The sequence below is a fragment of the Methanofollis formosanus genome (assembly GCF_019633745.1).
GTDB lineage: Archaea > Halobacteriota > Methanomicrobia > Methanomicrobiales > Methanofollaceae > Methanofollis > Methanofollis formosanus.
The window spans coordinates 1,619,400-2,080,772 of sequence record NZ_CP037968.1 but is presented as its reverse complement, the minus strand read 5'-3'; the positions used below and the strand labels follow the sequence as shown (position 1 = coordinate 2,080,772).

The window sequence follows — 461,373 nt, the reverse complement described above, 5'->3', positions numbered from 1 at the left end:
GCTCCGAACGGTCCGGTTCTGCGGATGAAGAGAAAGACCACCAGCCCGACGACGACGGTCGGGACCGCATACATCGTCTGGACCAGGTTGATCACCGACTTTCTTCCGGGAAATTCTTTGAAGGCGATGGCCGCCCCGATCGGCAGGGAGATGAGCGAACCGAGGAGGACGGCCGAGAAGGTGATGATCAGGCTGCGGGCGGTGATCTCCATCACCGCCGGGTCGAGGGTGACGATCAGTTCGATCGCCTGGAAGAGACCTTCTCCGATCGGATCGAGTCCTTCAAACAGTCCTGCCATATCGCACGTCCTCGGTCTTTAGAAAGAGGTCACGACCGGAATGGACCGGTCGCGAGAATGGGAAAAAGGGCGTGAGAGGTCAGAACTGCCACACGCCCCTGAACCCGTCACCTCAGGTGACTGGCTCTTCGGTCTCCTCACGCTCCACCCCGAGTACCTCCCAGGCACCCCGTGCAGGGTTGAAGAGCGGCTGGCCGTACTCCTCGACACCAAAGTTCCCGATCTCCTCCTGGATCTCTGGCGAGATGAGGAAGTTGATCCACTCTTTGGCAAGGGTGCTGTTGACCTCAGGGAACTTCTCGGGGTTGATCTCCATCACGCTGTAGATGTTCAGGAGGATGTCCCCCTGCTCGACCAGCGGGACCAGACCGGTCTCGGTCTTGTAAGCGAGATAGGTGCCGATATCGCTGAGGGTATAGGCTTCCTTCTCGCCGGTCATCACCAGGGTGGAGCCCATCCCGGTACCGGCCTCGACATACCACTCGCCCGAGCCCTGGATGTCGGTGGTGTAGTTGAAACCGGCGGCCTCCCAGATGGCCTTCTCTTTCCCATGCGTCCCGGAATCGTCACCCCGAGAGACGAAGACGACGCTTCCCGGTTCGGCGAGGCCTTTCTCCCGGATCGTGGTGAACGCTTCCTCGGGAGTCATGTTCGCAATCCCGGCCGGGTCAGACTCCGGGCCGACGATGGTGAAGTAGTTGTAGGCGAAGACGCGCCGATTGGCCCCATAACCCTCCTCAATAAATTCGTCCTCGCGGGCACGGTCATGGACCATCATCACGTCCACGTCCCCTGCCCTCCCGAGTTCGAGGGACTGGCCGGTCCCTTTTGCGGTGATCTTCACATCCGCGTTATACTGTTCCTCGAAGATCGGTCTGAGATAGTCCAGGAGTCCGGTGTCCTGGAGACTGGTCGTCGTCGCGATCAGGAGAGTCTGCGTCCCTTCCTGGGCGGGGGTCGTCTCCCCCGGCACTGCGGTTGTCTCCCCCGGTGTCGGGGTCGGCGTTGCCTCCCCGCCTCCCGGCGTTGTACAGCCGCAGATGAAGGCAGCAGCCACCACGATGACGGCGAGCATAATAAAGGCGATCTTTTTCATGGCAGGGACATAATATAGCTTTGACATTATATTTCTTGCCACATAGTCTCCCGAACCCGTCCCCGCCTCCGCCGACATACAAAGATTTTATTCTCAGAGACCGGGATGAGGACGTACTGGAGACCACAGAGAAAGGAGGAAAGGAATGAAAAAACCGGGAAAATCTGCAGAGAAAGTGTTGTATGCCCTGGTCGGCAGTGCGATGCGCCAGTATGGCGGCAAAGACCTGGAGAAGATGACCGGGCTCTCCTCACATGAGATCAACGTTGCAGTCAGAGAACTCGAAGAGATGGGGGCCGTGGAGGTCCATCATCGCACCTCCGGAGAACCCTATCTCTTCACCACGGCCAAAATCACGGCAAAGGGCCGGGCAATCTTTCAGGTGATGGCAGTGCCGGGCTGCGACACCTGACCACCTTTTTTCGACCGGGTTGAAACACTCATACTCCCTCAGAACTCGCTAACGGAAGGGGCATGCCAGAAACCGCTGCCCTTCTCTCCTCGTTGTGGGGGGAGGGGGGAAGACCAGATCAAAGAACCCCGAATGAGTATCGCCGTTCTTTTTCAGTCGCGGATCCAGACGACCGCCCCGTAGACATAATCCTTCGAGATGTCGAGCCCTTTGATCTCCGAGTCCCGCGGGAGGTCGGCGGTAAACTCGACCGGGGCGTCATAGACGGTGAAGAAGATGCTCCTGTACGGGATCCCGGCCGACCTGACCTCATCGGCCGATGCAGGCGCATACCCTGCGGGTTTGTCTGCGGTGTTGTAGGCGAAGAAGGTCGTGAGGATGTCGGCACCATCCCTCGAGATCGCAGCCCCGTGCGGGTCGACCTTGAGTTTGAGGATCACGCCCTGCCCGTCCTCGCGTTCGACGGCTTCGAGGCTGATCTTCATCTCGTCGAGCCTGGGGTCGATGATCATGACCGGGCTCTCGACCGCCGGCACCGGCGTCGTGGCGACCGGGGTCGCCGTCGGGGTCGGCGTGGGTTGCGGCCCCACTGGCGAAGTGCACCCGGCGAAAAGCACCGTTATGCCGAGACAGAGGACCATGAGAAGGGAAACACGGGGATTCATATAATTCACGATATGTCCGGGCCGATATAAGCGTTTCCCCATCCCGGGTCCGGAAACCGAACTGTAATATAGAGACGGAGAGATATGTGATTTGTTTGACATGGCCGACGAAGGATACAGGAACGCAAATGTCGAGGGGCAGGAGGTGCCCTACGACCCGGAACAGCTCCGGAAGGTCCAGGAACACCCCTGTTACAGTGAAAAGGCCCACCACACCTGCGGGCGCTGTCACCTGCCGGTCGCACCGAAGTGCAACATCCAGTGCAACTACTGCATCCGGGACTTCGACTGTGTGAACGAGAGCAGGCCCGGGGTGACCTCCAGGGTGGTGAAACCGGACGAGGCCCTTGACCTGGTGAAGAAGGTGATGGACCAGTTCCCGTACGTGAAGGTGATCGGGATCGCGGGTCCGGGCGAACCCCTCGCAAACCCCGAGACCTTCGAGACCCTCCGGTTGGTCCATGAAGCTTTCCCCCACCTGATCATGTGCCTCTCGACAAACGGCCTCCTCCTTCCCGACTCGATCGACGAACTCCAGAAGTACGATGTCGGCAATGTCACGGTCACCCTCAATGCCATCGACCCGGCGATCGGCGAGCAGATCTATTCATATGTGAACTATCGCGGCACCCACTATACCGGGCGGGAAGCCGCGGAGGTCCTCCTCGAACAGCAGCTTGAGGGGATCAGGATGGCGGTCGAGCGCAAGATGTTCGTGAAGGTCAACTGCGTCTACATCCCCGGCATCAACGACGAGCACATCCCGGCGATCGCAAAGAAAGTCGGGGAACTCGGTGCCTTCTCCTTCAACCTCATCCCGCTCATCCCGCAGTATAAACTGGCCCACATCACCCCCCCGACACCGACGGAGAAGCGGGCGATGCAGGACCGGTGCGCTCCCTTCATCAAACAGATGCGCCACTGCGCACGCTGCCGCTCCGACGCCATCGGGAGGCTCGGGCACGACGTGCAGTCGCGGATCTATTGCGGCGAGAGCGGCTGCGGCGAGAGCAAAGAATAACTCCTTTTTTTCTGATGAACGATTCCATCGTCCTCGATGCCGACACGCCCTTCGACCTCGACGCCACGCTCGGGTGCGGGCAGGCGTTCCGGTGGGAGAAGGGTGCGGACGGCACCTGGTCGGGCACGGCGCGGGGCCGGGCGGTCAGGATCCGGCAGGACGGAGAGACACTCTCTTTCTCTGGGGCGGACGAGGCGTTCGTCACCGACTACTTCGCCCTCGACCTCGACCTGAACGAGATCCTTGCCTCCATCGACACCGACCCGACAATCCACCGGGCGGTCGCCTCCTGCACCGGCCTGCGCCTGCTCAGGCAGGAGCCCTTCGAGACTCTCATCTCCTATATCTGCGCCACCAACACCAACATCCCGACGGTCAAAAAACGGGTCCGTCTTCTCTCGGAGCGGTACGGCACGCCTCTTCCCGGCGGGGCCCACGCCTTCCCGGACGCGGCGGCCCTCGCGCCCTGCAGCGAGGACGCCCTCAGGGCATGCGTCCTCGGGTACCGGGCGCCCTATATCTGCACGACCGCACGGATGTGTGCGGACGATCCGGACTGGGCGGCGCGGCTCGCCGGCCTCCCGTACCCGGAGGCAAAGACCGAACTCCTCCGCTTCCCGGGCGTCGGCCCGAAGGCCGCGGACTGTATCCTCCTCTTCGCCTTCCAGCAGTACGAGGCCTTTCCGGTGGACGTCTGGATCAGACGGATCATGCGCCGCGCCTACCTCCCCCACCTCAATGAGAGCGGTGGGATGAGCCCTAAGGAATACGAGGAGATCGCCTCCTTTGCCCGCCGGCACTTCGGGCGGTACGCCGGGTGGGCGCAGGAGTATCTCTACTGTGTCCGGGAAGACGACCGGTAGGATGTCGGGAACAGAAGGTCGCCACGGGAACGAAGCCGGACGATTCCCGACCCCCTCGTCATCCCGGGAGTCAGGGGCAGCGGTCAGGATCGCCGACGACGTTTACAACATTGCAGCAGGTTTTCAGCAGAATTTCAGCAGGTGCCGCGAAGATCAAAGGGCGAGGAGAGGTGTTCGATCGTACAGTACTAGTACAGATAGAGAGACGCGTCTCTCTCTTAGTACTATATTACAGCAAAACCCACACCCACCCGGTAGCGGGTACGCATGGGTCTGCGGGTGGGTGGGTGTGTGCGAAACCCGAAATGTTGTAACTGATCCACGATCTCGACTTCTGACAGAGAAAAAGCGGATCAATCCCCGCCACGCCGCCCGTTGAGTGGCGGCACCTTCCGCAAACTGCCGCAAACGGCTGTAAAACAGAAGAGTTTGCTGCAAGAGACATCTCGGGGCGTCCCGGACCGCCAGTCCCGGCATCTACTTCACTCTCTCTTCTCTCATGAGAGATAAAATCGACTGAACCGGGATCGCAACCGCTCGATCCCTCATGCCCGGTGCCGATCTCAGGCCCCCACGATGAAGATAGCCGAGGGGCGGCCATGGAACACGATCCCCACCGATTCTCCTGTCTTGAAAAGAGAGAGAGCAAGCGACGAGAAATATTCAACCGCGTATGCTTGAGCCCGGGGTTCATGGGCAATTCTACAAAACCGGCTCTGTAGAAATCCTCCTGATAGTTCTCTTCGACGGGGGGCTTGCCGCCCCCAGCAACCCCCCGCGCGATCGATGGGCGGTGGACGGCACCCCCCTCTTCATCGCCACTTCTCAGCCTTCCCGCTCCTATCCCGGGGGTCTCGGGGACGCTCCCCCCGAGCGTGAGCATGAGGGAAGGCGATGGATTCAGTTCACCGGGGGGGTGAGGTGATGAAAAGAAAATGGTTTCTACAGAGCCACAAAGCCAAACATCCAACATTTCGGTGATGACGTACCGCTATGCCTCAATGACCGTGATCTCAGGCGGGCAGTTGTACCTTAAACTCATCCCGAGGAACGGCGTGGTCCCGAGCCCGCGGCCGATATAGAGCGTCCGGTCCCCTTCGTCCAGCCGCCCGGCAAAGGGCCAGTGGCCGAGCCATGCCGCGGGTTTGCCGAGGATGGGAAGGTCGATCTGCCCGCCGTGCGTATGGCCGCAGAGGAGGAGGTCGCCGTCCCATGCCGCACGGTATTCTGGTTCATGGAGGAGGAGGACGGTATAGTCGGCGGCGGGCAGTTCGTCGGGGCACGCCGTCCTCCCGGCAAGGGCGTCGTCGAGGCCGACGATGAGGAGGCGCCGGCCGTCGATCTCTTCCACCGCATACTCGTTTCGCAGCACCTTCACCCCGGCCGCCTCGAGTCGTCCGGCGACGGCGTCGGCAAGGGTGGTGTCGGCCTCGCCGTCGTCGAGGGGGGAGAGGTCGTAGCCTCCGACGGTGGGGTTCACCTCTGCGAGGGCAGTCTCGTCAAGGTCACGGGTGGAGCGCCCGTAGTCGTGGTTGCCGAGGACTGCATAGGCCGGTGCCTCGATCCCGGCCAGAAGGTCGAGGTACGGGAAGTCCTGCCGCCCCGAAGAGATGCAGTCCCCTCCGATGAGTACCAGGGAGGCGTCGAGAGCGTTCACCTCCTCGACCACCCGCTCGATCAGCGGGGCCGTCTCTTCTCTGAGGTGGAGATCGGCGACGAAGACGATCGTGCCCGGCACCCCCTCGACCTGAAGACGCGTGACCGTGAGGCTCTCCGCCTCGGCCGAGGCCGTGAGGACGAAGGCCACAGGGAAGGCAATGAGGGCGATGAGCGTTGCCATGAGGGCGATGCGGGTGCGTCTGACCATGGTGTGTTCCTGATCGGTGGGCGGCAGGGAGGATAAGGATTGCCGGGGATGTGCTCCTGCAGTGCGATAAACCCGGTAAAAATGAGAGAAAGAAGAGTTTTCTCCCTCACCTGCGGCGCCTAAGGGAGACGGCGGCGCCGGCGGCAACGGCCGCCAGCCACCAGGGCAGGGGGCTCTGCTGTTGCGGGGTGGTGGCCGGGGTGGCAGCGGTCGTCACCGGTTCAGCGATGTCAGGGGTCGGTCGGGTGACGTTCGTGCCTGCAGAGGGATGCACACCTGTGCCGTCTGCCCCAATCGCAAAGAGCGCGAAGCCCTGACTCTCGGCAGAGAAGGAGTACCCGTGCTCGTCCTCGCCGACGATGCTGGTCGGGAGGGCGTGCCACGCGCCGTCGTGGTAGCGGTACAGCACCACGCTCTCCGGGCCGGCGCCCTGCTCATCGAGCCATGTCTTCGGAACGGTGAAGTCGAGGTCGGCGCCGGCAAGAGCCTCGTCGGTGGTGTGGTACAGCGTCACCTGGTCGTACTCGTACACCGCCGCGGCCGGGGCCTCGACACGGTTCGGCTTTGCGGTCGGTTCGACGGTGACCAAGACGTGCGAGACCGCTTCAGCGGCGGTCACCGTCACCTCATGGATCGCCGATTCACGCACCCCGAAGGAGGCGTGGCCGCCGGCCGGGATATTGCTTGCCGCACCGGCCGACGCGGGCGAGCGGCCGCCATGGGAGGAGGGAGCGGTGAGGGTGACGGCGGCGGTGGTGGCGTTTGCGTCGTAGGCGTTCCGCACGCTCAGGGTGACATTGTAGGTGCCGAACTCCGCATAGGTGTGGACCGGGTTCTCTTCGGTCGAGGTGGTGCCGTCGCCGAACGCCCACTCCCACGCGGTGATGTTCCCGGTCGAACGGTCGGTGAAGGCGACCTGCAGGGAGTGGCCCTCAAAACCGGTCCTGCTGCCGAACCGGGCGACGGGCGGTTGGAGGACGGTCACGGTGGACTCTGTGAGACTGAACCCGTACGCATTGCTTGCGTTCAGGTGAACGGTGTAGGTGCTGGGTGTCACGTACTCGTGCGAGGGGTTCTCTTCGGTCGAGACGTTGCCGTCGCCGAAGTCCCACTGCCATGCGGTCACGTTGCCAGTCGATCCATCAGTGAACTCGACTACCAGCGGAGCATCCCCCTCGTCCGCGCTCTGTGTGAAGTTCGCCTTCGGCGGGGTGAGGATCGTCACGCCGGACTCAGAGAGGCTGAACCCGTACGCGTTGCTTGCGTTCAACAGGACGGGGTACGTCCCCGGCGTCACGTACTCGTGCGAGGGGTTCTGCTTGGTCGAAATATTCCCATCGCCGAAGTCCCACTGCCATGCGGTCACGTTGCCCGTCGATCCATCAGTGAACTCGACCCCCAGCGGTGCGTTGCCTTCGCCCGCGCTCTGCGTGAAGTTCGCCTGCGGCGGTGGGAGGATCGTCACACTGGACTCAGAGAGGCTGAAGCCGTACAGGTTGCTTGCGTTCAGGCGGACGGTGTAGGTGCTGGGCGTCACGTACTCATGAGAAGGATTCTCTTCAGTTGAGACATTGCCGTCGCCGAAGTCCCATTTCCATGCGGTGACGTTGCCGGTGGACGCGTCGGTGAAGGTAACCGCAAGAGGCGCGTTCCCTTCTTCAGCACTCTGCGTAAAGTTCGCTGCTGGTGGGGCGAGGATGCGAACTGTTGAATCAGATAGACTGAACCCGTACGCGTTGCTTGCGTTCAGCACGACGGGGTACGTCCCCGGCGTCACGTACTCGTGCGATGGATTCTCTTCGGTCGAGACGTTCCCGTCACCGAAGTCCCATTTCCATGCGGTGACGTTACCGGTGGACGCGTCGGTGAAGGTAACCGCAAGAGGCGCGTTCCCTTCCCCGGCGCTCTGTGTGAAGTTTGCCTTCGGCGGGGGCAGGATCTTCACGCTGAACTCAGAGAGGCTGAAGCCGTACGAGTTGCTTGCGTTTAACTGGACGGTGTAGGTGCCGGGTGTCACGTACTCATGAGAAGGATTCTCTTCGGTCGAGCCGTTCCCGTCACCAAAGTTCCATTTCCATGAGGTGACGTTGCCTGTCGAGGCGTCGGTGAACGCAACCGCAAGAGGTGCGTTGCCCTCGTCCGCACTCTGCGTGAAGTTCGCCTTCGGTGGTGGGAGGATCTTGACGCTGGACTCTGAGAGGCTGAATCCGTACACGTTGCTCGCGTTCAGCACGACGGGGTACGTCCCCGGCGTCACGTACTCGTGCGAGGGGTTCTCTTCAGTCGAGACGTTGCCGTCACCGAAGTCCCATGCCCATGCGGTCACGTTGCCTGTTGATCCGTCGGTGAAGGTGACCTCAAGAGGTGCGTTGCCTTCCGCAACGCTCTGAGTGAAATTTGCCTGCGGCGGGGGCAGGATCTTCACGGTCGAGTCAGAAAGGCTGAAGCCGTACGCGTTGCTCGCGTTCAACTGGACGGTGTACGTCCCTGGCGTCACGTACTCGTGCGACGGGATCTGCTCGGTCGAGACGTTTCCATCCCCGAAGTCCCACTCCCATGAGGTGACGTTGCCGATGGAGGCGTCGGTGAAGGTGACCTCAAGAGGTGCATTCCCCTCGTCAGCGCTCTGCGTGAAGTTCGCCTTTGGCGGCGGGAGGATGTGAACGGTTGAATCAGATAGACTGAACCCATACGCGTTGCTCGCGTTCAGGTGAATGGTGTAGGTGCCGGGTGTCACATATTCATGAGAAGGACTCTGTTCGGTCGAGACATTCCCGTCGCCGAAGTCCCATTTCCATGCGGTGACGTTTCCAGTCGAGGCGTCGGTGAAGGTGACCTCAAGAGGTGCGTTGCCTTCCGCAACGCTCTGAGTGAAATTTGCCTGCGGCGGGGCGAGGATCTTCACGCTGGATTCAGAGATACTGAAGCCGTACGCGTTGCTCGCGTTCAAACGGACGGTGTACGTCCCTGGCGTCACGTACTCGTGCGACGGGATCTGCTCGGTCGAGACGTTTCCATCCCCGAAGTCCCACTGCCAGGCCGTGACGTTGCCCATTGACGCGTCGGTGAACGCAACCGCAAGAGGTGCGTTGCCTTCCCCGGCGCTCTTTGTGAAGTTTGCTTTCGGTGGTGAAAGGATCTTCACGCCGGACTCAGAGAGGCTGAAACCGTACGCGTTGCTCGCGTTCAGGAGGACGGTGTATGTCCCGGCGGTCACGTACTCGTGCGAGGGGTTCTGCTCGGTCGAGATGTTGCCGTCGCCGAAGTCCCACCGCCACGAGGTCACGTTGCCCGCCGACGTGTCGGTGAAGGCAACCTCAAGAGGAGCGTTGCCTTCCGCAACGCTCTGAGTGAAATTTGCCTTCGGCGGTGGGAGGATCCTGACGCTGGACTCTGAGAGGCTGAACCCATACGCGTTGCTCGCGTTCAGGTGGACAGTGTACGTTCCCGGCGTCACATACTTGTGTGACGGACTTTGTTCGGTCGAAACATTCCCGTCACCGAAGTCCCACTGCCACGCCGTCACGTTGCCGGTCGATCCATCGGTGAACACCACGGTCAGCGGGGCGTTGCCTTCCTCAGCGCTCTGTGTGAAGTTCGCCGTCGGTGGGGCGAGGACGTTCACTGTCGAATCAGAGAGGCTGAACCCGTACGCGTTGCTGGCGTTCAAGTGGACGGTGTACGTCCCGGGTGTCACATACTCATGAGAGGGACTCTGTACAGTAGAGACGTTGCCGTCGCCGAAGTCCCACGCCCATGAGGTCACGTTGCCAGTCGATCCATCAGTGAAGGCAACCTCAAGAGGTGCATTCCCATCCCCAGTGCTCTGTGTGAAGTTTGCCTCCGGTGCTTCGTGCACCGTCACCGTGGAGGTGGTGATATTGAACCCGTACGCGTTGCTCGCGTTGAGGGTAACCGTGTAGGTGTCGGGTCCAGCGAAGGTGTGGGTGGCCGTCTCTCCGGTCATCTCAACCTCCCCGGAACCGTCGCCGAAGTCCAGGACACACTTCGTGAAGTCGCCGGTCGAGGTGTTGGTGACGAGCACGGTCAGCGGGTCGTTGCCCTCGGAGATGTTCAGATCGAAACCGGCCGCCGGTGCTTCGTGCACCGTCACCGTCCTGGTCGTGGCGTTCGATCCGAAGGCATTGCTCGCGGTCAGGATCACCGGGAACGTGCCTTTCGTATCGAAGGTATGGGTGACGTTCCGGCCAGATCCGGCCGGGGTGCCGTCGCCGAAGTCCCACGCCCAGGTGTCGATGTCGCCAGTCGAGGTCTCGTTGAAGGTCACCGTCAGCGGAGTGTTCCCTGCCGCGGGGGTGAAGGTGAAGTTCGCCTCCGGCGCTTCGTGCACCACGACCGTCACCGCCGTCTCATTGGAGGCGTAGGGGTTGCTCGCGTTGAGGATGACGTTGTAGGTGCCGGCCATCTCGAAGGTGTGCGAGACCACAGCAGCAGTGGCGTTCGTCCTGTCGTCGAAGTCCCAGAGGCGGGTGAAGACGCACCCCGTCGAGGCGTCGGTGAACTGCACGGTCAGCGGGGCGTTGCCTTCCGTCAGGTTTGCGGAGACGACCGCCACCGGCAGGTCGAGGGCGGTGACCGTCTTTGTCGTCGTGTCGCTCCCGAAGTCGTTCGTGACCGTCAGGCTGACCTGGTGGGTGCCGTTGGTTGTGAAGGTGTGGGAGGGGTGGACGAAATCAACCGCGGGAGTGTTGTCCCCGAAGTCCCAGCGATAGGTGCGGGGTTTGACGCCCGAGGAAGTGTCGGCGAACTGCACCTCGAGCGGGGTGCTGCCGCCGGCGGGTGCGAAGGTGAAGTTCGCGGTCGGGAGGCAGGTGTGGAGCGGGAGGGAATCGATGCAGCCCGCACCGAGGTCGTAGCCCTCGTCGCAGATTCCGTCGCCATTGCGGTCGAAGTGGGTCTCCGAAAACCCGACGCCCGCAGGCGTCAGCCAGAGGTTGCCGCCAAGGTACGGGCCGCCGCCGATGTTTTTCCCGAAGGTCTTCGTCGTGTTCCAGCGGACGTTGGCCATTTTGGCGCCGGACTTGATATCGACGTTCGCTGTGACGTTGAAGCGGTTGTTTGCGATGAGCGCGTGATCCAGACAGGAACCACCCCAGAATAGCAGTCCCGTGCGGGCCCCGGCGATGGTGCTGTTGGTGAGCGTGAGGTCTCCGTCTCCATAGTGGGTGACGCCCCAGGAACCTCCGTCCGTCGTGAGATTCTCGATGATGACGGAACCGGGATTATACAACTCGATCCCGTTTGTATCGAGGGCGATGTTATCCCGCAGGGCGTTTGACGCTCCCGTGCAAAACTGAACACTGAAACCGTAATCCCCACCTGAACAGGTGTTGGCAACGATCTCGTTTCCTGAACCGCAGCTGGAGAAGGCAATTTCACTCAGACTACAATCCTCAACGCGATTGTCCGAGACCAGACAGTCCGAACACTGAGAACCAAGAAAGATCCCGTAGGACCCGCCGGTCACGGTGTTGTACCTGACCGTGCACCCGCTGACCTTGGAGAGGCCGATGGTCGAGAGGTCCTTAACCCCGTTCACGGTGAGGTTTTCGACGGTCGCACCGTCGGCACCGGTGGTGATCGTGATCCTGCCGTTGAGGACCGCATTCTCGCTCCCCCGCAGGGTGATGTTTTTGTCTACCGTCACGGTCTCGGTATAGGTGCCGGCCGGGACGAGGACAACGTCGCCTTCGGAGGCGGCGTTCACCGCACCCTGGATGGTGTAGGGGGCGACGTCGAACGTGCGGGTCGTGGTGTTCGTGCCAAACTCGTTTTTGACCGTCAGGGTCACCTGGTGGGTGCCCTCGGCAGGGTAGGTGCGGGTGACGTTCCGGGTGGTCTCCGTCTTCCCGTCGAACGTCCACAACCACGAAGTCGGCGTGCTCAACGAGGTGTCGTTGAAGGCGACCGGTACGCCGGTCATCGCGCTCGACGGCGTGATGGTGAAGTTCGCCGACGGACCCCCGTTCTGGAGCGGGAGATAGTCGGTGCCGACGATAACTGCTACGGCGTTTTTGATCGCACAGGCATCGTCGCAGATCCCGTCGAGGTCGAGGTCGGCGCGGGTCTGGGAGAACCCTGTTCCTTTCGGTGTCAGCCAGAGGTTGCCGCCGAGGTACGGGCCGCCGCGGATGTTTGTGCCTTCGGTCTTCGTCGTGTTCCAGCTGACGTTGGTCAGACTGGAGGTGCGGTGGATCAAGATGTTCATTGTGTTGTTGAAGTGGTTGTTTGCGATGAGGGAGTCCTTCACGTAGTAGTCATAGTAAAAATACAGCCCTGAACTGGTGAAACCGGCGAATGTGCTGTTGGTGAGGGTGAGATCCTCGACATTGGCGAGGGCAACACCGTACTGCCCGCCCCGTGCCGTGACGTTCTCGACGATGACGGAGTTCACATACCGCAGGTGGACCGCCATGTCCCCGTCTTCGAGGACGGTATTGTCCCTCAGGACGGTGGTCTTCCCTTCGCACCCGCTGACGCTGAACCCCCCGCGATTGCCGGAGCAGGTGTTGGATTCGACAACAGAGCCATGGCACCCATCATAGAGCCGAATCCCGTTGTTATTACAGTTCTGAACGAAGTTCCCGGAGATGGTACAGTCCGGGCACTTCTCCAGGGTGACCCCGTAATGTCCACACCCGGTCACCTGGTTGTCCAGGATCCGGGACTGACCTGCAGATTTGAGAGAGATCCCGTCGTACCCGCCGGAGACCATGCACCCCCGCACCACGGCGTCGGCGGCCCCGGTGACAGAGATAGACGTGGAGCCCCCGGCCCCGTTCACGGTGAGGTGCTCGACCGTCGTACCGTCGGCGGTGACGGTGATGCTGCCGTTCACCGTCGCGCCCGCACTCCCCCGGAGGGTGAGGCGTTTGTCCACCGTCACGATCTCGTCATAGGTGCCGGCCGGGACGAGGACGACGTCGCCTTCGGAGGCGATGTCCACCGCACCCTGGATGGAGAAGGGCTCGATGGTGACGGTGCGGGTCGTGGTGTTCGTGCCGAGGGCGTTGGCGACGGTGAGGTTCGCCAGGTAGGTGCCCGCGGTATCGTAGGTGCGGGTGACGTTCCTGGTGGTCAGCGTCTCGTCGCCGAACGTCCACGACCACGAGGTAGGAGCGCCCACGGAAGTGTCGTTAAAGGTGACCGGCACGCCGGGCATGAAAACCGGGGAGGTGACGGTGAAGGCCGCCGACGGCCCGCCGTTCTGGAGCGGGAGACAATCGGTGCCGACGAGCTTTCCATCATTATCCGCGATCGCATAGCCCTCGTCGCAGATCCCGTCGAGGTCGAGGTCGGCATGGGTCTGGGAGAAACCGGTGCCCGCAGGCGTCAGCCAGAGGTTGCCGCCGATGAAAGAACCGCCGCGGATGTTTTCACCGGCGGTCTTCGTCGTGTTCCAGCGGGTGCCGGTCATGGTGATTTTGGCCTCGACCTTGATGTTTTTCGTGTTGTTGAAGAGGTTGTTTGCGATGAGGGAGTCTGTTGTAGTACTCTCGACATAAAGTCCGGTACTCACCCCGGTGATGGTGCTGTTGGCGAGCGTGATAGTATCGACAGAGGAGAGGCGGACCCCATAGCCCCCGCCTCTCACCGTGATATTCTCGACGATGAGAGAGTCCGTATCCGCCAGGAAGACTCCCTCGTCTCTGGCTCCAACGATGGTGTTGTCCCTCAGGACGGTGGTCTGGCCGGTGCAATCCATGACCTCGATTCCACTGGGGGTGTTGGAGAGGGTGTTGGCGACGATCACAGAGCCCTGGCACCCGCTCTGGAGTTTAATGCCTGCAAAATCACTGTCCTGGACGGTGTTCCCGGAGATGATGCAGTCGGGGCAATCCCCGAGTGTGATCCCGATAGGTCCGCTCCCGCTCAACTGGTTGTCCAGGATCCGGCACTGGCCTGACCCGAAGAGGTTGATGCCAATGTATGTAATAGTGTCGTCCAGTGTGCACCCCTCCACGGTGCAGTTCGGCGCCGATTCGATATAGATCCCGTATTTGCCGCCGGAGACCGTGCACCCCCGCACCACGGCGTCGATGACCCAGTTGACATCGATGGCCCTGGAACCCGCAGCCCCGTTCACGGCGAGGCCCTCGATTGTTGCACCGTCGGCGATGATCGTGATCCCGCCGTTCACCGTCGCGCCCGCCTCGCCCCTGAGGGTGAGGCGTTTGTTCACCGTCACGCTCTCGACATAGGTGCCGGGGCGTATGAGGATGACGTCGCCGGCGGCGGCGTTCTTGACCGCTGTCTGGATGCTATCGCCGGGGTTGACTGTCACCTCGGCGGCCGCCGCAGGGGGGGAGGCGAGCGCGAGGGCGAGCAGGACGATGCCGATGAGAAATATGCGTCTGGTTCTGTGGTCTGTGGATTGCTTGAAGATGAACTGTTTGATCGTGATAAGAACCTCCTGAAAAAGGGATGGATCCCAATGAGTAATTATAATTAAGAATAAATATATCATATTTTCGATCTGTTCGAGGTCCCAATATATAATATATTGATTTTCACGACCATAGAAGAGTTATAAATTCCTCTGGGAAAACGTTGGTTCCTCCGTTTTGATGACGCCCTGTGCGGGGCAGATGCCGGGATGGGCAGCAGGAAATGTCGCTTTTAGCCTGACCGGGAGTTTATTATAGTGCTGGAGATTCAGGCATGAACCCGGGGCGCACATACCCCTGATGAAAATCTCGTCTTGTAGCATTGCAGAATTCGGCATGAACGTCGGGCTCAAGCATACGGGATGAACATTTCTCGTCGCTTGATCGCTCTTTTCAAGACTGAAGAACCGATGGGGATCGTGTTCCATCGCCGCACCCGCACCCGCCCCATCTCCTCGCGAGACGGCAGGAACGATCGTGCAATCGGGGGTTGCACGCCTGATCGATCATCACGCCTTCCCGGACATCGGTGCCGGGGGCGATGCCCCCGGATTCCCGGCATGAAGATAGGGCCGGGAAATCTGCTCAGAGAGATGATCGTGAAGACGAGATGCGATCCACCGCCAATTTTCATCAGTTGATGAATCCTTCAGGTGAAACGGCACGCCCGGAAAAGAGGGCCCCCCTCACTCCCACCGGTGCATATACCCTTCCGCCGGCAGAGGCGCCCCGTCGGCCCACACACCGCGCTCCGCGACGACCCGCCCGATCGCCGTCGCCTCCACCCCGGCCACCGGGAACTTTTCAGGCGGGATGGTGAAGAGGAGTTCGAAGTCGCCGCCGCCGGAGATGGCGAACGCCCGGCCTTCGGCCTCGGGCACTCCCGCGGGTCGGGGAAGACGGTCGCTCTCCACCGCAAACCCGCACTCGTTCACGCCCAGGAGGTCGTGGAGCGACATCGCGAGGCCGTCTGAGATGTCCATCATCGCCGTCGCCCCCGCGGCATTGAGGGCGATGCCCTCGGCCACCCGCGGCTGCGGGGCGATGAGCCGCTGCCAGCAATCGTCGTACCCGGAGAGCGCCGCCTGCGCCCCGCCCAGGTAGCCGGTGACGCAGACGAGGTCGCCGACGCGGGCGCCCCGTCGTCGCACCACCTGCTCAGCCGCACCGAGGCCGGTGGAGACGAGGGTCAGTTCGGTGTGGGCGTCGGTGTCCCCGCCGACAAGAGAGGCGTCGTAGGTGCGGCAGCACCGCGCCGCCCCCTCCGTGATCCCGGCAAGCCGTTCGGGCCGGTCGAGTCCGGCCGCGAGGAGGAGGGCGAGCGGCCGCGCCCCCATCCCCGCGATGTCTGAGATGGTCACCGCCGCCGCCATCCACCCGATCTCCGCGTCGGTCATCCCGACCGGGAAGTCGGTCGTCTCGTGGAGCATGTCGGTCGAGAGAAGAAGAAGTTCGCCGCCGTGCGGGAGCACCGCACAGTCGTCTGCCGTCGCCCCGCCGGGGAGGATGGTCGAGATGGCCCTGATCAGTCCGCGCTCATCCACGGCGGCGCACCTCCTTCTCCCGCTCGGTCCGGTACTCCTTGAAGACCTGGTTGAGCATCGCCGCCTTCTTCTCCCGCTCACGCGCCTCGACCCGTCCGGCCCAGGCCTCCAGGGCCGCGGCCAGACGCTCCTCCTCGACCGTCCCGATCCGGCCCATCAGCCGCAGCCCCACCGTACCGGCCGGGACCAGCGGGAGCCCGGCGACCAGCGCCTCGGCGATGAGGTGGGGGTCCTGCTCGTCGAGGGAGTCGCCGGGCACCGCCACCGCCCGCACCTGCCTCGCGGCCAGGTCCTTCACCACGCTCCGGCCCCACCCGCCGGTCGTCCGCACCGAGACCACGTCCTCCTCGCCGACCCCCAGTTCGGCCTCCAGCGCCCGCAGCGCATCGTGGGTGAGCGAGTCGAGCGCCTTCACCGCCGCCTGTCCCTCGCCGATCTGGAGCTCCTCGACCCGGCGCATCTGCTCGATCCGTTTTTTCAGGCTCTTGTTCCTCTTCTCTTCTTTCCTGAGCCGCTTTTTGAGTGCCGCGATCTGCGCGTCCCTCTTCCCTATCTCCGCATCCCGCAGGAGCACCTTCGATCGGTCCGACCGCTCGCGCCTGATCTGGCGCTTCAAGCGCGTGATCTCGGCATCTTTCTCGCCGATCCCCTCTTCGAGTTCCTGCACGAACTCGCGCAGCCGCCTCGCCGTCCGCTCCAGGTGCGTGATCCGCTCGCTGCGTTCGTCCCGCTCGGTCGGTTCCTCAGGCGGGGGTGCGGCCTCCTCCTCGGGCCCGGCCGCCTGCTGCCGTCCCGAGAGGTCGGTGAGCACGATATCGATGGACCGCCCCCGCAGCACCCCGGCCCGCACCTCGTCCAGGTCGAAGCCGGGCGGCACCCGCCTGGCGATGTTCTGGAACTTGTTCTTGTATGAACGGTAGGCGTCCAGTGCCGCGGAGAGGGCGTCGCGTTCGTGAGGGTTGGCGTACCCGGTCCCGGCCGTCAGGTCGAGCTTTAACTCCACCGAGCGGTCCTGCGGCGGGACATACGCCACCGCATTGAAGGCCCGCCGCACCTTCTCGACGGTGTCGGGCATCGGCGAGACATCGGAGGCGATGATCAAGGGCTTTCCCACCGACGTGATATGCTCGATCATCTCGGCCGGCCCCATCTGCCTGGACGAGAAGATCTCCACCACCTCGCCCTCCAGCGTCACCGCCCCGATCCCGGTCGTCGTGCCCGGATCGATCCCCACGATGAGATAGCGCGGCCGGCGCGAGAGCGGTTCGTACCGGATCCGGTCCAGCCTTCTCCCCTGCACCCGCACCTGCACGTCGGCCCCCGCGTACGTCCGCACCGGGATCTCGTCCCTCGGTGCATAGACCAGGAACTGCACCCGCGAGAACCCCCCGAAGGCAAGCCGTTCACTCTTCTCGTACCGCAACCCCGCGGCCACGAGATGCCCCTCCACCTCGCGGGCCCGCTCCCGCACCGCCCCGTGCACCTTGCGCACGTACCGGTTCTGGCTCCATCCCCCCTTGCCGGGCGAACGGTGGCGGGAGACCGTGACCTCGGTCGTCTTCTCGAAGGCGACCACCACCGCGCCGCCGCCCAGGTACGCGATCCTCGCCGCCGCCCCGGCCTCGGCAAAGGGATCGGTCTTCTCGACCAGAATATTGTAGCGCCCGGCCACCTTCTGGAGCGTCTCTTTGCGCTCGCCGCCGGTCACCTGCACCAGCGCTGTCTTCGTCGGCAGCGTCTGCATGAAGCCGACCAGGGCACGCTGGTCGACGGCGAGTTCCTGGACCGAGTCGGTGGCCAGGATATCGGGCTCGTCGCGGGCGATCAGCCTGGAGAGACGGAAGGCGTTCACCTGCATGGTGGCGACCACCTCGCCGTCCTCAAGCACGACCAGGGCATAGACCGGCCGTTCGGTCCTGGAACGGACCGAACCCCTGATGATATCGATCCCGAAGACCTTCACCCGACCACCACACCCACCGCCTCCTCGGTGGGATAGTCTATCCGGTACTTTTTCTTGAAAAACTTGAGCACATTCTCGATGTCGCGGCGGAGGATCGCCCCCGCGTTCGGGTGCTCGGTCTCGATCCACTGCGGCCAGTCGATGAGCCAGACCCGCTCCCCGTCGTGCATGATATTGTACTCAGAGAGATCGCCATGGATCACGCCCTTCGCATAGGCGAGCCTGACATTCTCCAGGATCTCGTCGAGGACCGGCCGCGGTTCTTCCAGGATGCAGCGGTTCAGGTTCACTCCCTGCACCTCAGACATCACCACCACATGGCGGGACCGGTCGATCGGCACCGGCACCGAGACCTCGGGCGAAAGAAGCGTGAGAGCCTCGTACTCCCGCTCGGCCGACCTGGCCGAGGCGAAGATCCAGGGACAGTGGCCGCCGTCGGGCATGTACCCCCGCTCTTTCCTGGCCGACTGGAAAGAACGCTGCCCCACATGATGGAACTTCAGGACCACCGGCCCGAGTCCGAGGGCCCCGTAAACCTCAGACTCTTTCCCGACCCCGATAAGCGGGCCGAGGGCCGAGACCGACCCCTTCTTGATGAGCGTCTGGAGAGCGATGGTGTCGTACCCGCCGAAGATGAGAGCATAGCCCGGGTACGGCACCGAGTCAAACCTGGCCAGGTCCCACTCGATGAGCCGGCCGAGCCGGTACGTCAGTTCGGACTCAGAGAGTCTGGTCGCGCCCTTCAGGATATCGAAGGGCACCCAGGCGTACCGCTGCATCAGGCGCTCGAGTGCATACAGGACGGTAAGGTCGTATTTGTGCAGAGCCTTCATCTGCTCAGGCGAAACTGGCATGCGTACTACAGATTATATCAGGGTTGATGATAAAGTTTGATCAGGTCGGGGCAATGCGATGTTCAAAGTGCAGGAAGGAGGCGGTGATCTGGCAGCGCTACTCAGGTCTCCATCTCTGCCGGGACCACTTCATCGCCGATCTGGAGGCGAAGGCGAAGCGCGAGATCAGAAAACACCGTTGGGTACAATCGGGCGACACCATCGCCGTCGCCCTCTCCGGCGGAAAAGACTCCGGCGCTCTTCTCCATTTTCTTGCCAGGACCTTTGGTGAACGCCGGGACGTCACCCTCCTCGCCCTCACCGTCGACGAGGGGATCGCCGGGTACCGCGACCCGAACGTGGCCCGCGAGATCGCGGAGAGCCACGGCGTCCCCTGGCACTGCGTCTCTTTCGCGGAGATGCTCGGGACCACCACCGACCGGATCGTGGAGCGGAAGGGGGACACCCGCTCCTGCACCTACTGCGGGGTGCTCCGCCGCCACTGCCTCAACGCCGCCGCCCGCGACCTCGGGGCGACCAGGCTCGCCGTCGGGATGAACCTGGACGACGAGGCCCAGTCGGTGCTGATGAACGTCCTGAGAGGGGACGCCACGCGGCTCCTGAGCAGCCAGAGCCCGATGACCGGGGTCGTCCCCAGGATCAAGCCCTTCGCCATGGTGCCTGAGCGCGAGGTCGCCCTGTACGCCCACCTCACCCTGGCGCACTTCGAGGAGGGGGCATGTCCGTACTCCAGCACCGCCCTCAGGGGCGACGTCAGGACGCTCCTCAACGACTACGCCCTCCGCCACCCGGCTGCGAGGTTCGCGCTCAAAAACCTGGGCGAAGAACTCGCCGGGGTCTGCGGCACGGCCGGGGAGCTCCTGAAGATCTGCGACGTCTGCGGCGAACCCTATGCCGGCGAGGAGTGCCGCTCCTGCCAGGTGCTCAGGGAGGCGCTGGAAGGATGAACCGGTCTCGCCCCTGCCGACAGGAGTATCAATACCTTCGCCCCCTAAAGAGCGCTCAGAAAATATCAGAATATGTTCAGGTCGGATACCGATGATCGAGCAGATAGGATGTGTTATGGAATCGGTGGACCAGATGGTCCGCCATGCGGTCTGGAACGCAGGCGCAGACGGGATCGTGGTCGGGATCAGTGGCGGCGTCGACTCCGCCGTGGCGGCGGGTTTCGCGGCCAGGGCCGTCGGCCCCGAGCGGGTGGTCGGGATCGCCCTGCCCAGTGCGGTCACCCCCACCGCCGACCTCGAAGACGCCGAGGCCGTCTGCCGGCACCTCGGGATCGAGTTCAGGGTGATGTCCATCGAACCAGTGATCGATGCCTACCGTCAGTATCCCGGACTCACCGAGAGCCGGTATGTCCTCGGAAACCTGATGGCCAGGACACGGATGACCCTCCTGTACGCCGTCGCGAACAGAGAGAACCGTCTGGTCTGTGGGACATCCAACCGCACCGAGTACCTGGTCGGCTACTCCACCAAACACGGCGACGCCGCCGCCGACATCCAGCCCATCCTCCACCTGTACAAAACCGAGGTCTTCGAGGTGGCGCGGGAGATGGGACTTCCGGCACGGGTCGTCGAGAAACCGCCGTCCGCCGGACTCTGGACCGGGCAGACCGACGAGAAAGAACTCGGGGCGACCTACGACGAGATCGACGCGGCGCTCAGGGCGCTGGCAGAGAAGGACTGGGTCGCGGAGAATAAAGTGGAAGAACTGGTCCTCAAACGGGTCAGGGCCTCGGCGCATAAGCGGGTTGCTCCGCCGAATCTTTTAAGCACCCGCTAAAATCCTCATTATATTTTTCAGGCCGGTTGAGATAGTCCAGGCACTTTTCTTTCCCGACAAGGGAGTACAGCGGCGATTTGCGCCCGGTGCAGAAGGCCGGCACCGACGCCGGCACCGCCTGGCGGACCGGCGCCGGGTCATCGTAGGCCGGGTTCGGGACCAGCGTGCCGTCGGCCAGTTCGTAGTACGCCGCACCATGCCGTTCGACGTACGGACCGTAATCGCTGGAAAACGCCGTCGAGACGATGTTAGCAAGCACCAGTTCCTCCTCACCCGGGTTGATGGTGACATGGCCGTAGCCCGGCGGGATCACCACCACGTCGCCGGTCGACCCTTCGACCAGGACGACGTCGCCGGCCGTCCAGGTCTGGAGGAGAAAATGGGCCTTCCCGGCGACGACCTCATAGACCTCGGGGAACCGCACGCCCGCCCGGTTCGCCGGGTGGAAATGTCCCTTGGTCTTGACGTACTCCTCACCGACGCGCCCGGGCGGGATGACCGTGGCGTCGTACCTGAGGGCATGACCTTCGAGCCAGCTCCGGTCGTGGTCGTTTCTGGCCAGGTCCCGGTACATAAAATAGAGGGGCCGGCCGGGGTCCCGGTCCGCGCCCCCGGGTTCGGCCAGCACATCGGCCATATCAGCAAGGGTCCTGATATGGGGTGCCGGCAGCGGTCCGTCCCAGGGAAACATCACTTGGACTTGCGCGCTCTCACTATATAATACCCGGCACCGATCAGGACCGCCAGGACGGCCGCGATGACGATCGGGTTGGACATGACAGCACCCAGACCCTCGGCCTTCACCACGTCGACGGTCAGTTTCATAGTGTCGGAGATCTGGCTGTTGTCCAGGGCGTCACGGTACCGGACCTCGGAGTCAAGGCCGTAGTTCTTGAGCGTCGCTTCCTTGTCGACGCTCACCGTGTACCGGGCGACGGCGCTCTCGCCGGGAGCGAGGTCGCCGAGGTAGGCGGTGTCGTCGTTGGAGGTGAACGGGTCGACGGCACTGATCCTGGCCTGGGCATTGTAGGCCATGGCGGACCCGGAGTTCTTGTACGTCACCTCGATCGTCGCCTTCTGGCCGGGGTGGACGGTGGACGCCGTTGAAACGATCGTAAAGTCGATCTTGCCGCCGACCGGGACGCCGACGACTTCGGTGTCGGAGGTTCCCTTCTCGCCGTTGGCCTTCTCATACTCCACGACCACCTTCAGCGGGTACGTCTGAGGTTCGGCGTCCTTGGAGGTCGAGACCTTGAAGACACAGGTCGTCACGTCGCCGGGGTTGAAGGCGCCGATATAGACGCTCCCGTCGGTCGGGACCAGCGGGCCGTTGGCGTCGGGCACCAGTTTGGCGACCGCCTTCCCGGCATGCTCGTCACCGACATTCTTCAGGACGAGCTTGAGGTAGCCTTCGGTCCCGACATTGAGGTGCTCGGTCTCCACCTGTTCCACCTCGAGGTTGACGTCCGACTTCACGGTGACCGGGAGGGAGATCGTCTCGGTCTTCGTGCGGTAGTCGGTCTGGAGGATGGTGCTGCCTTTTTCCTGCTCGTTCCAGTCGACATACTGGTAGGTGAGGGTCAGCGGCAGGTCGTAGGTGCTGGCCTTCGCGTTCTTGTCGAATTTCACGACAAAGGTGACCGGTTTGCTCACGCCCCCGGGGATGTCGCCGAGCATCTGGGGGTCGGACTTGATTTCGACGGGTGCGTCACCAGATTCAAGCCCGACCTTTACCAGTTTGGCCAGGTTGGGCGGGTCCTGTGGGGTGATCTTGGTCGGGTCGACTTCCATGATGGGGTTGGTACCGCTGTTCGAGACGACGATGGCGAGCGGGGTCTCGACGCCTGGAGAAAACTCGTTTGTCCCTGAAATCACCGCAGACATCTCGGGCTTGCCGTACAGAAACTGAACGCCCGCAAGGGCGGGGACGACAAGCGCAATCACGAGGAGACTCAGGAGGATGCACTTTCTGATATCCATATGTTCACCTTGTTGTTATTGTTGTAACAACATTTATCCGCTGGCTGCTATAAATACATATTGTCATGTCACCGCCGCCACAGATTCCACAGGGGGTCACGACCGCCCTCAAAACCCTTGGCCTGACCAAGTACGAGGCGCTCGTCTACGTCGCCCTCCTCAGGGTCACCAGCGCCACCGCGACCGAGATCCACGAGATCTCGGGAGTGCCGCGCGCATCAGTTTATCCGGTCCTCGACCGTCTTCTGCAGAAGAACCTGGTCACCGTCTCGCACACCACGCCCAAACGCTTCAACGCCATCCCGCCTGAAGAGGCGATCAACAGCCTCATGCGCGAGATCGAGGAGAAAGGAGCGTACGCAAAGGTGGTGCTCGGCGAGATCTACGCCGAGCGGGCGAGCATCGAAGGAGGCGGCCAGGAACTGATCTGGAATATCCTGGGCGAGGCCAATATCAAGAGCAGGATGCGCGACCTCATCGCCCGCGCCCAGGAGCGAGTCGAGGTCATCGGGAGCTGGGTGCTCCTCGAAGACCTCCAGGACGCCCTCGCCGCGGCGGTGCACCGGGGGGTCAGGGTCGAGGTGATCGCCTCCGCCTGGGAGGACGAGATCCCGGAGGGGATGGAGGTCATCGTCTCGGTCCCGCCGATCTGGCACAAAGAGTCACACGGGACCGACATGGCCGGCGTGCTCTTTGTGGACCGGGAAAAAGTGCTGGTGGCGATGGGCGGACGCGGCGAGGTGCCGACCGCCCTGTACTCCGAGTCAGAGGGCTTTGCACGATTTTTTTCACGCTATGCCGAACTGACCAGGAGTTATCTCGGGAAAATCCGTCAGAGGTGATCGATCGGTTCGAGGTCGCCGATATCGATGAGACCCCGAAGCGAGTTGATCTCGACCTGGTACCCCGCCTCTTTTACCGCGGCCATCACATTGGTGCCGCCGAGGATCGTGATCCCGAAGTACTGCGGCGAACACCCGAACCCGAGGACTGGGGCGTTCGGCGCACCGACCTCGAGCACCCCGCCGATCCGGCTGCGTTCCAGGTCTTCCAGGATCCCGGCTACCGTTGGTTCGGCCTCCATATGACATTCCCTGAGGTTGGCCAGGACGCTGCCCCGGCCTTCCCGGATCACCCCCCAGACGTCGGTGATCTCCTGGGAGACCAGGACCTGAAGGGGGTCGATGGTCGTGGCGTCGTAGAGGAGCATGTCGGTGAACCGCCTGGGCACTCCGTCCTCGACTTCCACCACGCCGCCGCCGACCGGGTGAAGGGGCGCACCTCGCCGGATCATCACTCCGTCGAAGGTGATGGAACAGACCGTACAGAGCCCGACCATTCCCTCAGGGACCACGGCCGCATCGTTCCCTTCGCCGGCCTGCAGGACTCTGGCCAGGTCGCTCGGTGCAAGGCCGGCCCTGGAGGCTCGTTTCAGAATGGCAAGGACTGGTTCGAAGTCGTCCTCCCGGATCAGGGAGAGGTTGTAGATGACGAGCCCTTCGTCCTCGGCAGGGTCGAAGGTCACCTGCATGGCCTCTTCTTCGATCAGGTGATGGATGAACTTCAGGGGAGTATTCACACCATGATTTCGGTTACGGGAATAGAAAAAAGGTTGCGTCCGTCGGTGTGGGGGGCTATGGGAGCCGTATTGTCCGGGCTCGTGGAGATTTTTCTCGTCTTCTGGCGGTGTTGAACCGCTCATGGATCAAAAGCACGCTTCAGACATGCGCATGAAAAATGTTCAGAGGAGGGCTCGGTAGAATTGGGCATGAGGCGAGAGGATGCCTCGAGCATACCGAATGAAAATCTTTCACAGCGGATCTTTAGGGTGATTTTCATAGTAATTCGCCATGAACCTGCGTTTCAAGCATACGCGGTTGAATATTCTCGTTGGTCTCCACTGTGTGTGTGGATCCTTGCTCCCTCTTCAGAGCAGGACACCGATGGGACCACCACTTCATTGCCGCCCCACCTCTATCTTCGTCGTGGGGGTCCGGGGGGTTTCCCCCGGCGCAAGATTACAGAAAAGATTTTACGATGAGGGCGGCACGCCCGATCACCATGCAATCCTAGAGTGATGATCTTCTGGATCATTTTCATAGAGTATATCCCAGAACTCACCCGGGATGGCCCTCTCCTCGAACCGAAGCGCTTCCTTCCAGAAATTTTGAACTCTCTCCTCCACCGGGGGGCTGGCCGCCCCACGGACCCCCGCCGATGAAGATTGGCGGGGGATCGCATCCGGTCTTTACGATCATCGCTCTGCCTTCCCGCTCCAATCGCAATCCCGGGGGTCCGGGGTGCTAGCCCCCGGCGCGGTGGTGTGGGAAGGCATGAATGCAGGGGTGCTCAACGAAAAGGGGAGGATATTTTCTCCACATCCACCGCTATCTTCTGAGAGGAGGAGGACTGAAGAGTTTTGGGATGACCTCATAGTAATTTGCTATGAAGCGAGAGCATGCCTCAAGCTCACGGGATGAACAGTTCTCGTCGCTTGATCCCTCTTTTTCAAGACTGAAGAATCGGTGGAGACCTCAATCCATCACCGCCCCCCACATCTCCCTGCGAGACGGCAGAACAGACACTGTGACGGGGGGCGGCACGTTCTGATCACCATACCTTTTCCGTCCCCTTGACCCCGAAGATAGAACCAGGACATGAGATGGCTGATCTTTTTTCGGAGGGATCACGCGCCCCATGCCATCCCCCCTATCCTCACGCGAGATGGCGAAACAGACTCGATGATGGAGGGGCGGCATGTTCTGATCACCACGCCTTCCCAAACATCGGTGCCGGGGGCTCTCTTGAAGACCTATCGATCTTCTCAAGCTCCCTGCGGTCGCAGCCACCGGACCCCCGGGATGAAGATAGGGCCGGGAAGGCACAATCAATGACCATGAAGAGCGTATTGCCGTCCACTGCCTATCTTTATGCGGGGGGTTCGGAGGGTGGCAGGCTCACCGCAGAGATGGCCAACAAATGATCTCTCGTTCGATCACCTGGTCCACCGCGAGTGGACGGCGAAGGCGGACCGTCCGGATCGACGACGACCCTTCCACCTTCGCGCCCGGTTCGCGCCAGGGTGGTGGCAACGTGACGGCCGAAGAAAAGGGCCAATCCTGACCCTGATCTGTGTACAGAGTACAGAGAGAGAATTGTGTACAGCTACCCCGGATAATTTGCACACGATCCGGAGAACACCCGGCACTGTTGAGCGCGGGGTTGGTCTCTCCGGCCGTGATCCCGGTGCGGGTGTAAACGACCAGGGGTACGCTGCATGCATGCTCCAATCATCGATCGGCGGCCGCCAGCGAGATATCGCCGGGTGCAAACCGGGCGCGAAGAAAAAAATGACTCTCTGGCTTTTTAGAATCAAGGATGAACCCCCGGCTCAAGCATACGGGATGAAAATTTCTCTTCGCTTGATCACCCCCTTTTCAAGACTGGAAACTCGATGGAAACCGTATTCAATCGCCGCCCCCACCTATCCTCGTCGTGGAGGGTTCCGGGAGGTGCAAACCCCCCGGCGCGTGCTTTCGCCTCATATCCGCCCCCACAGAGCCACAGACCCGACCGTTCTCCTTCGACCCCCTCTCTATCCGACCGGAACGGATGGAAAAATTGTTCAATAGCCGAAGTCACATTAAAACAGATGGAAGGCGATCTTCGGGAGAGGACGCAGGATATTGTAGCGATGATCCTGAATGCCGCGGGGTACGAGGTCGAGAGCGCCGACGAGCTCTTCGATCTCTCGGCCGTGGGCAACGACGACAGTTACGTGGTCTTGATCTCGGACAACCCGGCGGAGTGCGAGCGGTTCTGCCACCGGACCTTCAAGATGAGGATCGGGGAGGAGACTGAGGAGTGCAGGAAGATCCTGGTCACCTTCGACGGTGCGCCCGTCGCAGAGCACTGCACCTGCTGGGGAGAGGAGGAGATCGTCAGGTACGCCGGGGAGGCGGCACTTGCCCGGATCTTCGGGAGAAGGGTCGTTCTCGACGAAGCCGCTCCGGTCAGGAGCAGAGGGCAGACGAGGAGTGCCATCCGCCACCTCCCGATCAAGGTCAGCGAGCGGGACGCCTCGATCCTCTCCGGGACGCGGGGGAAGGCCCGCTGCCGGTTCGTGCCGTACTGGTGCTGCCACTGCACGAGCACGGGATCGCAGTCGGTGATGAACCGGGTGGTCTCCTTTGAAGGCGAGCGGAACGACGGGATCAACGCGATCAACGGAACCAGAATGGAGATGATGCTCGGCGACGCCGTGGACACGATGATGCCCGACGACTGCGAGGTGCTCACCCCGAAGATCCCCCGCGACGAGGTCGAGGAGACGACGGTCGCCGCCATGATCAAGGACCTCACGCAGCGGGTCAGGATCAAAAAAGAGGAGGGCGACGCGGTCTTCTACCAGGAAGAGACGCTCAAGCCGAAGAAAGAGAACATCACCGCCGAAGTGGCCCTGGTCTATGTCCCGGTCTGGCAGGTCGAGGGACGGGACCGGGTCGTCGAGGTGAACGCCTTCACCGGCGAGGTGATGAGCGTGCCCTCGGACGAGGGTGTGGAGATCTTCTGAGTGAGGGCATGATCGTCGTCATCGGAGGCGGTCCGGCCGGGCGGTTTGCGGCCGGCAGACTCGGGCAGGCCGGACGCGAGGTGACCCTCGTCGAGCGGGAGGCCATCGGCGGGCAGTGCCTCAACTCGGGGTGCATGCAGGTCTGCGCCCTCAACGACGCCGCCCGGGTGATGGAGCGGGCCGGAGATTTTGCGGCGGCCGGGGTGCTGGACGGCGCTCCGCACCTGGACTTCTCTGCGCTCCTCTGCGAGATGGGAGAGGTCCAGCGCACGATCAGGCGTGTCCTCGAGAGAGAGACGCGGGCCGCGGGCGTCGAGGTCAGGTACGGAGCGACGGCCAGGGTCGACGGGCGCCGTGTCTTCATCGACGACGAAGAGGTCGAGGCCGAGGCGGTCGTCATCGCGACCGGTTCAGCGCCCGCGGTCCCGGACCTGCCGGGCACCGGTCTTGCCAGCGTCTACACCGCCCGCACGCTCCACACGATGCCGGCCCTCCCCGAACACCTCGTTATTGCAGGCGGCGGAGTTTCGGCGGCGGAGTTCGCCTATATCTTCAGCCGACTCGGGAGCCGGGTCACGGTCCTGGCACGACGGGAGTTCCTCGGCGGCCTCGACCCCCGCCTGAGACGTCTGGCCCTCAAGGAACTCTCCGGCGTCGAGGTGCGGGAGCACACCCCGCTCACCGGGATCACCGGCACCTCAGAGGCGGACGGCGCGGCGTTCGGAGGCGCAGCACCCGGAGCATGCCAGGCCGACGCCGTCCTCCTGGCCGTCGGCCTCGTCCCGCAGACCGCGATGGTCGCCGGCGTGGAGAAGGGCTCCCATGGGGAGATTCTCGTCGACGGCCGGATGCAGACCTCGGTCACCGGCGTCTACGCCGCGGGCGACGCCGCCGGCCCCCCGTACCTCACCCCCATCGCCCGCCTCCAGGGAGTGGTCGCCGCGGAGAACATCCTCGGCCACGAGATGCGGTACGCCCCTCAGGCCGTGCCGCAGGCCCTCGCCCTCGCAAACGATCTCGCCTTCTGTCTCGGCGACGACGGCGACGACGGGATCGCCCTCTCTCTCCCGGCCCCCGCAGGCCCGGGCTCCTTCTGGTCGGTCCCGAAAGGCGACACCGGCCTCGGGAAGATCCTCGTCGACCCTGAGACCGGGGCGCTCCGCAGCGTCTGGGCGGCCTCGCCGGGCGCCGGGATCACCGCCACCTACCTCGCCGAGGCGATGCGGCGGAAAAAGACCGTTTTCGACCTCGAAGATCTCATCGACGTTCATCCGCTCGCCGAAGGCGTCCACGGCCTCTTCGCGCAGGCGGCGAGGGTGATCCGGGAGCGGGACGCGGAAAAAGAGGATCCGAAATCCGGCCCCGGCGAGCGATAGCCGGCCGGGGCCCACCCGCTCACCTCCCTCCTTGCACTCTCCTCCTCACCACAACTGCGTGGGACCGGGACTGAGATCTACCCATTTTGGCCCTCTTTTAGGGAAGAAGTGACCCAATCCAGGCTCATTCTGAAAAGATTTTGTGATATCGGGAGAATAAGGATATTTGACGCAATACTCAGAGGATCATGGGCCTCTCCCCGGCCTCTAATGGCCCGCATGATTAGGAGTGATATCATCCTGCCCCGTGCCCGGAATGAGAGGCGGTATGGCACTGATAAATCTCATGGATTTTGCTCCGATGTGCAGCCTATAAGGCGGATGATAACGGTCTTTTCGGCCCCTGGTCCTTCCCCGGGCTCAAGCATACGCGGTTGAATATTGTTCAGAGCAGCATTTTGAGAGGTGGAGGAATCCCTGATCCCATTCCTTACATTCGGGCCCTAGGAGGGACTCCTCGCCTCGCCGCCCCTACCCTATCCTCGTTGTGGGGGGTTCGGGGGGCGAAAGCCCCCCGACACAAGACAGCAGTGAAGATTCTGCTATAGAGGCGGCATGTCGGATCGTCACGCCTTTCCCCCGCGCCGGCGGGGCAGGCCCACAGGCGCGAGGGTGTGAGAAGGCACGCCGATCAGAACCGCCCCCCCCCCTCACCGGCACGTTTATTGCCGCGCACCCCTGGCAGGATATCGATGGGAGGGAGCATGATCTTTTTCCAGTTCGCCACACGCAATATCAGGCTCCACTGGCTCCGCTCCTTCCTCGCCGTGACCGGAGTGGTCATAGGGGTGGCGGCCATCGCCTCGATGGGCATCCTGGGAAACAGCCTGGTCCTCTCCATCTCTGAGTCCCTCACCGACGTCGGCGACACCATCGTGATCACCGCCCACAGCGGCGGAGGCGCGGACGGGGACGGCCCGCCGATCGCCGTGAGCGGCCGCGGCGTCACCGACCTGCAGGTGAACGAGATCAGGCGGGCCGCCGGGTCCAACCAGGTCATCCCGATCATGAGCGGGAGCGACCGGTTCGTCATCGGCGGGGAGACGACCGCGGCGCCGGTCTACGGGATCAGCCCCACCGACCTCCCCGACCTCCTTGAGGTGACCGACGGCACCTCCCTGCGGGGCGAGAGCGGCGCGATGGTCGGCGCCGTCCTCGCCGAGGACTACGACCTCCTCCCGGGGAGCAGACTCAGGATCGGCGAAGACGAAGAGAAACTCCGGGTCACCGGCGTCCTCGAAGAGCGTGGCGTCGGCTTCGATATCAACCCTGACCGTGCGGTCATCGTCTCCGACGAATTTTACAAAGATTTCTACGATGCCGAAGAATGGAACCTCGTCATCGTGAAAGTCTCAGACCTCGAGGAGATCGACATCGTCAAAGAATCCATCGACGACCAGCTCAACCGGCGCGAGGACGAGGTGGACGTCCTCGACACCAGGGCGATCCTCGAGACCCTCATCGACACCTTCAACCGGATCTCGACCTTCACCACCGCGATTGGAGGCATATCACTTATCGTCGCCGGCGTCTCCATCTTCAACGTGATGATGATGTCGGTGACCGAACGGACCCGCGAGATCGGGGTGATCCGGTCCATCGGGGCGCGGCAGGGGGAAGTGCTGCGGATCTTCCTGTACGAGTCCCTCATCCTCGGACTTGTCGGCAGCGCCATCGGCGCCGTGCTCAGCCTTTTCGGCGGCTACCTCGCCCTCGCCGTCATGCTCGAAGAGACCAAATACCTCTTCGAGCCCACCAGCCTCATCGCCATCCCGTACGGAGCGGCCTTCGGCATCGCTACCAGTCTCCTCTCAGGGGCCTACCCCGCATGGAAAGCCTCCCACCTCAGCCCCATCGAGGCGTTGCGCCATGAATGAGCATGAGCCTGAAACGATCATCAGATTTGTGGACGTCAGCAAGGTCTACCCCCTCCCGGCAGGGGACGTCGTCGCCCTCGACCACGTCGACCTCGAGATCAGGGCCGGCGACTTCGTCGCCGTCATGGGCCCCTCGGGCTCGGGCAAGTCCACCCTCCTCAACCTCATCGGCTGCCTGGACACTCCGACTTCCGGCACCCTCTACATCAAGGGCAAGGACATCGGCACCCTCTCCGATGACGACCTCACCCGCCTGCGCCGCGACCACATCGGCTTCATCTTCCAGCAGTTCAACCTCATCCCTCTCCTCAACATCATCGAGAACGTCGAGTTCCCCAGAGTACTCAAGGAACGGCGGAGCGGCTGCGACGAGGCGTGCCTCGAACTCCTCGACGCCGTCGGCCTTGAGCCCGAACTCCACACCCACCGCCCTACCGAACTCTCCGGCGGGCAGCAGCAGCGGGTGGCCATCGCGCGGGCCCTCATCAACGAACCCGAGATCCTCCTCGCCGACGAACCGACCGGCAACCTGGACACTCACACCGGCGAGGGGATCATGGACCTCCTCACCCAGATGAACCGGCGGGGCAAGACGATCATCATGGTCACCCATGACACGAACATCGCCGCCTACGCACACCGGCGGGTCCATATCGTCGACGGCAGGATCGCATGATCTTCTTCTCCTTCGCCACCAGGAACCTCAGGCGCCACACGGTCAGGTCGTTCCTCGCCACCCTCGGGATCGTCATCGGCGTCTTTGCCATCGCCTCCCTCGGGGTGATGGGCAACTCCATCAACCTCCTGGCCGCCGGCCTCATCGCCGACGTCGGCGACACCGTGGTGATCACCCCGCACACCGCCCTCGGCGGCGAGGGGTTCATCGGCGACCCCAGGACCGTGGTGGCCGCCACCATCTCCGGGGCCGACGTCGACCGGATCGAGCGGGCGGCCGGCGGAAACCCGGTGGTCGCGGTCGTCGAGGAGGCCGCCGACCTCCGGGTCGGCGACGAAGGCGGGTATGCCCAGGTGATCGGGCTTGCGAACGACGACATCCCCGATCTCCTCGACCTCTCCGAAGGTAACTATCTCAGGCCGGGTTCGCCGGCCGCCCTGGTGGGGTCGATCCTGGCAGACGAGTACGGGATCAGGGCCGGCAGCCGGATCGCCCTGGGCGCCGAGGAGATGCGGGTCGCCGGCGTGCTGGAGGAGCGGGGGTTCGCCTTCGACATCAACCCAGACTATGCCGTCGTCATCGAACGCGACCGCTTCAGGGAGCGGTTCCCGGAAAAAGAGGGTTACGACTATGTGGTGATCACCGTCGCCGACCCGGACGAGATGGAGGGGGTGAAGGCCGCGGTGGAGAACCTCATGAACCGGCGAGAAGAGACGGTGGACATCACCGACTCGCGGGAGAGCCTCAACCAGGTGAACGAGATCTATGACGCGATGGGGTGGTTCCTCCTCGGGATCGGGGCAGTCTCCCTGTTCATCGCGGCGGTGAGCATCCTCAACGTCATGATCATCTCGGTCACCGAACGGCGACATGAGATCGGGGTGATGCGCTCCATCGGCGCCCTGCGGGGTGAGGTGATGCGCATGTTCCTGTACGAAGCCCTCGTCCTCGGCCTGGTCGGGAGCCTCATCGGCGGCGCCCTCAGTTTTGTCGGCGGCTACATCATCAGCCTCGCCGCCATCGAAGTCTTCACCGCGGGGACGACCTTTGCCGAGGGAGCGACGGTCTTCGACCCCCTCTCGGTCGCCTACATCCTGGGTGCGATGCTCTTCGGGGTGGTGACCAGCGTCGCCGCCGGGGTGTATCCCGCATGGCAGGCCGCACAGATGACGCCGATCGAGGCGTTGCGGGGGTGAAGGGCGTGGCCGGGATCTTTCTCACCTTTGCGCTCAGGAACCTCAGGCGCCACTGGGTCAGGTCTGGGCTGGCGGCCCTCGGGATCGTCATCGGGGTCGCCGCCGTCGCCACCCTCGGGATTCTGGGCAACAACCTCATCATCCTCTTCTCCGGCCTCGTCGCCGACGTCTCCGACACCGTGGTCGTCACCCCCCACCTTGCGGCCGCAAGCGGCGACCCCTTCGACCCGCGCTCGGCCCTGGCTGGCGGGCTCACCGAACGAGACCTTGACAAGATCGAGCGGGCCGTCGGACCATACCACGCCGTGCCCCTTTTCCAGACTGCCGAACTCCTGGAGAAAGGCCGGAAAAAAGGGTATGTCCCGGTGATCGTCCTCCACCACGACGACATGCCGGTCCTCCTCGAGGTCGAGGACGGCGCCCTCCCGCCACCTTCAGGGAACAGTGTCCTCGTCGGATCGCTCCTTGCCGATGAAGCGGAGGTGCGGGCCGGCGGGCGGATCACCCTCGGCGGCGAGGACGTCCGGGTCGCCGGGGTGCTGGAGGAGCGGGGCCTGGGCATCGACATCAACCCCGACTACGCCGTTGTCGTCACCCATAGTTGGTACACCGAACGGCACCCCGAACCCGCCTACGACCGGGTGGTGGTGAAGGTCACCGACCTCGGCGACATCCCGGCGGTGAAAAAGGCCATCGAGGACCAGTTCAACCGGCGCACCGAGGTGGTGGACGTCCTGGACTCGCGGGAGATCCTCGAACTCTTCTACCAGACCTACGACGCCATCTCCATCTTCCTCCTCGGCATCGGTGGCGTCGCCCTCTTCGTCGCCGGGGTCTCGATCCTGAACGTGATGATCATCTCGGTCACCGAACGCTTCCATGAGATCGGGGTGATGCGTTCCATCGGGGCGCGGCGCAGCGAGGTGATGCGCATGTTCCTGTACGAGGCGCTCATCCTGGGTGTCGCCGGGAGCTTCATCGGCGGCGCCGTCTCTACCGTCACCGGCATGGCCGTCACCGCCTCCGTGGCGGAGACGGTCTTCGCGGGCTACGGGACCGTGCCGACCGGTCTGGGGCCCGAAGGGATCGGGTCGGTTCTCCTCGGGATGGGCTTCGGCCTTGGGACCGCACTCCTCTCCGGGATGTACCCGGCCTGGAAGGCCTCGCGCCTCGACCCGATCGAGGCGCTCCGGTACGAGTGAGCGGAGGCGCAACTCATATATAGAGACAGCCCTACCCACCCCTACCAGACTCGCACGGGGGGGCCGATGCAAAGGCGCAGAATCGAAGGGCTTAACCTTAGAGCGCCGAGATTTCACCGGAGAACCGACGGTCACTCTATGGAGGTGATCGCCACGCTCCTTGAAGTCCGCGACAACAGGGCAGAGTCCGGGAAGGTGCTGCTCAGGGAGAAAAGGAATACCTGAGCGGAGCAGAGGCGGAAGGGGTGTGTGCCCGGCCATCCTCATGCCGCGGGCGCTCTTGAAGATCAGAATTCCTCTCGAACTCGTTGACACGTGTTTCCACCGCAACGTCCTGGATGACGATCAGGACCGGAAGAAACGACAGAGGTCTCGGTCAGATCTCTCAGAAAAACACAGAAGACATGGGACGCCGCCCCCTGTCGCCCCCTCCCTATCCTCACGCAAAGCGGCAGGAGAGATTCTGTGATAGGGAACGGCATTTCCTGATGATCATCACGCTTTTCCGCCGTCATGACCCCAAAGATAGAATCGGGAGAGGTGAGGGCCGATCATTATTCAACAGGATCACACACCCTTGCCGCCCCCTCCCTATCCTCACGCGAGACGGCGGGAAAGATCCGGTAATGAGGGGCGGCACGCCCGATCACCGGTTTTCTCTCTCAAGACCTCTGCTCTCAGACTTTCCCGCGCGTCCCGCCATGTCGAACGGCGAGATCGAAACATGCCCCGATCTACCGGGCGCTCCCGCTCGCCAGGAAATAAAAAACTCAGAACCGATATCCCCGGCCCTCAGGACTGGACAGAGAAAAGGCGCGAAGAGGGGCGGACCCTCCTCACCCAAAGATCTCCCGCGACCGCTCCAATGCCGCGACCGCCGGGAGTTTCTTGCCGGTCAGGAACTCGATACACGCGCCCCCCCCGGTGGATATATGGGTGAAGGCCGCTTCGAGCCCCATCTGCTCGATGACCGCCGCGGTATGACCGCCGCCGACCACCGAGAACGGCACCTTTGAAGAGGCCCGCAGGATCTCGAAGGTGCCGGCAGAGAAGGTCGGATCCTCGAAGACCCCCGCGGGGCCGTTGACGACGATCGTCCCTGAGGACGCGATCGCCTCGTTCACCGTCCGAAGCGCGTCGGCACCGATATCCATCACCGGCGCATCCTTCGGGATCGCCTCGATCGAATACTCGGCCCGCTCGCCGCCCTCGCGGACGGCCACCTGGTCGGGGAAGATGATCCGGTCACCGAACCGGTCAAGGAGGGCCTTCGCCCTGGCGACCTCGCCCGTGTACTTCAACTGGGCGATCAGGTCGGTCGACGGTGTCCCGATATCGTAGCCTGCCGCCGTGAGGAAGACATTGGCCACGACACCGATGACGATCACCTGGTCGGCGACGCCGTTCTCCAGGACATTCGCCGCCACCGCGACCGAGTCATCCACCTTCGTCCCGCCCAGGACAAACGTCACCGGCCGCGGCGCCCCCGTGAAGACGCGGGAGAGGTTCTTCACCTCGCGCTCCATCAGGAGCCCGCCGGCCGAACGCATCAGCATGGGCAGACCGACTACCGTCGGTTGTGAACGGTGGGCCGTCCCGAAAGCATCGTTGACGAAGACGTCGCCCATCGCCGCAAGACGGCGGACGATATGCGTCCCCTTCGCCGCCTCAGGCGCGAGCGTCAGGTTCTCCTCCGCGTTGAACCTGACATTCTCGAGCATCAGCACCTCGCCGGTCCGCAGGGACGCGACCGCCTCCCGCGCCGACCGGCCGAAGATATCGTCGACATACCCTACCGGCCGGCCCAGGAGATGGGCGAGCTTCTCGGCATGCCCCTCCAGAGTGGAGAAATCCTTCTTGCCCGGCCGACTCTGGTGAGTCAGAATAACGACGCGACTCTCCTCAAGCTCCTTGATCGTCGGGAGATGCTCGCGGAACCGCTTGTCATCCAGGATCTGGTTCGAAGCCGGGTCAATAGGGGAGTTGAGGTCCAGACGGAGAAGGACCGTCTTCCCCTCAGGCGCCAGCTCGCTGATCGTCCCAATCGACGACATAACTCCTCTTCAGTTATGCAGCGGCCTCGGCCGCAGCCTCGGCCTCGGCCTTGGCTGCCGCCTTTGCCTTGATCTTCTTGAGACGGAAGAGTTCTTCACGCTCCATCTCATCGAGCCGCATCTTGATGAACGCAGCGGCTTCCTTCAGCTCAGGGATCACCTTGAATTCAAGGGCGTTGACACGCCGCTTGGTGTGGTCGATCTCGTCCAGCAGGCGCTTCATCGTCGTCTCGATCTCGGCACTCTCGATGATCGCCTCGACAAGTTCCTCGTAGGCCTCGGCCGTCTCGTCGATGACCGACTGGCTGCCGAGCACACCGTAGCCGCGCTCGAGCAGGTTCTTCCTGACCTTCGTTGCCTCGATCTCAGGGACGACGACGCCCATGATGTTCTTGGACTTGAGGGTGATCTCGGGGTTCTCCTTGACGGAGAAAGCCGCAGCCTTTACCCCGATCGTCCCTTCGACCGTGTTTGCAAGGGCGATCATCTCCTGGGCGTGCTGGTACTTGCGCAGCATCTCGCCCCGGGTGTCCTTCGCCTCTTTCAGCACCTTGAAGAACTCAAGGATCAGCCCGTCGCGCTTCATCTTGAGGATGTTGTAGCCGCGCTCGGAGAGCTTGATCTTGCGTTTGATATCGATCAGCTCTGACCTCGTCGGCTTGACATCTCTGAGCGCCATCGGACTTACACCTCAGCCTTTGCGCCCTTCCGATAGAGCGGATGGTATTTCTTGATCAGGTCGCGGTCGATCCTGACCAGCTGCTCGACCGGCAGCGTGGCCAGCAGTTCCCAGCCCACGTCGAGCGTCCTCTCGATCGAACGGTCTTCGTCGATCCCCTGACGGACGAACTGGTCCTCGAAGAGATCGGCGAACTCCAGGAACCCACGGTCACGCTCGGAGAGTGCGTCCTTCCCGACGATGGCCACCAGGCCGCGGAGATCCTTGCCTTCCGCATACCCGGCGTACAACTGGTCGGAGACCTTCTTGTGGTCGTCCCTCGTGTGTCCCTCACCGATACCCAGGTTCATCAACCTGGACAGCGACGGCAGGACATTGATCGGCGGGTAGATACCCTTCCGGTGCAGTTCACGGGAAACCACGATCTGACCCTCGGTGATGTACCCGGTCAGGTCGGGGATCGGGTGGGTGATATCGTCGCCAGGCATGGTCAGGATCGGGATCTGCGTGACCGAACCCTTCTTGCCCTTGACGATACCCGCACGCTCGTAGATGCAGGCCAGATCGGTGTACATGTACCCCGGATACCCACGTCGGCCGGGCACCTCTTCACGGGCCGCACCGATCTGACGGAGCGCTTCACAGTAGTTGGTCATATCGGTGAGAATGACCAGCACGTGGTAGCCCAGTTCGTAGCCGAGATATTCGGCCGTCGTCAGGGCCAGACGCGGGGTGATGATACGCTCGACCGCCGGATCGTCGGCGAGGTTCAGGAAGACGACCGCCCGCTCCAGCGCACCGGTGCGCTCGAAGTCGGCCATGAAGTAGTTCGCCTCTTCCTTCGTGATACCCATCGCCGCAAAGACCACCGCAAACTCCTCGGTGGAGCCCGGCACCTTCGCCTGACGGGCGATCTGGAGAGCGATATCGTTGTGCGGCAGACCTGCACCCGAGAAGATCGGGAGCTTCTGACCACGGACCAGGGTGTTGGTCCCGTCGATGGTCGAGATACCGGTCTGGATGAAATCGGCCGGGGACGCACGGGCGTATGGGTTGATCGCAGCGCCCTGGATGTCGAGCCTGTCCTCAGGCACGATCTCGGGGCCGCCGTCGATCGGCTTCCCGCCACCGGAGAGGATCCGGCCGAGCATCTCCTTTGCAACCGGCATCTTGATCGTCTCGCCCAGGAACCTGATCCCGGCGTCGCGACCGATACCCGCGGTCGTCTCGAAACACTGGACGACCACGAGGTCGTCGGAGGTGTCGAGCACCTGACCGCGCTTGATGGTGCCGTCCGCGAGGACGATGTTCACGAGCTCGTTGTAGCCGACCGGCTCGGTCTTCTCGACAAAGACGAGCGGACCGGCGATCTGCTTGACTGTCTTGTACTCTTTCATGCCATCCCCGCCTTCAGTCCGGCAAATTCGTCCTTCATCGCCTTCAGGATCCGCTCAAGTTCAGGCTTGTAGTCGGCCGTGAACTTGATCTGCGGCAGGTCGTTCTTGGCCTTGATCGCCAGGATCTGGGCCGGCATGACGCCCGCAGCATGGGCTGCAGACGAGAGGTCGGCGTAGGCACGGATCGCCCTGAGGATGTCGAGCTGCTTCTCGAGCGAACAGTAGGTGTCCACATCGTCGAAAGCGTTCTGCTGCAGGAAGATCTCACGGAGCATACGGGCGACCTCGATGGTGATCTGCTCTTCCTCGGGAAGGGCGTCTGAACCGACGAGCTGCACGATCTCCTGGAGTTCCGACTCCTTCTGGAGCACACCCATCGCCCAGCCACGGAGCTGGTTCCACTCGGGCGAGACGTTCTTGTCGTACCACTCATTGAGGGTGTCAAGATACAGGGAGTACGAGTTGAGCCAGTTGATGGCCGGGAAGTGCCTGCGCTGCGAGAGCTTGGCATCGAGTGCCCAGAAAACCTTGACGATACGGAGGGTGTTCTGCGTAACCGGCTCGGAGAAGTCACCGCCAGGCGGCGAAACCGCACCGATAACCGAGACCGACCCTTCCTTCTCGTTGAGGGTGGTCACACGACCGGCACGCTCATAGAACTCGGAGAGCCTGGCTGCCAGGTACGCGGGGTACCCCTCTTCACCGGGCATCTCTTCGAGACGGGAGGAGATCTCACGCATGGCCTCTGCCCACCGGGAGGTGGAGTCGGCCATCAGGGAGACATCGTAGCCCTGGTCACGGAAATACTCGGCGATGGTGATACCGGTGTACACGGACGCTTCACGGGCGGCCACCGGCATGTTCGAGGTGTTCGCAATCAGGATGGTCCGCTCCATCAGCGGCCTGCCCGACTTCGGGTCCTCGAGTTCTGGGAACTCGGTCAGCACCTCGGTCATCTCGTTGCCGCGCTCGCCGCAACCGATGTAAACGACGATCTCGGCGTCGGACCACTTGGCGAGCTGCTGCTGGGTGACCGTCTTGCCTGAGCCGAACGGCCCCGGAATGGCAGCGGTACCGCCCTTGGCGATCGGGAAGAGCCCGTCGAGAATCCTCTGCCCGGTGATGAGCGGGATGTCGGGGTTCATCTTCTCGGTCACCGGCCGCGGCACACGGACCGGCCACTTCTGCATCAACTGGATCTCGGTCCCGTCTTCGAGGACACAGACGGTCTCCTCGACGGTGAACGAGCCGCCCTTGATCTCCTTGACCACGCTGCCCTTCTGGTTGGGCGGGACCATGATCTTGTGGAGGATCGACTCGGTCTCCTGGACCGTTCCGATGATCGTCCCGGGTTCGACGCGGTCGCCGGCCTTCACGACAGGGACAAACTCCCACTTCGTCGCGCGGTCGAGACCGGGCGCAGTCACACCACGCTCGATGAAACTGCCCATCTTGTTCATGAGCACCTCGAGCGGTCTCTGGATACCGTCGTAGATGCTCCTCAGCAGACCCGGGCCAAGTTCGACCGCGAGCGGCATACCGGTGTTTACCACCGGTTCGCCGGGCCGAATACCGTCGGTGGCCTCATAGACCTGGATGATGATGTTCTCACCCGCGATCTTGATGACCTCGCCCATCAGTTCCTCGTGGCCGACCTTGACCACGTCGAACATGTGAGCGTTGAAGCCGACGGCCGTAACGACCGGACCTGCAATCCTCTTCAGCACTCCTGTCGAAGTGCCTGTGTTCGATTCAGCTTTTACTTCCACAGATCAACACCGACCGATCTCTTTATTCTCTCCCGCATGGAGAGGCCTCCCTCTTCCTCGCCGATCGCGATGACTGTCGGCTTCACGGACTCTTCAAGTTGAGTCCGGAGCCGCAGGGGGAGCCTGTTCATATCGCTGCTGTCCAGCACCAGGATGCCGACCGACGGGTCGTCAATCACATGCTGGACCGTGGTCTTCAGGGCCTCGTCACCCTCGGCGACGAGCGTCTTCTGAATGCCCGCAAGACGGAACCCGATGACAAACTCGCTGTTTCCAACGACTGCGATCTCAACCATCTTACATCACCAGGTACCCTTCGATACGTTCATTCGGCAGACCGTACTCCTTTCCGCGTGCAATGGCGCGGAGATTGACCACCTCGTACCGCTTCTTCTCAAGGTAGGCAAGGATCGGAAGGACCGAGAAGGGATACCGCTTGGAGAGCCGCTCCATCCGTTTGAGTTGGTAGTTCGTCAACAGCACCTCGACCTCGTGGATCGAGCGCTGCTGGCGCAGTTCCTCGAAGACCGCGGCCAGTTCAGGGTCTCTGGTCTTCTTCTTCGCCGCCTCGATCAACTCGTCCATGCTCTCGATGGTGCTCATCCTGAGCAGTTCGTCGACCGTGAAGGCCTTACCGCCGGGGATGAGCAGAGCCTTGACCGCTTCCCCGCCGGCGTGCTGCCCGCGGAAACGGAAGAGGTTCATGATGTTCCTGGTGTCGATCTCGGTCTGGATGTAGCCCAGGAACTCATGCCCGCCTGCAACCCCGGCCTTGGCGTCGGAGATCATCTGCAGGTACAGGTTCTTGTACAGCTCGTTCTCGAGCGTGGCAAACGAACCGGTCTCCAGCGCATCGTGGATGCCTGCAGCAAGCACCGGGCCGAGCCGTCGGCCCTTGACCGCCTCGACGATCCGCTCGGGAGAGTCCTCCGCAAGCAGCCGGTCGAGGATGTTTCGGTCGAGTTCGCCTGCCGGGACAAGCACCTCTTTGATCTTGCCGGGTTTGACCCCCTGGGCCTTGCCGCGCAGGATGGTCAGGACATTCTGGATATCCCAGTGGCGCAGGTATCCCTGCACGAACTTCATCACCCCGGAGGGCGTGATCTTCAGGACTTCCTGATACTCCTTCGCAAGGTTCCAGGAGAGCGCCACCTCGATGAGGTTGACCCCGGAGAACGAGGGCGACAGTTCGTCGATCTCTTTTTTGTACTCCGTTTCCCCGATGGAGCGGGTGATCTCGGGCAGGCTCATGTTGAGCATCCGCAGGTACTCTTCCCGCGGGATCAACTTTGCTTTGCGCACACGCATGCGCGTGGAGACGTAAATGTATGGGGCCGGACCCCCTACGTCAACCATGCAGAGTCCTCCTCAGGGGAAAAGGATATCAGACGCATCCTTGAGCCCTGACTCCCATACCGTCTCCATGAATGTACGGTAGCTGTAGTCGACCTTCATCCTGCCATCGGCACTCTCAACTACGACCCCGCCTTCGATCTCGACGGGGTTTCCAAGCGAGAACCCGGAGAGGTCCGCGTTCTCGGCAAGGATCTCCTTGACAATGGAGACATCACGGGCGTTGCAGTAGACCGTACCGCCCCCGATATCGGCAGCAGCCAGCGGGAGGAGGTAACGGAGAGCCTGCGCATGGAAATCGGCAGGCTGGTCGGTGATCCGCGCGAGGGTGGAGGCGTGGACACGCGCCAGCGTGTCCTTCTCCGCATTGAGGGTCTCGCGCTTGACGGCCAGGTTCGCGGCCGAGACTTCCTGGTTGACGATGCGGGTGACTTCCCGCTGAACGTCATCTTCAGCCGCTTGCTTGATCGCCGCCACTTTCTCCTGCGCCTCTTCGAGGATGCTCGTGACCTCGGCCGCAGTCTGGGCCTGGATCTCGGCTGCCTCTTTCCGCCCTTTTTCCTTGATATCTCCAACGACAGCTTCCAATCCCATCGTTCACTCCGTGTTCACTTCGTGTTTAGAAGAGCAGCAGCAGAGCAACGACAAGACCGAAGATGACGATTGTCTCAGGAATAACGGTGAAGAGCAGTGCAAGACCGAACATGTCCTTGTTCTCGGCGGTCGCGCCGACGGCGGCGGCACCGATACCAAGTTCACCAAGACCGGTACCCACACCGGCCAGACCGACGGCGAGACCTGCGCCGACTGCCTTCAGTCCCATCTGCGATGCTTCAACCATTTCAAGAGTCATAACTGGATCTGCCATAGTTCTTATTCCTCCGTAAATTTCCTTCTCATGCCGAAAGGCATGTACTTCTTCCCTCCACCATTGTAGAACTTGGTGAAGAACTCAACATAGTGCAACCTGATCGAGTTCAGGCCGCCGCCCAGAAGACCGAGTGCCGTGTTGAGCACGTGGCCGAGGAGCAGGACGACAAGACCAATCAGGACGATAACAACACCCACGACGGTGAGTGATTCGAGCTGCGGGTTGATGATCAGGTCGAGCGCGATGTAGTTGGTGACCATCGCGATCGCGACCGAGGAGAGACCAACCGCAACCAGACGGGTGTACGACAGGACATGACTGACGATCGTCGGAACCTCCATCAGTTCGAGCGGAGATTCCTGACCGATCAGGGCCATGCCGAGCAGAACAAGGACGGCACCGAAGATGCCTGCCGTGTTCAGGCCCATCGCTACCGGCGGGAAACCGGTGAGGTCCACCATCAGGGGGATGGGGAAAATGGACCAGATTGCAACGATGATACCCCACATCGTAAAGAGCCAGCCGAACTGCCCAAGGATCTCCTTGGTGGCGTGGGGGCTCTGGTGCATGGCACTCCTGATGTTTCTCACATGGAGCAGACGCCCCAGCGTGATGTGCAGGATACCAATCCAGACCGAGATAATCAGCAGTTCAGCCACCATCGGGTGATGGATGGCGTTCGCGCCGATGTTCAGGTGCCTGGAATAGATGATCGAATGCCAGGGGAGCGAAAATCCAAAGAATTCGCTGAAGAGTACACCAAAGATACAACTCATGATCGAGGAGTTTCTCAGGGTGTCCAGGAGCTGCTTGCCCCCCTCTCCTTTGAAGAACTTCCGCAGTCCAAAGGACATGGCAAGAAGAACAAGACCGTAGCCGAGATCGCCCAGGATAAAACCGAAGAAAATCGGGAAGACGATCGAGACGAGCAGCGTCGGGTCGAACTCGTCGTAGCGCGGACGAGCGTAAACGTCAATTAAGAGTTCGGTCGGGTGCGAGAACTTCGGGTTGTTGTACTCAACCGGGACGTCCCTGGAATCGTCCCCGACCTCGAGCTCAGTGACATAGACTTTCCCGCCGGTTACATGGGTGAGGGACGCGATGATACCCTCGACCTTCTCGGACGGAACCCAGCCTTCTGCCACAAAGGCGTCCTCCGTTGTTGCAAACCGCAGCGGGGCCTCCGCCTGCTCCACGACGGCCGTGAAGTATTCGTCGTATGCAACAAGGACTTCGCCGTATTCATTCTTCTTTTCCTCAAGGGTCCTCTCGATCTTCTCAATCTGTTCGTTGAGTTGAGTGATCTTCCCTTTGGCATCGTAGATGAGATCCTTGACCGGACCTGAGCCTTCGGGGATGGGGACCGACTGGAAGTGTGCTTCGAGCAGGGCGCGGTCAGCAGCCTCTGCCTCTGATGCAGGGACAAAGATGACAATGAAGTTCTGTCGGCCTTTGCCGCCGGGAACAAAGTGTTTCTCGTGTGAGGCCGGGATCTCGACGTCGGATTCGACGTAGCCTGCAAAAACGGTGACGTTCTCGTAGCCGTGATACAGGTCCATATCGAGGGGGACAGGTGCAAAGGGTTCGAGTGCGGTGACCCGCGCCTCAAGGGCCTTCGCCTGTGCCTCGAGATTTGACCGTTGTGCAGTGAGATCCTCGACGTCCTCGACGAGGGCGGCAAGGATGCGGTCGACGCCTGCCTTCAGTTCAGAAGATGCCTGTCTTCTTGTGGCGTCTTCTGAATCCGGAGAGATACCGAAGGTGTTCTCGAGCGACCGGATCTTGATCAGCTCGGAGGATGCGCTGCTTGCTTGACCGAGCGGCACCCCAATTTTGAACCCTTCGTAGGCCTCGTCTTCCTTCTCGACAAAATCTTCGATGTGAAAAGCATGCTGATGATACAACTCACGGACGATCGTATCCATCTGGTCCTTGGACCCTGCGATCAGGATACGGCTCATCCGCTTAGGCTGAAACATGCAGCTGCTCCTTAAAACGCGAGACGAGGAACTCGACCGCCTTGTCGAGATTGTCAAGGCTGTTCGCTTTGATCTTCGCCGCTTTCTGTTCGCCGTCCTTCAGGATTTCGGCACGTTTTTTTGCGGCAACAGTCTCGGCTTCAGCGAGCCTCGTCTTCTTGTAGGCCTCTGCATCGGCGGTGGCGTTCTCGATGAGACGTTCTGCCTCCACCCTGGCATCCGCAACTTTCTGTTTGTTTTCAGCGTGTGCGGTGCTGACCATAGACTTATACTCTTCTTCTGCCTGCTTGATGCTCTTTAAAACCTCACTCTTCATCCAACCCTCCTCTCACGGCCTACACATATTTGATGAAAATTACCTTTATATTTGTTGTTATTCTTCGACCAGGGCACGATCAACACATATATACGAGATCGTGCACGTCGGAGGGAGAGCATCGAGCGTGACAGTACCGACCCCTCCTCGCAGGGTGAGGCCGGCGAGTTCGGCCGAACCGCAAATGAGGTGCTGGTCGGGATGCGTGCCGCGCGCGATCTCGCAGGAGAGGGTGACCGTGGGGGCGGCCGAGACGACCATTGGTATCCGCCGGGAACCGGGATGGCCGCGGGGCAGGGCGACGACCGGGAAGTGGTGGTCGCGGACCAGGAGGAGGATCATCGCAGCGGCACGCAGCGACCCGCCTTCAGGGGCCGAGACGCAGACGAGGTCGCCGGGGTGCAGGCCTTCGCAGTACTCGTCGTCTTTCGTCTCGATACAGAGCGCGAAACGCTCGTGGACCTCCCCGACAAGGAGAAAAGAAGATGGGCCCCTGACGAGGAGGAGGTCGTCCGCCCCCACGGGGCAGATCATGCTTCCTCGACGTCCTCCGATTGACAGGAGGGGCAGACCGGATGTTTCCCGACGGCCTTGAAGCGTTCCCCGCATTCCTTGCACCGGTAGGCCCGGCCTTTCACCCGCTCATCGATCTCGAGATCGGTGCCTCCACCAACTGAACACATAATTGGACTCTAGGGAAATGCAGGATATAAGGATTGTGGGGAGAGGAGAAAAGAAGGCTTCTGAAAACTCTGCTGAAAAGGTTCTCATTTCGACTGTGTAGAATTCGGCATGAGGCGAGAGGATATCTCAAACATAGGGGATAAAAGTGTCTCGTCGTTTTATCTCCCATATTAAGACAGGAGAATCGGTGGAGCCCTCAATCCTTCGCCGCACCCGCCCCATCTTCTCGCGAGACGGCAGGAACGATCGTGCGATTGGGGGGCGGCATGGTCTGATCACCACATCTTCACCCCCGGCATGACCCCGAGGATATGAGTGGGACGGGAGAGGGCCAATCGTTTTTCAGCGGGATCATACCAATCTTCGTCGCCGCCCCCGCCCTATCCTCGTCGTGGGCGGTCCGGGGGGTCTCCCCCCGGAGCAAGATGACGGAGAATATTCTGCGAGGAGAACGGCACAACGATGGAACAGGGCGAGAGGAGAAGCACCCTCAGACCAGAAACGCGAAGACCGCCAGCGCTACAGCAAGCATCACCGCTGCGTGTTTCACCCCGGCCTTCACCGAACCCTCCCCCATCTTCCCGGCGACAAGGCCGGAGAAAAAGGCCTGAACGAGAGAGATGTGGAAGAGAAGATACTCGAAGGTGGAAACAAGGGCGGCAGAGCCCACGCCGGAGAGGATATCCCCCTGCATCGCAGACGGGGCCGAGATATCTCCCAGGACCGGGAGGAACCTCGTCGAGATGATGACGACGACGAAGAGGAAGACGGCGTAGGCAAGGTAGATGACGATGATGTACAGGAACATCCCGGCCTTGCGCTCCTCCGCGAGGGTATGGGACATCCGTGCGTCCTTCGCGGCGATGGCGAGCACCTCCGAGATCTCCCCGCTCATCCGGGACGCAGCGGTGATGAGGCTGACCGACCTGGAGATCGCCGGCGTCCGCACCCGCCGTTCGAACCTGACCAGCGCGTCCTCGACGTTCGCCCCCCAGGAGATGTCGCGGCTGATCCGCCTGATCTCGTACGAGAGAAGACCGAGGTTTGTCCTGACCATGATCTCAATCGCCTGGGCGATGGTCAGGCCGACCTGGTTGATCCCGGCCATCCTGGCAAGAAAGTCCGGGACCGCCGCCTCGATCCCCCGCACCTTCCGCACCCACGCCTCATAGCAGAGGGCATACGGGACAAGGAGAAGGAGCGCGGCGAGGGCGAGGTGGTCGTCGACAAGGACGATCACCGTCTCAGCAGGGAGGCTGGCCGGCAGGGTGACGAAGACGACAAGGAGGTAGGCGGCCGCCGCCGGTCCGGTGATCAGGAAGATGAGGCGGGGTTCGAGAACGAAGGTCCTGAGCGGGTTTTTGAGGAAGGCCTTCAGGCGGCGGTACCGGTCGTACCTGGCCAGACGGGCGACCTTCTCCTTCTCGTCACCCCTGTCAACCTTCGGCACCGCGCTGAACGTCTCGAGCACCCTCACGGAGGTATAGCGTTCGGGCACCTCCTCTTTCATCGAGACCAGGTCGAGGAAGAGAAGAATGATCGTCGACCCGATCGGGAGGAGCAGATAAGCGAGGATCGAGAGTTCGGTGACTGCCGCACCCCCGATCAGTCCGGTCACCACCATTACGATGACCAGAAAGAGCGGGCCGGCGACAAAGAGCGTCACATATGCCTCGCCGATGAGTTCGAGCCTTGAAAGAAATTTCTTCTGCTCAAAGCCCGCCTCATCCTGGAAGATCCGTACCCGGCCCGAGAGAAAGCCCGAGAGGTTCCCACCGCTCTCGATCACCGAGATGAAGTCCTCGAGAAACTCCCTGAGTTTCCCGGACGGCGTGGTGACGGCAAGGTTGCGGAGGGCGGTGACGACGTCCGCACCGAAGTAGTCGGCGTCCCTGACCACCCGTCTGAACTCCAGGGCACTCTCACCATAGACTCCTGCATTCATCGAGAGCGACCTGAAGGTCTCCATCAACTCGGCCCCGCCCCGGCGCATCGCATAGAGATACGAGACGGCATTGTGAAGGGAGAAATCGATCTTCGTCGCCCGGTTCTTCATCTCAATCTCCGGGTAGCGGAGGACAAAGGCGTACGAACCGTAACCTGCGGCCAGACCGAGGAGGAGAGAGAAGAGCGGGCGGAGGAAGGGGAGAAGCGGGCCGACTTCAGGTACGGGAAGGGGGAGAGGGAGAGCGTCACCCGCCCCCCGCGGGAGCGTGAAAGCCCCTGCAAAGACGTATCCGGCGATTGCGGCGAAGAGCGCGGCACCGAGGGCGATCAGAACGGCGCAGCTCACATACCGCTCGACAGTCATCCCGAACCTGGCCGAGACGAGCGCCCGCCCGAGGTTCCCGTACTTTACCTCGTCGCGAGCGATCACCCGCCGGACAAACGCCCGGTATCTCCCGGTCCCCGTCCCGCCGTTCATGGGAGCAGTCCTGAAAGGTCGTCGAGGTGTCCGGTCACCTGCTCGCGGTCGATCGCGAAGGCGTGAAGGATTTGCGAGACCGCCCGGGATTCGGCGATCCCGGCGGCCGCCAGCGCCTCAAGCACGCTGACCCGCACCCTGATCTCCTCTTCCAGCCGATCGCGGGTCCAGCCGCGGGCTTCCATGATCCTGGCATACACCAGCGACCGCCCGGTATAGCGCATCCTGTCCTGGACAGGGTCGTACTCGAAGACGGTGTTCACCTGGAGATTCCCGGTGCCGGGGTCGACCGCGGCGATCTCCACGATCTCCTGGCAGCGCCGCACCCGTTCGGTCCCCCGGTGAATGAGCGCCTGGAGACTGGCGATGTCGAGGGCCTGGATGGTGCTGCGCGGGACTTCGAGAGGTTCGTTCTCGAGCCGGTGAATCGCGGCGTCGATCGAACCGGCGTGGAGGGTCGAGAAGGTGGTGTGCCCGGTGTTCATCGCCTGGAAGAGGGTCTGGGCCTCCCGCCCGCGCACCTCGCCGACCAGAATGTACTCGGGCCGCTGACGCATCGCCGCCTTCAGGAGATCGAACATCGAGATCCCTGACCCTTCCTCTCCTGCGACCGTGTCCCTCGTCACTGAGGCGACCCAGTTCTCGTGGTACAGCGTGATCTCCCTGGTGTCCTCGATGGAGACGACCTTGGCAAGCGGGGGGATGAAGTGGGAGACGGCGTTGAGCGAGGTGGTCTTGCCCGACGCCGTGCCCCCGATGAAGAGGAGGCTCTTGTTGTTCTCGATCGCCAGCCAGAAGTAGGAAAGTTCTTCGGCCGAGAAGGTGCCGAGCGCGAGGAGTTCGACCGGGGTGAAGGGCTCGGGCCTGAACTTCCTGATCGTAAACGAAGTGCCCCGCGCCGAGACCTCGCGCCCGAAGGTGAGCTGCAGCCTGGAGCCCTCGGGGAGGGTGGCGTCCACCACCGGAGAACCGATCGAGACGTGTTTGCCAGAACGTTGCGCAAGCGCAATGGCAAGGGAGTCGAGTTCGTTCTCGGAGAAGACGAGGTTGGTCCTGATGTTTCGGTACCGCCGATGGTACAGGAAGAGCGGCACGCCGGTGCCGTCACAGGAGATGTCCTCGATCTCCTCGTCCTTCATCAGTCCGTCGATCCTGGACCACCCCAGGAACGTGCGGAGGAGGTAGTACTCGATCCGCCATCTCGTCTCCGGACCGGGGTCCAGACCATACTCCTGCAGGAGGTCGTCGGTCCGGCGCAGAAGCACCTGACGACGGTCCGCCTCTCTGAGATCCTCGTCTGAGAGAACCAGGACGTCTCTCAGGTCCTCATGGAGGCGTTCGAGGAGTTCGTGCTCGAAGGAAGTGAGCGGAGGTTCGAGGAGATGATACTCCGGCTGGCCGGTCCGGGTGTCTCTCAGGATGCAGACGAGCGACCGCCCTTCCTCCACCCAGTATCGGTCAAGGAGAGTATAATCGTTCGGTACGACCTCTTCGACCAGAGGGGGGTCGGTCTTCGGGTCATAGGGAGGAGGGACATCGGCTCCGTCTGACCTCTTGCCGAAAGGGAAGATACGCATGACTTTTTTCCTGTCAGGAGGATAGATCAGAACGGGTATTTATCTCTATTTATCCAGTCCACGGCTCCTCCTAAGGATTTATATTCCGTCGACCATAACGTTAGGATTACTGATGTGGAGACGGACAGACCTCAAGATACCGACCGGCATCCCGTCCCTCGACCCGGTACTGGAAGGCGGCGTCCCGCCCGGCTCTGTGGTCCTTCTTCTCGGCGATATCGGATCGGGAATGACCGACTTTATCAGGACATCGGCACTCTCTCTCGCGAAGGAGAAGATCAACAACGGGAACGGGAGCGGAACGGGTCTCGCCGGCGAGGTGGTGTATATCACAGTTACCAGGGTGAGGGAGGACATCCTCGGGGAGGTCGCCCTCTCGGTGAGCCCGGAGATGTATCCGGTCATCGAGGAGGGGGTCAGGTTCGAGGATCTCTCTGAGGTCTATTTCGACTCCAGCATCGTCCCGGTCGAGTGGTACTCGGAGGGCGCCGACCTCCTCGCCAGGATGCATCAGCGATCTCATCGCGACGATATTCTCTCCAGTCTCTCGGGACTCCTCTCAGGGGCCGCCCCTCAGAGCGTGATCATCGTCGACTCTCTCACCGAACTTGCCACCCAGGCCGACACTCCGGAACGCTGGCGAGCCTTCACCGGATTTCTCCGCGGCCTCCAGCGGGTCGCCAAGCGGTGGGGATCGGTGATCTATCTGCCCCTGGCACAGGGCGTCCTCTCCAGGCCGCACGAACTCGAGGTGATGGACTGCGCCGACGCGGTCATCCTCTTCAGATGGGAAGATTTGCAGGGGATGCGGCGGCAGCGGACGATGTATGTCCAGAAGTTCAGGGGCGTGATGCCTCATCTGGAGGAGCGGGATCTGGTCAAGTTCGCAGTGCGGATCACCCCGGGGAGTGGGTTCGAGGTCTCCAATATCAGGGTGGTCATATGACCGACGACGCCCCGCGGGTGCAGTTCGGGATCGACGGCCTCGACCGGATGCTCGGCGGCGGACTGATCCGGCAGAGTATCTGCTCAATCATCGGGACGTACGGCACCGGGAAGACGACGTTTGCCCTTCACTTCGCTCACGAGGGTCTGAAAAACGGGGAGACAGTCATCTATCTCTCCCTCGACGAGCGCGAGGAGATGCTTTACCGGCACATGGAGCAGAAAGGATGGGACGTCGAGGAGTTCAAGAACACCTCGCTCTTTGTGATCAAACTCGACCCCACCGACTTCACCCTCTCGATCAATCACCTCAAAAACGAACTCCCCCAGTTGATCCGGGAGGTCGGTGCCGACCGGGTGATCATCGATCCCATCTCGCTCTTCGAAGGACTCTTCCCGGACGAGGCGACACGGCGAAAGGAACTCTTCAGGTTTGTCGAGATCATGCGGGACGAGGCGTGCACTCTCCTTCTCACCTCGGAGACCAGAGAAAACGGATCATACTCGAGTAAATACGCTCTCGCCGAGTACATGGCCGACACCGTCATCCTTCTCAGGTACGTCAGGTCAGGCGAACTCGACGAGGTCCACCCGGCCGTCGAGGTCGCAAAGATGCGGCGTTCCGACCATTCGAGGGGCATCAAGCCGTACGAAATTCTCAGGGACCGGGTGCAGGTCTATTTTGAGGCGAATGTTTTCTGAATGTGTGGAGAGAGAAGGCAGGCCGCGAGAATTTTTGATGTTTTGGCTCTGTAGAATCACACATGAGTTGAGAGCACACCTCAAGCATACGGGATGAAAATTCCTGTGGGTCTCCGGGGGGCATGGATCCTTTCTTTCCCCTGGAGCCTGACAACAGGCGTGAACACCACTTCATTGCCGCCCCCACCTATCTTCGTCGTGGGGGGTCCGGGGGGTGAAACCCCCCGGTGCGAGAGAGCAAGGAAACACGCTTTCTTCTCTCGGTGGCGGCACGGCTGATCAGTCCAGATACTTTTGGGATATGCTCCGGGTCTGATCGAGGTGTTGCGTTCGCTCGTTCCATGTCCGATTCAACAAATCCAAATAAAAAGAGAACCCGTTCAGACGGAAAGTCCCACCAGGTCGAGGACGACCAGGAGGACCACCCCCACCACGCCGCCAAGGGCGCAGATGATCACCGAGGCCCAAGTGATCGGGAGGTCGCCGCCGCCGATATAACTCATCAGATCGAAGAGGTTGATGAGATAGAGGACCACAAGCCCGACGATGGCGTTGATGATCAGCTTCACCCCCTCCCTGAAGAGGTAGTAGAGGAGAGCAGCGACGCCGACCATCAGGACGATCAATATGATAGACTCAATCATCTCATCTACCAATCAGACGCTGCCCACTTAACCTTACCGCCGGTAGAACGGCCCCGCCGATCGACCGCTCCTCTCTGCCGAGGGCGACGACCTCGCCGAGGAGGGTGAAGACGTTCCCGGCGTACATCGCTCCTTTCACCGGCGTGGTGAACTCACCACCCTCCACCCAGGAGGGGTTGGAGAGTTCGACCGAGAAGTCGCCGGTGAGGGGGTTGGCGGTGTGCGCCCCCACGACGTCGTGGACATAGACCGCCCGTTCGTCATCGACGGTGTCTCTGGGCCCGTCGATGACCAGGGTGTGAACCCCGATGGCCGGGGCGCCACCCGCTCCGCCGCGGACCGCCGACCCGGTGCTCTCCGCCCCGTACCGGTAGGCGGTCCTGAGGTCGTAGGCATAACTCCGCAGTTCGCCGTGGTCGAAGAAGGTGAGTTTGCGTGCCGGCATCCCCTCGGCATCAAAGCGCGTGCTCGATGTGCCGCGGTCAAGAGGATCGTCGTAGACCGAGATCTCCTCGCCGATACAGACCTCGCCGAGCTTCCCGGCAAGCCACGACCGCCCGGCATGGACGTTCCGACCCGAGAGGGCTGGTTCCAGCACATAGCCCAGGAGCTGCGCAAGGGCGACCGGGGAGAGGATCAGGTCGTAGTCGCCGGTCTCGATCTCCTCGCCGTCCGCACTGTGCTCGGCAAAGAAGGCCGCTTCCCGCCCGACCCTGACCGGGTCGATCTCGCCGGCAAAGCAGGAGGTGTCGAACTCGTATCCTGTCGACTGCTCGTGGATGCACTCCAGCGAGCACCCGGCACTCGTCCGCTCCTGCTCGTAGAGCACGCCTGCAGTGTTCGCGACCGTCACCTTCCCGCGGCTGACCGAGGCCCCGCCCCCGGTCACGGCGGCGTCGTGTTCTTTCGCCCCGTCGAGCATCCCTTCGAGCGTTTTCCGGCACCACTCCGGGTCGAGAGCAAGCGAGGCGTCGAAGATCGCCGGGGTGTCAGGGAGCGTTGCCGGTCCGGGCAAACCCTTCCATTCCTGCGGGTGGGCGAGGCGTGCACTCGCCAGGGCGGCGTCGAGACAGGCCCGCCACGCTTCCCTGCTGCTCGTCGCCGAGACCCCGATCCGGCCGTGATCGATGACCCGGATCCCGATCCCGAACGCCTCCGACCCGCCGGCATGCTCGACCCGGTTCTTCTTCAGGTCGGCGGAGACCGACTCGCTCTCCGCGACATAGACCTCCACCTCGTCCGCCCGCGTCCTGCCGTACGTCAGGATCTCTTCAATCAGTTCCATTGCCACCCACCATCGCATTTTCAAGGAGGACATGGGGCGACCCGTCGCTGACCGGGACGCTCTGCCCGCCCTTGCCGCAGTAGCCCTGGTGCATCTCGCGGTCGTTGCCGATGAGGGCGATCGCATGGAGCGTCCCCAGGATCTCGCCCGAGAGCGAGACGTCGCGCACCATCGCCCCGAGTTCGCCGTCCTCGATCAGGTAGCCGTACTCGGCATTGAACTGGAAGACCCCGCGGCCGGGATCGACCTGGCCGCCCCGGGACCCCTTGAGCAGGATCCCGTTCCGGCACTCGGCGACGACCTCGTCGTACGAGGCGTCCCCTTCCTGGATGAAGGTGTTGCTCATCCGCACCAGGGGCAGATCGCCAGCGCTGGCCCGTGCATGCCCTGCAACACCGTTGCCGACCGCCGCCAGGGTCTGGCGGGAGTGCATGAAGGCGTTCACCCGCCCGTCCTTGATCAGTTCGGTCCGCCCGACGGCGACCCCTTCGGCATCCACCGGTTCGAACCCGAACTCGGGGAGCGTGGGGTCGTCGACGATGGTGAGGCCGGCAGCGCCGATCTGTTCGCCGGTCCGCCCGGCCAGCACCGAGGAGCCCTCCTGCACCAGGTCGCCCTCGCTCGCATGCCCGATCGCCTCGTGGGCAAAGACGCCCGCGAGTTCGGGGTCGAGGACCGCCCGCATCCGTCCTCCTTTCGCCGCCTTTGCGTCGAGGAGGGCGGCGGCCGTACCGGCCGCCTTCGTCCCCATCTCCTGGCGATGCCTGAGGTTGAAGCCGAGGATGGTATACTCGCTCTCGCGGCCCATCTGCATCTCGCCCTCTCTGGCGGCGACCGCCGTCACCGAGAACCCGCAGCGAGGAATCTCGTACGAACACTCGGTCCCTGAGGAGTCGAAGAACCGCACCGCCTCGATCACCTCCGAATACCGGGCGCGGGTGTTCACGATCCCGGGCAGACGGGCGGCCGCCTCGATCCCGGCAAGCACCTCGGTCTTCTCTTCGAGGGAGACCTCCCGGGGATCTTCGGTAACGCCGGGCACCCCGAGCATTCGGCGGGGCACCGGAGCAAGGTCGACCTCCTCGCCGGTGAGAACAGCGAGGCGCAACCCCTTCTCAATGAGGGGTTCAAGGGAGGCCTCCGGGTCGAAGGCGTCCAGGGTCAGGACGCCCCAGCCCTTCGGGCCGAGCACCCTGACCACCGCGTGATCAAAATAGCTGGTGCCCGCCGACTCCACGATCCCGTTGTCGATATCGACATGCGTCGAGGAACCGTGGACGTGGCGGACGTCATAGTAGCGGACGTTCTCCATCGTCTCACGCCGCCGTCTGTCTGCTCCCGAGACCGGAAGAAGACTCGAACGCCTTCTTCACCGGCCTGGTCGCGAGTTTTTTCAGTTTGTCCAGGAAGAGCTCGCGGTTCTGCGGGACCAGTGCCTCCTCAAGCACCTCTTCGATATGGTCGACCGGGACGATCTCGACCATCTCGCGGTAACGGTCCTCGATGAGGACGTCGTCCGCATTCGACCGCGGGATGATCACCTTCTTGATCCCGGCCTTGGCTGCGGCCTCGATCTTGTAGGTGACCCCGCCAATGGGCAGGACGTCGCCGCGGACCGAGAGTGATCCGGTCATCGCCACGTCCTGCCTGACCGGGATCCCCTCAATGGCACTGATCACGGCGGTCGCCACCGAGATGGAGGCCGAGTCGCCCTCGACCCCGCCGTAGGTCCCGATGAACTGGACGTGGATGTCCATGTTCTTGATGTCCTTGCCGGTGAACTTCTTGAGGACCGCAGAGACGTTCTTGATGGATTCTTGAGCGATTTCTTTCAGTTGACCCGTCGCGATGACCGCACCGGTCGCCCCCTGTGTCGGGGTGACCTCGGCCATGATCGGGAGGACCGAACCCGAGTCCGAACCCATCACCGCAAGTCCGTTCACCCGACCGACCTCGGTGCCGGTGACGACGGTCAGGTCGTAGTCGCGGCTCCGCTGGATATACTCGTCGGAGATCTGCTGCTCGATGGAGCGTGCCGAACCCTTGGCCCTGAGCACATGCTCGGCCGTCGTCTTCTCGGCCCCGTCCTGCCTGGCGATGTCGCCTGCCACCCGGATCAGGCCGCCCATGTCACGGAGCTTCAGGGTGAGGTGGCCCTTCCGGTTGGACCTGCGCTGGGCCTCCCTGAGCACCTCTTCGATGGCAGACCGGTCGAAGTGCGGGATCTTCCCGTCGTTCTTGACCTCCTGGGCGATGAACCTGACAAACTTCTCCCGGTTCTCCGGGGTGTCGGGCATCGTGTCCTGCATATAGACTTCGTAGCCGTAGCCGCGGATCCTGGACCTGAGTGCCGGGTGCATCCCCTGCATCGCGTCCAGGTTGCCGGCCGCGATCATAATGAACCGGCAGGGCACGTCCTCGGTCCTGACCATCGCCCCGCTCGAGCGTTCGGACTGGCCGGTGATCGGGAACTGCCCCTCCTGCAGGGCGGTCAGGAGGTTCTGCTGCGAGTGCGGCGTGAGGGTGTTGATCTCATCAATGAAGAGGACACCGCCGTTCGCCTTGTGGATCGCCCCGGCCTCGACCCGGTCGTGGGAGGGGGTCTCCAGCCCGCCCGACTGGAAGGGGTCGTGGCGGACGTCGCCGAGAAGAGCGCCCGCATGCGAACCCGTGCCGTCGATGAAGGGGGCGGTGGCGTTCTCTTCGTTGGAGACCAGGAGCTTCGGGACCATCATCTCTTCACGCGGCCGCATGTACTGGAGGGCCATGAAGACGAAGGCCGATGCGATGATACCCATCAGCCACTGTCCGGTGATGAGGGAGTAACCCATGATGCCGAAGACCAGGAGCATCATCAAGGTGTTGCGCATCTGTTTGCGCTTTGCCGCCTCGGCCTTGTGGGCCGCCACGATCTGCTTGCCCCGGCCGGCGGCGACCGTCCTGATCACCGGGTTGTTGGAGTCCTCGAGGTTCGGATAGACGAGAACGTCCTTGAGCTCCTCTTTGGGGAGGAGTTCGGCCATCGCCTTGGCAAGCATCGACTTGCCGGTGCCCGGGTTGCCGAGCATCATCACGTGCCGGCGCTGGGTGGCCGCCTTCTTGATCACCTCCACCGCGTTCTCCTGGCCGATGACCTGGTCGATCAGCCTAGAAGGAACCTCGATCTCCGAGGAGTCGGAGATCCCTGAACCAAGGAGGAGATCCTCGTCCGCATTCTTCTCAAGGATGTCAGAAACAGTCTTTTCCATTATTGGTGCAACCTCATTGGGCAATGATACTTAAATACTATTTTCATGATAGTTTAAGTAGTTTCAGCTGGAGGAAATACCTGAAATGAAGGTCGTATGCACAGAACAATCCCAGATTCTCGCTGTCCGGATCGCCGACGAACTCGGGGTCCAGGTGGCCGACACTCGCTTCGCCCGCTTCCCTGACGGGGAGCTCTACCTGCAGGTCCTCGACCCTCTCGATGACGAGACCGTGATCGTCGGGAGCGTCACCGACAACGATGCGTTCATCCAGCTGATGCTCCTCGTCGACGCCTGTGAGACGACCACCAACACGCTGGTCATCCCGTACCTCGGGTACGCACGGCAGGACAAGAAGTTCAAGGACGGGGAGCCGGTGAGCGCCAGGGTGGCGGCACGGGCACTTTCCAGGGGAGTCACCGACGTGGTCACCGTCAACATCCATGAGCGGGACATCGCCCGGTACTTCGACTGTCCGGCCCATGACCTCTCTCTGGCCCAGGAGGTCGGGGAGTACCTCAAGACGAAAGGTTTTGAGAACCCGCTGATCCTCGCACCCGACGCGGGGGCGGCAGAGTTCGCGGCGGACGTGGCGGCGGCCGGCGGGTGGCAGACCGACTACCTCAAGAAGACCCGGCTCTCGGGCGAGGAGGTCAGGATGGAGCCCAAGACCTTTGATGTCGCGGGCAGGGTCGTCGTCATCGTCGACGACATCATCGCCACCGGCGGGACGCTGGCGACGGCGACGAAGATGCTCTATGAGCAGGGTGCGGCGGAGGTCCACGCGGCCTGCGTCCACGGCGTCTTCACCGGCGGGGCCTATGTCCATCTCCGCAGCGCCGGGGTGAAGAGCCTGGTCTGCTCCGACACCATCGAGCGGGGATGCTCGGAGGTCACGGCGGCCAGGTGTATTGCAGCAGCGCTCAGGAAATGTTAGAGATCGACGGCTCGATGGGGGAGGGCGGCGGCCAGGTGGTACGGACCGCCGTCGCCCTGGCGGCGCTGACCGGCACTCCGCTCAGGCTCACGCAGATCAGGGCCGGGCGGCCGAAGCCCGGGCTGGCGGCCCAGCACTGCACGGCGGTGCGGGCGGTTGCCCTCGCCTGCGGGGCGAAGATGCAGGGGTGCTCGATCGGGAGCACCGAAATGACATTTTTTCCTGGAGAGTTGCGGCGGGCCGAGGGCGAGATCGCGATCGGGACGGCCGGAAGCATCCCGCTCGTCCTGCAGGCCTGGCTTCCGGTGGCCCTGGCCGTGGGCGGGTCGATCACCCTCTCCGGCGGGACCGAGGTCCAGAAGAGCCCGACCATCGACTATTGTGCCAGGGTGCTCCTCCCGGTCCTGCAGGCCCACGGGGCCGGGGTCAGGATGGAGGTCCTCAACAGGGGCTACTTCCCGCGTGGCGGGGGCCGGGTCAGGGTCAGGGTGGAACCGTCCTCCCTGCGCCCGCTCGACCTCGGCAGGGTGCCTGATCATCGGGGGATTATCTCCTGCTCGCAGGGCCTCCCCGAGCATGTGGCCGAGCGGCAGGCGGCGGCCGCGGCCGCCCTGCTCCCCGACTACCCGGTCGAGATCGTGCGGACCGCCGGGCCCGGTACCGGCACCTCGGTGACGGCCTGGTGCGGCCCGAAGGGCGGGGTGGCCCTGGGCCGGCGGGGGTTGCCTGCCGAGAAGGTGGGAAGGGCGGCGGCACGAGATCTTCTCAATGCCCTCGAAGCGCCGGGGCAGGCGGATGTCCACCTGGCCGACCAGCTCCTCGTCTATCTGGCCCTGGCCGGCGGGCGGTACACCGCCCCGGCCCTCTCCAGCCATGCATCGACGGCCTGCGCACTCCTCGCCCGTTTCGGCCGGGAGGTCACGGTCTCGGGCACTTCGCCGGTGGTGTTCTCGACATGAAGGTCGTCCTGGACGCCACCGCCTTCTTCGTGGACCGCCCCTACGAGGGCGAGGTCTACACCTCCCCGCGGGTCGTGGCCGAACTCGTCGACCTCAGGGCCAAGTGCCGGTACGAGGCACTCCTGGCGGCGGGGCTGACCGTGACCGAACCCTCCCCCGAGGCATGGAAGGCCGCGGAGGCGGCGGCCGGGCTGAGCCGGGACATCGGCGTCCTCTCGCCGACCGACCTCGAGGTGCTGGCCCTGGCCCGCGACCTTGAAGGGGTGCTGTACACCGACGACTTCGCCGTCCAGAACGCAGCGATCACGTTGGGGGTCAAGACCAGACCGATCCAGCAGCGGCGGGCAAAGAAGGTGAAGTGGAAGTACCGGTGCGCCGGGTGCGGGCGGTATTACGACGAGCCCGGTGAGTGTCCGGTCTGCGGTGCCGAAGTGCGGCGGAAACGCCGGTGAGGCGCCGCGGCGCAGGTGGACCGGGTGACGGCCGACCTCCCGGCACCGGCATGCCGGAGTAGGGGTTCAACAGAGCCAGAAAATCCCCACTATTCTTAAAACTCCGGGACAGCGCTCTGATTTCGCAAACTGTTATATACCCGTCCGCAGACCAATCTGGTATGTCTTCCCTCGACGAACTGATCAGCAAGGCCCGGCTCCTCCTCTCCGAAGGGCATAGCCAGGAACAGATCGCAGACGAACTCTCCCTCTCGATGGAGACGGTGACCTGGCTGCTGACCCAGCAGCCCGGTGCCGAGGCACCAAAGGACGTGCATATCGACTGGACCGCGGTCTCGAGCGACGCCGAGATGATCGATCTGACGGCCAGGATGCTCATCCATCGGTATTTCGCCGCGGTCGAGAGTGGGGACGTCCTCATGGGGTCCGAGGAGGCCGAGTTCGACACTGTGGTAGGGATCTCGCTCTCCGGCGTCCCGCTGGCCACCCTCATCGCCGAAGAAACGAGCTCGCGCCTGGCCATCTACCACCCGGCCAAGCACAGTCCGGCCGAGAAGAAGATGGGTTCGGTCTCAGGGAGTTTCGCCGCAGTCGCTGGTCGTTCGTGCGTCATCGTCGACGACGTGATCACCACCGGGAGAACCCTCCACGAGGTCGTCGACTATCTGCGGTCCCACGGGGCGCGGCCGGTGGCGATCTGGGTGCTCTTCGACAAGCGGGACGTCAGGGCCGTCGAGGGAGTCCCGGTCTTCCCGCTCTGCAAGATCTCAAGGATCGACTGAATCTCTTTTTTTTTTCGGCCGGGTTGATTCGGGCATGAACTCCTATTTCAAGCATACTGGATGAGGTCATCCCAAAACTTTCTGGCTCTTGTGGATGACCGGGAGAAGTTCCTGAAGCACGGCATCGTTCAAGAGCGTGCTGCCGTCCCCCCCTATCTCCGCCGTGGGGGGTCCGGGGGGCACAGTCCCCCCCGCAGAGAGAGTTATCCAGAGCATTTCTACGAAGCCGAGAACAGATCATTCAGAGGGGGTTTCACCACCCCTAAACCTCTCTTCTCCTCAGCGCCGTCACCAAGCCGTGACACCGGCAGGCCGTCCCGACGACGATGCGCTCCTCTTCCCGGGCACGGGCGAGGAGGACCGCGGCGTCATCTCCCCGCAGACCGCCGACGCCGGGACCGAGTTGCACGCTCTCCAGGACCAAGGCCGTCGGGAGGGCGTCGCTGAGAAGAGCATGGAGGGGGCGGGGGCGGCGTTCCCCGGTTGCCGGGCAGAGCAGCGGCGCCGGGCAGGCAGGGAGGCATGTGCCCTCGCGGTTATACGAGAGGACGAGCGTCCCCTCCGAGGAGGAGAGGAGGAGGTCGGAGGGAAGCGCCGCGGCGGCCTCACCGGCGCCTCGTTCCCAGGGGACAAAGCCGGAGGCACGCGAGAGGAGGGCGGCGAGAAGATGGAAGGGAACAGTGGGGACGAGATAGTCGGGGGTGTGGGCGGTGAAGAGGTCGAGGGCCGCGGCCACCCCGCCCCGCACAAAGGAGACCTTCCCGTCGGTTCCATCGGTGAGGAGAGAGCGTGCAGCCAGGCAGAGTGAGTCCTGGTCGACGACCACGCACCGCCATCCTTCCCTGAGGAGATACCGGGTGCAGGCGGCCCCATAGGTCCCGCCGCCGATGACGAGGGCGGTCTTATGCAAGTTCCATCACCCCGCTCACCTTCGGCGGCACCGTCCTGGTGGCCGTGGCGGGGGCCCCTCCCGGCGGGGCGAACGAGAGAGTGAAAGTCTCGCCGGGGGCGAGGGAGCGGCCCGGTGTGGCCAGGAGTACGAACGCTTCGCCTGGTTCGAGGAGGTCGTCGTCGTCGACGTTGTTGAAAGGCGGGACGTTGGTACGCTCGGCAATCTTCCAGGCGGGTGGAACGGGGGCTTCACGCGTGAGCGACCATTTCTCGGCCTTCGTGGCAAACCCGACGACCGCCTGCTTCATGTCCACGGCGCCCATGTCGCCGGGGAAAAGGCGGACCGAGAAGGAGACCGAACCCATCCTGCCGGGATCGGCAGGGTCGACACGACCGTAGAGATCGTCGATGATGACGGCATGACCGGTAAGGTCCATTGCGGACATTACCATCCCGGCGGGGGCGTCGTTCGCGCCTGTGCCGGTCTCGGCATGGATGATGACCGCGATGCTCAGGAGAAGGATGGCAGCGAGAACCCCTACCTCCAGTCTGGTGAGGGCGGCGGCGGGGTCGTGGTCTATCTGCATACCTGAGGATTGCCTTTCGAGAGGTTTGACCTTTGCTTTTTGGTCTGAAGACCGTGGGCAGGGCCGCCAGACCCCGGTTTTTTGGCGGAGAGGAGAGAAGACAGACCCGTCACCGAACCGCATATATAGAAGTTCTAATCCATACTATTGAGTTATCGGAGGTTTCTATCATGCTTGCTGGACAGCCAGTCATAGTCTTACGGGATAATGTAGAACGCACAAAGGGGTCAGAGGCACAGCAGTCAAATATCATGGCGGCAAAGGCGATCGCCGCCGCCGTGCGGACCACGCTCGGCCCTCGTGGCATGGACAAGATGCTCGTCTCCCCGACCGGCGACGTGACGATCACCAATGACGGCGCCACCATCCTGCACGAGCTCTCGGTCCAGCACCCGGGCGCCAAGATGATGGTCGAGGTCGCCGAGACCCAGGACGACGAGGTCGGCGACGGCACCACCACCGCCTGCATCCTCGGCGGTGCCCTGATGGAGCGGGCCGGCACCATGCTCGGCCAGGAAATCCACCCGACGATCGTCGCCCAGGGCTACCGGATGGGCCTGGACAAGGCCCTCGAGATCCTCAATGACCTGGTCATCACCGTCACCCCCGAGGACCGCGACATCCTGGTCCAGATCGCCTCCACCTCGATGACCGGCAAGTCGATCGAATCGGTGAAGGAGAAGGTCGCCGGTATCATCGTCGATGCCGTCAAGGCGGTCGCCGAGGAGAAGGACAGGAAACTCGTCATCGACGAGGACGACGTCAAGGTCGTCAAGGACGTCGGCGAGACGATGGACGACGCCGAACTGATCCGGGGCGTCGTCATCAACAAGAAGCGCGTCGCCGACGCAATGCCCAGGAAGGTCGAGGACGCAAAGGTCGCCCTCCTCGCCCAGCCCCTGGAGATCACCAAGACCCAGGTGAAGTCGAAGATCAGGATCTCCGAGAGCGAGCAGCTCAACGCCTTCGGCGAGCAGGAACGCGAGAATCTCAGGAAACTCGCCGACGAGGTCAGGGCGGCGGGTGTCAACGTGATCTTCTGCCAGAAGGGGATTGCCGACGCCGTCCAGTATTACCTGGCGAGGTACGGGATCTTCGCCGTCGAAGACGTTCCCGAGAAGGACATGAAGTTCGCGGCCAAGGCCCTCCACGCCGTCATCGTCAACAAGGTCCACGAACTCTCTCCTGAGATGATCGGCACGGCCGGGTACGTTGAGCAGGTCGAGGACGCCGACCTCGTCAAGATCGCCGATTGCCCGAACCCGAAGGCGACGACGATCCTGCTGCGTGGCTCGACTCAGTACCTCATCGACGAACTCGAACGGGCGGTCGAAGACGCACGCCGGGTCGTTCAGGACGCCCTGGAAGACGGGACGTTCGTGGTCGGCGGCGGGTCGGTCGAGACCGAGATGATGCTCAAGATCAGGGATTATGCGGCAAGCGTCGGCGGAAGGACCCAGATCGCCCTTGAAGGCTTTGCCGACGCCTTCGAGGACATCCCCAAGACCCTCGCGGAGAACTCGGGCTTCGATCCCATCGACAAGATCGTCGCTCTCAAGGCGGCGCACGCCAAGGGCGAGAAGTACGCCGGCCTCAACGTCTACACCGGCGAGATCGTGGACATGAAGGCCGAGCGGGTCTTCGAACCGGCACGGGTGAAGAAGCAGGCGATCCTCTCGGCAGCCGAGATGGCGAGCATGCTGGTGCGGGTCGACGACATGTTCGTCACCGTCAGGAAAGAAGGTCCGGTCGCCTGATCAGTCAGCCACGCGAACAGGTCGAGACTATCTCGGCCTCATCTGTTTTTATCCCGTCGTCCTGCGCCACGGGACGGCCGTCCACGAAGACGATCACGATGTCCGGGTTCACGCCGAGACAGAGCAGCGCCTTCTCCCAGGTGTCGCCTTCCTCACCATGGTAGGTGAGCACGACCCCCTCGCGGGGGAACCGAAGGGTGCATTCCATCGCAAAGGTTATCAGAGCGGCGGACAGATAGTGTTACCGCACGGGCCGAGGTAGTCTAGTCCGGGAAGGCGGTGGCCTCGAAAGCCACTGGTGTTCGGCACCTCGGGAGTTCAAATCTCCCCCTCGGCGCCTTTTGAATTCACTCTTCTTCAGGTATGTTCCGATGATACGCCTGCGTCTCAACGGCATGTCACCGACCTGCTGCCGCTCGTGGTGACGACCGGGCATGGGATCGGAGCAGCATGGGCGTGAACCCCGGGTATCACTCTGTTCAGGAAGAGACCGACCGGAAACCTCTCATCTCCGACCCTCATCTCCACAGGAAAAACCCGGAAACAAAAGAGAAGATAAACTTTCTGTTCCGTTCCAAACCCATAATCCTCTTCCCTCCGCGGACCACACCTGATCTCACACGCTCTCTGACCAGACCGGAGCAGACCTATCATGACCGACACCATTCACATCGCCTTCACCGAGTCAGCCGGTGGCTGTCTCAGAGCAGCATTCAGAGACATACCCGATCAGCGCGTCGCCGCCCTCGCCGACGACCTCTCTCTCGGCCCCATCAATCCCTATCAGTACCCCGATAGGCAGGTCTTCTTCGAGACCCTCTATGCCGACACCGAGTACGAGTTCTGGTACCAGGACGCTCTGCCCCACATCCGCGCCTTCTGGGACGAAACCAGGCCCGGCGACGCACGCCGGATCGTCTGGTTCACCAGACGCTCGGCCATCGAGTACTCCGGGTTCCTGGAGTTCCTTTCCAGAGAACCCGACCCCTGCGCCATCGAGGTCGTCGACCTCACCGAAGGTGTCGACGTCGTCTGGGAGGACGAACCCGACGAGGCCCCCGACCGCGTCATCCCGATCAGCCTCGGCGAACTCGCCCCTGAGTGGCTCAGGGACCAGACCGACCGCGCCCGTCCCCTCACCCAGGACGAGGCCGCCTTCTATCTGCGGACCTGGGATAGACTCAAGGACGACGAGGACGGTGTCAGGACGCTCTGGCGGGGGCAGCTCTACCCCACCATCCCCTCCACCCTGGGCGAGGACGTGCTCTACGCCGTCCCTGAGGACTGGACCAGCGCGGCGATGGTCATCGGCGAGGCCCTCGGCGCCTCGTCGGACGAATATCATCAGTGCGGCGACGCTTTCCTGTACACTCGCCTCCTCTTTCTCATCAGGTGCGGCGAGGTCGAGGCCGAGGGCGACCCCACATCCATGCGGACTCTGCAGGTGCGGCGGGCCGACGTCGTCGACGAGGACGACCTCTTCCCGATCATTCCCTGACGGCCAGAGACGCCGGTGGACAGAGATCGTACCTGACCTCCCGACCCTCTCTTTTCACCGCCACCACGCCGCGGCGTGCGAGCCTGCCGATATGCCAGGAGACCGTCGAAGTCGCCACCCCGAGCCTGAGCGCCACCTCGCTTCTCGTCGATCCGGGCGAGACGGTGAGGATCGTGCAGATCGCCCGTTCGGTCTCGCTCAGACCTGCGAGTGCCCGACGTTCGGATTCTGAATATTTTCCTGAGTTTTCGAAGTACCCCACCGCCCGACCGTTCTTCCAGACCGTGATCGCCCCGAACTGTTCGAGGACGGCGAGGTGATACCTGAGCGTCCCGCGGTTCATCCCCAGGTCACGACACAGGACGGCGAACCTGACCCCCGGGTGTGCCCTGACATGGTCGTAGACCTGGCGCCGCGTCCGGTTGGCCAGCAGGGCGTCTCGGTGCACCTGCCTGAAACCAAGGGACACACAGACCTTCAGCACCCAGAATAACCCCAAACAGGATACCGGGAGAAACGGGAGGATGAAAAAGAGGAGAAGGAGCGGGAGCGGCACCTCCCACCAGGCGAGTGGCACCGGCGCGACGCCGGCACCGGCAGGGGCGGCCCCGCCCCAGGGGGCGACCTCATAGACGGAAAATCCTGATGCCGGCAGGACGGCCATGAGCACGAGAAGGACGAAGAAGACCCCATGCTGTCGCATAGGTGCCCATACCTCTTTGCCGACCATAAAGGTTCCCGATCGGCCCTGACCCGGAGAGACGAGACACAGAGATCGTTTATAACACCATCGCCGAGATCAGGAGTGGGATGCCGGCGCCGGTCCCCGGAACACGAAGAAACGAGGGAGTGATGGGATGAACAGAATCGAAAAACTTGGACTTCTCTGGATTGCCGCAGTCTTCTGGATGGTTGCACCGGCAGGAGCATACCTCGAGGCCGGGGCGGACACCGTCGCCCTTGCCGCAGGCGACACGCTCACCGTCACCGGGCAGACCGACCGCGAAGGGGGTGTGTGGGTCTGGGCAGTGACAGGGGGAACGATCACATGCGATCATCTGGAGACCGGCCAAGATGGGAGGTTCTCCTGGACCGTCGAGTCAACCCGTGACGCAGAAGGGAGCTACACCCTCTTCGTCCAGGACGCCGGCGAAGACAGAAATCCCGCGGTGACCTTCAGAAATGACGGAGAGAGAGGCGAGGTCATCGCCCCCGAAGGCGCCGGTTTTCTCGTCTGGGCCATGCCCGGCCTGGCCGGGAGACTGACCGGAACCTTCGAGAACGGGAAGGGCGACGACGACGTCGTCAGACTCGTCGTGCCAGTGTATCCACCCTGGGCCGATGTCGACGCTCCTGTGGTCTGGGAGCATGGGGAGACGATCACCGTCTCCGGCACCACCAACCTCGCGCCCGGCACCGTCCTCACCTATGAACTGACCGAGGGTGGGCTCGAGGCCGGAACTGACCCGGCCAGACTCGTTGCAGAGGGGGAGACGACGGTCGAGGCCGGATACGGTGGCAGAACCTGGTCATTCGTCCTCGACACCGGGCGCCTCGACACCGGCGACCATCTCCTCACCCTCATCGATCAGGAGCAGAGCCGGATCCTCGCCACCGTCGAGAGGACCGTGCAGGGGCAGGAATACAACCCCGCATTCCTCGCCTTCGCCGGCGACCGGCTGGTCTGGACCAACCTGGCCACCGACCCCGACCACCTCTACCTCGTCGCGGTGGAGGACGGATCGACCACCCAGGTCGATGCCGGCACCGCTCTCGATCCCCATTCGCCGCCGGCGCTCTCAGCCGGACATCTCGTCTGGGTCGGAAAAGCGGAGAACTATAGTTCGTCCGGCCGTACGAACCTCTTCGCGTACACCATCGCCACCGGCGAGACGACCGATCTGACAGAATCGAAGCGGGGGCCGCGAATGCCCGCCGTCGATGGCGACCTCGTCGTCTGGAAGGAGCGAGACGATCAGGCCCTCACCTACAGCCTGAGGATCGTCGGGTACGACCTCGGCACCGGGACCGGTGAGGCATACCCCTCTGAAGAGGGGTGGACGCCGTACAACCCCCGGACCTCGGGCGGCCTCGTCGTCTGGGAAGAGCAGGATGGAAAAGGCAACGGGCGGGTGGTCGCCTACGACACCATGACCGGGAAGATGGAACATCTCTCCGCCGAAACCGGATGGCACGGGTGGCCTGCGGTCTCGGAGGGATATGGGGTCTGGGCCGAGAGGGCAGGGGACGAATATGCGGTGATGATGCGAGTTCCAGGGAATGACCAGCCCAGAGAAGTCGCACGGACACCTGATCATCTGGGCTTCCAGGCCGACGGCGGGCGGTTCATCTGGCAGGAGAAGGAGGACGGAAAGATGTATCACCTCCGCATGCTGGATGCCAGAGACGGCGAGGTCAGGACGCTGCTCTCGAAAGAGTGCCCTTTCACCTCTCCAACCATTTCGGGCGACCGGGTCGCATGGATCGAGAGAGGAAAGGACAGGAACGAGATCAAGATGTACAACCTCACCACGGGAGAGGAGACGATCCTTTCGGCACCGGAGTTCCTGAACCGGAGCGCCGCGGCTGAGACAGAGATCGGGAGGCCGGATACCCCTGCTTCCGGCGATACAGAGGCTGTACCCGGGAGTCCGGGCTTCGGTGCCGCCGCCGCTCTCGTCGCACTGCTTTCTCTGGCCTGGACGGTACGGCGATGACCCGCCGAGGCCAGGCCGCGGCAGTGCTCGCCCTCCTCCTCGTCCTCGCCGCTCCGGCTCAGGCGGCCGGTACGGACGGCTGGGCGGTCACCCTCTGCGTCCTCCCTGACAGCCATCCTGTTCTCCTCGCCCCCGGGGCACCTACCGGAGTCGACCCGGTCCTCTGTGATGGCTTGGTCGTGTGGTATGCCCCCGGCCACCAGGACTGGGACATCCTCGCCTATGACCCCGTGGCCGGGACGCTGACCGCCCGCAGGAACAGCGGCGTCCCGGTGCGAGGCGACCGCATCGCCTGGATCGAGACGGACAACTCCGGCCTGGCCTGGCTTACCGGGCCGGAAAGAACGCGCCTTCCCCTCCCGACAAACGACTGGGAAGAGGGGCACGCCGTCGTCGGAGGGGATCATCTGGTATACGAACGGACACAGAACGGTGAGAGCGACATCTTCCTGTACAATCTCACCGACGGCACCGAGACCGCGGTCTGCACCGCACCCGGGAACCAACGCCGGCCCTGGTTATCAGGGCATGCCGTCGTCTGGGAAGACCGGCGGGACGGTACCGCCGACATCCACCTCGCCGACCTGGTCACCGGGGAGGAACGGGCGCTCGCCACCGGACCGGCGGAACAGAGTCGACCGGTCGTCTCGGGGGACCGGGTCGTCTGGCAGGAAAGTCGTGACGGCACCTGGCGGGTCCGCCTCGCCGCCCTCAACGGCACATCTTTGTCCCCATCCCTGGAAATCAGGGCCATGAACGAACCCTCCCCATCCCTCTCCGGCGACCTTCTCCTCTGGACCGAACGACAACCGGGCGGGACAGACCTCTGTCTTCTCCCGCTGGACAGGAGCGAGGCAAGAGATAGAAGCAGCAGATACGTCGTGGAGAGCGGAGAGAATGAGGGGGGCGGCGTGGACGAGGAGTACAGCGGAGTGATCGCCACGGGAGAGTATGTCTTCTTTGCGACCGGGGTGCCGACAGGAATGGCCGGGGCCTCGGTCGACCTGAACTGGGACGACGATACGAGTTCTCTTCTCCTCCTCATCACCGGACCCGACGGGTCGGTCTTCAGGTTCAGAGACAAAGACGACGGAGAAGCAAATGGAGCGGTGCGGGTGCGTTTCAGCCGCGACGGCGGGGTTGCCCCGGGCACCTGGACAAGTGCGGTGTACGGCTGGGAAGCCGGAGAAAGTACGGCCTTCACCTACCGCTGGTACCTCGAACCGATCTGAACGGCGGCGTCGAAAACCTTCCTGAGCCGCAGCCCCGAGTACCCGAAGACCGCAGCCAGACGCACCCGCTCGGCCTGGGCCCCGGCAAGATCCCAAGAGGAAGCAAGCACCATGGTGCCGAGGCGGGGGTCGTGGTGCTCTACCAGATAGAGGGGCATGATCTCTGAGAGTTCATGGGCGCCGGAGCGAGATGAAGGGATCGGGGCGGGGCGTGAAAGTGAGAGAGGGCCGGAGAGGAGATCCCGACGCCACTCAGGGGCCGGGTACATTCAAAACCTGATCCATCATCGCGATCCACTCTTCAAGAGATTTATCAAATTCTTGAATAAAGATCTTCACCCCGACAAAATCCCCTTTTATGTCCGATGGGAGGGCATCTACATCAATCGCATCAATCTTCGTCCGCATCAAAGATATTTTATCTTTCATCCTTACGAGGGCCGTTTTAGCCTCACGAAGATGATCAATCGCCGCCCCCCCATCCGTCGCAAGCGATGCCTTCTGACAATGATCGACGAAGTCGCAGAAATCACCTCTCACCATCTCACAGAGATCGATGTCGACCTGACATATGACCTTCAGGGCATCCATTCCTTCTCTCTCCTCTAGAGAGAGATATTCATAGGATATCGACTCCAGGATCGTGAGGGCCTCGGTGAGGTCTACCTCTGCAGCGGCCATCTCGGCCCTGATAGACCCGACATAAACCGAATCAAAATCCTGGGTGGTGTTCAATATCTCGAGATGGGCACATGCAGATTCGAGAAGGGCCGTCGCCTCAGTCATTTTTTCTTCCTCTTCAGAGACACACCCTGCAGTGCATCCAAGGATAATGATCAGAAGGATGCAGCAGAAACCAGAGATAGAGAGATGAAATCGCATACTATCACACCAGAATATCTCAATGATAATATACTTCTTTCTTTTTGCATCAGTGCCAATATATACTCTATACAATATATTCGCGAGAGCACCAGGCCGACATCCGTCCCCCTCTCACGACCGCGGCCCCACGACATACATCGAAAGAGAGCAACCTATTTCCCCTCCATCCCCCATTCATCCGCATGCAGGAGGACCGCCCGCCGTCGAGCGCCGCCCGACGGCAGAACGCCTTCAGGCTTATTCTCATCCTCGGGGTCGTCAGCCTCCTCGGCGACATCGTCTCGAACGGTGCCCGGAGCGTTACCGGCCCCTACCTCCTCACCCTCGGCGGTTCGGCCGCCATCGTCGGGCTTGTCGCCGGGATCGGGGAGTTCACCGGTTACGGCCTGCGGGTGCTCACCGGGCTGTACGCCGACCAGACCAGACACTACTGGCGGACCGTCTATATCGGGTACGGGCTCCTGATCGCTATCCCATTCCTTGCCGTCGCCGCCACCTGGGAGGCCGCCGCCCTCCTCATCGTCACCGAACGGGTCGGCAAGGCGATCCGGGCACCGGCACGCGACACCATCATCTCCCTCGCCTCGTTCCGGGTCGGTCGGGGATGGGGCGTCGGGGTCCACAAGGCCCTCGACCAGGTCGGCGCGATCATCGGTCCCCTCGTTCTCTCGGCCGCCGTCCTCTGGGGTGCGGGCTACGAGGCCGGGTTCGCCATGCTCGCCCTCCCGATCGCCTTCCTCTTCGTCTTCCTTTTCATCGGGAAAGAGACCGCCCCCACCCCCGCGGTCTTCGAGAAGAGCGAAATGGACCGAAGCATCGAACCCCGCCGGTTCGTCCCCTTCGCCACCTTTCTCTTTCTCTCAATGGCCGGGTTCGCCAGTTTCCCCCTCATCTCCTACCACATGAAAGTCCAGGGCCTCCTCACCGACCCCCAGATCCCCCTCGTCTATGCCCTCGCCATGACCGCCTCCACCGCCGTCGCCCTCGTCGTCGGGTGGACCTACGACCGTGTCGGGACACAGGCCCTTCTCTTCATCCCGTGTGTCAACCTCGCCATCCCTGTCCTCGCCTTCGGTGGCTCGGCCACTCTCGTCATCCTCGGGACCGCCATCTGGGGCGCCGGAGTCGGACTGCATGAGACCGTGATGCGGGCAGCCCTCGCCGACCGGACGGCCACCGACGTGCGCGGGCAGGCCTTCGGGTTCATCTATGCGGTCTACGGTGCCGGGTGGTTCCTCGGGAGCACGGTGATGGGCGTCCTCTATGAGGTTTCGGTCGGCCACATCATCGGGTTCGTGGTGATCGTCGAGATACTCGCAGGCATGGCCTACCTCTGGATGCGGCGAGGGGTGGGGGGCCGGGCCGGGGATCCTCCATGATGAGGATAGGCGGAGGCGGCGATGGAACACGGTCTTCACCAATTCCTCTGTCTTGAAAAAAAGCGATCCAGCGACGAGAAATGATCATCGCGTATGCTTGAGCCCGGGGTTCATGGTGAATTCAACAAAGCCCAAAAACCAATAAAATAGGCTCTGTAGAAAACATCCTCTTTTCATCACCTCAACCCCTCTGTGACCTTCATCCATCGCTTTCCCTCATGCTCACGCCGGGGGGAGAGTCCCCGGACTCCCAGGATGAAGATTGGGGCGGAAGGCGGAGAAATGACCATGAAAGAGGGGTTGCAGTCTCCCGCCTATCTTCGTGCGGGGGGTTCGGGGGGCGGCAAGCCCCCCGTCGAAGAGAACCATCAAGATGATTTCTACAAAGCCATAAAATAAGAAAAGTATGCCTGAAACCGCTCAGGGCACCTGGAGCGGGAGATTTTGCAAGCCGGTCAGGTTCAGGCGGGTGGTATAGGTCCCTTTCGAGTGACCTGCACCCTCCGTCCGTCCTGCTGCCAGATCTTGCAGGAGGATCTCCCTGATCACCATGCTCGCATAGACCTGAATGTAACTGCGCTGCTCGTATGTCCACCAATGCGTCACTGGGGCGGAATACCCACAGTACGGGCACGTGGACTCATGGTCCTCGTCCTCTTCCAGCGTATAGAGCCGGTTGGAGTTGAGGAGATGAAATGAGTTCAATCGTGCCCGAGAGATCTGTTCGACCTCGGTCTCGTCCAGCCGCAGTTTGAAAGTACGCTCGCATGTCGGACATTTCCTCTCGATGTAGCCGTCATCGTCAAAGGGGAAGGGGATATGGATATTGATGTCACTCATAGAGTTCACCCTGGGTCCAGAGGTCCCTATGGAGACTGCACTTCCTCTGGATATATATGCTTCGTACTTGTCGCGTGGCCCTCCTGCATGGCAGTGCCGCCACCCGTTACCTCCTCGCAAATCTTGATAACCGAGAGGCGTGTGAGAGGGGCCGCCGCATACTGCGGACAGCGAGGAGAAGCATGAGAACCATCGAGAGACTGCAATCGACCGGTGACCTCGAGGGACTGGCCAGACTTGTCAGAGAAGGCACTGCCCACGAAAGGCTCACCGCAGCATGGGAGCTTGGAAAAAGAGGAGAGCAGGGCGTCAGACACCTGGTCCCGATCCTCCAGGAAGGACAGGGCGAAGAGACCTGGGAAGCGGCTATGGGCCTCTCCAGAGCCGGAAGCCTGGCCGTCGAACCCCTGATCGAGGCCCTTGCCACCGGAAAGCCTGAGACCAGGACCGCGGCTGCCTGGGCCCTCGAGGAGATCGGCGACGAGCGGGCGGTGGAAGCGCTGATCCAGGCGCTGAGCGACACCGACACCTTCTGTCGGTGGACGGCCGCCGCGTGCCTGCTCAGGCTCGGCCGCGACGACGGCCGGCAGGCCGCCGAAGAAGTGCTCCAGAAAGAGAGCGAGGAGGCCCGGGGGTATATCGGCATCCTCGCCGAAGGGTCCTGACCGGACCCGCGACCCAACCCCTTTTCTCCCGCTCACTCGGCGGAAAGCGCATCGACCGGATTGAGCGCGGCCGCCCGCAGCGCCGGGTAGACACCGGAGAGCAGACAGATCACGACGCCGACCCCCATCCCGAAGGGAACATAGAGGAGGGTCTGGGCCGTGAAGAAGTAGGCCGTGTCCTGTACCATCAGGAGTATGAGGAGATAGCCGCCTCCAAGACTGAGGAGGGCGCCGGCACCGGCACCGATCAGCCCGAGGATCACGGCCTCGTACAGGAAAAGCAGGGTGATCTCGTGTTTCTGCGCACCCAGACTTCTGAGGATCCCGATCTCCTTGATCCGTTCGTTGACCGACATCAACATCACATTGAAGATGCTCACCGCCGCCACGACCAGAGAGATCCCACCTATTGCCATCACGAAGAGCGAAATGCTCCCCAGCGCTTCCTGAACCATCTCCAGGAAGGCCCGGGAGTCCCAGATCGTCACCGTCTCCTCCCGGCGGTTCATTCTATCCTCGACCCGTTCCTTGACCCGATCGATCTCGCCGAGGTCACTGACCGCCACCTGGACCATATCGTAGCCGTCGTCCCCATAAGCAGCGGTGTACCACCGTTCCGGGACCAGGACAGCGTTGTCGGTCATCATCGTCCCTGAGAAGCCGGACTCCTTCAGGATCCCTACGACCCGCACCGTCCGCTCCTCACCCTCTTTGCCCAGCGTGAGCCGGCTCCCGACCCGCATGTCATACTCACGGGCAAGCGTCGGGCCGACAAGAGCGCCCGCGCTCCCTCTGAAGGCGACCCCGGTCTCCACCTCGGTCACGGCGTCCAGGTCGCCGGGGTCAAGCCCATAGATCTGGGCATATCCGGTCTCCGAACCGACGGCGATCCGGTCTGTCCCGCTCATGATCGGGACCACCTGGTTCGGGCCGGCAGCCATCTTGATATCCCGCAGTTGCCGCTCGGTGATCCCGCCGCCATCACCCGCCGCGATCTTCGGATAGATCATCAGGCTGTCGGCTCCCGCAGAGAGGTCGGAGGTGACCGCCTGCTGGAGGGCGGCGCCCATCATCCCCATCGCCGTGATGGCCAGCACCCCGATGACGATCCCGATTGCCGCGAGGAGCGACCTGACCAAGTGGAGCCTCACGTTCCGTTTTGCCATATCAAAGAGGATCCCTGAGGAAGCCACTCAGACCACCCGCCCGTCCGAGATGGTCACGATCCGGTCGGCGTACTCGGCCGTGGCCTGGTCGTGGGTGACCATCACCACCGTCCGTCCCTCGCGGTGGAGGGCGGCCAGGAGGTCCATGATCTGCGTGCTCGTCTTCGAGTCCAGGTTGCCGGTCGGTTCGTCGCAGAGGAGGATCCTGGGATCGTTGACCAGGGCCCTCGCGATGGCCACCCGTTGCTGTTGCCCGCCTGAGAGTTCGGCCGGGGTGTGGGTGATCACCTCGCCGTCGAGACCGACGGTCCTGAGGAGGGTCTCGGCCCGGCCCTGCGTATCCCGATGTCCTTCTTTGAGGATAAGGGGGATCTCCACGTTTTCCCGTGCCGTCAGCACCGGGATGAGGTTGAACTTCTGGAAAACGAACCCGATGGTGTCGCGGCGCAGCTGGGTCAGTTCGAAATCGCTCATCTCACCGACGTTCTTGCCGGCGATCCAGAGGGTGCCCGAGGTCGGGACGTCGAGGCATCCGATCTGGTTCATGAGCGTGGACTTGCCCGAGCCCGACGAACCCATCACGGCCACGAAATCCCCTTCCTCGATCGTAAGGGAGAGGTCGTCGAGGGCGACGACGTCTCCGGCGAGCCGTGGGTAGACTTTCCGCACGTGTTCCAGCCTGATGACCTCGGTGCTCATCGATCATGCCTCCATAAAACTCCCCCGGGGAGAGGAACCCTGCCTGGGGGGGAGGGGGTGGCAGGGCGAGTGTCCAATAGATCTTCCTTCGCTCGCTCATATACCTGACGACCCTGCATCTGATGAACAAAGTAGATATAGCGTGAACTCGCGAGTACGAGCGATGTTTCTCCTCTGCCACCTTGTCGCCGGGTTCATCCTCGGTCTCCTCCTCGCCCGGGTACTCCGGGACATGCGGGCAGTGCCGGCCTGCGCCTTCGGGGCGATCCTCCCTGATCTCATCGACAAGCCGCTGGGACACATCTTCCTCGCCGACTCCCTGGGATATGGACGGATCTATACTCACACCCTCATCGTCCTTTTCGCCGTTGCTCTCGTCGGCGCACTTCTCTTCTGGCGATACCGCAACGGTATCGTCCTCGCCCTCGCCGTCGGGATCGGATCCCATCAGCTACTGGACGCCATGTGGCGTGAACCGACCAACTGGTATTACCCTATTCTCGGTCCGTTCTCCGGCGGCGCCGACACCACCACCTTCCAGGACCTGGTCATGGCCGAACTCTCCGAACCGTCGGAATGGATCTTCCTCCTGGTCATCCTCTCGTTCGGTCTCCTGTTCCTGAAAAAATCCTGGCGAGACGCCTTCTTCTCACGTTCCGGGCGGATCGTCGAGCGGCTTGCCGTCCCGCTCGGCATCCTCCTCATCGTCGCCGGCGGACTCCTCATCCTCTCCGGGCTTTTTCCCATCCCCTGGGCGGTCACCCACCTCCGGGCCCCGGCCGACATCGCCCTCTGCGGCCTGGTCATCGTCGGCGCCGGGATCGCCCTGGCGTGGATACAACTGATCCTGGACGGTGATGAAAGGGGTCCGCCTGAAAAAGGGGAATGACTCTCAGGACGAAGATGGTGCCGGGAAGGCTGAAAAAGATCCTGGAAGATGGGATATCGTCCGCCGCCAATCTTCGTGCGGGGGGTCCAGGGGGCGGCAACTCGATGATGTTCCTCGTGATGTCTTGCTTCGAAGAGGGAGCACGGATCCATGCCTGCTCCAGAGACCCAAGACCATTTTCATCGCGTATGCTTAGGCCTGGGGTTCATGCCAGATCCTACAGAGCCAGCAGGATAGAAATCGATCGAGAACCATGAGCGTGCTCGCCCTTCACCCCGAAGAACGGCGGGGATCGGTGTGAGAGCATCTTCACAACTCACGACATGTGCAGAAGTCTCCTGCTATGTTGACGAAGCAGAACCTCAGGTGGCCCTCGTGAGCAAAAAAAAAGAGAGATTATTCTTTCTTCTGGAAGTAGTAACCGACCGCCGCGATAGCGACGATAGCCACCAGAACGACGGCAATCAAGCCGACCGGAAGACCTCCCTCAGCGGGCGTCTCGTCGCCGCCGGCCGGGATCGTCGTGGGAGTCTCCGCACCGACACCCACATCAGTGGGCTTTACCGTGACCGCGGTCGACTCGGTCACCGCGACCAGTCCGATCTCAGAGAGGCCGTCCGGGGAGACTGCCTCGAAGACGTACTGACCATCGGTGTCATAGCCCTTGAAGACCGTCTCGAGCACCTGGGTGGTGCCGTCGTCTGCCATTCTGAGGATCCGAATCTTGTCCACGCCGCCGCGGGCCGTTACCCACTCGGGCGAGACCGTCATCGTGATCGTCGCAGGGCCGCACTTCTCGATGCCCTTCTTGGTGACCTTCATGGTGTAAGCGATCTCGGAGACGTCGAGCCCCTCGTCAAGGAGGGCAAGGCTGTATGCCGAAGCGACGTTCTCGCTCACGTTCTCGATCAGGTCAGCGCCGATCGTGGCGTTCACCGGGAAGTACGGGAACTCTGCCGTGAACCGTGCAGACACGTTTTCAGAGCCTTCGAGCAGCCCGGACTTGATCTTCAACGAGTTGACGGTGCCGGTGAGGGTGTTCCCTGACTTTTTGAGGTCAGAACCCTTGATTTCAAAGACCAGGCCGTTCTTACTGAAGGTGACGGTGTCGCCTTCGACCTTGACGCGTTCCGCCTTATCGAGGTCGATCGAGAAGGTCTGGACGCCGTCAGTGGTGGAGAAGGACGCACCGCTCAGGGAGAAGGTGGACCAGAGACTGGGGCCGGGGACTGAGGGGCCGGTCGGTTCGACTGGCGGAACGGTGTGGCTCCCGCCGCCACCGCCGCCACCGCCGCCGGACGACTTCTTCTTGACAGTGATGGTCGCGGTTTTGTAGGCACTGCCGCCAGGACCGGTCACGGTCAGGTTCACCAGATAGGTTCCGACCGAACCGAAGGTATGGGTTGTGACATTCTGTTTTGTCGAGTTCGTGCCGTCACCGAAGTCCCAGAACCAGGAGGTGATGTTCCCGGTAGATCTGTCGGTGAGGGTCACGGTGAGCGGTGCGTACCCGCTCGTCGGGCTTGCGATGAAGTTCGCGACCGGTGCAGGAGGCACGTCGGTCACGGTGATCTCGGTGGATTTCGTATCGCTGCCGGTCGGGCCGGTCACCGTCAGGTTCACCTGATAGGTACCCGGGGCGTTGTAGATGTGAGGGGACGGGTTCTGATTACCGCAGGTGGTACCGTCACCGAACTCCCATGCCCAGGTGTTGATGTTCCCGGTGGAAGCGTCGGTGAAGGTCACGGTGAGCGGTGCATTCCCGCTCGTCGGGTTTGCGGTAAAGTTGGCGACCGGCGTCGGGGATATGACGACGATCTCCTTTGAAACCTTGCTGTTGCCGCCGTAACCCCACACGGTCAGGTTCACCTGATAGGTGCCCGGGGCGTTGTAGACATGGGGGGACGGGTTCTGATTCCAGCAGGTGGTGCCGTCCCCGAACTCCCAGTACCAGGTGTTGATCTGGCCGGTGGAGGCGTCGGTGAAGGTCACGGTGAGCGGCGCGAACCCGCTCATCGGGTCCGCATTGAAGGCAGCGACCGGGGCGGACGGGCTCTGCACTACGATCTGGTGGTAGCCGTAGGATTTGACCGTGCCGTTCTCCTCACAGACGGCGGCCAGGTGGACATCATAGGTTCCAGGGAGGAGACCGTCGGTCGGGACCGAGACCGAACTTGCGTTTCTGGCGTAAGCGTACTCGGCGGCATCGGGACTGGCATAGACGTTGCCGTAGAGTTTCTTCGTAGCCGGGATACCGTCATATGTCAGGTTCACACAGAGCGAGTCAACACCGAGGGTGCAGGCGTCGACCTCAACCTGTCCGTCCCAGGTAGCATTTCTGATAACCACCGCACCGATGCAATCGCATTCTGATGGGAAGGCGGCGGTGAAGGACGTGCCACGAACCACCGAGGCGGGCACCGTCCCTACGTCGGGAGCCTCCATGACGGTGAAGGGCATCCCGGTGATAACACCGATCCTGTCACCGTCCATGCTGATGGTGGCAAGAGCATAGTCGCCGACCGGGAGCGTGATGGCCGGGAGCGTGGTGCCGTTGTGGACCTGCGCACTCAGGTGGTACCCGGCGGTCAGGTTGACCTGGTTATCGGCAATACGGAAGGTATCGACGATATTGCCCGAGGCAGCGACCTTCAGGGATTTGCCCTCGGCGACAGGCTGGGTGAAGGTTCCGTCGGGGTTGATCTTGATCTTCGTGTACCCGCCGTCGATGAATATCCAGGCACACTTCTGGATGAGGTTGTTGTAATCGATCGTGTCGCGTGCGGCCTTGCCTTCATGGGCTAGCTGGGCGATGTAACTTTCGTTTGCCTCCAGGATCACGAGATTTGCGGCATCGATGCAGGGTGCCCCCACAAGGAAGTCGAGATCGCTGCACGGGTTGTAGGTCCAGACACAGTCATAGGTGTCTGCGCCGGAGTAGGTGGCGTTGGCAGTGTTGTCGACCTTGACATAGGTGTCGTTCGTCACCTGGCCGACCCCTGCCACCGACCTTTTGACCGTGCCGATCGGAACGCAAGGAGCCTCGCGGGCATTATAGAAGACAACCGAGCCCTGCGCGGTCAGGTCGAGCTGGCGCACCGCAGAGAGGTTCGTGTCGATGCCCGAGACCGTGCCGATCCTGGTGGAGTTGATCCACGCCATGTAGTTGTAATACAGGTGGAAGGGCACGTATGCAGCGTTTCCTGCCTCGTCGAATGCGGCAAAGACCATATTGCGGTTGCCGACGTCGATGGTCGTGCTGTTGGTGCCGGTGAGGTCGGTCGAGACGAAGAAGACCTCATGAGTCTTGTTGTCCATGAGGTGGACGGCGCCCGCACCGGAGACATCCCAGTTGAAGTTCAGCACTTCGCCGGCCTCAAGATAGCCGTCACCGTCGGTGTCGGTGATGCTGAAGGAGTTAATCACCGGCGGTTCCCGGTCGAGAGCGAAGGACCATTCAAGGATGTAAACTCCTCCGATTTCGGTGTTGTCCTCTCCGCGGGCGGTCACCCCCCAGGTACCGTCAACGAGTGGGGGAACCGAAGTGTTCTGTGCATAGTTGCCGTCGAAAGTTACATTGAGGGGGATATCCACGGATTCAGGACTGGTGAGAGTCAGCGTGACCGTGGACTTGTTCATCTGCGTGGTAAAAACCCTGATCTTGTCAGGTTGCGCGTTGATGTAGCCGCTCGGTTCTTCTTTCGAAAATCCAATCTCAGATACCTCGACCATCTTCGACTCCATGTCGGAGTTGCCGGCGGCGTCGGTGGCCGAGACCTTGATGGTCACCGGTTCGTAGACCGGCCAGGTGACCCCGCTATCGAAGGTCCAGGTGTCGGGGGCGGTCTGGGTGAGAGGCAGTTCCACAGTCACGTTTTCCGTGGCATTGACCAGATAAGCAGTCGCCGTGCCCATGCCGCCGACATCGGCGATCGTACCGGCGACGTTAAAGGTGGAGGAGACCGTCTGGGGGGTGGCAAAGGTGATGTTGGGAGCGACCTCGTCGAGGGTGGAGAAGGTGCCGTTGACGACAGTAAACGAATCGGTAATATCACTACCACCAACAGCAGTTACCTCCCGCATTACCAGACCGATCTCTGAAGAACTGCCGTCGTTCTTCAATGCTTTCATCGGTATCCTCACAAGCCAGCAATCTTGTGGATATCCTTTGCCAGCATAATCTTTAGCGGTTAAGGAGACTTTTATATATCCAGAATAATACTTGAAATCAGGCAGACCCACATACTCCGAGGAGGTCTCTTTTGATTCCAGTGGCTCGGTAACATCCTGATCATAGAATACCCTGAATGATACTCCACTAACACCAGGATCTGTAAAATTATGGGACAAACAAAATTCAACAGACTCATTTGCCCCATCAGGGACGTTTTGTGCATCTCCTGCCTTCAAAGATCCTGCTGGAGCTGCAACAGCAAAACCTACGCATAGGCATAAGAGCACAAACGTAATTGCAACAACACGCTTTTTTTCCATGAACTATCACATCCTAATTATTTACCTGAATTATTAATCCTTCGCTTTAATACGACCAAAAGTCCAAATGCCACAAATGAACCTCCAAACGAGAGAGAAGCCTGCTGTTTCGGCGTTGGCGTTGTCGTCGTCGATGGTTTTTCAGTGATCTGCGCTGTAGTTCCATCAGGGGTAGGAGAAAATGGCACTTCACTCACCGACGTGTGTTCTACAGAAACAGACGTTTCTTGAGCGGAAATTCCTTCTTTAGAGCGACCAGTTTCAGACGTTGATGTCCCCTCTCCGCCTGAGGATGAGGTGGACGACGTTGTCTGTTCTGGGGTCGTAACTTCTGTCCTGGAAGGTGTTGGTGACGTTACATCGTCTCCACCCCATACCGGGTTCGAAAAGGGGATAGCATCTCCTTCGCGGTTTATGAGTTCCCGAACAGATATAGTGACAACCCCTGCCTCTGATCTGGATACCTTGGCAACAGGGATATCACCCGTCTTGATCTCGGTCCCGCCATAGATGCCGGAAATTTTTCTCATCCCAGTATCATTCACCACTAAAAAACCTGAAAGCCCCGTGACAGAACTGATACTGACGTCTGAACCATAGGATAGAACAATCGAGAAACCTCCAAGACCAACGGAGTCATCCACTCCACGTATCACAATCTCGTTTCCATCCAGAACAACCTCGGCTGCACTCGCGCTGGATACCAGCACACTGAAGAGAAACACGAGGGTCACTACTAAAATATAATGGGATTTGATGATATCACCCCTGTTCATTGTAGTCACTTAATGCTGTTATTGCATCAAATAGAGTTATTTTGTGTTTTTCTCGTTCAAAGGTGTCCATATAATCATACGCACTGATCCATTCCGCATATCCACCTTCGTCCTGATTGTAGCACGCGAGAATCCGAATGGGATCGTACAGCGTGAGTTTCCCATCTCCATTGGCATCACCGAGCCTTGTCCCGGTCAGACCAATCTCAATGGTATTTAATCCGATCGGGGCGCTGTAGATTATAATTGTAGCATTACTTGATGAATACTTATCATTATAATCGTCATACTCAAACGTCCCCTCCCTGATCTCATACTCGCTCGGGTCAAGTACCCCGCCGCCGTTCAAACGCACAACCGGGTCATTCAGCATAAACCGCTGCGGGAACTCCAGCGCAAGTCCGATCTCTCCACCGTTCCCGACGACCGTCGCATTGTAGGTGGCGTTCTCCGCAAAGCCCGCGGAGAGTCTGCCCGGAACCTCCGAGACACCGGCAAGCATACCGCTGCCGTGGGAGAGAATCAACCGCGGAGTCGAGAGGTCTGTCGGCATCATCACCGTGACATTGGTCTCGCCGTTCGCCTGGACACCCACCGTCGTGTTCACCGTGGTGTATCCCACCTTCGAGACCGAGAGCGGATAGGTGCCCGCAAGCAGACCTTCGAAGGTGTGACTCGTCGCCGTCTGGCTCAAACCGTCGAGGACGATCGTCGCCTCGACCGGGCTGTCGTTCTCGTCGGTGACCTTCACCGCCACATCGCCGCGGCCGGTGACGGCCAGATCCTTCTCGACAAGCGTGACATTGCTCTCGTCATTGAGCGCCTTGAACCTGAGGTTGAAGTTGAGGGCTCCCACATGAGTGGGTTTGGCGTCGAATACATAGGTGTAGGTCGTATCTTTGAGCCATTTGGTGGGCTCGATGAAGATCGAGGTCGAGTCGGTGTTGACCGAACCGTTCAGCACCTCGTAGGATACTCCTATTCCATTCTCCTCGATGGTGCCGTTTGCAAAGGTGAAGCCCTCGATCGGCACCTCGATCATCGGCGAGAAGACGTCCTGAACACCGGAGACTACCTGGATTGTCACCTTTCCGGACTCGTTCGCAACAAGCGGGGACGGGTCGGAGGCGAGGGTCACCGTGTCGAAGAGATCCCCGGGTGCGGCGTCGCCGAGGATGTCCATGTTCTCTGAGAACCTGACCACATCCGGCGATCCGGTGTCGGGAATGATGCCGCCGGTCGACAGGATGGTGCCGGTGTCCTCGATGGGATCGTCGATCTCGTTCACCGGCGCGCGCTGCGTGTTCTCAATCGAGACCAGGATCATACCGTCGCCGTTGTTCCTGGTCACCGTGACGGCGTGCTGCATGACCTTCGAGTAATCGGAGATCTCGCGTTTCAGGTCACCGTCCGCCATCACCGTCGCCATCTGATCGGCGGTGAGGATGTACTCCACCTTCGGGTTGGCGTCGTCGACCGTCAGCGTGCAGATGTCGTTCCCGTCGATGGAGATCGAGAGCTCGCCCGTACTGATCTCGATGGGCTGACAGTGGATCAGGGCGTCGATCGCCGCCTGCGTTGCCCAGGTGTAACCCCACTTCCCGCCGGATTCGTACTGCTCAACAAGCCAGTTCACGCCATTCTGGATCGTCTTGTTCTCCGCGGGGATGCCGGTGGCGTTGAGGGCGAGGACCGCATAGGCGGTACTCTCGGAGTTCCGGCCACTACTGCTGTATCCATAGAAGCGACCGACCTTCCAGTGGCCGTCGACGTCCTGGTTTTCGAGAAGCCAGGCAACCGCGTTTGCCTTTGCGTCGTCGATCTGGCTCTGCGTCACATCGGCCGAGGGAGTCCCATAGGCCTCCAGGCCCCAGAGCCCAAGCGCAGTCGCCATCGCCGTGTCGTGGTTGCCGCCCCAGGAACCGTCACCGGCCTGAGTTTCAACGAAGTACCGCGTGGCGTTCTGCATGTTCTCCGTCATGTAGGTTGCATAGGGCTCTGCGACCGTGCCCTGATCACGGATCATGTCATGGATCAGCATCACGAACCCGGTGTTCGAGGTCGGAGTCCATGCGTGGCAGACACCAGCGCTCCACGTCCATGTATTGCTCGACGGATCGTCCGGGTACCCGTGGAACCACTCGACCGCTTTCTCGAAGTTGACCGTGTCGTCGCCGACCGTGGGACCGGTGCTGACATTGCCGTCCAGCAGGCGGTTCAGGTCTTCGCCCGACTCGTTCACCCTCGCCAGCGTGTAGGCGGCGTACGAACTGGAAGAGGACTCGGATTCGCCGCAGCCCCAGAGGCTCCAGCCGCCGTCTTCATGCTGACCGACTTGGCCCCCGCGCACCAGTTTGACCACACCGTTGCTCACCGAGGTGTTCGCATCATTGCGGATGATCTGGAAATCGGCCGGCCTGTCCGGGCGTTCAAGATAGTAGTTCTTCACGTTCAGTGAAGCAAGCATTCTCGACGTCGTCTGCTCAACACACCCATACGGATAGCCGACAAGATAGCCAAGACCGGCGAGCGTCCGGCCGCGGGCGCCCGACTGCACGGTGATAACGGTCTGGTTGTCATAGGTGCTGTTGGTGTGGAGGGTGTTGTAGGACATCTCGAAATCACCAACGGCGTCAACGTTCACCGAATCCACCGACGAGACCTCCAGCGAAGGCACCCAGACGTAAATATCGTGAGTGCTCGCTTTCGAGGCCGTCTTCCCGTGCGCCGACGCCGTCAGGTTGAACCGGTCCCTGGTAAAGGTACCGATCTCGGTGGCACGCATACGGAACGAGACATAGTTCAGGGCACCGCCGTTCATCCACGGATCACATTCGGTCCCGCCCATGACCTCGATACTCTCCGGCACACTCAGGTTCAGATGCACCTTCCCGCTCTCACTTGGTTTGACATACCAGACCATCCAGAACCATGTGTCCACCTGGGGACGGGAGTAGCCGTAGACATGCGGATGGAACTCAAGGCTGAACTCGCGCACGGTCACCGAGCGCTCCGCCGTGGTGGTTCCGACGACCGGGAGATCGGTGTCGGAGGTCACCGTCACATTCAGGACATACGTGCCGGTCTGCGTCGGCGTCCATTCGGTCCGCTGCACATTCTGCTCGTATGCCTTCAGGATAATCCCCTTCCGTTCGGCGGTGTTGAAGACCGAGCCGTCGGGGGCATAGATGGTGGTGTTGATCGTCAGTTCCGAGGTCGGGACACCGCGCTGGTTGGCCACCGTAAAGACCCCGTAGGTACTGGAATTTACCGAGACGCTCGAACTCGCAACCCCGACTTCCGAGACGATGCGGTTGACCCGCTGCGAGGTGATCGTGGCGTTCGTGACCGGGTTCACCGGGATGTCGTCGCCGCTTGTCGAGTTGAGGAACCCATAGTTGTTCACGACCGCCGCGACAGGGGTCGACTTCCCGGTGTCGTCGACGGTCTTCAGGCGGACGGTGAAGAGGTCGGCGGTGCCCGAGACACCTTCAAGACTGGCGTTCACCGCCGCCACCCGGACACGCCCATTCTGGCTTGCATACGCGGTGTCGTTCACATCGCCGGAGAAGAGCGGACCGATGGTCACGCTGCCCGGTTCGGGGTCAAGCACGACCACCGAGGGATCCCAGCAGAGGTCGATATCGAACCCACCGAGATGGTTCACATTCTCAACCCGCAGTGTCACATCGGTGACCTCACCGATTGCACTGGTAGAACTCTGGGGCATGACCACAAGGTCAGCCGCGGATGCCGCTGATACCAGAAGGGCGGTGAGGATGAGCCCCACCACCAGGAGATTTTTCACATTCATCTGCATTCACCTCACACAATCCTGAAGTAGTGGTCCCTGAGGCCCACATTCTTCTGGGCGATGAACATCGCGTCGCCGACCTCGATCGCACGGTTCTCATGGACGTCTGTCTGGAGGAAGGCCGTTGTTCCGGAGGCCGGACTCGCCGTCAGACCGACGACTTCTTTCAGGACGCGGAGGGTGTCGGCCTGATCGACCGTTCCGTCGCCATTCGCATCGCCGTACAGGAGGAGGACAGCGCTGCCGGGGGTCACCTCGACCGGGATCGCATACTCGTTTGCGTCCCAGAGTTTGGCGTCAAGGTTGAGCGCCGATTCGGTTCCACTCGAACCGGTCGCTGAAAGGTGGACCGTGGCCACGGTCACGTCACCGCCGACACCGGTTGTGGTCCCGCCATTGAATGTGACAGTGCCTGTCTCGATGTTCTTTGCGGTCAGTGGAATCGCACCCGAGGTCACATCCGTGACCGTGAAGGCCGCCGGGTCGAAGGTGAAGGTCATCTGGTAGGCCGCGAGGTTCTCTGCACCCTTCACCACGATCGGCAGGTCATAGGTCGTGCCCGGCACCAGGACAAGATCCTGGGGCAGCACGACGGAGGTTGTCGGGTAGAGGTAGCAGTTCACCGTCCTGGTGACCCGGTTGTTCTCGAATGTCGTCTCATAGTCAGTGACACCGTTCGGGTTCACCTTGAGAGCCAGGGTGTAGGTGCCCTTGAGAAGAACCCGGTTCCTCGAGACATTGAAACTCTGACCTGGTTGAAGGGCGGGAACATTGATCGTCTCCTCCGGCGTGCCGCTGATCGAGTAGACCATCGTCGTGGCCACCGAAGGTACTTCGCCTTTGTTCGTCACCTCGAGGGTGATCGGGGTGGGGACGGTGCTCTCGACCACGACCGACGGGACCCCGATCTCCACCACAAGGTCGGGGGCGGTGATCCGCACCGGATAGACCAGGTTGTTGTTCGCGTAGGTGACCTCGTCGATCACATGCTCCGGGTTGACCGTGACGTTCACGTTCACGTCCACCGGCAGGTCGTAGTTAGTGGTGTCGATGCCGTAGTCGGAGGCGTAGGCCTGGACACTCGTGTACAGGGCGGTCTTTGTTTCGCCGACGGCGATACTCTTATCACAGGTGGTGGACTGGTCCTTGGAACCGACGGAGGCCTTCACCACAACGGCGTTGCTCCCGTCGTACACGAAGTCCACGGTGCCCTGGTTCTTGATCTCAAGACGAAGGTCATTGACCACGACCGAGTCGTTCCTGTACAACTTCACCACATGGGGGGCGCTGACGACAGGGACGAAGTCGGGCAGGGCCTCGGCGGTGAGTTTGAAGGCGCCGTCATAGTACCATCCGTCATAATACCAGAGGTCCGGCTTGATGACCTCGTCGCCCTTGTAGCAGACCGTCTTGTAGAATATATAGTCAGAGAACCCAAGCGCCCTCCTTTCGAGCGCCATCTCGGCGGAAGGCGCGTGGACGTCCAGGGTGACCTGCCCGTTCGCTTTGGTATAGCCCGTGAGCACCTCGGAGTACGGGTCGGGGTACCACATGTTCATGTGATCAATGTTGATCGGGCGGACATCGTCATCGTTTCCGGTGTAATCGAAGAAGGTAGCGCCGCCGAGGAAGAACCCGACCTTGGCTCCGCCGACCGGGTTGCCGTCATTGTCGGTGACGGTGAAGGTCACCGGAACCGTTGTGCCGACCAGAACGTCGGGTTTCACTTCGTAGTTGACGGAGGCCTCGGGTACGCTGAACATCCGGCCCATGTACCCGACGAAACGTCCGTCCCACACCACCGAGGCGCGGCCCTCATAGGTGCCGTTCACGCTCGGGGCGATGGTCTTGGTCCAGTCACCGGTGTAGGCGAAGGTGTCGGCAAACTCGGTCCCCTCTGTAAGCCACCCGACCCAGGGGCTTGCCGCAAATATACCGCGCTCAACGATGGGGGTGTCGTCCGGGCCATAGGAATGGAGCGCCACCTGATACGAACCACTGCCCTGATACGTGACATCCATCCACCGGGTCTCCGAAGCTGGATTGAGGGTCACGACCGCTGCAGCGGCTTCCGGGTCACATCCGAGGAGGCCGGCAGGGACGCGGCTGGATGAGTAAATCGAGAAGGGTATATAATTCAACGTCCCTGCAGCGACATCGATGCCCTCGGTGAGCAGGATCACGTCTTCAAAACTCTTTCCTGCCACGTCGAGCGTGAACGTGCAGGTGCCGTCGGCGCCGGTCGTGTTCGTCCTGACACCGTCGACGGTGTACAGCCTGACCGTCTTCCCGGCGTCAGGGGTCACATCGTACGTCGTGCCGTTTATCGTACAGACAACGGCCTGGAGGGTGGCCTGACTGCCGGGCACCGAGCGGTACTCGCTCTGGTTCCAGGTCGACGGCCATGTGTAGTCTGAGACGCCGATAAAGGTGCTGTCGAGAGTATCCAGCGCAACCGGCATCGGGGCGGTCACACGGTGAAGGGTCCATGGCGACATCGAACCATAGACGACCGATACCATGGAAGAGTCATAATAGCCGTAATCCTCGTAAGATGGGTCGAAAAATTTGACGACCGCTACAGAGCAGTCTGCCGGCATCGTGAAGTTATAGATGCCGATTCCGTTGGTGACGCTGACCGTCCCGGTCGACTCTACGGGGGTCAGACCCTCCGCCGCCTCAAGGAGAGCGGCCGCGTCGACAGGTGTTCCGGTCGCGAACTGACCCAGGAGTTCTGGCGGGAGGGAGAGGATCTCCGTCTCGGTGAAAGAGGTCACGTCCACCCGATAGTCCTTCGAGGTGACGACCCCACCACTATGGTGGCCGGCGACCTCCAGGGCGATGTCGATTGAACTGCCGGGCGGGCATATCGCCAGTTTCGGAGAGGAGAAGGCCTCATAGTAGATCTCATACGAGAACGACACTGTCCCGGCGTTCCGATCGTTGATCAGGATGTAGGGGCGGGACCAATAGTTGGTCGGGTCGATGTCGAAGCCCGCAAAATCGACGGTGGCCGTGACGACACCGTCGACCGGGGTCAGGGTTTCATTATAGAAGGTAATTGTAGCGTTCTTCACCACCAGTCTGACCGGTTCGGTGTAGGCCGATCCGTCGGTGTCGATGAGGGGGTAACGCATCGTGACGGCGCCGTCCAGCGGGGCGATAAAGGACTGAGCCTCATAGAGCGGGGCAGGGGTGACGGAAGTGCCGCCGCCGTCCTGGGAGTAGTACTTGCTCCAGAAACCGGACAGGACATGGTCTCCCCACGTCACCTCGGCCTTGAAATTTCGGCCCGGGGTGAGCGTAGAGATGTCGAAGGCGACGGTCGCCATGCCGTCGGCATCCGTTACGGCCGAATCTGAGCGGATAATGTCCCAATTCGCGTAATTATAGTCTGAAAGATAGAAATTCACCGTCTCGTTGGCGACCGGAGCCGATGCCGTGGCATTCCAGCAGACCGCGAGCATCTTCACGGTGTCGGGGTCGGCCTGGTTGTAATACGGCCCACCGAAGAGTTCGGTAAGAGAAGAAGACACTTCAGGCGCACCGTGCAGGCCGCCAGTCGCTTCGACCGCCCTGTACGCACTGATCCGGCCGGCGCCGTAGAGATTGTTCAGTTCGGGGGTGGCCATCGCCGTGCCGTCCTCTTTGATATGGACGGCCGAGTCCATCAGGGCTTGCTTGACCTCTGCCGGGGTCAGGGTATCGTTCCCGGCGAGCATGAGGGCGGCGGTGCCGGCAACACAGGGGGTGGCCATCGAAGTGCCGTCCATCACGGCGTACTGTCCGCCCGGATAGGCGGAGAGAATGCCGACGCCGGGCGCCATCACATCAGGCTTGACGTAGGGGTTTGCCCGGTTCACCGGCCCGATGGAACTGAAACTCGCCCGGTAGTCCATGCAGTAGTCGGTGGCCCCGACCGTGATGACGTCCTGCGCCGTGCCGGGCGTGCTGACCGTGCCGGTACCATAGTACCCGTCGTTGCCTGCCGCAACGACTGCCACCACACCGCCCTCGACAAGGTTGTTCAGAGTTCTGTCAAAAGCGGAGTTCCCATCAGACTCGTAAGCCTCGGCGATCACGACCTTTTTCAGGTAGACCGTTCCGTTGTCGTTGTTGGTGATATTCACCGTCCAGAAACCATTCCAGTTCCCGCTGTTGCTCGTGTACGGCGCCTTGAACATCACCGTGTAGGGGGAATGGTCAAAGCCGTCCCAGTCGATGAGCCCCCCCGCTGGCGTGACATCACCGGGTGCGGTAAGGGAGAACGTCAGGTTGGCAGGGGCGGGCGTATATGGCGTTGCAGAGTTATAGTATCCCATCTGCTCAAGCACATACCCGCCGACGACGAATTGGGGTTCATAGACGTCATCGCCATCAGCATAATTCGAGGAGACCTCGAGGGTCAGAGTCAGTGTCTCCCCTGGTTCGATCATAGGACACGATTCGTCTTCCTCGCCGGGTTTTGTCTCCGCTCTCCAGAAGTATGACCCCGCACTGAGAGAGACCACATCGGCGTCGTTCTCGACCGACCACTGGATGCCTTTGAGGATGTCGGAGATCCACCCGCTTCCCTCAAAGTCCAGTACCTTTGCGCCGATCAGGTCGGCCTTCGGGGCGACGCCGAGGACGACGTCCACATTGCCCTCATAATCTGTAGAGACCGCGACCTCACCGCCGGCGGCGGTGCCGGCACAATGGGTACCGTGACCTTCGTCGTCATAGGCAGATTCATTCTCCCCGTTCACAAAGTCGGCGAAGGCCTTGACACGGCCGCCGAAGGCCGGGTGAGAACCGTCGATACCGGTGTCCACGACCGCGATCGTGACCCCTTCGCCCATGTTGCCGGCGCACCAGACGCCGGGTGTCTCGACCCAGTCAAGGTTCCAGGGCATGAGGTACGCCTCATCGCTTCTCGTGTACTGGGTATCGACGACGCTTGACACCTTGCTAACGGGGTCGTTGACCATCACCCTCATGTCGGGCTCCACATGGTCGACCCCCGGGAGGAGGGCGATCCTTTCAATCGCTGCCTGGTCGGCCTCGATCCGGATCGCGTTCACGATCCAGAACTGCTCCGCAGACTGCGCAGCAGCACCGTCGATCACACTGATGGACGAGAGCACCGATGCCTGACTGGTGGCAGCCTCGGCTTTCATCGTCAAGAAATTCGTTCCGCGGTCCGGTTGGTCCTTGAGGACGACAATGACAGGCACTTTCTCGTCCGTCTGGACGACCGTGCCGTCAGGTATTCCTGCCGTGGCGGGGGCCAGCAGGACCAACAGTATCAGAATAGTCAGAATGCTCTGAGAAGGAACAGGTTTCAACAACACCACCTCAGCGGTAACAAAGTAAAGAAGAGAGTTGAGATTTAAACATTTCGAAAATATCCTGACCCCAGAAAAACGTCATCTTTATATATTGGATCGTGTTCAAAAGCGTTCCAAAACCGGGCACCATGCCCCGGGATACACAAAAAAGATATACTTTCGCCCGGGACTAAGTGAGCATGGAACAGCCCAGCACCCCCGGATTGCTGACAGTGATTATCGGGCTCCTCATTCTTATCGCCCCACTCTCTGCCGCAACGGTCACCATTACACCGGACCCTATCAACGAAAACGATCCGATCACCATCTCGATCACAGATCTCGCCGACGACAGTACCTTTATGATCCAGATCGAGGCGGCCGTGCCCCTCGACGCAGACGGAAAGTTCTCGCTGAGCACCAACAACCTCCAGATCCCCTTCGCCCTCAAAGACGGGCGGATCGCGATCCACGCCGAGAACGTCAATACCACAAACCTCAACGCAAGAATGGGCGGCAGGGCCGTCACGATCTATGGCGAAGGCGAGGACGGCGTCGTCAATATCAAAGAGAACACCGATATCCCGCAGGGACTCATCCAGTACCTCACCCTCAACGGTGAAGGCATCGCCGGCGCAGAAGCCGTGACAACCTCGATGGACCTCTCAGGAAAGAAAACCGGCCCTGAGAACTCGGAGATGACCTTCACGGTCACCGGCCTGAACGGCGGGACCGTCGGCGTAAAGATCTATGTCGATGGCGTTCTCGTCCCGACGACCGAGCCCACCACCGAGCCCACGACCAAACCGACAACCTCATCCCCCGGCAGTTCGTCGAACTGGGAAGACAGCACGGCGACACCGACTTCGACCGATACAAAACCCGTGACCATTTCGTCCTCTGACCGGGGTGCAACCCTCACCTTCGACGAAAGGGCCCTTTCCGGCGCCCGGACCGGCGACCTCGCCATCATGGTGAGCAACCGTGCCGTGCCCGAGAACTGGCAGGCGGTCGCCGGCCCCTACGCCGTCCTCCCGTCGAGCGCATCCTTCGAGCCCGAAGCAACCCTTGTTCTTGACCTGGACAAAGCCGGGGCCGACAGGACCGCGTCGCTTACCATCCTCGCCTTTATTGACGGCAGATGGAAAGCCGTCCCGAGCCGTATCGACGGCTCGACCATCTCGACCGCGGTCTCTGAAGCAGGCGAGTTCGCGATCGTGACACCGCTTTCAGTACAGGTAACCCCCGCAGCCCCCGCCGGTACAACCCCGGCCACCACCACATCCGTCGCCACCACCGCACCCCAGACAACCGCCACCACACCGACCCAGTCCCCCCTCGCGATCTGGTGCGCCCTCGGCGCCCTTGCCGTCGTCCTGATCACCGGCATGAAACGTCGATAAAGATTTTCTTGAGGATCTATGAATGAAGAACAGCCTACAAAACCCGTGATCATCGAGGCGTTCGACCCGAAGGCCACCTCGAAAGATCTCATTTTTGTCGCCCTCTGGGCTCTGGCGACCGTCGCTGCAATCTACGTGCCGCTCACCCACGGTACCTTTGTCCAGGCGATCTTCGGCCTCCCCATGGTCATCTTCATCCCGGGCTATGCCCTTATTGCCGCACTCTTCCCTGAAAAAGACGATATCGACGGCATCGAACGGGTCGCCCTCTCGTTCGGACTTTCGATCGCGGTCGTTCCCCTTATCGGACTCGCCCTCAACTACACCCCATGGGGGATCAGGCTCGAACCCATCCTCGTCTCTCTCATCGCCTTCACCTTCGCGATGCTCATCGCCGCCCACTGGCGGCGGGCGCTTCTCCCGGACGACCGGCGCTTTGTCGTTCCGTTCAACGAGATGGTCACCGAGGCAAAGGCCGAACTCTTCCCTGAAGAACAGTCGCGTCTCGACCGCGCCCTCTCGGTGATCCTGGTCCTCGCGATCCTCGCGGCGGTGACGACGACCATCTATGTCCTCGTCGTCCCGAAAGAAGGCGAACATTTCACCGAGTTCTATATCCTCGGTCCCGGCGGAAAGGCTGCCGATTACCCGACCTCCTTCTTCGCCGGGAGCGAACAGTCCCTTATCATCGGTGTAGGGAACCACGAGTACCGGGAGGTGCCCTATACCGTCGAGGTGCTGCTCACCAACCAGACCTTCGACGAGGCGACCAACACCTCTCGGATCAACGCCATGGAACGACTCGACCGCTTCACCGTGACCGTGCCGCACAACGAGACCGTCGAGCGCCCGTACAATTTCACGGTCACCGAAACCGAGATGAACCGCCTCCAGTTCCTCCTCTTCAACGAAACGGTGCCATCGGACGCGGTCTGGGGCAAGGACCGGATCAACGCGAGTTACCGCGACCTTCACCTCTGGATCACGGTCAGGCCGACGGCCCGATGATGAGGCGGAGATCGTTCCCTTTTTTCGATGGAGAAGCCGCGAGGATCTGGCACGGCACTCCGGTCCCCTCGGCGGCGATGCAGGCGATGAGCGAGCAGAAGGGGCATCCGACCATGGTGCAGCATTTCGGCGAGGCATTCCTGACCGCCCGGCACCCATCGGCAAGGGCAAAGCCCTTCAGGTCGACGACCAGGTTGTCGCCGTCGAACACGGCCTCGACACCTTCCGAGACCTCGAGCACGTCCCTGCAGACCTCGACGATCGCCTCGCAGAGTTGTTCCCGTTCGGCAGGCACCTCAAACGAGCAGGAATCTTTCAGGTAGGAGAGGCAGGGGGCGGCAAGGGGCGTGATCACCGCGGCGTCACCCTCCTCTGTGGTGAGATACGAATAGGTGCTCTCCGGCGGAGACGACGGCATCCGGCCACCGGCAGGGACCAGAGCGCGGGTACGGCCCTCCAGATCGGGCGGGAAGAACCTGGCGTCCCCCTGCACCCCGAGGTCGGCGAGCAGCGTGGCGATCCCGACCGTTCCCTGCACCGGCAGGAGAACGGCAAACTTCGGGTCGGGGGTCCGTCCCCTGGAGAGCGCAAGGAGAAACAGTCCCGAGGCGAACGAGCCGAAACCGGCAAGGATCAGCGTGGCAGTCGTGATATCGCCGCGACCGGTCAGCGCCGCCAGGGCGAGGGCCGCGAGGGCGGCCACGAGGAGGAGCGCCCCGGCAACAATCGTGTCATTCATCAAGAAACGTCTTTTCATTCTTCACTCCTCCGTGCAGACCATACCAGTCTGTACCATGATAGGGAGAGAAATAACCCGGACACCAGCAGGAGTATACCAAGACCGCCGAAAAGAAGGAAGATATGCCTCATCAGCAGGGCCGGGGCCAGGAGAACCACGGCGACCGCGGCGGCAAAGACCAGGAAGGCCACCTTCCCTTCTCTCGAGGAGAAGAACGCAAACCGGTCTTCCACCCACCCGAGGAGGACGAGGACAAGAACCGTCGACCAGATGGGCGAGGTGAAACCCGCAGCAACGGCGACCAGGGCACCTGCCGCAAGGACCAGGAACCAGTGATCCTTTTCTCCCCTTCCGAGTGCGATCAGACCGATCGCGACGACAAGCGCACCGATCCCGGCCGGGGCGGCAGGGCCGAGGAACGCAGCCGCAAGCCCGAGCAGGACAAAGATCCCGAACCAGATCCGTGCTTCCATTCAGATCTCCTCCATCCGTTCCATCCCGCATGCGGCCAGTTCGGCCCTGGCCGCCGCGCTCTCCGGGCCCGAGAGAGTACAGCCCGAAACATCGAAGCCGAGATGCCTCGCCTCCAGGACCACCTGGACAAGGTGGCTGATGTCGCCCCGGCCCGGCGTGCAGAGATAGACCCCGTTCGATCTGGAGCGGCGCAGGGTGCCGGTGACCTGCGTCCAGAAATAAGACAGTCCATCCTCCGACCCAAAAGAAGAGATAAACGTCCCCAGTCTCTCCCTGAACGTCCCCTCCCACCCGGGTGCTTTCCGCACTCCCCTGAGGTGCGTCTGCACCGTCGCCGCATCCAGGTACCGATAGACCGGGACGGTCTGTTCAGTCGGCCTGACCATCGCCAGCGCCCCGAAGAGTTCTTCTTCAGGAACTTCCGGCGGGAGGGAGGCGACCACCTCGCCGCCGGCAATGAGAAGGAGCGGGCAGACCCCATACCTCCTGTACGTCCCCTCGACCGCACCGTTCACCGCCATCGAGTACCTGGTCATCTCATCGTCGGAGAGAGGATGCCCCGGGTCAGGGAGGTCGACGATGACACAGGGCGACCCGCCACTCATGGCCTCCGGTTCCCTGATGTACAGTTTACCGTGCCTGGCCGAGAGTTTCCAGTCCACTAACTCAAAGGGGTCACCGGAGACGTACTCCCGGTACGAACGCGTCTCCTGGCCTTTCAGGAGAACCGCCTGTCCCTCTTCGTGGTGTTCATCGAACCCCGACCCCGCGGCCGCGGAGGTGAGGGAGGTCCCGGTCGGTATGACCGTGATCGACGGTGTCATCAACGCACTGTGTTTCAGGTCGAGGGAACCTGAGAAGAAGGGGTCGCGAGCGGCGAGCCTGATCCCCCCAAAAGCGGTCACCCCGGCCGCCATAAACTTCAGCCGGTGCCTGACCACGATCTTCCCGGACTCCGGGGTGTCATACGCCTGTTCCCCGTCCTGAACCGCGACCGGCGGGACGAGATCCTCCACCCCGACCGCGAGACCGGGACGCGGCTCGTAGGTGACCGTCGTCTCGACACCGGTACCGCCCCCCTGTCTGACAATGGTCCTCTCGACCTTCCTGAAGATGGCCAGGGACCCGACGACCCGCGTGATATTCCGGAGAAAGAGATGAGCCCGGTACACCAGATAGACGAGCAGGGCTCCGGCGACGACGAAACCGGCAGGATCGTCGAAGAGGAGGGCATAGGCGGTGACGGCAAGGGCAAGCACCCCCGTCCCTTCTGCGGCCGGACCCGGCTTCACGGCTCAGGACACCTCGACGAGGTCCAGGATCTCCCTGACGATCGTATCCACCGGGACACGCCCGATGAGCGCCTCCCGATCCAGCACGATCCGATGACGGAAGGCCGGAAGGGCAAGGGCCTTTACGTCGTCCGGGATCACATAGGTGCGTCCTTCCAGAACCGCGTTGGCCTTCGCCCCGCGCAGAAGTGCGAGCGATGCCCGGGAACTCGCTCCCAGACGGACGTCTGGATGGTTCCTGGTGGCCATCACCAGGTCGGTGATGTATCGGCATATCGGTTCCTCGACATGGATCGCCGCAACCGTTCTGACCATCTCTTCGATCTCTTCGGGTCTGATAATCGGAACGAGGGTCTTCACGTAATCGTCCCAGGCCAGCCTCCCGCTCTGGGCGCGCCTGAGGATCTCGATCTCGTCCTCGGCATCGAGATAAGTGAGCGGGACACTGAAGAGAAAACGGTCCCGCTGAGCCTCCACCAGGGCAAAGGTTCCCTCGAACTCGTACGGGTTCTGGGTGGCCATGACGAAGAAGGGTCGGGGCAGGGGATAGGTCTCCCCATCGATCGTCGCCTGCTGTTCGCTCATCGCCTCGAGAAGGGCCGACTGGGTCTTCGGGGTGAGACGGTTGATCTCGTCGATCAGGACGAAGTTCGAGAAGATCGGACCCTTTTTCAGGAGGAACTCCTCTTTATCGCGGGCATAGATCCGCACCCCGATGATGTCGGCCGGCTGGACATCCACCGCACCCTGCACACGCCTGAAAGAGGCGGAGAGGAGATGCGCCATGATCTTCGAGACCGTCGTCTTCGCGGTGCCGGGGACGCCCTCGATGAGGATCGCCCCCTCGGAGAGAGAACTGATCGCGATCAGCCTGATCAGATCCTCGTGCCCGACCACATACCGGTTGACAGTCCCCCTGACCTCCTCAAACTTCTCGGCAATCGGTACCACATCGCGCTCACTCACATCCATCTCGTCTACCTCCTGATCCTCTTTCTGAAAACATATACTGCTCCACACATGAACAGGGCCAGAACACCCATCTGGAAGAGAGGGCGTTCCTTCACCCATAGAATGATACCGGTGAACGGCCCGGCAGCGGCCGTCCTGCTCCATCCCTCGTCAACCAGCACGACCGGGCGAAGAGAGAGAATATTCTCTCGAAATTGTTTGTTTCCCTCCCCCAGACCCGCCATCGAGTTGAGAAAGATCCCGGGATCCCCGATGACGATCAGTTCGCCGCCGCCGATCTTCTCGGTGACTCCCAGGCGGTACCGTCCGACCGTCTCCTCGCCGTCGATCCGGCCGTTCTGGTCCTCGTCGGCCCATGAAAGAAGGGAAGTCTGGAGGAGGGGCATCCCGCCCTCCAGCGCCGCAGGCCGGTTGAGGAGGACGGCCGAGACCCCCTCGACCAGGGTGTGGTTGCCGACCGGATACCCTCTGACTGCAGCAGTGGTGGTGTATTCGCGCTCGACCGAAGAGACGGTGCCGGGCAGAATCGTGATCGTGGCGGGGAGTGCGTCGAGGAGAGCAGCGGCCTCGCCGGTGTCGTCGCAGAGGACGAGGGTGTTGTTGCGTGCCAGGAAGTTGTTGTATGCCTTGATCCTCTCCGGCCCCGGCGGACCCTCAGGGGCGACGATCAGAAGGAGGGTGTCGTCGTAGTGTACAAGGTCGTTCGGGTCGGTGATCGACTCTGCCCCCCGCTCCTCGAGCTGCGAGAAGAAGGCCGAGGTGCCGTTCCACTGGACGTTGTATCTGCTGTAGTCGTCATAGGTGGTCGAGAGGTGGAAGACGGCGGCACTGAGACAGATGAGAAGGACGGCCGCGGCGGCGAGAAAACGGGCCCGCATCAGAGACTCCTCCGTCCCGGCATGCCGGTAGACGGAGGACACCCCGGAGTAACCGACTGGTCTCCGTCATGGACGGCCATCAATAGAATGAACCGGGCAGAGAGAGCGGCCCACATCAACCTGAAGAATACGGTCAGACCATAAATATATCTTCCCTTTTCATGATTGAGACAAAACCTTGAGAGTCATGGCGGTCGGCGGCGGCCATTCTGGCGAAGATTTCTCGGGGGAGGAGGGGACCGAACTTCCACTCCTCAGGATCCGGGAAGGGGAGTGCGGCGGTGACTTCATCCTCTTCAAGGGCCTTTGTTGCATCAAGGGCCGCCGCAACCTCGCCGGCGGGGTCGGGGCCGGTCATACCCTCGATGAGGAGCCAGAGGTCGGCGGGCCTGACCTTCGGACCGTCCGGGAGGACAGTGGAGAGGACGGCAGCGAGGACGCGGTTGAACCGGCCGCCGTGAAACGAGAGGACGACGATCCCCTCGGAGCGCTCCAGGACGAGGAACCTATCCTGCGGGACGGCGGCTCCGATCTCCTGGGCGAACCCCCCGACCGTCGCCTGTTCGGCCCGGCTGAGCGGGAGGACGGAGCGCCCTCTGCCGAGGAGACGCCGCACCGACGCGGCGACGACCGGGCTGAGCGGGGCACCGGTGCCCGACCAGAAGGGCCGACGGTCAGAGGCCGCGGGGCTGCCGCCTGCAGGGACGACGGTGGCGATCTGGTAGTCATGGTCAAGGGCGATGACCCGCCACCGCCGACCGCCGAGGGTGCAGACCGTGCCGGCACCACCGGCCACAAACCTGGCGTCGAGGTCGCCGACCGCCTCCCCTTCGGGGGTGAGGGCGCGGTATGCGGCGGCCGGGGCGAAGACCGAGAGAAGGTCAACCCAGTGCGAACGCGAGAGGGTCCGTTCGGCCTCGGGCCCGAGCATCAGGACGTTCCGGTCGGCGACGAGGTGGCCGGTGTCGAGAAGGTGCTCGAGGATGAGTCTGACCTCGCTCTCCATCCCTTTGAAAGGTGTGAACCGGCAGAGGTGGGCGACGAGAGAGGGTGACGGGGCCCGGCCGCGGGCGAGGAGGGCGAGGAAGAGTTGCTGGACCAGGACCGGGTACGGCGCCCGCGGCGGGACGAGAGGTTCGACCTCATGGTTGGCGGCGGCCTCGACGGTTGCGACGGCGATGAGGAGGTCGAGGCCGTCGCCGAGGACAAAGGCCATCCTGGCAGGCGTCCCTCGCCGGCCGGTCCGGCCGAGGCGCTGGAGGAAGGAGGAGACCGAGGGGGGCGGGCCGACCTGGACGACGAGGTCGAGGCCACCGATGTCGATCCCGAGTTCGAGGGTGGAGGTGCAGATGACACAGGGGCTACCCACCCCGCCGAGGGACTCTTCGGCCGCCCGGCGCATCGCCGGAGAGAGGGAAGAATGGTGGACCGAGAGGCGCTCCACCTTATCGGCCAGATCTCCGGCAAGGCCTTCGGCCTGGCTCCTGCTGCCGACAAAGACGAGGGCCCGCTGCCCGGCGACGAGGCGAGCGACGGCACGGGCACGTTCTTCGCGGTCACGGGCGACCGTGAACGAGAACTGCTTCTTCCCCGGCGGTGCGGGAACGGCGACGATCCGGCGCCGGCGGCCCGGCCCGGAGAACCAGTCGAGGATCTCGTCGGGGTTGCCGACCGTCGCCGAAAGGCCGATCCGCTGCAACGGTCGCCCGGCCACCTCGTCGAGGCGGTCGAGGAGACACCTGACCTGTACGCCCCGCAGATCGCCGGCGAAAGCATGGAGTTCGTCGACGATGACAAACCTGAGATTCTTCAGGGCGGTCCTGAGCCCTTTGTCCAGAAGGATCACCTCCAGGGACTCGGGGGTGGTGAGAAGGAGATGGGGCGGGTCGCCCCCCGCCCAGGAGCGTTCCCCGCGGCCGACGTCGCCGTGCCACCTGGTGACCGAGAGTCCGGCCGGGGTGCAGAACTCCTCCACCCTGGCCGCCTGGTCGTTGATGAGGGCCTTGAGCGGGAAGAGGCAGAGGCAGACGACGCCGGGGTACCCGCCTTTGAGCGCGGCGTCGACGACCGGAATGAGGGCGGCCTCGGTCTTGCCACCTGCGGTGCCGGCGACGACCAGAAGGTCGGCCCCCTCGGCGGCGGCGCGGCACGCCTCCTCCTGAACCGGGCGGAGATCGGTCCAGCCGAGGCGATGGGCGAGCACGTTCTTGAGCGTAGGGTGAAGGGCGGCGTAGACTGACGACACACTGAATTGGTGCGGTCTCCCACCATAACAACCTTTATATCTCAGGACGAGCAGGCAGGAGCATGCCTCTCAGCGCAGAGACAGCCGTGCCGGTGGAACCCGGGTCGGCACCGCTCACCAGGCGGGAGATGCTTGCACTCCTTCCCGAGGTGCCGGGGTGGACACTGGAGAACGGGAGACTATGGAGGAGGTTCTCCTTCCGGACCGTCGGAGAGGCTGCCGCGTTCATCAACCTGGTCATCGAGATCGGATCGAAGAGCGGCGCGAACCACTTCCCTGACATCGTCCTCTCGCAGTACCGCCACGTCGACGTCCTGTGGTACAATTACGCCTGCGGCGGACTGACGCGGACCGACTTTATCCTGGCCGCAAAACTCAGCGGACTGACTGCAAAAAAAGGGTTATTCAGATAGCCCGAACATTTTTGTGACATTGGCGCGGAGGACGTCGGCGGGCAGCGCACCGGTGAGTCGTCCAACCGCCCGACCGTGTGAGAAGAAGACGATAGTCGGGACCACCTGGACGCCGAAGGAGGAGGCGACCCCATGCGACTCGTCGATGTCGCAGGTGGCGAAGGTGACGGTACCGGCGAATTCGGCGGCAAGGGCCTCGAAGATCGGGGCGAGACGCTGACAGGGACCGCACCATTCGGCCGAGAAGTCGACAACCAGAAGAGGATGTTCCCGGACCGTGTCGGCGAGGGAGAGGTCGTCGACCCTGATCACCCCCTGCCTGAGGGCGGCGATGCGTGCCGCCAGTGCTTCCTGCTTGCGTTGTCTGATCATCTCAAGATCTTCGTCCATGATCCGGAATGAGACGTCCAGAATAATCTATCTGTCTCCAGGCATGCAAGAAAATTATATATAGAAACGGAACAGAGATTATACCCCACAGCATAGCGAGGTGGGGTAGTCAGGAGATCCCGACGGGCTCATAACCCGTAGATCGATGGTTCAAATCCATCCCTCGCTACTTTTCTCATTATGAAATGCTGCTTTTCCCGGATAGCGAGGTGGGGTAGTCAGGAGATCCCGACGGGCCCATAACCCGTAGACCGATGGTTCAAATCCATCCTTCGCTACTTTTCGATTCATCCGCTTTGTAGAGAACTTCACAGTTCTGCCAGAGTGACACCGCCGATCACCCGCGTACTTCATACAATCCTTCCAGTCGCATATCAGGGCAGAGAGGAGTCCGAGAGCAGTGCCACCGGCGCAAGGGTGTGGGAAGGCATGATGATCAGGCGTGCCGCCCTCATCGTAGAATCGTTCCTAGAATCGTGCACCGAGGGGTTGCACCCCCCGGACACCCCACGACGAGGATAACCGAGGGCCGGCAGGGTGCTCGACTTCGATCCGTTCCTCGTTCGTAAGGAGGAGGAACAAGAATCGATCCAGTTCTGGTATGATATTTTCATCCCGTATGCTTGAGGCGCGATATCGTCTCATACCCAATTCTACAGAGCCTTAACCTCTTCATTTGGTCCGGAAAAAGACTCCATCCGGCCCGGGCAAAAAAGATGAACGGTTATTCACAACCGTCTTCGGGGTTGCGGATCAGCGCCGAGTTCCCGGTCGGGTCCTCGATGATCAGCGTGACCCGATCCTCGCCGCGCTTCACCGCCGCGATCCGGTCCCTGATCGCCAGGCACCGTTCCCGCTCCTCGGCCCCCGCCGTCCTGAGAGCGATCTCCAGGACGGCATCGATCCGGTCGAGCACCCCTTCGACATTGCTGATGAAGGCCTCAGCGGCCGGGCCGGGCTTGATCTCGATTCCCAGTTCGGGCACCTCGATCGTCCCGGCCGAGCCTCGCACCACCCGCACCGAGAGATCCTCTTCGCCCGAGACCGTCAACTCGTCCCTCCCCGGCACGCCTTCCCGCATGATGAAGGCGTCGCTCATCCGCCAGCCACACGGACAGTTTGCACTCTCGATGAGGATTTCAGAAAAGTACGGGATCTCCTCGGTCTGATAGATATATTCGATCTCCTCTCTGCAGACCGGGCAGGGGGCACGAAGCACGGTGCGCACTACAGTCCTCCGATCTTCTCCCTGGAGATCCGTACCGACATGGGAGTGATGATCACGTACTGCTGCTCGCCGAGGCCGATGATATCGCCGTTGACATCATTCGCCACCTCGCGGAGGTCCTTGAGCACCCGCTCGTACATGATCTTGTCCAGCTTCAGGCGGGTGATGTCCACGACGACCAGGTTGCCGTTGTAGACTTCGTCTTTCACGCGGGGGGTGTCCTTGATATCGGTGATCTGGGCGACCTTCACGTACATCGACGCCGGCTCGTCGTGCGTCGCACCCTCAAAGGTGCTGAGGTCGAGGTCCATATAGTCGTCCTGCCTCGGAGGCGCGCTCCTGCCCATAATGGATTCGAGGAATTTTCCCATGAAAACAACTCTAGAATGGAATTTATTTAATGGTATCCAAATCGCGTTCAGAGTTCAAGGTTCCAGATGCTGTCCCCTACCCGGTGGACCGTCCTGACGACCTTCCCTTTCTCCTGGGCCAGCAGGTCGGCCCCGTCATAGAGGGCGATCCCGACGGCCAGTGGTTTGCCGTATCGTTCCTCGGCGATGATGCAGGGTGCATCTTTCCTGACGTCGGGCGTAGCGTTGACCACCCCCGGCCGCATGATATCGGCGCCGTTCATCACGAAGGGTACGGCGCCCATGTCGACCGTCACCCTCCTCGCCTCGAAGGGCCGCTCGACCGCACCCCGCACTGTGGGGAAGATCCGACCCTCGAACTCCATCAGCAGCGGCTTCTTCTCCACCAGATAGATCGTGAACACCGAGTCGGTCTCGACGACTTCGATCGTCTTTGCGTCGAAGAGTGCTGCATCGACCCCGATCTCCGCTTCAAGCGCCTTCTTGAGCTGCGTCGCCACAGATTTCTTGATGCTGTGTCTTTTTTTAACCTGAATATCCCCCATAGCCAACCACAATACCCTGTATCTCTCATTAAATGGTTCGCCGCGGTATATTTAAGTAGATTCCCCTCGCATGTATGGTACTCTTAAACGGGTCAAAGGGTAATTACCATGACAAAAAGACCACTGGAGATTCTGGATCAGGTACTCAACGGCCAGCCGGTCATTATCGCTCTTAAAGGCGGGCGTGAGATCCGCGGGATCCTGCAGGGGTACGATGTCCACCTGAACCTCGTCCTTGACCGGGCCGAGGAAGAAGTCGAAGGCTCGGTGGAGAAACACGGCACAGTGATCGTCCGTGGAGACAATGTGATCTATATATCTCCTTCAGTTGAATAAGTACGGTGAGCGTTCATGTCAAAAGGTACACCATCGATGGGTAAGCGGCAGAAGAACAGCCACATCACCTGCCGCAGGTGTGGAAAGAAATCCTTCCATGCCAAGCACAAGGTATGCTCGGCCTGTGGCTTTGGCCGGAGCAAGAAGATGAGCAGCTACAAGTGGACGACCAAACGCCCCAAAGTACCAACTCATTAAGGTAGTCTGAATATGTGTGGGATCGTTGGCATCGTGGATGCTGGCGGTGTCTCTTTCCCGTTGTATTATGCCCTGTACGCTCTCCAGCACCGCGGGCAGGAGAGTGCGGGCATGTCCACTTTTGACCACCGGCCCTATGTCCACAAGGGCAAGGGACTGGTGGCCGAGGTCTTTGATGAATCGATTCTTCAGGAGCTCAAGGGGACCGTCGGGATCGGGCATGTCAGGTATCCGACAACCGGTGCGAATCTGCCGGAAAATATCCAGCCATTCAATTTTGTCTTCCGTGACCAGACCATCTCTCTGGCGCACAACGGGAACCTGGTGAACACCGATGCGCTGCGGGCGCAGTACGAGCGTGACGGGCAGATCTTCTGTACAAGCACCGATTCCGAGGTGATCGCAACGATCATCGCCCACGAGATCCGCACCTCCGGTTCGGTAGAGGACGCTGTGGCAACGGCGATGCGACTCCTGCGGGGGTCGTACTCGATCGTGCTGATGCTCGACGAGACGCTGTACGCTTTCCGCGATCCCCTGGGGATCAAGCCCCTCTGTCTGGGCAAGACAAAGGATGGCCACATCGTGGCGTCGGAGAGTGTGGCGATCGACGCCCTCAACGGAACGTTCCTGCGGGACGTGCGGCCCGGCGAACTCGTCACGATCACGGAGACGGGGGTCAGGTCGACGCAGATCGCGGTCTCCGACCGGAGGGCCCACTGCATGTTCGAGTACGTCTATTTCGCCAGGGCCGACTCGGTCATCGACGGGACGCTGGTCTACGACGTGCGCCGCAAAATTGGCGAGGATCTTGCCAGGGGTGGGCCGGCGGATGCCGATATTGTGGCACCGGTCCCAGACTCGGGGACGGCGTATGCGATCGGGTATTCCACAGAATCAGGGACGCCGTACCTGGAGGGTCTGATGAAGAACCGGTATATGGGCCGGACCTTCATCATGCCCAACCAGCAGATGCGGGAGAATGCCGTGCGGATCAAGCTCAACCCGATCCGAAAGCACGTGGAAGGCAAGTCGGTGGTGCTCATCGACGACTCGGTGGTGCGGGGGACGACCTCGCGGCGGCTCATCGATATCGTCAGGGACGCCGGGGCGAAGGAGGTTCATCTGAGGGTGGGTTCGCCCCCGATCGTCGCCCCCTGTTATCTGGGCGTGGACTTCCCGACGAGGACCGAACTGATCGCGCACAAACGGTCGACCGAGGAGGTGCGCAAGCAGATCCACGCTGATTCGCTCTATCATGTGCCGCTCTGCAAGATGGTGGACGCGATCGGGATCGATATCGGCGACCTCTGCACGGCGTGCCTGACCGGCGAGTACCCGGTTGCGGTGGCGGGCGAGGAGTGCGCCTGCCGAAAGGTCGAGTTCGTGAACGGGAGTGTCCAGAGTCATCTGGAGACCGAGTAATTTTTTTTCTTCTTTTTTGCTCAGGAGAACGAGGGGAATCTCCTGACACGAAAGAGCGGTGAAGATTCTGCACTGGGGGCGTGCCCTTCTGATCACCTCACCTTTCCCGCCGTCGCGACCCCGAAGGTAGACCCCGGAAAAGGAGAGGAGCGATCCCTTCTCAGAGGAGCACACCAAACCGTGCCGTCCCCCGCTCTATCCTCTCGCGAGGCGGTAGAACAGATCCAGGGATAGGGGGCGGGACGCCTGATCATCCGCTTTCCTCTACCACACACGCCGGAGGCTCTGCCCCCGGAACCCCCGGGATGACGATAGGGCCGGGAAGGCACAATCAACGTACATGAAGATGGAGTTGCCGCCCTTCCCGCACCAAAAAAAGTATGAAAATATTTTACCGGATCTGCTCGCCCCGGAGGTACGCACCCGCCTCGGGCACCACCACTCCGGCCACCTCGGCGTCGGGCACCACCTGCTTGAGGGCCGGCAGACTCTCCTCAGGGATGACGAAGGCGTAGCCCATACCCATGTTGAAGGTCCGGTACATCTCGGCCTCGGCGATCCCGCCCTGCTCCCCGACCCATGCGAGGATCTCGGGGACCGGCAGGGGATCGGTGATATCGAACCCAAAGTTTGAGAGACGGGTGAAGTTCAAGAGACCCCCGCCGGTGATATGGCACATCCCATGGACCTCGCAGGCCGCCGCGGCGTCCAGCGCCTCCCGGTAGATCCTGGTCGGCGTGAGGAGGGCCTCGCCCACCGTCCGGCCGGACGGGAGGAAAAGGTCGAAGCCGCCGTGTTCCAGGGCGACCTTTCGGGCCAGGGTGTAGCCGTTCGAGTGGACACCCGTCGAGGGCACGCCCACGATCAGGTCGCCGGGTGTCACCTGCTCGCCGGTGACGATCCGGTCCTTCTGCTGGACTCCGAGACACGTCCCGGCCAGGTCGAGACCGGTGACCAGGCCCTTCAGCGTCGCCGTCTCCCCGCCGACGATGTTCATGTTGGCCAGGCGGGCACCTTCGTTGAGCCCCTGCCCGATCTGGCGCATCTTGTCCAGCGAAATCTCGCTGCACGCGATATAGTCCACGAACGCCACCGGCTCGATATTCATCACAAAGAGGTCGTTGACATTCATCGCGATGCAGTCGATGCCCACCGTCGACCAGTCCTCCAGGGCGTCGGCCACCAGCATCTTCGTCCCGACGCCGTCGACCGCCAGGGCCAGGGCCATATCGCCGAACTCCACCAGCCCGGCGAAATGCCCGCTCTTCCCGATCGTCTGGAACGCCCCCGACCGCCGGAAGGTCAACTGCTCGATCAGCGTCTTTACCCCTGCCGCCTCGAGGTCGATGTCCACTCCGGCCGCCGCATATCCTTCTGTAGTATTACTCATCGTCACATTCCTCTGAAAGCCTGAACTCGTCGTGCAGCACCTGCAGCGCCCGATGGTGCTCCTGCTGTTTCACCACAAAGGAAACATTCACCTCGGACGACCCCTGCGAGATCATCATCACGTTGATCCCTTCGTTCCCGAGCGCCGTGAAGATGCGGCCCGAGATCCCGGGCGTGCCGGCCATCCCGGCACCCACGACCGCCACGGCCACGACATTCCGGTCTGCCGTGACCTCCCGCACCAGCCCGGCCTTCACCGGGCCGGAAAGGACGTCCTGTGCCACGGCCAGGTCGGCCTCCTCGATGATCATCGAGATGTTCGCCTGCGACGACGCCTGCGAGATCATCATCACGTTCACCCCAGCGTCCCCGAGGAGCGAGAAGATCTCCTTCGCCGTCCCGGGCCGCCCGACCATCTGCACCCCGTTGACATTGACCAGGGCCACCCGGTCGATGTGCGTGACCGCCTTCACCACCCGCTTCTCGCGGTTCTCCTGCCGGCGCACCACCGTGCCTGGATGGTCGGGGTTGAAGGTGTTCTTCACCCGCACGATGATGTCCTTCTCCATCGCCGGCTCGATGGACTTCGGGTGAAGCACCTTCGCCCCGAAATACGAGAGTTCCATCGCTTCCCGGTAACTGATGTAGGGCAGCACGCGCACGTTCTCGATCGCCCGCGGGTCCGAGGTCAGCACGCCGTCGACGTCGGTCCAGATCCAGACCTCGTCGGCATCGATCCCGCGGCCGATCACCGCTCCCGAGTAGTCCGAACCACTCCGGCCCAAGGTGGTGACGATCCCCTCGGGCGTGCAGCCCATATATCCCGTGATCACCGGGACTGTGTCCATCAGGAGGGGGAGAACACGGCTGTTGATCCTCGCGTCGCTGGACGGGAGGACCAGGGCGTCGCCGTGCCGGTCGGTGGTGAGAAGCCCGGCCTCGCACCCGTCGAGGGCGACCGACGGCATACCCCGTTCACGCAGGGCCGCGCTCACGATCACCGACGAGAGACGCTCGCCGTAACTGACAATATAGTCCTTGGAACGGCGGGTCAACTCGTGGAGGACGTGGACCGCCGTGAGAATATGCTCGAGTTTCCAGAGCCGTTCGTCGATGACGGCGCCGACCTCTTCAACCTGGGAGGGTGCGACGGCCTCAAGGGCCTTCATATGCTTTGCCCGCAGTGCCTGGATAAATGCGGCAATCTGGGGTTCTTCTACGCTGGATTCGGCCTCTGCAGCGATGGCGTGGAGCCGGTCGGTCACGCCGGACATGGCCGAGACGACGACGGCGAGTTCGTGCCCCTCGGCATGGTACCGGGCAAGGATATCGACCACACGGGCGATTGACTCGGCATCACCGACAGATGTGCCTCCGAATTTCATTACAAGCCTCATTTCTGGCTCACTCTCTCTGATCCCACACGATGTTATTTATGTACTGACACCGCCCACGTAATAAGTGAATGCGCGCGCTGGACGTGATCGACTGCCATGTCCTCGTAATCGGGAGTGGCGGCGCCGGAGTGAGGGCGGCGATCGAGGCCGACCGATACGGTGAGACGGTCCTCCTTTCCAAGAGCCTCACCGGGAAGGGCGGCTGTACAACGATGGCCGAGGGCGGCTACAACGCCGTCCTCAAAGACGACGATACCTGCGACCTCCATGTAGGCGACACGCTCCGCGGAGGAGCGTACCTCAACGACCCGGCCCTGGTCGAGGCGCTGGTCCACGACGCCCCCGCGCGCCTCGCCGACCTGGTGAGATGGGGTGCGGTCTTTGACGCCTCGGCCGACCACGAGGTGGCCCAGCGCTCCTTCGGCGGCCAGTCCTTCCCGCGGACCTGCTACGCGGGCGACCGGACCGGCCACGAGATCATGGCCACCCTGATGGAGCGGCTGCGCGGGAGCGGTGTCGAGCGACTGGAGGAGACGGCCGCGATTGAACTGCTCATAGACGGGGACCGGGTCTGCGGCGCCCTGGCCCTGGACAAAAAAGGCGAGATGATCGCGGTCCGCGCCGACGCCGTCGTCCTCGCGGCCGGCGGGGGGTCGAGGGTCTACGATGTCTCCACCAACTCGGGCACCGGCACCGGCGACGGCTTCGCCCTCGGGTACCGCGCCGGCGCCGACCTGATCGATATGGAGATGGTCCAGTTCCATCCGACCGGTGCGGTCTATCCGTACGACGCCAGGGGACGGCTGGTCACCGAAGCGGTGCGGGGAGAGGGCGGTCATCTGGTCAATGCAGACGGCGAACGGTTCATGCACCGCTACGACCCTGAACGGATGGAACTCTCCACCCGCGACGTGGTGGCGCGTGCGATCGCCACCGAGGTGCTGGAGGGACGAGGGACCTCCCACGACGGCGTCTGGCTGGACGTCACCCATCTGCCGGCCAGCCAGATCGAGGAGCGGCTTCCGCTGATGCTCTCCCAGTTCCTCAGGTACGGTGTGGACATCAGGACCGAGGCGATGGAGGTCGCCCCCACCGCCCACCATGTGATGGGCGGGCTGCGGATCACCCCTCACTGCCAGACGAGCGTGGCCGGGCTCTTCGCCTGCGGCGAGACCGCCGGCGGGGTCCACGGCGCCAACCGCCTCGGCGGCAACGCCCTGGCCGAGACCCAGGTCTTCGGGAAGCGGGCCGGCGAAGCGGCCGGAAAGGCACCCGAGCGGACGAAAGCCCTCGACCGGGTCCAGGTGGCAGCGCAGGAAGAACGGCTCGCCGCCTTCTCCGAGGGCGAGTCCTCGCCGACCTGGGTGCGGGAACACCTCCAGCGTGCGATGTGGGACGGCGCCGGGATCCGGCGGGACGCAACCGCACTGCAGACGACAGAGCGGGTCGTCGAAGGTCTGCTCACCGCCCCGATCCGGGCGGTGTCTGAACGCAACCTCATCGAATGCTGCGGCGTCCAGAACCTCTGCACCACAGCCCTGCTCATCGTCCGTTCGGCCCTCCTGCGGCCCGAAAGCCGCGGGGCCCATTACCGGACCGATGTCTCCCAGGACTGGGATCCGGCCCACTCACCGTATGGCCACACCAGGATCAGTCTGCAGGGAGCGTCCATCGAGGAGAGAGAGCCATGAAAGAGATCACGTTTCAGGTCTCGCGCTTTGACCCGGAGACCGACAGTCAGCCGCGCCTTGAAGAGTATACCGTCGAGGTCCACGACGGGGCGCGGGTTCTCCACGCCCTCCATGCCGTTCATGCCATGGACCCGACGCTCGCCTACCGCTGGTGCTGCGGCGCCGGGCAGTGCGGGAGCTGTGCGGTAAAGGTGGACGGCGCGCCCGGCCTGGCGTGCCTGACCGAGGCCCGCGACGGGATGGTCGTCGAGCCCCTCGACCTCCCGGTGACCCGGGATCTGGAAGTGGACCTGGCGCCGTACCTGGGCCGGTTCACCTCCATCACCCCGGCCGAGTGTGAGACGTTCCCGACACAGGCCGAGATCGAGGCGATCAAACCGCTGCGCGAGTGCATCGAGTGCATGTCCTGCGTCTCGGTCTGTCCAGCGCTGAAGGTCTCTGAGTTCGCGGGGCCGACGGCGATGCGTCAGGAACTCCGCCTGGCCCTCGACCCGCGCGACACCGGCGAGCGGGCGGGCGAAGCGGTGGAGAGGGGGCTTTTCGCCTGCACCTCCTGCCAGCAGTGCCGGATCGTCTGCCCCAAGGAGATCCAGATCCCGGGCAAGGCGATCGAGAAACTCCGCGAGGTGGCGGCGAGGCAGGGCCTTGCCCTCCCGCGCCATACGACGGTGGCCGAGATGGTCAGGCAGACCGGCCGGAGTGTGGACCGGACGAAACCGACGCTCCTCGAGCAGGTGCCGGCAGTGATCGAACCCGAGGGCGAGGTGAAGGGGACGGTCGGGTTCTTCGTGGGCTGCATGTACAACGGCCGCCTCCCTGAGACGGCACTTGACATGCTTGCCGTGATGCGGCGAAACGGCATCAGGGTGATCATCCCGCACGAGCAGGTCTGTTGTGGTTCGCCCCTGATCAGGACCGGCCAGACGGAGTTCATCGACTATCTCAAGCGCCGCAACATCGAGGCATTCAGGACCCGCGATATCGATCTTGTGATGACGATGTGCGCCGGGTGCGGGTCGACACTCAAGAACGACTACAAAACGCCGTTCAAGGTGATGGACGCCACGGAGGTGCTCGCAAAATACGGGTGCGAGGCGCCGGCAAAGCTCCCGCTCACCGTCACCTATCACGACCCCTGCCACCTCCTCCGTGGCCAGGGGATCAGCGAGGAGCCGCGTGCTCTCCTCAGAACGGTGGTCGAGCGGTTCGTCGAGACCCCGAACCAGTGCTGCGGTTCAGGCGGCGGGGTGCGTTCTGGCAGGCCCGAAGTGGCGGCGGCCCTCGGGGACCGGCGCGGCGAGGCCTTCGAGGCGAGTGGGGCCGGGATGGTCGTCTCGTGCTGCCCGTTCTGCGAGTATCATATCTCCGAACACACGACGCTCCCGGTCAAGGACCTCATGACCCTGCTGCGCGAGGGGTATGAGGAGAAGGACCGGCAGCGTGCCGGGAAGAGGGACTGAACCGTCACCTTTTATCTTTTTTTGCTCCGTGGGGCAGGCATGATGCGAAAGCACGCCTCGGGCATACCGCATGAAAAATTGCTATGGATGGGGCTGTGCAGAATTGAGCATGAACCCGGGGCTCAGGCATACGCGATGAAAATTTCTCGTCGATTGATCTCCCATATTCAGACAGGAGAACTGGTTGATACCTCGCTCCATCGCCGCCCCGTCCCTATCTTCGTCGTGGGGGGTCCGGGGGGCAAAGCCCCCTGGTGCACGATTCCAGGAAAGATTCCACGATGAGGGCGGCACGCCTTCCCACACGCTTACGCCGGGGGTTACCCTCTACGATGAGGATAGGTAGAGGCGACGATGGAGCGGCGTTCCTCACTCACGCCCTGTCGAAAGGAGAGGGAACCCTGCAAACGTACTTCAGATCCGATCGAGATAGATGATCAGGAGTCCCTGCATGGAAGATCTGATCCTCAACGACATCATTGTCATCTTCGCTCTCTCCATCGCCATTCTCTTTCTCTGCTCGCGGCTGAAGATCCCGGGCATCGTCGGTTTTCTCATCACCGGGATGGTCGCCGGGCCACACGCCCTCGGGCTCATCGACGATCCCCAGAGCGTCCAGAGTCTCGCCGAACTCGGGGTGGTCCTCCTCCTCTTCACCATCGGGATGGAGTTCTCGTTCCAGCACCTGCTGCGGATCCGCCGGGCCGTGCTCGTCGGCGGCAGCCTTCAGGTGGTCCTCACCGTCCTCGCAGTTGCGGCGGCCGGCCTTTTCTTCGGGCTCGCACCGGGCCATGCGATCTTCTTCGGGTTTCTTCTCTCACTCTCCAGCACCGCCATCGTCCTCTCGCTTCTCCAGGAACGCTCAGAAGTGGAGAGCCCACACGGCCGCACCGCCCTCGGGATCCTCATCTTCCAGGACCTGGTCATCATCCCGATGATGCTCCTCGTCCCCTTCCTCGCCGGGGAGGGCGGCGAACCCGGCACCGGGGCGGTCCTGGCCTTCCTCCTCACCTCGGCCGGGCTCATCGCCTACGTGGTCGTCTCGGCAAAGTGGCTTGTTCCAAAACTCCTCTTCCATGCCGCCAGGCTGCGGAGCCGCGAGATCTTTCTCCTCTCCATCATCGTCGTCTGTCTCTTCACCGCCTGGCTCACCCAGAGCGCCGGGCTCTCCCTCTCCCTCGGCGCATTCCTCGCCGGGCTGATCATCTCGGAGTCCGAATACGCCCATGAAGCCCTCGGCACGGTCCTCCCCTTCAAGGATGTCTTCACCAGTTTCTTCTTCGTCTCGGTCGGGATGCTCCTGGACCTCGGGTTCGTCGTCGCTCATCCCGGGACCGTGCTGGCCCTCGCTCTCGCCGTCATCCTGGGCAAGAGCGTCGTCGCCGCTGCCGTCACCTCCCTCATCGGCTCGTCGCTCCAGACCTCAGTCCTCACTGGCACGGCACTCAGCCAGATCGGAGAGTTCTCGTTCATCCTCTCAGTCGTAGGCATGGAATACGGGCTCATCAGCGCCGGGGCCGAGCAGGTCTTCCTGGCCGTGGCGGTGGTCACGATGATCGCCACGCCCTTCACCGTCGGGCTCTCGCCGACTCTCGCCGACCGCTCCTGCCGCCTCCCCCTCCCTGAGCGGGTCAGGACAGGGAGCATCAGGGAGGCACCCCCCGAAGAACCGGCACGGCGAGATCATATCGTCATCGTCGGGTTCGGGCTCAGCGGCAGGCATGTGGCCAGGGCCGCTCAGGCCGCCGGGATCCCGTACGTTGTCATCGAGATGAACCCGGAGACCGTGCGCGAGGAACGGGAACGAGGTGAAGCGATCTATTACGGCGACGCGGCCAGGACTGCGGTTCTCGAGCATGCCGGCGTCGGCCGGGCCAAGGCGCTCGTCGTCGTCATCTCCGATCCATCGGCGACCGGACGGGTGGTGGCGACGGCGAGACGGGCAAACCCCCACCTCCGGATCATCGCCAGGACCCGGTACGTGAGCGAGATGGAGGAACTCATCAGACTCGGGGCCGACGAGGTGATCCCGGCCGAGTTCGAGACCTCGGTCGAGATCTTCACCAGGATCCTCACCACATACCTGGTGCCGAGAGAGGAGATTGAACGGTTCACGGCCGAGGTGCGGGCCGGGGGCTACGGCTTCCTCAGGGCCACGGCCAGGCAAGCGCCGTGCCTCCACGACATCGGGTTCTTCCAGCCCGGAGCAGAGATCGAGAGCCTCAGGGTCGGGGAAGGAGCACCGGCCGAGGGGCGGAGTCTGGCCGACCTCGACCTGCGCCGGCGCTACGGAGTGACGGTTCTGGCTGTCCGCCGGGGGACCATCGTCCTCTCCGCCCCGAGCGGGGAGACGGTGCTTGAGGCCGGAGACGTCTGCGTGGTCATCGGCCCCGAGGAGAAGGTCGCCGGCGTCGACCCGCTTTTCAGGGGTGAGGCGGGATGAGCGGGGGGGTGCGGGCCGGCGCGGCGGCGGCTTTTGCCGCGGCCTGTGCTCCGCCAGCCATCAGGTAGGCGTGGGCCTCGAGGGCGGCCTTCGCACCTTCGCCTGAGGCGATGATGATCTGTTTGCCCCGCACCGAGGTGACGTCGCCGGCGGCAAAGATGCCGGGGCGGTTGGTCCGGCAGTTCTCGTCCACCAGGATCTCGGCCTGGTCGTTGAGGCTGATCAGATCCCTGACGGCGGCGGTGTTGGGTTCGTGGCCGATCTCGGCAAAGACGCCGTCAACCGTGAGTCTTCGCTCTTTCCCGCTTTTCGCTTCCCGGATCCGCACGCCGGCGAGCACCTCCTCGCCGAGGAGACCGGTCACGGTGTAGGGCATGTGCACCGTGACATTCTCGTATTCTCCGAGACGGTCGGCATAGAGAGGGTCGGCCCTGACCTGGGAGCGGACGATGAGGTGAACGTGGCGGGCGATTCCGGCCATCTCCAGGGCGGTGGTGACGGCGGAGTTCCCGCCGCCGACGACGGCGACGTCCCTGTCCTTGAAGAGGGGGCCGTCGCAGGTGGAGCAGACCGAGACGCCGCGGCCCCAGAACTTCTCTTCGCCTTCGACGCCGAGGCGGCGGGGACGACGGCCGGTGGCGACGATGACGCTCCTGGCCTTGAAGGTCTGGCCCGCATAGGTAGAGACGGCAAAGAGCCCTTCGGGTGCTCTGCTCACCCCGATGACGCGGTCGAGTTCGAGACGGACGTTGGCGCCCCTGGCCTGTTCCTCGAACCTGTTCATCAGGTCTTCGCCGGTGACCATCCGATAGCCCATATAGTTCTCGACGGCCCAGCTCTCCATGGCCTGTCCCCCGATGTTCTCGGAGATGACAAGGGTGGAAAGGGATTTTCGGGCGGTGTAGACGGCGGCCGTCAGCCCGGCGGGCCCGGCGCCGAGGATGACGACGTCGAAGGTGTCGCCGCCGGTTTCCGCCCCGAAAACTTCAGTGAGCCGCGGGGCGTCGAAGCCGACGATCACTTCTTCGCCGACGATGGTGACCGGCACGCCCAGCTGGCCGGAGATGCGGTAGAGGTCGGCGGCCGCATTCTCCTCGGCGCCGGCGTCGATGTCCCGGTACTCGATCCCGTGCTTTTCCAGGAAGGCCTTGACCATCCGGCAGTAGGGACATTGTCTGGTGGAGTAGACGGTGACTTCAGGCATGGGAGGGGGGTGGCGTGGGATGGATAAAAGAGTTGTGGGGAGAGCGGTGCCATCCCGGATCAACGACACCGGCCGCCGACGTGCATCTCCTCATCGAGGTTCTCAACAAACCTGGTGAGTAATTCATGCCGTTCTTCGGCGATCTGCCGGGCGCCGTCGGTGTACATCAAACCCTTCAATTTCAGGAGTTTATCCCCGATATGATCGACGGCGTCCTGGATCCCGCCGCCGTGTTCGCCGGCCCGCAGAAAGGTCCGGGCGATGCCGACCGCCCCGAGGGCGTCGAGTTTGTCGGCGTCAGAGAGGATCTTAGCCTCAAGGGTCTCCGGCGTTGCCGTGGATCGGTAGCGGTGGGTGCGGATGGCATGGGCGATCAGGGGGATGCGGTCGGTGTCGTAGCGGACCGACCTGAGATAGTCTTCTGCGATCCGCGCCCCCTCCTCTTCATGGGAAAACCCGCGCTCCTCCTCCAGAGGTCGGGCGATATCGTGGAAGAGAGCGGCCGGGATGAGCACCCGCATATCGGCACCCTCCACCCGGCCGATCGCCTCGCAGAGGCGGGTGACCCGGAGGATGTGGTCGAAGCCGTGGGAACCCGACGCCCGGAGGGTCGTCTCAACGTAGTTTCTGATCAGATCGATCTCGTCGTCCATGCGGTGCATCGTGGAAGATGGTTCGCGGGGGGCGAAGATAGAGATGCGTGTACAATGGGTACAGAGAGTGTCGTCTACCACCCCTTCCCCTCGCGGTATCCCCCGGGCGGCACCCTGATCTCAAAGCGCGCCCCCTCGCCCTCCCGCCCGGTTTCCGCGATCGTCATTCCGGTGATGGCCAGGATCGACTGCACCAGAAAGAGCCCGAACCCTCCGCTCTTCCTGCCAAACCCCACTTCAAAGATCGAAGACTTCTCCTCATCCGGGACGCCGGCGCCGTCGTCCTCCACCACGATGATCCCCCCGCTCTCGTCCCCTGAGAACCCGACCCGCACCCCGGTCACGCCGTCGCCATGACGGACGGCGTTCTCCATGAGGTTGAAGAAGACCTTCTCCAGCATCGGGTCTGCATAGACCTCCAGCGCCCCGATCTCGGCCCGAAGGCCGACCTCGGCAGGCAGGACGGCGGCCGCCGCCCGCCGCACCGCCTCATCCATCGACTGCCACGCCGGCCCGTGCACGCCCAGTGCCTCGTAGTCGCGGGTAAACGAGATCTGGCGCTGGATCGTCTCTGCAGCTCCCTTGCACCGCTCAAGATACTCCTGCATCTTCGGGTTGTCCGCGGCAGCCACCTCCCGGCCGAGGAGGTGGAGGTAGCCGGAGAGAGCGGTGACCTGGTTGAGGATATCGTGGCGGGTGATGCCGGAGAGGAGGTTGAGTTTCTTGTTCGCCTCCTGCACCGCCTCCATCGCCTGTTTGTGTTCGGAAATATCCCTGGCAATGGCGCAGAGATATTCCCTGCCGTCAAAAAGAAGGTATTCTCCCCTGATCTCCAGCGGGACCATCGTCCCCCCCCTCGTCAGGTGGGAAGATTCATGGGAGACACGACGGCGCCGTTTCATCTCCTCCCAGCCCTCAGGCCACCGCTCTGCCGGAAAAGCGGGATCGATATCGGCGAGCGTCATTGCCATGAACTCTTCCCGGGAGTAACCCAGGAGCGCAGACGCCGTCTCGTTGACATAGACGAACCTCCCATCGGCATCCAGCCAGAAGACCAGATCGCCGGCGCGTTCGAGGGCAATCCGCGCCATGCCGAGGTGGCGCACCGTCTGCCTTTGTGCTGCGAGGCGACGGACGAGGGGTTCGAGTGCTGAATCCCCGTTAATGGTCGGAAGGAAGAGGTCGTTCCCTGATGTGAACGCCTCGTCAATTTCCTCCTCCTGTGCCGTCCCGGCAAAGAAAATAAAAGGAACATCCGGGTGACGGGTCCGCACTGTCCTGAGGAAAGCGAGGCTGTCGGTATCTGTCATCTGGTACCTGGCAAAAACAGCGTAACAGGGAGTGATTGCAAGGTGTGCCAGTGCTTCGTCCACTGACCGGCAGGTGACGATCGGGAGCGTATCATCGTACCCGATCGTATCTCTAATCCGGCTTAAAACATCAGCATCACGGTCTACCACCATGATATGACCGATAGGCCACCTGTTATGCTCTTCTTCCTGCATCTGAGAACACACCCGGATGGTCTTTGTAGAGGGAATTATATCTTTCTATTTATGTTTATAATTTGTATGAATGCCCGGGACCACAAAAAAACCATGATACCCAAAAACTAGGCCTTGTAGAATCGAGCATCAGCCCGGAGCTCAAGCATACAGGATGAAATTTCCTGGTGGTCTCGGGTGCGCGGATCCTTGTTCCCTCTTCAGAGCGGGACATCACATAGGGCGATCACTTCATTGCCGCCCCCGCCTCTCCTCGCCGTGGGGGAGGTGGGGGGCGGCAATCCCCCCGTCGAAGAGAACCATCAAGATGATTTCTACAAAGCCGAAAGAAGACGCCTTCGCTGGCGAGGAGGTCGTACTCAAAAAGAAAATCAGGAGAGCTTTCACTCCACCATCATAAACTTCGCACCCGGCACCCCGCAGATCGGGCATCGCTCCGGGGGTTTGCCGATCTCGATGTTCCCGCAGACCGGGCAGAGGAACACCTCGGCACCCTCGAAGTCCTTGCCGGCCCGCAACGCCTCCGAGGCCTTCGTGTACAGCCCGGCATGCACCTGCTCGGCCTTCATCGCATGGGTGAAGATGACCGCCGCTTCGGTGTTTCCCTCCTGCTTCGCCGCCTCGATGAAACCGGGGTACATCTCGGTGAACTCCTCGGTCTCGCCGGCGATGCTCGCCTCCAGGTTCTCGGCCGTGCTCTTCACCCCACCCATCACGCTGAGTTCCCGGCGGGCATGGATCGCCTCGGCCCTGGACGCCGCACGGTAGATACGTGCGACATTCGGGAACCCTTCTTCGTCTGCCTTCTCAGAGAAAGACTGGTATTTCCTGTTCGCCTGCGACTCCCCGGCAAATGCATCCATGAGGTTCTCCATCGTTGCCATGAGTATCCCTTCAGGGCGCCCGCTAAAAATACTTTCCGCCGTCAGGGCCCAGAAAGGCCCGGGTTACGCCCGGCAATTCGGCCAGAATAATTTCCGAACGCCTGAAACTTCGAACAGGCAATATTCAAACATTTATATACTCCTGTTGCCGATGATGCCCCTGATGATGAAACGGATCTCCGAAGTTCCGGCCCTTGACCGCCCCAGGGAGAAGATCGCCGTCAGAGGGCCGGAGGCCCTCACCGACCGGGAACTCATCGCCGCGATCATCGGGAGCGGCGGACCCGGTCATGACGTCTTCGAGGTTGCACGGGCGATCGAAAGGACACTTCCCGCGGAAGGCATCCCCGCCTACGCCGACCTCCTCGCCATACCCGGCGTCGGCGCCGCCAAGGCATCCCAGATCGCCGCCGCCTTCGAACTCGCGAGAAGACGGTTCGTCCCCGCCGACGTCCGGATCACGACGCCCGAAGATGTCATCCCTCTCGTCCGCCACATTGCCGAGCGAAAACAGGAATATTTCGTCTGCCTCTCCCTCAACGGCGCCGGCGAGGTCGTCGGCAACCGCGTCGTCACCAAAGGCCTCCTCAACTACAGCCCGGTTCATCCCCGCGAGGTCTTTGCCGACGTCATCACCGACCGTGCCGCCTCGGTGGTCTTCGTCCACAACCATCCCTCGGGATCCCCGGAACCCAGCCGCGAGGACATCGCCATTACCAGACAACTCCTTGACGCCGCCGGGATCCTCGGGATCCGGGTCCTCGACCACATCATCCTCACCCGGAAAAACCACCTCTCCATGCGCGAGCGTGGCCTCCTGTGAAACCCTAAATATCGAGAGGTCAACCTACTCCAGACATGCAGTACGCACGGGCCAGGCGGGTACTCTGGCTCATCCTCATCGCCAACATCACCGTCGCCCTGGCCAAGGCGGTCTTCGGCCTCCTCGCCGGGTCGATGTCCATGGTCGCCGACGCCCTCCACTCGACCTTCGACTCGGTCTCCAACATCATCGGGATCGCCGCCATGACCGTCGCCGCCATGCCACCGGACAGGAATCACCCCTACGGCCATGCCAAGTTCGAGACCATGGGCACCCTGGTCGTCGGCGGCCTCCTCCTCCTCACCGCCTACTGGGTGATCACCGAAGGACTGGCCAGGATCACCACCGGCGCCGCTCCGCAGATCACCACGCTCACCATCGGCGTGATGGCGGCGACGATCGTCGTCAACGTCCTGGTTGCCTGGTACGAACGCCGGGCCGGCGAGCGGTTGGGAAGCAGTTTTCTCATCGCTGATTCGAAACACACCCAGAGCGACATCCTCGTCTCCCTCTCGGTCCTGGCCGGGTTCGGGTTCGTCTGTCTGGGCTACCCCCTCGCCGACCCCCTCATCGCCCTGGCCATCGGGGCGATCATCGGGAAGATGGGGCTCTCCATCCTTAAGGACGCCGGGATGATCCTCACCGACGCCGCCACCGTCAACTGCGAGGAGGCGGTGCGGGAGGCCGTGACCGCCGTCGCCGGCGTCCAGGGCTACCACCGGTTCCGGTGCCGGGGCGGCGCTGGCGACCTCCGCGCCGACATCCACGTCACCGTCGACCCCAGGATGAGTGTCGAGACCTCGCACGCCCTCACGCTTGAGATCGAAGCGGCGATCATGGCTGCCGTGCCCGGCATGAAAGAGGTGATCGTGCACATCGAACCCGGCAAGGAGGAGGAGGGCGGGGTCAGTCTTCCCTCCTGACCTGGCGGCAGAGTTCTTTTCCTTTCTCGTACGCCGCCTCGACCACCTCGGGACGCGTCCTGATATCCCTGACATGGTCCATATCTCGCTGAAAGACCCCGTCCCAGTACGGACAGTCGATGATCTCGCAGAAGGCCTGCGTCGTCTGGAGCGCCCCGTCGAAATTGTCGGGCAGGTCCATCCCTGAAATGCAGATGAAGAGCGTCTTCCTCCTCGCCCGATGTTCGGGTGTGATGAATGAGTTGTTCCGCATATATTTGGCCATATAAAAGACCTGGAAGCGATCCATGAACGACTTGAGTTTGCCGGGGATGCCCATCGTCATGATCGGCGTGGCGATGATCAGCCCGTCCATCTCACGGAACTTCTGATAATAGGGCGTGAGCTCGTCCTGCATCTGGCAATCCTCATGGGCCATACAGTGAAGGATCTCCATACAGGGCTGGAAGTTGAGAAAGGGAACCGTCACCTTCTCGACCTCGCACCCCCCATCCTCGGCCCCTTTTACCGCTTTGTTGAAGAGATACGCGGTGTTGCCCCCCCTCACCGGACTCCCCAGAAGAGCGATGATCTTTCCGGGCATGGACGACTCCTCTGCTCCGCGGTATATCTATCTATGCCCGGTCCGGGCCCCCCCCGCCACCCCTGCCGGGAAGAATTATATAACAGCGGCTATAATCCCCCGTCGGTGAGAGCATGACAGCAGAGGAACCGACGAGCGTGAAAGCCGGGGAGCGGGTGGGCCCCGGCAGGTATATCTGCATCGACTGCGGGCGGGAACTGAAGGTGACCGAGGCCGAGAAAGACCTGGTCAAGTGTCCCAGTTGTGCCTGCGAGGAGTATCAGTGCTTCCCCATGACTCACATCAGACCTGACATCAAGACACCCGAGGACGCCATCCACCCCCCGAAACGGAAGTGAGGGGGATAGGGCAATGGCCAATGTCGAAGAAGTAGGGCAGGTCTTCCTCTGTGAGATCTGCGGGAACGTGGTCGAAGTCAAAGAAGTCGGAGGAGGAGAACTGGTCTGCTGTGGCGAACCGATGGTCCTCCGGGAGTGATAAAAATGGAACAGAAACTGAAAGACCTGGAAGAGAAGATTGGGAAGGTGCCCAAGATCTTTGCTGAGCTCAAGGAGATGGAACCCGACCTCTATGAGAAGGTGATGGGCCTGGACCAGATGGTGTGGGCAGACGGGGCGCTCTCCAAACAGACGAAAAAAGTGCTCGCGATCGCGATCGCCGCGTCGCTGCGCGACCGCCACGCGGTCAGGGCCCAGATGGCCGGGGCGAAGAACCTTGGCGTGAAGAAAGAAGCGATCGAGGAGGGACTGCGGGTCGCATTCCTCCTGGCCGGGATGCCAGCCTATGTCTATGGGAAAGCGGCACTTGAGGAGTTCATGGACTAGAATGGAGGATCGAGGGGGGACATATGATGGAGGAGAGCCACTCCTTCCCCATCCTCGGGGAGGAAACGCCCGATTTTGAGGTCTTGACCACCCAGGGCCCGCTGAAACTCTCTGACCTCCGGGGCAAATGGGTCGTGCTCTTCTCGCATCCGGCCGACTTCACGCCGGTCTGCACGACCGAGTTCATGGCCCTGGCACAGGCGAACGACGAACTCCAGCGCCTGAACGTGCAGTTGATCGGACTTTCCATCGACAGCGTCCACTCCCATCTCGCCTGGGTCAGGAACATCGAGGAGAAGATGGGAGTACAGATCCCCTTCCCGATCATCGCCGATCTGGACATGCAGGTGGCGCGAAAGTTCGGGATGATCCATCCCGGCCAGAGCAGCACGGCGACGGTGCGTACGGTCTTTTTCATCGACCCCGATGGAAAGATGCGGGCGATGATCTACTACCCGCTCAGCAACGGGCGGTATATCCCCGAGATCGTCAGACTGGTCAAGGCTCTCCAGGTCACGGACCGGCATGGGGTGGCGACGCCGGCAAACTGGCAGCCCGGCGAGAAGGTTGTCGTCCCACCGCCAAAGACGGCGGAAGAGATGGATCGGCGAGAAAAAGAGGGGTACGACTGCAAGGACTGGTACCTCTGTTTCAAGGAGATCTGAGCAGGAAGCCCCAGCGGCCCCTGCCTTTTGAGCCATGGAGACGATACAGAAAGGGGCCAGCGTCCTGATCGTCGGGAAGAGCCCCAGGCCCCGGACAGAGGAGGCCCCGGTCACGATTGTCCCGGGGCCTGATGAAGCGCTGGCCGAACTCGATCGCCAGCGTTACGAGGTCGTCATCGCCCCGCTCGAAGAGACGGGGCCGGACTTTTTCGAGCAGGTGCTCAGGAGCGAGACGCCGCCCGACCTGCTGGTCGTTCCCTCGGAGGGCGACCGGTCGGTGGTCGTCGAGACACGACCGGGCGGCGGGATGGCGGGCGGAACCGGCGAAATGGTGCGAGCGGCCTTGCAGGCGTACGAAGGGCGCCGCGCCGGCGAGGCCCTCAAAGAGCGGGAGCGGCAGCTCACCACCCTGATGGCCAACCTGCCCGGGATGGTCTACCGGTGCAAGAACGATCTCGCGTACACGATGGAGTTCGTGAGCGAAGGGAGCGGAGAGGTGCTCGGCTATACCCCCGAAGACCTTGTCATGAACCGCCGGGTCTCGTACGGCGACCTGATCAGAGAGGAAGACCGCGACTATGTCTGGGAGGAGATCCAGTCGGCGGTACAGAGAGGGACGGCCTTCAGGGTGACCTACCGCGTCACGACCGCCGACGGGAGCGAACGATGGGTCTGGGAACAGGGGCGGGGAGTCATGGGGCCCGACGGTTCCCTCGTCGCCCTCGAAGGGTTCATCACCGACATCACCGCGCGGGTGACGGCCGAGAAGGAACTCAAGCGGCGCGAGGTGGTGCAGAAGGCGATCCTGGACAATATCCCCGACTATGCCTGGCTCAAAGACCGGGAAGGTCGATACATTGCCGTCAACCGGGCGTTCGAGGAACTTGCCGGACGCAGGCGCGAAGAGATCGTCGGGCATACCGACCGGGAGGTCTGGCCGGCGCACCTGGCCGAACGATACCGCGAGGAGGACCGGGAGGTGATGGCGTCAGGGATACGGCGGTTCCTGGTCGAACCCCTGAGGCGGGCCGATGGCCTCGAGACCTGGGTCGAGACGGTGAAGACCCCGATCACCGGGCCGGACGGGACGATCGTCGGGACCACCGGGATCGGGCGGGACGTCACCAAACGGATGGCGATGGAGGACGCCCTCAGGCGGAGCGAGGAGAAGTACCGCGTCTTCCTGGAGAACTTCCAGGGAATCGCCTTCAGGGCGACGCCCGCCCTCAGTCCGGCCCATATCTTCGGGGACGTCGAGGGAATGACCGGGTATACCGCCGAAACGTTCCTCTCAGGAGAGATGGACTGGCGCGAGGTCGTCCACCCGGACGACCGCAAGGCCTTCGAGACCTTTGTCACCGACCTCCTTGCGAAGCATGGGGCCGGGGCCCTGGACTTCAAGATCGTCAGGAAGGACGGAACACTGCGATGGGTCCACGAACAGATCCAGACGATCCTGGACGCACAGGGAGAACCTGCAGCCCTGCAGGGTTCCCTGTACGACATCACCGCACGAAAAGTTGCCGAAGAGAAGGCACGAGACCTGGCAAAGTTCCCGGAAGAGTCGCCCGAACCGATACTGAGGGTACGGGGCGACGGGACGGTGCTCTACGCAAACCCGGCGAGCCGGCCGCTCATGGACCTCTGGGGGATCCGGGAGGGCGGCATGGTACCCGAGGAACTCTGGACCTTTGTCAGGGAGTCCTTCGGCGCGGGAGAGGGGCGGCAACGGGACTTCCAGATCGACGGCTCCGACTATTCGGTCACCTGCGTCCCGGTACCGGAGGGGGAGTATGCAAACCTTTACGCGACCGATATCACCGAACGCAAGGCGATGGAGACGGCGGTGCATGAGGCGAACCGGAAACTCAACCTCCTCAACTCGGTCCTCCGCCACGACCTTCTCAACCAGCTCACGGTCCTCCAGGGCTACCTCGAACTTGCCCGTCAGAGTGGCGAGGCAGGTGAGTACCTCGAGAAGATCGCCGGGGCCTCCGAACGGATCAGGCGGCAGGTCGATTTCACCCGCGACTACCAGGAACTCGGGGTGAAGGGGCCGATCTGGCAGGGTGTCAGGGAGGAGATCGAGAATGCTTTCGCCGCACTCTCCCCTTCCGACCTCGCCCTGACAATCGAGGTGCCCCCGGACCTCGAGGTCCTCGCCGACCCGCTCCTCGAACGGGTCTTCTACAACTTGCTCGACAACTCAATCCGCCACGGCAGGGGGGCGAGCAAGGCCCGCGTCCATGTCGTGCCCGCAGGGGACGGCGTCACGATCGTCTACGAGGACAACGGTGTCGGGATCCCGGAAGGGCAAAAAGATCAGGTCTTCAGGTACGGCGCCGGCCACGGTACCGGCCTGGGGCTTTTCCTTTCGCGCGAGGTCCTCGCCCTGACCGGGCTTGCGATCGTCGAGAACGGACGGGAGGGCGAGGGAGCACGCTTTGAGATCAGGGTCCCGGTCGGCCGATTCTGGTATCGGGAGGAGGCCTGACCGCCAACCTTTTTCTGGTTCCGGGATCCAGGAGCTGTAATGGTGCTCCATGTCCTCGCCATCGCCGGCAGCCCGCGCCGGCACGGCAACTCCGAGACCCTGCTCGACTGGGTGATCGCCGCCATGCAGGCCGAAGGTGGGGCCGGGATCAAGGTCGAGAAGGTCGCCCTCAACGAGGTGACGGTCGAACCGTGCCGGGGGTGTAATGCCTGCGAGCAGTTGAACCGGTGCGTGCAGCGCGACGATCTCGACTGGCTCGGCCAAAAACTCCTGGACGCCGACTGTGTCATGCTTGCCGCCCCGATCTACTGCATGGGTGTCTGCGCCCAGGCCAAGGCGCTCATCGACCGGGCCCAGGTCTTTCGGTCGCGCAAATATGTCCTTCACCTGCCTGTGGTCCCGCCCGAGCGGAAAGGGAAACGCCTGGGAGTCTTTCTCTCGACGGCCGGGCAGACCTGGGAGCATGTCTTCGACGCGGCGGTGCCGGCGGTGAAGTGTTTTTATCATGTGATGGAGATCAAGAACGCCGATATTTCGTACCTGATGGTGAAGGGGGTGGACCATGCCGGCGAGGTGGAAGAGCATCCGTCGGCGGCGGCCGATGCGGCGGCGCTGGGAAAAGACCTGGTCAGGGAACTGAGGAGGCGGTTCGGCGATGACTGTTAAGGTGCTCGGGATCTCGGGCAGTCCGCACCGGCACGGCAACACCGAGACCCTCCTTGACGCCTTCCTGGAGGGGGCGGAGGAGGCGGGTGGCGAGGTCGAGAAGGTGGTGCTCAGGGAACTGAAGTACTCGGCCTGCCGTGGCTGCAATGCCTGCCACACCCAGGGGGTCTGCGTCGTGAAGGACGACCTTACCATACTTTTCAAAAAGATCGAGGAAGCCGATGTCCTGGCTGTCGCCTCCCCGATCTACTCGATGGGGATCACCGCCGACCTGAAGGGGCTCATCGATCGAGCGCAGTTCCTCTGGGCGCGGAAGTTCGTGATCAAAGACCTCTACTTCACCGACGAGCATATGCGGGCGCACAAGGGGATCTTCATCTCGACGGCAGGGCAGAAGTGGGACTATGTCTTCGACTCGGCCTATCCGATGGTGACGGCGTTTTTCAATGGGACGGGGTTCGAGTATTACGACAATGTCATCGCAAACAACATGGACGAGTACGGCGGGATCCGCGGCCACCCGACCGCACTGACCGAGGCAAAAGAGAAAGGAAAGGAGGTAGTCGGGGAGGTCGTGTCTATCCTGACTACAGGAACGTCAACGCGGCGATGACCGCCCCGAACGAGGCGACGAAGAGGACGGCAAAGACCCCTTTGTTCCACGCGAGCACTTTTCTGCCGTCGAGCACGCTCACCGGAAGCATGTTGAAGGCGGCGAGCATGGCGTTGATCTGGACGCCCATCGCCCCGAGGACCACGACCCAGTAGGACGAGAGGCTCAGGCCCGCAAAGAAGACGCCGGCAAAGAGGGCGCAGAGCCCGAGGTTAGTTGCCGGGCCGGCGGCCGAGATGATGCCGTTCTCCCGGCGGGTGGTGGCGCCGTAGATCATGGTGGCGCCCGGTGCGGCAAAGACGACGCCGACGAGGGCGGCGAGGATGACGGCCATCAGGAGCATGACGTTGTCTTTCTGAAACTCGGCCCAGTAGCCGAAGTGCATCGCGGCGAACTTGTGGGCGAGCTCGTGGAGGACGAAACCGATCCCGACGGTGAGGAGGGAGAGGACGAAGACGATGAGGAGCCCCACCGGGTTGGCGAAGTCCCGGATATAGAGGAACGTGAAGGCGACGGCGATCGCCGCCCAGGCCACGAGCAGGTCCCGCCGTTCGCGCTGCGGGATTCTCTCAAGCATATACAAGAAGTGCGCCTTCGAGGGGTTTATCCTTGTGGGTCGGCACCGTTTTGTAGGGTGAGAGCAGAGGATGTGTCATGACGATCGAGGAGGTCAGGGAGGAGATCGACCGGATCGATGCCGGAATCATCGACCTCATCGCGGCGCGCCAGGCGGCGGCGGTGCGGATGGCCCATGAGAAATATCTGGCCGGGGCGGCGGTGCGGGACGAGAGACGGCGGGAGGCCCTGCTGAAGAAGGTCTTTGAAATAGCGGTGGAGAAGCAGGTCGACCCGGTGCAGGTGCGCCGGATCTTCGAGATCCTGATCGATATGAGCGAGGAACGGCAGCGGGAGTGGACCGGGGAGGGGAACCTGCCGTGATGGGTGGGTGACATTCAGATCTCTGAGAATCTTTTATCGTAGAGGTCATCCCAAAACTCTCCGGCCTTGATAGGTGAGTGGAAGAAGTTTCTGAATCACGGTGCCGTTCAAGAGATTGTTGCCGCCCCGCCTCTATCTTCGTCGTGGGGGGTCCGGGGGGTCTCCCCCGGCGGGAGAGAGCAAGGAAACATTCTTTATTCTCTCGGTGGGCGGCACGTCTGATCGGTCTGCTCTCCCCCATCAATCTCACCGCGGGCGTACATCCTTCAGACGAAGATCCCGCCCCCCGGATATCTTTACCGCCTGAAACCGGATCCTATCGGCGATCCTTTTTTTTCGACCCGTCACCGGTGCCATAGAGGTATGAAGCGGCGGTGATCCCGCCAAGGGCACGTGTTTTGATCGCTGTTTTGAGGCGGTCGAGGTCGGCCCGGTTTCTCGGGCCGCCGAGGGCCTCGCGGTACAGCCCGGTCATCTCCCCGGCATAGGCGGGGCCGCGCCACCTGGCGTCGATGATGAAGGTCGCGATCCCGGCGCCGGCAAGGTCAGGGAGGTAGTCGATGAGACAGGTTTCGACGGCGTTGCCGATCGCGGTCCGGCACGCACCGGCGGGCCTGAGCGGGAAGACCCGGCCCCGTTCGTCCTTGAGCGCCCAGGACTTTCCGCTGCTACACCCGGCCGGGCAGCCGAGGGCGGTGGCGGGGGGACAGTCTTCGGTGACCGCGGCCTCCACGGTTCCCTGGACGAGAAGGGCAAGGGCCGGAGATCCGGCAGGAACGCGGGCGGCGAGGGTACGGACCTCCTCGCCTGAGAGTTCGGGTGAGAGGGTTAGGATGGCAAAGTCGGCGTGGGCGGCGACGGCAGCGTGGTTCCAGATGTTCAGCCCGGCCCCGCCATAGAGGGGCATCCCTGGCACGGTTCGGCGTACGGCGTCGGCGCACCCGTGTCCCTCGACCATCACGCCGGCGATACCGGCGGCATGGGCGGCAGGGAGGAGGGGGATCGCGGCGTCCAGGAAGGTGCGGGTGACGATCCGCGGCCATTTCCAGATCAGGGGGCGGTCGCCGGCGGTTCCGACCGCCGCCTCGAAGGACCCAGGGCGGCACGCCGACGGCGAGGGTTCGAAACAGATCAGATCTGCCCCGGCGTCGGCGACCGCGGATACTCCTTCGGGGGTGTCGGTGAGCACGGCGAGGGCCGGGCGCACTGCGGGGTCAGGGGCGGCGCTCCCCTTCAGGCCGGGGAGGAGCGCGGCCAGACGCTCTCGGGCGGCGGCGACCGCTTCGGCCGTCGGCCGCGCAGCTTCGACCAGCGCCGAGGCAGCAGCGGCCAGCACCTGCCGGCGGAGGGCGTTGAGGTAGGAGGCCGGGGCGAAGAGGCCGCCGGGATACCGGAGGTCGAGGCGGCCGATGAAGAACTGGGTGCCGCCGGTCCTGCCGAGATGATCCCGGACCACATCAACGCCGAGCGGTCTGGTCCTGGCCCGGCCCATCGGTTCGTCGGCCCGGACGCGGAAGGCCGCCGCCTCGCCGCGGGGCGGGGTGCAGAGCCCGGCCACCACCGGGGTGCCGCCCTCATCCCAGGTGACGGTGGCGTCGATCCTGACGCACGGCCGCCCGACACGGACCGTCTCTGCCGCCTGCGCTTCCAAGGCGGCCCGGCGGGTGACCACGACCTCCGCACCGATAGGGGCGGGCTGCGGGAACCTGAGCCTGAGGGTGCCGTCGCGCACCCTGGGCGTCCCGCGCACCACCAGCCCGAACTCCCCGCCCGGCCACCTGACCGCGAGGCCGTCGCCGTTCTCGGGGAGGAGGTCGCCGGTGGCCAGCGCGACGGTCGCCTCCATCCACCGGTCCGAGAAGGCCGTGACCGTGCCGAGGGCCACCCCGCGGTTGTCGGGGCGTTCAGGCCCGATCACCCCGCGATGCCGCTCGCCGCAGAGGTAACCCCCCGTAAACCCGCGGGTGAAGGCGAGGGCCAGGTCGCGCTCGGCGGCGATGGGGTCGGGGAGGGGGTCGCCGGCGGCCAGGGCGTCGAGGGCACGGCGGTAGACCGAGACGACGGTGGCCACATATGCCGGGGTCTTCATCCGCCCCTCGATCTTGAGGGAGGCCACCGGGGCGCGGACGACCTCCTCGAGGGCCGGGTACAGGCAGATGTCGCGCGTGGAGAGGCGGTAGGCGTCGGGGAGCCTGACCGGCCTGAACCCCACCGGACGGCCGTAGAGATCGAGGTCGCCACGGAGCAGGGTGTAGGGCTTCCGGCAGGGCTGAGCGCAGGCACCGCGGTTCCCGCTCCGGCCACCGATCACCGACGAGAGGAGGCACTGGCCCGAGTAAGCATAACAGAGGGCACCGTGGAGGAATACCTCCAGCCCAATCCCGGTCTCCTCGACCGCGGCCCGCATCCCCTCCACCTCGGCGAGCGGGAGCTCGCGGGCCAGGACGACCCGCTCGATCCCGTGCGCCGCGGCCCAGCGCACCCCCTCTTCGCTGGTGACGGCCATCTGCGTCGAGGCATGGATGGGGAGGTCGGGGACGAGCGCTCTGGCAAGCCGGAGCAACCCGACGTCCTGGACCAGGACGGCGTCGACCCCGATCTCGTACAGGAAGAGAAGATACCTCGCAGCCCCCGGGAGTTCGGTGTCGTGGAGGAGGGTGTTGACGGTCACGTAGACTCTGACGCCGCGGGCATGGGCATAGGTCACCGCCTCTTTCAGGGCGGCATCGTCGAAGTTGGCGGCGAACTGGCGCGCAGAGAAATGTGTCCCGCCGAGGTACACCGCATCGGCTCCGGCGGCGACCGCGGCAACAAGGGCCTCCCATGAACCTGCGGGGGCGAGGAGTTCGGTGATTGCTCTCGGTTTCGTGTGCATACGTGGGCCCGGACCCGATATAGCCCTTTCAGCCGCGGCAGGCAGGAACCTATATCCGCGTGTTCGTCAGAGAGACTCTCTACCATGACCGATATCAGAGATTATCTCACCCAGGTCCAGCAGACCAACACCGAGATCGCCGAGTTCGACCCTGAGGTCTGGGAGACCTTCCTCCCGATGGTCAGGAGCATCTCGAAAGCAGGGGCGATCCCGGCAAAATACAAGGAGATCATGATGATCGCCCTCGCCGTCGCCGACCACTGCCCCTTCTGCATCGCGATGCACACCAGGATCGCCATCGAGGCCGGGGCGACGCGCCAGGAGATCATGGAAGGTGCCCTCACCGCGGTCCCCATGGGCGGCGGCCCTGCGATGGCTTACATGCGCTATGTGATCGATGCCTGCAATGAGTTCGAGGCACCCTGAAGATATCTCTTTTTTTCACGACCTGATCGCCGGAACAGACCCATTCACCGGAGGAAGGAGAGGACCACATTCATCCGGGGGACGGGCGCGTTTTCAGCCTCCGATGAACAGGAATATAACCGGTGAGTGTATGACTCCTCTGTGTATGAAGATCGTTGTCTCGCTGTCGAGCCCGGCTGAGATCCAGAAGGCGGTGGCCCTGGGCGCGGACCTCATCGAGCTGCGGCTCGACCTCATGAGCGATGACCTTTCATCGGTGATGGCAGGTGTCGGAGGACAGTGTACCATCCCGATCATCGCCACTCTCAGAAGCAGAGAGGAGGGCGGTGCCTTCACCGGTGACGCAGAAGAATGGTTCTCGACCATCCAGCCCTTCCTGGACTTGGTGGACTATGTGGATGTGGAGCGAAAGTTCAGGAAGTTTGCCAGGATGATCCACTTCCAGCACCTCCAGGTCGTCGCCTCGGCGCATATCAGGTATATGCCCTCGCCAGACGATCTCAAGGCGATCGAGCGAGATCTCAGGACGTATGGCGATGTCCCCAAGATCGCCGTCACCCCCTCCTCGGCCAGAGATCTTCTGCACCTCCTCGATTTCACCCTCGAAGCCGAGAAGCCCCTGGTGACGACGGTGATGGGCGAGGAATTCAGGTATGCCCGGACGTTCCTTCCCTACTTCGGTTCGGAATGGGTCTACTGTCATATCGGCACCCCGACGGCGAAGGGGCAGTATGACATCAGGGAGCTCGAACAGCTCCAGGAGTTGCTCACCTATCGGTGATATTTTCGGGATAAAAAGAATTTCAGGAAGATTCCTTTTTTTTCGTACGTCCTCTCTCTTTTGGGCTTTGTAGATTTGCTCATGAAGCGAAAGCACGCTTCAAGCATACCGAGAGGCCATCCCAAAACTCTCGGGTCTGATCCTCGCAGAAGATAACGATGGATGATAGTTGAAAGATCCCCATCCCCTCGTAGCACAAAGAAGCACCCCGGACCCCCCAAGACGAAGATAGCTAAGGGGCGGCAACAATCTCTTGAACGACGCCGTATTTCTGAAACGTCTTCTCGTCACATATCAAGGCCGAAAAGTTTTGGGATGACCTCATTCAAAATTCTTGGAAAGGAGTGTTTCAGTTCAAGCCTCAGAGGGTTTTGGGATATGCTCCGAATGAAAATCTCATATCACAGTCCTCTGAGGCGTGGAAGGATCGATCCTCGATCCTCCTCCTTGCGACCGGGGAGCGTACAGAAATTGAGCATCGTGCCGCCCCCTATCTTCGTCCGTGGGGGTTCCGGGGGGCAACGCCCCCCGACGCGAGACAGTGGTGAAGTTTCTGCGATCAGATCCTTTTCCCACCGAGCGCCCTCTGCTCAAGGAGGGCGTCGGCGAGGACGAGGGCGAGCATCGCCTCGGCCACCGGGACCAGGCGGAAGGCGATGCAGGGGTCGTGGCGGCCGCGGATCGAGACCTCGACCTCGTCACCCCGGAGGTCGACGGTCTGTTGCGGCATAGCGATGGACGGCGTGGGCTTGACGGCGAGACGAACCCTGATCTCCTGCCCGGTCGAGATCCCGCCGAGCACGCCGCCCGCATGGTTGGAAAGGAACCCGGTGGCGTCCATGGGGTCGTTGTTCTCGCTCCCGAAGAGACGGGCGGCGGCGAACCCCTCACCGATCTCGACGCCCTTCACCGCACCGATCCCCATCATCGCGGCGGCGATGGCGGCGTCCAGTTTCCCAAAGACCGGCGAGCCCAGGCCGGTGGGGACGCTGGCGGCGGTTACCTCGACGATCCCGCCGACCGAGTCGCCGGCCGCCGCCGCAGAGCGCACCGCCTCCTCCATCGCTGCGGCATCTCGCTCGCCGTGCACCTCGACGACCCGCCCGGTCACGCCGATGCCGTGCGTCATGAGAAACTTCGCGGCTACCGCCCCGGCGGCGACCCGCGCGGCGGTCTCCCGGCCGGAACTCCGGCCACCGCCCCGGTGGTCCCGCAGCCCGTACTTCTGGAGATAGGTGTAGTCGGCATGGCCTGGCCTGAAGACCTCGCGGAGCGCGTCGTAGTCGCCGCTCCGTACGTCGCGGTTCCTGATGAGGAGGGCGACCGGTGTCCCGGTCGTCCGTCCCTTGAAGACACCCGAGAGGATCTCGACGGTGTCGGGCTCCTTGCGTGGGGAGGCGAGCGGGCCGCCGGGACGCCGACGGTCGAGCATGGGCTGGATGTCGGCCTCGGATAGCGGGAGGCCAGGCGGGACGCCGTCGACGACCGCCCCGACCGCCGGGCCGTGACTCTCCCCGAAGGTCGTGACTCTGAACCATTGTCCGAAGGTGTTCATAGCCCGAGCACCTCCCGCACGGCCTCGGGCCCGACCTGGATCCCTGTCATATGAAGGAACTGTTCACACGCCTGGTAGACAAACATCTCGGTTCCGGGGATGGTGCGGCAGCCGCGGGCGGCGGCGACCCTGAGGAGGGGTGTCTCCTGTGGGGTGTAGACCAGGTCGAAGACCGTCGTCGCCGGGTCGAGGTCGTCGGCGGAGAGGAGCGTACGCGGGTCGGTGCCCATCCCGACCGGAGTGGCGTGGACGACGACGTCGGGTGTCTCCATCTCGCCGAAGTCCCGGATCTCCCCGGCCTCGCACCCGAACCGCCCGGCCAGAACCCCGGCCTGTCGGAGGTTGCGGGCAAGGACCGTCACCTCGCACCCGAGGTCGATGAGGGCGTAGACCGCGGCCGCGGCCGCGCCCCCGGCCCCCAGGACGACGGCGGTCCGGGCTTCCGACCCTTCGAGGGGACGACGGACCCCGATCCAGTCGGTGTTCGTCGCCCTGATCTCATCGCCGCAGAAGATCAGGGTGTTCGCCGCCCCGATCGCCCGTGCATGTGGGTCGGCCTCGTCGGCCGCGGCAAGTGCCGCCGCCTTGTACGGAACCGTGACCGAGAGTCCTTGCACCCCGAGAGCGTGGGCCGCCCTGAGGATCTCGCCAAATTCAGGGTGATCGAAGAAGGTGTACGAGGCGTCGATGCCGTAAACCTCAAAAAGGGCAGCGTAGAGTTCAGGGCTTCTGCTGTGAAGACACGGGTGGCCGGCGATACCGTAAAGCCCGGTCGCGGGTCCGAGGGTAAGGAGGCGGTCGGCCTCGCCGGGCGGGAGGCGGAAGCTGTCCATCACCCGGAGATCGCGCTCGCGTCCGGCCAGGAGGCCGAGGACGGCGTCGGCCGTCTTCGCCTGGGTCAACCCCACAGTGGAGAGGGCGAAGTCTGCGGCGGCGCAGTAGTACGGACGGCGGCGGGCCAGGAGGGCCGCCACCTCGTCGGCAGGCGGGAGGGCGGTGAGGGGCGGGCGGTCGGAACCTTTTGTCCTCTCCGCGACCGTCTCCGCATCTGCCTCCAGAAGGACGACTCGCCCGCCGCGGCGGAGGGCGGCGACATTGGCCGGGTCGAGCACGGCCCCGCCGCCGGTGGCGACGACCCCGTCGACGTCGGCGAGGCCGGCGATGACCGCACGTTCGAGGGCCCTGAACCCGTCTTCCCCCTCGTCAGCGAAGATCGCCGGGATGGAGCGTCCGGCCCGCGCCTCGACCATGGCGTCGGTGTCGTAGAAGGGGAGGCCGAGCCGGTCGGCCAGAACGCGGCCGATCGTCGACTTTCCGGTGCCCCGGTAGCCGATGAAGACAACCTTCATACCAGACCTCCCTCCTGCAATGCCTCCCAGAAACCGGGGAAGGACTTGGCCACGCACTCGGCCTCCTGCACCGTCACGTCGCCGCTCCCGAGGCCGAGGACGGCGGCGCTCATCGCCGTCCGGTGGTCATGGACCGGGTCAACCGTGAGATGGCCACGGCGCGGACCAGAAGAGACGGTGATCCGGTCCTCCCCGACCTCGACTCCCGCGCCGAAGCCGCGGAGCACCCGTGCGATCGCCGCCACCCGGTCGCTCTCCTTGTACCTGAGATGGGCGGTCCCGGTGATGGTGGTCGGGCCGCGGGCGAAGGCGGCGACGGCCGCGAGGTTCTGGACAGTGTCGGGGGAGGTCGCCATCTCGATCTCGGCCCCGTCGAGGACGCCGTCCGACTCCAGCACCACGCCGGTCGCGTCGGCCCGGACGCGGCACCCCATCGCCGCGAGGGCGTCGAGGAACCGGCGGTCGCCCTGCGCCGAGGCCGGGTCGAGGTGGTCGACCCGCACCCGCCCACCGCAGACCGCCCCGATCGCGAAGAAGGTGGAGGCCGAGGACCAGTCGCCCTCGACCTCGTAGCGCGTGGGGCGGTACCGACCGGGTTCGACCAGGAAGGTCTCCTCCTCCCGGCGCACCTCCACGCCGAAGGCGGCCATCACCCCGGTGGTGAGGGCAAGATAACTCGCGGAGACCGGCGGCGTCTCGAGGGTGAGTGCCAGTCCGTCAGGCCAGCAGGGGGCGGCGATGAGGAGGGCCGAGACGAACTGGCTCGAGACGTCGCCGGGCAGCGCCACGCTCCCGCCCCGCACCGGGCCCCTGACCGTGAGAGGCGGGAAACCCGGACGGCCGGCGTACCTGACCTCGCCGCCCAGGGCCGCCACCGCATCGCCGAGCGGCCCTATGGGGCGCTGCTGCATCCTGGCACTCCCGGTGAGCGTAACCGGGTGCCTACCGAGGGTGGCGAGGCCGGTCAGGAACCTGAGGCTGGTCCCTGAATCGCCGGCGTCGATGACGACCGGGGCGTCGAGGGGGAGGCGCCCGCCACATCCCTGCACCGTGAGGACATCGGCGTCCCCGGCGACCCTGATGCCCAGGGCAGTGAGGCCGGTGCGGGTGCGGGCGATGTCCCCGGCCTCAAGGGGCCTGACGATCTCTGACTCCCCGTCTGCCAGAGCGGCGACCACCAGGGCGCGGTGGGTGAGGCTCTTCGAGGGCGGAGCGGCGACGGCGAGGTCGACCCCGGTGTGGCGGGCCAGCGTCACCTCCACCCGTTCACCTCCAGGCGCGGGTAACACCCGAACTCCTTCACCTCTACGAGGCTCTGCAGTTCGGCGACGGCCCCGGCCCACCCCGGTCCCACCTCGCCGTCGATGAAGAAGACGTACCGCCCCAGCCCGCGTCGTGCCGGCCGCGACTCGATCCTGGTGAGGTTGATCTCCCGGCGGGCAAAGACGGCGAGAAGATCGGCGAGAAGGCCGGCGCGGTCAGCCCTGGGGTCAAGGAGGAGCGAACATTTCGTCGCCTCTTCCCCGGTGTAGGGCGTCTGCGAGATCCGCACGAACCTGGTGGTGTTGTCGGGTGCGTCCTGAACATCGCGGGCGACGAGCGAAAGCCCGCACCGTTCTGCGGCCAGGGCGGTGGTGAGGGCTGCCGCCCCTCCCCCTGCACGGGCGGCCTCCTCCGCACTGGCTGCATTGGAAGAGGTGTGGACGACCGGAACGCCGAGACGCTCGACCAGGCCTGAGGACTGTTCATGGGCCTGCGGGTGGGCATAGACGACGGTGACCTTATCCATGGCAACCTGTGCGCCGAGGTGGAACCTGACCCTGACGCAGACCTCGGCGGTGATGAAGACCTGGTGGGTGAGAAGAGCGTCGAGGGACGGCCCGACCCCACCGGCCTCGCTGTTCTCCAGGGGCACGAGCCCGTCGCCCTTCCCCGCGGCGACATGCTCGAAGACCGCCCTGATGGTCGGGAGGAGGTGGACCTCGTCGGCGAGGCGGGCGGCCAGGGCATGGGAGAAGGTGCCGGCCGGGCCGAGGGCGGCGAGGTTCAGCGTGTCGCGAGACATTGCACCAGCGCCTCCGATTCTTCAGTTGCCTCCTCGATATATGCCGAGAAGAACGCCGCGTCCCTTGCAAAGAGGTCGACAAACTCCTTTTCGCCGTCCCGCACCGCGCGCTCCGCCTCTGTTGCGGCCTCCCTGAAGGCGTCGAGGACCGCCGGCACTGCCGGGTTCTCCTGGAGGATGGCAGCATAGAGCGCGGGATCCTGCCCGAGGAGACGGCCGACCAGGGCCATCTCGGTGCGGTACACCGGACTGGTCACGGCTAGGAGGGCGTCGAGGTCGACACCGAGGCGCCGCATAGTCCCGGCAAGAGTGAGGGTGGTATAGTGGGTGAGTCCCTGGACGACGGCCATCATGCGATCGTGCGCCGCCGGGTCCATCTCGATGACCCTGGCACCACCGGCCCTGATGACGTCGAGGAGGAGGTTGGCCTGATCGGCGTCGATCCTGGCCGGGCAGGCGACGACCGTCTGGCCGGCAAGGGTGGGGGTGGTGGGGCCGAACATCGGGTGGAGCCCGAGGACGGCGGCCTCGGTCCTGAGCATCGCCGCCACCGGCGCCGCCTTGAGCGAGGTGAGGTCGCAGAGGACCCGGTCGTCCCTGAGGACGGGGCCGACCTCCTCGATGACCGCCACGGTCTTTCGGATCGGGACCGAGACCATCACCACGTCTGAAGTCCGGGCGAGGTCGATGTTGGTGAGCGCGGTCGCCGGCCCTGAGACGAGCACCTCCCACCCGGCCTCCTCAAAGACCCGGGCGAAGAAGGTGCCCATCCCGCCGGTCCCGCCGATGATCCCGAGACGCATCCTCAGGTCTCCGTGATCGTCTCCCCGACCGCCATCCCGAAGTGACGCCCGGCGGTCATCGCAAGCCCCAGGACCACGTCGCCTTCCCGGAGGGCGGCGACCGAGACCGGACCGTCCGGGCCGAGGAGGCGGACGGTCTCCGCGTTCTGGAGGACGATCCCGGCCGGTCTGCCGACCGCGGTCTCCGCCTCCACCAGGAGGAGAGGTCGGCGCTCGGTCTTCACCCGGCCGACCGCCGCCTCTTCGGTGGTTCCCTTGCCGTCGGCGACGAGCACGCCGTCGCCGGCCCGCACCTCGGAGAGGTACGCCGTCTTCCCGTCGGACTTAAGGAGGTAGGCATGGACCGCTCCGGCGTTCACCCTGAAGGGCCTGGGGGAGACGTATGGGTTCTCGGCCGTCTCGGCCAGGACCAGGAAGAACGCGGATGAGGTGTTGCCGACGAGCATCCCCTGCCCCTCGGCCAGGAGCGAGCAGGTGTCGATGCAGGCGCGGTCGCCCATCCCGATCTGCCGGACCCCCGTGACGGTGAACGCCTCGAGGCCGAGGGCCGGGGCCTTTGCAGCGACGGCGGCGGCCACCCGCCCGACCTCGGTTGCGTCGTCGGTGCGGAGGAGCACGCCGGCGACTCCCTTCTCCAGGATCCCAAGGGCCAGACTGGCCTCCTCCGCGGTGTGGACCACGGCGACGACGTGGTCTGAGACGGCGACCAGGTTCTCCAGCGGGATCACCGTCCAGTCCGGGGTGGAGACGACGAGGAGGCTCTCGCCGGTGGCCTGGGGAAGCGGGGCCTCAGGCGTCACCTCGACGAAGAGGACGTCGGTTCCCAGCACCAGGTCGCCGTCAGGGGCGACGGTGGTCACCCGGCCGAGGGCGCGAGCATCTTCAGCGGCCTCAACGACGAGGGCCCCGGCCCCGGCCTCGATTGCCGCAGTGGCCAGGTCGGTCCGCCAGGGACGGACGTCCACCCAGAAATGGGTCATCGCCCCTCCAGGGCGGCGGCGGGGTCGAGGCGCTGGTGGACGACCTGGCAGATGGCGCGGACAAAGGCCTTCGGGTCGTCGCGCTGGAAGGCGTTGCGCCCGATACAGACCCCGGCCGCCCCGGCGTCGATGGCGTCGTGGATCGCCTGGAGCGTGGCGAGGTCGCCGGCCTTCTCGCCGCCGGCGACCAGGACCGGGATCGAACTCGCCGCGGTGATCGCCGCAAAGGTCTCCGGGTCGCCGGTGTAGGTGGTCTTGACCAGGTCGGCCCCGAGTTCTTCAGCCACCCTGACACAGTGACCGACGGCGGCGGGGTCCCGCGGGTCGATACCGACCCCACGCGGGTAGACCATCGCGAGGAGCGGCAGTCCCCAGCGGGCACACTCGCGGGAAACCTCGCCCGCGGCCTCGATCATCTTCGACTCGTGCGGGGCGCCCAGGTTGATGTGGACCGAGACGGCGTCCGCCCCCAGAGAGACCGCTTCCTCGACGGTGCAGACGAGCACCTTGTCGTCGGGGTCGGGGTTGAGCGAGGTGGAGGCCGAGAGATGGACGACGAGCCCGATATCCCGCCCATGACCGCGGTGGCCGGCCCGGACCATCCCTTTGTGCATGACGATCGCGTTCGCCCCGCCGTCGCTGACCGCGGCGACGGTCTCGGGCATCCGGCGCAACCCCTCGATCTGCCCGAGGGTGAACCCGTGGTCCATCGGGACGATGACGGTCCTTCCGGTGTTGCGGTCCATGATCCGTTCCAGTCTAATCGCCTTTCCAATCATAACTCCATCATCTCCATTGCTTCCTTGGCACTCCGTCCCTGGTGGATGACCGCGGCCGCCGCCCGCATGAACTGCGCGGGGTGCGGGTGGCCGAAGACATTGCGCCCGATCGAGATCCCGGCGGCACCGCCTTCCATGGCGCCTTCGATCATGGCAAGCGTCGCCGCCTCGTCGGTCTTCGACCCGCCGGCCACGACCACCGGCACCGGGCACCCCCGCGTCACCTCCCTGAAGGTGTCTGGGTCGCCGGTGTAGACCGTCTTTATCAGGTCGGCGCCCAGTTCGGCCCCGGCCCTCGCGGCGAGGGCGACGGCCTCCACCCCGCGTTCGTCCTCGATCGACGGGCCCCTGGGGTACATCATCGCCAGCAGCGGCATCCCCCATTCCATGCACTCGACCGCGACCTTCCCGAGGTCTTCAAGCATCCGGGCCTCCGAACCGGCCCCGATATTCACGTGAACCGAGACGGCGTCGGCGCCCATCTTCAGGGCGTTGGTGACGGTGTTGACGAGCACCTTCTCGTTCGGGTCGGGCCCGAGCGTGGTCGAGGCCGAGAGATGGAGGATGAGCCCGATGTCCTGCCCCCATCGGCGGTGGCCGTACAGCGCAAGTCCCAGGTGGCCGAGCACGGCGTTGGCCCCCCCTTCCGCGACGCAGTCAACGGTCCGTCCCATATCGATGAGCCCGGTCATGGGCCCGACCGTAACGCCATGGTCCATCGGGACAATGATCGTCCGTCCGGTGTTACGATCCATAATACGTTCCATCCTAATCTGTTTTCCTCTCATAGAAACACCCCTCGGCAGGATCAAAAGATTCTGCCGGGATTAAAAGCGATAAAAATACCTAAAAAAGACGCCGTACGGCGCGACCGCTCGGGATGAGACGGTCAGAGAATGGTCGGTGCCTGTGCGATGCTCAGTGCTCGGGAAGGTAAAAACATTCACCGGCGAAAAAACATTCACCACACATTGGCAGGATAGTAGATCGTAACGATATTTAATGGTGTGGGTGGAGGGGAGAGGAAGGCAGCGGATGAAGGTGTCGGCCCCTTTTTACAAAGAGGGCATCCCAGAACTCCCCCGGCCTTGATATGTGACTGGAAAAATTTTCTGAATTATTGGCTTTGGAGAATTCAGCATGAGCCCGCGGCTCAAGCATACGGGATGGAAATCTCTCGTCGCTTGATCTCCCATATTCAGACAGGAGAGGCGGCGGAAACCGTGTTTCATCGCCGCCCCCGCCCTATCTTCTCGCGAGATGGCAGGAACGATCGTGCGATAGGGGGCGGCACGCCTGATCATCACGCCTTCCCATACATCGGTGCCGGGGGCTCCCTCGAAAGCCTGACGGCTCGTGGCACAACAGAGATGTGCCCGAACAGGAAAATCTTCGATTTTTGGCCTTGTAGAAATCCTCACCATTTCTTAGTTCGGGTATGATTCAACCGCCTTCCCCCATGCTCACGCCGGGGGCTCTGCCCCCGGACCCCCAGGATGAGGAGAGAGGCCAGCGGGCTTTCACTGTCCAGGGATAGATCTCCCGGCGAGAAATGAAAGTTCATGTCACCCATCCCGTACCCGGCGCTCCCTTTCATGACCGGGTCATTGCTCCCGATCAAAAAAATGAGAGAAATCTCACCCTCGGCGGGGCACGAACGCGCCCTGCACGAGGTCAGCACCGAACTCAGGGGAGACGGTACCTTCCTTCGCGTACCGGTAGAGCACCGCGACAAAGATCCCCTGGAGGGCGGCATAGACGACGCCAAGCACCACCGTGGCGATGAACCCGATGCTGAGCAGCGCGACGGAGACCGTGCCCGGGGCCACGACCAGGGCGATCACGCCGGCGACGATGAGGAGGATGCCCGGCACCATGATCAGTCCGAGACCGAAACCCCCGACGACGTTCTCGCCCCAGGTCCGCTTGAAGAGTTGCCAGGACTCGCCGATTGCGTCGACGACCCCCATCTTCTCGAAGACCATCACCGGCACGACGAAGAAAGTCGCGAGGTTCCAGGCCGCCCCGACGAGGGCGACGGCAATCTGCCCGAGTCCTTCAGATTTTTCTGAGATGAGGTTGAGGACAAGGCCGACGGTCGCCGCCACCAGGGCCCAGGAGAGGAGGTGCCCGAAGCTGGCGGTGGCGATCCGGAGACCGTCGCCGACCGTCGGGTCGCCGCCGCGGAGCCTGATGTCGGCGCATGCGATGAGTGCGGTGTTGAAGTAGATGACGACGGCGTAACTGGCGAGGTAGAAGAGGAAAAGAAGCACGATCCCTCCGTACTCGCCGAGGGTGCTCTCCGCCATGAACCCGGTGAGGGCCAGGGGGAGGGCGAAGGAGGCGACGAGGATCAGGGTGACGATACCTGAAAGAACGGGGAAGAGCATCATCTCCTTGTCCTTCCTCAGGACCGAGAGCGACGCCTTCGCCAGCGCAATGCTGCGGCTGATGGTTCCTGTCATTCCAGATTATGAGACCTGACAGGATTTAGGATCTCTCAGGAATCCGATACAGGCGACCCCGAACTGCCGGATGGAAGAATGGAATCAGACCTCTTCCTCCTCGATCGGACACTGGCCGATATATTCCAGATTGAACTTGTAAAAATGCGTGTACCCGCAGTTGTGGCACCGCGTCGTGAACTGGTTGCACCCGACGATCAGGTCGTGTGGTCCCTCGACGCCGCAGTTCTTGCAGGGGGCCGTCGGTTCAAGGTGCCAGACCTCATAGCAACTGATCGGTGTGTACGCCCCCTCGGCCCCGACCTCCTCCACCCTCGGGAGAAAGATCCTGGTGGCCCCACAGTTCGCACACACCACCTGGGCCTGCGACGAGACCGCCTTGATCACCTGGTCGGCCTCCTCATGACAGTGGTAACAGACGGTCCGGTGCTTCGTGAAGATAAACCGCTCGCCCATGCTCTCTACTCAGAGAGACGCTATATATAACTACCCTCCAATCTACAGGGCCAAATAATTCATATAAAGTTTTTAATGCGACAATAAAGGACATAATTCAGCAATTATCAAAAAAATATATCAAATGGATTTTTGATTGAATCCAAAGTTATATTTATAAGTTGATTGAATCGATCAAAGGAAATCATCAATCATGAACAATGGAGGGTGCAGAAGAAATGAGCGAACAGAACCACGACAAAATCGAAACAATCCTGGAAAAAGCCCTTGATGGGGACTATTCCGTCAGAGTCAACGAAGACTTCCTCACCGACGATTTCAAACCGCTCGCCAGGATGGTCAACAAGGTCATCAGAATCATGGGCGAGAGGGAAGAGGAGAGAAAAGACCTCGAGAAACTGAAAAGGCGCGCCGAGGCATTCGTCAAATTCAATCCCCAGGCCATCGCCGTCCTCGCCGGCGACAAACACCGGCTCGACCTGAACAAAGAGTACGAGCGGGCATGGCGCGGTTCCTATGAAGAACTGATGGCCAAGAAACTCTACGACTTCAACATCAAAACCAGCGGCGACGATTTCTACGCCTCGTTCGAGACTAAAGAACGCGCCGTCTCCGACATGGAGATCTCCTGGGAGGACAACACCAGAACCTACCTCCGCCTCTTCCAGGTCCCCATCCTCGACGAGGACGGGGAGATCGACGTCAATTACTACATCTACCAGGACCTCACCGAGCAGAAGGAAGAACTCAAGAAGATCGAGGGCCTCCAGAAGCGGGCGGACGCCTTTGTCAAGCAGAACCCACAGGCTATCGCCGTCCTCGCTGGCGACAAGCACCGTCTCGACCTGAACAAGGAGTACGAACGCGTCTGGCGCGGCTCCTACGAAGAACTGATGGCCAAGAAGCTCTACGACTTCAACATCAAGACCAGCGGCGACGACTTCTACGCCTCGTTCGAGACCAGGAAACTCGCGATCTCGGACATGGAGATCTCCTGGGAGGACAACACCAAGACCTATCTCCGTCTCTTCCAACTCCCCATCCTCAACGACGACGGCGAGATCGACGTCAATTACTATATCTACCAGGACAACACCGAACTGGTCGAAAAGGAACAAGATCTCCATGTGAAGGCCAGAACCCTCGCCGAGAGCGCGGAGGCGTTTAAGATGGCGTTGGGCGAGATGGCCAGAGGCGACCTCACGTTCATCACCGAGATCAAAGACGACGATCCTCTCAAAGACCTCAAGCTCAACTACCGCCAATCCAGGGACGCGATCAAAGAGGCGCTCAAGACGATCGCCGCCCTCGGGATCAAAGTCGAGGCGAGTTCCCAGGAAAGCGGGCGCAATGCCGAGGACATCTCCCGGGCGATCGAACAGGTCGCCGGAAAGAGTCAGCAGACCGCCGACGACGCCAAGGCCCAGCTCGAGAACCTCGAAGAAGTCGCCAGGGCGATGGCCGACCTCTCGGCCTCGATCGAGGAGATCGCCAGCACCTCCCAGGAAGTGCTTAAAGGAACCGAGACCGCCGTCCGGACCGGAGACGAGGCCGAAGAGATCGGTCGACAGGCCGCGCTGAAGATGGAGGAGGTCGAAAAGATTACCCAGAAGGGCGTCGAGGAATTCAGACAGTTGAAGGAGGAGATGAACGAGATCTCCAAGATCGTCAAACTCATCAATGACATCTCCAACCAGACCAACCTCCTCGCGCTCAACGCCGCGATCGAAGCCGCACGGGCCGGCGAGCACGGCCGCGGCTTTGCCGTCGTCGCGGGCGAGGTGAGGAACCTTGCCGGCGAGTCGAAGAACGCCACCAACCACATCGAAGAACTCATCGGGAACATCCAGGCCAAGAGCGAAGAGACCGCCAAGGATCTCGGGGCTTCCTTCGACGCGATCACGGCCGGGATCGAGAGTGTCAACAGGACCGTCGAGGCCCTCGCCCGGATCGTCGCCGCATCCAGAGAGGCACACGCGAGCGTCTCCGAGATCGCCCGGGCGACCGACGATCAGGCCTCCTCCACCAACGGCGTGATGGAGCGGATGGACACCACGACGAGGATGACCAAAGAGACGATGTCCATGATCGAGGACATGGCGGCGCTGGCCGAGGAGGTCTCGGCTTCGGCCGAAGAGGTCGGAAGCGGTGCCATGGAGGTGGCCGGAATGGCAGGCGAGATGAAGAAGAGTCTTGAAGGGTTCAAGTTAGCGTAAGGTGAAAGGTGTGGCACAGATAGACGTTGTCGAGTTCGAAGTGGCAGAGGAACGGTACGCCCTCGACATCTCGCTCGCCCGCGAGATCGTCGAGATGGTCCCGATCACGCCGGTACCCAGATCCCCTCCCCATATCGCCGGGATCATCAACCTTCGTGGTGAGATCACGACCGTAATGGCACTCAGCACCATCCTCGGCATCCCTGAATCCAGGGAGCAGGAACGGCAGAAGATCATCATCCTCGTCCCCGAGGCGGCCGGTGGAGCCAATGTCGGCGTGATCGTCGACGACGTCCTCTCGGTGATGCAGATCTCGGAGGACGAGGTCGAACAGGTGGACGAGTCGCTCTCAAAGGACGCCCATGTGAAGGGGATCATCAAGGTCAGCGAGAAGGCGCAGGAGAAGGACGAGGACGAGGGCAAGAAGAACCTCATCATCTGGGTCGATATGGAGAAGATCCTGGAAGATATAACCGGGGTCTCGGTCTAATCTTTTTTTGGCCTTGTAGAGATCTTCACCTTTTCTGGGTGCGAGTGCGATTCAACCCCCTTCCTCCATCTTCTCGCCGGGGGCTCTGTCCCCGGCACCGAGTTTAGGAAGGTGTGATGGAATGATAAGACGTGCCGCCCCCATCGCAGAATTTTTATCGCTGTCTCGCGCCGGGGGTTTCACCCCCGGACCCACAGGAAGGCGACGGAGTGGGAAGACAGAGAGGAGATCATGAAGAGGACGGTGTCGTTCCTGACGCGTCACCTGGAGGCGTACAGAAACACAACGAGAAAATAGATGGTGCCCGGGTTCCGGGCATCTGCAGTATAATATTTTCAGGCTCACATCGGGGGCATGCCGCCCATGCCACCCATACCGCCGCCCATGGCCGCCATCTCCTCGGGCGAGGGGCCGGCAGACTTGGCGGATGCGATGACGTCGTCGATCCTGAGGATCATCACGGCGGCCTCAGCAGCCGAGGAGATCGCCTGGGTCTTGACACGCAGGGGCTCGACAACGCCCTTGGCCTCCATGTCGTCGGCCTTGCCGGTGTAGACATCGAGCCCGGCGGTCTTCTGGCCCTTCTCGTGGGCTGCACGGAGGTCGACCAGGGTGTCGATGGGATCGAGCCCGGCGTTCTCGGCCAGGGTCCTCGGGATGATCTCGAGGGCGTTGGCGAAGGCCTCGATGGCGAGCTGGGCCCTGCCACCGACGGTCGCCGCGTACTCGCGGAGTCTGAGGGAGAGCTCGATCTCGGGCGAACCGCCGCCGACGACAAACTTCTTGTCGCGGATGGCAACCTCGACGACCCTGAGAGCATCCTCGATCGCACGGTCGAGTTCGTCGACGACGTGCTCGGTGCCACCCTTGATGATCATGGAGACGGCCTTGGGGTTCTTGCACTTCTTGACGAAGATCATGTCCTCGCCGGAGACCTTCTGCTCCTCGACGAGCCCGGCGTAGCCGAGTTCCTCAGGGGCGATGGCGTCGATGGAGGAGACCAGGGACGCACCGGTCGCACGGGCGAGCTTCTCCATGTCTGACTTCTTGACACGGCGGACCGCGAAGACGCCGGACTTGGCGAGGTAGTGCTGGGCGATGTCGTCGATACCCTTCTGGCAGAAGAGGACGTTCGCACCGGAGGCGACGATCTTGTCGACGATGTTCCTGATCATCCGCTCTTCCTCGTCGAGGAACATCTGGAGCTGGTCAGGGCTCGTGATGTTGATCTCGGCGTCGACCTCGGTCTTCTTGAACTCGACCGCGGCGTTGAGCAGGAGGATCTTGGCCTCTTCGACCTTCTTGGGCATCGCGGGGTGGACACGCTCCTTGTCGATGAGCATGCCCTCGACAATCTCAGAGTCCTCAATGGACCCGCCGACCTTCTTCTCGACCTTGACGTAGTCGGTGTCGACGGTGCCGTCCTCGTCGGCGACCATGGTGACGGCCCTGACGACGAGGTCACAGAGCTTCTCCTTGGCGGCCTCGGCGCCCTTGCCGGTCATGGCGGTGCCCGCGATCTTCTTGAGGATCTCCTCGTCGCCGGTCTCGACCTCGATGGCAATCTCGTTGAGGAGCTCGATGGCCTTCTCGGAGGCCTTGCGGTAACCCTGAGCGATGACGGTGGGGTGGACGTCCTGCTCGAGGAGGTCTTCCGCACGCTTGAGGAGTTCGCCGGCCACGACAACGGCGGTGGTGGTACCGTCGCCGACCTCGTCGTCCTGGGTCTTGGCGACTTCGACCATCATCTTGGCGGCCGGGTGTTCGATGTCCATCTCTTTGAGGATGGTCACGCCGTCGTTGGTGATGACGACATCCCCGATGGTGTCCACGAGCATCTTGTCCATGCCACGGGGACCAAGGGTCGTCCGAACGGCGCTGGATACGGCCTTAGCGGCGGCGATGTTGATACTCTGCGCGTCCCTCCCGCGAGTGCGGGAGCTGCCTTCCTTCAGAACAAGGATCGGTTGTCCTCCCAGTTGTTGCGACATCTCAAATCACCATATAATGTAGTGCTAAAATAGATGGTTTGTAGTTCTATATAAAATTTTTCAGGGCGAGATCAGGTCAATGAGGTCGGAACCATCCTCCAGGGGATGCAAGTGCTCCTCTCCGACAACCAGCGTTCTTCCAATCCGTTTTTTCTTCTTGTAGTCGGAGATGACGCACATCGCGTAGGCCCCCGCGATCTGCGAGATGTTTCCGATAAGGGCGGCGCGCTTGACGGTCTTCTGTGCCGTCCCGTAGCAGGTGAAGATCGTCTCGGTCTCCACCAGGGCCAGGGCCTGGAAGGGGGCCCGGCGCATCTGATGGACCTCAATCCCCATCCGTTCAAAGTCGTCCGGGACTCCGCCGGCCCGGGGTTCATCGGTCTGCCCCGCCGGGATATAGGAGAGGAGATCGATCGCCTCGATCACCGCCTCGTCGAAGAGTTCCTCGAGCTGCACCGCCACCTCAAGGGTGGTGTTCATCCCGTCCTCGTACTTGGAGATGGTCCGGCGGGAGACCCCGAGGTATCGTGCGAGGTCTCCGAGGGAGAACTGGTGCTGTTCACGCAGCCCCTTGAGCATATCACCGTTGACGTTCACGTACAGCCCACCGGGCTGGGCGTAGATGAGGGGAGGCACTTCGTCGACCAGGTAGTCGTACAGGGTGGCCGGGCTGATCGCGTAGATCCCGTAGCGCACATAGACGGTCCCGCGTTCGAGGTCGGCGTCCCTGGCCCGCTCGCCCACGATCATCGGGGAGGCGTTGAGGTGGCGTGCGATGGCATCCAGGTCCCGCGAGATCTCCTCGGTGACCGAGTCGATGTGCGAGACGACTTTCAGAACCATAAGAACGTCCCCTCTGCCTGCGATGAGATCGAACGACCGGGGCCTGAGGCTACAGCGTTCGGAGACCTCGAAGCCCGCCGTCAACATCACGCTGACGACCATATCAAGGAGACGTCCCTGCGACATGTTACTCGTTAAAGGTGGATATAGTACGACGCCCTAATAAATAATCGCTTCATGCTCATCGGTATCGACGACACCGACTCGCCCGCCGGGATGTGCACGACCTACCTGGGGGCCGTGCTGGTCAGGAAACTTGAAGGTGCGGGGGTCGGGGTCACGGAGACCAGGCTGGTCAGGCTCAACCCGAACGCTCCCCACAAGACGAGAGGGAACGCCGCGGTCTGTATCAGGGCCGAAGGGGATCCCGAGACGGCGTTCTCGATCGCCGAAGCGCTGGTGGACGACCTCGCCGATCTCTCCTGCGAGAACACCAACCCCGGCCTGGTGGTCGCCGGGGAGGCGCCGCCGCCGCAGTTCTACTGGCAGGCGGTGCGGGACTTCTGCACCGTCTCGGAGGCGCGGGAGGTCCTCGACGAAGTCGGGGCGCTCGCACGCGGGTGGAAGAACTGCCGGGGCCTGATCGGGGCGACGGCCGCGATCGCAAGCGTATTGCCCGACCGGACGTACGAACTCCTGGCCTACCGCTCCGCCGACCGCTTCGGCACGCCCCGAAGGGTGGAGCGCGCCTCGGTCTTCGCGGCCGAGGCGGCGACCTGGCCACACACCTGGGACTCGGTCGACCGGAAGAACCGGGTCGTCGTCTGCGTCCCTCACACGCCCGACCCGGTGCTCTACGGGATCAGGGGCGAGAGTCCGACCTGGGTGAAGGCGGCGGGCGGACGGATCATCTCGGAGGGGGCGGCCCTCGCACAGATCTGGGTCACGAACCAGGGGACCGACGCCCACCTCGTCCCCGGGACGATCGGCGCTCTCCTCGACGGCCGGTCGTATGGTGTGGAGGCCACGGTCGCGGAGCGGGCGACGACCGGCGAGGGCGGGCACGTCGAGATCGCGGTCCGCGACGACGATGAGATACTCAGGTGCATGGCCTACGAACCGACGAAGGGCTTCCGCGACGTGGTGCGGGCCCTGGTCCCCGGCGACCGGGTCGTCGTCTGCGGGAGCTACAAACACGGGAGCCTCAACCTGGAGAAGATCCAGATCAGGGAGACGGCGGAGGACGTTCGCTATCGCCCGCCCCTCTGTCCGGACTGCGGGAAGCGGATGACCTCGGCCGGACGGGAGAAGGGCTACAAGTGCCGCCGTTGCGGGGCGAGGGCGGCGGAGCCCGAGCCTGTCGTCTCCCAGAGAGTGATCGGCCCCGGGTGGTACGAGGTGCCGTCGACGGCGCGACGTCACCTCTCGAAGCCGCTGGTGCGCGGTGAACCGGGGTTGCGGGAGGATGAGTTCGACTGATCCCGTACGCTGTGTAACTCCCCCCTCACCGGGGGAGATCCCCTGCGCCTTCCTCTGTGAGGATGGAAGCGTGACGGCAGATCATCGACAAAAGAGGGGACTGCGCTTCCTCGATCCGCCGAAATGCCGCCCCCTGTCTATCGCTACCGGGGGCCCGGGGGCAGCGCCCCCGGCGCGAGCATGAGGCAACTGCGTATGTTTGAGCCCGGGGTTCATGCCCGATTCAACAGACCAAAAAAAAGATTTTCAGATCATCTTCGCCAGCCCGAGTTCTTCCAGTTTCTCCTGCGTTGGAACCCCTTTCTCGTCCCAGCCGCGGACCTTGTAGTACTGAGGCAGCATCTCGGGCACCCTGCTGACCTGGCCCTTCGCCGGCCCCCGCGGGATCGGTTCGTTGAGCAGTCTGGGCGGGAGGGTGTCGTCCGCGGCGGTGTAGCCGTTCTTGATATTGAAGATCCGCTCCATATTCCAGATCTTCTCCCCGATCGCCATGATCCGCTCGGGCGTGTAGTCGACCCCCGTAGTCGCCTTCAGTTCGGCGGCGATCTCGTCGGCACCGATCGCAAACGAAGAGAAGAGACAGGTGCCCGATGAGGAGAGCGCCGCGGTGAGGTCCTGGAAGATCTTGAGGATCTCCGCCTTCCCCTCGGTGACCGCCGGGTCCAGCTTCATCGGGAGGCCCAGCACCTCGGGAGAGATCGTGTAGCCCCGGACATGGCAGCCGCCGCGGTTGGAGGTCGCGTATTCCAGACCGATCCCCTGGATCGCTCGTGGATCGTAGGCCGGCATCTCCTGCTTCTTGACACTCATCGAGAGTTCGGGGTGGCCGTACTTCTCGCCCAGACGGTACGAGCCCAGTGCCAGGTCGTTGCCGAACCCCTCGCGGTAGGCGGTGGCCCGCGTCAGTTCGACCAGCGCCTCCGAACTCCCGAACCTGACCTCGAGACCGTTCTGCATCGGATCGATCGCCCCGATATCGGCGAGTTCCATCGCACAGGCGATCGTCGAGCCCATCGAGATGGTGTCCATCCCGAGTTCGTTGCAGAGGAAGTTCGCCTTCAGGACGGCATCCATATCGGCGATCCCACAGTCCGCGCCGAACGACCATGCCGACTCGTACTCCGGCCCCTCGCCGACCTCCTGGTATCGTCCGTGGGCCTTCGCCACCCGGCCGCACCCGACCACACAGCTCCCGCAGCCCTTGCCGTGAACCAGGTGCTCGCCGGTGAGCGTCTCTCCCGAGATCTTGTTGGCCTCGTCGAAGTAGGCCTCGCGCCAGTTGTTCGTCGGGAACGCCCCGACTTCGTTGATGATGTTGACCAGGACGTTGCTCCCATAGGTCGGCAGGCCCTGGGAGGTGACCGGGTTCTCGGCGATCTTCTTCCTCGCGTCCCTGATGATCGAGAGGAACTCGTTCTTGTCGGCGACCTTGATCCCCTGCGTGCCACGGACGGCGATGGCCTTGAGGTTCTTCGCGCCCATCACCGCACCGATCCCTGTCCTTCCGGCGGCACGGTGCTTGTCGTTCATGATGTTCGCGAAGAGAACCAGGTTCTCCCCGGCCGGGCCGATACAGGCCACCTCGGCCTCGGGGTCGGTCTCGATCCGCAGGGCGTCGTCGGTCTCGTAGACGGTCTTGCCCCAGAGGTGCGAGGCGTCCCTGATCTCGACGGCGGCATTGTTGATCCAGATATACACCGGCTTTGCGGCCTTCCCCTCAAAGATGATCAGGTCGTAGCCCGCGTACTTCACCTCGGCACCGAAGTACCCGCCCGAGTTGGACGAAGCCAGAGTATCGTTGAGCGGGGCCTTGGCAACGACATCATAGCGCCCGGTCGAGACGCCCATCGTCCCGGTCAGCGGACCGGTCGCGAAGATGAGTTTGTTCTCCGGCGAGAGGGCGTCCACCGTCGGGTCGACCTCCTCCATAAAGTACTTCTCGCCAAGTCCCCTGGACCCGATGAACTCCTCGGCAAACGCCTTTTTCAGTGCCTCTTTCCTGACTGTGCCCGCACCAAGGTCGATACGGAGCACCGTCCCCATCCAGCCGTACATCAGATCTCCACCTCCGAGATACCGGCGGCAATCTTTGCCGAGAACGCCTTCTTCCGCCGGATCGTCGCCGTGTCTGCCGGCAGGTACTCGATGGCGTTCGTCGGGCAGAACTCAACGCACATCGGACTGCCGCCACAGTGGTCGCATTTCAACGGTTGTTTCTCCGCCATGCTGTACGAGATGTTGCCGAAGGGACAGGCCATCACGCACATCCGGCACCCGATGCACTTCGACGCAATGACATTGACCATCCCGGTCTCGGTGTCCTTTTCCAGGGCGCCGGTGGGGCACCCGGCCACACACGCCGGTTTGTCGCACTGCAGACAGGTCATCGGGACGTTCACCCCGGCCTCGAACCGGTGGACCGAGATCCTCGATACCGCCGGTCGAAACTCTTCTTCATGCCCGAGCGAGCATGCCAGTTCGCATGTCCCGCAGCCGATACACCGGTCAGGCGTGATCAGCAGCAGGTGCTCAGTTTTTTCCATTTTCTTCCCCCCTTGATAGTCCCACGATCCATACACTCTGATTTATTCGTTCCCATCCCGGCGCCCACACCGGAAGGGTCATTCCTTCTTCTTCTCCTCGCGCGACCCCACGCCGGCCCCGACCTCCCGCGCCTCGGCGATCCGCCGGCACCTGGGACAGAGGAGGCGCAGGCCCTTCATCTCGTACCCCGGTTCCACCGCCTCGATCTGCTCCCGCGTCGCAAACAAATCCCCGCAGACCTCACAGGCGACCAGGTCGAAGGTCCGTCCCCAGATCGTCCTGGTGCCCGCCTCCTCGTCCTCGACGACCCGGATCGCTCCTGTCGGGCAGACCTCGGCACAGGCCGCACACCCCCGACAGTCGGCGGTCGGTTCTCTGAAGGGCGTGTTCACCTCCTTCTCCCATCCGCGCCCGACAAAACCGAGACAGTTCCCGAGGTCGGCGCAGGCCCGCACACACCGGCCGCACCTGATACAGAGGTCGGGTTCTCCCCCCGGCGCGAAGCGTTCGTCCAGGGGTTCGACGCCGTATTCCTCGGCGAGTTGCTGGAGGACCGGCGAGTGGGGCGAGCGGGTGAGGAGAAGTTTGAGCACGAAGGCGCGGGCCTCGCGGACCGCGGGCGTGTTAGTGTTGATCTCGACCGACCGCTTGATCGGGTACATGCACGAGATGACCAGTTTGCTCCGGCCGAGTTCGGTCACATCCACCTGGCAGAGGCGGCAGTTGCCGTCCGGCGGCAGGCCTTCGTGATAACAGAGGGTCGGCACCTCGATGCCCAGGGCACGCGCCGCCTCCAGGGCGGTCGTCCCCTTCTCGACCTCGGTCTTCTGCCCGTCGATCGTCACTTCAACCATCTCACGTCACCTCCCTCACGACCTTGACCGCCCTCACCGGACAGACGTCGATGCACGAACCGCAGGTGATGCACTTCTCCATGTCGATCCGGTGCGTCTGCTTCTTCTCCCCGGTGGCGGCATCGACCGGGCAGACCTTGGCGCAGAGCGTGCATCCAGTGCAGAGTGCGGGGTCGATCTCAAGGGCGTACAGCCCGCTGCATACCCCGGCCCGGCAGAAGCCCTCTTTCTCGTGCTCCTCGTACTCCTCCGGGAACCAGTGCATCGTCGAGAGCACCGGGTTGGCGGCGGTCTTGCCCAGACCGCAGAGTGCGGTGTCACGCACATGCCCGGCAAACTCCCTGAGCAATGCGGTGTCGCCGGGGCGCGCGGTGCCGGACGTGAGACCGTGGAGGAGCGTCTGCATCGCCTTGAGCCCCTCGCGGCAGGGCGTGCACTTGCCGCACGACTCCTCGACCAGGAAATCGATGAAATACTGGGCGACGTTGACCATGCAGGTGTGGTCGTCCATCACGATCATCCCGCCTGACCCCATCATCGATCCGGCCTTGAGCAGTTCATCGAAGTCCACGGGAAGATCGAGTCTCTCTGCCGGCAGACATCCCCCCGACGGTCCGCCGGTCTGCACGGCCTTGAACTCGCGGTCTTTCAGCACCCCACCGCCGATCTCGTAGATCATCGTGCGCAACGGGATGCCCATCGGCACCTCGACAAGGCCGCTGTTCTTGATTTTGCCGACGAGCGAGAAGACCTTGGTCCCCGCGCTGTTCGCGGTGCCCATGCTCCTGAACCAGGCGGCCCCGTGCACCAGGATCTGCGGGATATTCCCCCAGGTCTCGACATTGTTGAGGATCGTCGGCGCCTCCCAGAGGCCCTTCTCGGTCGAACGAATGTACTTGACCCGCGGGACACCTGCTCTCCCCTCGACGGAAGTCATCAGGGCGGTGGACTCGCCGCAGACGAAGGCCCCGCCGCCCCGGAAGATCTCGATATCGAAGTCGAAATTGCTCCCGAGCACCCCCTCACCCAGGAGACCGTACTCGTGCGCCTGCTCGATGGCGCGGGTCAGGTGCCTGACCGCGAGTGGGTACTCGTTCCTGACATAGATGATCCCGCGGCCGGCGCCGACGGCATACCCGCCGATGATCATCCCTTCGATGACGCTGTGCGGGTCGCCCTCCATCAGACTGCGGTCCATGAAGGCGCCGGGATCGCCCTCGTCCCCGTTGGCCACGACGTACTTTTCAGGCGCCTCGACGACGGCGGCCGACTCCCATTTCACGCCGGTCGGGAACCCGCCGCCCCCGCGGCCACGAAGGCCGGAGTCCTTCACGACCCCGACCACCTCTGCCGACGGCATCGAGAGGGCCTTCGCAAGCCCGGCGTACCCCCCTTCACGGATATAATCGTCGATCTCGAAGGGGTTGACATGCCCGGTGTTCTTGAGGACGACCCGGTGCTGGCTTGCATAGAACGGCACCTTCTCTGCGGTCTGGTAGCGCTCCTTCGTCATCGGATCGCGGTACAGCAGGCGCTTGATCACCTCGCCGTTCAGGACCGTCTTCTCGAAGATCTCGGGGACGTCCTCGACCTTCACCTGCTGGTAGAAGATCTTTGCCGGATGGACCACCACCAGCGGCCCCCGCTCGCAGAACCCGTGGCACCCGGTGGAATCGGCCAGGAAGGCGACCCCGATCTCCATACCCCTCTTCCTGGCCTCCTCCTCGAAGGCCTCCCGCACTGCGGCGCTCCCGAAGGCGAGACACCCGGTGCCGGCGCAGATCTGCACCCATGCCGGAGCCCCGCCTCCCTTCGGCGGCAGCGAGGCGCGGTAGGACTCAAGCGCCTCTTTACTCTTCAGCCTCATCCTCACGCTCCTTCTCGATCATCGCCGGGATATCGGCAATCCCCATCTTGCCGTACACCCGTTCGTTCACCACCACCACCGGCGCCATGGCACAGGCCCCGACGCAGTTCACGGTCTGGAGAGTGAACTGTCCGTCCGCGGTGGTCTCGCCGTCCCTGATCCCGAGTGCTCCTTCAACGGCCTCGACCAGTCTGGGCGCCCCGCGGAGATGGCACGCCGTGCCTGCACAGACCTTGATCACCTTCTTCCCCAGCGGAACCAGACTGAGCGCCTTGTAAAATGTGGCGACACTGAAGACCTGGCTCTCAGGGACGCCGAGATAGACGGCGACCTCTTTCATCGACTCGACCGAGAGATAGTTGTACTCGGCCTGGATGTCCTGCAACGCCGCGAGCAGATGCCTGGGATCCCGGGGATAGGCCCCGAGGATCTCCTGCAACGCCGTTTGATCTCCCACGCCTCCGGTCATATCAACCCCCCACGCTACCCTCACCGGGTCTATGGATAGAAAAAACCTTCGAGTGTGGGACTCCAGGCGATATCACCACGAGAAGGAGAGTCGGCAACCGGCACGAGAGGCAGGATCAGATCTCAAAGTCCTTAAGGCGAAAAGCATAAGAGATACAAAAAGGTAGGATGCGGCCATGAAAGTAGGCATTATTGGAGGGACCGGGGGGATCGGACAGGGTATGGCACTGCGGCTCTCGCAGACCCACACCGTCTATATCGGATCGCGCATCGAAGAGAAGGCCCAGGCCGCCTGCGAGCTCTGCGGTTACGCCCTGAAGGTGTTGGGCCTCCCCTTCGACCTGCTCCCGACGACCAACCAGGGGGTCGTGGACGAATCGGAGATCGTCGTCTTCTCGATCCCGGCCGAAAATCTGGAGAGGACGATCGAGGGGCTCACCGGACTGGAGGGCAAGATCGTCATCAGCCTGATGAACCCGATGATCAGGACCGACTTCTTCAAGTACAACCCGCCCGAGGACGGTTCGGCCGCCCTGAAACTTCAGAAACTCCTGCCTGAATCGAAAGTCGTCGCCGCCTTCAACAACATCCCGGCCGGCAAGTGGCAGCAGCTCTCCGAACCCCTCGACTACTCGGTCTGTGTCTGTTCGGACTTCGACGACGCCAAGGAACGGGTCATGGAACTGGTCAACTCGATCTCAGAACTCAAAGCCCTGGACGCCGGGCCTCTTGCAGTCTCGCCGTACATCGAGGCCATCACCCCGCTTGTCATCAACATCGCACGGTTCAGCAAGATGCGGGACGTCGGAGTCTATTTCAAGTAGGCACGGCACTCTTCTTTTTTAATCGAGGGAGAGAGACGACGGGAGGCTCACGACATTCCTCACGATCATCTCTCGGCCCTCCTCCTTCTATCCTGAGAGAGGGCAGGACGCGAGCGCCCGAAGCGAACATAGAGGAAGACAGAACAGTGCAGGTCCAGGCCCCCCTGTACCCCGAGAAGACCATGCCTCCCCAGAAGAGAAAAGACCACACCGACAACATTCAGCCACTCCATACCCCCAAACCAGATCCTTTTCTCCTGAGCCTCAGAACAGAGACCCACAACCCCGGCTGGCAGGAGACAGAGGCCTCAAGAGATTCAGACAGATTTTGAGGAGAAAACCGGAAAATCTCGCAGACCTGGCAAAATCTTTTATGTTCCCAGAGGATCTCTCACCCTCATAGGGCACCCACTGCGGTGCTCCATACGGAGGGGAAAAAGAGATGACATCCACCTTTCTGAACCCGCCGGTCGCCCTCATGGGTGCCGGAGCGGTGAAAGATATCGGGACCTGGGCCAAGATGCTCGGGGCAAAGAAGGCATTCATTGTCTGCGGCATCGGGAAACACGGGAAGGCGCTCGCTGAGGACGTCGGCGCCCTCCTCAAGGACTCGGGCGTCGACTTCGTGATCTACGCCGGCGCCGAGCCCAACCCGACCGACAACGCCGTCCACAAGGGCGCCGAGATGTACAAGAAAGAGGGCTGCGACATGATCGTCGCCGCCGGCGGCGGGTCCCCGATGGACTGTGCCAAGGGCATCGGGATCATTGCCACCAACGGCGGACAGATCTACGACTACGAAGGTGCAGGCCAGGTCGGAAAACCCCTGCCGCCGCTCATCGCCGTCAACACCACTGCGGGTACCGCATCCGAGATGACCAACTTCGCCGTCATCACCGACACCCGTCGGCACGTCAAGATGGCCCTCGTCGACTGGAAGATGACGCCAAAGGTCGCGATCAACGACCCCGAACTGATGGTCAGCATGCCGCCGGCACTCACCGCCGCCACCGGTATGGACGCCCTCACCCACGCTGTCGAGGCCTACGTCTCCACCATCGCCACGCCGACCACCGACGCCGCCGCCCTGATGGCCATCCGCCTCATCGGCAAATGGCTCCGCCCGGCCGTCGCCAACGGCAGCGACATCAAGGCCCGCGACATGATGGCCCACGCCGAGTACCTCGCCGGCATCGCCTTCAACAACGCCAGCCTCGGCTACGTCCACGCCATGGCCCACCAGCTCGGCGGGTTCTACAACCTGCCGCACGGCGTCTGCAACGCTATCCTCCTGCCGCACGTCGAGAAGTTCAACCTCATCGCCGCACCCGAACGTTTCGTCGACATCGCGAAGGCACTCGGTGAGAACGTCGAAGGACTCTCCACCATCGAGGCCGCAAACAAAGCTATCGACGCCATCAGAAGGCTTTCGGCCGACATTGGGATCCCGCCGGGTGTCAAGTCGCTCGGCGCCAAGGAGGAGGACATCCCGACCCTGGCCGAGAACGCCATGAAGGACATCTGCAACCTCACCAACCCGCGTGTCGCGACGAAGGAAGAGGTCATAGAGATTTACAAAGAGGCGATGTGAGAGACCGGTGAGAACCGGACCGAAACCGGAGTATGCAGGAGGAACTGCACCGTCCCGGCCCCTGAAAAAGAGAGAACAGATAAAAAAATGAGAAGGAGGGGCTCAGGCCATGTCGGCCAGGCCGAGCTCCTCAAGCTTCTTCTGCGTCGGGATACCGTCGACGTCCCAACCCCTGATCTCGTAGTAGTGCGGCAGCATCTCGGGCAGGTGGTTGACATTGCCCTTTGCCGGACCGGCCGGGATCGGGTCGTTGAGCAGCCTGGGCGGGAGGGCGTCGTCCTTGCCGGAGTAGCCGTTCTTGACGATGAACATCCGCTCCATGTTGTAGATCCGCTCGCCGATCTCCATGACCTTCTCGGTCGTGAACTCGACGCCGGTGGCGGCCGCGAGTTCGGCGGCGATCTCGTCGGCGCCGATCGCGAACGAGGCGAAGAGACAGGTACCGGAGGCGGAGAGCGCACCGGTGAGGTCCTGGAAGATCTTGAGGATCTCGGGCTTACCTTCGGTGACCGAGGGGTCCATCTTCATCGGGAGGCCGAGGATCTCAGGCGAGATGGTGTAGCCACGGACGTGGCAGCCGCCACGGTTGGAGGTGGCGTACTCCAGGCCGATACCCTGCACGGCACGCGGGTCGTAGGCCGGCATCTCCTGCTTCTTGACGGTCATCGAGAGTTCGGGGTGGCCGTACTTCGTGGCCAGCCTGAAGGAACCCTCGGCGATCTCGTCGCCGAAGCCCTCGCGGTAGGCGGTGGCGCGGGTGATCTCGACCATCGCATCGGCGTTGCCGAACTTGAGGTCGCACCCGGTCTTCTCGCCCTCGAGAGCGCCGATGTCGACAAGTTCCATCGCACAGGCGATGGTCGAGCCCAGGGAGATGGTGTCCATCCCGAGTTCGTTGCAGAGGAAGTTCGCCTTCAGGACGGCGTCCATGTCGTGGATGCCACAGTCGGAGCCGAAGCACCAGGCCGACTCGTACTCGGGCCCTTCACCGATCTCGTTGAACCGGCCCTTGGCCTTGGCGACACGCCCGCACCCGATGACACAGGAGGCGCACCCCTTGTTGTGCAGGAGGTTGTCGCGGCTGAGGGTCTCGCCGGAGATCTTGTCGGCTTCGGGGTCGTAGGCTTCACGCCAGTTCTTCGTCGGGAGCGCACCGGACTCGTTGATGATATTGACCAGGATGTTGGACCCGAAGGTCGGCAGACCCTGGGAGGTGACCGGGTTCTCAGCGATCTTCTTTCTGGCGGCGCGGACGGCGTTGAGGTAGCCTTCCTTATCGGCGACCTTGATCCCGCCGGTGCCGCGGACGGCAAGGGCCTTGAGGTTCTTGGAGCCCATCACCGTACCGATCCCGGTCCTGCCGGCGGCACGGTGCTTGTCGTTCATGATGCAGGCGAAGAGGACGAGCTTCTCGCCGGCGGGGCCGATGCAGGCGACCTCTGCGTCGGGGTCGGTCTCGGCCTTCACGGCGTCGTCGGTCTCGTAGATCGTCTTGCCCCAGAGGTGGGAGGCGTCACGGAGTTCGACAGCGTCGTTGTTGATCCAGAGGTAGACCGGCTTCTCGGCCTTCCCCTCGAAGATGATCAGGTCGTAGCCGGCGTACTTGATCGCCGGGCCGAAGTAGCCGCCGGAATTAGAGGAGGCGAGGGTGTTGTTCAGCGGGCCCTTGGCGACGACGTCGTAGCGCCCGGTGGAGATGCCCATCGTCCCGGTCAGCGGGCCGGTGGCGAAGATGAGCTTGTTCTCGGGGGAGAGCGCGTCCACCGCAGCGTCGACCTCGCTGATGAAGTACTTCTCGCCGAGCCCACGCCCGCCGATGTAGTTCTCTGCGAAGTCCTTGTTGAGGGGTTCCTTCTTGACCGTGCCCTCGGTCAGGTTGACGCGGAGCACCGTTCCAGTCCATCCATACATTATACATTCACCTCCGAGATACCGGCGGCAAGTTTTGCAGCGAACGCCTTCTTCCTCTGCACGGTGGCGGTGTCGGCGGGCAGGTATTCAATGGCGTTTGCCGGGCAGAACTCGGCGCACATCGGGTGGCCGCCGCACTGGTCACACTTCAGGGCCTGCTTTGCAGCAGCGTTGTAGGTGATGTTGCCGAAGGGGCAGGCCATCACGCACATCCGGCACCCGATACACTTGGCGCCGTTGACGCTGACAAGGCCGGTAGCGGGGTCTTTCTCGAGGGCGCCGCTCTTGCACGCAGCAACACAGGCGGGCTTGTCGCACTGCAGACAGGCCATGGGCACGTTCACACCGGCCTCAAATCTGAGGACCGAGATATTCGCGACAGTCGGCTTGAATTCGTCGACATGTCCGATGGAGCATGCCAGTTCGCAGGTCCCACAGCCGATGCACCGCTCAGGGGTGATCAGCAGCAGGTTCTCAGTTTTCTCCATGGTTGTACACTCCTACAGATTGAGGATTAACATATTGTTTATTTAATCATTTCTATGATCAATCGAGATTTTATGAGCGAATATTTAATTTTTAATGATAAATTATGTGAGAATAGTCAACATACCCCGATTAGATCTTGAACAGAGGTGAAGGGGTTTAGTTAACCTTCCTTCAACTCTCTTCGTGCGCTCCCAGGCCAGACGCGACCGCACGCGCCTGCTCGAGTTTGCGGCACCGCTGACAGAGCACGCGCCCGTCCGCCTCCTCGAACTCCTGCCTGGCGGCCTCGAGCTGCTCAGGCGTCGCGAAATGATCGCCGCAACGCTCACAGGCAACGAGGTCGAAGGTCCGGCCCCAGATCGTCCGGGTGAGACCGTCCGTGGTGGCGCGGATCGCACCGGTCGGGCAGACCTGGGCGCAGGAGCCGCAGCCGATACAGGTCTTCGAAGGCTCCTTGAAGGGGGTGTTCACCTCTTTCTCCCAGCCACGCCAGACAAACTCGATGCAGTCGTTGCCGAGGGTGGCGCAGGCCCGGACACACCGACCGCACCTGATACAGAGATCGCTCTCGCCTTCAGGGACGAAGCGTGCGTCCAGGGGCTCGACCCCGTACTCCTCCGCAAGCTGCTGGAGGACCGGGGAGTCGGGCGAGCGGGCGAGGAGGAGCCTCACCACAAAGGCGCGGGCGTCGCGGACCCGTTCGGTGTCGGTCTTGATCTCGACCGGTCCCTTGATCGGGTACATGCACGAGATGACCAGACTGGTGCGGCCGCGGTCGGTGACTTCCACCTGGCAGAGACGGCAGTTGCCGTCGGGCGGCAGACCCTCGTGGTAACAGAGGGTCGGGATCTCGATGCCCAGGGCACGCGCCGCCTCCAGGGCGGTCGTTCCCTTCTCAACCTCAATTTTCTGCCCGTCGATCGTCACTTCAACCATGTTACTCACTCCTCCTCACGACCTTGATCGCCTTGAACCGACAGACGTCGATACACGAGCCGCAGGTAGCACAGGCGTGCTTGTCGATGGTGTGCGTCATTTTCTTCTCGCCGGAGACCGCACCGGCCGGACAGACCCGCTCACAGAGCGTGCAGCCGGTACAGAGGTCTTCATCGATCTCGAGGTCATAGAGACCGCTGCAGACCCCGGCCCGACAGAAGCCTTCCTTCTCATGCTCCTCGTACTCTTCGGGGAACCAGTTCATCGTCGCGAGCACCGGGTTCGCGGCGGTCTTGCCCAGTCCGCAGAGCGCGGTGTCGCGCACATGCTCGGCGATCTCCTTGAGCAGGGCGCAGTCGCCGGGTTTGGCGGTGCCCGAGGTGAGGCCGTGGAGCAGCGTCTGCATGGCCTTGAGCCCTTCGCGGCAGGGGGTGCACTTGCCGCACGACTCCTCGACCAGGAAGTCGACGAAGTACTGGGCGACATTGACCATGCAGGTGTGGTCGTCCATGACGATCATCCCGCCTGAACCCATCATGGATCCGGCGGCCTTGAGCTGATCGAAGTCGACCGGCCGGTCGAGTTCGCTTGCCGGGAGACAACCGCCCGACGGCCCGCCGGTCTGGACGGCCTTGAACTCGCGGTCGTTGAGCACGCCGCCACCGATGTCGTAGATCATCTCGCGCAGGGTGACGCCCATCGGAACCTCGACGAGGCCGCTGTTCTTGACCTTGCCGACGAGCGAGAAGACCTTGGTCCCGCTGTTGTTCTCGGTGCCCATGCTCTTGAACCAGTCGGCACCATTGATCAGGATCTGCGGGATGTTCGCCCAGCTCTCGACGTTGTTGAGGACGGTCGGGCCTTCCCAGAGACCTTTCTCGGTCGAACGAATGTACTTGACCCGCGGGACACCGGCCCGGCCCTCGATGGATGTCATGAGGGAGGTCGATTCACCGCAGACGAATGCACCGCCACCCCGGACGATCTCGATCTCGAAGTCGAAACCGCTGCCCAGGATGTTCTTGCCCAGGAGGCCGTACTCGTGCGCCTGCTCGATGGCGATCCTGAGGTGCTCGACGGCGATCGGATACTCGTTCCTGACATAGATCAGGCCACGCGTCGCGCCGATGGCATACCCGCCGATGGCAAGCCCTTCAAGCATGGTGTGCGGGTCGCCTTCCATGACGGCCCGGTCCATGAACGCACCGGGGTCACCCTCGTCGCCGTTCACGACGACATATTTCTGCGGGGCGTCGACGACGGCGGCCGACTCCCACTTCACGCCGGTCGGGAAACCGCCACCGCCGCGGCCGCGAAGACCGGAGTCCTTGACGACCTTCACGACCTCTGCAGCCTCCATGGCGAGCGCCTTCGCAAGTCCGGCATAGGCGCCGGCGGCGATGGCCTCGTCGATGGAGAGCGGGTTGACGTGCCCGCAGTTCTTCAGGACGATCTTCTTCTGGTGTGCGTAGAACGGGATGGCCTTGGTCGAGGCGATCTTCGACTTGGTCGCCTGGTCGCGGTACAGGAGCCGGTCGACAATGCTGCCGCCGAGGACGGTCTTCTCCATGATCTCAGCGACGTCCTTGACCCGGACATGCTGGTAGAAGATCTCGTCGGCGTCCTTCGCGAGGTGGACGGTGACGAGGGGACCGCGCTCGCAGAGCCCCTGGCAACCGGTGGCTTCGGCCTTGAGGTCGATGTCGGCTTTCAGGTCGTGCTCGTCGGCATATGCCATGAAGGCCTCGTAGATCTCCATGCTGCCGTTGGCAAGACAGCCTGGCCCCGCACAGACCCAGATGCGGGGAACATCAGGCGCAGAGGTAAGAAGCCCTGCACGGTATTCTTCGAGGTCTTTTATCGTCTCAAGCCGCATCTTTCCTCTCCTCCTCAATAATTTCCGGAATCTGTGAGATGGTCACCTTTCCGTAGACCCGGTCATTGACCATGACCACCGGCGCCATCGCACAGGCTCCGACACAGTTCACCGTCTGGATCGTGAAGAGACCGTCTTCGGTCGTCTCGCCGTTCTTGATGCCAAGTTCCTGTTCCAGGGCCTCAACGAGCTTGGGCGCACCGCGGAGGTGACATGCCGTGCCGTTGCAGACCTTGATTACCTTCTTGCCCTGGGGGACAAGGCTGAGCGCTTTGTAAAAAGTAGCGACACTGAAGACCCGGCTCTCTGGAACGCCGAGATACTCGGCGACCAGCTTCATCGACTCGACAGACAGGTACGTTTGATTTTCCTGGATATCCTGTAACGCTGCGAGCAGATAGCGAGGCTCTTTGGGGTAGCCTTCGATGATCTGACGCACCGTCAGTATCTGTTCTTGTGTCTCTGTCGTTTCAAACCCTCCATGATATTGATATGATCTGGGTCTAATTAATGAAAAATCTTCAACTATTTACGTCTGTTGATATCCCTGCGTATTAGGGTGTTTTTCATGATTAAACAGGATAAATGCAGTATAACGTGATCATTATTTTTTTAAAAGATTAGAATTTATTTCTCCAGAGAGAGATGGAGCGGGCCAACGACAGCCAGAAACGAACCGACCCCAGCGGGGCGCGCAGCCGATCGGGGAGCATTTTGAGGAGATTTCCATCACCCGAGCCCGGGAGTGCAGGCCGGGAGGAGGGCCTCCCGCCCTTCGAGAGGCCAGGAATCAGGCGGAGGTCCGGGGCTTTAAATCCTTCTGATTGTTGATATATCCGCCGATCCGCCGCCCAATCAATTCTTCACGATTTTTAGCAAATATTTAGACATATTGGAAAGATTGCAAACCGAAAATAATAATTACCGCCGGAAAGCCACACATCGACCATGAAAGTAGGAATAATCGGTGGAACCGGTGGAATCGGACAGGGTATGGCACTGCGGCTCTCGCAGAACCACACCGTCTATATCGGATCGCGCAAAGAAGAGAAGGCCCAGGCCGCCTGCGAGATGTGCGGCTACGCTCTCAAGGTCCTCGGCCTCCCCTTCGACCTCAACCCGACGACCAACCAGGGCGTCGTGGACAACTCCGAGATCGTCGTCTTCTCGATCCCGGCCGAGAACCTGGAGAGGACCATCGACTCCCTCACCGGACTCGAGGGCAAGATCATCGTCAGCCTGATGAACCCGATGATCAGGACCGACTACTTCAAGTACAACCCGCCCGAGGAAGGCTCCGCGGCCATCCAACTCCAGAAGCTCCTGCCCGACTCGAAGATCGTCGCCGCCTTCAACAACATCCCGGCCGGCAAGTGGCAGAAGCTCTCCGAGCCCCTCGACTACTCGGTCTGTGTCTGCTCCGACCACGAGGATGCCAAGGAGAAGACCATGGAACTGGTCAACTCGATCTCCGAACTTGAAGCAGTGAACGCCGGGCCGCTGGCGGTCTCGCCGTACATCGAGGCCATCACGCCCCTTGTCATCAACATCGCTAGGTTCAGCAAGAAGCGGGACGTCGGGGTCTACTTCAAATAAAATACATCCCGACCAATTTTTTTCAAATTATCCTCCTTCACATATTGTTCACTTCCCTTTCTGAACCCGTCACCACCCGAGTACACGCCATCCCGGCGGGTGCGGCACCCCCCGCCACCCCCCCGGGGAGCGCGCAGATTTCGAAGTGGCCGCGCAGCAAAAATACCGGAATTCTCCCGCAAAAATCGCCATTTTTCATGATTTTTCATGGCATATCAGAGTTCTGGCCACAAATTACCATCATAGACCATTATAGTATAAATGGAGATCTCGAGAGGGTTGCACGGACATTCATGCCCGTTTTGCCAACCTTTTGATAATTAAAGGATTAATCATTATAAATAAATCATATAAAAGCACGTAGACCTGGAATGAAATCTCCACCCTTTATATCGCCCCATGTGGAGTCTTCGATCATAGGATGCTCGGAACAACAGAGCGTCCTCAAATGGAGTGGGAATAATGGTATACACATATCTGAACCCGGCAGTCGCCCTCATGGGCGCTGGTGCAGTGAAGGAGATCGGAACCTGGGCACAGATGCTCAACGCCAAGAAGGCCCTGATCGTTTCAGGCAAGGGTCGCCACGGCAAGGCACTCGCCGAAGATGTCGGTGCTCTCCTCAAGGAAGCCGGTGTCGACTTCCACGTCTTCGCAGGCGCCGAGCCCAACCCGACCGACCTTTCGGTCCACGAGGGTGCCGAGATCTACAAGAAGGAAGCCTGTGACATGATCGTCGCCGTCGGCGGCGGGTCTCCGATGGACTGCGCCAAGGGTGTCGGCATCGTCGCCACCAACGGTGGGGAGATCTACGACTATGAGGGTGTCGCCAAGGTCGCCGAAGCCCTGCCGCCCTTCATCACCGTCAACACCACCGCGGGTACCGCATCCGAGATGACCAACTTCGCCGTCATCACCGACACCCGCCGGCACGTCAAGATGGTCCTTGTCGACTGGAAGATGACCCCGAACGTGGCAATCAACGATCCCGAACTGATGGTCAGCATGCCGCCGGCACTCACCGCCGCCACCGGTATGGACGCCCTCACCCACGCCGTCGAGGCCTACGTCTCCACCATCGCCACGCCGACCACCGACGCCGCCGCGATCGGCGCGATCGAGCTCATCAGCAAGTGGCTCCGCCCGGCCGTCGCCAACGGCACCGACATCCAGGCCCGCGACATGATGGCCCACGCCGAGTACCTCGCCGGCATCGCCTTCAACAACGCCAGCCTCGGCTACGTCCACGCCATGGCCCACCAGCTCGGCGGGTTCTACAACCTCCCGCACGGTGTCTGCAACGCCATCCTCCTGCCGCACGTCGAGAAGTTCAACCTGCTCGCCGCACCCGAGCGCTTCGTCGACATCGCGAAGGCACTCGGCGAGAACGTCGAGGGGCTCTCCACCATGGAAGCCGCAGAGAAGGCCATCGCCGCCATCCAGAAGCTCTCTGCTGACGTCGGTATCCCGTCAGGCGTGGCGGAACTCGGTGCCAAGGAAGAGGACATCCCGACCCTGGCCGACAACGCCATGAAGGACGCCTGTTCCCTCACCAACCCGCGCATCGCGACGAAGGAAGAGGTCATGGCCATCTACAAGGCCGCCTTCTAAGACGACCGGTGAAGGTCTGCACATCTCCACCCTAACGTTCGTCCCTTGATGACACCAGCATGGAGAGAAGAAGGGGCCGCCGGAAACGGCGGCTCCTGAGATCACATACACGCAAAAGCCTCGGAAACTCGGAAGAAGTGGAGCAAAAATACAGGATACAATAGTAGGGGGTCAGGCACCTCCCCCAATATAAGGTACTACAATAATAGATCCATATCGCCGCCAATGAATGGATCATATACTGGGGAATTCGGATACAACGCCAATACAATATATATCACATATCTCTTTTTTCGGTTCGATTTTGTTGAATTTTCAGAGGGGTCATGCACCCTGCCGGCCCTATCCTCTCGCGAGACGGCAGAAAGATCGTGCGATGAAAGTGGCACGTTCTGATCAGTACGCTTTCCCGTCGGCATGACCCCCAAGATAGAACCGGGAAGGGAGAGAGTTGATCTATTCTCTGAGGGAACACGCGTGATGCCGTCCCCCGCCCTATCTTCTTGCGAGACAGCAGAAAAGACCTGGTGATAAGGGACGGCATATTCTGATCACCACATCTTCACACCCGGCATGACCCCCAAGATAGAACAGGGAAGGGAGAGAGTCGATCTATTCACAGAGGAATCACACGACCTGCCGTCCCCCGCCCTATCCTCTCGCGAGATGGCAGAACAGATCCGGTGATGAGGGGACGGCACATCCGATCATCACACCCGTCCTGTTATTATGGCCCCAAAGATAGAACCGAGACGGGAAGGCCCGATCATTATTCCGGGGATCACGCCACCCCATGCCGTCCCCCGTCCTATCTTTTCGCGAGACAGCAGAACAGGTTCGGTGATGGCGGGACGGCAATTCAGATCATGACGCCGTTCAATTTTCATGACCCCGAAGATAGAACCGAGACGGGAAGGGCCGATCATTATTCCGGGGATCACACCACCCCGCGCCGTCCCCCGCCCTATCTTCTCGCGAGACAGCAGAACAGACCTGGTGATAAGGGACGGCATATTCTGATCACCACATCTTCACCCCCGGTATGACCCCCAAGATAGAACCAGGAAGGGAGAGAGTTGATCTATTCTCGGAGAGAACACGCGTGATGCCGTCCCCCGGACCCCCACGACGAGGATAGGCGGGGCGGCGATTGAACGAGGTCTCCATCGAGTCTCCAGTCTTGAAAAAGAGCGATCAAGCGACGAAAAATTTTCATTCCATATGCTTGAGGCGCCCCCTCGCTTCATGCCCGATTCTATAAAATAAATGCGGCACATCCGATCATCACGTCTTCCCTCCCCCTCCGCACCCCTGAAGAAAAATCTCACACTGCCCTTTATTCCACCGGTTGTCCTGGTCAAAACTGTTAATGGATCACGGGACGAAGATCATAGACAATCTGGTGCTCTATGGAATCCAATACAGAAGAATGCGGAGACCCGGTCAGGCAGCTCAAACTCGTTCCCGGCATGACGGCCGACGCTCTTGTCCAGGCGATCAAAGGAGCGGGCGCATACAACGGCGGAGCGCTTGCCCAGGCGGTCGACATCTACGAAGCGATGCTCAGGGACGAGACGGCGACGAAGTTCTTCGGGCTTGCCGGGGCGATGGTCCCGGCCGGGATGGGCGGGGTCGTCAGCGACCTCATCGAGCGCGGTCACATCGACATCCTGGTCTCGACCGGCGCCAACCTCACCCACGACACCATCGAGGCGATCGGGTGCCACCACTACCACGGCACCTCGGTCTGCGACGACATCGAACTGCGCCACGAGGAGATCAACCGGATCTACGACATCTTCCTCCCTGACGAGGCCTTCATCCACCTCGAGGAGTTCATGCAGGAGTGTCTCTCCGAGATCCCCGACAAAACGACGGTCACGATCTCGGGACTTCTCCGGCACATCGGCGAGCACCTGGACCACGGGATCCTGGCGACCGCGGCGAAGTGCGACATTCCCGTCTTCTGCCCGGCGATCCAGGACTCGATGCTCGGGTTGCAGTTCTGGTTCTACAACCAGATGCACCATATCACCGTCGACGCCTTCGGCGACATGAAAGATATCATCGACCGCTGCTACGCGGCCGAGCATGCCGGCGCCTTCCTGGTGGGCGGCGGGGTGCCGAAGAACTTCATCTTCCAGAACAAACTCATCACCCCCTCGGGCTTCGATTACGCCGTGCAGCTCACCGGCGACCGTCCCGACCTCGGCGGGCTCTCGGGCGCGACCCTCACCGAGGCACAGTCCTGGGGCAAGATCAACGAGGACGCCGCGGCGATCACGGTGTACGGCGACGCGACCATCAACCTGCCCCTCATCACCGCCGCGGTCCTGGAGAGGCTGGAGCATGACTGAACTCGTCCGCTCCCCGGACGTCACATTTCAGCAACCTTAAATACCATCTCAAAGGAGCATAGGAGCATGACTGACCTCGTCCTCTCTCTGGACGTCACTGAACGGGCATCCGCCCTCAGAATCGCCCGCGCCTGCGCAGAAGACGTCGACGCGATCAAGGTGGGCTACCCCCTGGTGCTCGGCGCCGGGCTCGGGATCGCCCGCGACCTCGCGGACCTCGGAATCCCGCTCATCGCCGACTTCAAGGTCGCCGACATCCCCAACACCAACACCCTCATCTGCGACCAGGTCTTCGCGGCCGGGTTCTCGGCGGTCATCGCCCAGGCCTTCCCCGGCCCCGACTCCGTCGTCGCATGCGTGGAGAGCGCCCATACCCATGGCGGCGAGTGCTATGTCGTCGCAGAGATGAGCCACCCGGGCGCCCTTACCTTCTTCTCAGAAGGGGTGCCCGAGGCGATCTGCCGTCTCGTGGTGGAGACCGGCGCGGACGGGATCATCGCTCCGGCGACGCGGCCCGCCAGGATCAGAGCGTTAAGGGATCTGATCGGCGAGAGAAAGATCCTCTCCCCGGGCGTCGGGGCACAGGGCGGCGACCCGGCCGAGGTCGCACCCCTCGTCGACGGCATGATCGTCGGCCGCGCTATCTACGGTGCGGCGGACCCGGCCGCGGCGGCAAGGGTCTACGCCCCCTATCGCCGATGATGAGATTGACCGTTCCGAGCCGGTGCGTCCGGCGCTGACGAACCCTATGAGTCCTCTGAGGCGACGGGTCGGGGCCTGCCCCGGCCTGCTCGTTCTTTTCTAACCGCTCTTTCCAGCAGAGGTCTAGCCCTCCACCACCTTCCCCTCCGTGAGCACCCCGACCCGGTCGGCCATGAACCCGACGACCCTGAAACTTCTAACCGACCAACCAGAAGATTTTGTGAGAGCATAAAAATAGAGAATAGTTTTTAGCTGATCTCCCAGACCGGCGACCCTGCCGCCCCGAAGTTCGCCTTGAGATGGGCGTTCGCGGGGTCGAAGGACTCGGGCACCTCGAAGATCAGGTACCCGACCGCCCGGCGGTCGTCCCGGTCGAGGTTGACGCTCTGGTAGACTGTCCCGATGTTCCTGAGATAGGAGGCCGAGACCTTCGCCGGCGTATAGGTCTCGCCGTCGGCGAGCAGGCTGAAGGCCTGGGGTGCCGGCGTCTTGACCTTCGAACTCCCGCCGCCGTAATAGGCGACATAGTTGACCTCTGTCAGGAGCATAAAGAACGTCTTCCCGTACGGTGCCGTTACCTCCTCTCCGTTCACGGAATACGACTTCCAGTACTTGTACGACTCCGGCTTCACCGAGAGTTTATGCACCTTGCCGGCATCGGCATAGACATACGCCTTCCCGAGCGGGAGGGCATCGGGGTAGAGTTCGGTCGACCCGAGTTCAAGGGTCGGATCGTCGAGGGTCTGGAGGTTGAGGGCTCCGAGGACTCCGTTCAGGGTGTCCCGCGCCTCGGCGAGGGCGGTTGCCCCCTCGTCATACACCGTCGAGTTCTCGAACTTGGCCCCATACCAGAGCGCCGAACCCGCCTCCACATAGGCATCCAGCCCCCTGACAAAATCAGTCCTCGCTCCCTCCGAACTCTCCGGGACCTCCAGGCCTTTGAAGTCGGTGGCGTACGACCGGGCCGAGCAGGTCAGGCCCATCGCGAGGGTGGCCGCTTTCGCGTGGTCCCCGCGACCGGCCGTGAGGGAGAGGTCGCTCACCGTAGCCGCCAGGTCGTCGGCGGTCTCGGACATCCGCTGCCGCAACGCTCCGTCGTCGCAGGACTCCGGAAACTGAATCTTCGCCTGGGCCTGAGCAGGACCGGTTGGTTTCAGTGCTAATCCGGGTTTCTCGTAGCCGAGAAGTGCCTTCTCCGCAGGGACCGAAGCCTCCGACCAGTCCCTGAGCCTGATGTACGATCCGTTCTCCCACTGGTCGCCAAACCTGGCGGCATCCGCAGCGTTGAGAATGAACCTCGCGGTATATTTCCCGGGGGTCCCGTCCCTGAAGAAAACAGCGACGAAGGCGGTCCTCGTCCCGAGGTCGCCGTTGAAGAGTGTCCCGGCAATCGCGGTCGCGTCGGCCTCATACCCGCCAAGCGATCCCTGAAAGGTCTCGAGGTCGCCCGCAGGGAAGACGTCGACCTTCACCCCGTGGGCGCGTCCCAGGTGGACCGGATCGGCCAGGTCAGGGTCGACGATCACCGGATAGGCGGTGACCTTAACCGTCTTCGCCGAGGCAGCCGGGCCCGTACATCCGGCACATGCCCCGAAGACCAGGTATTCAGCGGTGGCCGAGTAGTCCTCCGCGCCGGGAGGGACATACAGCACTTCATCTTCAGAAAGGGTATCGAAGGCGGCGAGACTCTGGTTTACCATCGGCAGGTCCGGCACGAGGGTACCGTTCCCTGCCATACATGGTACTCCAAGACCTATCATCAACAAAAACGTCAGAAGAAAGAGACGTTCCGTAGGGTACAGCATCAGTGATCCATAGGCCAATGGGGATGATATACCTTGGGTTTCCTCTCAGACCGGCCCACCCGTCCCCCGATGAGACATCCCTTTTGGTCGGGTCCGAATCTCTATATAATTTCAACTGGAAGGATAATGCATGCAGTGGAGCGACGAGCACCTGGCGCTGGCGAAGAAATACCGAAAACTGACGGATATCCCGGTTGAAGAGCGGCGGTACAAGTGCCACACCTGTAACCATGTCGTCGAGAGCACCCCCTGTCCGGTCTGCGGCGAGACCGAACTCGAGATCATGTGCCCCCTCGACCACACCCACTGTTCCCACGAGATCGTCTCGGGCATCGACTACTGCCCCCTCTGCGGCGCCGCCGTCTGCCCGGAGTGCGGGTCGCACGACGTCACCCAGATCAGCCGGGTCACCGGTTACCTCCAGGACGTCTCCGGGTGGAACGCCGGAAAACAGCAGGAACTTAAGGACAGGGTACGGTACACTGTCGCATGAAGTATTACTACACTCCTGACACGCTCTTTGTCAGGGGGGACTTCAGAGCGGCGAGTACCGGGATCGCCGGCGGGGTCGGGAGGGTCACGACCATCTTCAACCATACGGTCACGACCGACTTCGACCATACCGACCCGGCAAAGTATCTCTGGGAGCTCGCCGCCTCCAGGGGGTACGGCCCGGACTATTTCGGGCTGCTCACCGCGGTCTCGATGCGCCATCTCTGTGTCCTGCAATATGACTTCATCACCGTCTTCGTGACCGCCGGGGTCACCAACCCGAACCCAGACCCCGATCCTGCCCGGCCCCATACCATCAACATCATCGTCACCTCCAGGGAAGGACTCGGCGACGGGGCGCTCCTCGAGACGATCATCACCGCCACCGAGGCGAAGGCGATGGCCCTGCGCGAGGCCGGAAGGTCCTTCACCGGGACGACGACCGACGCCGTGGTCGTGGCCTCCGAGGGGGAGGTCGACCACGTCTATGCCGGCACCTTCACCGAGGTCGGGCGCCGGGTGTACGCCGCGGTGCTCCACGGGGTGCGCGAGGCCCTCGACCGGCAGGAAGGCCGGGTCGTCAGAGAACGTCCCACCTATTTCATCTTCAGCCGGTACGGCGGCGACCACTGGGTGGAGTGGCAGCCCGAAGGGTGTCCGTATTATCCCTGCCATTTCGAGGGGCAGGTCTGTGATTTCTGTTACTGTCCTTTCTACCCGTGCCGCGACGAGTCGCTCGGCGACTGGGTCGAGAGTTCAAGCGGCGGCCAGATCTGGAGCTGCAGCCGGTGCACCCTCCTCCACGAACCCGAGGTCGCGGCCTACTTCAAGCGCAATCCTGAGGCGAACCTCAAAGAACTCAAAAAATATCGGGCGTCCCTTGAGGAGAACCCGAAAAAATAGATTATTTTACTCCTCAATGCCCAGCGCGGCAACGAGTTCTTCGAGCGGAATGCCGTGCGCAGCCGCGGCCTGGCGGATGCTCTCGCCCCTGCCGATGGCACAGCCAAGGCAGCCCATGCCAAAGCGCATCAGGACATCTGCAGATTCCGGCTTCTCCTGGAGCAGTTCCAGGATCGTACTGTCAGCGGTGATCGCCATATCCAGAATTTGAACTCAGGAGTACTTAAACACGGCGGCGGATCACTTTCACACCCCACCCGATCAGCTTTATACCCATGACGCCGATGCTCCTGTGGAGATGTATATGGACCTATCCGAAGCATCAGAAAGAATCTCCCAGAAGTTCAAATCGCAGTCTGTCGAGGTCGATGCGGCCGCCATTGAGAAGAAACTCCGGATTCTTGTAGAGCAGTTCGGGGTCAACCTCGCGGAGGCCGAGAAGACGGTGATCGAGAACATCGCAAAGGAGCACGGCCTGGAGAGCATTCCCCGTCAGAACGCCGAACAGCGCGAGATCGGGTCGCTCCTCCCCGGCGAGTGGGCGACGATCGAGGCGAAAGTCGTCGGGCTCTCAAAACCCTTCTCACCCACCATCAGCCAGACCGGGATCCTCGCTGACGCCACCGGGGCGATCCAGTTCACGGCCTGGGCGCGGGCAAACGCTCCTCTCCTCCAGGAGGGACAGTCCTACCGGATCGAGTCCGCGGTCGTGGATGATTACCGGGGCGTGCCGAAGCTGAACTTCCACGCCGGGACGACGATCACCCTGCTTGACGAGAACGTAGCGGCCATCCCGCAGATGACCAGGGTCGCCGACCTGCGGCCGGGGGTCGCCAGCATGCGGGTGAAGATGGTCCAGGAGTGGGAGGCCCGTCACGACCGGATCTTCCAGACCGGACTGGTCGGCGACGAGTCGGGGACGATCAAGTTCACCATCTGGAAGGACGACGACGCCACCGCCCTCGAGACGGGCACGGTGTACAATATCTTTTACGCCGCGGTCAGCGAATTCCAGGGCCGTCTCAGCATCACCCTCAACGAGGCCAAGTGTTTCCCCGATGAAGAGGGGGAGATCGAGGTCGGCACCGGCGGCGCGACCTACCAGGGCGCGATCATCACCATCGGGCCGGGCTCGGGCGTGATCAAGCGCTGTCCGGTGGAGGGATGCAACCGCGTTCTCTCACGGATGAACTACTGTCCGGTGCACGAGATGCAGAGCGGCTTCAGGTACGACCTGCGGATCAAGGGCGTCCTCGACGACGGGGAGAAGGCGCACAACATCCTGATGCAGCGCGAGGTTGTCGAGGCGGCGACCGGGCTTACGCTTGAGGAAGCGGTCGAAACGGTCGAGAGCAGCCCGATGGGCCTGGACGACGTCTTATACCGCCTCAAGGATACGATGATGGGACGATATTTCACCTGCACCGGCAACGATCTCGGCGAAACGGTCCTGATCAAGGGGTGTGCGCCGGTCACCTTCGATCCCGATCGACATGCCGAACTGCTCAACCGCCTGGGAGGTGAGGCAGATGCCGAGTGAGGGACGGTTCAACCAGCAACGGTACGAGCGCGAACCGGCCCGCCGGGTCTTTGCGTCGGAACTGCGCGAGGCCACCTACCACTTCAAGGACGGCGAGGACGAGAAGAGCCCAGCCTACGTGCTCCTGCCCACCGGCGAGCGGTGCAACCGGGTCTTTATCATCGGGTCGATGACCCAGAAGGAGAAGCGCGGCGACCAGAACATCTTCTACAATATCCGCGTCGCCGACCCGAGCGGGATCTTCTTCGTCACCGCCTCCTCCTTCCAGCAGGAGGCGATGCAGCAGGTCTCCAGGATCGAGCCGCCGGCATTCGTGGCGATCGTGGGCAAACCCAACGTCTACGAGGCACCGGACGGCAGGAAGTTCGTCTCGGTGCGGGCCGAGTCGGTGACGGTCGTCGACAAGGAGATGCGGGACTGCTGGGTTCTGGACGCCGCCGAAAGCACGCTGAACCGGATCGAGAACTTCGACCAGAGCAAGGACGCCGCGCTCACGCGGGAACAGTATCCCGGCGTGGACCTGGGGGTCTACCGGAGGATGGCCTTTGAGGCTCTCCGGCAGATCCAGCTCTGAACTTTTTTTTTTGGAACGGTTTGATCCCGGCCTTCTTGAGGTGACACCCTCGATCCCGCGCCGGGAAGGGATCGAAGCAGGACGACCACGTCGAAGATCGTGATAAGCAGAAGAGATCCGGAAGAGTATGATGCCGTCCCTGATCCTATCAGTTGTGTGTGGTCCGGGGGTCTCTCCCCGCGCCATCCCCACTCCCGAGCAGGAGTATTTCCCGGCCCGAAAAAAGATTATTCGCTCTTTGCCTCGGAGGACGACTGCGCCCCTTTCCACTCGCCCTTCAACTCGGGATAGTCGGCAAGGATCTTGGAGACCGTGCTCCTGCTCACATTGAACATCCGGCAGATCTGGGAGATGCTGATCCCCGAACGCCTGACCGTGATCAGGGCCTCGATCTGCCCGTCGTTCAGGGCCCGCGGGCGGCCGATGCTGCCCTTCGGCTGGGAGGCGGGGCGTACATGGTTCGACACGTTCTTGCGGGCGAACTCGCGGTAGGTGTTCATGTAGGCAAGGAAGTTCTTGAAGTCCCCCACCCGCGCTGCCGGGTCGTCGACATTCGCAATAAAATCGTCTTCGGCGAAGTATGGAACGATTTCTTCGCTGAGGAGGAGTTTCAGTTCTTCGAGACCGTTGTCGAGATTTCGGGAGAGCGACGAGAGATTTAAAAACAGGACATATTTGATCCCGTGTTTCTGACAATACGCAAGCATTTCACCATAACCCTCCCGTTTTCTGGGTGGCATACTGTTCACCCGATGGTCGGTGAAGACCCTATTGATGCTAAACTTATATTTGCAAAATTCTTCGACAATTGCCCGATGATGCTCCATATCGCCCCTTTTCCGGGTAGAAAGGTAGGCCACGGCATCTTTCTTCATAAAAAATATTAAAATTCAGGACCATTTATCTGTTGCGATCCTCGACAACTGCTATAAAAAAAACACCATAAAGAAAAATAATAAAAAAATCGGGAAATACCGATTCAAAGAAATAAATGAAGAAATTCAAGCATTTCTGGCAGCGTTCATTTCTTCCCAGTGCTCAAGCACCTCTTTCCCCTCGATGAAGACGAGGCCGTGCTCCTCCGCATAGGCCATGGCGTCCTCTTTCGTGAGGGCGAGTCCGGTCTCGTCGTCGAGCATCTCGCAGACCACGACCGCCGGCGTCAACCCGGCCTGTTCGGCAAGGGCGATCGAGAGTTCGGTCTGCCCGCGGCGGACATCGAGGAGGCCCTCGGCCGCCCTGAGGATCGCCACATGGCCGGGCGTCCTGAACTCTGCGGCAAAGTTCTGGCCGCCGCCGTTGAGCGATATCTTCACCTGATCGGCGATGGCGTTGATGGTCGTCGCCCGGTCGCGGTCAGGGATCCCGGTATAGGTGCTCCGGTGGTTCACCCAGATCGAAAAGGACGAGTGGTTTTTCCGGTCGTACGGGATGTCGCCGAGGTGTTCGACCGCCCCGAAGCCCTGCATCAGGTCGGAGGCAAAGGGAAGACCGAGCCGCTTTGCCGCCTCGGGGTGGACCGCGGTGCAGATGAGGCCGCCGCCGTCGCGGCGCATCGTCAACACGTCTTTCGGCGTGACGGCGTCGGCCCTGATGATCAGGTCGGTCTCGCGCTCGCGGTCGTCGAAGTCGTAGAGCAGAACAATCTTGCCCTCTCTGAGGGCGGAACACGCGTCTTCAATCATGGGTTACCTCCACACTAACAATATCGTTGTCATGCAGACCAAAGGTCTCGCGCAGCGGTGCCGGCGAGATGATCTCGATGATCTCTTCAGGATAATGACTCCGTCCGGGCTCGATGATCGCGGCCGGGCACTCGCCGATCCGGCACGGCAGGCATCGTGCGCTCCCGAACGACCGGCCGTCGGCCTCGAAACCCTCGATCCCGATCCAGACCAGGGCCTCGAGACGGCGCTTCATCCGGACACTCTCCGGGTCGAGGCGCACATTGAGCGTGCCCGGATAGGCGTTGAACCCGAGTTTTTCGATGAATTGGTCCCGGTACTGGGGATGGTCGATGTAGTAGCGTCCCTCGCCGAGGCCGCTGATCACCGCCCCTTTCAGGACATAGTACCCGCCTTCCGGCGAGAAGATCCGCGAGTACGCCGAGTACTCGCGCCTGAGTTCTTCCTCTCCGGCAGGGGCGACGGCCACGTACTGCCCGTCGGTCCTGACCGTGCGCGTGATCAACCCGGCCGCTTCGAGAGCCTTGAGGCGGCGGGAGGCCGTCTGAGGGCTGATGTTCAGGGCATTGGCCAGAGACTGCGAAGACATCCAGGCAGAACTCCGCAGACCGCCCATGAGCGCAACGACCTTCAGGCACTGGAGATCTCCTGCATCCATCATGTATTTCAAAATTGAGATGCATCCTATTTATGGGTTTGTCCCGATCACTTCGTAGATTGTCGATGGCCGATTCGTTAATTATTTAATCTGCCTGGTAAACATCTATCCTCATGAACTCCGAACTGCGTAAGCAGCTTGCCGAGAAGATGGCGGGTGAGATTACGCTCTCGGACTCACCGGGAAAAGCCCTGAAAAAATGGCGCATGAGCTTCGGCATTCCCCAGGGAGTGCTCTCCGAGCGGCTCGGCGTCTCTCCCTCGGTCATCTCCGACTACGAGGGAGGCAGGCGCAAAAGTCCCGGGACCGCCGTGGTCGGCAAGATCGTCGACACCATCCTCTCCATCGACGAGGAGAACGGCGGAAAATACATCCAGCGATTCTCCAGGATCCTCTACAACGCCTTTGACGACGACGACGTCATCTACGACATCCACGACTACGCATCCTCAGTCCCGCTGACCGAGTTTGCGGAGGCCGTGGAGGCGCGAAGACTGTGCGGATCAGAAGACCTCTCGATCTTCGGGTACACCGTGGTCAACAGCCTCAACGCGATCATGCAACTCTCCTCCAACGAGTTCAACCGCATCTACGGCTGGAGCACCGAACGTGCGCTCATCTTCACCAATGTCTCGACCGGGAAGTCCCCGCTGGTGGCGATCAGAGTGACCCCCTTCAAACCGCGGTGCATCTTCCTGCAAGGACTCGAAGTCGAGCAGGTCCACCCTCTGGTCCCGAAACTGGCGGAACGGGACCGTATCACCGTTCTCTGTACATCGATGGACGTCGAAGAAATCGTGAGCACATTGAGGGAAAAAGAATGGTAGGCATCATCAGTTATGGGGCATACATCCCCAGGTTCAGGATCAAGGTCGAGGAGATCGCCCGGGTCTGGGGGGACAACCCCAAGGACATCTCCGGCGGTCTCGGCGTTCAGGAGAAGTCGGTCCCCGACCTCGACGAAGACACCGCAACCATCGCCGTCGAGGCGACCAGAAACGCACTCCTCAGAAGAGACGTCGACCGTGACGGCATCGGCGCAATCTATGTCGGTTCCGAGTCCCACCCGTACGCCGTCAAACCGACGGCGGCGACCGTCGGCGCGGCCATCGGGGCGACCCCGGTGATGACCGCGGCCGACTACGAGTTTGCATGCAAGGCCGGCACCGCCGCCGTTCAGACCTGCATGGGTCTGGTCGGGAGCGAGATGGTGACATACGGCATCGCCGTCGGCGCCGACGTCGCCCAGGGCGCGCCCGGCGACGCCCTCGAGTACACCGCCGCGGCCGGCGGGTGCGCGATGGTCATCGGCTCGAAAGATCCGATCGCCGAGATCAACCACACCTGCTCCTTCACCACCGACACCCCGGACTTCTGGCGCCGGGAAGGGCAGGCGTACCCCCGCCACGGCGGACGGTTCACCGGCGACCCCGGCTACTTCAAGCACGTCCAGGGCGCGGCCAGGATGATGCTCGAACAGATGGGGACCTCGCCCTCCGACTACGACTACGCCGTCTTCCACCAGCCGAACGCGAAGTTCCCCTCCCGCGTCGCCGGCATGCTCGGGTTCACGAAAGAGCAGATCAAACCCGGCCTCGTCGTGCCGCGCCTTGGCAACACCTACTCGGGCGCCTCGATGGTCGGGCTTGCGGCGACCCTCGACGTCGCCGAACCGGGCGACCGGATCTTCGTCACCTCCTTCGGCTCGGGTGCGGGCAGCGACGCCTTCGACATCACGGTCACCGACCTGATCGCGGACACCACCGTCTTCGACCGGGCGGCGGCGCCGTCGGTGGAAGACCTCCTCGCCAACCCGATCTATCTCGACTATGCACAGTATGCCAAGCACAAGGGTAAGATCATGGTGCAAAAATGAGAGACGTAGCAGTAATCGGGATCGGCTGCACCAAATTCGGCGAATGGTGGGACCGTTCCTTCAGGAACCTCTTTGTTGAGGCAGGCGTCAGCGCCATCGAGGACGCCAACCTCGCGGGCGAACAGATCGACGCGATGTACGTCGGCAACATGAGCGCCGGCCGGTTTATCGAGCAGGAACACATCGGCGCGCTCATCGCCGACTACGCCGGGCTCGCCTCCGAACACATCCCCGCGACCCGTGTCGAGGCGGCCTGCGCCTCGGGCGGCCTTGCCTTCCGCGAGGCGGTCATCTCGGTCGCCTCCGGAATGTCCGACATCGTCGTCGCCGCCGGGGTCGAGAAGATGACCGACGTCGACACCAGTCTCTCCACCGACGCCCTGGCCGGGGCGGCGGACCGCGAGTGGGAGAGCTTTGCCGGGGCGACCTTCCCCGGTCTGTATGCGATGATCGCCAACGACTATATCCACCGGTACGGGTTGACCAGAGAGCAGCTCGCCCAGGTGGCGGTGAAGAACCACTACAACGGCGCACGCAACCCCATCGCACAGTTCCAGAAGGAGATCTCCCTGGGCACGGTGACCAACTCGACGATGGTCGCCGACCCGCTGCGGCTCTTCGACTGTTCGCCGATCACCGACGGGGCGGCGGCCGTGGTCGTCGCACCGCTGGAGATGGCGAAGAAGTTCACCGACACCCCGATCAAGGTGCTCGCAACCGCCCAGGCCAGCGACACCATCGCGCTCCATGACCGCCGGGACATCTCGACCCTGGACGCGAGCGTGGCCGCGGGCAACCGGGCCTTCAAGATGGCCGGGCTTGAGCGAAAAGAGATCGACTTCGTCGAGGTCCACGACTGTTTCACCATCGCAGAGATCTGCGCCATCGAAGACCTCGGCTTCTGCAAGAAGGGCGAGGCCGGGAAGTTCACCGAAGAAGGCGCCACCGCCCTGGGCGGCCAGATCCCGGTGAACACCAGCGGCGGGCTGAAGGCCTGCGGTCACCCGGTCGGTGCGACCGGTATCAAGCAGGTCTGCGAGGCCGTGCTCCAGCTCCGCGGCGAGGCCGGGAAGCGGCAGGTCGACGGGGCCGAGATCGGCATGACGCACAATGTCGGCGGGACCGGTGCGACGGTCGCCGCGCATATCTTCGGGAGGGCCTGAGATGTCGGTACCACGCTTCTGGAGAAAGATCCCCCAGCGTTACAACCTGGAGGGGACGCACTGCGAGACCTGCGGGCGGTACTTCTATCCGCCCAGGAACATCTGCCCTGACTGCCGGCGCGAGGGCACGATCGTCAACCACACCTTCAAGGGTGTCGGCAAGGTCGTGACCTACTCGGTGATCAGGACAGCGAGCGACCAGTTCTCGGCCCTGACGCCCTATGTCCTGGCCATCGTCGAACTCGAGGAAGGCCCGAGGCTGACGACGCAGCTCGTCTGTGCGCCCGAAGAGGTCTCGATCGGGATGCCGGTCAAAGGGGTCTTCCGCAAGATCGGCGCCGAGGGCGAGAGCGGGGTCATCTACTATGGAACGAAGTTCGCTCCGATGTGAGCGGGACTTCGTGATTCCTCCTGTGTAAAACGATACCTCCGATTTCTCTTTTTTCCGGTTCTGGTGAATTCCTCGATCAACTTTCCCTATGGCAGAGCGACGACCGGATCCGGAGACCCGCAGCGCGAGAGGGCGATGAAGATCCTGTGATGAGGAGGCGGCAGGTTCTGATCATCGTACCTTTCCCGTTGTCATGACCCCGGAGATAGAACCAGGAAAAGGAGACCTGATCTTTTTTTCAGCGGGATCACGCGCCTCGTGCCGTCCCCCGTCCTATCCCCTCGCGAAATATCAGAACAAATTCAGTGATGAGGGGACGGCACGTTTGGATCACCACGCCATCCCGGTTTCATGACCCCGAAGATAGAACCCGGACGGGAGAGTGCTGATCAATTCTCAGTAGGATCACCTGTTCATGCCGTCCCCCGTCCTATCCTCTCGCGAGACAACAGGAAAGATCGTGCGATGGGAGACGGCACGTTCTGACCGCCACACCCCCCCCGTTGTCATGACCCCGAAGATCGAACCGGGACAGGGAGGCCTGATCTTTATCAGCAGGAGCACGGCACACCTGATCTTCATACCGCCCTGGAGACGGCGGCGCTGCTCCCAGTGAAACATCCCTTCACAAACCGAAAAAAGAGACTCACCCCCCGACCTCAATCTCATACACCGCGTGCCACTCAGCCGGCGAGTAACTCCGCACGCGGCGCTCCCGCACCTCCGCCACCGGGAAGGCCCGGATCGCATCGAGATACTTCCCCTCCTCGTCCACCAGGGCATAGAAATGGATCGTCCCGCCCGGACGGCAGAGGGCGAAGGCGGCCCCGAGAAACTGGACCGACTCCATCGGGAGGTTCATGATCACCCGGTCGAAGGTCCGGCCGAAGACGCCCGGCAGGTGGATGGCGTCGGCGAGGACCGGGATGACGTTGGTCTTCTGGTTCTTTCTGATGTTCTCGCAGAGCAGAGAGACGGCCGCGGGGTTGAGGTCGGCGGCGACGACGAGAGAAGCGCGGTCGGCGAGGGTGAGGGCGAAGGGCCCGACGCCCGCGAACATATCGACGACCCGCTCACCCTCCGTCATCTCATCGCAGACCCGCTGGCGCTCGGTGGAGAGGCGGGCCGAGAAATAGGCGCGGGCCAGGTCGACGACAAAGTGGTGGCCGTGCTCGGTGACCACCGTTTGAGTCGTCTCCTCGCCGGCAAGCACCAGGAACTCCCTGGTCCTGAACTCTCCCTCCACCGCGGAGGTGGGGAAGAGCACGGTGTGCAGCGACGGGCGGGAGGCGAGGACGCGGGCGGCACCGGCCCGGTCCTCCTCCTGCATGATCGCGATCCCGCCGACGAGTTCGTGCCTGGGCAGGTCCTCGTGGTGCGGGAAAGGTTTGAACATCGCCTCCTCGGCGCCCTCCACCCGCTCGACGAGCGGGAGGAGGAGGTCGTCGCCGTCGGCGCAGGGCCGCACCCCCCGGTCCAGCAACCCGCCGGCGATCAGGGCCTGCCGCTCCGCTTCCGCACGCCGTTTCTCCACCCGTCGACACCACCGCCGCACCCGCTCTTCGTCATCCATGATACCCTGTATCTCCCTCACCGATAAGGGCCCGATACCGCCCTGAAACCTTACGAAAACCCCGGAACAGAGGATTCCATAAGTTCAAGAGGTATCGTGTCCCTCTATACTTCCATGGAAGATGCTCTTGCAAGACTAAAAAAAGGAACCCTCAAACTTTACGCCCTTGAAAAGGAGTTTCCGCCCGAAGAGGCCATCAGGGTGCGGCGGACCTTTGTCGAGGAGGAGAGCGGGACCGACCTGGCGGCCCTCGGTTCCTTCTCCATCGGCATCGACCGGGTGGTCAGGCGGAACATCGAGAACATGATCGGGGCGGTCCAGGTGCCGGTCGGCGTGGCCGGGCCGGTGCAGGTGAACGGCGAATACGCAAAGGGTGAATATTACCTCCCGCTCGCCACCACCGAAGGGGCGCTCGTCGCCTCAGCCAACCGCGGGGCCTCGGCGATCACGAAGGCCGGCGGGGCGGATGTCAGGGTGGTCAGGGACGGGATGACCAGGGCGCCAGTCTTCGCGGCCCGCGACATCGTGCACGCAAAGGAGATCGCCGACTGGGCGACCGCCCACGTCGCCGACCTCGCCGCCGCCGCAGAGACGACCACCTCGCGGGGCAAACTCCTCTCCATCACCCCCTATATCACCGGCACCAGCGTCTTCCTCCGCTGCGCCTACGACACCAAGGACGCGATGGGGATGAACATGGCGACCATCGCCACCGCGAAGATCGCCGACCTCGTCGAGGCGGAGACCGGGGCGCGGCTCATCGCCCTCTCAGGAAATATGTGCACCGACAAGAAACCGGCGGCCATCAACCTCATCGAAGGCCGGGGCAAGACCGTCGTCGCCGGCGTCCGTTTCTCCGACGACCAGATCACGAAATTCTTCAAGACCGATGCGGCGACGCTCGTCGAGGTGAACTACCGCAAGAACCTCATCGGTTCGGCCCGTGCCGGCGCCCTGGGCTTCAACGCCCACGCCGCGAACCTCGTCGCCGCCATGTACCTCGCCTGCGGCCAGGACGCCGCCCACGTCGTCGAGGGGAGCAGCGCGATCACCACCGTCGAGGCGACCGGCGACGGCGGGGTCTACGTCTCGGTCACCCTCCCGGCCGTCCAGGTCGGGACGGTCGGCGGCGGCACCGGGATCGACACCCAGGCGGCGTGTCTCCGTCTCCTGGGTGTGGCGGGCGGCGGCGAACCCGAAGGCGCGAATGCAAAGGCCTTCGCCGAACTGGTCGGCGTCGGGGTGCTTGCCGGCGAACTCTCGCTCCTCGGCGCCCTCGCCGCGCACCATCTCGCACGGGCGCACCAGGAACTCGGACGGGGATGAGCGAGGGCGAACTCGGTTCCTTCCCCCCTCTGCCGATCGTCACGCGATTGGAAGGTCTAAAAAAACCACTTCATCATCAGGATGGCGTCCTCACCGTTGGCATAATAGCCCGCGACGACGAACACCGCCTGGTACCCATTTTTCCGATAGAACGCCTGGGCATGGGTGTTCGAGACCCGCACCTCGAGCTGCACTCCTTCGGCCAGGCGGACGGCGAACTGGTGCTCGGCCCGGTTGAGAAGAAGACGGCCGATGCCCCGGCCCCGGTACTTCTCGGCCACGGCGAAGTTGCAGATGTGCCCGTAGACCGCCTCGCCGGTGTCCTCCACGCCGCCGACAAGGAATCCCGCGACCTCGCCGCCCACCTCGGCTACGAAAAACATGTCGGCCCAGACCTCCAGCGCCTGGAGGAAGGTCTCCTCGCTCCACGGGTCGACAAAGGACTCCCGTTCGATGGCGGCGATGGCGGGAAGGTCGGTGACCATCGCTCGCCGCAGGAATACCCTGGTCTCAGACATTATAGGAGAGTACGCTCCACGAGCAAATATATTGACGCAGGTGTAAGTACTACCCACTTTCAGGAGACTGTGATCCCCATGGTGAAGATATACCGTTTCTCCGGACTGCGGCCGGACCGCGCACAGGCTGCAGCGATCGCCTCGGTGCCCTACGACGTCGTGACGACAGACGAAGCCGAAGTGATCCTCAAGAAAAACCCGAGTTCATTCCTGCGGGTCGTCAGGACCGACGCCCTGCTCAGGGACATCCCGGCCGACGACGAGAAGATCTACGAGACCGCCCGCGAGAACCTCCAGGAGATGGAAGATCAGGGGATCCTCACCCGCGACGAAGAGCCCTCGATGTACCTCTACCGCGTCAAGCAGGGCGGCAACCTCTACCTCGGGCTCGTCGCCTGCGTGGACGTCGACGACTACCTTGAGGACGCCATCAAGAAGCACGAACACACGCGCTACGACAAGGAGCGCGACCGCACGCGCCACATCGAGGCCACGAACGCCAACACCGGTCTGGTCGTCATCCTGTACCCGGACGAGGGCGAGATCTTCGGGTACACCGAGTCGATCCTGCCGGAGGGTGAGCCCGACGCGGTGGTCAAGACCGAGAGCGGCGTGGTCCACGAGCTCTTCAAGATCAGTGATCCGGTCAGCCTCAGCTACCTTGAGGACGCCTTCTCCAGGGTGCCGGCCACCTACATCGCCGACGGTCACCACCGGGCGCGGTCCGCGGTGACGGTCGCGGAGGAGCGGAGAGAGGACGGCACCTACGAGCCCGAGGACGGGCGGTTCATGGCCATCCTCTTCGCCCACAAGCGGGTGAAGATCCACGGCTACTCCAGGTTGGTCGCGGACCTCGGCACGTACACGCCCGAGACCTTCCTCGCCGCGCTCAAAGAGCAGTTCGAGGTGCGGCCGTACGGCGAGATCGACGACACGGTCTTCAAGATCGCACCGCTCCGCGAGGCCGCAGGGACGCACGTCGTCCACATGTACCTCGGCGGCGCATGGTACGAACTCTCGGCCCCGGTGGAGAACCCCGATGACCTCACCGGGTCTCTCGACGTCTCGGCCCTCCAGAAACAGGTGCTCGAAGGGATGCTCGGGATCACCGACCCCCGCGGCGACCCCAGGCTCCAGTACCTCGGCGGCGCCAGGCCGCTCGCCGACCTCGAGGCAAAGGTCGACTCGGGCGAGTTCGCCCTTGCCTTCTCGATGCAGCCGGTCGACGTGGAGACGGTGATGAACATCGCCGACGCCGGGATGGTTATGCCCCCGAAGTCGACGTGGTTCGAACCCAAACTTCTCTCCGGCCTGGTGATTCACACTCTGGGCGAGGGGAAGAAGGAATAAATCTTTTTTTTTGCGCCGGAAGCATGTGCCCGGACCTCCGGGATGGCTGATGGGACCCAGTAGGCAGAGCGAACGATCCTGAAGGAAGAGATTGCCGTCCTCCGCCTATTGTCGTCGTGGGGGTTCGGGATGAAACCTCCGGCGCGAGAGGGCAGTGAAAATACGTCGGTGGGGGCCGGCCGCCCCCTGTAATCCGTCGGCCTCGACGGTCCCTACAGGGCCGAACTTTTCCTCTTTCACCAGCCGCGGGTGTACTCGCCGGCACACGGCATGCAGAGCACCTCGCCGTCGACGAGCCGCGCCCGCGCCTCGGAGACCTGCTCCCCGCACTTCGCACAGATATAGGACCGGAAGATCCTGGCCCGCTCCGGCACCTCGGGAGCGACATCCTGGATCTGGAAGATCTTCTCTGCGGGCATGGTCTTGATCGCCTCGCAGAGAGCGTGGAGATGACGGACATACTCCTCCCGCTCCTCCCGCGTCGCCTGACTCGAACGGGCCTTCTCCCTGAGCGGGTGGAACTCCGGGTCGAGCGTGTCCATCGTGACGTCGCCCCGGCTCGCCACCCGCACGGCCTTCCCATTCGTCCGGTTGATGAAGGTCCAGGCGTTCTTGCCGACGTCCCTGAGGATGAGGTTGCCCTTCCCGACGGTGCACCCGGTCATCACCTGCACGGCGTCGACGCCGCAGGCGTCGTTCTCCACGATGGCGACAAACTCCTCGTCAGGCGCACGGGTCGCGCCGGTCCGTTCCATCCCGATGAGGGCGGCCCGGTACCCGAAGGTAACGCCAGGGCAGAGGTGGCCGTGGAAGCGGACGACATCGTCGAAGTCGGGACATGTACAATCCATGGTCATGGGTTCAGTCTGATCCGAGATACGCTTTGTGATAGAGGATGGTCCGGGTCTGACATTCTCTGAAAAAGGGTGATGAAAATCAAATAGGGGTCGTCACCTCAGCACCCCCCGTCGCCCGGCACCGCCTGAGAGGAAGGGGACATCCGGCATTATAATCGGAAAAACAACGAATCAAACGGCAGAGTGACGCAATTGAAATTCGAACAACATATATACCAACCGTCCCAAAATGGATCCATAATATGAAGCTCGCGCACCTCGCCCCCCTCCTGGGCCTCTGCATCCTGGTCCTTGCCTGGACCTGTGGGTGCACCTCGGCGCCCGCCGGCGGGGGCGGAATCCAGGACATTACCACCGAGCCCGCCGACGATCGGATCGGACTCGAAGAGGCCCTCAGAGAACTCGAAGTCCTCGACGGCGAGGGCCTGGAAGACCTGACCGGCATGGAGATCGTCATGGTGAGCGGGTCGGACGTCGACCTGACCGGGAACGCAACCACCTGGACGCTTGGGGTGCGGCAGGCCGGGAACACCTCCCTCCTGGTCCACTCCAGAGGAGGGTGGTCGCGGTATGTCTGGCACGGTCCGCTCCCGGACGAACCGCTGGACCTGGACGCCGCCATCCTGCCCGCCCCCCTCTACCGGCAGCACGCCGCCGAGATCCGATCCCTCGGCGAAGCGACCGACCTCACCCTCGTCGGCACGATCTATACGGTCAGGTCGAAGGAGACACAGACCGACTCCATATCCTTCGACGCACTGTCCGGGGAGGCGACGGCATGAGGCTACGGGACGACGACTCCGCCCTCCTCTCCATCGACTTTCTCGCGGGGTTCACCGTCTTCCTCCTCGCCTTCATCATCGCGGCCTCGATGGTCCCGGGCATGCTCGCCTCGCTCCAGAGTTCGAGCGTCGACTACGACGCCGTCGCCTACCGCACCGGCGTGATCCTGGCAGAGGATCCGGGGTGGTTCGAGGATACCAGCGGGAGGACCGGTTCCCACTGGCAAGGCGAACAGGAGGGAGCGATCCAGCGGATGGGACTTGCGGTCTCGAAGGACGCACCCGGCATCCTCTCGACGGCGAAGGTGGAGCGGTTCTTCCAGGACAGGCCGGAATCCGATTACAGGAGCAAGGTCTTCTTCTCGGACTACCCGTACGCTTTCAACATCTCGCTGAAGAAGGCCGGCGAAACCCCCCCGCCTATCGGGGCGCCGCTCCCCGCCGACACCACCGACTACGGATCGATCCGGCGGGCGGTGATGATCAAAGAGAACGCATCGCTTGTCATCAACGGGAACAGCAATCCCATCGACACCACCAGAGACAGGAGAAATTTCACCGTCACCCTGAACTTCCCGGCGATGCTCGAAAAACCCGCGGCGTACCGGGTCAACCCCTATGAAGACACGATCGAGGTGAGACTTGAAAACCTCGATAATATTCACACAGATATCAATTTAACGAGTTTAACACTCATCAAGCACACGGACACAGGAACAACGACGTTCTACAATCCCTTTCAGACTCCGAAATCAACCCTAAAAATCGACGGGAATACGACCCCTGTAGACAACCTGCCGGAGAAGGTAAACAACACCATCACCATCACCCTTGACCCGGGATTCTTCACCCTCAATATGGTCGATCCGAGCAGGACCGTGGATATACAGTTCTCTTTTGACAACACAACAGGCAACAACATCCCGCACTATCTCGCCGGGAACTCGGAGTACAGCTCCACGTCTCCCTCCCTCGTCCCCGCCGTCCTGGAGGTGGCCGTATGGTAACAGACGACTCGGCGCAGCTTTACACCATCGAAGGGTTTGCGGCGGCGTTCATCATTCTGGCGACGGCATACCTCGTCGGCGGGACGATGAGCATCTACACCCCCGGCGACTCGCATATCGCCGACATGCAGCTCGAACAGATCGGGAGCGACGTCCTGGCGGTGATGGACACGCCGACGACCCAGGGGGATAAGAGCGTCCTTCAGGAAGAGATCACAGGCTGGAAAACCGGTGAGTTCAAGGACAATTTCACCGCTTTGCTCAATCAACGGACTTCCGGAACCGACGACACCCTCCAGTTTGCCGCCTCGGTCTCGTATCGTAACGATACCGACACCGTGCAGACCGTGACGTTCGTTTCATCGCAGGATCCGACCGGTTACGAGCAGGCGGTGCGGGTGACGCGGTTGGTGAAGATCGACACGGCAAATCCCCCAATGGAAACCCGACCACAGGTCGTGCTCCTGGAGGTGCTGATATGGAGAAGTTAGACAACGAAGCACAGTGGATCGTGCTGATGGGCTTCATGGTGGCGGTGGCCTTCTTCTTCCTGGCCCTGGTCATCAACCAGTCCACCCTGGTCGGGCAGACCACCGCCGAAGGCGTGCTCGAGTTCCCGAAAGAGGAGATCAGGGACTTCACCGCCGAAGTCGCTACCCTCGTCGATTCGGGCGACGTCTATGCCGCCGATGGTACGATGGACGAGGAGATCAGAAACGACATCGTCAGGCTTGAAGAGGTGCGAAACAACGCCATCGTGGATTACTCGGTCGAAAAAACCGAGTTGTCCGGGAAAACGTACAACAAAACCGTGTTCCATTTCAACAACGGGGTGACAGTCTATGACGCGACGGTCTATTACTGACGACGAGGGCGTCTCCAACCTGGTGGAGTACATGACCATCTCCGGGATCCTGGTGGTCCTCCTCATCGTCATGACCTTCTCGGTGAACGCGATCTTCATGGAAGGCCCGTCAGACCGCCTCGCTTACCACTCTTTCGTCGACATCGGCAACGGGATCTCGACGCGGATCGTCGACGTCTACGTGCTCGCCCCGGACAACGGCTCGATCACCACCGCATTCAACATCCCCGACGACGTCGCCGGGCAGGATTATCAGGTCAGCCTCGACGTCGACCGACACAGTTCCGACCAGAAGGTCGTGGTCTCGCGAGACGACGTCATGAGCAGGATCTCCATCGCCGGGATCGGGGCGACGATGGGGGTGGCCGGGAACACCACCGGGACCGGGATCAACCGGATCTCCTACAACTCAAGCGGGGTTTGAACGGATGAAGGCATTTCAGATCATAAACGATGACGGGGTCTCGGAGGCGATCGGGTTTATCATCATCTTCGGACTGGTGATGACCGGGATCGCCCTCATCACCCTGTACGGCTATCCGATGCTCCTGCAGCAGCAGAGCAACGCCGACGTGCGCAACATGGAACAGACGATGGTGGTGCTCCAGAACGACATCAAGAGCCTCTGCTACAAGAGCGTGCCCTACAAGGAGACCTCCCTCCAGGTGGCCGGCGGAGTGCTCACCATGGAGAACGCCACCGCGACCGGGAAGCGGTTCAATATCAGTGTGATCAAAAACGATGGAACCATCAACACTACAGAACTCTTCAGCCCCGGCGCCTTCGTCTACACCGCCGACTCCCAGGACGCCACCCTCGCCCTGGAGAACGGAGCGGTGATCAGGGCGCAGGCCGGGGGATCCTCAATGATCGCCGAGCCACGGTGGTACATCGATACTAACAACGGCGAGAAGACCTTTGTCATCAACCTCGTCGCCCTCAACGCGAGCACCGAGATGTCCAGGAACGGGATGGGGACGGTGCGGATGAAGCTTAATAATTCTACGGTTTCGTCCCTGAACCTCCCCAAAGAGACCGTGGCGGTCAGTTATACCTCCACCGGCGAGTTCTCGAGGGCCTGGGAAAACTATCTCACCGGCACCCTGAAGATGAATAAGAGCGGGGACAATACCTACACCCTCGGCGGTGTCGACCGACTGATCGTCAAAAAATATGAGGTCCAGGTGCTCGGCATCTGAGCACCCGGAAAAAATCTTTTTTCACAGATATCCGTGACCGCGGAGCCAGTCCACCTGCGGACGGGTGTAGCGGTAGATGATGTCGCACTTGTCGGCCTGAAAGTCCCAGGGCACGACGATCAGGACGTCGCCTTCACGGATCCAGACGCGCTTCTTGATCTTTCCTTTGATCCTGCCGACACGGGTGGTCCCGTCGAAGCAGCGGACACGGATATGGTTGGCTCCGAGCATCAGGTCGGCGCTCGCAAACATCTCCTTGTTCTTCTTGTTCGGCAGGCGGACTCGTACGACCTCTCCCTCAGTTGTGTTCTTTTTCTTGTTTCGAAAATCGCTCAGGTAATCAACTCCACGAATCAGATCTACTCCTGCACCCTTTTCTGCTGAGAGAATATAAGTGTATCTTCTTCTCGGGATGATCTGACGGTTATCTGCATTATGCCGGCTAAAACATGGAATAAACTCTGAAACCGGAGGGAAATCACTCCATGACCGGTTTGTTGAATCGCTCATGAAGCGAACGCACGCCCCGGGCATCCCGGCCGAACATTGTTCTGAGCGGTGCTTCGGGATGGAGAAGGATCTCTGACCCTGCTCTCCTCAAGAGACGGTGAGAGGGAGGGCACCATTCATTCGCCGGTGACGCTGCACCGGAAAAAACCCTCACTCGTGCCGGTGCCGGTGGTGGATGTCGGGGACATGGGGATGGTCATGGACGACCTCCTCGTGGGCGTGGGGGTGGGAGTGGTAGCCCCGGGCGTCGAGCGGCGGGGTGCCGGGCGGGTGGTCGTGGCCCTCGTGGTGGAGGTCGTCGTGCCGGTGCCGGTGCTCGTGGACGCCCGCCGGGTGGCGGTGAGGGTGGGCGTGGCGTTCGGTGACCAGGAACCAGGCGCCGAGGGCCATCACCGGGAGGGCGAGGTAGAACCCGGGATCGATCGGTACGGCGTAGAGGACGAACGAGGCCGCGACGCCGAAGAAGGGGGCGATGGCCACGATCGAACCGGTCCGTGCCGTCCCGACGCTCCGCAGCGAGAGGATGAAGAGGATGCTGGTCAGGCCGCCGTAGCTGATGCACCCGACCGCCATCGCCGCCAGGCAGGTCGTCGGGGACGGAAGGGGTTCGGCGAGGAGGGTGGCGACGAGGAGGGAGAGCGTCCCGGCGCAAAGGCCCTTGACGGTCACGATGGCAAGCGGATCCCTGGCCGAGAGGTTGCGGGCGAGGTTGTTGTCCATCCCCCAGAAGGTGGCGGCGAGGAGGACGCCGAGGGCCGCCACCGAAAACCCGGCGGCGCCGCTGCCTTCCCAGGAGAGGATCGCGCACGATACGGTGATCAGCCCGAGCGCCGCCCAGGTCCGCTTCCCGACCGCCTCAGCAAAGAGCAAGGCGGCGATTGCAGCGGTGGCCACGGCCTCGAAGTTGAGGAGGAGGGCCGCGGTCGCGGCCGGCGTGGACGCAAGGGAGCACATGAGGGTGACCGGGGCGAGGAAACCGCCGAAGAGCACGACCCCGGTAAGCCAGGGGAGATCGGCCCTGCCGAGCGGGGCCTCGGCGCCGTGGCGGTCGCGGCCCAGGGCGCGGCAAGTTGTCAGGTACAGGGCAAGGGCGATCCCGCTGCCCAGGTAGAAGAGGGCGGCGAGGGTGACCGGCGGGACGTCGCCGAGGAAGAGTTTGGCCACCGGCGCACCGCTCCCGAAGAGGAACGCGGCAATGAGGGCGTAGAGATAGGAGAGACGGCGGGGGTCGGCCATGAGATGCTATCCTATCTATGGGTCCACGCTGCCGATATACATGGCGGGCAGGCCGCACCCGCATTCTATTCCTACAAAACGATAAAAATCGAGCGTGATTTCAAAAGAGTCAAAAGAGATGAGGTAGATGAAACCCCATGAACGGGTCCGCCGTCCTCTTCATTACGACTACAGCCGTCCTTCTCCTGACACTCTGCTGCGCCGGGTGCACGACCGAAGAGACACCCCGGAGCACCGGCACCACCGGGGACGATCTGGAAGCATATGTCCACGACGCCGCGGCCTACGCCCGGAATGTCGAGAAAGACGAGGCCCTTGCGGCATTCTCAGATAAAAACGAGGAATTTGTCAGGGACACCCTCTACCTCTACGCCTACGACTTCAACAACACCCTCCTTGCCCACCCGTATCAGCCCGAGAAGGTCGGGACCGACCGGACGAACTGGACCACCCCCAACGGCCTCCGTTTCGTGCAGGCGGCAAACGATATCGCCGGACACGGGGGCGGGTACGTTGTCTACCTGTACCCGCCGCCCGACGAAGAGCGGGAGATCGACGAGGCGATGAAGAACCTCTACGAGGTTAAACTGGGATATATCGAGAAGGTGGACGAAACCTGGTGGATCGGGTCGGGGATCTATCTCTCCGACTATATCGACGGGGCGACCGGGGAACTGCCCGCCGAGATCACCGACATGACCGGTCTCACCCGTTCGGCGGTCGCCTACGCCCATACGAACGGCACCGCCGCACTCCTGTCCGAGATCGACAAACAGGACGGCCGGTTCACGGACGGCAACCTCTATCTCTACGCTTACAACTACGAGGGCACCCTCCTCGCCCACCCGTACCTCGCACCCGGCATGGTCGGCACCGATCTCTCGGAGTATATGGGGCCCTACGGCGTCATGCCGGTGAAGAAGGGTGCGGAGATCGCCCGGAACGGCGGCGGGTTCTATGTCTTCGGGTGGGAGAACCCGGAAAAAGGCGGGGCGCCCGAACTGAAACTCGGCTACGTCCTCCCGGTGAACCGGAACTGCTGGGTGGGGTCCGGGCTGTACCTCAGCGACATCTTCGGTGAGGACGACGACGCGGCCGTGTCCGAGAAACGGACCCTGAACGATGTGGTGGCGTTCGTCGCCGGCGCCTGCGAGCACGCGGACGCGGTCGGGAAGGAGCAGGCGCTCAAGGATTTCGGCGACCGCGACGGCGCGTTCGTGGACGGAAACCTCTACCTGTACGTCGAGGACTTCAACGGCACGACCCTCGCCCACCCCATCCACCCGCAGAAGGTCGGGGTGTCCAGGATGAACGCCACCGACCCGCAGGGCCTTTTCCTGGTCAAAGGACTCTGCGAGACGGCGGCGACCGGCGAGGGCTTCTTCATGTTCATGTATCAGGACCCGGGCGACAACTTCACCCTCACCCCAAAACTCGGGTACGTGAAGAAGGCGGGGGACGACTGGTGGATCGGGTCGGGCGTCTATCTCGCCGACCTCGTGGACCCGGCGACCGGCAGAACCCTCCCCATCCTCGCCGACCTCACCGGTGCGGTCGAGGAAGCAAGAGAATATGCGCTGCAGGAGGGGAAAGACGCGGCGCTCGCCGCCTTCCGCGACCCCACCGGGAAGTTCGTCGCCGGCGGCCACCCGGTCTATGCCTTCACCCGGGACGGCGTGCTCCTCGCCGACTCCACCCGGCCCGAGGCCGGGGATACCGACTGTTCGAACGCCGTCGGTGAGTACGGGGTCAGGTACGTCGCGGAGGGCGCGGCGATGGCGGAGCGGGGCGGGGGGTATCTCATCTCCACCCCGGAGGGCGGCGGGCAGCGCCTCGATTACGTCCTCCCGGTGGACGGCGAGTGGTGGATCGGGGCCGGGGTACCGGTCGCGGCGGTCGTGGACGAGAGTCTGTAGACCTATCTTTTTTTATCGCACCCCACCATGAGAGGGAGCAGGTGATGGTGGTGATACGATACCTTTTCGCGGCGGCAGTGCTGCTCGGCCTCGTGCTGGCGGCCGGGTGTGTCCAGCCGCCCTGCACGATCGGGTCCGGGAACGTGACCTCTGAGACGCGGGACGTGGGGACGTTCCAGAGCGTGGAACTCACCTCCTTCGCGACGGTGCTGGTGACGCAGGGCGCGGCCGCGCCGGTGGTGATCGAGGCCGAGGACAACATCATCCCGTTGCTGCGGACGCGAGTCTCCGACGGCGTGCTGGTCATCGACCACGACGCCGCGTGTGTCAGGAACACCACGCCGGTCGTCGTCAGGGTGTCGATGGAGGAGGTGCAACGCCTCGCGGTGAGCGGGTCGGGCACCGTCCTGGGCGAGAACGAGATCGTCGGGGAACGTCTGGAGACGGCTATCAGCGGGTCGGGCAACCTCGACCTCGATATGAACGTGAGCACATTGGAGAGCACCATCTCGGGTTCTGGAGAGGCGCTCTTTTCCGGGACGGCGGCCGAACACGATGCCGGGATCAGCGGGTCTGGCACGATCAAGGGCTTCGACCTGACGACAGAACAGACGAACCTGGCGATCAGCGGGTCGGGGAAGGCGGAGGTCTTCGCGACCGAAGCGCTCGACGTCCAGATTGCGGGCAGCGGGACGGTCACCTACCGCGGCGACCCGGCGGTGACCCAGGATATTTCGGGGTCGGGGAGCCTGATCAGGGAGGGGTGACGGGCCTTCAGACCTCGACCCGCCTGATCACCTGCTGCTCTTCGTCCACCTCGAAGTCGCAGAAGACCGTCGGGACGTGACCCTGGAAGATGCGGAGGAGTTCGATGGCGAGCGCCCTGATCTCCCACTGCGCCCCGCGGCTCCCCCGCAGCCCGACGATGTGGCGCCACTCGCGCATGTTGGCGCTGACGACCATCTCGGTCTCGGTGGCGTTGGGGAGGACGAACCGGGCGTCTTCCCGCCTCACGCCGAGGTCGGCGAGCGCTTTGTAAGCCTTACGCGTCTCTTCGAGGTATGTGGTGTAGAGGGCGTGCGCCTCCTCGTTCCCGGCGACGGACGCGGGTTCGACGGCCGGGAAGTCGTCTTCGGAGACGTAGCGCTGCGACTGCTGGGTGATGGCGCAGAGGCGGTGGCGGACGAGCTGGTGGGAGCAGGCGCGGGAGATCCCCGAGATCCTGAATGTGGCGTAGGCGTGTTCGAGCACGGACTCGTGCCCGTTTTTCACGATCATCCTGATAAATTTCTTCTCACTGCCCGGGGCCTGGCGGTCGAAGGAGCGGTAGGCGGTTCTTCCGGCGCTCTCGATCAACCGTTCGGCGTCAGGGGTGATGGCAAGCAGTTCTACCTTTATCGACACACTATCGGGTATGTCAGGGGTCGATAAGAGGGTTGTGGGATCGATAGAGAGGGGGACGGGACGGTGATCGTCACCCTTCGCCGTCCCCGGCTATCCTCTCGCAAGACGGCGGGAAAGATTCGATGATGAGGGGGCGGCCCATTCTGATCACCATGCCGTCTCGCTGAAGTGACCCCGAAGATAGAACCAAGATGGGAGAGGGTCGATCATTATCCGGCGGGATCGCGCGCCCTGTGCCGCCCCCCCGCCCGATCCTCACGCGAGAGGGGAGGACAGATGCGGTGAAAGGGGGGACAGCACATTCGATCACGTCGCCTACCACCGGGCACGCTGGCGGCCCGGGATCACCCCGACGATCCTATCGACGATCCCGGCGTTCAGTCGACCTTTCTTCCCGCGGACCTCGCGGCACCTGAGGGTGGAGAGGTGGGCGGTGAGGACATAACTCTCCTCAAAGAGGTCGAGGCCGCCGTGCGCAAAGTCGTCGAGGTCGATGGGTACGAAGGGGGCGTCGGTGGGTGGGGTGCTCGAGACCGGGCAAACTTCGATGAACCCGCCTGCCTCTTCGCCGACGATGACGGCGGGCCGCACCTTCGGTCCTTCGCCGCGTCCGAACCTGACCGGGGCCAGCACCACGTCCCCGGGTGAGTACTGCGCCATAGCCTGAACAGGTCTGACTTCACCGGCCATAAGCGCAACGGTTGGCGCAGAATGAGAACATCCATCTCTTCTCAGGCGAAGATCATGGTGATCACGATGACGACCGGACTCACCTTCACCTATCTTACGAGAGACGACGTCCCGGCGGTCGCCGGGATGCTGGCAAAAGAGAGCGTCTGCGAGTGGATGTTCTTCGGGCCCAACACGCCGGAGACGACTGAGGGCTATTTCCTCCCCCTGGTCGAGGGGATCGAGGTGGCCCTGACCGAAGGACGGAACCCGGAGTGCCCGGTCTTCACGATCCGGGAGAAAGAGACCGGCGCCTTCGTCGGGCAGTGTGCCCTCCTCCCGGTCGAGTTCAGCCCCGGCGCCTACCTCATCGGCTACCAGATCGACGAACCCTTCTGGGGGAAGGGGTACGGGACAGAGGCCTGCGAGTTTCTGGTCCACGCCGGGTTCAATCTCCTCGGCGGCTACCGGTTGAACGGCGACTGCGCCGAGGGGAACGTCGCATCGGTGCGGGTGATGGAGAAGTGCGGGTTCGTCGAGGAGGGGCGGCAGCGGAAGTACTGGCACGCCCGCGGCGGCTACCACGACCGTCTCCTCTTCGGGCTGCTGCGCGAAGACCTCACCAAAGGGAGGCTGGCGGCGCTCGGGGAGCGGTTCGGGGAGCCCCAGAGGGATGATCAACGGACGTGAAGAGAGCGGTGCCGGCAACCGCACGAGAGGGCGGAAAAGATTCTCCAAAAAAGTGCGGCATGGTCTGATCGCCTCGCCGTCCCGTCGTGATGACCCCGAAGATCGGATCGGGACGGAAGACGGCTGATCTTTTTTCGGAGAGATCACGCATGATGCCGCCCACGCCTTATCTTCTCGCGAGAGGGCAGAACAGATCCGATGACTGGGGACGGCACATTCTGATCGCCACGCCTCTCCCATCCCCACTATCTCAAAGAGAGAAACCAGATGAAAGACGGCTGATCTATTTTCCCATCGGGAACACGCGTGAGGCCGTCCCCCGTTCTATCCTCTCGCGAGATGGCAAAAAAGATTCATTGATCGGGGACGGCACATTCTGATCACCACGCTCTCGCCGTCGTCATGACCCCGAAGATAGAACCCGGACGGAAGAACGCCGATCGCTTCTCAGTGGGATCACGCGCTCCGTGCCGTCCCCCGTCCTATCCTCTCGCGAGATTGCAGAATAGATCCGGTGATGAGGGGACGGCACATCCGATCATCACCCTTGTCCTGTCCTCACGACCCCGAGGATAGAACGAGAGAGAGAGCCGATCACGTTTCAGCGGGATCAAAAACCCTGCTATCCTCCCGCTATCTTCGTCGTGGGGGGGTCCGGGGGTCTCCCCCCGGCGCGAGAGTCCGGGTTCGCATCAATCATCCTTCTGGGGCGACTCCTCTGATCGACCCACGGTATTCGCCGCTACTCCTCGCCTGCTCCCTCAACCGCTTTGCCCTCCCGGTAGCAATGCACCAGCACCGCAAGGGCCGCATACCCGACCAGGGCATACCCGGCCGTCTTGAGGGCGTTCACGCACCACTCCACGAGTTCGTTCAGGAACCCCTCAAACCCGGGGACCGGCGGGGGAACCGGGACCATGAACGGCATGAGCGCCCCCTGGATCAGCCTGACGATGAGCACCACCGCCGCGACGCCGCCTGCCCAGGCCCAGGCACGATGCGGGTGGGCGTAGCGCCTGACAAGGGGGAGGAGAGCGACGACGATCATCGGGTGGAAGACGAAGAAGGCGCTGAGGTTGGCGGCGACAGAAGACTCCCCCACCGCAGTGTACGCCGCAGCCCAGACCACCCAGAGCGCCACGACCGCAAACGGGACGACGACCGCAAGGCGCCGGTACGGAATTTTTTCGAGGAGCACCGTATAGACCGCGGCGCAGACGCCGCAGAGAAAATAGACCGGGAAAAAGATGAGGAGCACTGAAAATATGACCATGACCGAAGGGTGGAAGGCAACCCCCTTGAAGGTGCCGAAATTATCCGGGCGCTTCTGAGGGCGGCCTGAGCAGGGCGAAGGCCGTCACGAGCCCGACGAGTGCGAGCACCGCAACGACCGGGAAGACGCCGAGGTAGCCGCCGGTCGTCGTCCTGACGAGCCCGGCAAACTGCGGGCCGGCGAGGGCACCGGCACCGTAGGCCAGGAAGACCACGCCGTAACAGCGGGGATAGTCGCAGGTGCCGAAGAACTGCGCCGTCGCCGCCGGGGCGAGGGCGAGCCAGCCGCCGAGACATCCCCAGAGCAGCGCGAAGGCGACGACGTAGGTCGCCGGCACCGGGTACCACCACATGGCAAGGGAGGCCGCACCGATGAGGAAGAAGGAGAGCATCGCCGCGGCCCGCGGGGTGAAGCGGTCGGTGAACGCCCCGAAGAGCGGGCGGCCCCCGCCGTTGAAGACCGCGAAGAACCCGACGAGCGCGGTGGCAAGGGCGGGTTCGATCCCGGCCACCTCGGTGCCCACCGGTCTGGCGATGGAGATGGCCATCAGTCCGGCGAGACACCCGATGAAGTAGCAGCCCCAGAGCCCGTAGAAGGCCCGGGTCCTGAGCATCCGGCCGCGGTCGAACTCGCAGGCGGCGACGCCGGTCGCCGCCAGACCCTGCCCTGGCGGGAAGGAGAGGGGCAGCGCCAGGATGACGAGGAGCAGGAGGAAGGCGAGGCCGAAGACGCGGAAGGTGGCCATCACCCCCACGGCCTCGATGAGGAGACCGGCGAGGTTGGCGGTGACGACCGCGGAGAACCCGAAGCCCAGCACGGTCAGCCCGACGGCCAGGCCGCGGCGGTCAGGGAACCACCGCGTCGAGACGGCGACCGGCACACCGTAGGCGATCCCGACGCCCACGCCGCCCACCACGCCGTAGCCGAGGTACAGCGCCTCCACCGACCCGGCGAAGGAGGCGAAGATCCAGCCAAGGCCGGTCAGCACACCGCCGAGGGCCGCCGTCTTCGCCGGGCCCAGGGACTCGATCAACCGCCCGGCCAGGGGCATCGTGACCGCGAAGACGAGGAGGAAGACCGAGAAAGGCATGAGCACCTCTGTCGCCGTCACCTCGCGGCCGAGGCTCTCGGTGAAGTGGGCGGTCAGCGGTGCGACGAAGACGCTCCACGCATAGATGCTCCCGAGACAGAGGTTGATGAGCATCCCGCAGAGGACCAGCAGCCACCGACCCTTTGCGGCGGGCATCCCGAAGAGGGAGGGCTCGTCCATCCCCTACACCTCGAGCGTCGAGATGTCGCCGGGGTCGACGCCCATCTCCTGCGCCTTCAGGACGCGGCGCATGATCTTGCCGCTCCTGGTCTTGGGGAGCGACAGGACGAACTCGACCGCCGAGGGCATCGCGATGGGGCCGATGCTCATGCGCACATGATAGATGAGGTCGGTCTTCAGTTTCTCGCTCGGGGCGTACCCCACCTTCAGGATGACGAAGGCCTTCACCGCCTGGCCCTTCACCGGGTCGGGGACGCCGATCACCGCCGCCTCGGCCACCGCCTCGTGGGCGACGAGGGCCGACTCCACCTCGGCGGTGCCCAGGTTGTGCCCCGCGACGATGATGATGTCGTCGGCGCGTCCGAGGACCATGATATAGCCGTCCTCGTCTTTCACCGCGAGGTCGCCGGCCAGGTAGAGGGTGTCGACCGTGGTCCAGTATTTCCGGTAGCGTTCGTCGTTTTTGTAGACCGTGCGCATCATCGCCGGCCAGGGTTCGGTGAGCACCAGGAACCCGCCGGTGCCGGGCGGCACCGGGTTGCCCTCGCGGTCCACCACCTCGGCCGAGACGCCGGGGATGGGGCGGCCCACGAACCCCGGCTTCATCGGTTCGCCGACGAGCGTGGCGAGCATGTGCATGCCGGTCTCGGTCTGCCACCAGGTGTCGAGCACCGGGCAGCGGGACTGGCCGATGACCCGGTGGTACCACTCGAAGGCCTCCGGGTTGAGGGGTTCGCCGACCGACCCGATGACCCGGAGCGAGTCGAGGACGGAGCGGGCCGGCCACTCATCGCCGTACTTCATGAACATCCTCACCGCAGTGGGTGCGGTGTAGAAGACCGTCACCCCGAAGTCCTCGATGACCCGCCACCAGATGCCGGGATCGGGGTAGTCGGGGACCGTCTCGGTGATGAGCACCGTGGCCCCGGCGGCGAGCGGGCCGTAGACGATGTACGAGTGGCCGGTGATCCAGCCGGGGTCGGCGGTGCACCAGTAGACGTCGTTCTCCTTGAGGTCGAAGATGTACTTCGCGGTGTAGTAGGTGCCGACCATGTAGCCGCCGCAGGTGTGGACGATGCCCTTGGGCGGGCCGGTGGTGCCGCTGGTGTAGAGGATGAAGAGCGGGTCTTCGGCGTCCATCACCTCGGGGTCGACGTGCGAGGGGGCGGCGGCCATGCACTCCTGGAAGTCGATCTCCATCTCGGGGTGGAGGGCGACGTGCGGCACGGTCCGCCTGAGCACGATCACCTTCTCGATGCTCGGGGCGTTCCGCACCGCTTCGCCGACGATGGTCTTGAGCGGGATCCGCGTGGCCCGTCTATACCCGACGTCGGCGGTGACGACGACCTTCGCCCCGGCGTCGCGGATCCTGGTGTTGAGTGCGTCGGCGCCGAACCCGCCGTACACCACCGAGTGGACGGCGCCGATCCGGGCGCAGGCGAGGATGGCGACGATCTGTTCGGGGACGAGGGGCATGTAGATGCAGACGACGTCTCCGCGGCCGACGCCGAGGTTTCTCAGGGCGCCGGCAAACCGCATCACCTGCCGGTGAAGTTGCCGGTAGGTGAGCACCCGCTCGACGCCCTCCTCCTCGCCCCGCCAGATGAGCGCCACCTTGTTCCTGCGCTCGCCCGCGGCGTGACGATCCAGGCAGTTGATGGTGATGTTCAGTTTTCCGTTGACGAACCAGCGGGCATAGGGGTACTCCCAGTCTTTCACCCGGTCCCAGGGTTCGACCCACTCGAGTTCGCCGGCGTACTGCGCCCAGAACCCGTCGGGGTCCTCGAGGTACCGGCGGTACGCCTGCTTCCACGGCCCGAGGGCCGAGGTCTCCAGGTAGACGGGGTCGGGCCTGACCACCCTGCTCTCCAGGCTCACCTCAAACTCTGCTGTCATCTCGTCCCCCTCCTCTCGTCTCCTCCCTTGCGAGGCGGGGAGATAAACCTATGCCGGGGGCCGCACCGGGACGCGGGCGCGGGCGAAGATACATATCGATCGTCGTATAGATCCCAATTCATGAAACGCCTCCCGCTCCTTCTCCTGACCATCGGATTTGTCCTGACCACCGGATGCGGTGCCCTTTCGGGGACGCTGGAGATCGCCTCGGAACCGGCGGACGCCGCCGTCTACCTCGACGGCGAGTATTGCGGCACCACCCCCTGCACCGTGCGCGACCTCGATGCCGGGAGCCATACCCTCGAACTCCGGCACGAACGCTATCCGACCTGGCAGACCGAGATCGAGGTGAGGATGGGCGAGGAGGCCGGGGTCGTCGCCGACCTCGCCGAGAACCTGGTCCCCGAGGTCGACCTTGCGTGCGACAGGCCTGGCGACTATCTTCAGGGCGAAGAGATCGTCGTCACGGGCCGCGCCGTCACCCCCTGGAAGCAGGTCAATCTCACAGTCGAGCCGATCGACGGGGACGGGTCTTTCGTCCCGCAGTCGTACCAGGTCGAGGTGGACGCGGAGTACGGTTTCGAGTACCGCCTCCCGACCGGGACGATGCCGGGCGGACGGTACCGTCTCACCGCGAGCCTGGGCACCGGCGAGGCTGAGAACCTAACCGTCGTCGTGCTCACCGAGGGGGAGGCGAACGTCGCCGTCGTACGCGAGATCGTCGAGACCTACCGCGAGACCCACACCTACAGCGACGCCGACTTCTTCGTCTGCGCCGACATGGCGCTGGACGTCTGGAACATGATCGAGACGAGGGGGATCGACGCGAAGATCGCCATCGGCGACGTGGAGCGGAGCGGCGAAGAACTCCACGAGGCCGACCATGCCTGGGTGCTGGCCGAGACCTCGCCCGGCGTCTGGACGGCCCTGGAGACGACCGGGGGGTTCGTCGTCGACGACGACGAGCAGTACCAGGAGGGGTGGTTCTTCGATACACCTCGAGGGTTCAAGGAGTTCATCGACCTCTCGAACCGGTACAATGCGGGAGTGGAGCAGTACGATGACCTGGAGAAGCGGTACAACCGCAAGGTCGAGAGATACAACGACGAACTCGAAGAGCTCAACGATCTCATCGACTCGCACAATGAGCGATATGCAGGCCGGTGGCTCACCCCCCAGGAGTATGAGGACGCCGAGAGGATGGAGGAGAGGATCAACGAGCAGCGGGTGGTGGTGGCACAGCTGGACGGCGAAGCCGAGCAGCTCTCGCGGGAGATCGACGGGGTCGAGCGCGACCTGGAGGCGTTGGAGCGGCAGATGCGGCGCCTGGCCGGGTAGGGCGGGGGGCCATCTTTCCGTCCGGGCAATGAAGATTATAAAAATACGATTTTTGGCATTCGGCGGGCCGCACCGAGGTACGACAACCATGAAAAAACCATCTCTGACGAGAAGAGACGGCAGCCCCCGGAACGAATCGTGCGCCAACACCGGTTCAAGGAGGTCTGCCATGTCTCTGTCGTCGCACGACGATGTAATATCTGTCGGTCTGATCCCGGAGGGGTGCCCGTGATCCCGGCGGCGGACGGCGGGGGCGCATGTCTGGCTCGATCGCGACTCCGACCCCGACCCACTGGACGATGGCACGTTTGCACCTGGGTTGCACCGAAGTTGCACTGAGAACGTGCAAAGCAGGGGGACGGAAGAACGGCCCCGGAGTACCTATTCTAGAGAGAAGAGAGAGAGATATCTCTCTCATAGTACTCTATTGCACCAGAACGGGGACGCACCCACCACCCCTGATCGGTCGGGGTCTCCGGGTGAGGGTGGGTGCGATCGGCGTTCTGGTGCACACGAGGACAATGATCCCGACGAGGTCGTTCCGATCGATAAACAGGCATATAATATGCCCCCGTTCGGTGGCACTTTCAGAGTGCAACCCGGTGCAATCCGGTGCACACGTGCAAACAAGGTCCTGCCGCTCGCGGGGGTCCTGGACCGCCGGGAGTTCACACGGGTGAGGACCGACCTGGGCCGTTGCGATGGGGGTAATGAGGGGAAGGCGGTGTACTGTTCGGGTGACGGGTGGGGGAAACTCTGCGATCGGAGTTATGCGAGGGAGGTGAGGGCGTGGAATTAGGGGAGGGGGAGCCCTCCCCAAATCACTATTTAAAAGAAATGCGAGAGGCCGGATTCGAACCGACGAACCCCTACGGGAGAGGATCTTGAGTCCCCCGTGTTTGGCCGCTTCACTACTCTCGCGCCTGCACCTATGGTTTTCGCCACCCATCCTCTAATATCTATCGCTCCCGGCGGCACAATGAGAAGAAAAAAAGAAGGTGAAAAAAGAGAAGAGAAAATCTTCGGGCAGGCAGAAACTCCTCAGCCCTCCACGCCCAGCACCTTCAGCGGGTTGACCCCGGCGTAGGTGAGCATCGCAAACTCCTCCGGGCTCTCGCACCTGAACTCCTTGACTGTGGTGACCAATTCCTCGGGCCGGTCGACGTAGTCGATCAGTTCGAGGTCCATCACCAGTTTCGAGAGGAGCGGATCCCCTTTCCAACCGGCAGTGCCGGTCAGTTCATTGCTCCGTGTCATGTTGTACGCCACGACCAGACCGTCGCCGCTCTTCGTCGCCTCGTCCCACCTGACATAAATGCCCGCGACATTGGTCCCGTACTTCTTCTGCAACGCATCCTTCTCGACCGCACTCAGATCCTTCGCGAAGAAACCCCGCTTCCCCGCCGTCGCGTCCCACACAATCGGGAAGAGATCGTCCTTGCACCAGACCGGGCAGGCGATGACCTTATAACTCTGCTTCGGACTCTCGATGGGAAGTTTCTCCTCCACATAATGGGAGATGAGGTAGCCGCTGCTCACGCCCGGACAGAGGTGGTTGTGGAACGAGGCGACCCTGAGGAAATCGTACGTCGTCGCCGGATCGGCCCACACATTGGCGATGGTGATGAGACTGAACTCGTTCCCGGCAAAGACCTTCTTCTCAAGGTATTCGGTCCACACACCCTGGTTCTTCAGGATGTACGCCGCATCGATCTTCTTCTTTGCCATGACGGCAAAGACCTCATCGGCCGGCATCTTCGTGATCTCGGCGGCCGAACGTGCCGTCGCCGTGCCGTTCACCTGGAGGAAGACCGCCTCGCCGGAGTCTTTCTTGTAGAAGAAGAACCACAGCGGCGAAAACTTGCTCCTCTGGGGCATGAGGAGATTCGCGTCGCCGATAGTGCACCCGCTCGCGTCGGTCACCCCGTTCAGACACTTTTCAGTTGTTTCTTTCCCGATCATCGCACAACCGGCGTCGGTCATCGCCAGCAGATGTGCATCGCCCTTTGCAGAACCGAGCTGGTCCATCGCCACTGTCGCCGCCTTCGTACCGATCGCCTCCATTGTCGCATCGTCGGCAAGGACGATCCCGGGCACCGCCGCCAGAAGGAGGAGCATAACCATACATAATCGCATCTTCGTCACAACGATCACCTGCTCCGCGCCGTCCCGGCGCTGAAAAGACCGGGTGGGCACGGCAAAATTCACACAGGATACAATTTTCGTATTATCAAATAGTTATGATATACTTTTGGATATTACCAATGTCCCGATGAAAAACAGACATTCGAAGCAGGATGCGGGATAGATCGCCGGATACGCCCGGAACCATCGCGGGAAAAGAAAAGATCGGCCCCGCACCGCTCACGACCCGGAGCCCGGCGCCCTGAGCCACCCCATCTGGATGTCGTCCTCGTAGAGTCCGCTCACGCCGTAGATGCGGCCCCTCATCCGCCCCTCGACGACGAACCCCAGCGACTCGTAGAACCGGATCGCCCGCGTGTTGCTCTCCCTCGCGCTCAGTTCGATCCGGTTGATCTCGGGCATCTCCTCGGTCACCACCCGGATGAACTGCTCGAAGAGCTGCCGGCCCCACCCGTGCGACTGGCACACCGGGTGTACCGAGATGGTGAGGTCGGTGAGCACATGCCCGAAGACTCGCAGCCCGCAGCGGGAGGCATGCACCTCCCCCACGACCCGGCCGTCGTCGTCCACAGCGACGAGGGAAAGGCCGTCGGCGATGCATCTTCTCAGAAACGTATGGATATAGGTGGGGGTGATCTCCTCCCGGCAGCGGGCAAGCCCACCCGGCACGGCGGCGGTCTCAGCATATAATCCATAGATGGCATCGGCATCTTCGAGTTTCGAACGGCGAATCAATCAGATCAGACCTCTATCGTAGTTGCCTCTTTATTGGGGCCTGTATTATGAAAAATCTTAAGAAAAAAATCGGTGCACCGCGCTCACCGCCGCACCGCAAACCCGACGAACTCCCCGGCATACGCCTCGTCAGCCACCTCGACGCCGGTCACCCGCGCCGCCGGCGGGCCGCGACGACAGAAACCAAGCATCGCCTCGACACCCTCCGCCTCGCCCTCGAAGACCGCCTCCACCCGACCGTCGGGGAGGTTTCGCACCCATCCGGTCACCCCGTGCCGCGCCGCCTCCTCGCTCGTCGCGTCCCGGAAGAAGACCCCCTGCACCCGGCCGCTGACGAAAACATGCACCCGCGCCTTCATGACTCCCGCAGCACCTCTTCGACGATCTCCACCGCGTCCCGCACATACCCGGTGCACCGCGCCGCAAACGCCCCGGCTTCCTTCGCCGCCGCGAGGGCCTCAGGGTCGGAGAGATTGTAACCGATGAGCGCCGTGCACTCCGTCGAACCGTGGCGCCCGGCAAACCGGCGGAGGAACTCCCGCACCAGCACGTAACATGCTTCCTTCCCTTCCGCATCGCCGGGGATGGCGGTGCCGCGGGTCAGGCCCAGGACGAGCACCGCCCCGCTCACCGCCCCGCAGGTCCGGTCCGTATGGGCGAGGCCGCCGCCGAACCCACACGCCATCTTCCGCACCGTTGCCTCGTCCGCCCTGCACTCCTCGGCAAACGCCCCGGCCACCGCCTGGGCGCAGTTCAACCCGCCGGTGAACGACGCCGCAGCCCGTTCGGATCGATCAGACATCGACGATCACCTCCGGGCGGCCAGTGCGGCCCGGTACTCCGCCATCAACGCCCCCGCGTAGGCGTCGGCCTTCTTTGTCGGGACATAGTTGAAGGCCTTCACCCGCTCCAGGAGCGCCGCCCTGATCTCGTCCTCGCGCTCAAGGCCGAGGGCGATCACGTCCTCGAGGATCCGGTCGAGACGGTCGATCCCGGTCGCCTTCCCATCGACCAGGACCTTCCTGATCTCCGGACCCGCCGGCACGGCGCCGCCGCAGATGGTGCAGTATTTACCTTCGTCGGGCACGCCGTTCACTCCCGGACCATCGTCAGCATCATCTTGAAGCGCGTCACCGCCGAGAGGGCATGGGGAGCGTTTGCCGGGAAGATGATCGTCTCGCCCTCCTTCATCTGGTGGGTCTCGCCCGCGAGCCAGACCTCGCACTCCCCGTCGAGAATCGTCACCACCGCATCGTACGGCGCCGTGTGCTCGGAAAGCCCCTCGTCCTCGTCGAAGGAGAAGAGGGTGATCGTCCCCACCGGCCGGTTGACGATCATCCTGCTCGCCACCGTCCCGTCCTGGTACTCGATGAGATCTTTCAGGCGGAGCACCTTCCCCTTCAGTTCAGCACGTACCTCGTCGCTCATGATCTCGTTCCTCGTTCAGGAGAGCATCGCCGCCACCCGATAAAAAGCATGGCGTCGGGAGGACGGCATTTCCTGATCATCACGCCGTCCCGTTATCATGACCCCGAAGATTGGAGTGGGACAGGAAAGGGGCGATCATTACTTTCAGGGGAGGAGCACACCTCCGCGTGCCGCTCCCCGCCCTATCTTCTCGCGAGACGGCGGAAAAGATTCGATGATGGGGGAGCGGCATGTTCTGATCATCACGCCGTCCCCCGCCCTATCTTCTCGCGAGACAGCGGAAAAGATCCGGTGATCGGGGACGGCACGGGCGATTATCCGGCGTGCCCGAAACCCGTGTTCACCCATACGCCGAAAAACCTCCGGAACAGCGATTCAAAACCGTGACACAACGAGATCACTCCTCGAACTCCCGTTCCATAAGAGCATAATTCGACACCGCCATCCCCAACCGTCGGTACGTCTTCTGGGCGGCCAGGTTCTCCTGATCGACGTACAGCCGCAGCCCCACCACCTCGGGCCGGCGCCGGCCCTCGGCCTCGAGGGCACCGAAGAGACGGGCGAAGACCCCCTGCCGCCGGGCGTCCGGGTGGACATAGACACTCTGAACCCACCAGAATAGCCCGTCGCGCCAGTCGCTCCACTCGAAGGTGACCATCGCCTGCCCGACGACCAGACCGTCCGTCTCGGCGAGAAGATAGAAGCCCTTCGCCGGGTCGGCGATCACCGCCTCGACACCTCGACGAACCGTCGCCGGGTCGAGGATTTTCGCTTCGGTCTCCAGCGCCATGGCAATATTGTACTCCGCGATCACCGCAGCGTCGGTCGCGACCCCCCGGCGGAGGTGCACCTGCTCCTCGTGCATTCCTAGATCCTGGAAAAAAGAAGGGAAGACGTTTTCCCCTACCTGACGATATGACGCTCGCACTTGTCCGGCCTGGCCTCGATCTGCCGGCTCATGGGTTCGATGAGGTAGTCGTCCGGGTTCTCGACGAGGTCGAAGGCGTTGACCCGCATGTCGATGAGCTCCTGGTAGGTGAACCCGGCGGTCCTCCGCCCCCCCTTCTGGCGGTACTCGACCAATACTCCGTTGGCCAGTTTCTTCACCCCGGTGATCTCCTCCATGCTCCCCCAGACACCGCCCCGCCATATGAACCCTTCGGCGGGACGGTCACGCGGCCCGCACGACCGGGTACTGCACCTCGGTCCTCAGTTCCTCGGGCGAGACCTCGTGCGGACTGTTGTAGAAGAGTTCCCGGTCCGGGCCCCGGAGGCCGAGGCCGGCGGCCGCGGCGTACTCCTGGATCTTCCTGTAGGCAGAGGTGAGATTGTAATACGGCCCGGTATACAGGACCGAGACAACCTCCACGGCCGGGAGAACCTTCACCTCTACCCCCTCGCCGACGCTCACCCGGCCGGCGACCGGGACCGCGAGTTCGAGGTCGGCGTCGGTCTCCCGGTACTCCTCGTCGTAACAGAGCATCATCACCGGCCCGACGATCCGCACGCCGTTCCGCTGGTTTTCCGGACTGTACACCGCGGCCATCAACTCCTCGATGACCCGGTGGCAGACGTCCTCGTAGGTTCCTTTCTCTCTCTTGCTGATCACCCGGAGTTCAGGGATCTCCTTGACAACTGGTTCTGACAGCGACATAGCAAACAACTCCTCAAGGGAAGTCCTGGCAGACAGGACCTCCTCGATCCTGGCGAGATGCGCCACCTCCTGCCGCACGGCAGCCAGGCGCCTCCCCACCATCCCGTCGTTGGCCTCCCCGTCCAGGACGGCCTTCATCTCTTCGAGCGAGAACCCGAGGCTCGCCAGGGTCCTGACCCGCACCGCCGCCTCGAGTTGCCTGATCGTGTAGTTGCGGTAGCCAGTGATCGGGTCTTTCGCCTCAGGCACCAGCAGGCCCTTCTGGTCATAGAGGCGGAGGGCCTTCTGGGTGAGGTGCACGATCCTGGAGAACCTTCCGATGGGGATCTGTTCGACGGTCATGGTGTTCACCTGAGATGTGGGCGGGCGCCGGTCATCATATGCCGCAGTCTGCCCCGGGGAAAGGTGGGAGAGGCCGGTCATGAACCTTGTGCCGACCACACATCTCAAATCCTCCCCGCGCCCAGATCAGCCCATGGAGATCAGGAGCAGTGCGAAGAAGACGGCGAAGTCCTTTCTCCAGATCGTCCCGATGATCGCCGGGGTGCTCCTCCTGGTCAGTCTGCTCACCGCCGCGATCCCCGAGGAGGCCTATGCCGCGCTCTTCACCGGCCACCCGGTCCTCGACCCCCTCGTGGGGGCGGCGGCAGGGAGCGTGGCCGCGGGCAACCCGGTCACCAGTTATGTGATCGGCGGCGAGCTCCTCAGGGTGGGCGTGAGCCTGACGGCGGTGACGGCCTTCATCGTCGCCTGGGTGAGTGTCGGGCTGGTCAGTCTCCCGGCCGAGATGGAAGTGATGGGCCGGCGCTTCGCCCTGGCCCGCAACGCGATCAGTTTTCTCTGCGCCGTGCTGATGGCCGTGCTCGTCGTCCTGGTCCTCTCAGGTCTGGGGGCGAGCCCATGAACCCGGAGCAGAAAGGAAAAATCTCGCCGTACCCCGCCCTCTTCCTCGCCGTCGTGCTCCTGGTGTACGCCGTCGTTTTCATCCTCGACCCCGACCTCGCCGCCCGATCGCTCGCGCGGTTCGCGGCCCTCCTCCGCCAGGTCATCCCGGCGCTCGTCCTGGTCTTTCTCCTCCTCTTCGCCGTCGACCTTTTTCTCACACCCAAACGGGTGGCCGGGGCGCTGGGCCGGGAGGCGGGCGCACGCGGCTGGCTGATCGCCACCGTCGTCGGCGTCGTCTCGACCGGTCCGGTCTATCTCTGGTTCCCGCTCCTCGCCGACCTCAGGAAAAACGGGATGCGCCCGGCCCTGGCCGCCGCCTTCCTGTACTGCCGGTCGGTGAAACTGCCCCTGGTCCCGCTGATGGTTTACTATTTCGGCTGGCTCTACACCGCCGTCCTGACCGTCTTCATGCTCGGGTTCTCGGTCGTCGTCGGCCTCGCCACCGAACGGGTCGAGGAGTGGGGCGGGAAAAAAGAAGAGTAGAGATCTTCCAACGCACATTTGAGAGGGAATGGGACGGACGGCAGCAACCTCTGATCGATCGCCCCTCTGCCTTCCCGGCCCCATCGCCATCCCGGGGGTTCCGGGGGCAGAGCCCCCGGCGGGAGGATGAGGGAAGGTGTGATGATCAGACCCGCCGCCCCTCATCGCAGAATCTTCACCGGCGTCTCGCGCCGGGGGGCAAGTGCCCCCCGGACCCCCCACGACGAGGATAGGCGTGGGACGGCGATGGAACAAGGCCTCCCCCGATTCTCTCGTCTTGAAAAGAAAGAGGCGCGCGCTCGCCTCATGCTGAATTCTACAAAGCCCGGAGAACAAAAAAGAAGATTAACCGAGGACGGCGTCTTTCACCGCCTCGATCCCGACCCGCTCCACCATCCGGTGTGTGCGCTCGCCGGGTTTGCCGTGGACCTGATAATATTCGAGCAGCCGGCGCACCAGGTCCAGGACCTCGTCGCGGTTGAGGTCTGTGGCGATGACGTCGCCGATCCGCGGGCGGCCGCCCGAGTTCCCGCCGAAGATGACGGTCCACCCTTTCGTCGTCCCGAGCACGCCGATGTCGCGCACATAACTCTCGCCGCAACAGCGCGGGCACCCCGAGACCCCGACCTTCAGTTTGGCCGGGAGGTTGAGGTCGCGGTAAACCGCCTCCACCTCGGTGCCCAGGCCCAGGGAGTCCTGCACGCCGTACTTGCAGACCTCGGTGCCAGGACAGGCCTGGACGTAGTGGAGACAGGGCGCCGTCGCCTCGCCGACGGTCATCCCGAGTTCAGACCAGATCTGATCGACCTCTTCCTTCTTGATCCCGACCAGGGCCATCCGCTGGCCCGAGGTGATCTTGAGGACCGGCACCTCGTACCGGCGCGCCACTTTTACGATGTTCTCAAGGTCGGTGGTGGAGACCAGGCCCGCAGGTGTCCGCGGCACGATCGCGTAGGTCTCCAGGTCGCGCTGGAGGATCGCCCCCCGCGGTCCTTCTTCTTCTATCGGCATCATCACGTTTCCCCCCTTTCTGGACGGATAGAGGGAGGCGGAGAGATATACCTTTCGGAGAGGGGGAGGACGGAGCGGTCGTGCGGCAGAGTCCGCGGAGGAAGAACAGGGTGCCGAAGCCCGCGGCTTGTGAGAGACGAAATCAGAAGAATGAGTGAAAATGGGGTCGCTGAGATTCGAACTCAGGTTACAGCGTCCCGAACGCCATAGGATGGACCAGGCTACCCCACGACCCCAGTGTGCATTATAGATTCGCGGTCACGGTATTTGAGAGCTTCTAATCGAGGGAGGTCGGGGGGGCTGGAGGAAGGGAGGGAGAAGAAGGGAGCGCATGACATTGTCACCCCACAGGCCCCGTCCGGCTGCTCATCAGATCAGGAGGTGCCCGAAGGTAAAGGGAAGGAACCTGACCGATGGGACGACGATTGAAGGGGGCCCTTTCCCTCTCAGGGCGATCGCCCCCGCCCCCTATCTTCAATCATATCTGAGAGGCCATCCCAAAACTCTCCGGCCCCCCTCTTGCAGAAGATAGCGACGACGGATGGTGGTTGAGAGAGCCTCACCTCTTTGTTGCGCAAATCTGCATCCATACCCTTCCCACACGCTCGCGCTCGGGGGGGCGGCAGGCCCCCGGGTGGAGAATAGGGATCGGAATTTCTGGAAGGAAGCACTTCAGTCCGGGGAGATGTTCAACCTCAGAGAGTTTGGGGATATGCTCTGAATAAAAATTCATATGGAATCGCCAATCCCAAAACAAAAAACCAGACTTTGCCGGGTGCCCGGGGAGGGACGCTTCACGCAGAGGAGAAGAGGAACGGGTTTTTCAGAGGGCGGCCTTCCATTCCGCCCTATGATCCTTTCTGCAGGCCAGAGATAAACAAAAATAAATTATATTTATGGATTTGAATACTAATTTGCCTCTGTATGCTTCGTCTTTCAGAAAATTTATATCTCGCCGAGGAGACAAGTATACTATCATACTCGCTATCGTCCTCCCCCCGGACGATAGTTTATTCTTGTATCGATCCTTTTCATCCTCCATGACCGGGAGGGCGGCCGTATTCATCGACAACGGGTACCTCTCGAAGGTCTCGCCGGAAGGAACCAAGATCGACTTTGAAAAGTTCTCCGACGAAGCCTGCGAGGGAAGAGAGCGGCTGCGCACCTACTTCTACGACTGCATGCCCTACCAGAGCGACCCGCCCACCGAGGAGGAGAAACGCCGCTACGCCCAGTACTGCAAGTTCAGGGACATCATGGAAGGCCTGCCCAGGTTTCAGATGCGGTTCGGACGGCTGCAGAAAGGAGTCGGCGAGACCTATGAGCAGAAGCGGGTGGACATCCTTCTCGCCGTCGACCTGGTGCGGCTCAGCTGGACCGGGCAGATCGAGTATGCGGCGGTCGTCACCGGCGACAGCGATTTTGTCCCGGCCGTCGAGGCAGCGAAGGACGCCGGCGTGATCGTCACCCTCTTTTACTCGAAGAAGACCGCGCACAACGAACTCCTCTCGGCCGTCGACGAGCGGCGCGAGATGGACGAGGCATTTTTCGAGCGGATTCAGCGGGATTAGGGACGCGTGAAGAACACAGGGTCGCCGATATGATCCGATGAGAGCATGCTCTCGCCTCGCGTGAAGGGAATGGCGGGGGAGGCATCACGCGTGATCCCCCTGAAAAAAGTTCGACTCTCTTCCGTCTGGTTCCGATCTTCAGGGTCGCGACGTCGGGAAAACATGATGATCCAAACATGCCGTCCCACCCCACCGGATCTGTTCTGCCATCTCACATGAAGATAGGGCGGGGGACGGCAGGGGGTGGTGTTCGTGTCTGCTGTACTTTTGTGACGGGAGGAGTCGGGCGTTCCTATCTTCAGGGTCATGAAAACAGGATGGCATGACGATCAGGTGTGCCGCCCCTCTTCACCGAATCTGTTCCGTCATTTCGCGAGAGGATAGGGACGGGCGGCATCACGCATGATCCATCCGAAAAAAGATCAGCCATCTCCCGCCCCGGCCCAATCCCCGGGTTCACGACGATAGGAAAGGTGTGGCGATCAACCATGCCCTTCCCGATCGTCCCGTCCTTCACATAAAGTCCGCGAGCCCGAGTTGCTTCTCCTTCTCCTCGCCGAAGGTGGAGAGGATCGCCATGTCCAGCACCTCGACCCGCTGTTTGGTGTACTCCGAGACGGCGTACTGCTCACAGAGGTTGCGGCTCATCGTGAGATACTTCTTCACTGAGGCCTCGTGGACCGTCTGGAGGATCTTGCCGCCGCACTTCGTGCACCGCCCCGAGAGCGGCATGCGGCGGTACTTCTGACCGCACTTTGTGCACCGCACTGTCTGCGAGGCGAAGGCCCGGAGGTTGCCCATCAGGTCGCGGATGAAGTGGGTGTTCAGCACCCGCTCGGCCACGTCGTCCTGGTCCACCGCCCGGATCATCTCGGCAAGGTCGAGTTCGGCCTGCATCTTATCGAGCATCGAACCGAGCATCGTGTAGGTGGACTCCAGGGGCCCGGCCGAGATGTCAGCGGTGTCGTGGGTGAACCGGAAGCCCTCGTACTGCGCTGGCGTGCCGACGCGGAGATCGACATGATCGATCACCTTCTCCAGATCCTTCGCCGGGGCGAAGGCGAGCGCCGCCTCGTAGAGTTCGAGCGGGTAGTGATCGACGACGTCGACGTTGAGACTCTCCTTGTCCACCTCTTTGGGGTCGAGGCGGGAGGTGAGCACGAGCGGGGCGTCCATCGACCCACCCCGCGTCTCTGGCAGAAACGACCTGGAGAAGTTGATCAGCCCGTCCAGGAGAAGCATCACGCAGTCCTCGTCGCCGTCGCACTGCCCGCAGAAGATCCCGTTCGCCGCGAGTGTGTGGTCCTCGGCGACGGTCAGGCAGTAGACCGCCTCGTCCGGGCACCTGAGATAGTCCACGCCGGTCACGGTGTCGGAGACCACGCCCCCGCCCTCCATCACCGGGACGCGGTCGCCGACCTTCACCTCCATCGCCATGATCTTCCTGAGATAGCAGAGGTCCCAGACCAGCATCGTGTGGTCGGGCGTCACCTCCAGCGCCCGGCCCCGCGCCGTCTCGAACCTGATGAGGTGGTCGGGAGCGCGGTGGACCGAGACCGCCGTCACCCGGCGGGGCCTGACATTGCCCTGCGAGTCGACGGCGAGCACCGTGGCCCGCCGGCGCGGTTCCGACCAGTGGGTCCCGGCCTGGTCCAGGCCAGGACGGCCGAGGTCGAAGTTTTCCAGCACGAACTGGCTGACCGGCACCTCGCGCCAGTGCCCGCCCTCCATCACCCTGATGAGGGTGTCGCCCTGGAAGCAGTTGCGCCGTTTGGCCGCATGGAAGAAGGGGTGAGCGTACCCGACCTGCGCCTTCGTGAACCCGATGAGCCTGCAGAGCACCCCGGCGCTCGTGTGCGGGGCGAGGCCGATGAGCATCTGCCCGATGAGGTCGGCGGGTTTCTCGGCGTTGTAAAAGCGCGGCAAACCGTAGAACCGCTCCAGAAGATCGTCGACGAACCGGGAGACCCGGAGGAGCCACTCGCCGCAGAGTTCGGAGACCATGATGTCCTGGCACCGCAGTTCGAGCACCTGGTCGGGCCCGGTCAGTTCGACGCCGTCGTAGTCGTGGGTGTAGCCGATCGCCCTGAGTTGCTCGACGCTCGCCCCGACCTCCTGCGGGCGGAAGTGGGTGACCGGGAGGTCGATCATGTCGTAGCGGGTCGTGCCGTCCTTGAAGACGTACAGCCCGTGCAGCGCCCGGAGGATACCCTTCTCGATCGGTTCCACCGTCCGTTCGGCCGAGATCATGCCCTTGACACCCTTGACCAGTTGCACGGCGTTGTGGTTCATCTGGAGGGCCTTGAGAGCCTCGTCGTACTCCTCCTTGATCGGGAGGTCCGTCTCCTCCAGGCAGACCGTCTTCCCCTCGCAGGCCGGACAGATCCGGCCTTCGGCCTCGCGGTTGCATTTGGGGCACCGCCAGACCGCTTCGGTGTGCCCGCCGCAGACCGGGCAGCGGTTCTTGAAGGTGACCCGGCGGCAGGCGGTGCACCGGCGTTCGCCCACCTCGGCGTGGATCGTCCCGCCGTCCCGGTTGCTCCGCGGGCGGTACGAACTGGCCGCCTGCACCGACCGCCTGGCCCCGCCGGCCTCGCCGACCGGGAAGAGGACGTGGGGTGCGGGCTTCATCTCACGCGGTTTGGACTTGCCTGGCCGGCCCATCCGGCCGCCGATCCTGATCCCGCCCCGCGACCTGACGGCAAAGCCGGAGAGGTGTGATACGAGGTCGAGAGACGGGCCGTCGGGGGCGTCCTCCCAGACCAGGCGTTTCTCCAGGGTGAGGGTGAGCCCCAGGCAGGCGAGGAAGGCCAGGAAGGTTTTGAGCACCACCTCGCCGTCCTCGACGGTGCGGGGAATGAGGAGCACGTCCAGGACGTCCCTGAGTTCGGGGCCGTCCTCGATCCTGAGCGCCCCGCCCGCGACCCGGCCGTGAGCGGCGACGTACCCGGCGAGCCAGCGGATGCGGTCAGGCGCAAGGTCGTCCCAGAACCAGGTGTAGGCCGGGTGGAGCGGGGCGCCTTCGAGGGCGAACTCGATCGCTTCGAGTTCGCTCTCCGGGTGGCGGGGACCGCCTTCCAGGAGCCACCACTCCTCGCAATAGGTCGGCGGGATGAGGGGGTGGTTGTTCTCCAGGAACTCGCCGTAACTGATCAGGATCTCGCCGACGTCCAGGATCTTCTCGATCTGCGGGACGATCCGTATCGCCTCCTCGGTGTCGTCGACCCGCCGCACCGCGCCCGACTTCAGGCGGACCGTCGGGCCCTCGATGCTGTCGACCGGCACCACCCCGGCCGCCTTGCCCGGACGTTCGGTCTTCATCTGCGTCCCGACCGCGAGGTAGTCGCCGAGGATGTGGAGGGTGGCCGGGTTGAACCCGGCGGCAGCAAACCCGGTGTTCCGGGAGCGGCCGTATCGCAGCCTGAACCCGCCGGTGCGCATCGGGTACGAGAAGACCGGTCGGCCGCCGATGAGGTCGCGGATATACTTGTCCTTCGGGTGGACGCCGGGCTCTTCCTCTTCCTCGTCGTCGCTGGAACTCGAGGCCCCGTCGATGATCTGCTGGAGCCAGTCCCAGCCTTCCATCTTCATCTTTCTGACGTTCTTCATCACCTTGGGGGCCTTGAGGGCCAGGCCTTCGGCGACGACCAGGCACATCCCGCCCCGCACGGTGTTCGTCTCCACCCGCTCCAGGTTGCGATACCCGGAGACCTCCTCACGCTCGGTCGGTTCGCCGTCGATACAGACCGGGCAGTTCCGGATGATGAGGCGGATCTCGTCGTCGCTGGGCATATACTGCATCGACTGGATGCCGTTGTACTGCTTGAGTTCCTCGACGTAGCGCTCCACCTCTTCGGTCCTGGGTTTGTAGCGGTCGATCCCGATCTGCTGGCGGACATAGTCGGCGACCAGGACCGAGAGCGCCTGCGCCGTCCCCCCGGCCGACCGGATGGGCCCGGCATAATAGACCTTGAGATATTCGGTGCCGTCGTCGTTCTTGCCGAACCCGACCTTGGCGATCCCTTCGGTCGGCGCCGCCACCACGCCCTCGGTGAGCAGACCCATCGAGGTCCTGATCGCGTGGTCGACGATCTCTTCCCGCGTCTCTTCGCCGAACATCTTCGCGGCGAAGTCGTCGCCGATCTTGAGCGAGACCTCCTCACGGGACATCTGCTTCTCGAGTTCCCGGATCCGCGCGGCCACCCCCTCGATCCCGAGGAGGGCCTCGACCCGGTCGCCGAGGTCGTTGGCCAGCGGGATCTCGATCTTCATGCGCGGGTCGTAGCCTCTGGCCCGCGCCGCTTCCGCTACTTTCAGGACGGCGTTGAGGTTCTGTTCAAGGAGTTTGAAGTACCCGGCCATCGACGGCGAGACCGCTACCATGGGGATCAGGTCGTCGGCAAAGAACAATAAGATGGGTGGCGCATGAACTCTGGGCATGCCTCTGCGACACCGCATGATTGATGGTCATCGAGGGCAGGCCTCGCCCGTCAGATCATGGCAGAACAACAGAAATACACGCCGCCCCCCGCCCTATCCTCTCGCGAGAGGGCAGAAAGATCCGATGATAGGGGGACGGCACGCCTGATCACCACACCCTCCCCATCGTCATGACCCCAAAGATAGGGCCACCCGACTCCTCCCGTCACAACAGAACAGCAGACATGAACACCCCCCGTGCCGCCCCCGCCCTATCTTCTCGCGAAACGACAGAACAGATTCAGTGATTGGGGCGGCACGTTTTGATCATCACGCCGTCCCGCTTTCATGACCCCGAAGATTGACCCTGGACGGAAAAGAGGCGAATCATCATTCAGCAGGATCACGCGTTCCATGCTGTCCCCTGTCCTATCTTCTCGCGAGATGGCAGAACAGATTCAGCGATGAAGGGCGGCACGTCCTGATCATCACCCCTCCCCGGCACCCTCCCGCCTGAGCCCCGCCGAGAGGGTCTGCCTGGCGGCGTCGCGGATGTCGGGGTCGGGATCGTCGAGGGCGGCGAAGAGGACGTCGACCCCGGCCTGCTCGCCTTCCTCGGCGAGGACCATCGCCGCCCCGATCCGCACCCAGGGGCTTTTGCGGCCGAGGGCGGCACGGAGTGCCGGACCGGCGACGGCCTTCCCCATCTCCCTGAGCACGTCCACCGCACCGAACCACCGGTCCCGCACCTTCAAGCCCTCGACCACCGGCGCCGCCGCATCGGCACCGATCCCGGCGAGGGCGGCGACGGCCCCGGCCTTCACCTCTGGGTCGGGGTCGGCGAGGAGCGGGACCAGGGCGGCGACCGCCTCGTCGCTCCCGATCGCCCCCAGGGCCTCGGCCGCCTTCCACCGCACCTCGGAGTTCGGATCGGCAAGGAGGGAACGGAGCGCGGGGACGCACGCGGGCGAAGGGATCCGACCGAGGGCCAGGGCCGCGGCCCACCTGGTACCCGCGTCGGACGACCCGGCCGCGCCGGCGAGGACGTCGCAGGAGGCCGCCCCGATCGCCGCAAGGGCGAGGGCCGCTCGCGTCCGCACGTACCGGTCGGGATCGCCGAGGGCCTCACCCAGCGGCCCGACAGCCGCCGCGTCGCCGACCTCCCCGAGGGCCACCGCCGCCCCCCACCGCAGGTCGACGTCCTCCGCGCCGAGCAGACCGGTCAGCACCGGGAGGGCCGGGGTGCCGATCTTCCCGAGGGCCTCCAGCGCCGCCCACCGCACCCCTTCGTCCGGGTCGGTGAGGGCTTCTTTCAGGGGCCCGACGGCCTCCGCGTCGCCCGACTCCCCGAGGGCCGTCGCCGCCAGGTAGCGCACCCTCGGGTCGCCGCTCCCGAGATCGCGGTACGGATCCTCGCCGGGCCGACGCCTGAGGAGGAGGAAGGCGGCGCCGAAGAGCGCCGCTCCGGCGAGCATGGCGACGAGAACAAACGGAACCGAGAGCGCACCTCCGGTCAGAAGGAACAGCAGGAGTGCGATCTCGACGAGAAGCGCGGCGACAACGACCGCCCTGAGCACGTCCGCCATCAGGTGAAGATGCGGGCCGCGGGGTAAAAAAGGATCTCTTCGTCGCTCTGGTGGCGTCCACCGGGGGATCATTGAAACCGAAGACAAAAGGGGTGTCCGACCGGCAGGGCCAGTCGTGAAAACATGGGATCCTTCCTCCTTCAATTCTCGATGGGTGCGTGGAACCGATGGAGGGTAATATTATCTGGCAATTGTAGGAGTATGGTTCCGGCTCCATCCTCCCTGTATGGACGGCCGGATATATGGTTGAGGTATTCCCTGGATTGCACAAGGAACCTGTGTGGTCGGAACAGAGGATTACGCCTGCCCGACGGCGACGGTCACATCGGCTCACCTCCCCTGAAGAGCGAGCCAGACTTCTTCTGGTGCCGTAACCACCACGGCCCGTCCGGATCTAATCTCTGTCGTGTTCATATGCCTCTGAATATATAGTCAGAGGTTCGGGGCTGATGTACCCTTCCCGAAGAATGTTTGGAAAAACGATTTTTGTAGAATTGCTCTCGATCGTTCTCTTCGCCGGGGGGCTTGCCGCTCCCCGGTCCCCCCGCGCGAGCGATGGGTGGCGGACGGCAATACGCTCTCCATGGTCATTGATTGTGCCTTCCCGGCCCTATCTTCATCCCGGGGGTCCGGGGGCAGAGCCCCCGGCGAGAAGATGGGGGAAGGCGTGGTGATCAGGCGTGCCGCCCTCATCGCAGAATCTTTCCGGTCATCTCGCGCCGGGGGGTTTCACCCCCCGGACCCCCCACCGGTGAAGATTAGCGGGGGATCGTATCCCGTCTTCACGTTCATCGCTCTGCCTTCCCGTCCCAATCACAATCCAGGGGGTCCGGGGGCGCAGTCCCCCGGCGCGGTGGTGTGGGAAGGCATGAATGCATGGGTGCGCAACGAAAAGACGAGGATATTTTCTTCACATCCATCGCTATCTTCTGAGAGGGAGAGGACTGAAGAGTTTTGGGATGACCTCATATTATATCAACCAGATAATATCTGAACACCATTCTCTAAATACAAGATAACCAATACTATTGAGCAGCATGGGAACAAAAATATGTGATTACAAATCTGTTGAAGAGTATGAAAATGATTTGAAAAAAACCCGGTGGGGCCGATTTAAGTTATGGTGTAAAAATGAATTGCCCCTCATTCAACAGTTGTCTATGTTTTTTTCTTAAAATTTAATTTTAGACGTTATCCCAAAAGTACCCCGGGCTTGAACACTCGCTCTGGATCGGGGCTTTATCACAGCCATCTCTCTGCCTTCCCGGACCTACCTTCATCCCGGGGGTCCGGGGGCGCTGCCCCCAGCGCAAGCGTGTGGGAAGGCACAATCGATCAGACCGGCCACCCACCAGAATGATTAGCAATACTAAACTATTTTCTCACGCCGGGGGGGGGCGGCAGCGATAGGTGTTCATATCTGTTGTACCGTCATGAGAGAAATCACCAAACCCAGTGGGTCTCTTGAAAAACGATCAGGATCGCGGGTGCTCCCGAAAAAAAAACGATGACGCTTCCACAAAAAAAAAAGAATTCCCTTCAGGACGACTTCTCGTCGCTCAGCCCCTCGACCAGGTCGCCGATCCCCTCCTCGCCCATCTTCCAGAGCGTAAGGGAGGCGCACATCCGCTGCACCTCGTCGCCTTCCTTCATGAGACGCCTGAGCGGAGCAAGGGCCGGCGTTCCGATCCGGCAGAGGGCCATGGAGACAAAACCGCGGAGCGCCTTGTCCTCGGTGGCGAAGGCCTCGATGAGCGGTGCCACCGCCACCTCTCCCATCGAGCCCAGGGCCGCCGCCGCATACCGCCTGAACCCGGGATCTTCCTCGATGACCATCGTGATCAGCAGGGGCTTGATCGCCGGTTCCCCGATCCGCGCCAGAACCCGGGCGGCATACCAGCAGGTGCTCTCCTCTCCTCCGGTCAGGACCTCGATGAGCGGGAGAACCGCTTCCTCCCCCATCGCCGCCAGCCGTTCCTCGGCCGCATGGCGTTCGTCGATATTCTGGCTTGACAGTGCCTCAATCAGGCTGGTAATCTCTGCATCCATGATATCTACCTTCCTTCATCCCCCTCGGCGTCAGGATCCGGGGGCGCCGCACTGTCGGCACCGGTCTCCGGGAACGTGGGCTCCGGGGCCGGAACCGGGGTGGCCGCCTCGCCGACCCGCAGCCCCTTCCGAAGCGCGAGTTCGTTCTGGAACCAGACCACCCGCTGCGGGAAGGGTATCTCGATCCCGTTCCGTTCGAGTTCAGCCTTGATCTTCCAGAGAAGATCGGTGTACACACCCCACCACTCGCTTGCCGGCGCCCAGATCTTCACCTTGATATTCACCGAGTTGTCGGCGAGTTCGTCGACATAAACCGACGGTTCCGGGTTCTTGAGGGCGAAGGGGTGCTCATCAATCACCGCCCTGATGATCTCGATCGCCCGCCCTGCATCGGCGTCGTACGGGATGCCGACGACATAACTGAACCGTCTCGCCGCATGGGCGACATAGTTTGTGATCGCAGATGTGAAAACCGTTTCATTCGGAATCCGCACATAGACCCCATCGTAAGTCTTGACGATCGTCGAGAAGATGTTGAGGTCGGCGACGTCGCCGGCCACATCCCCGATACTGATGTTGTCCCCGATGGAGATCGGCCGCTCGACGATGAGGAAGACCCCTGAGATCAGGTTGCCGAGCACGCTCTGGCTGGCGATACCGATGACGATCGAGAGGAACCCGCCGGCCACCAGCAGCCCGCCCAGTTCGACCTCGAAGATCGGGAGGAGCATCAGGGCGGCCAGGACCAGCACCGAGTAGTTGACGACCTTGATGAGGAGATCGAGCTGGCTGCGCTTGATCTTGTCGGTGAGCGACTTCTTGAGATAGATGGTCAGGAGTTTGGCGATGAAGGCCGCCCCCACAATGAGGACCAGGATGGTGAGGAGATGCCACCAGTCGATGCCCTCCAGGAACGAGAAGTCGAGATCGGATTCCGCCATTATAACCCCTGGTCCATCAGGAACCGCGAGCGCTCCACGCCGGCGAGCACCCGGCCCAGATAGAGTTCAAGCGCCTTTTTCTGTCCTTCTTCAAACGGGCGGTCCCGGAACGAGGTCTCGGCCACCATCGTACTGACCAGCCGCATCCGCGCCTGCATCGAGACCAGCGCATCGTCGTAGTAGATCTTCATGCCGATACTCTCGAGCACCACCCTGGAGAGTTCGACCCAGTCCCTGGTGGTGTTGCTGATGGTCAGGGCGAGCAGCCCTTCCCTGAGGGGGTCGAGGTCGGGGGGTGCGGCATAGGTCGGGCTCTTCCAGTACCTCGCGATCGTCCCGCCGTCCGACGCACCGTACAGCGTGTACTTGGGCGCGTTCCAGGAGAAGATGTCCAGCACCTCGAGGTTCCCCCGGCCCGCGACAAAGACCCCGATCTCGACGGGGAAGGTGAGGTAGACCGTCGACCTCGCACCCGGTTCGATGGAGAGGGGGTCGAACTCCACAAGAAGGGCGTGGCAGATGCTCTTGGGGAGGTTGAGCGGTTCGACCGGGTTGACGATGACGCGGCCGCCCGAGGAGAGGAGGAGATGCTCCTTTCTGCTGCCGTTCAACTCCCGCCGGTAGAGATATCTCCCACTCTCGTGCTCGAAATCGAGAGAGAAGCCGTCGGTCTCGTAGTGGAAGGGGAGGTCGTGGGTGCCGTACACGCATTGAGTTTCAAAGGGCGCGCTCTTTAAGGTATCTCAGGCGGCAGGGGGCCGAACGCTCTTTCTATCATGAGAACGATCCCGGTCTGATGGCGGCGCGGGAACCCCGCTGGCACACCCTCGGCTCGGCCGGGGTGCTGGACGCGCTCTCCACCGGGGAGCGCGGGCTCTCCGCGACCGAGGCGGCGGCACGCCTGGAGCGGTACGGCGAAAACCGGATCGCGGGCGACGAGGGGGCGTCGGTCCCGGCGATCGTGCTGCGGCAGTTCAGGAGTTCGCTGGTCCTCGTCCTTCTCGTCGCCGCGGCCATCTCCCTGGCGGTCGGCGAAGGCGTCGACGCCCTTGCGATCCTGCTCATCGTCGTCCTCAACGCCGTGCTGGGCACGGTCCAGGAGTGGCAGGCCGAGCAGGGGATGAAGGCCCTCAGGCGGATGCTCGGGTTGCGGGCCGTGGTAGTGCGCGACGGGAGGGAGACGGAAGTTGACGCCGCCGTGCTGGTCCCCGGCGACATCGTGCGCCTGGAGAGCGGGCAGAAGGTCCCGGCCGACCTCGTCCTCATCGCCACGACCACCCTCCAGGTCGACGAGGCCCCGCTCACCGGCGAGTCCGAACCGGCCACGAAGGTCGAAGGGGCGCTGCCCGGGGAGACGCCGCTGGCCGAGCGGGAGAATCTGGCGTATATGGGCACGACCGTCGTGAACGGCCGGGGGACCGGGGCGGTGGTGGCGACCGGGATGGCGACCGAGTTCGGGTGGATCGCCGGGCTGTCCCGGCGGGTCGAGGAGGTGAAGACCCCGCTCACGAGGCGGCTCGACCTGCTATCACGACGGGTGGGGGAGATCGCCCTCGCCGTCGCCGTCCTGGTGGTGCTCATCGGACTGCTGCAGCGGCGGGAGGTCTACGAACTCTTTCTCACCGGGGTCTCCCTGGCTGTGGCGGTGATCCCGGAGGGGCTGCCCGCGGTGGTGACGCTGAGCCTGGCCGTGGGAGTGAAGGCGCTGATGCGCCGGCACTGTCTGGTCCGCCACCTCGCCGCCTCCGAGAGTCTGGGCTCGGTCACGGTGATCTGCACCGACAAGACCGGAACGCTCACGAGAAACGAGATGGCAGTGAGCATGGTCGCCCTCCCCGGCGGCGAGCGGGTGGCGGTGGAAGGTCGGGGCTACGAGCCGACAGGCACCTTCCTGGTCGACGGGGCGGCCGTCATGCCCGGGATGGTGCCGGGCCTGCAGGTCTTCCTGCGGGCCGGCGCCGTCTGCAGCCACGCCTCCCTCACAGTCGATGAGGATGGGAGGCCCGGGATCCTCGGGAGCCCGACCGAGGGGGCGCTGGTCGTGGCCGCGGCCAGGGCCGGGATCAGGCGGGAAGACCTCCCGGCGATCGAGGAGGAGGCCTCCTTCTCCTCGGCGCGAAAGCGGATGACCGTCGCGGTCACCGAGGGGGAAGGGCGGGTCGCCTACATGAAAGGGGCGCCCGAGGTGGTGCTCGGGCACTGCACCCGCGTGCTCACCGGCGGACGGGTGCGGCCCCTGGACGGGGTAACGAGGACGGCGCTGCAGGACGGCCTGGAGGAGGCGGCACAGGGGGGCCTGCGAGTGATCGCAACCGCCTGCCGCCGCATGAAACCGGGCGAGGGCCTGGAAGAACCGGCGTTCATCTTCCTGGGCTATGCCGGGATTCTGGACCCGCCCCGCGAGGAGGCGCCGGAGGCCCTCGGCCTCTGCCGCCAAGCCGGGATCGACGTGGTGATGATCACCGGCGATGCCCCGGCGACGGCCACAGCGGTCGCCAGGGCGGTGGGGCTTCCGGGCACCGGGGTGGTGCGAGGCGCCGATATCGACGCCATGGACGACGACGCCCTCCTCAAGACGTTGCGGGAGACAAAGGTGCTGGCCAGGGTCACGGCCGAACACAAACTCCGGGTCATCGACCTCTTCACCAGGGAAGGGGCGGTGGTGGCGATGACCGGCGACGGGGTGAACGACGCCCCGGCCCTCAAGAAGGCGCATGTTGGGATCGCGATGGGCGTGAAGGGCACCGAAGCCGCCAGGGAGGCGAGCGACATCGTGCTGGTCGACGACAACTTCGCGAGCATCGTCGCCGGCGTCGCCGAGGGACGGCGGGAGACCGACAACATCGCAAAGTTCACCAGGTACCTCCTCTCCTCCAACATCGGCGAGGTGGTGGCGATCACCGGCGGCCTCCTCGCCGGCCTCCCGCTCGTCCTCCTCCCGGCCCAGGTGCTCTGGGTGAACCTGGTGACCGACGGGGTGACCGCCCTGGCCCTCGGGGTCGAACCGGCCGAGAAAGACGTGATGCGCCGCACGCCGGCCAGCCCCGAGGCCGGGGTGCTGCCGCGCCGGGCGGCGGCCGGGGTTGCGCTCATCGGGGCGGCGATCGGGGCGCTAGTCCTGACGATCTTCGCCCTGGCCCTCGGCGCCGGCGAGGAACGGGCACGGACCCTCGCCTTCACCGGCCTGGTCGTCTTCGAACTGGTCAACCTCTTCAACTTCAAGTCGCTGCACGCCGGCGTGCTGGAGACCGGACTCTTCTCAAACCCCTCGCTCATCGCCGCGGCCGCGGCCAGTCTTCTCCTGCAGGTCGCGGCGGTCTATGCCCCGCCCCTCCAGGCGGCCTTCAGGACCGTCCCGCTCACCGGGCCCGACTGGCTTCTGCTCCTTCTCGTCGGCCTCCCTCTCCTGCTGTTGGGCGAGGGCTACAAATGGGTGGTCGGACGCGGAGAAAAATGAGAGGAACGGTGATGAGAACCTCACGAGACCGAGACGACCTCGACCTCGAAACAGAGGATCTCGCCTGCCAGCGGATGGTTGGCATCGATGACGACCGTCTCCTCGGTGACCGCCGCAACCCGCACCGGCACTTTCTCCCCTTCGGTGAGTTCGGCCAGGAAACTGCTTCCCGGTTCCGGGGCCGGGCCGGGTCCGAAGACCGTCCGGGGGACCTCGGCCACGAGCCCCTCCTGCCACTGGCCGTAGGCCTTTTCGGGATCGATCGTGAACGACTTCTTCTCGCCCGGGGCCATGCCGACAAGCGCCTCCTCGAAGGCCCGGAGGTACTCGCCCCCGCCGATGATCAGGACCAGCGGGTCGCTCTCAGTGGTGGCACCGAAGACGCGGCCGTCCTCAAGCGTGCCGGTGTAGTGGAGGGTGACGGTGCTCCCATGTACTGCCTGGTCGGACATACCCCCCCTGCGGAGCGGGAGGTGAAGTAGTTTGCGGACCGGGGCCGGAGCAGGAAAAGCATATTATCTCAGAGGGTATCTCTACATCCATGCACCAGGAGAACGAGGCAATTGCCGTCGATATTGCACTTATTCCGCCGTCAGAGGTCAGGAGCGAGGTCGGAAGGATCAACCGGACCCTGATCAGGCGGAGCAGGGACCGCGGGGTGCTCCTCGGTCCAGGCGGCGGGATCGCCCACATCACCCTTGCCATGGCCCCGATCCGGGCCGCCGACCTCCCGGCCGTCTGCGATCATCTCGCCGGGGTCTGGGAGCGGCACCGGCCTCTCGGCATCACCCTCACCGGGGTCTCCAGTGTCATGACCGCTCCGGGCCACCCGGTCTCGGGCTTCGACGTCGCCCCCGAACCCGCGCTCCGGGCACTCCACGACGAGGTCGTCCGCGGCATCGCACCCTTCGCCCTCACCGAGACCGCACCCTCGATGCTCGCGGTGCGAGGGGGCGAAGCGGCCGACCCAGGGATCCTCGAGTATGTCAGGGAGTTCGGGACCGCCCATGCCGGCGACCGCTACTCGCCCCATATCACCCTCGGCGTCGGGGAGGCCGGAGACCCGGACACCAGGCTCCCGCTCCCGTACCGGTTCGCCGCGGAGACCGTCGCCGTCTGTCACCTGGGCAACGGCGGGACCTGCCGGGAGGTGCTCAGGGAGTTCGGGGGACGGCAGGCCCTGGCTCCCCTCCCCTGAGATGAAGAGGCCACACCCCTTTAATATCCAGGGGTCTCATCCCTCCCCATGAGCACCGGGATCGAGACCACCATCGAGTTCCAGATGAGCCTGCTCCTCTTTGTGGCGCTCACCGGGTACCTCGTGGCGTCCAGGATCAACCAGTCCGCCGTCGTCGGCGAGATCCTGGTCGGGCTTATCGTGGGCCCGAGTTTTCTCGCGCTCATCACCTACACCGATTTTGTCAGGAGCCTCGCCGCCCTCGGGGCCGTGATCCTCCTCTTCGTCATCGGCCTGGAGTTCGACCTCAAGGACCTCCTGGACCGGCGGTACGTCGTCATCGGCCTTTCGGGCGTGATCGTACCCTGGCTCGGCGGGTTCTGGCTGGCAGAGGCGATGGGGTATCCCTTCGGGAGCGCCGTCTTTGTCGGTACCGCGATGACCGCCACGAGCATCGCGATCACCGCCAACGTCCTCAAGGAGATGGGACAGTTGAGCAGCGCGGCGGCCAGGGCGGTGATCGGGACCGCCGTCATCGACGACGTCCTCTCCCTCATCGCCCTCTCGGTCTCCATCGACGTCGTCGCCGGCACCTTCACCCCCCTCGGCGTGGCGACGACGGTCTTCAAAGACCTCGCCTTCATCGTCGTCGCCGGCGCCGTCGGGATCAAGGTGGTCGCCCCCCTCCTCGAACGGGTCGACCGGACGCCGCTCGCACAACGTTACCCGGAACTCGTCTTCATCACCGCGATGGCCGCCGCGTTCTTCTTCGCGATGGGGGCCGAGTTCATCGGGATATCAGCGATCATCGGGGCCTTCATCGCCGGGATCTCGTTTCGGGGCGTCGACCTCGCTCACTCCCGCGACCTCAAGGAAGGGGCCGAGTATCTCCACATCATCTTCGCCTCGATCTTCTTCGTCTCACTCGGGATCCTCGTCGACATCACCGCCCTCACCCCCGGGATCGCGCTCTTCCTCCTCGCCCTCACCGTCGTGGCCGTCGTCACCAAACTCATCGGCTGCGGCGTTCCGGCACGTCTCCAGGGCGTGAGCACCAGAAATTCGCTGATCATCGGGTTCGGGATGGTGCCGCGTGGGGAGGTGGCGATGATCGTCGCCCTCATCGGCCTCAACCAGGGCCTCATCGACCAGGGCGTCTATGTCGCCATCGTGCTGATGAGTCTGCTGACGACGGTGATCACCCCGATCGTCTACCGGAACTGGCTGTACAGGGAGACCTGATCTACACGCCGATGGCCCGGGCGAGGCGGTGCATCCCCTCGGTGATCCGCTCCTCGTCGGCATTCGAGAAGTTCAGGCGGACCGTCCTCTCCCCGCCGCCGTCAACATAGAAGGGAAGGCCGGGGAGGATGGCGACTCGCTCGGCAAGGGCACGCTCGAAGAGGGTCATCGAGGAGAGGTCGGGCGGGAGGGTCACCCAGAGGAACATCCCCCCATCCGGATCGGTGCGGACGACTCCGTCAGGGAAGAGATCGTCTATCAGGGCGGCCATCAGTGCGGAGTGTCGGCCGTACACCCGGCAGATCTCCCTGACATGCGCATCGAGATCGGTGTCCAGAAGGTACCGGGCGAGAATCCGCTGGTCAAGAGTGCTGGTATGGAGGTCTGATGCCTGTTTTGCAACGACAAGGCGCTCGAGGACCGCAGGATCCGCACAGATCCACCCGACACGCAGTCCCGGCGCCGCGATCTTCGAGAAGGACCCGGTCAGGATTGTCGAGTCAGGAAGATACGTCTTCACCGGCGGCAGAGGGCGGCCTGCAAACCGCAGTTCGCCATAGGCGTCGTCCTCGACAAAGAGCGTATCGGTTCCTTCGAGGAGCGACGCCACACCCTCCCGTTTCTCCTGCGACCAGGTGATCCCTGTGGGGTTCTGCGAGTTCGGGACACCATAGAAGAGCCTGACATCCCGCTCTTCGAGCACCCTCTCCAGGGCGGCGAGGTCGGGGCCGTCCTCTTCGAGAGGGACAGGAGAGAAATGGGGTTCATACAGGGAGAGAGCCTGGATGGCACCCAGATAACCGGGGCGCTCGATCGCCACCGCATCGCCGGGGTCAAGAACGACCTTGCCGATCAGGTCGAGAGCCTGTTGCGAACCGCTGGTGATGAGGATCTCCTCGGGACCGACCTCAAGACCGAGCCTCTGCCTGTACCGGTCGGCGATAAACTCCCTGAGCGGCAGATAGCCCTCGGTGGTCGCGTACTGGAGAGCAGCGGCACCACCGGATTCGAAGACCGATCGAGCCGCCGTTGCAATCTCCTCCACCCGGATAAGAGCCGGGTTCGGGAGACCTCCGGCAAAAGAGATGATCTCGGGGCTTTCAGTGACCCTCAGGATCTCCCGGATAAAGGAGCGGGGCGTCTTCTCCATTCTGGCGGCGTACCGGCATGTCATCACGGAACCATGCGGTTCGTCACGGAAATATTTATGGGAGCGATCAGGCTTCCCGCTCCTCCTTCACCACATATTCGGCATCGAGGACGCCTTCCTCCTCTTCGGGAATGATGAGTGCGGCGATGATATAGATGATAACCCCGGGGATGACATAGCCAAAGAAACTCACGATCACCCAGATGATCCTGACCCAGGTCGGGTCGACGTCGAAGTACTTCCCAATACCCGCACAGACCCCCGCAATCATCCGCCCCTCCTTCGGACGGATAAGTTTTTTCTCTGCCATCCCTCGATTATCGACCTCTTCCACAATATCCCTTTTGGAGGGCACCAGGTCCAACACTTTCATGTATCCTCCGGCGAAATGATGGGCCTATGGGTGAAAAGACATCCGAAAAAGAACAATTCGACCATGCACTCCTTCTTGTCGGCGGCATGATTTTTATGAGCATGATCATCGTCACGCTCGTCTTTCTGGGCGAGACGATGAGCGCGTAAGAGCAGCGCCACGCTTTATATACCCCCAGACGGATCTTTCTCTATGGAAGTGAAAGAACAGCTCAAAGGCGTCCCCGGAATGCTCAGACCCTTCAAAGAGTATCTGGTGAAAGCAGGACTCCCAGAAGGCACGCAGATCGTTTACTACGGCTGTCCGGGCACCTGCACCCCCTTCATCGAACTCCTGGCCTTCGCCACCCGCGACCTCCCCGTCGAGCAGGTCTTCGTCCCGTTCCTGAACGAAGAGCAGGCACGCGTGATCACCCCCGCGGCCGGGATCGGGATGCAGATCGGCGACCGCCCCGAAGCGATCGACCCCGGCGTCGTCGTGGTCATGGGCGGCCTTGCGATGCCGAACGTCGAGGTGAGCGCCGACGAGACCGCCGCCCTCCTCGCGAAGTACTCTCAAGCCGTACCGGTCGGGATCTGTTTCATGAGCATGTTCGAGAAGGCCGGATGGACCGACAAAATCGGCTTCGACCTCCTTATCGACGCCACCCTCGACCCCGTGACCGTCTACAGCGCCTGAGCGCACTCAGGCCGAAACCGGGACCGGTTCCTCCGGCCTCAGCATCCTGACGATCTCATCCACCATTTTTTCGACCTGATCCGCCCCGGCAGGCCGCTCGCCGACCATGAGCGTGAGGTCGCCCCTTCGTGCCAGGGCGAGCGCCGCAAGCCCCTCGAAAAACGGCATCTCGACGAGATCTTCAAAAGAGAGCTCTTTTTTCATACCGAACCGTTCCCCCCAACGGGAACATACACGGGCGACACTATATAAACATTTCGTGAGAGCGATCGCTCCCCGATAGAAAGAAGACGGAAGACTGCAGCAGACCCGCACCCTTCCGGCCCATTGAAGAACGTGCAAAAAAATGGGTTTAGATATAGGGGTTGCGCAGACCCTTGCCCACCCCGAAGGTGGCACGTGCCTCAAGTGTCTTCTGGTTCTTGGTGATCTTCTCGGTCGCAAGCTTCGTGACGAGGTCGAGACCGGGCTTGACCTCCTCGATCGGCTTGGTCTCGAAGCACCCGGCGGCGATAGCCTTGCCCCAGGCGTTCTCACCGTTCTGGGTCCTGACAAAGACCGTGCTCCACCCGTCGGGTGCGCCGACCGATCCGGTCGAGACATCGGCAAGGTTGGAGACATAGTCCAGACAGACGTGGCAGCCGGGCTGCTCGTACTTGTGGGTGACCTTGAGCGGGATCTGGGCGACCGCACCGCGCTCGGTGTAGGCCCAGAACTTGCCCTTCCCGATGTCGAGTTTCTTGACCGACTCGAGTTTCACGTTGCAGTGGTCCTCGACCATCGCCTCGAGGCTCTGGTACGGGAAGTTCTCCATGCAGAAGATCCCGATGGCGAGGGCGATCTTGTCAGGGACGTCACGCATCCCGATCGGGTAGAGCTGCGCCTTGCGGACCGCCTGCATCTGGCATGGGGTGCCGACGATGCCGATCCTGTCAAGACCGTAGCTGCGGGTCGCCTCCTTGAGGAGGGCGATGTTCGGGGAGAGGGTGTATTTGGTCCCGCGGGCCGCAAGAAGCTCTGCCTTCGTGGTCGCAATGACCGGCTCAGGCTTCCACGGCTCATCGGAAGGCCCTGCGACGATGGCGCCGTCGATGATCCCCTCTTCGAGCGCGTACGCGAAGAGCTGGGTGACGATGCCGCCGTCCTGGGCACCCTTCAGGATCTCATTGTCGGTGCTGCGTGCAGCAACAACAGACTTGTAGTTACCGAGTACCATGTCTCTCACCTCACTCCATGACTCCCTTGATGAGTTCAGAAATCCCTTCGAACTCGTTCATTACATCAAAGTTGAAGAAGCTCCTCGGGCACTGGGCATAGCAGGCCCCGCACTTGATGCAGAGGTCGCGGTCGATGTTGGGCTTGCCGTATTCCATGCTGATCGCACGGACCGGGCAGGCCGCCGCACAGGAACCACAGCCCATGCACAGGCCCTGGTTGATGACGTCATACATCAGGTCGCAGCCGCAGGCCTCGTCGCCACGCTGGGCAAGGTCCATGAGCGGCTTGAGGTAGGCGCCCGCGAGTTCCTTCTGCTCGTCGTTCCCCTTCAGGAGCAGGTAGGCCATGATACAGACGTTCCTGATCTGCTGGGGGGTCGGCGCACAGCCGGGGATGTAAAGGTCAACGTCGATCAGTTCGGCGATCGGGACATAGGATTCCATCTGCGGCTGGTTCCACTGACCGCCGCGGCAGAACCGGGTAATGTTCCCATATGCCGCACAGCCGCCGAGGGCGACGACGACCTTCGCCTTCTCCCTGGCTTCCTTGATTTCTTCGACTGAACTCTTGTCCTGAAGACAGACCGAACCCTCAACAAGGGCGACGTCCATCTCAGGGATATGCCTGACATCCGCGAGGGTCAGAGCATAGACGAGATCTGCATAATCATCAAGGATCTTGAAGAGTCCTTCGTAGTTGTCTGCAAAGGACACAAGGCACCCGGTACAACCGCTCAGGTGCACGTGCCCAACGGTGATCTTCTCTACCACAGGCATTTCCTCCTTCGTTTTTTCCACCTTTTTTTCCACATCGATCTCGGAAGGTTTTGTTTCGGGTCTGGGTGTCGGTTGTGGAGCCTCTTGTACGGCTTCAACCGCTCTGGCGGGTTCTCCGACGGCAGGCTCCTGCGGTGCCCCTTTGACGGGTGCAGGCCGCGTTGCTGGAGCAGGCGCGGGTTTCTTAACCCACTTGACTGACCCCTTCTCCTCGGATGGCACCGTTTCAGGCCGAACCTTCGGTGTTACCGGTTCGGACGCTGCTTTCGGGGTCTCCTCGGGTCTGGGCGGTTCCTTCCTCCCAAAGATCTGCTTTAACTTTGATAGTAGCCCCATCATCCACCCCAATTTCTTTGAGTACGTACCGTACCGCCTTGGGAATGGCTTTTTCAACCTCATCCGAGAGACCCAATTCGACATTGGGTTCGGTCACACGCTTCGGCTGACACCCGACGATCGTGATCTTGACCCGGTCTTTGAGTAACTGGAGTGGTTCGACCATATTCCATGAGTGGACGTCCCGGTAACTGCCGGGCGGGAGGTCTTCAGGCGTGAGATGGACGAGTGTCCCGGGCTCTCCCCCGAAGTCGGCAATATCGACGACGATCAGTTTCTTGACCGGTTCGTCGGAGTGCGCCATCAGGGTAAAAAGATAGTGCGGGCCACCCAGGCCGCCATCGATCACCTTGACCTTCTCTGGCAGGTCGAATTTCTGCAGCTCTTCAACGACTGCAGGGCCGAAGCCGTCATCGGCAAAGAGTGGGTTCCCACATCCCACAACCACGATCTCTCGGAACAGCATGCGTGCAACTCTCACTCGATGAGTTTCTGAGCCACTATCCTCTTGTCCTCGTCGACCACCATCATGTGGGTCGCACAGGAGACGCACGGGTCATACGCACGAACGATGACCTCAGCGAGCTGCCATGGTGCGCCCTCAAGGGCCCGGCTGCATGTCGGGAAGTTCCAGGTGGTCGGGACAAGCAACGAGTACCAGCGGACCCGGCCGTCCTTGACCTTGACAAGGTGGACGTCGCTGCCACGCGGGGCCTCGTTGGCCGCCCAGCCAAGGGTGCCGTCGCCCTGCGGGATCTCGTCGGCAAGGACTTTGCCGGAGGTGTTGAGTGCGTCGGCAGCCTCCATCATGCCATAGACGCAGTCCATGTACTCCATCTGCCGTGCGATCTGCAGGCCCATCGCGCCCTTCAGGTCGAAGTTCTTGAACTGGACCAGACGGGCACGCGGACCGACCTCGACCGGCTGGCCGTCGTACAGGGGCACGCCCATGCAGGCTTCCATCTGCGGCCAGGCCTTGTTGCCTGCCGGAGTGGTGCCGCCGACCGGGTAGTTGGGCTCGTCGTAATCGATCTCGGTCTCGCCCATGTACCAGTCCCACGGCCGGACCTCGGTCCAGCGCTCGGGGAACCAGGTTGGGTTGTCGTCAAGGCTGGAGCTGCCGTAGACCGGAGCGGTTGCCATGTAGCCCTGGTTGTGGAAACCAAAGGTGTCGGGCACCGGCACTTCCATGCCGCCGACCTCGACGGAGTCCCGGTTCTGGAAGTTCTTGAAGACTGAGATCATGAACTCCATGTGGTCGCGGGCAAGGGGCAGGGCCTCCTTCGCGAGGTCGTAGATCTTCTCTCTGGCTCTCGGGGTGATGTTCTTGTACATCCCGCCGACACGGGGGTTGGACGGGTGGATAGCCTCACCGCCGACGATCTCGCCGACCGTCTGACCGACCTCACGGAGTTTCTGGATCCTGAGGGCAACCGAGCGGACAGGCTCTTCGGACGTGAATGGGTTGATCTTGACGTCGGTACCCGGCAGGTACATGTCGGGCAGGGAGAGGATGTTGTGCAGGGCGTGGCTGTGAAGCCTGTTCGCACACTGGAGGATGTAACGCAGGAGCATTGCATCTTCAGGGACATAACATCCGACCGACGCTTCCATGGCCTCTGTTGCTGCGAGTGTGTGTGCGATCGGACAGATCCCACAGACACGGGAGGCAATCTTCGGCACCTGGTGCATCGACTTACCGACGGCGAGCTTCTCGATGCCCCTTACCGGGGTCAGACTGAGCCAGTCGCCGCGCTCGACGATGCCTTCGTCGTTTATCTTGAGCACGAGCTTGGTGTGACCCTCGTGTCTCGTGGTTGGGGAAATCTCTACAACTTTCGACAAGTATATCGCCTCATTTCGATTCGGATTGTTCAAACAGCGATACTATGATTCGAACCTGTGCAATAGGTGTGACACGTACCACAGAAGTACGTTAGAAGCAATTGACTCACAACGTTAGTTATAGGTTTCGATTTATTACCGATCAAACATGGCAAATTAACCTCCTCTCCAGATTTGCAATGATAAGAGACGGGCCACAGATGTGCACATTAATGTCCTGATATGGGCCTGCCTGGAGAAGGGTGGGCATCTATCCCGGGGAGAGCGGGCCGCCCCCTTCCCAGGAATGAGAGAAAGATCTATTCAGACCATTCTATAAGACCGGGCCGGCACAGAGGCCTCCGGGACCGCGCCGGATGCGAAGATAGAATTCCAACGACCTCGAGCCGTCCGTTCCAGGGGATACGGTTTTATTTGATCATCAGGATTTATACGAGATCGAGATCTGTTGATCGGGAAAATTCGTTCCTTCCTTCACCTGCGTCAGGAGAGGGTCACGGACCGGAGATCTGGCATCCCCGGAGCAAAAAAAAGAATTTAAATGAAGAGTGCGGGTACATGCCCCGGCACATATGGGGGAAGGACCGGAAAAACTCAGGGAGATCAGGCGGGTCTTGCGCCAGAATCCAAAAGGCTTGAGCATATCCGACATCTCACGAAAGGTGGGGTTGAACCGCAACTCGGTCGCAAAGTACCTTGAGATGCTGCTCATCTCGGGCCAGGCGGAGATGCGGACTTACGGGGCCGCGAAGGTCTACACCGCCTCCCAGCGTCTTCCCATCTCGGCCCTACTCGAATATTCCAGCGACCTGATCGTGGTCCTCGACGGCGAGGGACGGATCCTTCAGATCAACACGCCGTTCGTCACCTTCTCCGGGCAGAACAGGGAAGACCTCCTGGGAACCGACCTTGCGACCTCGGGCCTGCCGGTCGTCACCACGCCGATGGTGCTCTCGGGCCTGGACGACGATTTGACCGGCGAGGTGGTGGTCCCCGAGGTGGCGTGGGGGGACGAGCGTATCTTCAGGGCCAAGATCCTCCCGACCGCCTTTGAGGAGGGAGGGAGCGGGACGACGATCATCCTGGAAGACCTCACCGAGATGAAGAAGGCCTGGAAGATGCGGACCTTCCTGGCCAACATCGTCGAGTCGACCGAAGACGCCATCATCGGCAAAGACCTCGACGGAAAAATTGTTTCGTGGAACGAGGGCGCCGAACGGCTGTACGGGTACATGCGGGACGAGATGATCGGTCGGACCCTCGACCCGCTCGTCCCACCCGAGAATGCCGCCGAAATGGATACAATACAGGACGAGGTCGAAGCAGGACGGGGAATCGACCGGCTTGAGACGGTCAGGGTGAGAAAGGACGGGTCCAGGGTCGACGTCGCCATCTCGGTCTCGCCGGTGAGAGACGAGGGTGGCCGGGTGGTCGGGGCCTCGACCATCGCGAGAGACATCACCGCCCAGAAGCACTTCGAGGAGGAGCAACGCCGGCATGCCGAGGAGACGGCGGTGCTCTCAAAGACGGCGATGGGTTTTGTCGAGATGGAAGACGACGACGAGGTCTTCGGCTACATCGGCAGGCAGGTCGGGAAACTGCTGCCGGGCTCGACGGTCGTCGTCTCCTCCTATGACCGCGACCTGCATGCATTCCGCATCGAAGCGGTCGTCGGACCGGACGGAGAGGGGGGGCCTGGCGGCGAACTGGTGGGCACGCACTTTCCCATGACCGTCAGAGAGAGGGAAAAGGCACGGACCCGCCTGTACGAGGAGGTCGAGATCGCCGATCACCCGGCCGCGGCGCTCCCTGGCGCCAGCAACGGCGGGTGCATGTACGCCCCCCTTGTCTGCCACGAGACGTTCCTGGGGGATGTGGTCGTCCTGAGGGAGGGAAGAGAGGGGAAAGAGAAGGGTGCGTTGATCGAGGGATTCATGCGGCAGGCGGCCGTCGCTCTCCATCGGCGGCACGCCCGTCTCGCCCTGGACCGAAGCCGGCAGCGGGCACGGACCCTCCTCAACGCCTCCCCCGATCTGGTGGTTCTCATCGATCCGGGCGGGGCGGTGCTCGATCTCAACGAGCAGGCCGGCCGGATCTTCGGCCAGGCCGGAAAAGAGCGTGCCGTGACCCTCCACGCCGCCCTCGACAAGATGCGGGAGGAGGTTTTGAACGTGGGGCGGACGGCCAGGGGTGAGGTGCAGGCCTGTGGAAAGACCTTCGAGGTATCCATGACGCCGGTCAGGGCGGCGGACGGTCGGGTGCATGAGATCGCCGTCTTTCTCAGAGAGGGCGGGGCGGAACCGGAGCGACCGGCGAGAGCGCGGCAAGACCCGCGCGTTTCGGGACGTGCTCACTGAAAGATCTGGTACTCGTGAGCCCGGAACTCACAAAAATCGCTGAAAAAAAGAAGAAAGTGATTCGTTCAGTCGCCGTTCAACTCACAGATGAGTTCGGCGAGCGTCGCCTTCCGCTCCGCGTAGGCGTCGTGCTGGTGGATGCTCTCCTCGTTCGTCTGTCTGAGGAGGAGCGAGGAGTCGCCCGGCAGATCGCCGAACTCCTGGACCACCCTCCGCGCCATCTCGCGGACACAGTCCTCGACAAAGCGGGCGTTGGAGTGCGCCTGCATCACGACATAGTTCTCGTCGCCGCGCTTGAGGAGTTCATAGATCGAAGCGCTCATGGAGGCCTTGAGCACGTTGATGACCGTTTCGAGGGAGACGTGGGAGTCGTCGTCGGTCTCGATACAGAGGAAGCCGCGGCCGCGCTGGTTGTGGGTGGCCATCGGCACCTGCTCGAAGAAGGCGTCGATCTTCTCGGGTTCGACGCCGAGATCCTGCATCACGTGGATGGCATGGTCCTTCATGATGTCCTGCGCGCATGGGCAGGCGGTCATGCCGGTCACCTCGGCACCGATGCTCTTTCTGATGATCGGGTGTTCCCCGTTCCTCTTCGCAACGGCCCGGGCATAGACCTTCACGACCTCATGACACCCGGTCTTGGAGACCGGGGTCTCGCGGCGGACCATGAACTGGCTGCGCATCTGGATCTCGGTCCTCTCGGCATACTCGTGGTGGTCGAGAAGTTTCCTGGCGACGACGCTACAGAGTTCCTCGATCTCGGTGACCTTTCCGTCGATGGCTTCCTGGAGTACCTCGTCGATCACCTCGAAGTTGCGGGAGAGGTTCGCACCCTTCAGGCTGCCAGGGAGATCGACATAGACGTCGAAATTGGAGATAAAAACGACAGGACGCTTATCGGGGCGGGAGACTTCAACGAGCTTCTTTACATTCTTTACGCCGACCCGCGTCAGGTTGATTCTGACATCCGGACACGTCGACTGTACATCAGGCAGATCCATTCTCATTACCCTCATCACTGGAACGTAGTTTAATTTTCGATTTGACGCAGTCCAGAGAATCTAAAAGCGCCAATTTGTAGTAATTTTAGGTACCCGCTATAGTTATTTATGGACTTCGATAGCACTAAGCGAGTGGTACAGATGGTTGAGAAGTACTATGACGCAGACGCCGACCTGGGCGTGCTGGCCGGAAAACGGATCGCGGTCATCGGCTACGGTTCCCAGGGGCGCGGGCAGGCACTGAACCTCAGGGACTCGGGCCTCGACGTGATCGTCGGGGTGCGGCCCGGGAAGAGCTGGGAGAAGGCGATCAAAGACGGTATCGAGGTCTTTCAGGTCGCTGACGCCGTAAAGCAGGCCGACGTCGTCCAGGTCCTCCTCCCCGACGAGGACCAGGCGCGGACGTACCTGGAGGCCATCAGACCGGGGCTCTCGGCCGGCAAGACCCTGATGTTCTCTCATGGGTTCAACATCCACTACGGGCAGATCGTCCCGCCCCCCGACGTGAACGTCGTGATGGTCGCGCCGAAAGGGCCGGGTCATCTTGTCAGGCGGCTGTACGAGGAGGGCGCGGGCGTGCCGGCGCTCATCGCCATCGAACAGGACGCTTCCGGGGACGCCAGGGCCGTCGCCCTCGCGTACGCAAAGGGCATCGGGGCGACGCGGGCGGCGGTCTTCGAGACGTCCTTCAGGGAGGAGACCGAGACCGACCTCTTCGGTGAGCAGGCGGTGCTCTGCGGTGGGTGTTCGGCGCTGATCAAGGCCGGGTTCGAGACCCTGGTCGCCAACGGGTACGCGCCGGAGATGGCGTACCTGGAGGTCTGCCACGAGCTCAAACTGATCGTCGACCTCATCTACGAGGGTGGTCTCACGACGATGCGCGAGGTCGTCTCGAACACCGCCCGGTACGGCGATCTGACGCGCGGGCCGCGCGTCATCGGGCCCGAGACCTACGCGGCGATGCAGGAGGTGCTCGAAGAGATCCAGGACGGCCGGTTTGCGAAGGAGTGGATTCTGGAGAACCAGGTGAACCGTCCGGTCTTCTCGGCGCTGACCCGCGCCGACGAGGAGCACGACCTCGAGGTGGTCGGGGCGGAGATCAGGGCGCTGATGCCGCAGTTCAAAAAGTAGTAAGGCGGCATCCTTTTTTTTAGCATAACCCGGAACGCTCTGTGGCCCGGGCCCTGGAGAATTCCTCCAGACAATCAGCTATGCGGGGGGGCGGCACCCCTCCCTTCATGGTCGCCGACATGGCCTTCCCACTTCTCTCTTTGGGGTCGCGACGACAGGACGGCGTCATGATCAGAACATGCCGTCCCCCTATTGCCGATCATTTCTGCCGTCTCGCGAAAGGATGGTGCGCGGGGCGGCAGAGTTTGTGATCCCGCTGAAACTGGATCAGCCCTCTCACGTCCAGGTTTTATCTTCGGGGTCGTGAGGACAGGACAGCGTCATGATCAACGGTGCCGTTCCCCCCCATTGAAGGATCTTTTCTGTTCTTTCGCGAGAAGATAGGACGGGGAACGGCGACAGAGATCAACCTCGTCCCGTACCGGTTCTATCTTCGGGGTCATGAAAACCGAACGGCGTGATGATCCAAACGTGCCGTCCCCCTTCACCGCGTCTGTTCTGCCGTCTCGCGAAAGGATAGGACGGGGGACGGCACAGGTTGGTGTAATCTCGCTGAGAAGCGATCGGCGTTCTTCCGTCCGGGTTCTATCTTCGGGGTCGTGAGGACAGGACAGGGGCGATGATCGGATGTGCCGTCCCCTCATCACTGAATTTTTTCTGATATTTCGCGAGAAGATAGTGCAGGGGACGGCACGAGGCTCGCGATCCCGCTGAAAAAAAGATCAGGCCTCCTTTTCCTGGTTCTATCTCCGGGGTCATGACGACAGGATGGCGTGATGATCTGAAAGGGCCACTCTCTCGTCATCGAATCTGGTCTGTCGTCTCGCGAAAAGATAGTGCGGGGGACGGCACGGGGTGGTGTGCTCTTCCCCGGTCCGCTCCAATCTTCGGGGTCATGAAACCAGGACAGCGTCGTGATCAAAATGTGCCGCCCCCTCATCACTGAATTTTTTCTGATATTTCGCGAGAAGATAGAACCGGGGACGGCACGGGGTGGTGTGTTCTTCCCCTTTCCGCTCCAATCTTCGGGGTCACGAAACCGGGACGGCGTGATGATCAGAACATGCCGCCCCCCATCGCACGGACCGTTCCGCTGTTTCGCGAAAGGAGAGACCGGGGACGGTACGGGGTGGTGTTCATGTCTGCTGTACCTGTATGACGAGAGTGTTCGGGCTCTCCACCACGGCCTTCCCGGGGGGTCGGGGGCAGCGCCCCCGGCGCGATGCAGCCCTTTCGCAATGCTCATACCTCCTTCGGTCGATCACCCCTCTATGAAGACCTGCATCATCTTTTACTCGGCAACCGGACAGACACGCGTGCTCGCAACGGTCGCGGCCGGAATCGTCGGGGCCGACCTGGTGGAGGTGCGCGACCTCGCCGGATACTCGAAGGCGACGATGTACCTGCAAGGAGCACCGCGGGCGCGCCGCGGGGAAAAGGCAGCGATCGAACCGGCCGGGATCGACGTCGGGGCGTACGATCTCGTCGTTGTCGGGACGCCGGTCTGGGCCTGGAGCCCGACGCCCGCCGCGAACGCGATCGTTGCCGCGCTGAAAAACTGCGAAGGGAAACGGGCGGTGGCTTTTGCGACGAGCGGCGGCATGCCTGGCAGCACCCTGGAAAAACTCTCGGCAGACCTGGAGGCGCGCGGGATGACCGTCGCCGGCACCTTCCATGTCTCAGTCAAAGACCTGAAAAAAGGGGAGGGGCCGGAAGAACTGGCCCGGGTGATCAGAAGCGCATCAGGCGCGTGATCGAGGTGCGGGCCTCCTCGATCTCCGCGGGAGAGAGCGCGAAGGTCTCGGCCCCGACCGTCACGCGCAGGCCGTCGTCCTTGGCACCGACGGTACCGACGACCTGGTACTCCAGGCCTTCGAGGGCCGCTTCGTCCTTGAACGCGACGAGGAACCGCCCGTAGGTCTCTGAGAAGAGGGCGACCAGCGGGTCGTCGCCGGCGATCGTGACCGCGGCGTCGGGGGCAAGTTTGGCCAGGGCGGCGATCAGTCCGCCCTTCGAGAGGTCGGTCGCCCCGGTGAGGGCGTCGGCCGCCACGAGATCCCTGACCTGCTCCATCACGGCCGGGTCGGCCTTCGGTGGGGCCGCACCGCCGCACCCGGTCACGGCGTCCAGGATCGAACCGCCGAGGTGCTCGCCGGTCGACCCGACGAGGGCGAGGCGGTCGCCGGCCTCGGGGGCGGTCCACCGGCGGACCGGACCCTTCCCGACCATCCCGATCGTCGGGGTCGGCTTGATCTCGGTCCCGAACTCGTCGCTCTCGTTGTACAACGAGACGTTCCCACCGACGACCGGGGCGTCGAGGGTGCGGGCCATGTCGCCAAGGCCAAGCACGCTCTGCTCCATCTCCCAGTAGACCTCGGGGTGGAGGGGACTGGCGAAGTTGAGGCAGTTCACGATGCAGAGCGGCCGTGCACCGAGGCAGGCGAGGTTTGCAGCGTTCTCGTAGACGGCGTTGGCGGCGTTCTCGTAGGGTGCCAGGGCGATCTGGCGCGGGTTGCACCCGCAGGAGAGGACCAGGGCGGCGTCGCCGAGGCGCAGCACCCCGGCGTCGTGGTCGGTGGAGACGGTCCGCAGCTGCACATGGTGATCGTACTGCTCGACGATCCATTCCTTGGAGGCGACGTCGGGGTGCGCGAGGACGGCGAGGGCCAGGTCTTTGAGCGCACCCTCCGGGCGGGTATAGGCGGTGTCGACTGTCTTCGGGGTCTTGGGCAGGGCGCATGCCGGCGTCCCGCCGACCAGGAGGTCGACCGGCAGGTCACAGACCACGTCACCCTCGAACTCGACGATGTAGCGCGGTTCGGCGATCACTTCGCCGATCTCGCTCCAGCGCAGGTCGTACTTCTCGGCGATCGACCCCATGAGGGCGACGTCCTCGGGGGCGACCTCGACGAGCATGCGTTCCTGGGACTCGGCGAGCATGATCTCGACGGCGTTCATGCCCTCTTCCCTGAGGTGGACCCTGTCTGCGACGATCCGCGCCCCGAAGGTGCTCGCCATCTCGGATGAGGCCCCGGCAAGCCCGGCGGCCCCGAGGTCGCGGCAGGAGAGAACCTTGCCGGTCTCGGCCATCTCGCAGGTCGCCTCGATGAGCAGTTTCTCAGTATAGGGATCACCGATCTGGACGCTCGTCCGCTCAGCGGCCTCGGAGTCTTCGGAGAGATCGCGAGAGGCAAACGAGGCCCCGCCCAGACCGTCCCGGCCGGTGGACGATCCGAAGAGGACCAGACGGTTCCCGGGCGCTTTCACCCGTGCGGTGAGGAAGCGGTCGGGGTCCACGACGCCGACACAGACGACGTTGACGAGGGGGTTGCCCTGGTACGAGGGGTCGAAGACCGTCTCGCCCCGCACCACCGGGACACCGATACAGTTGCCATAGCCGCCGATACCCCCGACGACGTGCTCGAAGAGGTACTTCGTCTTTTCCTGGTCGAGGGAACCGAAGTACAGCGGGTCCATCAGGGCGATGGGCCTGGCGCCCATCGAGATGATGTCGCGGACGATCCCGCCCACCCCGGTCGCCGCCCCGTCGTGCGGATCGACATAACTCGGGTGATTGTGGCTCTCCATCCCGACGACGATGGCGAGGTCGTCGGAGAACCGGACGACTGCAGCGTCGTCGCCGGGTCCGAGGATGACGTCCTCACCCTCGGTCGGGAGGGTCTTGAGAACGCTCCTGGTCGAACGGTACGAACAGTGTTCGCTCCACAGGTTCTCGAAGCACGCGGCCTCCACATCGGTGAGGTCGCGGCCCAGTTTTTCGGTGATGAACCCAAGGTCATCGGCAGACAGCATGTACTCACAGGTGGGTTTCGAGGACTATATATCCATCTCCGGAGGTCCGCCTCGATCGTTGATCGGGTGGACCGGTGCGTCGCGAGCGGGAGAGGCACGTTCGATCAGACGGGCCGCCCCCATTGCAGAACCTTGACCGCAGTCTTGCGTGAGGATAGGTGGGGGCGGGGGCAATCTTTTGAACGGGGCCGTACTTCAGAGACATCTCCCTGTCACAGATCACGGTCGGGGGTGACACGACACCGGCGTGAGCGTGGAAGAAGGCGTGATGATCAGATCTGTCGCCTCTATTGCAGAATCTTTACCCCCTTCTCGCCCCCGGCCGTATGGGGAAGGAGCCACGTCTTATATTCCCTCCCTGCAATACTATAGACCATGGCAGATCCCTATGAAGAGTTATTAAAAAAGGCCTACGCCAATATCACCGAGATCGGAGACAACTCCGAGCGGTTTCATATCCCGGACGCGAAGGTCTATCTTGAGGGCAAGACCACGGTCATCGAGAATTTCACCGAGATCGCCGGGTACATCAGGCGCGAGCCCGACCACCTGATGAAGGCCCTGGTCGGCGAACTCGGGACGGCAGGGAAGATCGAGGGGACCCGCGCCGTCTTCAACGGAAAGTTCGACGAGACGATGATCACCTCGGCGATCAAGAAGTACGTCGATGACTATGTGATCTGCTCCGAGTGTGGTCGGCCCGACACGCGGTTGGTCAAGGACGGACGGGTGCTGCTGCTCAAGTGCGACGCATGCGGCGGGCACCGGCCGGTGAGAAAGCGCCGGGCACGCACCGAAGAGGCCACGAACCAGCTGGAAGAGGGCGCGGTCATGGACGTCACCATCGGGTCCATTTCCAGGCGTGGCGACGGTGTTGTCAAGATCGGGAAGTACATCATGTACGTCTCCAAGGCCAAGCCCGGCCAGACCGTGAAGGTGCGTATCACCAGGGTCGCGGGTTCGATCGTCTTCACCGAACGGGCCTGATCATTTTCTGATCTCGACCCAAAACCCGGTCTCTTCTTTTTTGATCCCGGCATTCGGGATTCCGGCAGCGGCGAGGGCTGCGGTCAGGTCGGCGGGCCGCGCCCACCCACTCCGCCGTGCGACGTCTTCGTCCCAGTGAGGGTTTCTCCGCCGCATCTCAGTAAAAATCTGTTCTTTGATAGCGAGGTTCCCGAAACTCCCGCCCAGGTAGGTGACTCCGCCGGGAGCGAGGGCGCGGTAGATCTCGGAGAAGGCCTGCGGACGGTTGTCCCAGAAGAATATCGAACCGCGGGAGACAAAGAGGTCGACGCTTCCGTCGCAGAAGGGGAGGGCGTGGACGTCGCCGACGACCGGGACGACGGTGTCGGAGAGGTCGGCCTCCCGGATGTGTCGACTGGCAAAAGAGAGTATCTCAGGATCGCGGTCAAGGGCGACGACCTCCATCCTCGAATGTTCGGCGACGGCGATCCCGAGGAGGCCTGGACCGGCACCCAGGTCCACACAGCGTCCCCGTTCGATCCCGGCCCAGGAGAGCACCCGTCTGGCGACGGCCGGGTAGAGAGGGGCAAAGACCTGCGTGGCGATCCGGTCGAACCCGGCCGCGTCCCGCGGCATGTTCACGCCGTGCTCTGCGCCCGGACCTCTTCGAGAAGTTCGTCGCAGTAGGTGGTGAGGCGGGCGCATGCCTCCTGGATGGCGACGATCGGGTCTTTGCCGTTGATGGTGGTGACGAAGAGCTCGGGCTCCGAGAACTGGAACAAAATGGTGTATTTAGCCACGTCGACCGAGGCGTCGGTGAGGAGTTCCTCGACGAGGGCGTTCATAAAGGTGTGGCCCTCTCCCTTCAGGACCATCCGCACCTTGTCCTCTTCACGCTCCAGGATCTTAATATCCATGTAAAGATAGGTGGTGGGCAGAAGAGTATATAGATATGGGTACGGGGGGGCCGTGGCCTGGAATCTATATCAGGCGCCGGGATCATGAAGGAGTATGAACAGCGGCGGAGGACTCCGGCGGGAACTCGGGCTGGTGGAGGTCACGCTCACCGGCGTCGGGATCATCCTGGGAGCCGGGATCTACGCCCTGCTGGGAGAGGCGGCCGGGCTCGCGGGCAACGCCGTCTGGGCCGCCTTCGGGCTTTCGGCGGTGATGGCCTCGTGCACGGGCCTGGCGTATGCCGAACTCGCCTCCATGTTTCCGCGGGCTTCGGCCGAGTACGCGTACGTCTCGGAGGGCTTCGGGGGCCGGGCCGGGTTTGTGATCGGGTGGCTCATCCTCCTCTCCGGCGTCCTCTCGGCGGCGACGGTCGCCCTTGGGTTCGGCGGATATATCGGTGAGGCGATCCGTTTCCCGGCCCTGCCCACGGCGGTGCTCCTCATCACCGGGCTTTCGGCGCTCTCGGTGCGGGGGATCCGCGAGACCGCCCTCTCCGCCATCGCCATGACGATGATCGAGGTGGGCGGGATCGTCGCCATCGTGCTCATCGGTCTTCCGCACCTCGGGGAAGTGGACTACCTGGAGGTGCCGCTCGGTCTGCCGGGCGTCTTCCAGGGAGCGGCCCTGGTCTTTTTTGCCTATATGGGTTTTGAGGAGATGGTGAAACTTGCCGAGGAGACGAAAAATCCTGAACAGACAATCCCGCGGGCAGTCCTCCTGGCCCTAGGGATCGTCGTGGTGCTGTATATGCTCGTCACCCTCAGCGCCGTCTCGGTGATGGGGTGGGAGGGACTTGCCGGGTCGCAGGCGCCCTTCGCCGAGATCGCCGGGGCCGCCCTGGGTCCGAACGCCTTCGCCGCGCTCACGATCGTCGCTCTCTTTGCGACGGCCAACACCACGCTTCTGCTCATCGTCGCGGCCTCGCGTCTCGCGTACGGGATGGCGGCGGCAGGTTCGTTTCCGGCCGTGCTCGCAACCATTCATCAGCGCTTCGGAACGCCGTGGATCGCGGTCGCCGGGGTGGGCGCGGTCGCCGCGGCCTTCACCCTCGCCGGCGAGATCGCCTTTGTCGCGAACCTCACCAACTTCGCCCTCTTCCTCACCTTCGTGCTCATCAACGCCACGGTCATCGTCCTCAGGGTGCGGAGGCCCGACGCCCCCCGGCCCTTCAGGGTACCGCTCGCGGTCGGGCCGGTGCCGGTCGTCCCGGTCCTGGGGATTCTGTTCTCCCTCTTTCTCCTGGCGCAGTTGGAGACGAGGGTGTACCTCCTCGGCCTCCTGCTGGCCGGGGCGGGGGTCGTGCTCTCGTACCGGTGGCGGGCGAGGGGGTGAGTGCCCGGCGCGAGGATGATCGGCAACGGATGATCGGATGTGCCGCCCCCCATCACTGAGTCTGTTCTGCCATCTCGCGAGAGGATAGGACGGGGGCGGCGAAGAAGGGCGTGCTCCCCCCGGATAATGATCAGCCTGCTCCCGTCTCGGTTCTATCTTCGGGATCAGGGCAGCGGAACGACTTCATGATCAAAACATGCCGTCCCCCATCACTGAGTCTGTTCTGCCTTCTCGCGAGAAGATAGGACGGGGGACGGCACGGGGCGGTGTGCTCCGCTGAGAAGCGATCGGCTCTCTCCCGTCCAGGTTCTATCCTCGGGGTCATGACAGCGGGGCGGCGTGGTGATCGGGTATACCGCTCCTCCATTATCGAATATTTTCTGCCGTCTCGCGTGAGGATAGGACAGGGGACGGCGAGGGCCGGAGTTCATTTCTGCTGTTTTGCCATGTGTTGAGACGTAAGGATCGCTGATGTAGCCTTCCCGGCCGATCTTGAGGACGAGGGTTCGGGGATGAAAACAGAATCGGAAAGACATCATCGATGACCGTGAAGAAAGGGAAGGCGGGTTCCCGCAGAGAGAGTTAGAATATTTCAGAGCTCGAACTGCTCCATATCCCTCGCGAGGTGCGGGGTGTCCCAGTCGAGGAGGTGGCTCGCATGGGTGCACCGAAACTCGGCCGGCGATAGTTCTTCGGCGAGGGCCAGGGCGTCGGCATAGTTCATGTGCTTGGTGATGGTGAAGCCGTCGGGGACGATGGCGTCCAGGACCAGAAGGTCGGCACCGGCGAGACACGCTTTGCTGGCGCGGGAGATGCGGGCGCTGGTGTCGGCGGTGAGGGCGAGCACCGCCCCTTCGTGCTCGATCCGCACCCCGAAGGTCGGCATCGGGGGGTGGTTGACCGGAAAGAGCGTGACCTTCGCGCCGAAGAGGTCGAAGGGCTGGTAGGGCTCGACCGGGTGCTTGTCGAGGGGGAGGAAGGAGAAGACCGAGGCCGCGTACTCCATCGTCGGGGGGGCGGCGTAGACCGGCGGGACTTTCTGGATGCGGTAAAATTCGCCGTAGCCCATGAAGTGGTCGTAGTGGCCGTGGGTCCAGATGACGGCGTCGATATGGGGCGAACCCGCGGCCAGGAGTTGGGCGCGGAGGTCGGGGCCGGTGTCGACGAGGATCTGTTTCTCCCCGATCTCGACGAGGGTGGCGGAGCGGAGACGCTGCCGACCGGTGGCACGGGCGGCGGTGCAGACCGGACAGGAACACCCGATCTTCGGGGTGCCGATGGCGTCGCCTGTCCCGAGCAGCGTGACTCTCATGAAATTATCCCCACGAACACCCGCGGATGACGCTCCGGTTCGCCACCTGGGCGAACGCCCCCTCGATATCCTGCTGGGAGACCGTGCGGCGGCCGTCCATCAGGGCCGAGAGCACCGCTTCCTTGACGGTCATCTTCAGGTCGGCGCCCGAGAATCCTTCGGTCCGTTCGGCGACGGCGTCGAGATCGCACTCGCACGCAAGGGTCCGGGTGATCGTCCTGAGGATCGCCGCCCGCATCGTCTCGTCGGGGAGGTCGAACTCCACGACCTCGTCGAACCGCCGCCAGGCCGCCTGGTCGAGGAGTTGCGGGTGGTTCGTGGCCCCGATGAGAAGCACGCCGTTTTTGACCAGACTCACCTTGTCGATGTTCTTGAGGAGCATGTTCACCGCCCGCTTCATCGCCCCGTGGTCGTCGGAGACGCGGCTCTTGGCCACGAAGTCGAACTCGTCGATGAAGAGGATGCAGGGGGAGATGCTCCGGGCAAGGTCGAAGATCCGGTCGATGTTCTTGGAGGTCTCGCCCAGGTACTGGGAGGTGACCATCGAGAGGCGCACCTCCAGCACCGGCATATGCAGCTCGTGGGAGATGGCAAGCGCCAGCGAGGTCTTGCCGGTGCCCGGTGGACCGACGAAGAGGAGTTTGCCGACCTCGGCGATATTATGCTCTTTGAGGAAGTCCCGGTTCTCGATCGCGGTCCTGATCCGCCGGATCACATCGATCTGATCCCCGGTGCAGACGATTCCGTCCATCTGCTGCTCGATCTCGGCCGGGGCGTTGACGATGACGAGTTCCAGGGCCTCGGCCATCTTCTCGTCCTTGGCAGTGAGGCTTGCGATCTTGTGGTCGAGGTAGGCCCTGGAGTCGGCGAACCTGGGGTTCTTCGCCCTGACCTCCTCGTATTTCACCTCAAGGGAGTCGTAGTCCCCGACATAGAAGGCGAGCGCCGGGTTCTTCTCCATCATCTCCTTCCCGCCGTGGGTGGCGAACCAGACCGCCGCCGCATGGAGGTCGGTGAGATGATACTGGAGTTTGAGGGTATCGAACTCGACGAACGGATTTTTGACGAGGTCCTTGAGCAGGTCGTCCGACGGCCCGCCCGCCCGCTTGAGCAGGCCTTCGGTGATCACGACCGGGCGCTTCACCTCGGCGGCGTCCGGACCGGGCAGAAAGAGGGTCCGGCACTGCGGAGGGAGGTCGTCCAGATCGAGCTGAGGATTGGTGTTGTAGACCTCAGCCGTCAGCAGATGCTCTATCAGACGGAGGACACCGTCTCTGTTGTCAGCACATGGCATGGGTTCCAACATCACCTATGGTGGGGGAGTATCAATAATACTATCTCATCGGGTCGTCACAATGGCGCCGTCTGCAGTGACGATGAGGGTGTGCTCGGCCTGGGAGACGAAGGAGCCCTCCACATCATGGAGGACGGGGTAGCCGTAGACGACTCCCTGCCTCACCAGCCCCGCGAGAGCGAGTTCGATCTTCTCCTGCGGGAGCCAGCGGCGGGAAAACGGCATGCCCCGCCGATCTCTCACCTTTGAGAGGATGCGCTTTGCCGAGGGGAGGCGTACCGGTTTTACGTCGACCTGCTGGTAGATCTCGATCCTGGCGCGGTCGCTCACCCGGCCGCTGCCGGTGGTGGCGAAGGGTTCGATGGCGATGGCCATGCCTTCTTCGAGGACGGCACCACCCTGGATCCCGATGTTCGGGATGGTGGGGTCGGTGTGGATCGAGTAGGGTGCCAGGCCGTGGCCGGTGAGGTTTGCCACCGGCTGAAAGCCTCTGCTCTCGATCTCGGCCTGGATCGCCGCACCGATCTCGCCGGTGGTGACGCCCGGCCTGACCAGGTCGATCGCCCGGTCGAGGGCGGCCCTGGATGCCTCGACCAGGTCGGCGTGGCCGCCGAGGTCGACGGAGAGGGCGGTATCGGCGATGCAGCCTTCGACGGCGACGCCAAGGTCGAGTTTGACCAGGTCGCCTTCGGCAAAGAGGCGTTCGTCGCCGTCGGAGGCGGTGTCGTGGGCGGCGTCGGCGTTGAGCGAGAGGTTGAGGGGGAAAGCGATCTGGGCGCCGGCGTCCAGGATCTTTCCTTCCATTGCCTCGACGACCTCGAGGACCGAGGCCCCGACCGTCACCATCTTCTCGCCGTCGTGCAGGATCGTGTGTGCAAGACGACCTGCTTCCAGATAATATTCCATTTCTTCGTCGCTCATAAGATCAGATCCCGTGTGTAGGCGGTAAAGCGGTCAAAGCCAGACTGCGTGACCGCACCCATATTTTCGACCCGCACCCCGCCGATGCCCGGATAGTACAGCCCGGGTTCGACGGTCACGACGTTTCCGGCCTCGAGGGGGCCGCCTGATGGAGAAAGCGAGGGGCCCTCGTGGACGTCGAGCCCGACGCCGTGGCCGAGGGAGTGGATGAACCCCTTATTCTCGCTCTCGTACCCCTTTTCCTTGAAGAGGGCGACGACGGCGTTGTGGACGGCCGACCCTTCGACGCCTGCGACGATGAGGGACTCGCCCAGGTCCACGGCCTCGCAGACGGCGGCGTGCATCTCGGCGATCTCAGGGGAGGGTTCGCCTTTCACGACCGTCCGGGTCATGTCGGCGTGGTAGCCGGTCGCGTCGTGCTGCGGGAAGAGGTCGATGACGACCGGTTCGTTCTCGAGAAGCGGGCCGTCGCCCTGGCGGTGGGGCATCGCTGTCTCCTTCCCGCAGGAGACAATGGTGTCTCTCGCGGTGTACCCGCGTTCCATCAGGTAGGCGTGCATCGCCGTCCGCACGCGGCCTGAGGTGAGCGGGGCGTCGTCGAAGTAGAGTACCCCGTTCTTCGGGGTCGACCGCCTGATCATCGAGATCCCGACGTCCATCGCCGTCTCGGTCGCCTGCTGGGCGGCCCTGATCGCGGCGAGTTCTCGGGAAGTCTTGACGGCCCGCATCGAGCGGACCACGCCGTGCTCGTCGGCGACGACCCCGGTCTGCTCCTCGAGGAGTTTGCCGAGCCAGTACGGGAAGGCCTTCGGGACCATGACCCGGCCCCCGCCGGCAAGGGAGACGGCGGTGCGGGCGAGGGCCCGCCACGGATCTTTCTCCTCGTCCAGGAATTTCAGAAAGCCCGACTCGGCCCTGGTCACCGGGACGGCCGAGGACTCGGTGGCCGCCCGTTCGTACTCCATCTGGGGGACGACGAGCATCCCGGCCTCGCCTCTTTTCTTCAGGTACAGGAGGGGGTCGGAGACCTGGAACCCGGTGAGGTACCTGAAGTCCGCGTCCGCCGAGGAGGCATAGAGCAGATATGCCGAACATTCGGTGGCAGCAAGAGCATCGTCCAGTTTATCCATGAGATCATCCGTGCCGGAAAGTATTCCGGCCGTTCTGTGTAGGTATGGCCGGGAGACCACAAGTACTTTTAGAAGGACGCACAAGTACGATCGATGGAGGAAGCGGACAAACAGGTCTTCAAATGGAAGTTCTGGAAACTCACGATCGTCCTGAACATCATCATCATCATGGTCGCCCTCGCGGTAGGGCTCTTCTTCAAACTGCCGCCGCCACTCGGACCGTCCATCGCCACCGTCCTCATCCTCGCCGACCTCCCGCTCATCTGGTACTTCAGGAAGGACTACTACCGGACCAAGGCGTGGCTGGACGTCCATGCCGGGCCGTCAGAGAAGGATGATTGATCATGCTCGAGAAACTGAAGACCGAGATCGAACTGCTGGGCCGGCACCTCGAGGTGCTCAGGGTGGTCGCGGCCCACCAGCCGATCGGGATCATGAAACTCGCCGATATCCTGGGTCTCCCCTATCACCGGGTCCGCTACTCGTTGCGGGTTCTCGAGGGGATGGGATACATCAGAGCCTCGTCCGCGGGGGCGGTGGCGACCGAGCGCGCGCTCGAATACCTCAATGGTCTTGACACCGAGATCGACGAGATGATCGCGCTTCTCGAGGGGATGCGCGACGCCCCATCCCATAATCTTTAATAGGAGCGAAAAGATAGGTATTAGGGCGCAAGGTGCGCATTGCCGCCATAACTCAGTTGGTAGAGTGGCTGGCTGTTAACCAGCATGTCACAGGTTCGAGTCCTGTTGGCGGCGTACCTTCTTCTTTTGCGAATTCAACGCTGAAAAAGAGCGGATGCTTCGTTGCGGTGCTGTCTTGGAGAGTCAAGACTTCGACACATGCCTGATAGAATCGAGGGCGGCAACAATTTCTTGAACGACACCGTGCTTCAGAACCGTCTTCCACTCATCTATCAAGGCCGGAGAAGTTTTGGGATGACCTCTCAGCCCATTTTTCCCATATCGTTTTCACCCGACCGACGACGTGCTCTCGTACAGCACGGCCCCTTCAGGAGTCATGATCGTGATCGAGATCCAGACACACGCACCTTTCTCCCTCGGCACGCTGATCACGATCGGGTCGGCGGCGCCGACCTCCTCGAACCGTTGCCGTTCCGCACTCGCCCGGGTGGTGCCGTCCACCCGCACCTCGTAGGTCGCCAGATAGTCGGAGACGTCCGTGCCGGTCGGGACGAACGAAAAGATGACCCGGTCATCGAACGCTCCTGCCGTCTCGTAAAAGGGCCCGATATCGCCTGGGAGATCGACGCGGGCCGGTTTTTCCACAGGAGTGGGCGGGTGTTCGGGCGGCGGTGCGGTGCATCCCGAGACGAAGAGAGCGGCACACAGACAGCAGAAAAGAACAAGAGATGTGGGTCGGGAGTTCATCACAGGATAAACAGGGGACAGAAATAAAAATATGATGGCAGGGGCGGTCCCACCTCAGGGAAAGAACAGAGAGAAACCGCCTACCGGGCCACCGGATCAGAACGGTACAAAATCACTCTTCAGGGCCGTCCACTCCGGGACACCCCTCCCCCTGGCTCCGTCCGCATCCGGCGATCCGGATCGCCTTGCCGTGGACGAGGGCGTCGGCGACTTTGCGTCTGGCCTCGTGGAGGTCGCGCCAGAGGGTCTTTCTCGAGACGCCGACCGCTTCGGCCGCCGCCGTCTGGTCCAGTCCTTCGAGGTCGACGAGCCTGAGAGCCTCCACCTCCTCGGGCAGGAGGAGGACGACCTCCCCAGGCCGTCCGCAGAGGGGGCCGAAACACCGGAACGAAGCGCCCCCCCGGATCATCCGCTGGGCCCTGGGCCGTCCCCGTCCACGGCCGCACCACCGGCCCTCTCCACTGTCATCCATCCAGACCGAACTCCCCGGCAAGTTTCTCTTTGATCCGCACAAGGGCCTCTGACGCCGGTGAGTCGGCGGAGGTGACCGGCACACCCCGGCGCACCGCGGCCACCACCGCCGGGTCGAAGGGCACCTTGCCGAGGAGGAGCAGTCCTTCGTCCTCGCAGAAATCTTCAATCTCCTGGCAGACGCCCGGTTCGAGATCAAAACGGTTGATGACCACAAAGATCCGCACGCCGAAACGCCGGGAGACGTTGACGACCCGCTTGAGATCGTGGAGGGCCGAGAGCCCGGGCTCGGTAACGGCCACCACGGCGTCCATCCCGCTGACCGTCGAGATGAGCGGGCACCCGATTCCCGGCGGACCGTCGGCAAGGAGAAGCCGACTCTCGCCGGCCATCCGCTCGGCCTGTTTTCTCACTTCATGGACGAGCAAACCCGAGTTGCCCGAGCCCGGGTACAGCCTGGCATGGGAGAGATGGCCGCGGAGGGTCGAGGAGGCGAGCACCTCGCCGGCCTGGTACGGGCGCATCGTCACCGCTTTGGCAGGGCAGACATGGACGCAGACGCCGCACCCCTCGCACTTGAGGGGGTCGACGTAATACTCCTTCGCCTCTTCGTGGATCGCGTCGAAGCGGCACGCGGCCTCGCACCGTCCGCAGAAGAGACAGACCTCATGGTCGATCTCGGCCTTCTCAAGACCCATGAAGGGTTCGGAACCGATCAGATCGCCGCCGAGGAGGAGGCCGAGGTTGGCGGCCTCCACATCGCAGTCGGCGAGCACCTGCCCGGTCGCAAAGAGATCGGCAAGGGCGGCGGCGACCATCGTCTTCCCGGTCCCGCCCTTCCCGCTGATCACGGCAAGTCGGATCATGCCTTCACCTCACAGCGTCCGGCGACCTCGTCCCAGAGCCCGGCGAACCGCTCCTCCCACCCCGGGAGATCGCGGGCGATGAGCCCGCCGCGGTTCTGGACCGCCGCGACCTCGCGGTCGAAAGCGATGGTCATCAGGACCGGGAGGTCGTGCTCGTGGCAGAAGGCGAGGGCCGCTTCGTCCTCGCCGTCGCTCCGGTTGATCACCACACCGGCCGGAATCCCGAGGGCCGCGGCCGCCTGCACCGCGAGGTCGAGGTCGTGGAGACCGAAGGGCGTCGACTCGGTGACCAGGATACAGAAGTCAGTTCCTTCCAGGGTCTCGATCACCGGACAGGCGACGCCCGGCGAGGCGTCGTAGACGATCCGTCCCTCGTCACCGGCCGCCTCCTTGGCGGCGGCGACGACCTTCGGTGCCAGGACCTCGCCCTCGTGCATCACGCCCGAGACTAGGGTGAGGCCGGGGAGAGGATGCGAGGTCTCGACCACGCCGACCTCCCGGCCGACCTCGGTGATGGCGGCGGCCGGACAGACGAGGGTGCATCCACCGCACGAATGGCATAGTTCGGCGAAGAAGAGGACGCGGTCCTTGAGGACGGTGAGCGCCCCGTACCGGCAGAAATGCCCGCACTCCCCGCAGAGAGTGCAGCGTTCGGGATCGATCGCGGGGACCGGGACCGGTACTCCCTTCTTCTCGCTTTCTCCGGGAAAGAAGAGATGGAGGTTGGGCTCTTCCACGTCGCAGTCGACGAGGGTCACCCCGCCCCGTCGTGCGAGGGCGTAGGCAAGGTTTGCCGAGACCGTGGTCTTCCCGGTCCCTCCTTTCCCGCTGGCTACCACGATCTTCATGGCCGGGGATCAGAGGATCTCTGAGAGACCGCCCTGCGTATATTTCTCAAGGGCCTGAGCCACGGTCGCCGCGTCCCCGAAGCTGTAGGCCTTGATCCCGGCCGCCTTGAGAGCGGTGGCGGCATTGCCTCCCATCTGCCCGGTGACCAGGATCGTGGCGCCGTGGTCGACGAGCACTTGGGCGGAACGCGGGCCGACCCCGCCGGCGGCATCGACGAGTTCGTTCTTGACCGAGACAAAGGTTCCAGCCTCGGTGTCGGCGAAGACGAAGTACGGCGCCCGCCCGAACCTGGGTTCGACCGCGGCGTCAGCGCCCTCACCCTTCGCGGTGATGCAGACGATCATTCGTGTCCCTCACAGTTTTCGTGTCCCTCTTCGCCGTGGGTGCAGGTGCTCTCCCCTGAGGCAAGGTCGCCGGCGGCGTACGCCGCGGCTACGGCGTCGATCTCCCCGGCGATCCCGAGGAAGACCTCGATCCCGTTCATATGGAAGAGGTCGACGGCCCGCGGGCCCATCCCGCCGGCGATGACGGCTTTGACATCGTTCTCGGCGAGGAAAGCCGGGAGACGCCCGGGCTCATGGCCGGGGCTGAGGAGGTCGGCCTGCCTGGCGAGGTTCCCGTCTTCAACCTCAAAGATCGCGTAGCTCTCACAGTGTCCGAAATGCGCCGAGACGATCTCTCCGTCCTGTGCAATTGCGAGTTTCATCTATATTCCACCTCCGCGGCCGGCGGGGGCCTGAGCTGACCGCCGGTGCGCAGACATATTTTGTACTCATATGCGCACAATGAAAAACCCTCCGGTCCTGGCAGAGCGCAGGGGGAGGGGCACCCCTCCCGTGGTGGGAGAGACGCATCATCTCAGAGGAGCGCACAAATTATTTCAGGGGACAGGGCGATGTATATCAGTCTGATCTTTCCGGGCCCGTAGCTTAGTGGTGGAGCGTCCGGCTCATAACCGGACGGCCGTGGGTTCGAATCCCTCCGGGCCCATTCATCTTCTTTTTCATTCCCCTCAGGATAAGGAAAACGATCCGCACTACCGCACCCTCATCCTCTCGCGTATCCAGTCCCATGCCGCCCGTCTTTGATTTTCCCTGAAGAACCTGACGTCGGTATCGGGAAAGAGAAAAAAGAACGGTTGGACCGCGGTCAGTCTCCTCTCCCATTCCTCCCCGCCGACGATCGCCTCCCTCTCGATAAAGAGGACCTTCGAGTCCTGCCTGATGTCCTCGAGCATCGCCCCGAAGTCCTCGCCCTTGAAGTCGACGATATCGATGAGGATGCGAATGGTACCGTACCGCTCGATCGCCTCGTACAGTGCCGGAATGAACACCTCGGTGTAGTCCTCATCGGTGACTTCGCCGCTGATCCTGAACCCGAGCACATTTCCCGCCCCTTCCGGCAGTTCTTCAATCATCGGTATCTCCTCATCGCATCTCACAGGGGCCCTGGCACGGGGGGTGCCAGGGAGATGGAGCATCCTGGACGGGATCGAATAAATATATTGTGCGGGGCGGGCCGGGCGGTCTACTCATCCTTCTCAGGGTCGGCATAATAGTTCGCGAGCACCACCCCGGCGATGATCAGGAGACTCGCAACCGCATGGTAAGAGAGGAACGTCTCCTGCAGCACGAGCACCCCGGCAACCACCGAGACCACGACCGAGAGGTTCTGGATGATCCCCACCCGCGCCGCTTCCAGTTCTTTCAGGCTGTACATCGCGAGGAACGAGGTCGCGACCGAGGTGAAGAGGGCGAGGTACAGGATCTCGACGAGAAAATCGGTACTCCCGAGCAGCACGAGCGTGCCGTCGAGGTCCAGGCCCTCGCACCCTACCGCCGCAGCGAGAAAGACCACGCACCCGCAGAGCATCATGAGAAAGGTGAGGCTCACGGGGTCGATGGTGCGCGAGAGGCGCCGGCCCATCACGATGTACAGCGAGGTCGCAAAGACCGAGAGGACGGTCAGGACCAGGCCCGTCATACTGACCCCGGCCTCCCCGGTCCCTTCCATCAGGAAGAGGTAGACGATCCCCGCAATGGAGACGAAAAAGCAGACGAACTGTTTTGCATTGACCCGCTCGCCCAGGATCGCGAGGCCGAGGATCCCCACACAGACCGGCGTGAAAGCCGAGATGATCCCGGCCTCCGACGACGAGATCGAGAGGAGACCGAAGGCCTGCAACGAGAAGAAGAGGACCGGTTGGGCAAGAAGGAGGATCAGAAGATCGCGGAGCCCGGTCCGGGGGAGGCGCACGCTGATCACCCCGACGGCGACCAGGGCCAGCATCACCAGCAACGAAAGCGTAAATCGGAAGGCAAGCGTCGTGAACGGTTCGGCAGAGTCGAGGGACTCCTTGACGAAGAGAAAACTCAGGCCGATAAAGGAGGCATTCAAGACGGCTGCCAGGTACGCGATCGTCCTCTGATCCATGGAATCTCAATAAATTTCGAGAACAGAGCAGATACGTCTTTTTAAAATCGCCGATTGAATAATTTTGCGATTATTTTCATCGAGATCTCAGGCCCGGTCAGATCCCTCCTGTAAGGATAGGACAGAGCGACGATGGAATGCTTCTTCCTTTTCGCGAGGAGCGGATCCCCCACGACGAGGATAGACGGAGCGGCAATTCGATGCTGTTCCTGCGTGGTGTCATGATCCGAAAAACGCCAGGAACATGATTTCGTGTTCGATCACCAGGATCACCGCGAGTGGACGGCGAAGGCGGACGTCCGGACCGACGACGACCCTTCCACCTTCGCGCCCGGTTTGCACCCCGCGGGTGAAAACCAGACGACCACGGGAAAGAGCCGATCCTTATCCGGATCAGAGTACAGAGTACATAGAGAGAAGTGTGTACAGGTACCCCTGATAATTTGCACACGATCTGGAGAACACCCGGCACCGGTGAGAGGGATGGGTTCCCGGCCGTGATCCGGGCGCGGGTGTAAACGACCGGGAGTACGGCGCATGCGTGCTCCGATCATCGAACGATGGCTGCCAGCGAGATCTCACCGGGTGCAAACCGGGCGCGAAGAAGAAAATGAGTTCTCCGGCCCTGTAGAAAATTTCGGCTCTGTAGAAAACATCCTCTTTTCATCACCACAACCCCCCTGTGAACTGAATCCATCACCTTCCCTCATGCTCACGCCGGGGGCGGTTGCCGCCCGGACCCCCGGGATTGCGATAGGGTCGGGAAGGCGGAAAGATGACTACAGAGAGGGGGGTGCAGTCCCCCTCCCTATCGTGATGCGGGGGGACCGGGGGGCGGCCAGCCCCCCGGCGAAGAGAACCATCAAGATGATTTCTACAAAGCCAAAATTTCTCCTTTTCCTGGATCGAGCATCATTCAACCGCCTTTCCCCATCGATCGCACCGGAGGCGGCAATGCAACAGTCTTCCCCTCTCTTCTCCTCCTCCGAGGGGGAGCGCGGATCCCTGCCCACCAGTGACCCACAAGAATGTTCAATCGCGTATGCCTGAACGCGGGGTTCATGCCGTAAAAGCCCCATCAACGGATCTTCGATCGTCACGATGCCCGGGATGGCGCGAAAAAAACGTTCTCAGGAGAGAAGAGGAGACCTGGAAAAAATACCTGAATATCAAAATTTCATGCAACGGCTACACGGTCTGGCCCGCCCTCCGGTCAACCCCGCCACCGGCAGATATATATGTTTATTTTTATATTTCGGTGTGCCTGGTGATTGTATGGTCACTCGTGAAGAGATCTATAACGAATCCAAACGGGAAATCGCGGACAGTCTCCCGAAGATCATCGTGGAGATTGTCATCGCCTTTCTGATCTGGCTCTTTGCCGTCTACATCTTCATCCCACTCGCCGGAACACTGAGCGACCCGACCTTCCTCGGCCTGATCGGGCTCCAGTCGCTGATCTCAGGGATCGTCATCGTCGCGCTCATCATCATCTTCATCGCCATCCTCAAGGAAGTCATCGACGTCACCAACGCCATTGCAGGGTATGCGACGCTCGCGTTTTCCAAAGGCGAAGTCTCGGAAGAGAAACTCGGCCGCTACCAGACCGGGTTCAGGTTGATCGGGTACGTGCTCCTGGCCGTCATCGCCTACCTCTTCTTCCTGCCGCTGATCGCCGGAATCCTCGGGGTGCTCGCCGGCGTGATCCTGGTGCTCCTGGTCATCTGGGCGATCATCGTCCTCTTCCAGGCGGGGAGGATCTTCTCGACAGAGATCGAAGAGAAGGCTGCGGATTTCTCCAAGCGCGTTGAAAAACTGAAAGAAGAGGGGAAACCGGAGGAGAAAGAAGAGTGATATGGTGACAGACCGGATATGAAAAAAATCCCTATTTTTTCCATTCTCCTGATGATCACGCTCAGTCTCGCCGTTCTTATTGCGCAGTTCCCGGGCTCCCTAGAACCGGCGGCGGCGGCCCTCGGGATCGGTTCGGATGAGGCGCTCGCCCTCTTCATCGTTGTCATGTTCCTGCTGGCCATCCTTTTCTGTGTCCTCTTTGTCCTGGAGTCGGTCGCCATCCTCAGATCACATTTCCCGTCCGGAAGGAAATAACCGGAGAGAGTGGTATGACCGGGGACGCCGATCTCTCGTCGCTCGCCCACCTCATCATCATCGTGGCCGTCCTGACGGCTGGCGTGCACCTCGCCGCCGCCCTGGTGAACCCGGTCCTCGTCGCCTTCGTCCTCTCCATCTTCGCCACACCGGTCGTCCACCGCCTCGAGGCAAAGGGTGTGCCCGGATGGGTGGCCGTGCTCGTCTGCATCGGAGGGATCGTCGGCGTCAGTCTGGCCCTCATCGCCTTTCTGAGCACCTCGGTCATCCAGTTGGACCGGGCGGTGCCCGCCTACCAGGACCTCCTGAAGACCCAGACCGCCGGGCTTCAGGCGGTGCTCGCCGGATGGGGGATCGACCTCAACCTTCAGCCCCCCGCCTCGCCAGGAGACGGGACGTTCGTCCCACCCCTGGAGACGATCCTCGCCGGGCTCACGGTGCTGGTGATCGATTTCCTGGTGATCATCATCGTCACCGTCTTCATGCTCCTCGAGGTCTCCGGAATCACCGAAGAGAAAAAGACCGAGGCGTCGGTCGTGGACCACCTCATCAGGTTCGGCGAGAACCTGAACGGCTACGTGGCCGCGAAGTTCAGGGCAAGTCTGGCGACTGGCTTCGTCACGTCCGCTCTTTTTCTGGCCCTCGGGATCGAGACGCCGTTCCTGTGGGGACTGCTCATCTTTCTGCTGAGTTTCATCCCATTCCTCGGACTTCCCATCGCCTCCGTCCCTCCCATAGGCCTGGCATGGCTGCAGCACGGCCTGGGTGGGGCACTCGTCGTCCTGGTCGGGATCGCCGTCGTCGACGTTGTCGCCAGGAAGGTGTTCATCGCCGACCCCGCCGAACGGCGCCTCGGTCTCTCGCCGCTCGTCATCGTCCTCTCGGTCTTCTTCTGGACCTGGGTGCTGGGCGTCCCCGGCCTCTTTCTGGCGGTCCCGCTCACGCTGATGGCGAAGGCCGCGCTGGAGTTCTCGGAGGAGACGCGGTGGATTGCCGGACTCCTCGGGCCCGCTGAATAATCGGGCAGGTGAGAGGGTGGACAGAGAGAGAGGGAAACTATATCATACCGATCTTCTATCCTGCCGCATGGATAAGGAGGCAGGGTTTTCTCGGTTCAACGCTCTTCAGCACCATCATGCTCTCCCCTCTCGTCGATCTGCTTGCCCTCGTGGGAGATGCGCTTGCAGTGAGCCTGCGGGACTGAAGATGAGATCGACCACGCCGCCGTCAGGGAGATGAGATGACGACCCAACTCCCCCTTCTCGACCTCTTTCTCATCATCTTCATCGGCATGGGGCCGGTCAAGGTGCTGCTCGTGTACATGGCCCTTACCAGGGGCGCCGGTCCCGAGGTCAGGCGAAAGGTCGCCGGAAAAACGGTCGGCACCGCTACGCTCATCGCGATCTTTCTTCTCCTCGCGGGATCGCTCATGATGCGGGTCCTGCATTTCTCCCGCGGTGCGCTCGCCGTCGCCGGGGGCCTGATCCTGCTGGTCCTCGCCCTGCGCATGGTGCTTGCCGGCGGGGAGAACGAAGACCTCGGCCCGGTGAGCGAGGAGCGCCTCATGGAGATGGCCATTTACCCCATGGCCATCCCGCTCCTCCTCAACCCGATCGGCATCGTGGCCCTGACCGTCTTCTCCGGCGAGGCGACAGCCCTCTCCCATCTGCTCCTCCTCTCCGGGATGGTGCTCGGTGTCGCGGTCATCGACTACGGGATCTTCCTCAGTTCCCATGCTCTGGCCCGGCACCTCACCCATGAACGGGTGCTGGTGCTCGAGAAGGTGCTGGGGATCTTCCTCGCGGCGCTCGCGGTGCAACTCATCTTCGGTGGAGTGCTTGATGTCTTCGGCGGGGTGCCGGGGTGAAGACGGGCCCTCTCCAGACGAGCGGAAAAAAGAGAATAGTTCAGAAATCCGACGGCAAAATTACGCCCTCGATCCCGTGGATCACGCCGTTGCCGGCCTCGAGATCAGCCGTGACCACCTTGATGCCGTTCACCGTCACGGCGCCGTCGACGGTCGCGACCTCGATCGTGGTCCCGGCAAGCGTCGTCAGGTTGGTGGGCGTTGTAAGGTCCGCCGAGGTATAGGTGCCTTCCACGATGTGACCGAGGACTAAAGGTCGCAGATCGACCTCAGGATACGCTCGCATCTCGGTCTCCTTGTCCTGTGAGATATACTCCTCCACTCCCTCGTCGAGAGGCGCAAAGACCGTATATGGTCCCGGACCGGAAAGGTCCTCGTTGACGCCGGTCAGGTAAACATAGTCAAGAAATGCGACATAATTCCCTGCCTTGATCATCTCGTTGATCACGGTGTCGGCAACCTCCGCCCCCGTTCCGGTCTCGTTTTCCATCCCGGTCTCATTCCCCGTAACCCCGGCAGGCGTTTCTTCAACCGTTGTTTCAACCGGTGTCGGTGTCGGTGTCGGCGTCGGCGTCGACGGCGCCGGTTGAGTACACCCCGCCATACATGTTACCCCTGCAACACAGAGGAGCACACAGAACAGGATCAGTTTTTTCATCCCAAATCCCCCCATATTCCGCCAAGCGGTTCTACTATCCAGAACACAACTCTTTATATATATTTTTTCATAATAGTCGGACCCATCCCACTGTATGCACTGCCACGGAAACAAAGACCAGGGCCCGGCACGCTCCCGGTTGCAGAGCCGTCGCCACCATTTTATCCATACAAAAAAAGCGGGCAGATATATACCGCCGCATCCCACCCCTTTCTATGCAATGCCCGGTCTGCGGTGCCGCCTGTCTCCAGGACGCAGGGTCGGTTCTCGCCACCCTCCCGGATGTCTTCACCCCCTGCGAGAGATGCGCCGCCGTTCCCCTCGACAAACGGTGTCCTCTCCCTGCAGACTACGAACCGGCGACCCCCTGCCGGTGCGGCCGCCGGTTCATCGACGATGTCTTCGCCGCCTGTTACCTCATCTTCGCCGATGAGGGAGTTATCAACGGCACCGAAGCACTCGGGGCCATCGCCACGCCACTTGTCAACCCGGGGTTTGCGATGAGCGCCCCCCCCTTCCTCTCTGCGCAGAGCCTGGTTCTTCTCTCCCCACACCCCGACCGGACGACGGCCGACCGGATCGTCCACGAGGTGCCCGAGGTGCAGGGTGTCGTGCAGAGCAGCGCGGCCGTCCCCGGTGTCGGCGCTGACGGCACCCTCGTCTCCCACACTCTCCTGGCAGGGTGCGATGTCCAGGCCAACATCTTCCCGACCTCGTTCGGCGACTTCGTGGTGTACAAAGAACTCTCGCGCCTCCACCTCGAGTTCCCGCGCCCGGTCAACCCGAAGATCCGCGCCGTCGAACGGGCGATACGCCGCGAGAACCCAACGGTTTTTGTCGACGCCTGCTGCGGCGCCGGCACTCTCGGCCTCGCCGCCGCCCTCACCGGAACACCTGAAGTCGTCTTCAACGACGCCTACGGTCCCGCAGCCTTCTGGACCGCGGTCAACCTCATGGCAAACCGCGAGGCACTGCTCATCGACGAGGTCGTCCTCCACACCGGGCGCGCCGACCTCCCTGCCGTCGGCAGCGAGCCCGTCCTCGTCGCCGAAGGCCTCGGAGAACAGCACATCGCCGTCTATCAGGGCGACTTCGCTCGCCTCCCGGCCGTCCTCCCGGCGGCCCCACGGAGCCTTACCGCGCTCGACATCTTTGGAAAAGAAGAACGCGAGGCCCAAACGGCCACACTCGATCGGTGGAAGAGGGCCGGCGGAGGGAAGGCATTTATCCCGTGAGCCATAGTACATATGGGGACTAGCCCGGGTGGTTAGGCGTCACCTGTCATCCGAAAACGCCGATACGCGGAGGGCGAAGTCCGAGGAAGGCCTTGGCGATCTGCAGGCGCCCTGTGCTTCCCGACTGAGAAGCCTTGTCCCATGAGGTCGACGGCCAGGGATCGATGCTCCGGAGGGAGCGGAGACCTGTTGTCGCGGAAACCGGTCCAGGCCCGGAAGGGAGCAGACTTACCGTGAACGTACGGCGCCCATGGGGGTGCGGGGTGGAGAAGGGAGGCCCCGGCAAGTGCAGGCACGCATTGTCGACCAAGGACCCGTCCCCAACTCTTGATTTCTATGGCAAAAGTTACGATCATCGGAGCCACCGGGAGACTGGGCTCTTTTGCATCCCATCCCATCGCCGGGATCCCGCATGTGGACGAGGTGCTGCTGATGGGACGGCCGGGCAGAGAAAATCTGCTTGCCGGACTCGCTCATGACCTCACCGACTCGTGTGCCGCCAGAGGGATCTGGACCGAAATTTCCTCGAGCACCAGCGAAGAGGACTGCGCCGACTCAGACATCATCGTGATCACCGCCGGTGCTCCGCGGCACGAAGGGCAGGACCGGATCGATCTCGCCCTCGCGAACGCCAGGATCATCAGACCGATTGCAGAGTCGGTCGGCCGCCACGCCCCGAACGCCATCGTGTTGATGGTCTCAAACCCGGTCGACGTGATGACCGCGGTCGCCCTCCGATACTCAGGGATGGAGCCCAAACAGGTCTTCGGCCTGGGCACGCACCTCGACTCGATGCGGCTCAAGGCCCTCATCGCCGATTACTTCCATGTCCATGTGAGCGAGGTCCACACCAGGATCATCGGCGAGCATGGGGAGAGCATGGTCCCGCTCTGGTCGGCAACGACGATCGGCGGCATCAGGATCTCGAACCTGCCGGCGTTCTCGGGTCTGCCGATCGACGAGATGATGCAGCGGGTCAAGAGCAGCGGGAGTTTTATTATCAAAAACAGCGGGGCCACCATCTACGGCCCGGGCGACGCTATCGCCACCCTTGTCCAGACGATCCTGGGCAACGAGAACCGGATCCTGACGGTCTCCAGTTACATCAAGAGCGAGGTCCACAATGTCGGCGACACCTGTATCGGGGTGCCGGCACGGGTGAACCGCCGGGGTGTCTCGCCGGTACCGATCCGGATCGAGGAGAGCGAACTTGAAGCTTTCCGTGAGTCGGTCGGAAAGATCCGGGGAATCACGAGAGAAATTCTGGAAAAATTGGAGTAGTTTTAGATCATCCGGTTGACGTCGGTGATCTCGGCGCTCGCGATGCCCTCGACGGCGGCGAGTTTGGACTCCAGAGCGTCAGTCGCACCCTCTTCGTCCTCGATGACCGCAGCCACCTTCAGTGCCGAGAGACCAAAGCCGATCGGCTCTTCCTGGATGTCGTCCACGTCCGGCACTGCAACCTTGACGGCCTCTTTCAGCGTCTCAATCGGGATCTCGGCTGACTCGGGCATCAGTTTCAGAATAACAGCTACTTTTCCCATATTGTTCACGGCCCCTGGAATCCGCACTTGGCGCAGGTGTATCCGATGCTCTGTTCCCTGCACTGCGGACAGCGCCTGATCTCATTCCCGCACTTCGGGCACGGGAACCTGGTCGCTCCGTCTTCTGCGAGCGGTGCATTGCATGAGGTGCATTTTTCCATAGCCATAGAAAATCCCCAATAAAGAGTTATTGATCTTTGCACCTGGCGACAATTAAATGCTTGGATGAACGCGGGTACAGACCACCCGCTCCCCTCTGAGGAGCGCAGCAAGACGGCCGGGTACACGGCCATTGACGATTGTCGCCCCGATATGGTGCTCGAAGAGATAGGGGAGGAGGAAAGGATCGACCTCCTCGCAGAGATAGGGTTCACTGACTTCAGAGAGAACGGTACCGTTTTTCCTGAGTCCGTCGACCGATTTGACCAGCACCAGAGGGAGGCCGAGTTCGCCGGCGACCCAGGCGGCGATGGTATCTGAGGTGACTTCCCAGGAGTGGGGAAGGGGATCTCGGGCCCGCAGGAGGGTGTACGGGAGAAGGACCGACGGACGGTCAGGGACCGCGAGGAATCCGGTCGGGTGCAGCCCGAACGAGGAGAGGTACCACCCGTACATCTCCATCGCCGAGACAGCCATCCAGTGGGCCGGGGTGGCGGGGGGGTCGAGGGCGCGGACGGCGTCGGCGAAATCCCCACCGCCGGGCACCAGGAGAGCCGGGCGGCCTGCGGCGAGGATCTCGGCGACGACCTGACCGGCACGGTCCATCAGGCTCCCTCCCATCTTGACGACGACCGGTGGCTCCATGGGATCAGGGTTGGTGAGGGAGGTATAAAAACGAGGACGGGTCCACAGAGATCCATGCTGCGGCGCGCCCCCCTCTGCCTCTTCATCGCCCTGGCGCTCCTCGCGGCGCCGGTGGCGGCCGTCCAGATCGTCGAGTTCTGTCCCGACCCCTACCGCGCCGGGGAACCCGACGAGTATTTCGTCCTCGAGGCAGCGGGGAGACTCGACGGTGTCGCCGTCACCGACGGCGAAGGGACGCTCACGTTCCCGCCAGGTTCGACGGCGGGGGGTCGGGTGACGGTGGCCAGAGAGGCGACCGGATTTTTCCTGACGCACGGCCGCCGACCCGACTACGAGATCATGAACACCGACCCGGACGTCCCGGAGGTGCTCGGGGGCGGAAAGTTCAGGCTGGCCAACAAAGAGGACAGCATCGCCCTTCTCGTCGGCGGGACCGTCGTCCAGGAGGTCGGGTGGCCTGAAGATGTGAAGGCAAGGGAGGGGCAGGTCCACTTTCTGGAGAACAACGTCTGGGACCCGCACCCCCGCCTCCTGGGCCAGTCGCGGTTTTTCCCCGAGACTTTCGAGGACGTCACCGTCACTCTCTTCGTCTCCCCTGACTGCTCGTATGAGGTCTTCGAGAAGGCCCTCGACACCGCAGACGAGCAGGTCGAGGTGAATGTCTACGAGTTCACCCATCCGGGGATCGCGGCGATGCTCGGAGAGGCGAGAGACCGGGGCGCGGCGGTCTCGGTCCTGTTGGAGGGCGGACCGGTCGGCGGGATCCCGCCTGAAGAAGAGGCGGTCGCGGCGACGCTCGCCGCTCACGGGGCCGGGGTCATGATGATGACCACGACGCCCGAGGCCCACGCAAAGTACCGTTTCAACCATGCGAAGTACTTCGTCGTCGACAACGAGAGCGTCCTGATCACCTCGGAGAACTTCAAACCGAGTGGGATCCCCGAACCCGGCACACGAGGAAACCGGGGCTGGGGGGTCTGGGTGGAGGACAGAGAGGTCGCGGAGTATTTTGCCGCGGTCTACCGGTGGGACACCGGCGGGGGCGACATCGTTCCCGCGCCCACCGACGGGAGGCCTGGAGACGATGAGGGATACGGGGAGTACGACCCGGCTTTCTCCCCGCTGACCGTCAGGGGGGCGCGGGTGACGCCCGTCCTCGCCCCGGAAACGAGTGCGCTGGTCACCGATATCATCGCCGGCGCAGAGGAGCGAGTCCTCATAGAGCAGGCGTCCATCAGGAACAGCACCGCAGGCGGGCCGAACCGGTTCCTGGCCGCGGCGATCGATGCCGCGAGGCGGGGGGTGGAGGTGCGGGTGCTCCTGGACGCCGCCTGGTTCAATGTCGAAGGGGCAAAGGACAACGACGAGATGGCGGCCTGGATCAACGAGGTCGCCCGGACAGAAGGACTCCCACTCGAGGCGTGGTGCATCGACCTGGACGCCGCCGGACTGGTGAAGGTCCATACCAAGGGGGTGATCGTCGACAATCGGAGCGTGCTCATCTCAAGCATCAACTGGAACGACAACTCGGCAGACTTCAACCGGGAGGCCGGGCTCATCATCGAAGATCCCGAGGCCGCAGGGTACTTTGCCGCCGCCTTCGAGGCCGACTGGAAGGCAGGAAGACCGATACCGAATGAAGACCGGGACCACAGACCGATCTATGCGGCCGGCATCCTCGTCGTCTTCTTTCTCCTCTACCTGGCGAGGAGGAGACGCTGACCGGATCGTGGGGGGCCGACGAAATACGTCCCCTGTTGAAGCACGATCCTCTTGCCGGCCCTCTTCGATGGGGAGTGGCAGGATGCGTGATCCCGCTGGAAAGAGATCTGCTCTTTCCTGTCCCGGTCCAATCCTCGCGGTCATGCTGACAGGACGGCATGATGATCAGGACGTGCCGCCCCCCTATCACCTGATCTTTCCCGGCGTCTCGCGAGAGGATAGGGCGGGGGCGGCATGGAGCGCGTGATCCTGCTGAGAAGAGGTTGGCCATCTTCTGTCCGGGTTCTATCTCCGGGGTCATGAATACGGAACAGCGTGACGATCCAAATGAGCCGTCCCCTCATCACTGAATCTTTTCTGTCATTTCGCGAGAAGATAGGACGGGGGACGGCACGGGATGGCGTGCTCTCTCCCGTCCGGTTCTATCTCCGGGGTCATGACAACGGGACGGCTGTGGTGCTCAGAATGTGCCGCCCCTCTATCACGGCATATTTTCCGCCGTCTCGCATGAAGAGATAGGCGGAGTGCGGCACGATGCCCGAGTGCTGTTCGTTCGGCTTTGTAGAAACGCTCAAGGATAAGGATCAGGAACCGATCCGTCCTCACGCCAAGGAGCCACAGGAATACTCACATTGCGTATGCCTGAACCCTGGGCTCACGCTCCATTCTGCAAAACGGTGAGAGGAATGATCCGAAGGGACAGTCAGGCAGAAGAATGAACGTGACCGATGAGAGTTTCTGTGAAAGAATCTTTCATGCAGTATGCCTGAGGCGTCTTCTCGTCCCCGCGCCCGGGACTACACAGCCAGAAAAAGAGAGTTCTTTGCGTTCAGACCGCCTCAGCAGCTTCCTGAGGCCTGCACTCGTAGATGATCTGGCGGGCGTCCTTGAAGTTGAACTTCTCGATGATGAGGTTGTTCTCCTTCAGCCTCTTCAGAGCGTACCTGACCGTCCGGGGAGCAAGGCTCGAGCTCCTGACGAGATCCTTGTGCGTCATCGCACCACCGTCCTCAAGGATCAGGAGTACCTTCCTCGAGGAAGGAGGGAGGGAGGTTTGGTGCATACACTATAGTTAACAACGTTAACATAAGAAGGTATCGGGCACTTATATAAATAGAGCGGATATATTAATGGTGTTTGATCTTCCCGAAAAACGTGCCCTCCTCATCCTGATCGGCATATCGGCCCTTCTTATGCTTGTTCACCTGGGCCTTGATCACGCGGGGAGCGCGGCCTTTGCCGCACCCTGGAGCCCCGAGGCAGAGGATGGGGCCTTCGTCCTTCTCCGCGGTGAGGTAAAAAATGTGCGCGCCCTGAGCGGCGGCCACCTCCTCGCCGAGGTGAACGGGACGCGGGTCTTCCTGCCCGCCGCCGTCGCGGCCAGGGTAGAGGTGAAAGAAGGAGCCTTCATGGAAGTCGCGGGAACGGTCCAGACCTATCAGGGTAAAAAAGAGGTGGTGGTCGGGTCGGCCTCCGACCTTACCCTCATTTGACCGGCATCGTCGCCCAGTCAGGGAGGGCGGGGGTAAAGCCGAGAGCCCACATCACGACGGTGAAGATGAAGAAGGTCCAGAGCCCGACCCCGATGAAGTTGAGCACCCAGCCCGAACGCATCAGGTCCTTCATGTCGATGTACCCGGAGGCATAGGCGACGGCGTTCGGCGGGGTGGCGACCGGGAGCATGAAGGCCATCGAGGTACAGACGGCCACGGTGAGCATCAGCATGTAGGGATGGATCCCCATCGAGACCGAGGTCACCGCCATGATCGGCATCATCAGGGAGGCCATCGCCGTGTTGGAGGTCACTTCAGTGAGGAGCGAGACGGCGATCCCGACGATCAGGACGATCAGGACGATGGGCAGTCCGCCGAACATGGCGAGCTGGTCGACGATCACGTTCGCAAGCCCGCTCTTGATGAAGGCGACCGAGAGGCAGATGCCGCCGCCGAAGAGGATGAGGATCCCCCAGGGTATCTTCACCGCCCACTCCCAGTCCATCGTATAGATCCCCTTCTTGCGATCAACCGGGAGGAGGAAGAGGAGGAGGGCACCCGCGATCGCGATCGTCGAGTCGTGGATGCCGGGGAAGAACATGTCCAGACCCGGAATGGTGAAGTCACCGATATACTTGGTCTTCGCAAAGATCCAGGCAAGGGCGGTGAGGACAAAGACCATCAGCGTCCACCTCTCGCCGCGGCTCATCCGGCCGAGATCCTCCATCTGGTGGTCGATGATGTCACCGGCATGGGCCACCTTCGTGGGGAGGTGACGATACGAACCATAGGTGAGCCAGAGCCAGGTGAGCGGGATGAAGATCATGACCAACGGAACGCCGAACTTCATCCACGAGAAGAAATCGATCGCCGGCGCGGCCGGGAAGAGGGCCTTCATCTGGGCGGCGAAGATGCCGTTCGGGGGGGTGCCGATGAGGGTGGCGATCCCGCCGATGTTCGCCGCATAGGCGATGGAGATGACGATGGCCTCAGAGAAATCCCGCTGCTCCGGAGTCATGTCTTTGAGAAGGGTGCTGGCATTGGGGATGACGGTGGTGATAATCGCGATCGCTATTGGGATCATCATCATCGCCGTGGCGGTGTTGGAGATCCACATCGAGAGGAAGGCAGTCGCGATCATGAACCCGAGAATCAGTCGTCTCGGACTCGTTCCAACCACTTTTATGATGTTGAGGGCGATTCTGCGGTGGAGACCCCATCGCTGCATCGACATGGCGATGATAAAACCGCCCATAAAGAGAAAGATGACTTTGTCGGCATAAGGCGCCGTCGCTTCCGTCGGCGTCAGAACACCGAGAGCAGGAAAGAGCACCACTGGCAGGAGGGCGGTTGCTTCAAGGGGGACGGCCTCTGTGATCCACCAGATGATCATCAGAAGCGTGACGGCGGCGACATATCTCGCCGACGTCGGGAGCACGGTCTGGTCGATGGGGGCAAAAACGAGTGCCAGAAACACAAGCACCCCAAGGACTCTTCCTACCGTTTTTTTCATCGGATTGAAAGATTGGAATTGGTAATATTTCTAATATTCTCTTCTGAAGCGGAAACGAACAGATATTCCACAAATCGCGAATTTTAAGATAAATTTCTGATTTTTCAGGCAGATAAGCCGATATCTTGCCCCAAATCAATAGCCCCAGATCTCTGGAATTGCGGCTAAAAACCCAATCTGTGGAGTTTTCCCGGATCCCACCGAAAGAAATGTGCTCAAGTGTCCAGTGGATTCTACAGATGTCCAAAAAAAGTGAAAATCCCGCAGGAACGGGTCAGGGTTACCTGCCCCTCTCTGCAGCCGCAATATCCCCACTTCGGTCTCCTGAAAGGTCAATATCGAGGAATTGCCCGCTTGATGGCAGGGAAAGGTCTAATTCCGGCGTTATATCGAGCAGAATCCTGACGCGCTCTGCCGTGCACCCGAGGAGGTGGCCGCCGCCATTCCAGTCATCGGCAAGATAATGGAGATGAAACCCCGAGACGCCCACCCCTTCCAGATACGCAGGGAGGTAAAACCCGACCATCGTCCCTTCGGTCCGGTCGAAGGAGAAGACATGTTGATCTGCCGTCACCTCGACGAGCGGCGGGTATGGGGACTCCTGCCGGTCAACGCTCCTGGCGGTGAGGTTGGTAAAGGTGCCTTCCACCACCACGGCGCACGGGAGGTTCTCCGAGGGGAGGGCATCCATGATCGCCGTCTCGAGGGCCGGGAGGTCGAAGGGGCCCGCCAGGTCGAGGGTGATGTCAGGGCTGAAGGAAGTGACCGAGGCATAGGGCGTTTTTACTGCGGGATCAACAGCATGCACCGACCCGTCGCCGCGCACCTGCCAGGCCCTGCCGTCCAGGACGATCAACTCGCCGTCAAGGGCGTTGAGGGTACCGATCCCGGTGTCACCCCTCTCCAGCAGAGTGCCGATCTCGGTCTCACCGTCGTACACCCCCTCCAGGAGAGCACTGAGGGTCGAGACCTGATACAGCGTCTCGCCCTCCCCGCCGTTCCCGGCAAAGATGTCATAAAACGAGGAGGAGGCGAAGACCCCGGCCACCGCAATGACCACCAGAAAAAGCACGAGTTTCCATTCCTGAGGTTTCAGGACTCCTCACCTCCGTCCAGAAGAGTGACCGTCGTCTTCTTCCCGACGATCACCGAATAGGTGTCGGCCTCCTTGTTGTACTTCACCTTTGCGTTGGTGAAAAGGAGGGGTGCCCCATATGCTGCGGCCAGAAGGGATTCGTTGCCTTTGTTTCTGGCATATTCGGGGAGGACGGCATAGACCGGTTTCTTCGTCGTGCCGTCGCAGACCTTGACCACATGCCGTTTCTCGTCCCCGATCTCTCCCGACATACGGGCGGCACAGAGGTTGACCTGCCGGCCGACATGGGAGGAGAGCGCACCGAGGCGGGCCGTCTTGGCCGGCCTCTCCAGCGCTCCCCAGCGGGTGAGGCCGTCGGTGCGCAGGACGGCGTACGAGACTTTGATGTCGGTGTTCCTGAACCGATACCCCTCTTTCCCGGCGGCAAGCGCCTCCATCAGTCGCGGGGGCTTGATCTCAGGGCCGCTCTCGAAGGTCCAGCAGCGTTCGGGCTGGCATGGGGCGCCCCAGAGATAGGTGCAGGGGGCATAGACCGTCATTCCGCTCTCGACGAGGGCGCGCTGCACCTCGCGCAGACCAGTGGAGGTCTCCTTCTCGGCGGGTTCGACGATGAGGATCGACCCCCCGGCGGAAAGGAGGCGCGCGTATCCGGCAACCAGCGCGGCTTTCTCCTCCGGCCCGACATCCCGGAGTTCGTTGAGGACATTGGAGAAGACGATGAGGTCGAACGGACCGGCGAGGGTGTCTTCAGGCGGGTGACAGAGGTCGGCCAGGACCGGTTCGTTGATCGAGACCACCCCCTTGTGTCCGGCATAGGGCCCGACGATCGCGGCGTAGGCCTCGAGGTTCTCCTCCGAACGGTCGAGCCCGGTGACCTCGGCGGTCGCCCCTTCGAGCCTCCCGAAATAGTCGACGACCGCGGCCGAGACGACGCCCGGCCCACACCCCACATCGAGCACCCGCAGATGGCGGGGCACAAGCCCTTCGGTCACGAGGCGGTGGAGGAGGAGGTCGGTCTGGACCAGGTAAACCGGGAAGTGATAGGCCAGATAGGCGAGGACGTCGTAGCCCTTCTCGTACGAAATCTGTCGGTGGCGGCCCCGGGCCCAGTACTGCCCTTTCTGGGCGATGACCGCCGCCCGGATCCGATCGAGGACGACCCTGTCGTCCCAGGCCTTCCCGGTTTTTCTGCCGATGTGCTCTTCGATCAACCGTTCCAGCCGTCTCGGCACCCGTGGAGCCGAAAAAAAGACCTCCTGTTTCCTGGCTTCCTCAGGAGAAAGGAGAAGCGGGTCAGAGGGTCGCGTCATAGAGAGATATCGCCTCATGCCCATATACGCTTACGGGCCGGTGACACTGCCGGAGGAGACGAGGCCGGTGATGCACCCGTTTTCGTCCCGCACAATGGCGTTGTGCCAGAGGACCGCCACCTCCCGTCCGTCCCTGGTGACGACCGGTGTGGTCTCTTCCTCGGGCGGGACGACCGTCCCTTCCATCAACCGCCTGAAGTTCCCTTCATACTTCTCGCGCAGGGATGCCGGGACCAGGGTCGCAAACCAGTTCCTGTCCACAAGGTCGGCCTCGCGGTACCCGAGGATCCGGCACCCCATCCGGTTCATCCGTTCGATCGTCCCGTCGGTCCCGATCACGGCGATCATCACCCCGGCCACATCGAGGTACCGCTCGGCCCGGTCCCGTTCCATCCTGACCCGTTCCCGCGCGCGGATGCGCCCGATCACATTGCTCACCTGGGCACCCACCGTCTCGAGGGCATGGGTGGCATAGGCCGGGACCGCCGCCTGGCGACGGGACGCCACGATGAGAAGCGCCACCGGGCGGTCAGGGTACAGGATCGATCTGGTCGCGACGACGGCAAGCGCCTCGTCTGCAAAGGGGGAAAGTGCCGGGTCGGCCGCCGCCAGCACCGCACCGGGACAGGAGAGCACCCCGCCCTCGAGGAGACGGCGCACCGTCGGGCCCGCGGGGATCCTGGCCATCACTGCAGAGAATTTTTCAGAGAGGCCGGATGCACTGACAAGAACAATATCCCCAGTCGTTTCGTCGACCGAAAAAACCGCACCGGCTTCCATCCCTGATACGCGGAGCGAGGTCTGGAGACAGAGAGAGAGCGCTTCCCCGAGACCGGTCGCCGAACCAAGGGCCAGGGCAAGGTCGCGCTGTTCGCGCAGGAGAAGGTCGGCCCTGACATGGGTGGTGATGTCACAGATGATGGAGAGGATATATTTCAGCCCGCCGTCCTCGCCCGTGATCGGGATCTTCTTGGCTTGAAGGTAGTGTTTTTCCCCTTCTCGCAGGGTGACCGCCGTCTCCGGACAGTCGTACGGGGCCATCTGCCTCCGCACCTCGTCCTCGCCGCAGCACATGAAGGGAACAAGGTCGGGCGGGAAGATTTCCTCGTCCCTCTTACCGGCGAGGTCTTCCGAGCACCCGCCGGCAAATGCCTCGGCCGCCCGGTTGAAGAAGACATAGGTCCCGCTTCCGACCTCTTTGACAAAGACCATGTCTGGGATGTTCTGAACGATCGAATGGAGAAACGACTTCCATCCCCTGACCCGCCGCTCTGCCTGCTGCCGGCCGGTGACGTCCCTGGCGACCATCCGGTACCCGGCAAACGATCCGATCTCGTCGAAGTTCGGCGTCCCGCTCGCTTCAAAGACGATCCTGTTCCCGTTCCGGTGGGTCATCGGGATCGAGACGAGGGAGAAGGGCTTCTCCGATCCGATCGCTTCTTCGAGACGGTGCTGCACCTTCTCATGCTCTGCCGGGGGGACGAAGTCCATGATATGATGCCCCTCGATCTCTTCCGGGGCGTAGCCGAGGAGGTCAAAACTCTTCGGACTGACATAGACGAAGGCCCATGCCTCGTCAATGTTCCAGATGATGTCGTTGATGTCCTCGACAAGAGCCCTGAACTTTGCTTCTCCTTCCCTGAGCGCCTCTTCCGAACGTTTCTGCTCGGTGATGTCTTCGAGAAGAATGGTGATCCCGGGACTCCCGTCATTGAAGACGGTCGAGAGGATCTTCATCCTGAAGAAAAGTTCGCCGTCGGCCTTGAGCAGTCTGACCTCCTCAACGACGTCCTGGCCTTCGAGGGCGGCCTCGATACGCCCTCTGATCAGGGGATGGTCGAAGGCCGAGAGACGGGATTCACCCAGCGGTTTTCCGACCACTTCGTCCCGGCTGGCCTGAACGACCTCAAGAACACGGTCGTTGACCTGGACGACGGTGAGCCGGTCGTTGAGGACGAAGACGCCGTCCGCGGAGAGGTTGATCACCGCCGAGAGGGGGACGCGCTGGGAGAGATAAAAGACCTTGGCCTTGCCATAGGTGCGCATCTCAACCTCGCCGGCGATGAGGAGCATATCAAGGTACCGGGAGACGGTGTTTCTATTGACCCCGAGGTCCCGTGAGAGATCGCTGACCGACATGCCACGCGGATTTGCCTTCAGTCGGTCCAGGATCCGGGAGATCTCTTCAGGATAGGGGTTCATGCCGTATTTAATCTGCCACCGGCCACTACTTATCGGTTTCGTTGGTGGGAGGGCATTGTGTCCAGCCATATCGCCACCTACAATGCCATGCAATAACCGAAAATGATATATGTAACCAAAAGCAACATAGTGATCGCCGGTGCCTTGCCGGACCCGGGGAAGTTCGGACAGGGCGGCAGCAACAGACAGGAACACACAGCAGCAGGCACCAGCTATCACCTAACTCAAAGGCATCACGACACACAGGCGGCGCCTGCATACTACCACCTCTCAATAGTCAACATTTATCCGGCGGGGGGGCGGACACCCTCCCACCTGTGCAACAATACACGTACACTCCCTCCAACGGGGGAACTCCTCCCCCGTTTCCCACTCCTACGACAGACATTTTTCTGAGAGCGATAGGGCTCGCATTTTGGTTGTTTGCATTGCTCATGAGGCAAAAGTACGTCTCAGGCATATCGCATGAAAATTGTTCGTCACAGCTTCTCTGGACGATTTTCAGAATGCATCATCCTGTTTTCATCATCGGATCCACCGGTGAACAGGGTCCATCGCCTTCCCTCATCCTATCTTCTCGCGAAAGAACAGAAAAGATCCTTCAATGGGAGGAACGGCACCGTTGATCATCACGCTGTCCTGTCATCATGACCCCGAAGACTGAACCCGGGCGGGAGATGGCCGATCAATTCTCACGGGATCACGCGTGATGCCGTTCCCCGTCCTATCTTCTCGCGAAAGAACAAAAAAGATCCTTCAATGGGGGGACGGCATATCCTGATCATCATGCCGTGCTGTCGTCAGGACCCCGGAAGATAGGACCAGAATGGGAAAGAGGCGATCACGAGGAAGGCTGGATCGTCTTCACAGTCTGATCACACATCCCCTCACCGACAGCACTCTCACCGGAGAACTCCAGATCAATACGAGTATCTCTCTGTACGCCCCAATGTCACAGACGAGAGGTACACGAGATGGAGATCACCGTTGCACGCACCTTCTTCTGGGAACATATCTGGGCGACCCTCCAGGAAGAGACCGACGCCGACCCTGAGGAGTCGGCGCTCCTTCACCTCTTTCTGATCAGACGGAGACGCGACATCGGTTTCGCCGCCCATGTCGCCACCGAAGCGTTCTCGGACGAAGCCGCTAAGACAAAGTTCAGAGAGGCCCTTTCCAGAGCGCTCGCCGAAGAAACCCCCGACCTCACCGGGAAAGATCGGACCGATTATTTCTGGCACCGATATATCGAGAGACTCGAAGAAGGAGACCTCCGCGGCGCACGGCTGATCGAGACTGTCCTGGCCGCAGGTGTCGGGACCGACGACGGATATCTCGCGCCCCCGGTCCCGGCAGGGACATCGCCGGGCGTGCGAAGCTGGACACAGCAGGAGAAGGCGATCGTGACCCGCCTGGCCAGGTGGTCAGACCTTTACTTCGAGGCCCCGTTCTTCACCGACTTTCCGGCGACCCAGATCATCCCGGCCGAACTCGAAACCGCCTCGTTCACCTTCGTCACCCTCGGCGAACTGCTCGGAGGCGCGATCCCGCCGGGCAGTGCGGAGTCGTTCGAGAAATTTGTCGAGAACGCAGCGGCGAGCATCGCTCTCTTCTGGTTCACCGGGATGAAGAGGGAGGAGCAGATCGCCCTGCTCAATACCGCATACCCCTTCTCTATCGAGGAAGAGACCCTCGATGCCTTCGTCGATCTCTTCGACGACTACGAGACGCTCCTCGAGGACGCCACCGACCTGGTCAGGCGCGGGTTCGGCGAGGAGGCCAGGACCGTCTATGCTTATATCATCCTCCACGCCCGGAACCCGATCCACCGGCACGCCGCCTACACGAACCTGGCCGTCCTCTTCAGAGAAGAGCACGAGAGCGGCAGGGCGGTCGAATGTGCGGAGCGAGCCCTCGCCGTCCTTGAGGCTGAGGCGGACCCCGACCCCTATCGTCTCGGCCTCGCCAGGAAAGATGTCGGTGAGACCAATTTCCTCGACGGCAACATCGAGAAGGCCGAAACCGCTATTGCTTCAGCGATCCGGACGGCCGAAGACCTCGCGCCGGCACAGGCCGCCCCCCTCCTCTGGGCGGTCGCCTCATCCCTCAGGCGGACCGGGCAGTTCGAGGATGAGTACGCCGTTTTGACCGGGATCCTGGACCTCGAAGTGACCGGCGAGGCCATGGACGCCGCCATGGAGAGACTCTTCTCGATGGACCAGTACGCCAGGCCCGACGGCACCTTCGACCGAAAAGGGTTGCTCGACGTTGAACGGCGGCGCAGATATCTCGATCATTTCGGGAAGGGCGCCGCGCTCCTCCAGACCTTCCAGTTCGACCGGGCGATCGCGTGCTTCGAAGCGGCGCTCGCCCTTTCCAGGGACACCGACCTCCTCAGGAACACCGGGATCGCCCATCGCCTCTATGGTTCGCCCACGAAGGCCCGCGCCCTCCTGGAGGAAGTGCTCGAGGCTTGCCCGGACGACCTCTACGCCCGCGTCCACCTCGGACTTCTCATCGGCGGGGACGAAGGGAGGGATCTGATCAGCGCGGCGATGGAGGAGGCCGTCGGGCAGGGCGCCGACCTCGCGCTGGTGCTGTACCCGGTGGTGCAGCACGCCGCCGCACGACCGGAGGACGGGATCATCGCCGAGATCGAGCGGTACGCCGACCTCCCGGCACAGGAGGGAAAACGCAGTCTCTTCTACCTGGGGGCCGGCACCGCTCTCGCCGACCTGGGCTTCAAGAAAGAGGCAAACACCTGCTACCGCCGGGCCCTGAAAGCAAACCCGCCCGCGGCGGTGCGGGCGCGAGTGCTCAGGAACATGGGTGTCCTGGCCGCCGAGCAGGGTGAGGATGAACGCGCCGCCGCGCTCCTCGGACAGGCCATCCAGGCCGCCCCGGAAGACCCGACGATCTGGCACCGCCTCGCCCGCGTCAGGGCGGCCCTCGGCGATCCAGATGGGGCGGCCGACGCAGCGCGCGAGGCCGCACGCCTTGCTCCGACAGACGAGAGCTATCAACAGGAGAAGGCACTGAAGGCCGCGAAAAATGAGGTTCCGCCCCCCTCGCTGGAGGATACGATCGCTTCAGAACTCATCGACGCCGGCGAACGTCTTATCGAGCACCAGGCAGGAGTGCCGACGGCGCTCAGGGCCTATGCGGCCGCCGCCGCCCGACTCGGCCTCGACCCGGGTGAACCGATCGGCGAAGGGGATGCCCTCTCAGAGCGGGCGAGACTCTTCACGCTGATCAGAGGAGCCTGAGAGAAGGGCGCGCCGCACCGCCGCGGGCAGGTCGACGGTGTCGGTCACCACCTCGGCTGACTCCTCGAGCATCAGGTTGACATGCTCGCAGGGCCCGGCCCGGCGGAAATCGGTCCTCAGGGCCACGACCGGGATCCCGCGCCCGGCCGCATATCCCATCTCCCACGCCGTCCCCGAATCGGCGTCCGCCCCGTCGACGACCGCGACGACGAGGTCGACCCCCCTGAGCGTCTCCACATGACGCTCGAAGATCTGCCGGCGACCGTTCATGTTGCAAACCGCCCCATCGTCCCCCGCCTCCTGCGGGAGATAGACCTCATAGCAATGCTCCTCGATGAGGTCGCGCACCTGCCGGTTGAACACCCGCTCGGCCTCCGAGAAGAGAGGCGCGGCGAAGTAGATGCGGTAACGCGCGAAGTCGTAGACATCGACCGCCTCGATCTTGGGGAAACGGGCGAGAAAGGCACCGCGCCCCGGCACCCGCTCATCGTACCAGGTCCGGTTCACCCCGCAGCAGGGGGAGGAGTCGACCCCGACGATACAGAGGGGAGGTCCGCGTGCGGCGACGATCGCCCGCACCTCCTCTTCCATCCGGTCGAGGACGGTGCAAAAGCCCGGGGTGTCGAGGCGCTCCACGAAGGTCGCGGGGGGACGGGGCCGTCCCAGATAGGCAGTCTCAGGGCAGGGAAGAGGCACGACCTCGATCCCGAAGCGCCGGCAGCGCTCCAGCACTTTTCTGAATGCCTCGATATCGGCGGGTTTGGTGATCCCCTCGGCACGGAGGGAAGAGTCGAGGACACATGGTGCGCAGAGGACATACATTCATCTTCACTCTGTCCCAAACCGAGATAGATGATACGCCTCTATGCCTTCAGGGACAACTCCTGCGACCCCAGGAAGTGCACGGTCAAGAGGATGGAGAAATGGGACCAGGTGAAGGTGGTCGACTCCCTCGACCGCATCCCCCGCACCTCGCTCATCCTCGATCCGACGGCCGAGCAAGCCCTTTCGCCGGCAGACAGGGGCATCCCCTCGATCACCGCCCTCGACTGTTCCTGGGAGGTGCTCGAGACCTGGACGATCAAGCGGTGGCCGACCCGCCGGGCCCTCCCGTACCTCGTCGCCGCCAACCCGGTGAACTTCGGCAGGCCCCTGCGTCTCACCTCGGTCGAGGCCTTTGCGGCGGCCCTGTATATCCTCGGCGAGGAGGAGCAGGCCAGACAGGTTCTCTCCAAGTTCAACTGGGGGCTTCATTTCCTCGAACTGAACGCCGAGCCCCTCGGCGAGTATGCCGCGGCGAAAAATTCCGCCGAGGTCGTGGAAATCCAGGGGTATTACCTCTGAGATCGTCCCGACAGTGCCTCAAGAACAAAAGGTCGCAATAGAACTACCTCGACGATCGAGACTCTGACCCCTTCTCGCGCAGCGATCAGAGAGGATGACAGAAACCCTTCACCATCTCTCCTCTGCCTCCCCCCGATCGCATCCCGAAAGGGGGAGCCGCGCCCGCGGCGTGAGAAGGGGGGAAGGTGTGATGATCAGACGTGCCACCCTCAATCGTAGACTCTTCACCGCCATCTCGCGCCGAGGGGCGGCAATGATGTGATGCTCCTACCGGGTGTCCCGTTCCGAAAGGGGAGCAAGGGCCTATGCCCACCCCGGAGACCCATGGAATTTTCATCGCGTATGCTTGAAACGAAGGTTCATGGTGAATTCAAGAGAGTCAATCTTACCGTTCCTCTCACCCTCCCGGATCACCCTTTCCTCTCCCTCTTCTTCTCCTTCTCCACATATTCCCGCATCTTCCGCTCTTCCCACTCAGGCCCCAGGAACCGCCCGCCCAGAAACGTCCCCAGGGCATGGAAGAGAAGCCCGACCCCCCAGAAGAGGGTCACCCAGTAGAACCACCACGCCCCCGGCGAGGTGATGGCGTTGATCGCAAAGAGCAGGAGGTTGATGACCAGATAGATTCCCAGGTGCTCATAGAACCCCCGGAGTTCCCGCACCCTCTTTCGTGCTCTCTCATATGATTCGTCTTCCATGACTCTCACCTTCAGATCCGAAGCGCCGGGATGCTCGCACACGCGAGCATCTTCGGGTAGTAGCGGTTCACGTACTCCTTCACCATCCGCCTCGCGGAGAAATGTGGGGCGGTGCTCTTGATCGCCTCTTTCATCGTCTTCACCCATCCATGCGGCACCCCGCGGAGGTCGCGGGCATAGTAGAGAGGGACGACCTCCTTCTCAAGGAGGTCATAGATCGCGGCGGCGTCCCGGGCGTCCCGGTCCTCGCCGACGTACTCCCTATCGAAGGCCCAGCCATTCCGGCCATTGTACCCCTCGATCCACCAGCCGTCCAGGATCGAGAGGTTGGGCACGCCATTGATCGCCGCCTTCATCCCGGAGGTTCCGCTTGCCTCCATCGGAGGAAGAGGATTGTTCAGCCAGAGGTCGACGCCGTGGACGAGGTACTGGGCGACCCGCTCGCCGTAGTCCTCGACAAAGGCGACCCTCCCGCCGAACTCCGGCGACCGGGCGAACCGGTAGACCCGTGCGAGCACCTCCTGCCCGGCACGGTCGGCCGGATGCGCCTTGCCCGCAAAGACGATCTGGACCGGGCGCCAGGGATTGTTCACGATCCGTACCAGCCGCTCGAGATCGGTGAAGATGAGGTCGGCCCGCTTGTAAGTGGAGAACCGCCTGGCAAACCCGATCGTAAAGACCATCGGGTCGAGGAAGACCCCCTCGGCAACGACATTCTCCGGCATATCGAGATGTTCCGCCCACTTCGCCCGCTTCATCTCACGCACCCGGTTGAAGAGTTTGGTCTTGAGCCAGAGGTGGAGGCGCCAGAGTTCCTCGTCAGGGATCTCGTCGACGAGTTCCCATACGACCGGGTTGTCATGCTCCAGCGGCCAGTACGGACAGACCGCCCCGATGTACTCATCGAAGAGTGCCGCCATCCTGGGGTTGAGCCAGGTAGGCAGGTGGACACCGTTGGTGACCGCGTCGATCGGCACCCGTTCCACCGGGAGGCGGGGCCAGAGCGAATGCCACATCTCCCGCGTCACCTCGCCGTGCCGGCGCGAGACGGCGTTGTGGTGGGCAGAAAGACGGAGGGCACAGACCGTCATGTTGAAGCCCGCATCAGGATCTTCCGGGTGCGTGCCGAAGGCGAGGAACTCCTCGCGCGACAGACCGAGGCACCGGTAATATTCCGAAAAGTAGCGGTCGATGAGGTCGGTGGAGAAGATGTCGTGCCCCGCGGGGACCGGGGTGTGGGTCGTGAAGACCGTGGTCCCGCGCACCTGGTCGAGGGCGTCTTCATAACTCATCCCCTTCCCCACCCGTTCCCGCACGCGCTCCACGAGGGCGAAGGCCGGATGACCTTCGTTGAGATGGACGGCGGCATAATGGATACCCAGATACGAGAGAGCCTTTCTCCCCCCGATCCCCAGGACGATCTCCTGGAGGAGCCGTTCCTCCCGCCCACCATAATAGAGACGGTGAGAGATGCCCCGGTGTTCGGGCCGGTTCTCTTCGATGTCGGTGTCCAGGAGATAGAGGAGCACCCGTCCCACCTGGACCTTCCAGAGCGCGACATGGATCGGGGGATCGATGTGCGGCACCCTGAGGACGACCTGGCCGCCCGAGGGATCGAGCACCCGCGTGATCGGGGCGGCATCGCGGTCGAGGGGCTCTTCGATATCCATCTGGAGCCCTTCGGGGCCGATGTGCTGGTGGAGGTAGCCCGAGGAGTACATGAACCCCACGGCGACGAGGGGAACCCCAAGATCGGAGGACTCCTTGAGATGGTCACCGGCCAGAAAACCCAGGCCGCCGGCATAGAACGGGAGAGAGTGGTGAAGTCCGTACTCCGCAGAGAAATAAGCGACGGTGACCGGGCGGCAGGCAGAGTACTCCTCGGTGAACCAGGAACTTTTCTTTCCCATATAGTCCCGGTACCGCTCCATGATGATGTCGTAACGCCTGATATATTCCCGGTCCCTGGCAGCCCGCCAGAGATATCCCTCAGGGACGTCGAGGAGCATCCTGACCGGGTTGTGCCTGCTTTCCTTCCAGGCGCATCCGTTCACCTGCTTGAAGAGGACGCGGGCCGCCGGGTGCCAGCTCCACCAGAGGTTGTAGGCGAGGTCGACGAGTCCGTCGATCCGCTCAGGGATCCGTTCGAACCGTTCCCTCTCCACCGGGTCACCCTTCATCAGGATCGCTCGGATGCATCCAGGTGATATATAGGTATGGCAAATTATGCGTTTATCAGAAATTCGACCTTGGAGGGCGGTTCAGAACTACAAATAATCAAATTTAAATAAAAACAGATGGAAGGATCGCAGGACCATGGAAAAGACATATATAAAATTTCAAAAATCAAAACTCACCTCCCATCCGCCGCTCCCGTCAGGGGGAGGAAGACATACGCAGAAGGTGCTCCTGACGATCGTGCTTCTCATCGGGTTGACCTCCGCGATGATCGGGATGGCGGTACCCTGCGCCTTCCCTGATCTCTTTCTGCAAACTCATCCCACCCCCGGTGATGAACTGGCGGGCGTCCCGGATGTACGACAGAGCAATGAGGACCGATCGGCCGCTGCGGCCCTTCAGGCAGTGATGGCTTTCTATGGTCTCGACCGGGGCGAACAGGAGTGGCAGGAGGCCATCGGTCCGACCAAGGGCGTTGATGAAATGACAGACGCTATGGCACACGCGGCCAGAACAGAGGGCTTTGAAGCGGAGGTCGAGAGAGAGATCGGGACCGACGAACTGACGGCGCTGGTCATGACGGGCGTCCCCGCGATCATCCCGCTCAACGGAGAAGAGTATGTTGTGGTCGTCGAGATCGAAGATGGCGGAATCGTTCTCGAAGACCCGGCAGTTCTCGGCGGACGCACCCACCTGAAAACTGAAGAACTCATTGCACGCTGGACCGACGGGACCGCGGTCGTGATCAGGAGCACGACCCGCGACTGAGGTCGCCGCTGTCCGCCGTCCACGCGGTCAGGTCGCCGGCGACTCCTTCGTCGATCGCATACCGTGTCGTCCGGCCGGAACGCTCCTGCCTGACGAACCCGTCTTCCTCCAATTTTTTCATATGCCAGTGGACCGCCGGACCGGTGATCCCGACGATCTCGGCGACCTCTTTTCTCGACATCCCCGGGTGCCTGAGGACTTCACAGAGGATATGCCGGGTGGTCGGGTTTCTGAGATGCTTGAGCAGACGCTGCTGGGTGAGGGTGTAGGTCCCACTGTTCTCATAATACATCAGGCGACCGTCCTCCTGGAGGACGGTAACCTTGTGGTTCTGGTGGAGGAGGCCCAGATGGTACCTGAGCGTGCCCATCGGCGTGCCGGTGGTGGCCGAGAGGGCGCGGAGGTGGATGCCGGGGCGCGCCCTGATACACTGATAGATCGCACCCCTCAGCGGATGATCGAGAAGCGAAGGCCTACTCTGACGAGACCGGAGCAAGAACCAGGCACCCGACCAGGTCAGGATCTCAAGGGGGGCGAGACAGAGGGAGTACACCAGGACATAAAGGGGGAGTTCCCAGGGAGGGACTTCCGCGGGAGTAAGCGGCTCTCCTGTCGGGGGATGGTCATATCCGGGGGTAACGGTATAAGCGCCGGCTGCACTCTGGACCAGCACGATCAGACCGAAAAGAAACAGAACTGCGTGTCGATCCATGCGGTTCACCCCACATACGTCCTGAAACTATAGTTGAGGGCCACCGGGATCCTGGGACCGCTCACCCGGTAGTACCATGCGCCGCCCTCGACACCCTTCGGGTCAGAGATCCGCAGAAATATCCTCTGGTTCATCTTTCCGTCATCGCCGTCCTCGAACGTGCCGAGCAGGCCCGAGGGGTGCCAGACGGTGAGGGTGAGGTTCTGCTCACCCTTCCCCCAATTGAGATCGACCCAGTGGTTTCTGGTACCTTCAGGCACTTCCTGGACATAATACCCCGGGGCACTCGAAGGAGAGGTCTTCTTGCTGTCGACCACATTATAGATCGGGACGCTCTCTGTTGCACCGGACGCTAGAGAGAGCAGGATATTGGCCCGGGTCGGGATTTCTCCACCAACCAGAATCTTCTCCTCCCCTATATCTTCATCCGTCACGATCCCTGAAGAAACAAAGACTAATTCCTCAACAGGAACGACCCGATATGCATAACCCATATACGAAAGAGCAGGATACGAGCCCATGAGAGGATCGTTGGAGGTCGCTACATCGGCGATAATGACAAAAGTATCCGGGGGTTCTTCCATGGAAGTGAGAGTGATCTCCTCGGCGGAAACATCGAGAACCGATACAGGCACCGTCTCGAAGTGTTCTGCCTCTCCGGCAACCGATGGAGTCAGAACGACGACCAGCACCAGTATCCAGAGAAGAGCCCGCCACTTCATGGGTAGATCTCTGCCTCCCCTGATAATAAACGATCTGGCACAGTCATTTACACGTTCGCCAAGCACAAATTCCTGATCGACGTGTAGACGATTGTGCCACAACGAATTTTATAATCCGGCCCATATTGTGGACCTGCAAAACGAGATGAGTGATCCATGATACGTTGCGAACATCTTTGCAAGGTCTACAACGGCGTGCCAGCCGTCGACGACCTCTGCCTGGAGGTGCCCGAGGGGGAGGTCTTCGGCCTCCTCGGCCCGAACGGCGCCGGCAAGAGCACCACCATTCTCATGCTCACCGGCCTCATCGAGCCGACATCAGGTGCCTGTTATATCGACGACCTCGAGGTCGCCACTCACCCGATCGAGGTGAAGAAGAAGATCGGGTACATGCCTGAGGACGTCGGGTTCTATCCCACCCTCACCGCCGAAGAGAACCTCGAGTACTCGGCGAAACTCTACGGTATGGGAAAGGAGCGCAAAGAACGGATCCAGGAACTCCTCCAACTCGTCGGGCTCGAAGGTGTTACCAAGGAGGTCGGCGGGTTCTCGAAGGGGATGAGGCAGCGCCTCGGCATCGCGAAGGCACTCATCAACCACCCGAAGGCCATCATCCTCGACGAACCCACCGCCAACCTCGACCCCCAGGGCGTCGCGGACTACCGCCGGATCATCAGGCAGGTCGCCGACCAGGGAACCACTGTCCTGGTCTCCTCACACATCCTCTCCGAGGTGAGCAAGGTCTGCACCTCCGCGGCCATCCTCGCACATGGGAAACTCGTCGCACACGGTACCTGGGACGAACTCGCACGCGTCGGCGGCGACGAGAAGGTGGTCATCCGCATCGAGACCCGTACCCCCATGCCCGACCTTCAGAGTCCGGCGCTCCTCGCCGCAGAGTTCGCCGAGAACCGACACCGCGCACGACTCGTCGCAACCGTCGACATCAGGGACGAACTTGCCGACACCCTCGCCCAGGCGGGCGTCGCGATCAGGAGCCTGGAGGCAGAACACCCCGACATCGAGGATGTTTTCCTGTCATATTACCACGCCGCGGAGGACGCTGCATGAGAACCGGAGGACTTGACGTCATCGCCAGGAAGGAGTTCCGCGACCACATCAGGAGCAGGAGGTTCCACATCCTCCTCGGGATCTTCCTGGTCATCGCCGCCGTCGGACTCATCGACGGGGCGGTCCAGTATAATAAGCAGATCGAAGATTACAACGAACGCCTGGCCGACGTCTCTGACGACGATATCGAAGGGGGTTTCTTCGGGTGGAAACCCTCCATCCTCTCGGCCTTCTTCAAAATGTCAGATCTCATCACCACTATCGGGGTCATCCTCGGATGTGCAATGGGGTTCGACCTCATTTCACGAGAAAAAGAGAGTAAGTCCCTCAAGATCCTTCTCTCCCACCCAGTGTACCGCGACGAGGTGATCAACGGCAAGGCTATCGGCGGCACCGCAGCCATCGCCCTCGCGATGGGGATCGTGCTCGTCCTCTCCTTTGCCGTCCTTTTCATCTTCGGAATCGTCCCGAACTTCGACGAGAGCGTACGGATCCTGCTCTTCGGCGGGCTTTCGTTCCTGCTCATCTTCTCGTACTTCGCGATCGCCCTTTTCATGTCGGCACGCGCAAAGGACAGCAGCAACGCCCTTATCTACACCCTCATCATCTTCATCGTCCTTTCCACCCTCATCCCGGCCATTACCACCAACGAGAGCGTGATGAACGCCGTCATCGGTGAACCGCCAGAATTCCCAAATATGGATGGAGATTATTTCGGAAACGGCGGCCTCGTCTCATTTGTCGCGACGTCCTCTTCGACGGAGGAGGGAGCAGAAAACTCCGAGGTCGACCAGGCCTGGAAGGAATATGAAGAAAAATCAAGAGCGTACTGGGACAAGAGACGCACCTTCACCGACACCGTCAACCTGCTTTCGCCTTCCCACAACTATCAGCAGATCGCAACGGCTGTGACCGAGCCGAACTTTGCTTCGACACTCATGAAAAACGGGGGTTTCGGATCGGACACATCTGAAGATCTCCCGGATAACGGGCTTGCAGTCCTCGCAAGTCTCCTGGGAGACCTGACAAAGAACATCATCGCTCTCTTCGTGGTTCCGGCCGCTTTCTTCGGGCTCGCATGGATCAGGTTCATGCGGGAGGATATCAGATGAACAAACAAATTGAACGGGGCCTTGCAGCCCTCTGTGCAGCCCTCATGCTCCTGCCCCTCCTGGTCGCCGCACCCGCGGCGGCCCTGGACAACCAGGCAGATGGGAAGGTCTCCATCCACTGCGACTTCCCGGGCCAGGTGATCGAGGCCGGGGAGACGGCGACCTTCACCCTCTCGGTGACCAACAACGGCAACGCCGACCAGATGAATTTGTGGACAGAATCCTTTGTCGGGTCAAGGGATTGGGAGATGCGCTTCGTCGACGGAGAGGCCGAGGTGAACAAGGTCTCCATCCCAGCGGGCGGGTCGAAGACCGTCACCCTCCGGGTCGAGACCGCGGCCGACACCCAGGTCGGGGAGTACCCGGTGAAGGCCCATGTCGGCGACGGGTCGGTCTGGCTCCATGTCAGCATCTCTAAAACTCATACCGGGGAACTCGGCACTCTCGAACTCACCGTCACCGACAAGGACGGCGAGAAGGTGAAGGGTGCGTCTGTCCTGATCTATGAGGACAAACATGCCGAACCTTCCGATAAGGTGATGACCACCGCGGACGGCAAGATCAGCACCGGCCTCCCGCAGGGAGTCTACGACCTCGTCATCGAGAAGGCCGGGTACAAGGGTGCCGATAAAAAGGACGTCAAGGTGAAGTGCGGGATCACCACCGACGCCGGGACCGTGATGCTGGAGAAGTCCCCGTACGCGGCCGAGGTCACCATCAAGTCCCCGACTATCACCACCCCGGTCGGGAAGAATGCAGTCTTTGAACTGATCTTGAAGAACGCAGGGACCGGCGACGATACCTACGTGCTCTCGACAAAGGACCTCCCCGAGGGGTGGTACGCACGCTACAAAGAGTCGGCCGGCGCCTCAGGCGACCTCTCCGAGATCTTCCTGCGGGCCGGCGAGGAGAAGACCCTCTACCTTGAGGCGATCCCGCCATACGGTACCGGCACCGACGACTACACCTTCCAGACCCTCATCGACTCCGCGGCGGGGCAGTACTCCGACGAACTGACCGCAAAGATCCGCGGGAGTTATGAGATGCGGGTCTCGGCCGACCGCTATCGGTACGAGACCGACATGGGCGGCACGGTCAGTTTCGATCTCAAAGTGAGGAACGCGGGTACCGCCGGGGCACTGACCGGGATCGGCTTTAAAGTGATGGCTCCAGAGGGATGGAGCGCTACGGTGACGCCGACCAACATCACAAGCCTTCAGCCCGGCGAGCGCGACACCGTGAAAGTGACGGTGGCACCGCCCTCCTCCATCGTCGCCTCCGATTACAAGGTCAGCGTCAAGGTGATCTCAGACCAGGGCGAACAGGAGGAAGAGTTCAGGATCGTCGTGAAGGAACAGTCCTTCGCGGCCGTCCTCGGTGTCCTCCTGCTCGTCGCGATCGCCGGCGGCGTCTGGTATTACTTCAGGAAATACCAGCGCCGCTGATATTTTTTTGCTCTGGTGCATTCCTCTTTCAGAGCACGAAGATAGCACCGGGGGAACCCTGTCCCCCGGATCCCTCCCATGCAGTACCCCTGCGACGCCTCCTCGACTCATACTCCCTTCAACAACACGCCTTTTTTTGCCACATCGCACAGGAGCTCACCCACATTTAGAGAATTGACACAGAATCTATATTATAAAAGAGCCCGCAAGGATCATCGGACCAGAAAAAAACGGACTGAATATTCCATGATACGTTGCGAACATCTCTGCAAGGTCTACAACGGTGTTCCGGCCGTCGACGACCTCTGCCTGGAGGTGCCCGAGGGGGAGGTCTTCGGCCTCCTCGGCCCGAACGGCGCCGGCAAGAGCACCACCATCCTCATGCTCACCGGCCTCATCGAGCCGACATCAGGCGCCTGTTATATCGACGACCTCGAGGTCGCCACCCACCCGATCGAGGTGAAGAAGAAGATCGGGTACATGCCTGAGGACGTCGGGTTCTATCCCACCCTCACCGCCGAGGAGAACCTCGAGTACTCGGCGAAACTCTACGGTATGGGAAAGGAGCGCAAAGAACGGATCCAGGAACTCCTCCAACTCGTCGGGCTCGAAGGTGTTACCAAGGAGGTCGGCGGGTTCTCGAAGGGGATGAGGCAGCGCCTCGGCATCGCGAAGGCGCTCATCAACCACCCGAGGGCCATCATCCTCGACGAACCCACCGCAAACCTCGACCCCCAGGGCGTCGCGGATTACCGGAGGATCATCAGGCAGGTCGCCGACCAGGGAACCACCGTCCTGGTCTCCTCACACATCCTCTCCGAGGTGAGCAAGGTCTGCACCTCCGCGGCCATCCTGGCCCACGGAAAACTCGTCGCACACGGCACCTGGGACGAACTCGCACGCGTCGGCGGCGACGAAAAAGTCGTCATCCGCATCGAGACTCGCACCCCCATGCCTGACCTCCGGAGCCCCGCACTCCTCGCCGCAGAGTTCGCCGAGAACCGACACCGCGCACGACTCGTCGCAACCGTCGACATCAGGGACGAACTTGCCGACACCCTCGCCCAGGCGGGCGTCGCGATCAGGAGCCTCGAAGCAGAACACCCCGACATCGAGGATGTTTTCCTGTCATATTACCACGCCGCGGAGGACGTTGCATGAGGACCCAGGGCCTCAGGGTGATCGCCGCCAAGGAGTTCCGCGACCACATCAGGAGCAGGAGGTTCCACATCCTCCTTGCGATCTTTCTGGTCATCGCCACCGTCGGCCTCATCGACGGATCAGTACAGTATAACAAGCAGATCGAAGATTACAACGAACGTCTGGCCGAAACCTCGGACGACGATATGATGGAGATGAAGCCTGCCTACTTTGGGTGGAAACCCTCCATCCTCTCGGCCTTCTTCAAGATGTCCATGCTCATCGTCACCGTCGGGATCATCCTCGGGTGCGCGATGGGGTTCGACCTGATCTCGCGCGAGAAAGAGAGCAAGTCCCTCAAGATCCTCCTCTCCCACCCGGTGTACCGCGACGAAGTGATCAACGGCAAGGCCCTCGGCGGCATCGCGGCCATCGCCCTCGCGATGGGGATCGTGCTCGCCCTCTCCTTTGCCGTCATTCTCATCTTCGGGATCGTCCCGGACCTCGACGAGAGCATACGGATCCTGCTCTTCGGAGGGCTCTCGTTCCTGCTCATCTTCTCGTACTTCGCGATCGCCCTCTTCATGTCGACGATCGCCAAGGACAGCAGCAACGCCCTCATCTACACCCTCATCATCTTCATCGTCCTTTCCACCCTCATCCCGGCCATCGCCACCAACGAGAGCGTGATGAACGCCGTCATCGGCGAACCGCCAGAATTCCCTAATATGGAAAGAATCTATTACGGCGATACATTCGCCGTCACAAGTGTCGAAGTGTCCTCTTCGACAGATGAACCGGCAGAAACCTCAGAGATCGACCGGGCCTGGGAGGAGTACGAGGAGAAGTCCAGGGCCTACTGGGAGAAGAGACGTACCTTCAACGACGCGGTCAATCTGCTCTCGCCCGCCAACAACTATCAGCAGATGGCGATGGCCGTGACCAACCCGCGCCTTGCCGTTTCGATCCACAGCGACGGCGGTTTCGGATCAGACATGAATGACGACCTCCCTGAGAGCGGACTCGGGATCCTGGCAACGCTTCTGGGAGATCTTGCAAAGAACATCGTTGCTCTCTTCGTGGTTCCGGCCGCTTTCTTCGGGCTCGCATGGATCAGGTTCATGCGGGAGGATATCAGATGAACAAACAAATTGAACGGGGCCTTGCAGCCCTCTGTGCAGTGCTCATGCTCCTGCCCCTTCTGGTCGCCGCACCCGCGGCGGCCCTGGACAACCAGGCAGACGGGAAGGTCTCCATCCACTGCGACTTTCCCGGCCAGGTGATCGAGGCCGGGGAGACGGCGACCTTCACCCTCTCGGTGACCAACAACGGCAACGCCGACCAGATGAAGATGTGGACCGAGTCCTTTGCCGGGTGCAAAGACTGGGAGATGCGCTTCGTCGACGGCAAGACCGAGGTGAACAAGGTCTCCATCCCGGCGGGTGGGTCGAAGAGTGTCACCCTCGAGGTCGAGACCGCGGCCGACACCCAGGTCGGGGAGTACCCGGTGAAAGCCCATATCGGCGACGGGTCGGTCTGGCTCCATGTCAGCATCTCCAGGACCCATACCGGGGAACTCGGCACCCTCGAAATCACCGTCACCGACAAGGACGGCGAGAAGGTGAAGGGTGCGTCTGTCCTGATCTATGAGGACAAACATGCCGAACCTTCCGATAAGGTGATGACCACCGCGGACGGCAAGATCAGCACCGGCCTCCCGCAGGGAGTCTACGACCTCGTCATCGAGAAGGCCGGGTACAAGGGTGCCGATAAAAAGGACGTCAAGGTGAAGTGCGGGATCACCACCGACGCCGGGACCGTGATGCTGGAGAAGTCCCCGTACGCGGCCGAGGTCACCATCAAGTCCCCGACTATCACCACCCCGGTCGGCCGGAACGCCGTCTTCGAACTGGGCCTGAAGAACGCGGGTACAGGAGACGACACCTACGTGCTCTCGACAAAGGACCTCCCTGAAGGATGGTACGCACGCTACAAAGAGTCGGCCGGCGCCCCCGGCGACCTCTCCGAGATCTTCCTGCGGGCCGGCGAGGAGAAGACCCTTTACCTTGAGGCGATCCCGCCGTACGGTACCGGGACCGGCGACTACACTTTCCAGACCCTCATCGACTCCGCGGCGGGGCAGTACTCCGACGAACTGACCGCAAAGATCCGGGGAAGTTACGAGATGCGGGTCTCGGCCGACCGCTATCGGTACGAGACCGACATGGGCGGCACGGTCAATTTCGATCTCAAAGTGAGGAACGCGGGTACCGCCGGGGCACTGACCGGGATCGGCTTTAAAGTGATGGCGCCGCAGGGGTGGAGCGCTACGGTGACGCCGACCAACATCACGAGCCTTCAGCCGGGCGAGCGCGACACCGTGAAAGTGACGGTGGCCCCGCCCTCCTCCATCGTCGCCTCTGATTACAAGGTCAGCGTCAAGGTGATCTCCGATCAGGGCGAACAGGAGGAAGAGTTCAGGATCGTCGTGAAGGAACAGTCCTTCGCGGCCGTCCTCGGTGTCCTCCTGCTCATCGGGATCGCCGGCGGGGTCTGGTATTACTTCAGGAAATACCAGCGCCGCTGATCTTTTTTTTCTTTTTCTCATTCTCTTCAGAATTTTCCGGGTTCCGTCAGCCGATCTCCGAAGATTTTATTGCGAATCGAGAATATTTCGGCCGTCCGGGTCACCTCTTTGCCCCTGCAGGACCAACGCTGTATCTTCAGCAGGTCCTGATACCATGGCATGGTCAATGGAACGGAAGTTCGCCCTCCTCGCAGGGCTGTACATCGCGGCCCTCGTCGTCGCCAACCTCGTCGGGAACAAGGTCGCCGTCATCGGCGGGGTCGTGGTCTCGGTGGCGATCTTCTCCTACCCGGTCACCTTCCTGGTCACCGACATCGTCGCCGAAGTCTTCGGGAAGAAGAAGACCACCGATCTCGTCGTCGCCGGCGTCGCCTCGCTCGTCTTCGTCCTCCTCCTCACAGCCCTCTCGGTGGCCCTGCCGCCGGCCGACCGTTTCCCGTACAACGAGGCGTACATCGATATCTTCGGGATGTCGACGCGGATCCTCGTCGCGAGCATCATCTGCTTTGCCGCCAGCCAGACCCACGACATCTGGGCCTTCCACTTCTGGAAGGAGAAGACCCACGGGAAGCACCTCTGGCTCAGGAACAACCTCTCGACGATGGGCAGCCAGCTCATCGATTCCTTCGCCTTCATGTTCATCGCCTTCTACGGGGCGGCGCCGGAGTACACCCTCGGCTTCGTCATCTCCATCACCATCCCGTACTGGCTGGTGAAGGTCGCGGTGGCGGCCGTGGACACGCCGTTCTGTTACCTCGGGGTGCGGTGGCTCAGAGAGGAAGACAGGTCCGAACCTACTCCTTGAAACGAAATAACGGCTTTGTAGATATTATCTTGATGATTTCTACAAAGTCCTTCTTTCCTTTTTCTGTACCGCCCATGCGATCGCCACCGCCCCGATCGGAACGAAGAGCACCAGCCCCCACCCGAAGGCGTTGGCCCAGAGCGGATAGCCCCCGTACGGTTCGGCGACCCCCTTGACAAGACTGAAACCCAGGGCGGTGAAGAGGAGAACCGGGGCGACGTACCTGATGCAGAGATCCCACCAGCGCCCGACGACGATCTCGGAGTGCGCGTTGATGAACCGGCGCATCAGGTCAGCGCCATAGAGATGGCCGACCGCCACCGCCTCCAGCGCCCCCACCAGCACGAGGGCGAAGAAGGAGAGATAGTGATCGGCGATATCCAGCCACTGGTATCCGGAACTGGTGGTGAAGAAGAGACCGAGGAGGAAGCCAGAGATACAGACCGCCGGGACGACGAGGCGACGCGGTAGGTCGGTCTGGTCGATGACGGCGCGGTTCACCGCCTCGATCGTCGCAAAGGCCGAGGCGATCCCGAGGGAGAGGAGCATCAGGAAGAAGAGCACCCCGAAGACCGGTGCGCCGAAGGGCAGAAGCTGGATCGCCGCCGGGTACGTGACGAAGGCCAGTTCGATCCCGCCCCGCACCACCTCGGTGATCGGGACGTCGGCCTGGTGCGCCATATAGCCGAGGGTGGAGAAGACCGCAAACCCGGCGACGATGGAGGTGACGCTGTTGGCGACCGCGATGATCACGGCGTTCTTCCCGATGTCGCTTTTTTCAGGCAGATAACTCGCATACGCGATCATCACGCCCCACCCCAGCGAGAGGGTAAAAAAGATCTGACCGTACGCGGCAAGCCAGACCTGGGGGTCAAGGAGGACCGAGAAGTCGGGGGTGAGGTAGTAGGCGATCCCGTCCATCGCGCCCGGGAGGGTGACTCCTCTTACGACAAAGAGGAGGATGAGAAGCCAGGGCAGGACGACGGTGACATAAGCCATCTTCTCCACTGACCTGACGCCCCGGATCACGGCGACGTAGACCCAGAGCCAGGCGAAGGCCGCACCGGCGACGATGAGCCAGTTGATATTGCCGAAGAGGCCGATGTTGTCTGAGAGGCCGAGGAAGTCGCCGAAGAAGAAAGCCTCGGTGTTCCCGGCGTACGCGAGGGAGGTCGAGAAGACCGTATAGTCCGCGGCCCATGCCAGGATGGTGCAGTAATAGGTCATCGTCAGGAAACCGACCAGCACCGCCATCCACCCGATCCATTCCCGGCCTTCGCCCAGGAGTTTCCGGAAGGAGAGGGGGGCCCCGGCCTTCGCCTTATACCCAAGCCCGAACTCCATGATCAGGAGAGGAATCCCGGCGGTCGCGAGGGCGACGGTGTAGGGGATGAGAAAGGCACCACCGCCATTCGAATAGGCCATGTACGGGAAACGCCAGACATTGCCGATCCCGATCGCCGCTCCGATGGCGGCAAGGATGAATGCCATACGCGAACTCCAGAATGCCTTTTCACTCACGATAATCCAGCTTAATTTGGCCTGAAATCTAAAATAATTATAGAGAATAAGTTCTGAAAAAATTCTCCCGGTAAGGCATCGAGGTGATATATAAAGGATCGGTATTTAGATCCGGATTTTTTTTTGTTCCTGATGATTTTTGTCCGCCCCCCAAAATATAAAAAAAGATATATATTGTATAAGATATTCCATACCTGCTGGGCGGATTGCTCAGACCGCATCTCCGGGCTGCGGGTATCTCTCATTTCCCACTCCACATCATTTGCCTCCTGTGGTCCGGTCATGCGTCAGGCCCCTTCTGCCGATGAGGTGATATCATGAGTACGATCATAATGCGGAGGTGGCTACATCTTGTGGCCTACCTCTTGATGGCCGTCTGTTGCTGTGCAGGTACAGCAACAGCCGCAGAACCGACAAACATTACCGGACCAACTACCATTGATAGCCCCGGGATTTATTGTCTGAACCACTCTTTCTTTGGCCCCTACAATGATACGTTCATCACGATAACCGCTGACGACGTGATCCTTGACGGGCACGGATGGATGATCAAGAGCAATGGCAGCAGCCCTGCCGGCACCGGCATTCTGGTGGACAGGGCGAAGAACGTCACGATCGCCTGTACCCTCCTGAACAACTTTGAAGAAGGCTGTGTGGTCAGTGGCGGATCAGAGGTTACCCTCTGGGGCGTAAACGCCTTTAACAGTGGATCTGTGGGGATCAAACTCGACGGTGCCACGAACTGCATCGTCGATAGCTGCCGGATCACCGAGAACAACGGCACCGGTCTGGAGATCATAAACGGGCTCCTGAACATGATTACCAACAACTACTTCGAGAACGAAGAGAACGTCAAATTCACCGGTACCGTTCAGAGCAACTTCTGGAACCGGACGAACACAACAAAAACCAACATACTTGGTGGTTCGTTTATCGGCGGAAACGTCTGGACGAACCCTGCCAGGAACGGGTGGTCAGACACCTGTGCCGATACCAATAAAGACGGATTCTGTGACGAAGCCTACGAATTGAACGAGGTGAACGTCGACTTCCTCCCGCTCGCTCTCGACCAACCCGCACCTCTCCCCCTTGAGGTCGCCTTTGAAGCAGACGTGACCTCGGGCGAGGCACCGCTTACCGTCCAGTTCATCGATCAATCGACCGGTAACCCCCTGAAATGGGGGTGGGACTTTGGTGACAGCGCCACTTCGACCGAACAGAACCCGATCCATGTCTATGAAACCGCCGGCACCTATGATGTCACACTCACCGTCTCACGCGGCGAGGAGAAGAAGGAAGAAGTCCGCACCGCGTACATAAAAGTCACAGAACCGGCCCCAGCATCTCTTGAGGCCAACTTCACTGCCGACATAACCGCAGGGGAGGCACCGTTCAGAGTGCAGTTCAACGACACTTCGATCGGGAAACCGATCACATGGACCTGGGACTTCGGTGACGGCGCAAACTCCTCTCTCAAAGACCCGGTGCATTACTACCAGACGGCCGGAACCTACAACGTCTCCCTCACCGTTTCTGACGGTACGAACTCGGACACCCACCTGAAAGCCGACTATATCGATGTCGCTCCGTCTTCCTTGCCGCTTGCGGCAAACTTCACGTCGAACGAGACCTCCGGCGATGCGCCGTTTGTCGTAGAGTTCCTCGACCTTTCGACCGGAAACCCGACCGGATGGGAATGGGACTTCGGTGACGACGGAAACTCCTCTCTCCAGAACCCGGTGCATACCTACCTGGAGACCGGAACCTACAATGTCACGCTCACCGTCTCGAACAGCACCACCAACAACACCCTCGTCCTCAAGGACTATATCGTCGTTGCCGGGCCAGGGCCAGAACCGCTTGCGGCAAACTTCACCGCAGACATGACTTCAGGGAGGGCGCCGCTCACCGTCCACTTCACCGACACTTCGACCGGGAACGTGAGCGCGTGGCAGTGGTCCTTCGGAGACGGGACGGCAACGTCATCGCTCCAGCACCCGACCTATGTCTACAAGAAAGCAGGTACATACTCCGTCTCTCTCACCGTCTCCGACGGCACGACTAACGACACCATGACTCGCACTGACTCTATCATAGTCAAAGCCTCGTCGTCGTCGTCACGCGGTTCGGGTTCAGGAGGGAGCAGCAGCAGATCGAATATCGGTGTGAGCAGCGGCCTTAAGACCGGCGACTCGACGGTCTTCCGCTTCAGCGGGATGGGGGTCTCAGAGATCGAGATCACCGCCGCCGACCGCATCGACGGGATCAGGGTCTCCCTTGAGAAATTATCCAAGGGGCCGGAAGGACTTGGCGAGCCGGTCTACCAGTATCTCCTTGCAAACATGACCTACGCGGAGGGGGAGAACCTCGATGAAATCGTCTTCTTCTTCGACCTCCCCTGGTCGTGGCTCCAGAAGTACGGTATCGGTGTCGGAGACGTCGTTCTCTGGAGATTCCATGACGGAATCTGGAACCCGCTCAAGACCGAACTGGTGAAGGAGACCGAGACAAAGGTGTATTATCGGGCCGTCACGCCGGGCTTCTCGTACTTTGCGATCGCCGGCGGCAAAGGAATGACGGTCATCCCCGGGGATACAGCCCCCCGGGTTGGCGCCGATGCCGGGGAGACCCCGACCTCAGAAGGGCCGGGCGAGACTACCGTGACCGAGACCGTGCCGTCTGAACCAGCCGGAAACGCCACCGAGACCGCGACTACTCCTCAGCCCTCCCCCCTGGGGGTTGTGGGGGCGGCAGCGGCCCTGGTAGTTGTCGGGTTTGTCGTTCTCAAGGCGAGGCGGCCATAAAACCATTTTTTTCTTCTCTTTTCCATTCTCCTCTGCAAGGGATCCAAATCTATTCCTGCTGTCCACAGACAGTATAGTGCCATGTTGATCAGAGACATCACGAGCACCCCACTCTTCACTGCCGGAGATCGTACGCGTCTGAGGGAAATTCTTCACCCAAAAAACGAACCTGAGTGCTGCAATCGATGCTCCATCGCCCATGCCTTCCTCGGCCCGGGCGAGGCCTCCCTCCCTCACCGGTTGAAGACCTCCTCCGAGACCTATTATATCCTTGCAGGTGAGGGAATGATGCATATCGGCGATGAATCGGCGCCGGTCGGTGCCGGACAGGTTGTCTACATCCCGCCAGGTGCGGTGCAGAGCGTGGAGAACACCGGCGAGGACGATCTCGTCATCCTCGCGATCGTCGACCCTGCCTGGGATGCCGCAGATGAAGAAGTGTTGAATTGAGGGATCCGGAGAAGTCCTTTTGATCGTTTTCTTCGCCGAGGGGCGGCATGATGCTCGACTTCGATTCACTCCTCGAACGCAAGGAGGAGGATCGAGAATCGATCCAGTTCTGGTATAATATTATCATCCCGTATGCTTGAGGCGTGCTTTCGCTTCGTGAGCAATTACCATGAAAATGATCCTGACGATCATCTCTCCAGGTTTCCATAATGGTTTGAATCCACCACCCGCCTTCAGGACTGATACAGAGATTGCAGATGCATCTCCTGAATGATCGGGCCTCTGCCTTCCCGGCCCTATCTTCGTCCCGGGGGTCCGGGGGCAGCGCCCCCGGCACCGATGTTTGGGAAGGCGTGATGATCCGATGTGCCGCCCCCATCGTAGAATCGTTCCTGGAATCCCGCACCGGGGGGTTTCACCCCCCGGACCCCCCACGACGAAGATAGGTGGGGGCGGCGATGGAACACGATCCCCATCGATTCTCCTCTCTTAAAATGAGAGAGAGCACGTGACGAGAAATTTTCATCCCGTATGCTTGAACCCCACGTTTATGCCCGATTCTACAGAGCCACAAATCCAAAAATAGTCCGGACTATCTGGACGATCGGTGCCGCCACCGGATCCAGAAAAAGATCAGGGGTATGAAGAGATAGATCGCCGTGCTCCATGTAGTTCCGAGCAGAGCGAGGAGAATCCCGAGAAACGAGAGCAGCGGGATGACACCGATCATGCTTCTCCCGAGTGAGAGATCTTTTTTCATGACGTCTGACTTGAGGAGATACTCGTTTCTTTCCACATAGACCCACTGAAGAAAAAGCAGACCGCCAACGAAGAGGAGGTTCCCTTCCAGGACCATCGCGGCGACCGGGGCGTCGGAGAAGTCCCCGGAAAATGCGGTCGAGAAGGGAATCACCGCCACGCCCATCAGGAGAAGAGTGTTGATACTGAGAAACCGTCGGTCGATAAATTCCATCGTCCGGGTGAGGATGTGATGGGAGACCCACATCCCGTGAAGAATCAGAAAGGCGATGCAGTAGTGGACGAAGTCGGGGACAAGATTGAGAAGCGCGTCATCAAGCGCGGCCTCGGTCGAGACACTCGATGCCGCCGGAACCCCGAGGCCCAGGACAAGGAGAGTCATGGCGATCGCAAAGATCCCGTCGGTGAGTGCCTCAAAGCGGTTCCTGGAAAACAGGATCCTGGTATCCGGTTTCGGGCCCATCCATGAGCCAGATCGACCCGCCTGTTCTTAAACGATCCGATCCCGCAGGTTTGGACCATCAGACCGGGGAAAGGCTGTTTTCACTCCCATTCATATTGTTAATCCGTTTTATCACGAAAATTATCGGAGGAGCCAGGAGGTAGATCCCCATGCTCCAGGGCGATCCCAGCATCGCGGCGACGATCCCACAGAAGGAGAGGGCCGGGATGACCGCCGTGATGGGTATCGCCAGAGAGAAGTCGTCCTCACGGCTACCCGGCCTGAGCAGATCACGAGTGGAGGCGACATAGATCCACTGAGCGAGGAGAATACCTCCGACGGCAAGGAGATTTATTTCGAGCACCATCGCCGGAATGATCGAGACGGGAAAATCGCCGGCGAACGAGGTGGAGAACGGGATGACCGCTACACTCAGGAGGAGGAAGGAGTTGAGGTGGAGGAACCGATGATCGATGAACTGCATCTTCTGGGAGAGGCCGTGGTGGGAGACCCACATCCCGTGGAGGAGGAGGAAAGCGATGCAGTAATGGACGAAGTCCGGGAAGAGGGACCGGAGTATCTCCATGATCTCGGTGGAAGTTTTGATCGTTTCCACCGCCGGGACGCTGAGCCCCAGTACCAGGAGCGTCATGGCGATCCCGAAGATCCCGTCGGTGAGTGCCTCGAACCGGCTCTTGGAAAAACCAATCCATCCAGCACATGCAGGGTCGGTGCTCATGTCTCTCAAGAAGTCACGGTGCCGGCAATTAACCGCTTTGATCGGCATCTCATACGATAAGCCGCTTTTTCATCAGCCGAAGTGCAAGGAGAAAGATGAGAGGAGTGGCGGCCGCCATCCAGAGGAGACCGAGAACGAGGAGGTTCCATCCTGTCGAGAGAGTGAGGGCTCGTGCAACATTGACGACATGGGCAAGCGGCAGAACGGCAAGGGCAAGGGCCTGAAGAGGCTCGGGCAGGAGGTCGATGGGGAAGAAGGTGCCTGAGAAGAGAAACATCGGGGTGATGAAGAGGAATGCCGGGTAGTTGATCGATTCGATGTTCGGGATGACGGCGGTGAAGCACATCCCGATGGAGGCGAAGAGAAGACCGGCGACGAAGGCGAAGGGAACGAGGAGGAGAGAGCCCGGAAGGTCGACGACGCCGAAGAGGATGAGGACCGGGAGGATGATCGCGGCGGAGATGAGACTTCGGGTGGCACCCCAGAGGATCTCCCCGGCGATCACCTCCTCGATCGTGACCGGCGTGGCGACGATGGCGTCGAAGGTCTTCTGATAGTACATCCTGACATAACTCCCGTAAGTGCACTCGAAGAAAGAGGCGTTCATCACCGAGACGGCAAAGAGAGCCGGGGCGATGAACCTGATGTACGGGACGCCGTCGATATCGGTGATGAATGCCCCGACCCCGAACCCCAGGGCTAGGAGGTAGAGAACCGGTTCGATCGCCGGTGGGATGAGGTTCACCCGCCAGGTCTTGGAGAAAACATCGAGGTTTCTGCGCCAGACCGCCCATGCCCGTCCGCTGAGGTTCTTCATCATTCCCGCAACCTCCTGCCGGTGAGTTTGAGAAAGACGTCTTCCAAGGTGGCGGGTCTGGTTGCAAGCCTGATCGCCCCGCATTCTTCGAGGAGGGCCTCGGTCACCCGTACCGGCTCGTCGGTCGGGACGAGAGCCGATCCGCCGACGAGGTCGTACTCTATCCCATGCCGCTCGAGGCAGGAGAGGACCAACGGCACCGCCTCGGCCTCAAGGATCTGGCGACCGATCGTCCGGCCGATGAGGTCGGCAGGGGAGCCTTCGACGAGGATCCCGCCGTGGTCCATGATGACGAGGCGGTCGCAGAGGCGTTCCGCCTCCTCCATATAGTGGGTGGTGAGGACGATCGTCCGCCCTTCGGCCTGGAGTCCGCGCAACTGGTCCCAGATAAGGTGGCGGGCCTGGGGATCGAGACCGGTGGTCGGTTCGTCGAGGACGAGGAGTCTGGGGTCGTTGACCAGGGCACGCGCGAGGACCAGTCGCCGTTTCATCCCGCCTGAGAGGTGTTCGATGACGACGTCCTGCTTCTTCTCCATCTGCACAAAGGCGAGCAACCGGGCGATCCGCTCCTCAGCCTCCTCGCCGGGGATCCCGAAGTACCGCGCATAGGTGCGGAGATTCTCATACCCGGTCAATTCGGGATCGAGGTTGTCTTCCTGGGGAACGACCCCGAGGAGCGCCTTGATCTCCCTCGCGTGGGTGGCCGGGTCCATCCCCAGGACCTCCAGATCTCCTCTGCTCCGGGGCGAGACACACTGGACCATCCGCATCGTCGTCGTCTTGCCGGCACCGTTGGGTCCCAGGAAGCCGAAGGCTTCGCCTTCGGTGATAGAGAAGTCGACCCCCTTCACGGCGACAAAATCCCCAAACCGTTTTTCCAGGTTCTCCGCCCGGATGACCTCTTGCATCCCTCTCACCCGGTGATGTACCCGGGGGGAAGTTGTACTTTTCGCCGGGTCGGATGCTCATGGTTTTCGGGTGTGCGGAACAGGGGAGGAGACGCACCACCCGTGTTCAGAAAATCTTTCCCGTCGTCTTCCACCGGGGGGAGGGAGGCCCCCCCGGACCCCCCATGACGAAGATTCAGCGGGGGACGGCATCACGCGTGTTCTTACTCAAAATCGATCGGCCCTCTTCCGTCGAGGTCTATCCCCGGGGTCATGAGAACGGGACGACGTCGTGATCAAAACGTGCCGTCCCGATTGCAGCATCTTTCCCGAGATTTCACACCGGGGAGAACACGCCGAACTCAAATATCGAGATTCACGATTCTGTAGAATCAGGCGTGAACCTCGCGCTCAGGCATACGGGATGAAAATATTCTGAACCGCGCTTCAGCGTGTGGGGGGGATCGCTCAATTGCCGCCCTCCGGCTATCCTCATCGTGGGGGTCCGGGGGCAGCCGTGCCCGGCACGGAATCTCCCGCGTTCACTTAAAGAACAGGCGTTCCGAAGGCCACGGAAAACGGCCCGGGGAGAGGTCGATCTGTTTCAGGGCAAGCGCCTTCTTCTCGATGAGATGCCAGGAGAGGTACGCGAGCGGGAAGGTGAGGGCTATCGAGAGGGAGCAGTAGAGCCAGAGCGGGAGAGAGGGGCCGAGCAGAACCACGATCGTCTGCTGGATCGGGTAGGCATAGATGTAGACGCCGTAGGAGAAATCGCCCCTCTCCCCGAAATTGTTGAGCGGCGCGATCTTGAGATGCGCGATGCAGAGGACGATGTACGGAACGGCGACGAGGGCAACAAACTCATAAACCGGAGAGAATATGGTCAGGACAAGAAGAAAACCCAGGATCCCGGCCGTCACCGGACGGTACCGGTGGTCGGGATGATGGATGGCAAGATAGGTCCCGATAAGGAAGTAGAGAATGAACCGCACCTTCGCAAGACTCGGGTCCTGATAGAACAGGATCCATACCAGGAAATTCGCCGCGATCATGCTCAGAAGGATCCATTTTTTCCTGAGGCACCCCAGGACCCCGAGGAAAGCGACAACGAGGTACATCGAGAACTCCACCGGGATCGTCCAGAGCGAGGCGTTGACAAAAGTGACCGGGTTCTGGTCGAAGAGGCCGATGCACGCACCGTTCATGAAGAACGGCATCGCCATCAACGTGCTCGGCGATAAAAGCGCCCCCAAATAATCAGGCAACGAGAAGATCGTCGCAATCGGGCCGATGATAAACAGGGTGAAAAGAATCGCAGGAAACAGGCCCGGAAACACCCTGAGGATCCGCTTCCAGAGATAGCGTTTGAGATCAGGCTGATAGATCCAGCTCTGTGAGATCAGGTGTCCGCTGATCACAAAGAGGGAGGCGAGAGCGGTGGTCCCGATGAAGATCATCGGGTCGTACCGGTACATCGACCCGTACCCGATCTGGAGAGCATAGGCATGAGAGACGATAATGACCAGCGCCGAGGCAAGGCGCAGGAAATCGAAATTGTTCTCATGCCGCACAGAGGTCATCCAGAGATCAGGTGCACACGAAGAATATAAGCCCTCTCGCTCCGGGGCACCGGGGAGAAGGATGAGCAAGCAACGGAAAATGTTCATCCCGGATGCTTGAGCCAGAGGGGTTCATGCCCGATTCTCCAGAGCCAGGGGACCATGATTTTTCGTTTGATGATCGGTCGGATCGACGACGACGATCCCGACGTTTCCACTTTTGCACCCGGTTTCCACTTGCCGGGTGAAAACCGGATGGCCGGGAGAAAGTATCATTCCTGGCCCTGATCTGCGTACAGAGTACAGAGAGAGAAGTGTGTACAGTTACCCCTGATCATTTTCACCCATTTCAGAGAACACCCGGTACCGGTGATCGTGAGGTGGCTCTCTCTCTGTGATCCGTGCGCGAGTGAAAAAGTGAAAACGTCATGGAGAACCTCACCTGCATGCCCCGATCCCCGATCGAAGGCTTTCGGAGATTTTATCGTCGGGTGGAAACCAGGCGCAAAGGTGAAACATAGATCTCCGGACCTGCAGGATCCCTCCGGCCATCTTATCCTCGTCCTCGATCACATCTCCACCATCGGCTCTGGAGACCACAAAGAGTAGTTTGCTGCCCTCCGCGTATCTTCGCGCGGGGGGACCGGCGGGACGACCGGAGGGATTCAAGAAGATCGTTGATCTTCGAGCGGCCAGCCCCCTGGAGAAGAGAGACAAAAAATTCCTTCACGCCAGGAACCCGGCACATCGCCGACCAGAACTACCTTTCCCACAGACCGACCGACGGCAACGGCCGAAGACCCCCCGAGAGGGAACCTTTATGGTGTTCTGTTGTCACTGAAGCTTTACATGATCAAGGTCGCAATCAACGGATACGGCACCATCGGGAAACGTGTCGCCGATGCGGTCGCCGCTCAGCCCGATATGGAGGTGATCGGGGTTTCGAAGACGAAGCCGAGCGCCGAGGCCTTCGTCGCGAACCAGCGCGGGTACCCGCTCTACATTGCCGAGATCAACCGCAAACCACTCTTCGATGAGGCCGGGATCGAGGTCGCCGGCGACGTCACCGAGATGATCAAGCAGGCCGACGTCGTCGTCGACGCCACTCCCGGCGGGATCGGAGTCAAGAACAAAAAACTCTACGAACTCCACGGCGTCAAAGCGATCTGGCAGGGCGGCGAGGACCACGAGGTCGCAGGCTTCTCCTTCTGCTCGAGCTGCAATTTCGAAGAGGCGAAGGGGCGCCAGTTCACCCGGGTGGTCTCCTGCAACACCACCGGGCTCTGCCGGATCATCCATGCAGTGGACGAGGCCTTCGGCGTGAAGAGAGTCAGGGCAACGATGGTCCGCCGCGGTTCCGACCCCGGCGAAGTGAAGAAGGGACCGGTCGACGCCATCGTTCTCAACCCCGTGGAGATCCCGAGCCACCACGGCCCCGACGTCCAGAGCGTCCTCCCTGAGATCGACATCACGACCATGGCGATGATCGTCCCGACCACCTTCATGCACATGCACGCCATCCAGATGGACCTCGAAAAGGAAGCCACGAAGGAAGAGATCATCGAGATCATCGAGGCCCACCCGCGGATGGGACTGGTCAGGGGCGCCACCGGGATCAAGAGCACCGCGGAACTCAAAGAGTTCGCGCAGGACATGGGCCGGCAGCGCGCGGACCTGTACGAGAACTGCATCTTCGCCGACTCGGTCGGATTCGTCGGGAACGAACTCTTCCTCTTCCAGGCCATTCACCAGGAAGCCGACGTCGTCGTCGAGAACGTCGATGCCATCCGGGCGATGATGAACGGCGCTGCCGACGCCGCAACCTCGATCCAGATGACCAACGAGGCCCTCGGCTTCCATGCCATCTGAAGAAGTTTAATCCTCATCGCACCCCAACTCTTTTTATGGATCCCTACTCTCTTGCAACACGCAATACCGTCGAGATCGTCACCGACGAGGAGTTGCGGGCTCTCCTTCAAAAGCCCGTCAAGCGAGTCTACGCCGGGTACGAGCCGAGCGGGGAGATTCACCTCGGCCACCTGGTGACCGTCAACAAACTCATGGACCTCCAGAAGGCCGGGTTCGAGGTGACCGTCCTCCTCGCCGATCTCCACGCCTTCCTCAACCACAAGGGCACCCTGGACGAGGTGCGGGAGATCGCGGAGTATAACCGCCGGTGCTTCGAGGCCCTGGGGCTGAAAGGAGCGAAGTACGTGATGGGCACCGACCTCCAGCTCAACCCCGAGTATGAACTCCTGGTCCTCCAGCTCTCTCAGGAAGTCACCGTCAACCGGGCGCACCGCTCGATGGACGAGGTCGGGCGCGGCATGGACCACCCGGCCGTCTCGCAGATGGTCTACCCGATCATGCAGATGGCCGACATCGCCCTCCTCGGCGTCGACGCCGCCGCCGGCGGGATCGACCAGAGAAAGATCCACATGCTCGCCCGCGAGCACCTCCCGGGCATGGGCTACCCCTCGCCGGTCTGCATCCACACCCCCATCCTCAACGGCCTGGACGGGAAGAAGATGTCCTCCTCTGCCGGCAACCTCATCTCGGTCGCCGACTCCGAAGAGACGATCAGGAAGCGGATGAAGAAGGCCTTCTGCCCGCCTGAGATCGATGAGAACCCGGTGCTCCAGGTGCTTCAGTATCATATCTTCCCCCGCTTCGAGACGATCACGATGCACCGGCCGGAAAAGTTCGGCGGCGACCTGGAGTTCGCCTCCTACGCGGAGGTCGAGGCGGCGTACGCAGGCGGCAAGATCCACCCGCTGGACCTCAAGAACATGACCACCGACTACCTCGTCGAGATGCTCGCCGGGGTCCACGACGCGGTCGCATAAGGTGAGACAGACCTATGAGTAAGGACAGAGACGGTCGCGAGTTCGACAGGAAACTCGAGGAACTGGGCGTCAGGATCAAAGACGAGGACACCAGGAAGGTCAGGGGAGAGGTCTTCGACGAGGTGACCCTCCTCGCCCTGTACCGTCTTGTCCACAAGAAAAAACTCTCGGCGGTGGGCGGATCCCTCTCCACCGGGAAAGAAGCAAACGTCTTCCTGGGCGAGCGGAACGAAAAAACGGTCGCGATCAAGATTTACCGGATGAGGACGGCGAACTTCAAGGCGATGGCCGATTATATTCTCGGCGATCCCAGGTTTGCGTCGGTGCGCCGGACTCGAAAGGATATCGTCTTCACCTGGACGAGAAAGGAGTTCGCAAACCTCAAACGGGCATATGAGGCCGGGGTTCCGGTCCCTGAGCCTTACGCCTTCGACCGCAACATCCTGATCATGGAGTTCCTCGGCGAGGACGAGGTGCCGGCACCCCAGATCCGGTACGTCGACCTCCCCGACCCGGAAGCGACGTACCGGGAGGTTATCGGATGCATCAAAACGCTGTACCAGGAGGCACGCCTCGTCCATGGTGACCTGAGCGAGTTCAATATACTCTGGATGGACAGACCCTATATCATCGACATGGGCCAGGCGGTCACCCGCGAGCACCCGAATGCCGGCACCTTCCTGATCAGGGATATCAGGAACGTCAACCGTTTCTTCTCCTCGCTCTGCGAGGTGGAGGACGAGGACATGTTGATGGACGAGGTGACCGGGGGAGCGATCAGACCGCTCCGCGAGAAGAAAGACTGGTGATACATATGACTGTACAGGAGATCAGGATCGGAGCACGACGGATCGGCGCCCTCATCGGAAAAAGAGGAGCCATAAAGAGAAAGATCGAAGAGCAGACCGGGAGCGCCATCAGGATCGACAGCGACGAGGGTGACGTCTTCATCGAAGGTGAAGACGCCTTCGGGGTGCTGCGGGCCGCCGACGTGGTCACCGCCATTGCACGCGGGTTCTCCCCCGAACGGGCCTTCGCCCTCTTCGAGGACGAGGACATGACCCTCGAGGTCATCGATCTCTCCGAGATCGATCCCTCCCCCAAACAGCAGGAACGCCTGCGGGGACGGATCATCGGAAAGGCCGGGAAAGGCCGCCAGCAGATCGAGGATATGACCGGGGTCGAGATCTCGGTCCAGGGGAAGACGGTGGCGCTCATCGGGATGCCCGAGAAACTCAGGACCGCGCGCACCGCCATCGAGATGCTGATCAACGGGGCCCAGCACGAGACGGTCTTCTCCTTCCTCGAGAAGAAGCGGCGCGAGGAGCGCGAGGACATGCTGGGGTACTACTACTGACCCGGACTATTGCCGGTGGAGAGAGATATACAAATTTCTCTATATTTCTTGAGATCTGGAAACATATGATCGAGCGTGGAGTGGAAACAAAGGGGTCTATATGAAAGTGACTGACCTCCCCATCCCGGAACCCCTCAAAAAATCGTACACCACAAAGGGTATCGAGGCCCTCTACCCGCCGCAGGAGGAGGCGGTCAGGCGCGGGATCTTCGAAGGCAAAAACCTTCTTTGCGCCATCCCCACCGCCAGCGGGAAGACCATTGTCGCGGAGATGGCGATGCACCGTCAGGTGGCCGACGGCGGCAAATGCCTGTACATCGTCCCGCTCAGAGCGCTTGCCACCGAGAAGTACGACGACTTCTCAGGGAAGGGCCTCTCAGTCGGGGTGGCGACCGGCGACCTGGACCGCCGGGACGCGTACCTGGGCAGAAACGATATCGTCGTCGCGACCTCGGAGAAGGTCGACTCTCTCCTCAGGAACAGGGCCCCCTGGCTCGCGGAGATCACGCTCCTGGTCGTGGACGAGTGTCATCTCATCGGTTCCGAGGACCGGGGGGCGACCCTCGAGATGGTGATCGCCAAACTCAGGCATAAGAACCCGGAGATGCAGGTGATCGCCCTCTCGGCCACGGTCGGGAACCCCGGTGCCCTGGCCGGTTGGCTTGACGCCGAACTGGTGACCAGTGAGTGGCGCCCGGTCGACCTGCGCGAGGGGGTCTACTGGCAGGGTGCGGTCCACTTCGAGGACCATACCCGGGCGGTGCCGGCGGTCTCGAAGGACAACGACCTCAACCTCTGCCTGGATACCGTCGCCGAGGGGGGGCAGTGTCTGGTCTTCGTGAACAGCAGGCGGAACGCCGAGGCCTTTGCAAAGAGGGCGGCGTCAAAACTGAAACTCTCCGACCCCACTCTTGACGCGGCGGCCGAGCGGATCGAACAGGGGGCGACGACCGAACTGGGCCGGACGCTCGCGCGGTGCGTGAAAGGGGGGGCGGCCTTCCACCACGCCGGTCTCGCCGCCGCCGAGCGGCGCGAGGTGGAGGACGGGTTCAGGACAGGCGCGATCAAGGTCATCTCCTCGACCCCGACCCTGGCTGCGGGCCTGAACCTCCCGGCCAGGCGGGTGATCGTGCGCGATTACCTGAGGTTCGGCCAGAACGGGATGGCCAGGATCCCGGTCGGCGAATACAAACAGATGGCCGGGCGGGCCGGGCGGCCGCACCTCGACCCGTACGGCGAGGCGGTGCTCATCGCCAAACGCGAGAGCGACAGTGAAGATCTCTTCGAGACCTATATCGATGCGCTGCCTGAAGAGGTCCACTCGCAGTGCAATGCCGAGAACGCCCTCCGCTCCCATATCCTCTCGCTGGTCGCCACCGGGTTTGCCAGGAGCCGCACCGAGGTGCTCGGCTTTATGGAGACGACCTTCTACGCCTACGAGCACCAGGGCCGCCGTTCCACCATTCAGGAGACGGTCGAACGGGTCATCGACGACCTGATCGCGGCCGAGATGGTCGACGAACTCGACGAGTGGCTCGAGGGAACCGAGTATGGAACCCTCGTCTCCAGATTGTACATCGACCCGAGGACTGCCGAAGCGGTCGTCGATGCGCTGAGGCTGCGGCCCGCGTACGCCGACGTCGGGGTGCTCGAACTCCTCTGCGAGACCCCTGACATGCTCACCCTCTTCCTGCGCAAGGACGACTACGAGGTCGTCGACCGGTTCCTCGCGGAGCGCCGGGACGACCTCTGGACCGGCGTGCCGTACGGCTACGACGACCTCGAAGGCTTCTTCCAGAGCGTCAAGACCGCCATGCTCCTCCTCAACTGGGCCGAGGAGGTGACCGATGAGATGATCTGCGAACGCTTCAATGTGGGGCCGGGCGACATCCACAACAAGGTCGAGACGGCGGTCTGGCTCATCCACGCAACCTCGCGTCTCGCGCATCTCTTCGCCCCCGACCTCGAGAAACCAATCGCTGAACTGGAGATCAGGGTGAAGCACGGGATCAAACGCGAACTCCTCCCGCTGATCAGGCTGCGCGGGATCGGACGGGTGCGCGCAAGAAGGCTCTTCAACGCCGGGCTTGTCACTCCCGAGGATCTCAGGACCGCAGGCGTGGGGAGACTCACTCCCATCCTGGGCGAGAAGACCGCGGCCAGGGTCGTCGCCCAGGCCGGCGGTAAGGTGGACGAGGTGCCGGAACCGGAGTCGGTCGACGACGAACCCCTCGCCGAGGGCCCGGGCGAACACCAGACTTCGTTGAGTGCATTCGGAGGAACCGAGAATGAATGAGTGTGACGTGAGGGAGGCAGTCATCGAGGTGGACTCGCTGCCTGCCTTCCTCAGGACGATGGCCGGGATTGCGGCGGCGCACCAGACCCATATCATCTGTTTCGACGCCGACGAGATGGCCGGGCGCGGGCACGTCGAGAAGGCGGTGAGGCATGCGGTGCGGTCGTGCCGGGAAGGCCGGGCGATCTCCAGGTCGCTGGAGATGGAGGCCCTCCTGTACGCCGCAGGGACAAGACAGTGCCGGATCGGGACCGAGATCGGGCTTCACGAGGGGACGAACCGCTCCTATGTCTGTTTCTGCCCGCCCTCCCCCACGGCCGCCGAGGCCCTTGCCAGAGTGGTCAAATGGGTGGACGAGGACTGGGAGGAGATCGACGCCGCCAGGCAGAAGCGGTTGATGGAGCGCTTCGGGATCACCGAGGAGGAACTCGAGGCCGCAGGCGGACGGATCAGGCTTCTTGTCTACGAACGGGTGGCCCTCCTCGAGATCAACCGATAATAATTGAAAACTCTATTCTGTAAAATCCCCAATTTTTTCGAGATGCAAACGTGAAACAACCGAGCCTCCCACATCTTTCACCGAAGGTGCCGCACCGGCTATCTTCTCACAAGATGGGATGGGAGAATAAATTCGGTGATGAGGGACGGCACATTTTGATCACGATGCCGTCCTGTTCTCATGACCCCGAAGATTGGAGCGGGACGGAAGAGTGGCGATCATTACCCCGAGGAGCACACCAATTCGTGCCGTCCCCCGTCCCATCTTCTCGCGAAATATCAGAACAGATTCAGTGATGAGGGACGGCACATTTTTTGATCACGACGCTGTCCTGTTCTCATGACCCCGAAGATTGGAGCGGGACGGGGAAGAGCACACCACCCCATGCCGTCCCTCACCTATCTTCTCGTGAAATACCAGAACAAATTCAGTGGGGGAGGACGGCACATCCGATCACAACGCCGTTCCGGTCTCATGACCCCGAAGATAGAAACCGGATGGGAAGAGGGCGATTATTACCCCGAGGAGCACACCACCCCGTGCCGTCCCCCGTCCTATCTTCTCACGAGAGAGCAGAACAGATTCAGTGATGAGGGGACGGCACATTTTGATCACGATGCCGTCCTGTTCTCATGACCCCGAAGATAGAACCGGACGGGAGAAGGTTGATCTCCGTCGCCGTCCCCCGCACTATCTTCTCGCGAAATACCAGAAAATATTCAGTGATGAGGGACAGCACATTTTGATCACGATGCCGTCCTGTTCTCATGACCCCGAAGATTGGAGCGGGAAGGGAGAGGAGCGATTATTACTCCGAGGAGCACTCCACCCCGTGCCATCCTCCGTCCCATCTTCTCGCGAGACGGCAGAACAGATTCAGTGATGAGGGAGGGTACATTTTGATCACGACGCTGTTCTATTTTCATAACCCCGAAGATTGGAGCAGGACGAGGAAGAGCACACCACCCATGCCGTCCCTCACCTATCTTCTCGCGAAATATCAGACAAAATTCAGTGATGAGGGACGGCATATTTGGATCATCACGCTGTCCCGGTTTCATGACCCCGAAGATAGAACCCGGACGGGAAGAGGGCGATCATTACCCCGAGGAGCACACCACCCCATGCCGTCCCTCACCTATCTTCTCGCGAAATACCAGAACAAATTCAGTGGGGGAGGACGGCACATCCGATCACAACGCCGTTCCGGTCTCATGACCCCGAAGATAGAACCGGACGGGAGGAGGTTGATCTCTGTCGCCGTCTCCCGTCCTATCTTCTCGCGAAATACCAGAACAAATTCAGTAATCGGAGACGGCACGATCTGATCACGAGCCATCGGCTTTCGCTGACGATCGAAAGGAGTCGAGAAAATTACAGAGCCAAAAAATGAATTGACGCGATCTACCCACGGGCGTGCGAGATGATATGGAGCAGTTCGGGGATGATGATCTGCTCGGTGGCGAGGGTGACCGCACCGGTCGATCCCGGGACGCAGAAGATCGCCTTTCCGCCCGCGACACCGGCAGCGGCGCGCGAGAGGAGGGCCGAGGTCCCGATATCGTCATAGGAGAGCATCCTGAAGAGTTCTCCGAACCCCTCCATCTTCTTCTCAAAGAATGGTTCCACCGCCTCGATGGTGCAGTCGTCTGGGGTCAGCCCTGTCCCTCCGTTGAAGATGACGGCATCCGCCAGCGAGAGCGACTCGAAGAGGGAGGCCCGGATCGCCGCGGTGTCGTCCTTGACGATCGCCCGGTGGACGACATGATACCCCGCGGCCTCAAGGAGATCGCGGATCGCTTTCCCGCTCGTATCGGTCTCCTCGGTCCGCGTCGAGGAGACGGTCACCACCGCGACGGTCACCTCGATCTCTTTGATATGTTCTGGTTTCATTGAGAATCCTCAGTGAGAGATTGATCCTTTCCCCCAGATACTTCTTGTGGGAGAGGGAAGAACCCCCACCCCTTTATTTCCAGTGGAACGAAGGCGGAGAAGACCTGAGTAAAACGAGGAGGGATCACGCTCTTCTGCCACCGGATCTCCTCCGGCACTCCCCGATCATTTTATCGAAGATCCTGGGAGATAATCAGATGAAACAAGATATTTGAACCCGAATCCAAGATCCGGATCCCCTGAGATCACACCCTGATCTCCCCTGTACTCCCCATTGTTTCCCTTTACGATCAGCGTGATCAACTCCGATCCAGTGAGGATCATGAAGAGATCAGGTGAGGATCAAGAACGATCAGAGAAGATCGAGGGGATCTGTGATCACCGATCCGAGATCGACTGATCCTGATTCTGCCTGATCGAGGATCTGTGATCACCAATTCAAGATCCAAGATCGGGTGATCCTGATTCTACCGGATCCAGGATCTGAGATCACCGATCCGAAATCCGAGATCGACTGATCCCGATTCTGCCTGATCGAGGATCTGTGATCACCGATCCGGGATCCGAGATCGACTGATCCCGATTCTACCGGATCCGGGATCTCAGATCATCATCATCACCAATGTGGGATCCGCGATCATATCTCGCGCCGATCCCTGATCCCTGATCACGATCTAGTCAGATCGGCGTGATCGCTGATCTCTGATCAGATCGGATATATAGTACAAGTCGCGAACCATACAACAAGCTGTTTTTCACAATTAAAAAAGAAAACAGGATCCTGTTTTCCTTTTGATTCCACTCGAAACAAAGGGGTGGGGGTGATCGTTCGCGATCTCGGCGTTTCTGAACCTTTCTCAGAAACCGGAGATCATATTTATATAGTATCTCCAATGGAAACAAAGGGGTTATATCCCCTCACCCCCATGAGATCAGTGTTCACCCCTTACTTCTGCAGTTGATACCATGGCCGAAAACGATGATCAACCCCTTGGTCTTTTTCAAAAATTCCTCAGCAACAACCGGATCTTTAAGAATCGGGAGGTGCTCAGGCACTCGTACCGACCGCAGATCCTCCCTCATAGGCGCCCCCAGATCGATGCCATCGCTTCCATCCTCGCACCTGCTATCAAGGACGAGACCCCCTCGAACATTCTCATCTATGGGAAGACCGGGACCGGCAAGACGGCGTGTGTCCGGTACGTGGGGAGCGAACTCGAGAAGGTCGGCGCCGGTGTGGGGACCGGGTGCCGGGTGGTCCACCTCAACTGCGAGGTGATCGACACCCAGTACCGCGTACTCGCGCAGATCGCCAAGAGCCTTGAGGACCTCGACGCCAGCGCGAGTGACCGCGCCCGCGCTCACATCCCGATGACCGGGTGGCCGACCGACCAGGTGTACACCGAACTCAAGAACCAGCTTGAGGCAACCGGCGGGGTGCTCGTCATCGTCCTGGACGAGATCGACAAACTCGTCAAAAAAAGCGGGGACGAGACCCTGTACAACCTCACCAGGATCAACGCCGACCTGCAGGGCGCCAAGGTCTCGATGATCGGGATCTCCAATGACCTCAGGTTCACCGACTTCCTCGACCCCCGCGTCCTCTCCTCCCTCTCCGAAGAGGAGATCGTCTTCCCCCCTTACAACGCCCCGCAACTCTGCGACATCCTCGCCCAGCGCGCTGAGATGGCCTTCGTCGAAGGAAGCCTCGAAGAAGGGGTCATCCCGCTCTGCGCCGCCTTCGCCGCGCAGGAACACGGCGACGCCCGCCGCGCCCTCGACCTCCTCCGGGTCTCCGGCGAACTTGCGGATCGGGAGAACGCCGAACAGGTGAAAGAGAAGCACGTCCGTATGGCCCTCGAGAAGATCGAGACCGACTCGATGATCGAGTGCATCTCGACCCTGCCTACCCAGAGCAAAGTCGTCCTGTACTCGATGCTGCTCCTGGAGGAGATGGACAAGAAGATCTTCACCTCCGGCGAGGTGACCAGGGTCTACCGTGAGGTCTCGCGCATCGTCAACATCGACCCGCTCACCCACCGGCGGATCACCGACCTCATCTCCGAATTGAACATGCTCGGGGTGATCAACACCCGCGTCGTCTCGAAAGGACGATATGGAAGGACAAAAGAGATGTGGTTTGACAGCAACACGAAGAAAATACAGGAAGTCCTCGCGAAAGACCCGAGGCTTTCTGAGGAACGTCTCGCCCAGGTAGACCTCAACCGCCTGAAGGCATCGTTTCGGTGATTGCAATGGATGACAAAGATCGTTTGGTCCTCCATATCCTGGAGGAAAACAGCCATGTTCCGATCGAGGAACTGGCGACCATGGTAGAGCTCCCTGTACACGAGGCCGCGGACCGGGTCAGGGCCCTCGAGGCAGCAGGGGTCATCAGAAAATACTGCGCGGTCATCGACTGGGAAAAGGCAGGAGACAGTGAGGTCACCTCGATCATCGCTCTCAAAGTCACACCAGAGCGCGACTACGGGTACGACAGGATCGCCGAGCGGATCGCGCGCTTTAGAGAGGTGAAGACCCTCCGTCTGGTCTCAGGGAGGTACGACTTCATCATCCTCGTCACCGGGCGGACGATGCAGGAGGTCGCCAGGTTTGTCTCAGAACACATCGCCCCCATGGAGCAGATCAACGAGACGTCGACCCAGTTCGTGATGAAGACCTACAAGGAGAATGGGACGCCGTACGACGAGCGCATCGCCGGCGAACGCCTTCCGTACTCGTTCTGAGGTGTCGCATGCGCAACTTCGTATCTGAGCGGGCGCGGGAGATCCCGCCCTCGGGGATCAGAAAATTCTTCGATCTCTGCATCGGGATGGACGACGTGATCTCCCTTGGTGTCGGGGAACCCGATTATTCCACCCCATGGAACATCAGCGAGGCCGGGATCTACTCGATTGAACAGGGCGTCACCTCGTACACCTCGAACAAGGGGCTTCCGGCCCTGCGCGACACGCTTGCCGCCGACCTCGCGCGCCGGTACGGGACCGACTACTCTGCCGAGGACGAGATCATCATCACGACCGGGGTCTCAGAAGCAGTCGACATCGCGATCAGGGCGGTCACCGATCCCGGCGACGAGGTCCTGGTCATGGACCCGGCTTATGTCAGCTATGCCCCGTGCGTCACCCTCGCAGGCGGTCGCCCGGTCCCTCTTCCCTGTCTGGAGAAGGACCGGTTCAAGATCACTCCCGAAGCATTGATGGAACGGATCACCCCGAAGACCAAGTCGATCCTGCTCAATTATCCGAACAACCCGACCGGCGGGGTCATGAACAGGAGCGACTACCGGGCGATCGCCGACATCCTGGTGGACCACGACCTCCTTCTCATCTCCGACGAGGTCTACTCGGAACTGACCTATGAAGGCACCCACTGCTCGCCGGCCTCCATCGAGGAACTCCGCGAGCGCACGATCACCCTGAACGGTTTTTCAAAGGCCTACGCGATGACCGGGTGGAGGATCGGGTACCTCTGTGCTCCCAAAGAGATCTGCGACGCCGCCCTGAAGATCCATCAGTATGTGATGCTCTGTGCCCCGGTGATGGGCCAGGTGGCGGCCCTCGCGGCCCTCCGGCAGGCTGAGGAGGACAAAAACGAGATGGTGCGGGAGTACCGCCTCCGCCGCAACCTCTTCGTCGAGGGACTGAACCGGATCGGGCTGCGGTGTCACATGCCTCTCGGGGCCTTCTATGCCTTCCCGTCGGTGAAGACAACCGGGCTTTCCGACGAGGAGTTTGCCGAGCAACTCCTGAAGGAGGAGAAGGTCGCGGTCGTGCCCGGCAGCGCCTTCGGTCCGGCCGGCGAGGGCCATATCAGGTGTTCGTACGCCACGAGTCGTGAGGATCTTTCGGTCGCGGTCGAGCGGATGGGCGAATTTGTGGCCCGTCTCCGCGGCTGAGATCCGCGCGATCCCTTTTTTGTCGGTTCATCAGATCCCGATCTGTTGTGTATGACCTTTGTCTGACAATTCTGACCTGCTGAACCCCTTTGTTTCCACTGGAGATGTCGATATTGTATTTTATATATTATTTTCATAACGGATTATGTTGAAGATGTCGGGCGGTTTTTTTCAGTCGCCGACATTTTTGAGGGTGGGGTGCCGACCCCCAATTTCGCGGAAAATTCTCGTCATATGGATCAGAATTGTTTTCCACGCCTTCCCCCCTCACTCGCCATTCGGAGTTCTGAGGCAGCGCCCCCGGCGCGAGGGTTCGGGGATAAAACCGGATCTTCCAGATGCCCTGTTGCGAGGATGGAGATCCACCCACACGCCGAAGCGCTGCTCAGAAAACTTTCATCGCGTATGCTTGAGCCCAGAGTTCATACTCGATTCAACAGAGGTGAAAAAAGGGCTTTGTAGAAATCATCTTGATGGTTCTCTTCGACGGGGGGCTTGCCGCCCCCCGAACCCACCACGCGAAGATAGGCGGTGGACTGCACCCCCCCTTTCATGTTCATTTCTCCGCCTTCCGCCCCAATCTTCATCCTGGGGGGCTGGGGACTCTCCCCCTGGCGTGAGCAGGAGGGAAGGCGATGGATTCAGTTCACAAGGGGTTGAGGTGATGAAAAGAGGATGTTTTCTACAGAGCCCTTTGTAGAATTTTCATGAGGCGAGCGCCCGCCTCAAGCATACGTGATGAAAATATCATCTCAGAACTGGATCGATTCTTGACCCTCATCCGTGCGTTCGAGGTGCGAATCGAAGTCGATCATCATGCCGCCCTTCGGCTATCTTCGTCGTGGGGGGTCCGGGGGGCAAAGTCCCCCGCCGTGAGAAGGCGGTGAAGAGTCTGCGATGAGGGCGACGATGGAACGAAGTCTTCACCAGTTCTCCTGTCTTGAAAAGAGAGAGAGCAAGTGACGAGAAATTTTCATCCCGTATGCTTGAGCCCGCGGCTCATGCCCGATTCTACAGAGCCGAAAAAAGGATCGTCTCTATGAGGTTCTCATATCAGGAAAATATGAGGCTCTCATCAGAAACCTGCCGCTTCGGTTCCCGGGAAATCTTATATATCGTTGAACGTTGCATGCCCTATCATGCAGAAAAGACAGATCAACGCCGTCATTGATCTTGCACTGCTGGTAGCGTTCATTATTGTGGGTTTAACCTCAGTCGTCCTCTTCTTTTTCCTTCCTTCGGGTGGAGGGGGTTTCGGTTGGGTCCATGCCGGGACCGGCGCCACCAACCTCAGGGTCTTCCTGGGGGTGACGAGAGGCCAATGGGTGGATCTCCATAATATCACCGGTCTCATCTTCATGGTGCTGATGATCGTCCATATCGTCCTGCACATTCCCTTCTACCGCACCATCAGGCGCTGCCTCTCAGGGTCGGGAAATGAGAAGTGCGACCGGGAGTGAGGGGTCGGGGCACCTGATGATATACTTTTATCATCATGTATCGCCCCAAATTACATGATATAGACATGTCGTGCACCATCATTGTCGGAGGATTTTTTGGGGATGAAGGAAAGGGCAAAATCGTCGCGCACGTTGCCCACCAGGACCATCCCTCTATTATTTCACGGGGAGGCGTGGGCCCGAACGCCGGGCACACCGTGACGGTCGGAGACCAGAACTACGGTGTCCGGATGATCCCGTCGGGTTTTGTCTATCCTGACGCAAAACTCTGCATCGGGAGCGGCGTGCTCGTCGACCCGCGGGTCTTCCTCAAGGAGATCGATCTGCTTGGCGTCGAAGGCCGGGTCTTCGTGGACGGTCGCTGCGGAATCATCGAAGAAGAGCATGTGGCACGGGACCGGGGCAGCGATCACCTGGCCAAGAAGATCGGGTCGACCGGTACCGGGTGCGGACCGGCAAACTCCGACCGGGTGTTGAGAACCTCAAGACAGGCGAAGGACGTCCCTGAACTCTCGTCTTATATCATCGACGTGGCTGAAGATGTCAACGGCGCCATCGACCGGGGCGAGAACGTCCTGCTCGAGGGAACCCAGGGGTTCGGGATCTCCCTGTACTACGGCACCTACCCGTACGTGACCAGCAAAGATACCTCGGCCTCGCAGATCGCCGCCGACAACGGTGTGGGCCCGACGAAGGTCGACGATGTCATCGCGGTTTTCAAGGCCTACCCGACCAGGGTCGGCGAAGGTCCGTTCCAGACCGAGATGTCCGCGGAAGAGTCGAGTTCTCTCGGCTTCCAGGAGTTCGGGACCGTCACCCACCGTCTCCGCAGGATCGGCGGGTGGGACGGAAAGATGGCCAGGTACTCGGCGATGATCAACGGATGCACGATCGCCGCGATCACCGGGATCGACCACGTCGACCCGACCTGCTTCGGGGCGACCTCCTATGATGCCCTCACCCCCAAGGCCATCGAGTTCCTCGAACAGGCAGAGAAGGATATCGGTGCCCCGATCGGACTGATCTCAACCGGTCCTGACCTCTCCCAGATCATCGACCTGAGGGATGAACTGTGAAGCGCTCACTCCTCCCCATCCTCTGCTGCCCGGTCTGCAAGGGTGACCTTGAACTCAGGGTGGCCGAGGAGAAAGACGATGAGATCATCGAGGGTGCTCTCTTCTGCGGCGCGTGCGAGGTCGAGTACCCCATCAGGGAAGGGATCCCCAACCTCCTCCCTCCGACCGATCAGGACTGAAGTGAAGTATGGACGTCCCCTGTGAGATCCGGCTGAACAGGTACAGGATCAACTCTATCGACCTCCCCGAATCGGTGGAGGCCAGACCAGGGGATATCATCATACTGGAACTCTTCAACGAGGGCTCTCCTCTCCATCTCACCATATCGGCTCCTGATGGTGGGCGGTTCACTGATTTTGTTCACGAAAATGTTTTTTTGAAAGAGGATGCAGAGGTTCAGGTCTATCTCAGGAACGATATCTTCCCTGGCACCTTCACCCTCCAGGTGATCACGGGGTATGGGGCGAACCGCTCTGATCTCGAGGTCTATGTGCGCGATCTGCCAGCCCCGAAGGAAGAAGAACCGGTGGTGGTGCAGCCCGAACCGGAAGCCGCGCCAAAACTCCCGGTGGTCTCCTTTGCGATCGTGACCGCGGCGGCCCTCCTCTTCATCGTCTATGTGGGGACCGGGCTCACGGTCTTCGAGGCTTCGGCCTTTCTTCTCCTCGTTGCAGGGGTGCTCGCGGCGTGGTTCCTGCGGCCCTGACCCTCCTTTTTGCCCTGGTCCTTGACCGGTGCTTCGGAGATCCCCACACGCCGTTTCATCCGGTCGCGCTCTTCGGCCGGTTCGTCGGGTGGTGGGGCCGGCCAACACACTACCCGAAACATCTTCAGCGTGTGGTGGGGGTCGTTCTCTGGACTGTCTCGGTGCTGCTCTTCGCCTTCCCCTTCTGGCTGGCCGAGAGTTATCTTCCGCCTCTTGTCCTCCTCGTCCTCTCGCCGTTCCTTCTCAAGGTGACCTTTGCCTGGCGTTCGCTTGAGGAGCACGCCTCCGCCGTCGAGACGGCACTCTCGAGTGGGGGCCTGGAAGAAGGCCGGCGGGCCGCCGGGATGCTGGTCTCCCGCGACACCGCCGCCCTGGGTGCCGAGGAGATCCGCTCCGCAGCCTATGAGTCGGTCGCCGAGAATCTCTCCGACTCGGTCGTCGCCCCGCTCTTCTGGTTCGTCGTCTTCACTCCGTTCGGGTTGGGGCTCACGGCGGCCGCAGTGTACCGGGCGGTCAACTGCATGGACGCGATGCTCGGGTATCCTGACGAACGTATCAGGCTCGGGTGGTGGCCCGCGAGGGCCGACGACCTCGCGAACCTCGTCCCTTCGAGGCTGACCGCGCTGGTGGGTCTCGTCTACTTCGGGGTGAAAGGACGGTTCGCGCCGGCGTTGCAGACCCTCCAGGCAGACCGGAGAAAGCGGCCCGGACCCAATGGCGGGTGGCCGATGGGGGTCATCGCCGGGGGGACCGGGGTCAGGTTCGTCAAGCCCTGGATCTACACCATCGGTCCTGGAGAGCGGAGCCTTCTGGACGGAGGTCCGGAAATTATCGGGGCAGTTCGGGGTATTACGCTTGGATTTTGCTCGTTTGCGATCATCGCACTATTTTTATTGGGTTGACTGTCCAATAGGTAGGAATAATGAAACTTGAGGAACTGAGGTACGGCACCGAGCTCCTGAAGCGGGGCTTTGCGTCGATGCAGAAGGGGGGTGTCATCATGGATGTGGTGAACGCCGAGCAGGCACGCATCGCCGAGGAAGCCGGCGCCGTTGCGGTGATGGCGCTCGAGCGGGTTCCGGCCGACATCAGGAAGGCCGGCGGGGTGGCGCGGATGGCCGACCCCGAGAAGGTCATCGAGATCATCGACGCCGTCTCCATCCCGGTGATGGGCAAGGTGCGGATCGGTCACTTTGTCGAGGCCCAGGTGCTCGAGGCGGTCGGCGTCGACATGATCGACGAGAGCGAGGTGCTCACCCCGGCCGACGAGGAGTACCACATTGAGAAGATGAAGTTCACCGTGCCGTTCGTCTGCGGCGCCCGCAACCTCGGCGAGGCCCTGCGCCGGATCAACGAGGGCGCGGCGATGATCAGGACGAAGGGCGAGGCCGGGACCGGCAACGTCGTCGAGGCGGTCAGGCACATGCGGGCGATCCAGGGCGAGATCAGGGAACTCGCCGGCATGGACGAGCAGGAACTCCGCGCCCGTGCCCGCGCGATCGAGGCCCCGTATGAGGTGCTTGCCGAGACGGCGAAGATGGGTCGTCTCCCGGTCGTGAACTTCTCCGCGGGCGGGATCGCCACGCCGTCGGATGCCGCCCTCATGATGCAGATGGGCGCGGACGGCGTCTTCGTCGGCTCAGGGATCTTCAAGTCGACCAACCCCCAGAAGATGGCGAAGGCCGTCGTCGAGGCGGTCCACCACTACACCGATGCGAAGGTCATCGCCGAAGTGAGCCGCGGGATCGGCGACCCGATGAAGGGCCTGGACATCCACGAACTCAAGGGAGAAGAGAGGCTGCAGGAGCGTGGCTGGTAAGAAGGTCGGCGTCCTCGCCCTGCAGGGGGACGTGAGCGAACATATCCGCGCCTTCGAGGCCGCCCTCGGAGGGGACGGCGAGGTCGTGCCGGTCCGCACGCCGGCCGACCTTGAGGGCTGCGACGCCCTTGCCATTCCCGGCGGCGAGTCGACGACCCTTGCCCGACTGATCGCCGAGAGCGGTCTTCGTGAAGCGATCCAGACCTTCAAGGGCGGGATCTTCGCGACCTGTGCCGGGATGGTGCTGGTCGCGACCGAGATCAACGATTCGAGGTTTGAACCCCTCGGTATCGTCGACATCACCATCGAGCGCAACGCCTTCGGGCGGCAGCGCGAATCTTTCGAGGCCGGTCTGGCGATCGAGGGGCTCGACGAGCCCTTCCACGCGATTTTTATCAGGGCCCCGATGGCGACGGCTGCCGGCCCCGGTGTCGAGGTGCTCGGCAGGACTGAGCAGGGGATCGTTGCCGTCAGGTGCGGGAAGCATATGGTCCTCTCCTTCCACCCCGAACTCGGCGGCGATCTCAGGCTGCACCGGACCTTCCTCGAAGCTCTCTGAGAGGGCATCTATTTTCTTTTTGGCTCTGAATGTGACCCTCCGTTCACGAGCGTGCGGAAAGGTACGTCGATCCGATGCGCCGCCCCCCGAACCTCCCACGCGAAGATAGGCGGTGGACTGCACCCCCCCTTTCATGTTCATTTCTCCGCCTTCCGCCCCAATCTTCATCGTGGGGGGCTGGAGACTCTCCCCCTGGCGTGAGCAGGAGGGAAGGCGATGGATGAAGGTCACAGGGGGTTGAGGTGATGAAAAGAGGATGTTTTCTACAGAGCCCTTTCACCGTAATCTCGCGCTGGGAGGGTGCACCCCCCGCGACGAGGATCGGTGGGGGCGGCGATGGAACACAATCCCCGTCAGTTCTTCAGTCTTGAGAAAGAGCGATCAAGTGAGGAGAAATTTTCATTAAGTGTGCTTGAGGTATTCTTTAGCCTAATGGGTAATTGAAATGGGCTATTTATTCGTTTTTAGGATCTGATGATTGATATGGGAAGAATATCGTGAATATGGTTCTTTTTCCGGTGCACACTTCAAGAACGCCGTCGATCTGTTCGGAAAGAACCTTGACCAACCTGATCCCGAGTTTCCCCTCGTTTTGTTCGATAATGTCTGGAGGGAACCCGATCCCGTCGTCTTCCACGGTGAGGCACAGATTCGTCGCTTTTTTTTGGAGGCCGACCCGGATTGTTCCGGTTCTTCTCCCCAAAAATGCATGTTTAAAGGCGTTTGAAACAAGTTCGTTCACGATCAACCCAACCGGAATAGCGGTGTCGATATCGAGGGTAAAATCGTCGATGCCGATTTCAATGGCGAATCCGGGCCCGGTGGCATAAGAGTTCTGAATCTCAGAACAGAGGGAGGAAATATAGGTCTTTGCCTCGATCGAAGCGAGATTTTCTGACCGGTAGAGGTTCTCGTGGACAAGGGCCATTGCAATGATCCGGTTCTCGCAGCTCTTGAGCTGTTCGATGGCATCCGCATCTTTGATGAACGATTCCTGGAGGGAGAGAAGGCTTGCGATCTGTTGCATGTTGTTCTTGACCCGGTGATGGATTTCTTTAAGAAGAACGTCCTTTTCCTTGAGAGAATTTTTCAACTTCGTCTCGTATTCTTTCTGCACCGTGATGTCGACGAGTGATATCACACTCTTCTTTGTTTTTGGAATAAGGGCGATGGTCACGATGACGTCGTGAACAGACCCTCCCTTTGCGACAAAGCGGGAAGTATAAACCTGAGGTACATCGCCACTCTCTTTGCATCTCTTCTGATGGTATACAAGCATTTGGTCCAGTTCTGCCCCGTTAAAGAAGCGCTCCCACTTGACGGATCCTTCGATCTCATTCTTTGCATATCCGGAGAGTTCGGCAAAACCTGAATTGGCAAGGGAAATCGTGAGATCTTCCTCGATGATCACCGTGGCGGCGCCTGAGGCTTCGAAGAGGGTCCGGTAGAGATTTTCGGACCTTCGAAGTTCTTCCTCCATCTCTCTCTCTGTGGTGATATCACGAAAAACGAACTGAACGGCTTGATATCCCTGGTTGGTGATCGGAATCATCGTCGCTTCGATATATGGACTCGTTCCATCTTCCAGACGGAGTCTGATCTCGTTGAAATAGGAAGACCAGACTCCAGTGTGGATCTTCTGGAGTTCGTTTCGGACTTTTTCGCGAGATTCGGGATGGATGTATGACCAGAAGGGGCGTTTTTCGAACGCTTCGAGGGAGGTTACTCTCAGCACCTTCTGTGCTGCAGCATTGAGATAGAGAATTTTATCCTGACAGGCGATCCCGATCGCTTCCGGAGTCAGGGTAATGAGGCGTCGATAACGCTCTTCAGTTTCTTTGAGGGCCTCAAGTGTCTTTTTTTTCTGAGTGACGTCCTCTCCTGAGGCGAGGATGGAGTATATCACCCCGTTTTCATCCCGTAGCGGGCGGAGATCCCATGAGATCTGACGTTCCTTTCCATCTCTGGTCAGAACAGGGTTTTCGAATTCCTTGATGCTTATCTGGGAGCCGGAAAGGATCGTAAAACAGGCTGTTTTTACCTTTTCCTTTACATGTCCCGGGATAAAGTGTCCGGTCCATTCCTTCCCGATGATCTCGGATTCGGGGTAGCCAAGGATTGAACAACCTTTTCGGTTGATCATCCGTACGACCATCTGATCGTCTATGACGAGGAGGATTACGCCCGCCACGTCGAGGTAATGCCTTGTCCTGGAACGTTCCTCCTGTTGTTTTTGTTCGGCCGTTTTTATTCTGCTAATATCGACGACGGTGCAGACGATCCGTTCATCCGGTGCCGGTCCCGCGGAGATCAGGACCGGAAGAGACTTCTTGTTGCGGCATCGAAACACCGTCTCGATCTCCTGATTTTTTCCGTCTTTCGTCGTCGATTCGAAGAGTTCGTCGGCCCGCTCGTCCTCCCAGATCTGATCCAGATGATGGAGTTCGCCGTCTTCGCGATAGCCGAGCATCGAGAGAAGGCGGCTGTTTGCCTCGATGATCGCACCGTCACGTTTCAGAAGGAAGATCCCGGCGGCTGATGCATCATAGATGCTGCGGAGGTTACTCTCTTTAACATTCAGTCTGTATGAGAGGATGGAAGTGAGGGTACCGATCCCGGTGAGGACTGTTGCTTTGATGAGGGCCACCGGCACCTCGGTGAGGGCCGGGAAATAGATCAGATGGATTAGCAGGTATGAGGTGCCGATAAGAAATGAAAATTGAATGCCACAGTTCGGCTGTCGATAGGCGATGAGAATAATCGGGAGGTACAGAACTACAGGAATTATGCCCTTTACACCATTCAAAAACCCGAATATGACGATCCCGAAACTCAATATTGTCAAAATAATGGGGAATATAGTCCAGAAGTCAACAGCAGGGCTGCAGACCCCGTGAATATTCCACCGATCATTCCAGGACATTTCATGTCATATGTCGCTTTCCGAGGGATAATACCTTTTCTTTAAGGAATCAAGAGATTTATGATTCAGATTTTCTTCACTTCTTCTTCGATCACCTTCTGGAGATCGATCCAGATGATGAGGTTCTCATCCTGCGTCTTCGTCGTTTTTTCGTCAGTACTCGCCCTGATGATCCCTTTGACGTAGGCCTCTTTTGCCATCGTCTCATCCATCTCGACCACATCATCGTTGCCGACCCGCAGGACGGCATGCACGTCGTCGACGATGATCCCGGTGTTCGACCCGTTTGCGGCTTCGGAGACCAGGATGATGATCTTTCTTGTTTCTGCATTTGTCTTTTCAGGGAGGCCGAGGAGCCTGTTCAGGTTCAGAATGGTGGTGATCTCGCCTCGAAGATTGATGATCCCGGCGATATGTGACGCCGCCCTTGGTATCGGCGTGATCGGCACCATCTCGACGATCTCCCGTGCGAGAGTGATGTCGAGGGCATAGTGAGTGCCCCCGATCTCAAACTCGACGACATCTGTGATATCCATCTCGCTCGCCTATACCCTGAACTGTGCCATCGTCTCTTTCAGTTCATGTGCCATGGAACCGAGTTCGTTGGTGACACTCTCGATCTCTTCGGTCGAGGCGCTCGCCTCCTCGGCGAGGGCGGCAAGGTCGCTCACCTCTTTTTGCGTCTCCTGCGTCAGTCTCGTACCTTCATCGACGGTATGAACGACAGCATTACTCGTGTTTGCCTGGTCTTCGATGGCTTTCGCCATTTCGCTCATATCGTGGGTCACCGCCACGGCACCCTCGACGATCTTGTTCAGGGCAAGGATCGCGTTGTTCACACTCTCGACACTTGCGGTGATCTCGTTGTTCGCAGACTTGATGGCTGTCGCTGTCTTCTCGCTCTTTGCCTGGATGGAGGTGATCAGAGTTTCGATGTCGTTCGTGGCCTTCTTTGATTCGCCTGCAAGGTTTCGTACCTCGCCTGCGACGACAGCGAACCCTCTGCCATGTTCGCCCGCTCTTGCCGCTTCGATCGCAGCGTTCAGCGCGAGGAGGTTGGTCTGGTTTGAGATGTCGGTGATGAGTTTGACGATCTTGTTGATCTCGTGCATCTCCTCATTGAGTTGAGTGATATCCTCCACACTCTCGGTGGCGATCTCGTCGACTACGGCGATCTTCTCGTTTGCCTCCTTGCCGAGGCCCTGGGCGTCACCACCCATCTTTGCCACGTTTTCTGCTCGTTCGAGGACTTCCTGTGAGGTGCTCGCCATCTCCTCGTTCGATGCCGAGAGGTCGCCGATGCGGTGACTGATCTCTTCCATTCTGGTGAGAAGATCCCGGTTGAGGTCCGCGCACCGCTGGCTCGTGATTGCCACCTGTTCGGCGGCCTTTGCGATCTCGCCGGACCCCCTGCTCGCGTCCGAGACTCCGGCCTCCACCTGCTCGACCGCCTGCTGGATCTGAGTCACCACTGTCGCAGTCTTTTCGGCCATATCGTTCAAAGAGTGTTTAAACTTCTGGAAATCCCCTGCGACTGAGATATCATCGGAGAACCTAGCGGTATAATTTCCTTCTGCAAAGTGTGCCGAGACCTGCATCGCTTCGTGAACCGGAGCGACGACGGCATCCATCAGGTGGTTGATACCTTCGATGACGTTGACGTACTCCCCCTGATGTTTCGATGCGTCGGCCCGTGTCGAGAGTTTTCCTTCTCTACCTGCCTCTGCAAGCATCTCCGCGTCGTCCACGAGAGCTTGAAGGTTCTCCATCATGGTGATGAAGGCCGGGATCATCTGGTCGTTCTCTGATCTCCGCCCGGTGCGCTTGAGATTATCAAGTTCTTTCAGGTCGCCCCTGCTGATGCTGATTATCCCTGCCTGGATGTGGAGGAGACGGTCCTGGACGGCATTGATCGCCTCCGCGATCTTCGCAAACCCGCCCCGATAGTTTCCTTCGACTTTCCTGGTGTAGTCGTTCTGTGCCATTCTCTGGAGGACGTCGTGACCCTCCTTGAGACTTTCAAGCCCTTCGATGCAATTGTTGAAACTCTCTGCGAGCTTTTTGAATTCTCCTCCGTAAACCGAGGTATCAATCCTTTCAGGGATTATACCATTTCCGATGAGTTCGGCATCTCGTGCGGCGGTCTGGAGGGGCACGATGACGGCCTCGAGGAGAGCGTTGACACTCTCTGCGATCTTCAGGAAATCACCATCGGTTTCGAGGCTTGCTCGGGCAGAGAGGTTTCCATTCCGTGCTTCATCACCGACCCTGAGGAGGTCCTGGATGGTCTGTTTCTGGGCGGTGATCTCAGGGAAATATTCGATCGCCCCGATAATCGCTCCGTTCCTGTCCCTGAAGGGAACACCGGTACTGTTGATCCACCTGCCGTCCGAGAGATCGATATCGGTGTTCTTTGTCAGGCCCGCCTCCATCGCCATCCGGCACGGACAGTCCTTTGATCTGCAGACTCTGGTGTTATAGAGGTCGTAACAATGTTTTCCAAGGCATTCGTCCTCACTTTTTCCGAGGATCTCGGATGCCGCCTGGTTCATATAGAGGATCCGATAGTCGGTGTCGATGATGTGCAATGGGAGGGGGATGAGATCGATCCCTTCCACGACGATCTCAGACTTCGATGGTCCTTCTTCAGGCTTTACGTCGTCATGTCCGTTTAAATTGAATTCTGTGTCTTTTGCCTCCATTATGGCACCTCTAGATGAAATGAATGATTTTTTAAGCATGATGGAGTCGATTTTCGGTTCAGATCGCAAGGAATCATCTTTTCTGTCATAGATTCTGCTGTCATCAGCGATTGCAGGACATCCGGAGATCTCCCACAAGGTTATGACCATTGCCTATCAATATTGGTAGGCAGATCTGATGACAGATTGTAGATCTATTTTATATATAGAGATTTCCATGTTGTGCACTGGGTTGATAGCGATCTTTCGTAATACCTTTAACTTAGAAGGGTTGAAAAATGGGAAAAGGGAAGGGAATTTGTTTGTCTGGATATCCTGAGAGATCGACCGGGGAGTGTTCGCGGATCATCGAGCTTCTCCGCGAGGAACCGAGAGGTCTCTCTACCTCTGAAATCTCGCGAAGGCTTGGTATGAACCGGAATTCGGTGGCGAAATACCTGAACATGCTTGTCGTATCCGGCCATCTCGAGATGCAGGAGGTCGCCGTCGCAAAGGTCTATTATCTCTCTCACCGGGTTCCCATCTCTGCCATGCTCGATTATTCTTCGGATCTCATCCTCGTGCTCAACGGGGCCGGGAAAGTGGTGCAGCTCAATGAAAACTTCCTCTCCTTCATCGGCATGGAACGTGATGATGTGCTTGGTAAGGATGTGCACTGCCTTGATGCTCCCCTCCTCTCACATCTTCGGGAAGAGGGGTTGATACGCGATGTGCTCAACGGAAGAAAAAAGATCCGGGAACTGGAATTTGAGAAGGACGGAGAGATCTTTTTCTTTGTGGAAAAACGTGTTCTGACGGTCTTCGAGGACGGTGATCCGGGCATGATGATCCTTTTTGAAGACGTCACCGCGGCGCGGCAGGCAGAGATCGAGCTCAGAGAAGCGCTCAAGGAGAAGGAGGCTCTCCTTGCAAATATCCACCAAAGAGTGAGGAACAACCTTCAGATCATATCGAGCCTCCTTGCCCTCCAGGCATCCAGCATGGGGGAGGGAATGGGCTGTGAGATGATCAGAAAGACCGAGGGACGTATTGGGGCCCTGGCTCGGGCTCACGACCACCTCGACCGCTCCCCTGATCACGCGCATGTCGACCTCGGAGATTATCTCGCCGATCTGGTTGAAGACCTCGCGAAGACCGCTTCATTCCCTGCCGAACAGATCATTACTATATTCAACCCCCCCCGTATCCTCCTCAGGCTTGATGCTGCGATCCCCCTTGGTCTGGTCGTGAACGAACTTGTCTCAAATGCGATCTCTCATGCCTATCCTGAAGACAGACCCGGCATAGTGAGGGTGGAAGGCGTGGTTGAGGGCGGGGAGTTCACGCTTCTGGTGCAGGACGAGGGTATAGGGATGCCCGAAGACTTTGATCTCGCTGCCTCCGGGCCCCTTGGTCTCAATCTTGCCAGGAACATTGTCGAGGGCGAACTTGGGGGTTCGATGAAGATTTCCGACGGCACCGGGGCGGGTGTTCGGGTCACCTTCCCTCTCGGAGGTGAAGCACTATGACCACTTTGCGGGTTCTTGTCGTGGAAGATGCCGCGATCATCGCGCTTGATATTGCAAACCGGGTGAAGCGACTGGGGCACGAAGTTGCCGGCGTTGCTTCGACGGCAGAGACGGCATGGGAGAAGGCCCGTGAGACCCGTCCTGATCTGGTCCTGATGGACATCAACCTCAAGGGGGAGCAGAACGGCATCGAGGCTGCATCCAGAATTGCGGAGGAACTCGGGATCAGGAGTATCTTCATCACTGCATATTCGGATAAGGAAATGAAAGAACGGGCCCTTGCCACCCGCCCTCTCGGTTATATCGTCAAGCCGATCAGGGAAGCCGATCTGGAGAAAGTGCTTGCAGCGGCGGAAGAAGAGTTCTTGAAGGGGCGGCGTACCTGATCCCCTGACAGGAGGTCAAGAACAGGGCCCCGGGCGCGATTGATGTGGGGAGGCGTGACGATCCGACGTGCCGCCCCTATCACTGAACCTTCACCGCCATCTCGCGCCGGGGGCGATTACCCCCCGGACCCCCCACACGACGAAGATAGGTGGGGGCGGCGATGGAACACGATCCCCACCGATTCTCCTGTCTTGAAAAGAGAGAGCACGTGACGAGAAATTTTCGTCGCGTATGCTTGAAACGCAGGTTCATGACTAATTCTATAGAGCCGATTTGAGATTTGAAAGTCGGTGCGACCCTAGACCAGTCCCTCGATCCCCTCGGCGATGAGGGTGATCGCGAGGGCGGCGAGGACCATGCCGAAGACGTTGGTCAGGACGCCGCTGACCGTCTCGCCGAGCATCCGCTGGATCGTCCCGGCATACCTGAGCGTGAACCAGGTGAAGGCGAGCGTGATGAGAAGGGCAGGCAGGGTCACGAGAATGCCGCACTTGGTCGAGAGGAGGATCACCGTCGTGATCGCTCCGGGCCCGCAGATGAGGGGCGTGCCGATGATGACCCCGATGTTCTTCTGGTGGCCTGCTGCGTCCGGAGAATACTCGATCCCGAGCGCCTGCTGCATCCCGATGATGAAGAGGAGGAGGCCACCCGCCACCTCGAAGCTCGGGAGGGTGATCCCGAGGAGATTGAAGATCGGGAGCCCGAGGATGAGGAAGGTGATCATCAACCCGCCGGCTACGGCTGTGGCGATGCTTGCCTGCCGCCGCTTTTCTTCGCTCGTGTACCCTCTGGTGAGCCCGAGAAAGGCCGGGATCACCAGGAGGGGGTGGAGGATGATGAAGAGCGTGGCGAAGGCGTACAGAAAGGCGGTGAGGGGGTCTTCCATCTTCACGCTCCAACTGGATATGCTCGTCTATCCGGCAAGTCCAGTCACTCCTTCGGCAATGAGCCTGACGGCGATCGCCGCGAGAAACATCCCGAGCACCTTCCCCATGATGTCGGTGACCGTCTCGCCGAGGATGCGCAGGATATCTGCGGCGTACCGCAGGATAAGCCAGGTGACCGCGAGGCAGAGGATGAGGGCGGCGGCGGTGATGGGGATGCCGCACTTCGTCGAGAGGAGGGTGATGGTCGTGATCGCGCCCGGCCCGCAGAGCAATGGAGTGCCGATGAGGACGCCGGCGATATTTTGCTGTCCTTTCAGATCGTGGGGCAACTCGATGCCGAGTGCCACCTGCATCCCGAGGATGAGCAGGAGGAGTCCGCCCGCTACCTTGAAACTCGCCGGGGAGATCCCGAGGAGGTCGAAGATCGCAAGGCCGAAGAAGAGGAAGACGGTGAGGATGGCACCGGCTACTCTGACTGCCAGCCAGGCCTGTTGTGCCTTCTCTTCAGGCCGACATCCCTCGGTGAGCCCGACAAAGATCGGGATGGAAAGGAGGGGGTCGAGGATGATGAAGAGCGTGGCGAATGCATAGAAGAGGACAGAGAGAGGATTGTCCATTATCCTCTGTACTCGATCCGCGGAGAAATACTTTTCAGAGATCGGTTCCAGTCGGCGTCGGGATGGAGCGAGATCTCCGTCCGATTCCTGGTCGGCGCGGGGGGAGCGCTCCCGATGGTGCAGGGGTCGGAGCGGATTATTTCCCTTGCGTCCACCAATAGAGGAGGGATGATCCGGAACGAGCGTCTTCTGGTCCTCCTGGTCGACGACGATCCCGAGGTCCTGGAAAGGACAAAACGCTGGTTTGAGGAGACCGGGGAGTTCCTCTGTACCACCGCGCCCTCTGCAGAGGACGCCCTCGGCCTTCTGCCCGGCGGGGGGTTCGACGCCGTCGTCTCAGACTTTCAGATGCCCGGGATGGATGGGGTCACCTTCTTTAAAACCCTGCGGGCGCAGGGTTCCCGGATCCCCGGCGTCCTGTACACTGGCATGGGCCGTGACTCGGTTCTTGAGGCCGCTCTTGCCGCGGGCGCCTCCTTCTATGTACGAAAAGGGGTGGGGACCAGGGCCGAACTGGTCGAACTTGCCCATGCTGTCCGGGCAGCCGTGGCGCTCGGCGACCTGACCTGATGGCGAGTCCTCGCGTGAAGAGGGCGCCGGAGATGACACCTCCCTCTTCAGGGTCTCCGTTCTGCCTTCTCGACTCTATCTTCATCCCGGGGTCCGGGGGCAGAGCCCCCGGCGCAAGGATATGGGAAGGCGTGATGATCAGGCATGCCGCCCACAATCGCAGACCCTTTCCCGCCGTCTCGCACCGGGGGGCGAGTGCCCCCCGGACCCCCCACGAAGAAGATAGGCGGGGGCGGCGATGAAGCGACGAGAAATATTCATCGCGTATGCTTGAACCCCGGGATCATACCCAATTCTACAAAGCCTGAAAATTAAAGCATCTTTTTCCTGACAAGCACCATGGCGAGGAGCGCCGAGATCACCATCGAGAAGACGAGGACGATCGCAAAGGCCAGGGGTTCGTCCGCGAACGGGAGGCCGACATTCATCCCGAAGAAACTCGCGATCATCGTCGGGATCGCGAGGACGATGGTGATGGAGGCGAGGAACTTCATCACGATGTTGAGATTGTTCGAGATGATCGAGGCGAAGGCGTCCATTGTTCCCGAGAGGATGTTCGAGTAGATGTTCGCCATCTCGATCGCCTGCTTGTTCTCGATGATGACATCCTCCAGGAGGTCTTCGTCGTCCGCGAACATCCGCACCGGTTTGAAGCGCATGATCTTTTCGAGCACCACCTCGTTGCTCTTCAGCGAGGTCGAGAAGTAGACCAGCGACTTTTCCAGGTTCAGGAGCTGGATCAACTCTTCGTTGCGCAGCGAGGCGTGGAGTTCTCGTTCCACCTCGGAGGAACGCCGATCGATCTGGCGCAGGTAGGTGAGATAGTAGGAGGCGTTGCGGTACAGGATCTGGAGGAGGAACCGCGTCTTTTTGAAGGTATAGAAGGTCTTGACCTTTCCGGCGACGAAGTCCTGGAGGATGGGGATCTCCTGGAGGCAGATGGTCAGGATGTATTGATCGTTGATCGCGATCCCGAGCGGGATTGTCGAGAAGGTGCCGGCCGGTTTGCCGGGGATCCGCACCGGCACGTCGATGAGTACAAGGGTTCTGCCCTCCTCGCTCTCCATCCGCGGCCGCTCCTCTTCGTCGAGGGCGGCCCTGATGTCCTCGGGGGCCATCTCCATGATCCCTGCCGCACGGGTGATCTCGCCCTCCTCGGGCGCCGTGCAGAGGATCCAGGCCCCGGGCTCGATGACGTCGAGTCGTTCGATGAATGTCCCGCGCTCGTCCTGGTGCGTCTTGAAGATCTGGAGCATGAAATCACGTTCAGTTGAGAAATTGTTCTCTTACCGATGGAACGGTCTTGATCGGGATGAATGTGATACTATAGGCTGGCAAGTATAGAACGCCATCGCAAAAAAAGAAATGGGGGGTTGGATCTCAGGTTCTCTTCCACCAGACGCCGGCGAAGACGGCGCCGATGCCGTATATCGCGGCAAATCTGATCATCTCCTTCCAGTTCAGTCCTGAGAGGCCGCATCCAAGGCCCGATTTCACGGCCAGGATATCGATCCCGATCAGTGTCCCGCTCGTGAGGAAGCAGGCGAATTGCTACATCATTTTAGTTATAAAAAAAATGTTTATTGGGTCAGCGATTCTGTTTCCTGGCGCTGATCAGAGATCAGATCCTGTGAAGGAGTTCTGGAGATGGAGTCGGTTTTCTCCTTGAGAAAAGTATCGAGTTCACTGTTCTGGTGGATCAGTGAGGCGGTGAAAGAGTGTTGCGGCCGGTTGAAGACCGATTCGGTCTCCCCGATCTCGACGATACGTCCGCCCGACATAACTGCCACCCGGTCGCACATGTACCTGACCACGTCGAGGTCGTGCGAGATGAAAAGGTACGTAATCCCGTACTCCGCCTGGAGATTTTTCATCAGGTGAAGAACCTGTGCCTGAACCGAGACATCGAGTGCGGACGTCGGTTCATCTGCTACGATAAATGACGGTTTCACCGCAAGCGCCCTCGCGAGCACCACCCGCTGGGTCTGTCCACCGCTCAGTTCATAGGGGTACCGGCGCAGAAATTCAGGTCCGAGCCCGACTTTTTCCATGAGTCCGAGCCGTTCCCTCTCTCTCTCCTTCCGGTCACGCACCCCCCGCCGCTTCAGGGCCTCATCGATGCACGACTCCACGGTCATACAGGGATTGAGAGAACTGGTCGGGTCCTGAAACACCATCTGCATCTTCAGGCGCAGACGTCTGAGATCCCGGTTTTTCAATGCAAAGAGATCGGTGCCTTCAAACGTGGCCGTGCCGGAATCAGGTTCGATCAACCTGAGAAGAAGTTTTCCAAGCGTCGTCTTCCCCGAACCGCTCTCGCCGATCAGGCCGAGACATTCTCCTCTGTTTATCTTGAATGACACATCGCTGACCGCCGGGGTGGCCGTCGATCCGAACAGACCTCTCCTGTAGGTTTTGTTCAGGTCTGAGACTTCAATCATGGTAGATACACCTGACATATCGATCCCTCCGGACCTCTTTCAACTGCGGATGGTCTGTCATACAACGTTCATTGCCCAATTCGCACCGGTCGCGGAAGCGGCAACCGGGCGGTACGGCAAGGAGGGACGGACTCATCCCGGGAATGGGGTGAAGCCCTCTCTGCGGCATCGACCTGAGCAAACCCCGTGTGTAGGGATGGAGCGGCGTGGAGAAGACCTCCTCCGTCGCGCCGCACTCGACGATCTCCCCGCAGTACATGACAGCGATACGATCGCAGACCCGTGCCGCCGCGGCGAGGTCGTGGGTGATGAAGAGCATGGACCGTTCGCGGCTGACATCATCCAGGAGAGCAATGATCCGATTTTTTACCGTGGTGTCGAGGCCGGTGGTAGGTTCGTCCGCGATCAAAAACGAGGGGTTCCCGGCAAGGGCCATGGCGATCATAACCCGCTCATTCATACCTCCGCTGAACTCGTGGGGATAGCAGTTGAAACGCCGTTTTGGATCGGGGATGTCCACTTCGTCGAGCAGACGTATCGCTTCGGCACGGGCCTCATCATCTGAGAGGTCGCGGTGGAGTTCGACCGCTTCGGCGATCTGCCGTCCGACGGTGACGACCGGGTTGAGCGAGGTGACCGAGTTCTGGAGGACCATGGCGATCTCTCCGCCCCGTATGCGCCGCATCTCCTCAGTGCCCGCCTCAAGGATAGACGTGCCGTTATAGAGGATCTCGCCGCTGATGAGGGTGTCTGGCTCCAGCAGGCGCATGATTGCCATGCCGAGAACGGTTTTTCCACACCCGGTCTCCCCGATCAGTCCCAATCTCTCCCCGTTCTTCACGGTGAGGTCGATGTGGTTTACCGCCCTGACCGTCTCCTGTCCGCTCCTGAACGAGACCTTCAGGCCATGTATCGTCAGTCCTTCGCCATTTGTCCCGTTCATGCTATCGCCTCGACATTTTTATGTCTGAGTCTGGGATTCAAACGGTCTTCAAGGCCGAACCCTATCATGGCAAGACCGATTGAGAGCACCGTCACCGCCAGACCCGGCGGACCGATCCACCACCACATGCCGAGGGCAAATGCACCGCTCGAATAGGCGCGGTTGATCATCTGTCCCCAGTCGATGACGGCAGCGTCGCCGATGCCCAGGAAACCGAGCCCCACCCCCATCAGCATGAACCCCTGCGCTGAAAAGACATATTTCACGATGATGAGGGGGAGGACGTTCGGGAGGATGTGGCGGGCCATGATATATGGGTTTGAGAGTCCCAGCGCTTTCGCTCCAAGGATATGATTGGTCTCTGCGAGCGAGAGCACCTGGGACCTGATCACCCTGCACGAATGGGCCCCCCCGATCACGCCCATCAACAGACTGATCACATAGATCCCTGGTGAGAGAAGAACGGTGAGGACGAGCAGGAGGGGAAAGGTGGGGATGGTCATCATCACATCGACGATTCTGGAGATCATCTCGTCTATCTTCCCCCCATAGTATCCTGCAACAATGCCGATCATCGTCCCGATCGCCACGGCGACGAGGGCGCCAAGAAACCCGATGATCAATGTCGCCCGTGTGCCGTAGATCAGGCGCGAGAGGATGTCCTGCCCGAGGTCGTTTGTCCCGAGGAGGTGGTCGGCGGAGGGTTTTGCAAGGGGCGGGCCGCTGAACTCGTCGGGGGCGTACCCGGCGACGAAGGGGGCGAAGAGAGCGAGGAGTACGGCACCGACGACGATCCCCATGCCGGCCTGGAAAAAAATCTCTCTATTCATGGGATCCCACCTGGATGCGGGGATCCGCCATGCTGTACAACAGGTCTGCGGCAAAATTTGCCACAATCACGACCAGCGTATCCATCAGAAATATTCCTTCGAGGAGGGGAAGATCTCTGGCCGAGAGGGCGTCGAAGGTGAGCAGGCCCAGGCCGGGCCAGGAGAAGATCGTCTCGATAAAGATGCTCCCGGTGATCATGTGAGCGCACTGCAGACTGACGACGGTGATCATGGGCAACATTGCGTTTTTCAGGGCGTGGTGCCTGAGAATGTTCTTCTCCTCCACCCCTTTCGCTCGTGCCGTGAGGATGTAGCCCTCGCCGAGGGTCATGAGCATCGAGTTTCTCATGAAATAATAGGTGCCAGGGATCGAGGAGACGGTCAGGACAAGGATGGGGAGGACGGCGTGATGCAGGACGTCGAGGGGGTCGATACCAGAGGTCAGGGCGTCCAGGCTGACGAATCCCCCCAGCGGAAAGAGTCCCAGGGAATAACTGAAGACCAGGATTGCCATGATCGCCCACCAGTATGACGGTACGGCCCCGATGAAGACCATCGCGTTGAGCAGACAGACGTCGGTCTTTGAACCGTTTTTCCAGCCAGAATAGGATCCGATGACGATGCCTGCAACGGCCGAGAGGACGGTCGCCGGAAGGAGGATAACCATTGTCCAGAACAGTTTTTCAGCGATGATATCAAAGACCGGTGCTCCATACTGGAAAGAATATCCCCAGTTTCCCTGGAAGATGTTGGTGATATAGAGGGCGTACTGTTCGAAGAGAGATCGGTCCAGCCCGAATTTCTCTTTGAAAAGTTCGGAGAACTCGGGGTTGATCTCGGCGATGTACGGCATGAGGGACTGGATGTAGTCACCTGGCATGAGGTGGAGCACCGCAAAGGTGATGCTCGCGCTGATCAGGAAAACAACAGCACAATATAAGATTCGTTTAAAAAAATAATAATTTTTGAAAGTATTCATACGTCTTCAGGCTTGCGTGCGGTCACGATCCGCATCGGCATCGACATTTCAGACATTGTAAATACGTTTTCGCCCTGAAGCCCTGCTTTTTCAAAGAGAGAGAAGAGTTCGCTGTTGGTCTTCATGTTCATGTGCCCCTCTCCGGTGAGGGACTCTTTGAGATCCCAGATGAGGGAAGAGAGGGGTTGTGTCCTGTCGTCGTCGATGGTGAAGGTCTGACTGACAAACAGTCCTCCTTTTTTCAGGCAGTCTGAAACATTTGAATAGAACTTCAGTGCTTCGTCCGGTGTGCCGCCAAAGGAACAGGCCTCAAAAGCGATGTCGTAATCGTCTCCGGGATCGTCGACAAGGTAGTCTCCGGTGATCGTTGAGACGCGATCTTCGAGGTCGTATTTTTTGATGAAGTCTTCGGTCACCTCGGTGATGCCGGGCTGATCGAAGATGAACACCTCAAGATCAGGGTTTTCCTGGGCCATCGCGATCCCGAAGAGCCCGTGTCCGCCGCCGAAGTCGATGAGGCGCCGTGCAGATCTGAACTCAGGGAGACCGCAGACGATCTTGAGCGTGGACTGGAGTCTGCCGAGCATGCAGCCGCGGGCGATCCACTCGATGTCTTCGCGCCCATAGTCGTGTTTGTGTGTTCCGGTTTTTTCTGCGGACCCGTTTTTCAGGAGGTCGGGAAGATCCATCCAGATCTTTCTGGACTCTCTGTTGAAGTTCAGGTACCTGGCATAGTAGGGCTCTCCCTCTACAAGGAAGGGTTTGAGTGTGGGTTTTACGACATACTCGTTCCCCGTCTTATCGAGGACTTCCATTGCCGCAAGGATGTCGAGGAGTTTTGCAGTGGCCCTGGGGGTGATGGAGAGTTCGTTGGCTACTGCGTCTGCGGTCTTTTTTTCTGCAAGATGGTTGAAGACGCCCATCTCATGGGAGGTCATGAAGATCTGGCTCGTCTCAAAGCCTCCGCAGATCTCGCGGAGAAAATGACTGTGGTCTTCGATGGGTGGCTTGAATGTTGCGAGTCTCTCTTTCATATCAGATGCCTCCTGATGCGGTCTCAATATAGTCTGCAATCTCGTCGATCTCCTGAAGGTCAAGGTCCATCTCACTGCCGTTGAGACCGACACTGGCAACCCCGGCATTCCTGGGGATGCACCCGACAATATGGGAGGGATCGAGGGATCTGGAGAGGGTCTCCCGGTTGTCGCCCTCGACTTTGTTCAGGATGAAAGAGACCGGTTTTTCGATATTCCTGCCCATTTTTTCGATCTGCGAACAGAGCAGGAGCGACTCGTACGAGGGTTCGACGACCGCCAGGATCTGATCGCATCCCTGCTCGATACCGCGGCCGAAGTGTTCGATTCCCGCTTCGGTGTCGATGAATATGTGGTCGGCATCGTTTGCGCCGATACGGTCGATGAGGTTCTTTGAGAGTGCTCCCATGGGGCAGGCACATCCTTCGCCGAATTCGTGGATCTTTCCGATGGCGATCAGTCCGATGCCGTCTTTTTTCGAGAGGTACTGATCGGGGACATCGGCAATGCTCCACGAATCTTCAAACAGGGTGATGGGTTCGCCCTTCGGCATCTTTTCCATCATTTGTTGAACAAATGCTTTTTTCCCGCCAATATATGCCATGAAGTCGTCGGGGGCTTCCAGGCCGAGCTGGCGGTGGAGGCCGAGGTTTGATTCGTCGGTGTCGATGACCAGCACGCTCTTCCCGCGCGCTGCCATCTTCTTTGCAAGGAGAGCGGTGATGGTGCTCTTCCCGCTCCCTCCTTTCCCACAGATTACGGTTTTCATAGTAGATTCTCCTGTTATTTTTCTTTTTTGACCGGCGAAACCGGTTTGATGTTCGAGAGCTGTTTGATGTCCACGACATTCCAGTACATCGGGTTCACCGACTCCCATCCGGTAAAACGGTCCGAACGGTATGCGACGATCGAGTCGATACTACAGATCGGTACGCACGGCACGTCTTTTGCGAAGATCTCCTGCATCTGATAGCCGATCTCTTTGCGTTCACTGTCGTCGGCAGTGGAGCGCAGGTCGGAGATCAACCGGTCGAACTCGGGGTTACTGTAATCGTACCAGTTCGGTTTTCCAAAGAACTCGTTCGAACCGAAGTGGGTCATATCCTCGGGGTCGTCATGCATCAGGTAGGGCATACCGGAGAAGAACATCGGGTAATTATGGACTTCCTTCTGCCACTGGCTCGAATCGATCTGCTTGATTTCCAGATCGATGCCGAGGTTCTTCCAGTCGTTCTTGAGCACCTCGGCGATCCGTGCTTCATTTCCTGAGCTCCAGATCAGGAAGGTGAGAGAGAGGTCGTTTCCGTCCGGGCCTTCGAGAATGCCGTCGTCATCGATGTCGTCGAAACCTGCCTCCTTGAGCATGGCCGCGGCTTTATCGATGTCATAGTCGTACGGCGGGATCTCGGGGTTGACATAATCATGGGCGACGCCGGGCATCAGGAACGTGGTTGTGGTCGGTGTGGCGTAGCCACCGAAGACGAGGTTGATGATGGTATCACGATCAACGGCGTGACACATTGCCTGCCTGAAACCGGTGATGTTTGCCGGATAGGTCAGGGTGTTATAACTGAGTTCTATGCCGCGGGTGTCAGGGATGGAGTACACGTTGATATCTTCCTCGCCAGCGAGGTCTGTTGCTGTTGCCGCGTCAAGATCCCCGACGACGTCGACCTCGCCTGATTTGAAGGCAAGAATCCTGGAGCCCATGTCCGGGATGACGGTGAGCACCACATTGTTCACATAGGGGACGTTGCCGTGGTAGTCGCAGTTTGCCTGCAGAAGCATTGACTGGTCTGAGACCCGATTCTTGAAGATGAACGGGCCGCACCCGATGAATTTATTGTCCTGCCAGTGGTCGGGGTCATCGACATCTGCCCAGATATGTTTGGGGATGACGCAGATGCCGGGGCAGTGGGAGATTTTGTCTCCAAACATCAGGTAGGGTTCTTTCAGGTGGTATTCGACGGTATGCTCGTCAGGACATTCGACATGGTCGACGGCCATGAGCACCGATGAGATCCATAATTTCTTGGATTTGATGTAGTCATGGGTGAATTGTATGTCTTCTGATGTGACCGGAACGCCGTCGTGCCAGGTCGCGTCTTCGGGCAGGTAGAAAGTCCAGACGGTTGCGTCGTCGGAGACGTCCCAGTCTTCCGCAAGCCAGCAGTCGTAGACGCCTTCATAACTATTTCTGGTGATCAGGCCCTCGTACATCAGGGAACCGGTCGGTGCCCCACCCTTCTTGAGGATGTTGCCCTGCATGAGATCGCCTGCCGATGAGACCGGGATAATGACCTTCCCATAGGGTATGCGTATGCAGTTATGGGCGGCAAGGGAGAGACTTTCCCGGTCAAGGGACTCTGTGTCCAGGTCAAGATAGGATGCCTCCATGTAGGGGATGATCGCCTGCGAGAGTTCTTCGTCTGATACCGTAGTGTCTCCGTCCAGATCGCCGGGGATCCCTGCCGCCGATGCACCGGGAACAAGGACCATGGCGGCCAGGAAGAGGCATGAAAAAATGTATTTCAAAGATTTCATCATGATGGTCACTCCTTCTTCTCCTCAGGTCTGTCTTCACGCCTGCGGTACAGGAGATAGCCCACAACGCCACAGATTACGAGGAGTGTCAGCAGTCCCGGGACCAGCAGTCCAGAAGAATTTTTATCTGTGTTTGCGGTTTTGAGGTCGGGTCTGGACTGTTGTTTCGGTGTTGCGATGGTGACAGGTTTTTTTGCTTCGTCTTTCTCCACGGCGGCAGAGGTGGTTGTGGCGCCTCTCTCGATCGCTGTGCCGGTGATCGCAAAGGTGGAAAAACCGGGGGAGACGGCGGTGTACACCGGATTGATCCCGTGTTTCCCCGAACGGTTTGTGGGGAGCGCCGTCCATGTCGAGTTGTAGCGCATCAGAACGATCGATGACGGTTCAATCCAGTTTTGATCCATCCAGGAGACGTTCACCTCGAAGGTGATCGCGGCCCTGGTGATGTTGCCGGTGTCGTGGCCCGAGGGTGTGATGTTCAGGTAGGTGTATGGAACGCCTTCAGGGGAAGGGAGGTCTGACGGTTGTGAGATCTTTCTGACACTGAGATTCACGTCTTCGAGGGTACGATTTCCTGAGAGACGGATTCCGGTCACAACCCCGTCGTTGTGAGTGAAGGGGTGACCTTTCGTTTCATCTTTCGAGAAGAGCAGAATGTTGTCTGAAGTGTTTTCGATACGATTTTCATAAGTTTCCCAGGTGCTGGTGCCTCCACCGTCGCTCCCGGCGATCATAATCGAAGTCTCGGGAACGGTGCCGTTGGTGCAGTTGAGTACATCGTCCCACTCCCCGGTAATGACCCCACTGCGTGGGCCTATCCGCACATGGTAGACGATCTCTGCATCGTTTATTACCGAGAAAACGATATTTGACCCTGAGATTTTACTCCGGTCTTCAGGATGATCGGTGCCGGTAAAAGTCCACCCGGACGGGATGGTCTCGACGATTCCCCCTGTTTTCATATCTGAGATGGAGAGTATCACCTCGATCTCAGTGCCTGCGGGGGGGCAGGTGTCTGAAACCTCTCTGATAACAGGGTGCTCCCCCGCACTGGTTGGGCATATGATGAGAGCGACCATAAAGATGAGCATGGTGAGATATATGCTCCATTTTGGGCATTTTTTTTGGTACAAAATGGCAGATTCATAACACGAACCCATGGAATCAAATTCACACCGTGAATTAATAAATATTCCTATTTTAGTCTTAATTTTTGTTTCAAATTATTTTTTATCTCTTAAATAGTCTAATATTAAAAATATTTCGTAATATGTTCGTTTCCATCGGTAACTGGGCAGCATCCCGCCCCCCCTGCCCTGTCGCGATGAGAGAATTTCATAGCGTATGCTTGAGGTACGCTCTCGGCTCACGCCTGATATTATAATGCTTAAAATCTCGAAAAAAAGAAAAAAAATTAGAGGAAGATCGGTGCAAAGACGACGGCCACGATGGACATCAACTTGAGCAGGATGTTGATGGCCGGGCCTGAGGTGTCCTTGAACGGGTCGCCGACGGTGTCACCGGTGACACCGGCCTTGTGAGCGTCGGAACCCTTGCCGCCGTAGTTGCCCTGTTCGATGTACTTCTTGGCATTGTCCCAGGCACCACCGGCATTGGCCATGGTGATGGCGAGCATGAACCCTGAGACCAGGGACCCTGCGAGCAGACCGCCGAGGGCGCCCTTGCCGAGCACGACGCCGACGAGGATCGGGGCGACGATGGCGAGGAGACCGGGTGCGATCATCTCTTTCAGAGCCGAGTGGGTGGAGATGGCGATGCAGGACTCATAGTCCGGGTCTGCCTTGCCTTCCATCAGGCCCTTGATCTCCTTGAACTGACGGCGGACCTCGACGACGATCTCGTAGGCCGCACGCCCCACGGCCATCATGGTCATGGAGGAGAAGAGGAACGGGAGCATCGCACCGATGATCAGGCCGATGAAGACCGGGGTGTCAAGGATGTCGATGGCGATGGTCTCGCCGACCGGGCTAACCGCGTGGGCGTACGCCGAGAAGAGCGCGAGCGCCGTGAGTGCCGCGGAACCGATGGCAAAGCCCTTGCCGATGGCGGCGGTGGTGTTGCCGACGGCGTCGAGGGTGTCGGTGATCTCACGGACTTCAGGAGCCTGGTGGGACATCTCGGCGATACCGCCGGCATTGTCGGCCACCGGGCCGTAAGCGTCGACCGCGAGGGAGATACCCAGGGTGGCGAGCATGCCGACGGCCGCAATGGCGATGCCGTACAGCCCGGCGAACTGGTAGGCGAAGAAGATCGCGATGGCGATGATGATCACCGGGAAGAGCGTGGACTCCATCCCCTTCGCAAACCCGGTGATGATGTTGGTCGCAGACCCGGTCTGACAGGACTTTGCGATCTCGAGGGTGGGGTTGCGCTCGAAGGAGGTGTAGTACTCGGTGATCTGGCCGATGAGGAACCCGGCGATGAGGCCGGCGATGGTGGCGACGAAGACGCCGAAGCCGTACTCCCCGAGGAGCATATTGGTGATGAAGTAGGTGGCGACCACCACGAGGGCGAGCGCGACAAGAAGGCCCTTGTTGAAGGCCATGTGAATGGCGCTCGACTCGGCCCGGTTCGTCCTGACGAAGAAGGAACCGATGATGGAGGCGAGGATCCCGACCGAGGCGATGATGACCGGGAGCAGAATGACGTTCATCTGGTCGATGTTCGGGAAGGCGACTGCGGCGGTTGCAGCGCCGAGGAGCATCGTCGCGATGATGGAGCCGACATATGACTCGTAAAGGTCTGCGCCCATCCCGGCGATGTCGCCGACATTGTCACCGACGTTGTCTGCAATGACGGCCGGGTTTCTGGGGTCGTCCTCAGGGATGCCCGCCTCGACCTTACCGACGAGGTCGGCACCGACGTCAGCGGCCTTGGTGAAGATACCGCCGCCGACACGGGCGAAGAGGGCGATCGAAGACGCACCCAGGGAGAACCCTGCGAGGATGTTCACGATCTGGGCCTGTTCCATCCCGGGCATGAAGGTGGTGAGCCCGATGAAGGAGACGGAGAGTCCGAAGAGACCGAGACCGACGACAGACATACCCATGACGCTGCCGCTCGCGAAAGAGACCTTGAAAGCCTCGGCGATGCCGCGACGGGCGGCGTTGGTCGTCCTGCCGTTGGCGTTCGTTGCGGTGAACATGCCGATGTAGCCCGCGGTTGCCGAGAGCACGGCACCGAGCACAAAACAACCCGCAGTGAGCGCGCCGTCGGGCAGTATCGCCGCTATGACGATGGCTAACACCACGACGAACACAGCGATGGCCTTGTACTGCCTGTTAAGGTAGACCATGGCCCCGTTGTGGATCGCCGCGGTGATCTTTTTCATGACCTCGGTGCCCTCGCCTTCCTTTTTGACTCTCATAAAGGAGTAACCTGCAAAAAGGAGGCCCAGAAGAGCACACAGAGGTGCCAGATACACGATTGGATCCATGTTTTTTCTATCCTCCGAGCGATGATTGTTCCATCAAAACCCGGTTGCTGTTCCTCTATGTATCTGATGTTTCAATGATAAAAAGAGAGCGATTTTATTGGTATGGCCGTTCGGCGATCCTGTCCTGACCGACGACTCGAGGCCAATTTCTGCCAGTATGCAACTATTTTCCGGCGCCGTGCCGGTTCAGGACGGTGTGCCTGAAAAATCGAAGACCTCGGGCTCCAGAGTCTGGAGGTCGAGGACGACCGCCAGTGCGGGGGTGGGCACCACGTTCATCTGTTTCTGGAAGGCGGTCTGGGACTGCCAGGTGCCGGCGTTGACCATCAGGACGCCCCGGTAGCGTTTTATCCCGGAGATGTGGACGTGGCCGGTGTGGAGTACCTCGGGTACCGGGTTGATGACGAGGTGGTCGGTCCTCCCGGGTGCGATGGGAGTCCGCATCCCGTAGGTCGGGGCGAGGTGGCGGCGCTTCAGCATCTCTTCCATGATCTCTTCGGGGTGGCGGTACGACGCCCCCGGGATCATCCCGATCATGTCGTCATAGGATCGGCCATGGTACATCAGCACGCGCACCCCCTGGAGACTGACCATGGCCGGGTTCTCGACCCAGATGCAGTTCGGCGGGTACCCTTCCCTGAATTCCGGCGGGATGGCGGGCTGGGGTTCCGCCCCCCGCACCACGTCGTGGTTGCCTGGTGAGAGGACGATCTTGATCCTATGCGGGAGGGCGGCGAGCATCTCGCCGAAGGCGCGGTATTGCCCGTAGATGTTGGTGATAACCAGTTCCTTGTCCTGGTTGGGATAGATACCGATCCCGTCGACGATGTCGCCGGCGACGAGGAGGTAGCCGATGTCGTCCTGGTCGGAGAGCCAGTCGGCAAAACGGTGCCAGGCGTCTTCAAGGAAGGTGTCGGAACCGACGTGGACGTCGGAGATCAAAACTGCCTTGCCCGGGCGATCTGAACGGAAGGGTGCGTTGTTGATCGGGATGTCGGGCCTGATCAGGGTGTCGGCAAAGAAGATGTTGCCGTCGTTGGAAAGTTTGCCCTTGACCCCGATCACCTCGTCGGGGAGGAGTTTTTCGGCTTCTTCGAAACCGTCCCTGGACCGGTTGAAGAGCACCCGCATCGTGGCGGTCGGGTCTTCGAGTTCCACGATCTTGTTGCCTTTGGCGCTGTTCCGGATCTCGGCGACCATCCCGGTGAACGAAGCTTCGTCCTCCCGGTATCGTCCGTTTCTCCCCAGGGCTTCGATCGGGACCGGCTGGATCCGGCCCCGCATGACGGCCGAGAGTTTGGTGTACCGGTCTTTGAAGTAGTTGACATACTCCTCGAATTCCCTGATCCCCTTGGCCGTGTTTTCTTTGCCCTGGAGGACCTCGATCTCGGGATCTGCCAGGAATCGGATCCCGTCGCGCAGTTTTTTTGGTGTCTGGACAGGAGGTGTGGAGGGTATCGAGGAGCGGTCTATCACAAAGGAGTTGGGCGGTGCTCCGGCGATGATCCGATCGATGAGCGCGGGGTCGCCCTGTTCCTTTATGTAGTCCACCACGTCCTGGGTGACCTGAAAGGAGGCGTCCAGGAACCTGGCGACGATCTCCTCGTCGCAGAGCATTGGTGATCTGTTGGGGATGCAGGGTGATCAATTCTTTGCATGAAGCAGATCACGGCACCACCCCCGTGGCACCGATATGAGGAAAGCGATCAGAGATCCCATTCTCTGTCCAATCTGCATCCCAGGGGTCCGGGGGCAGCGCTCCCGGCGTGAGCATGAGGGAAGGCGATGGCTTCGGTTCACAGGGGGTTGAAGTGATGAATAGAGGATGGTTTACCATGAAAATGACCCTGACGATCATCTCTTCAGGTTTGCATGAGAGTTTGAACTTTTCATATCACTTTGAAGCCGATACGCAGAGGATAGAAAATTCTTCTGATGGATCGGCCGCCCCCATCGTCGAGATTCCTCTGGCATCTCGCGCCGGGGGGCGTTGCCCCCCGGACCACCCACGACGAAGATAGGTGGGGGCGGCGATGGAACACGATCCCCCCCGATTCTCCTCTCTTGAAAAGAGAGAGAGCACGTGACGAGAATTTTTCATCCCGTATGCTTGAATCCAACGTTTATGCCCGATTCTACAGAGCCCAATGTTTGGAATAGAGCAATTTGGTTCAGGGAGGGTTCAATCCCTGCGACATTTTTGGGGTCTGATCATCTCCCGAATTTGGCGTGGGGGAAAATTTTATTCTGACCAGACCGGAGTATGATGGTATGGAGGAGATCGACGGCTCTGAACTCCCTGCCAGGAAGGCCGAATTTCTCAAAGCAGTCTATCGAATGGGAGGAGTTGTCCGCACCAACGACCTCGCCGCGGACCTCGGGGTCTCTCCCTCGACCGCGACGAAGGCGGCGGCGGTCCTGGCGGATGCGGGGTACCTGGAACACACGCGCTATCGGGGGGTCTCCCTTACTGGAAAAGGGGAAGAATATGCCCGGTTCCTGGTCAGAAGGCACCGGATCGTCTCTCTTGCCCTGAGCCGTTTCGGGCTCTCCTCAGAGGAGGCATGCCTGGAGGCGAGGAAGATCGAGGCCTGTGTATCCAGGGAACTCGTCGACCGGATCTGCGCGTCCCTCGGTCACCCGATGATGAGTTGCTGCGGCCCCATTGAGCACGACCGTTCTTGCTGTCCTGACGAGCCCTGAGCCGCGGAAGGCGTATATAGGGCGCCCGCGATATTTGGTTACACACCAAATTTCTGGAGGAATCTCAGATGCCAGAGGCGCGATATGGGGGGCAGGCGCTCTGTGGTGCAGTGCTTGTCCTGTCTTTTATTCTTGTTGCAGGTTGCCTGGGGGAGGGAGAGGCCGGTGCAGACGGAAAGGTGCTGGTCGCCGTGACCATCCCGCCGCAGGCAGAATTTGTGGAAGCCGTCGGCGGCGACCGTGTGGACGCGATGATCCTCGTCGGCCCGGGCGAGAACCCGCACACCTATGAACCGACGCCCGGTCAACTTGCCAGACTCGGCGAGGCGGCGATGTATGCCAAGGTCGGATCGGGTGTGGAGGTCGAGAACGCCTGGATGGAGAAGATTGCCGGATTGAATCCGGACATGCTTGTCGTCGACTGTTCTGAAGGGATCGAGATCGTCGACGGCGACCCGCACATCTGGCTCTCTCCAAGAAATGCCGCCACGATGGTCGCGAATATCTGCGACGGACTGATTGCAGTCGATCCCGAGGGGAAGCCGATCTATGAGGCGAACCGGGACCGGTATCTCGCCGAACTCCATGCCCTCGACACGGAGATCGTTGCGTCCCTCGACGGCCGGGAGGGGAAGGCAGTCCTCGTCTATCACCCGGCATGGGGATACTTTGCCCGGGACTATGGGCTGAAGATCGTCCCGATCGAGGATGAGGGCAAGGAACCGACTCCCCAGGGGTTGCAGCATCTCATCGCTCAGGCGCGGGCGGAAAATATCAGCGTCGTCTTCGCCTCGCCAGAACAGTCCACGCGGAGTGCCGAGGTGGTCGCCGGGGAAATCAACGGGTCGGTCGTCCTGGTCAGTCCCCTGGAGAAAGGATATATCGAGAACATGCGGCATGTGGCCGGGGCATTCGCAGGGTCGCCATGAAAAGGGCACCGGTCATCGAACTCTCGGGGGTCACGGTCGACCTCGGCGGGAAGCGGGTCCTTGAAGATGTCAGTCTTACGGTCGAGGAGGGCGACTTCTACGCGGTCATCGGACCGAACGGCGGCGGAAAGTCCACCCTCCTCAAGACGGTCCTCGGCCTGGTCAGACTGGCGGCCGGAGACGTGAAGGTGCTGGGAGGCCGCCCGCAGGAACGTCGTCATCTTCTCGGGTATGTCCCGCAGTACCGCACCTTCGACTTCTCGTACCCGGTGACCGTCGGGGAGATGGTACTCTCCGGGCGGCTCGGTCATCTGCAGGGTTTCCCGAGACGCTACGGGCGGAAAGATCATGAGATGGCTGACGAGGCCCTCGAGTTGATGGGGATCGCCGACCTCGCGGGCCGGGAGATCAGTCGGCTCTCGGGCGGGCAGCAGCAGCGGGCGATCATCGCCAGGGCCCTTGCCGCCGGGCCCAGGGTGCTGATCCTCGACGAACCGACGGTCTACATCGACTCGCCCACCGAGGACCACTTCATGAAGACCTTGGACACCCTCCGCGAGCAGATGACCATTGTCTTCGTCACTCACGACATCGGCGTCCTCTCCTCCCGGGTGACGAAGGTTGCCTGTCTCAACAGGCGGCTGTACACTCACGAATCTCCCGAACTCACGTCCGACATGATCGAGGCGGCTTACGGGTGCCCGGTCGACCTCATCGCCCATGGCGTTCCTCATCGCGTCTTTCCGGAGCATCGGCAGGAGGGGCGGCGATGATCGATATCTTTGCCTACGAGTTCTTCAGAAACGCCCTGCTGGTCGGGTTGCTTGCCAGCGTGGCGTGCGGCGTGATCGGGACCTATGTCGTCGTCAAGAGGATGGTAGCCCTCGCGGGCGGGGTCTCGCACGCGGCCTTCGGCGGGATCGGGCTCGGCTATTTCCTGGGGATCGAACCCCTCCTCGGCGCCGGCGTCTTCACGGTGGCCGCCGCCCTGGGCATGGGCGAACTCTCCCTGCGTCGTCACCAGCATCTCGACACCCTTGTCGGTGCGCTCTGGTCTGCAGGGATGGCGCTCGGAATCCTCTTCGTCTATCTGGCACCAGGCTCCGCCCCCGACCTCTTCGGCTATCTCTTCGGGAACATCCTCCTGGTTCCTTCAGACGAGGTGCTGGTGATGGCCCTCCTCGATCTCCTCATCCTCGGGACGGTCTTCCTGCAGTACCACGAGTTCTTCGCCGTCACCTTCGACGAGGAGTACGCACGGGTGATGAACCTCCCGGTCGAGCGGATCTATCTTCTCCTCCTGGTGCTCATCGCCCTGAACGTGGTGATGCTCATTCAGGTCGTCGGGATCATCCTGGTCATCGCCCTCCTCACCCTTCCGGCCGCGATCGCCCGGGAGTTCACCGCAAGGCTCTGGAAGATGATGGGCCTCGCCGTCCTCCTGGGTGCCGTCTTCACGACCGGCGGGATCGTGCTCTCATCGCTCCTCGACGTGCCGTCGGGAGCGACGGTAATTCTCCTCGGTGTCGTTGCTTACGGGATGGTGATGGGCGGCAAGGCTCTCACATCTTCGTCGTGAGGGTATGGATCGTCTGGTGGGGCGGCTATTTCCCCGAAAAAATATCCGTCCAGAGCATTTCTGCAGATTTCACTCCAGAAGATCGCTTCAAAGCCGAATTTTCGGCTGTGTAGAAAACTCTCACCCATTCTGGGTGTGAGCGTAACTCAACCGCCTTTCCTGCCCGATCTTCATCCAAGGGGTCAGTGGGCGGCGCTCCCGGCACCGATGTTTGGGAAGGCGTGATGATCCGATGTGCCGCTCATAGTGTAGAATCTTCACTGCCGTCTCGCGCCGGGGGGCAAGTGCCCCCCGGACCCCCCACGATGAGGATCGGTGGGGGCGGCGACGGAACACGATCCCCACCGATTCTTCATTCTTGAAAATGGGAGATCAAGCGACGAGAAATTTTCATTCCGTATGCTTGAGACGTTCTTTCGCTTCATGAGCAATTCTAAACTGGAACCGTATTCGATGATTTACCCGGGGCTCTCTCGACGGCATCGATCGATCAGGGAATTCGGCGCTCAGTACATCTGAGTGCGCTCTGAACCCTGCCCTGTCTGCTCCCATATTTATATTATATGCCGGTCCTAACATCTCCCTACAGATGTCTGACAGAGCGGCCCGGAAACCCGGTTTGATCGAACAGATCAGGACAAGCAAGCACCCTGCCGTCGCCATCGGCCGGGACATCGCCTGGGCAGTCGCGGTTGTTGCAGGGATCGCCCTGGTCCTCTTCCTGGTCTCTGGCACCTGGCCCGCGGTGGTGGCGATCGAGTCAGGGAGCATGATTCCGAACATGAACATCGGCGACCTGGTCTTTGTCTCCGCCCCGGACCGGTTCGGCACCTTCCAGACGTGGGAGGACGGCCAGGTCTCGGGATACATGAAGTACAACGACTACGGTGACGTGGTCATCTACCGGCCCAACGGCGCCGACTCTGTCAACCCGATCATCCATCGTGCGCTCATGTGGGTCGAAGCGAACCAGACCGTAATGTTGCCTCTCCAGAATGGGCAGACCGTCGAGTATACTGCTCCGCACGAGGGCTATATCACGATGGGAGATAACAACCCGGCACCTGATCAACTCTCGGTCTATCGTGAGATCGGTGGGCAGATCGAACCGGTGAAGAAGGAATGGGTGGTCGGCAAGGCCCTCTTTGCGATCCCCTTCCTTGGCTACCTCCCCCTCCATATCTTTGAGGTGGCCGTCGTCCTGATCGTCCTGATGTTCATCTACGACTTCCTGGTCGAGCGCCGGAAAGAACAGAAATAACCCGAGGGAACCCCCCCATGCCCAGAGACGATATCAGAACCCTACTCTCCGACACGCTTGCCGGCCACCGGATGACCGAGGAGGAGGCCCTCTCCCTCCTCACAGTCCGGGACCGGCGGGTGTGGGAGATTGCGGCGGCCGCCGACGAAGCCCGGCAGGAGCGTGCCGGGGAGACGGTCACCTACGTGCGCAACCAGAACCTCCATATCACGAATATCTGCAAGAACCTCTGTGGCTTCTGTGGCTTCGGACGGAAGGCCACCGATCCCGGCGCCTATCTCCATGGGAGAGAAGAGGTGGAGCGCCGCGCCCGTCTCGCCCGTGACCGCGGTGTCAGCGAGGTCTGTTTTCTCTCAGGCGTCCACCCGGCCTTCGACGTCTCTTCATATGAGGAGATGATCGGATGGGTCCACGCGATCCTCCCTGATGTGGACATCCACACCTGCAGTCCAGAGGAAGTGGTCTTTGCCTCGGAACAGAGCGCGATATCCACACAAGAAGTGCTGGAACGTCTCCGTGCCGCGGGCCTTGGCACCCTTCAGGGGACGGCGGCCGAGATCCTGGTCGACGAGGTGCGGCAGGTGATCTGTCCGCGGAAGGTGGACACCGCCACCTGGGTGCGGGTGATCAGGGAGGCCCATCAGATGGGGATCAGGTCGACGGCCACGATCATGTACGGGAGCTACGAGTCAGAGGCCGACCGGGTGCGGCACCTTGCGGTGCTGCGCGAGGTGCAGGACGAGACCGGTGGGTTCACCGAACTCGTCCCACTTCCCTTCATCCATACCAACACCCCGCTCTATAAGGCCGGGATTGCGAGGCCGGGTACCACCGGACGGGAGGACATGCTGATGTTTTCCGTTGCCCGTCTCTTCCTGGACAACTTCGAAAACATCCAGATCTCCTGGGGGAAGGTCGGGACCAGGATGGCGCAGCTCGGGCTCATGGCCGGGTGCAACGACCTGGGAGGCACGATGTTCGACGACGAGGTCTCCACCGACGCCGGGGCGGAGGACGCCGATTACCTCGACCCATCGGCGATGTGCCGGATCACCGAAGACCTCGGGCGCCCGTTGCGGCAGCGGACGACGCTGTATGAACTGATCTGAGGAGAGCACTGAACTCAGAACGACTCCCCTTTTTGCCTTCCCGCCCCCCATCGCCATCCCGGGGGTTCCGGGGACGGCAATGAGACAGAGTTCTCACCTCGTGTCTTACTCCGGAGGGGAACACGGGGCCGTGCACACTCCAGAGACCCACAAAATGTTCATGGCGTATGCTTGGGCCCCAGGGTTCATACCCGATTCTACACAGCCCTAAAAAGCCAAAAATAAATACCGTGGGTCGACGCGACCCATCAGTTATTTTTCAGTCTTTTTTCTCTTCGTCCCCTTCCAGAGCCTCGCGCACCATCTTGATCGCGCAGAGATCGCCGCACATCGAGCAGGTGTCCAGGTCCCCGTCACGGGCGTGGACCTTCCGGGCCAGGTCGCCGAACATCGCCGCCTCGAACTGCTCCTCCCAGTTGATACGTCGGCGGGCCTGGGCCATCTTGAGGTCGGGCGCCGATGAAGCCCCTTCTCCGAGCCTGACGATGTCGCCTGCGTGAGCGGAGACCCGCGCCACCCGGGTACCTTCGGCGATATCGTCGATGTCGGGCAGGGCGAGGTGCTCGCTCGGCGAGACCATACAGAGGAAGTCGGCGCCGTGCATCGCCGCCACCGCCCCGCCGATCGCCCCGACCACATGGTCATAGCCGGGTGCGATGTCGGTGACCAGGGGACCGAGGAGGTACAGCGGCGCCCCGTCGCAGACCTCCTTGATCATCTTGACATTATACCCGATCTCGTCGATGGGCATGTGTCCCGGCCCCTCGATGAAACGCTGGACCCCGGCAGAAAGCGCACGTCTCGAGAGACGGCCAAGGGTGATGTACTCGGTCGCCTTGGCAAGACGCTCGGCATCATAAATACACCCCGGCCGCATCCCGTCGCCGAGCGAGACGACGACATCGCTCTCCTCCAGGATCTCGAGGAGATAGTCGTACTCCTTGTAAAGCGGGTTCTCCTCCCCGGTCGCCGCCATCATAGCCACATGGAAGGCCCCGCCCCTGGAGACCACGCCCATGATCCTTGGGTCGGCCTTGAGATCGGCGAAGGCGTCCAGGTTCACGCCGCAGTGGAGTGTGAGGAAATCCACCCCCTGCTGGCAGTGCTCCCTGATGACCTTGAAGAGGAGATCGGCGGTGACGTCGGCAGCCGAACCGGCCCGCCGCACCGCCTCGTAGATCGGGACCGTCCCGAGTGGTGCGTCCAGTTCCAGGATCCGTTTCCGGATCGCCGGGAGGTCGCCCCCGGTCGAGAGGTCCATCAGGGTGTCGGCGCCGTTGGCAAGGGCTACCTTCGCCTTCTCGATCTCGAGATCAGGGTCGCACCGTTCCGCTGAGGTGCCGATGTTCACGTTCACCTTTACGCTGCACCCTTCGCCGACAGCACAAAGACGGTGTGGGCGGCGAGGATTTGCAGCAACCGTGATCCGCCCTCTCGTCACCGCACGGGCCGCCTGCCTGGGTGAGAGCCCTTCGTCCCGTGCGATCGCCTCGACCTCGGGAGGGACGCCGTTGAGACACTCCTTGATCAGGGTTTGCATAACACACATCTGTCGGTGTTCCTTATTATTCTGCATGCCAGTCGTCTGGTTGCCAGGAGAGGGATTCCTCGCGAACAGTTACATCTGCGGCGAGGTGCTCATCGACGCCGGGGTCTTCCCCATGGCCGTCGCGCCCTATGCAGAAGAGATCACCGCAATCGTGCTCACCCATACGCACTACGACCACACCGCCCACCTGAAAGAGCTCAGAGACCTCTGCCATGCCGGGGTCTGCGTCCATGCTCTCGATGTCAGGGGGCTCGTCGACGACGGTCCGAGTCTTGCCCCGCTCTTCGTGGCCCGGCCTCCCGGGATCGCCCCCGACCGTCTGCTCGAGGACGGCGACCGGATCGGCGACCTCGAGATCATCCACACCCCAGGCCACACGCCGGGCGGGATCTCGCTGTACCATCAAGAGGAGAAGGCCCTCTTCTGCGGGGACACCGTCTTTCCCGGCGGGTCCTTTGGGCGCTACGACTTCCCCGGCGGCGACCGCGTCGCGTTGAGCAGGTCGGTCGAGCGGCTTGCGGCCCTGGAGGTGGAAGGACTGTACCCCGGCCATGGCGAACCGGTGCGGGAAGGGGGCGGGCGGCATGTCAGGGCGTCGGCTCTCGCTCTCCGGGGCAGTTGATGAGAGGGATCTATTGCCTGGTCTTCCAGAACCGGGCCGTCACCCTCGGGATCGGAGCCCTCGGCGAGGTGGCGTTCAGGGAGGGGTGGCACCTCTATGTCGGGTCGGCCCAGGGGCCTGGTGGGCTTGGGGCCAGGGTAGGTCGCCACGTCCACCTCGCAGCGGATAAGGATCGACGGCCGCGCTGGCACGTCGACCGCCTTCTCCTCTCAGGCGCCTTCGTCCTCAGGGGAGCGGTGTGCGCAGCGACCGACGATGACCTCGAGTGCGGACTTGCCGCCGCGATCGGGGGCGAAGCGGTCGAAGGGTTCGGGTGCAGCGACTGCCGGTGCTTTTCTCATCTCTTCTACCGCCCTGACGAGCCGTTCACTGAAGTTGCCGACGCCTTTACCGCGATCAGGCTTGATCCGAGGATCAGAAAGACCAATATGGGTGGATGCCATCTCAATGTATGAAGGTCCTCGGCATCTCAGGGAGCATGAGAAAGGACGGGAACACCGCCCAGCTTGTCAGGTACATCCTCGCAAAGGTCCAGGCAACCGGTATCGAGACCGAATTCGTCTCTTTTACGGGCAGGACGATCAAGCCCTGCACCGGGTGCGAGCAGTGCAAGGAAACAAAATGGTGTGTCGTCGAGGGCGACGACTGGGCCGACCTTGCCCGGAAGATGCTTGAGGCCGAGGTGGTCGTCCTCGGGTCGCCGACCTATTACTATGACGTCAACGGCCAGATGAAGAATTTCATCGACCGCACGTACTCGCTCTTCCATGACCGAAAACTCGCGGGACGGAGCGCGGTGGCGGTGACCGTCTGCGCCGACCGCGGCTGTGAACGTTCGCTCGAGACGATCGAGGGGTTCCTGAACACCCACCACTTCTCGTACCTCGGCCATGTCTGCGGGAAAGCCTATGCACCGGGTGAGATCATGACCGATGTGAGGGCGGTGAAGAAGGCCGACGGGGTCGCGCAAAAGATCGTCAACCTCCTCCAGCCGAGGGACTGAGGCGGAAACGGAACGGCCGGAGGGAAAGGTCCGGTTCGGTGATCGATGTGCCGCCCCTTATCACCCGATCTGTCCTGCCGTCTCGCGAGAGGATAGGGTGTGGGACGGCACGTCGGTGATCCCGCTGAGAATGGATCGGCCCGCTCCCATCCAGGTTCTATCTTCGGGGTCATGCTGACAGGACGGTGTGACGATCTGAACATCCCGTCCCCCCATCACCGGACCTGTTCTGCAGTTTCGCGAGAAGATAGGGCGGGGGCGGCGAGAAGGCATGCCCTTCCCTCGTTCCGGTTTTATCTTCGGGGTCGTGACGACAGGGAGTATGAAGATCAGGTGTGCCGTCCCCGATCACCGGATCTTTTCCGCCGTCTCGCGAAAAGATAGTGCGGGGGACGGCATGGGGTGGTGTGATCTTCCCCGTCCCGCTCCAATCTTCGGGGTCATGACGATGGGATGGCATAACGATCAGAAGGGCCGCCCCCTATCACTGTTTCGCGAGAGGGGGGGTGAGGACGGTGAGGGATGGTGTTCGTGTCTGCTGCACTTCTGTGATGGAAGAGTCGAGCGCTCCTATCCTCTCGCGAGACAGCGTGACGATCAGACCATGCCGCCCCCGATCATTGAGTCTGTTCTGCCATCTCGCGAGAGGATAGGATGGGGGCGGCACGGGGCGGTGTGCTCCCGCCGAAAAAAGATCGCCCCGCTCCCTCCCGTCCCGGTTCAATCTTCGGGGTCATGGCGGCGGGACGGCGTGATGATCAACCGTGCCGTCCCCCCATCGTAGGATCTGTCCTGTCGTCTCGCGTGAGGATAGGGGGCGGCAGTTGAGCGGTGTCCTCCGAGTGCCCTGTCGCGATTGAGAGAGTTTCTCCGAACAATGGTCAATCACGTATGCTTGAGTCAGAGTTTCATGTCTGATGCAAAAAGTCCTGAAAGAAAGGTCGCGCCGGGATCTCTCCCCCGGCTCTTATCCCTCACGTCACGCCCAGGATCCGTGCCGCAAGATGGGCGGCGTTCTCGCCGCCGTCCACGGCGACACACGCGACCGGCACGCCCCTGGGCATCTGCACCACCGAGAGCAGAGCATCGAGGCCGCCGAGCAGTTTGCCCGAGACCGGCACCCCGATCACCGGCTTCTTCGTCTTCGACGCGACGACGCCGGGGAGGGCCGCCGACATGCCCGCGATGCAGATGAAGACCTTCGCATCGGAGGCCTTCACATACTCGTCCAGGCGCTCGGGATCCCGATGGGCCGAGATCACCTGAACGTCATAGGTGATCCCATATTCGGCGAGTATATGCGTGGCCTTCTCGGCGATTGCGCTGTCCGAGGCCGATCCGGTGATGACCGCAACATCTGGCATGGTGATACCTCTACGTCTTCATCCAAGATAGGGGTGCGGGACGGTTATGCCTTCTCCCGGTCCCTGTCGGGGGCAACCTACATTGCCACGTACGGCGAATCAAACCTGTACCTATGGAAGACGTACGACTCCTGATGCTGCCGGGCCCGGTCCCGCTCCCTGAACGGGTGCTCCAGGCCATGATGCGTCAGGCCATCAACCACCGCGGTCCCGAGTTCGGCGCCGCGTATACCGAAAGCGTCGAAGTTCTGAAAACGTGCTTTGGGACGGAGAACGAGGTCTTTATCCTCAGTGGGTCGGGCACCGCCGGCATGGACGCCGCGATCTCCAACTTCGGGAAGGGCAAGAAGATCGCCTCGCTGGTCAACGGAAAGTTTGGCGACCGTCTCTACGAGATTGCATCACGCAACGGCGATGCAACCGGGATCGCCTCTGAGTGGGGAACCCCGGTCGACCTCGCCGCCCTCGAGGAAGCCCTTGAGAACGGCGCCGAGATGGTGACGATGGTCCACAACGAGACCTCCGCCGGTATCCTCAACCCGGCGAAGGAAGTCGGACGGCTTGCCCGCAAGCATGACGCCCTCTTTGTGATGGACGGCGTCACCTCGGTCGGCGGCGACGAAGTCCTCGCCGACGAGTGGGGAGTCGACGTCGCGATCGTCGGATCGCAGAAGTGCCTCGCCGCACCGGCAGGCCTTGCTGCTGTTGCGGTCTCAGACCGGGCATGGGACCGGATCGTCGAAGATCGGCCGTACTATCTCGACCTTGCGTCGTACCGGAAGAGCGCCCACAAGGAGCCGATGCAGACCCCGTACACCCCGGCCGTGCCGCTCTTCCTCGGGCTCCACGAGTCCCTGATGATGATCAAGGAAGAAGGTATGGAAGCCAGGGTCGCCAGGCACCACAGGATGTCGGCTTCGGTCCGCGCCGCCGTCGCCGCCTGGGGGCTCGAGATGTTCCCGCAGCTCGACGAACACTCGGCCTATTCGAACACCGTCACCGCGGTGCGGATGCCCGAAGGCGTCGCCGACGCCGATGTGCGCGGCACCGTCAAGAAGATGGGCATCGAGATCGCCGGCGGGCAGGACCACCTCAAGGGCAAGATCTTCCGCATCGGTTCGATGGGTGCGGTCAGCGCCCCGGAGATCCTCGCCACCCTCGCCGCAGTCCAGCACGCACTCCGCAAGGCCGGCGTCGCCGGTGTGGGTGACGGTGTCGAGGCCGCGGCAGAGGTGCTGAACCCATGAAGGTCGGGGTTGCCGACACCACCTTTGCACGCGTCAACATGGGCGCGATCGCCGTCGACGAGCTGAAGCGGCACGCCAGCGTGGCGATCGAACGCTCTACGGTCCCCGGGTTCAAGGACCTCCCGGTGGCCTGCAAGATACTCATCGAAGAGCGGGGCTGCGACATCGTCATCGCCCTCGGGATGCCGGGCGGGCAGGAGAAGGACAAACTCTGCGCCCACGAAGCCTCCCAGGGCTTGATGCTCGCTCAACTGATGACCAACCACCACATCATCGAGGTCTTCGTCCACGAGGACGAGGCCAGGGACGAACGGGAACTTGCCTGGCTTGCCGAACGGCGGACACGGGAACATGCCGTGAACGCCGTGAACCTCGTCCTCCGCCCCGACGTGCTGACCAGGATGGCCGGCACCGGGCAGCGGCAGGGCTTCGAGGACGTCGGCCCGGCCAGGCAGTAGACCGGCAGGAATAATAGACGACCGGAAAAAGAATCAATCGAGGAGATCACCATGACAATCAAACTTGGCTTCGTCGTGGCGGAGTTCAACCGCGACATCACCTATATGATGGAGATCGAGGGCCGGGAGCACGCAAAGTTCCTGGGCGCAGAGGTGACCGAGTGCTTCTACGTGCCTGGCGCCTACGACATGCCCCTTGCGATCAAGAAGATGCTGGAAGACGGGAAGGTCGACGCCGTCGTGACCGTCGGCTGCGTCATCGAGGGTGCGACGCAGCACGACGAGATCGTGGTCCAGCACGCCGCCCGCAAGATCATCGACCTCTCCCTCGAGTACAACAAGCCCGTGGCCCTCGGGATCTCCGGGCCCGGCATGACCAGACTCGAGGCCAACGAGCGGATCGACTATGCAAAGCGTGCGGTCGAGTCGGCCGTCAAGATGGTGCAGAGATTAGGATGAGAGCCCTCTCTGAGAAGGTCGGTGCCGTCGCCCCGTCGGCGACGATCGAGATATCGGACGCCGCCAAGCGGATGAAGAGAGAGGGGATAGACGTCATATCCCTCTCCATCGGCGAACCGGATTTCGATACTCCGGAACACATCGTGCAGGCCTGCTGTGACGCCATGAAGAGGGGCGAAACCCATTATGCCCCTTCCAACGGCATCCCCGAACTTCTGCACGCGGTGGCCGAGAAGTGCTGGACCGAGAACCGGATCCCCTGCGGCCCCGAGCAGGTCATCGCCACCTGCGGGGCCAAGAGTGCCATTTACGAGGTGATGCAGGCCTGTCTCAACCCCGGCGACGAGGTGATCCTTCCTGATCCCGCCTGGGTCAGTTACGAACCCTGTGTCCAGATGGCCGGCGCTCGGGTCGTCCACCACCTGATGGACGAGCCCGACTTCCAGATCGACGACTCGATCCTGGAGCGGGTGGGGCAGAAGACCAGGATGATCGTGGTCAACTCGCCCTCCAACCCGGCCGGGACCGTCCTCTCGAATGCCTCGCTGAAACTCGTCGCCGACCTCTGCGAGGATTACGACCTTCTCGCTCTCTCAGACGAGATCTACGAGAAACTCGTCTATGGCAGGGAACACCACTCCCTTGCGTCCATCGGCGACATGGCCGAGCGAACGATCACCATCAACGGCTTCTCCAAGGCCTATGCGATGACGGGGTGGCGGCTCGGCTATGCGGTGGCACCGCTGCCGGTCCTCCGCCAGATGGTCAAGGTCCAGCAGCACTCGGTCTCTCACCCGACCACCTTCGTGATGTGGGGCGGGGTGGCGGCCCTCACCGGCGACCAGTCCTGTGTTGAGGCGATGCGGCAGGAGTTCGAGCGGCGCCGGATGTACATGCTTGACGAGTTCGGTTCGATGGGCTACACGGTTGCCCCGCCCGACGGCGCTTTCTACGCCTTTGTGAAGGTGGAGGGCGACGACATGGCCATCGCCCGCGAGTGGCTCAACGAGGCGCATGTCGCCGCGACGCCGGGCACCGCCTTCAACGCGCCGGGGTGGATGCGGGTCAGCTATGCCGCATCGCTTGAGACCTTGAAAGAGGCGATGCACCGGATCAGACTCTGGAAGAATACGAATTAGTCCGAGGCGGTGCCCAGGAAGATGAGAGGAAGGCCCGGTTCCGGCGGTGGCGGGGGCGCCTGGAAGGGATTCCTCCGGGTTTTTATTTTTGTTCTTCTCATCTTCACTTCTTTTACTGCGGTCGGAGCGTTTGTCCCCGACGATCAGCAGAATGTCCTGCTTCTTCATTCCTATTATGACGGTCTCTCCTGGAGCGACGATGTGACAGACGGGGTGCGTTCGGTCCTGGACGATCCGGGAGAGGGCGTCAACCTGTATATCGAGTATATGGACATGCCGCGGGTGAACTCGCCGGGGTATGTGGAGGGGATGGCCGATCTCTTCAGGGTCAAGTATGCGGCGATCTCTTTTGATCTGATCATCTGCTCCGATGAGTATGCCTTCCGTTTTCTGCGCGAGTACCATGACGACCTCTTTCCGGGTGTCCCGGTCGTCTTCTGTGGTGTGAACTATTTCGAAGACTCGTACCTCGATGACTGGGAGGACTGCACCGGGATCGTCGAGGCCTACGACGTCGTCGGCACCATCGATGCCGCCCTCGCTCTCGACCCGGACGTGCGGAGAGTCTATGTCGTCAACGACCGTTCTGAGACCGGTCTTTCCAATTGGAAGGTGGTCGAGCGGGCGGCAGATATTTATCGAGGTCGTCTGGAGATCGTCTCATCGGAAGGACGGAGTTTCGATGAGGTCATGGGCGAGATCTCAGTCCTCCCGCCTGACACCGTCGTCCTCCTGATGACCTATTATCAGGATCCTGACGGCACCTCGTATGATCATACCGAGGTGATCACCGCGGTTTCGGCCGCCTCTCCGGTCCCGGTCTATGGGGTCTGGGACGTCTACCTGGGCGACGGCCTCGTCGGCGGTCGCCTCACGTCGGGAAAGGACCAGGGGACGGCGGCCGGGGAAATGGCACTGGGGATTCTTGAAGGGGAGTCGGCCTCGACGGTTCCGGTCAAAAAGGATCTTCAGGGAGTGTACACCTTTGATTATCACCAATTGCAACGCTTCGGGCTTCAGGAGTCAGACCTCCCGGCAGGGAGCGTGATGATCCATGCCCCGACATCATCTATCGAGATCGAACGGGACGTCCTGACCGTGGTGCTCGTCGCCCTTGTAATCCTTCTTCTCCTGGTCTTGTATCTTGGATATACGATCCGGGTGAGAAAAAAGACCGAAAATGCCCTGAGAAAAAGCGAGGAGATGTTCCGTGGGATTGCAGAACGCAGTTTCGACATTATCTTCACCACCGACGCCGAAGGACGGTATACCTATCTCTCTCCCTCGTTCAGGAGAGTCACCGGCTACGATCCGGAGGAATTCGTCGGGAAGTCCTACCTCGTTGGTCTCGATAATAACTGGCAGAAAATATCGGATGAAGTAATTGATGCCCTGAAAAATGGCCGGGCGGTGGAGGGTGTTGCGGTCTGCCTCCATGCGAAGGACAGGACTCCCAGGCACCTTGAGATCAATGCCGCACCGATCATGGTCGAGGGTGAGATGGCCGGGGTCCAGGGGGTGGTGCGTGACGTCACCGAGCGCCGGGAGATGGAACAGGCTCGTGAAGAAGCATATACTCAGATCGAGCGGAACATCCTCCAGTTTGCGGCTCTTGGCGACGAGATCCGAAATCCTCTCTCCGTGATCGTCGGGCTTGCCGATCTCAACTGCACCGAAGAGGATGCGGAGCGGATCTTTGAGCAGGCCAGGATCATCGATGCGATCATCGACCGTCTCGACCAGGGATGGATCGAGTCTGAGAAGGTACAGGCCTTCCTGAGAAAGCGGGGTTGACCTGATGGTTTCTCAGGCGCAGGTTGATATGGCCTGCTCTCGATGGTGTGGGATATGCAGATGCAGAACCGGGAGGTGGCCTGACGAAAGACCGGTTTGTCGTCCTCTGGCGTCGGGGCGGAGGGGTTGAGTGTCAGTATCGCACTATCGACACCGGGCGATCCCTGGGAGCGGTCTTACAGGAGATGCGTCCGCTCCTTGAGGAGAATGATATCGGTGTGGAACTGCGGGTGGAAGAGTGTCTAGGTACTATTTCCGCGGTCTTCTTCAACGGGATCCCCTTGCAGGATCTGATCGACGAAGTTGCCGGGGCCGCGGCCTACTGCACCGGGCCGTCGAGGATGGAAGAACTGGGCCGACCGGAGATCACCTATGACCCCGATGCACGAGCGGGGTGTGTCGTCCCGGAGATCGTCTTCAGGAAGGCAATCCTCCTGGCGCTTGAAGAATAGGCCCCTCTCATTTATATGGCATGGATGTTCCAGAGATCACCATGAGTCACTGGATTGTCGACCTCCTCCTCAACCCTGATACCTTCTTCAGGGAGCGGGAGGGGCATGAGGCAGGACTGAAGTTCCCCTTGCTGTTTGTCCTGCTGGCCGGACTTGCTGCGGCGCCTGGAGCATATGTGGTAGCCGGGATGACCGGGCCGCTTCTTCCCCCGGAGGCGCAGTCATATCTCGGGATTGTCATGGCTATTGCGGTAGTCGCAGCGTTTTTCTCCACGATTATCTTCTATATCGTGTTCGTGATCGTTTTTTATCTACTCTCCCTGGTTTTCAAGGGCAGCGGCGATATAAAGAAGAGTTTTGAAGCGGTGGGCTATGGATATCTCCCGCTGGTCGTCGGGTACCTGCTCTCGTCCCTGGCCATCATCTATTATGCTCCGTCTTTTGTGTTCCCACAGGTCGATCTGACCACTCCGGCGGGAGCGGAGGCATTGAATCAGGTGATCGCCAGTTCGCCGATGACGATGATCTCTTCTATTCTCGGGATCCTCTTCATGCTCTGGGCCGCGAACATCTGGATCTTCGGGATGCGGTATGCACGCTCCCTCACCCTCCGCAACGCCGCCATCACCGTCGGGGTGCCGGTGGGCATATATATCATCTTTCAGATAAGTGCGCTGGGAGTTCTCTAAATGCGGACGCTGTGGATATGCTTCGCGGTCTTCCTGCTCCTCCTCCCGGCAGCTGCGGCAGCGGTCGACGGTGAGGAGAATGCAGCGAGGGTGACGGTCCTCGGGACCCAGACCGATCCGACCGTTCTGATGCCCGGCGACGAGGCGACGGTCTCGGTGACGATAAAGAACACCGCCAACCAGAGTGTTCCGATCAGCAGCGCCCGGTTGTATACCGACAAGAACGTGGCGGTCCTTGACAGCCCGTACCAGACGTTCGGGGCCATCGGGCCCGGGAACGAGGCCACTTTCACCTTCAGGGTGAAGGCCTCTCTGCGTGAAGGGATCTTTTACCCGGTCTTTGTCCTCGACTTCAGGGATGCAGGTTCGCTCAGGTATCCTGTCCCGGTGAAAGTGGACGGGACCGAGCCGCGTTTCTCCGTCATCTCCAGGCCCGATTCCTTTGTCAAGGACAAAAAGGAGATCGTGCGGGTTTCGGTGAGCAACCCGCGTCCCGGCCCCATCAACGGCGTCTCGGTCGTCCCATCAGGTCAGAACCTTGAGGTCACACCGACGAGCGCCTTCATCGGGGCTCTTGAACCCGATCAGGCCGGGGAGGTCGCTTTCAACATCACTCCCGCCGAAGAGACCGATCTGATCTTCACGCTCCGTTACCGGAACGGCGACAACCAGCGAAGCATCGAGGTTCCTCTCCCGATCGTCTTCTCTGAGGACAAGAAGCGTGCCGAGATCGTCGTTTCCGGTGTCGAAGTGACGACGGAGGGAGGGCACTACCGGGCGAGTGGCGATGTAACCAACGCCGGCCTCGAGGTGGCGAAGGCGGTGGTGATCACCACGGGTGCACCGGCAATGCCTGTGGACCCGAACCGCGTCTATCCGGTTGCGTCCCTCGATCCCGACGACCTTGCGAACTTCGACGTCACTTTCAGGGTGGAGAATGCCACCGAGATCCCCCTGGTCATCGAGTATAAGGATGTCGACGGGAACACTTACTCATCGACGGCCATGATCGGAGTCTCGAGCACGCTTCCTGCTCCAGGAGAAGGGGAAACAACGTCTTTCCCGACAACAGCGGTTGTGCTTGTTCTTGTCGTTGCGGTGATCGCCGGTGCGGTGATCTTTTATTCGTGGAAGAAGGCGAAGGAGAACGAGAAATAATTTTTTGGCTCTGTAGAAATCATCCTCTTTTCATCATTTCAACGCCCTGTGAACCGAACCCTTCGTCTTCCCACATCTTCACGCCGGAGACGCTCCCACCGGCGCCTATGCTTGAGATAGTGTGCTGATCGGATGTGCCGCCCTGATCACCACGCCTTCAACATCAATCGCTCCGGGGGCGCTGCCCCCGGATCCCCACGACGAAGATTGGGGTGGGGCGGCACCAATCTCTTGAACGAAGCCGTACTTCAGGAACGTCTTCCACTCACCTATCAAGACCGGAGAGTTTTGGGATGACCTCTATGATAATCATCCCGAAGATCTGCTATGAAAGATTTTCATTCGGTATGCTTGAGGCGTGCTTTCGCTTCATGCTCAATTCTACAGATCCAAAAGATAAACCCAGAAAAAATTTCATCTCCTCGTTCTCCGGGAGAAGAAGGACAGGGGTATGAGGGCCCGCTGTCGGTTCTCCGGGATTGCAGTCACTCTTTTGCCATGATCGCGCCGACCACAAGGATTCCGAGGCCGATGATCACGATGGCAAGTTCGATGAGCCCGATCAGGAAGGTCACCACTTCAGGGGTGAGGAGGGTGATCCCGTAGATGCCGGCGGCAATCAGGACCAACCCCACGACAATCATTGCAACACCAGTCTTGTCCATAGACAGCGTCACCGGAGAATGATTGTCCGGTCCTGCATATGAGTCTTGTTCCTCTCTGTGGATCCTGGGAGAACTCGAACTATTTTTTTGCCTTTTCAAAGCTATTTTCATCCATGAAGGTTGCGAATACAGACTGGAACCAGGTCTGGGCGGACAGGGTGCGGGCGAATCGTGCGGTCCCTGGTTTCAGGACTGGCAAAGATCTCTGGGAGGAAAAGAAGGTGGCGGCAGAGTACAGGGTGCCGACCGACCGGGTAGCGGCGACGCTGGCCCGCCTCCCCCTGATGCCGCGACTATCGGTCCTCGATATCGGTGCCGGCCCCGGCACCCTCGCGCTCCCTCTCGCACGGGAGGTGCAGTCGGTCACCGCCGTGGAACCTGCTGCAGGGATGATGTCGGTCCTGGAAGAAAAGGCGAGGGTCAGGGACTGCAGGAATATACGGGCGGTGCAGAAGCGGTGGGAGGCGGTCGATCCCGCGTGCGATCTGGAGGGACCGTACGACCTTGTCGTCGCCTCGTTCTCTCTTGCGATGGAAAACCTGGCGGCGAGCCTCGAGAAGATGGACGCCGTCGCCTCGGGCTCGATACACCTCTTCTGGTTTGCCGATCTCCCGGGGTGGGAACGACACTATCTTGAGATCTGGCCTCCCCTCCATGGGGCGCCGTATAGCCCGGTTCCGAAGGCAGACGTGGTCTTCAACCTCCTCTGGCAGATGGAGTACCATCCGAACCTGGTCCAGATGCCACTCATCCAGGAAGAATATTTCAGGGATCTCGAGGAGGCGGTTGCCCATTATGCGCCGAAGTTCGGGGTGGCCGGTGCAGGAGAGGAAGAGGTGGTGCGCGAAGCACTGGGGCGGTGGCTTGTCAGAGAGGGGGACGGTCTGGTGCTGCGTGAGCGTTCGCGTGCGGCGCACATCTGGTGGGAAAAAGAGGGGGATTAAATCCGTCGCATCAGGCCGAAGACCACTGCCGCCAGGGCGAAGAAGAATACAGGCCCGATCGGGGACTGCTGCGGGGTGGTCTGGGGGGGTGCCGCCGTCGACGAGGCCGTGGTCTCTGTCGGGACGGCCGCCTGTGCCTGCGGTTTTGTGGTGGTAACGATTGAGTTGGATTCCGTGCTCTCGTTTGTCTCTATCGTCTGGTGGGAGGCTGTGGTCTCCGCAAACGTTGCGCCGCCCGGCAGCACGGTGATCGCGAAGTACGAGAACCCGGTGCACCGGGCGCGGTAGATGGCCACACCGTTGGTGGTGCCGAGGTATTCGGTGTCCAGGATCTGCCAGGCGCCGTCATGATAGTGTATCATCACGATGTCCAAGGGTTCGATCCCCTTTTCCGTGAGCCAGGACTCGCCGACCGAGAACTCGATCCAGGCCTCGCAGTTTTCCTGTACGCTCTCTGAACTGGGGGTGATGGCGAGGTAGCGGTAGGTGGTGTTCTCCGGTGGCTCGATCTCTCCTGGGAGAGAGGCCACCTCTTTTGCCGTGAGGATAAGCGATCCGATCGCTCCTTCAGGGATGAGGGCGATCCTGCTGACGGCACACCCCTCGAAGCAGAACTCGTTCTCTTCGCCAGCGCCGAGCTGGGCGGCGGGAGCCTCCCAGTCATCGTCGGATTCGGAGTACTTCCGTGCGGGTGCCATCACAGCTTCTTTGTTGTGTGCAAGGACGTCGGGAATAGACTCGACGCCTGCGATTGACATCGGGAAGTTGGTGAAGATGACGCGCTCGGCCTGGACCCCCTGGTCGTTGAGGGCCTCCTCGATCCCTTTTGCCATCTCGCCTGACTGCATGTTCTCGATGACGTATTTCACGTTCAGGTATTTCTCCGGGTTTGCGTTGATGTCGTCGACGATCTTCGCCGGGGTGAACTTCCCCTGCATATAGAACTCGGGGCCGAAGACGGCGACGACGTTGAGGCCGAGCCAGTTCTCCGTCGGGTCCTTCTGCCAGGCCATCACGACGACGTCCTGCCCTTCGATCCGTTCCCGCTCGCTTGCGGCGATGTCGGCCTCGTCGATCGCATCGCAGTAGGTCTGGAAGTTTTCCTCGAACTCGTCGGCATGCCAGGGCTGTGCGTTGGAGAGGATGTCTCTCACGTTCTTTGCAAAGAGTATCGCCTTTTCAGGCGTGTTCCAGTCCTGTACTTCCATCACCGTCCAGCCGACGGTGCCGTAGTCGTTGGCGTCCATGAACTTCTCGATCGCCGGCATGACTACCGGCTTGTCCATCGAGGAGTCGTGGGCGACGAAGAGATCTGCCGATGCGATGAGATCTTTCTGCATCTGGATGCGACTGTCGATGATGTCGCCCTGCATGTGGGGACAGATGGTGGGGTCGGCGACTGCGATGGCCTCCACATGCTCCCCGCCGATCGCTTGGAAGGGATCGGAGATGACGCTGGTCGTGGCGACGATTGTCATGGGCCGGTCGGGCGGGGTGATGGCCTCTTTGTTGTGGACGAGGACGTCGGGAATGGACTTGACGTCTGTGATCGACATCGGGAAGTTGGTGAAGATGACGCGCTCGGCCCTGATCCCCTGGTCGTGGAGGGCTTCCTCGATCCCTTTTGCCATCTCGCCCGACTGCATGTTCTCGATGACGTACTTCACGTTCTGGTATTTCTCCGGATCCGCGTTGATGTCGTCGACGACCTTTGCCGGGGTGAACTTTCCTTCCATGTAGAACTCGGGGCCGAAGACGGCGACGACGTTGAGGCCGAGCCAGTTTTCGACCGGGTTCTTTTGCCAGGCCATCACGATGACATCCTGACCGTTGATCCGGGCCGCTTCCTCTTCGGTAAGGTCGGTGGCGTCGATCGCCTCACAGTAACTCTCGTAGTTCGCCTCGTAGGCGGTTGCGTTCTCCGGGTCGACCTCGGCGAGGATGGACCTGACCTCCGCGGCAAGAACTTTCGCATTCTCGGGGGTGTTCCAGTATTCGGTCTCCACCACGGTCCAGTCGACCGTGCCGTAGTCGTTGGCGTCGATGAACTTCTCGATCGCTGGCATCACCACCGGTTTGTCCATCGAGGAGTCGTGGGCGACGAAGAGGTCCGCCGATGCGATGAAATCTTTCTGCATCTGGATGCGGTTGTCGATGATGTCCCCTTGCATATGGGGGCAGATAGCCGGGTCGGCGACTGCGATGGCCTCCACATGCTCCCCGCCAATCGCCTGGAAGGGGTCAGCGAGGACGCTGGTCGTTGCGACGACGTCCAGTGCCGCTGCGGAAGGTGTCAGAAGGGCGCAAAAAACAAAAAGGGCGACCACCAGGAATGTGGTCCAATTATTTCCTGTCATTGACCAGATCATGTGTGAATAAATTTATAAATTTTGTTAATTTGTGTGGATGAATATTCGATTTGTCTGAAGAGGGTCCTCCGGTCCCCCTGGGGACCCGTCGTTTCGGAGAGAGCAGCACGGCCACCAGGAAGAGCGCGCTGAAGACGACGGCAGTGAGGGGGCCGACCGGGAGGGAGTACTGGAGGCCGGTCCATGCCCCGACGACGCTCACGCTCCCCGCGATAAGAGGGGCGGAGAGAAAGAGGCCGCGTACGGTGGTGCAGAACTGGTAGGCGATCGCGGCCGGGGTGACGAGCCAGACATAGAGGAGGAGGCCGCCGATGATGTTGAGGGAGAGGGAGACCGAGATCGCGATCATGAAGAGGAGCGCATAGTAGATGGGCCGCACTCTGATCCCGGCCGCTTCGGCGATCTTGCGATCGAAGATGATCGCGGTGATCTCCTTGAAGAAGACCGCCACAAAGAGGACGGCGACAAGGGAGATGAGGGCGAGGGCATAGATCTCCTCCCGGTACAGGGAGGTGACGTTGCCGAAGAGGAGGGCGCTCGCATTAAGGCCTGAACCGAGGTACTGCATGTACGAGATGAAGAAAACCGCGACGGCCATCATCATCCCGAAGAGGACCCCCAGGATGGTGTCGGTCGACATCCTCGCCTTTTCCGAGAGGGGGCCGAGGATGGTGGCGATGGTGAGGCTTGCAAGGATGGCGGCGGCCGTTCCTTCGAGGCCGAAGAAGATCCCGGCGGCCGCACCGGCGAAGGCGGCGTGCGTCATGGTGAAGCCGATGGAGGAGATGTTCAACTGGGTGATGATCACGCCGAGGACGCTACAGGCGATCGAGGCGAAGAGCATCGCCTCGACGGCGTGGCAAACGATGTTGTTCTGGATGAGAAACTCAAGCATGGGGATCACCCGAGTGGGTGCGGACTCTCTCCTCGACCTCCTCGCCCGGACAGCGGGTGTCGAAAGTGAGCCGGCCGTCGTTCATGACGAGGACCCTGATCTCTCGTGCAGGAAGGGCGTCGAAGGCGTGGGAGACCATGACGATGGTGCATCCGGCGTCGGCGGTGCCGGTGAGGATCTCTGAGATGAAGTCGCGGGTGCAGAGGTCGAGGTTGGAGAAGGGTTCGTCGAGGAGGAGGATGTCGGGTTTTTTTGCGAGGTTCTGGGCGATGAGCACCTTCTGCTGCTGGCCGCCGGAGAGTTTGCCGATCGACCGCTCTTCGAGGTCTTCGATCCCGAGGAGGTGCAACGCCTCTTCGGCCGCCCGGCGGTCCTCTTCGCCGGGTTGCCTGCCGTAGCCGAGCAGCCCGTATCTTCCCATCATCACGACGTGGCCGACGGTGAAGGGGGCGAGGGGGTCGAAGGCGAAGTTCTGGATGACGTAGCCGACTCGCCGACGTACCGCATAGCCGTGGGAGAGGACGTCGAGACCACAGACGGTGGCGGTACCGTGAGTGATCGGGAGCATCCCGTTGATCGATTCGAGAAGGGTCGTCTTGCCGGCACCGTTCGGCCCTCCGACGACGACGAACTCGCCCGGTTCGACGGATGTGGAGACATCCCTGAGTACCGGGAGGTCCGATCCCTCGTATGCGGTGTAGACCCTGGCGAGGTTGATGCTGCCTCCGGCCATGTTCAACGCTCTTCGACGGTGAAGAGGTCGTGGCTGTCGAGGTGGTACATCGCTTCGGCGGCGATCTCGATCGCCCGCTCTCCGTCTTCGTCGTGGTGGTCTGGCAGTTCGAAGGATAGCGGCGTGAGTCGGATCGTTCTGTCTCCGTTCTCGAACTCGATGGCGATCTGTTCGCTCTCGACGATCTCGATGTTCTGTTTTCCGAGGGTGCACCCGCTACCGATCTGGACGCCGTCGGCGAGGCAGGATTCGGGTGGCGTGCCGGCACAGAAGACGCGTGCTTTGAGTTCGAAGGGGTTGGTGCAGAAATGTTCTCGTGCGTACCGGCCGATACGATATCCGATGACGATGTACGGGCCGAGATGGCCGTGGAACGCGGCGAGGTTCTCGACGGTGAAGGGGCGGTCGAGGTTCATGAACTTGCATGATGGGTCGATATCCATGCAGGATCGTCTGCATTAATGTTATATATAATTTGATTTTTCACATCAATTGTTATTTGTGTAGTTTTTTGTGGGATAATGCCTGAAACCCGGACTTGAACATACGCGGTAAATAACTCTTCTTCGGTTCAGAGGAAAGATGAAGAGAGGAGGGGGGTACCGTCGACGAACCTGAAAAGAGCGTTGCAGTCTCGAAAAATTCTGGGGTTTAATTTTTCTTGAGGGCGGCAAAGGCCCGTTCCGTCGCCTGCCTCACCATCCCTTCGGCGAGGGGCACGTCGGTGTCGAGACGGAAGAGCACCGTACTTCCGATTTCAGCTACGATGAGCGCGACCGGCCGTCCTGAGAAGAGCACCCCTCCCATACCTGCGAGTTCGGTCTCTCGCATGAGGGGGACTACCGCCCGATCCCCGGCGACGACTGCTTCTCCAATGGTGAGATCGTTCATTCTCTTCTCCGTGTCGCCTTCTGGATGACGGTGCGCATTTCAGGCTGCATGATCAGGCGTGCCGCGGAGACGAGGAGGACGACCGGTCGTCTGATCCTGAGGGCGACCTCCCCCTCTCCGGCAGGTTCACCCGCGGCGAAGAGAGGTTCCATTCTGAGGTGTACCGGTGTCGGCCACAGAACACCGTTCAATGCCTGCACCACGCCGAAGACCTCGCCGGTTGTAACCGGGTCCCCGAATCCGGCGCGAAACCTGAGAGAGATCTTTTCCAGACCGGTATGGGCGATGATCTGCCTGAAATATCCGAACAGATAGCGGAGGATCGGGCCGGCCGCTCTGATCTGCTCCAGGTCGGGCACCCTTCTTTTTTCCTCGGCTTCTTCTTCCTCTATCTCAGGAATTTTTTCACCCGACGGCAGGCAGATCTCTGCCACCGGCGTACGGCTGAGGAGGAAGGTCATCGTCCATCGCTCCCCCCCGTCCACTCTGATCCCCGCGGCTGTCCACCTTGCGCCGAGGGTGATCGCCCATGTGCCACCCTCGAACGACCCCGCTCCTCTGATATGCAACGGCATGAGGAGGATCAAATACATGAAGAGACCGACACATCCTAGAAGGATGCAGAGGAGGATTATTTCACTGCCTCCCATGGTTCAGGACGTCTACTCCTCTTCAGGTTCCTCTGCTTTCTTCTTTCTCTCTCCGATGACAGAGGCTACCTGTTCGATCACCGGTGGGATAGTCTCCCCGATCGTCTCGATCACCTCTGCAACCATTCCCTTCCGGGTCACCGGGAAGAGCTGGACACCTCCCGGACCCTTTACGTCCTTATGAACAACGAGCAGAGCGATGGGATCGACTCCTCCTCCTGCTCCGCCTCCTTCTCCCCTTCCTTCTCCGCCTTTCTCGGATTCTTTTCCGTGGCCTGCTCCGGCGCCAAAAGCAAATCCAAATCGTGCGATTGAAAAGACGACCTTATCTCCAAGGTCGAGGGGTTCCCCGATGACCGCCTTCGCCGTGATGAAGTTCCTGAGCTCTTCGGCGGTGACTCTGACCATCTCTTCTCCTGGCATGGGTACCACGATTGAGCATGGTCAAGATGATATAAGAAGATATGGGCTATGATGTCGACTGGAGGCGAGAATGAGTTTATTGATCCTGTTCGTGAGGGTTATGGAAGAGATTGGTTCAAATTCGAAATTAATAACTTAATTGGGCTAAATATTGGCTTTGTATGGCATTCTGTGTGGAAAAATACTCCATTTAAGTGTTATGGGTACATAGTGCTGCTTGGAGGGATAAATTCTCAATAAAAAGAGATCTTGTATCGATGTGGCGCCCCAGAGGGCTCTTCCGAAATCCCTGGTCGGCCCCGCATCATGCCCTTCTCTGCCCATGGTCTTCAGCCGTTTTGACCACTGGGCCGGGCGGATGCGGCATCGTGCCCGTTGAAGATAAGCCGGCACCATGTCCGGCCGTCTTCGCTACCCACAGTCCCTCTGCTGGAAAAGGTCTGTGGGTCCGACCAATCACGGCCTTATCTTCAACCGGGCGTCTGTTCGGCCCCGTGATGAGGAGTTTTCAGCGTCGGCATGGCCTTCAAGCCGTTTCAGCCATCCCTCTCATCTCGTCACGGCAGGTCAGTCTTCGGGCGCGTCCCCCTGAGGCAGGCACAGGTGGGAGAAAATATATTTATACTTTTTTACGGCCGAAGGAATAAACCCGATCCCGCTCTCTTATTCTCGATGCACCGGACACTCCACTGGCATGCGGTAGGAGTCGAGCAGAACTTGCAGATCGTACGAGATGGACTTCTCGAACAGCAAAACGCCCTCTCACCTGATATTCATCACCTCAGGAGGAAGAGGGAACACTGGATCAATTCTCTTGACCGGATGATTGACCGGGTGATAGCGGTCAGGGCAGAGGTACAGCCTGAAATCGAAGTGGATCTCGGATATGCGATCAAGAATCATGAAATGTTTGTCATTGCTTTTTTTCAGCCAAGTACGAGAAATGTCTTCTCAGAGATTGCAGTTCATTTTAAAAATGGAGGATGCAGGCTCTCGGAGAAGAAATTAACTGAAATGGCAGCGCTCCCTGATGCAGCCGAAACACTTGCCTGGATCGGGGACGCCGCGTTGAAAATCGGGGTTCTCCGTGAACTCTGGACTCCTGAGGTTGTCGATGTCGGCAGGTTATCTGAGCGGCGAAAGGCGTATGAGAGCAACGCGAACATGGCCAGACTTGCGGACCGGTGGAGACTGTACGAACACCGGATCCACTTCGACCCCCCGGTCCAGAAGAAGAAAAAAGAGGTTGAACATATTAAAGGGACGCTCGTAGAAGCGGTGCTCGGGATTGTCTTTCTTCAGTGTGGTCTTGCGGGTGTTGCCGATGCGGCCGGGTTTTTAAGGCCCTGAGAGAGTTCAATACCTTTCATTTATACGCCGTGATAGGTAATAGATCTGGATATCCCGAATTCAAAGGATGATTTTATGGAAAGAAAGACACTTAATCTTCTTTTTGCATCAATGGCACTCTTTGCTGTAGTAATCTGTGCCGTGCTGCTCCTTTTGCCCGCAGGATCCGACGCGGAACCTGAGGTGCTCTATGACGACCAGGTGAATCTCACTCCCGGCACCACTGTCTATTGTACCCCCAATTCAGGGATCCGATATTGTATCGACAATATGAGCCTGTATGGTGCCCTTGCGACATCTGCAGCTGAGAGGGGTTTGATCTTCTCGGTCGAGGACCGGTCCTGGAATCCCCGTCTTCACTCGCAGGTGGTGAGCGAGATCGCCGGTTATCGAGAGACTGAGGGGATGGAATGGAACTGCACGGTGAACGGTGAACCGGTCCTTCTGAGTTCTGCAGAGGACGGGATTTGCAGTCATATTCTCAAAGATGGGGATGACGTCATCGTCTTCTATGGGAAGAAGGGCAGTGGGTCTGATGAAGCCGGTGCTCTTCTCCGCCTCAGGGTACACAGTCTTTCCGGGCATGGAGATGCAACCGAGACCTGGAACCTCGCGCTCAAGGGCGTCTCGGAGACGTCTACCGGTCCTGGAATGTACGCCAGCGCACTGCGGTGTCACGGGGAAGCATATACCGATGCCGACGGAGCTGTCTGGAGTGGCGTCCCGGTCTGGTTTTATATCGGCCTGGTGGACGGGGAGGAATCGCCTCATCACCCGATGCTCAGTTCCCATCTGGCAGCGTCCGGATATCTGGTCCGATTTGCGGCCGCAGACGGCACTACACTTACCCTGAACAGTACGGATCTGGTCAGGAACAATGACTATCTCCTGGCGTACATGAAGGACGAAGAAATCCTCTCTGGAGATCCAACCCTCGGCCCTCTTGTGCTCACCGGAGCAGGTATGGACGGTCAGATCTTTGGCGGCGTCACCGTGATCGATCTGATCGGTTTTGAAAAACCGCCGGCACCCCCTGAAGTCAGGATCGTCCGCTACGCCCGGGATGGGGTCACCACCGTGAGCGAGACTGCCGTGAACACCTCCTGGATGGGAAAGCATCTGGAGGTTCTGGGACACGAGACCAACCCGTACCGTTTCCAGGGGCCGACCTTCGACCCTGAAGACCTCTGGAACCCTGATGAGAATAAAAATCTTGTCAAGATTGAGGACGCCGTATTGGGGACGAGGCTCTCTGATCTCTGCGATCTGATCGGGGGGATGGCGCCAGGGGAGGAGGTCAGATTGACTGCTTCTGATGGCTATGTGACCGAACTGGCATACGAGAATCTTTATGAGCCCACTCCCAGACAGGGCGAGGCAGTCCTGACCTGGTGGAGTGCCGGGGCCGGTTATGCCCCCGCGTACAGAGATGGTCCCCGTCTCTTCTTCCTTGCCCCGGATCACACGTTTGGAAATGAAGACATGCGTCTCTGTCTCAAGAACACCTCCTGGACTCATTACTGGACCGAAGGGGTACAGTACCCTTCGGCAGCCGGGGTATCGGTGCGTGGTGTTGTGGAGGTTGCCATTCTCCCGGCATAATGGTTCAGAGGCTTTGTAAAAATGATCTTGATGGTTCTCTTCGACGGGGGGCTTGCCCCCCCGAACCCCTCGCGCGAAGATAGGCGGTGGGCGGCATCCCATCTATCAGGATCTTTTATTCAGCCTTCTTGGCCCTATCTTCATCTCCGGGTCCGGGGGCCGCGCCCCAGGCGCGGTTGATGGAGGAAGGCGAGATGATCTGATCTGCCACCCTGTCAGCGATGATGGAGTGATGATCTCTTCAGGACATCGGGGAAATTTCTATCCGGGAAGTTCTCGTTCTTCCAGATCCACGGGCCCTGCCAGTCCTCATGCCTCCCCACGATTCTGACCGGGATCTCTTCGATACCAAGTATCAGGGCGATCGAGAGGCGGTGGGCTCCGTCATTGAAGAGAAGATCTCCGTTTCTCCCGATATTGACGGTGACCTCGTCGAGGGGTTCGAAGTGCAGGAAGGGGTCATTGATGTGCTCTGCAATAATCTCTCTTTTGCTCTTATATCCGTTTTTTTTTATAGTTTCATACAATTTGTCGATCATCAGGAACCGTTTTTTCAGTTCTGCTATTGTCGAGCATCCCCATCGTACCCGCCCCTGCTCAAGTTCTTCTGCAGTAGTCTGAAATATCTCTGTCTCTTCCCAGGATCTCCCTTCAAGATATCGGGATCTGACTGCCTGGAACTGGAGTGATTCGATAAATTTTTTCTTCGGGATGTCCCAGTCTCCACTTTGAGCCGCCCCCGAGTCCAGGACGGTGTCGAATTTCATCTCTGAGACACCTCTGATCGCAGGGGGATGTACTCTGATGACCGTATCCTTTACTTCGCGTGGCCAGTTAGGAAGGCCTCGACTATTTTTCAGATAATAGTAGTTGAGTCGATGATACTTGTACAGGCTGACGATCTGGCGGAAAGAATAGTAGAACCCTGGTGAAGAGTTCTTGAGATGAAGAAGAGTTCCGACTATGTGCTTCATAAGCCCAGGATCGGGATTCTATAATATATATTTTATCAATCCCAAATTTTGAATTAAATGGGCTTAATTCTCTTTTTTGCAAATATTTTGATACTGAAATCTCCGGAAATCGATGCCACGGCAATGTATGTTTCAATGCAGCAATGCATATATATGGGCATCTACAATGTTTTGCATGCGCACCAAGATCCTCCTCGACGAGGACGCGATGCCGAAGGCCTGGTACAACATTCAGGCCGACCTGCCGGCGCCCCTTGCCCCGCCTCTTCACCCGGGCACGGGAAAACCGGTGACCCCGGACGACCTTGCGGCGATCTTTCCCCGCGAGCTGATCAGGCAGGAGATGGCGACCGAACGTTCGATTCCCATCCCTGACGAGGTGCGGGATATCCTTAGACTCTGGAGGCCAAGCCCCCTGTACCGGGCGCGACGCCTCGAAGAGCACCTCAAGACGCCGGCGAAGATCTACTACAAGTGGGAAGGCGTCAGTCCGCCGGGTTCGCACAAGCCGAACACTGCGGTGCCCCAGGCCTACTACAACCGGCAGGAGGGGATCGAGCGGATCGCCACCGAGACCGGCGCCGGGCAGTGGGGTTCGTCCCTCGCTTTTGCGACCGCTCTCTTCGGAATGACCTGCACCGTGTACATGGTCAGGTCGTCCTATACCCAGAAACCGTACAGGAAAAGTATGATGCAGGTCTATGGGGCCGAGTGCCTCCCCTCGCCGAGCGAAAGGACGGCCTCAGGCAGAAAAGTCCTTGCCGATTACCCGGACACGCCGGGAAGCCTCGGGATTGCGATCTCTGAGGCGGTGGAGGACGCAGTGAACCACCCGAACACGAACTATGCCCTCGGTTCCGTCTTGAACCATGTCTGCCTCCACCAGACCGTCATCGGCCTTGAGGCGCGGGAACAACTCGCGATGGAGGACACCTATCCCGACACGGTCATCGGTTGTGTCGGCGGCGGCTCGAACTTCGCCGGTCTCGCATTTCCCTTTGTCGGGGAGAAACTTCGCGGCAGGTACCCGGAGACCGACGTCGTCGGCGTTGAACCTACGGCCTGCCCGACCCTTACGAAGGGGCTCTTTGCTTATGACTACGGCGACATCGCAGGCCTCACCCCTCTCCTGAAGATGTTCACGCTCGGCCACGACTTCGTGCCGCCGGCGATCCACGCGGGCGGATTGCGGTACCACGGCGTCTCGCCTCTTGTCGCCCACCTCACCGACGCCGGGGCGATGCGGGCCGTCTCATACCACCAGAACGAGGTCTTCGATGCGGCCATCACCTTCGCCCGGACGGAGGGGATCGTCGTCGCTCCCGAGGCGGCCCACGCCGTGAAGGCGGCGATCGACGCCGCCATCGAGTGCCGGAAGACCGGGGAGGAGAAGGTGATCCTCTTCAATAACTCGGGCCACGGCAACTTCGATTTCGCAAGTTACGACATCTATCTCGCGGGCGGCCTTCCCGACTACGAGTACCCGGCCGAGTTGATCAGGGAATCGCTCGCGCACCTGCCGAAGGTGGGGTGATGCCGGTCCAATCTCTCCTTTTTTAAAGATGTGGCCGGCTCATCCAGATTAGATGACAATAGATCACAATGTTATTATATGGTGATTATTCATGGCAGTTCGGGGTTCAGAACAATGAAACCTGCCATGGCAACGGAGATGGAAGAAAAGAAACAGATGGTCCTCTCCCTCTGCACCTGCACGCAGTGCCCGAGTTTTGAGGACTGTGGTGAAGAGGGTGGTTATTGCTTCCCGGCGATCGGGAAGAGCGGGTGCATCACCGTAGAGGAGGGGTGCATCTGCGGCGGTTGCCCGGTCTATGAGAAGATGGGGCTTGAACATCTCTATTATTGTTCGCGTGGCTCTGAGAAGGAACAGACAGGGACGTGAGAGCAGGGACACTCCATGGCGAGGTACCGCTGCGATATCTGTCAGGTCTTCGAGTACGACTCTGAGAGAGGTGACTCGGCTATCGGTCTCAGGCCGGGCACCGAACCATCGGCCTTTCCCGATGACTGGCAGTGTCCGATATGCCGCTCCGACCGCTCCCACCTGAAAATCATCGAGGTGGAGCCGAAGAAGACGGTGGAACAGACGGTCGTCTGCCCTGTCTGCGGTGCCACCCATTCCATCACCGTGTCACATTATGGCCTCGGCTATGCAGAGGGTTATCTCGGAGAATGGCGGCGGGAGGCCGACCTTCTGGAAGTGCATATGGCCGAGATCCGTCGGATGGCCGCGACGGCTGAGTCGATCCTCGAGCCGATGCGGACACAGAAGCCGGTAATCTCCTGGGACGAGATCCTCGTGCTCGGTGCACAACTGGCAAGACTTCCTCTCAACCAGGACGAACCGGTGAACACCGGGACGGTTATCGGCCCGCGTGCCGATCATCCGCTGGTCATCGAGACCCCCATCTACATCACGCATATGTCCTTCGGGGCGCTCTCGCGCGAGTTCAAACGTGCCCTGGCGAAAGGAAGCGCCGCTGTGGGGACGGCGATGTGTTCGGGGGAGGGGGGGATGCTTGAGGAGGTGCGGGCGGCTTCGTACCGGTACATCTTTGAGTACGTCCCGAACCACTACACCGCCACTCCTGAAGATCTCAGGAAGGTGGACGCCGTCGAGATCAAGATCGGGCAGTCGGCCAAACCCGGGATGGGTGGCCATCTGCCCGCGGAGAAAGTGACCGACGAGATCGCGGCGATTCGGGGTTTTCCGCCAGGGCGCGATATCACAAGCCCTGCCAGGTTCGAGGAGATCAGGGACACCGCGACCCTCAGGGAGACGATAGAGCATCTGCGTAATGCGACCGGCGGGCGCCCGGTCGGGGTGAAACTTGCCGCGGGCCACATCGAGGACGACCTGGCGGTGGTCCTCCCTGCCGGCCCCGACTTTGTCACCATCGACGGGCGGCCAGGCGCGACGGCGGCCGCGCCGCTCTTTGTGAAAGACACCACCTCGGTCCCGACGCCCTTCGCGCTCCACCGGGCGCGGGTCTCTCTCGACCGCCACGGTGCCGAAGACGTCTCTCTGGTGATCACCGGGGGCCTGCGCATCTCTGCTGACTTTGCCAAGGCCCTGGCCATGGGAGCCGACGCCGTTGCAATCGGGACCGCCGCCCTGATGGCCTGCGCCTGCCAGCAGTACCGCCTCTGCAATACCGGGAAGTGTCCGGTCGGGGTGACCACCCAGGACCCGGAGATGCGAGGGCGGTTGCGGGTGGATATCTCTGCCAGGATGCTTGAGAACTTCCTCACGGTCTCGACCGAAGAACTCAGAACGTTCGCACGCCTCACCGGTCATGACGATGTCCACGCCCTCTCGGTCGACGATCTCTGCACGACGAATACGGAGATCTCGGGGTACACCGGGATCAGGCATGTGTGAGAGTGCTTTCATCTTGCGGCTATGGGGGATCGGGCATGAACCGGCCCTGGGCTCAAGCATACGCGATTGAAAATTCTTGTGGCTCTCCGGGGTGGGGAAGGATCGATCCTTGATCCCTCTCCTTGTGTTCGATGAGCGAACAGAAATCAAGTATCGTGCCGCCCCTCTCGCAGAATCTTTCCTGGAATCTCGCGCCGGGGGGTTGCACAGCCGGGAGCCCCCATGAGGAGGATAGGTGGGAGCGGCGATGGAACACGGTCCCCGCCAATTCTCCTGTCTTGAAAAGAGAGATCAAACGGCGAGAAATTTTCATCAGGTATGCTTGAGACATGCTTTCGCTTCATGAGCAATTCTATAGGCGCCAACTTACTCTATTTTGGGTGGCACCGTAGATATGCCTCGTTTTCCTCCTTGATCTCCCACAGCCCCGAAGCACGGATCTTTTTCTGGGTGGTCTTGCGCGGCTGGTGGCCGTCGTCGATGACCAGCACGCCGTCGGGTTTTGTGATCCTGCGGAGTTCTCCGAGGAAGGTGGCCGGATCCCGGATCATGTGGAACATATCGAGGGCATAGACGAGGTCGGCGGTCCCGTCCGGGAGACCAGAGTCGTAGCCCCGGGCGAGGATCGGGAAGACATTGGTAAGCCTCTCTTCCTTCACCAGTCTTTTTACTGCCTCGACCGCCAGTTCATGGATATCGACAGCATAGAGACGCCCGGCCCCACCGACCCGCCTGGATGCCCCTGATATATACCTCCCCGGGCCGCAGCCATAGTCCACCACGACCATTCCCTCCCTGATCCCGATCAGGTCCAGGAGACGGTCGGGCGGTCTGAACCAATCTCTGATCTTGAAGAGGATCGCCATGATACGGAAACTGATGTCGGCCATCTGTTCCCGGTTTTGATCTCTGTCCTGGCGGAGATGCATACCTTCTCTTCCTCCCCCCATGACACATCTTTTTCCCCCGGCGGTGGCATATTCTCCATCTCCTATGACGACGATCGGCCTGGTTATCAACCCCCTCGCCGGCCTCGGCGGCGCGGTCGGCCTGAAGGGGACGGACGGAACGGCCGCCGAGGCGCGGCGACGGGGGGCGGTACCGCGGGCAGAGGCGCGTGCCGTCGAGGCACTCCGCGCTCTCCGGGCATTTCCAATCCGTTTCCTCACCTCTGCCGGGGCGATGGGGGCCGACGCCCTTGACGCCGCGGGCATCAACGACTTCAGGATCGTCCATGTACCCGAGGGTCTGGAGACGACGGCTGAGGACACCCGTGCCGCGGTCAGGGCCTGTGTCGATGCTGACGTCGATCTCGTCCTCTTCTGCGGCGGCGACGGCACGGCGCGGGACGTTGCGGCGGCCGCGGGAGAAACACCAATCCTCGGGATCCCCGCGGGGGTGAAGATGTACTCGGGGGTCTTTGTGGTACGGCCCGCGGCGGTGGCCGAGGTGCTTGCCGGCGACTATGCTCTCCGCGAGGCTGAGGTGATGGACATCGACGAGGAGGCGTACCGGCAGGGCGACCTGCAGGCCCGCCTCTATGCGACAGCCAGGGTGCCCTTCCTCCCCGGTCATGTGCAGTCCGGCAAAGAAGTTTCTTTCGGGAACGAGGCCGCCGCCCTCGACGGCATCGCCCGGTTCATGGCCGACCTGATCCAGGCGGGCGGGTGCGTGGCCCTCGGGGCCGGGGGCACCACCACCGCGATCGCGCGGGAGGTCGGGATCGAGGCGACCCTGCTCGGCGTGGACCTGATCGTCGGCGGAAAACTTGTCGTCGCCGACACCGACGAGGCGACGCTCCTCGCGCAGATCAGGAAGGCGGGCCGGTGCCGGATCATTGTCAGCCCGATCGGAGCGCAGGGGGCGGTCATCGGCCGGGGCACAGGACCGATCACTCCCGCCGTGCTCAGGGCCGCGGGGCCTGAGAACCTCGTCGTCGTCGCCACGCCCGGCAAACTCGACGCAACACCAACACTCTTCGTGGACACCGGCGACCCCGCCCTCGACGCCGTCTTCGGGGAGACGATCCTGGTCATCTGCGGCTACCATAGTGCGAGACGGATGCCCCTGGTCAGGTCTTCAGGGGATTCGTAAACTAAACTTCACAGCGCTTTTTGGGTCATTAAAACCCTTTATGAAACGAATTGTCGAACGGTTCTCTGGAAAAAATCGCAGGTTTTTTTCATGGTAACATCCAATTTTTATCGTGAAACTGCCGGACCTGGTATACCGATCAGACGACCGTCCACCATGGTCCGTCACGCTGGTGCTCGCCGTCCAGCACCTCTTCCTCTTCGTGATCGGCCTTCAGATCGTCACCGCCCTTGCCAGCGTCGCGGGTATCGAGGTTAACGACCTTCTCGTCCTGATCGGCGGCATCGCGATCGCCGCGGGTGCGGCGACGATCGTGAATGCCGTCGGGTACCGGGGGGCCGGCGTCCGGTACCTTGTGCCGTACACCCTTTCGGCCGCATACCTCGGGCCGATGGTCCTCGCGGTCAAGACGGGCGGCCTCTCACTCCTTTTCGGCATGACGGCGGTGACCGGTCTCGTCCAGGTCGGGTTCTCGCGGTACATCTCCCGTCTCAGGAGGTACTTCCCGGTCGAGATCGCCGGGATGATCCTCCTCATGCTCGGCATCATGCTCATCAGCCATATCATGCCCGCGTTCATGGGGAAGTACGGTGCCGGCTCCGGCACCGACATCGCCTCGGTCGTCACAAGCGTCCTCCTCCTCGGTTTTCTCGTCATGGTCTATGTCTATGGAAGGGGGATGCTCAGGACCGCCGGGATCATGCTCGGCATCTGTGCTGGCTGGTTCATCGCCGCCGCCACCGGCGCCTTCGGTCCGGCCGAGATCGCTGAAATCGCCGCCGCCCCTCTCTTTGCCTTTCCTGACCCTACTCAGATCGGCTGGTCCTTCGACGCCGCGCTCCTCCTGCCCTTCCTTGTCGCCGGGTTCTGCACTGTCTTCAACGACCTCGGCACCTTCACCCTCTGCCAGGTGAGCACTAACCAGGAATGGCAGCGGCCGGACTTCGAGAACATCGAGAAGGGCGTGCTCGTCACCGGCCTTGCCACCACCTTTTCCGGCCTGATCGGCGGTGCCGGTGTCGGGGCGTCGCCCGCGGCCGTTGGGGTCTCGATCGCGAACGGGGCCTTCTCCCGGATCATCGGAGTCGTCACCGGCGTCCTTCTCATCCTCATCGGGTGCTCGCCCCTCCTCGTCAGGCTCATGACCTCTCTGCCGCCATCCGTCCTTGCCGCCATCTCCCTCTTTGCAGTCTCCTTCATCATCGTCTCAGGGCTTGCGATCATCTCCTCGCGCATGCTTGACTCCAGGCGTTCCTTGGTCATCGGCGTCCCGCTGGCGATCGGCGTCGGGATCGATCTGGTCTCTGACAAAATCGTCGGGATGAATGACCTCTTATCCCAGACCTTTGGGATCTCTCTCACCGTCGCCGCGCTCCTTGCGATCCTCCTCAATGCCCTGTACCAGGTGGGGGTAAAGGACACGGTGGAGTTCTTCCATGACCCGGCGGTCGCTTCGCCTGCCGACGTAAACCACGCGATGATGAGGGCGGCCAGGGTATGGGGGGCACGCAAAGAGGTTTTTTCCCGGGCGGTCAGGGCAGTGCAGACCTGTATCAAGGACATCGAGACCCAGGGACTGACGGAAGACCCGGTGCGGGTGATCATGCGTTTCGACGAGTTCAATCTGGAGATCTTCGTCTCGTACCTCACGCGGCGGTCCGGCGAGAGGGGGCGGCTGACGACCGGTGCCGGCAGGATGGCCGATGAAAGCGATCTTTCGTGCAGGTGCACGCTCCACCTGCACTTCGACCAGTAGGAAAGAGGAGATGGAGATGACAGAACAGGGAGGCGAACGATGAGCAGGCGACCTGAAGACCTTGTGTACAGCGTCGACGAACGCCCGCCCGCCTCGGTGGCGGTGCCTTTCACCCTCCAGTTCGTGGTCCAGCACGTCGCTCTCTCCCTGATGATCCCGATCATCATCGTCGCGGCTATCGGGGGCCCGCCCGAGATGACGGCCGCTCTCCTCTCGTCCCTCCTCATCGCCGAGGGGGTGGGCACCGCCCTTCAGGCCCTCCGGAGGCGCGGTATCGGGTGCGGTTACCTGATGCCGAACGCCTGCGACGAGTCCTTCCTGGTGGCGACCCTCCACGCCGCCCAGGCCGGGGGCCTCGCCCTTGCGTTCGGAATGACCGCCGTCGCCGGTCTTCTCCAGATGGGTCTCTCGCGAGTCGTCAGGGAACTGCGTGTCCTCTTCCCGCCCGAGGTGATGGGAATGGTCATCACCGTCCTCGGTTTCTCTCTGATTCCCTTCGGGATACAGAGTTTTCTCGGGATGACCGGCGAGGCAAGCGCGGTCGGGATGGTCCCTGCGGGAGTCGGTGTAGCGGCCCTCACCCTTACGGTCCTCGTCATATCACCCAGATTCGGCGAGAAATATGAAGCGAACGCGATCATCGTCGCCCTTGCCGTCGGCCTTGGTGCGAGTTATCTTCTCGGCCTGTACCCCGCCGACGCCCTTGACCGGGTGATGGTGGCCCCTCTCCTCCAGGCCCCCGACATCTCGTACTTCGGGTGGTCCTTCGACCTGCGTTTGCTTCCGATCTTTCTCATCGCCGTGATCGCGACGACGATCCAGACGATCACCAACGTGACGATCGGGCAGCGGGTGAATGACGCCGCCTGGGTCAGGCCCGACATGGAGAACATCAGGGACGGCATCTTCACGATGGGACTCACGAACGTCTTTGCCGGCGCGATCGGATCGCCGGGTGTCTCCACCGCATCGTCGGAACTCGGCATCTCGGTCGCCTCCCGCATCACAAGCCGATTCATCGGTTTCCTCTTCGGGGGAGCACTCGTCGTCTGCGCCTTTGTCCCGAAGGCGACGACCGCCTTCTCCCTGGTGCCGATCTATGTCATCGGTGCGGTCGTCATCTACATCTGCGCTTTCCTGATCATGGTGGGGATCACGACGATGCTCTCCAGGATGATGGATACCCGGAAGGTGCTGGTCATCGGTATTTCCCTTGTCTTTGGTCTCTCGGTCCAGTTTGTTCCGTACGTCTTCGAGGACGTGCCCCCGATCTTCGAACCGGTCTTTGCCTCCTCGATCACCCTGGCCACCATCACCGCCATCGTGCTCAACCTCGCCTTCAGGTTCGGCATCAGGCAGGAGGAGAGCGTCGTGCTTGAACCGGGGTCGGCCGCGGCCAGGGAGATCGAGGCCTTCCTCCAGCGTAAAGGGGAGGAGTGGGGCGCCCGCGAGGAGGTGGTCGTCCGCGCCGCCGCCGCCGCCACCGAGATCGCGGAGGGCACGATGGGGTGCCTCACCGACGGACCGGTCGAGGTCTCGGCTTCCTTCGACGAACTGAACCTCGACCTCGCCCTCAGTTATACCGGGCAGGCGATGGCCTTCCCATCCTCCCGTCCGACCGAGGAGGAGATGCTCGAAGACGACCGGGGTTTTGCCGCCTTTGCGTGGTATATGGCCGGGCGGTACGCCGATACCGCCCGGAGCGCAGAGGAAGACGGGCGGTGCCGTGTCTTCCTCCATTTTGACCACTGAGGGGCCGCATCCTCCTGTTCCTCTCCCGACATCTGTCCGGAGATCTGGTCTGTACTCTCCATCTGGGCAGAGTCAGGCACGGCGGCGGGATCTCTTTGGGCACCAATATTGCCCCTTTGTATATTTTTACAGTCAGTTTCACCCCAATGTCCCCAGACAATATGACACAGAGATACTATTATCAGAAGCCGGGCGAATACGCCCCTGCATGGATCTGCAGGTCACCGAGATCACCGTCCTCCCGGGGAAGGACAAGAACGGCGAGACCGAGCACTTCGACCGGATCGTGATCAGATCGGGGGAGACCCTCGCGATCGTCGGGCCGACCGGATCGGGGAAGAGTGCATTCATCAACGACATCGAAGTCTTTGCCAGGGACGACACCGTCACCGGTCGGACCGTCCTCGTCAACGGAGCGATACCTCCCGACGATTATGTACGCGACCCGGCGAAAAAACCGATCGCCCTCATCACCCAGAACACCAAATGCCTCGCCGACCTCAAAGTAGCGGAGTTTCTTGAGATGCATGTCAGGTCGCGAAAGATCGAAGGGGACGAGATCATCAGCGAGACGATCGCCCTTGCAAACGAGTTCACCGGCGAGAAGATCATGCCTGAGGCGCGGATGACCTCCCTCTCAGGCGGGCAGACCAGATCCCTGATGGTCGCGGACGCGATCTTCGTCGGAAGCACGCCGGTGATCATCCTCGACGAGGTCGAGAATGCCGGGATCTTCAAGGACCGGGTGATCGAGGTGCTCCGGCGCTACCAGAAGGCGGTGGTCTTCGTCACCCACGACCCCCTCGTCGCCCTGATGTGCGATCGAAGGGTCGTGATGCGGAACGGGACGGTCGTCAGGGTCATCGAACACACAGGCGAGGAAGAGGAGGCTCTCTCTGTAGTGAAAAAGATGGACGGCATCCTCTGCCGTCTCAGGGAGCGGATCCGTGCCGGCGAGGCCCTCACCGGCGGGGTGCAGGCACTATGAAACTGGTCGTTATTGCCGGACCCCCTTCGGCCGGCAAGACGGCGGTCGTCCGCCAGGTTCTCAGGAACCTCGGGACCGGGGAGACAGCGGCCTACCTCAAGATCGACGTCGTCCGGGCCTTCGAGGACGAGGAACTTGCAACTGAGTTCGGCATTCCGACACGGAAAGTCTACTCAGGCGACCTCTGCCCCGACCATGCCGGGATCATGGTGATGGCCGACGCCCTCAGGTGGGCAGAGAAGGAAGAGGCGTCCGTCCTCATCGTCGAGTCCGCAGGCCTCTGTCTCCGGTGTTCGCCGTACGTCACCCAGGCCCTCGGGATCGTCGTCCTCAGCGCCATCTCCGGCACCCACGCCCCCCTCAAGATGGGGCCGATGATCGCCCTCGCCGACGTGGCGGTCGTCACCAGGATCGACCTCGTCTCCCAGGCCGAGAAGGAGGTCTTCAGGGAGGGGATCAGGGAGGTGGCGCCCGGGATCGAGATCGTGGAGACGAATGCCGTACAGGGAACCGGCATGCGCTATCTGCTCCAGAGGATCGCAGAGGCCGAAGAGGTGCAGGACGCTGCCACCGTCGAACTTCGCGGCGTCCCGCCCCTCGGCGTCTGCACCGTCTGCGTCGGCAAGAAAGAGATCGGGTGGCAGCACCATTTTGGGGTCGTCAGGAGACTCGGGGACGCGGGCACCCTCTTCCGGGGTGATTAGATGGGGTGGACACCGCCCGGAAAAAACTGCGGGCTCTGCGGGGCGCGGACTTGCGAGGCGTTCATGGAAATGGTCGCCGCAGGGGAACGGTCTCTCGCCGACTGCCCCTTCTCCGCGGGTGAGGCATGTATCGCCGCCCCCGATGCGATCTATACGGGGCGGGACATCGTCGGCAATACCTACGACTTCATCATCGACCCGCTCCCCGGCGAACCCTCGGCCCGAAAGATCATCCTTCCCTTCAGGCCCGACCTGGTTGAGAAGTGGGAGATCGCGGAGGGCGAGATCGTCGTCGGCCGCCCGATGGGTGCCGGGTGTCCGGTCCAGCATGTGATCCGGGTGATCGAGGCCGATCCGGTCACCGGTGTGATCACCGGTCATGTCGTCGGCCCGCAGTTCTCGCGGGGTCAGGAGTACCACGATCTCAGGGCCTATCATATGCTCGGGTTCGAGGGGATGGCCACTCATCTCTCGTCTCCTCCGGTCTTCGGAAAGCGCCAGCGCTTCCTCCCCGGATTCTGCATGATGGCCCTTGCCCATACCGGGGTTACCAATATGATCGTGGAGCGTCCAGAGGGGCTGCATGTGCGGGTGGAGGACGTCATCATATGAAGACGATCTCTGAGATCCGGGAACGGGTCAGGGATGGGAATGCCGTCGTCCTGACTGCATCGGAGTTCAAGAGACGGGTCAGAGACGGGGAACGTCCGGGGCCCGGAGACGTGGACGTGGTCACCTGCGGGACCTGCGGGGTGATGTCGGGGACCGCCGCCCTCCTCTCGGTCCCGGTCGCGCCGCCCGGCACCTTCGGCCGTGCCGAGGCGGTGAGGCTCAACGGGGTTCCGGCCTATCCTGGCCCCTGCCCGAACGAACGTCTCGGCCTCGTCGATATGATCGTCTACGGCACGGCCCATCTGGGGGCACGCTATGGCGGCGGCCACCTCTTTGCCGACCTTGCGGCAGGGAAAGAGGTCCATGTGGAGGTCGATGCGAGAGGGCGGACCTATGAAGCCGAGGTCACCCTCGACGACTGCGGCACCGACCGCCTCTTTACCACCAGGGGCGCCTTCAAGAACTACACCGCCTTTGTAAACTGCTCTGCTGCGTCGGAAGAGACGATCTTCTCGGTGACCGGCCTGAAGGGCTCCTGTGCCGAGGCCTCGGTCAGCGGGTGCGGCGAGATCAGTCCGGTGGAGAACGACCCCGCGCTCAGGGTGCTGGGGCCCGGCGCGCGGGTGCTGCTGAACGGGGCCCCCGGTCTGGTGATGGGCGAGGGGACGAGGAGCACACCGGAAAAACCGAACCTCTCGGTCTTTGCCGAGATGAAAGGGATGGACCCCTGCACCTGCGGCGGTTTTGTCACGGCCGCAGGCCCCGAGTGCATCACCAGCATCGCCGCCCCGATCCCGGTGCTGGACCAGGCCTCGATCGACGCCCTCTCGGTGCTGGACGAGGAGGTCGCCCTCCCGATCGCCGATATCAAGGACCGGCGACCCTTTACGAGGACCACCTACGCGGAGGTCTGGAAGGGGACCGATCACGAGGTGGTCTATGATCCTTCGTCCTGCCTCTTCTGCGAACCATGCCGGGCAACGGCGATCTGCCCGACCGGCGCCTTTATCGCCGGAAAAGGGATCGACCCCTGCCTCTGCGCCTCGTGCGGGGCCTGTGCGGTTGCCTGTACGGGGGGCGCGGTCCGTGCCGACCTCGGCACCCTCGACGTCGCCGGTCTGACGGTCCCGATCACCATGCGGCAGTCAGACCGGAAGAAGGCTGAAAAACTCTGTGTGCGTCTCAAAGGCGCTCTCCTGGACGGATCATTTGAATTATAGGGGTGAAAGGAAAATGCGACACTATGAACTCATCTGTCCCGGGTGCGGAGCGGTCCTTGAAGACCGGTACACGCTTTCGTGTCCGCAGGGGTGCGACGCACTGATCAGGGCCAGATACCGGAGAAAAAAACTGAATCTCAGGAACGAACTCGGAATATTCCGTTTCGCCGACTGGCTCCCGATCGAGGGAACACTTAAGGCCGCGGCCGGGCCGGTGACCTACCGGAGCGAGGGCCTGGCCCGTGACCTCGGGCTCAAGAACCTGTATATCGGTTTCAACGGCTACTGGCCGGAACGGGGCGCCGAGATCCACACCTGTTCGTTCAAAGAACTGGAAGCCCTGCCCACGATGGTCAGGGTGAGAGAGACCGGTGACGGCACGCTGGTCGTGGCCTCGGCCGGGAACACCGGCCGCGCCTTCTGCCAGACCGTCGCCGCCACCGGCGGACAGGTCGTGGTGGTGGTGCCAGAGAAGGCCGCCACGCGTCTCTGGACGACCATCGAGACCGATCAGGTCTGTATGGTCCTGGTGGACGGCGACTACTCGGACACCATCGCCGTCGCCGACGCCCTCTGCACCCACCCTTCTCTTCTCCCCGAGGGGGGGGCCAGAAATGTCGCGAGACGGGACGGGATGGGTACGGTGATGCTCGACGCGGCGGTCACCATCGGCCGTCTGCCTGACCGCTACTTCCAGGCGGTCGGGAGCGGTACCGGCGGGATCGCCGCGTGGGAAGCGGCGATGCGACTGGTCGAAGACGGCCGGTTCGGCTCGGTCCTCCCGCGTCTCCACCTTGCCCAGAACCTCCCCTTCGTCCCGATGGTCAGGGCATGGGAGGCCGGGCGGCGGGAGATTGTCCCGGCGATCGATATGCCCGACGCCCGCACGGCGGTCGCCGTGGTCTACGCCGATGTGCTGACCAACCGGAAGCCGCCTTACGGGATCGGAGGCGGGGTCTTCGACGCCCTCACGGCCACCAGGGGGGCGATGCATGCGGTCACCAACCCTGCCGCGGAGGCGGCGGCGCGCTGGTGCGAGGAGGCCGAGGGGATCGATCTTGATCCGGCGGCCGCGATCGCGCTCGCCGCCCTGGCCGACGCCGTCGAGACCGGATCGGTCGGCCCTGACGAGGCCGTGCTCCTCAATCTCACCGGCGGCGGGTACCGGCGGGTCGCCGAGGATCACGAGCAGTATCGGATCGAACCGGCGTTCCGGGTCTCCGCCGATGTCGAGACCGCCGCTCTTGCCGGCGACGTCCTCTCATGGGTGAGAAACCATGCATGAAGATCTCGTCTGTACGATCCTCGAAGACGCCGGGGTCGACCTTACCCTCACCCTCCCCTGCGACCGTGCCAGGGATCTCTGCTTCCTCCTGCCCGATCGGATCCGGACCGTCGGCCTCACCCGCGAGGAAGACGGCGTCGGGATCGCCGCCGGAGCGGTGCTTGCCGGGCTGCGCCCGGTGGTGGTCATCCAGAGTTCGGGTCTCGGGAACATGCTCAACGCGATCATGTCGCTCACCGTCACCTTTGGCCTCCCCCTCCCGGTGCTCGCGAGCTGGCGCGGGGTCTACGAGGAACGGATCCCGGCCCAGATCCCGTTCAACAGTCAACTCCCCGGGGTGCTCGACGCCCTCGGGATCGCCTATACGATCATCTCCGAGCCCTCCGACCTCCCGCGGATCGGCGAGGTGGTCGAGGACGCCTTCGCCCGCTCCCGCCCGCACGTCGCCCTCATCTCGCCGAAGGTGTGGGAAGGCGAGGCATGCCCTGCGGTCTCCCGTGCCGCGCCGGCACGCTCGCGGCACTCGGCGCTCCTCTATGACAGAGAGATCAGGGAACCGACGATGGCACGATATGACGCCATCAGGGCCCTGACCTCCCACCTGGGAGACGCCGCCGTCGTCTCGAACATCGGTGTCCCGAGCAAAGAACTGTATGCGGCCATGGACCGCCCGCTCAACTTCTATATGCTCGGTTCGTACACGCAGGCGACGCCCATCGGCCTCGGGCTCGCCCTTGGTACCGACCGTCGGGTGGTCGTCCTCGACGGCGACGGCAGTCTCCTGGGCTCGTCGGTTCTCCCGGTGGTGGCCGCCGCCGCCCCGGAAAACCTCACGGTGATCGGTCTGGACAACGGGGCCTTTGGCTCCACCGGAAACCAACCGACCTATGCGGCCGCGGACCTCGATCTCGAACTCATCGCCCATGCCAGCGGCTTTACGAGAACCTGGAAGATCGAGCACCCTGAAGCGTTCGAGGGGGTGATGGCCGCGTCGGTTGATGGCGGCCCGAATTTTATTCATGTGGTACTCAGGCCGGGGAACGCACCGGTCAAAAACATCCCTTTAACACCTCAGGAGATCAGGGAACGGTTTGTTGCCGCCCTCAAGGGCCGTTGAAGGGCTTCCTCCTTCACTCCTCGGCGTGGGGGTCAGACTTGTTCTCTCCGGATGGAGGGCCGGGCTATGAATTCCCCCCTGGAGAGATCTGGTCAGCGAAGCCCCCTGAACCCCGTGAAGAGGATAGGCAGGGCGGTGATGGAACAAGGTCTCCACCAATCCTTTTGTCTTGAGAAAGAGAGAGCACGCGACGAGAAATTTTCATCGCGTATCTTTGAGCGGGTGGTTCGTGTCCGATATTACAGAGTTGTGATATGAGATTTATGTTCGGTATGCTTGAAGCGTGCTTTCACTTCATAAGTGAAATACTATGAGCATATCCCAAAAGTATCCAGAGTTTGATCCATCATCTGGATCGAGACTCTTCTCGGCCATTCTTCTGCCTTCCCGCTTCAAGCGTAATCCCTGGGGTTCCGGGGGCAGCTCCTCCGGCGTGATTCATGAAGGAAGGCGTTATGATCCGATATGCCGCCCACAGAGAGATAAAGAGTGTTTCCTTGCTTTCTCTCGCCGGGGGGAGACCCCCCGGGCCCCCCACGACGAAGATAAGCCAGGGGCGGCGAAGATGGAATGTTCACACCGCTTGTCATGGAGTGATGAGAAGGATCAAAGATCCGTCCACACCCCAGAGGATCGGTGATAAGAAATTTTCATCGCGTATGCGTGAGCCAGAGGTTCATGCCCGATTCTACAGGTTTTGATATTCGGGTCATACCCGTCCGGCAGAAGAAATGCGTCCCAAATCCCTGGAAAGATGCACCGCGATCCAGAGGATTTTTATGTCTGGATACGTGTGGGATGACCCCCCGGATAATGTATTGCTAATTCTCTCGAATGTGGTATTATTGTGGATATTAGGACATAGGTCTCCTGAGATGGAGAGGAAACTTTATATAAAATATCCTCTATGAACCAGCAGTACTGGTTACGTCAGAGTGGCTTTACACGGGGGGACGGCTATTCAGGGACCTATACCAAGAGATCCGGCACCGGAAGGTATCGAAAAAGATCATATCGTCATCTTTACCGGCGGTTTTCCACCCCGGATAGGGGGACTTGAGAAGGTGACCTATGAGTTATCTCAGAATCTCGTCAGGGTGGGCTATCAGGTGGATGTGGTCACCTGCAATACCGACGATGCACCTCAGACTGAAAAATACGGTGAAGTTCATGTTCTGCGTTTCCCTTCTCTGAACCTGCTCGGGGCACGCTACCCGGTCCCTCTCCCCTCCCCTGCCACACTCCGCCTCTTCATCAGGATCCTGAGGGGGAACTATCATGCAGTCTGCACGAATACCAGGTTTTTTTCGATCACCCTGCTGGGGTGGTTGGTGGCAAAGGTCAAGAAGATCCCGCTCGTTCACCTCGAGCACGGTTCATCCCATCCCTACCTTGAGGGAAGGGTCGCCCTGGCACTCGCCGAACTCTATGACCACACCATTGGCTCCATGATCATCAGGGATGCTGCAGCTACGTTTGGTGTATCGGCTGCAGCTGCCGAATTCCTCCGCCACCTCGGCGCTGAAAACCCGCGGGTACTCCACAACGGGATCGACCTTGCACCATTCAGGGCCGCACAGGCCGGAGGCAACGGTCACCATCCTTCGGTTGATATCACCTTCATCGGGAGACTGGTTTACGGGAAGGGGGTACAGGATCTTCTTTCGATCTATCCCTCCCTCCCTGAAGGGGTGACCTTGAAAATCGTAGGCGATGGCCCGTACAGGTTCGATCTTGAGGAGATCGCATCGGGGATGAAAGGCGTTTCATTCCTCGGCACCATCTCACACGATGAGATCCCCGATATCCTCACGTCGACCACTGTCTTTGTCAACCCCTCGTACTCGGAGGGCCTGCCCACCTCGGTGATCGAGGCCTGTGCGGCGGGATGTGCCGTTGTGGCGACTGACGTCGGTGGGACGCGCGAGATCATCACCGACGGCATGAATGGATTTCTTGTTCGTCCGGGAGATCGGGACGCGCTGGTAAATCGGATCACGTATCTCATCGAGCACCCGGACTTCGCCAAAAAAATCGGTGCATCGGCACAAAAATCGGTTGACGAACGGTTTTCCTGGGACGTTATCAGGGGGCGGTGGTACTATGAGATCGAGAGCCTGGTCAGATCGGTTCTGGACAGGGGAGCACTCACACAGGACGGTATCGCCCCCTGTAGTGCCCGTTCTCCTGAGAAAGAGGGTTGAAGGAGCGAGATCATGAATCTGTTGATCTGCAGTTTTGAATATTATCCGTATGGAACAGGGATTGCCAATGTCACCTACAATGTGGTGAAAAAACTTGAGAACCGCGGGATTACATGTACAGTGGCCTCGCCAACTGGTCCAGACATAAGGCTGGGGAACCGCCCCCTCATCATGCGGACCGGGATCGGTGGCCTCTTCCATTACTGGTATACCGTTACCCGAAGGCTCAGGGAAGATGATTATGATGCGATCTGGATGCATCAACCGATGTTTCCCGGCAGGGTGCCGTTCAAGCGATCGGTTGCGACGCTACACTCCACATCATATGGAGAATACACCCACTGGCTCGACGGCACTGCCCGTCACATCAAGGCCTATAAGAGGTTTTCTTCTCTCTGTGAACGCCGGTGTCTGCAGGCGTTCCCGGGCGGTTCTCTCTTTACTGGAGTGAGTCGTGGCGTCTGCAACGAGATCACTGGGATGGGCATAGACGATCAGAGGGTCAGGTACATCCCAAATGGTGTCGATACCGAGCGTTTTTCCCCTTCATCTGATCCTGGAGACTTAAAGGAACGGTTAGGCGTTCCTGATGGCCGGAAGGTCGTACTCTCGGTTGGACGTTTCATCCCGCAGAAGGATCCCTTCCGGATGGTCGATCTCTTCTCGGAACTTGAACGCCTGCGCGACGATCTCACGCTGGTGGCGGCAGGTCATGGCGCTCTCCTCGACGCAACTCGGGAATATGCCGCAGAAAAAGGCGTGAAAAATGCTATCTTTCCGGGCAGAATCCCCTGGGAAGATGTCCCATCCCTCTATGCCATTGCAGATCTCTATCTGATGACCTCGAAATATGAGGGGCAACCGCTTACTCTTCTTGAAGCCCTCTCATCAGGTCTCCCCTGTATCGTCTCTGACATCCCCACACTGGGTCTGGTGAAGGAGGCGGATGCCGGTCTGGTCATCGATCTGTCACAACCCGCTGTTGCCGCCCGGTCCGTGGCGGCGTATATGGAGAATGGCGTCGCCGCCCATGCAACCAATGCGCGTCGTTATGCCCTTGAAAATCTCAAATGGTCGGGTATAGCGGATCAGTATATCAGAGCCTTCGAGGAGGTGGTCCGGACATGAAGGTGCTGATGGTCACCGACAATGTCTCCGGGGGAATCGTTCACTATGTCTCGCAGCTCGCAAACGCCCTTGCTGATGAGGATGAAACGGTGCTCTTCGCTCCGATCGGTATCGAGCGGCAGAACTTCTCGACGAAGGTGAGGGTGGAGGAACTGCCGGTCGGAAATACGCTCCGAAATTTCATTGTGAACACCGCTCTCTTCCCCAGAGCAGTTCGTTTTCTTGCGGCCCTACAGCGGGAAAGGCCCGAAGTGATCCATTTCCAACTCACTCCCCCCTGGTTTCTTCTTTTTTTTCCATTTCTGCGGAAATACCCGATGGTGACCACCATCCATGATGTCAGGCCCCACACGGGGAGCAGGGCATTCGATCAGGTGATCAGCAACGGGGCGTATATCAACCGCTCTGATGCCGTCATCGTCCATGGACAGTGGGCGAAAGAGGTTCTCGGTGCCGGAGAGAAGTGTCATGTGGTCCCGCATGGGGATTATGCCTTCTTCGGTGACTGTGGGGAGAACGCCAGATGTGCCGAAGAAACAGGGACCGTCCTATTTTTCGGGAGGATCGAGGACTATAAAGGCTTATCCTATCTTCTTGATGCGATGTCCGGTGTTGTACGGAGAGTACCCGATGCCAGGCTGGTCATCGCCGGAAGTGGAGATCTTTCGCCATATCAAAAGGCCATAGACCCGGCCTGGTGTGAGGTGCATAACCGATACATTAAAGACGATGAAGTCGCGGGGTTCTTCATGCGAGCATCGGTAGTGGTCCTCCCCTACATCGAGGGTACCCAGACCGGCATCGTCCCGATAGCGTATGCCTTCAGGAAACCGGTGGTCGTGACCGCAGTCGGGAGTATCCCTGAGGTTGTGGATGATGGAGAAACCGGCCGTGTCGTAAGGGCCCGGGACGTTGAAGCACTCGAAGAGGCGCTGAGTGGCCTTCTTATCGATCCGAAACGATGCACTGAAATGGGCGAGGCCGGATACCGGAAGATGCGGGCAGAACTCTCATGGGAGGTCGTTGCCGAGCGGACGCGGGAGGTATACCGCAGCACAATCAGGAGGAAGAACGTAAGTGTTGAATCTTGATGTGAATCGCAGATCATGGCGACAGTATATTATAGTCTCTTTTTCCATGCTCCTCCTCTTCTGGGGTTCGGTTGCTCTTGATTGGACAGGTGCGGGTATTCCTCTTCTCAGACAGATCGCCGGGTTCTTCCTCCTCACGATCGTTCCGGGACTGTGTCTCTTCCATGTGATGGGAATAAACGATGTCGGCGGCGTCAGGGCCCTGGTGTACACCGTTGGCTTGAGCCTGATCCTCTGGATGATCATCGGGTTTGCCATGAATATGGTTCTTCCCGTCTTCGGTGTCAGCACCCCGCTCTCAGGCGTATCTCTCTATTTCTGGGTGAGTGTGGTTCTGATCATTCTTCTGGCTCTACTGGTCGTCGTTGGCCGACGGAGAGAGGAGATACCTTCTGTCGGAACATCTTTCACGATCGGTCCGTCCCATCTCTTCTTCATCCTCCTTCCTCTGCTTACCGGGCTTGGGGTCTATGCAAAGGAAGTATGGGGAACGAATCTTGTTCTGATGGGAATTGTGCTTGTGATCGCCTGTATTCCTCTTCTGATCGGATCGGGAAAGGTCTTCGATGAGGAACTCTACCCTCTTGCTATTTTTTCCATCGGGCTCTCCCTCCTCCTCCACACCGTGCTGATCTCGGGACATGTATGGGGGTGGGATATCAATGAAGAACTCTATTTCGGAAACCTTGTTGCTCAAAACGGGGTCTGGAACCATACCCTGTACTCCAATGTCAACGCCATGCTCTCGGTCGTGATCCTTCTCCCCCTCTACTCGGGAATCTGTGCGATCACCCCGGTCTGGGTATTCAAACTGATTTATCCACTTTTATTCTCTTTAGTTCCTCTCGGGCTTTATGTGGTGTATCGGCAGCAGACATCGCCTTTGAACGCATTTTTTGGAACGTTCTTCTTTGTCTCATTCTATGTCTTCTTCACCGAGATGCTCCAGCTGGCACGCCAGCAGGTCGCCGAACTATTTCTTGTTCTCATTGTGCTGGTGTTCCTGGACCAGGCACTCGACCGTCCGCGCCGTGTCTTCTTGATGGCTCTCTTCGCCTTCGGTCTGGTGAGTTCACACTATGGGCTTACGTACCTCTTTCTTGCCGCCCTCGTTCCTTCGGTCCTTGTCCTGCTGATTGCCGAGCGCGACATCATCAGGAGGGTGGTGAGGCGGTTGATGGGGTGGTGGCCTCATTTTTCACCGGTTCTGACCGGGAAGACTCTCCGACTGATCAGTGTCTCATTTGTTCTGCAATATTGTGCATTTATCCTCATCTGGTATCTTTTTGCCAGTGAAGCCGCTGCTTTCACGTCCGCTGCCGAGATCGTGGAGAGTGTCCTGAGCAGTCTCCATGAAGAACTTTTCAGTTCTGATGCGTCGCAGGGGCTGCATATTATTCTCTCTCCCACGGAGACGCCCCTCCATGAACTCTACAAGATCCTTCAATTCGTCTCTCAGGGACTGATCGTCCTTGGAATCATCTCGGTGCCGCTCTTTGCCGTGCTGAAGTCCCGCTTCTCAAAGGACTACTTCGCTCTCTCCATCATGTTCCTGGGCCTCTGCGTGGCGGGAATAGTTGTCCCGTATTTTTCGAGTGCCCTGAACACTTCCAGGCTCTACCAGATCTCGCTTATTTTCATCGCTCCTTTCCTGGTGTATGGGTTTATGGTGATCGCGGGTCTTCTTGCAATGCCGTTCAGAAAGATCTTGCCCGGGGTTGCTACGTCATGGGGACATGCTCTGATCGCTCTTTTTCTTGCAGTTTTCTTCCTCTTCAATACCGGTTTTGTTTTCGAAGTCGCTAATGATGGGCCGACATCGTTGGCTCTCTCTGAACTTGGAGAGTATCCAGTTTTTTCCGAACCTGAAGTTGTGGGTGCGTCCTGGCTTGTTTCCGCAGCAGGCGATGCCGAACGCAAGGACCGATATATGTACGGCGACGATATTTCCTGGCTGGTCGTACGAGGTTTTGCTGCGACGAATTCCTGGATGATGTCTGCTGAAGGGGGCCATGTGCCCGAGGGCTCGTACCTCTTTTTTGGATCTGAAAATCTCAGGAACGAATCGGTGAAAGTGACCGCACACAGGAAGGTTGTCAGGGTTCCGATCCATCTCCCTCTGCAGTCGATGGTGGTGGGGAGAGGGAAGATCTATGATGGGGGGACCGCGGCAGTCTTCAGGTAATCTGTCTCTGTGAGGTGAGTTCGAGGAGTTTGTGGTATGGGATCTCCACCTTATTGACGACTCCTGCAGGCACGCCGACAGCGACTGCCCAGGCGGGGACATCTTTGACCACGACGGCGTTTGCACCGATCATGGCATTTTTCCCGATGGTGACCGGGCCGATGATTTTCGCACCCGCCCCGAGGAGGACGTTGTCCTCAACCACCGGTTCGGTCTGTCCGTCTATCTCTTTCCCGGGGGACGCCCCTATCGTGACTCCCTGGTTTATGGTGATATTGGAACCAAGGACTGTCCTGGCCCCGATGACGATGCACTGGGGGTGCGGGATGAAGAGGCCGGATCCGATCTTGGCCTGAGGATGGATCTCGATACTGTTAAATAGCATATCGACGAGGCCGACCAGGCCGCCGAGAAGAGGGATTTTCTTTTTCTCTGCGTGGTTACGCAGACGGTAACAGAAGATTGCCCTGAACCCTCTGGAAAATATAAGGTGGAAAGTCATCGCTCTGATGATGGCGATTCTCCCTTCGGTGACGATGTCTCTGCCGTGGTGGGAGTAGTACCTGTTCAGGTCGGCGAGCAGGGTGGTCGAAAGACCTTCAGGGGACATCGTAAGCCCTTATCCGCTTATGGTGATATATAGGTTTTGCGCATCGGGAGTAAGAGAATTTATATCTCGCGACATCCTTCTTGGGGGCATGGGCCGGTTAACCGGGTCGTGGCTCTTTGTTGTTTTGATCCTCCCGATCATTTCTGGAGTACCAGCGTCTGCAGGAGTTATTACGGTCGCTGCTGTAGGATCTTCGGAGAGTCAGGGGGCAGATTATCTCTGTGATGGCGTCTCTGATCAGGTCGAGATCCAGGAGGCTCTGGATAGGGCGGGAGGAGGTGAGAAGGTGCTTCTCAGACCCGGGATATACCATTGTGATGATTCGATCACCCTTAGAGAGGGGTTTTGTCTGGAGGGTTCAGATAAGGAGACGACGACTCTGGAGTTCGTGGGTGGGTGGATCGGGGTTGTCGCAAAAGATCACACCAATCTACGTCACCTGACAATCTCCGGAAATGGTGCGGTCTGGGTTCGGGGAAGTCATGTCACCGTTCAATGGGTGACGGTGACCGGGGATCCCAGAATGAATGGGGGGTTTACGGTCTGGGCAGAGGGGCGGATCATCGAGGATGTGGTCTTTGAAGACTGCACTGCCATTGATCTCAGCTGGACGGGTTTCAATGTCGATGGGAGGGGAGACTCGATTCTGGTCAGAGGTCTACGGTACGAACGGTGTCAGGCGGTACGGTGCGGTGCCGATGATAACTCCCACCCCTGGTCTGCGGGGTTCATTCTTGCCGAACACAATGATCTTGAAGATACTATCGTGAAGGACTGCTACGCTGAAGATAACTGGGAATCAGGTTTTCATATCGAACCTGCGGTCTCGGTGAAAAATGTGGTCCTGGAGAACTGTACGGCGGTGAAGAATGGGCTCAGAAAAAATTGTTCTTATCCAGAATCGGCCTCTCCTGAGTTGAAGGGGCTTACGTTCGGTGCCGGGTTTACCATAAACAATGCGGCCACTGTGAAGAGGTGCATCGCCGAGGAGAATTACCGCGGCTATTTCCTCTGGTCGACGGACGGAGCACATTTTGAGGATTGTTCTGCGGTGCGATCATATAAAGACGATTATGCCATCGTCCATCATAGTGGGTATACCGCCGGCAACTCGTTTGTCGATTGTTTGAGCACTGAGGCCGGCCGACACGCCCTTTCTATCCGAAATGCTGCGAACCTCAGATTTGAGAATTTCACGGCATTCTCTCCGGCTGGAGATGGCCACTCCTGTATCCAGATCGGTGGCTATGAACCTTCTCTTGATCGAGACTACCCCTGCGAAGCTTCGTTCTTTGATCTTAATATCGAGGGTGGGGGTTCGCCGAATATTGTCTATGTCTATCTCGGGCGTGACCTCACGCTCTCCGGGGAGATCGAGACTGCCGTCTCCTGTCCTCTCCTGATCGCAAGTGACGGTCAGCGAGCGGTGGGCGGGAAAACAACAAGAGGGGTCACCATCGAAGGAATGCGAATCACCATGGGGGGTCCGGGAGCAGGAGTCTGCGTCAGCGAAACTCTCACGGACGCCGGTACGGTGAGTGTGCTGGACACGGTGATCTTCGGCGATTCGGTCTCTACAGGGATCAGGAATGAGGCGCAGGGTGAAGTTGTGGTCTCGAATATCTCGATAGCCAGTGGAGGTGATGAATATGTCGGGGAAGACCGGTCTGGAATACCAATATTCGGAAAAATATTTGATTTTATACGTGATCTGTTTTCAGGAATTATTATGATTTCATGCGGATAAAATGTGCCCTATATCCATATATTTTTTGTATTGGATTATTTATATTGGGATTTGGGAATTTTCATCTCCGTGAGTCTGATCATTCGATTGAGATCTCTTGAATTTCAAATATTGTTTGTAAATAATATTCTCTTTTTTTCCGAAGTCTTTATGTACTCGCGCTCGGTGATGATCAGGGCGTTCATGCTCAGATCTGTCATAACCGCCGTTTTTTTGAATATATTCGAATCGTTTTATGGTCGTTCCTTTGTTGTATATTATCCTGGCTTTAGGAAACGCATTTTAATAATGAATTCCAGATCTAAATCTGATATCTGGTCTGGAATCATCTCCCCATCAGATAATTATTCAGGGATGTTTCTCCTCTGATTTTGTGGAAATTATTTCGTATTTCCTCTCTTTGATATTAAATTCTCAAAAAAATTTTGGAGATTGAATAATTCTAGATCACAATGTTTAAAAGTACATTGTGTGAAAATTGATCTTGACGGGGGGATGAACACGAGGAACATTCCATGAACAGATCAATGTTGCGCCTCCTGCTCCTGGCGTCAGTGCTCATATGTCTGGCGCCTGCGGTCAGTGCTGCCACCCTCAATGTGGCCGCTTCTGACAGTTCGCAGGATGCAAAGACACAGGCAGACTATGTCTGTGACGGAAAATCTGATCAGATCGAGATCACGAACGCGCTCAACGCGGCCGGAAAAGGCGGCACGGTTCACCTTGCCGCTGGAACGTACAAATGTGACGGAAGCCCCAAGATGGCAGCTGGAACAACGCTCATGGGTTCAGGCGAAGACAAGACCAGGATCGATATCCGCGGTACCTGGGACGGCGTATTTGCCAACGAGAACACTCACCTTGAGGGTTTCACCATCTCGGGCCAGGGTGCTGTCTGGATTCAGTACAGCCACGTCTCTATCCAGAGTGTGACCGTCACCGGTGACACGAGGATGAACGGTGCTTTCACGGTCTGGTGCCCCGGGCACGATCTCACTGACATCTCATTCAAGGACTGCACGGCCATCGATATGACCTGGACAGGGTTTAACATCGATGGAACGAGCGCTGGTCTGAAGGTCTCAGACATCACGTACGAGAACTGCAAGGCGATCCGGTGTGGTGCCGACGACAACTCGCACCCATGGACTGCGGGATTCATCCTCGCAGAGCACAACGACCTTGAGAACGCACTGATCAAAGACTGCTATGCAGAGGACAACTGGGAATCCGGTTTCCACATCGAACCGGCCCCGGCAGTGAAGAACGTCGTCTTCGAGAACTGTACAAGCAAGGACAACGGTATCAGGAAACAGGCACGTTTCCCTGAGTCAGACACCCAGCGGGACATGAACCTCATCTTCGGTGCAGGGTTCTTCCTCAACAACGGTGTCACCGTGAAGGACTGCACGGCGATCGGGAACCACCATGGGTTCATGATCTGGTCGTCGAACGGTGCGAAGTTCGAGAACTGCTACTCCAAGGACTCGGAAGCATCTGACTACTTCCTGATCCACTGGAACGGCTTCATCTCTCCGAACGTCTTCACCAACTGTGTGAGCGAGAACGCAGGCGGGTATGCCATCGATGCCTCGAACACCAATGACGTGAGGTTCGAGAACTTCAAGATCATCAACGCGAAGGGTGTCGACGGTTCCATGATCCGGCTCGGGAAGTACTACCCGGCGATTGGTCGCGACCTGCCGTGCCAGAACTCGTACTTCGATCTGACTATCGAAGGCGGGCCTGAGAACATCCTGTATTCGCACTATGGTGTGAACGATGTCATCGAAGGAACGGCAACCGGCAACTATGCGGAGAACCCGTTCAAGATTGTCTCGCCGTCTTCAGGTGTGGACACATCAGGACTGGAGATCAAGAAGTCCACCGATCCGGTGGACCCAACCCCAACCCCGACTCCTGACCCGAACCCCGACCCGAACCCCGAGCCGGTGGAGAGGCACACTCTCCCCGGCACGGTCGAGGCCGAGGACTATGATCAGGGCGGGGAAGGTGTTGCCTATCATGACACCGACGCCGTGAACGAAGGCGGTGCGTACCGCAAGGACGGCGTCGATATTGAATACTGGGAGAAGACCGGTGCGACCACCATCGCCTATGCCTATCCGGGTGAGTGGCTCCAGTACTCGGTCAATGTCGCCGAGGCAGGGAAGTACGACGCTGATTTCACCGTCGCCTCCGCCATGAACGGGCAGTCGATGAAGGTGCTCATCGATGGCGAGGAGGTTGCCGCCGTTGAAGCCCCGAACACCGGTTCATGGGGTGCCTTCACGACAGTGAAGAAGAGTTTCGACCTCTCCGAGGGGAACCACACACTCAAAGTTGCCTTCGATGGTTCGATGAATCTGGACAGGATTGCCTTTGCCGAGAACACTTCTTCAGGATCGGGCCCGGATGACGGTTCGAACCCTGACGATGGTGCAGGCTCTGAAGAGGGGGCTGCGGTCCCCGGTACCATTGAAGCCGAAGATTATGACGAAGGCGGCGAGGGCGTCGCCTATCATGACACCGACGCTGTGAACGAAGGCGGGGAGTACCGTCAGGACGGCGTCGATATTGAATTTTGGAAAGCCAGCGGTGTCACCACCATCGCATATGCATTCCCTGGCGAATGGCTTCAGTACACCATTGATGTCGCCGAGGCCGGGACGTACGATATTGCGTTCACCGTCGCCTCTGCTATGAACGGGCAGTCGATGAAAGTGCTCGTCGACGGAAAAGAGGTCGGGACCGTGACCTCGCCGAACACCGGTTCGTGGGGCACGTTCACGACGGTGGAGAAGAGCATTGAGCTTCCTGCCGGGAAACATACCATCAAAGTTGTCTTCGATGGCTCCTTGAATTTCGACAAGATGGTGCTTTCAGCATCTGATTCGTCGGGTTCGGAGCCTGGAGAAAAGGTGGGGATTGCCCTTCCCGGGACATTCGAAGCCGAAGATTATGACGAAGGCGGCGAGGGCGTCGCCTATCATGACACCGACGCTGTGAACGAGGGCGGGGCATACCGCAAGGACGGCGTCGATATCGAGTACTGGGAGAAGATCGGTGTCACCACCATTGCCTATGCGTATCCTGGTGAGTGGCTCCAGTACACCGTCGACGTCGCCGAAGCCGGGACGTACGATGTTGCGTTCACCGTCGCCTCTGCCATGAACGGGCAGTCGATGAAAGTGCTCGTCGACGGGAAAGAGGCCGGGACCGTGACTTCGCCGAACACTGGTTCGTGGGGGAAGTTCACGACGGTGAAGAAGAGCATTGCTCTCCCCGCCGGTGAACACACCCTCAGGTTTGTCTTCGACGGCTCCCTCAACCTCGACAAGGTTGCAGTCACCGCCGGTCAGGAGTCGGTCTCCTTTACGGTTCAGGCCGAAGACTATGACGAAGGTGGCGAAGGCGTTGCCTACCATGACCGGGACGCCGAGAACAGAGGCGGTGCGTACCGCACGGGCGGTGTCGACATCGAGTACTGGGAAAAGAACGGTATCACCACCATTGCCTATGCCTTCCCTGGCGAGTGGGTCCAGTACACCGTTGATGTCCCCAGAGCAGGGACATACGATGCTGAGTTCAGGGTCGCCTCCGCCATGAGCGGGCAGTCGATGAAGGTGCTCGTCGACGGGAAAGAGGTCGGAACGGTGACCTCGCCGAACACCGGTTCGTGGGGCACGTTCACGACGGTGAAGAAGAGCGTCGCGCTCCCTGCCGGTGAGCACACCGTCAGAATGGCGTTCGGTGGTTCTCTGAACCTCGACAAGTTCTCCTTTGCCAGCGCATCCGGCTCTTGAATGGGGTGTGGTCCGGCGTCCTGCCGTTGGACTTCATCCCCCATATTTTCCGGGATTGAACGGGGGTTCCGCCTTTGCCTTGCGGATCCCATCCCTCACTCCCCGGATTTGCGGTATCAGTGTGTTGAACCGCCCTTTTATCATCGCCCCGCCAAGTTCTCTGGGGTTGTCAACCAGGGCCTGGTGGAGGAGAAAAGTCAGGAACTGTCGTTGCGTCGCATAACGACGCATGAAAATGAACTTGTTCCTGGCAAAGTAGTAGACCTCTGTCGGACTCTTCCGTCCGCCGACACTTTTCCCTCCCTTATGCCAGATCTTCGCATGTGGGGTATAGAGGATCCGATAATGCCGGTTCGCCCTGGCGCAGAAGTCCACCTCCTCGAACTGATAGAAATAACCGGTATCGAAGTACCCGATTTTTTTGAAGACCTCGGTCCTTGAAAGCCAGAATACGCCGTCGATATATGAGTATTCGCGTATCTCGTCGTGCTGTCCCCGGTCGATCTCTGAGTACCCTTCATTGAACATCCGACCGGTGGAGAAGTTGATTTTTTTGCCTACCACGAGGAGTCGGTCAGGGATATAGTAGTCATAGACCTTGCCGGTGACGATTCCTGCGCTCGGGTCCGATTCCAGGACCTCAACCAGGCTCCGGACCATCCCGGGATCGGCGATGGTGTCGTTGTTGTAGATGAGGGTGTAGGGTATCCTGTGCTCCATCGCATAGGCAACTCCGATATTGATCCCGCCTGCGAATCCCAGGTTTTTTTCGCTCTCGATGAGTGTCACTGAGGGGTCGACGGCCCTGAAGGCGTCGGCCGATCCGTCGGTCGAACCGTTGTCGACGACGACGATCTCGCAGGCCGGATAGTCCTGCTTCTGCAGTGACCTGATACATTCCAGCGTGTCTTCCTTGCCGTTCCAGTTGATGATCAGAATGGCTACTTTATCTCTCTCCACTTCGTCTCCCCCGTCAGGATCACCCTTTGGGGGAGGCACATTATATATTCATTGCGGCGATCCGGGATCATATATTTATTGTTAAAAATTCTTAAATTCAATTTATGTGCCCATTATGTGTCCTTATTGAAATTTTAAGATTTAATTCTGGCTATTGATCAATTAAATTTCATTTAATTCTTTTAAATGGTAAGAATATTTGAAAAACTATATATATATTAATTAGAATATCCCTCTCCCATTCCAAGATATGGGGGGGACGGTTACGAGACGATTTATTTTGCTATTGCTGGTTCTATTCTGTATTGCTGTCGTCGGGACAGTTTCGGCGGCAGCCGATGAGACGAAGATCCTGCCCCTGGGAGATTCGGTCACGGCCGGGGCGATCGACGAGCAGACTGGTGTAAATTATCCGAGTTACCGGTATCACCTCTGGAACCTGTTGAATGAGAATGGTTACCAGGTGAATTTTGTCGGAACCCGGACGGCCCCGGATTTCCAGCTTGATTTTGACAGGGACAATGAGGGGCGGCCCGGGTGGCGGGCAGACCATATTGCCTTTGGGAACCTCGATTACGAACCCCAGAACGGGAAACTCTCGGTCTGGCTGGATGCTCTCAAGGCGAAGGGGGAGGTACCCGATCATGTGCTCATTCACCTGGGCACGAACGACCTTCTTCAGCAGGGCTATCCCAAGCCCCCTGCGACGGTGGCTAACGAGACCATCGAGGATCTCAGGGCAGTGGTCGGCGTTCTCAGGGAATACAACCCCAGGGTCACTGTCTACATCGCGGAGATCATTCCGATGAAGATTGCATTCTACAAGCAATATGTGGATGCATACAATGCAGAGATCCCGGGTCTGGTAACATCTCTGGACAAACCTCAGTCCAGGGTCATACTTGTCGACCAGAACTCCGGATTTAATGTCGGCACCGATCTCAGGGATCACCTCCATCCGAACCACCAGGGGGAGGAGAAGATGGCCGACCGGTGGTATGAGGCTCTCTCGCAATCCTTACCAAGGCCTTCAATCCCATCGGCAGATTTTTCCGCGGATCAGCGGAATGGAAAGGCCCCGCTCACGGTCAGGTTCACCGGGAACCCGGGTGGGACACCCCCTTTTGAGTATGCATGGGACTTCGACGGTGACGCGGTCGTCGACGCAACGGTGAAAGATCCCACCCACACCTACACCTCGCCGGGCCGCTACACGGTCTCTTTTAAGGTCACCAATGCTTTCGGGACTGCAGACGAGGTGAAGAAAGAATATGTCATCGTGACCGGCGGTCAGTCCGAACCCTATGTAGAGCGAACGGTTCCCTGCCGGGTGGAGGCCGAGGAGTACGACTATGGCGGTGAGGGCGTCGCCTACCATGACGCCACCTCTGGGAACCAGGGGGGGGCCTTCAGAGATGACGGTGTGGACATCGAGAGCTGGGACGACCTTGGAGTCGTCAATGTCGGTTACACCGCAGAGGGTGAGTGGCTGGAGTATACGGTGGACGTAGCCGAAGCCGGGAACTATCTCATCTCTTTCAGGCTGACCTCAGCCCTGAAATATCAGAGCCTGGATTTCAGCCTGGACGGCAAGTATATGGCGACAGTGCTGGCGCCGCAGAACGGATGGTCGGGCTTCTCCACCGCGCACGTGCCTGCCGGGTTTGCCCTTTCCGAAGGTCGCCATGTGATCAGGGTTACGATGGGCGGCGGCCTGAACCTGGATTCTTTTGAGATCACAAAGGCCGGTCCGGCGGCCCCGGTGGCTGACTTCTCGGCGAACGTCACTTCAGGTTCCCCACCGCTGGCGGTTCGCTTTACCAGTCAGGCAGCCGGTTCCGGCCCGCTCACCTATGCCTGGGAGTTCGGGGACGGCGGGACTTCGACTGCGGAACACCCCGTGCATGTCTATGCCGATGAGGGTGCCTACACGGTACAGCTCACGGTGACCAACAGTGCCGGGAGCGACACCGCCGTCCGCGAGGATCTGATCGAGGTCGGGTACCCCGCACCCCAGGCCGGATTTACGGCGGACGTCACCTCCGGGGAGGCGCCTCTGAGTGTGCAGTTCACCGACACCTCCCGTCATGCGACCGCCTGGCAGTGGAACTTCGGCGACGGCGGCACGTCGACCCTGCAGGATCCGGCCCACACCTATGACGAACCCGGGATCTACACGGTGAAGCTCACGGTCACCGGTCCTGGCGGCACCGCCTCTGCGCAGCATGAGATCACGGCCCTCGCACCGGGTGGCGACCAGACGCCCTTCAAGAACCATGCACTCCCGTGCCGTATCGAGGCCGAGGACTATGATCTCGGTGGTGAGGGGGTCGCGTACCACGACACCGAGGCCGGGAATCAGGGCAACTCGGACTACCGCTCCGACGACGTCGATCTTGAAGGATGGAACGGTGCGATCACGACTTCGTACGCCTATCCCGGCGAGTGGCTCGAGTACACCGTCGACATCCCTGATGCCGGCACATACGCGGCCGCTTTCGTTCTCGCGACGCCGCAGGCCGGGAAGGAGTGCGTCCTCTCGGTGGACGGCGCCGAGGTCGGACGCGTGACCTCGCCGAACACCGGCGGGTGGGGTGCCTACGAGACGGTCGAGACCGAGGTCGATCTGCCGGCCGGTTTACACATCCTTCGACTCACCTTCCCGCAGGGCTGGGTGAACACCGATGCCGTCACCTTCACGAAGGAGGGTCCGGCGGCACCGGTCGCGGACTTCTCGGCGAATGTCACCTCAGGGGAACCCCCCCTGGCGGTGCAGTTCACGAGCCAGTGCACCGGCACTCCACCGCTCATCTACGCCTGGGAGTTCGGTGACGGCGAGACTTCAACCGATGGGAATCCGGTGCATCTCTATGCTATCGAGGGGACGCACCCGGTGACGCTCACGGTCAGCAACGAGGCTGGTGAGGACACACTCGTCCGCGAGGATCTCATCGCGGTCGGGTACCAGCAACCGGTCGCGAGTTTCACCGCGGACCCCTCCTCAGGTGAGGCACCTCTAAGTGTGCAGTTCACCGACACCTCGCTCCACGCGACCGAATGTGCCTGGACGTTCGGCGATGGTGAGACTTCGACTGAAGTAAATCCGGTGCATGTCTACGAGAGCCCGGGCACCTACACGGTCACCCTGACGGTCACCGGTGCGGGCGGCACCGCCTCTGCGGAGGACGAGATCATCGTCACCGGTGCGGGCGGGCAGACGCCCTTCAAAAACCACGCACTCCCCGGCCGCATCGAGGCCGAGGACTACGACCTCGGCGGCGAGGGGATCGCGTACCACGACACCGAGGTCGGCAACCAGGGAAACTCCGACTACCGCTCCGACGACGTCGACCTTGAAGGCTGGAACGGTGCGGTCACCACCTCGTACGCCTATCCGGGTGAGTGGCTGGAGTACACCGTCGACATTGAAGAAGCCGGGAGATACACGGCCGGCTTCAGTCTTGCGACGCCGCAGGTCGGGAAGGAGTGTGTCCTCTCGGTGGACGGCACCGAAATCGGACGCGTGACCTCGCCGAATACCGGCGGCTGGGGCATCTACCGGATGGTCGAGACCGAGGTCGATCTCCCGGCCGGGGTGCATGTGCTCCGCCTCATCTTCCCGCAGGGTTGGGTGAACACCGACGCCGTCACCTTCACGAAGGAGGGTCCGGCGGCACCGGTCGCGGACTTCTCGGCGAACGTCACTTCAGGGGAACCGTCGCTTGCGGTGCAGTTCACGAGCCAGTGCACCGGCACCCCGCCGCTCACGTACTCCTGGGAGTTCGGTGACGGTGGGACTTCAACCGATCCGAATCCGACGCATCTCTATGCCGGGGAGGGTACGTATTCGGTGACACTCACGGTCAGCAACGGGGCTGGCGAGGATATGCTCGTGCGTGAAGACCTGATCGTGGTCGGGTACCAGCAACCGGTCGCGAGTTTCACCGCGGACCCCACCTCCGGCGAAGCACCGCTTTCTGTGCAGTTCACCGACACCTCGCTCCACGCGACCGAGTATGCCTGGACATTCGGTGATGGTGAGACCTCAGATGAAGATCATCCGGTGCATGTCTACGAGGACGCCGGCACCTACACCGTCACCCTGACGGTCACCGGTCCGGGGGGCACCGATTCTGCGGAGGACGAGATCATCGTCACCGGCGAGGGCGTTCAGACGCCCTTCAAGGACCACACTCTCCCGGGCCGCATCGAGGCCGAAGACTATGACCTTGGCGGCGAAGGGGTGGCGTATCACGACACCGAGGTCGGCAACCAGGGCAATTCGGACTACCGTAGCGACGACGTCGACCTTGAAGGCTGGAATGGTGCGGTTGCCACTTCGTACGCCTATCCGGGCGAGTGGCTGGAGTACACCGTCGATATCGATGAGGCCGGAAGGTACACGGCCGGTTTCAGCCTCGCGACGCCGCAGGCCGGCAAAGAGTGCGTCCTCTCGGTGGACGGTACCGCCGTCAGGAGAGTGACCTCGCCGAACACCGGCGGGTGGGGCACCTACAGGACGGTCGAGACCGAGGTCGACCTGCCGGCCGGGACGCATGTGCTTCGACTCACCTTCCCGCAGGGTTGGGTGAATGCCGATGCCGTCACCTTCACGAAGGAGGATCTGGAGGCGCCGGTCGCGAACTTCTCGGCAACATTCATCTCAGGCCATGTACCGCATACCGTCTGCTTCATGAGCCATTCCACCGGCACGCCGCCGCTCACCCATACCTGGGACTTCGGCGATGGGAGCACTTCCGACGAAGAAAACCCACGGCATAGGTATGTCGACGAGGGGCACTACTCGGTGAGACTCACCGTCCAGAACGCGGCCGGTGAGAACACCATCATCCGCGAAAATTGTGTCCGTGTCGGCAATCCCAGGACTATCGCGAATTTCACGCGTAATATCACCTCTGGCGAGGCACCGCTTGCGGTACAGTTCACCGATCACTCTCCCCATGCAACAGCCTGGCGGTGGTACTTCGGAGACGGCGGGACTTCGACCGAGCAGCATCCGGTCCATGTCTTTGAGAACCCGGGGGTCTACGTAGTGAAACTTGAGGCAAAATGTGGTATGTTTGATGAAATCGCCCTCAAGGAGATCACCGTCACCCCCTCGGGTCAGGTCCGGTATCCGTTCAAGAACCATACTCTTCCATGCCGCATCGAGGCCGAGGACTATGACCTGGGTGATGAGTACATCGCATATTATGATGTCGAACCCGGAAACCAGGGCAACTCAGAATACCGCTCCGACGATGTGGACCTTGGTGAGATAGACGGAACTCTTGCGATCGTGGATACCGCCCCGCTTGAGTGGGTGGAGTACACCGTGAACATCACTGAAGCCAGCGAGTATATGGTGACCTTCCACATGGCCCCTGACAATCCGGAAGAATATGGTCTCGTAAAACACTGCCTCCTCTCGGTAGACGGCGCAGAGGTGGTGAAGGTGCCTGCCATGCTGACAGGCGCTGGAGAGACCTTCAGGAGCGTCGATGCGGTGGTCACTCTCCCTGAAGGTCGGCATGTCCTCAGGTTCGCCTTCCCTGAGGGAGGAGTGAATCTCGATGCCGTCACTTTTACCAGAGGGGCCGCGGTGGAACCGCCGGTCGCGGACTTTGAAATGAAACGGCTTTATGAGTTTAGGCACACTCCCGGGATAGCCCCATACCGTCTGGTGAGTACATCCACCGGCACCCATCCCATGACGTACTTCTGGGAATTCGACGACGGATCGACATCGACCGAGGAAAACCCGAGCCATAGGTTTGACTATTATTCAAGACCGAAGATTTCGCTCACCGTCACGAACAGTGCCGGTAGTTCTGAGGTAACAAAAAATCTCCATGAAATATATCTCTACGATGACCGCGATCTCGGTGCAATCAGTTTCGAGGCCAACGTCACCTCGGGCAAGGCCCCGCTGGCGGTCAGGTTCACCGGGGTTCCCCCGGAAGGTACCGTCAGTACCTCCTGGGATTTCGGCGATGGAAGCCCGGAGGTCGAGGACCAGAATGAGATGGAACATCTCTTCACCGAGGATGGGATCTACACGGTGACGTTTGAAGCCGAAGGCAACTATGGGTATAAAAATTCAACCAGCCAGGTGATCACGGTCACCACGCCGGAGGGGCAGGCGCCCTTCAAGGCCCGGTCCTCCCTCTCCCATATCGAGGCCGAGGACTATGACCTCGGCGGCGAGGGTGTCGCCTACCATGACGCCGACCCTGAGGTGAATCAGGGTGGTGCATACAGAGAAGAAGGTGTGGACCTCACGATCTGGGGCAAGGTCACGGCCATCTCGCACACCGAACCTGGAGAGTGGGTCGAATATACGCTTGACATCGAGAAATCCAAAAACTACAAGATAACCCTCGAAGTGGCTACACCCCAGAGCGGCAAGGAATGCGTCCTCTCGGTGGACGACACCGAGGTAGGACGCGTGACCGCCCTGAACACCGGGGACTGGAGTACCTTCGAACCGGTCGAGGTCTTTGTCGATCTCCCGGAGGGCAAACATGTGTTGCGGGTCACGTTCCCGCAGGGCGGAGCGAACCTCGACAGCATACATATTCCCTGGTATGTAGGAGACCCGTCACTCCCATCTGTAGAGACATCGGCGAATGTCACGTCAGGCGAGGCGCCCCTTGCAGTGCAGTTCACGAGCAGGGTTACCGGAACTCAGCCGTTCTCGTACTCCTGGGATTTCGACGATGGCACGACTTCAAATGAAGAGAACCCGCTCCATGAGTTTAACAGGGCAGGGACGTACCATGTGGTCCTGATCGTCGACAGTCCATATGGATCGAGATCATCCAGCCATGAGATCACCGTCACCGGCGAGGGAGGGCAGATGCCTTTCAAGAACCATGCACTCCCGTGCCGTGTCGAGGCCGAGGACTATGACCTCGGTGGGGAGGGCGTCGCATACCACGACACCGAGACCGGCAACCAGGGGAACTCCGACTACCGCTCCGACGACGTCGACCTTGAAAGCTGGAACGGTGCGGTCACCACCTCGTACGCGTACCCCGGTGAGTGGCTCGAGTACACCGTCGAGGTCGAGGAGGCCGGGAGGTACACCGCCGCCCTCCTCCTCGCCACTCCCCAGACCGGCAGGGAGTGCGTTCTCTCGGTGGACGGCACCGGGGTCGGGCAGGTGACCGCACCGAACACCGGCGGGTGGGGTAATTATGAGACAGTCGAGACCACGGTCGACCTTCCGGCCGGGACGCATGTGCTCAGGCTCACCTTCCTGCAGGGGTGGGTGAACGCCGACGCTGTCATTTTCACGAAGGGTGGGACAGCAGCGCCGGTGGCCGATTTCTCGGCGAACGTCACCTCCGGCGAGTCTCCGCTTGCGGTGCAGTTCGCCGACACCTCGCTCAACGCGAACGGCTGGTCATGGGACTTTGGGGATGGAGGGGCATCTGATGAACAGCACCCATTCCATCTCTTCGGCACGTCCGGGGTGTACGATGTCTGGCTCACGGTCGACGGCAGTGACGGGAGTGCCTCGAAGGCCTGCACCGTCATCACCGTCGTCGAACCTGATCAGAAACCCTATCGTACCCATGCTCTTCCATGCCGTATCGAGGCCGAAGACTATGATTGGGGTGGTGAAGAGGTTGCGTACCACGATAAAAACGAAGGGAATCAGGGCAACTCGACCTATCGCTCCGACGATGTGGATCTCGTCGAGATCGATGGTGCCACCGCCATCGGCCACACCGAGCCCGGCGAGTGGGTGAGGTACATCGTCGATGTCCCTGAGGCGGGGGTCTATACGGCGGTCTTCCACGCCCATGCTCTCGATCACGGGGCAAGGTGCACCCTCCATTCTCCTGGTTCGGAGGATGCGAGCGTCTCTGTGTATCGAAGATCAGATGGTATGATCTTCCAGACCTTCTCGGACCAGTTCCGGATCGATTCTCCCGGCGAACAGGTTCTGGATCTCTCATTTGATGAAGGCGAGATGTTCATCGATGCGATCACGGTATTGAAGGGGGATGTGAAGGCTCCGTACGCTGAATTCGAGATGAATGTGACTTCCGGCGATCTGCCGCTCACAGTCGGGTTCACCGGTCAGACCACCGGCACGGGGCCGTTCTCGTACGCCTGGGACTTCGGTGACGGCGGGAGTTCAGATGAGGAGAACCCGACTCATATCTTCACCGACGCCGGTGTCCACACCGTGACGCTCACGGTCACCAGCCATTCGTTATTCTCCTCCTCCATCAGCAAGGAGATCGTCGTCGTCTCACCCGACCCTGTTCAGGAGCCGTACACAAACCACAACGTCCCCTGCCGCATCGAGGCCGAGGACTTCGACCTTGGCGGTGCGGACGTCGCCTACCATGACAGTTCTCCCGGCGAGAACTGGGGCCGGGCGTACAGAGACGAGGGGGTCGACCTTCTGGAGCGTGACGGCGTCATCTTCATCTATGGCATCTGTGCAGGGGACTGGGTGGAGTACACCGTCGATATCCCGGAGACCGGCCGGTATCGTGCGGCCTTCATGCTGGGGCACGATTCTGTGAGCGAAGAAAAACCTGTTCTCCTCTCGGTGGATGGCATTGAAGTCGGTGAGGTGAGGATGCCAAAGATCTATGGAGGTTTCAGGACGGCCGACACGATGGTCGATCTCCCTGCCGGTCGGCATGTGCTCAGGCTCACCTTCCCTGGTGGTGGCGGGCGTATCGACGCCTTCGAGATCACCAGAGGGGAAGCCGAGCTCCCCACCGCCGATTTCAGTGCATTGTATCTGATGGATTATCTGCCCGGTACCCAGTTCTCCAACAACTGTACCGGTACATTCCCGCGTTCGTACTTCTGGGACTTCGGCGACGGCGAGACCTCGACCGATCCGAACCCGTCCCACAGTTACTACGACCTGCCTTACGGGTACTATACGGTGAAACTCACCGTCACGAATAGCGCAGGGAGCGACACGGTCGCGAAAACATTCTTGAAAGGCGATCCAAATATGGTGAAGGCCAGCATGAGTGCAAATACCACATCAGGCGACACTCCCATAGAGATCCGGTTCATCGAAGTAACTTCGATGGGTGAGAGCAACGAAACTGCACTTTTAGACGCCGCCTTCGAGACGAACGTCACCTCGGGCGAGGCTCCCCTGACAATACAGTTCACCGACGTCACCGAAGGCGATGTCAGAGCACAGGCCTGGGACTTCGGGGACGGAACGTCCTCGCTTGAACCCGCACCGGTTCACCGGTACGATGAAACCGGGAACTACACCGTGACCTTCACGGTCGTCGGCTCTGGTGGCGCCTCTAAAGTGGAGGGCGAGATCAGCGTCCTCCCGGTAGAAGAGAAAAGCGACGGGAGGGTTGCATATCCGGTGAGTCAGGGAAGGGCGTCGAAAATGAGAATCCAGACCGTGGAAGATGGGGGGAACAGCCCCTTCACCTTCTTCTCATTTTTGGGCTCTGTAGAATTGGGTATGAACTCCAGGCTCAAGCATACGCGATGAAAATTCTTGGAGGTCTCTGGTGAGTGGATCCTTGTTCCCTCTTCAGAGGGGGACACCAGATGGGACCGCCACTTCATTGCCGCTCCCTGACTATCTTCGTCGTGGGGGTCCGGAGGGTGCGAGATGGGGATGAAGATTCTACAATCTGGGCGGCACGCCTGATCATCACACCTTCTCACATCTTCATGCCGGGGGCTCTGCCCTCCAGACCTCCCACGGACGAAGATTGCCGAGGGGCGGCGATGAAACATGATACTCTCTTTTGCCCTGTTTTGAGGGGGAGGATCCCCCAAAACTCTGAAGTGCTGTCTGGAACAATATCCAATAGCGTATGCTTGAGTTCGGGGTTCATGCCGAATACTCATGAAGAGGACTGACTTTCACTCCAGCCCGCGGGTCCGCTGGTGTGCTCCCGAGAGGACTAGATAGGCCCAGCTGGGCAGGGCGGCCAGGAAGGAGAGGCGCATCTTTTCGGCGGAAAAACGTTCGGTCACGCACGCTTCAAGATAGGCCCGCGCCTCCACCCGCATTCCCTGCCTGAGCATGGATGAGGCAAGATAGAGTTGTTTGCCCGCAATGAACTCTCGCACCTCGGGTATTTTTCTCTTCGGGACCAGACATCCTATAAGTGCGGAATTTGCTTCATCTATAATTTTATGTGTCCAATATGGGTTTCGTGCTTCATCGGCGCTTCTGTTCGTCGCCTCCATATGATAGACCGCTCCGGCCTCCCATGTGAAGACGATCTCTCTGGTGAGGGCGATCCTGAACCAGGTGATCACATCTTCTCCCACCGGGGTCCCCTCAGGAAATCCGCCGACCTCCAGGAGGGCTTCTTTCGGTACCATCACCGCCGACGAGATCACCGGCTGGTCGGCATTTGCGGCGGCAAGAAAGTAACTGGGAAGGTACCCTTCCCAGGGAGGCGTAGGCACCCTCCGATAGTTCGGCTGCCGTCTTTCTCCCCCTTCTTCTTCGATCTTCATCCATGCGGTGGCATAGGCGCCGGCTCCAGGGAAGCGGTCCCGGAGTCTCATGACGGTTGCAAGAAATGTGGGCATCCATTCGTCATCGGCGTCAAGGAAGGCGATCCACTTTGCCTGTGCCTCGCGGATCCCGAGGTTTCGTGCCGCAGAAGCACCCTTGTTCTCCTGACCGACGACCCTAACTCTGGGGTCATGGCCCTCTCCGACCAGAAGGTTCCCTCCGTCGGTGGAACCGTCGTCCACCACGATCACCTCAAAGTCCTGGAATGTCTGAGATAGGACTGATTGAAGTGCCCGCTTGATATACGGAGCCTTGTTATAGAGGGGGACAACCACCGAGACCGCGGGCGCCCTTCCTTCCGGAGTCATGTCATCGATAGTGTTTGGCCATCTTTCAAATATATCTAATTTTCCCTCCCGCACCCTTTGCCGGGGGACAGAAATCTATTTATTTAACATCCGCATCTCTTCACCGGGGGGTGACAGAAAGGTCTTTTTCATCCCCCTTCTGAGAGCGTCGTTTTGTCCAGTGGGGGGAATATGGAAGATCGAGATCGTGCCGAGGTGAACAGAAGTTTTGTGGGGCAGTTTCCCCTCAATCTGATCTCCAATATCCTTCTGTTTGTGGTGAATGTCGTTACCGGTTTCTGGTTGACACCATTTTTCATCTCGACTCTCGGGATCGCTGCCTATGGGCTCATACCTCTTGCTGTCACCATTACGACCTATCTCGGCCTTGCTACGCGATCTCTCAATTTCACCGTCGCACGATACCTCACTGTCGACCTGCAACGTCAGGAATACGCCAGCGCCAATCTTACCTTCAACACGGCCTTCTTCGGGATCGTGGGGCTGACCATCTTCCTGGTCTTTCCGGTCGTCTTCCTCCTCGCTTTCAACGTCGATGCTGTATTCAATGTCCCTCTGGGTGAATTGACCGATGTGATCTACCTATTTCTCGGGATTCACGTCGCATTTCTCATCAGAACGGTAGGAAGCACGTTCAGTGTCTCTTTCTTCGCGAACAACCGGTTGGATCTCTATAATATTGTGGAGGCCTTCGGCCGCATCCTTGAGGTAGGACTGATCGTCGCCTTCTTCCTCTGGTTCGCACCCCGCCTCGGTTATGTCGGTGTTGCCTATCTTGTGACCTCTATCATCCTTCTCGTTCTCATGATCGGTGCCTGGCGGGTGCTCACACCCCAACTCTCGGTCAGACTCCGTTCATTTCATCGAGGAACTCTGAAAGAGATGTCGGTCTTCGGGAGCTGGATGCTCGTCAACGAGATCGGTTCTCTGCTCTTCCTCCAGGTCGACCTGATCATCGTCAATATCTTTCTTGGTCCGTTTGCCGGTGGGGAATATGCCGTCGCTCTTACCTGGAGCATTCTTCTGCGGACGATGGGTGGCGTCCTTGCTGGCGTTCTCGCCCCGATGATCTTCATCTATTATGCCAAGGAGATGTTCGCCGAGATCAAGCGGATGGCACTCTCTTCGGTGAAGTGCATGGGTCTGGCCCTTGCTCTCCCTGTCGGGCTTCTTTGCGGCTTTGGGTCCGAACTCCTGACACTCTGGGTAGGGGCAGAGCATGCGGGTCTTGCCCCACTCCTTGCCCTGCTGGTTATTCACCTCGGAGTGAACCTCGCGGTGCTCCCGCTCAATCATGTCATGATCTCATATTCCAGGGTGAAGATCCCGGGACTTGCAACGATCGCGCTCGGTGCTGCGAACGTCATCCTTGCACTCTGGCTTGTTGTGGGTGCTGGATGGGGTGTTTTCGGTGTTGCTACGGCCGGGGCGATATTTTTCACTGTCAAGAGTAGCGTATTCATGCCGTGGTACAGCGCGAAGGTGCTCTCCCTTCCGGTGAGAGTGTTCTTCAAGCCCCTTGTGACGGGAGCATCTGCCACTCTGGTTATCGCCCTGATATCCTTCCTGCTCGGTGGCCTGGTGCCTATCGAGAGTTGGTTAGAATTGGGGGTTATTTCGGGGGCGATCGGAATCTTATACCTTCTGTTCGTCTGGTGCTGCCTCTTCACCGAGGAAGAAAGGACGATCTTCGGTTCTCTCTTGCCCGCTCAGATCAGAAAATTTTTGCTGCCCTCAACCGGAGGAGAAGGATCATCTCCACTGGAAAAATATTAGATGAGTTCGCTTTTATAAATCTGGCCACATTCAATGCGTCGATTGCTATTTTCAGCAATAGGTTTCGTTTCGATAGATATTTGTATCACTGCTCCATCACCATCATCCATATGCCCCCTGACGGAGAGGATTGTGGATCAGCGGACGAAGGGCCATGGCGGCCGCTTCTGGATGCCCTTCCATTCGTTTCTCTGGTAACGCGGCCTGAGGATCTGAGGATCGTCTATGTCAGTCCGGCCATGGCCGGGATCGTAGAGAGACGATATTGCGATTTTGTTGGGTCCGATGCCTCGCATTTTTTTCAGCATGTCGTTCTGCCTGGAGGAGGATTGGGAGTGCCGGGTGGTGCACCGGATGGCACTTTATGCCGTTTTCTCTCTGGCGGGGAGAGATTTTTTTCCTGGAAGAGTCAGCGTTTCGTCTCTCAGGGAACGGAGTATATCCTCGATACCTTTGAAGAACAGGGTCTCCTTGCATGGGAGGGATCATTTGATCCGTCTTTTCAGGTCAGGCATATAGGAAGTATCATTCTTAAATGGACCCCCGCATTCCAGATCACGTATATCGAGAGGTCCAGTGCCGATTATCTGGGATATACCCCTGAAGAGCTCCTGGGAAAACCTCTAATCGGAACCCTATTGCCCGAGCATGAATCGAGCGCCCGAAAACTCCTCCGTCTTGTTGAAAATGTTTCTAAAGGCCCGGGAAATGGTTCTCAGTGTGAGATTGAGGTGATCAGGAAAAACAGCACACAAGTGCGTATTTTATGGTTCTCAACCGGGCTCAGGGGATCGGATGGAGAGATCGTCGAGTACCTCTCGGTAGGGGCTGTAATTGCGGATCAGGAGCGTTCTCTGCCTGTCTTCAGCTCCCGGTATGCGGTCGTCCCTATCTCCATGGAGGGAAAGGTGACCGGATGGGACGAGGTCGCTATTAAGACCTTTGGCTACTCGGAGATGGAGGCGCTCGGTGCCGATTTCATCGATCTTGTCGTCCCGGAGACCGGACGGCCGTTCCACCGCAGGCTTGTCAGGGCGGTTCAGCACTCTCAATCCTGGATCGGTGGTTTCATCAGTGGTCATGGGTATCGGCAAGGGATATGTCTCAAAAAGGATGGTACACGGTTTCCTGTAGAATTGTCGGTCATTCCCGGCCCCGGGATGCCGGCGTCCCCCTTCTCGGAGGGAGCGGTCGTCGTCATCAGAGGCCTCGCCGAAGAGTGGGAAGCAGAGTGTCGACAGATGCGATACGCCCGGAACATCGGTCTTCTCTCGGGTACGGCGATGGCCTTTGTCGAGATGGATGGTGGCCCCGAGATCTACGACTTCATCGGGAGACAGATCCGGTCGCTGGCCGGGAACAGTATTGTCACCGTGAATTCATATGACCCGGAGGACCGGTCCTTCTGTACGCGGGCTGTTTTTGCTGAAGAAGAGGAGCGCGCCGCCTATGTTGCTGCAGTGGGGTGTGATGTTGTTGGCTCCAGATTTCCGATCACCGACCAGGAAGAGGTGCTCTTCAGCGCCGAACGAGGGATCAGTCGGGCCTCTGGCCTGTATAAGGTGCTAACCAGAACGGTTCCCTGTGATATCTGCACGTTTTTGGAGTCTGAGCTCGGGATTAAGGCGATATATGTGATTCCCTTTGTCAGAAGGGACCGCATATTCGGATGTGCAATTATATTGGTTAAGGAAAGTGCCAGGCTTGAAAACGCCGATATCATCGAGGCTTTCATGAACCAGGCCGCCGTTGCCATCCAGCGTCATTATGTGGCGGAGGCCCTCCGGGAGAGTGAGAAGACAGCAAGGGCGCTTCTGGACGCAACGCCGGACCTCGCCTTTCTGACCGACCATGAGGGGGGGATCCTCTCGTATAACGAACCTGCCAGAGTGGCCTTCGGGGAAGACAGGTGCCTTACCTGCCAGAAGGTAGAGATGATTCTTGGTGCGGAATTTGCTTATCATCTGCACGAGGCCTTTGGTTCTGCGAGGATATCAGGAAAGTCCGTCCAGTTAGAGACGAAAGGGGATGAACAGGTCTTTTTAGTCAAAGTATCTCCGTTCACCGGTCCTGATTATGAAGTGACAAGGTTTGCGGTCTTTATTAGAGATGTCACCGATGCCCGACGGGCGGAGGAGGCATTGATGATCGCGAACCGTCACCTCAACGACACCATCGAACACCTGCCCGATGCGATCCTGGTCATTGACCGTCAGGGGCGTGTGGTGTCCTGGAACCGTGCGATGGAGGAACTGACTGGTGTTCGAAAGGACGAGATCCTGGGAGAGGGGGGCCACGCCTATGCCGTTCCTTTCTATGGGGGGCGTAGGCCCATGCTCATCGACCTTGTCGAGGCCGGGGCCGACGAAGTGCGGGCACTGTATCCTGAAGTCCGGCGTATGGACGGACCGATCCTTTCCTGTGTGAGATCGAATCTACAGGTCGGTGAAGGGCGCCCTCTTCATCTCTCTGCAACCGCCTCGCCGATCATTGACCGGGACGGCAAGGTCGTGGGGAGCATTGAGTCGATCAGGGATGTGACCATGGAGAAGACTATGGAGGAGGAGTACCTCAGAAATGAGAAACTCGAATCGATCGGACTCCTTGCCGGTGGGATCGCCCACGATTTCAACAATATTCTCACTTCGGTTCTCGGGAACATCACGCTCTCCAGGATGAAGATCGAGGACGGACGCTCTCTGGATCATAATCTGAGAGAGGCGGAGAGGGCGGTGAAAAAGGCACAGGCCATCACCCAACAACTCCTCACCTTCTCGCGTGGTGGTGCCCCTGTCCTTGAAACCGTTGAACAGCCGAATTTTTCTTCCATGGTTCTTGAGACTGCAGAATTTGTCCGTAGAGGAATAAAATCCTCTTTTAAAGCCACCTTTGATCCCGACCTCTGGCAGGTGAGCATCGACCCGGCACAGTTCTCTCAGGTCATCCAGAACCTGATGTTCAACGCCGACCAGGCGATGCCGTGCGGGGGAACGATCCGGATTGAAGCCAGGAATAGAATGTTTATTGAAGACGGCACGGTGCCGGCCGGCAGTTATGTTGTCTTCTCCGTCGCCGATACGGGCATGGGTATCCCGGCGGATCATCTCTCCAGGATCTTTGACCCGTATTTTACCACCAAGGGAGAAGGGCGGGGCCTCGGGCTTGCCACCGTCCGTTCGATCGTCAAGAATCATGGGGGGAGTGTCACCGCTGTATCGGATCAGCATGGTTCGGTCCTCACCGTCTACCTCCCTGCGGCTTCAGAAGGGATGGGGGAGATGTCGGGGGGCGTGGAAACGGAAGGCTATTCCGTCGAGAGTGATGCACATATACTCTTCATGGACGACGACGAAGGTGTGCTCTCATCGATCGTCCCTCTCCTGGAAAGTGAGGGCTATTGCGTCACTGCAGCGTCCGAAGGCGGTGAGGCGATAAGACAATATACCGCAGCCTATGAATCGGGCCGTCCATTCGACCTCGTCATCATGGACCTGACTGTTCCCGGTGGCATGGGGGGTGTCGAGGCGATTGATAAACTCCGAAAGACCGATCCTTCGGTGAAAGCGATCGTCTCAAGTGGGTATTCGACCGATCCGGTGATGGGATCGTACCGGGAATACGGTTTTGCCGGCGTGGTCAGGAAGCCGTACCCCATCGACGAACTCTTTGCCGAGGTCAGACGTGTACTCTCCATGCGAGGGGTCTGAGATGTTTTGATCTCTTGCAAGGAAATCTTATTTTGCCCGGTTCGATTTCCAAGAGTCATTATTCGGCTCTGTAGAATCGGGCGTGAGCCGAGCACCCGCCTCAACCATGCCGGAAGAAAATTCCTGTGGGCTTCTGGGATGTGCACGGATCCTTGCTCGCCCTGGGACCCCACGATAATGTTCAATCGCGTATGCTTGAACCGCCGCGGGTAAATGATCGCGAGAACCGTCTTCTCGACTTTGTAAAAATGTTCAGAATGGCTATCTCTGCGGGGGGTTGCTCCCGGTCCCCCGCGCGAGCGATCGGTGGCGGACGATAATACTCTCTCCACGGTCATTGATGGCGCCTTCCCCGCTCTATCTTCATCCCGGGGGTTCGGGGGCAGCGCCCCCGGCGCGGTGTTGCGGGAAGGCACGTCGATCAGATCGGCTGCTCCTATCGCAGCATCTTCACCACCATCTCGCGCCGGGGGGGAGGCGATGAAACCGGATCTTCCAGATGTCCTGTCACGAGGGTTGGGGTCCTGCCCCCACGCCGAAGCGCACCTCAGAAAATGTTCATCCCGTATGCTTGAGCCAGAGGTTCATGCCCGATTCTACAGAGCCCATTATTCTTTTAGTATATTGGCCGGCCTGTGTATTCCGAATGTCATGACGAAGACCTTATCATACTCCCGGAGAATAGCGATCTGATGCTGGACCGTTTCAGGGGGTGCATGCTCGGGGCGGCCGTCGGCGACGCCCTGGGGATGCCGGGGGAGAGTGCTTCGATGAATCTCTCGCATATGTACCGCGGCTACCGGCGGGCGTGGAAGTGGCACCCGAACGCCGGCCTTGAGCCCGGACAGTACACGGAGGACACCCAGATCATGCTCCTGGTAGCGGCCCTTCTTGCATCGGGCACCTATTCAGAGGAACGGTACGCCGCCGAACTCTCGCGCCTCTGCCTCTCCGGAGACCTCAGGTTCCCGGACGGTTCGCTGATGGCGGCCTGCGAGCGCCTGGTCACTGTCGGGCCGGACCGGAGCGGCGTGAACTCGGACACCGCCGGCTGTATCCCCCTGGCGGTCCCCTTTGCCCTCAAATATGCGGACCCGGTCGAACTCTCCGGCCGACTTGCAAAGGCCTGTTCGGTCACTCACACCCACCCCGCGGCTCTGGCCGGGACCGTGACCGTGGGACTCTTCATCTCGGCCGTCCTCCGATCGACGGGGGATCCCTTCGCCATCGCTCTCCGGGCCGCCTCGTCCGAGGACCCCGAACTCGGGGTGCGGCTCATGCGAGCGGTCGAACTCGAGCGCGAAGGGATCAGTCTCGAAGGCACCCTTCCGGTCATCGGCAACGACGTCTCGATCTATCAGACCGTCCCGATCGCCTTCTTCCTGATGAGCCGATACAAAGACCCTGAAAACCTCCTCTATGTCGCGGCCAATGTCGGCGGGAACACCGACACCATCGCCTTCATCTGCGGTGCTTATGCGGGGGCGAGGTACGGCGAGGGTGCGCTTCCTCTCGATCTCCTGGAAGGACTCGAAAACCGGGAAGAGATCGGGCGACTGGCCGGAGAACTCCTCCTGGCTACTCCAAAGGATTAAATTTTCCCTCCGGTATATTCTCCTGTATGGATGTTGCTATCGTCGGGGCGTCTGGCTATACCGGGGGAGAACTGTTCCGCCTCCTCCAGGGCCACTCCTCGGCCGAGGTGGTCGCCGCCACCTCCAGGAAAGAGGAGGGCCGCCCGGTCGCCACGGTCCACCCCCATCTCAAAGGATACACCGACCTCACCTTCACCAACCCGGCAGTCGAGGATATCGATGCCGATGTCGCCTTTCTTGCGGTGCCGCACACCGCGGCAATGAACTATGCCGGCAGACTCCTTGAGCAGGGCATGAAGGTCGTCGACCTCTCCGCCGACTATCGTCTGCCGCGGGGGGTCTATGAGACGGTCTACGGGGTCACTCATACCGACTACTTTGAGGCGCCGTACGGCCTCCCCGAACTCCACCGCGAAGAGGTGAAGGGGAAGCAGTTTGTCTCGAACCCCGGATGTTTCCCGACCGGGGCCACGCTTGCGGCGGCGCCGCTTGCGTCCGGTGCACGCTATGTCATCTATGACTCCAAGACCGGCGTCTCGGGCTCGGGCGTCAACCCGTCCCCCACCACCCACTACCCGAACGTGGCCGACGGGGTGATGCCGTACAAGTTGACCGGTCACCGTCACCTCGCCGAGATGGAACAGGAACTCGGCCGCCTCGGCTCGAAGGCGCGCTGCTTCTTCACCCCGCACCTCGTCCCGGTGAACCGCGGAATCCTCACCACCGCCCATATCATTCTGGACGAACCCATGACCCAGGAAGAGGTCGAGGCGCGGTACCGCGACTTTTACAAAGACGAGTTCTTCGTCCGTCTCCAGAAACCCTCCCTCGGTGCGGTGCGCGGGAGCAACTTCTGCGACATCTGGTTCGAGGCGCGGGACGAGCGGGTCGTCGTCGTCTCGGCGATCGACAACCTCGTCAAGGGCGCCGCCGGGCAGGCGATCCAGAATATGAATATCATCTGCGGGTTCGCGGAGAACGACGGGCTTATGACTCCGCCCTGCATGCCATAATGAGGAGGAGATGGATACCATGAATGTCAGGGAGATCATGACAGGAGAACCGGTGACCGTCCAGGTCGACGTGACGGTCAGGGAGGCCGCGGCTCTCCTGCGCAAACACGATGTCGGGGGCCTGCCGGTGATGGACGGAGAGGACCTGGTCGGGGTGATCACCGAGGCCGACGTCCTCTCGCTCCTCAAGACCGGCGCCCTCTCGGAAGACCTCTGGCTTCCTTCGCCGCTTGAGTTCATCGAGATCCCGATCAGGGAACTGATCAACTGGGAGAAGACCCGGGCGGCCCTTTCAAACATCGGAGAGACGCCGGTGCGCCGGGTGATGTCGATGCCAGCGGTCACCATCGGGCCTGAGGCCGGGATTGAGGAAGCGGCCGGCCTGATGCTGCGCGAAGGGATCGCCCGTCTGCCGGTTGTCGAGGAGGGGCGGCTGATCGGGATCGTCGCCCGCCGGGACATCGTCCAGGGGCTTGGCGCCTCGTACGAGGAGAGTGAAGAGTCGTGAGGAGTATCTGTGCAGTCCGGGGCGTCGAAGCCGCCGGGATGAAAGAGGGGAAGTATGGGCTCGCGGTGATCAGGGCGAGCGGCACGGCCGCGGCGACCTTCACCTCCAACCTGGTCGCCGCTGCCCCGGTCCTGGAGATGCAGGAGGCGATGGAGGCCGGGCGTCTCGACGCCATCGTGATCAATTCCGGGTGTGCGAATGCCTATACCGGCGAGCGCGGGCGTGCCGACGCCACCGAGATGCGCCGGGTCGCCGCCGCGGCCCTGGGCCTGGAACCTGAGCAGGTCGGGGTGGCGAGCACCGGGGTGATCGGACGCTACCTCGACCTCGACCTGATCGGTCGGCAATGTGCGGAGGTCGTCCCGCACCTCGCCCATTCAGAGGAGGCCGAGACCGCCGCGGCGAGGGCGATCATGACCACCGACCTCGTCGAGAAGCATGCCCTCGTGGAGGCCGACGGGTTTACGGTCGCCGGGATCTGCAAGGGCAGCGGGATGATAGCCCCGAACATGGGGACGATGCTGGCCTTCATCTACACCGACGCCGAGATCGGGGCCGACGATCTCCGGGCGTCGCTGCGCTCGGCGGTGCGCCGGAGTTTCAACCGCGTCGTCGTCGACGGGGACGAGAGCACCAATGACTCGGCCTTCTGCACGGCCACCGGCGAGGCCGGGCCGGTGCCGCGGGCAGCGTTCGACGCGGCGCTCGAAGCGTGCTGCATCTCCCTCGCGAAACAGATTGCCGCGGACGGGGAGGGCGCGACCAAACTCCTGGAGGTGCAGGTCGTCGGCGCTCCCGACGAGGCGGCGGCAGAGGCGGTGGCCAGGACGGTCGTGGCCTCGCCGCTTGTCAAGACGGCGGTGTACGGCGAGGACCCGAACTGGGGCCGGGTCGTTGCGGCGGCCGGGCGGGCCGGGGTCAGGTTCGACCCCGACGCCGTCTCACTCACCATCGGCGAGGGGCCGACGCTGACCGAACTGGTCAGGGACGGGACGATCGTCTCCGACCTGGTGCGGGCGAAAACGGCGATGCAGGGCAAGAGAGTCGTCTTCTCCCTCGACCTTGCGGCCGGCGAGGGTGCGGCCGTCGCGTGGGGGTGCGACCTGACCGAGAAATATGTCGAGATCAATGGGAAGTATACAACATGAGGCGTGAAGAAGTCCTGATGGAGGCCCTGCCCTACATCCAGCAGTTCCACGGCAAGACGATCGTGATCAAACTCGGCGGGCACGCCATGGTCGATCCCGAGACCCTGGAGAACGCGATCCGCGACATCGTCCTCCTCCACTATGTGGGGATGAAGGTCGTCGTCGTGCATGGCGGCGGCCCCGAGATCACCGAGAAGATGCGGGCGATGGGCAAAGAACCGGAGTTTGTCGGGGGCCTGCGGATCACCGATGCCGAGACCATGGAGATCGCTCAGATGGTCCTGGTCGGCAAGATCAACAAGGGGATCGTCTCGCTCATCGCCCGCGAGGGGGACCGGGCCGTCGGGATCTCGGGCAATGACGGCAACATCATTCTTGCCAGAAAGATCAGCGCCCAGATGGTGCGGGTCGGCGATGAGGAGCGCGAGGTCGACCTCGGGTATGTGGGAGAGATCGAGGGGATCAACCCGGCGCTGCTCACTACGCTCCTGGAGACCGGGTACATCACGGTCATGGCCCCGATCGCGATCGACCGGGCCGGCCGCAACCTCAACATCAACGCCGACACGGCGGCCGGGGAGATCGCCGTCGCGCTCGGCGCCTTCAAACTCGTCAACCTCACCGATGTCGACGGCGTGATGGATAGGGAGCGGACCCAGGTCTTCCGCCGTCTGCGGGCCGTGGAGACCGAGGAACTGATGGCCGACGGGACCATCTCGGGGGGGATGATCCCCAAGATCGATTCCTGCGTGCGGGCGGTGAAGGGCGGGGTGCCGTACGCCCATGTGGTCAACGGCAACAAGACGCACAGCATCCTCCTCGAACTCTTCACCGACGCGGGCGTCGGGACGATGATCACCGAATAACTGGCGAAACTTTCCTCCTTTTTTTGGCTTTGTAGAATTTTTCATGAGGCGAGCGCCCGCCTCAAGCATACGGGATGAAAATATCATATTGCAGGTTTCCGGGGTGTGAGATGATCCTTGATCTTTCTCCTCGTGAGAGGGGGAAGGCCAGATATCTCTTGACCTGCCGCCCCCTGGCTATCTTCGTCGTGGGGGGTCCGGGGGCACTTGCCCCCCGGCGCGAGACGGCGGTAAAGATTCTGCAATTGAGGGCGGCACGTCTGATCATCGGGATCTGCTATCCGGATCTGCCGAATGCCTCTGCATTCCCACAAGGGCGATATAGCTGACCGACCGATACCCGGCAGGGGTGGACGGTGATGCCCGGCGATCGGACCGAACCTCTCTGGCACGCCCTGCCGGACGAGGAGGTGCTTGCTGCGATCGGATCGTCACCTTCTGGTCTCACCGCCGCCGAGGCCGCGGCTCGCCTCGAAGTCTATGGAAGAAACGCCCTTCCCACGCGAGAACCTCCGTCGATCTTCCAGGTCTTTCTCCGCCAGTTCAAGAGTCCGCTCATCTTCATCCTGATCGTGGCCGGGGTCATCTCCCTGCTGATCGGGGAGTCGACCGACGCCCTCTTCATCTTCGCGGTCATCCTGCTCAACGCCCTCCTCGGGATGGTCCAGGAGTGGAAGGCAGAGCAGAGTGCGGCGGCACTCAGGGCCCTCCTCAGGATCGCCGCCCGGGTCCGCCGGGACGGGACGGAGACGGAGGTGCCGGCCGAGGAAGTGGTGCCCGGTGACATCGTCCTCCTGGAACCGGGAAGCCGCGTCCCTGCCGACCTCAGGATCTTCCGGGAGAATGTTCTCTCGATTGACGAGTCTCTTCTCAGCGGGGAGTCGGTCCCGGCGGGGAAGGTCGCCGGGGCGGTCGATGCCGACACGCCCCTGATGGGCCGGAAGAACATGGCCTATGCCGGGTCCACCGTCATCTCCGGGCGGGGGTGCGGGATGGTGGTCGCCACCGGCAGACAGACCGAGGTCGGGAAGATCGCAACAAGCATCTCGGCGATGGAGGTGACGAAGCCGCCCCTCCTCATCAGGATGGAGCAGTTCTCCAGATGGGTGGGGGTGCTCGTCGTCGGGGCGAGTGCACTCCTCGCGGTGGCCGCCCTTCTCCGAGGTATACCGGCGGTGGAGGTCTTCTTCATGGCCGTCGCCCTCGCCGTCTCGGCGATCCCGGAGGGCCTGCCGGTGGCGATCACCGTCGCGCTCTCTCTCGGGGTCAGCAGGATCGCCAGGCGGAATGTCGTGGTCAGGAACCTCGCTGCGGTCGAGGGACTCGGGAGTTGCACCTGCATCGCAAGCGACAAGACTGGGACGCTTACCGTCAACGAACAGACTCTCACGCTCATCGTGCTCCCTGACGGCGGGCATTACACGGTCCTCGGCGAGGGGTACCGGGGGGAGGGGCGGGTGACCGACGCCGCCGGCCTCCCGCCGGAGGAAGAGGAATTTGTGCGTCTTCAGGAGATGGTCAGGGCCGCAACACTCTGCAACGAGGCGGTGCTGGAGCGAAAGGACGCGGACTGGGCGCACTATGGGGACTCCATCGACGTCGCATTCCTTGCCTGTGGCTACAAGTTAGGGCTCTCTCCCGAGACGGTGCGGGGCGAGGTGGCGCTTCTCGCCGAGATCCCCTTCGAGCCCGAGCGCCGGTATGCGGCGGCCTTCTATCGTGTAGGCGGGTCGGTCAGGGTGGCCTTCAAGGGTGCGCCCGAGGTGGTGATCCCGCGGTGCCCGTGGGCCCCGGCGGGTGCCGCGGAGGTGGCGGCCCACCTGGCCGCAGCAGGATACCGCGTCATCGGCGTGGCGAGCGGTGAGATCAGGGGGGGCGTGGATACACCTTTCGACGAGGAGGACATCCCGTCTCTCACCTTTCTCGGCCTGGCCTGTTTCATCGACCCGCTCAGGCACGACGCTGCGGCGGCGGTGGAGACCTCGAGGGAGGCCGGGATCCGGGTGGTCATGGTCACCGGAGACCATCCGGCGACGGCCCTGGCGATCGCCCGCGATCTCGGCATCGCCTCTTCAGAATCGGCCCTCGTCACCGGTGAAGACCTCGAGGAGGCCGGGGCACCTGACGGCGATTACTTCCGTGACCTGGTCAGGAGAGGGCAGGTCTTCTCGCGAGTCGCCCCACTCCAGAAGTCCGAGATCGTGGCCGCGCTCCAGGGCGTCGGGCACTTCGTCGCGGTGACCGGCGACGGTGCGAACGATGCCCCGGCCCTGAGGCGTGCGAACATCGGGGTGGCGATGGGGTCGGGCACCGACCTCGCGAAGGACACCGCCTCGATCATCATCACCGACGATGCCTTCTCCTCGATCGTGACCGGGATCGAGGGGGGCAGAGGCACGTACGACAATATCAGAAAGGTCACCTATCTTCTGATCTCGACCGGCGCCGCCGAGGTGCTCCTCTTTACCCTCGCGCTTCTTGCCGGCCTCTCCATCCCGCTGCTGGCGGTGCAACTCCTCTGGCTCAACCTGGTGACCAACGGGATCCAGGACGTCGCCCTTGCCTTCGAGGCGGGCGAACCGGATGTGATGGGACGGCGGCCCAGGCCGCCTGAAGAGGGGATCTTCAACCGCCAGATGGTGGAACAGACCCTGGTCTCGGGAGGATATATCGGGGTGACCGCCTTTCTCCTCTGGGCCTGGCTGCTCTCGACGGGGTGGGCGGACGATGCCGCACGAAACGTCCTCCTCCTCTTTATGGTCTTCATGGAGAACGCCCATGCCTTCAACTGCCGTTCTGAACGCCGGTCGATCTTCAGGGTGCCGCTCTCTGCCAATCCCTTCCTGGTCGTCGGCGTGGTTGCGGCGCAGGGGGTGCACCTCCTCGCGATGCAGATGCCTGTCATGCAGACCGTCCTCGGGGTTGCCCCGGTCTCCCTCTCCATCTGGCTCTCTCTGCTCGCCGTCGCCGTATCTCTCGTGCTGGTGATGGAAGGGTACAAGTACGTGAGGAGATGGTGAAAGCCGTTCATTGGAGAGGCAGGATTTCTTAAAAAACAGCTTCGTAAAAATGCCCTGGATAAATCTCTCTGCGGGGGTCCGGGGGCAGAGCCCCCGGCACCGATGTTTGGGAAGGCGTGATGATCCGATGTGCCGCCCCGAATCGCAGACTCTTCACCGCCGTCTCACGCCGGGGGGCTTAACCCCCCGGACCCCCCACGACGAAGATAGGTGGGGGCGGCAATGAAGTGGTCGCCCTATGTGGTGTCCTGATCCGAAGAGGGAGCAAGGATCCACTCACCAGAGATCACCAGGAATGTTCATCGCGTATGTTTGAACCTGGGGTTCATGCCCGATTCTACAGAGCCGAAAAAATCGAAAATGGTCTTTTCAGACCATCTTGGTGCCCCAAACGGTGTGCTCGTACCGTTGCGCCTTCTCGGCGCCCCGGGTGCAGAAAAAGGTGTACTTCAGCCCCATCTCCTTTGGAACCGGACAGGTGGGACAGATACAACTTTTCTCATCGCTGATGCACATGAAACTCTTGCCGGAGGCGCAGAAGAGCATCTCGTTCCCCTCCTTTGCACACCGGTTGTACGACGGACATCCCTGGCAGATGCACATCGATTTCAATCTCTCAACTACCGCCTGAACCTCGTCAGGGGTCATATTCTTCATCGCCTGGACTTTCTCCTCAAAGGTGTCCATATGTCTCCCCCGTTGGAAGAGTGTCGATACGGTATATATGGTTTTTCGACCCCGCTGAAAACTTCTTCAGTGGTGTAAATCCAGTGATGAACCCTCCTCCCCCCGCGTGGACCTGATAGGCAGAAGACGCCACCAATCTTAGAATCGTTCCCCTCTCCGCCTTCCGGTCCCCATCGCCATCCCGGGGTTTTGAGGGGCCGGGCCCCCGGCGTAAGCGTGTGGGACGGCGTGATGATCGGATGTGCCGCCCTCATCGCAGACACTTCACTGCCGTCTCGCACCGGGGGGTTGCACCCCCCGGGCCCCCCACGACGAGGATAGGCGGGGGGCGGCGATGGAACTCGATCCCCGCCGATTCTTCGGTCTTGAAAAAAAGCGATCAAACGACGAGAAATTACCATCACGTATATCAGGGGCGTGTTCTCGCTTCATGAGCGATTCAAAAGAGTCGGTTTTTCGGCTCTGGTGCGTTCTCCCCTCAGTGTCCCTCTCGATCGCGTGGTGGACCATTCCAAAAAAGTATGGGTATCCTGACAGGCCCGGCGTTTCAGGAACCCGCTGATATGAGATTGTGGTGCGTGCTGGTGCTGGTCGTTCAGAGGCATCCGAGGTCTTCAAGAGCCTTCTTGATATCGATCCAGATGATGAGGTCGCCTCCGATCCCCTCTTCGTCCGTCGTCGTGCCGGCCCTGATGATCCCCTTCACATAGGCCTCGCGGCAGAGCGTGGAATCCATCTCCTCGATGTCTTTCTCGGCGACCTGCATCACCGAGTGGACGTCGTCGACGATCATCCCGATGTTGGACCCGCCGGCGACGTCGGGGACGAGGACGATGATCTTTTTGTTCTGCACGGTCTGGTCTTCGGGGGTCTGGAGCAGGGTGCCGAGGTCGATGATATTGGTGACCTCGCCCCTGAGGTTGATCACCCCGGAGACGTGGGGGGGTGCCCGCGGCACCGGCGTGACCGGCATCATCTCGACGATTTCGCGGGCAAGGAGGATATCAAGGGCATATCGTGTGCCCCCGAGTTCAAATGCCACGACATCGATGGTCTCTCCCATGCCTTTCACCTCCTTCGTCAGACCCTGAACTTCTTCATCTCGTCGGCCAGGTCACTTGCCAGCCGGTTGAGTTCGTGGACCGCGCTCCCGATCTCCTCGGTGGAGGCGCTCGTCTCTTCGGCGAGGGCAGCGAGGTCTTCGACCTGGTTGAGGCTTTCCCGTGTCATCATCGTCCCGTCCTCGACGATCTGGACGACGGTGTTGGTGGTGTTTGCCTGGTCCTCGATGGCCCGGGCGATCTCTCCCATGTCGTGCGTCACGGCGACGGCGCCTTCCACGATCTCGTTGAGGGCGAGGATGGCGTTGTTCACGCTCTGAACACTTGCGGTGATCTCGTTGTTCGCCGAACTGATCGCCGTGGCGGTCTTCTCGCTCTTCCCCTGGATGGATGAGATGAGGTTCTCGATGTCGTTGGTGGCTTTCTTCGACTCACCGGCGAGGTTTCTCACTTCCCCTGCGACGACGGCAAAGCCCCGGCCGTGCTCGCCCGCCCGAGCCGCCTCGATCGCGGCGTTGAGCGCGAGCAGGTTGGTCTGGTTGGAGATGTCGGTGATCAGCTTGACGATCTTGTTGATCTCGTGCATCTCGTCGTTGAGCTGGGTGATGTCCTCCACACTCTCATGGGCGATCTTTTCGACGACCGTGATCTTCTCGTTGGCCTCCCTCCCGAGCCCCTGGGTATCGCGGCCTTTCTGGGCCACCAGTTCGGCGCGACTGAGGATCTCCTGAGAGGTGCTCGCGACTTCCTCATTGGACGCGGAGAGGTCACTGATACGTCGGCTGATCTCCTCCATTTTGGTGAGGGTCGTTTTGTTCAGGTCGGCGCACTGCTGGCTGGTGTTTGCCACCTGTTCGGCGGCCTTGGCGATCTGGTCGCCGCCCTTGCTCGCCTCGAGGGTGCCGTACTGGACCTGTTCAGCCGCGTCCTGGACTTTCCTGAAGACGGCGTTCCCTTTGACGATGATCTCGTTGAGCGAATCTTTGAAGCGTTTGAAGTCGCCTGAAACCTGGATCTCCTCTGAGAACGGCCTGGTGTAGTCTCCCTCTGCAAGGGAGGCGGCGACCTTCATCCCCTCCTCAAGGGGCTGGACGACGACGTCGAAGAGACGGTTGACCCCATTCATAGCTTCGGCAAAGGAGCCCTTGTGGCGAGTGACGTCGGCCCTGACCGAGAGGTTTCCTGCTGCTCCTGCTTCTGCGAGCCGCTCGGTGTCCTCGACGAGAGCGGTGAGGCTCTCCTCCATGGTGATGAGTGCCGGGAGCATCCGGTCGTTCTCCGACCGTCTGCCGACCTTCTTGAGATTTTCAAGGTCTGAGAGGTCACCGGCGGCGATATTGGTGCTGACATTCTGTATGACGAGGAGGCGGTCGATGACCGTGTTGATCTCTGCGGCGATCTCGGCGTAGATCCCGTTGAAGTCGTCCTCGATCCGCAGGGTATAGTCGTTCACGGTCATCCGCTTCAGCACGGCATTGGCACTGGAAAGGGCTGCAAGCTCGTCGATGCAACGGTTGATGTCGTCGACGAGAACCTTGAAGTCGCCTTCGTATTCGCCGGTGACTTTTTCGGGGATCTGGCCCCTTCCGATCTGTTCGATGGCGGTTGCGGCGATCTGGAAGGGTTCTGTGATGGCGTCGAGGAGGGAGTTGACGTTCTCCGCGATCTCAAGGAAGTCGCCTTCGGCGTCGAGGCTCGCTCTGACTGATAGGTTACCCTGTTGCGCCTCTTCGCCGACTTCAAGGAGGTCTCTGGCGGCCCTGACCTGGGGGGTGACGTCCTGAATAGACTCGACGGCACCGATGACAAGGCCGGATTCGTCTTTCAGTGGCGTTCCACTGCAGTCGATCCAGCATCCGCCGGCGAGTTCGGTTCTCGCAGTCTCGGTCTGCCCGCTCTTCATGGCTTTTCTGCAGGGGCATGCTTCAGAATTACAGAGGCTGTTCCTGAAAACGGAGTGGCAGGGTTTTCCGATGCAGTCTTCGGCTCGTACTCCGATCAGGTCCGCTGCGGCCTGGTTGAGGTAGAGAATGCGATACTCGGGGTCGATGATCTGGAGGGGGGCGGGGGCAAGGTCTATTCCTTTCAGGATCACCCCGGTTCGGGTGGCCTCGTCCTGAGACCTTTCAGTGATGTCTTCGTAGTCTGGCATGGTCGTCTCCTGTCTGGTGTATGGGTGCGGGGAGTGCGGCCGGTCGCTCTCTGTCGGGTCCCACGGACTGCCACCCCTGGGTGTGGAGACCATGGGTCAGAGGTTCTCCCTCTGTGCCTGGGTGCAGGTCCCGGGTGAATTACCATCTCCATGTAATGCTATTTAATGAGTTCTATTTTTTCTACAGGCATTACAAGCTAATGGGATCATTTCAAATGAATAATATTTCTTTTCCCCTGGCTCGGCGCGAATTGGTGGCTTCCTGGGATCCTGTATGATAAAAGAGAATTTAAAAAAATTTATTTCAGAATTATAGCCCTATTTTCGGATTAAAAATAAATGTTGTTGGTATTTCCGTAGAGATTGAGAATCACGGCAGGAGCCGTGAGACGAACCTGGAGAGTGGGCCCTGTTTCAGATCGATCGCTCCTTCCTCGCACATCTCGTGGCAACAATAGCACCGGATACATCTCTCTCCCTCCACCACGGCCTTTCCCTTCTCGAGGGCGATGGCATTCACCGGGCAGGTGAGGACGCACCGCCCGCACCCGGTGCAGCGTCCGGGGTCGGGAAGAGGCAGGGGCCTGGTGAGGGTGCCGCGCCCCTGCATGAACCTGAGCACCTGCCTGTTGAGGAAGGAGACGGCGGGTCTTGCCGGGTGGGTGGAGGGGTGCCTGAAGTCGGGGACGGTGACCGCCGCCGCGTCGTCGCCGACCACCTCGATCTCATGGAAGTCCGGGCTCACCCATCCCCGGCCGACTGCTGCGTTGATCGTCGGGAGGGTGGCGGGGTCCATTCCCATCAACCGTGCCGTGACGATGTCGACGGCCGTGGGGTCGGCGGCCGCGAGGACGGCCCCGATCGGTCTGGGCGATCCCGACATCGGGCCGTCGCCCTCCATCCCGACGACGGCGTCCATCACATGGAGGACCGGGACGACGCAGGTGTTGAGATCGAGGAGCATCTCGGCGAACCGTTCCGGCTGCCTGAACCGTGCGTGAAAGACCGGTTTCTCAAGGCCGGGGACGACCCCAAAGAGGTTCTTGACGGCGCCCGAGTAGGTGGTGAAGAGATGGGTCTTCGCTTTGGAGACGACGACGATGGCGTCGGCGTTGAGCGCTTCGTTGATGATCGAGAAACGTTTCATCACCGTCCCGTCCGGGCAGGGGACTTCACGCGACGAGGTGTCGGTGCTCAACCTCACCCGCGGGTATGCCGCGGCCGCGGTGAACCCGGCCTTCTCGTAGGCATGCTCCAGGTTGCGTCTCGTATAGCGCGTCCCGGCCCCCGGCGAATCGGCGATGACCACCTCGCACCCGTGTGCGGAGAGGAGACGGGCGACGGCGCAGACCACCGCCGGGTGGGTGGTGACCGCCCGCTCGGGCCCTGCTCCCATCAGAAGATTGGGCTTGAGGAGCACCCGGCTTCCTGGTCTGACATATCTCCCGATCCCGCCGATCAGATCGACGGCCCTCTCGACGGACCGAAAGACCTCCTCGTCGTCATATCGGCGGCAGTGAACGAGGGCGACCTCTTGTCGCGTGGTGTTTGCCCGGATCATCGTATCTCTCTGGTCTCTCTGCCTGAGTCAAAAGGGTATGCATGAATGGACACACGAGCAGCGTCGCCAGGGTGGGCGTGTGGGACGACGTGATGATCCAGACGTGCCGTCCCCCTCGCAGAATTTTTCCCGCCGTTTCGAGAGAAGAGAGACAGGGGACAGCGAGGAGCGGCGTGCTCATCCCCTGTCCGGGCTCTATCTTCGGGGTCATGAAAACGGGACAGCGTCATGCTCAGATCATGCCGTTCCCCTTCACCGGGTTTGTTCTGCCATCTCGCGAGAAGATAGGGCTGGGGACGGCACGGGGTGGTGTGCTCATCTGAGCAATGATCGGCCCACTCCCGTCCGTCGTCCATCTCCGGTGATCATGAAAACGAGACGGTGTGATGATCGGATCATGCCGTCCCCTCATCATCGAATATGTTCTTTCATCTCGCGAGAAGATGGGACGGGGACGGCACAGAGTGGTGTGCTCCTCTGAATAATGATCGGCCTGCTCCTGTCCTGGTTCTATCTTTGGGGTCGCGACGACAGGGCGGCGTCATGCTCAGATCATGCCGTTCCCCTTCACCGGGTTTGTTCTGCCATCTCGCGAGAAGATAGGGCTGGGGACGGCACGGGGTGGTGTGCTCATCTGAGCAATGATCGGCCCACTCCCGTCCGTCGTCCATCTCCGGTGATCATGAAAACGAGACGGTGTGATGATCAGATCATGCCGTCCCCCATCACGGGATCTTTCTCGTCATTTTGCGAGAAGATAGGACTGGGGACGGCACGGAGTGGCGTCCTCCTCTGCCGTTCTGTTGGAAGAAAAAGAATCTTTTCGAATGATCCGAAAAAAGAAGGGGCACGAACGCCCCAAAAAACCTTACTTCTCTTCCCTGACCATCGTGATGGCCTTCTTCGGGCAGACGTCCGCGCAGATCCCGCAGCCCTTACAGAAGTTCAGGTCGATCTTCAGCTCCTCATCGATGACCGCGTCGGGGCAGTGGATCTCGCAGATGCCGCACTGGTTGCATTTCTCCCTGTCCACGACCGGACGGAAGACCCGCCACGACCCGGTAAGCCCGCATGCGCCCTTCTTTGGTTTGCTCAGTGCAAGCCGTTCTCTCATATGACCAGCTCCTCGTAGGCGGCCTCGGCCACCTTCACGTTCCGTTCGTCCGTGAACATCTCCCTGATCGCCTGCCTGACCGACTTGACGGAGACGATCCCGAGTTTTGCCGCCGCACCCAGGAAGGGGGTGTTGATGATGGGCGTCCCTGCGATGGCGAGGTCCTGGGCCAGGGCGATCCCGGTCAGGTCGACATGATAGGAGGTGAAGCCCGGGAACTCCTGGGGGTGCTCGCTGTTGATCAGCACCTTGCCGCCCTCCTTGAGGCCGTGGAGGACGTCCACGGTCTCCATGACCGAGGCGTCCAGGACGACCACCATGTCGGGGTTCCTGATCTGCGAGTAGATCTTGATCGGCGCATCGTCGATCCGCACGAAGGAGACGACCGGTGCGCCCCGGCGCTCGGCGCCGTAGAAGGGGCAGGCGGTCGCGTGTTTCCCGTCCCTGAAGGCCGCAAGGGCAAGGAGACGGGCCGCCGTCACCCCGCCCTGTCCGCCGCGGGAGTGGATACGAATCTCATACATTACTCGCTCACCCCGAACCACATCTCTTCACCGATCCGACGGTTCCGCACGAAGTCGGCGATATCGTCGTACGTGACCTCCTGCCCGCCGAGGCCGGCGATCACGTTGTAGCAGTCGATGCCGGTCTTTGCCTTGAGCGAGGCCGCCACGACCCCGCCGAACCCGAACGAGTAGTCGCGGTCGATGACCACGACCTCCCGGCCCTTCAGGTCGAGGTCGGGGAACGGTCTGAACCAGCGCAGGCGCATCGACCCGGCTTTGATCCCTTCCTTGCGGAGAAGGTCGACGGCCACTTCGGCCTCCTTGCCGAGGGTGCCCATCGAGACGACGACGACCTCGGCGTCCTCGCACAGGTATTCCTCGGCCGGACCGTACTTCCTGCCGAACCGCCTGGCGAACTCCTCCTCGGTCTCGCGGATCACCTCGCGGGCGTCCCGCATCGAGCGCTCGATATCCCACCTGAACCTGAAATAGTCGTCAGGCCCGGTCATCGGCCCGTAGCCCATCGGGTTCTTCACGTCAATGGCGTACGGAAGCCTGTTCGGCGGGATGAAGTCGCCGAGGTCGACGGTCTCCAGGGACTGCATGATGTGCGAGAGGGTGAACCCGTCGAGGTTGACCATCACCGGCAGGAGCACCCGCTCGTCCTCCGCGATGCGGAAGGCCATGAGCGTGGCGTCGTAGGCCTCCTGAACCGTGCCCACGAAGACCTGGAGCCACCCGGTGTCGCGCTGGGAGAAGGCGTCGGTGTGCTCGGCCCAGGTGTTCCACCCCGGCCCCACGGCACGGTTCACGTTCGCCATCACGATGGGCAGGCGTGCGCCCGTGGCCCAGTGGAGCATCTCGTGCATGTACAGCAGCCCGTGCGAACTCGTCGCGGTGAAGGTCCGCACGCCCGTGGCCGCGGCCCCGATGCATGCCGCCATCGCCGAGTGCTCGCTCTCGACCGGGATATACTCGGTCTCGATCTCGCCTGCGGCGACGTAGGCGGCGATCTGCTCGATGATCTCGGTCTGCGGGGTGATCGGGTATGCGGCGACGACCGACGGACGGGCCTGCTTGACCGCCGCGGCGATGGCCTTGTTGCCGGTTGAGATCATCAGCATATGCCTTCCTCCTCCTTCTTGATCCGTGCAAGATTCTTCTCGATGCTCTGCTGGAGTTCGGCGATGATTTCAGGGGTAGCCTTCTTGAACCGACCCTGGGCACGCACATATTCCTCGATCGGGTGCGGCTTTTTCAGTGCCATCCTGGACGGACCCGAGACGGTGAGTTTGCCGTACTCGCGCTCGTACAGCACCCACGACCCGGTCTTGACCGCGAGTTTGCCGATCTCGATCGTCTTGTCGGAGTTGTACCGCCACCCCGGCGGACAGGGCGCCAGGATGTGGATGAACTTCGGTCCCTCGATGGAGAGCGCCTTCTTGACCTTCTTGTACAGGTCGAGGGGATAGGCGCTACAGGCGGTCGCCATGTACGGGGGATTGTGGGCGGCCACGATCTGGTCGAGGTCTTTCTTGGTCTCGGTCTTCCCGGCCGGGGTGGTGGTGGTCAGGGCGCCGAGCGGCGTCGCCCCGGAACGCTGCATCCCGGTGTTCCCGTAGGCCTCGTTGTCGTAGCAGATGTACAGGAAGTCGGTGCCGCGCTCGAACGCGCCCGAAAGCGCCTGGATCCCGATGTCGACCGTCCCGCCGTCCCCGGCATAGACGATGACGTTGGTCTTCTTCCCTGCACTCCTGAACGCCTTGCTCATGCCGGAGGCGCAGGCTGCAGCCGCTGCAAAGGCGATGTTGTACACCGGCACATTGAAGGAGGTGTTCGGATACATCCCCTGGATGACGCTGGTGCAACATGCCGGGACGACCAGGACCGTGTCGGGTCCGGCCGCCTTCAGGACATAGCGGAGGGATAGCGACGAACTGCATCCGGCACAGGCCGCGGTGCAGGTCGTGAGGTACTCCTCCTTTGGTATCTCAGAAATCGTACTCAACTCCTCACCAGAGACAGATGCTCATTATTGATCATTACATTTGTCGGTGTGTTCTTGTAGATTGCTATGGATACCCATAGGTTAGGTGTGTGCTGACTTGGGTTTGTTGGTCCGAACCTCTCTCCTGCCCGGCAGATTTCAGCATGCATAAATGGTGCAGGGACTTACCTCTCCCGCGAAACACCATGACCGAAGAACATGTACCCAATGATGCGGCGGACGGCACCGTCCCCCCGGCTGACTCTGTCCAGCCGAACCGGCCAGGGCCGGTTGAGCAGTCCACAGTATCTCCTCCGTCACCTCCGGCGCCAGAACCGAAAAAAATGAGCGGAAAGAAGAAGGCCGTTCTCGGAGTCTTCGGACTGCTCCTGCTTCTCGCCGTTGCGGCCGCCTTTACCCTTGATGTTGAGTTCGGGGATCCGATACCTGGTTCCACCTACCCGTACACGGTGACCTACAATGTCTGGTTCCCTGACGGCGAACCGGTCACCGTCGGGAACGTCAAGATGATGGCCCTCAGTTATGGCGATGAACTCATTCTTGACGTCAATGGCAACAGAGAAAAAATCGTTCTCGGGCAGGAGATGGAAGTGGCAGAGCATCATGCCAGCATGAAGATCTTTGGCGTCACCCTTCTCTCCACCGACTTCAAGATGTTCATGAAGTACAGGGGGCTTGTCGAAGGAAAAGCGAATTTCTCCCTCACGGTCAAGACCTCACGGCAGATCCCGCAGTTCGTCATCAACCTGCTCCTCCCCAAGGAGATCCAGGCTCAGCCCATGTAGGGCTGCACTCACCCTTTTTTTCAACCTGAAGTCCCTTTCTCGTCTGATAAGGGCCTGTTCTGCCTTCGGTGATGGAGGGAGGGGAGTGAAGGGGAAGGGATAGGCGATGTCCAGGAGGATCAACCCGCCGGGAGGCGCGGCAGGGAGATGCCGCTCCCCCTCTCCCCTGAGGATCTCCCCGATCCATCCGGGTTCCTCGTCTCCTCGCCCGACCATGGCGAGGGCCGAGGCCATGCACCGCACCATGTTCCAGAGAAAACTCTCCGCGGTCACCTCGAAGACACAGAAGTCGCCGTCATCAAAGACGCGGGCGGCATGCACCCGGCGCACCGGGTTGCGCTCGCTCCGCCTGGAGAGGAGGGTGAAGTCGTGCTCGCCGAGAAAAGCCTGCGCCGCCCGATCCATCAGGGCGGTATCGCCCGGGTGCTCCTCGAAAAAATAGCGATAGGTCCGGGCGGTCGCCTCCTTTCTCGGGCTGAACCGGTCATGGACCTCGGCCCATCCGGTGGTCCAGATGTCTGCCGGGAGTTCGTACGGCAGGGCGGCGACCGCCCGTTCCGGTTCGGCGGTCGTGAAGGCGCAGACCTGCCCGGCGGCATGGACGCCGCGGTCGGTCCTGCCGGAAAAGGCGAAGCGCGCTTCCCGGGGGTCGTCGAAGAGTCCGAGTTTCGTGCAGACCGCGGCCACGTCGCCCTCAACGGTCCTGACCTCGGGCTGGACCTGGGAGCCATAGAACCCGTCACCCCAGTAGCCTATCCTGAAGGCCAGTCTCATGTGGGGATCCTGGCCTTGATCTTCTTCCACGAGCTCTTCAGGGACTGCCGGGTGTACGACTTGAGGGGGGTCATCCGTCCGCCGGCCGCGGTCCGTCCGGCCCGGATCGCCTCGAGGATGGAGGCCAGATCTGGTTCGGCGTCGACGAGGGTGTAGCCGTAGCCGACGAACCTCGCCTGGTGGGCGTCGCTCCCGCCGACGCAGGGTTTGCCCAGGGACCGCGCGACCATGGCCGCCTTCCGGTTTGCGGTCCCTGTGATGTAGCGGCTGTTGAAGACTTCGATGGCGTCCACCAGGGACGGTCCGGCCTTCAGTTTCTGGCCGACACCGTGGCGCCACATATGGTACGGGTGGGGGAGGATAAGCACTGCCCCTGCCTCCCGGGCGCGGTGGACGGCTTCAAAAAAGTCCATGCCTTTCGGGAAGGCTTCGGTGACGCCGAGGGCCAGGAGGTGTCCCTGTTTTGTCGAGATCTCGGTCCCGGGGATGACGATGATCGGGCTATCGTACGAGAGCGCGGCGAGCGCGCCCTCGACGGTGTCGTGGTCGGTGATCGCCACGGCGTCGAGCCCGGCGGCCTCGGCCTGTCTGAGGATCTCCTCGATACTGCTCTCACCGTCGCGCGAATAGCGTGAGTGGACGTGCAGGTCGCATCTCAGCATAAGATCATACCATTTTTCGCCTCACGGCTATTAAGGAATGGTATGCGGATCCTGCTCCCTACCGGCGAGGCGACTGCCGGGGTTGTTCGGAAGGCGGCCACCGGTTTTGACGCTGAGGTAGTGGTCACCGGCGAGATCGCCGCGTTTCTCACTCCGGCCCGTTTGCGGGCGATCATCGACGAGGGCGAGTACGACCTGGTCCTGGTCTCCGGGATGTCGACGGCCTCCTTTGCGGAGGTCGAGGAGGCAACGGGTGTGCCGATCTATCTGGGGCCACGCCATGCGGCCGACCTCGCGATGGTCCTCTCGCGTCTTGGCACGGTGGCCCTCTCCCGGACGGTCCCGGCCGACGAACTCTTTGCGGCCGAACGGCGGGAGGCGGCGTACCGGCGGATCGCCGCAGCCGAGGCGTCGGCCGAAGCAGAGGTCGTGATCAGAGGACTCACGATCGGGGGCGGATCGCGGATGAAGGTGCTCGCCGAGATCATGGACGCCCACCGCCGTCCCGACCTCCGTGCGGCGGTGGAGGACTTCTTCGCGCGGGGCGCCGACATCGTCGACCTGGGTTTCGGGTTCGACGCGACGCCGGCCGATGTCGGACGATGCTTCGCAAGCCTGGAAGGGATCGACGGTCCTCTCGCCGCCGACACCCAGGACCCGGCCCTGATCCTGGCGGCGCTCCCGCGGGCCGACCTGGTCCTCTCCCTCCATGAAGGGAACATCCCGGCCGTGGGCGCGGCGGTGGCCGCGGCCGGGGTTGCGGCGGTCGTCGTGCCCGGTGAGGCCGGACTTGAGGCAAATCTTGCCGCGGCCCGGTCAGCCGGGATCGGTGCCCTCGTCGCCGACCCCCTCCTCCAGCCTGCGGGCTCGGGGCTGGTGGAGTCGCTCCGGAACTTTACGGATATCGATTGTCCCATCTTCTTCGGTGCCGGGAACGTCGCCGAACTCATCGACGCCGACTCGCTCGGGATCAACGCCCTCCTTGCGGCGTGCGCCCACGAGGTCGGGGCCGCGGTGATCTTCACGAGCGAGCACTCGGATAAGACGCGAGGGTCGGTGGCCGAGATGCGTCGGGCGACCGAGATGATGGCCGCTCTCGGCGAGCACCCGTACCCCAAGGACCTCGGGATCGACCTCCTCGTCCTCAAGGAGAAGCGCCGTCGGTGCGAACCTCTTCCCGAAGGAGAGGTCGTCGACGTGCCTCCCGCGCCGGAGAAGTTCGTCCCCGACCCGGCCGGGAACATCAGGATCGCCGTTGACGGCGGTATGATCCTCGCCGCGCAGAAAGGCACGGTCTACCGCGGCCAGACCGCCGCCGACCTGACGGCCGCCCTCATCAACGCGGGCTGCGTCACCCGCCTCGACCATGCCGCCTATCTAGGCCGGGAACTGGCACGGGCCGAACTGGCTCTCGCCCTGGGCAGGAGTTATGTCCAGGACGGGCCGTTCTGAACCGGCCCCGGATCCAATCATTCATTGGGCATGGCACCCAACATCCATAGACCTATGAAGATCAGAGGCATCTCTGCCGACCTTCTTGACCTCCTCCTCAGGCTCGGCGCGGAAAACCATCCAAACGAGTTTGCCGCGATACTCAGGGAGACCGACGGCGTCATCACCGAACTCAACCTCGTCCCCGGCACGACGAGCAACGAGGAGAGCGCCAGCGTCTTTCTGGACATGCTCCCCCTCGACACCCACACCGCCGGGAGCGCCCACTCCCACCCGAACGGGGTCATCCGTCCTTCCGACGCCGACCTCGGGTTCTTCCCCAGGACCGGGCGCTACCATCTCATCATCGGGTGGCCGTACGGCCCTGACGACTGGCGCTGCTTCACGGCCAGCGGCCAGCCGTACGACCTGGAGGTGATCCGGTGAGGCGGGTCGTCGCCACCGGCACCTTCGACCTTCTCCATCCCGGGCACCTCTTCTATCTGGAGGAGTCGAAGAAACTCGGCGACGAGCTCTGGGTGATCGTCGCCCGCGATGTCAACGTCCGCCACAAACCGCGGCCGATCATCCCGCAGGAGCAGCGGCTTGCGATGGTCAGGGCCCTCAAACCGGTCGACCACGCGCGGCTCGGGGTGGAGGGCGACATCTTCGACCCGATCCGCGAGATCGACCCCGACGTGATCACCCTCGGCTTCAACCAGTTCTTCAAAGAGGACGACCTGAGGGCGGCCCTGAAGGAGCGGGGGCTGCGGGCCGAGGTGGCGCGGATCGGACGATACGAAGGGCCGCTTGCCAGTTCGTCCCAGATCGTCGGGCGGATCCTTGAAGAGCGGGCCGCCCGCTGAACGCTCCGGTCTCTGATACTTTTTTCGTACCTGAGGACTTTTCGGCAGTATCGAGGGCTTGAACAATCGCCCGGGCCCCCGGCGTAAGGGTGGGGGACGGCGAGAGGTGATGTTCGTGTCTACTGTTCTGTTGTGATGAAAGCGGTGGGGCGGTCCTATCTTCGGGGTCATGAAAACGGGGAGAGTGTGGTGATCGGGCATGCCGTCCCCTCATCACCCGATCTGTTCCGCCGTCTCGCGAGAAGATAGGACGGGGGACGGCACGTCGTGTGATTCCTCGGAAAAAAGATCAACCCTCTCTGATCCGGGTTCTATCTTCGGGGTCATGCTGACAGGATAGCGTACTGATCAGAATGTGCCGCTCCCCTATCACCGAATCTTTTCTGCCCTCTCGCGAGAGGATTGGGCTGGGAACGGCAATGGCTTGAGTTCGTTTCTGTTGTTTCGTCGTGATTTGAGGAGTCAGGCTCTCCGATGTGGCCTTTGCGGTTCTATCTTCGGGGTCATGAAAACGGGAAGGCGTGATGATCAGAACGTGCCGTCCCTGATCTATGAATCTGTTCTGCCATCTCGCGAGAAGATAGGGCGGGGACGGCACGGGTTGGTGTGCTCCTCTGAAAAGTGATCGGCCCTCTCCCGTCTCAGTTCTATCTTCGGGGTCATGAAAACAGGACGGCGTGTTGATCAGAATGTGCCGCTCCCCTATCACCGAATCTTTTCTGCTCTCTCGCGAGAGGATTGGGCGGGGAGCGGCATGGAGTGATGTGATCCTGCTGAAAAGCGATCCACTCTTTCTCGTCCCGGGTCTATCTTCGGGGTCATGAAAACGGAACGGCGTGATGATCAGATGTGCTGCTCCCCCGTCATCGAATCTTTTCCATCGTCTCGCGAGAGGATAGGATGGGAGACGGCACGGGGATCGTGATCCCGCTGAACTCTCTCCGGGGTCATGACGATGGAGCGGCGTGATGTTCGGCCATGCCGCCCCCGCTCATCCCCCCCTCGCAAGGAGCGGGGATCTGTTCAAGCGCATGTGCTTGAACCGCGGATTCATGCCCCATACTCCTGCCTGGTCGCCACCATTTTATGTGGGGCCGGAGAGATCGTGGTGACATGGCCGGAGAAGGGCGGATCCTATCACGGGCAGACCGGCGCGGGCGTCTCGGGAGAGTGGTCCTCCCCCTTCTCCTCTACCCCCTGTACGCCCTCTTTCTCTTTCTCGTCTTCCCCGATGAAGCAGTATTCTATACCGGCCTGATGGCGGCCTATGTCGTCCCGCCGGTCGGGCGTGAGGCGCTCATCCCGCTCGCCGCCGCCCTCGGCCAGCCATGGTGGCTGACCGCGCTCACCTGCACCTATGTGGACGTCGTCGGCTGCCTCGTCGTCGCCCTCAACTTCGACCTCGTCCTCTCCCTTCCCTATGTCGGGCCGCGGCTGGCCGCTCTGGTCGAGACGGGCAGGGCGGTTCTCGAGCGCAGGGCATGGTTGCGGGGCCTCTCGTGCGCGGGGCTTGTCCTCTTCACCTCCCTGCCGATGGAGGGCTCGGGGGGTGTCGGCGGTGCGGTGGTGGGCCGGCTGCTGGGCCTGGGCGAACGCGGGGTGATCTGCTGTGTCGGCCTCGGGGCGGCCGCCGGTTCGGCGCTTCTCGCCCTTGGTGCCGAGGCCGCCCTCTCTCTTGCCGGCGGAGGGCTTATTATCGGGATCGTTCTTCTCGTCGTTCTCGTCGCCGCGGGCTGTATACTTCGCCGCGTGGCGCTCTTTGATAAGGGGCCGGCACCAACCTACAGGGAGAGATGACAGGGATGCTGCTCACCAACGGAGTCTCATTCCACCCCAACCTGGTGGTCGATCGGGCGGTCAAACTGGCCCTCCCATTCGGACTTGTCGCGGCTCTCCTTATTTCCCTCTACCTGACCACGCCCCACGAGAACTACCTGACCCTCGCGGGGCTGCTCGCGGCGTACATCGTCCCGCCGGCCGGGAAGGAGTCGGTAATCCCGGTCGGGATCGGACTTGGCGAGCCCTGGTGGCTCCTTGCGATGATCATCGTCGTCATCGACCTGAGCACCTCGCTCTTCGTCGCCCTCAACCTCGACCTGACCCTGAAGATCCCGTACGTCGGCCCGTGGATCGGACGGGTGATGGAAGGGTGTCAGTCGTACATCGAGTCCCACCCCTGGCTGGGGCGCCTCTCCACCGTCGGCCTGACCATCTTTGTGATCGTTCCCTTCCAGGGTTCCGGCGGCATGAATGCCACCATCCTCGGACGACTGATGGGGCTGACCCCCGCGGTCGTGGTGGGATGCGTACTGACCGGGAGCATCATCAGCAGTTTCGGGATCGCCCTCGGGACCACCGCCCTTCTCTCCCTCTTCAGGGAGAGTGTCTTCCTGGGGTGCGGGGCCCTTCTCGCGGTCGTTGCCATGATCGGCGGGCTCGTCCTCCTCTGGAAACGGTACGCCCCGGCGGTCTGAACTTCCTCCTCTTTTATCCAACTCCGGAGTTCAGAATTCTCATATAGAGAGGTCGGCAGAGATCGTGTCGGTGATTCCTATGAGATCCCGCACAGCCGTACTGATGATCGCCCTCCTCCTCCTTCTTGCCGCTCCGGCCCTGGCGGTTCCCGGAGAGAAGGGCAACGTCCATGAGAAGGGATGGGCAAAAAAGTCCGTCTCTTCCCAGGACGAAGTGATAACGCCGATCGCAACGCTTGCTGAGAACGAAACCGGGGACATTCCGGACATCGCCGAGAACGAGACCGAGGACGTCCCTGAGATCGCCGAGAACGAAACCGATCAGGAACCTGTGATCAAACCGACCAAGAGGATCCCGCCCGGTATTGCAAAGCGCCTGCCCCAGGATGAGAATGCGAAGCCTCTCCCTCCGGGACTTGCGAAGCGTATCCCCTCCGCGGTGAACGAGACGAACGGTACCGTCGACCTCTCCGAGAATTTCACCTGGCCGCCTTCGACCTGGAAGAACCGGAACCAGGTCAGTACAGCAGTTCACACCCTCCTTGCGGCGGGCGAGATGGACGGCGGGATCGGGGAGAACATCTCGGCGATCGCCAGAGAGTTCAACACCTCGGTCCAGACCAGGATGATGGCCGAGCAGCAGATCCAGGAGCGGCAGGGATTGACCCGTCTCCTCTTCGGCGGCGATCAGGAGGCGGTGGCGGCCCTCTGCCAGAACCTCAACCGGACCTCCGATCAGATCCGTGAGATGCAGCGGCTCGTCGAGAACTGCACCTGCGACAACCAGACCCGGACGCTCCTGATGGAGCAGCTTACCGTGATGGAAGAGGAGCAGGCCAGGCTCTCCGCACTCGTGCAGAACGAGACTGACGACCAGGGCCTCTTCGGATGGCTTATCCCGTGAAGGGCATCCCCTTCACGTTTTCGTCTCTCCTTTTGCTTTTGCAGCCGCCCGTGCGATCATGATGGTGACCAGCACGGCAACGATGGTCACGACGACGGCATAGATGGTCTGTGCGGTCAGGTTCTCCGCCGTCCCAAAAAGTTCCTTGAAGAGTTCCTGGATCGCCCCGTTCCATGCCAGTGCGGCGACCAGTCCGAAGGCGGCGGTGAGCAGTGCCGCGATTTTGTCCAGTACTTCCGCATACAGGGTCATGGCCGGGAGATGGCCGACACATTATATAATCTCTTGGATGCTCCGGGTGCGCTCCGGGGAAGGTCGGCCGCACGTCGTGCGAAATGGGAGACTTTTTCCGGTGCCGGGGGGATGATCTGCTCAGCCATGAAGACAGGAATGGTCTATCTGAAGCCCGCCGAGATCGCCGACCTTGCCGGTCTCCCGGAGGACGAGGTGCGGGAGTACCTCCATGCCCATCCCGACCTCTTCCGCGGCCGGAGCATCGGGCCGGTCCGTCTGTACGCCCCTGCCTCCGTCGAGACGGTGAAACGTCTGGCCGAGGAGGCCGCTGGCGGAGAGGAACAGCGGCCGGTTGCGGCAACGGTGAAACCTGCAGGCGAAGCGGCGGCGGCGGAGGAACTCGAACCCTCCCCGGTCACCCTCGCCTATCTGGAGGCCCGCGACCTCAAGGGCCAGGTGGCGAGGCAGGCGCTGGAGATCGAGGCGCTCAGGGCCGAACTGGAGCGGCAGCGGCGGGAACTCACCGGTGAGATCGCGGCGCTGGAGGAACGTCTCGCCGCCGGAGAGAAGAAGACCTCGCTCATCGCCGAGTGGGTGGACTACTTCGACTTCGAGATTGGTCAACTGAAACGCCCCTTCTTCGAGCGCCTCGCTGGAAAAAAGAGTTAGTTTTTCCTGTTGAGCAGGAAGAGCGCACTGCAGAGTCCGAGCGCCCCGAGTACGGGGAAGAGGGAGAGGGGCGTCTGGGTCTGCGTCGGCGTCGGTACGGGCGTGAGGGCGACGGCGACCTCGACGGTCTCGCCCTGTGCCGGGCGCTGCTGGATCTGCACGATCGCGGCCTGGTAGCCGGGTGCCTCGACGGTGATGGTCTTGTACGGCGTTGCCGTGGTGTAGACCCTCACCAGCAGTTCTCCGTTCTTGATCTCGCCCTTCAGGTCTTCATCGAAGAAGACCGCTGCGCCGTCGACATTGCACTTCACCAGGAACGCGCCCATGTCCCCGCCGATGGGTGCCTGCTCGAGGGTGACGTCGAGTTCGACGGTCTCGCCCTTTGCCGGGTAGGTCTCGATCGGCGCGGTGTAGGTCTCATAGCCGTCCGCCTCGACGCTGATCATCTTGTACGGGGTGCCGGTGGTGTAGACCTCGACGAGGAGTTCTCCGTCTTTGACCTCGCCCTTGAAGTCGCTGTCGAAGTAGACCTTTGCCCCGTCGACATTGCACTTCACCAGGTACGCCCCTTTATCCCCGCCGATGAGTGCGGGCTGCAGGGTCACCGTCAGGTCCACGGTCTCACCCTTTCCCGGGTACTCGAGGATGGGTGCGGTGTGCGTCTGGTAACCGTCGGCCTCGACGCTGATCGTCTTGTACGGCGTTGCGGTGGTGTAGACCTCCACAAGCAGGCGGCCGTCCTTGATCTCACCTTTCAGGTCGTCGTCGAAGTAGACCTTCGCCCCGTCCACGTTGCAGTGGACGGCGAAGTAGCCTTTGTCCCCGCCGATCAGACCGGTGTCGCCGGTTGCTGCGCTGGCAAAGGTGACCATGCCAGCGAAGAGCATGACGACAAGGAAGATGGTGTATTTTCTCTCCATGCTATCACCACTCATCCGGTTATCTTCATTATTTAGAGATTTTTCTATCTGGAGCGCCGGTGTGATACGGAGATTGTATATTTGATGACATGCGGGTAGGGTTTGAGCGTGACGGGTCGGTCGACCTCGACCTGTCGGGGTGCCGGAGTGAGGGGGTAAATATCCTCCAGACAGAGGAATAGAGGAGGGAAAGGTATGCGGGTCAGTGTCGTCGCTGTCGGGAAGGCGAAGGAGCGCTACATCGCCGAGGGGATCGCAGAGTATGAGAAGCGCCTGGGGCCGTACGGGGGGGCGAAGGTCGTCGAGGTGCGGGACGAGCGGATCCCGAAGAACGCCTCCCCTGCCGAGGAGGTGCAGGTCAAGGAGCGGGAGGGGGAACGGTTGCTTGCCGCGGTCCCCGACGGTGCCCTGGTCGTCGCGCTCGACCCGGCGGGGGTGGCATGGTCGAGCGAAGAACTCGCCGAGCACGTCGGCCGGTGGGAGATCGAGGGGGTGCGGGATGTTTCGTTTCTAATCGGAGGGCCTCTGGGACTTTCCGATGCGGTGTATGCCCGTTCCGATCTCCGCCTCTCGCTTTCGAAGATGACCTTCCTCCATACGCTGGTCAGAGTCATCCTCCTCGAGCAAATTTATCGTGCGTTCAGGATCCTGCGGGGAGAACCGTACCACAAATAACGGCCGCGGGTGCCGTCATCAAAACTCATATTATCCCGCGGTCAGTATATTTGTGTGGACGAGCCTGCGGGCGACGGACCCACAAGGGGGACACAATCAGCATGTACTCTGAGATTCCAGACGAAGATTTTCAGCAGCTCAGCGAATATATCAGACGGATGGTCTGCCGGGCGATGGCGGAAGGGGATGGCCGGTCGATCGCGTTCAGGGTCGACCTGATGATCGAGGAGGGACGGTGTCATGTCCTGCCGCCGGTCTGGTCGCCGATGGGCAAGCGGGGTATGGCCGAAGATGACGAGGGCCGGGACGAGCCCTGGGTCGAGGTGCAGGAGGCCGAGGAACAGTTTCTGGTGGCCGCCGAGATTCCCGGGATGCGGGAGGAGGAGATCAGGGTCTGGCAGGAGGGGTCCGTCCTCCACATCGACGCCGCGAACGGCGAGCAAGCATACCGCAAGCAGGTCGAACTTCCCCCCTCCGCCCTCCAGGTGGAGTGGATGACCTACCGGAACGGTGTCCTTGAGGTTGCCTTCGGTCCGGTTCAGGACGATGAAGGTCCGACCGGCCGCTGGGAATAAAATCTTTTTTTTGGCTCTCGAGAATCGGGCGTGCGTCAGGAGTATGCCTCTGCATACTGCGAGCATATCCCAAAAGCTTGAATGAGGATTTGATCCCATCGAGCCTCCTACTGATATGAAGAGGACAGAAACATCGTCTGATCGACCTGCCTTCCTTCATCTTCTTGCCTGGGTTTGCGACCCCCGGACTCCCGGGATTGCGATTGAGCGGGGAAGGCAAAGGAGAAGATCCTGAAGAGAGTTTAGAAAACGCTTTTTTCGTATATGGGGATCAGAATGTCCGCCGTAGATGCCGGGCGATCACATTGGGGCGTTTAAAGCCATTTATATGATTTTAACGGCCATTCGGGTCTTTGAATGCCTTTTCACCGCGAGGTGGCGGATACGTGTTGGGGACAGATCAACGGTGTGGAAAATTGTCCGGGATTTCCGGGATCTTCCGGAACAGGCATATCTGAACGAGTATATTTTTATTAAAATCCTGCGATGCAATTGTTTGAGGGGAGGGGCGCCCTTCGATCATGACATAGCGTGCAGGAAAAGATGATTAACCATACGGTCGTAACGTACCCCGAACCTCATGAAAGACTCTGAGATCTTGATGAATCCAAACGACCTCGTCCGCTTCCTCAAGAAGCCGTCGTCAGAATTTACCAAAGACGATATTATTCGTTTTTGCTATGAAAACGGTATCGAGATGGTGAATTTCCGCTATGCCGCGGAGGACGGCAAGCTCAAGACGCTCAACTTTATCATCTCTTCGAAGGAGCATCTCGACGCCATCCTCTCCGACGGCGAGCGGGTCGACGGGAGCAACATCTTCTCGTTCATCGAAGCGGGGAGCAGCGACCTGTACGTGATCCCGCGCTACCGCACCGCCTTCGTCAATCCGTTTACCGAGGTGCCGACGCTCGAGATCCTCTGTTCGTACTATGACTACGAGGGCAAGCCGCTGGAGAGCGCTCCGGGGTATGTCCTGCGCAAGGCGAACGAGGAGTTCACCAGGCAGACCGGCGGCGTCTTCAAGACCCTCGGCGAACTGGAGTACTATGTGATCAGCGAGCGTGAGGAGCTCTACCCCGGTCTCGACCAGAAGGGCTACCACACCGCCGCACCCTTCGCCAAGTTCGAAGACCTGCGGACCGAGGCGCTGCGGTTGATCGCCAAGGCCGGCGGTAAGATCAAGTACGGCCACTCCGAGGTCGGGTGCTTCAGCACCGAGGACCAGTACTTCGAGCAGCACGAGATCGAGTTCCTGCCCATGCCGGTCGAGGAGGCCGCGGAGCAGCTGATCATCGCGAAGTGGATCCTCCGGATGCTCGGGTACCAGTACGGCGTCGAGATCAGCTTTGCCCCGAAGATCACCGTCGGCAAGGCAGGGAGCGGGATGCACTTCCACATGCTCGTCGAGAAGGACGGCCAGAACCTGATGGTCGAGGAGGGGAAGTTGAGCCCGCTCGCCAGGAAGATGATCGCCGGTATCCTCGATGCCGCCGACGCCCTGACCGCTTTCGGCGACACCATCCCGACCTCGTACCTCAGGCTCGTGCCGCACCAGGAGGCGCCCACCAACATCTGCTGGGGCGACCGCAACCGCTCCGTCGTGGTCCGCGTGCCCCTAGGCTGGGTCGGCGCCCAGCACATGACGCAGGACGCCAACCCGTACGACCGCGGCCTAAAGGCTGAGCGCCCGTCCAAGCAGACGATCGAGTTCAGGGTGCCCGACGGCTCGGCCGATCCGTACCTGATGATCGCCGGTCTCATCGTCACCTCGCTGCGCGGTATCAACATGCCCGACGCTCTCGAACTGGCGAAGAAGCTCTATGTCGATGTGAACATCTTCAAGCCGGAGTACCGCGACCGCCTGGACCAGCTCGAACAGCTCCCGGCCTCCTGCTGGGAGTCGGCCGAGGCTCTCGATGCCAAGCGTGCGATCTTCGAGGAGAATGCGATCTTCCCTGCCGGCATGATCGACAGCAGGGTGGCGTCGCTCAAGGCCTATGAGGACAAGGGTCTCAGCGAGAAACTCTACGGCGACAAGGAAGCGATCGCGGAACTGGTCGACCGCTTCATGCACGTCGCGTAAGGTCTCAGGATAATCTTCCCGATACTATTTTTTTTCGGGGTGGGTGGGGTTTCTCTTTTTCTTCGTGAATGGATTGTTTGTGTTGAGCAGTGTGTGCGATGTGCATTGTCGTCGCTTCTGCATGGTGGAGGCATGAGAACTGGAGAGGCTAATCTTCCTGATCCAATGAAGGGATCGCGGATCTCCTGTCCTCCCTGTATCGTCTGCTGGGGGACTACCTCAAGGCATTAACTTTCTTGAACTCCTTGGATAGGATCCTAACTGGGAGTGACACACTATGCAAAAATGTGAGGATAGTTTTTGCAGAACTGGAAAAATAATAATTTTTTGATGCCTCTAGTCTTTCAGGAAATGTTTTATGAACTTATTGGCCTCCTCAAAGGCTTTTGGAAGTGCATTTTTTACCAACTTATCTGACAAATATATGGTGCTATCCTCCATCTCCGATAGAACCCGCATCGCAGGATACACCACGAATTTGATTGATTTTTTCGGTAAAATCACTGACATGTTCCCTTGATCGGTGGGTAATTTAATCTCTGGATGAGCATCAGCAAGCAAATGTTTGAGTGGGGCGATAATCTGATATTGTCTATCGATGCTCAAGGGTGTAGGAAGGTCAGCATATCTGCCCCAGTTCAGGAGATCAAGGGCTGCAAGACGATCCAATTTCTCATGCACTCTCTGGTTCCAATAATGTTTGAGGCATGAGTGACATGCTGTTTCACATTCTTTGTTCCCACATTTTAGGACATCCTGAACACTCTGGAGTAGCGGACCAATCATGTTCCAAAGGCCAGTGGCATATCCCGCTCCGCTTGACAGACTATCATAGATGTAAATATCAACAAATGTTGTATCTTCTGTTCCGTGAATTCTGTGACCCCCTTTAATGTCATTGAAATCAACGTCCAGAGTACGGCTTGCAGCAAGTAAGAACGCCTCAGTGAGTGTTGTCGCGGCGCTTGAAATCCACATCCCGGGGAATTCAGTGTTTATTTTGGATTTGTCCAACTCAAACTCAAAAACAATCATATCTGTTGCAAATGTGTGACCGAGATACACATTTACCGGGTCATGAGTACACTTTGAATTCACACCACGGAAAGAGTATGGTCGGCCGATATCTCTCAAAGGTTTATCTTTGGATTCATCATCAGTAGTTTGTTCTGCAACTTCTGCAGCACCGCACTTCTGACATACATTAAATCCATGTCCCTTAACGCCCTTGTTGATGATCCTGATCTTATCAGAACGGACCGCGGCCATAATATGCTTGCATCCAATATCCTTCATGTCATTGCGGTCAGGCGTTGCAAAATAGCATGGTTCCTCTGCATATGACTGTTCAATCTCTGCATGTGCTTCAGGGATCGGCTTTCCATCTACAGGAGCAAAACCCCATGGTCGGAGCATCTTCTTTTTCCTATCCTCAGAAATAGGTTCTCCACAGAAGGGGCACCTCCCTCCCAGTGGATATCTTGTATCAGTCCAGCCACATTCTGGGTTTGGACAGAGATATAAATCGGACAGATAATTAGGATCATCAAAGTATGGTCGTGCCTGATTTTCAGGCTGATTGCCTCTTCTGAACTTCGAATGGAAACTGTAGATCCCACCGACTTTGTAGGTTTCTTTGTTTACAACAATTACTTTTCCTGGGGCATATTCACTAATAGCGATATCAAGTGAACGGTCTGGTCTTTGGATAATCTTATTTCCCGATCGTTCTTCAATGTAGAAACCTACAACATTTTGTGGGAATGAGTAGGTTGGTAAGATCCCTTCAAAACTCAAGTGATCCAGAAGACTGTTTGTTTGTTCTTTTTCAGCCCTGCCATCATACAGGTCGCGGTTTTTGAACACGTCCTCCCGGATTTCCTCTAATTTATTTTTGAGCCTCAGTAATAATTTTTGATGAGAATTTTCATCTGTTTTTTTAGCAGAAAGAATTGTTACTTCGAGTTCTGGTTTGAACCGAAATGTTTTCAGAAACTCTACAAACTCGTTATAATAGTTATCGAAGAATGATAATAGTGGGCATTCATATAAATCCGTCCCTTTTTCACTCAAATACTCACTTAAGACGAGCATATTCACATGACGCTGAATGAGTTTGATATTGTCTACATCAATCCATGGGCTGCTGGCATCCCCTGAAATAATTTTCTCAGGGTGATTGAAGTACCAACCATCATGGGGGCCGTTCTGGGCATAGGTTACGATTGTTGATATTGATGTTCCGCGTCTTCCGGCACGTCCTGCTCTCTGTTGGTAGTTCTCTCGCATTGGTGGAACATTCCGAAGGCTGATGGCTGTCAGAGAACCGATATCAATACCTACCTCCATCGTTGTTGTACAACTCAACACATCAATTGGGAGTTCATCGTCCAAGACAAGGTTCTGGAACCGCATCTCGTAATTTTCTGTCGTGGACCATATGTCGTCTCGCTGATCTTTGTAGGATAGTTGTGCTGTATGTTCTTCTGTATTGATGGTATGTATCGGATTTTCAGAATCTCTCTTGATTGCATCGAGAACGGGATCTCTCCAGAATTTGTACCGTTCTAGATCCCCATCACTCATTTCATAGACATCAGATGAACCACAATGTGCACATTTCCCGAGCAGAGTATATGGGAAAATATTGGAACACGTTCTGCAACGATACCACCTATGTTTCTCCTTGAATTTTAATGCTATTTTATCTAGAATTAGGTAATACCTGTTCCCTTCCTCGCCACTTCCGCGACCCAGGAATGTTTCAGAAAGTATGAAAACAATCCAATCAATCTGTTCCTGAGTATATTTCTGCTCTAGAATTTTTTTGAATTTGGATGGTATTTTCTGTAAGTCTTTCTCTTCTACACCAAACCTATCGTATTTACGAAGAGCGATATTGAACCGTATTTGATTCGAAATCTGATTTCCAATAGCAAATGAGTTTGTACAATGATAATATGCCCAAGCAGCGAAGAGGGGAATAAACTCTTCTTCAAGCATCTTGATATCATGTTCCCCAAATGATTCAAGACACTCTACGATATCATATTTATCACAGGGTTCAATCCAACCAAGCCCGAGGTCTGTCAAAGACCTGAAAGGCGAGCAGAGATTTTTCAGGAGTTGTTCAGAAAATAGTCCGGGTTTGTTCTTGTAATCGCTAATGATTCTATCATATCTTACTGATATCTCCCGTCTTTTTGCTTTTTCAATAGTACGTTTGATTTTTCCCAGATCTTCATTAAAGAGGGTCTTATCCCCTCCATAGAATAGACGTAAGTGATTTTGGTCTGCAATCTCCAAAAATGCAGGATAGAGCATATCAAGCGTTACAGCACTCCCTGTGGTTTCAGCCCATTGCTGTAAATGGTTGGCCGCCAGAACTAAAACCGCTCTTGCAGCCTGATCGTCTGCTGTCCGGGTCATATCTTTGGCAAGTACCGCGGCTCTTTGTCTGCTGTCTGAGAATACAAGGACTTTCCTTCCGGCATTTGGCTGTTGCTTAAGTTTTTCTTCGTCAAATATTGCAGGTGGTTGGACAGACAATTGTGATGAAACAATATTGTAAAATGGCTCGTTTCCCTTTGTTGAGAAATCAGAAAAAGAGTAGTAACTCAGCGGTTTTCCACATTTTGGACATTGGCTAAATGTTAACTGCTCTGGCTTTCCTTTTACTGGCTTAAGAGAGTAACAGACTTCTAAGAATCCATCCTCTCTGTCATGAATGTTGTTGAAATGGATGAAACCGGTCTTTGCATCGAGCCATCCATATCGTATTTGTTCATTTTTTCTATGATTATTCTGTGGGACGATGTAGAGATGTACTTCCTTCAATTCGTTTCCAAATATCTCTCCATGAGTGCGCCAGAGATAATTCTTTCCCTCGAAATCCCCCGCATTAAGGAAATATCCTTTGATGAATAGGGCTCCACATCTTCTATCATTGATCAACTCATAGATTTTCCCATGACAATGAGGACAGGTGTCCAGTCCACTGTCTGAGTATATCTCACCGAGAGTTATACCGTCTCCGGTGTGTTTTTTCGGACATTTTGGATTTGTACATGCGTAAAGTCCTTGTAGGCCACGGAAAAACATGTGAAGTCTTGCAGGGAAGAGGACCTGCCTGTCTTTTTTGGCAAGTGGTAGTAGCGATAGAAGAACCTGTGTTGCAGAAAGTGCAGTTTTGGGATCGTCATCTGGGAAAACAATCCTTGCAATTTCAGTGATTCGGGTGGCGTTTCCAGCGGTTTGGTTTATTATCCGCTGTACTGGACTGTATTTAGGCAATGTTTCAAATAACCATGCTTCCAATTCCTTGATACTATTATATGGTGGTCTTGTCCCGTCAAGTTCTTGGAAGAATCTGTGGACTGCTAGTGTTTTTCTTGTATCATCAAGCTGGAAATCATCTAAGGGGAAATTACTTATCTTGTTTGCGGAGAATTCAACGGGATTTGGGAGATCAATCTTTTTATTGGTTCCAATAATTATTGAGAACGTGTCCTTCTCGGATGAAGTGATCTCTCGAAGATATTGTTTTAGTTTGATTTTCTTTACCTCGTTTTCAACTGGAATACTGGCGCTGGTGAGGATAAACCGTACTTTGTCGCGTGTTATTCCTAACTTGTACAATAGCCGACGGATGAGGAGAGCTACCTCTCCCCCTGCGGATCCCCGATACATATGTGCTTCATCGATGACTATCAGGAGCTTGTTCTCTGGAGATTCGTTTAACCAATCCTTTGTGTTTGTCCAGAATGGCTGTTCGATATGCCGAATCAGCATGTATTGGAGCATTGAGTAATTTGTGACGAGAATGTCAGGACAATAATCCTGCATCTCCTTACGGGTGATTAATTCTGCATCCCGTAGAGCAGGTTGATGAATCCCTTTTTTTAGATTTTCAGTATAGGTTTTTAGATCATATTTTGAGGGGTACTTCCCCATTGATTTGAGTTCCGCGATCAACTCGGGGCTACGGTCGATCAGATCGCGTTCCAGCGTTTTTGCCAGTTCTATATTCTTTCTTTTTATGGGTTCGCCGGGATATGGTGTCCTACCCGTGTACATTCCAAATTGGGGGGTGCGTGTATTTGTGAAACCAGTATACTCTGTAAAAAGTGTATGAAACTCTCCATCGTAGTCCCCGATCATTTTCCGCAAACGGCCGATCTGATCTGCGACCAATGCATTCATGGGGTAGAGTAGCAACGCCCTAATGCCCCTTTTGTTCCATGACTCAGGATGTGTTTTTGCTTCAGTTGCAAGATTTGCGACAAGGGGCCACATGAAACACTCTGTTTTTCCAGAACCTGTGCCTGTCGTCACCAAAATGTCATTCCCTTGGTAAAACTCTTCAAGTGCTTTAACTTGGTGACTATAGGGATCTTTGAAAACCCCTAAATGTTTGGTGCTCATTTGAGAAAAGAAGTCTTTGATATTTTGGGGAATATCGGCATTAATTAACCCTTCTTTTGATATCTCATATGTCTGGTTCGATTCGATGTAGGGATCTTTGTAGATTGAGTCTTTTTCATCTAAAAGGTCTGTTGATGCGCTCAAAAGAAGATCGTTCTCACCAAAGTATTGTGCTTGAATGTAGTCCTTCAATTTTCCAACAAGTTCATGGTGTATATGTTGAACACTATATTCAGCCATTTTGTATCACCCGAATGTTCAGATTTTCCAGAAGTTTTGTAATGATTGGGAAGAAAACAGGCGATGTAATAAATTCGGTTCTGTCGAGAATGTTTCGAACCGGCCAAGCTATCATGTAGAGTAACATTTCCTCTCTCCCTGGTAGAGTTGAATGTAATTTGATTTTGATTGCGTCTTTGTAGGTCGTTATTGTGGCCTGTTCTGGATTATGATTTAAATGTCGAAGACCATACATGAATCTGCGAAATTCACGTGTTTTTACAGCGTTATCCGGAAATGAGAGGGCATATATCTTTCCATTTTCGTTTTTAGCAATCCCATAGTCGGCAAGGTTATTTCGATACACTGTTAGTTCCCAGCGATGGTGCAGAGATTGTTCCCAGGAATCAGAGAAGATTCGCTTTGAAAGTGGGTCGAAATATCTTCGAACATCAGATATGACAATGTTTGGTGTATATTTCCCATCAGCATATCTACTATAATCAAGAACGGTGTCTTTTGCATCTATTTTTGGTATCAAAAAAAGTTCTTCTAGCGAGTACACATCCTTTTCAGAAATCCTATTGACGTACCATCCTAACCCATGTATCTCTCCATCTTTTCCGAATGATGTTCCACGGAGTAAAAACAAATCCTCGGCAATTCTTGCGAATTTATCGGGGGGTAACTGAATAGTGTTTTCTGGTCCGGGGACAAGGAATCCAGAGTATTCTAGTCTTTCCTGGATTTTTTTAGCTGGCTGAAAATCTGGTTTATCCTCTGGATAAAACCATTTTCTGACATCTGGATAGAGATCTAAATAGGCAGAAAGGATTATATTGCATTTTCTGGTTACATGATGTTTTGTGTATAGTGTATCTCTTGTATCTTGACATGCACTATTATCCTCAATATTCCGATCTAAAACTGCTGTTTTTATCCATTCTGAAATCGCGGAGTAAAGAACACGGGCAATATAGGCATTTTTGTCTTCACAGGAAAAGTGGTATATCCCCAGTCCTTGCGCCATAATTTCATGGGGATAATGTTCCATGGATTTATTCTCCTCCAAGGAGTTTCTTTACGATTATTTTGAGGTTTTCTCTGCTAAGATGTTCTAATCTCTGGTTCAGTTCATTTGTGGCTCCTAATAATTTGCAATAGGTGACAAGCTCCAGAAGAAGTACCGCTTCCACGTTTTCTTCATCTTTTTCCTCATCCGTTTCGATAAATACAGAGAGTATTGCAGTTCTAGTCAGATTGTATCCATTTGTTGTATTAAGTCCATTTGATAGCTTAACCACCCTTTGATACAGGCCCTTGACCTCCTTTGGATTTCTTTCAATAGTTACTGTACAAATCCCAGGATCCAAGGCCTCGGTTGCAATGGAGGTTATCAAGTCTTCTGAATTGAGAAGGATCATGTATCCTAGTATACTTGGGGGGAGTATCCGCATATTTTCTGCGAAATCAAGTGAGAACAGGATGTATTTTTCGGGTTTCTCATTAAGAATGTCCTTTGCGAGATGCGTATAGCAGTATTCGTCAATGGACCCGATGGCATTTTGAAGAAGAACAACATTACCCCTGGTGTTTTTCACAGCGTTTAACAGTGAAGAATAGTCGTTGTAGCCAGTTGGAACCGAAATAACCTCTGGTGTTTGTGAGTGAAGTGTAACTGAAATGGCATTAGCCATGATATTTGCCTTACATCCTGTAAGGAGTAGGGGTTTTCTCGTCAGATATGCCCCGGCAATGAGTTTGGCTAGGTTCTCAGCATATTCATCGTCAACTCCAATGTTCTGAAGATTGTTCTTCAGATCATCAATCAGATCTTTGATATTAGTACTTTCAAGCAGATCTGATCTATCATAATCTTTTGCCGGTTGAACAAACAGGCCTGAATTTGGCGAGGAAGCAACACTTGTCTGCTCGCACTCTCCAGATGGAATTACTCCTTTAAAAAGTGCTAGATCCCCAAGGAAGTCCCCTGGATTATGCTGTATAATCCTAAGTTTCTGCTCACAATAGGTTTTTAATTGGTCGTTTATTTTTTCTAAATCTTGTTTTTTTTGTTCCAGTCGTGAGCACTCTTCTTGAATGTGTTTAGTCTCTGAAATCTCTTTCTCAAGTTGTTTCTTTGATATCTCTAATGAATCTATGTCTTTCTGGATTTTGCGAGCTTCCTCATGGAGTGACTCAAGATCTTTCTGGATGGATTTCTGTTGATCAACTCTAAACTGTTCACCCTCTTTGGTGATCACCTGCATTTGTTCTTTTTTTAATAAGGCAATTTCCTCATCAACAATCTTTTTTTGATCTTCTTTGTACTTCTGGAGTTCCTGTTTTATGCGGTTATCCTGGTCAGATCTTAGTCGCTCGCCTTCAGATTCAACAGTTTTTTTGAGAGATTTTAATGCATCTGTTTCAGCTGTTTTCTCTGCATTAATTACAAGTATTTCACCATTAATTTCATCGATTGTATTCTTTAGATTGCCAATCTCTATCTCTAAAGATTCTTTTTGCTCGAATAATCCTTGGTTTGCGACATGTTGTATTTTACTAATGTATTTTTTGTTGATCTTTGGGACGTTTTCAATAACTCCTTTTACAAACCCCTCAACTTTATCGTCGGTATTGAGATGTGCATTTATTATGTCAGTTTGCAATTCAAGCCATTGCTTAATCTCTGGAGATAATATAAATGAAGGCTGTAATTTTGGGTTTGATAAGGCTTCGGTGACAATCCTGTTCACTAATTTCTTCTCATCCTCTGAGTAATTCAGGCGAGAGGCAATGCGGTAAAAATATCCTGCAAAGCGGGTTGAATCAGTACGAAGGGTCAGGGTCTCTAACTTATCCTGTTGACTGAATTTCATCTTTTTGTAGATGAACCTTCGAGTCAGGTTTGAACCGTTATCTGGGATTGAATTTTTGTATACTGGATCAAATGAATCAATAACGTCTGTTCTTTTGATTCTATATCGATCCAATGATCTTCTATCGGTTACAAAAAGTAATTCATTATATCGTAGACAAGATGTTGCTTTTGTTATCTCAACACAGAAGTAATGATCTTCATCGCAATCATAGACTACGAGGAGGTTTTCTGAAAATGTGTCTGGGACAACGATACCTTTTTCCAATATCTGTGCGAGTGCATCATCAGAATCCCTCACTATTCTCATATTTTCTATTGATTCTGGCGAAGTTTCAGGATTCTGCAAAAAGATTAGTTCGTAATAATTATATTTGCAAGGGGGTTTGGGATGATGCGAATAGGGTGCTACGTCATAAGCCTCAGAATTGGTACTTTCTTTCCACATCCAGATGCCTAAGTTGTCGTGCCACCATTGATCGGAGTTTTCTTCTAATTTAATCGGAATGAGCATGTTTCCGTTGTCTGGATTGGTGTAGATCGTACCTATAGTATTTACTCGACCTTTTTTACTCCACTCTTTTGTGGAAATATCTGCTATCCTCAAGACTTTGAAGTCATGGTCGCCAAACTTCATTGGAATCCCAATACAGCAACGTACATTGAAATCTTTTTTTGGATTTGCCATTAATTTTCAATCTCCTTATAGAATTCAGAAATCAGATGCTCGTACGCTTTTTGTGGAATTTTACCAGATCTTAATGTCTGGATGAGATAATTACTGACTTTAGGGTACTTTCCAAGATGGCTCAGAATATATTTCACTTTCACGGGGGTCGATATAAACGTGCCTCCCATTAGAATGAGTTCCTGATACGTTTCTTCGTCTTTTTTTGCTGAGAATCTTACCGTTTTCTGGATGCGTTTTGGAATGCTTACCTGATGGACTGTATCCAGTCCATGGCGTACGCAAATCTTGTCCCCCTCGGATAGGTTTCGAAATCCAAGAATGGCCTGTTCATTCCAGTAAACACTTTTCAGTTGTTTTTCTGAGTAATGATAAATATCACATCTACAGTCTGATTTGAAGAACAAATTTGCCTTGTCCTTGAGTGAAAAGGAATCCCCATTTTCAAGTGGTTTTTTTGCGTACTCGAGGGTTATTTCCGGGTGGATGTACTGAGATATATCTTCGGGATATTCGCATGTGAGGGAGGCCTCATACGATCTATCAGAGGATTTGATGTGCGTAGGCGCCCTGACAGGGTGACATAACAACCATCCTACATTATTCGGTATTTTTTGGATTAGTCTGCGAGATTGCCCTTCCGTTTCCTGATAATAAGATGTGTCTGTTTGTGCCAGATTTAGGATATTTGTTGGTTTACTGTAGATTTGGCTATTTCCAACCTGCACATGGGGGGGCCAGAGGGGAATTAGTGGGGGATGCCACTCGACAAGCGTGACCCCTAAACTGTCTGCAAATTCTAGGGCCTCTTTGGTGAATTTGGTAAATTGCACCCGGTAGACCATCCATTTTGATTCGTATCCTATGGTCTTCCCACATAATTTCCCTACATACTCATATTCGAGAAAATCTCCAGTGTTGTCTGATATTCCAAAGGCCGTCGCAAAATAGTAGTATTTGTCTGTGGTGATCTCTCCATTGCCGGATATACAACGAGCATAATTTTTACTGTATCTAAACAGTGCTCCCTCTTCTGGAAGTCCAGATTGCTCCTCTCCCCAGCTTTTAATAATCTCTTGGCTAACTGAAGATTCGTAGTATTCGAGAGAATAATAGTCATATATCCACTTTAACTGGATGTAAGTAGTTTCTCCTGGAATTACCTGATTAAAGAGGATTCTGTTCTCTTTGAGTTCTGCGTTGTTTGGATTAATGATTCGTACTATGAGTTTTTCATTTCTGGCAACTAAAACTGTTTTCTCCTCTAATTTGGGAAAACCGAGAAAAAGTCCGAAGGTTTCTCCTCTCTTCAAAATATAGATCCGTTTTGAATGTCGCCTTGATTTACGTTCCTCTTGTTGTCTCTGATATTGAACTGCATATACACTATCTAAATAGTTAGGGCAACTGTAGTTTTTTGGATTATTGGGACAGTGTCTAAAATAGGTTCTTTCCTCTCCATTTGCCAGTATTACGGGTTCTCCACACGCAGGACAAAATAAAAACTCGTTATTTGGCAGATAGGGGTTATTTGCGAAAACTTTGGCGTAGACGAGTTCTTCAGATCCGGAATGTCTCTTCCATATTGCATAATCCACTGAAAATCCTCTTCAAGCAACGATGTCTTTCTTCAGCTAACATAATATCATCGAATTAACTCTCATGCTACTCTTCTGTCTTGTCCCATGTATGGGAGTATCGGGATCTTGCCATACCCGAAGGAGCGCATTTTTTGTGATATGATATAGTGTCTGGAGTGCGCCCCATCCCCCCGTGATTTCGGATGCATGAACAGGTGACTAATTGTTTGGACCGGAGAAGATGCCCACCAAAAATGGTGGAACTAAAATAATGAAGATATAAATGACGCGCAGGAGAATATTATCCTCTTTTATGGTACATGAGTGTCTGCACAGATCTGATCCAACATGTCGCTGATCTATAGGCCTGCTCATCAAGAGCATCAGAACAGGAACCAATTTTGATTTATCAAAAAATTACAAAAGAAAGATTGGCTCGCTGAAATCTGACTCAGGATCTCTGCTGTGTGAAGACGATGCAAAGGCCGTCGGTAAAAGAAACCGATCTAAGATATGGCGAATGTCGCAGGGCGCTGAAAGAAGAACCTCCGAGTGAGAATCATCCACTATCCTTGGGTCGCTGCCTTTTCTGGCCGCTCTTAGTGCCATGTACAGCCTGAAGCAATCGCAGTCAAGCATTTATCTCATCGCTCGATGATAGGGATCATGCATTCGGGGGATGGAAACCAAGTTGCCTGTGAACCCCCCCCTACTGTCATGATGCATGTTGCACTTGACATCTAGATCCGGGACAAAGCGATTTCGTTCTCCGTCGATTCACCCGAATCCTTCAAAGTTTCCATCGACAGAGTCATCGCCTCGCTCGATCCCTCGATCGAACTGCTTGGTTTAGGAGAGGCACTCCACGGCGGCGAGGAGATTCTCATACTCCGCAACAGGCTCTTCTGGCACCTGGTGGAGGTGTACGGTTTCCTGATCAGAACTTTTTGTTTCCGAAACGGAAACATTCCGTTCACGAATCGGAAACACCATGAGAGAAACAGGATGAAGCGAACTCTTCAAGATGGAGGAACGGATACGCATCCTCGTGTATGTGGCAGGGCAGACGTACGTCTGGCAGGAGAATGCCGGGAGTGTCGCACCGACAAGGGTGTGGAAAGGGAGATGATGATGCTGTTCGTGCATGGTAGACCGCCCGCACCGGCGGTTCCCGTGTGGAGCCGGTGAAGTCGGGAGACGCGAGCAGATCATTCTTATCGTTTTATATGTGATATGCCAATCCCTCTGCATGAGACCGCAAACGATCCTCATTCTTCTCGCACTCATCTCTGCCCCCCTCCTGGTTGCCGGGTGCACCGATACCGCTTCGCTGGACTGTAATCCGCCGACGCCGGGTTCCGATTCTCCCGCGGAACTGGTGGCATTCGTCGAGAAAGCCTACGAGTATGCACAAGTAAACGGACGGGAGGCCGCTCTCCGCGAGTTCAACAACCAGAGCGGGAGATTCGTGGAAGGTGAACGCTATATCTTCGCCTACGACTTCGAGGGGAACACCCTGGCCCTCCCCTTCCAGCCTGACCTCATCGGGGAGAACCGCCGGAATGCAACCGATGCAAACGGCACCGCATTTATCCGGGAGATGATCGAGACGGCAGAGGCTGACGGAGGGTTTGCCCGGTATCAATACGTGGATCCCTCGGACAACTTCACCGTGAAACCCAAACTCAGCTATGTCATGCCGGTGGATCAGGACTGGTTCATCGGCTCAGGCATCTACGATCCCGGGGAAGACGATCCGATCGTGAGCGTGGGCGGCGATCCCCTGGTGAGAGAGAGCCTCAAATCCTTTGTCGCGGAGGCGATCGCGTATTCTGTGGAACATGGGAAGGATGCCGCGATCTCGGAGTTCAACGATCCGAACGGCACGTTCGTCCGCGGCAACCTCTACATCTATGCCTTCGATTATAACGGGACGACCCTGGCGCTCCCCCATCAGCCCCATCTGATCGGAACCGATCTCTCCGGTCTCCAGGATCCTTATGGGGTCAACTACACCAGGATTGAGATCTTCCTGGCCCAACAGGGGGGCGGGTTCGTCTACTATCACTACCCTGATCCGGTCGACAATATGTCCGTTGAGCCCAAAATGAGTTATGTTCGGAATGTCGACGAGACCTGGTGGCTTGGTGCGGGAGTCTATCTGGACGAGACCGCGGGAGCGGATATGCCCCTCTCGTCCGAGAAGATATGACTCCTCTACTCCTCCCCGATATCCTCGTCCCACACCTCGGGATTGGCGGCAATGAACTCCGACATCAGACGCCTGCACCCTTCGTCGTCCAGGACGGCCACTTCGACGCCCCGGGTTCGGAGATACTCCTCAGGTCCCTGGAAGGTTCGGTTTTCGCCGATCACGACGCGGGGGATTTTGTAGAGGAGGACTGCACCGCTGCACATGTCGCAGGGGGAAAGCGTCGAGTACAGCACCGCCCGGCGGTAATCCCCCGGCTTGAGCCGGCCCGCATTTTCCAGGCAGTCCATCTCGGCGTGTAGAATGGCGCTGCCCTTCTGCACCCTGCGGTTGTGTCCCCGACCGACGATCGTACCGTCGATCACCAGCACCGAGCCGATGGGGATCCCGCCTTCGTTCAGTCCCTTTCTGGCCTCTTCGATGGCGGCCTGCATGAATTCATCCATTAAAGCAACACCCGGATAGAGAGAGTGCGTGGCGGCTCATGAACATTCCGGTCGCCGAAATTGCGGGGGTAGAGCGGTCGGGCAGGGAAGCAACCAAAACTTTTTCTCGCCCGGATGGTATTCCACCCGCAGAGGGGGGAAGAGTTTGAGACGGTACATCATCTTTGCAGTACTCGTGGCCATGCTGGTAGGGCACGGCCTTGCACAGACTGGAGAAACCGGTGACGTGGACGCGTTCCAGAAAGCGTTGGAAGAGGACGGGTTCATCGTGCAGGAAGGCGAGATCGGGTATTTCGATCTCATCAAGCTCTATGATTCGGGGGTGCTGCCTTCCGCATATGGAAACAATCCGGCGACAAAGTATCTGGCATACTTCGTTCCGCCGGCACTCGGTGGTACGGTCGACGAACGGATAGCAGAGATAACGAAAACACTTGGAATGAGCGGGAACACATCTGCATTCTGGCATCTCGGTCCCGACGAAGCTGTGGTCTTCGTAGGACAAACGCCGCCGGAGTGCAGGTACTTCGGCTACGAGAATTACCTCCTGGGCAGGACGTACGGAACTGAGGCCCGGTGGCTCTTTGCCAACATCGCCGACTCGCTCAACAACCAGGTCATCAACACGAACGGAACCCCGGGAGACCCGTACAACCGGACGACGATGATCGTCGCCACGGCTGACCGGGGCATTGACGAGCGCGTCCGTGCCGCCGCCCGATCGGCAGGATATTCAGACGGCATGATGAACACCCAGGTGTTTCCCTCATCCATCCTGAACATGGGCTTCGAAAATGACTCAGATACGTTCGCCGTATTTATCCGCCCGGCGCTCTTCACCGACAAGGAGGCCGGCGACGATTACATCAACAACACTCCGGCGACTGTCTTCCGCCTGACGCCCAACACCACGGCCGAACTCGATCCGTATGGTTATCCAGAACTGCGGGTCAAGGGAACCGGGGAGACGGAGCTTGACCTTACGGACGATCTCGACGAACTTCGAAATGCGATCCTTGAGAGGTACAGCGATCTGAAAGCCACCGAGCTTCCGACGGCCCAGGGAGTCCCGACAGGGATTGACGCGATCCAGCGGGGGATCGATGCCGTTGGGCCCAGCAACGATGCAATGTATCTCTGGACCGCGAACCAGGCTGTCAATTCGCCGACGCCGCCCTTCTTCGACACCACGCAGTACTATGACTTCCTGCGAAACCCGCCGATCACCCTCGGGAACGATACGAACGAATTCATCATCGTCTATGGGGTCAACCACGTCGCCACGGGCAAGGCGACGTACTCGAGCTTCGCCGTATATGGAGCTGATGTGTGGAACGGCGTTGGAACAGTCACCGACGCGGATTTCAGCGGTACTGCCGAGGAGTATCTCCCTGACAATCCCAACGCGAAATACCTGTATGTCTACAAGATCGCCAGGGATTGCGAGGGGGAGCCGAATTGCTTTGAGATTCCCTCCGGTATAGGAAGTTACGGCATCGAGATGGACCAGCCGATCTTCATTGCCTGGAGGGGCTACCTGGAGAGTGCGACGAGCACCGGGCCGTCCTACGATGAGATCGTGTACGACCGGGCGATTAAGTTCGATCCGGCGGGTTAGGACTGGAAGGGGCCGGGAGAACGGATCCCGGCTCCAACCACTTTATTAGGCTCTGGAGAATTCGGCATGAACATTTTCTGAGCAGCGCTCCAGCGTGTGGGCGGATCCTTCTCCTTGTGACAGGCGGCGGGGGACGATAGAATGGTTGTTTGCCTGGATGACAGAATGCACGAGTGGAGCGGTCAGGCCTGGAAACAACCAAAACTTTTTCTCGTCCGGATGGTATTCCCCCCGCAGAGGGGGGAAAAGTTTGAGACGGTACATCCTCTTTGCAGTACTCGTGGCCATGCTGGTAGGGCATGGGCTTGCACAGACTGAAGAAACCGGTGACGTGGACGCGTTCCAGAAAGCGTTAGAAGAGGACGGGTTCATCGTGCAGGAAGGCGAGATCGGCTATTTCGATCTCATCAAGCTCTATGATTCGGGGGTGCTGCCTTCCGCATATGGAAATAATCCGGCCACAAAGTATCTGGCATATTTCGTTCCGCCGGCACCCGGCTATCCGGTCGACGAACGGATAGCGGAGATCGCGAAAACGCTTGGGATGAGCGGGAACACATCTTCCTTCTGGAGTCTCGGTCCCGACGAAGCTGTTGTCTTCGTAGGACAGACGCCGCCTGAGTGCAGGTACTTCGGGTACGATAATTATCTCATGAGCAGGACCTATGGAACCGAGACCAGGTGGATCTTTTCCAACATCGCCGATTCGCTGAACAATCAGGTCATCAACACGGACGGAGGGTCGGGAGATCCGTTCAACCGGACGACGATGATCGTCGCCACGGCCGACAGGGGCATTGACGAGCGCGTCCGTGCCGCCGCACGTACGGCAGGATATTCGGACGGCATGATGAACACCCAGGTGTTTCCCTCGTCCGTCCTGAACCTGGGCCTCGAAAACGACTCCGATACGTTCGGCCTATTTATCCGCCCGGCCCTCTTCACCGACAAGGAGGCCGGCGCCGAGTACATCAACAACACCCCTGCGACCGTCCTCCGCGTGACGCCGAAAAACACGACCGAACTCGATCCGTACGGGTACCCGGAGCTGCGGGTCAGGGGAACCGGGCAGACGGAGCTTGACCTTACCGACGATCTCGAAGATCTTAGGAACGCGATTCTTGAGAAACACGGCAACTTGACTGCCACGGAGCTTCCGACGAGTATCGGATTCCCGATGGGGAATGATGCTATCCAGCGGGGGATCGACGGTGTGGGGCCCAGCAACGATGCCGCGTATCTCTGGAGCGCGAACCAGACCGTCAATTCGCCGACGCCGCCCTTCTTCGACACCACGCAGTACTACGACTTCCTGCGAAACCCGCCGATCACCCTCGGCAACGATACGAATGAGTTCATCATCGTCTACGGGGTCAACCACGTAGCCACGGGCAAGGCGACGTACTCGAGCTTCTCCTTATATGGAGCGGACGTGTGGAACGGGGTCGGATCGATCACCGACGCGGACTTCAGCGGGACTGCCGAGGAGTACCTCCCCGACAATCCCAACGCAAAGTACCTGTATGTTTACACGATCGCGAGGGACTGCGAGGGTGACCCGCACTGCTTCGAGGTTCCCTCAGGTATCGGAAGTTACGGCATCGAGCCTGACCAGCCGCTCTACATTATCTGGAGGAGTTACCTGGAGAGTGCGACGAGTACCGGGCCGTCCTACAACGAGATGGTGTACGACCGGGCCATAAAGTTCGATCCGACGGGTTAGGGGCGGAAGGGGCCGGGAGAACGAATCCCGGCTCCAACTGGTTTATTCGGCTCTGGAGAATTGGGCATGATCTTTGGGTTCATGACGAATTACCATGAAAATGATCCCGATGATCGGCCCTCCACGTTTGGATGATGACGTGATCTCTTCAGGCTCTCTCAAGGGCGATACGCAGAGAAAAATATCCCTTCTGAATGATTCTCTTCTCTGCCTTCCCCGCCCTATCTTCATCCCGGGGATCCGGGGGCAGGGCCCCGACGCAAGCGAGTGGGAAGGCGTGATGATCAGAACATGATGCCGTCCCTCTATCACCGAATCTTTCCCACAACCTCGCGAGAGGATAGGGCGGGGGACGGCATGGGGCGGCGATGAAACGGGACACTCACTGGTGCCCTGTCGCGAGGATAGGGATCAATCCAGACTCTGAAACTTTGCTCAGGTAAATCTTCATCGCGTATGCTTGAGCGTTAGGTTCATGCCTGATTCTACAGGTCCGAGATCCATTTTTCTTCTTCGCGCCTCGTTTGCACCCGGCGATATCTCTCCGGCAGCCGTCGATCGATGATCGGAGCATGCATCTGGCGTGCTCCCGGTCGTTTTCACTCGCGCCCGGATCACGAGCGGGAACTCATCCCTCTCACCGGTGCCGGGTGTTCTCCGGATCGTGTGTAAATTATCAGGGGTACCTGTACACACTTCTCTCTCTGTACTCTGTACACAGATCCAGGTAAGGATCGGCTTTTTTTCTCGGCCGCCACGTTTCCACCCGCGGGGTGAAAACCGGGCGCGAAGGTGGAAGAGTCGGGATCGTCGTCGTCGATCCGGACGTCTGTCTTCCCCCCCCTCGAAGAGAACCATCAAATGATTTCCAAAGCCCAAGAATTGTTCGTGAAAAAATACCGCAGAGAAGATCAGATCTCAATAGCGACCTGGGCTGCGGACTGTGCCGAGCGGGTGCTTCCATATTTTGAGGAGGCGTATCCGGGGGACGACCGGCCGCGCAATGCCATCGAAACGTGTCGGAGATGGGCCCGTACGGGCGAGTTCAGGATGGCCGAGATCCGTGGCGCTTCTCTTGCCGCTCATGCCGCCGCCCGCGAAGCGAAAGAACATGACGCGGCCTGTTTTGCGGCGCGTGCCGCAGGTCAGGCGGTGGCGACTGCGCATGTCCCGCAGCATGCTTTCGGGGCGGCGTACTATGCTTTGAAAGTTGTCGCGGCAGTCGGGGGTGACGTTGCTGGGGAACGGGAGTGGCAGTCGCAGGGTCTTCCTGAGCGGTTGCGGGAGGAGATGATGGGCAGGATCGTTGTGCAGGGGATCTCTGTCAAATTGAGGAAGGGGGAGGGGTTTTGATGGTTTATTCTCGAAGGCACGTTTTGATCCAATTATTTAAGACCCCTAATTGTTCTGAGGTATGAAACCAGTGTTCCCCGTTTTTCATAATCGTTAGATTGCAATGAAAACGTTGCACAAATTTTTCTACAACAGTACGATCGGTAAGTTCGTCATGCTCGCCATACAATATTGCCGTTGGAACCTTCCATTTTGTAATAGGATGATTTTGAGCATAGAGGAGATATTCCCACGAAAGAGTTTGTCCAGAGGAAGTGGGGATAATACGTTCGCGCTCAAGCTGTGTTTCCGATACATTGGCCCAGAGCATCATATTGGAAATAAGTTGTTTCATATCAAGAATAGGGGAAACAAAAAGGCTTTTTTCCAGCGGTTCATTTTCAAAACTCAACATCCCGAACCATGCACCGATACTGTTAGCAAATAGAGAAATGTGTGTCCACTGACCTTTGATATATTCCATAACAGACAAGAGTTCCGGCACGACGTGCCACGGGTCAAATGAATTTGTTTCTCTTTTGCGTTCTCCATGTTCGGGCAAGTCGATACTCAAAACTTGCCACGCATAATGACAGGCTAT

The 461,373-nt window shown here is 60.7% G+C and carries 402 protein-coding genes, 7 tRNA genes, 1 other RNA gene and 2 pseudogenes (2 of these 412 running past the window's edge); 200 read left to right on the top strand and 212 right to left on the bottom strand.

Going from position 1 to position 461,373, the window contains the following annotated elements:
- Together E2N92_RS09490 and E2N92_RS09485 are read right to left on the bottom strand one after the other, a co-directional pair.
- On the bottom strand, positions 1 to 299 hold the 5' portion of the coding sequence (locus tag E2N92_RS09490; protein ID WP_220680945.1) for an ABC transporter permease. It extends 424 nt beyond the left edge of the window; 299 of the gene's 723 nt are visible here — the first part of the coding sequence; it begins with the start codon at positions 297 to 299; the stop codon falls past the left edge of the window.
- 112 nt (positions 300 to 411) lie between these two features.
- Entirely contained in the window at positions 412 to 1,395 is a 984-nt protein-coding gene (locus tag E2N92_RS09485; RefSeq protein WP_220680944.1) for an ABC transporter substrate-binding protein, read from the bottom strand.
- 145 nt (positions 1,396 to 1,540) lie between these two features.
- Between E2N92_RS09485 and E2N92_RS09480 the strand changes: the two genes are divergently transcribed.
- Complete coding sequence (locus E2N92_RS09480; RefSeq protein ID WP_220680943.1) at positions 1,541 to 1,807, top strand: hypothetical protein; 267 nt, start codon at positions 1,541 to 1,543, stop codon at positions 1,805 to 1,807.
- Between the two features lie 152 nt (positions 1,808 to 1,959).
- On the opposite strand, the gene E2N92_RS09475 is transcribed toward E2N92_RS09480, so the two are convergent.
- Positions 1,960 to 2,472, bottom strand: coding sequence for a hypothetical protein (locus E2N92_RS09475; RefSeq protein WP_220680942.1), 513 nt, complete (start codon positions 2,470 to 2,472; stop codon positions 1,960 to 1,962).
- Between the two features lie 100 nt (positions 2,473 to 2,572).
- Between E2N92_RS09475 and nifB the strand changes: the two genes are divergently transcribed.
- Together nifB and E2N92_RS09465 are read left to right on the top strand one after the other, a co-directional pair.
- Entirely contained in the window at positions 2,573 to 3,493 is a 921-nt protein-coding gene (nifB, locus tag E2N92_RS09470) for a nitrogenase cofactor biosynthesis protein NifB (RefSeq protein ID WP_220680941.1), read from the top strand.
- Between the two features lie 14 nt (positions 3,494 to 3,507).
- Entirely contained in the window at positions 3,508 to 4,356 is an 849-nt protein-coding gene (locus tag E2N92_RS09465) for a DNA-3-methyladenine glycosylase family protein (protein ID WP_220680940.1), read from the top strand.
- 991 nt (positions 4,357 to 5,347) lie between these two features.
- Here E2N92_RS09465 and E2N92_RS09460 read toward each other — a convergent pair.
- From E2N92_RS09460 to E2N92_RS09440, 5 genes are all read right to left on the bottom strand, one after another.
- A complete protein-coding gene (locus E2N92_RS09460; RefSeq protein WP_220680939.1) occupies positions 5,348 to 6,223 on the bottom strand; it encodes a metallophosphoesterase in 876 nt (291 codons plus the stop codon).
- A 106-nt stretch (positions 6,224 to 6,329) separates the two neighbouring features.
- Positions 6,330 to 14,711, bottom strand: coding sequence for a PKD domain-containing protein (locus E2N92_RS13720; RefSeq protein ID WP_220680938.1), 8,382 nt, complete (start codon positions 14,709 to 14,711; stop codon positions 6,330 to 6,332).
- Positions 14,712 to 15,317: 606 nt separating this feature from the next.
- A complete protein-coding gene (gene thiL / locus E2N92_RS09450; protein ID WP_220680937.1) occupies positions 15,318 to 16,175 on the bottom strand; it encodes a thiamine-phosphate kinase in 858 nt (285 codons plus the stop codon).
- Positions 16,168 to 18,138, bottom strand: a complete 1,971-nt coding sequence (locus E2N92_RS09445) for a DUF460 domain-containing protein (protein WP_220680936.1) — start codon at positions 18,136 to 18,138, stop codon at positions 16,168 to 16,170. Before E2N92_RS09445 ends, thiL begins: the two co-directional genes overlap by 8 nt.
- Positions 18,135 to 18,992: a serine/threonine-protein kinase RIO2 gene (locus tag E2N92_RS09440; protein WP_220680935.1), complete on the bottom strand. Its 858-nt coding sequence runs from the start codon at positions 18,990 to 18,992 to the stop codon at positions 18,135 to 18,137. The genes E2N92_RS09445 and E2N92_RS09440 overlap by 4 nt, the downstream gene beginning before the upstream one ends.
- Before the next feature lie 53 nt (positions 18,993 to 19,045).
- Here E2N92_RS09440 and E2N92_RS09435 point away from each other — a divergent pair, with 53 nt between their 5' ends.
- Together E2N92_RS09435 and E2N92_RS09430 are read left to right on the top strand one after the other, a co-directional pair.
- Complete coding sequence (locus E2N92_RS09435; protein WP_220680934.1) at positions 19,046 to 19,939, top strand: TIGR00269 family protein; 894 nt, start codon at positions 19,046 to 19,048, stop codon at positions 19,937 to 19,939.
- Between the two features lie 91 nt (positions 19,940 to 20,030).
- Complete coding sequence (locus tag E2N92_RS09430; RefSeq protein WP_220680933.1) at positions 20,031 to 20,777, top strand: NAD+ synthase; 747 nt, start codon at positions 20,031 to 20,033, stop codon at positions 20,775 to 20,777.
- Here the strand turns inward: E2N92_RS09430 and E2N92_RS09425 are convergent.
- Both E2N92_RS09425 and E2N92_RS09420 read right to left on the bottom strand, forming a co-directional pair.
- Positions 20,722 to 21,468, bottom strand: a complete 747-nt coding sequence (locus E2N92_RS09425; protein WP_220680932.1) for a glucose-6-phosphate isomerase family protein — start codon at positions 21,466 to 21,468, stop codon at positions 20,722 to 20,724. The genes E2N92_RS09430 and E2N92_RS09425 overlap by 56 nt on opposite strands.
- Complete coding sequence (locus E2N92_RS09420) at positions 21,468 to 22,757, bottom strand: COG1361 S-layer family protein (protein WP_220680931.1); 1,290 nt, start codon at positions 22,755 to 22,757, stop codon at positions 21,468 to 21,470. The genes E2N92_RS09425 and E2N92_RS09420 overlap by 1 nt, the downstream gene beginning before the upstream one ends.
- A 65-nt stretch (positions 22,758 to 22,822) precedes the next feature.
- Here E2N92_RS09420 and E2N92_RS09415 point away from each other — a divergent pair, with 65 nt between their 5' ends.
- Positions 22,823 to 23,599: a TrmB family transcriptional regulator gene (locus E2N92_RS09415; RefSeq protein ID WP_220680930.1), complete on the top strand. Its 777-nt coding sequence runs from the start codon at positions 22,823 to 22,825 to the stop codon at positions 23,597 to 23,599.
- Here the strand turns inward: E2N92_RS09415 and E2N92_RS09410 are convergent.
- The gene (locus tag E2N92_RS09410; protein WP_220680929.1) at positions 23,590 to 24,336 is read right to left on the bottom strand and encodes a DUF128 domain-containing protein; all 747 of its coding nucleotides are present in this window, start codon (positions 24,334 to 24,336) and stop codon (positions 23,590 to 23,592) included. The genes E2N92_RS09415 and E2N92_RS09410 overlap by 10 nt on opposite strands.
- Before the next feature lie 477 nt (positions 24,337 to 24,813).
- The gene (locus E2N92_RS13715; protein ID WP_281425773.1) at positions 24,814 to 24,942 is read right to left on the bottom strand and encodes a hypothetical protein; all 129 of its coding nucleotides are present in this window, start codon (positions 24,940 to 24,942) and stop codon (positions 24,814 to 24,816) included.
- A 148-nt stretch (positions 24,943 to 25,090) separates the two neighbouring features.
- Here E2N92_RS13715 and E2N92_RS09405 point away from each other — a divergent pair, with 148 nt between their 5' ends.
- The 7 genes from E2N92_RS09405 (at position 25,091) to E2N92_RS09375 (ending at position 33,657) form a co-directional block, all read left to right on the top strand.
- A complete protein-coding gene (locus E2N92_RS09405; RefSeq protein ID WP_220680928.1) occupies positions 25,091 to 25,237 on the top strand; it encodes a hypothetical protein in 147 nt (48 codons plus the stop codon).
- A 1,172-nt stretch (positions 25,238 to 26,409) separates the two neighbouring features.
- Entirely contained in the window at positions 26,410 to 27,330 is a 921-nt protein-coding gene (locus tag E2N92_RS09400; protein WP_220680927.1) for a hypothetical protein, read from the top strand.
- Positions 27,331 to 27,338: 8 nt separating this feature from the next.
- Positions 27,339 to 28,706, top strand: a complete 1,368-nt coding sequence (locus E2N92_RS09395; RefSeq protein WP_220680926.1) for an FAD-dependent oxidoreductase — start codon at positions 27,339 to 27,341, stop codon at positions 28,704 to 28,706.
- Positions 28,707 to 29,398: 692 nt separating this feature from the next.
- Entirely contained in the window at positions 29,399 to 30,583 is a 1,185-nt protein-coding gene (locus tag E2N92_RS09390) for an ABC transporter permease (protein WP_246589162.1), read from the top strand.
- A complete protein-coding gene (locus E2N92_RS09385) occupies positions 30,576 to 31,259 on the top strand; it encodes an ABC transporter ATP-binding protein (protein WP_220680925.1) in 684 nt (227 codons plus the stop codon). Before E2N92_RS09390 ends, E2N92_RS09385 begins: the two co-directional genes overlap by 8 nt.
- On the top strand, positions 31,256 to 32,455 hold the full coding sequence (locus tag E2N92_RS09380; protein ID WP_220680924.1) for an ABC transporter permease: 1,200 nt from the start codon (positions 31,256 to 31,258) through the stop codon (positions 32,453 to 32,455). The genes E2N92_RS09385 and E2N92_RS09380 overlap by 4 nt, the downstream gene beginning before the upstream one ends.
- Positions 32,410 to 33,657 carry an ABC transporter permease gene (locus E2N92_RS09375; protein WP_220680923.1) on the top strand — a complete coding sequence of 416 codons (1,248 nt, stop codon included), beginning with the start codon at positions 32,410 to 32,412 and terminating at the stop codon, positions 33,655 to 33,657. Before E2N92_RS09380 ends, E2N92_RS09375 begins: the two co-directional genes overlap by 46 nt.
- Before the next feature lie 836 nt (positions 33,658 to 34,493).
- Here the strand turns inward: E2N92_RS09375 and E2N92_RS09370 are convergent.
- The 14 genes from E2N92_RS09370 to E2N92_RS09305 form a co-directional block, all read right to left on the bottom strand.
- Positions 34,494 to 35,711 carry a phosphoglycerate kinase gene (locus tag E2N92_RS09370; protein WP_220680922.1) on the bottom strand — a complete coding sequence of 406 codons (1,218 nt, stop codon included), beginning with the start codon at positions 35,709 to 35,711 and terminating at the stop codon, positions 34,494 to 34,496.
- Between the two features lie 13 nt (positions 35,712 to 35,724).
- Positions 35,725 to 36,390: a V-type ATP synthase subunit D gene (locus E2N92_RS09365; RefSeq protein ID WP_220680921.1), complete on the bottom strand. Its 666-nt coding sequence runs from the start codon at positions 36,388 to 36,390 to the stop codon at positions 35,725 to 35,727.
- 5 nt (positions 36,391 to 36,395) lie between these two features.
- Entirely contained in the window at positions 36,396 to 37,787 is a 1,392-nt protein-coding gene (locus tag E2N92_RS09360; RefSeq protein WP_220680920.1) for an ATP synthase subunit B, read from the bottom strand.
- Positions 37,784 to 39,556, bottom strand: coding sequence for an ATP synthase subunit A (locus E2N92_RS09355; RefSeq protein ID WP_246589161.1), 1,773 nt, complete (start codon positions 39,554 to 39,556; stop codon positions 37,784 to 37,786). The genes E2N92_RS09360 and E2N92_RS09355 overlap by 4 nt, the downstream gene beginning before the upstream one ends.
- Positions 39,547 to 39,852: a V-type ATP synthase subunit F gene (locus E2N92_RS09350; protein WP_220680919.1), complete on the bottom strand. Its 306-nt coding sequence runs from the start codon at positions 39,850 to 39,852 to the stop codon at positions 39,547 to 39,549. The genes E2N92_RS09355 and E2N92_RS09350 overlap by 10 nt, the downstream gene beginning before the upstream one ends.
- A gap of 1 nt (position 39,853) precedes the next feature.
- Positions 39,854 to 40,912: a V-type ATP synthase subunit C gene (locus tag E2N92_RS09345; RefSeq protein ID WP_220680918.1), complete on the bottom strand. Its 1,059-nt coding sequence runs from the start codon at positions 40,910 to 40,912 to the stop codon at positions 39,854 to 39,856.
- A gap of 12 nt (positions 40,913 to 40,924) precedes the next feature.
- Positions 40,925 to 41,503: a V-type ATP synthase subunit E family protein gene (locus E2N92_RS09340; protein WP_220680917.1), complete on the bottom strand. Its 579-nt coding sequence runs from the start codon at positions 41,501 to 41,503 to the stop codon at positions 40,925 to 40,927.
- A 25-nt stretch (positions 41,504 to 41,528) separates the two neighbouring features.
- Positions 41,529 to 41,777, bottom strand: coding sequence for an ATPase (locus tag E2N92_RS09335; protein ID WP_220680916.1), 249 nt, complete (start codon positions 41,775 to 41,777; stop codon positions 41,529 to 41,531).
- Positions 41,778 to 41,782: 5 nt separating this feature from the next.
- Entirely contained in the window at positions 41,783 to 43,759 is a 1,977-nt protein-coding gene (locus E2N92_RS09330) for a V-type ATP synthase subunit I (RefSeq protein WP_220680915.1), read from the bottom strand.
- Positions 43,746 to 44,075: an ATPase gene (locus tag E2N92_RS09325; protein WP_220680914.1), complete on the bottom strand. Its 330-nt coding sequence runs from the start codon at positions 44,073 to 44,075 to the stop codon at positions 43,746 to 43,748. Before E2N92_RS09325 ends, E2N92_RS09330 begins: the two co-directional genes overlap by 14 nt.
- Positions 44,076 to 44,132: 57 nt before the next feature.
- Complete coding sequence (locus E2N92_RS09320) at positions 44,133 to 44,609, bottom strand: alpha/beta hydrolase (protein WP_220680913.1); 477 nt, start codon at positions 44,607 to 44,609, stop codon at positions 44,133 to 44,135.
- Positions 44,606 to 44,758 carry a hydrogenase maturation nickel metallochaperone HypA gene (locus E2N92_RS09315; protein WP_220680912.1) on the bottom strand — a complete coding sequence of 51 codons (153 nt, stop codon included), beginning with the start codon at positions 44,756 to 44,758 and terminating at the stop codon, positions 44,606 to 44,608. The genes E2N92_RS09320 and E2N92_RS09315 overlap by 4 nt, the downstream gene beginning before the upstream one ends.
- A gap of 491 nt (positions 44,759 to 45,249) precedes the next feature.
- Positions 45,250 to 47,184 (bottom strand): type II secretion system F family protein, encoded by a 1,935-nt coding sequence (locus tag E2N92_RS09310; protein WP_220680911.1) that lies wholly within the window; start codon positions 47,182 to 47,184, stop codon positions 45,250 to 45,252.
- On the bottom strand, positions 47,181 to 48,761 hold the full coding sequence (locus E2N92_RS09305; RefSeq protein WP_220680910.1) for a type II/IV secretion system ATPase subunit: 1,581 nt from the start codon (positions 48,759 to 48,761) through the stop codon (positions 47,181 to 47,183). Before E2N92_RS09305 ends, E2N92_RS09310 begins: the two co-directional genes overlap by 4 nt.
- 112 nt (positions 48,762 to 48,873) lie before the next feature.
- Here E2N92_RS09305 and E2N92_RS09300 point away from each other — a divergent pair, with 112 nt between their 5' ends.
- A complete protein-coding gene (locus E2N92_RS09300) occupies positions 48,874 to 49,707 on the top strand; it encodes an RAD55 family ATPase (RefSeq protein WP_220680909.1) in 834 nt (277 codons plus the stop codon).
- On the top strand, positions 49,704 to 50,408 hold the full coding sequence (locus tag E2N92_RS09295) for a KaiC domain-containing protein (protein ID WP_220680908.1): 705 nt from the start codon (positions 49,704 to 49,706) through the stop codon (positions 50,406 to 50,408). The genes E2N92_RS09300 and E2N92_RS09295 overlap by 4 nt, the downstream gene beginning before the upstream one ends.
- 380 nt (positions 50,409 to 50,788) lie before the next feature.
- On the opposite strand, the gene E2N92_RS09290 is transcribed toward E2N92_RS09295, so the two are convergent.
- From E2N92_RS09290 to lonB, 4 genes are read right to left on the bottom strand one after another with little or no spacing between them, the layout of a single operon-like run.
- Positions 50,789 to 51,052, bottom strand: a complete 264-nt coding sequence (locus E2N92_RS09290; RefSeq protein WP_220680907.1) for a pro-sigmaK processing inhibitor BofA family protein — start codon at positions 51,050 to 51,052, stop codon at positions 50,789 to 50,791.
- A 1-nt stretch (position 51,053) separates the two neighbouring features.
- The gene (locus tag E2N92_RS09285) at positions 51,054 to 52,337 is read right to left on the bottom strand and encodes a TldD/PmbA family protein (RefSeq protein WP_246589159.1); all 1,284 of its coding nucleotides are present in this window, start codon (positions 52,335 to 52,337) and stop codon (positions 51,054 to 51,056) included.
- Positions 52,324 to 53,649, bottom strand: a complete 1,326-nt coding sequence (locus E2N92_RS09280; RefSeq protein WP_220680906.1) for a TldD/PmbA family protein — start codon at positions 53,647 to 53,649, stop codon at positions 52,324 to 52,326. The genes E2N92_RS09285 and E2N92_RS09280 overlap by 14 nt, the downstream gene beginning before the upstream one ends.
- 4 nt (positions 53,650 to 53,653) lie before the next feature.
- Positions 53,654 to 55,585, bottom strand: a complete 1,932-nt coding sequence (gene lonB, locus E2N92_RS09275) for an ATP-dependent protease LonB (RefSeq protein WP_220680905.1) — start codon at positions 55,583 to 55,585, stop codon at positions 53,654 to 53,656.
- Positions 55,586 to 55,670: 85 nt separating this feature from the next.
- Here lonB and E2N92_RS09270 point away from each other — a divergent pair, with 85 nt between their 5' ends.
- From E2N92_RS09270 to E2N92_RS09255, 4 genes are all read left to right on the top strand, one after another.
- Entirely contained in the window at positions 55,671 to 56,522 is an 852-nt protein-coding gene (locus E2N92_RS09270) for a ribose-phosphate diphosphokinase (protein WP_220680904.1), read from the top strand.
- Positions 56,516 to 57,481 (top strand): RNA 3'-terminal phosphate cyclase, encoded by a 966-nt coding sequence (rtcA, locus tag E2N92_RS09265; RefSeq protein WP_220680903.1) that lies wholly within the window; start codon positions 56,516 to 56,518, stop codon positions 57,479 to 57,481. The genes E2N92_RS09270 and rtcA overlap by 7 nt, the downstream gene beginning before the upstream one ends.
- On the top strand, positions 57,478 to 57,933 hold the full coding sequence (locus E2N92_RS09260; RefSeq protein WP_220680902.1) for an NOB1 family endonuclease: 456 nt from the start codon (positions 57,478 to 57,480) through the stop codon (positions 57,931 to 57,933). Before rtcA ends, E2N92_RS09260 begins: the two co-directional genes overlap by 4 nt.
- Positions 57,934 to 58,094: 161 nt before the next feature.
- Positions 58,095 to 58,715 carry an orotate phosphoribosyltransferase-like protein gene (locus E2N92_RS09255; protein ID WP_220680901.1) on the top strand — a complete coding sequence of 207 codons (621 nt, stop codon included), beginning with the start codon at positions 58,095 to 58,097 and terminating at the stop codon, positions 58,713 to 58,715.
- A gap of 262 nt (positions 58,716 to 58,977) precedes the next feature.
- Here the strand turns inward: E2N92_RS09255 and E2N92_RS09250 are convergent, their stop codons facing one another.
- Both E2N92_RS09250 and E2N92_RS09245 read right to left on the bottom strand, forming a co-directional pair.
- Positions 58,978 to 59,625, bottom strand: a complete 648-nt coding sequence (locus E2N92_RS09250; protein ID WP_220680900.1) for a hypothetical protein — start codon at positions 59,623 to 59,625, stop codon at positions 58,978 to 58,980.
- Complete coding sequence (locus E2N92_RS09245; RefSeq protein WP_220680899.1) at positions 59,618 to 60,193, bottom strand: flagellin; 576 nt, start codon at positions 60,191 to 60,193, stop codon at positions 59,618 to 59,620. The genes E2N92_RS09250 and E2N92_RS09245 overlap by 8 nt, the downstream gene beginning before the upstream one ends.
- A 170-nt stretch (positions 60,194 to 60,363) precedes the next feature.
- On the opposite strand from E2N92_RS09245, the gene thsA (E2N92_RS09240) reads away from it, so the two are divergent.
- Positions 60,364 to 61,950 (top strand): thermosome subunit alpha, encoded by a 1,587-nt coding sequence (gene thsA, locus E2N92_RS09240; RefSeq protein ID WP_220680898.1) that lies wholly within the window; start codon positions 60,364 to 60,366, stop codon positions 61,948 to 61,950.
- A gap of 4 nt (positions 61,951 to 61,954) precedes the next feature.
- Here the strand turns inward: thsA (E2N92_RS09240) and E2N92_RS09235 are convergent, their stop codons facing one another.
- Positions 61,955 to 62,158, bottom strand: a complete 204-nt coding sequence (locus tag E2N92_RS09235; RefSeq protein WP_220680897.1) for a thiamine S protein — start codon at positions 62,156 to 62,158, stop codon at positions 61,955 to 61,957.
- Between the two features lie 44 nt (positions 62,159 to 62,202).
- On the opposite strand from E2N92_RS09235, the gene E2N92_RS09230 reads away from it, so the two are divergent.
- Together E2N92_RS09230 and E2N92_RS09225 are read left to right on the top strand one after the other, a co-directional pair.
- A tRNA-Ser gene (locus E2N92_RS09230) sits at positions 62,203 to 62,287 on the top strand.
- Positions 62,288 to 62,602: 315 nt separating this feature from the next.
- On the top strand, positions 62,603 to 63,448 hold the full coding sequence (locus E2N92_RS09225) for a DUF3658 domain-containing protein (RefSeq protein WP_220680896.1): 846 nt from the start codon (positions 62,603 to 62,605) through the stop codon (positions 63,446 to 63,448).
- On the opposite strand, the gene E2N92_RS09220 is transcribed toward E2N92_RS09225, so the two are convergent.
- Positions 63,438 to 64,151, bottom strand: coding sequence for a winged helix-turn-helix transcriptional regulator (locus E2N92_RS09220; RefSeq protein ID WP_220680895.1), 714 nt, complete (start codon positions 64,149 to 64,151; stop codon positions 63,438 to 63,440). The genes E2N92_RS09225 and E2N92_RS09220 overlap by 11 nt on opposite strands.
- 154 nt (positions 64,152 to 64,305) lie before the next feature.
- Here E2N92_RS09220 and E2N92_RS09215 point away from each other — a divergent pair, with 154 nt between their 5' ends.
- On the top strand, positions 64,306 to 66,165 hold the full coding sequence (locus E2N92_RS09215; protein ID WP_220680894.1) for a TolB-like translocation protein: 1,860 nt from the start codon (positions 64,306 to 64,308) through the stop codon (positions 66,163 to 66,165).
- Positions 66,162 to 67,397, top strand: a complete 1,236-nt coding sequence (locus E2N92_RS09210) for a TolB family protein (protein WP_220680893.1) — start codon at positions 66,162 to 66,164, stop codon at positions 67,395 to 67,397. Before E2N92_RS09215 ends, E2N92_RS09210 begins: the two co-directional genes overlap by 4 nt.
- On the opposite strand, the gene E2N92_RS09205 is transcribed toward E2N92_RS09210, so the two are convergent.
- Positions 67,370 to 67,555: a hypothetical protein gene (locus E2N92_RS09205; protein ID WP_220680892.1), complete on the bottom strand. Its 186-nt coding sequence runs from the start codon at positions 67,553 to 67,555 to the stop codon at positions 67,370 to 67,372. The two genes, E2N92_RS09210 and E2N92_RS09205, sit on opposite strands and share 28 nt — an antisense overlap.
- Positions 67,556 to 67,649: 94 nt before the next feature.
- On the bottom strand, positions 67,650 to 68,183 hold the full coding sequence (locus E2N92_RS09200) for a hypothetical protein (RefSeq protein WP_220680891.1): 534 nt from the start codon (positions 68,181 to 68,183) through the stop codon (positions 67,650 to 67,652).
- Positions 68,184 to 68,464: 281 nt separating this feature from the next.
- Between E2N92_RS09200 and E2N92_RS09195 the strand changes: the two genes are divergently transcribed.
- Positions 68,465 to 69,661 carry an MFS transporter gene (locus E2N92_RS09195; protein WP_220680890.1) on the top strand — a complete coding sequence of 399 codons (1,197 nt, stop codon included), beginning with the start codon at positions 68,465 to 68,467 and terminating at the stop codon, positions 69,659 to 69,661.
- 420 nt (positions 69,662 to 70,081) lie between these two features.
- On the opposite strand, the gene E2N92_RS09190 is transcribed toward E2N92_RS09195, so the two are convergent.
- The gene (locus tag E2N92_RS09190; RefSeq protein WP_220680889.1) at positions 70,082 to 70,501 is read right to left on the bottom strand and encodes a hypothetical protein; all 420 of its coding nucleotides are present in this window, start codon (positions 70,499 to 70,501) and stop codon (positions 70,082 to 70,084) included.
- 182 nt (positions 70,502 to 70,683) lie between these two features.
- On the opposite strand from E2N92_RS09190, the gene E2N92_RS09185 reads away from it, so the two are divergent.
- Positions 70,684 to 71,166, top strand: coding sequence for a HEAT repeat domain-containing protein (locus tag E2N92_RS09185; RefSeq protein ID WP_220680888.1), 483 nt, complete (start codon positions 70,684 to 70,686; stop codon positions 71,164 to 71,166).
- Positions 71,167 to 71,198: 32 nt separating this feature from the next.
- On the opposite strand, the gene E2N92_RS09180 is transcribed toward E2N92_RS09185, so the two are convergent.
- Together E2N92_RS09180 and E2N92_RS09175 are read right to left on the bottom strand one after the other, a co-directional pair.
- Positions 71,199 to 72,332: an ABC transporter permease gene (locus E2N92_RS09180; RefSeq protein ID WP_246589156.1), complete on the bottom strand. Its 1,134-nt coding sequence runs from the start codon at positions 72,330 to 72,332 to the stop codon at positions 71,199 to 71,201.
- A gap of 27 nt (positions 72,333 to 72,359) precedes the next feature.
- A complete protein-coding gene (locus tag E2N92_RS09175) occupies positions 72,360 to 73,031 on the bottom strand; it encodes an ABC transporter ATP-binding protein (RefSeq protein WP_220680886.1) in 672 nt (223 codons plus the stop codon).
- Positions 73,032 to 73,194: 163 nt separating this feature from the next.
- Here E2N92_RS09175 and E2N92_RS09170 point away from each other — a divergent pair, with 163 nt between their 5' ends.
- On the top strand, positions 73,195 to 73,920 hold the full coding sequence (locus tag E2N92_RS09170) for a metal-dependent hydrolase (protein ID WP_220680885.1): 726 nt from the start codon (positions 73,195 to 73,197) through the stop codon (positions 73,918 to 73,920).
- Between the two features lie 396 nt (positions 73,921 to 74,316).
- Here E2N92_RS09170 and E2N92_RS09165 read toward each other — a convergent pair whose 3' ends face one another.
- The 4 genes from E2N92_RS09165 to E2N92_RS09150 form a co-directional block, all read right to left on the bottom strand.
- Positions 74,317 to 78,051, bottom strand: a complete 3,735-nt coding sequence (locus E2N92_RS09165; RefSeq protein ID WP_220680884.1) for a PKD domain-containing protein — start codon at positions 78,049 to 78,051, stop codon at positions 74,317 to 74,319.
- A gap of 380 nt (positions 78,052 to 78,431) precedes the next feature.
- Positions 78,432 to 79,190 (bottom strand): hypothetical protein, encoded by a 759-nt coding sequence (locus tag E2N92_RS09160; protein WP_220680883.1) that lies wholly within the window; start codon positions 79,188 to 79,190, stop codon positions 78,432 to 78,434.
- Complete coding sequence (locus tag E2N92_RS09155; protein ID WP_220680882.1) at positions 79,177 to 83,004, bottom strand: PEGA domain-containing protein; 3,828 nt, start codon at positions 83,002 to 83,004, stop codon at positions 79,177 to 79,179. Before E2N92_RS09155 ends, E2N92_RS09160 begins: the two co-directional genes overlap by 14 nt.
- Positions 83,005 to 83,015: 11 nt before the next feature.
- Positions 83,016 to 88,286, bottom strand: a complete 5,271-nt coding sequence (locus E2N92_RS09150; RefSeq protein WP_220680881.1) for a S8 family serine peptidase — start codon at positions 88,284 to 88,286, stop codon at positions 83,016 to 83,018.
- A 227-nt stretch (positions 88,287 to 88,513) separates the two neighbouring features.
- Between E2N92_RS09150 and E2N92_RS09145 the strand changes: the two genes are divergently transcribed.
- Together E2N92_RS09145 and E2N92_RS09140 are read left to right on the top strand one after the other, a co-directional pair.
- Entirely contained in the window at positions 88,514 to 89,716 is a 1,203-nt protein-coding gene (locus E2N92_RS09145; RefSeq protein ID WP_220680880.1) for a hypothetical protein, read from the top strand.
- Positions 89,717 to 89,734: 18 nt separating this feature from the next.
- The gene (locus E2N92_RS09140) at positions 89,735 to 90,724 is read left to right on the top strand and encodes a DUF1616 domain-containing protein (protein WP_220680879.1); all 990 of its coding nucleotides are present in this window, start codon (positions 89,735 to 89,737) and stop codon (positions 90,722 to 90,724) included.
- Here the strand turns inward: E2N92_RS09140 and E2N92_RS09135 are convergent.
- The 6 genes from E2N92_RS09135 to E2N92_RS09110 form a co-directional block, all read right to left on the bottom strand.
- A complete protein-coding gene (locus E2N92_RS09135; RefSeq protein WP_220680878.1) occupies positions 90,705 to 91,481 on the bottom strand; it encodes a hypothetical protein in 777 nt (258 codons plus the stop codon). The genes E2N92_RS09140 and E2N92_RS09135 overlap by 20 nt on opposite strands.
- Positions 91,478 to 91,936, bottom strand: coding sequence for a hypothetical protein (locus tag E2N92_RS09130; protein WP_220680877.1), 459 nt, complete (start codon positions 91,934 to 91,936; stop codon positions 91,478 to 91,480). Before E2N92_RS09130 ends, E2N92_RS09135 begins: the two co-directional genes overlap by 4 nt.
- Complete coding sequence (locus tag E2N92_RS09125; RefSeq protein WP_220680876.1) at positions 91,937 to 93,229, bottom strand: DUF58 domain-containing protein; 1,293 nt, start codon at positions 93,227 to 93,229, stop codon at positions 91,937 to 91,939.
- Positions 93,230 to 93,232: 3 nt separating this feature from the next.
- Positions 93,233 to 94,201, bottom strand: a complete 969-nt coding sequence (locus E2N92_RS09120; protein WP_220680875.1) for an AAA family ATPase — start codon at positions 94,199 to 94,201, stop codon at positions 93,233 to 93,235.
- A gap of 5 nt (positions 94,202 to 94,206) precedes the next feature.
- Positions 94,207 to 95,079 carry a DUF4350 domain-containing protein gene (locus E2N92_RS09115; RefSeq protein WP_220680874.1) on the bottom strand — a complete coding sequence of 291 codons (873 nt, stop codon included), beginning with the start codon at positions 95,077 to 95,079 and terminating at the stop codon, positions 94,207 to 94,209.
- A 133-nt stretch (positions 95,080 to 95,212) separates the two neighbouring features.
- Positions 95,213 to 97,324, bottom strand: coding sequence for a DEAD/DEAH box helicase (locus E2N92_RS09110; protein WP_220680873.1), 2,112 nt, complete (start codon positions 97,322 to 97,324; stop codon positions 95,213 to 95,215).
- Between the two features lie 62 nt (positions 97,325 to 97,386).
- On the opposite strand from E2N92_RS09110, the gene E2N92_RS09105 reads away from it, so the two are divergent.
- On the top strand, positions 97,387 to 97,737 hold the full coding sequence (locus E2N92_RS09105) for a 4a-hydroxytetrahydrobiopterin dehydratase (protein WP_220680872.1): 351 nt from the start codon (positions 97,387 to 97,389) through the stop codon (positions 97,735 to 97,737).
- Here E2N92_RS09105 and E2N92_RS09100 read toward each other — a convergent pair.
- On the bottom strand, positions 97,726 to 98,127 hold the full coding sequence (locus tag E2N92_RS09100; protein WP_220680871.1) for a thioredoxin family protein: 402 nt from the start codon (positions 98,125 to 98,127) through the stop codon (positions 97,726 to 97,728). The two genes, E2N92_RS09105 and E2N92_RS09100, sit on opposite strands and share 12 nt — an antisense overlap.
- A gap of 94 nt (positions 98,128 to 98,221) precedes the next feature.
- On the opposite strand from E2N92_RS09100, the gene E2N92_RS09095 reads away from it, so the two are divergent.
- Both E2N92_RS09095 and E2N92_RS09090 read left to right on the top strand, forming a co-directional pair.
- Positions 98,222 to 98,296: transfer RNA gene (locus tag E2N92_RS09095), tRNA-Met, on the top strand.
- 34 nt (positions 98,297 to 98,330) lie between these two features.
- A tRNA-Met gene (locus E2N92_RS09090) sits at positions 98,331 to 98,405 on the top strand.
- Between the two features lie 446 nt (positions 98,406 to 98,851).
- Here the strand turns inward: E2N92_RS09090 and E2N92_RS09085 are convergent.
- Genes E2N92_RS09085 through E2N92_RS09075 form a run of 3 tightly spaced genes read right to left on the bottom strand, consistent with a single transcriptional unit; the run spans position 98,852 to position 100,271 of the window.
- Positions 98,852 to 99,355 (bottom strand): ZPR1 zinc finger domain-containing protein, encoded by a 504-nt coding sequence (locus tag E2N92_RS09085; RefSeq protein WP_220680870.1) that lies wholly within the window; start codon positions 99,353 to 99,355, stop codon positions 98,852 to 98,854.
- Positions 99,355 to 99,726: a cell division protein SepF gene (locus E2N92_RS09080; RefSeq protein ID WP_220680869.1), complete on the bottom strand. Its 372-nt coding sequence runs from the start codon at positions 99,724 to 99,726 to the stop codon at positions 99,355 to 99,357. Before E2N92_RS09080 ends, E2N92_RS09085 begins: the two co-directional genes overlap by 1 nt.
- Before the next feature lie 47 nt (positions 99,727 to 99,773).
- Positions 99,774 to 100,271, bottom strand: coding sequence for an RNA-binding protein (locus E2N92_RS09075; protein WP_220680868.1), 498 nt, complete (start codon positions 100,269 to 100,271; stop codon positions 99,774 to 99,776).
- Positions 100,272 to 100,379: 108 nt separating this feature from the next.
- On the opposite strand from E2N92_RS09075, the gene E2N92_RS09070 reads away from it, so the two are divergent.
- From E2N92_RS09070 to purF, 3 genes are read left to right on the top strand one after another with little or no spacing between them, the layout of a single operon-like run.
- Positions 100,380 to 100,607: an LSM domain-containing protein gene (locus E2N92_RS09070; protein ID WP_220680867.1), complete on the top strand. Its 228-nt coding sequence runs from the start codon at positions 100,380 to 100,382 to the stop codon at positions 100,605 to 100,607.
- 15 nt (positions 100,608 to 100,622) lie between these two features.
- The gene (locus E2N92_RS09065; RefSeq protein WP_220680866.1) at positions 100,623 to 100,805 is read left to right on the top strand and encodes a 50S ribosomal protein L37e; all 183 of its coding nucleotides are present in this window, start codon (positions 100,623 to 100,625) and stop codon (positions 100,803 to 100,805) included.
- A gap of 12 nt (positions 100,806 to 100,817) precedes the next feature.
- Positions 100,818 to 102,230 carry an amidophosphoribosyltransferase gene (purF, locus tag E2N92_RS09060; protein WP_220680865.1) on the top strand — a complete coding sequence of 471 codons (1,413 nt, stop codon included), beginning with the start codon at positions 100,818 to 100,820 and terminating at the stop codon, positions 102,228 to 102,230.
- 391 nt (positions 102,231 to 102,621) lie between these two features.
- Here purF and purM read toward each other — a convergent pair whose 3' ends face one another.
- Together purM and E2N92_RS09050 are read right to left on the bottom strand one after the other, a co-directional pair.
- Positions 102,622 to 103,620, bottom strand: a complete 999-nt coding sequence (purM, locus tag E2N92_RS09055) for a phosphoribosylformylglycinamidine cyclo-ligase (RefSeq protein ID WP_220680864.1) — start codon at positions 103,618 to 103,620, stop codon at positions 102,622 to 102,624.
- Positions 103,613 to 105,004, bottom strand: a complete 1,392-nt coding sequence (locus tag E2N92_RS09050; RefSeq protein ID WP_220680863.1) for an aspartate kinase — start codon at positions 105,002 to 105,004, stop codon at positions 103,613 to 103,615. The genes purM and E2N92_RS09050 overlap by 8 nt, the downstream gene beginning before the upstream one ends.
- Positions 105,005 to 105,084: 80 nt before the next feature.
- On the opposite strand from E2N92_RS09050, the gene tfrA reads away from it, so the two are divergent.
- The 3 genes from tfrA (at position 105,085) to E2N92_RS09035 (ending at position 110,610) form a co-directional block, all read left to right on the top strand.
- Positions 105,085 to 106,707 carry a fumarate reductase (CoM/CoB) subunit TfrA gene (tfrA, locus tag E2N92_RS09045; protein WP_220680862.1) on the top strand — a complete coding sequence of 541 codons (1,623 nt, stop codon included), beginning with the start codon at positions 105,085 to 105,087 and terminating at the stop codon, positions 106,705 to 106,707.
- Positions 106,704 to 108,167, top strand: coding sequence for a fumarate reductase (CoM/CoB) subunit TfrB (gene tfrB / locus E2N92_RS09040; protein WP_220680861.1), 1,464 nt, complete (start codon positions 106,704 to 106,706; stop codon positions 108,165 to 108,167). Before tfrA ends, tfrB begins: the two co-directional genes overlap by 4 nt.
- A gap of 451 nt (positions 108,168 to 108,618) precedes the next feature.
- The gene (locus E2N92_RS09035) at positions 108,619 to 110,610 is read left to right on the top strand and encodes a monovalent cation:proton antiporter family protein (protein ID WP_220680860.1); all 1,992 of its coding nucleotides are present in this window, start codon (positions 108,619 to 108,621) and stop codon (positions 110,608 to 110,610) included.
- Here the strand turns inward: E2N92_RS09035 and E2N92_RS09030 are convergent.
- From E2N92_RS09030 to E2N92_RS09015, 4 genes are all read right to left on the bottom strand, one after another.
- The gene (locus E2N92_RS09030; RefSeq protein ID WP_220680859.1) at positions 110,591 to 111,814 is read right to left on the bottom strand and encodes an FAD-dependent oxidoreductase; all 1,224 of its coding nucleotides are present in this window, start codon (positions 111,812 to 111,814) and stop codon (positions 110,591 to 110,593) included. The genes E2N92_RS09035 and E2N92_RS09030 overlap by 20 nt on opposite strands.
- A gap of 59 nt (positions 111,815 to 111,873) precedes the next feature.
- Positions 111,874 to 112,476, bottom strand: coding sequence for an HD domain-containing protein (locus tag E2N92_RS09025; RefSeq protein WP_343222836.1), 603 nt, complete (start codon positions 112,474 to 112,476; stop codon positions 111,874 to 111,876).
- A 65-nt stretch (positions 112,477 to 112,541) separates the two neighbouring features.
- The gene (locus tag E2N92_RS09020) at positions 112,542 to 113,930 is read right to left on the bottom strand and encodes an ATP-binding response regulator (protein WP_220680858.1); all 1,389 of its coding nucleotides are present in this window, start codon (positions 113,928 to 113,930) and stop codon (positions 112,542 to 112,544) included.
- A gap of 425 nt (positions 113,931 to 114,355) precedes the next feature.
- Entirely contained in the window at positions 114,356 to 114,856 is a 501-nt protein-coding gene (locus tag E2N92_RS09015; protein WP_220680857.1) for a rubrerythrin family protein, read from the bottom strand.
- 166 nt (positions 114,857 to 115,022) lie between these two features.
- On the opposite strand from E2N92_RS09015, the gene radC reads away from it, so the two are divergent.
- Together radC and E2N92_RS09005 are read left to right on the top strand one after the other, a co-directional pair.
- Entirely contained in the window at positions 115,023 to 115,679 is a 657-nt protein-coding gene (gene radC, locus E2N92_RS09010) for a RadC family protein (protein WP_220682985.1), read from the top strand.
- A 35-nt stretch (positions 115,680 to 115,714) separates the two neighbouring features.
- A complete protein-coding gene (locus tag E2N92_RS09005; RefSeq protein WP_220680856.1) occupies positions 115,715 to 116,602 on the top strand; it encodes a cation diffusion facilitator family transporter in 888 nt (295 codons plus the stop codon).
- On the opposite strand, the gene E2N92_RS09000 is transcribed toward E2N92_RS09005, so the two are convergent.
- Positions 116,586 to 117,185, bottom strand: coding sequence for a flavodoxin family protein (locus E2N92_RS09000; RefSeq protein ID WP_220680855.1), 600 nt, complete (start codon positions 117,183 to 117,185; stop codon positions 116,586 to 116,588). The genes E2N92_RS09005 and E2N92_RS09000 overlap by 17 nt on opposite strands.
- A gap of 113 nt (positions 117,186 to 117,298) precedes the next feature.
- On the opposite strand from E2N92_RS09000, the gene E2N92_RS08995 reads away from it, so the two are divergent.
- Genes E2N92_RS08995 through E2N92_RS08965 form a run of 7 tightly spaced genes read left to right on the top strand, consistent with a single transcriptional unit; the run spans position 117,299 to position 122,447 of the window.
- Complete coding sequence (locus E2N92_RS08995) at positions 117,299 to 117,523, top strand: zinc ribbon-containing protein (RefSeq protein WP_220680854.1); 225 nt, start codon at positions 117,299 to 117,301, stop codon at positions 117,521 to 117,523.
- Between the two features lie 13 nt (positions 117,524 to 117,536).
- On the top strand, positions 117,537 to 117,662 hold the full coding sequence (locus E2N92_RS08990) for a desulfoferrodoxin FeS4 iron-binding domain-containing protein (protein ID WP_220680853.1): 126 nt from the start codon (positions 117,537 to 117,539) through the stop codon (positions 117,660 to 117,662).
- A 5-nt stretch (positions 117,663 to 117,667) separates the two neighbouring features.
- Entirely contained in the window at positions 117,668 to 118,009 is a 342-nt protein-coding gene (locus E2N92_RS08985; protein WP_220680852.1) for a carboxymuconolactone decarboxylase family protein, read from the top strand.
- 26 nt (positions 118,010 to 118,035) lie between these two features.
- Entirely contained in the window at positions 118,036 to 118,674 is a 639-nt protein-coding gene (locus E2N92_RS08980; protein WP_220682984.1) for a peroxiredoxin, read from the top strand.
- A 34-nt stretch (positions 118,675 to 118,708) separates the two neighbouring features.
- Entirely contained in the window at positions 118,709 to 121,168 is a 2,460-nt protein-coding gene (locus E2N92_RS08975) for a PAS domain S-box protein (RefSeq protein WP_220680851.1), read from the top strand.
- A gap of 39 nt (positions 121,169 to 121,207) precedes the next feature.
- Positions 121,208 to 121,834 carry a flavodoxin family protein gene (locus E2N92_RS08970; protein ID WP_220680850.1) on the top strand — a complete coding sequence of 209 codons (627 nt, stop codon included), beginning with the start codon at positions 121,208 to 121,210 and terminating at the stop codon, positions 121,832 to 121,834.
- A complete protein-coding gene (locus tag E2N92_RS08965; RefSeq protein ID WP_220680849.1) occupies positions 121,824 to 122,447 on the top strand; it encodes a flavodoxin family protein in 624 nt (207 codons plus the stop codon). Before E2N92_RS08970 ends, E2N92_RS08965 begins: the two co-directional genes overlap by 11 nt.
- Here the strand turns inward: E2N92_RS08965 and E2N92_RS08960 are convergent.
- Complete coding sequence (locus E2N92_RS08960; protein WP_220680848.1) at positions 122,422 to 123,024, bottom strand: zinc metalloprotease; 603 nt, start codon at positions 123,022 to 123,024, stop codon at positions 122,422 to 122,424. The two genes, E2N92_RS08965 and E2N92_RS08960, sit on opposite strands and share 26 nt — an antisense overlap.
- 77 nt (positions 123,025 to 123,101) lie before the next feature.
- Here E2N92_RS08960 and E2N92_RS08955 point away from each other — a divergent pair, with 77 nt between their 5' ends.
- Entirely contained in the window at positions 123,102 to 123,386 is a 285-nt protein-coding gene (locus tag E2N92_RS08955; protein ID WP_220680847.1) for a chorismate mutase, read from the top strand.
- A gap of 316 nt (positions 123,387 to 123,702) precedes the next feature.
- Here E2N92_RS08955 and E2N92_RS08950 read toward each other — a convergent pair whose 3' ends face one another.
- Positions 123,703 to 126,261, bottom strand: a complete 2,559-nt coding sequence (locus E2N92_RS08950; RefSeq protein WP_220680846.1) for a U32 family peptidase — start codon at positions 126,259 to 126,261, stop codon at positions 123,703 to 123,705.
- Between the two features lie 84 nt (positions 126,262 to 126,345).
- Between E2N92_RS08950 and E2N92_RS08945 the strand changes: the two genes are divergently transcribed.
- Together E2N92_RS08945 and E2N92_RS08940 are read left to right on the top strand one after the other, a co-directional pair.
- Positions 126,346 to 126,687 (top strand): carboxymuconolactone decarboxylase family protein, encoded by a 342-nt coding sequence (locus E2N92_RS08945; protein ID WP_220680845.1) that lies wholly within the window; start codon positions 126,346 to 126,348, stop codon positions 126,685 to 126,687.
- Positions 126,688 to 126,832: 145 nt separating this feature from the next.
- A complete protein-coding gene (locus E2N92_RS08940) occupies positions 126,833 to 127,468 on the top strand; it encodes a type I 3-dehydroquinate dehydratase (RefSeq protein ID WP_220680844.1) in 636 nt (211 codons plus the stop codon).
- Positions 127,469 to 128,027: 559 nt separating this feature from the next.
- Here E2N92_RS08940 and aroC read toward each other — a convergent pair.
- The 10 genes from aroC to E2N92_RS08890 all read right to left on the bottom strand — a co-directional run bounded on the left by aroC (position 128,028) and on the right by E2N92_RS08890 (position 137,920).
- Positions 128,028 to 129,023, bottom strand: coding sequence for a chorismate synthase (gene aroC, locus E2N92_RS08935; protein WP_220680843.1), 996 nt, complete (start codon positions 129,021 to 129,023; stop codon positions 128,028 to 128,030).
- On the bottom strand, positions 129,020 to 130,372 hold the full coding sequence (locus tag E2N92_RS13800) for a shikimate kinase (protein WP_220680842.1): 1,353 nt from the start codon (positions 130,370 to 130,372) through the stop codon (positions 129,020 to 129,022). Before E2N92_RS13800 ends, aroC begins: the two co-directional genes overlap by 4 nt.
- Positions 130,369 to 131,634 (bottom strand): 3-phosphoshikimate 1-carboxyvinyltransferase, encoded by a 1,266-nt coding sequence (gene aroA, locus E2N92_RS08925; protein WP_220680841.1) that lies wholly within the window; start codon positions 131,632 to 131,634, stop codon positions 130,369 to 130,371. The genes E2N92_RS13800 and aroA overlap by 4 nt, the downstream gene beginning before the upstream one ends.
- The gene (locus E2N92_RS08920) at positions 131,625 to 132,437 is read right to left on the bottom strand and encodes a prephenate dehydratase (protein ID WP_246589154.1); all 813 of its coding nucleotides are present in this window, start codon (positions 132,435 to 132,437) and stop codon (positions 131,625 to 131,627) included. Before E2N92_RS08920 ends, aroA begins: the two co-directional genes overlap by 10 nt.
- Positions 132,419 to 133,240 carry a prephenate dehydrogenase/arogenate dehydrogenase family protein gene (locus E2N92_RS08915; protein ID WP_220680840.1) on the bottom strand — a complete coding sequence of 274 codons (822 nt, stop codon included), beginning with the start codon at positions 133,238 to 133,240 and terminating at the stop codon, positions 132,419 to 132,421. Before E2N92_RS08915 ends, E2N92_RS08920 begins: the two co-directional genes overlap by 19 nt.
- Before the next feature lie 2 nt (positions 133,241 to 133,242).
- Entirely contained in the window at positions 133,243 to 134,220 is a 978-nt protein-coding gene (locus E2N92_RS08910; protein WP_220680839.1) for a 3-dehydroquinate synthase II, read from the bottom strand.
- Complete coding sequence (locus E2N92_RS08905) at positions 134,217 to 134,999, bottom strand: 2-amino-3,7-dideoxy-D-threo-hept-6-ulosonate synthase (protein ID WP_220680838.1); 783 nt, start codon at positions 134,997 to 134,999, stop codon at positions 134,217 to 134,219. The genes E2N92_RS08910 and E2N92_RS08905 overlap by 4 nt, the downstream gene beginning before the upstream one ends.
- Complete coding sequence (locus E2N92_RS08900) at positions 134,996 to 135,787, bottom strand: 2-amino-3,7-dideoxy-D-threo-hept-6-ulosonate synthase (protein ID WP_220680837.1); 792 nt, start codon at positions 135,785 to 135,787, stop codon at positions 134,996 to 134,998. The genes E2N92_RS08905 and E2N92_RS08900 overlap by 4 nt, the downstream gene beginning before the upstream one ends.
- A gap of 849 nt (positions 135,788 to 136,636) precedes the next feature.
- Complete coding sequence (locus E2N92_RS08895) at positions 136,637 to 137,464, bottom strand: DUF6159 family protein (protein WP_220680836.1); 828 nt, start codon at positions 137,462 to 137,464, stop codon at positions 136,637 to 136,639.
- 84 nt (positions 137,465 to 137,548) lie between these two features.
- Positions 137,549 to 137,920, bottom strand: a complete 372-nt coding sequence (locus E2N92_RS08890) for a hypothetical protein (protein WP_220680835.1) — start codon at positions 137,918 to 137,920, stop codon at positions 137,549 to 137,551.
- A 218-nt stretch (positions 137,921 to 138,138) separates the two neighbouring features.
- On the opposite strand from E2N92_RS08890, the gene E2N92_RS08885 reads away from it, so the two are divergent.
- Together E2N92_RS08885 and E2N92_RS08880 are read left to right on the top strand one after the other, a co-directional pair.
- Positions 138,139 to 140,136 (top strand): methyl-accepting chemotaxis protein, encoded by a 1,998-nt coding sequence (locus E2N92_RS08885; protein ID WP_220680834.1) that lies wholly within the window; start codon positions 138,139 to 138,141, stop codon positions 140,134 to 140,136.
- Between the two features lie 10 nt (positions 140,137 to 140,146).
- Entirely contained in the window at positions 140,147 to 140,626 is a 480-nt protein-coding gene (locus tag E2N92_RS08880) for a chemotaxis protein CheW (protein ID WP_220680833.1), read from the top strand.
- Positions 140,627 to 140,967: 341 nt separating this feature from the next.
- On the opposite strand, the gene thsA (E2N92_RS08875) is transcribed toward E2N92_RS08880, so the two are convergent.
- Positions 140,968 to 142,617, bottom strand: a complete 1,650-nt coding sequence (gene thsA / locus E2N92_RS08875; RefSeq protein WP_220680832.1) for a thermosome subunit alpha — start codon at positions 142,615 to 142,617, stop codon at positions 140,968 to 140,970.
- 60 nt (positions 142,618 to 142,677) lie between these two features.
- Entirely contained in the window at positions 142,678 to 143,586 is a 909-nt protein-coding gene (locus E2N92_RS08870) for a transcriptional regulator (protein WP_220680831.1), read from the bottom strand.
- 51 nt (positions 143,587 to 143,637) lie between these two features.
- On the opposite strand from E2N92_RS08870, the gene E2N92_RS08865 reads away from it, so the two are divergent.
- Complete coding sequence (locus E2N92_RS08865) at positions 143,638 to 144,879, top strand: tRNA(Ile)(2)-agmatinylcytidine synthase (protein WP_220680830.1); 1,242 nt, start codon at positions 143,638 to 143,640, stop codon at positions 144,877 to 144,879.
- 246 nt (positions 144,880 to 145,125) lie between these two features.
- Here E2N92_RS08865 and E2N92_RS08860 read toward each other — a convergent pair whose 3' ends face one another.
- From E2N92_RS08860 to E2N92_RS08840, 5 genes are all read right to left on the bottom strand, one after another.
- Entirely contained in the window at positions 145,126 to 146,934 is a 1,809-nt protein-coding gene (locus E2N92_RS08860; protein ID WP_220680829.1) for an aldehyde ferredoxin oxidoreductase family protein, read from the bottom strand.
- Entirely contained in the window at positions 146,934 to 147,422 is a 489-nt protein-coding gene (locus tag E2N92_RS08855) for a 4Fe-4S dicluster domain-containing protein (RefSeq protein ID WP_220680828.1), read from the bottom strand. The genes E2N92_RS08860 and E2N92_RS08855 overlap by 1 nt, the downstream gene beginning before the upstream one ends.
- Before the next feature lie 78 nt (positions 147,423 to 147,500).
- Positions 147,501 to 148,277, bottom strand: coding sequence for a 2Fe-2S iron-sulfur cluster-binding protein (locus E2N92_RS08850; RefSeq protein ID WP_220680827.1), 777 nt, complete (start codon positions 148,275 to 148,277; stop codon positions 147,501 to 147,503).
- A gap of 1 nt (position 148,278) precedes the next feature.
- Positions 148,279 to 150,144 (bottom strand): NADH-ubiquinone oxidoreductase-F iron-sulfur binding region domain-containing protein, encoded by a 1,866-nt coding sequence (locus E2N92_RS08845; protein ID WP_220680826.1) that lies wholly within the window; start codon positions 150,142 to 150,144, stop codon positions 148,279 to 148,281.
- Positions 150,128 to 150,613 carry an NADH-quinone oxidoreductase subunit NuoE family protein gene (locus E2N92_RS08840; RefSeq protein ID WP_220680825.1) on the bottom strand — a complete coding sequence of 162 codons (486 nt, stop codon included), beginning with the start codon at positions 150,611 to 150,613 and terminating at the stop codon, positions 150,128 to 150,130. Before E2N92_RS08840 ends, E2N92_RS08845 begins: the two co-directional genes overlap by 17 nt.
- 175 nt (positions 150,614 to 150,788) lie before the next feature.
- Here E2N92_RS08840 and npdG (E2N92_RS08835) point away from each other — a divergent pair, with 175 nt between their 5' ends.
- Both npdG (E2N92_RS08835) and E2N92_RS08830 read left to right on the top strand, forming a co-directional pair.
- Positions 150,789 to 151,436, top strand: a complete 648-nt coding sequence (npdG, locus tag E2N92_RS08835; RefSeq protein WP_220680824.1) for an NADPH-dependent F420 reductase — start codon at positions 150,789 to 150,791, stop codon at positions 151,434 to 151,436.
- Between the two features lie 442 nt (positions 151,437 to 151,878).
- Complete coding sequence (locus E2N92_RS08830; protein ID WP_220680823.1) at positions 151,879 to 153,027, top strand: iron-containing alcohol dehydrogenase; 1,149 nt, start codon at positions 151,879 to 151,881, stop codon at positions 153,025 to 153,027.
- A gap of 102 nt (positions 153,028 to 153,129) precedes the next feature.
- Here the strand turns inward: E2N92_RS08830 and E2N92_RS08825 are convergent, their stop codons facing one another.
- The 5 genes from E2N92_RS08825 to nuoE form a co-directional block, all read right to left on the bottom strand.
- On the bottom strand, positions 153,130 to 154,938 hold the full coding sequence (locus E2N92_RS08825) for an aldehyde ferredoxin oxidoreductase family protein (protein WP_220680822.1): 1,809 nt from the start codon (positions 154,936 to 154,938) through the stop codon (positions 153,130 to 153,132).
- Positions 154,938 to 155,426, bottom strand: coding sequence for a 4Fe-4S dicluster domain-containing protein (locus E2N92_RS08820; protein WP_220680821.1), 489 nt, complete (start codon positions 155,424 to 155,426; stop codon positions 154,938 to 154,940). Before E2N92_RS08820 ends, E2N92_RS08825 begins: the two co-directional genes overlap by 1 nt.
- A 172-nt stretch (positions 155,427 to 155,598) precedes the next feature.
- Positions 155,599 to 156,363 (bottom strand): 2Fe-2S iron-sulfur cluster-binding protein, encoded by a 765-nt coding sequence (locus E2N92_RS08815; RefSeq protein WP_220680820.1) that lies wholly within the window; start codon positions 156,361 to 156,363, stop codon positions 155,599 to 155,601.
- A gap of 1 nt (position 156,364) precedes the next feature.
- Positions 156,365 to 158,239, bottom strand: a complete 1,875-nt coding sequence (locus E2N92_RS08810) for an NADH-ubiquinone oxidoreductase-F iron-sulfur binding region domain-containing protein (RefSeq protein WP_220680819.1) — start codon at positions 158,237 to 158,239, stop codon at positions 156,365 to 156,367.
- Positions 158,229 to 158,684: an NADH-quinone oxidoreductase subunit NuoE gene (gene nuoE, locus E2N92_RS08805; RefSeq protein ID WP_281425806.1), complete on the bottom strand. Its 456-nt coding sequence runs from the start codon at positions 158,682 to 158,684 to the stop codon at positions 158,229 to 158,231. Before nuoE ends, E2N92_RS08810 begins: the two co-directional genes overlap by 11 nt.
- Before the next feature lie 503 nt (positions 158,685 to 159,187).
- Between nuoE and npdG (E2N92_RS08800) the strand changes: the two genes are divergently transcribed.
- From npdG (E2N92_RS08800) to pyrF, 4 genes are all read left to right on the top strand, one after another.
- Positions 159,188 to 159,835: an NADPH-dependent F420 reductase gene (gene npdG, locus E2N92_RS08800; RefSeq protein WP_220680817.1), complete on the top strand. Its 648-nt coding sequence runs from the start codon at positions 159,188 to 159,190 to the stop codon at positions 159,833 to 159,835.
- Between the two features lie 462 nt (positions 159,836 to 160,297).
- Positions 160,298 to 161,446 carry an iron-containing alcohol dehydrogenase gene (locus E2N92_RS08795; protein ID WP_220680816.1) on the top strand — a complete coding sequence of 383 codons (1,149 nt, stop codon included), beginning with the start codon at positions 160,298 to 160,300 and terminating at the stop codon, positions 161,444 to 161,446.
- 1,409 nt (positions 161,447 to 162,855) lie between these two features.
- Positions 162,856 to 163,803 carry a deoxyhypusine synthase gene (locus E2N92_RS08790; RefSeq protein ID WP_220680815.1) on the top strand — a complete coding sequence of 316 codons (948 nt, stop codon included), beginning with the start codon at positions 162,856 to 162,858 and terminating at the stop codon, positions 163,801 to 163,803.
- A 66-nt stretch (positions 163,804 to 163,869) separates the two neighbouring features.
- On the top strand, positions 163,870 to 164,505 hold the full coding sequence (gene pyrF, locus E2N92_RS08785) for an orotidine-5'-phosphate decarboxylase (RefSeq protein ID WP_220680814.1): 636 nt from the start codon (positions 163,870 to 163,872) through the stop codon (positions 164,503 to 164,505).
- Positions 164,506 to 164,753: 248 nt separating this feature from the next.
- Here the strand turns inward: pyrF and E2N92_RS08780 are convergent, their stop codons facing one another.
- Positions 164,754 to 166,241 (bottom strand): hypothetical protein, encoded by a 1,488-nt coding sequence (locus E2N92_RS08780; RefSeq protein WP_220680813.1) that lies wholly within the window; start codon positions 166,239 to 166,241, stop codon positions 164,754 to 164,756.
- 199 nt (positions 166,242 to 166,440) lie between these two features.
- Between E2N92_RS08780 and nrdD the strand changes: the two genes are divergently transcribed.
- Positions 166,441 to 166,803 (top strand): anaerobic ribonucleoside-triphosphate reductase, encoded by a 363-nt coding sequence (nrdD, locus tag E2N92_RS08775; protein WP_220680812.1) that lies wholly within the window; start codon positions 166,441 to 166,443, stop codon positions 166,801 to 166,803.
- Complete coding sequence (locus E2N92_RS08770) at positions 166,800 to 167,705, top strand: adenosylcobinamide amidohydrolase (RefSeq protein ID WP_220680811.1); 906 nt, start codon at positions 166,800 to 166,802, stop codon at positions 167,703 to 167,705. The genes nrdD and E2N92_RS08770 overlap by 4 nt, the downstream gene beginning before the upstream one ends.
- Positions 167,706 to 167,711: 6 nt before the next feature.
- Here E2N92_RS08770 and E2N92_RS08765 read toward each other — a convergent pair whose 3' ends face one another.
- Positions 167,712 to 167,903, bottom strand: a complete 192-nt coding sequence (locus E2N92_RS08765; protein WP_209631343.1) for a DUF1858 domain-containing protein — start codon at positions 167,901 to 167,903, stop codon at positions 167,712 to 167,714.
- Between the two features lie 106 nt (positions 167,904 to 168,009).
- Here E2N92_RS08765 and E2N92_RS08760 point away from each other — a divergent pair, with 106 nt between their 5' ends.
- Entirely contained in the window at positions 168,010 to 169,245 is a 1,236-nt protein-coding gene (locus E2N92_RS08760) for a nucleotide-binding protein (RefSeq protein ID WP_220680810.1), read from the top strand.
- The gene (locus E2N92_RS08755) at positions 169,235 to 169,819 is read left to right on the top strand and encodes an RPA family protein (protein ID WP_220680809.1); all 585 of its coding nucleotides are present in this window, start codon (positions 169,235 to 169,237) and stop codon (positions 169,817 to 169,819) included. Before E2N92_RS08760 ends, E2N92_RS08755 begins: the two co-directional genes overlap by 11 nt.
- A 227-nt stretch (positions 169,820 to 170,046) precedes the next feature.
- Here the strand turns inward: E2N92_RS08755 and E2N92_RS08750 are convergent, their stop codons facing one another.
- The 3 genes from E2N92_RS08750 to E2N92_RS08740 all read right to left on the bottom strand — a co-directional run bounded on the left by E2N92_RS08750 (position 170,047) and on the right by E2N92_RS08740 (position 172,162).
- Positions 170,047 to 170,694 carry a recombinase family protein gene (locus E2N92_RS08750; RefSeq protein ID WP_220680808.1) on the bottom strand — a complete coding sequence of 216 codons (648 nt, stop codon included), beginning with the start codon at positions 170,692 to 170,694 and terminating at the stop codon, positions 170,047 to 170,049.
- 126 nt (positions 170,695 to 170,820) lie between these two features.
- A complete protein-coding gene (gene ribB / locus E2N92_RS08745; protein WP_220680807.1) occupies positions 170,821 to 171,504 on the bottom strand; it encodes a 3,4-dihydroxy-2-butanone-4-phosphate synthase in 684 nt (227 codons plus the stop codon).
- Positions 171,497 to 172,162 carry a DUF120 domain-containing protein gene (locus E2N92_RS08740; protein WP_343222833.1) on the bottom strand — a complete coding sequence of 222 codons (666 nt, stop codon included), beginning with the start codon at positions 172,160 to 172,162 and terminating at the stop codon, positions 171,497 to 171,499. Before E2N92_RS08740 ends, ribB begins: the two co-directional genes overlap by 8 nt.
- Before the next feature lie 113 nt (positions 172,163 to 172,275).
- Between E2N92_RS08740 and E2N92_RS08735 the strand changes: the two genes are divergently transcribed.
- From E2N92_RS08735 to E2N92_RS08720, 4 genes are read left to right on the top strand one after another with little or no spacing between them, the layout of a single operon-like run.
- A complete protein-coding gene (locus tag E2N92_RS08735; RefSeq protein ID WP_220680805.1) occupies positions 172,276 to 172,989 on the top strand; it encodes a helix-turn-helix domain-containing protein in 714 nt (237 codons plus the stop codon).
- On the top strand, positions 172,983 to 174,038 hold the full coding sequence (locus E2N92_RS08730; RefSeq protein WP_220680804.1) for a hydroxymethylglutaryl-CoA synthase: 1,056 nt from the start codon (positions 172,983 to 172,985) through the stop codon (positions 174,036 to 174,038). The genes E2N92_RS08735 and E2N92_RS08730 overlap by 7 nt, the downstream gene beginning before the upstream one ends.
- Positions 174,035 to 175,201 (top strand): acetyl-CoA acetyltransferase, encoded by a 1,167-nt coding sequence (locus E2N92_RS08725; RefSeq protein ID WP_220680803.1) that lies wholly within the window; start codon positions 174,035 to 174,037, stop codon positions 175,199 to 175,201. Before E2N92_RS08730 ends, E2N92_RS08725 begins: the two co-directional genes overlap by 4 nt.
- 1 nt (position 175,202) lies before the next feature.
- Positions 175,203 to 175,592, top strand: a complete 390-nt coding sequence (locus E2N92_RS08720; RefSeq protein WP_220680802.1) for a Zn-ribbon domain-containing OB-fold protein — start codon at positions 175,203 to 175,205, stop codon at positions 175,590 to 175,592.
- 646 nt (positions 175,593 to 176,238) lie between these two features.
- Here E2N92_RS08720 and E2N92_RS08715 read toward each other — a convergent pair.
- Positions 176,239 to 177,165: a class I SAM-dependent methyltransferase gene (locus E2N92_RS08715; protein ID WP_220680801.1), complete on the bottom strand. Its 927-nt coding sequence runs from the start codon at positions 177,163 to 177,165 to the stop codon at positions 176,239 to 176,241.
- A gap of 114 nt (positions 177,166 to 177,279) precedes the next feature.
- Here E2N92_RS08715 and hmgA point away from each other — a divergent pair, with 114 nt between their 5' ends.
- Positions 177,280 to 178,491, top strand: coding sequence for a hydroxymethylglutaryl-CoA reductase (NADPH) (gene hmgA / locus E2N92_RS08710; protein WP_220680800.1), 1,212 nt, complete (start codon positions 177,280 to 177,282; stop codon positions 178,489 to 178,491).
- A gap of 56 nt (positions 178,492 to 178,547) precedes the next feature.
- Here hmgA and rimI read toward each other — a convergent pair whose 3' ends face one another.
- Positions 178,548 to 179,009: a ribosomal protein S18-alanine N-acetyltransferase gene (gene rimI, locus E2N92_RS08705; protein WP_220680799.1), complete on the bottom strand. Its 462-nt coding sequence runs from the start codon at positions 179,007 to 179,009 to the stop codon at positions 178,548 to 178,550.
- A gap of 78 nt (positions 179,010 to 179,087) precedes the next feature.
- On the opposite strand from rimI, the gene E2N92_RS08700 reads away from it, so the two are divergent.
- Entirely contained in the window at positions 179,088 to 180,359 is a 1,272-nt protein-coding gene (locus E2N92_RS08700) for a DUF1015 domain-containing protein (RefSeq protein ID WP_220680798.1), read from the top strand.
- A gap of 236 nt (positions 180,360 to 180,595) precedes the next feature.
- Here the strand turns inward: E2N92_RS08700 and E2N92_RS08695 are convergent, their stop codons facing one another.
- Entirely contained in the window at positions 180,596 to 181,210 is a 615-nt protein-coding gene (locus E2N92_RS08695; RefSeq protein WP_220680797.1) for an FmdE family protein, read from the bottom strand.
- A 248-nt stretch (positions 181,211 to 181,458) separates the two neighbouring features.
- Here E2N92_RS08695 and E2N92_RS08690 point away from each other — a divergent pair, with 248 nt between their 5' ends.
- Genes E2N92_RS08690 through E2N92_RS08665 form a run of 6 tightly spaced genes read left to right on the top strand, consistent with a single transcriptional unit; the run spans position 181,459 to position 185,069 of the window.
- On the top strand, positions 181,459 to 181,998 hold the full coding sequence (locus tag E2N92_RS08690; RefSeq protein ID WP_220680796.1) for a hypothetical protein: 540 nt from the start codon (positions 181,459 to 181,461) through the stop codon (positions 181,996 to 181,998).
- Positions 181,995 to 183,005, top strand: coding sequence for a hypothetical protein (locus E2N92_RS08685; RefSeq protein ID WP_220680795.1), 1,011 nt, complete (start codon positions 181,995 to 181,997; stop codon positions 183,003 to 183,005). The genes E2N92_RS08690 and E2N92_RS08685 overlap by 4 nt, the downstream gene beginning before the upstream one ends.
- Entirely contained in the window at positions 182,999 to 183,496 is a 498-nt protein-coding gene (locus E2N92_RS08680) for a DUF7288 family protein (protein WP_220680794.1), read from the top strand. The genes E2N92_RS08685 and E2N92_RS08680 overlap by 7 nt, the downstream gene beginning before the upstream one ends.
- A complete protein-coding gene (locus E2N92_RS08675; protein WP_220680793.1) occupies positions 183,484 to 183,870 on the top strand; it encodes a hypothetical protein in 387 nt (128 codons plus the stop codon). The genes E2N92_RS08680 and E2N92_RS08675 overlap by 13 nt, the downstream gene beginning before the upstream one ends.
- Positions 183,848 to 184,294 (top strand): hypothetical protein, encoded by a 447-nt coding sequence (locus E2N92_RS08670; RefSeq protein ID WP_220680792.1) that lies wholly within the window; start codon positions 183,848 to 183,850, stop codon positions 184,292 to 184,294. Before E2N92_RS08675 ends, E2N92_RS08670 begins: the two co-directional genes overlap by 23 nt.
- 4 nt (positions 184,295 to 184,298) lie before the next feature.
- A complete protein-coding gene (locus E2N92_RS08665) occupies positions 184,299 to 185,069 on the top strand; it encodes a DUF7289 family protein (protein ID WP_220680791.1) in 771 nt (256 codons plus the stop codon).
- A 21-nt stretch (positions 185,070 to 185,090) separates the two neighbouring features.
- Here E2N92_RS08665 and eif1A read toward each other — a convergent pair whose 3' ends face one another.
- Positions 185,091 to 185,405, bottom strand: coding sequence for a translation initiation factor eIF-1A (gene eif1A, locus E2N92_RS08660; RefSeq protein WP_220682982.1), 315 nt, complete (start codon positions 185,403 to 185,405; stop codon positions 185,091 to 185,093).
- Between the two features lie 324 nt (positions 185,406 to 185,729).
- A complete protein-coding gene (locus tag E2N92_RS08655; RefSeq protein ID WP_220680790.1) occupies positions 185,730 to 186,815 on the bottom strand; it encodes a DMT family transporter in 1,086 nt (361 codons plus the stop codon).
- Between the two features lie 137 nt (positions 186,816 to 186,952).
- Between E2N92_RS08655 and E2N92_RS08650 the strand changes: the two genes are divergently transcribed.
- Both E2N92_RS08650 and E2N92_RS08645 read left to right on the top strand, forming a co-directional pair.
- On the top strand, positions 186,953 to 188,731 hold the full coding sequence (locus tag E2N92_RS08650; RefSeq protein ID WP_220680789.1) for a cache domain-containing protein: 1,779 nt from the start codon (positions 186,953 to 186,955) through the stop codon (positions 188,729 to 188,731).
- A gap of 44 nt (positions 188,732 to 188,775) precedes the next feature.
- Positions 188,776 to 189,498 carry a head GIN domain-containing protein gene (locus E2N92_RS08645; RefSeq protein WP_220680788.1) on the top strand — a complete coding sequence of 241 codons (723 nt, stop codon included), beginning with the start codon at positions 188,776 to 188,778 and terminating at the stop codon, positions 189,496 to 189,498.
- 7 nt (positions 189,499 to 189,505) lie between these two features.
- On the opposite strand, the gene thyX is transcribed toward E2N92_RS08645, so the two are convergent.
- The gene (thyX, locus tag E2N92_RS08640; protein ID WP_220680787.1) at positions 189,506 to 190,135 is read right to left on the bottom strand and encodes an FAD-dependent thymidylate synthase; all 630 of its coding nucleotides are present in this window, start codon (positions 190,133 to 190,135) and stop codon (positions 189,506 to 189,508) included.
- 315 nt (positions 190,136 to 190,450) lie between these two features.
- Positions 190,451 to 190,795, bottom strand: a complete 345-nt coding sequence (locus E2N92_RS08635; protein WP_220680786.1) for a type II toxin-antitoxin system PemK/MazF family toxin — start codon at positions 190,793 to 190,795, stop codon at positions 190,451 to 190,453.
- Between the two features lie 84 nt (positions 190,796 to 190,879).
- Between E2N92_RS08635 and E2N92_RS08630 the strand changes: the two genes are divergently transcribed.
- On the top strand, positions 190,880 to 191,494 hold the full coding sequence (locus E2N92_RS08630; protein ID WP_220680785.1) for a GNAT family N-acetyltransferase: 615 nt from the start codon (positions 190,880 to 190,882) through the stop codon (positions 191,492 to 191,494).
- Between the two features lie 742 nt (positions 191,495 to 192,236).
- Here the strand turns inward: E2N92_RS08630 and E2N92_RS08625 are convergent.
- From E2N92_RS08625 to acs, 3 genes are read right to left on the bottom strand one after another with little or no spacing between them, the layout of a single operon-like run.
- Positions 192,237 to 192,767 (bottom strand): hypothetical protein, encoded by a 531-nt coding sequence (locus E2N92_RS08625; protein ID WP_220680784.1) that lies wholly within the window; start codon positions 192,765 to 192,767, stop codon positions 192,237 to 192,239.
- Between the two features lie 40 nt (positions 192,768 to 192,807).
- Positions 192,808 to 194,037 (bottom strand): L-lactate MFS transporter, encoded by a 1,230-nt coding sequence (locus E2N92_RS08620; protein ID WP_220680783.1) that lies wholly within the window; start codon positions 194,035 to 194,037, stop codon positions 192,808 to 192,810.
- A 3-nt stretch (positions 194,038 to 194,040) separates the two neighbouring features.
- On the bottom strand, positions 194,041 to 195,933 hold the full coding sequence (acs, locus tag E2N92_RS08615) for an acetate--CoA ligase (protein WP_220680782.1): 1,893 nt from the start codon (positions 195,931 to 195,933) through the stop codon (positions 194,041 to 194,043).
- A gap of 120 nt (positions 195,934 to 196,053) precedes the next feature.
- On the opposite strand from acs, the gene E2N92_RS08610 reads away from it, so the two are divergent.
- Together E2N92_RS08610 and E2N92_RS08605 are read left to right on the top strand one after the other, a co-directional pair.
- Entirely contained in the window at positions 196,054 to 197,271 is a 1,218-nt protein-coding gene (locus tag E2N92_RS08610) for a PEGA domain-containing protein (protein WP_220680781.1), read from the top strand.
- 592 nt (positions 197,272 to 197,863) lie between these two features.
- Entirely contained in the window at positions 197,864 to 198,070 is a 207-nt protein-coding gene (locus tag E2N92_RS08605) for a hypothetical protein (RefSeq protein WP_220680780.1), read from the top strand.
- Between the two features lie 39 nt (positions 198,071 to 198,109).
- Here E2N92_RS08605 and E2N92_RS08600 read toward each other — a convergent pair.
- The 10 genes from E2N92_RS08600 to E2N92_RS08555 all read right to left on the bottom strand — a co-directional run bounded on the left by E2N92_RS08600 (position 198,110) and on the right by E2N92_RS08555 (position 203,575).
- A tRNA-Leu gene (locus tag E2N92_RS08600) sits at positions 198,110 to 198,192 on the bottom strand.
- Between the two features lie 120 nt (positions 198,193 to 198,312).
- Positions 198,313 to 199,395: an FmdE family protein gene (locus E2N92_RS08595; protein ID WP_220680779.1), complete on the bottom strand. Its 1,083-nt coding sequence runs from the start codon at positions 199,393 to 199,395 to the stop codon at positions 198,313 to 198,315.
- A gap of 240 nt (positions 199,396 to 199,635) precedes the next feature.
- Positions 199,636 to 200,151, bottom strand: coding sequence for a GNAT family N-acetyltransferase (locus tag E2N92_RS08590; protein WP_220680778.1), 516 nt, complete (start codon positions 200,149 to 200,151; stop codon positions 199,636 to 199,638).
- Positions 200,152 to 200,234: 83 nt separating this feature from the next.
- Positions 200,235 to 200,510, bottom strand: coding sequence for an acylphosphatase (locus tag E2N92_RS08585; RefSeq protein WP_220680777.1), 276 nt, complete (start codon positions 200,508 to 200,510; stop codon positions 200,235 to 200,237).
- Complete coding sequence (locus E2N92_RS08580) at positions 200,507 to 200,953, bottom strand: C-GCAxxG-C-C family protein (protein ID WP_220680776.1); 447 nt, start codon at positions 200,951 to 200,953, stop codon at positions 200,507 to 200,509. The genes E2N92_RS08585 and E2N92_RS08580 overlap by 4 nt, the downstream gene beginning before the upstream one ends.
- Positions 200,954 to 200,959: 6 nt before the next feature.
- Positions 200,960 to 201,238 (bottom strand): NAC family transcription factor, encoded by a 279-nt coding sequence (locus E2N92_RS08575; RefSeq protein ID WP_220680775.1) that lies wholly within the window; start codon positions 201,236 to 201,238, stop codon positions 200,960 to 200,962.
- Between the two features lie 5 nt (positions 201,239 to 201,243).
- On the bottom strand, positions 201,244 to 201,579 hold the full coding sequence (locus E2N92_RS08570; protein ID WP_220680774.1) for a cupin domain-containing protein: 336 nt from the start codon (positions 201,577 to 201,579) through the stop codon (positions 201,244 to 201,246).
- A 397-nt stretch (positions 201,580 to 201,976) separates the two neighbouring features.
- Positions 201,977 to 202,444, bottom strand: coding sequence for a GNAT family N-acetyltransferase (locus E2N92_RS08565; protein ID WP_220680773.1), 468 nt, complete (start codon positions 202,442 to 202,444; stop codon positions 201,977 to 201,979).
- A 38-nt stretch (positions 202,445 to 202,482) separates the two neighbouring features.
- Positions 202,483 to 202,704: a hypothetical protein gene (locus E2N92_RS08560; RefSeq protein ID WP_220680772.1), complete on the bottom strand. Its 222-nt coding sequence runs from the start codon at positions 202,702 to 202,704 to the stop codon at positions 202,483 to 202,485.
- A 46-nt stretch (positions 202,705 to 202,750) separates the two neighbouring features.
- Positions 202,751 to 203,575: a MerR family transcriptional regulator gene (locus E2N92_RS08555; protein ID WP_220680771.1), complete on the bottom strand. Its 825-nt coding sequence runs from the start codon at positions 203,573 to 203,575 to the stop codon at positions 202,751 to 202,753.
- Positions 203,576 to 203,708: 133 nt separating this feature from the next.
- On the opposite strand from E2N92_RS08555, the gene E2N92_RS08550 reads away from it, so the two are divergent.
- Positions 203,709 to 204,137, top strand: coding sequence for a hypothetical protein (locus E2N92_RS08550; protein ID WP_220680770.1), 429 nt, complete (start codon positions 203,709 to 203,711; stop codon positions 204,135 to 204,137).
- A complete protein-coding gene (locus E2N92_RS08545) occupies positions 204,134 to 204,661 on the top strand; it encodes a hypothetical protein (protein ID WP_220680769.1) in 528 nt (175 codons plus the stop codon). Before E2N92_RS08550 ends, E2N92_RS08545 begins: the two co-directional genes overlap by 4 nt.
- Positions 204,662 to 205,006: 345 nt before the next feature.
- Here the strand turns inward: E2N92_RS08545 and E2N92_RS08540 are convergent, their stop codons facing one another.
- Positions 205,007 to 205,675, bottom strand: a complete 669-nt coding sequence (locus E2N92_RS08540) for a nitrite/sulfite reductase domain-containing protein (RefSeq protein ID WP_425515751.1) — start codon at positions 205,673 to 205,675, stop codon at positions 205,007 to 205,009.
- A gap of 158 nt (positions 205,676 to 205,833) precedes the next feature.
- Positions 205,834 to 205,908: transfer RNA gene (locus E2N92_RS08535), tRNA-Pro, on the bottom strand.
- Positions 205,909 to 206,712: 804 nt separating this feature from the next.
- Between E2N92_RS08535 and E2N92_RS08530 the strand changes: the two genes are divergently transcribed.
- Complete coding sequence (locus E2N92_RS08530) at positions 206,713 to 207,243, top strand: NYN domain-containing protein (protein ID WP_220680768.1); 531 nt, start codon at positions 206,713 to 206,715, stop codon at positions 207,241 to 207,243.
- A 513-nt stretch (positions 207,244 to 207,756) separates the two neighbouring features.
- Here the strand turns inward: E2N92_RS08530 and E2N92_RS08525 are convergent.
- The 5 genes from E2N92_RS08525 to E2N92_RS08505 form a co-directional block, all read right to left on the bottom strand.
- Positions 207,757 to 211,626, bottom strand: a complete 3,870-nt coding sequence (locus E2N92_RS08525; protein WP_220682980.1) for a DNA-directed DNA polymerase II large subunit — start codon at positions 211,624 to 211,626, stop codon at positions 207,757 to 207,759.
- Between the two features lie 524 nt (positions 211,627 to 212,150).
- The gene (locus E2N92_RS08520) at positions 212,151 to 213,248 is read right to left on the bottom strand and encodes a HEAT repeat domain-containing protein (RefSeq protein WP_220680767.1); all 1,098 of its coding nucleotides are present in this window, start codon (positions 213,246 to 213,248) and stop codon (positions 212,151 to 212,153) included.
- Positions 213,249 to 214,787: 1,539 nt separating this feature from the next.
- Entirely contained in the window at positions 214,788 to 215,297 is a 510-nt protein-coding gene (locus E2N92_RS08515) for a HEAT repeat domain-containing protein (protein ID WP_220680766.1), read from the bottom strand.
- Positions 215,298 to 215,302: 5 nt separating this feature from the next.
- Positions 215,303 to 216,238 carry a mechanosensitive ion channel family protein gene (locus tag E2N92_RS08510; RefSeq protein ID WP_220680765.1) on the bottom strand — a complete coding sequence of 312 codons (936 nt, stop codon included), beginning with the start codon at positions 216,236 to 216,238 and terminating at the stop codon, positions 215,303 to 215,305.
- Positions 216,238 to 216,945, bottom strand: a complete 708-nt coding sequence (locus E2N92_RS08505; protein WP_220680764.1) for a DUF432 domain-containing protein — start codon at positions 216,943 to 216,945, stop codon at positions 216,238 to 216,240. The genes E2N92_RS08510 and E2N92_RS08505 overlap by 1 nt, the downstream gene beginning before the upstream one ends.
- A gap of 89 nt (positions 216,946 to 217,034) precedes the next feature.
- Here E2N92_RS08505 and E2N92_RS08500 point away from each other — a divergent pair, with 89 nt between their 5' ends.
- Positions 217,035 to 219,695 (top strand): cation-translocating P-type ATPase, encoded by a 2,661-nt coding sequence (locus E2N92_RS08500; protein ID WP_220680763.1) that lies wholly within the window; start codon positions 217,035 to 217,037, stop codon positions 219,693 to 219,695.
- Between the two features lie 20 nt (positions 219,696 to 219,715).
- Here the strand turns inward: E2N92_RS08500 and E2N92_RS08495 are convergent, their stop codons facing one another.
- Positions 219,716 to 220,147 (bottom strand): FKBP-type peptidyl-prolyl cis-trans isomerase, encoded by a 432-nt coding sequence (locus E2N92_RS08495; protein ID WP_220680762.1) that lies wholly within the window; start codon positions 220,145 to 220,147, stop codon positions 219,716 to 219,718.
- Positions 220,148 to 220,236: 89 nt separating this feature from the next.
- Here E2N92_RS08495 and E2N92_RS08490 point away from each other — a divergent pair, with 89 nt between their 5' ends.
- Positions 220,237 to 220,893, top strand: coding sequence for a 2'-5' RNA ligase family protein (locus E2N92_RS08490; RefSeq protein WP_220680761.1), 657 nt, complete (start codon positions 220,237 to 220,239; stop codon positions 220,891 to 220,893).
- A 48-nt stretch (positions 220,894 to 220,941) separates the two neighbouring features.
- Positions 220,942 to 222,114 (top strand): cation:proton antiporter, encoded by a 1,173-nt coding sequence (locus tag E2N92_RS08485; protein ID WP_220680760.1) that lies wholly within the window; start codon positions 220,942 to 220,944, stop codon positions 222,112 to 222,114.
- A 1-nt stretch (position 222,115) separates the two neighbouring features.
- On the opposite strand, the gene E2N92_RS08480 is transcribed toward E2N92_RS08485, so the two are convergent.
- Complete coding sequence (locus E2N92_RS08480) at positions 222,116 to 223,288, bottom strand: aminotransferase-like domain-containing protein (RefSeq protein WP_220680759.1); 1,173 nt, start codon at positions 223,286 to 223,288, stop codon at positions 222,116 to 222,118.
- A 43-nt stretch (positions 223,289 to 223,331) separates the two neighbouring features.
- On the bottom strand, positions 223,332 to 223,574 hold the full coding sequence (locus E2N92_RS08475; protein ID WP_220680758.1) for a PspC domain-containing protein: 243 nt from the start codon (positions 223,572 to 223,574) through the stop codon (positions 223,332 to 223,334).
- A gap of 89 nt (positions 223,575 to 223,663) precedes the next feature.
- Between E2N92_RS08475 and E2N92_RS13710 the strand changes: the two genes are divergently transcribed.
- Both E2N92_RS13710 and E2N92_RS08470 read left to right on the top strand, forming a co-directional pair.
- Positions 223,664 to 223,786: a hypothetical protein gene (locus E2N92_RS13710; protein ID WP_281425771.1), complete on the top strand. Its 123-nt coding sequence runs from the start codon at positions 223,664 to 223,666 to the stop codon at positions 223,784 to 223,786.
- Positions 223,787 to 223,829: 43 nt separating this feature from the next.
- On the top strand, positions 223,830 to 224,315 hold the full coding sequence (locus tag E2N92_RS08470; protein ID WP_220680757.1) for a DUF2124 domain-containing protein: 486 nt from the start codon (positions 223,830 to 223,832) through the stop codon (positions 224,313 to 224,315).
- A gap of 6 nt (positions 224,316 to 224,321) precedes the next feature.
- Here the strand turns inward: E2N92_RS08470 and E2N92_RS08465 are convergent, their stop codons facing one another.
- The 5 genes from E2N92_RS08465 to frhA all read right to left on the bottom strand — a co-directional run bounded on the left by E2N92_RS08465 (position 224,322) and on the right by frhA (position 228,490).
- A complete protein-coding gene (locus E2N92_RS08465; protein ID WP_220680756.1) occupies positions 224,322 to 224,519 on the bottom strand; it encodes a hypothetical protein in 198 nt (65 codons plus the stop codon).
- 148 nt (positions 224,520 to 224,667) lie between these two features.
- Positions 224,668 to 225,531 carry a coenzyme F420 hydrogenase subunit beta gene (gene frhB, locus E2N92_RS08460; RefSeq protein WP_220680755.1) on the bottom strand — a complete coding sequence of 288 codons (864 nt, stop codon included), beginning with the start codon at positions 225,529 to 225,531 and terminating at the stop codon, positions 224,668 to 224,670.
- Positions 225,532 to 225,541: 10 nt separating this feature from the next.
- A complete protein-coding gene (gene frhG / locus E2N92_RS08455; RefSeq protein ID WP_220680754.1) occupies positions 225,542 to 226,303 on the bottom strand; it encodes a coenzyme F420 hydrogenase subunit gamma in 762 nt (253 codons plus the stop codon).
- 232 nt (positions 226,304 to 226,535) lie between these two features.
- A complete protein-coding gene (frhD, locus tag E2N92_RS08450; RefSeq protein ID WP_220680753.1) occupies positions 226,536 to 227,111 on the bottom strand; it encodes a coenzyme F420-reducing hydrogenase, FrhD protein in 576 nt (191 codons plus the stop codon).
- An 11-nt stretch (positions 227,112 to 227,122) separates the two neighbouring features.
- The gene (gene frhA, locus E2N92_RS08445; protein WP_220680752.1) at positions 227,123 to 228,490 is read right to left on the bottom strand and encodes a coenzyme F420 hydrogenase subunit alpha; all 1,368 of its coding nucleotides are present in this window, start codon (positions 228,488 to 228,490) and stop codon (positions 227,123 to 227,125) included.
- 572 nt (positions 228,491 to 229,062) lie between these two features.
- Between frhA and E2N92_RS08440 the strand changes: the two genes are divergently transcribed.
- The gene (locus E2N92_RS08440) at positions 229,063 to 230,847 is read left to right on the top strand and encodes a PAS domain S-box protein (protein WP_220680751.1); all 1,785 of its coding nucleotides are present in this window, start codon (positions 229,063 to 229,065) and stop codon (positions 230,845 to 230,847) included.
- Positions 230,848 to 230,912: 65 nt separating this feature from the next.
- On the opposite strand, the gene mptA is transcribed toward E2N92_RS08440, so the two are convergent.
- Positions 230,913 to 231,848 carry a GTP cyclohydrolase MptA gene (mptA, locus tag E2N92_RS08435; RefSeq protein ID WP_220680750.1) on the bottom strand — a complete coding sequence of 312 codons (936 nt, stop codon included), beginning with the start codon at positions 231,846 to 231,848 and terminating at the stop codon, positions 230,913 to 230,915.
- A 141-nt stretch (positions 231,849 to 231,989) separates the two neighbouring features.
- Between mptA and ilvC the strand changes: the two genes are divergently transcribed.
- Positions 231,990 to 232,979: a ketol-acid reductoisomerase gene (ilvC, locus tag E2N92_RS08430; protein WP_220682979.1), complete on the top strand. Its 990-nt coding sequence runs from the start codon at positions 231,990 to 231,992 to the stop codon at positions 232,977 to 232,979.
- A 1,271-nt stretch (positions 232,980 to 234,250) separates the two neighbouring features.
- Positions 234,251 to 234,733, top strand: coding sequence for a flavodoxin family protein (locus E2N92_RS08425; RefSeq protein WP_220680749.1), 483 nt, complete (start codon positions 234,251 to 234,253; stop codon positions 234,731 to 234,733).
- Here E2N92_RS08425 and purL read toward each other — a convergent pair.
- Positions 234,711 to 236,792, bottom strand: coding sequence for a phosphoribosylformylglycinamidine synthase subunit PurL (purL, locus tag E2N92_RS08420; RefSeq protein WP_220680748.1), 2,082 nt, complete (start codon positions 236,790 to 236,792; stop codon positions 234,711 to 234,713). The two genes, E2N92_RS08425 and purL, sit on opposite strands and share 23 nt — an antisense overlap.
- 375 nt (positions 236,793 to 237,167) lie before the next feature.
- On the opposite strand from purL, the gene E2N92_RS08415 reads away from it, so the two are divergent.
- Entirely contained in the window at positions 237,168 to 237,779 is a 612-nt protein-coding gene (locus E2N92_RS08415) for a translation initiation factor IF-2 subunit beta (protein WP_220680747.1), read from the top strand.
- Here the strand turns inward: E2N92_RS08415 and E2N92_RS08410 are convergent, their stop codons facing one another.
- Both E2N92_RS08410 and E2N92_RS08405 read right to left on the bottom strand, forming a co-directional pair.
- Positions 237,780 to 238,394, bottom strand: a complete 615-nt coding sequence (locus E2N92_RS08410) for a class I SAM-dependent methyltransferase (RefSeq protein WP_220682978.1) — start codon at positions 238,392 to 238,394, stop codon at positions 237,780 to 237,782.
- 2 nt (positions 238,395 to 238,396) lie between these two features.
- Positions 238,397 to 238,675 carry a DNA-directed RNA polymerase subunit L gene (locus tag E2N92_RS08405; RefSeq protein ID WP_220680746.1) on the bottom strand — a complete coding sequence of 93 codons (279 nt, stop codon included), beginning with the start codon at positions 238,673 to 238,675 and terminating at the stop codon, positions 238,397 to 238,399.
- A gap of 94 nt (positions 238,676 to 238,769) precedes the next feature.
- On the opposite strand from E2N92_RS08405, the gene E2N92_RS08400 reads away from it, so the two are divergent.
- Complete coding sequence (locus tag E2N92_RS08400) at positions 238,770 to 240,047, top strand: APC family permease (RefSeq protein WP_220680745.1); 1,278 nt, start codon at positions 238,770 to 238,772, stop codon at positions 240,045 to 240,047.
- Between the two features lie 592 nt (positions 240,048 to 240,639).
- Here the strand turns inward: E2N92_RS08400 and E2N92_RS08395 are convergent.
- From E2N92_RS08395 to E2N92_RS08380, 4 genes are read right to left on the bottom strand one after another with little or no spacing between them, the layout of a single operon-like run.
- Complete coding sequence (locus tag E2N92_RS08395) at positions 240,640 to 241,359, bottom strand: MBL fold metallo-hydrolase (protein WP_220680744.1); 720 nt, start codon at positions 241,357 to 241,359, stop codon at positions 240,640 to 240,642.
- Positions 241,360 to 241,363: 4 nt separating this feature from the next.
- The gene (locus E2N92_RS08390) at positions 241,364 to 242,653 is read right to left on the bottom strand and encodes an ATP-binding protein (RefSeq protein WP_220680743.1); all 1,290 of its coding nucleotides are present in this window, start codon (positions 242,651 to 242,653) and stop codon (positions 241,364 to 241,366) included.
- A gap of 45 nt (positions 242,654 to 242,698) precedes the next feature.
- Positions 242,699 to 243,574: a type II methionyl aminopeptidase gene (gene map, locus E2N92_RS08385; RefSeq protein WP_220680742.1), complete on the bottom strand. Its 876-nt coding sequence runs from the start codon at positions 243,572 to 243,574 to the stop codon at positions 242,699 to 242,701.
- Positions 243,571 to 244,704 (bottom strand): M24 family metallopeptidase, encoded by a 1,134-nt coding sequence (locus E2N92_RS08380; protein ID WP_220680741.1) that lies wholly within the window; start codon positions 244,702 to 244,704, stop codon positions 243,571 to 243,573. Before E2N92_RS08380 ends, map begins: the two co-directional genes overlap by 4 nt.
- A 93-nt stretch (positions 244,705 to 244,797) precedes the next feature.
- Here E2N92_RS08380 and E2N92_RS08375 point away from each other — a divergent pair, with 93 nt between their 5' ends.
- The 3 genes from E2N92_RS08375 (at position 244,798) to E2N92_RS08365 (ending at position 245,462) form a co-directional block, all read left to right on the top strand.
- On the top strand, positions 244,798 to 245,046 hold the full coding sequence (locus tag E2N92_RS08375; RefSeq protein WP_220680740.1) for a hypothetical protein: 249 nt from the start codon (positions 244,798 to 244,800) through the stop codon (positions 245,044 to 245,046).
- 2 nt (positions 245,047 to 245,048) lie between these two features.
- Entirely contained in the window at positions 245,049 to 245,348 is a 300-nt protein-coding gene (locus tag E2N92_RS08370; RefSeq protein ID WP_220680739.1) for a hypothetical protein, read from the top strand.
- A 41-nt stretch (positions 245,349 to 245,389) separates the two neighbouring features.
- A tRNA-Asn gene (locus E2N92_RS08365) sits at positions 245,390 to 245,462 on the top strand.
- A gap of 213 nt (positions 245,463 to 245,675) precedes the next feature.
- Here the strand turns inward: E2N92_RS08365 and E2N92_RS08360 are convergent.
- The 6 genes from E2N92_RS08360 to E2N92_RS08335 form a co-directional block, all read right to left on the bottom strand.
- A complete protein-coding gene (locus tag E2N92_RS08360; protein WP_220680738.1) occupies positions 245,676 to 246,095 on the bottom strand; it encodes a hypothetical protein in 420 nt (139 codons plus the stop codon).
- A gap of 112 nt (positions 246,096 to 246,207) precedes the next feature.
- On the bottom strand, positions 246,208 to 246,567 hold the full coding sequence (locus tag E2N92_RS08355) for a DUF134 domain-containing protein (protein ID WP_220680737.1): 360 nt from the start codon (positions 246,565 to 246,567) through the stop codon (positions 246,208 to 246,210).
- Positions 246,560 to 247,432 carry an ATP-binding protein gene (locus tag E2N92_RS08350; RefSeq protein WP_220680736.1) on the bottom strand — a complete coding sequence of 291 codons (873 nt, stop codon included), beginning with the start codon at positions 247,430 to 247,432 and terminating at the stop codon, positions 246,560 to 246,562. Before E2N92_RS08350 ends, E2N92_RS08355 begins: the two co-directional genes overlap by 8 nt.
- Positions 247,429 to 248,280 carry a nucleotide-binding protein gene (locus E2N92_RS08345; protein WP_220680735.1) on the bottom strand — a complete coding sequence of 284 codons (852 nt, stop codon included), beginning with the start codon at positions 248,278 to 248,280 and terminating at the stop codon, positions 247,429 to 247,431. Before E2N92_RS08345 ends, E2N92_RS08350 begins: the two co-directional genes overlap by 4 nt.
- 9 nt (positions 248,281 to 248,289) lie before the next feature.
- On the bottom strand, positions 248,290 to 248,625 hold the full coding sequence (locus E2N92_RS08340) for a NifB/NifX family molybdenum-iron cluster-binding protein (RefSeq protein ID WP_220680734.1): 336 nt from the start codon (positions 248,623 to 248,625) through the stop codon (positions 248,290 to 248,292).
- Entirely contained in the window at positions 248,622 to 248,987 is a 366-nt protein-coding gene (locus E2N92_RS08335) for a NifB/NifX family molybdenum-iron cluster-binding protein (protein WP_220680733.1), read from the bottom strand. The genes E2N92_RS08340 and E2N92_RS08335 overlap by 4 nt, the downstream gene beginning before the upstream one ends.
- Before the next feature lie 212 nt (positions 248,988 to 249,199).
- On the opposite strand from E2N92_RS08335, the gene E2N92_RS08330 reads away from it, so the two are divergent.
- A tRNA-Ile gene (locus E2N92_RS08330) sits at positions 249,200 to 249,271 on the top strand.
- A 46-nt stretch (positions 249,272 to 249,317) separates the two neighbouring features.
- Here the strand turns inward: E2N92_RS08330 and E2N92_RS08325 are convergent.
- Both E2N92_RS08325 and E2N92_RS08320 read right to left on the bottom strand, forming a co-directional pair.
- Entirely contained in the window at positions 249,318 to 249,698 is a 381-nt protein-coding gene (locus E2N92_RS08325) for a SpoIIAA family protein (protein WP_220680732.1), read from the bottom strand.
- A 110-nt stretch (positions 249,699 to 249,808) separates the two neighbouring features.
- A complete protein-coding gene (locus E2N92_RS08320) occupies positions 249,809 to 250,714 on the bottom strand; it encodes a DMT family transporter (RefSeq protein ID WP_220680731.1) in 906 nt (301 codons plus the stop codon).
- Positions 250,715 to 251,989: 1,275 nt separating this feature from the next.
- Here E2N92_RS08320 and E2N92_RS08315 point away from each other — a divergent pair.
- From E2N92_RS08315 to E2N92_RS08300, 4 genes are all read left to right on the top strand, one after another.
- Positions 251,990 to 252,568, top strand: coding sequence for a hypothetical protein (locus tag E2N92_RS08315; protein ID WP_220680730.1), 579 nt, complete (start codon positions 251,990 to 251,992; stop codon positions 252,566 to 252,568).
- Between the two features lie 18 nt (positions 252,569 to 252,586).
- A complete protein-coding gene (locus E2N92_RS08310; protein ID WP_220680729.1) occupies positions 252,587 to 252,823 on the top strand; it encodes a hypothetical protein in 237 nt (78 codons plus the stop codon).
- Between the two features lie 14 nt (positions 252,824 to 252,837).
- Positions 252,838 to 253,842, top strand: coding sequence for an AI-2E family transporter (locus E2N92_RS08305; RefSeq protein ID WP_220680728.1), 1,005 nt, complete (start codon positions 252,838 to 252,840; stop codon positions 253,840 to 253,842).
- Positions 253,843 to 254,063: 221 nt separating this feature from the next.
- Positions 254,064 to 254,690 carry a MarC family protein gene (locus E2N92_RS08300; RefSeq protein WP_220680727.1) on the top strand — a complete coding sequence of 209 codons (627 nt, stop codon included), beginning with the start codon at positions 254,064 to 254,066 and terminating at the stop codon, positions 254,688 to 254,690.
- 40 nt (positions 254,691 to 254,730) lie between these two features.
- Here the strand turns inward: E2N92_RS08300 and E2N92_RS08295 are convergent, their stop codons facing one another.
- On the bottom strand, positions 254,731 to 255,348 hold the full coding sequence (locus E2N92_RS08295; protein ID WP_220680726.1) for a fasciclin domain-containing protein: 618 nt from the start codon (positions 255,346 to 255,348) through the stop codon (positions 254,731 to 254,733).
- Between the two features lie 215 nt (positions 255,349 to 255,563).
- On the opposite strand from E2N92_RS08295, the gene E2N92_RS08290 reads away from it, so the two are divergent.
- The 3 genes from E2N92_RS08290 (at position 255,564) to E2N92_RS08280 (ending at position 257,864) form a co-directional block, all read left to right on the top strand.
- The gene (locus E2N92_RS08290; protein ID WP_220680725.1) at positions 255,564 to 256,583 is read left to right on the top strand and encodes a hypothetical protein; all 1,020 of its coding nucleotides are present in this window, start codon (positions 255,564 to 255,566) and stop codon (positions 256,581 to 256,583) included.
- A 12-nt stretch (positions 256,584 to 256,595) separates the two neighbouring features.
- An RNA gene (ffs, locus tag E2N92_RS08285) (signal recognition particle sRNA) lies at positions 256,596 to 256,907 on the top strand.
- Between the two features lie 12 nt (positions 256,908 to 256,919).
- Positions 256,920 to 257,864 (top strand): malate dehydrogenase, encoded by a 945-nt coding sequence (locus E2N92_RS08280; RefSeq protein WP_220680724.1) that lies wholly within the window; start codon positions 256,920 to 256,922, stop codon positions 257,862 to 257,864.
- 2 nt (positions 257,865 to 257,866) lie between these two features.
- Here E2N92_RS08280 and E2N92_RS08275 read toward each other — a convergent pair whose 3' ends face one another.
- Genes E2N92_RS08275 through E2N92_RS08265 form a run of 3 tightly spaced genes read right to left on the bottom strand, consistent with a single transcriptional unit; the run spans position 257,867 to position 258,931 of the window.
- Complete coding sequence (locus E2N92_RS08275; RefSeq protein ID WP_220680723.1) at positions 257,867 to 258,127, bottom strand: elongation factor 1-beta; 261 nt, start codon at positions 258,125 to 258,127, stop codon at positions 257,867 to 257,869.
- 5 nt (positions 258,128 to 258,132) lie between these two features.
- A complete protein-coding gene (locus E2N92_RS08270) occupies positions 258,133 to 258,288 on the bottom strand; it encodes a zinc finger domain-containing protein (RefSeq protein ID WP_425515750.1) in 156 nt (51 codons plus the stop codon).
- 52 nt (positions 258,289 to 258,340) lie between these two features.
- Positions 258,341 to 258,931 carry an amino acid kinase family protein gene (locus E2N92_RS08265; RefSeq protein ID WP_220680722.1) on the bottom strand — a complete coding sequence of 197 codons (591 nt, stop codon included), beginning with the start codon at positions 258,929 to 258,931 and terminating at the stop codon, positions 258,341 to 258,343.
- 54 nt (positions 258,932 to 258,985) lie between these two features.
- Here E2N92_RS08265 and E2N92_RS08260 point away from each other — a divergent pair, with 54 nt between their 5' ends.
- A complete protein-coding gene (locus tag E2N92_RS08260) occupies positions 258,986 to 260,653 on the top strand; it encodes a phospholipase D-like domain-containing protein (RefSeq protein ID WP_220680721.1) in 1,668 nt (555 codons plus the stop codon).
- Between the two features lie 829 nt (positions 260,654 to 261,482).
- On the opposite strand, the gene E2N92_RS08255 is transcribed toward E2N92_RS08260, so the two are convergent.
- A complete protein-coding gene (locus E2N92_RS08255; RefSeq protein ID WP_220680720.1) occupies positions 261,483 to 261,716 on the bottom strand; it encodes a winged helix-turn-helix domain-containing protein in 234 nt (77 codons plus the stop codon).
- 67 nt (positions 261,717 to 261,783) lie between these two features.
- Between E2N92_RS08255 and E2N92_RS08250 the strand changes: the two genes are divergently transcribed.
- A complete protein-coding gene (locus E2N92_RS08250) occupies positions 261,784 to 262,146 on the top strand; it encodes a hypothetical protein (protein WP_220680719.1) in 363 nt (120 codons plus the stop codon).
- Here the strand turns inward: E2N92_RS08250 and E2N92_RS08245 are convergent.
- The 4 genes from E2N92_RS08245 to E2N92_RS08230 all read right to left on the bottom strand — a co-directional run bounded on the left by E2N92_RS08245 (position 262,139) and on the right by E2N92_RS08230 (position 268,336).
- Positions 262,139 to 263,659 carry an SLC13 family permease gene (locus E2N92_RS08245; protein WP_220680718.1) on the bottom strand — a complete coding sequence of 507 codons (1,521 nt, stop codon included), beginning with the start codon at positions 263,657 to 263,659 and terminating at the stop codon, positions 262,139 to 262,141. The genes E2N92_RS08250 and E2N92_RS08245 overlap by 8 nt on opposite strands.
- A gap of 280 nt (positions 263,660 to 263,939) precedes the next feature.
- Positions 263,940 to 264,731, bottom strand: coding sequence for an acetolactate decarboxylase (gene budA / locus E2N92_RS08240; protein WP_220680717.1), 792 nt, complete (start codon positions 264,729 to 264,731; stop codon positions 263,940 to 263,942).
- A gap of 20 nt (positions 264,732 to 264,751) precedes the next feature.
- The gene (locus tag E2N92_RS08235; protein ID WP_220680716.1) at positions 264,752 to 266,065 is read right to left on the bottom strand and encodes a small ribosomal subunit Rsm22 family protein; all 1,314 of its coding nucleotides are present in this window, start codon (positions 266,063 to 266,065) and stop codon (positions 264,752 to 264,754) included.
- A gap of 30 nt (positions 266,066 to 266,095) precedes the next feature.
- A complete protein-coding gene (locus tag E2N92_RS08230) occupies positions 266,096 to 268,336 on the bottom strand; it encodes a PAS domain S-box protein (RefSeq protein ID WP_220680715.1) in 2,241 nt (746 codons plus the stop codon).
- A gap of 905 nt (positions 268,337 to 269,241) precedes the next feature.
- On the opposite strand from E2N92_RS08230, the gene E2N92_RS08225 reads away from it, so the two are divergent.
- Positions 269,242 to 271,533 (top strand): tetratricopeptide repeat protein, encoded by a 2,292-nt coding sequence (locus tag E2N92_RS08225; RefSeq protein ID WP_220680714.1) that lies wholly within the window; start codon positions 269,242 to 269,244, stop codon positions 271,531 to 271,533.
- Here the strand turns inward: E2N92_RS08225 and E2N92_RS08220 are convergent.
- Positions 271,492 to 272,355, bottom strand: a complete 864-nt coding sequence (locus E2N92_RS08220; RefSeq protein ID WP_220680713.1) for a nucleoside 2-deoxyribosyltransferase — start codon at positions 272,353 to 272,355, stop codon at positions 271,492 to 271,494. The two genes, E2N92_RS08225 and E2N92_RS08220, sit on opposite strands and share 42 nt — an antisense overlap.
- Before the next feature lie 30 nt (positions 272,356 to 272,385).
- Here E2N92_RS08220 and E2N92_RS08215 point away from each other — a divergent pair, with 30 nt between their 5' ends.
- Positions 272,386 to 272,877: a DUF367 family protein gene (locus E2N92_RS08215; RefSeq protein ID WP_220680712.1), complete on the top strand. Its 492-nt coding sequence runs from the start codon at positions 272,386 to 272,388 to the stop codon at positions 272,875 to 272,877.
- A gap of 410 nt (positions 272,878 to 273,287) precedes the next feature.
- Here E2N92_RS08215 and E2N92_RS08210 read toward each other — a convergent pair whose 3' ends face one another.
- Both E2N92_RS08210 and glgP read right to left on the bottom strand, forming a co-directional pair.
- Positions 273,288 to 273,575: a 2TM domain-containing protein gene (locus E2N92_RS08210; RefSeq protein WP_220680711.1), complete on the bottom strand. Its 288-nt coding sequence runs from the start codon at positions 273,573 to 273,575 to the stop codon at positions 273,288 to 273,290.
- Between the two features lie 11 nt (positions 273,576 to 273,586).
- Positions 273,587 to 275,755, bottom strand: coding sequence for an alpha-glucan family phosphorylase (gene glgP, locus E2N92_RS08205; protein ID WP_220680710.1), 2,169 nt, complete (start codon positions 275,753 to 275,755; stop codon positions 273,587 to 273,589).
- 136 nt (positions 275,756 to 275,891) lie between these two features.
- Here glgP and E2N92_RS08200 point away from each other — a divergent pair, with 136 nt between their 5' ends.
- A complete protein-coding gene (locus E2N92_RS08200; RefSeq protein ID WP_220680709.1) occupies positions 275,892 to 276,521 on the top strand; it encodes a cysteine peptidase family C39 domain-containing protein in 630 nt (209 codons plus the stop codon).
- Here the strand turns inward: E2N92_RS08200 and E2N92_RS08195 are convergent.
- Both E2N92_RS08195 and E2N92_RS08190 read right to left on the bottom strand, forming a co-directional pair.
- On the bottom strand, positions 276,499 to 277,233 hold the full coding sequence (locus E2N92_RS08195) for a winged helix-turn-helix transcriptional regulator (RefSeq protein WP_220680708.1): 735 nt from the start codon (positions 277,231 to 277,233) through the stop codon (positions 276,499 to 276,501). The genes E2N92_RS08200 and E2N92_RS08195 overlap by 23 nt on opposite strands.
- 5 nt (positions 277,234 to 277,238) lie before the next feature.
- Positions 277,239 to 277,955 (bottom strand): hypothetical protein, encoded by a 717-nt coding sequence (locus E2N92_RS08190; RefSeq protein ID WP_220680707.1) that lies wholly within the window; start codon positions 277,953 to 277,955, stop codon positions 277,239 to 277,241.
- 156 nt (positions 277,956 to 278,111) lie between these two features.
- On the opposite strand from E2N92_RS08190, the gene E2N92_RS08185 reads away from it, so the two are divergent.
- The 7 genes from E2N92_RS08185 to E2N92_RS08155 all read left to right on the top strand — a co-directional run bounded on the left by E2N92_RS08185 (position 278,112) and on the right by E2N92_RS08155 (position 286,115).
- On the top strand, positions 278,112 to 279,026 hold the full coding sequence (locus E2N92_RS08185) for an ABC transporter ATP-binding protein (protein WP_220680706.1): 915 nt from the start codon (positions 278,112 to 278,114) through the stop codon (positions 279,024 to 279,026).
- Positions 279,023 to 280,138, top strand: coding sequence for an ABC transporter permease (locus E2N92_RS08180; RefSeq protein WP_220680705.1), 1,116 nt, complete (start codon positions 279,023 to 279,025; stop codon positions 280,136 to 280,138). The genes E2N92_RS08185 and E2N92_RS08180 overlap by 4 nt, the downstream gene beginning before the upstream one ends.
- Positions 280,135 to 281,583 carry a COG1470 family protein gene (locus E2N92_RS08175; RefSeq protein WP_220680704.1) on the top strand — a complete coding sequence of 483 codons (1,449 nt, stop codon included), beginning with the start codon at positions 280,135 to 280,137 and terminating at the stop codon, positions 281,581 to 281,583. Before E2N92_RS08180 ends, E2N92_RS08175 begins: the two co-directional genes overlap by 4 nt.
- Positions 281,584 to 281,829: 246 nt before the next feature.
- A complete protein-coding gene (locus E2N92_RS08170; protein ID WP_220680703.1) occupies positions 281,830 to 282,744 on the top strand; it encodes an ABC transporter ATP-binding protein in 915 nt (304 codons plus the stop codon).
- On the top strand, positions 282,741 to 283,865 hold the full coding sequence (locus E2N92_RS08165) for an ABC transporter permease (protein WP_220680702.1): 1,125 nt from the start codon (positions 282,741 to 282,743) through the stop codon (positions 283,863 to 283,865). The genes E2N92_RS08170 and E2N92_RS08165 overlap by 4 nt, the downstream gene beginning before the upstream one ends.
- The gene (locus E2N92_RS08160) at positions 283,862 to 285,310 is read left to right on the top strand and encodes a COG1470 family protein (protein ID WP_246589150.1); all 1,449 of its coding nucleotides are present in this window, start codon (positions 283,862 to 283,864) and stop codon (positions 285,308 to 285,310) included. Before E2N92_RS08165 ends, E2N92_RS08160 begins: the two co-directional genes overlap by 4 nt.
- 154 nt (positions 285,311 to 285,464) lie before the next feature.
- Positions 285,465 to 286,115, top strand: coding sequence for a queuosine precursor transporter (locus E2N92_RS08155; RefSeq protein WP_220680701.1), 651 nt, complete (start codon positions 285,465 to 285,467; stop codon positions 286,113 to 286,115).
- Between the two features lie 39 nt (positions 286,116 to 286,154).
- On the opposite strand, the gene E2N92_RS08150 is transcribed toward E2N92_RS08155, so the two are convergent.
- Positions 286,155 to 287,636, bottom strand: coding sequence for a sodium-dependent transporter (locus tag E2N92_RS08150; protein WP_281425770.1), 1,482 nt, complete (start codon positions 287,634 to 287,636; stop codon positions 286,155 to 286,157).
- A gap of 317 nt (positions 287,637 to 287,953) precedes the next feature.
- Between E2N92_RS08150 and E2N92_RS08145 the strand changes: the two genes are divergently transcribed.
- Both E2N92_RS08145 and E2N92_RS08140 read left to right on the top strand, forming a co-directional pair.
- A complete protein-coding gene (locus E2N92_RS08145) occupies positions 287,954 to 290,440 on the top strand; it encodes a PKD domain-containing protein (RefSeq protein WP_220680699.1) in 2,487 nt (828 codons plus the stop codon).
- Between the two features lie 81 nt (positions 290,441 to 290,521).
- Positions 290,522 to 290,890, top strand: coding sequence for a cupin domain-containing protein (locus E2N92_RS08140; RefSeq protein WP_220680698.1), 369 nt, complete (start codon positions 290,522 to 290,524; stop codon positions 290,888 to 290,890).
- A gap of 592 nt (positions 290,891 to 291,482) precedes the next feature.
- On the opposite strand, the gene E2N92_RS08135 is transcribed toward E2N92_RS08140, so the two are convergent.
- The 5 genes from E2N92_RS08135 to E2N92_RS08115 form a co-directional block, all read right to left on the bottom strand.
- A complete protein-coding gene (locus E2N92_RS08135; protein ID WP_220680697.1) occupies positions 291,483 to 292,112 on the bottom strand; it encodes a TMEM175 family protein in 630 nt (209 codons plus the stop codon).
- A gap of 58 nt (positions 292,113 to 292,170) precedes the next feature.
- On the bottom strand, positions 292,171 to 292,830 hold the full coding sequence (locus tag E2N92_RS08130) for a TMEM175 family protein (RefSeq protein WP_220680696.1): 660 nt from the start codon (positions 292,828 to 292,830) through the stop codon (positions 292,171 to 292,173).
- A 49-nt stretch (positions 292,831 to 292,879) separates the two neighbouring features.
- Positions 292,880 to 293,647, bottom strand: coding sequence for an ABC transporter permease (locus E2N92_RS08125; RefSeq protein ID WP_220682976.1), 768 nt, complete (start codon positions 293,645 to 293,647; stop codon positions 292,880 to 292,882).
- Positions 293,647 to 294,555: an ABC transporter ATP-binding protein gene (locus tag E2N92_RS08120; RefSeq protein ID WP_220680695.1), complete on the bottom strand. Its 909-nt coding sequence runs from the start codon at positions 294,553 to 294,555 to the stop codon at positions 293,647 to 293,649. The genes E2N92_RS08125 and E2N92_RS08120 overlap by 1 nt, the downstream gene beginning before the upstream one ends.
- A gap of 521 nt (positions 294,556 to 295,076) precedes the next feature.
- A complete protein-coding gene (locus E2N92_RS08115; protein ID WP_220680694.1) occupies positions 295,077 to 296,114 on the bottom strand; it encodes an acyltransferase family protein in 1,038 nt (345 codons plus the stop codon).
- Positions 296,115 to 296,942: 828 nt separating this feature from the next.
- On the opposite strand from E2N92_RS08115, the gene E2N92_RS08110 reads away from it, so the two are divergent.
- The 6 genes from E2N92_RS08110 (at position 296,943) to cgi121 (ending at position 303,091) form a co-directional block, all read left to right on the top strand.
- Positions 296,943 to 297,962: a type II glyceraldehyde-3-phosphate dehydrogenase gene (locus E2N92_RS08110; protein WP_220682975.1), complete on the top strand. Its 1,020-nt coding sequence runs from the start codon at positions 296,943 to 296,945 to the stop codon at positions 297,960 to 297,962.
- Positions 297,963 to 297,997: 35 nt separating this feature from the next.
- Positions 297,998 to 298,939, top strand: a complete 942-nt coding sequence (locus E2N92_RS08105) for a tyrosine--tRNA ligase (RefSeq protein WP_220680693.1) — start codon at positions 297,998 to 298,000, stop codon at positions 298,937 to 298,939.
- A gap of 14 nt (positions 298,940 to 298,953) precedes the next feature.
- Positions 298,954 to 299,748 (top strand): serine protein kinase RIO, encoded by a 795-nt coding sequence (locus tag E2N92_RS08100; RefSeq protein ID WP_220680692.1) that lies wholly within the window; start codon positions 298,954 to 298,956, stop codon positions 299,746 to 299,748.
- Between the two features lie 5 nt (positions 299,749 to 299,753).
- Positions 299,754 to 300,296, top strand: coding sequence for a KH domain-containing protein (locus E2N92_RS08095; protein WP_220680691.1), 543 nt, complete (start codon positions 299,754 to 299,756; stop codon positions 300,294 to 300,296).
- A 100-nt stretch (positions 300,297 to 300,396) separates the two neighbouring features.
- Positions 300,397 to 302,592 carry an ATP-dependent DNA helicase gene (locus tag E2N92_RS08090; protein WP_220680690.1) on the top strand — a complete coding sequence of 732 codons (2,196 nt, stop codon included), beginning with the start codon at positions 300,397 to 300,399 and terminating at the stop codon, positions 302,590 to 302,592.
- On the top strand, positions 302,585 to 303,091 hold the full coding sequence (cgi121, locus tag E2N92_RS08085) for a KEOPS complex subunit Cgi121 (RefSeq protein ID WP_220680689.1): 507 nt from the start codon (positions 302,585 to 302,587) through the stop codon (positions 303,089 to 303,091). Before E2N92_RS08090 ends, cgi121 begins: the two co-directional genes overlap by 8 nt.
- A 1,404-nt stretch (positions 303,092 to 304,495) precedes the next feature.
- On the opposite strand, the gene E2N92_RS08080 is transcribed toward cgi121, so the two are convergent.
- The gene (locus E2N92_RS08080; protein WP_220680688.1) at positions 304,496 to 304,984 is read right to left on the bottom strand and encodes a MogA/MoaB family molybdenum cofactor biosynthesis protein; all 489 of its coding nucleotides are present in this window, start codon (positions 304,982 to 304,984) and stop codon (positions 304,496 to 304,498) included.
- A 165-nt stretch (positions 304,985 to 305,149) separates the two neighbouring features.
- Positions 305,150 to 305,308 (bottom strand): hypothetical protein, encoded by a 159-nt coding sequence (locus E2N92_RS08075; RefSeq protein ID WP_220680687.1) that lies wholly within the window; start codon positions 305,306 to 305,308, stop codon positions 305,150 to 305,152.
- Between the two features lie 642 nt (positions 305,309 to 305,950).
- Between E2N92_RS08075 and E2N92_RS08070 the strand changes: the two genes are divergently transcribed.
- The 10 genes from E2N92_RS08070 to pdxT all read left to right on the top strand — a co-directional run bounded on the left by E2N92_RS08070 (position 305,951) and on the right by pdxT (position 314,523).
- Positions 305,951 to 307,234 (top strand): ORC1-type DNA replication protein, encoded by a 1,284-nt coding sequence (locus E2N92_RS08070; RefSeq protein WP_220680686.1) that lies wholly within the window; start codon positions 305,951 to 305,953, stop codon positions 307,232 to 307,234.
- A gap of 5 nt (positions 307,235 to 307,239) precedes the next feature.
- On the top strand, positions 307,240 to 307,731 hold the full coding sequence (locus tag E2N92_RS08065; RefSeq protein WP_220680685.1) for an Lrp/AsnC family transcriptional regulator: 492 nt from the start codon (positions 307,240 to 307,242) through the stop codon (positions 307,729 to 307,731).
- Positions 307,732 to 307,739: 8 nt separating this feature from the next.
- Positions 307,740 to 308,903 (top strand): aminotransferase class I/II-fold pyridoxal phosphate-dependent enzyme, encoded by a 1,164-nt coding sequence (locus tag E2N92_RS08060; protein ID WP_220680684.1) that lies wholly within the window; start codon positions 307,740 to 307,742, stop codon positions 308,901 to 308,903.
- Positions 308,904 to 310,042: 1,139 nt separating this feature from the next.
- Positions 310,043 to 310,363, top strand: coding sequence for a DUF4405 domain-containing protein (locus tag E2N92_RS08055; RefSeq protein ID WP_220680683.1), 321 nt, complete (start codon positions 310,043 to 310,045; stop codon positions 310,361 to 310,363).
- 65 nt (positions 310,364 to 310,428) lie between these two features.
- Positions 310,429 to 311,439, top strand: a complete 1,011-nt coding sequence (locus tag E2N92_RS08050) for an adenylosuccinate synthetase (protein ID WP_220680682.1) — start codon at positions 310,429 to 310,431, stop codon at positions 311,437 to 311,439.
- A complete protein-coding gene (locus E2N92_RS08045) occupies positions 311,436 to 311,618 on the top strand; it encodes a methytransferase partner Trm112 (protein WP_220680681.1) in 183 nt (60 codons plus the stop codon). The genes E2N92_RS08050 and E2N92_RS08045 overlap by 4 nt, the downstream gene beginning before the upstream one ends.
- 8 nt (positions 311,619 to 311,626) lie before the next feature.
- Positions 311,627 to 312,145 carry a DUF7524 family protein gene (locus E2N92_RS08040; protein ID WP_220680680.1) on the top strand — a complete coding sequence of 173 codons (519 nt, stop codon included), beginning with the start codon at positions 311,627 to 311,629 and terminating at the stop codon, positions 312,143 to 312,145.
- Positions 312,127 to 313,047, top strand: a complete 921-nt coding sequence (gene cbiB / locus E2N92_RS08035) for an adenosylcobinamide-phosphate synthase CbiB (RefSeq protein ID WP_220680679.1) — start codon at positions 312,127 to 312,129, stop codon at positions 313,045 to 313,047. The genes E2N92_RS08040 and cbiB overlap by 19 nt, the downstream gene beginning before the upstream one ends.
- 20 nt (positions 313,048 to 313,067) lie before the next feature.
- Complete coding sequence (gene pdxS, locus E2N92_RS08030) at positions 313,068 to 313,964, top strand: pyridoxal 5'-phosphate synthase lyase subunit PdxS (RefSeq protein WP_220680678.1); 897 nt, start codon at positions 313,068 to 313,070, stop codon at positions 313,962 to 313,964.
- A complete protein-coding gene (gene pdxT, locus E2N92_RS08025; protein ID WP_220680677.1) occupies positions 313,954 to 314,523 on the top strand; it encodes a pyridoxal 5'-phosphate synthase glutaminase subunit PdxT in 570 nt (189 codons plus the stop codon). The genes pdxS and pdxT overlap by 11 nt, the downstream gene beginning before the upstream one ends.
- A gap of 454 nt (positions 314,524 to 314,977) precedes the next feature.
- On the opposite strand, the gene E2N92_RS08020 is transcribed toward pdxT, so the two are convergent.
- The 3 genes from E2N92_RS08020 to E2N92_RS08010 all read right to left on the bottom strand — a co-directional run bounded on the left by E2N92_RS08020 (position 314,978) and on the right by E2N92_RS08010 (position 320,148).
- Positions 314,978 to 317,446: a PAS domain-containing sensor histidine kinase gene (locus E2N92_RS08020; RefSeq protein WP_220680676.1), complete on the bottom strand. Its 2,469-nt coding sequence runs from the start codon at positions 317,444 to 317,446 to the stop codon at positions 314,978 to 314,980.
- Positions 317,447 to 317,511: 65 nt separating this feature from the next.
- Positions 317,512 to 317,982 carry a chemotaxis protein CheW gene (locus tag E2N92_RS08015; protein ID WP_220680675.1) on the bottom strand — a complete coding sequence of 157 codons (471 nt, stop codon included), beginning with the start codon at positions 317,980 to 317,982 and terminating at the stop codon, positions 317,512 to 317,514.
- Positions 317,983 to 317,991: 9 nt separating this feature from the next.
- Entirely contained in the window at positions 317,992 to 320,148 is a 2,157-nt protein-coding gene (locus tag E2N92_RS08010; RefSeq protein WP_220680674.1) for a methyl-accepting chemotaxis protein, read from the bottom strand.
- A 278-nt stretch (positions 320,149 to 320,426) separates the two neighbouring features.
- Between E2N92_RS08010 and E2N92_RS08005 the strand changes: the two genes are divergently transcribed.
- Together E2N92_RS08005 and E2N92_RS08000 are read left to right on the top strand one after the other, a co-directional pair.
- A complete protein-coding gene (locus E2N92_RS08005) occupies positions 320,427 to 321,656 on the top strand; it encodes a sensor histidine kinase (protein WP_281425769.1) in 1,230 nt (409 codons plus the stop codon).
- Positions 321,653 to 322,042 (top strand): response regulator, encoded by a 390-nt coding sequence (locus E2N92_RS08000; RefSeq protein WP_220680672.1) that lies wholly within the window; start codon positions 321,653 to 321,655, stop codon positions 322,040 to 322,042. Before E2N92_RS08005 ends, E2N92_RS08000 begins: the two co-directional genes overlap by 4 nt.
- A 299-nt stretch (positions 322,043 to 322,341) precedes the next feature.
- On the opposite strand, the gene E2N92_RS07995 is transcribed toward E2N92_RS08000, so the two are convergent.
- Together E2N92_RS07995 and E2N92_RS07990 are read right to left on the bottom strand one after the other, a co-directional pair.
- On the bottom strand, positions 322,342 to 322,929 hold the full coding sequence (locus tag E2N92_RS07995; RefSeq protein ID WP_220680671.1) for a MarC family protein: 588 nt from the start codon (positions 322,927 to 322,929) through the stop codon (positions 322,342 to 322,344).
- Positions 322,930 to 322,956: 27 nt separating this feature from the next.
- Positions 322,957 to 323,547 (bottom strand): MarC family protein, encoded by a 591-nt coding sequence (locus E2N92_RS07990; RefSeq protein WP_220680670.1) that lies wholly within the window; start codon positions 323,545 to 323,547, stop codon positions 322,957 to 322,959.
- A gap of 114 nt (positions 323,548 to 323,661) precedes the next feature.
- On the opposite strand from E2N92_RS07990, the gene E2N92_RS07985 reads away from it, so the two are divergent.
- Entirely contained in the window at positions 323,662 to 324,117 is a 456-nt protein-coding gene (locus tag E2N92_RS07985; protein WP_220680669.1) for a response regulator, read from the top strand.
- Between the two features lie 311 nt (positions 324,118 to 324,428).
- Here the strand turns inward: E2N92_RS07985 and E2N92_RS07980 are convergent, their stop codons facing one another.
- The 12 genes and pseudogenes from E2N92_RS07980 to E2N92_RS07925 form a co-directional block, all read right to left on the bottom strand.
- Positions 324,429 to 325,373 (bottom strand): magnesium transporter CorA family protein, encoded by a 945-nt coding sequence (locus E2N92_RS07980; RefSeq protein WP_220680668.1) that lies wholly within the window; start codon positions 325,371 to 325,373, stop codon positions 324,429 to 324,431.
- A gap of 124 nt (positions 325,374 to 325,497) precedes the next feature.
- Positions 325,498 to 325,641 (bottom strand): annotated as a pseudogene (locus E2N92_RS13795) (hypothetical protein); the annotation flags it as partial.
- A gap of 56 nt (positions 325,642 to 325,697) precedes the next feature.
- Positions 325,698 to 326,558 (bottom strand): ATP-binding cassette domain-containing protein, encoded by an 861-nt coding sequence (locus E2N92_RS07970; RefSeq protein WP_220680666.1) that lies wholly within the window; start codon positions 326,556 to 326,558, stop codon positions 325,698 to 325,700.
- Positions 326,551 to 327,501, bottom strand: a complete 951-nt coding sequence (locus E2N92_RS07965; RefSeq protein ID WP_220680665.1) for an ABC transporter ATP-binding protein — start codon at positions 327,499 to 327,501, stop codon at positions 326,551 to 326,553. The genes E2N92_RS07970 and E2N92_RS07965 overlap by 8 nt, the downstream gene beginning before the upstream one ends.
- A complete protein-coding gene (locus tag E2N92_RS07960) occupies positions 327,498 to 328,331 on the bottom strand; it encodes an ABC transporter permease (RefSeq protein WP_220680664.1) in 834 nt (277 codons plus the stop codon). The genes E2N92_RS07965 and E2N92_RS07960 overlap by 4 nt, the downstream gene beginning before the upstream one ends.
- Positions 328,324 to 329,310, bottom strand: coding sequence for an ABC transporter permease (locus tag E2N92_RS07955; protein WP_220680663.1), 987 nt, complete (start codon positions 329,308 to 329,310; stop codon positions 328,324 to 328,326). The genes E2N92_RS07960 and E2N92_RS07955 overlap by 8 nt, the downstream gene beginning before the upstream one ends.
- Positions 329,307 to 330,344, bottom strand: a complete 1,038-nt coding sequence (locus tag E2N92_RS07950; RefSeq protein ID WP_220680662.1) for a class I SAM-dependent methyltransferase — start codon at positions 330,342 to 330,344, stop codon at positions 329,307 to 329,309. The genes E2N92_RS07955 and E2N92_RS07950 overlap by 4 nt, the downstream gene beginning before the upstream one ends.
- A 1-nt stretch (position 330,345) precedes the next feature.
- Positions 330,346 to 331,113: an ATP-binding protein gene (locus E2N92_RS07945; protein ID WP_220680661.1), complete on the bottom strand. Its 768-nt coding sequence runs from the start codon at positions 331,111 to 331,113 to the stop codon at positions 330,346 to 330,348.
- A gap of 14 nt (positions 331,114 to 331,127) precedes the next feature.
- Positions 331,128 to 332,888: an ABC transporter substrate-binding protein gene (locus E2N92_RS07940; protein ID WP_220680660.1), complete on the bottom strand. Its 1,761-nt coding sequence runs from the start codon at positions 332,886 to 332,888 to the stop codon at positions 331,128 to 331,130.
- 8 nt (positions 332,889 to 332,896) lie between these two features.
- A complete protein-coding gene (locus E2N92_RS07935; protein ID WP_220680659.1) occupies positions 332,897 to 333,850 on the bottom strand; it encodes a PGF-pre-PGF domain-containing protein in 954 nt (317 codons plus the stop codon).
- A 452-nt stretch (positions 333,851 to 334,302) separates the two neighbouring features.
- Positions 334,303 to 336,345 (bottom strand): sodium-translocating pyrophosphatase, encoded by a 2,043-nt coding sequence (locus E2N92_RS07930; RefSeq protein WP_220680658.1) that lies wholly within the window; start codon positions 336,343 to 336,345, stop codon positions 334,303 to 334,305.
- A gap of 186 nt (positions 336,346 to 336,531) precedes the next feature.
- The gene (locus E2N92_RS07925; RefSeq protein WP_220680657.1) at positions 336,532 to 337,962 is read right to left on the bottom strand and encodes a DNA-directed DNA polymerase II small subunit; all 1,431 of its coding nucleotides are present in this window, start codon (positions 337,960 to 337,962) and stop codon (positions 336,532 to 336,534) included.
- A 654-nt stretch (positions 337,963 to 338,616) separates the two neighbouring features.
- Between E2N92_RS07925 and E2N92_RS07920 the strand changes: the two genes are divergently transcribed.
- The 6 genes from E2N92_RS07920 (at position 338,617) to cofH (ending at position 343,926) form a co-directional block, all read left to right on the top strand.
- Positions 338,617 to 339,048, top strand: a complete 432-nt coding sequence (locus E2N92_RS07920) for a metal-dependent transcriptional regulator (protein ID WP_220680656.1) — start codon at positions 338,617 to 338,619, stop codon at positions 339,046 to 339,048.
- Positions 339,049 to 339,116: 68 nt separating this feature from the next.
- Positions 339,117 to 339,977, top strand: a complete 861-nt coding sequence (locus tag E2N92_RS07915) for a metal ABC transporter solute-binding protein, Zn/Mn family (protein WP_220680655.1) — start codon at positions 339,117 to 339,119, stop codon at positions 339,975 to 339,977.
- Positions 339,974 to 340,750, top strand: a complete 777-nt coding sequence (locus tag E2N92_RS07910) for a metal ABC transporter ATP-binding protein (protein WP_220680654.1) — start codon at positions 339,974 to 339,976, stop codon at positions 340,748 to 340,750. Before E2N92_RS07915 ends, E2N92_RS07910 begins: the two co-directional genes overlap by 4 nt.
- Complete coding sequence (locus tag E2N92_RS07905; protein ID WP_220680653.1) at positions 340,747 to 341,556, top strand: metal ABC transporter permease; 810 nt, start codon at positions 340,747 to 340,749, stop codon at positions 341,554 to 341,556. Before E2N92_RS07910 ends, E2N92_RS07905 begins: the two co-directional genes overlap by 4 nt.
- A 589-nt stretch (positions 341,557 to 342,145) precedes the next feature.
- Positions 342,146 to 342,817, top strand: coding sequence for a signal peptidase I (locus E2N92_RS07900; protein WP_220680652.1), 672 nt, complete (start codon positions 342,146 to 342,148; stop codon positions 342,815 to 342,817).
- Between the two features lie 17 nt (positions 342,818 to 342,834).
- The gene (cofH, locus tag E2N92_RS07895; protein ID WP_220680651.1) at positions 342,835 to 343,926 is read left to right on the top strand and encodes a 5-amino-6-(D-ribitylamino)uracil--L-tyrosine 4-hydroxyphenyl transferase CofH; all 1,092 of its coding nucleotides are present in this window, start codon (positions 342,835 to 342,837) and stop codon (positions 343,924 to 343,926) included.
- Positions 343,927 to 344,185: 259 nt separating this feature from the next.
- Here the strand turns inward: cofH and thiC are convergent, their stop codons facing one another.
- Positions 344,186 to 345,475 (bottom strand): phosphomethylpyrimidine synthase ThiC, encoded by a 1,290-nt coding sequence (gene thiC, locus E2N92_RS07890; RefSeq protein WP_220680650.1) that lies wholly within the window; start codon positions 345,473 to 345,475, stop codon positions 344,186 to 344,188.
- Positions 345,476 to 345,500: 25 nt separating this feature from the next.
- Between thiC and E2N92_RS07885 the strand changes: the two genes are divergently transcribed.
- The 3 genes from E2N92_RS07885 to E2N92_RS07875 are packed head-to-tail and all read left to right on the top strand — an operon-like array spanning position 345,501 to position 347,100.
- On the top strand, positions 345,501 to 346,097 hold the full coding sequence (locus tag E2N92_RS07885) for an MBL fold metallo-hydrolase (RefSeq protein WP_220680649.1): 597 nt from the start codon (positions 345,501 to 345,503) through the stop codon (positions 346,095 to 346,097).
- Positions 346,097 to 346,552 (top strand): GIY-YIG nuclease family protein, encoded by a 456-nt coding sequence (locus tag E2N92_RS07880; protein WP_220680648.1) that lies wholly within the window; start codon positions 346,097 to 346,099, stop codon positions 346,550 to 346,552. Before E2N92_RS07885 ends, E2N92_RS07880 begins: the two co-directional genes overlap by 1 nt.
- Positions 346,549 to 347,100, top strand: coding sequence for a flavodoxin family protein (locus E2N92_RS07875; protein ID WP_220680647.1), 552 nt, complete (start codon positions 346,549 to 346,551; stop codon positions 347,098 to 347,100). The genes E2N92_RS07880 and E2N92_RS07875 overlap by 4 nt, the downstream gene beginning before the upstream one ends.
- 974 nt (positions 347,101 to 348,074) lie before the next feature.
- Here E2N92_RS07875 and purE read toward each other — a convergent pair.
- Positions 348,075 to 348,464: a 5-(carboxyamino)imidazole ribonucleotide mutase gene (gene purE / locus E2N92_RS07870; RefSeq protein WP_220680646.1), complete on the bottom strand. Its 390-nt coding sequence runs from the start codon at positions 348,462 to 348,464 to the stop codon at positions 348,075 to 348,077.
- Between the two features lie 113 nt (positions 348,465 to 348,577).
- Here purE and E2N92_RS07865 point away from each other — a divergent pair, with 113 nt between their 5' ends.
- The 8 genes from E2N92_RS07865 to E2N92_RS07830 are packed head-to-tail and all read left to right on the top strand — an operon-like array spanning position 348,578 to position 355,860.
- Positions 348,578 to 349,711, top strand: coding sequence for a pyridoxal-phosphate-dependent aminotransferase family protein (locus tag E2N92_RS07865; protein WP_220680645.1), 1,134 nt, complete (start codon positions 348,578 to 348,580; stop codon positions 349,709 to 349,711).
- Positions 349,708 to 350,169: a riboflavin synthase gene (gene ribC / locus E2N92_RS07860; protein ID WP_220680644.1), complete on the top strand. Its 462-nt coding sequence runs from the start codon at positions 349,708 to 349,710 to the stop codon at positions 350,167 to 350,169. The genes E2N92_RS07865 and ribC overlap by 4 nt, the downstream gene beginning before the upstream one ends.
- A gap of 51 nt (positions 350,170 to 350,220) precedes the next feature.
- The gene (gene ribH / locus E2N92_RS07855; protein WP_220680643.1) at positions 350,221 to 350,628 is read left to right on the top strand and encodes a 6,7-dimethyl-8-ribityllumazine synthase; all 408 of its coding nucleotides are present in this window, start codon (positions 350,221 to 350,223) and stop codon (positions 350,626 to 350,628) included.
- Positions 350,625 to 351,767 (top strand): pyridoxal phosphate-dependent aminotransferase, encoded by a 1,143-nt coding sequence (locus tag E2N92_RS07850; protein ID WP_220680642.1) that lies wholly within the window; start codon positions 350,625 to 350,627, stop codon positions 351,765 to 351,767. Before ribH ends, E2N92_RS07850 begins: the two co-directional genes overlap by 4 nt.
- 21 nt (positions 351,768 to 351,788) lie before the next feature.
- Positions 351,789 to 353,561 carry a PAS domain S-box protein gene (locus E2N92_RS07845; RefSeq protein ID WP_220680641.1) on the top strand — a complete coding sequence of 591 codons (1,773 nt, stop codon included), beginning with the start codon at positions 351,789 to 351,791 and terminating at the stop codon, positions 353,559 to 353,561.
- A gap of 47 nt (positions 353,562 to 353,608) precedes the next feature.
- Positions 353,609 to 354,013: a hypothetical protein gene (locus tag E2N92_RS07840; RefSeq protein WP_220680640.1), complete on the top strand. Its 405-nt coding sequence runs from the start codon at positions 353,609 to 353,611 to the stop codon at positions 354,011 to 354,013.
- 41 nt (positions 354,014 to 354,054) lie between these two features.
- Complete coding sequence (locus tag E2N92_RS07835) at positions 354,055 to 354,702, top strand: Yip1 family protein (RefSeq protein WP_220680639.1); 648 nt, start codon at positions 354,055 to 354,057, stop codon at positions 354,700 to 354,702.
- A complete protein-coding gene (locus tag E2N92_RS07830; RefSeq protein WP_220680638.1) occupies positions 354,703 to 355,860 on the top strand; it encodes a COG1361 S-layer family protein in 1,158 nt (385 codons plus the stop codon).
- Positions 355,861 to 356,345: 485 nt separating this feature from the next.
- Here the strand turns inward: E2N92_RS07830 and E2N92_RS07825 are convergent, their stop codons facing one another.
- Positions 356,346 to 356,525, bottom strand: coding sequence for a hypothetical protein (locus E2N92_RS07825; protein WP_220680637.1), 180 nt, complete (start codon positions 356,523 to 356,525; stop codon positions 356,346 to 356,348).
- A 113-nt stretch (positions 356,526 to 356,638) separates the two neighbouring features.
- Here E2N92_RS07825 and E2N92_RS07820 point away from each other — a divergent pair, with 113 nt between their 5' ends.
- Positions 356,639 to 357,469 carry a class I SAM-dependent DNA methyltransferase gene (locus E2N92_RS07820; RefSeq protein ID WP_220680636.1) on the top strand — a complete coding sequence of 277 codons (831 nt, stop codon included), beginning with the start codon at positions 356,639 to 356,641 and terminating at the stop codon, positions 357,467 to 357,469.
- Here E2N92_RS07820 and E2N92_RS07815 read toward each other — a convergent pair.
- The 7 genes from E2N92_RS07815 to E2N92_RS07785 all read right to left on the bottom strand — a co-directional run bounded on the left by E2N92_RS07815 (position 357,466) and on the right by E2N92_RS07785 (position 363,415).
- A complete protein-coding gene (locus tag E2N92_RS07815) occupies positions 357,466 to 359,826 on the bottom strand; it encodes a metal ABC transporter solute-binding protein, Zn/Mn family (RefSeq protein ID WP_220680635.1) in 2,361 nt (786 codons plus the stop codon). The two genes, E2N92_RS07820 and E2N92_RS07815, sit on opposite strands and share 4 nt — an antisense overlap.
- Complete coding sequence (locus E2N92_RS07810; RefSeq protein WP_220680634.1) at positions 359,813 to 360,733, bottom strand: metal ABC transporter permease; 921 nt, start codon at positions 360,731 to 360,733, stop codon at positions 359,813 to 359,815. Before E2N92_RS07810 ends, E2N92_RS07815 begins: the two co-directional genes overlap by 14 nt.
- Positions 360,726 to 361,466 (bottom strand): metal ABC transporter ATP-binding protein, encoded by a 741-nt coding sequence (locus tag E2N92_RS07805; RefSeq protein WP_220680633.1) that lies wholly within the window; start codon positions 361,464 to 361,466, stop codon positions 360,726 to 360,728. Before E2N92_RS07805 ends, E2N92_RS07810 begins: the two co-directional genes overlap by 8 nt.
- A gap of 2 nt (positions 361,467 to 361,468) precedes the next feature.
- Complete coding sequence (locus E2N92_RS07800) at positions 361,469 to 361,909, bottom strand: formylmethanofuran dehydrogenase subunit E family protein (protein WP_220680632.1); 441 nt, start codon at positions 361,907 to 361,909, stop codon at positions 361,469 to 361,471.
- A 208-nt stretch (positions 361,910 to 362,117) separates the two neighbouring features.
- Positions 362,118 to 362,357, bottom strand: coding sequence for a hypothetical protein (locus E2N92_RS07795; protein WP_220680631.1), 240 nt, complete (start codon positions 362,355 to 362,357; stop codon positions 362,118 to 362,120).
- Positions 362,354 to 362,950, bottom strand: coding sequence for a DUF2953 domain-containing protein (locus E2N92_RS07790; protein WP_220680630.1), 597 nt, complete (start codon positions 362,948 to 362,950; stop codon positions 362,354 to 362,356). The genes E2N92_RS07795 and E2N92_RS07790 overlap by 4 nt, the downstream gene beginning before the upstream one ends.
- 69 nt (positions 362,951 to 363,019) lie before the next feature.
- Positions 363,020 to 363,415, bottom strand: a complete 396-nt coding sequence (locus E2N92_RS07785; RefSeq protein WP_220680629.1) for a spore germination protein GerW family protein — start codon at positions 363,413 to 363,415, stop codon at positions 363,020 to 363,022.
- Positions 363,416 to 363,949: 534 nt separating this feature from the next.
- Between E2N92_RS07785 and E2N92_RS07780 the strand changes: the two genes are divergently transcribed.
- Positions 363,950 to 364,780 carry a ribonuclease III domain-containing protein gene (locus E2N92_RS07780; RefSeq protein ID WP_220680628.1) on the top strand — a complete coding sequence of 277 codons (831 nt, stop codon included), beginning with the start codon at positions 363,950 to 363,952 and terminating at the stop codon, positions 364,778 to 364,780.
- Between the two features lie 111 nt (positions 364,781 to 364,891).
- Entirely contained in the window at positions 364,892 to 366,382 is a 1,491-nt protein-coding gene (locus tag E2N92_RS07775; protein ID WP_220680627.1) for a hypothetical protein, read from the top strand.
- Between the two features lie 215 nt (positions 366,383 to 366,597).
- On the opposite strand, the gene E2N92_RS07770 is transcribed toward E2N92_RS07775, so the two are convergent.
- Entirely contained in the window at positions 366,598 to 367,356 is a 759-nt protein-coding gene (locus E2N92_RS07770; protein WP_220680626.1) for a ParB N-terminal domain-containing protein, read from the bottom strand.
- Between the two features lie 175 nt (positions 367,357 to 367,531).
- Between E2N92_RS07770 and E2N92_RS07765 the strand changes: the two genes are divergently transcribed.
- The 3 genes from E2N92_RS07765 (at position 367,532) to E2N92_RS07755 (ending at position 370,759) form a co-directional block, all read left to right on the top strand.
- On the top strand, positions 367,532 to 368,890 hold the full coding sequence (locus E2N92_RS07765) for a TrpB-like pyridoxal phosphate-dependent enzyme (protein ID WP_220680625.1): 1,359 nt from the start codon (positions 367,532 to 367,534) through the stop codon (positions 368,888 to 368,890).
- 138 nt (positions 368,891 to 369,028) lie between these two features.
- Positions 369,029 to 369,259 carry a DUF2769 domain-containing protein gene (locus tag E2N92_RS07760; RefSeq protein ID WP_246589147.1) on the top strand — a complete coding sequence of 77 codons (231 nt, stop codon included), beginning with the start codon at positions 369,029 to 369,031 and terminating at the stop codon, positions 369,257 to 369,259.
- A gap of 15 nt (positions 369,260 to 369,274) precedes the next feature.
- Positions 369,275 to 370,759 (top strand): glutamate synthase-related protein, encoded by a 1,485-nt coding sequence (locus tag E2N92_RS07755; protein ID WP_220680624.1) that lies wholly within the window; start codon positions 369,275 to 369,277, stop codon positions 370,757 to 370,759.
- A gap of 371 nt (positions 370,760 to 371,130) precedes the next feature.
- Here E2N92_RS07755 and E2N92_RS07750 read toward each other — a convergent pair whose 3' ends face one another.
- Positions 371,131 to 371,688, bottom strand: a complete 558-nt coding sequence (locus E2N92_RS07750; protein ID WP_246589145.1) for a class I SAM-dependent methyltransferase — start codon at positions 371,686 to 371,688, stop codon at positions 371,131 to 371,133.
- A gap of 64 nt (positions 371,689 to 371,752) precedes the next feature.
- Between E2N92_RS07750 and E2N92_RS07745 the strand changes: the two genes are divergently transcribed.
- The 13 genes from E2N92_RS07745 to E2N92_RS07685 all read left to right on the top strand — a co-directional run bounded on the left by E2N92_RS07745 (position 371,753) and on the right by E2N92_RS07685 (position 388,895).
- Positions 371,753 to 372,853 (top strand): ATP-NAD kinase family protein, encoded by a 1,101-nt coding sequence (locus tag E2N92_RS07745; RefSeq protein WP_220680622.1) that lies wholly within the window; start codon positions 371,753 to 371,755, stop codon positions 372,851 to 372,853.
- A 112-nt stretch (positions 372,854 to 372,965) separates the two neighbouring features.
- Positions 372,966 to 374,609 (top strand): solute carrier family 23 protein, encoded by a 1,644-nt coding sequence (locus E2N92_RS07740; RefSeq protein WP_220680621.1) that lies wholly within the window; start codon positions 372,966 to 372,968, stop codon positions 374,607 to 374,609.
- Positions 374,610 to 374,648: 39 nt separating this feature from the next.
- Positions 374,649 to 376,361 (top strand): uracil-xanthine permease family protein, encoded by a 1,713-nt coding sequence (locus E2N92_RS07735; RefSeq protein ID WP_220680620.1) that lies wholly within the window; start codon positions 374,649 to 374,651, stop codon positions 376,359 to 376,361.
- Positions 376,362 to 376,569: 208 nt separating this feature from the next.
- Positions 376,570 to 377,349 carry an ATP-binding cassette domain-containing protein gene (locus tag E2N92_RS07730; protein ID WP_220680619.1) on the top strand — a complete coding sequence of 260 codons (780 nt, stop codon included), beginning with the start codon at positions 376,570 to 376,572 and terminating at the stop codon, positions 377,347 to 377,349.
- On the top strand, positions 377,346 to 378,053 hold the full coding sequence (locus E2N92_RS07725; protein WP_220680618.1) for a GTP-binding protein: 708 nt from the start codon (positions 377,346 to 377,348) through the stop codon (positions 378,051 to 378,053). Before E2N92_RS07730 ends, E2N92_RS07725 begins: the two co-directional genes overlap by 4 nt.
- Positions 378,054 to 378,665, top strand: coding sequence for a (Fe-S)-binding protein (locus tag E2N92_RS07720; RefSeq protein ID WP_220680617.1), 612 nt, complete (start codon positions 378,054 to 378,056; stop codon positions 378,663 to 378,665).
- Positions 378,662 to 379,885, top strand: coding sequence for a methanogenesis marker 16 metalloprotein (locus tag E2N92_RS07715; protein ID WP_220680616.1), 1,224 nt, complete (start codon positions 378,662 to 378,664; stop codon positions 379,883 to 379,885). Before E2N92_RS07720 ends, E2N92_RS07715 begins: the two co-directional genes overlap by 4 nt.
- A 13-nt stretch (positions 379,886 to 379,898) precedes the next feature.
- Positions 379,899 to 381,170 carry a cysteate synthase gene (locus E2N92_RS07710; protein ID WP_220680615.1) on the top strand — a complete coding sequence of 424 codons (1,272 nt, stop codon included), beginning with the start codon at positions 379,899 to 379,901 and terminating at the stop codon, positions 381,168 to 381,170.
- Positions 381,163 to 382,287 carry a sulfopyruvate decarboxylase subunit beta gene (comE, locus tag E2N92_RS07705; protein WP_220680614.1) on the top strand — a complete coding sequence of 375 codons (1,125 nt, stop codon included), beginning with the start codon at positions 381,163 to 381,165 and terminating at the stop codon, positions 382,285 to 382,287. The genes E2N92_RS07710 and comE overlap by 8 nt, the downstream gene beginning before the upstream one ends.
- A gap of 935 nt (positions 382,288 to 383,222) precedes the next feature.
- Positions 383,223 to 384,491: a glycosyltransferase family 4 protein gene (locus E2N92_RS07700; protein ID WP_281425766.1), complete on the top strand. Its 1,269-nt coding sequence runs from the start codon at positions 383,223 to 383,225 to the stop codon at positions 384,489 to 384,491.
- Positions 384,492 to 384,503: 12 nt separating this feature from the next.
- A complete protein-coding gene (locus tag E2N92_RS07695) occupies positions 384,504 to 385,619 on the top strand; it encodes a glycosyltransferase family 4 protein (RefSeq protein WP_220680612.1) in 1,116 nt (371 codons plus the stop codon).
- Positions 385,616 to 386,710 (top strand): glycosyltransferase family 4 protein, encoded by a 1,095-nt coding sequence (locus E2N92_RS07690; protein WP_220680611.1) that lies wholly within the window; start codon positions 385,616 to 385,618, stop codon positions 386,708 to 386,710. The genes E2N92_RS07695 and E2N92_RS07690 overlap by 4 nt, the downstream gene beginning before the upstream one ends.
- A gap of 46 nt (positions 386,711 to 386,756) precedes the next feature.
- On the top strand, positions 386,757 to 388,895 hold the full coding sequence (locus tag E2N92_RS07685; RefSeq protein WP_220680610.1) for a DUF2206 domain-containing protein: 2,139 nt from the start codon (positions 386,757 to 386,759) through the stop codon (positions 388,893 to 388,895).
- Here the strand turns inward: E2N92_RS07685 and epsC are convergent.
- A complete protein-coding gene (gene epsC / locus E2N92_RS07680) occupies positions 388,888 to 389,505 on the bottom strand; it encodes a serine O-acetyltransferase EpsC (protein WP_220680609.1) in 618 nt (205 codons plus the stop codon). The genes E2N92_RS07685 and epsC overlap by 8 nt on opposite strands.
- 88 nt (positions 389,506 to 389,593) lie before the next feature.
- Between epsC and E2N92_RS07675 the strand changes: the two genes are divergently transcribed.
- The gene (locus E2N92_RS07675; protein ID WP_220680608.1) at positions 389,594 to 391,252 is read left to right on the top strand and encodes a right-handed parallel beta-helix repeat-containing protein; all 1,659 of its coding nucleotides are present in this window, start codon (positions 389,594 to 389,596) and stop codon (positions 391,250 to 391,252) included.
- Positions 391,253 to 391,767: 515 nt separating this feature from the next.
- Entirely contained in the window at positions 391,768 to 395,058 is a 3,291-nt protein-coding gene (locus E2N92_RS07670) for a carbohydrate-binding protein (protein WP_220680607.1), read from the top strand.
- A gap of 33 nt (positions 395,059 to 395,091) precedes the next feature.
- On the opposite strand, the gene E2N92_RS07665 is transcribed toward E2N92_RS07670, so the two are convergent.
- On the bottom strand, positions 395,092 to 396,018 hold the full coding sequence (locus E2N92_RS07665) for a glycosyltransferase family 2 protein (protein ID WP_220680606.1): 927 nt from the start codon (positions 396,016 to 396,018) through the stop codon (positions 395,092 to 395,094).
- 280 nt (positions 396,019 to 396,298) lie between these two features.
- Between E2N92_RS07665 and E2N92_RS13570 the strand changes: the two genes are divergently transcribed.
- Positions 396,299 to 405,520, top strand: coding sequence for a PKD domain-containing protein (locus E2N92_RS13570; RefSeq protein WP_246589144.1), 9,222 nt, complete (start codon positions 396,299 to 396,301; stop codon positions 405,518 to 405,520).
- Positions 405,521 to 405,900: 380 nt separating this feature from the next.
- Here E2N92_RS13570 and E2N92_RS07585 read toward each other — a convergent pair whose 3' ends face one another.
- Positions 405,901 to 406,875: a glycosyltransferase family 2 protein gene (locus E2N92_RS07585; protein WP_220680605.1), complete on the bottom strand. Its 975-nt coding sequence runs from the start codon at positions 406,873 to 406,875 to the stop codon at positions 405,901 to 405,903.
- A gap of 171 nt (positions 406,876 to 407,046) precedes the next feature.
- Between E2N92_RS07585 and E2N92_RS07580 the strand changes: the two genes are divergently transcribed.
- From E2N92_RS07580 to E2N92_RS07545, 9 genes and pseudogenes are all read left to right on the top strand, one after another.
- Positions 407,047 to 408,651: an oligosaccharide flippase family protein gene (locus E2N92_RS07580; protein WP_220680604.1), complete on the top strand. Its 1,605-nt coding sequence runs from the start codon at positions 407,047 to 407,049 to the stop codon at positions 408,649 to 408,651.
- 110 nt (positions 408,652 to 408,761) lie between these two features.
- Positions 408,762 to 409,457, top strand: a pseudogene (locus E2N92_RS13790) (PAS domain-containing protein); the annotation flags it as partial.
- Between the two features lie 90 nt (positions 409,458 to 409,547).
- Positions 409,548 to 412,358: a PAS domain S-box protein gene (locus E2N92_RS07575; protein ID WP_246589143.1), complete on the top strand. Its 2,811-nt coding sequence runs from the start codon at positions 409,548 to 409,550 to the stop codon at positions 412,356 to 412,358.
- Positions 412,359 to 413,050: 692 nt separating this feature from the next.
- Positions 413,051 to 413,953, top strand: a complete 903-nt coding sequence (locus E2N92_RS07570) for an ADP-ribosylglycohydrolase family protein (RefSeq protein WP_220680602.1) — start codon at positions 413,051 to 413,053, stop codon at positions 413,951 to 413,953.
- 26 nt (positions 413,954 to 413,979) lie between these two features.
- Positions 413,980 to 414,966 carry an N-acetyl-gamma-glutamyl-phosphate reductase gene (gene argC / locus E2N92_RS07565; RefSeq protein ID WP_220680601.1) on the top strand — a complete coding sequence of 329 codons (987 nt, stop codon included), beginning with the start codon at positions 413,980 to 413,982 and terminating at the stop codon, positions 414,964 to 414,966.
- A 10-nt stretch (positions 414,967 to 414,976) separates the two neighbouring features.
- Positions 414,977 to 415,474, top strand: coding sequence for a CBS domain-containing protein (locus E2N92_RS07560; RefSeq protein ID WP_343222823.1), 498 nt, complete (start codon positions 414,977 to 414,979; stop codon positions 415,472 to 415,474).
- Complete coding sequence (argJ, locus tag E2N92_RS07555) at positions 415,471 to 416,622, top strand: bifunctional glutamate N-acetyltransferase/amino-acid acetyltransferase ArgJ (RefSeq protein WP_220680600.1); 1,152 nt, start codon at positions 415,471 to 415,473, stop codon at positions 416,620 to 416,622. Before E2N92_RS07560 ends, argJ begins: the two co-directional genes overlap by 4 nt.
- Positions 416,619 to 417,488 (top strand): acetylglutamate kinase, encoded by an 870-nt coding sequence (gene argB / locus E2N92_RS07550; protein ID WP_220680599.1) that lies wholly within the window; start codon positions 416,619 to 416,621, stop codon positions 417,486 to 417,488. Before argJ ends, argB begins: the two co-directional genes overlap by 4 nt.
- Before the next feature lie 359 nt (positions 417,489 to 417,847).
- The gene (locus E2N92_RS07545; RefSeq protein ID WP_220680598.1) at positions 417,848 to 420,508 is read left to right on the top strand and encodes a cation-translocating P-type ATPase; all 2,661 of its coding nucleotides are present in this window, start codon (positions 417,848 to 417,850) and stop codon (positions 420,506 to 420,508) included.
- A gap of 369 nt (positions 420,509 to 420,877) precedes the next feature.
- On the opposite strand, the gene E2N92_RS07540 is transcribed toward E2N92_RS07545, so the two are convergent.
- From E2N92_RS07540 to E2N92_RS07505, 8 genes are all read right to left on the bottom strand, one after another.
- Entirely contained in the window at positions 420,878 to 421,195 is a 318-nt protein-coding gene (locus tag E2N92_RS07540) for a DUF2769 domain-containing protein (protein ID WP_220680597.1), read from the bottom strand.
- A 595-nt stretch (positions 421,196 to 421,790) separates the two neighbouring features.
- Entirely contained in the window at positions 421,791 to 422,258 is a 468-nt protein-coding gene (locus tag E2N92_RS07535) for a chemotaxis protein CheW (RefSeq protein WP_220680596.1), read from the bottom strand.
- A gap of 17 nt (positions 422,259 to 422,275) precedes the next feature.
- Positions 422,276 to 424,408: a methyl-accepting chemotaxis protein gene (locus E2N92_RS07530; RefSeq protein ID WP_220680595.1), complete on the bottom strand. Its 2,133-nt coding sequence runs from the start codon at positions 424,406 to 424,408 to the stop codon at positions 422,276 to 422,278.
- A 370-nt stretch (positions 424,409 to 424,778) separates the two neighbouring features.
- Positions 424,779 to 425,969: a DUF362 domain-containing protein gene (locus E2N92_RS07525; RefSeq protein WP_220680594.1), complete on the bottom strand. Its 1,191-nt coding sequence runs from the start codon at positions 425,967 to 425,969 to the stop codon at positions 424,779 to 424,781.
- A gap of 868 nt (positions 425,970 to 426,837) precedes the next feature.
- On the bottom strand, positions 426,838 to 427,083 hold the full coding sequence (locus E2N92_RS07520) for a 4Fe-4S binding protein (RefSeq protein WP_220680593.1): 246 nt from the start codon (positions 427,081 to 427,083) through the stop codon (positions 426,838 to 426,840).
- Positions 427,080 to 427,607, bottom strand: coding sequence for a 2-oxoacid:acceptor oxidoreductase family protein (locus tag E2N92_RS07515; protein ID WP_220680592.1), 528 nt, complete (start codon positions 427,605 to 427,607; stop codon positions 427,080 to 427,082). Before E2N92_RS07515 ends, E2N92_RS07520 begins: the two co-directional genes overlap by 4 nt.
- On the bottom strand, positions 427,607 to 428,713 hold the full coding sequence (locus E2N92_RS07510) for a transketolase C-terminal domain-containing protein (RefSeq protein ID WP_220680591.1): 1,107 nt from the start codon (positions 428,711 to 428,713) through the stop codon (positions 427,607 to 427,609). The genes E2N92_RS07515 and E2N92_RS07510 overlap by 1 nt, the downstream gene beginning before the upstream one ends.
- On the bottom strand, positions 428,707 to 429,588 hold the full coding sequence (locus tag E2N92_RS07505; RefSeq protein ID WP_220682971.1) for a thiamine pyrophosphate-dependent enzyme: 882 nt from the start codon (positions 429,586 to 429,588) through the stop codon (positions 428,707 to 428,709). The genes E2N92_RS07510 and E2N92_RS07505 overlap by 7 nt, the downstream gene beginning before the upstream one ends.
- Positions 429,589 to 429,782: 194 nt before the next feature.
- On the opposite strand from E2N92_RS07505, the gene E2N92_RS07500 reads away from it, so the two are divergent.
- Positions 429,783 to 430,382 carry a hypothetical protein gene (locus E2N92_RS07500; protein WP_220680590.1) on the top strand — a complete coding sequence of 200 codons (600 nt, stop codon included), beginning with the start codon at positions 429,783 to 429,785 and terminating at the stop codon, positions 430,380 to 430,382.
- On the opposite strand, the gene truA is transcribed toward E2N92_RS07500, so the two are convergent.
- Entirely contained in the window at positions 430,314 to 431,156 is an 843-nt protein-coding gene (gene truA, locus E2N92_RS07495) for a tRNA pseudouridine(38-40) synthase TruA (protein ID WP_220680589.1), read from the bottom strand. The genes E2N92_RS07500 and truA overlap by 69 nt on opposite strands.
- Positions 431,153 to 431,818, bottom strand: coding sequence for a PHP domain-containing protein (locus tag E2N92_RS07490; RefSeq protein ID WP_220680588.1), 666 nt, complete (start codon positions 431,816 to 431,818; stop codon positions 431,153 to 431,155). The genes truA and E2N92_RS07490 overlap by 4 nt, the downstream gene beginning before the upstream one ends.
- Before the next feature lie 42 nt (positions 431,819 to 431,860).
- Here E2N92_RS07490 and E2N92_RS07485 point away from each other — a divergent pair, with 42 nt between their 5' ends.
- From E2N92_RS07485 to E2N92_RS07460, 6 genes are all read left to right on the top strand, one after another.
- Positions 431,861 to 433,270 (top strand): dihydropteroate synthase-like protein, encoded by a 1,410-nt coding sequence (locus tag E2N92_RS07485; RefSeq protein ID WP_220680587.1) that lies wholly within the window; start codon positions 431,861 to 431,863, stop codon positions 433,268 to 433,270.
- Between the two features lie 54 nt (positions 433,271 to 433,324).
- Complete coding sequence (locus E2N92_RS07480) at positions 433,325 to 433,696, top strand: Mov34/MPN/PAD-1 family protein (protein ID WP_220680586.1); 372 nt, start codon at positions 433,325 to 433,327, stop codon at positions 433,694 to 433,696.
- Positions 433,693 to 434,115, top strand: coding sequence for an FAD synthase family protein (locus E2N92_RS07475; protein WP_220680585.1), 423 nt, complete (start codon positions 433,693 to 433,695; stop codon positions 434,113 to 434,115). Before E2N92_RS07480 ends, E2N92_RS07475 begins: the two co-directional genes overlap by 4 nt.
- Before the next feature lie 1,113 nt (positions 434,116 to 435,228).
- Positions 435,229 to 435,912, top strand: coding sequence for a small multi-drug export protein (locus E2N92_RS07470; protein WP_220680584.1), 684 nt, complete (start codon positions 435,229 to 435,231; stop codon positions 435,910 to 435,912).
- Entirely contained in the window at positions 435,909 to 436,589 is a 681-nt protein-coding gene (locus E2N92_RS07465) for a small multi-drug export protein (RefSeq protein WP_220680583.1), read from the top strand. Before E2N92_RS07470 ends, E2N92_RS07465 begins: the two co-directional genes overlap by 4 nt.
- A 79-nt stretch (positions 436,590 to 436,668) precedes the next feature.
- Complete coding sequence (locus E2N92_RS07460; RefSeq protein WP_220680582.1) at positions 436,669 to 437,493, top strand: hypothetical protein; 825 nt, start codon at positions 436,669 to 436,671, stop codon at positions 437,491 to 437,493.
- A gap of 12 nt (positions 437,494 to 437,505) precedes the next feature.
- Here the strand turns inward: E2N92_RS07460 and E2N92_RS07455 are convergent, their stop codons facing one another.
- Positions 437,506 to 437,745, bottom strand: coding sequence for a DUF5654 family protein (locus E2N92_RS07455; RefSeq protein WP_220680581.1), 240 nt, complete (start codon positions 437,743 to 437,745; stop codon positions 437,506 to 437,508).
- 126 nt (positions 437,746 to 437,871) lie between these two features.
- Here E2N92_RS07455 and E2N92_RS07450 point away from each other — a divergent pair, with 126 nt between their 5' ends.
- A complete protein-coding gene (locus E2N92_RS07450; RefSeq protein WP_220680580.1) occupies positions 437,872 to 438,396 on the top strand; it encodes a hypothetical protein in 525 nt (174 codons plus the stop codon).
- Here the strand turns inward: E2N92_RS07450 and E2N92_RS07445 are convergent.
- Entirely contained in the window at positions 438,393 to 439,316 is a 924-nt protein-coding gene (locus E2N92_RS07445) for a PEGA domain-containing protein (RefSeq protein ID WP_220680579.1), read from the bottom strand. The genes E2N92_RS07450 and E2N92_RS07445 overlap by 4 nt on opposite strands.
- 195 nt (positions 439,317 to 439,511) lie before the next feature.
- Here E2N92_RS07445 and rlmH point away from each other — a divergent pair, with 195 nt between their 5' ends.
- From rlmH to E2N92_RS07430, 3 genes are all read left to right on the top strand, one after another.
- Entirely contained in the window at positions 439,512 to 439,991 is a 480-nt protein-coding gene (gene rlmH / locus E2N92_RS07440) for a 23S rRNA (pseudouridine(1915)-N(3))-methyltransferase RlmH (RefSeq protein WP_220680578.1), read from the top strand.
- A 101-nt stretch (positions 439,992 to 440,092) separates the two neighbouring features.
- Positions 440,093 to 440,566, top strand: coding sequence for an Hsp20/alpha crystallin family protein (locus E2N92_RS07435; protein ID WP_220680577.1), 474 nt, complete (start codon positions 440,093 to 440,095; stop codon positions 440,564 to 440,566).
- Between the two features lie 580 nt (positions 440,567 to 441,146).
- Complete coding sequence (locus tag E2N92_RS07430) at positions 441,147 to 442,652, top strand: glutamine synthetase family protein (RefSeq protein ID WP_220680576.1); 1,506 nt, start codon at positions 441,147 to 441,149, stop codon at positions 442,650 to 442,652.
- A gap of 336 nt (positions 442,653 to 442,988) precedes the next feature.
- Here E2N92_RS07430 and E2N92_RS07425 read toward each other — a convergent pair whose 3' ends face one another.
- The 4 genes from E2N92_RS07425 to E2N92_RS07410 are packed head-to-tail and all read right to left on the bottom strand — an operon-like array spanning position 442,989 to position 453,459.
- Positions 442,989 to 448,316, bottom strand: coding sequence for a DEAD/DEAH box helicase (locus E2N92_RS07425; protein ID WP_220680575.1), 5,328 nt, complete (start codon positions 448,314 to 448,316; stop codon positions 442,989 to 442,991).
- Positions 448,309 to 449,349 carry a hypothetical protein gene (locus tag E2N92_RS07420; protein WP_220680574.1) on the bottom strand — a complete coding sequence of 347 codons (1,041 nt, stop codon included), beginning with the start codon at positions 449,347 to 449,349 and terminating at the stop codon, positions 448,309 to 448,311. The genes E2N92_RS07425 and E2N92_RS07420 overlap by 8 nt, the downstream gene beginning before the upstream one ends.
- Positions 449,350 to 449,353: 4 nt before the next feature.
- Positions 449,354 to 451,861, bottom strand: coding sequence for a hypothetical protein (locus E2N92_RS07415; RefSeq protein WP_220680573.1), 2,508 nt, complete (start codon positions 451,859 to 451,861; stop codon positions 449,354 to 449,356).
- Positions 451,861 to 453,459 (bottom strand): competence protein CoiA family protein, encoded by a 1,599-nt coding sequence (locus E2N92_RS07410; protein WP_220680572.1) that lies wholly within the window; start codon positions 453,457 to 453,459, stop codon positions 451,861 to 451,863. The genes E2N92_RS07415 and E2N92_RS07410 overlap by 1 nt, the downstream gene beginning before the upstream one ends.
- A gap of 1,231 nt (positions 453,460 to 454,690) precedes the next feature.
- On the opposite strand from E2N92_RS07410, the gene E2N92_RS07405 reads away from it, so the two are divergent.
- The gene (locus E2N92_RS07405; RefSeq protein ID WP_220680571.1) at positions 454,691 to 455,653 is read left to right on the top strand and encodes a cache domain-containing protein; all 963 of its coding nucleotides are present in this window, start codon (positions 454,691 to 454,693) and stop codon (positions 455,651 to 455,653) included.
- A 5-nt stretch (positions 455,654 to 455,658) separates the two neighbouring features.
- On the opposite strand, the gene E2N92_RS07400 is transcribed toward E2N92_RS07405, so the two are convergent.
- Positions 455,659 to 456,099, bottom strand: a complete 441-nt coding sequence (locus tag E2N92_RS07400; RefSeq protein ID WP_220680570.1) for a nucleoside deaminase — start codon at positions 456,097 to 456,099, stop codon at positions 455,659 to 455,661.
- A 145-nt stretch (positions 456,100 to 456,244) separates the two neighbouring features.
- On the opposite strand from E2N92_RS07400, the gene E2N92_RS07395 reads away from it, so the two are divergent.
- The 3 genes from E2N92_RS07395 (at position 456,245) to E2N92_RS07385 (ending at position 460,793) form a co-directional block, all read left to right on the top strand.
- A complete protein-coding gene (locus E2N92_RS07395) occupies positions 456,245 to 457,717 on the top strand; it encodes a hypothetical protein (RefSeq protein WP_220680569.1) in 1,473 nt (490 codons plus the stop codon).
- 250 nt (positions 457,718 to 457,967) lie between these two features.
- Entirely contained in the window at positions 457,968 to 459,440 is a 1,473-nt protein-coding gene (locus tag E2N92_RS07390) for a hypothetical protein (RefSeq protein ID WP_220680568.1), read from the top strand.
- Positions 459,441 to 460,328: 888 nt separating this feature from the next.
- On the top strand, positions 460,329 to 460,793 hold the full coding sequence (locus E2N92_RS07385; protein WP_220680567.1) for a putative immunity protein: 465 nt from the start codon (positions 460,329 to 460,331) through the stop codon (positions 460,791 to 460,793).
- A gap of 4 nt (positions 460,794 to 460,797) precedes the next feature.
- On the opposite strand, the gene E2N92_RS07380 is transcribed toward E2N92_RS07385, so the two are convergent.
- Positions 460,798 to 461,373: the 3' portion of an alpha/beta hydrolase gene (locus E2N92_RS07380; protein ID WP_220680566.1), read on the bottom strand. Its footprint extends 126 nt past the window's final position; the window shows 576 of its 702 coding nt (coding positions 127–702); its start codon lies off the right edge, out of view; its stop codon occupies positions 460,798 to 460,800.

Bases quoted from the DNA above. Each gene is read 5' to 3' on its own strand.
- E2N92_RS09485 (WP_220680944.1), bottom strand. From the start codon at position 1,395: ATGAAAAAGATCGCCTTTATTATGCTCGCCGTCATCGTGGTGGCTGCT.
- E2N92_RS09480 (WP_220680943.1), top strand. From the start codon at position 1,541: ATGAAAAAACCGGGAAAATCTGCAGAGAAAGTGTTGTATGCCCTGGTC.
- E2N92_RS09475 (WP_220680942.1), bottom strand. From the start codon at position 2,472: ATGAATCCCCGTGTTTCCCTTCTCATGGTCCTCTGTCTCGGCATAACG.
- nifB (WP_220680941.1), top strand. From the start codon at position 2,573: ATGGCCGACGAAGGATACAGGAACGCAAATGTCGAGGGGCAGGAGGTG.
- E2N92_RS09465 (WP_220680940.1), top strand. From the start codon at position 3,508: ATGAACGATTCCATCGTCCTCGATGCCGACACGCCCTTCGACCTCGAC.
- E2N92_RS09460 (WP_220680939.1), bottom strand. From the start codon at position 6,223: ATGGTCAGACGCACCCGCATCGCCCTCATGGCAACGCTCATCGCCCTC.
- E2N92_RS13720 (WP_220680938.1), bottom strand. From the start codon at position 14,711: ATGATATATTTATTCTTAATTATAATTACTCATTGGGATCCATCCCTT.
- E2N92_RS09440 (WP_220680935.1), bottom strand. From the start codon at position 18,992: ATGCCAGTTTCGCCTGAGCAGATGAAGGCTCTGCACAAATACGACCTT.
- E2N92_RS09435 (WP_220680934.1), top strand. From the start codon at position 19,046: ATGCGATGTTCAAAGTGCAGGAAGGAGGCGGTGATCTGGCAGCGCTAC.
- E2N92_RS09430 (WP_220680933.1), top strand. From the start codon at position 20,031: ATGATCGAGCAGATAGGATGTGTTATGGAATCGGTGGACCAGATGGTC.
- E2N92_RS09425 (WP_220680932.1), bottom strand. From the start codon at position 21,468: ATGTTTCCCTGGGACGGACCGCTGCCGGCACCCCATATCAGGACCCTT.
- E2N92_RS09420 (WP_220680931.1), bottom strand. From the start codon at position 22,757: ATGGATATCAGAAAGTGCATCCTCCTGAGTCTCCTCGTGATTGCGCTT.
- E2N92_RS09415 (WP_220680930.1), top strand. From the start codon at position 22,823: ATGTCACCGCCGCCACAGATTCCACAGGGGGTCACGACCGCCCTCAAA.
- E2N92_RS09405 (WP_220680928.1), top strand. From the start codon at position 25,091: ATGAATGCAGGGGTGCTCAACGAAAAGGGGAGGATATTTTCTCCACAT.
- E2N92_RS09400 (WP_220680927.1), top strand. From the start codon at position 26,410: ATGGAAGGCGATCTTCGGGAGAGGACGCAGGATATTGTAGCGATGATC.
- E2N92_RS09395 (WP_220680926.1), top strand. From the start codon at position 27,339: ATGATCGTCGTCATCGGAGGCGGTCCGGCCGGGCGGTTTGCGGCCGGC.
- E2N92_RS09390 (WP_246589162.1), top strand. From the start codon at position 29,399: ATGGGAGGGAGCATGATCTTTTTCCAGTTCGCCACACGCAATATCAGG.
- E2N92_RS09385 (WP_220680925.1), top strand. From the start codon at position 30,576: ATGAATGAGCATGAGCCTGAAACGATCATCAGATTTGTGGACGTCAGC.
- E2N92_RS09380 (WP_220680924.1), top strand. From the start codon at position 31,256: ATGATCTTCTTCTCCTTCGCCACCAGGAACCTCAGGCGCCACACGGTC.
- E2N92_RS09375 (WP_220680923.1), top strand. From the start codon at position 32,410: ATGGCAGGCCGCACAGATGACGCCGATCGAGGCGTTGCGGGGGTGAAG.
- E2N92_RS09370 (WP_220680922.1), bottom strand. From the start codon at position 35,711: ATGTCGTCGATTGGGACGATCAGCGAGCTGGCGCCTGAGGGGAAGACG.
- E2N92_RS09365 (WP_220680921.1), bottom strand. From the start codon at position 36,390: ATGGCGCTCAGAGATGTCAAGCCGACGAGGTCAGAGCTGATCGATATC.
- E2N92_RS09360 (WP_220680920.1), bottom strand. From the start codon at position 37,787: ATGAAAGAGTACAAGACAGTCAAGCAGATCGCCGGTCCGCTCGTCTTT.
- E2N92_RS09350 (WP_220680919.1), bottom strand. From the start codon at position 39,852: ATGGTTGAGATCGCAGTCGTTGGAAACAGCGAGTTTGTCATCGGGTTC.
- E2N92_RS09345 (WP_220680918.1), bottom strand. From the start codon at position 40,912: ATGGTTGACGTAGGGGGTCCGGCCCCATACATTTACGTCTCCACGCGC.
- E2N92_RS09340 (WP_220680917.1), bottom strand. From the start codon at position 41,503: ATGGGATTGGAAGCTGTCGTTGGAGATATCAAGGAAAAAGGGCGGAAA.
- E2N92_RS09335 (WP_220680916.1), bottom strand. From the start codon at position 41,777: ATGGCAGATCCAGTTATGACTCTTGAAATGGTTGAAGCATCGCAGATG.
- E2N92_RS09330 (WP_220680915.1), bottom strand. From the start codon at position 43,759: ATGTTTCAGCCTAAGCGGATGAGCCGTATCCTGATCGCAGGGTCCAAG.
- E2N92_RS09325 (WP_220680914.1), bottom strand. From the start codon at position 44,075: ATGAAGAGTGAGGTTTTAAAGAGCATCAAGCAGGCAGAAGAAGAGTAT.
- E2N92_RS09320 (WP_220680913.1), bottom strand. From the start codon at position 44,609: ATGATCTGCCCCGTGGGGGCGGACGACCTCCTCCTCGTCAGGGGCCCA.
- E2N92_RS09315 (WP_220680912.1), bottom strand. From the start codon at position 44,758: ATGTGTTCAGTTGGTGGAGGCACCGATCTCGAGATCGATGAGCGGGTG.
- E2N92_RS09310 (WP_220680911.1), bottom strand. From the start codon at position 47,184: ATGAACGGCGGGACGGGGACCGGGAGATACCGGGCGTTTGTCCGGCGG.
- E2N92_RS09305 (WP_220680910.1), bottom strand. From the start codon at position 48,761: ATGCGTATCTTCCCTTTCGGCAAGAGGTCAGACGGAGCCGATGTCCCT.
- E2N92_RS09300 (WP_220680909.1), top strand. From the start codon at position 48,874: ATGTGGAGACGGACAGACCTCAAGATACCGACCGGCATCCCGTCCCTC.
- E2N92_RS09295 (WP_220680908.1), top strand. From the start codon at position 49,704: ATGACCGACGACGCCCCGCGGGTGCAGTTCGGGATCGACGGCCTCGAC.
- E2N92_RS09290 (WP_220680907.1), bottom strand. From the start codon at position 51,052: ATGATTGAGTCTATCATATTGATCGTCCTGATGGTCGGCGTCGCTGCT.
- E2N92_RS09285 (WP_246589159.1), bottom strand. From the start codon at position 52,337: ATGGAACTGATTGAAGAGATCCTGACGTACGGCAGGACGCGGGCGGAC.
- E2N92_RS09280 (WP_220680906.1), bottom strand. From the start codon at position 53,649: ATGGAGAACGTCCGCTACTATGACGTCCGCCACGTCCACGGTTCCTCG.
- lonB (WP_220680905.1), bottom strand. From the start codon at position 55,585: ATGGAAAAGACTGTTTCTGACATCCTTGAGAAGAATGCGGACGAGGAT.
- E2N92_RS09270 (WP_220680904.1), top strand. From the start codon at position 55,671: ATGAAGGTCGTATGCACAGAACAATCCCAGATTCTCGCTGTCCGGATC.
- rtcA (WP_220680903.1), top strand. From the start codon at position 56,516: ATGTTAGAGATCGACGGCTCGATGGGGGAGGGCGGCGGCCAGGTGGTA.
- E2N92_RS09260 (WP_220680902.1), top strand. From the start codon at position 57,478: ATGAAGGTCGTCCTGGACGCCACCGCCTTCTTCGTGGACCGCCCCTAC.
- E2N92_RS09255 (WP_220680901.1), top strand. From the start codon at position 58,095: ATGTCTTCCCTCGACGAACTGATCAGCAAGGCCCGGCTCCTCCTCTCC.
- E2N92_RS09245 (WP_220680899.1), bottom strand. From the start codon at position 60,193: ATGCAGATAGACCACGACCCCGCCGCCGCCCTCACCAGACTGGAGGTA.
- thsA (WP_220680898.1), top strand. From the start codon at position 60,364: ATGCTTGCTGGACAGCCAGTCATAGTCTTACGGGATAATGTAGAACGC.
- E2N92_RS09235 (WP_220680897.1), bottom strand. From the start codon at position 62,158: ATGGAATGCACCCTTCGGTTCCCCCGCGAGGGGGTCGTGCTCACCTAC.
- E2N92_RS09225 (WP_220680896.1), top strand. From the start codon at position 62,603: ATGACCGACACCATTCACATCGCCTTCACCGAGTCAGCCGGTGGCTGT.
- E2N92_RS09220 (WP_220680895.1), bottom strand. From the start codon at position 64,151: ATGCGACAGCATGGGGTCTTCTTCGTCCTTCTCGTGCTCATGGCCGTC.
- E2N92_RS09215 (WP_220680894.1), top strand. From the start codon at position 64,306: ATGAACAGAATCGAAAAACTTGGACTTCTCTGGATTGCCGCAGTCTTC.
- E2N92_RS09210 (WP_220680893.1), top strand. From the start codon at position 66,162: ATGACCCGCCGAGGCCAGGCCGCGGCAGTGCTCGCCCTCCTCCTCGTC.
- E2N92_RS09205 (WP_220680892.1), bottom strand. From the start codon at position 67,555: ATGCCCCTCTATCTGGTAGAGCACCACGACCCCCGCCTCGGCACCATG.
- E2N92_RS09200 (WP_220680891.1), bottom strand. From the start codon at position 68,183: ATGACTGAGGCGACGGCCCTTCTCGAATCTGCATGTGCCCATCTCGAG.
- E2N92_RS09195 (WP_220680890.1), top strand. From the start codon at position 68,465: ATGCAGGAGGACCGCCCGCCGTCGAGCGCCGCCCGACGGCAGAACGCC.
- E2N92_RS09190 (WP_220680889.1), bottom strand. From the start codon at position 70,501: ATGAGTGACATCAATATCCATATCCCCTTCCCCTTTGACGATGACGGC.
- E2N92_RS09185 (WP_220680888.1), top strand. From the start codon at position 70,684: ATGAGAACCATCGAGAGACTGCAATCGACCGGTGACCTCGAGGGACTG.
- E2N92_RS09180 (WP_246589156.1), bottom strand. From the start codon at position 72,332: ATGGCAAAACGGAACGTGAGGCTCCACTTGGTCAGGTCGCTCCTCGCG.
- E2N92_RS09175 (WP_220680886.1), bottom strand. From the start codon at position 73,031: ATGAGCACCGAGGTCATCAGGCTGGAACACGTGCGGAAAGTCTACCCA.
- E2N92_RS09170 (WP_220680885.1), top strand. From the start codon at position 73,195: ATGTTTCTCCTCTGCCACCTTGTCGCCGGGTTCATCCTCGGTCTCCTC.
- E2N92_RS09165 (WP_220680884.1), bottom strand. From the start codon at position 78,051: ATGAAAGCATTGAAGAACGACGGCAGTTCTTCAGAGATCGGTCTGGTA.
- E2N92_RS09160 (WP_220680883.1), bottom strand. From the start codon at position 79,190: ATGAACAGGGGTGATATCATCAAATCCCATTATATTTTAGTAGTGACC.
- E2N92_RS09155 (WP_220680882.1), bottom strand. From the start codon at position 83,004: ATGAATGTGAAAAATCTCCTGGTGGTGGGGCTCATCCTCACCGCCCTT.
- E2N92_RS09145 (WP_220680880.1), top strand. From the start codon at position 88,514: ATGGAACAGCCCAGCACCCCCGGATTGCTGACAGTGATTATCGGGCTC.
- E2N92_RS09140 (WP_220680879.1), top strand. From the start codon at position 89,735: ATGAATGAAGAACAGCCTACAAAACCCGTGATCATCGAGGCGTTCGAC.
- E2N92_RS09135 (WP_220680878.1), bottom strand. From the start codon at position 91,481: ATGAAAAGACGTTTCTTGATGAATGACACGATTGTTGCCGGGGCGCTC.
- E2N92_RS09130 (WP_220680877.1), bottom strand. From the start codon at position 91,936: ATGGAAGCACGGATCTGGTTCGGGATCTTTGTCCTGCTCGGGCTTGCG.
- E2N92_RS09120 (WP_220680875.1), bottom strand. From the start codon at position 94,201: ATGGATGTGAGTGAGCGCGATGTGGTACCGATTGCCGAGAAGTTTGAG.
- E2N92_RS09115 (WP_220680874.1), bottom strand. From the start codon at position 95,079: ATGCGGGCCCGTTTTCTCGCCGCCGCGGCCGTCCTTCTCATCTGTCTC.
- E2N92_RS09105 (WP_220680872.1), top strand. From the start codon at position 97,387: ATGCCTCTCAGCGCAGAGACAGCCGTGCCGGTGGAACCCGGGTCGGCA.
- E2N92_RS09100 (WP_220680871.1), bottom strand. From the start codon at position 98,127: ATGGACGAAGATCTTGAGATGATCAGACAACGCAAGCAGGAAGCACTG.
- E2N92_RS09080 (WP_220680869.1), bottom strand. From the start codon at position 99,726: ATGGGAAAATTCCTCGAATCCATTATGGGCAGGAGCGCGCCTCCGAGG.
- E2N92_RS09075 (WP_220680868.1), bottom strand. From the start codon at position 100,271: ATGGGGGATATTCAGGTTAAAAAAAGACACAGCATCAAGAAATCTGTG.
- E2N92_RS09070 (WP_220680867.1), top strand. From the start codon at position 100,380: ATGACAAAAAGACCACTGGAGATTCTGGATCAGGTACTCAACGGCCAG.
- E2N92_RS09065 (WP_220680866.1), top strand. From the start codon at position 100,623: ATGTCAAAAGGTACACCATCGATGGGTAAGCGGCAGAAGAACAGCCAC.
- purF (WP_220680865.1), top strand. From the start codon at position 100,818: ATGTGTGGGATCGTTGGCATCGTGGATGCTGGCGGTGTCTCTTTCCCG.
- purM (WP_220680864.1), bottom strand. From the start codon at position 103,620: ATGAGTAATACTACAGAAGGATATGCGGCGGCCGGAGTGGACATCGAC.
- E2N92_RS09050 (WP_220680863.1), bottom strand. From the start codon at position 105,004: ATGAAATTCGGAGGCACATCTGTCGGTGATGCCGAGTCAATCGCCCGT.
- tfrA (WP_220680862.1), top strand. From the start codon at position 105,085: ATGCGCGCGCTGGACGTGATCGACTGCCATGTCCTCGTAATCGGGAGT.
- tfrB (WP_220680861.1), top strand. From the start codon at position 106,704: ATGAAAGAGATCACGTTTCAGGTCTCGCGCTTTGACCCGGAGACCGAC.
- E2N92_RS09035 (WP_220680860.1), top strand. From the start codon at position 108,619: ATGGAAGATCTGATCCTCAACGACATCATTGTCATCTTCGCTCTCTCC.
- E2N92_RS09030 (WP_220680859.1), bottom strand. From the start codon at position 111,814: ATGCCTGAAGTCACCGTCTACTCCACCAGACAATGTCCCTACTGCCGG.
- E2N92_RS09025 (WP_343222836.1), bottom strand. From the start codon at position 112,476: ATGCACCGCATGGACGACGAGATCGATCTGATCAGAAACTACGTTGAG.
- E2N92_RS09020 (WP_220680858.1), bottom strand. From the start codon at position 113,930: ATGGTGGTAGACCGTGATGCTGATGTTTTAAGCCGGATTAGAGATACG.
- E2N92_RS09015 (WP_220680857.1), bottom strand. From the start codon at position 114,856: ATGGCAACGATGGAGAACCTCATGGATGCATTTGCCGGGGAGTCGCAG.
- radC (WP_220682985.1), top strand. From the start codon at position 115,023: ATGAAACGGATCTCCGAAGTTCCGGCCCTTGACCGCCCCAGGGAGAAG.
- E2N92_RS09005 (WP_220680856.1), top strand. From the start codon at position 115,715: ATGCAGTACGCACGGGCCAGGCGGGTACTCTGGCTCATCCTCATCGCC.
- E2N92_RS09000 (WP_220680855.1), bottom strand. From the start codon at position 117,185: ATGCCCGGAAAGATCATCGCTCTTCTGGGGAGTCCGGTGAGGGGGGGC.
- E2N92_RS08995 (WP_220680854.1), top strand. From the start codon at position 117,299: ATGACAGCAGAGGAACCGACGAGCGTGAAAGCCGGGGAGCGGGTGGGC.
- E2N92_RS08990 (WP_220680853.1), top strand. From the start codon at position 117,537: ATGGCCAATGTCGAAGAAGTAGGGCAGGTCTTCCTCTGTGAGATCTGC.
- E2N92_RS08985 (WP_220680852.1), top strand. From the start codon at position 117,668: ATGGAACAGAAACTGAAAGACCTGGAAGAGAAGATTGGGAAGGTGCCC.
- E2N92_RS08980 (WP_220682984.1), top strand. From the start codon at position 118,036: ATGGAGGAGAGCCACTCCTTCCCCATCCTCGGGGAGGAAACGCCCGAT.
- E2N92_RS08975 (WP_220680851.1), top strand. From the start codon at position 118,709: ATGGAGACGATACAGAAAGGGGCCAGCGTCCTGATCGTCGGGAAGAGC.
- E2N92_RS08970 (WP_220680850.1), top strand. From the start codon at position 121,208: ATGGTGCTCCATGTCCTCGCCATCGCCGGCAGCCCGCGCCGGCACGGC.
- E2N92_RS08965 (WP_220680849.1), top strand. From the start codon at position 121,824: ATGACTGTTAAGGTGCTCGGGATCTCGGGCAGTCCGCACCGGCACGGC.
- E2N92_RS08960 (WP_220680848.1), bottom strand. From the start codon at position 123,024: ATGCTTGAGAGAATCCCGCAGCGCGAACGGCGGGACCTGCTCGTGGCC.
- E2N92_RS08955 (WP_220680847.1), top strand. From the start codon at position 123,102: ATGACGATCGAGGAGGTCAGGGAGGAGATCGACCGGATCGATGCCGGA.
- E2N92_RS08950 (WP_220680846.1), bottom strand. From the start codon at position 126,261: ATGCACACGAAACCGAGAGCAATCACCGAACTCCTCGCCCCCGCAGGT.
- E2N92_RS08945 (WP_220680845.1), top strand. From the start codon at position 126,346: ATGACCGATATCAGAGATTATCTCACCCAGGTCCAGCAGACCAACACC.
- E2N92_RS08940 (WP_220680844.1), top strand. From the start codon at position 126,833: ATGAAGATCGTTGTCTCGCTGTCGAGCCCGGCTGAGATCCAGAAGGCG.
- aroC (WP_220680843.1), bottom strand. From the start codon at position 129,023: ATGAACACCTTCGGACAATGGTTCAGAGTCACGACCTTCGGGGAGAGT.
- E2N92_RS13800 (WP_220680842.1), bottom strand. From the start codon at position 130,372: ATGAAGGTTGTCTTCATCGGCTACCGGGGCACCGGAAAGTCGACGATC.
- E2N92_RS08920 (WP_246589154.1), bottom strand. From the start codon at position 132,437: ATGTCTCGCGACACGCTGAACCTCGCCGCCCTCGGCCCGGCCGGCACC.
- E2N92_RS08915 (WP_220680840.1), bottom strand. From the start codon at position 133,240: ATGCGTCTCGGGATCATCGGCGGGACCGGCGGGATGGGCACCTTCTTC.
- E2N92_RS08910 (WP_220680839.1), bottom strand. From the start codon at position 134,220: ATGACCCATTTCTGGGTGGACGTCCGTCCCTGGCGGACCGACCTGGCC.
- E2N92_RS08905 (WP_220680838.1), bottom strand. From the start codon at position 134,999: ATGATTGGAAAGGCGATTAGACTGGAACGGATCATGGACCGCAACACC.
- E2N92_RS08900 (WP_220680837.1), bottom strand. From the start codon at position 135,787: ATGAGAGGAAAACAGATTAGGATGGAACGTATTATGGATCGTAACACC.
- E2N92_RS08895 (WP_220680836.1), bottom strand. From the start codon at position 137,464: ATGACAGGAACCATCAGCCGCAGCATTGCGCTGGCGAAGGCGTCGCTC.
- E2N92_RS08890 (WP_220680835.1), bottom strand. From the start codon at position 137,920: ATGGGCGAGCGGTTTATCTTCACGAAGCACCGGACCGTCTGTTACCAC.
- E2N92_RS08885 (WP_220680834.1), top strand. From the start codon at position 138,139: ATGAGCGAACAGAACCACGACAAAATCGAAACAATCCTGGAAAAAGCC.
- thsA (WP_220680832.1), bottom strand. From the start codon at position 142,617: ATGTCGCAACAACTGGGAGGACAACCGATCCTTGTTCTGAAGGAAGGC.
- E2N92_RS08870 (WP_220680831.1), bottom strand. From the start codon at position 143,586: ATGTCGCAGGGACGTCTCCTTGATATGGTCGTCAGCGTGATGTTGACG.
- E2N92_RS08865 (WP_220680830.1), top strand. From the start codon at position 143,638: ATGCTCATCGGTATCGACGACACCGACTCGCCCGCCGGGATGTGCACG.
- E2N92_RS08860 (WP_220680829.1), bottom strand. From the start codon at position 146,934: ATGTACGGCTGGATGGGGACGGTGCTCCGTATCGACCTTGGTGCGGGC.
- E2N92_RS08855 (WP_220680828.1), bottom strand. From the start codon at position 147,422: ATGGAAAAAACTGAGCACCTGCTGCTGATCACGCCTGACCGGTGTATC.
- E2N92_RS08850 (WP_220680827.1), bottom strand. From the start codon at position 148,277: ATGGTTGAAGTGACGATCGACGGGCAGAAGACCGAGGTCGAGAAGGGG.
- E2N92_RS08845 (WP_220680826.1), bottom strand. From the start codon at position 150,144: ATGAGGCTGAAGAGTAAAGAGGCGCTTGAGTCCTACCGCGCCTCGCTG.
- E2N92_RS08840 (WP_220680825.1), bottom strand. From the start codon at position 150,613: ATGACCGGAGGCGTGGGAGATCAAACGGCGTTGCAGGAGATCCTCGGG.
- npdG (WP_220680824.1), top strand. From the start codon at position 150,789: ATGAAAGTAGGCATTATTGGAGGGACCGGGGGGATCGGACAGGGTATG.
- E2N92_RS08830 (WP_220680823.1), top strand. From the start codon at position 151,879: ATGACATCCACCTTTCTGAACCCGCCGGTCGCCCTCATGGGTGCCGGA.
- E2N92_RS08825 (WP_220680822.1), bottom strand. From the start codon at position 154,938: ATGTATGGATGGACTGGAACGGTGCTCCGCGTCAACCTGACCGAGGGC.
- E2N92_RS08820 (WP_220680821.1), bottom strand. From the start codon at position 155,426: ATGGAGAAAACTGAGAACCTGCTGCTGATCACCCCTGAGCGGTGCATC.
- E2N92_RS08815 (WP_220680820.1), bottom strand. From the start codon at position 156,363: ATGGTTGAAGTGACGATCGACGGGCAGAAAATTGAGGTTGAGAAGGGA.
- E2N92_RS08810 (WP_220680819.1), bottom strand. From the start codon at position 158,239: ATGCGGCTTGAGACGATAAAAGACCTCGAAGAATACCGTGCAGGGCTT.
- npdG (WP_220680817.1), top strand. From the start codon at position 159,188: ATGAAAGTAGGAATAATCGGTGGAACCGGTGGAATCGGACAGGGTATG.
- E2N92_RS08795 (WP_220680816.1), top strand. From the start codon at position 160,298: ATGGTATACACATATCTGAACCCGGCAGTCGCCCTCATGGGCGCTGGT.
- E2N92_RS08790 (WP_220680815.1), top strand. From the start codon at position 162,856: ATGGAATCCAATACAGAAGAATGCGGAGACCCGGTCAGGCAGCTCAAA.
- pyrF (WP_220680814.1), top strand. From the start codon at position 163,870: ATGACTGACCTCGTCCTCTCTCTGGACGTCACTGAACGGGCATCCGCC.
- E2N92_RS08780 (WP_220680813.1), bottom strand. From the start codon at position 166,241: ATGGCAGGGAACGGTACCCTCGTGCCGGACCTGCCGATGGTAAACCAG.
- nrdD (WP_220680812.1), top strand. From the start codon at position 166,441: ATGCAGTGGAGCGACGAGCACCTGGCGCTGGCGAAGAAATACCGAAAA.
- E2N92_RS08770 (WP_220680811.1), top strand. From the start codon at position 166,800: ATGAAGTATTACTACACTCCTGACACGCTCTTTGTCAGGGGGGACTTC.
- E2N92_RS08765 (WP_209631343.1), bottom strand. From the start codon at position 167,903: ATGGCGATCACCGCTGACAGTACGATCCTGGAACTGCTCCAGGAGAAG.
- E2N92_RS08760 (WP_220680810.1), top strand. From the start codon at position 168,010: ATGGACCTATCCGAAGCATCAGAAAGAATCTCCCAGAAGTTCAAATCG.
- E2N92_RS08755 (WP_220680809.1), top strand. From the start codon at position 169,235: ATGCCGAGTGAGGGACGGTTCAACCAGCAACGGTACGAGCGCGAACCG.
- E2N92_RS08750 (WP_220680808.1), bottom strand. From the start codon at position 170,694: ATGAAGAAAGATGCCGTGGCCTACCTTTCTACCCGGAAAAGGGGCGAT.
- ribB (WP_220680807.1), bottom strand. From the start codon at position 171,504: ATGATTGAAGACGCGTGTTCCGCCCTCAGAGAGGGCAAGATTGTTCTG.
- E2N92_RS08740 (WP_343222833.1), bottom strand. From the start codon at position 172,162: ATGGATGCAGGAGATCTCCAGTGCCTGAAGGTCGTTGCGCTCATGGGC.
- E2N92_RS08735 (WP_220680805.1), top strand. From the start codon at position 172,276: ATGAACTCCGAACTGCGTAAGCAGCTTGCCGAGAAGATGGCGGGTGAG.
- E2N92_RS08730 (WP_220680804.1), top strand. From the start codon at position 172,983: ATGGTAGGCATCATCAGTTATGGGGCATACATCCCCAGGTTCAGGATC.
- E2N92_RS08725 (WP_220680803.1), top strand. From the start codon at position 174,035: ATGAGAGACGTAGCAGTAATCGGGATCGGCTGCACCAAATTCGGCGAA.
- E2N92_RS08720 (WP_220680802.1), top strand. From the start codon at position 175,203: ATGTCGGTACCACGCTTCTGGAGAAAGATCCCCCAGCGTTACAACCTG.
- E2N92_RS08715 (WP_220680801.1), bottom strand. From the start codon at position 177,165: ATGGATGACGAAGAGCGGGTGCGGCGGTGGTGTCGACGGGTGGAGAAA.
- hmgA (WP_220680800.1), top strand. From the start codon at position 177,280: ATGGAAGATGCTCTTGCAAGACTAAAAAAAGGAACCCTCAAACTTTAC.
- rimI (WP_220680799.1), bottom strand. From the start codon at position 179,009: ATGTCTGAGACCAGGGTATTCCTGCGGCGAGCGATGGTCACCGACCTT.
- E2N92_RS08700 (WP_220680798.1), top strand. From the start codon at position 179,088: ATGGTGAAGATATACCGTTTCTCCGGACTGCGGCCGGACCGCGCACAG.
- E2N92_RS08695 (WP_220680797.1), bottom strand. From the start codon at position 181,210: ATGGATTGTACATGTCCCGACTTCGACGATGTCGTCCGCTTCCACGGC.
- E2N92_RS08690 (WP_220680796.1), top strand. From the start codon at position 181,459: ATGAAGCTCGCGCACCTCGCCCCCCTCCTGGGCCTCTGCATCCTGGTC.
- E2N92_RS08685 (WP_220680795.1), top strand. From the start codon at position 181,995: ATGAGGCTACGGGACGACGACTCCGCCCTCCTCTCCATCGACTTTCTC.
- E2N92_RS08680 (WP_220680794.1), top strand. From the start codon at position 182,999: ATGGTAACAGACGACTCGGCGCAGCTTTACACCATCGAAGGGTTTGCG.
- E2N92_RS08675 (WP_220680793.1), top strand. From the start codon at position 183,484: ATGGAGAAGTTAGACAACGAAGCACAGTGGATCGTGCTGATGGGCTTC.
- E2N92_RS08670 (WP_220680792.1), top strand. From the start codon at position 183,848: ATGACGCGACGGTCTATTACTGACGACGAGGGCGTCTCCAACCTGGTG.
- E2N92_RS08665 (WP_220680791.1), top strand. From the start codon at position 184,299: ATGAAGGCATTTCAGATCATAAACGATGACGGGGTCTCGGAGGCGATC.
- E2N92_RS08655 (WP_220680790.1), bottom strand. From the start codon at position 186,815: ATGGCCGACCCCCGCCGTCTCTCCTATCTCTACGCCCTCATTGCCGCG.
- E2N92_RS08650 (WP_220680789.1), top strand. From the start codon at position 186,953: ATGAACGGGTCCGCCGTCCTCTTCATTACGACTACAGCCGTCCTTCTC.
- E2N92_RS08645 (WP_220680788.1), top strand. From the start codon at position 188,776: ATGGTGGTGATACGATACCTTTTCGCGGCGGCAGTGCTGCTCGGCCTC.
- E2N92_RS08635 (WP_220680786.1), bottom strand. From the start codon at position 190,795: ATGGCGCAGTACTCACCCGGGGACGTGGTGCTGGCCCCGGTCAGGTTC.
- E2N92_RS08630 (WP_220680785.1), top strand. From the start codon at position 190,880: ATGGTGATCACGATGACGACCGGACTCACCTTCACCTATCTTACGAGA.
- E2N92_RS08625 (WP_220680784.1), bottom strand. From the start codon at position 192,767: ATGGTCATATTTTCAGTGCTCCTCATCTTTTTCCCGGTCTATTTTCTC.
- E2N92_RS08620 (WP_220680783.1), bottom strand. From the start codon at position 194,037: ATGGACGAGCCCTCCCTCTTCGGGATGCCCGCCGCAAAGGGTCGGTGG.
- acs (WP_220680782.1), bottom strand. From the start codon at position 195,933: ATGACAGCAGAGTTTGAGGTGAGCCTGGAGAGCAGGGTGGTCAGGCCC.
- E2N92_RS08610 (WP_220680781.1), top strand. From the start codon at position 196,054: ATGAAACGCCTCCCGCTCCTTCTCCTGACCATCGGATTTGTCCTGACC.
- E2N92_RS08595 (WP_220680779.1), bottom strand. From the start codon at position 199,395: ATGGTTATGCTCCTCCTTCTGGCGGCGGTGCCCGGGATCGTCCTTGCC.
- E2N92_RS08585 (WP_220680777.1), bottom strand. From the start codon at position 200,510: ATGAAGGCGCGGGTGCATGTTTTCGTCAGCGGCCGGGTGCAGGGGGTC.
- E2N92_RS08580 (WP_220680776.1), bottom strand. From the start codon at position 200,953: ATGTCTGATCGATCCGAACGGGCTGCGGCGTCGTTCACCGGCGGGTTG.
- E2N92_RS08570 (WP_220680774.1), bottom strand. From the start codon at position 201,579: ATGAGCGACGAGGTACGTGCTGAACTGAAGGGGAAGGTGCTCCGCCTG.
- E2N92_RS08565 (WP_220680773.1), bottom strand. From the start codon at position 202,444: ATGCACGAGGAGCAGGTGCACCTCCGCCGGGGGGTCGCGACCGACGCT.
- E2N92_RS08560 (WP_220680772.1), bottom strand. From the start codon at position 202,704: ATGGAGGAGATCACCGGGGTGAAGAAACTGGCCAACGGAGTATTGGTC.
- E2N92_RS08555 (WP_220680771.1), bottom strand. From the start codon at position 203,575: ATGACCGTCGAACAGATCCCCATCGGAAGGTTCTCCAGGATCGTGCAC.
- E2N92_RS08550 (WP_220680770.1), top strand. From the start codon at position 203,709: ATGGAGATCAGGAGCAGTGCGAAGAAGACGGCGAAGTCCTTTCTCCAG.
- E2N92_RS08545 (WP_220680769.1), top strand. From the start codon at position 204,134: ATGAACCCGGAGCAGAAAGGAAAAATCTCGCCGTACCCCGCCCTCTTC.
- E2N92_RS08540 (WP_425515751.1), bottom strand. From the start codon at position 205,675: ATGATGCCGATAGAAGAAGAAGGACCGCGGGGGGCGATCCTCCAGCGC.
- E2N92_RS08530 (WP_220680768.1), top strand. From the start codon at position 206,713: ATGACCGGGAGGGCGGCCGTATTCATCGACAACGGGTACCTCTCGAAG.
- E2N92_RS08525 (WP_220682980.1), bottom strand. From the start codon at position 211,626: ATGGTAGCGGTCTCGCCGTCGATGGCCGGGTACTTCAAACTCCTTGAA.
- E2N92_RS08520 (WP_220680767.1), bottom strand. From the start codon at position 213,248: ATGGCGGACGTGCTCAGGGCGGTCGTTGTCGCCGCGCTTCTCGTCGAG.
- E2N92_RS08515 (WP_220680766.1), bottom strand. From the start codon at position 215,297: ATGGATGCAGAGATTACCAGCCTGATTGAGGCACTGTCAAGCCAGAAT.
- E2N92_RS08510 (WP_220680765.1), bottom strand. From the start codon at position 216,238: ATGGCGGAATCCGATCTCGACTTCTCGTTCCTGGAGGGCATCGACTGG.
- E2N92_RS08500 (WP_220680763.1), top strand. From the start codon at position 217,035: ATGGCGGCGCGGGAACCCCGCTGGCACACCCTCGGCTCGGCCGGGGTG.
- E2N92_RS08495 (WP_220680762.1), bottom strand. From the start codon at position 220,147: ATGTCCGACCAGGCAGTACATGGGAGCACCGTCACCCTCCACTACACC.
- E2N92_RS08490 (WP_220680761.1), top strand. From the start codon at position 220,237: ATGCACCAGGAGAACGAGGCAATTGCCGTCGATATTGCACTTATTCCG.
- E2N92_RS08485 (WP_220680760.1), top strand. From the start codon at position 220,942: ATGAGCACCGGGATCGAGACCACCATCGAGTTCCAGATGAGCCTGCTC.
- E2N92_RS08480 (WP_220680759.1), bottom strand. From the start codon at position 223,288: ATGACATGCCGGTACGCCGCCAGAATGGAGAAGACGCCCCGCTCCTTT.
- E2N92_RS08475 (WP_220680758.1), bottom strand. From the start codon at position 223,574: ATGGCAGAGAAAAAACTTATCCGTCCGAAGGAGGGGCGGATGATTGCG.
- E2N92_RS13710 (WP_281425771.1), top strand. From the start codon at position 223,664: ATGGGTGAAAAGACATCCGAAAAAGAACAATTCGACCATGCACTCCTT.
- E2N92_RS08470 (WP_220680757.1), top strand. From the start codon at position 223,830: ATGGAAGTGAAAGAACAGCTCAAAGGCGTCCCCGGAATGCTCAGACCC.
- E2N92_RS08465 (WP_220680756.1), bottom strand. From the start codon at position 224,519: ATGAAAAAAGAGCTCTCTTTTGAAGATCTCGTCGAGATGCCGTTTTTC.
- frhB (WP_220680755.1), bottom strand. From the start codon at position 225,531: ATGGTACTCGGTAACTACAAGTCTGTTGTTGCTGCACGCAGCACCGAC.
- frhD (WP_220680753.1), bottom strand. From the start codon at position 227,111: ATGCTGTTCCGAGAGATCGTGGTTGTGGGATGTGGGAACCCACTCTTT.
- E2N92_RS08440 (WP_220680751.1), top strand. From the start codon at position 229,063: ATGGGGGAAGGACCGGAAAAACTCAGGGAGATCAGGCGGGTCTTGCGC.
- mptA (WP_220680750.1), bottom strand. From the start codon at position 231,848: ATGGATCTGCCTGATGTACAGTCGACGTGTCCGGATGTCAGAATCAAC.
- ilvC (WP_220682979.1), top strand. From the start codon at position 231,990: ATGGTTGAGAAGTACTATGACGCAGACGCCGACCTGGGCGTGCTGGCC.
- E2N92_RS08425 (WP_220680749.1), top strand. From the start codon at position 234,251: ATGAAGACCTGCATCATCTTTTACTCGGCAACCGGACAGACACGCGTG.
- purL (WP_220680748.1), bottom strand. From the start codon at position 236,792: ATGCTGTCTGCCGATGACCTTGGGTTCATCACCGAAAAACTGGGCCGC.
- E2N92_RS08415 (WP_220680747.1), top strand. From the start codon at position 237,168: ATGGCAGATCCCTATGAAGAGTTATTAAAAAAGGCCTACGCCAATATC.
- E2N92_RS08410 (WP_220682978.1), bottom strand. From the start codon at position 238,394: ATGCCGCGGGACGCGGCCGGGTTCGACCGGATCGCCACGCAGGTCTTT.
- E2N92_RS08405 (WP_220680746.1), bottom strand. From the start codon at position 238,675: ATGGATATTAAGATCCTGGAGCGTGAAGAGGACAAGGTGCGGATGGTC.
- E2N92_RS08400 (WP_220680745.1), top strand. From the start codon at position 238,770: ATGAACAGCGGCGGAGGACTCCGGCGGGAACTCGGGCTGGTGGAGGTC.
- E2N92_RS08395 (WP_220680744.1), bottom strand. From the start codon at position 241,359: ATGAGAGTCACGCTGCTCGGGACAGGCGACGCCATCGGCACCCCGAAG.
- E2N92_RS08390 (WP_220680743.1), bottom strand. From the start codon at position 242,653: ATGCCATGTGCTGACAACAGAGACGGTGTCCTCCGTCTGATAGAGCAT.
- map (WP_220680742.1), bottom strand. From the start codon at position 243,574: ATGAGCGACGAAGAAATGGAATATTATCTGGAAGCAGGTCGTCTTGCA.
- E2N92_RS08380 (WP_220680741.1), bottom strand. From the start codon at position 244,704: ATGGATAAACTGGACGATGCTCTTGCTGCCACCGAATGTTCGGCATAT.
- E2N92_RS08375 (WP_220680740.1), top strand. From the start codon at position 244,798: ATGGAGGAAGCGGACAAACAGGTCTTCAAATGGAAGTTCTGGAAACTC.
- E2N92_RS08370 (WP_220680739.1), top strand. From the start codon at position 245,049: ATGCTCGAGAAACTGAAGACCGAGATCGAACTGCTGGGCCGGCACCTC.
- E2N92_RS08360 (WP_220680738.1), bottom strand. From the start codon at position 246,095: ATGAACTCCCGACCCACATCTCTTGTTCTTTTCTGCTGTCTGTGTGCC.
- E2N92_RS08355 (WP_220680737.1), bottom strand. From the start codon at position 246,567: ATGGATGACAGTGGAGAGGGCCGGTGGTGCGGCCGTGGACGGGGACGG.
- E2N92_RS08350 (WP_220680736.1), bottom strand. From the start codon at position 247,432: ATGATCCGACTTGCCGTGATCAGCGGGAAGGGCGGGACCGGGAAGACG.
- E2N92_RS08345 (WP_220680735.1), bottom strand. From the start codon at position 248,280: ATGAAGATCGTGGTAGCCAGCGGGAAAGGAGGGACCGGGAAGACCACG.
- E2N92_RS08340 (WP_220680734.1), bottom strand. From the start codon at position 248,625: ATGATCGTCTGCATCACCGCGAAGGGTGAGGGCGCTGACGCCGCGGTC.
- E2N92_RS08335 (WP_220680733.1), bottom strand. From the start codon at position 248,987: ATGAAACTCGCAATTGCACAGGACGGAGAGATCGTCTCGGCGCATTTC.
- E2N92_RS08325 (WP_220680732.1), bottom strand. From the start codon at position 249,698: ATGATTGAAGAACTGCCGGAAGGGGCGGGAAATGTGCTCGGGTTCAGG.
- E2N92_RS08320 (WP_220680731.1), bottom strand. From the start codon at position 250,714: ATGGATCAGAGGACGATCGCGTACCTGGCAGCCGTCTTGAATGCCTCC.
- E2N92_RS08315 (WP_220680730.1), top strand. From the start codon at position 251,990: ATGGTCACTCGTGAAGAGATCTATAACGAATCCAAACGGGAAATCGCG.
- E2N92_RS08310 (WP_220680729.1), top strand. From the start codon at position 252,587: ATGAAAAAAATCCCTATTTTTTCCATTCTCCTGATGATCACGCTCAGT.
- E2N92_RS08305 (WP_220680728.1), top strand. From the start codon at position 252,838: ATGACCGGGGACGCCGATCTCTCGTCGCTCGCCCACCTCATCATCATC.
- E2N92_RS08300 (WP_220680727.1), top strand. From the start codon at position 254,064: ATGACGACCCAACTCCCCCTTCTCGACCTCTTTCTCATCATCTTCATC.
- E2N92_RS08295 (WP_220680726.1), bottom strand. From the start codon at position 255,348: ATGAAAAAACTGATCCTGTTCTGTGTGCTCCTCTGTGTTGCAGGGGTA.
- E2N92_RS08290 (WP_220680725.1), top strand. From the start codon at position 255,564: ATGCAATGCCCGGTCTGCGGTGCCGCCTGTCTCCAGGACGCAGGGTCG.
- E2N92_RS08280 (WP_220680724.1), top strand. From the start codon at position 256,920: ATGGCAAAAGTTACGATCATCGGAGCCACCGGGAGACTGGGCTCTTTT.
- E2N92_RS08275 (WP_220680723.1), bottom strand. From the start codon at position 258,127: ATGGGAAAAGTAGCTGTTATTCTGAAACTGATGCCCGAGTCAGCCGAG.
- E2N92_RS08270 (WP_425515750.1), bottom strand. From the start codon at position 258,288: ATGGAAAAATGCACCTCATGCAATGCACCGCTCGCAGAAGACGGAGCG.
- E2N92_RS08265 (WP_220680722.1), bottom strand. From the start codon at position 258,931: ATGGAGCCACCGGTCGTCGTCAAGATGGGAGGGAGCCTGATGGACCGT.
- E2N92_RS08260 (WP_220680721.1), top strand. From the start codon at position 258,986: ATGCTGCGGCGCGCCCCCCTCTGCCTCTTCATCGCCCTGGCGCTCCTC.
- E2N92_RS08255 (WP_220680720.1), bottom strand. From the start codon at position 261,716: ATGCACCAAACCTCCCTCCCTCCTTCCTCGAGGAAGGTACTCCTGATC.
- E2N92_RS08250 (WP_220680719.1), top strand. From the start codon at position 261,784: ATGGTGTTTGATCTTCCCGAAAAACGTGCCCTCCTCATCCTGATCGGC.
- E2N92_RS08245 (WP_220680718.1), bottom strand. From the start codon at position 263,659: ATGAAAAAAACGGTAGGAAGAGTCCTTGGGGTGCTTGTGTTTCTGGCA.
- E2N92_RS08235 (WP_220680716.1), bottom strand. From the start codon at position 266,065: ATGACGCGACCCTCTGACCCGCTTCTCCTTTCTCCTGAGGAAGCCAGG.
- E2N92_RS08230 (WP_220680715.1), bottom strand. From the start codon at position 268,336: ATGGCTGGACACAATGCCCTCCCACCAACGAAACCGATAAGTAGTGGC.
- E2N92_RS08225 (WP_220680714.1), top strand. From the start codon at position 269,242: ATGGAGATCACCGTTGCACGCACCTTCTTCTGGGAACATATCTGGGCG.
- E2N92_RS08220 (WP_220680713.1), bottom strand. From the start codon at position 272,355: ATGTATGTCCTCTGCGCACCATGTGTCCTCGACTCTTCCCTCCGTGCC.
- E2N92_RS08215 (WP_220680712.1), top strand. From the start codon at position 272,386: ATGATACGCCTCTATGCCTTCAGGGACAACTCCTGCGACCCCAGGAAG.
- E2N92_RS08210 (WP_220680711.1), bottom strand. From the start codon at position 273,575: ATGGAAGACGAATCATATGAGAGAGCACGAAAGAGGGTGCGGGAACTC.
- glgP (WP_220680710.1), bottom strand. From the start codon at position 275,755: ATGAAGGGTGACCCGGTGGAGAGGGAACGGTTCGAACGGATCCCTGAG.
- E2N92_RS08200 (WP_220680709.1), top strand. From the start codon at position 275,892: ATGGAAAAGACATATATAAAATTTCAAAAATCAAAACTCACCTCCCAT.
- E2N92_RS08195 (WP_220680708.1), bottom strand. From the start codon at position 277,233: ATGGATCGACACGCAGTTCTGTTTCTTTTCGGTCTGATCGTGCTGGTC.
- E2N92_RS08190 (WP_220680707.1), bottom strand. From the start codon at position 277,955: ATGAAGTGGCGGGCTCTTCTCTGGATACTGGTGCTGGTCGTCGTTCTG.
- E2N92_RS08185 (WP_220680706.1), top strand. From the start codon at position 278,112: ATGATACGTTGCGAACATCTTTGCAAGGTCTACAACGGCGTGCCAGCC.
- E2N92_RS08180 (WP_220680705.1), top strand. From the start codon at position 279,023: ATGAGAACCGGAGGACTTGACGTCATCGCCAGGAAGGAGTTCCGCGAC.
- E2N92_RS08175 (WP_220680704.1), top strand. From the start codon at position 280,135: ATGAACAAACAAATTGAACGGGGCCTTGCAGCCCTCTGTGCAGCCCTC.
- E2N92_RS08170 (WP_220680703.1), top strand. From the start codon at position 281,830: ATGATACGTTGCGAACATCTCTGCAAGGTCTACAACGGTGTTCCGGCC.
- E2N92_RS08165 (WP_220680702.1), top strand. From the start codon at position 282,741: ATGAGGACCCAGGGCCTCAGGGTGATCGCCGCCAAGGAGTTCCGCGAC.
- E2N92_RS08160 (WP_246589150.1), top strand. From the start codon at position 283,862: ATGAACAAACAAATTGAACGGGGCCTTGCAGCCCTCTGTGCAGTGCTC.
- E2N92_RS08155 (WP_220680701.1), top strand. From the start codon at position 285,465: ATGGCATGGTCAATGGAACGGAAGTTCGCCCTCCTCGCAGGGCTGTAC.
- E2N92_RS08145 (WP_220680699.1), top strand. From the start codon at position 287,954: ATGAGTACGATCATAATGCGGAGGTGGCTACATCTTGTGGCCTACCTC.
- E2N92_RS08140 (WP_220680698.1), top strand. From the start codon at position 290,522: ATGTTGATCAGAGACATCACGAGCACCCCACTCTTCACTGCCGGAGAT.
- E2N92_RS08135 (WP_220680697.1), bottom strand. From the start codon at position 292,112: ATGGGCCCGAAACCGGATACCAGGATCCTGTTTTCCAGGAACCGCTTT.
- E2N92_RS08130 (WP_220680696.1), bottom strand. From the start codon at position 292,830: ATGAGCACCGACCCTGCATGTGCTGGATGGATTGGTTTTTCCAAGAGC.
- E2N92_RS08125 (WP_220682976.1), bottom strand. From the start codon at position 293,647: ATGAAGAACCTCAGCGGACGGGCATGGGCGGTCTGGCGCAGAAACCTC.
- E2N92_RS08120 (WP_220680695.1), bottom strand. From the start codon at position 294,555: ATGCAAGAGGTCATCCGGGCGGAGAACCTGGAAAAACGGTTTGGGGAT.
- E2N92_RS08115 (WP_220680694.1), bottom strand. From the start codon at position 296,114: ATGACCTCTGTGCGGCATGAGAACAATTTCGATTTCCTGCGCCTTGCC.
- E2N92_RS08110 (WP_220682975.1), top strand. From the start codon at position 296,943: ATGATCAAGGTCGCAATCAACGGATACGGCACCATCGGGAAACGTGTC.
- E2N92_RS08105 (WP_220680693.1), top strand. From the start codon at position 297,998: ATGGATCCCTACTCTCTTGCAACACGCAATACCGTCGAGATCGTCACC.
- E2N92_RS08100 (WP_220680692.1), top strand. From the start codon at position 298,954: ATGAGTAAGGACAGAGACGGTCGCGAGTTCGACAGGAAACTCGAGGAA.
- E2N92_RS08095 (WP_220680691.1), top strand. From the start codon at position 299,754: ATGACTGTACAGGAGATCAGGATCGGAGCACGACGGATCGGCGCCCTC.
- E2N92_RS08090 (WP_220680690.1), top strand. From the start codon at position 300,397: ATGAAAGTGACTGACCTCCCCATCCCGGAACCCCTCAAAAAATCGTAC.
- cgi121 (WP_220680689.1), top strand. From the start codon at position 302,585: ATGAATGAGTGTGACGTGAGGGAGGCAGTCATCGAGGTGGACTCGCTG.
- E2N92_RS08080 (WP_220680688.1), bottom strand. From the start codon at position 304,984: ATGAAACCAGAACATATCAAAGAGATCGAGGTGACCGTCGCGGTGGTG.
- E2N92_RS08075 (WP_220680687.1), bottom strand. From the start codon at position 305,308: ATGATCCTCACTGGATCGGAGTTGATCACGCTGATCGTAAAGGGAAAC.
- E2N92_RS08070 (WP_220680686.1), top strand. From the start codon at position 305,951: ATGGCCGAAAACGATGATCAACCCCTTGGTCTTTTTCAAAAATTCCTC.
- E2N92_RS08065 (WP_220680685.1), top strand. From the start codon at position 307,240: ATGGATGACAAAGATCGTTTGGTCCTCCATATCCTGGAGGAAAACAGC.
- E2N92_RS08060 (WP_220680684.1), top strand. From the start codon at position 307,740: ATGCGCAACTTCGTATCTGAGCGGGCGCGGGAGATCCCGCCCTCGGGG.
- E2N92_RS08055 (WP_220680683.1), top strand. From the start codon at position 310,043: ATGCAGAAAAGACAGATCAACGCCGTCATTGATCTTGCACTGCTGGTA.
- E2N92_RS08050 (WP_220680682.1), top strand. From the start codon at position 310,429: ATGTCGTGCACCATCATTGTCGGAGGATTTTTTGGGGATGAAGGAAAG.
- E2N92_RS08040 (WP_220680680.1), top strand. From the start codon at position 311,627: ATGGACGTCCCCTGTGAGATCCGGCTGAACAGGTACAGGATCAACTCT.
- pdxS (WP_220680678.1), top strand. From the start codon at position 313,068: ATGAAACTTGAGGAACTGAGGTACGGCACCGAGCTCCTGAAGCGGGGC.
- E2N92_RS08020 (WP_220680676.1), bottom strand. From the start codon at position 317,446: ATGTCCTGGAATGATCGGTGGAATATTCACGGGGTCTGCAGCCCTGCT.
- E2N92_RS08015 (WP_220680675.1), bottom strand. From the start codon at position 317,982: ATGGATATCACAGATGTCGTCGAGTTTGAGATCGGGGGCACTCACTAT.
- E2N92_RS08010 (WP_220680674.1), bottom strand. From the start codon at position 320,148: ATGGAGGCAAAAGACACAGAATTCAATTTAAACGGACATGACGACGTA.
- E2N92_RS08005 (WP_281425769.1), top strand. From the start codon at position 320,427: ATGGGAAAAGGGAAGGGAATTTGTTTGTCTGGATATCCTGAGAGATCG.
- E2N92_RS08000 (WP_220680672.1), top strand. From the start codon at position 321,653: ATGACCACTTTGCGGGTTCTTGTCGTGGAAGATGCCGCGATCATCGCG.
- E2N92_RS07995 (WP_220680671.1), bottom strand. From the start codon at position 322,929: ATGGAAGACCCCCTCACCGCCTTTCTGTACGCCTTCGCCACGCTCTTC.
- E2N92_RS07990 (WP_220680670.1), bottom strand. From the start codon at position 323,547: ATGGACAATCCTCTCTCTGTCCTCTTCTATGCATTCGCCACGCTCTTC.
- E2N92_RS07985 (WP_220680669.1), top strand. From the start codon at position 323,662: ATGGTGCAGGGGTCGGAGCGGATTATTTCCCTTGCGTCCACCAATAGA.
- E2N92_RS07980 (WP_220680668.1), bottom strand. From the start codon at position 325,373: ATGCTCCAGATCTTCAAGACGCACCAGGACGAGCGCGGGACATTCATC.
- E2N92_RS07970 (WP_220680666.1), bottom strand. From the start codon at position 326,558: ATGATTGAAGTCTCAGACCTGAACAAAACCTACAGGAGAGGTCTGTTC.
- E2N92_RS07965 (WP_220680665.1), bottom strand. From the start codon at position 327,501: ATGAACGGGACAAATGGCGAAGGACTGACGATACATGGCCTGAAGGTC.
- E2N92_RS07960 (WP_220680664.1), bottom strand. From the start codon at position 328,331: ATGAATAGAGAGATTTTTTTCCAGGCCGGCATGGGGATCGTCGTCGGT.
- E2N92_RS07955 (WP_220680663.1), bottom strand. From the start codon at position 329,310: ATGAATACTTTCAAAAATTATTATTTTTTTAAACGAATCTTATATTGT.
- E2N92_RS07950 (WP_220680662.1), bottom strand. From the start codon at position 330,344: ATGAAAGAGAGACTCGCAACATTCAAGCCACCCATCGAAGACCACAGT.
- E2N92_RS07945 (WP_220680661.1), bottom strand. From the start codon at position 331,113: ATGAAAACCGTAATCTGTGGGAAAGGAGGGAGCGGGAAGAGCACCATC.
- E2N92_RS07940 (WP_220680660.1), bottom strand. From the start codon at position 332,888: ATGAAATCTTTGAAATACATTTTTTCATGCCTCTTCCTGGCCGCCATG.
- E2N92_RS07935 (WP_220680659.1), bottom strand. From the start codon at position 333,850: ATGAAAACAGGGGGAATCGTCGAGACCATCCCGTCCGGGTGGACTTTT.
- E2N92_RS07930 (WP_220680658.1), bottom strand. From the start codon at position 336,345: ATGGATCCAATCGTGTATCTGGCACCTCTGTGTGCTCTTCTGGGCCTC.
- E2N92_RS07925 (WP_220680657.1), bottom strand. From the start codon at position 337,962: ATGCTCTGCGACGAGGAGATCGTCGCCAGGTTCCTGGACGCCTCCTTT.
- E2N92_RS07920 (WP_220680656.1), top strand. From the start codon at position 338,617: ATGGAGGAGATCGACGGCTCTGAACTCCCTGCCAGGAAGGCCGAATTT.
- E2N92_RS07915 (WP_220680655.1), top strand. From the start codon at position 339,117: ATGCCAGAGGCGCGATATGGGGGGCAGGCGCTCTGTGGTGCAGTGCTT.
- E2N92_RS07910 (WP_220680654.1), top strand. From the start codon at position 339,974: ATGAAAAGGGCACCGGTCATCGAACTCTCGGGGGTCACGGTCGACCTC.
- E2N92_RS07905 (WP_220680653.1), top strand. From the start codon at position 340,747: ATGATCGATATCTTTGCCTACGAGTTCTTCAGAAACGCCCTGCTGGTC.
- E2N92_RS07900 (WP_220680652.1), top strand. From the start codon at position 342,146: ATGTCTGACAGAGCGGCCCGGAAACCCGGTTTGATCGAACAGATCAGG.
- cofH (WP_220680651.1), top strand. From the start codon at position 342,835: ATGCCCAGAGACGATATCAGAACCCTACTCTCCGACACGCTTGCCGGC.
- thiC (WP_220680650.1), bottom strand. From the start codon at position 345,475: ATGTGTGTTATGCAAACCCTGATCAAGGAGTGTCTCAACGGCGTCCCT.
- E2N92_RS07885 (WP_220680649.1), top strand. From the start codon at position 345,501: ATGCCAGTCGTCTGGTTGCCAGGAGAGGGATTCCTCGCGAACAGTTAC.
- E2N92_RS07880 (WP_220680648.1), top strand. From the start codon at position 346,097: ATGAGAGGGATCTATTGCCTGGTCTTCCAGAACCGGGCCGTCACCCTC.
- E2N92_RS07875 (WP_220680647.1), top strand. From the start codon at position 346,549: ATGAAGGTCCTCGGCATCTCAGGGAGCATGAGAAAGGACGGGAACACC.
- purE (WP_220680646.1), bottom strand. From the start codon at position 348,464: ATGCCAGATGTTGCGGTCATCACCGGATCGGCCTCGGACAGCGCAATC.
- E2N92_RS07865 (WP_220680645.1), top strand. From the start codon at position 348,578: ATGGAAGACGTACGACTCCTGATGCTGCCGGGCCCGGTCCCGCTCCCT.
- ribC (WP_220680644.1), top strand. From the start codon at position 349,708: ATGAAGGTCGGGGTTGCCGACACCACCTTTGCACGCGTCAACATGGGC.
- ribH (WP_220680643.1), top strand. From the start codon at position 350,221: ATGACAATCAAACTTGGCTTCGTCGTGGCGGAGTTCAACCGCGACATC.
- E2N92_RS07850 (WP_220680642.1), top strand. From the start codon at position 350,625: ATGAGAGCCCTCTCTGAGAAGGTCGGTGCCGTCGCCCCGTCGGCGACG.
- E2N92_RS07845 (WP_220680641.1), top strand. From the start codon at position 351,789: ATGAGAGGAAGGCCCGGTTCCGGCGGTGGCGGGGGCGCCTGGAAGGGA.
- E2N92_RS07835 (WP_220680639.1), top strand. From the start codon at position 354,055: ATGAGTCACTGGATTGTCGACCTCCTCCTCAACCCTGATACCTTCTTC.
- E2N92_RS07830 (WP_220680638.1), top strand. From the start codon at position 354,703: ATGCGGACGCTGTGGATATGCTTCGCGGTCTTCCTGCTCCTCCTCCCG.
- E2N92_RS07825 (WP_220680637.1), bottom strand. From the start codon at position 356,525: ATGGACAAGACTGGTGTTGCAATGATTGTCGTGGGGTTGGTCCTGATT.
- E2N92_RS07820 (WP_220680636.1), top strand. From the start codon at position 356,639: ATGAAGGTTGCGAATACAGACTGGAACCAGGTCTGGGCGGACAGGGTG.
- E2N92_RS07815 (WP_220680635.1), bottom strand. From the start codon at position 359,826: ATGACAGGAAATAATTGGACCACATTCCTGGTGGTCGCCCTTTTTGTT.
- E2N92_RS07810 (WP_220680634.1), bottom strand. From the start codon at position 360,733: ATGCTTGAGTTTCTCATCCAGAACAACATCGTTTGCCACGCCGTCGAG.
- E2N92_RS07805 (WP_220680633.1), bottom strand. From the start codon at position 361,466: ATGGCCGGAGGCAGCATCAACCTCGCCAGGGTCTACACCGCATACGAG.
- E2N92_RS07800 (WP_220680632.1), bottom strand. From the start codon at position 361,909: ATGGATATCGACCCATCATGCAAGTTCATGAACCTCGACCGCCCCTTC.
- E2N92_RS07795 (WP_220680631.1), bottom strand. From the start codon at position 362,357: ATGAACGATCTCACCATTGGAGAAGCAGTCGTCGCCGGGGATCGGGCG.
- E2N92_RS07790 (WP_220680630.1), bottom strand. From the start codon at position 362,950: ATGTATTTGATCCTCCTCATGCCGTTGCATATCAGAGGAGCGGGGTCG.
- E2N92_RS07785 (WP_220680629.1), bottom strand. From the start codon at position 363,415: ATGGTCAGAGTCACCGCCGAAGAGCTCAGGAACTTCATCACGGCGAAG.
- E2N92_RS07780 (WP_220680628.1), top strand. From the start codon at position 363,950: ATGGCCTTCAAGCCGTTTCAGCCATCCCTCTCATCTCGTCACGGCAGG.
- E2N92_RS07775 (WP_220680627.1), top strand. From the start codon at position 364,892: ATGGCACTCTTTGCTGTAGTAATCTGTGCCGTGCTGCTCCTTTTGCCC.
- E2N92_RS07770 (WP_220680626.1), bottom strand. From the start codon at position 367,356: ATGAAGCACATAGTCGGAACTCTTCTTCATCTCAAGAACTCTTCACCA.
- E2N92_RS07765 (WP_220680625.1), top strand. From the start codon at position 367,532: ATGCGCACCAAGATCCTCCTCGACGAGGACGCGATGCCGAAGGCCTGG.
- E2N92_RS07760 (WP_246589147.1), top strand. From the start codon at position 369,029: ATGGAAGAAAAGAAACAGATGGTCCTCTCCCTCTGCACCTGCACGCAG.
- E2N92_RS07755 (WP_220680624.1), top strand. From the start codon at position 369,275: ATGGCGAGGTACCGCTGCGATATCTGTCAGGTCTTCGAGTACGACTCT.
- E2N92_RS07750 (WP_246589145.1), bottom strand. From the start codon at position 371,688: ATGCATCTCCGCCAGGACAGAGATCAAAACCGGGAACAGATGGCCGAC.
- E2N92_RS07745 (WP_220680622.1), top strand. From the start codon at position 371,753: ATGACGACGATCGGCCTGGTTATCAACCCCCTCGCCGGCCTCGGCGGC.
- E2N92_RS07735 (WP_220680620.1), top strand. From the start codon at position 374,649: ATGAGCAGGCGACCTGAAGACCTTGTGTACAGCGTCGACGAACGCCCG.
- E2N92_RS07730 (WP_220680619.1), top strand. From the start codon at position 376,570: ATGGATCTGCAGGTCACCGAGATCACCGTCCTCCCGGGGAAGGACAAG.
- E2N92_RS07725 (WP_220680618.1), top strand. From the start codon at position 377,346: ATGAAACTGGTCGTTATTGCCGGACCCCCTTCGGCCGGCAAGACGGCG.
- E2N92_RS07720 (WP_220680617.1), top strand. From the start codon at position 378,054: ATGGGGTGGACACCGCCCGGAAAAAACTGCGGGCTCTGCGGGGCGCGG.
- E2N92_RS07715 (WP_220680616.1), top strand. From the start codon at position 378,662: ATGAAGACGATCTCTGAGATCCGGGAACGGGTCAGGGATGGGAATGCC.
- E2N92_RS07710 (WP_220680615.1), top strand. From the start codon at position 379,899: ATGCGACACTATGAACTCATCTGTCCCGGGTGCGGAGCGGTCCTTGAA.
- comE (WP_220680614.1), top strand. From the start codon at position 381,163: ATGCATGAAGATCTCGTCTGTACGATCCTCGAAGACGCCGGGGTCGAC.
- E2N92_RS07695 (WP_220680612.1), top strand. From the start codon at position 384,504: ATGAATCTGTTGATCTGCAGTTTTGAATATTATCCGTATGGAACAGGG.
- E2N92_RS07690 (WP_220680611.1), top strand. From the start codon at position 385,616: ATGAAGGTGCTGATGGTCACCGACAATGTCTCCGGGGGAATCGTTCAC.
- E2N92_RS07685 (WP_220680610.1), top strand. From the start codon at position 386,757: ATGCTCCTCCTCTTCTGGGGTTCGGTTGCTCTTGATTGGACAGGTGCG.
- epsC (WP_220680609.1), bottom strand. From the start codon at position 389,505: ATGTCCCCTGAAGGTCTTTCGACCACCCTGCTCGCCGACCTGAACAGG.
- E2N92_RS07675 (WP_220680608.1), top strand. From the start codon at position 389,594: ATGGGCCGGTTAACCGGGTCGTGGCTCTTTGTTGTTTTGATCCTCCCG.
- E2N92_RS07670 (WP_220680607.1), top strand. From the start codon at position 391,768: ATGAACAGATCAATGTTGCGCCTCCTGCTCCTGGCGTCAGTGCTCATA.
- E2N92_RS07585 (WP_220680605.1), bottom strand. From the start codon at position 406,875: ATGACTCCGGAAGGAAGGGCGCCCGCGGTCTCGGTGGTTGTCCCCCTC.
- E2N92_RS07580 (WP_220680604.1), top strand. From the start codon at position 407,047: ATGGAAGATCGAGATCGTGCCGAGGTGAACAGAAGTTTTGTGGGGCAG.
- E2N92_RS07575 (WP_246589143.1), top strand. From the start codon at position 409,548: ATGGAGGGAAAGGTGACCGGATGGGACGAGGTCGCTATTAAGACCTTT.
- E2N92_RS07570 (WP_220680602.1), top strand. From the start codon at position 413,051: ATGCTGGACCGTTTCAGGGGGTGCATGCTCGGGGCGGCCGTCGGCGAC.
- argC (WP_220680601.1), top strand. From the start codon at position 413,980: ATGGATGTTGCTATCGTCGGGGCGTCTGGCTATACCGGGGGAGAACTG.
- E2N92_RS07560 (WP_343222823.1), top strand. From the start codon at position 414,977: ATGGATACCATGAATGTCAGGGAGATCATGACAGGAGAACCGGTGACC.
- argB (WP_220680599.1), top strand. From the start codon at position 416,619: ATGAGGCGTGAAGAAGTCCTGATGGAGGCCCTGCCCTACATCCAGCAG.
- E2N92_RS07545 (WP_220680598.1), top strand. From the start codon at position 417,848: ATGCCCGGCGATCGGACCGAACCTCTCTGGCACGCCCTGCCGGACGAG.
- E2N92_RS07540 (WP_220680597.1), bottom strand. From the start codon at position 421,195: ATGGACACCTTTGAGGAGAAAGTCCAGGCGATGAAGAATATGACCCCT.
- E2N92_RS07535 (WP_220680596.1), bottom strand. From the start codon at position 422,258: ATGGGAGAGACCATCGATGTCGTGGCATTTGAACTCGGGGGCACACGA.
- E2N92_RS07530 (WP_220680595.1), bottom strand. From the start codon at position 424,408: ATGCCAGACTACGAAGACATCACTGAAAGGTCTCAGGACGAGGCCACC.
- E2N92_RS07525 (WP_220680594.1), bottom strand. From the start codon at position 425,969: ATGATCCGGGCAAACACCACGCGACAAGAGGTCGCCCTCGTTCACTGC.
- E2N92_RS07520 (WP_220680593.1), bottom strand. From the start codon at position 427,083: ATGAGAGAACGGCTTGCACTGAGCAAACCAAAGAAGGGCGCATGCGGG.
- E2N92_RS07515 (WP_220680592.1), bottom strand. From the start codon at position 427,607: ATGTATGAGATTCGTATCCACTCCCGCGGCGGACAGGGCGGGGTGACG.
- E2N92_RS07510 (WP_220680591.1), bottom strand. From the start codon at position 428,713: ATGCTGATGATCTCAACCGGCAACAAGGCCATCGCCGCGGCGGTCAAG.
- E2N92_RS07500 (WP_220680590.1), top strand. From the start codon at position 429,783: ATGACCGAAGAACATGTACCCAATGATGCGGCGGACGGCACCGTCCCC.
- truA (WP_220680589.1), bottom strand. From the start codon at position 431,156: ATGAGACTGGCCTTCAGGATAGGCTACTGGGGTGACGGGTTCTATGGC.
- E2N92_RS07490 (WP_220680588.1), bottom strand. From the start codon at position 431,818: ATGCTGAGATGCGACCTGCACGTCCACTCACGCTATTCGCGCGACGGT.
- E2N92_RS07485 (WP_220680587.1), top strand. From the start codon at position 431,861: ATGCGGATCCTGCTCCCTACCGGCGAGGCGACTGCCGGGGTTGTTCGG.
- E2N92_RS07480 (WP_220680586.1), top strand. From the start codon at position 433,325: ATGAAGATCAGAGGCATCTCTGCCGACCTTCTTGACCTCCTCCTCAGG.
- E2N92_RS07470 (WP_220680584.1), top strand. From the start codon at position 435,229: ATGGCCGGAGAAGGGCGGATCCTATCACGGGCAGACCGGCGCGGGCGT.
- E2N92_RS07465 (WP_220680583.1), top strand. From the start codon at position 435,909: ATGACAGGGATGCTGCTCACCAACGGAGTCTCATTCCACCCCAACCTG.
- E2N92_RS07460 (WP_220680582.1), top strand. From the start codon at position 436,669: ATGAGATCCCGCACAGCCGTACTGATGATCGCCCTCCTCCTCCTTCTT.
- E2N92_RS07455 (WP_220680581.1), bottom strand. From the start codon at position 437,745: ATGACCCTGTATGCGGAAGTACTGGACAAAATCGCGGCACTGCTCACC.
- E2N92_RS07450 (WP_220680580.1), top strand. From the start codon at position 437,872: ATGAAGACAGGAATGGTCTATCTGAAGCCCGCCGAGATCGCCGACCTT.
- E2N92_RS07445 (WP_220680579.1), bottom strand. From the start codon at position 439,316: ATGGAGAGAAAATACACCATCTTCCTTGTCGTCATGCTCTTCGCTGGC.
- rlmH (WP_220680578.1), top strand. From the start codon at position 439,512: ATGCGGGTCAGTGTCGTCGCTGTCGGGAAGGCGAAGGAGCGCTACATC.
- E2N92_RS07435 (WP_220680577.1), top strand. From the start codon at position 440,093: ATGTACTCTGAGATTCCAGACGAAGATTTTCAGCAGCTCAGCGAATAT.
- E2N92_RS07430 (WP_220680576.1), top strand. From the start codon at position 441,147: ATGAAAGACTCTGAGATCTTGATGAATCCAAACGACCTCGTCCGCTTC.
- E2N92_RS07425 (WP_220680575.1), bottom strand. From the start codon at position 448,316: ATGGCTGAATATAGTGTTCAACATATACACCATGAACTTGTTGGAAAA.
- E2N92_RS07420 (WP_220680574.1), bottom strand. From the start codon at position 449,349: ATGGAACATTATCCCCATGAAATTATGGCGCAAGGACTGGGGATATAC.
- E2N92_RS07415 (WP_220680573.1), bottom strand. From the start codon at position 451,861: ATGGCAAATCCAAAAAAAGATTTCAATGTACGTTGCTGTATTGGGATT.
- E2N92_RS07405 (WP_220680571.1), top strand. From the start codon at position 454,691: ATGAGACCGCAAACGATCCTCATTCTTCTCGCACTCATCTCTGCCCCC.
- E2N92_RS07400 (WP_220680570.1), bottom strand. From the start codon at position 456,099: ATGGATGAATTCATGCAGGCCGCCATCGAAGAGGCCAGAAAGGGACTG.